The organism is Peribacillus sp. RS7, from assembly GCF_041956845.1.
GTDB lineage: Bacteria > Bacillota > Bacilli > Bacillales > DSM-1321 > Peribacillus.
Genome location: NZ_CP168135.1, coordinates 1,268,217 through 1,729,589 on the forward strand (window position 1 = coordinate 1,268,217; position 461,373 = coordinate 1,729,589).

At 41.4% G+C, this 461,373-nt stretch carries 446 protein-coding genes, 23 tRNA genes, 3 rRNA genes, 1 other RNA gene, 8 pseudogenes, 6 riboswitches and 2 other annotated features (2 of these 489 running past the window's edge); of the genes and pseudogenes, 154 read left to right on the plus strand and 327 right to left on the minus strand.

What is annotated here, in order from left to right:
- The 3 genes from ACDZ29_RS06555 to ACDZ29_RS06565 form a co-directional block, all read right to left on the minus strand.
- A protein-coding gene (locus ACDZ29_RS06555; protein WP_375090463.1) for an endonuclease crosses the window boundary here: on the minus strand, window positions 1-2,438 show its 5' portion. It extends 1,894 nt beyond the left edge of the window; only the first 2,438 of its 4,332 coding nucleotides appear in the window; the start codon lies at window positions 2,436-2,438; its stop codon lies beyond the left edge, outside the window.
- A 47-nt stretch (window positions 2,439-2,485) separates the two neighbouring features.
- Complete coding sequence (locus tag ACDZ29_RS06560; protein WP_375090465.1) at window positions 2,486-5,296, minus strand: 5'-nucleotidase C-terminal domain-containing protein; 2,811 nt, start codon at window positions 5,294-5,296, stop codon at window positions 2,486-2,488.
- Between the two features lie 673 nt (window positions 5,297-5,969).
- The gene (locus ACDZ29_RS06565; protein ID WP_289314773.1) at window positions 5,970-6,524 is read right to left on the minus strand and encodes a helix-turn-helix domain-containing protein; all 555 of its coding nucleotides are present in this window, start codon (window positions 6,522-6,524) and stop codon (window positions 5,970-5,972) included.
- Between the two features lie 103 nt (window positions 6,525-6,627).
- Here ACDZ29_RS06565 and ACDZ29_RS06570 point away from each other — a divergent pair, with 103 nt between their 5' ends.
- Window positions 6,628-7,212 (plus strand): LysE family transporter, encoded by a 585-nt coding sequence (locus tag ACDZ29_RS06570; protein ID WP_289314772.1) that lies wholly within the window; start codon window positions 6,628-6,630, stop codon window positions 7,210-7,212.
- Between the two features lie 589 nt (window positions 7,213-7,801).
- Window positions 7,802-8,350 (plus strand): SMI1/KNR4 family protein, encoded by a 549-nt coding sequence (locus tag ACDZ29_RS06575; protein ID WP_375090467.1) that lies wholly within the window; start codon window positions 7,802-7,804, stop codon window positions 8,348-8,350.
- 83 nt (window positions 8,351-8,433) lie between these two features.
- Here ACDZ29_RS06575 and ACDZ29_RS06580 read toward each other — a convergent pair whose 3' ends face one another.
- The 10 genes from ACDZ29_RS06580 to ACDZ29_RS06625 all read right to left on the minus strand — a co-directional run bounded on the left by ACDZ29_RS06580 (window position 8,434) and on the right by ACDZ29_RS06625 (window position 21,591).
- The gene (locus ACDZ29_RS06580; RefSeq protein ID WP_141992543.1) at window positions 8,434-9,138 is read right to left on the minus strand and encodes a GntR family transcriptional regulator; all 705 of its coding nucleotides are present in this window, start codon (window positions 9,136-9,138) and stop codon (window positions 8,434-8,436) included.
- 132 nt (window positions 9,139-9,270) lie between these two features.
- On the minus strand, window positions 9,271-10,584 hold the full coding sequence (locus ACDZ29_RS06585) for a PTS sugar transporter subunit IIC (RefSeq protein ID WP_375090470.1): 1,314 nt from the start codon (window positions 10,582-10,584) through the stop codon (window positions 9,271-9,273).
- Between the two features lie 100 nt (window positions 10,585-10,684).
- Complete coding sequence (locus ACDZ29_RS06590; RefSeq protein ID WP_375090472.1) at window positions 10,685-12,094, minus strand: glycoside hydrolase family 1 protein; 1,410 nt, start codon at window positions 12,092-12,094, stop codon at window positions 10,685-10,687.
- Window positions 12,095-12,107: 13 nt separating this feature from the next.
- A complete protein-coding gene (locus ACDZ29_RS06595) occupies window positions 12,108-12,419 on the minus strand; it encodes a PTS sugar transporter subunit IIB (protein ID WP_375090474.1) in 312 nt (103 codons plus the stop codon).
- Complete coding sequence (locus tag ACDZ29_RS06600; protein ID WP_375090476.1) at window positions 12,412-12,771, minus strand: PTS lactose/cellobiose transporter subunit IIA; 360 nt, start codon at window positions 12,769-12,771, stop codon at window positions 12,412-12,414. Before ACDZ29_RS06600 ends, ACDZ29_RS06595 begins: the two co-directional genes overlap by 8 nt.
- Before the next feature lie 196 nt (window positions 12,772-12,967).
- Window positions 12,968-16,711, minus strand: coding sequence for a glycoside hydrolase family 3 N-terminal domain-containing protein (locus ACDZ29_RS06605; RefSeq protein WP_375090478.1), 3,744 nt, complete (start codon window positions 16,709-16,711; stop codon window positions 12,968-12,970).
- 584 nt (window positions 16,712-17,295) lie between these two features.
- Complete coding sequence (locus ACDZ29_RS06610) at window positions 17,296-18,762, minus strand: aminoacyl-histidine dipeptidase (RefSeq protein ID WP_375090480.1); 1,467 nt, start codon at window positions 18,760-18,762, stop codon at window positions 17,296-17,298.
- A 26-nt stretch (window positions 18,763-18,788) separates the two neighbouring features.
- Window positions 18,789-19,394: a VanZ family protein gene (locus tag ACDZ29_RS06615; RefSeq protein WP_375090482.1), complete on the minus strand. Its 606-nt coding sequence runs from the start codon at window positions 19,392-19,394 to the stop codon at window positions 18,789-18,791.
- Between the two features lie 458 nt (window positions 19,395-19,852).
- Window positions 19,853-20,869, minus strand: a complete 1,017-nt coding sequence (locus ACDZ29_RS06620; protein WP_375090484.1) for an ABC transporter permease — start codon at window positions 20,867-20,869, stop codon at window positions 19,853-19,855.
- A complete protein-coding gene (locus ACDZ29_RS06625; RefSeq protein ID WP_375090486.1) occupies window positions 20,866-21,591 on the minus strand; it encodes an ABC transporter ATP-binding protein in 726 nt (241 codons plus the stop codon). Before ACDZ29_RS06625 ends, ACDZ29_RS06620 begins: the two co-directional genes overlap by 4 nt.
- A gap of 119 nt (window positions 21,592-21,710) precedes the next feature.
- Between ACDZ29_RS06625 and ACDZ29_RS06630 the strand changes: the two genes are divergently transcribed.
- On the plus strand, window positions 21,711-22,310 hold the full coding sequence (locus ACDZ29_RS06630) for a TetR/AcrR family transcriptional regulator C-terminal domain-containing protein (RefSeq protein WP_375090488.1): 600 nt from the start codon (window positions 21,711-21,713) through the stop codon (window positions 22,308-22,310).
- Window positions 22,311-22,356: 46 nt separating this feature from the next.
- On the opposite strand, the gene ACDZ29_RS06635 is transcribed toward ACDZ29_RS06630, so the two are convergent.
- Window positions 22,357-23,604, minus strand: coding sequence for an MFS transporter (locus ACDZ29_RS06635; RefSeq protein WP_375090490.1), 1,248 nt, complete (start codon window positions 23,602-23,604; stop codon window positions 22,357-22,359).
- Between the two features lie 401 nt (window positions 23,605-24,005).
- Complete coding sequence (locus tag ACDZ29_RS06640; protein WP_289314755.1) at window positions 24,006-24,197, minus strand: hypothetical protein; 192 nt, start codon at window positions 24,195-24,197, stop codon at window positions 24,006-24,008.
- A 333-nt stretch (window positions 24,198-24,530) separates the two neighbouring features.
- A riboswitch (cyclic di-AMP (ydaO/yuaA leader) is annotated at window positions 24,531-24,673 on the plus strand.
- Between the two features lie 168 nt (window positions 24,674-24,841).
- Here ACDZ29_RS06640 and ACDZ29_RS06645 point away from each other — a divergent pair.
- The gene (locus tag ACDZ29_RS06645) at window positions 24,842-26,179 is read left to right on the plus strand and encodes a TrkH family potassium uptake protein (protein ID WP_375090492.1); all 1,338 of its coding nucleotides are present in this window, start codon (window positions 24,842-24,844) and stop codon (window positions 26,177-26,179) included.
- A 23-nt stretch (window positions 26,180-26,202) separates the two neighbouring features.
- Window positions 26,203-26,859, plus strand: a complete 657-nt coding sequence (locus ACDZ29_RS06650; RefSeq protein ID WP_289314753.1) for a TrkA family potassium uptake protein — start codon at window positions 26,203-26,205, stop codon at window positions 26,857-26,859.
- A 143-nt stretch (window positions 26,860-27,002) separates the two neighbouring features.
- Here the strand turns inward: ACDZ29_RS06650 and ACDZ29_RS06655 are convergent, their stop codons facing one another.
- From ACDZ29_RS06655 to ACDZ29_RS06665, 3 genes are all read right to left on the minus strand, one after another.
- A complete protein-coding gene (locus tag ACDZ29_RS06655; RefSeq protein WP_289326617.1) occupies window positions 27,003-27,836 on the minus strand; it encodes an STAS domain-containing protein in 834 nt (277 codons plus the stop codon).
- 12 nt (window positions 27,837-27,848) lie between these two features.
- Window positions 27,849-28,070 (minus strand): hypothetical protein, encoded by a 222-nt coding sequence (locus ACDZ29_RS06660; protein ID WP_375090493.1) that lies wholly within the window; start codon window positions 28,068-28,070, stop codon window positions 27,849-27,851.
- 192 nt (window positions 28,071-28,262) lie between these two features.
- Window positions 28,263-28,967 (minus strand): class I SAM-dependent methyltransferase, encoded by a 705-nt coding sequence (locus tag ACDZ29_RS06665; protein WP_375090494.1) that lies wholly within the window; start codon window positions 28,965-28,967, stop codon window positions 28,263-28,265.
- 274 nt (window positions 28,968-29,241) lie between these two features.
- On the opposite strand from ACDZ29_RS06665, the gene ACDZ29_RS06670 reads away from it, so the two are divergent.
- The 3 genes from ACDZ29_RS06670 (at window position 29,242) to ACDZ29_RS06680 (ending at window position 30,734) form a co-directional block, all read left to right on the plus strand.
- Window positions 29,242-29,517, plus strand: a complete 276-nt coding sequence (locus tag ACDZ29_RS06670) for a hypothetical protein (RefSeq protein WP_375090495.1) — start codon at window positions 29,242-29,244, stop codon at window positions 29,515-29,517.
- A 151-nt stretch (window positions 29,518-29,668) separates the two neighbouring features.
- Window positions 29,669-29,998, plus strand: coding sequence for a PadR family transcriptional regulator (locus ACDZ29_RS06675; RefSeq protein ID WP_289314750.1), 330 nt, complete (start codon window positions 29,669-29,671; stop codon window positions 29,996-29,998).
- A 16-nt stretch (window positions 29,999-30,014) separates the two neighbouring features.
- Window positions 30,015-30,734: a pentapeptide repeat-containing protein gene (locus ACDZ29_RS06680; RefSeq protein WP_375090496.1), complete on the plus strand. Its 720-nt coding sequence runs from the start codon at window positions 30,015-30,017 to the stop codon at window positions 30,732-30,734.
- Between the two features lie 219 nt (window positions 30,735-30,953).
- Here ACDZ29_RS06680 and ACDZ29_RS06685 read toward each other — a convergent pair.
- A pseudogene (locus ACDZ29_RS06685) lies at window positions 30,954-31,844 on the minus strand (PhzF family phenazine biosynthesis isomerase).
- A 160-nt stretch (window positions 31,845-32,004) separates the two neighbouring features.
- Window positions 32,005-32,257 (plus strand) — a binding site (T-box leader).
- A 59-nt stretch (window positions 32,258-32,316) separates the two neighbouring features.
- Here ACDZ29_RS06685 and ACDZ29_RS06690 point away from each other — a divergent pair.
- Window positions 32,317-33,141, plus strand: coding sequence for a hypothetical protein (locus ACDZ29_RS06690; RefSeq protein WP_375090497.1), 825 nt, complete (start codon window positions 32,317-32,319; stop codon window positions 33,139-33,141).
- Between the two features lie 247 nt (window positions 33,142-33,388).
- The gene (locus tag ACDZ29_RS06695; RefSeq protein WP_370016544.1) at window positions 33,389-33,709 is read left to right on the plus strand and encodes a hypothetical protein; all 321 of its coding nucleotides are present in this window, start codon (window positions 33,389-33,391) and stop codon (window positions 33,707-33,709) included.
- A 209-nt stretch (window positions 33,710-33,918) separates the two neighbouring features.
- Here the strand turns inward: ACDZ29_RS06695 and galE are convergent, their stop codons facing one another.
- From galE to ACDZ29_RS06735, 8 genes are all read right to left on the minus strand, one after another.
- Window positions 33,919-34,890 carry a UDP-glucose 4-epimerase GalE gene (gene galE / locus ACDZ29_RS06700; RefSeq protein WP_289314746.1) on the minus strand — a complete coding sequence of 324 codons (972 nt, stop codon included), beginning with the start codon at window positions 34,888-34,890 and terminating at the stop codon, window positions 33,919-33,921.
- 101 nt (window positions 34,891-34,991) lie between these two features.
- Window positions 34,992-38,594 (minus strand): CDP-glycerol glycerophosphotransferase family protein, encoded by a 3,603-nt coding sequence (locus ACDZ29_RS06705; protein ID WP_375090498.1) that lies wholly within the window; start codon window positions 38,592-38,594, stop codon window positions 34,992-34,994.
- A 213-nt stretch (window positions 38,595-38,807) separates the two neighbouring features.
- On the minus strand, window positions 38,808-39,698 hold the full coding sequence (gene galU / locus ACDZ29_RS06710) for a UTP--glucose-1-phosphate uridylyltransferase GalU (protein WP_289326628.1): 891 nt from the start codon (window positions 39,696-39,698) through the stop codon (window positions 38,808-38,810).
- Window positions 39,699-39,935: 237 nt separating this feature from the next.
- Window positions 39,936-41,678, minus strand: coding sequence for a phospho-sugar mutase (locus ACDZ29_RS06715; protein WP_375090499.1), 1,743 nt, complete (start codon window positions 41,676-41,678; stop codon window positions 39,936-39,938).
- A gap of 266 nt (window positions 41,679-41,944) precedes the next feature.
- Window positions 41,945-42,586 carry an NAD(P)-dependent oxidoreductase gene (locus ACDZ29_RS06720; RefSeq protein ID WP_375090500.1) on the minus strand — a complete coding sequence of 214 codons (642 nt, stop codon included), beginning with the start codon at window positions 42,584-42,586 and terminating at the stop codon, window positions 41,945-41,947.
- Between the two features lie 96 nt (window positions 42,587-42,682).
- Window positions 42,683-43,021, minus strand: a complete 339-nt coding sequence (locus ACDZ29_RS06725; RefSeq protein WP_375090501.1) for a hypothetical protein — start codon at window positions 43,019-43,021, stop codon at window positions 42,683-42,685.
- Window positions 43,022-43,100: 79 nt separating this feature from the next.
- Window positions 43,101-43,511 (minus strand): disulfide oxidoreductase, encoded by a 411-nt coding sequence (locus ACDZ29_RS06730; RefSeq protein ID WP_289314741.1) that lies wholly within the window; start codon window positions 43,509-43,511, stop codon window positions 43,101-43,103.
- Window positions 43,512-43,513: 2 nt separating this feature from the next.
- Window positions 43,514-44,203: a thioredoxin domain-containing protein gene (locus ACDZ29_RS06735; RefSeq protein ID WP_289326632.1), complete on the minus strand. Its 690-nt coding sequence runs from the start codon at window positions 44,201-44,203 to the stop codon at window positions 43,514-43,516.
- Between the two features lie 313 nt (window positions 44,204-44,516).
- On the opposite strand from ACDZ29_RS06735, the gene ACDZ29_RS06740 reads away from it, so the two are divergent.
- Window positions 44,517-44,948: an Rrf2 family transcriptional regulator gene (locus tag ACDZ29_RS06740; protein ID WP_289314739.1), complete on the plus strand. Its 432-nt coding sequence runs from the start codon at window positions 44,517-44,519 to the stop codon at window positions 44,946-44,948.
- 48 nt (window positions 44,949-44,996) lie between these two features.
- Here ACDZ29_RS06740 and ACDZ29_RS06745 read toward each other — a convergent pair whose 3' ends face one another.
- A complete protein-coding gene (locus tag ACDZ29_RS06745) occupies window positions 44,997-48,086 on the minus strand; it encodes an SH3 domain-containing protein (RefSeq protein ID WP_375090502.1) in 3,090 nt (1,029 codons plus the stop codon).
- A gap of 614 nt (window positions 48,087-48,700) precedes the next feature.
- Between ACDZ29_RS06745 and ACDZ29_RS06750 the strand changes: the two genes are divergently transcribed.
- The 4 genes from ACDZ29_RS06750 (at window position 48,701) to ACDZ29_RS06765 (ending at window position 50,765) form a co-directional block, all read left to right on the plus strand.
- The gene (locus ACDZ29_RS06750) at window positions 48,701-49,306 is read left to right on the plus strand and encodes a protein kinase family protein (protein ID WP_289314737.1); all 606 of its coding nucleotides are present in this window, start codon (window positions 48,701-48,703) and stop codon (window positions 49,304-49,306) included.
- A gap of 36 nt (window positions 49,307-49,342) precedes the next feature.
- Window positions 49,343-49,786 carry a DUF6376 family protein gene (locus tag ACDZ29_RS06755; protein ID WP_289326634.1) on the plus strand — a complete coding sequence of 148 codons (444 nt, stop codon included), beginning with the start codon at window positions 49,343-49,345 and terminating at the stop codon, window positions 49,784-49,786.
- Window positions 49,787-49,964: 178 nt separating this feature from the next.
- Window positions 49,965-50,393 (plus strand): SRPBCC domain-containing protein, encoded by a 429-nt coding sequence (locus tag ACDZ29_RS06760; RefSeq protein WP_289326635.1) that lies wholly within the window; start codon window positions 49,965-49,967, stop codon window positions 50,391-50,393.
- Window positions 50,394-50,765: an ArsR/SmtB family transcription factor gene (locus tag ACDZ29_RS06765; protein ID WP_375090503.1), complete on the plus strand. Its 372-nt coding sequence runs from the start codon at window positions 50,394-50,396 to the stop codon at window positions 50,763-50,765.
- A gap of 46 nt (window positions 50,766-50,811) precedes the next feature.
- On the opposite strand, the gene ACDZ29_RS06770 is transcribed toward ACDZ29_RS06765, so the two are convergent.
- The 9 genes from ACDZ29_RS06770 to ACDZ29_RS06810 form a co-directional block, all read right to left on the minus strand.
- Window positions 50,812-53,661: a YhgE/Pip family protein gene (locus ACDZ29_RS06770; protein WP_375091109.1), complete on the minus strand. Its 2,850-nt coding sequence runs from the start codon at window positions 53,659-53,661 to the stop codon at window positions 50,812-50,814.
- Between the two features lie 2 nt (window positions 53,662-53,663).
- On the minus strand, window positions 53,664-54,170 hold the full coding sequence (locus ACDZ29_RS06775) for an Rrf2 family transcriptional regulator (protein ID WP_289326637.1): 507 nt from the start codon (window positions 54,168-54,170) through the stop codon (window positions 53,664-53,666).
- Window positions 54,171-54,366: 196 nt separating this feature from the next.
- The gene (locus ACDZ29_RS06780; RefSeq protein ID WP_375090504.1) at window positions 54,367-54,681 is read right to left on the minus strand and encodes a thioredoxin family protein; all 315 of its coding nucleotides are present in this window, start codon (window positions 54,679-54,681) and stop codon (window positions 54,367-54,369) included.
- Window positions 54,682-54,945: 264 nt separating this feature from the next.
- Window positions 54,946-55,341: a VOC family protein gene (locus ACDZ29_RS06785; RefSeq protein WP_289326638.1), complete on the minus strand. Its 396-nt coding sequence runs from the start codon at window positions 55,339-55,341 to the stop codon at window positions 54,946-54,948.
- Window positions 55,342-55,386: 45 nt separating this feature from the next.
- A complete protein-coding gene (locus ACDZ29_RS06790; protein WP_375090505.1) occupies window positions 55,387-56,664 on the minus strand; it encodes a glycosyl hydrolase family 8 in 1,278 nt (425 codons plus the stop codon).
- A 379-nt stretch (window positions 56,665-57,043) separates the two neighbouring features.
- Entirely contained in the window at window positions 57,044-57,724 is a 681-nt protein-coding gene (locus ACDZ29_RS06795; RefSeq protein ID WP_375090506.1) for a VOC family protein, read from the minus strand.
- 70 nt (window positions 57,725-57,794) lie between these two features.
- Window positions 57,795-58,094 (minus strand): hypothetical protein, encoded by a 300-nt coding sequence (locus tag ACDZ29_RS06800; RefSeq protein ID WP_375090507.1) that lies wholly within the window; start codon window positions 58,092-58,094, stop codon window positions 57,795-57,797.
- 29 nt (window positions 58,095-58,123) lie between these two features.
- The gene (locus ACDZ29_RS06805) at window positions 58,124-58,771 is read right to left on the minus strand and encodes a pentapeptide repeat-containing protein (protein ID WP_375090508.1); all 648 of its coding nucleotides are present in this window, start codon (window positions 58,769-58,771) and stop codon (window positions 58,124-58,126) included.
- A gap of 302 nt (window positions 58,772-59,073) precedes the next feature.
- Window positions 59,074-59,466: a DUF4306 domain-containing protein gene (locus tag ACDZ29_RS06810; protein ID WP_375091110.1), complete on the minus strand. Its 393-nt coding sequence runs from the start codon at window positions 59,464-59,466 to the stop codon at window positions 59,074-59,076.
- 239 nt (window positions 59,467-59,705) lie between these two features.
- On the opposite strand from ACDZ29_RS06810, the gene ACDZ29_RS06815 reads away from it, so the two are divergent.
- From ACDZ29_RS06815 to ACDZ29_RS06835, 5 genes are all read left to right on the plus strand, one after another.
- Window positions 59,706-60,356 (plus strand): hypothetical protein, encoded by a 651-nt coding sequence (locus ACDZ29_RS06815; RefSeq protein WP_375090509.1) that lies wholly within the window; start codon window positions 59,706-59,708, stop codon window positions 60,354-60,356.
- A gap of 156 nt (window positions 60,357-60,512) precedes the next feature.
- Window positions 60,513-60,881: a hypothetical protein gene (locus ACDZ29_RS06820; RefSeq protein ID WP_375090510.1), complete on the plus strand. Its 369-nt coding sequence runs from the start codon at window positions 60,513-60,515 to the stop codon at window positions 60,879-60,881.
- Window positions 60,878-61,462: a hypothetical protein gene (locus tag ACDZ29_RS06825; protein WP_375090511.1), complete on the plus strand. Its 585-nt coding sequence runs from the start codon at window positions 60,878-60,880 to the stop codon at window positions 61,460-61,462. The genes ACDZ29_RS06820 and ACDZ29_RS06825 overlap by 4 nt, the downstream gene beginning before the upstream one ends.
- Window positions 61,463-61,540: 78 nt before the next feature.
- Window positions 61,541-61,927 (plus strand): MarR family winged helix-turn-helix transcriptional regulator, encoded by a 387-nt coding sequence (locus ACDZ29_RS06830; protein WP_375090512.1) that lies wholly within the window; start codon window positions 61,541-61,543, stop codon window positions 61,925-61,927.
- Between the two features lie 12 nt (window positions 61,928-61,939).
- Window positions 61,940-63,139 (plus strand): MFS transporter, encoded by a 1,200-nt coding sequence (locus ACDZ29_RS06835; protein WP_375090513.1) that lies wholly within the window; start codon window positions 61,940-61,942, stop codon window positions 63,137-63,139.
- Window positions 63,140-63,207: 68 nt separating this feature from the next.
- On the opposite strand, the gene ACDZ29_RS06840 is transcribed toward ACDZ29_RS06835, so the two are convergent.
- The 7 genes from ACDZ29_RS06840 to ACDZ29_RS06870 form a co-directional block, all read right to left on the minus strand.
- Window positions 63,208-64,416 (minus strand): hypothetical protein, encoded by a 1,209-nt coding sequence (locus ACDZ29_RS06840; protein WP_375090514.1) that lies wholly within the window; start codon window positions 64,414-64,416, stop codon window positions 63,208-63,210.
- Between the two features lie 28 nt (window positions 64,417-64,444).
- On the minus strand, window positions 64,445-65,278 hold the full coding sequence (locus ACDZ29_RS06845) for a hypothetical protein (protein WP_289326649.1): 834 nt from the start codon (window positions 65,276-65,278) through the stop codon (window positions 64,445-64,447).
- Entirely contained in the window at window positions 65,275-65,961 is a 687-nt protein-coding gene (locus ACDZ29_RS06850; protein WP_375090515.1) for an ABC transporter ATP-binding protein, read from the minus strand. Before ACDZ29_RS06850 ends, ACDZ29_RS06845 begins: the two co-directional genes overlap by 4 nt.
- Window positions 65,958-66,338: a GntR family transcriptional regulator gene (locus ACDZ29_RS06855; RefSeq protein ID WP_034310706.1), complete on the minus strand. Its 381-nt coding sequence runs from the start codon at window positions 66,336-66,338 to the stop codon at window positions 65,958-65,960. The genes ACDZ29_RS06850 and ACDZ29_RS06855 overlap by 4 nt, the downstream gene beginning before the upstream one ends.
- Before the next feature lie 192 nt (window positions 66,339-66,530).
- Window positions 66,531-67,286, minus strand: coding sequence for an AAA family ATPase (locus ACDZ29_RS06860; RefSeq protein WP_289326651.1), 756 nt, complete (start codon window positions 67,284-67,286; stop codon window positions 66,531-66,533).
- A gap of 266 nt (window positions 67,287-67,552) precedes the next feature.
- A complete protein-coding gene (locus tag ACDZ29_RS06865) occupies window positions 67,553-68,578 on the minus strand; it encodes a 2-keto-3-deoxygluconate permease (RefSeq protein ID WP_375090516.1) in 1,026 nt (341 codons plus the stop codon).
- An 84-nt stretch (window positions 68,579-68,662) separates the two neighbouring features.
- Window positions 68,663-69,628 carry a sugar kinase gene (locus ACDZ29_RS06870; protein ID WP_375090517.1) on the minus strand — a complete coding sequence of 322 codons (966 nt, stop codon included), beginning with the start codon at window positions 69,626-69,628 and terminating at the stop codon, window positions 68,663-68,665.
- A gap of 311 nt (window positions 69,629-69,939) precedes the next feature.
- On the opposite strand from ACDZ29_RS06870, the gene kduI reads away from it, so the two are divergent.
- The 3 genes from kduI (at window position 69,940) to ACDZ29_RS06885 (ending at window position 72,781) form a co-directional block, all read left to right on the plus strand.
- Window positions 69,940-70,770 carry a 5-dehydro-4-deoxy-D-glucuronate isomerase gene (kduI, locus tag ACDZ29_RS06875; protein ID WP_289327396.1) on the plus strand — a complete coding sequence of 277 codons (831 nt, stop codon included), beginning with the start codon at window positions 69,940-69,942 and terminating at the stop codon, window positions 70,768-70,770.
- A gap of 68 nt (window positions 70,771-70,838) precedes the next feature.
- Window positions 70,839-71,615, plus strand: a complete 777-nt coding sequence (gene kduD / locus ACDZ29_RS06880) for a 2-dehydro-3-deoxy-D-gluconate 5-dehydrogenase KduD (protein WP_289334116.1) — start codon at window positions 70,839-70,841, stop codon at window positions 71,613-71,615.
- 158 nt (window positions 71,616-71,773) lie between these two features.
- On the plus strand, window positions 71,774-72,781 hold the full coding sequence (locus ACDZ29_RS06885) for a LacI family DNA-binding transcriptional regulator (protein ID WP_375090518.1): 1,008 nt from the start codon (window positions 71,774-71,776) through the stop codon (window positions 72,779-72,781).
- Between the two features lie 91 nt (window positions 72,782-72,872).
- Here ACDZ29_RS06885 and ACDZ29_RS06890 read toward each other — a convergent pair.
- From ACDZ29_RS06890 to ACDZ29_RS06900, 3 genes and pseudogenes are all read right to left on the minus strand, one after another.
- Window positions 72,873-73,393, minus strand: a pseudogene (locus ACDZ29_RS06890) (GrpB family protein).
- Window positions 73,394-73,424: 31 nt separating this feature from the next.
- On the minus strand, window positions 73,425-73,925 hold the full coding sequence (locus ACDZ29_RS06895; protein ID WP_289326656.1) for a hypothetical protein: 501 nt from the start codon (window positions 73,923-73,925) through the stop codon (window positions 73,425-73,427).
- A complete protein-coding gene (locus ACDZ29_RS06900; RefSeq protein ID WP_232522697.1) occupies window positions 73,922-74,293 on the minus strand; it encodes a hypothetical protein in 372 nt (123 codons plus the stop codon). Before ACDZ29_RS06900 ends, ACDZ29_RS06895 begins: the two co-directional genes overlap by 4 nt.
- A gap of 117 nt (window positions 74,294-74,410) precedes the next feature.
- Here ACDZ29_RS06900 and ACDZ29_RS06905 point away from each other — a divergent pair, with 117 nt between their 5' ends.
- Complete coding sequence (locus ACDZ29_RS06905) at window positions 74,411-74,899, plus strand: VanZ family protein (RefSeq protein ID WP_375090519.1); 489 nt, start codon at window positions 74,411-74,413, stop codon at window positions 74,897-74,899.
- 141 nt (window positions 74,900-75,040) lie between these two features.
- Here the strand turns inward: ACDZ29_RS06905 and modA are convergent, their stop codons facing one another.
- The 5 genes from modA to bioB all read right to left on the minus strand — a co-directional run bounded on the left by modA (window position 75,041) and on the right by bioB (window position 80,235).
- Window positions 75,041-75,832 carry a molybdate ABC transporter substrate-binding protein gene (modA, locus tag ACDZ29_RS06910; protein ID WP_375090520.1) on the minus strand — a complete coding sequence of 264 codons (792 nt, stop codon included), beginning with the start codon at window positions 75,830-75,832 and terminating at the stop codon, window positions 75,041-75,043.
- A 174-nt stretch (window positions 75,833-76,006) separates the two neighbouring features.
- Window positions 76,007-77,173 carry a glycosyltransferase gene (locus tag ACDZ29_RS06915; RefSeq protein ID WP_375090521.1) on the minus strand — a complete coding sequence of 389 codons (1,167 nt, stop codon included), beginning with the start codon at window positions 77,171-77,173 and terminating at the stop codon, window positions 76,007-76,009.
- 185 nt (window positions 77,174-77,358) lie between these two features.
- A complete protein-coding gene (locus ACDZ29_RS06920) occupies window positions 77,359-77,958 on the minus strand; it encodes a DedA family protein (RefSeq protein WP_375090522.1) in 600 nt (199 codons plus the stop codon).
- Window positions 77,959-77,975: 17 nt separating this feature from the next.
- Window positions 77,976-78,548, minus strand: a complete 573-nt coding sequence (locus ACDZ29_RS06925) for a polysaccharide deacetylase family protein (RefSeq protein ID WP_375090523.1) — start codon at window positions 78,546-78,548, stop codon at window positions 77,976-77,978.
- Between the two features lie 721 nt (window positions 78,549-79,269).
- On the minus strand, window positions 79,270-80,235 hold the full coding sequence (gene bioB / locus ACDZ29_RS06930) for a biotin synthase BioB (RefSeq protein WP_370017108.1): 966 nt from the start codon (window positions 80,233-80,235) through the stop codon (window positions 79,270-79,272).
- Between the two features lie 651 nt (window positions 80,236-80,886).
- Between bioB and ACDZ29_RS06935 the strand changes: the two genes are divergently transcribed.
- Genes ACDZ29_RS06935 through bioA form a run of 3 tightly spaced genes read left to right on the plus strand, consistent with a single transcriptional unit; the run spans window position 80,887 to window position 83,536 of the window.
- Window positions 80,887-81,471, plus strand: a complete 585-nt coding sequence (locus tag ACDZ29_RS06935; RefSeq protein ID WP_375090524.1) for a biotin transporter BioY — start codon at window positions 80,887-80,889, stop codon at window positions 81,469-81,471.
- The gene (bioD, locus tag ACDZ29_RS06940; RefSeq protein WP_375090525.1) at window positions 81,450-82,157 is read left to right on the plus strand and encodes a dethiobiotin synthase; all 708 of its coding nucleotides are present in this window, start codon (window positions 81,450-81,452) and stop codon (window positions 82,155-82,157) included. The genes ACDZ29_RS06935 and bioD overlap by 22 nt, the downstream gene beginning before the upstream one ends.
- Window positions 82,154-83,536, plus strand: coding sequence for an adenosylmethionine--8-amino-7-oxononanoate transaminase (gene bioA, locus ACDZ29_RS06945; protein WP_375090526.1), 1,383 nt, complete (start codon window positions 82,154-82,156; stop codon window positions 83,534-83,536). Before bioD ends, bioA begins: the two co-directional genes overlap by 4 nt.
- A 77-nt stretch (window positions 83,537-83,613) precedes the next feature.
- On the opposite strand, the gene ACDZ29_RS06950 is transcribed toward bioA, so the two are convergent.
- Window positions 83,614-83,895 carry a hypothetical protein gene (locus ACDZ29_RS06950; protein ID WP_375090527.1) on the minus strand — a complete coding sequence of 94 codons (282 nt, stop codon included), beginning with the start codon at window positions 83,893-83,895 and terminating at the stop codon, window positions 83,614-83,616.
- Window positions 83,896-84,110: 215 nt separating this feature from the next.
- On the opposite strand from ACDZ29_RS06950, the gene ACDZ29_RS06955 reads away from it, so the two are divergent.
- From ACDZ29_RS06955 to arfA, 3 genes are all read left to right on the plus strand, one after another.
- Window positions 84,111-84,260 carry a hypothetical protein gene (locus tag ACDZ29_RS06955; protein WP_375090528.1) on the plus strand — a complete coding sequence of 50 codons (150 nt, stop codon included), beginning with the start codon at window positions 84,111-84,113 and terminating at the stop codon, window positions 84,258-84,260.
- A 193-nt stretch (window positions 84,261-84,453) separates the two neighbouring features.
- The gene (locus ACDZ29_RS06960) at window positions 84,454-84,726 is read left to right on the plus strand and encodes a YesK family protein (protein WP_375090529.1); all 273 of its coding nucleotides are present in this window, start codon (window positions 84,454-84,456) and stop codon (window positions 84,724-84,726) included.
- A gap of 95 nt (window positions 84,727-84,821) precedes the next feature.
- Complete coding sequence (arfA, locus tag ACDZ29_RS06965; RefSeq protein WP_375090530.1) at window positions 84,822-84,965, plus strand: alternative ribosome rescue factor ArfA; 144 nt, start codon at window positions 84,822-84,824, stop codon at window positions 84,963-84,965.
- Here the strand turns inward: arfA and ACDZ29_RS06970 are convergent.
- Window positions 84,962-86,452 carry a peptide MFS transporter gene (locus ACDZ29_RS06970; protein ID WP_289326668.1) on the minus strand — a complete coding sequence of 497 codons (1,491 nt, stop codon included), beginning with the start codon at window positions 86,450-86,452 and terminating at the stop codon, window positions 84,962-84,964. The genes arfA and ACDZ29_RS06970 overlap by 4 nt on opposite strands.
- 333 nt (window positions 86,453-86,785) lie before the next feature.
- On the opposite strand from ACDZ29_RS06970, the gene ACDZ29_RS06975 reads away from it, so the two are divergent.
- The gene (locus tag ACDZ29_RS06975; RefSeq protein ID WP_289314701.1) at window positions 86,786-87,010 is read left to right on the plus strand and encodes a hypothetical protein; all 225 of its coding nucleotides are present in this window, start codon (window positions 86,786-86,788) and stop codon (window positions 87,008-87,010) included.
- 107 nt (window positions 87,011-87,117) lie between these two features.
- On the opposite strand, the gene ACDZ29_RS06980 is transcribed toward ACDZ29_RS06975, so the two are convergent.
- Both ACDZ29_RS06980 and ACDZ29_RS06985 read right to left on the minus strand, forming a co-directional pair.
- The gene (locus ACDZ29_RS06980) at window positions 87,118-87,987 is read right to left on the minus strand and encodes a DUF3298 domain-containing protein (RefSeq protein ID WP_375090531.1); all 870 of its coding nucleotides are present in this window, start codon (window positions 87,985-87,987) and stop codon (window positions 87,118-87,120) included.
- Complete coding sequence (locus tag ACDZ29_RS06985) at window positions 87,972-88,487, minus strand: sigma-70 family RNA polymerase sigma factor (RefSeq protein ID WP_375090532.1); 516 nt, start codon at window positions 88,485-88,487, stop codon at window positions 87,972-87,974. The genes ACDZ29_RS06980 and ACDZ29_RS06985 overlap by 16 nt, the downstream gene beginning before the upstream one ends.
- 184 nt (window positions 88,488-88,671) lie before the next feature.
- On the opposite strand from ACDZ29_RS06985, the gene ACDZ29_RS06990 reads away from it, so the two are divergent.
- A complete protein-coding gene (locus ACDZ29_RS06990) occupies window positions 88,672-90,078 on the plus strand; it encodes a polysaccharide deacetylase family protein (RefSeq protein ID WP_375090533.1) in 1,407 nt (468 codons plus the stop codon).
- Window positions 90,079-90,176: 98 nt separating this feature from the next.
- Here ACDZ29_RS06990 and ACDZ29_RS06995 read toward each other — a convergent pair whose 3' ends face one another.
- Window positions 90,177-90,896 carry a YebC/PmpR family DNA-binding transcriptional regulator gene (locus ACDZ29_RS06995; RefSeq protein WP_289314697.1) on the minus strand — a complete coding sequence of 240 codons (720 nt, stop codon included), beginning with the start codon at window positions 90,894-90,896 and terminating at the stop codon, window positions 90,177-90,179.
- A gap of 262 nt (window positions 90,897-91,158) precedes the next feature.
- Here ACDZ29_RS06995 and ACDZ29_RS07000 point away from each other — a divergent pair, with 262 nt between their 5' ends.
- Window positions 91,159-91,884, plus strand: a complete 726-nt coding sequence (locus ACDZ29_RS07000; protein ID WP_375090534.1) for a DUF4261 domain-containing protein — start codon at window positions 91,159-91,161, stop codon at window positions 91,882-91,884.
- A 321-nt stretch (window positions 91,885-92,205) separates the two neighbouring features.
- On the opposite strand, the pseudogene eutC reads toward ACDZ29_RS07000, so the two are convergent.
- The 6 genes and pseudogenes from eutC to ACDZ29_RS07030 all read right to left on the minus strand — a co-directional run.
- Window positions 92,206-92,931 (minus strand): annotated as a pseudogene (eutC, locus tag ACDZ29_RS07005) (ethanolamine ammonia-lyase subunit EutC); the annotation flags it as partial.
- A gap of 32 nt (window positions 92,932-92,963) precedes the next feature.
- Entirely contained in the window at window positions 92,964-94,328 is a 1,365-nt protein-coding gene (locus ACDZ29_RS07010) for an ethanolamine ammonia-lyase subunit EutB (RefSeq protein ID WP_370016577.1), read from the minus strand.
- 18 nt (window positions 94,329-94,346) lie between these two features.
- Window positions 94,347-95,753: an ethanolamine ammonia-lyase reactivating factor EutA gene (locus ACDZ29_RS07015; protein WP_375090535.1), complete on the minus strand. Its 1,407-nt coding sequence runs from the start codon at window positions 95,751-95,753 to the stop codon at window positions 94,347-94,349.
- Window positions 95,754-95,771: 18 nt separating this feature from the next.
- Complete coding sequence (gene eutH, locus ACDZ29_RS07020) at window positions 95,772-97,043, minus strand: ethanolamine utilization protein EutH (RefSeq protein WP_375090536.1); 1,272 nt, start codon at window positions 97,041-97,043, stop codon at window positions 95,772-95,774.
- Between the two features lie 146 nt (window positions 97,044-97,189).
- Window positions 97,190-97,774, minus strand: coding sequence for an ANTAR domain-containing response regulator (locus ACDZ29_RS07025; protein ID WP_289326676.1), 585 nt, complete (start codon window positions 97,772-97,774; stop codon window positions 97,190-97,192).
- Between the two features lie 9 nt (window positions 97,775-97,783).
- Complete coding sequence (locus tag ACDZ29_RS07030) at window positions 97,784-99,163, minus strand: histidine kinase N-terminal domain-containing protein (protein WP_375090537.1); 1,380 nt, start codon at window positions 99,161-99,163, stop codon at window positions 97,784-97,786.
- Between the two features lie 418 nt (window positions 99,164-99,581).
- Between ACDZ29_RS07030 and ACDZ29_RS07035 the strand changes: the two genes are divergently transcribed.
- Window positions 99,582-101,033, plus strand: coding sequence for a YfcC family protein (locus ACDZ29_RS07035; protein ID WP_375090538.1), 1,452 nt, complete (start codon window positions 99,582-99,584; stop codon window positions 101,031-101,033).
- Between the two features lie 64 nt (window positions 101,034-101,097).
- Here the strand turns inward: ACDZ29_RS07035 and ACDZ29_RS07040 are convergent, their stop codons facing one another.
- Window positions 101,098-101,841 carry an SDR family oxidoreductase gene (locus ACDZ29_RS07040; protein ID WP_375090539.1) on the minus strand — a complete coding sequence of 248 codons (744 nt, stop codon included), beginning with the start codon at window positions 101,839-101,841 and terminating at the stop codon, window positions 101,098-101,100.
- Between the two features lie 172 nt (window positions 101,842-102,013).
- Here ACDZ29_RS07040 and ACDZ29_RS07045 point away from each other — a divergent pair, with 172 nt between their 5' ends.
- Window positions 102,014-102,133: a DUF4023 family protein gene (locus ACDZ29_RS07045; protein ID WP_375090540.1), complete on the plus strand. Its 120-nt coding sequence runs from the start codon at window positions 102,014-102,016 to the stop codon at window positions 102,131-102,133.
- 52 nt (window positions 102,134-102,185) lie between these two features.
- On the opposite strand, the gene ACDZ29_RS07050 is transcribed toward ACDZ29_RS07045, so the two are convergent.
- The 4 genes from ACDZ29_RS07050 to brnQ all read right to left on the minus strand — a co-directional run bounded on the left by ACDZ29_RS07050 (window position 102,186) and on the right by brnQ (window position 107,725).
- Window positions 102,186-102,866 carry a hypothetical protein gene (locus tag ACDZ29_RS07050; protein WP_375090541.1) on the minus strand — a complete coding sequence of 227 codons (681 nt, stop codon included), beginning with the start codon at window positions 102,864-102,866 and terminating at the stop codon, window positions 102,186-102,188.
- Between the two features lie 197 nt (window positions 102,867-103,063).
- Entirely contained in the window at window positions 103,064-104,980 is a 1,917-nt protein-coding gene (locus ACDZ29_RS07055; RefSeq protein ID WP_289314688.1) for a nitric oxide reductase activation protein NorD, read from the minus strand.
- 15 nt (window positions 104,981-104,995) lie between these two features.
- Complete coding sequence (locus tag ACDZ29_RS07060) at window positions 104,996-105,862, minus strand: AAA family ATPase (protein WP_375090542.1); 867 nt, start codon at window positions 105,860-105,862, stop codon at window positions 104,996-104,998.
- Between the two features lie 531 nt (window positions 105,863-106,393).
- Window positions 106,394-107,725, minus strand: a complete 1,332-nt coding sequence (gene brnQ, locus ACDZ29_RS07065) for a branched-chain amino acid transport system II carrier protein (RefSeq protein WP_375090543.1) — start codon at window positions 107,723-107,725, stop codon at window positions 106,394-106,396.
- A gap of 356 nt (window positions 107,726-108,081) precedes the next feature.
- Between brnQ and ACDZ29_RS07070 the strand changes: the two are divergent.
- Window positions 108,082-108,647, plus strand: a pseudogene (locus tag ACDZ29_RS07070) (maltose acetyltransferase domain-containing protein).
- Between the two features lie 43 nt (window positions 108,648-108,690).
- Here the strand turns inward: ACDZ29_RS07070 and ACDZ29_RS07075 are convergent.
- Entirely contained in the window at window positions 108,691-109,335 is a 645-nt protein-coding gene (locus ACDZ29_RS07075; protein WP_289314685.1) for an SDR family oxidoreductase, read from the minus strand.
- A 349-nt stretch (window positions 109,336-109,684) separates the two neighbouring features.
- Here ACDZ29_RS07075 and ACDZ29_RS07080 point away from each other — a divergent pair, with 349 nt between their 5' ends.
- The 3 genes from ACDZ29_RS07080 (at window position 109,685) to ACDZ29_RS07090 (ending at window position 111,437) form a co-directional block, all read left to right on the plus strand.
- Entirely contained in the window at window positions 109,685-109,948 is a 264-nt protein-coding gene (locus ACDZ29_RS07080; RefSeq protein ID WP_101225543.1) for a CD3324 family protein, read from the plus strand.
- 159 nt (window positions 109,949-110,107) lie between these two features.
- Complete coding sequence (locus ACDZ29_RS07085; RefSeq protein ID WP_375090544.1) at window positions 110,108-110,743, plus strand: FusB/FusC family EF-G-binding protein; 636 nt, start codon at window positions 110,108-110,110, stop codon at window positions 110,741-110,743.
- Between the two features lie 124 nt (window positions 110,744-110,867).
- The gene (locus ACDZ29_RS07090) at window positions 110,868-111,437 is read left to right on the plus strand and encodes an MEDS domain-containing protein (protein WP_375090545.1); all 570 of its coding nucleotides are present in this window, start codon (window positions 110,868-110,870) and stop codon (window positions 111,435-111,437) included.
- 63 nt (window positions 111,438-111,500) lie between these two features.
- Here the strand turns inward: ACDZ29_RS07090 and ACDZ29_RS07095 are convergent.
- Together ACDZ29_RS07095 and ACDZ29_RS07100 are read right to left on the minus strand one after the other, a co-directional pair.
- Window positions 111,501-111,925 (minus strand): annotated as a pseudogene (locus ACDZ29_RS07095) (cytidine deaminase).
- A gap of 26 nt (window positions 111,926-111,951) precedes the next feature.
- The gene (locus tag ACDZ29_RS07100) at window positions 111,952-113,040 is read right to left on the minus strand and encodes an amidohydrolase (RefSeq protein WP_375091111.1); all 1,089 of its coding nucleotides are present in this window, start codon (window positions 113,038-113,040) and stop codon (window positions 111,952-111,954) included.
- Between the two features lie 501 nt (window positions 113,041-113,541).
- Here ACDZ29_RS07100 and ACDZ29_RS07105 point away from each other — a divergent pair.
- From ACDZ29_RS07105 to ACDZ29_RS07135, 7 genes are all read left to right on the plus strand, one after another.
- Window positions 113,542-114,870, plus strand: a complete 1,329-nt coding sequence (locus ACDZ29_RS07105; RefSeq protein WP_375090546.1) for an LLM class flavin-dependent oxidoreductase — start codon at window positions 113,542-113,544, stop codon at window positions 114,868-114,870.
- A gap of 85 nt (window positions 114,871-114,955) precedes the next feature.
- Window positions 114,956-115,489 (plus strand): GNAT family N-acetyltransferase, encoded by a 534-nt coding sequence (locus ACDZ29_RS07110; RefSeq protein WP_375090547.1) that lies wholly within the window; start codon window positions 114,956-114,958, stop codon window positions 115,487-115,489.
- Between the two features lie 19 nt (window positions 115,490-115,508).
- Complete coding sequence (locus ACDZ29_RS07115) at window positions 115,509-116,309, plus strand: transporter substrate-binding domain-containing protein (RefSeq protein ID WP_370016591.1); 801 nt, start codon at window positions 115,509-115,511, stop codon at window positions 116,307-116,309.
- Between the two features lie 23 nt (window positions 116,310-116,332).
- Window positions 116,333-117,004 (plus strand): amino acid ABC transporter permease, encoded by a 672-nt coding sequence (locus ACDZ29_RS07120; protein WP_375090548.1) that lies wholly within the window; start codon window positions 116,333-116,335, stop codon window positions 117,002-117,004.
- 4 nt (window positions 117,005-117,008) lie between these two features.
- Complete coding sequence (locus ACDZ29_RS07125) at window positions 117,009-117,776, plus strand: amino acid ABC transporter ATP-binding protein (RefSeq protein ID WP_370016593.1); 768 nt, start codon at window positions 117,009-117,011, stop codon at window positions 117,774-117,776.
- 5 nt (window positions 117,777-117,781) lie between these two features.
- Entirely contained in the window at window positions 117,782-119,122 is a 1,341-nt protein-coding gene (locus tag ACDZ29_RS07130; RefSeq protein WP_370016594.1) for an MmgE/PrpD family protein, read from the plus strand.
- A 105-nt stretch (window positions 119,123-119,227) separates the two neighbouring features.
- The gene (locus ACDZ29_RS07135; protein WP_375090549.1) at window positions 119,228-119,482 is read left to right on the plus strand and encodes a hypothetical protein; all 255 of its coding nucleotides are present in this window, start codon (window positions 119,228-119,230) and stop codon (window positions 119,480-119,482) included.
- Window positions 119,483-119,511: 29 nt separating this feature from the next.
- Here ACDZ29_RS07135 and gltD read toward each other — a convergent pair whose 3' ends face one another.
- Together gltD and gltB are read right to left on the minus strand one after the other, a co-directional pair.
- Complete coding sequence (gene gltD, locus ACDZ29_RS07140; RefSeq protein WP_289314680.1) at window positions 119,512-120,993, minus strand: glutamate synthase small subunit; 1,482 nt, start codon at window positions 120,991-120,993, stop codon at window positions 119,512-119,514.
- A 16-nt stretch (window positions 120,994-121,009) separates the two neighbouring features.
- Window positions 121,010-125,560, minus strand: a complete 4,551-nt coding sequence (gene gltB, locus ACDZ29_RS07145; protein ID WP_375090550.1) for a glutamate synthase large subunit — start codon at window positions 125,558-125,560, stop codon at window positions 121,010-121,012.
- 133 nt (window positions 125,561-125,693) lie between these two features.
- On the opposite strand from gltB, the gene ACDZ29_RS07150 reads away from it, so the two are divergent.
- From ACDZ29_RS07150 to ACDZ29_RS07160, 3 genes are all read left to right on the plus strand, one after another.
- Window positions 125,694-126,596: a LysR family transcriptional regulator gene (locus ACDZ29_RS07150; RefSeq protein ID WP_370016597.1), complete on the plus strand. Its 903-nt coding sequence runs from the start codon at window positions 125,694-125,696 to the stop codon at window positions 126,594-126,596.
- A gap of 136 nt (window positions 126,597-126,732) precedes the next feature.
- Window positions 126,733-127,227, plus strand: coding sequence for a spore coat protein (locus ACDZ29_RS07155; protein WP_289326688.1), 495 nt, complete (start codon window positions 126,733-126,735; stop codon window positions 127,225-127,227).
- 127 nt (window positions 127,228-127,354) lie between these two features.
- On the plus strand, window positions 127,355-127,954 hold the full coding sequence (locus ACDZ29_RS07160) for a hypothetical protein (protein ID WP_370016598.1): 600 nt from the start codon (window positions 127,355-127,357) through the stop codon (window positions 127,952-127,954).
- 571 nt (window positions 127,955-128,525) lie between these two features.
- On the opposite strand, the gene ACDZ29_RS07165 is transcribed toward ACDZ29_RS07160, so the two are convergent.
- The 12 genes from ACDZ29_RS07165 to ACDZ29_RS07220 all read right to left on the minus strand — a co-directional run bounded on the left by ACDZ29_RS07165 (window position 128,526) and on the right by ACDZ29_RS07220 (window position 141,231).
- Window positions 128,526-129,047: a hypothetical protein gene (locus ACDZ29_RS07165; protein WP_375090551.1), complete on the minus strand. Its 522-nt coding sequence runs from the start codon at window positions 129,045-129,047 to the stop codon at window positions 128,526-128,528.
- 97 nt (window positions 129,048-129,144) lie between these two features.
- The gene (locus ACDZ29_RS07170) at window positions 129,145-129,636 is read right to left on the minus strand and encodes a DUF2716 domain-containing protein (protein WP_370016599.1); all 492 of its coding nucleotides are present in this window, start codon (window positions 129,634-129,636) and stop codon (window positions 129,145-129,147) included.
- A gap of 52 nt (window positions 129,637-129,688) precedes the next feature.
- Complete coding sequence (locus tag ACDZ29_RS07175; RefSeq protein ID WP_375090552.1) at window positions 129,689-130,333, minus strand: hypothetical protein; 645 nt, start codon at window positions 130,331-130,333, stop codon at window positions 129,689-129,691.
- Window positions 130,320-130,961: an ATP-binding cassette domain-containing protein gene (locus ACDZ29_RS07180; protein WP_375090553.1), complete on the minus strand. Its 642-nt coding sequence runs from the start codon at window positions 130,959-130,961 to the stop codon at window positions 130,320-130,322. Before ACDZ29_RS07180 ends, ACDZ29_RS07175 begins: the two co-directional genes overlap by 14 nt.
- Window positions 130,962-130,972: 11 nt before the next feature.
- Window positions 130,973-131,695, minus strand: a complete 723-nt coding sequence (locus ACDZ29_RS07185) for a DUF2705 family protein (protein WP_375090554.1) — start codon at window positions 131,693-131,695, stop codon at window positions 130,973-130,975.
- The gene (locus ACDZ29_RS07190) at window positions 131,688-132,419 is read right to left on the minus strand and encodes a WxPxxD family membrane protein (RefSeq protein ID WP_375090555.1); all 732 of its coding nucleotides are present in this window, start codon (window positions 132,417-132,419) and stop codon (window positions 131,688-131,690) included. The genes ACDZ29_RS07185 and ACDZ29_RS07190 overlap by 8 nt, the downstream gene beginning before the upstream one ends.
- A complete protein-coding gene (locus tag ACDZ29_RS07195; RefSeq protein WP_375090556.1) occupies window positions 132,409-133,173 on the minus strand; it encodes a DUF2705 family protein in 765 nt (254 codons plus the stop codon). The genes ACDZ29_RS07190 and ACDZ29_RS07195 overlap by 11 nt, the downstream gene beginning before the upstream one ends.
- 70 nt (window positions 133,174-133,243) lie before the next feature.
- Entirely contained in the window at window positions 133,244-133,729 is a 486-nt protein-coding gene (locus tag ACDZ29_RS07200; RefSeq protein ID WP_375090557.1) for a DUF2712 domain-containing protein, read from the minus strand.
- A 277-nt stretch (window positions 133,730-134,006) separates the two neighbouring features.
- Window positions 134,007-137,171 (minus strand): Ig-like domain-containing protein, encoded by a 3,165-nt coding sequence (locus ACDZ29_RS07205; RefSeq protein ID WP_375090558.1) that lies wholly within the window; start codon window positions 137,169-137,171, stop codon window positions 134,007-134,009.
- Between the two features lie 340 nt (window positions 137,172-137,511).
- Window positions 137,512-139,926 carry a leucine--tRNA ligase gene (gene leuS, locus ACDZ29_RS07210; protein WP_375090559.1) on the minus strand — a complete coding sequence of 805 codons (2,415 nt, stop codon included), beginning with the start codon at window positions 139,924-139,926 and terminating at the stop codon, window positions 137,512-137,514.
- 53 nt (window positions 139,927-139,979) lie between these two features.
- Window positions 139,980-140,212: a binding site (T-box leader), on the minus strand.
- 153 nt (window positions 140,213-140,365) lie between these two features.
- Entirely contained in the window at window positions 140,366-140,629 is a 264-nt protein-coding gene (locus ACDZ29_RS07215) for a DUF2524 family protein (protein WP_289326700.1), read from the minus strand.
- A gap of 95 nt (window positions 140,630-140,724) precedes the next feature.
- Window positions 140,725-141,231, minus strand: coding sequence for an SMI1/KNR4 family protein (locus ACDZ29_RS07220; protein WP_375090560.1), 507 nt, complete (start codon window positions 141,229-141,231; stop codon window positions 140,725-140,727).
- A 169-nt stretch (window positions 141,232-141,400) separates the two neighbouring features.
- Here ACDZ29_RS07220 and ACDZ29_RS07225 point away from each other — a divergent pair, with 169 nt between their 5' ends.
- Both ACDZ29_RS07225 and ACDZ29_RS07230 read left to right on the plus strand, forming a co-directional pair.
- On the plus strand, window positions 141,401-142,360 hold the full coding sequence (locus ACDZ29_RS07225) for a TIGR01212 family radical SAM protein (RefSeq protein WP_289314670.1): 960 nt from the start codon (window positions 141,401-141,403) through the stop codon (window positions 142,358-142,360).
- The gene (locus ACDZ29_RS07230; protein ID WP_375090561.1) at window positions 142,357-142,929 is read left to right on the plus strand and encodes a class I SAM-dependent methyltransferase; all 573 of its coding nucleotides are present in this window, start codon (window positions 142,357-142,359) and stop codon (window positions 142,927-142,929) included. Before ACDZ29_RS07225 ends, ACDZ29_RS07230 begins: the two co-directional genes overlap by 4 nt.
- A 273-nt stretch (window positions 142,930-143,202) precedes the next feature.
- Here the strand turns inward: ACDZ29_RS07230 and ACDZ29_RS07235 are convergent, their stop codons facing one another.
- The gene (locus tag ACDZ29_RS07235) at window positions 143,203-144,006 is read right to left on the minus strand and encodes a lysophospholipase (RefSeq protein WP_370016610.1); all 804 of its coding nucleotides are present in this window, start codon (window positions 144,004-144,006) and stop codon (window positions 143,203-143,205) included.
- A gap of 210 nt (window positions 144,007-144,216) precedes the next feature.
- Here ACDZ29_RS07235 and ACDZ29_RS07240 point away from each other — a divergent pair, with 210 nt between their 5' ends.
- A complete protein-coding gene (locus tag ACDZ29_RS07240; protein WP_289318282.1) occupies window positions 144,217-144,735 on the plus strand; it encodes a gamma carbonic anhydrase family protein in 519 nt (172 codons plus the stop codon).
- 437 nt (window positions 144,736-145,172) lie between these two features.
- Here the strand turns inward: ACDZ29_RS07240 and ACDZ29_RS07245 are convergent, their stop codons facing one another.
- Window positions 145,173-145,358 (minus strand): hypothetical protein, encoded by a 186-nt coding sequence (locus ACDZ29_RS07245; RefSeq protein WP_375090562.1) that lies wholly within the window; start codon window positions 145,356-145,358, stop codon window positions 145,173-145,175.
- Between the two features lie 95 nt (window positions 145,359-145,453).
- Window positions 145,454-146,647, minus strand: a complete 1,194-nt coding sequence (metK, locus tag ACDZ29_RS07250) for a methionine adenosyltransferase (protein ID WP_289314667.1) — start codon at window positions 146,645-146,647, stop codon at window positions 145,454-145,456.
- A 163-nt stretch (window positions 146,648-146,810) separates the two neighbouring features.
- Window positions 146,811-146,974, minus strand: a riboswitch (SAM riboswitch).
- 416 nt (window positions 146,975-147,390) lie between these two features.
- Here metK and pckA point away from each other — a divergent pair.
- Window positions 147,391-148,977: a phosphoenolpyruvate carboxykinase (ATP) gene (gene pckA / locus ACDZ29_RS07255; RefSeq protein ID WP_370016613.1), complete on the plus strand. Its 1,587-nt coding sequence runs from the start codon at window positions 147,391-147,393 to the stop codon at window positions 148,975-148,977.
- A gap of 159 nt (window positions 148,978-149,136) precedes the next feature.
- Here pckA and ACDZ29_RS07260 read toward each other — a convergent pair whose 3' ends face one another.
- From ACDZ29_RS07260 to ACDZ29_RS07270, 3 genes are read right to left on the minus strand one after another with little or no spacing between them, the layout of a single operon-like run.
- Window positions 149,137-150,438, minus strand: a complete 1,302-nt coding sequence (locus tag ACDZ29_RS07260) for a nucleotide sugar dehydrogenase (protein WP_289326707.1) — start codon at window positions 150,436-150,438, stop codon at window positions 149,137-149,139.
- A gap of 41 nt (window positions 150,439-150,479) precedes the next feature.
- Window positions 150,480-151,796, minus strand: coding sequence for a glycosyltransferase (locus ACDZ29_RS07265; RefSeq protein WP_289326708.1), 1,317 nt, complete (start codon window positions 151,794-151,796; stop codon window positions 150,480-150,482).
- 22 nt (window positions 151,797-151,818) lie between these two features.
- Entirely contained in the window at window positions 151,819-153,024 is a 1,206-nt protein-coding gene (locus tag ACDZ29_RS07270; RefSeq protein WP_289326709.1) for a glycosyltransferase family 4 protein, read from the minus strand.
- A gap of 196 nt (window positions 153,025-153,220) precedes the next feature.
- Here ACDZ29_RS07270 and wecB point away from each other — a divergent pair, with 196 nt between their 5' ends.
- Together wecB and ACDZ29_RS07280 are read left to right on the plus strand one after the other, a co-directional pair.
- A complete protein-coding gene (wecB, locus tag ACDZ29_RS07275; protein WP_375090563.1) occupies window positions 153,221-154,354 on the plus strand; it encodes a non-hydrolyzing UDP-N-acetylglucosamine 2-epimerase in 1,134 nt (377 codons plus the stop codon).
- A 351-nt stretch (window positions 154,355-154,705) separates the two neighbouring features.
- Window positions 154,706-154,822, plus strand: a pseudogene (locus ACDZ29_RS07280) (Fe3+ hydroxamate ABC transporter substrate-binding protein); the annotation flags it as partial.
- 126 nt (window positions 154,823-154,948) lie between these two features.
- Here ACDZ29_RS07280 and ACDZ29_RS07285 read toward each other — a convergent pair.
- Both ACDZ29_RS07285 and ACDZ29_RS07290 read right to left on the minus strand, forming a co-directional pair.
- Entirely contained in the window at window positions 154,949-156,322 is a 1,374-nt protein-coding gene (locus ACDZ29_RS07285; protein ID WP_375090564.1) for an MATE family efflux transporter, read from the minus strand.
- Window positions 156,323-156,347: 25 nt separating this feature from the next.
- Window positions 156,348-156,926 carry a TetR/AcrR family transcriptional regulator gene (locus ACDZ29_RS07290; protein ID WP_375090565.1) on the minus strand — a complete coding sequence of 193 codons (579 nt, stop codon included), beginning with the start codon at window positions 156,924-156,926 and terminating at the stop codon, window positions 156,348-156,350.
- Window positions 156,927-157,114: 188 nt separating this feature from the next.
- Between ACDZ29_RS07290 and ACDZ29_RS07295 the strand changes: the two genes are divergently transcribed.
- Entirely contained in the window at window positions 157,115-157,522 is a 408-nt protein-coding gene (locus tag ACDZ29_RS07295; RefSeq protein ID WP_375090566.1) for a VOC family protein, read from the plus strand.
- 53 nt (window positions 157,523-157,575) lie between these two features.
- On the opposite strand, the gene ACDZ29_RS07300 is transcribed toward ACDZ29_RS07295, so the two are convergent.
- From ACDZ29_RS07300 to ACDZ29_RS07315, 4 genes are all read right to left on the minus strand, one after another.
- Window positions 157,576-158,346: a TSUP family transporter gene (locus ACDZ29_RS07300; protein WP_289314657.1), complete on the minus strand. Its 771-nt coding sequence runs from the start codon at window positions 158,344-158,346 to the stop codon at window positions 157,576-157,578.
- 32 nt (window positions 158,347-158,378) lie between these two features.
- The gene (locus ACDZ29_RS07305) at window positions 158,379-158,846 is read right to left on the minus strand and encodes a DUF523 domain-containing protein (RefSeq protein ID WP_375090567.1); all 468 of its coding nucleotides are present in this window, start codon (window positions 158,844-158,846) and stop codon (window positions 158,379-158,381) included.
- A 277-nt stretch (window positions 158,847-159,123) separates the two neighbouring features.
- On the minus strand, window positions 159,124-159,366 hold the full coding sequence (locus ACDZ29_RS07310) for a DUF2584 domain-containing protein (RefSeq protein WP_101225571.1): 243 nt from the start codon (window positions 159,364-159,366) through the stop codon (window positions 159,124-159,126).
- 51 nt (window positions 159,367-159,417) lie between these two features.
- The gene (locus ACDZ29_RS07315) at window positions 159,418-160,245 is read right to left on the minus strand and encodes an alpha/beta hydrolase family protein (protein ID WP_375091112.1); all 828 of its coding nucleotides are present in this window, start codon (window positions 160,243-160,245) and stop codon (window positions 159,418-159,420) included.
- Between the two features lie 141 nt (window positions 160,246-160,386).
- Here ACDZ29_RS07315 and ACDZ29_RS07320 point away from each other — a divergent pair, with 141 nt between their 5' ends.
- The 5 genes from ACDZ29_RS07320 to ACDZ29_RS07340 all read left to right on the plus strand — a co-directional run bounded on the left by ACDZ29_RS07320 (window position 160,387) and on the right by ACDZ29_RS07340 (window position 163,521).
- Window positions 160,387-161,343 carry an ABC transporter substrate-binding protein gene (locus tag ACDZ29_RS07320; protein WP_289327398.1) on the plus strand — a complete coding sequence of 319 codons (957 nt, stop codon included), beginning with the start codon at window positions 160,387-160,389 and terminating at the stop codon, window positions 161,341-161,343.
- Window positions 161,344-161,370: 27 nt separating this feature from the next.
- Entirely contained in the window at window positions 161,371-162,141 is a 771-nt protein-coding gene (locus ACDZ29_RS07325) for an ABC transporter ATP-binding protein (protein WP_289326716.1), read from the plus strand.
- Window positions 162,122-162,922 (plus strand): ABC transporter permease, encoded by an 801-nt coding sequence (locus ACDZ29_RS07330; protein ID WP_375090568.1) that lies wholly within the window; start codon window positions 162,122-162,124, stop codon window positions 162,920-162,922. Before ACDZ29_RS07325 ends, ACDZ29_RS07330 begins: the two co-directional genes overlap by 20 nt.
- A gap of 35 nt (window positions 162,923-162,957) precedes the next feature.
- The gene (locus ACDZ29_RS07335) at window positions 162,958-163,146 is read left to right on the plus strand and encodes a hypothetical protein (RefSeq protein ID WP_375090569.1); all 189 of its coding nucleotides are present in this window, start codon (window positions 162,958-162,960) and stop codon (window positions 163,144-163,146) included.
- Window positions 163,147-163,266: 120 nt separating this feature from the next.
- A complete protein-coding gene (locus ACDZ29_RS07340; RefSeq protein ID WP_375090570.1) occupies window positions 163,267-163,521 on the plus strand; it encodes a hypothetical protein in 255 nt (84 codons plus the stop codon).
- Between the two features lie 65 nt (window positions 163,522-163,586).
- Here ACDZ29_RS07340 and ytkD read toward each other — a convergent pair whose 3' ends face one another.
- A complete protein-coding gene (ytkD, locus tag ACDZ29_RS07345) occupies window positions 163,587-164,042 on the minus strand; it encodes an RNA deprotection pyrophosphohydrolase (RefSeq protein ID WP_375090571.1) in 456 nt (151 codons plus the stop codon).
- 103 nt (window positions 164,043-164,145) lie between these two features.
- Window positions 164,146-164,496 carry a hydrolase gene (locus ACDZ29_RS07350; protein ID WP_289326722.1) on the minus strand — a complete coding sequence of 117 codons (351 nt, stop codon included), beginning with the start codon at window positions 164,494-164,496 and terminating at the stop codon, window positions 164,146-164,148.
- A gap of 227 nt (window positions 164,497-164,723) precedes the next feature.
- On the opposite strand from ACDZ29_RS07350, the gene ACDZ29_RS07355 reads away from it, so the two are divergent.
- Complete coding sequence (locus ACDZ29_RS07355) at window positions 164,724-164,990, plus strand: DUF6154 family protein (RefSeq protein ID WP_370016622.1); 267 nt, start codon at window positions 164,724-164,726, stop codon at window positions 164,988-164,990.
- Between the two features lie 104 nt (window positions 164,991-165,094).
- Here the strand turns inward: ACDZ29_RS07355 and ACDZ29_RS07360 are convergent, their stop codons facing one another.
- Complete coding sequence (locus ACDZ29_RS07360) at window positions 165,095-165,535, minus strand: DNA starvation/stationary phase protection protein (protein WP_289326723.1); 441 nt, start codon at window positions 165,533-165,535, stop codon at window positions 165,095-165,097.
- A gap of 124 nt (window positions 165,536-165,659) precedes the next feature.
- Here ACDZ29_RS07360 and ytzI point away from each other — a divergent pair, with 124 nt between their 5' ends.
- Entirely contained in the window at window positions 165,660-165,815 is a 156-nt protein-coding gene (gene ytzI / locus ACDZ29_RS07365) for a YtzI protein (RefSeq protein ID WP_289326724.1), read from the plus strand.
- Window positions 165,816-165,853: 38 nt separating this feature from the next.
- Here ytzI and ACDZ29_RS07370 read toward each other — a convergent pair whose 3' ends face one another.
- Window positions 165,854-166,327: an S-ribosylhomocysteine lyase gene (locus ACDZ29_RS07370; protein WP_289314647.1), complete on the minus strand. Its 474-nt coding sequence runs from the start codon at window positions 166,325-166,327 to the stop codon at window positions 165,854-165,856.
- Window positions 166,328-166,526: 199 nt separating this feature from the next.
- On the opposite strand from ACDZ29_RS07370, the gene yidD reads away from it, so the two are divergent.
- Both yidD and ACDZ29_RS07380 read left to right on the plus strand, forming a co-directional pair.
- Window positions 166,527-166,745: a membrane protein insertion efficiency factor YidD gene (gene yidD, locus ACDZ29_RS07375; protein ID WP_370017110.1), complete on the plus strand. Its 219-nt coding sequence runs from the start codon at window positions 166,527-166,529 to the stop codon at window positions 166,743-166,745.
- Between the two features lie 120 nt (window positions 166,746-166,865).
- A complete protein-coding gene (locus ACDZ29_RS07380) occupies window positions 166,866-167,813 on the plus strand; it encodes a metal ABC transporter solute-binding protein, Zn/Mn family (RefSeq protein WP_375090572.1) in 948 nt (315 codons plus the stop codon).
- 70 nt (window positions 167,814-167,883) lie between these two features.
- On the opposite strand, the gene ACDZ29_RS07385 is transcribed toward ACDZ29_RS07380, so the two are convergent.
- The gene (locus tag ACDZ29_RS07385; RefSeq protein WP_289314644.1) at window positions 167,884-168,948 is read right to left on the minus strand and encodes a DctP family TRAP transporter solute-binding subunit; all 1,065 of its coding nucleotides are present in this window, start codon (window positions 168,946-168,948) and stop codon (window positions 167,884-167,886) included.
- Between the two features lie 141 nt (window positions 168,949-169,089).
- Here ACDZ29_RS07385 and ACDZ29_RS07390 point away from each other — a divergent pair, with 141 nt between their 5' ends.
- Window positions 169,090-170,700 (plus strand): ATP-binding protein, encoded by a 1,611-nt coding sequence (locus ACDZ29_RS07390; protein WP_370016624.1) that lies wholly within the window; start codon window positions 169,090-169,092, stop codon window positions 170,698-170,700.
- Window positions 170,693-171,388, plus strand: coding sequence for a response regulator (locus ACDZ29_RS07395; RefSeq protein ID WP_375090573.1), 696 nt, complete (start codon window positions 170,693-170,695; stop codon window positions 171,386-171,388). Before ACDZ29_RS07390 ends, ACDZ29_RS07395 begins: the two co-directional genes overlap by 8 nt.
- A 54-nt stretch (window positions 171,389-171,442) precedes the next feature.
- Here ACDZ29_RS07395 and ACDZ29_RS07400 read toward each other — a convergent pair whose 3' ends face one another.
- The 7 genes from ACDZ29_RS07400 to ACDZ29_RS07430 all read right to left on the minus strand — a co-directional run bounded on the left by ACDZ29_RS07400 (window position 171,443) and on the right by ACDZ29_RS07430 (window position 179,614).
- The gene (locus ACDZ29_RS07400) at window positions 171,443-171,589 is read right to left on the minus strand and encodes a hypothetical protein (protein ID WP_289314641.1); all 147 of its coding nucleotides are present in this window, start codon (window positions 171,587-171,589) and stop codon (window positions 171,443-171,445) included.
- 565 nt (window positions 171,590-172,154) lie between these two features.
- Complete coding sequence (gene menC / locus ACDZ29_RS07405; RefSeq protein ID WP_375090574.1) at window positions 172,155-173,258, minus strand: o-succinylbenzoate synthase; 1,104 nt, start codon at window positions 173,256-173,258, stop codon at window positions 172,155-172,157.
- Window positions 173,255-174,736, minus strand: a complete 1,482-nt coding sequence (locus ACDZ29_RS07410) for an o-succinylbenzoate--CoA ligase (RefSeq protein WP_375090575.1) — start codon at window positions 174,734-174,736, stop codon at window positions 173,255-173,257. Before ACDZ29_RS07410 ends, menC begins: the two co-directional genes overlap by 4 nt.
- Before the next feature lie 86 nt (window positions 174,737-174,822).
- Window positions 174,823-175,641, minus strand: a complete 819-nt coding sequence (menB, locus tag ACDZ29_RS07415) for a 1,4-dihydroxy-2-naphthoyl-CoA synthase (RefSeq protein ID WP_289314639.1) — start codon at window positions 175,639-175,641, stop codon at window positions 174,823-174,825.
- A 1-nt stretch (window position 175,642) separates the two neighbouring features.
- On the minus strand, window positions 175,643-176,464 hold the full coding sequence (menH, locus tag ACDZ29_RS07420) for a 2-succinyl-6-hydroxy-2,4-cyclohexadiene-1-carboxylate synthase (RefSeq protein WP_375090576.1): 822 nt from the start codon (window positions 176,462-176,464) through the stop codon (window positions 175,643-175,645).
- Window positions 176,461-178,212 (minus strand): 2-succinyl-5-enolpyruvyl-6-hydroxy-3-cyclohexene-1-carboxylic-acid synthase, encoded by a 1,752-nt coding sequence (menD, locus tag ACDZ29_RS07425; protein ID WP_375090577.1) that lies wholly within the window; start codon window positions 178,210-178,212, stop codon window positions 176,461-176,463. The genes menH and menD overlap by 4 nt, the downstream gene beginning before the upstream one ends.
- Entirely contained in the window at window positions 178,205-179,614 is a 1,410-nt protein-coding gene (locus ACDZ29_RS07430; protein ID WP_370016628.1) for an isochorismate synthase MenF, read from the minus strand. Before ACDZ29_RS07430 ends, menD begins: the two co-directional genes overlap by 8 nt.
- Window positions 179,615-179,912: 298 nt before the next feature.
- Here ACDZ29_RS07430 and ACDZ29_RS07435 point away from each other — a divergent pair, with 298 nt between their 5' ends.
- Together ACDZ29_RS07435 and ACDZ29_RS07440 are read left to right on the plus strand one after the other, a co-directional pair.
- Entirely contained in the window at window positions 179,913-180,833 is a 921-nt protein-coding gene (locus ACDZ29_RS07435; RefSeq protein ID WP_370016629.1) for a 1,4-dihydroxy-2-naphthoate polyprenyltransferase, read from the plus strand.
- Between the two features lie 145 nt (window positions 180,834-180,978).
- A complete protein-coding gene (locus ACDZ29_RS07440) occupies window positions 180,979-181,728 on the plus strand; it encodes a TraR/DksA C4-type zinc finger protein (protein WP_370016630.1) in 750 nt (249 codons plus the stop codon).
- 41 nt (window positions 181,729-181,769) lie between these two features.
- Here ACDZ29_RS07440 and ACDZ29_RS07445 read toward each other — a convergent pair.
- From ACDZ29_RS07445 to ACDZ29_RS07560, 24 genes are all read right to left on the minus strand, one after another.
- Window positions 181,770-181,841, minus strand: a tRNA-Glu gene (locus ACDZ29_RS07445).
- A gap of 3 nt (window positions 181,842-181,844) precedes the next feature.
- Window positions 181,845-181,935 (minus strand) — tRNA-Ser (locus ACDZ29_RS07450).
- 1 nt (window position 181,936) lies between these two features.
- A tRNA-Asn gene (locus ACDZ29_RS07455) sits at window positions 181,937-182,011 on the minus strand.
- Between the two features lie 12 nt (window positions 182,012-182,023).
- Window positions 182,024-182,100, minus strand: a tRNA-Ile gene (locus ACDZ29_RS07460).
- A gap of 5 nt (window positions 182,101-182,105) precedes the next feature.
- Window positions 182,106-182,179 (minus strand) — tRNA-Gly (locus ACDZ29_RS07465).
- A 4-nt stretch (window positions 182,180-182,183) separates the two neighbouring features.
- Window positions 182,184-182,259 (minus strand) — tRNA-His (locus ACDZ29_RS07470).
- A gap of 16 nt (window positions 182,260-182,275) precedes the next feature.
- Window positions 182,276-182,351, minus strand: a tRNA-Phe gene (locus tag ACDZ29_RS07475).
- Between the two features lie 23 nt (window positions 182,352-182,374).
- Window positions 182,375-182,450: transfer RNA gene (locus ACDZ29_RS07480), tRNA-Asp, on the minus strand.
- Window positions 182,451-182,456: 6 nt separating this feature from the next.
- Window positions 182,457-182,530 (minus strand) — tRNA-Met (locus ACDZ29_RS07485).
- Between the two features lie 102 nt (window positions 182,531-182,632).
- Window positions 182,633-182,725, minus strand: a tRNA-Ser gene (locus ACDZ29_RS07490).
- A gap of 20 nt (window positions 182,726-182,745) precedes the next feature.
- A tRNA-Ile gene (locus ACDZ29_RS07495) sits at window positions 182,746-182,822 on the minus strand.
- Window positions 182,823-182,832: 10 nt separating this feature from the next.
- Window positions 182,833-182,909: transfer RNA gene (locus tag ACDZ29_RS07500), tRNA-Met, on the minus strand.
- Window positions 182,910-182,937: 28 nt separating this feature from the next.
- Window positions 182,938-183,013 (minus strand) — tRNA-Ala (locus ACDZ29_RS07505).
- A 17-nt stretch (window positions 183,014-183,030) separates the two neighbouring features.
- Window positions 183,031-183,107: transfer RNA gene (locus ACDZ29_RS07510), tRNA-Pro, on the minus strand.
- A 10-nt stretch (window positions 183,108-183,117) separates the two neighbouring features.
- Window positions 183,118-183,194: transfer RNA gene (locus ACDZ29_RS07515), tRNA-Arg, on the minus strand.
- 9 nt (window positions 183,195-183,203) lie between these two features.
- A tRNA-Leu gene (locus ACDZ29_RS07520) sits at window positions 183,204-183,292 on the minus strand.
- Between the two features lie 12 nt (window positions 183,293-183,304).
- Window positions 183,305-183,379 (minus strand) — tRNA-Gly (locus ACDZ29_RS07525).
- A gap of 8 nt (window positions 183,380-183,387) precedes the next feature.
- A tRNA-Leu gene (locus ACDZ29_RS07530) sits at window positions 183,388-183,469 on the minus strand.
- Window positions 183,470-183,477: 8 nt separating this feature from the next.
- Window positions 183,478-183,553, minus strand: a tRNA-Lys gene (locus tag ACDZ29_RS07535).
- Between the two features lie 22 nt (window positions 183,554-183,575).
- Window positions 183,576-183,651 (minus strand) — tRNA-Thr (locus ACDZ29_RS07540).
- 10 nt (window positions 183,652-183,661) lie between these two features.
- A tRNA-Val gene (locus ACDZ29_RS07545) sits at window positions 183,662-183,737 on the minus strand.
- 11 nt (window positions 183,738-183,748) lie between these two features.
- A 5S ribosomal RNA gene (gene rrf / locus ACDZ29_RS07550) occupies window positions 183,749-183,864 on the minus strand.
- Between the two features lie 118 nt (window positions 183,865-183,982).
- A 23S ribosomal RNA gene (locus ACDZ29_RS07555) occupies window positions 183,983-186,915 on the minus strand.
- Between the two features lie 175 nt (window positions 186,916-187,090).
- Window positions 187,091-188,641 (minus strand): 16S ribosomal RNA (locus ACDZ29_RS07560).
- The 16S, 23S and 5S rRNA genes sit together here with 21 tRNA genes alongside, the layout of an rRNA operon.
- A 429-nt stretch (window positions 188,642-189,070) precedes the next feature.
- On the opposite strand from ACDZ29_RS07560, the gene ACDZ29_RS07565 reads away from it, so the two are divergent.
- Window positions 189,071-189,256 (plus strand): hypothetical protein, encoded by a 186-nt coding sequence (locus tag ACDZ29_RS07565; protein ID WP_375090578.1) that lies wholly within the window; start codon window positions 189,071-189,073, stop codon window positions 189,254-189,256.
- A 32-nt stretch (window positions 189,257-189,288) separates the two neighbouring features.
- Here the strand turns inward: ACDZ29_RS07565 and ACDZ29_RS07570 are convergent, their stop codons facing one another.
- A complete protein-coding gene (locus ACDZ29_RS07570) occupies window positions 189,289-190,194 on the minus strand; it encodes a DMT family transporter (RefSeq protein ID WP_289326736.1) in 906 nt (301 codons plus the stop codon).
- A gap of 147 nt (window positions 190,195-190,341) precedes the next feature.
- Here ACDZ29_RS07570 and ACDZ29_RS07575 point away from each other — a divergent pair, with 147 nt between their 5' ends.
- Entirely contained in the window at window positions 190,342-191,049 is a 708-nt protein-coding gene (locus tag ACDZ29_RS07575; protein ID WP_289314630.1) for an MgtC/SapB family protein, read from the plus strand.
- 114 nt (window positions 191,050-191,163) lie between these two features.
- Window positions 191,164-191,236 (plus strand) — tRNA-Ala (locus tag ACDZ29_RS07580).
- A 317-nt stretch (window positions 191,237-191,553) separates the two neighbouring features.
- Here ACDZ29_RS07580 and ACDZ29_RS07585 read toward each other — a convergent pair.
- Both ACDZ29_RS07585 and ACDZ29_RS07590 read right to left on the minus strand, forming a co-directional pair.
- On the minus strand, window positions 191,554-192,756 hold the full coding sequence (locus ACDZ29_RS07585; RefSeq protein WP_375090579.1) for a PLP-dependent aminotransferase family protein: 1,203 nt from the start codon (window positions 192,754-192,756) through the stop codon (window positions 191,554-191,556).
- Between the two features lie 450 nt (window positions 192,757-193,206).
- Window positions 193,207-193,602: a VOC family protein gene (locus tag ACDZ29_RS07590; protein ID WP_289326738.1), complete on the minus strand. Its 396-nt coding sequence runs from the start codon at window positions 193,600-193,602 to the stop codon at window positions 193,207-193,209.
- Window positions 193,603-193,889: 287 nt separating this feature from the next.
- Here ACDZ29_RS07590 and ACDZ29_RS07595 point away from each other — a divergent pair, with 287 nt between their 5' ends.
- Complete coding sequence (locus ACDZ29_RS07595; protein WP_375090580.1) at window positions 193,890-194,120, plus strand: helix-turn-helix domain-containing protein; 231 nt, start codon at window positions 193,890-193,892, stop codon at window positions 194,118-194,120.
- A 541-nt stretch (window positions 194,121-194,661) separates the two neighbouring features.
- Here the strand turns inward: ACDZ29_RS07595 and ACDZ29_RS07600 are convergent.
- Window positions 194,662-194,826 carry a hypothetical protein gene (locus ACDZ29_RS07600; RefSeq protein ID WP_289326740.1) on the minus strand — a complete coding sequence of 55 codons (165 nt, stop codon included), beginning with the start codon at window positions 194,824-194,826 and terminating at the stop codon, window positions 194,662-194,664.
- A gap of 411 nt (window positions 194,827-195,237) precedes the next feature.
- Here ACDZ29_RS07600 and ACDZ29_RS07605 point away from each other — a divergent pair, with 411 nt between their 5' ends.
- The 4 genes from ACDZ29_RS07605 (at window position 195,238) to ACDZ29_RS07620 (ending at window position 200,740) form a co-directional block, all read left to right on the plus strand.
- Window positions 195,238-196,155, plus strand: coding sequence for a proline dehydrogenase (locus ACDZ29_RS07605; RefSeq protein WP_289314625.1), 918 nt, complete (start codon window positions 195,238-195,240; stop codon window positions 196,153-196,155).
- Window positions 196,156-196,212: 57 nt separating this feature from the next.
- Window positions 196,213-197,754, plus strand: a complete 1,542-nt coding sequence (gene pruA / locus ACDZ29_RS07610) for an L-glutamate gamma-semialdehyde dehydrogenase (RefSeq protein WP_375090581.1) — start codon at window positions 196,213-196,215, stop codon at window positions 197,752-197,754.
- Window positions 197,755-197,950: 196 nt separating this feature from the next.
- Window positions 197,951-199,381, plus strand: a complete 1,431-nt coding sequence (gene putP, locus ACDZ29_RS07615) for a sodium/proline symporter PutP (protein WP_375091113.1) — start codon at window positions 197,951-197,953, stop codon at window positions 199,379-199,381.
- Between the two features lie 138 nt (window positions 199,382-199,519).
- A complete protein-coding gene (locus ACDZ29_RS07620) occupies window positions 199,520-200,740 on the plus strand; it encodes a CdaR family transcriptional regulator (protein ID WP_289314622.1) in 1,221 nt (406 codons plus the stop codon).
- 124 nt (window positions 200,741-200,864) lie between these two features.
- Here ACDZ29_RS07620 and ACDZ29_RS07625 read toward each other — a convergent pair whose 3' ends face one another.
- The 7 genes and pseudogenes from ACDZ29_RS07625 to ACDZ29_RS07655 form a co-directional block, all read right to left on the minus strand.
- Entirely contained in the window at window positions 200,865-201,569 is a 705-nt protein-coding gene (locus ACDZ29_RS07625) for an MBL fold metallo-hydrolase (protein WP_375090582.1), read from the minus strand.
- 238 nt (window positions 201,570-201,807) lie between these two features.
- A pseudogene (locus ACDZ29_RS07630) lies at window positions 201,808-202,068 on the minus strand (alanine:cation symporter family protein); the annotation flags it as partial.
- A 94-nt stretch (window positions 202,069-202,162) separates the two neighbouring features.
- Entirely contained in the window at window positions 202,163-203,815 is a 1,653-nt protein-coding gene (locus tag ACDZ29_RS07635) for a glycerol-3-phosphate dehydrogenase/oxidase (RefSeq protein ID WP_375090583.1), read from the minus strand.
- Window positions 203,816-204,200: 385 nt separating this feature from the next.
- Entirely contained in the window at window positions 204,201-205,691 is a 1,491-nt protein-coding gene (glpK, locus tag ACDZ29_RS07640) for a glycerol kinase GlpK (RefSeq protein WP_375090584.1), read from the minus strand.
- A gap of 21 nt (window positions 205,692-205,712) precedes the next feature.
- Window positions 205,713-206,537, minus strand: a complete 825-nt coding sequence (locus ACDZ29_RS07645) for an MIP/aquaporin family protein (RefSeq protein ID WP_289314617.1) — start codon at window positions 206,535-206,537, stop codon at window positions 205,713-205,715.
- A gap of 235 nt (window positions 206,538-206,772) precedes the next feature.
- Entirely contained in the window at window positions 206,773-207,315 is a 543-nt protein-coding gene (locus ACDZ29_RS07650; protein WP_289326750.1) for a glycerol-3-phosphate responsive antiterminator, read from the minus strand.
- 160 nt (window positions 207,316-207,475) lie between these two features.
- Window positions 207,476-207,913 carry a hypothetical protein gene (locus ACDZ29_RS07655; protein ID WP_375090585.1) on the minus strand — a complete coding sequence of 146 codons (438 nt, stop codon included), beginning with the start codon at window positions 207,911-207,913 and terminating at the stop codon, window positions 207,476-207,478.
- Between the two features lie 184 nt (window positions 207,914-208,097).
- Window positions 208,098-208,199: riboswitch (SAM riboswitch) on the plus strand.
- 83 nt (window positions 208,200-208,282) lie between these two features.
- Here ACDZ29_RS07655 and ACDZ29_RS07660 point away from each other — a divergent pair.
- The 3 genes from ACDZ29_RS07660 (at window position 208,283) to ACDZ29_RS07670 (ending at window position 211,071) form a co-directional block, all read left to right on the plus strand.
- A complete protein-coding gene (locus ACDZ29_RS07660; RefSeq protein WP_375090586.1) occupies window positions 208,283-209,386 on the plus strand; it encodes a 5-methyltetrahydropteroyltriglutamate--homocysteine S-methyltransferase in 1,104 nt (367 codons plus the stop codon).
- A 51-nt stretch (window positions 209,387-209,437) separates the two neighbouring features.
- Window positions 209,438-209,740: a helix-turn-helix transcriptional regulator gene (locus tag ACDZ29_RS07665; protein WP_057278291.1), complete on the plus strand. Its 303-nt coding sequence runs from the start codon at window positions 209,438-209,440 to the stop codon at window positions 209,738-209,740.
- A 155-nt stretch (window positions 209,741-209,895) separates the two neighbouring features.
- Entirely contained in the window at window positions 209,896-211,071 is a 1,176-nt protein-coding gene (locus ACDZ29_RS07670; protein WP_375090587.1) for an MFS transporter, read from the plus strand.
- Between the two features lie 101 nt (window positions 211,072-211,172).
- On the opposite strand, the gene ACDZ29_RS07675 is transcribed toward ACDZ29_RS07670, so the two are convergent.
- The 3 genes from ACDZ29_RS07675 to ACDZ29_RS07685 all read right to left on the minus strand — a co-directional run bounded on the left by ACDZ29_RS07675 (window position 211,173) and on the right by ACDZ29_RS07685 (window position 214,807).
- Window positions 211,173-211,697 (minus strand): hypothetical protein, encoded by a 525-nt coding sequence (locus tag ACDZ29_RS07675; protein ID WP_370016663.1) that lies wholly within the window; start codon window positions 211,695-211,697, stop codon window positions 211,173-211,175.
- Between the two features lie 294 nt (window positions 211,698-211,991).
- A complete protein-coding gene (locus ACDZ29_RS07680) occupies window positions 211,992-213,116 on the minus strand; it encodes a CaiB/BaiF CoA transferase family protein (protein WP_375090588.1) in 1,125 nt (374 codons plus the stop codon).
- A gap of 206 nt (window positions 213,117-213,322) precedes the next feature.
- A complete protein-coding gene (locus tag ACDZ29_RS07685) occupies window positions 213,323-214,807 on the minus strand; it encodes an amino acid permease (RefSeq protein ID WP_370016665.1) in 1,485 nt (494 codons plus the stop codon).
- Between the two features lie 467 nt (window positions 214,808-215,274).
- Between ACDZ29_RS07685 and ACDZ29_RS07690 the strand changes: the two genes are divergently transcribed.
- From ACDZ29_RS07690 to ACDZ29_RS07705, 4 genes are all read left to right on the plus strand, one after another.
- Window positions 215,275-216,900: a M4 family metallopeptidase gene (locus ACDZ29_RS07690; protein ID WP_375090589.1), complete on the plus strand. Its 1,626-nt coding sequence runs from the start codon at window positions 215,275-215,277 to the stop codon at window positions 216,898-216,900.
- Window positions 216,901-216,971: 71 nt separating this feature from the next.
- Window positions 216,972-217,160, plus strand: coding sequence for a hypothetical protein (locus ACDZ29_RS07695; RefSeq protein WP_375090590.1), 189 nt, complete (start codon window positions 216,972-216,974; stop codon window positions 217,158-217,160).
- A gap of 385 nt (window positions 217,161-217,545) precedes the next feature.
- Window positions 217,546-217,728: a hypothetical protein gene (locus ACDZ29_RS07700; protein ID WP_375090591.1), complete on the plus strand. Its 183-nt coding sequence runs from the start codon at window positions 217,546-217,548 to the stop codon at window positions 217,726-217,728.
- Between the two features lie 232 nt (window positions 217,729-217,960).
- Window positions 217,961-218,362, plus strand: coding sequence for an SET domain-containing protein (locus ACDZ29_RS07705; RefSeq protein WP_289314608.1), 402 nt, complete (start codon window positions 217,961-217,963; stop codon window positions 218,360-218,362).
- A gap of 192 nt (window positions 218,363-218,554) precedes the next feature.
- Here the strand turns inward: ACDZ29_RS07705 and ACDZ29_RS07710 are convergent, their stop codons facing one another.
- Together ACDZ29_RS07710 and nagZ are read right to left on the minus strand one after the other, a co-directional pair.
- The gene (locus tag ACDZ29_RS07710; protein ID WP_289326759.1) at window positions 218,555-218,743 is read right to left on the minus strand and encodes a hypothetical protein; all 189 of its coding nucleotides are present in this window, start codon (window positions 218,741-218,743) and stop codon (window positions 218,555-218,557) included.
- 91 nt (window positions 218,744-218,834) lie between these two features.
- Window positions 218,835-220,076, minus strand: a complete 1,242-nt coding sequence (gene nagZ / locus ACDZ29_RS07715; RefSeq protein ID WP_375090592.1) for a beta-N-acetylhexosaminidase — start codon at window positions 220,074-220,076, stop codon at window positions 218,835-218,837.
- A 184-nt stretch (window positions 220,077-220,260) separates the two neighbouring features.
- Between nagZ and ACDZ29_RS07720 the strand changes: the two genes are divergently transcribed.
- Complete coding sequence (locus ACDZ29_RS07720) at window positions 220,261-220,614, plus strand: hypothetical protein (protein WP_375090593.1); 354 nt, start codon at window positions 220,261-220,263, stop codon at window positions 220,612-220,614.
- A 64-nt stretch (window positions 220,615-220,678) separates the two neighbouring features.
- Here ACDZ29_RS07720 and ACDZ29_RS07725 read toward each other — a convergent pair whose 3' ends face one another.
- Window positions 220,679-221,461 (minus strand): TrmB family transcriptional regulator, encoded by a 783-nt coding sequence (locus tag ACDZ29_RS07725; RefSeq protein WP_375090594.1) that lies wholly within the window; start codon window positions 221,459-221,461, stop codon window positions 220,679-220,681.
- Between the two features lie 215 nt (window positions 221,462-221,676).
- On the opposite strand from ACDZ29_RS07725, the gene ACDZ29_RS07730 reads away from it, so the two are divergent.
- Window positions 221,677-222,447, plus strand: coding sequence for a TSUP family transporter (locus tag ACDZ29_RS07730; protein ID WP_375090595.1), 771 nt, complete (start codon window positions 221,677-221,679; stop codon window positions 222,445-222,447).
- Between the two features lie 376 nt (window positions 222,448-222,823).
- On the opposite strand, the gene ACDZ29_RS07735 is transcribed toward ACDZ29_RS07730, so the two are convergent.
- Complete coding sequence (locus tag ACDZ29_RS07735; RefSeq protein ID WP_375090596.1) at window positions 222,824-223,054, minus strand: hypothetical protein; 231 nt, start codon at window positions 223,052-223,054, stop codon at window positions 222,824-222,826.
- Window positions 223,055-223,157: 103 nt separating this feature from the next.
- On the opposite strand from ACDZ29_RS07735, the gene ACDZ29_RS07740 reads away from it, so the two are divergent.
- Entirely contained in the window at window positions 223,158-223,316 is a 159-nt protein-coding gene (locus ACDZ29_RS07740) for a hypothetical protein (protein ID WP_375090597.1), read from the plus strand.
- Window positions 223,317-223,707: 391 nt separating this feature from the next.
- Here ACDZ29_RS07740 and ACDZ29_RS07745 read toward each other — a convergent pair whose 3' ends face one another.
- Window positions 223,708-223,881 (minus strand): hypothetical protein, encoded by a 174-nt coding sequence (locus ACDZ29_RS07745; protein ID WP_169732069.1) that lies wholly within the window; start codon window positions 223,879-223,881, stop codon window positions 223,708-223,710.
- A gap of 302 nt (window positions 223,882-224,183) precedes the next feature.
- Window positions 224,184-225,638 (minus strand): pyridoxal phosphate-dependent decarboxylase family protein, encoded by a 1,455-nt coding sequence (locus ACDZ29_RS07750; RefSeq protein ID WP_375090598.1) that lies wholly within the window; start codon window positions 225,636-225,638, stop codon window positions 224,184-224,186.
- Between the two features lie 427 nt (window positions 225,639-226,065).
- Between ACDZ29_RS07750 and ACDZ29_RS07755 the strand changes: the two genes are divergently transcribed.
- Window positions 226,066-227,013, plus strand: a complete 948-nt coding sequence (locus tag ACDZ29_RS07755; RefSeq protein WP_342601947.1) for an IS110 family transposase — start codon at window positions 226,066-226,068, stop codon at window positions 227,011-227,013.
- Between the two features lie 720 nt (window positions 227,014-227,733).
- Here ACDZ29_RS07755 and ACDZ29_RS07760 read toward each other — a convergent pair.
- Both ACDZ29_RS07760 and ACDZ29_RS07765 read right to left on the minus strand, forming a co-directional pair.
- The gene (locus tag ACDZ29_RS07760) at window positions 227,734-227,883 is read right to left on the minus strand and encodes a hypothetical protein (protein ID WP_289326765.1); all 150 of its coding nucleotides are present in this window, start codon (window positions 227,881-227,883) and stop codon (window positions 227,734-227,736) included.
- Between the two features lie 239 nt (window positions 227,884-228,122).
- A complete protein-coding gene (locus ACDZ29_RS07765; protein WP_370016672.1) occupies window positions 228,123-228,338 on the minus strand; it encodes a hypothetical protein in 216 nt (71 codons plus the stop codon).
- Between the two features lie 338 nt (window positions 228,339-228,676).
- On the opposite strand from ACDZ29_RS07765, the gene ACDZ29_RS07770 reads away from it, so the two are divergent.
- Window positions 228,677-229,894 (plus strand): IS110 family transposase, encoded by a 1,218-nt coding sequence (locus ACDZ29_RS07770; protein WP_375090599.1) that lies wholly within the window; start codon window positions 228,677-228,679, stop codon window positions 229,892-229,894.
- A gap of 284 nt (window positions 229,895-230,178) precedes the next feature.
- Here ACDZ29_RS07770 and ACDZ29_RS07775 read toward each other — a convergent pair whose 3' ends face one another.
- From ACDZ29_RS07775 to ACDZ29_RS07785, 3 genes are all read right to left on the minus strand, one after another.
- Window positions 230,179-230,565, minus strand: coding sequence for a DUF1259 domain-containing protein (locus ACDZ29_RS07775; protein WP_375090600.1), 387 nt, complete (start codon window positions 230,563-230,565; stop codon window positions 230,179-230,181).
- A 207-nt stretch (window positions 230,566-230,772) separates the two neighbouring features.
- The gene (locus ACDZ29_RS07780) at window positions 230,773-230,994 is read right to left on the minus strand and encodes a helix-turn-helix transcriptional regulator (protein WP_289314598.1); all 222 of its coding nucleotides are present in this window, start codon (window positions 230,992-230,994) and stop codon (window positions 230,773-230,775) included.
- Window positions 230,995-231,004: 10 nt separating this feature from the next.
- A complete protein-coding gene (locus ACDZ29_RS07785; RefSeq protein WP_375090601.1) occupies window positions 231,005-231,496 on the minus strand; it encodes a DUF2975 domain-containing protein in 492 nt (163 codons plus the stop codon).
- A 327-nt stretch (window positions 231,497-231,823) separates the two neighbouring features.
- Between ACDZ29_RS07785 and ACDZ29_RS07790 the strand changes: the two genes are divergently transcribed.
- Window positions 231,824-232,762, plus strand: a complete 939-nt coding sequence (locus ACDZ29_RS07790; protein WP_375090602.1) for an oxidoreductase — start codon at window positions 231,824-231,826, stop codon at window positions 232,760-232,762.
- Window positions 232,763-232,862: 100 nt separating this feature from the next.
- On the opposite strand, the gene ACDZ29_RS07795 is transcribed toward ACDZ29_RS07790, so the two are convergent.
- Window positions 232,863-233,303, minus strand: coding sequence for a peptidylprolyl isomerase (locus ACDZ29_RS07795; RefSeq protein WP_053348803.1), 441 nt, complete (start codon window positions 233,301-233,303; stop codon window positions 232,863-232,865).
- 161 nt (window positions 233,304-233,464) lie between these two features.
- Here ACDZ29_RS07795 and ACDZ29_RS07800 point away from each other — a divergent pair, with 161 nt between their 5' ends.
- Window positions 233,465-234,457 carry an acryloyl-CoA reductase gene (locus ACDZ29_RS07800; protein WP_375090603.1) on the plus strand — a complete coding sequence of 331 codons (993 nt, stop codon included), beginning with the start codon at window positions 233,465-233,467 and terminating at the stop codon, window positions 234,455-234,457.
- 37 nt (window positions 234,458-234,494) lie between these two features.
- On the opposite strand, the gene ACDZ29_RS07805 is transcribed toward ACDZ29_RS07800, so the two are convergent.
- The 3 genes from ACDZ29_RS07805 to ACDZ29_RS07815 form a co-directional block, all read right to left on the minus strand.
- Window positions 234,495-235,961 carry a PAS domain S-box protein gene (locus ACDZ29_RS07805; protein ID WP_375090604.1) on the minus strand — a complete coding sequence of 489 codons (1,467 nt, stop codon included), beginning with the start codon at window positions 235,959-235,961 and terminating at the stop codon, window positions 234,495-234,497.
- A 147-nt stretch (window positions 235,962-236,108) separates the two neighbouring features.
- Window positions 236,109-236,537, minus strand: coding sequence for a cell wall hydrolase (locus ACDZ29_RS07810; protein ID WP_289326772.1), 429 nt, complete (start codon window positions 236,535-236,537; stop codon window positions 236,109-236,111).
- A gap of 226 nt (window positions 236,538-236,763) precedes the next feature.
- Window positions 236,764-237,033, minus strand: a complete 270-nt coding sequence (locus tag ACDZ29_RS07815; RefSeq protein WP_289326773.1) for a DUF1292 domain-containing protein — start codon at window positions 237,031-237,033, stop codon at window positions 236,764-236,766.
- Window positions 237,034-237,388: 355 nt separating this feature from the next.
- Here ACDZ29_RS07815 and ACDZ29_RS07820 point away from each other — a divergent pair, with 355 nt between their 5' ends.
- The gene (locus tag ACDZ29_RS07820) at window positions 237,389-237,775 is read left to right on the plus strand and encodes a VOC family protein (protein ID WP_289326774.1); all 387 of its coding nucleotides are present in this window, start codon (window positions 237,389-237,391) and stop codon (window positions 237,773-237,775) included.
- A 292-nt stretch (window positions 237,776-238,067) separates the two neighbouring features.
- Window positions 238,068-239,711, plus strand: a complete 1,644-nt coding sequence (locus ACDZ29_RS07825) for an alkaline phosphatase (protein WP_375091114.1) — start codon at window positions 238,068-238,070, stop codon at window positions 239,709-239,711.
- A 480-nt stretch (window positions 239,712-240,191) separates the two neighbouring features.
- On the opposite strand, the gene rpsN is transcribed toward ACDZ29_RS07825, so the two are convergent.
- The 10 genes from rpsN to purT form a co-directional block, all read right to left on the minus strand.
- Window positions 240,192-240,461, minus strand: a complete 270-nt coding sequence (gene rpsN, locus ACDZ29_RS07830; protein WP_289326775.1) for a 30S ribosomal protein S14 — start codon at window positions 240,459-240,461, stop codon at window positions 240,192-240,194.
- A complete protein-coding gene (locus ACDZ29_RS07835) occupies window positions 240,388-240,861 on the minus strand; it encodes a hypothetical protein (protein WP_375090605.1) in 474 nt (157 codons plus the stop codon). The genes rpsN and ACDZ29_RS07835 overlap by 74 nt, the downstream gene beginning before the upstream one ends.
- A 186-nt stretch (window positions 240,862-241,047) precedes the next feature.
- Window positions 241,048-241,197, minus strand: coding sequence for a 50S ribosomal protein L33 (gene rpmG, locus ACDZ29_RS07840; RefSeq protein WP_034310390.1), 150 nt, complete (start codon window positions 241,195-241,197; stop codon window positions 241,048-241,050).
- 19 nt (window positions 241,198-241,216) lie between these two features.
- A complete protein-coding gene (locus ACDZ29_RS07845) occupies window positions 241,217-242,410 on the minus strand; it encodes a GTP-binding protein (RefSeq protein ID WP_289314589.1) in 1,194 nt (397 codons plus the stop codon).
- A 432-nt stretch (window positions 242,411-242,842) separates the two neighbouring features.
- Entirely contained in the window at window positions 242,843-243,013 is a 171-nt protein-coding gene (locus ACDZ29_RS07850) for a hypothetical protein (protein ID WP_181762212.1), read from the minus strand.
- A 164-nt stretch (window positions 243,014-243,177) separates the two neighbouring features.
- Window positions 243,178-243,558 (minus strand): nucleotide excision repair endonuclease, encoded by a 381-nt coding sequence (locus ACDZ29_RS07855; protein ID WP_289327401.1) that lies wholly within the window; start codon window positions 243,556-243,558, stop codon window positions 243,178-243,180.
- Between the two features lie 205 nt (window positions 243,559-243,763).
- Entirely contained in the window at window positions 243,764-243,916 is a 153-nt protein-coding gene (locus ACDZ29_RS07860; RefSeq protein ID WP_072272311.1) for a YpzG family protein, read from the minus strand.
- A gap of 103 nt (window positions 243,917-244,019) precedes the next feature.
- Window positions 244,020-244,667, minus strand: a complete 648-nt coding sequence (locus ACDZ29_RS07865; protein ID WP_375090606.1) for a DUF4352 domain-containing protein — start codon at window positions 244,665-244,667, stop codon at window positions 244,020-244,022.
- 22 nt (window positions 244,668-244,689) lie between these two features.
- Complete coding sequence (locus ACDZ29_RS07870; RefSeq protein ID WP_375090607.1) at window positions 244,690-246,057, minus strand: alkaline phosphatase; 1,368 nt, start codon at window positions 246,055-246,057, stop codon at window positions 244,690-244,692.
- Window positions 246,058-246,509: 452 nt separating this feature from the next.
- Entirely contained in the window at window positions 246,510-247,667 is a 1,158-nt protein-coding gene (gene purT / locus ACDZ29_RS07875; RefSeq protein WP_375090608.1) for a phosphoribosylglycinamide formyltransferase 2, read from the minus strand.
- Window positions 247,668-247,943: 276 nt separating this feature from the next.
- Here purT and ACDZ29_RS07880 point away from each other — a divergent pair, with 276 nt between their 5' ends.
- Window positions 247,944-248,270: a hypothetical protein gene (locus ACDZ29_RS07880; protein WP_289326781.1), complete on the plus strand. Its 327-nt coding sequence runs from the start codon at window positions 247,944-247,946 to the stop codon at window positions 248,268-248,270.
- A gap of 442 nt (window positions 248,271-248,712) precedes the next feature.
- Here ACDZ29_RS07880 and ACDZ29_RS07885 read toward each other — a convergent pair whose 3' ends face one another.
- The 4 genes from ACDZ29_RS07885 to katA form a co-directional block, all read right to left on the minus strand.
- Window positions 248,713-249,906, minus strand: a complete 1,194-nt coding sequence (locus ACDZ29_RS07885) for a M14 family metallopeptidase (RefSeq protein ID WP_375090609.1) — start codon at window positions 249,904-249,906, stop codon at window positions 248,713-248,715.
- Between the two features lie 95 nt (window positions 249,907-250,001).
- Window positions 250,002-250,178, minus strand: a complete 177-nt coding sequence (locus ACDZ29_RS07890; RefSeq protein ID WP_375090610.1) for a hypothetical protein — start codon at window positions 250,176-250,178, stop codon at window positions 250,002-250,004.
- Between the two features lies 1 nt (window position 250,179).
- Window positions 250,180-250,395 carry a hypothetical protein gene (locus tag ACDZ29_RS07895; RefSeq protein WP_375090611.1) on the minus strand — a complete coding sequence of 72 codons (216 nt, stop codon included), beginning with the start codon at window positions 250,393-250,395 and terminating at the stop codon, window positions 250,180-250,182.
- Between the two features lie 416 nt (window positions 250,396-250,811).
- Window positions 250,812-252,266, minus strand: a complete 1,455-nt coding sequence (gene katA / locus ACDZ29_RS07900) for a catalase KatA (RefSeq protein WP_289326785.1) — start codon at window positions 252,264-252,266, stop codon at window positions 250,812-250,814.
- Window positions 252,267-252,915: 649 nt separating this feature from the next.
- Between katA and ACDZ29_RS07905 the strand changes: the two genes are divergently transcribed.
- The 4 genes from ACDZ29_RS07905 to ACDZ29_RS07920 all read left to right on the plus strand — a co-directional run bounded on the left by ACDZ29_RS07905 (window position 252,916) and on the right by ACDZ29_RS07920 (window position 257,351).
- Entirely contained in the window at window positions 252,916-253,806 is an 891-nt protein-coding gene (locus ACDZ29_RS07905) for a TetR/AcrR family transcriptional regulator (protein WP_375090612.1), read from the plus strand.
- 152 nt (window positions 253,807-253,958) lie between these two features.
- Complete coding sequence (locus ACDZ29_RS07910; protein ID WP_289314575.1) at window positions 253,959-254,306, plus strand: phage holin family protein; 348 nt, start codon at window positions 253,959-253,961, stop codon at window positions 254,304-254,306.
- 206 nt (window positions 254,307-254,512) lie between these two features.
- Window positions 254,513-255,670 carry an endonuclease gene (locus ACDZ29_RS07915; RefSeq protein WP_375090613.1) on the plus strand — a complete coding sequence of 386 codons (1,158 nt, stop codon included), beginning with the start codon at window positions 254,513-254,515 and terminating at the stop codon, window positions 255,668-255,670.
- Between the two features lie 313 nt (window positions 255,671-255,983).
- On the plus strand, window positions 255,984-257,351 hold the full coding sequence (locus ACDZ29_RS07920) for an amino acid permease (protein WP_289326788.1): 1,368 nt from the start codon (window positions 255,984-255,986) through the stop codon (window positions 257,349-257,351).
- 52 nt (window positions 257,352-257,403) lie between these two features.
- On the opposite strand, the gene ACDZ29_RS07925 is transcribed toward ACDZ29_RS07920, so the two are convergent.
- The gene (locus ACDZ29_RS07925; RefSeq protein ID WP_375090614.1) at window positions 257,404-258,267 is read right to left on the minus strand and encodes a DUF4349 domain-containing protein; all 864 of its coding nucleotides are present in this window, start codon (window positions 258,265-258,267) and stop codon (window positions 257,404-257,406) included.
- Window positions 258,268-258,387: 120 nt separating this feature from the next.
- Between ACDZ29_RS07925 and ACDZ29_RS07930 the strand changes: the two genes are divergently transcribed.
- Window positions 258,388-258,870, plus strand: a complete 483-nt coding sequence (locus ACDZ29_RS07930; protein ID WP_375090615.1) for a TspO/MBR family protein — start codon at window positions 258,388-258,390, stop codon at window positions 258,868-258,870.
- Window positions 258,871-259,037: 167 nt separating this feature from the next.
- On the opposite strand, the gene ACDZ29_RS07935 is transcribed toward ACDZ29_RS07930, so the two are convergent.
- Entirely contained in the window at window positions 259,038-262,856 is a 3,819-nt protein-coding gene (locus tag ACDZ29_RS07935) for a bifunctional 2',3'-cyclic-nucleotide 2'-phosphodiesterase/3'-nucleotidase (RefSeq protein WP_375090616.1), read from the minus strand.
- Window positions 262,857-263,558: 702 nt separating this feature from the next.
- On the opposite strand from ACDZ29_RS07935, the gene ACDZ29_RS07940 reads away from it, so the two are divergent.
- Window positions 263,559-263,978 carry a DUF2798 domain-containing protein gene (locus tag ACDZ29_RS07940; RefSeq protein WP_370016690.1) on the plus strand — a complete coding sequence of 140 codons (420 nt, stop codon included), beginning with the start codon at window positions 263,559-263,561 and terminating at the stop codon, window positions 263,976-263,978.
- 278 nt (window positions 263,979-264,256) lie between these two features.
- Here the strand turns inward: ACDZ29_RS07940 and ACDZ29_RS07945 are convergent, their stop codons facing one another.
- The 3 genes from ACDZ29_RS07945 to ACDZ29_RS07955 all read right to left on the minus strand — a co-directional run bounded on the left by ACDZ29_RS07945 (window position 264,257) and on the right by ACDZ29_RS07955 (window position 266,132).
- Window positions 264,257-264,715 carry a DinB family protein gene (locus tag ACDZ29_RS07945; RefSeq protein ID WP_375090617.1) on the minus strand — a complete coding sequence of 153 codons (459 nt, stop codon included), beginning with the start codon at window positions 264,713-264,715 and terminating at the stop codon, window positions 264,257-264,259.
- A gap of 16 nt (window positions 264,716-264,731) precedes the next feature.
- Window positions 264,732-265,580 (minus strand): GNAT family N-acetyltransferase, encoded by an 849-nt coding sequence (locus ACDZ29_RS07950; RefSeq protein WP_375090618.1) that lies wholly within the window; start codon window positions 265,578-265,580, stop codon window positions 264,732-264,734.
- A gap of 390 nt (window positions 265,581-265,970) precedes the next feature.
- Complete coding sequence (locus ACDZ29_RS07955) at window positions 265,971-266,132, minus strand: YvrJ family protein (RefSeq protein WP_176526338.1); 162 nt, start codon at window positions 266,130-266,132, stop codon at window positions 265,971-265,973.
- Between the two features lie 159 nt (window positions 266,133-266,291).
- Between ACDZ29_RS07955 and ACDZ29_RS07960 the strand changes: the two genes are divergently transcribed.
- Window positions 266,292-266,915: a sigma-70 family RNA polymerase sigma factor gene (locus ACDZ29_RS07960; protein WP_375090619.1), complete on the plus strand. Its 624-nt coding sequence runs from the start codon at window positions 266,292-266,294 to the stop codon at window positions 266,913-266,915.
- On the plus strand, window positions 266,908-267,126 hold the full coding sequence (locus ACDZ29_RS07965) for a hypothetical protein (protein WP_289326796.1): 219 nt from the start codon (window positions 266,908-266,910) through the stop codon (window positions 267,124-267,126). Before ACDZ29_RS07960 ends, ACDZ29_RS07965 begins: the two co-directional genes overlap by 8 nt.
- 54 nt (window positions 267,127-267,180) lie before the next feature.
- Here the strand turns inward: ACDZ29_RS07965 and ACDZ29_RS07970 are convergent, their stop codons facing one another.
- From ACDZ29_RS07970 to ACDZ29_RS07980, 3 genes are all read right to left on the minus strand, one after another.
- Window positions 267,181-269,550, minus strand: coding sequence for a penicillin acylase family protein (locus tag ACDZ29_RS07970; protein ID WP_375090620.1), 2,370 nt, complete (start codon window positions 269,548-269,550; stop codon window positions 267,181-267,183).
- Between the two features lie 356 nt (window positions 269,551-269,906).
- On the minus strand, window positions 269,907-270,341 hold the full coding sequence (locus ACDZ29_RS07975) for a hypothetical protein (RefSeq protein WP_370016694.1): 435 nt from the start codon (window positions 270,339-270,341) through the stop codon (window positions 269,907-269,909).
- 203 nt (window positions 270,342-270,544) lie between these two features.
- Complete coding sequence (locus tag ACDZ29_RS07980; protein ID WP_370016695.1) at window positions 270,545-271,408, minus strand: STAS domain-containing protein; 864 nt, start codon at window positions 271,406-271,408, stop codon at window positions 270,545-270,547.
- 144 nt (window positions 271,409-271,552) lie between these two features.
- On the opposite strand from ACDZ29_RS07980, the gene ACDZ29_RS07985 reads away from it, so the two are divergent.
- On the plus strand, window positions 271,553-271,696 hold the full coding sequence (locus tag ACDZ29_RS07985; RefSeq protein ID WP_289326800.1) for a hypothetical protein: 144 nt from the start codon (window positions 271,553-271,555) through the stop codon (window positions 271,694-271,696).
- A gap of 88 nt (window positions 271,697-271,784) precedes the next feature.
- Here ACDZ29_RS07985 and ACDZ29_RS07990 read toward each other — a convergent pair whose 3' ends face one another.
- From ACDZ29_RS07990 to ACDZ29_RS08005, 4 genes are all read right to left on the minus strand, one after another.
- Window positions 271,785-272,114, minus strand: coding sequence for a hypothetical protein (locus tag ACDZ29_RS07990; RefSeq protein WP_289326801.1), 330 nt, complete (start codon window positions 272,112-272,114; stop codon window positions 271,785-271,787).
- A 99-nt stretch (window positions 272,115-272,213) separates the two neighbouring features.
- Window positions 272,214-273,407, minus strand: a complete 1,194-nt coding sequence (locus ACDZ29_RS07995; RefSeq protein ID WP_370016696.1) for an MFS transporter — start codon at window positions 273,405-273,407, stop codon at window positions 272,214-272,216.
- A gap of 149 nt (window positions 273,408-273,556) precedes the next feature.
- The gene (locus ACDZ29_RS08000; RefSeq protein WP_375090621.1) at window positions 273,557-274,879 is read right to left on the minus strand and encodes an APC family permease; all 1,323 of its coding nucleotides are present in this window, start codon (window positions 274,877-274,879) and stop codon (window positions 273,557-273,559) included.
- Between the two features lie 376 nt (window positions 274,880-275,255).
- Window positions 275,256-276,077: an undecaprenyl-diphosphate phosphatase gene (locus tag ACDZ29_RS08005; RefSeq protein ID WP_375091115.1), complete on the minus strand. Its 822-nt coding sequence runs from the start codon at window positions 276,075-276,077 to the stop codon at window positions 275,256-275,258.
- A 153-nt stretch (window positions 276,078-276,230) separates the two neighbouring features.
- Here ACDZ29_RS08005 and ACDZ29_RS08010 point away from each other — a divergent pair, with 153 nt between their 5' ends.
- Window positions 276,231-276,980 carry a glycerophosphodiester phosphodiesterase gene (locus tag ACDZ29_RS08010; RefSeq protein WP_375090622.1) on the plus strand — a complete coding sequence of 250 codons (750 nt, stop codon included), beginning with the start codon at window positions 276,231-276,233 and terminating at the stop codon, window positions 276,978-276,980.
- Window positions 276,981-277,040: 60 nt separating this feature from the next.
- Here ACDZ29_RS08010 and ACDZ29_RS08015 read toward each other — a convergent pair whose 3' ends face one another.
- Window positions 277,041-277,244 (minus strand): alpha/beta-type small acid-soluble spore protein, encoded by a 204-nt coding sequence (locus ACDZ29_RS08015; RefSeq protein ID WP_057278019.1) that lies wholly within the window; start codon window positions 277,242-277,244, stop codon window positions 277,041-277,043.
- A gap of 169 nt (window positions 277,245-277,413) precedes the next feature.
- On the opposite strand from ACDZ29_RS08015, the gene ACDZ29_RS08020 reads away from it, so the two are divergent.
- Window positions 277,414-278,697 carry a glycosyl hydrolase family 18 protein gene (locus ACDZ29_RS08020; RefSeq protein WP_370016700.1) on the plus strand — a complete coding sequence of 428 codons (1,284 nt, stop codon included), beginning with the start codon at window positions 277,414-277,416 and terminating at the stop codon, window positions 278,695-278,697.
- A 264-nt stretch (window positions 278,698-278,961) separates the two neighbouring features.
- The gene (locus tag ACDZ29_RS08025; protein ID WP_375090623.1) at window positions 278,962-279,954 is read left to right on the plus strand and encodes a potassium channel family protein; all 993 of its coding nucleotides are present in this window, start codon (window positions 278,962-278,964) and stop codon (window positions 279,952-279,954) included.
- Here ACDZ29_RS08025 and ACDZ29_RS08030 read toward each other — a convergent pair.
- The 3 genes from ACDZ29_RS08030 to ACDZ29_RS08040 all read right to left on the minus strand — a co-directional run bounded on the left by ACDZ29_RS08030 (window position 279,951) and on the right by ACDZ29_RS08040 (window position 283,409).
- Window positions 279,951-280,355, minus strand: a complete 405-nt coding sequence (locus ACDZ29_RS08030) for a YugN-like family protein (RefSeq protein WP_375090624.1) — start codon at window positions 280,353-280,355, stop codon at window positions 279,951-279,953. The two genes, ACDZ29_RS08025 and ACDZ29_RS08030, sit on opposite strands and share 4 nt — an antisense overlap.
- A 396-nt stretch (window positions 280,356-280,751) precedes the next feature.
- A complete protein-coding gene (locus ACDZ29_RS08035; protein ID WP_289326809.1) occupies window positions 280,752-282,098 on the minus strand; it encodes a glucose-6-phosphate isomerase in 1,347 nt (448 codons plus the stop codon).
- A gap of 147 nt (window positions 282,099-282,245) precedes the next feature.
- Entirely contained in the window at window positions 282,246-283,409 is a 1,164-nt protein-coding gene (locus ACDZ29_RS08040; protein WP_375091116.1) for an iron-containing alcohol dehydrogenase, read from the minus strand.
- A gap of 207 nt (window positions 283,410-283,616) precedes the next feature.
- On the opposite strand from ACDZ29_RS08040, the gene ACDZ29_RS08045 reads away from it, so the two are divergent.
- Entirely contained in the window at window positions 283,617-283,850 is a 234-nt protein-coding gene (locus ACDZ29_RS08045; RefSeq protein WP_076368106.1) for a DUF378 domain-containing protein, read from the plus strand.
- A 194-nt stretch (window positions 283,851-284,044) separates the two neighbouring features.
- On the opposite strand, the gene yugI is transcribed toward ACDZ29_RS08045, so the two are convergent.
- Complete coding sequence (gene yugI / locus ACDZ29_RS08050; protein WP_061143894.1) at window positions 284,045-284,449, minus strand: S1 domain-containing post-transcriptional regulator GSP13; 405 nt, start codon at window positions 284,447-284,449, stop codon at window positions 284,045-284,047.
- Between the two features lie 346 nt (window positions 284,450-284,795).
- On the opposite strand from yugI, the gene ACDZ29_RS08055 reads away from it, so the two are divergent.
- Together ACDZ29_RS08055 and ACDZ29_RS08060 are read left to right on the plus strand one after the other, a co-directional pair.
- On the plus strand, window positions 284,796-286,139 hold the full coding sequence (locus ACDZ29_RS08055; RefSeq protein ID WP_289333999.1) for a sodium-dependent transporter: 1,344 nt from the start codon (window positions 284,796-284,798) through the stop codon (window positions 286,137-286,139).
- 139 nt (window positions 286,140-286,278) lie between these two features.
- The gene (locus ACDZ29_RS08060) at window positions 286,279-286,632 is read left to right on the plus strand and encodes a helix-turn-helix domain-containing protein (protein WP_289326812.1); all 354 of its coding nucleotides are present in this window, start codon (window positions 286,279-286,281) and stop codon (window positions 286,630-286,632) included.
- Window positions 286,633-286,793: 161 nt separating this feature from the next.
- Here the strand turns inward: ACDZ29_RS08060 and ACDZ29_RS08065 are convergent, their stop codons facing one another.
- The gene (locus tag ACDZ29_RS08065) at window positions 286,794-287,963 is read right to left on the minus strand and encodes an aminotransferase (RefSeq protein ID WP_375090625.1); all 1,170 of its coding nucleotides are present in this window, start codon (window positions 287,961-287,963) and stop codon (window positions 286,794-286,796) included.
- Entirely contained in the window at window positions 287,960-288,460 is a 501-nt protein-coding gene (locus tag ACDZ29_RS08070; protein WP_100533585.1) for an Lrp/AsnC family transcriptional regulator, read from the minus strand. The genes ACDZ29_RS08065 and ACDZ29_RS08070 overlap by 4 nt, the downstream gene beginning before the upstream one ends.
- Before the next feature lie 295 nt (window positions 288,461-288,755).
- Between ACDZ29_RS08070 and ACDZ29_RS08075 the strand changes: the two genes are divergently transcribed.
- Window positions 288,756-289,598: an alpha/beta fold hydrolase gene (locus ACDZ29_RS08075; RefSeq protein ID WP_375090626.1), complete on the plus strand. Its 843-nt coding sequence runs from the start codon at window positions 288,756-288,758 to the stop codon at window positions 289,596-289,598.
- A gap of 37 nt (window positions 289,599-289,635) precedes the next feature.
- Here the strand turns inward: ACDZ29_RS08075 and ACDZ29_RS08080 are convergent, their stop codons facing one another.
- A complete protein-coding gene (locus ACDZ29_RS08080) occupies window positions 289,636-289,896 on the minus strand; it encodes a DUF1871 family protein (RefSeq protein ID WP_289314545.1) in 261 nt (86 codons plus the stop codon).
- Between the two features lie 93 nt (window positions 289,897-289,989).
- On the opposite strand from ACDZ29_RS08080, the gene ACDZ29_RS08085 reads away from it, so the two are divergent.
- Window positions 289,990-291,174 carry a MalY/PatB family protein gene (locus ACDZ29_RS08085; RefSeq protein ID WP_375090627.1) on the plus strand — a complete coding sequence of 395 codons (1,185 nt, stop codon included), beginning with the start codon at window positions 289,990-289,992 and terminating at the stop codon, window positions 291,172-291,174.
- A gap of 39 nt (window positions 291,175-291,213) precedes the next feature.
- On the opposite strand, the gene ACDZ29_RS08090 is transcribed toward ACDZ29_RS08085, so the two are convergent.
- On the minus strand, window positions 291,214-291,969 hold the full coding sequence (locus ACDZ29_RS08090) for a TraR/DksA C4-type zinc finger protein (RefSeq protein WP_289326817.1): 756 nt from the start codon (window positions 291,967-291,969) through the stop codon (window positions 291,214-291,216).
- Window positions 291,970-292,112: 143 nt separating this feature from the next.
- Here ACDZ29_RS08090 and ACDZ29_RS08095 point away from each other — a divergent pair, with 143 nt between their 5' ends.
- Window positions 292,113-292,970 carry a manganese catalase family protein gene (locus ACDZ29_RS08095; protein WP_375090628.1) on the plus strand — a complete coding sequence of 286 codons (858 nt, stop codon included), beginning with the start codon at window positions 292,113-292,115 and terminating at the stop codon, window positions 292,968-292,970.
- Between the two features lie 41 nt (window positions 292,971-293,011).
- Here ACDZ29_RS08095 and ACDZ29_RS08100 read toward each other — a convergent pair whose 3' ends face one another.
- The 4 genes from ACDZ29_RS08100 to ACDZ29_RS08115 all read right to left on the minus strand — a co-directional run bounded on the left by ACDZ29_RS08100 (window position 293,012) and on the right by ACDZ29_RS08115 (window position 295,290).
- The gene (locus ACDZ29_RS08100) at window positions 293,012-293,626 is read right to left on the minus strand and encodes a PH domain-containing protein (protein WP_289326819.1); all 615 of its coding nucleotides are present in this window, start codon (window positions 293,624-293,626) and stop codon (window positions 293,012-293,014) included.
- Window positions 293,627-293,665: 39 nt separating this feature from the next.
- On the minus strand, window positions 293,666-294,142 hold the full coding sequence (locus ACDZ29_RS08105; protein WP_375090629.1) for a GNAT family N-acetyltransferase: 477 nt from the start codon (window positions 294,140-294,142) through the stop codon (window positions 293,666-293,668).
- A gap of 197 nt (window positions 294,143-294,339) precedes the next feature.
- Window positions 294,340-294,564: a hypothetical protein gene (locus ACDZ29_RS08110; RefSeq protein WP_289314539.1), complete on the minus strand. Its 225-nt coding sequence runs from the start codon at window positions 294,562-294,564 to the stop codon at window positions 294,340-294,342.
- A 135-nt stretch (window positions 294,565-294,699) separates the two neighbouring features.
- Entirely contained in the window at window positions 294,700-295,290 is a 591-nt protein-coding gene (locus ACDZ29_RS08115) for a peptidylprolyl isomerase (protein ID WP_098371439.1), read from the minus strand.
- Between the two features lie 178 nt (window positions 295,291-295,468).
- Here ACDZ29_RS08115 and ACDZ29_RS08120 point away from each other — a divergent pair, with 178 nt between their 5' ends.
- Window positions 295,469-295,855 carry a kinase-associated lipoprotein B gene (locus tag ACDZ29_RS08120; RefSeq protein WP_289314538.1) on the plus strand — a complete coding sequence of 129 codons (387 nt, stop codon included), beginning with the start codon at window positions 295,469-295,471 and terminating at the stop codon, window positions 295,853-295,855.
- Between the two features lie 40 nt (window positions 295,856-295,895).
- On the opposite strand, the gene kapD is transcribed toward ACDZ29_RS08120, so the two are convergent.
- Complete coding sequence (kapD, locus tag ACDZ29_RS08125; protein ID WP_289326821.1) at window positions 295,896-296,519, minus strand: 3'-5' exonuclease KapD; 624 nt, start codon at window positions 296,517-296,519, stop codon at window positions 295,896-295,898.
- Between the two features lie 281 nt (window positions 296,520-296,800).
- Between kapD and ACDZ29_RS08130 the strand changes: the two genes are divergently transcribed.
- Entirely contained in the window at window positions 296,801-298,660 is a 1,860-nt protein-coding gene (locus ACDZ29_RS08130) for a transglycosylase domain-containing protein (RefSeq protein WP_375090630.1), read from the plus strand.
- 37 nt (window positions 298,661-298,697) lie between these two features.
- Here the strand turns inward: ACDZ29_RS08130 and ACDZ29_RS08135 are convergent, their stop codons facing one another.
- Window positions 298,698-299,255 (minus strand): DUF5366 family protein, encoded by a 558-nt coding sequence (locus ACDZ29_RS08135; protein WP_375090631.1) that lies wholly within the window; start codon window positions 299,253-299,255, stop codon window positions 298,698-298,700.
- Between the two features lie 330 nt (window positions 299,256-299,585).
- Here ACDZ29_RS08135 and ACDZ29_RS08140 point away from each other — a divergent pair, with 330 nt between their 5' ends.
- Genes ACDZ29_RS08140 through mnhG form a run of 7 tightly spaced genes read left to right on the plus strand, consistent with a single transcriptional unit; the run spans window position 299,586 to window position 305,314 of the window.
- Window positions 299,586-301,991 (plus strand): Na+/H+ antiporter subunit A, encoded by a 2,406-nt coding sequence (locus ACDZ29_RS08140; RefSeq protein WP_370016713.1) that lies wholly within the window; start codon window positions 299,586-299,588, stop codon window positions 301,989-301,991.
- Window positions 301,988-302,410: a Na(+)/H(+) antiporter subunit B gene (locus ACDZ29_RS08145; RefSeq protein WP_289326825.1), complete on the plus strand. Its 423-nt coding sequence runs from the start codon at window positions 301,988-301,990 to the stop codon at window positions 302,408-302,410. Before ACDZ29_RS08140 ends, ACDZ29_RS08145 begins: the two co-directional genes overlap by 4 nt.
- On the plus strand, window positions 302,410-302,751 hold the full coding sequence (locus ACDZ29_RS08150; RefSeq protein WP_289314532.1) for a Na(+)/H(+) antiporter subunit C: 342 nt from the start codon (window positions 302,410-302,412) through the stop codon (window positions 302,749-302,751). The genes ACDZ29_RS08145 and ACDZ29_RS08150 overlap by 1 nt, the downstream gene beginning before the upstream one ends.
- Entirely contained in the window at window positions 302,744-304,225 is a 1,482-nt protein-coding gene (locus ACDZ29_RS08155; RefSeq protein WP_375090632.1) for a Na+/H+ antiporter subunit D, read from the plus strand. Before ACDZ29_RS08150 ends, ACDZ29_RS08155 begins: the two co-directional genes overlap by 8 nt.
- A gap of 6 nt (window positions 304,226-304,231) precedes the next feature.
- On the plus strand, window positions 304,232-304,708 hold the full coding sequence (locus ACDZ29_RS08160; protein ID WP_289326827.1) for a Na+/H+ antiporter subunit E: 477 nt from the start codon (window positions 304,232-304,234) through the stop codon (window positions 304,706-304,708).
- 47 nt (window positions 304,709-304,755) lie between these two features.
- Window positions 304,756-304,992, plus strand: coding sequence for a Na(+)/H(+) antiporter subunit F1 (locus tag ACDZ29_RS08165; protein WP_375091117.1), 237 nt, complete (start codon window positions 304,756-304,758; stop codon window positions 304,990-304,992).
- Window positions 304,976-305,314, plus strand: a complete 339-nt coding sequence (mnhG, locus tag ACDZ29_RS08170) for a monovalent cation/H(+) antiporter subunit G (RefSeq protein WP_289326828.1) — start codon at window positions 304,976-304,978, stop codon at window positions 305,312-305,314. The genes ACDZ29_RS08165 and mnhG overlap by 17 nt, the downstream gene beginning before the upstream one ends.
- Before the next feature lie 55 nt (window positions 305,315-305,369).
- On the opposite strand, the gene ACDZ29_RS08175 is transcribed toward mnhG, so the two are convergent.
- The 6 genes from ACDZ29_RS08175 to ACDZ29_RS08200 form a co-directional block, all read right to left on the minus strand.
- Window positions 305,370-306,089, minus strand: a complete 720-nt coding sequence (locus ACDZ29_RS08175) for an MOSC domain-containing protein (protein ID WP_289326829.1) — start codon at window positions 306,087-306,089, stop codon at window positions 305,370-305,372.
- 122 nt (window positions 306,090-306,211) lie between these two features.
- Window positions 306,212-306,604 carry a hotdog fold thioesterase gene (locus ACDZ29_RS08180; RefSeq protein WP_375090633.1) on the minus strand — a complete coding sequence of 131 codons (393 nt, stop codon included), beginning with the start codon at window positions 306,602-306,604 and terminating at the stop codon, window positions 306,212-306,214.
- A gap of 132 nt (window positions 306,605-306,736) precedes the next feature.
- Window positions 306,737-307,300, minus strand: a complete 564-nt coding sequence (locus tag ACDZ29_RS08185; protein ID WP_289326831.1) for an HAD family acid phosphatase — start codon at window positions 307,298-307,300, stop codon at window positions 306,737-306,739.
- Window positions 307,301-307,315: 15 nt separating this feature from the next.
- Window positions 307,316-308,413, minus strand: coding sequence for an FAD-dependent monooxygenase (locus ACDZ29_RS08190; RefSeq protein ID WP_375090634.1), 1,098 nt, complete (start codon window positions 308,411-308,413; stop codon window positions 307,316-307,318).
- A gap of 17 nt (window positions 308,414-308,430) precedes the next feature.
- The gene (ribD, locus tag ACDZ29_RS08195) at window positions 308,431-309,531 is read right to left on the minus strand and encodes a bifunctional diaminohydroxyphosphoribosylaminopyrimidine deaminase/5-amino-6-(5-phosphoribosylamino)uracil reductase RibD (RefSeq protein ID WP_375090635.1); all 1,101 of its coding nucleotides are present in this window, start codon (window positions 309,529-309,531) and stop codon (window positions 308,431-308,433) included.
- A 13-nt stretch (window positions 309,532-309,544) separates the two neighbouring features.
- A complete protein-coding gene (locus ACDZ29_RS08200) occupies window positions 309,545-310,294 on the minus strand; it encodes a GTP cyclohydrolase II (protein WP_289326834.1) in 750 nt (249 codons plus the stop codon).
- Between the two features lie 275 nt (window positions 310,295-310,569).
- On the opposite strand from ACDZ29_RS08200, the gene ACDZ29_RS08205 reads away from it, so the two are divergent.
- Entirely contained in the window at window positions 310,570-310,944 is a 375-nt protein-coding gene (locus ACDZ29_RS08205; RefSeq protein WP_375090636.1) for a hypothetical protein, read from the plus strand.
- Window positions 310,945-311,004: 60 nt separating this feature from the next.
- Here the strand turns inward: ACDZ29_RS08205 and ACDZ29_RS08210 are convergent, their stop codons facing one another.
- Window positions 311,005-312,510, minus strand: coding sequence for a leucyl aminopeptidase (locus ACDZ29_RS08210; protein ID WP_375090637.1), 1,506 nt, complete (start codon window positions 312,508-312,510; stop codon window positions 311,005-311,007).
- Window positions 312,511-312,787: 277 nt separating this feature from the next.
- On the opposite strand from ACDZ29_RS08210, the gene ACDZ29_RS08215 reads away from it, so the two are divergent.
- Both ACDZ29_RS08215 and ACDZ29_RS08220 read left to right on the plus strand, forming a co-directional pair.
- Complete coding sequence (locus tag ACDZ29_RS08215) at window positions 312,788-313,270, plus strand: divergent PAP2 family protein (RefSeq protein ID WP_289314519.1); 483 nt, start codon at window positions 312,788-312,790, stop codon at window positions 313,268-313,270.
- A gap of 9 nt (window positions 313,271-313,279) precedes the next feature.
- Window positions 313,280-314,068: a cobalamin-binding protein gene (locus ACDZ29_RS08220; RefSeq protein WP_375090638.1), complete on the plus strand. Its 789-nt coding sequence runs from the start codon at window positions 313,280-313,282 to the stop codon at window positions 314,066-314,068.
- An 87-nt stretch (window positions 314,069-314,155) separates the two neighbouring features.
- Here ACDZ29_RS08220 and ACDZ29_RS08225 read toward each other — a convergent pair whose 3' ends face one another.
- The 4 genes from ACDZ29_RS08225 to ACDZ29_RS08240 all read right to left on the minus strand — a co-directional run bounded on the left by ACDZ29_RS08225 (window position 314,156) and on the right by ACDZ29_RS08240 (window position 317,309).
- Window positions 314,156-314,848: a 3D domain-containing protein gene (locus ACDZ29_RS08225; RefSeq protein WP_375090639.1), complete on the minus strand. Its 693-nt coding sequence runs from the start codon at window positions 314,846-314,848 to the stop codon at window positions 314,156-314,158.
- Window positions 314,849-314,975: 127 nt separating this feature from the next.
- A complete protein-coding gene (locus tag ACDZ29_RS08230) occupies window positions 314,976-315,293 on the minus strand; it encodes a YuiB family protein (protein ID WP_289326839.1) in 318 nt (105 codons plus the stop codon).
- A 107-nt stretch (window positions 315,294-315,400) separates the two neighbouring features.
- A complete protein-coding gene (locus ACDZ29_RS08235; RefSeq protein WP_370016722.1) occupies window positions 315,401-315,883 on the minus strand; it encodes an NUDIX domain-containing protein in 483 nt (160 codons plus the stop codon).
- Window positions 315,884-316,091: 208 nt separating this feature from the next.
- The gene (locus ACDZ29_RS08240; protein ID WP_289326841.1) at window positions 316,092-317,309 is read right to left on the minus strand and encodes an NAD(P)/FAD-dependent oxidoreductase; all 1,218 of its coding nucleotides are present in this window, start codon (window positions 317,307-317,309) and stop codon (window positions 316,092-316,094) included.
- A 476-nt stretch (window positions 317,310-317,785) separates the two neighbouring features.
- Between ACDZ29_RS08240 and ACDZ29_RS08245 the strand changes: the two genes are divergently transcribed.
- Both ACDZ29_RS08245 and ACDZ29_RS08250 read left to right on the plus strand, forming a co-directional pair.
- Window positions 317,786-318,778: an NAD(P)/FAD-dependent oxidoreductase gene (locus tag ACDZ29_RS08245; protein ID WP_375090640.1), complete on the plus strand. Its 993-nt coding sequence runs from the start codon at window positions 317,786-317,788 to the stop codon at window positions 318,776-318,778.
- A gap of 154 nt (window positions 318,779-318,932) precedes the next feature.
- A complete protein-coding gene (locus tag ACDZ29_RS08250) occupies window positions 318,933-319,574 on the plus strand; it encodes an SDR family oxidoreductase (protein WP_375090641.1) in 642 nt (213 codons plus the stop codon).
- Window positions 319,575-319,642: 68 nt separating this feature from the next.
- Here ACDZ29_RS08250 and ACDZ29_RS08255 read toward each other — a convergent pair whose 3' ends face one another.
- Together ACDZ29_RS08255 and ACDZ29_RS08260 are read right to left on the minus strand one after the other, a co-directional pair.
- Window positions 319,643-320,005 carry an iron-sulfur cluster assembly accessory protein gene (locus ACDZ29_RS08255; protein ID WP_241580756.1) on the minus strand — a complete coding sequence of 121 codons (363 nt, stop codon included), beginning with the start codon at window positions 320,003-320,005 and terminating at the stop codon, window positions 319,643-319,645.
- Window positions 320,006-320,359: 354 nt separating this feature from the next.
- Entirely contained in the window at window positions 320,360-320,593 is a 234-nt protein-coding gene (locus ACDZ29_RS08260) for a YuzB family protein (protein WP_289314512.1), read from the minus strand.
- A gap of 307 nt (window positions 320,594-320,900) precedes the next feature.
- Here ACDZ29_RS08260 and ACDZ29_RS08265 point away from each other — a divergent pair, with 307 nt between their 5' ends.
- The gene (locus ACDZ29_RS08265; protein ID WP_289314511.1) at window positions 320,901-321,968 is read left to right on the plus strand and encodes an NAD(P)/FAD-dependent oxidoreductase; all 1,068 of its coding nucleotides are present in this window, start codon (window positions 320,901-320,903) and stop codon (window positions 321,966-321,968) included.
- Window positions 321,969-322,062: 94 nt separating this feature from the next.
- On the opposite strand, the gene ACDZ29_RS08270 is transcribed toward ACDZ29_RS08265, so the two are convergent.
- The gene (locus ACDZ29_RS08270; protein ID WP_230159891.1) at window positions 322,063-322,392 is read right to left on the minus strand and encodes a YuzD family protein; all 330 of its coding nucleotides are present in this window, start codon (window positions 322,390-322,392) and stop codon (window positions 322,063-322,065) included.
- 168 nt (window positions 322,393-322,560) lie between these two features.
- Between ACDZ29_RS08270 and ACDZ29_RS08275 the strand changes: the two genes are divergently transcribed.
- Entirely contained in the window at window positions 322,561-322,797 is a 237-nt protein-coding gene (locus ACDZ29_RS08275) for a NifU family protein (protein ID WP_034310199.1), read from the plus strand.
- A gap of 196 nt (window positions 322,798-322,993) precedes the next feature.
- Here ACDZ29_RS08275 and thrB read toward each other — a convergent pair whose 3' ends face one another.
- The 5 genes from thrB to yutH all read right to left on the minus strand — a co-directional run bounded on the left by thrB (window position 322,994) and on the right by yutH (window position 328,505).
- Window positions 322,994-323,938, minus strand: coding sequence for a homoserine kinase (thrB, locus tag ACDZ29_RS08280; RefSeq protein ID WP_375090642.1), 945 nt, complete (start codon window positions 323,936-323,938; stop codon window positions 322,994-322,996).
- The gene (gene thrC, locus ACDZ29_RS08285) at window positions 323,935-324,996 is read right to left on the minus strand and encodes a threonine synthase (RefSeq protein WP_289326846.1); all 1,062 of its coding nucleotides are present in this window, start codon (window positions 324,994-324,996) and stop codon (window positions 323,935-323,937) included. Before thrC ends, thrB begins: the two co-directional genes overlap by 4 nt.
- On the minus strand, window positions 324,993-326,291 hold the full coding sequence (locus tag ACDZ29_RS08290; RefSeq protein ID WP_289314507.1) for a homoserine dehydrogenase: 1,299 nt from the start codon (window positions 326,289-326,291) through the stop codon (window positions 324,993-324,995). The genes thrC and ACDZ29_RS08290 overlap by 4 nt, the downstream gene beginning before the upstream one ends.
- Window positions 326,292-326,480: 189 nt before the next feature.
- A complete protein-coding gene (locus ACDZ29_RS08295) occupies window positions 326,481-327,395 on the minus strand; it encodes a L,D-transpeptidase (protein ID WP_375090643.1) in 915 nt (304 codons plus the stop codon).
- 108 nt (window positions 327,396-327,503) lie between these two features.
- The gene (gene yutH / locus ACDZ29_RS08300) at window positions 327,504-328,505 is read right to left on the minus strand and encodes a spore coat putative kinase YutH (protein WP_289314505.1); all 1,002 of its coding nucleotides are present in this window, start codon (window positions 328,503-328,505) and stop codon (window positions 327,504-327,506) included.
- Between the two features lie 194 nt (window positions 328,506-328,699).
- Between yutH and ACDZ29_RS08305 the strand changes: the two genes are divergently transcribed.
- On the plus strand, window positions 328,700-329,209 hold the full coding sequence (locus tag ACDZ29_RS08305) for a phosphatidylglycerophosphatase A (RefSeq protein WP_081112960.1): 510 nt from the start codon (window positions 328,700-328,702) through the stop codon (window positions 329,207-329,209).
- 60 nt (window positions 329,210-329,269) lie between these two features.
- Here ACDZ29_RS08305 and ACDZ29_RS08310 read toward each other — a convergent pair whose 3' ends face one another.
- Window positions 329,270-330,037 carry a TIGR01457 family HAD-type hydrolase gene (locus ACDZ29_RS08310; RefSeq protein WP_289314504.1) on the minus strand — a complete coding sequence of 256 codons (768 nt, stop codon included), beginning with the start codon at window positions 330,035-330,037 and terminating at the stop codon, window positions 329,270-329,272.
- A 23-nt stretch (window positions 330,038-330,060) separates the two neighbouring features.
- Complete coding sequence (locus ACDZ29_RS08315) at window positions 330,061-330,639, minus strand: DUF86 domain-containing protein (RefSeq protein ID WP_353957927.1); 579 nt, start codon at window positions 330,637-330,639, stop codon at window positions 330,061-330,063.
- Window positions 330,640-330,901: 262 nt separating this feature from the next.
- On the opposite strand from ACDZ29_RS08315, the gene ACDZ29_RS08320 reads away from it, so the two are divergent.
- Together ACDZ29_RS08320 and ACDZ29_RS08325 are read left to right on the plus strand one after the other, a co-directional pair.
- Window positions 330,902-331,168: a DUF3055 domain-containing protein gene (locus tag ACDZ29_RS08320; protein ID WP_061465473.1), complete on the plus strand. Its 267-nt coding sequence runs from the start codon at window positions 330,902-330,904 to the stop codon at window positions 331,166-331,168.
- Window positions 331,169-331,234: 66 nt separating this feature from the next.
- On the plus strand, window positions 331,235-331,528 hold the full coding sequence (locus ACDZ29_RS08325) for a cytosolic protein (RefSeq protein WP_289314503.1): 294 nt from the start codon (window positions 331,235-331,237) through the stop codon (window positions 331,526-331,528).
- Window positions 331,529-331,560: 32 nt separating this feature from the next.
- Here the strand turns inward: ACDZ29_RS08325 and ACDZ29_RS08330 are convergent, their stop codons facing one another.
- Window positions 331,561-331,836, minus strand: a complete 276-nt coding sequence (locus ACDZ29_RS08330; RefSeq protein WP_034310177.1) for a YutD family protein — start codon at window positions 331,834-331,836, stop codon at window positions 331,561-331,563.
- Between the two features lie 113 nt (window positions 331,837-331,949).
- Between ACDZ29_RS08330 and ACDZ29_RS08335 the strand changes: the two genes are divergently transcribed.
- Window positions 331,950-332,612, plus strand: a complete 663-nt coding sequence (locus ACDZ29_RS08335) for a YhcN/YlaJ family sporulation lipoprotein (protein ID WP_375090644.1) — start codon at window positions 331,950-331,952, stop codon at window positions 332,610-332,612.
- A gap of 43 nt (window positions 332,613-332,655) precedes the next feature.
- Here ACDZ29_RS08335 and lipA read toward each other — a convergent pair whose 3' ends face one another.
- Window positions 332,656-333,570: a lipoyl synthase gene (gene lipA / locus ACDZ29_RS08340; protein WP_125162574.1), complete on the minus strand. Its 915-nt coding sequence runs from the start codon at window positions 333,568-333,570 to the stop codon at window positions 332,656-332,658.
- 187 nt (window positions 333,571-333,757) lie between these two features.
- On the opposite strand from lipA, the gene ACDZ29_RS08345 reads away from it, so the two are divergent.
- Complete coding sequence (locus ACDZ29_RS08345) at window positions 333,758-334,747, plus strand: M23 family metallopeptidase (RefSeq protein ID WP_370016730.1); 990 nt, start codon at window positions 333,758-333,760, stop codon at window positions 334,745-334,747.
- Between the two features lie 87 nt (window positions 334,748-334,834).
- Entirely contained in the window at window positions 334,835-335,584 is a 750-nt protein-coding gene (gene yunB, locus ACDZ29_RS08350) for a sporulation protein YunB (protein ID WP_289326852.1), read from the plus strand.
- A gap of 186 nt (window positions 335,585-335,770) precedes the next feature.
- On the opposite strand, the gene ACDZ29_RS08355 is transcribed toward yunB, so the two are convergent.
- The 23 genes from ACDZ29_RS08355 to ACDZ29_RS08465 form a co-directional block, all read right to left on the minus strand.
- Window positions 335,771-335,896, minus strand: a complete 126-nt coding sequence (locus tag ACDZ29_RS08355; RefSeq protein ID WP_289326853.1) for an HD domain-containing protein — start codon at window positions 335,894-335,896, stop codon at window positions 335,771-335,773.
- A 105-nt stretch (window positions 335,897-336,001) separates the two neighbouring features.
- A complete protein-coding gene (locus ACDZ29_RS08360) occupies window positions 336,002-336,214 on the minus strand; it encodes a hypothetical protein (RefSeq protein ID WP_375090645.1) in 213 nt (70 codons plus the stop codon).
- A gap of 266 nt (window positions 336,215-336,480) precedes the next feature.
- The gene (locus ACDZ29_RS08365; protein ID WP_370016733.1) at window positions 336,481-336,774 is read right to left on the minus strand and encodes a YunC family protein; all 294 of its coding nucleotides are present in this window, start codon (window positions 336,772-336,774) and stop codon (window positions 336,481-336,483) included.
- Between the two features lie 70 nt (window positions 336,775-336,844).
- Window positions 336,845-338,230, minus strand: coding sequence for a bifunctional metallophosphatase/5'-nucleotidase (locus ACDZ29_RS08370; RefSeq protein WP_375090646.1), 1,386 nt, complete (start codon window positions 338,228-338,230; stop codon window positions 336,845-336,847).
- Between the two features lie 16 nt (window positions 338,231-338,246).
- Window positions 338,247-339,074 carry a sulfite exporter TauE/SafE family protein gene (locus ACDZ29_RS08375; protein WP_375090647.1) on the minus strand — a complete coding sequence of 276 codons (828 nt, stop codon included), beginning with the start codon at window positions 339,072-339,074 and terminating at the stop codon, window positions 338,247-338,249.
- A gap of 84 nt (window positions 339,075-339,158) precedes the next feature.
- Window positions 339,159-340,007 (minus strand): DUF72 domain-containing protein, encoded by an 849-nt coding sequence (locus tag ACDZ29_RS08380; RefSeq protein WP_375091118.1) that lies wholly within the window; start codon window positions 340,005-340,007, stop codon window positions 339,159-339,161.
- 201 nt (window positions 340,008-340,208) lie between these two features.
- Window positions 340,209-341,606: a Fe-S cluster assembly protein SufB gene (gene sufB, locus ACDZ29_RS08385; RefSeq protein WP_289314496.1), complete on the minus strand. Its 1,398-nt coding sequence runs from the start codon at window positions 341,604-341,606 to the stop codon at window positions 340,209-340,211.
- 55 nt (window positions 341,607-341,661) lie between these two features.
- On the minus strand, window positions 341,662-342,090 hold the full coding sequence (sufU, locus tag ACDZ29_RS08390; RefSeq protein ID WP_034310148.1) for a Fe-S cluster assembly sulfur transfer protein SufU: 429 nt from the start codon (window positions 342,088-342,090) through the stop codon (window positions 341,662-341,664).
- Window positions 342,080-343,309 carry a cysteine desulfurase gene (locus tag ACDZ29_RS08395; RefSeq protein ID WP_375090648.1) on the minus strand — a complete coding sequence of 410 codons (1,230 nt, stop codon included), beginning with the start codon at window positions 343,307-343,309 and terminating at the stop codon, window positions 342,080-342,082. The genes sufU and ACDZ29_RS08395 overlap by 11 nt, the downstream gene beginning before the upstream one ends.
- A complete protein-coding gene (gene sufD, locus ACDZ29_RS08400) occupies window positions 343,309-344,610 on the minus strand; it encodes a Fe-S cluster assembly protein SufD (protein WP_375090649.1) in 1,302 nt (433 codons plus the stop codon). The genes ACDZ29_RS08395 and sufD overlap by 1 nt, the downstream gene beginning before the upstream one ends.
- A gap of 15 nt (window positions 344,611-344,625) precedes the next feature.
- Window positions 344,626-345,411, minus strand: a complete 786-nt coding sequence (gene sufC, locus ACDZ29_RS08405; protein ID WP_289314493.1) for a Fe-S cluster assembly ATPase SufC — start codon at window positions 345,409-345,411, stop codon at window positions 344,626-344,628.
- Window positions 345,412-345,864: 453 nt separating this feature from the next.
- The gene (locus tag ACDZ29_RS08410) at window positions 345,865-346,068 is read right to left on the minus strand and encodes a hypothetical protein (RefSeq protein WP_081092419.1); all 204 of its coding nucleotides are present in this window, start codon (window positions 346,066-346,068) and stop codon (window positions 345,865-345,867) included.
- 102 nt (window positions 346,069-346,170) lie between these two features.
- On the minus strand, window positions 346,171-347,007 hold the full coding sequence (locus tag ACDZ29_RS08415) for a MetQ/NlpA family ABC transporter substrate-binding protein (RefSeq protein ID WP_370016737.1): 837 nt from the start codon (window positions 347,005-347,007) through the stop codon (window positions 346,171-346,173).
- 15 nt (window positions 347,008-347,022) lie between these two features.
- Entirely contained in the window at window positions 347,023-347,691 is a 669-nt protein-coding gene (locus ACDZ29_RS08420; protein ID WP_289314491.1) for a methionine ABC transporter permease, read from the minus strand.
- On the minus strand, window positions 347,684-348,718 hold the full coding sequence (locus ACDZ29_RS08425) for a methionine ABC transporter ATP-binding protein (protein ID WP_289314490.1): 1,035 nt from the start codon (window positions 348,716-348,718) through the stop codon (window positions 347,684-347,686). The genes ACDZ29_RS08420 and ACDZ29_RS08425 overlap by 8 nt, the downstream gene beginning before the upstream one ends.
- A 165-nt stretch (window positions 348,719-348,883) precedes the next feature.
- A riboswitch (SAM riboswitch) is annotated at window positions 348,884-348,996 on the minus strand.
- A gap of 118 nt (window positions 348,997-349,114) precedes the next feature.
- Window positions 349,115-350,425: an O-acetylhomoserine aminocarboxypropyltransferase/cysteine synthase family protein gene (locus ACDZ29_RS08430; protein WP_370016739.1), complete on the minus strand. Its 1,311-nt coding sequence runs from the start codon at window positions 350,423-350,425 to the stop codon at window positions 349,115-349,117.
- Between the two features lie 101 nt (window positions 350,426-350,526).
- Window positions 350,527-350,633: riboswitch (SAM riboswitch) on the minus strand.
- 147 nt (window positions 350,634-350,780) lie between these two features.
- Window positions 350,781-351,092: a thioredoxin family protein gene (locus ACDZ29_RS08435; protein WP_370016740.1), complete on the minus strand. Its 312-nt coding sequence runs from the start codon at window positions 351,090-351,092 to the stop codon at window positions 350,781-350,783.
- The gene (locus tag ACDZ29_RS08440; RefSeq protein ID WP_048688210.1) at window positions 351,093-351,458 is read right to left on the minus strand and encodes a toprim domain-containing protein; all 366 of its coding nucleotides are present in this window, start codon (window positions 351,456-351,458) and stop codon (window positions 351,093-351,095) included.
- Between the two features lie 91 nt (window positions 351,459-351,549).
- Entirely contained in the window at window positions 351,550-351,933 is a 384-nt protein-coding gene (gene gcvH, locus ACDZ29_RS08445; protein ID WP_125162586.1) for a glycine cleavage system protein GcvH, read from the minus strand.
- A gap of 95 nt (window positions 351,934-352,028) precedes the next feature.
- Complete coding sequence (locus ACDZ29_RS08450) at window positions 352,029-352,385, minus strand: arsenate reductase family protein (protein ID WP_289314487.1); 357 nt, start codon at window positions 352,383-352,385, stop codon at window positions 352,029-352,031.
- Between the two features lie 141 nt (window positions 352,386-352,526).
- Window positions 352,527-354,314: an acyl-CoA dehydrogenase family protein gene (locus tag ACDZ29_RS08455; RefSeq protein ID WP_375090650.1), complete on the minus strand. Its 1,788-nt coding sequence runs from the start codon at window positions 354,312-354,314 to the stop codon at window positions 352,527-352,529.
- Between the two features lie 73 nt (window positions 354,315-354,387).
- On the minus strand, window positions 354,388-355,566 hold the full coding sequence (locus tag ACDZ29_RS08460) for an acetyl-CoA C-acetyltransferase (RefSeq protein ID WP_370016742.1): 1,179 nt from the start codon (window positions 355,564-355,566) through the stop codon (window positions 354,388-354,390).
- 77 nt (window positions 355,567-355,643) lie between these two features.
- Window positions 355,644-357,983, minus strand: a complete 2,340-nt coding sequence (locus ACDZ29_RS08465; protein ID WP_375091119.1) for a 3-hydroxyacyl-CoA dehydrogenase NAD-binding domain-containing protein — start codon at window positions 357,981-357,983, stop codon at window positions 355,644-355,646.
- 256 nt (window positions 357,984-358,239) lie between these two features.
- Between ACDZ29_RS08465 and ACDZ29_RS08470 the strand changes: the two genes are divergently transcribed.
- Window positions 358,240-358,371 carry a YuzL family protein gene (locus ACDZ29_RS08470; protein ID WP_289314483.1) on the plus strand — a complete coding sequence of 44 codons (132 nt, stop codon included), beginning with the start codon at window positions 358,240-358,242 and terminating at the stop codon, window positions 358,369-358,371.
- A 50-nt stretch (window positions 358,372-358,421) separates the two neighbouring features.
- On the opposite strand, the gene ACDZ29_RS08475 is transcribed toward ACDZ29_RS08470, so the two are convergent.
- Window positions 358,422-359,339, minus strand: coding sequence for a proline dehydrogenase family protein (locus tag ACDZ29_RS08475; protein ID WP_375090651.1), 918 nt, complete (start codon window positions 359,337-359,339; stop codon window positions 358,422-358,424).
- A 149-nt stretch (window positions 359,340-359,488) separates the two neighbouring features.
- Here ACDZ29_RS08475 and ACDZ29_RS08480 point away from each other — a divergent pair, with 149 nt between their 5' ends.
- On the plus strand, window positions 359,489-359,767 hold the full coding sequence (locus tag ACDZ29_RS08480; protein ID WP_289326868.1) for a hypothetical protein: 279 nt from the start codon (window positions 359,489-359,491) through the stop codon (window positions 359,765-359,767).
- A gap of 13 nt (window positions 359,768-359,780) precedes the next feature.
- Entirely contained in the window at window positions 359,781-360,116 is a 336-nt protein-coding gene (locus ACDZ29_RS08485; RefSeq protein WP_289326869.1) for a spore coat protein, read from the plus strand.
- Between the two features lie 81 nt (window positions 360,117-360,197).
- On the opposite strand, the gene ACDZ29_RS08490 is transcribed toward ACDZ29_RS08485, so the two are convergent.
- From ACDZ29_RS08490 to ACDZ29_RS08515, 6 genes are all read right to left on the minus strand, one after another.
- A complete protein-coding gene (locus tag ACDZ29_RS08490; protein ID WP_375090652.1) occupies window positions 360,198-361,370 on the minus strand; it encodes an FtsW/RodA/SpoVE family cell cycle protein in 1,173 nt (390 codons plus the stop codon).
- Between the two features lie 147 nt (window positions 361,371-361,517).
- Window positions 361,518-362,399: a metal ABC transporter permease gene (locus tag ACDZ29_RS08495; RefSeq protein ID WP_289326871.1), complete on the minus strand. Its 882-nt coding sequence runs from the start codon at window positions 362,397-362,399 to the stop codon at window positions 361,518-361,520.
- Window positions 362,396-363,319, minus strand: a complete 924-nt coding sequence (locus tag ACDZ29_RS08500; RefSeq protein ID WP_370016746.1) for a metal ABC transporter permease — start codon at window positions 363,317-363,319, stop codon at window positions 362,396-362,398. The genes ACDZ29_RS08495 and ACDZ29_RS08500 overlap by 4 nt, the downstream gene beginning before the upstream one ends.
- 10 nt (window positions 363,320-363,329) lie before the next feature.
- Window positions 363,330-364,085, minus strand: coding sequence for a metal ABC transporter ATP-binding protein (locus ACDZ29_RS08505; protein WP_375090653.1), 756 nt, complete (start codon window positions 364,083-364,085; stop codon window positions 363,330-363,332).
- A 12-nt stretch (window positions 364,086-364,097) separates the two neighbouring features.
- A complete protein-coding gene (locus tag ACDZ29_RS08510) occupies window positions 364,098-365,021 on the minus strand; it encodes a metal ABC transporter solute-binding protein, Zn/Mn family (protein ID WP_375090654.1) in 924 nt (307 codons plus the stop codon).
- A 447-nt stretch (window positions 365,022-365,468) separates the two neighbouring features.
- Entirely contained in the window at window positions 365,469-365,660 is a 192-nt protein-coding gene (locus tag ACDZ29_RS08515; RefSeq protein ID WP_375090655.1) for a hypothetical protein, read from the minus strand.
- 248 nt (window positions 365,661-365,908) lie between these two features.
- Here ACDZ29_RS08515 and ACDZ29_RS08520 point away from each other — a divergent pair, with 248 nt between their 5' ends.
- Together ACDZ29_RS08520 and ACDZ29_RS08525 are read left to right on the plus strand one after the other, a co-directional pair.
- Window positions 365,909-366,871: a LacI family DNA-binding transcriptional regulator gene (locus ACDZ29_RS08520; protein WP_289326876.1), complete on the plus strand. Its 963-nt coding sequence runs from the start codon at window positions 365,909-365,911 to the stop codon at window positions 366,869-366,871.
- A gap of 245 nt (window positions 366,872-367,116) precedes the next feature.
- Window positions 367,117-367,301: riboswitch (Lysine riboswitch) on the plus strand.
- A gap of 96 nt (window positions 367,302-367,397) precedes the next feature.
- Complete coding sequence (locus tag ACDZ29_RS08525; protein WP_289326877.1) at window positions 367,398-368,849, plus strand: amino acid permease; 1,452 nt, start codon at window positions 367,398-367,400, stop codon at window positions 368,847-368,849.
- Between the two features lie 50 nt (window positions 368,850-368,899).
- On the opposite strand, the gene ACDZ29_RS08530 is transcribed toward ACDZ29_RS08525, so the two are convergent.
- From ACDZ29_RS08530 to ACDZ29_RS08555, 6 genes are all read right to left on the minus strand, one after another.
- Window positions 368,900-370,579, minus strand: coding sequence for an alpha-glucosidase (locus ACDZ29_RS08530; RefSeq protein ID WP_375090656.1), 1,680 nt, complete (start codon window positions 370,577-370,579; stop codon window positions 368,900-368,902).
- Window positions 370,580-370,665: 86 nt separating this feature from the next.
- Window positions 370,666-371,748, minus strand: a complete 1,083-nt coding sequence (locus ACDZ29_RS08535; RefSeq protein ID WP_375090657.1) for a Ger(x)C family spore germination protein — start codon at window positions 371,746-371,748, stop codon at window positions 370,666-370,668.
- The gene (locus ACDZ29_RS08540; RefSeq protein WP_375090658.1) at window positions 371,745-372,845 is read right to left on the minus strand and encodes a GerAB/ArcD/ProY family transporter; all 1,101 of its coding nucleotides are present in this window, start codon (window positions 372,843-372,845) and stop codon (window positions 371,745-371,747) included. The genes ACDZ29_RS08535 and ACDZ29_RS08540 overlap by 4 nt, the downstream gene beginning before the upstream one ends.
- Before the next feature lie 23 nt (window positions 372,846-372,868).
- On the minus strand, window positions 372,869-374,377 hold the full coding sequence (locus ACDZ29_RS08545) for a spore germination protein (protein WP_375090659.1): 1,509 nt from the start codon (window positions 374,375-374,377) through the stop codon (window positions 372,869-372,871).
- Window positions 374,378-374,583: 206 nt separating this feature from the next.
- On the minus strand, window positions 374,584-375,114 hold the full coding sequence (locus ACDZ29_RS08550) for a YhcN/YlaJ family sporulation lipoprotein (protein ID WP_375090660.1): 531 nt from the start codon (window positions 375,112-375,114) through the stop codon (window positions 374,584-374,586).
- 389 nt (window positions 375,115-375,503) lie between these two features.
- On the minus strand, window positions 375,504-375,827 hold the full coding sequence (locus ACDZ29_RS08555) for a DUF948 domain-containing protein (protein ID WP_375090661.1): 324 nt from the start codon (window positions 375,825-375,827) through the stop codon (window positions 375,504-375,506).
- Window positions 375,828-375,946: 119 nt separating this feature from the next.
- Here ACDZ29_RS08555 and ACDZ29_RS08560 point away from each other — a divergent pair, with 119 nt between their 5' ends.
- A complete protein-coding gene (locus ACDZ29_RS08560) occupies window positions 375,947-376,126 on the plus strand; it encodes a hypothetical protein (RefSeq protein ID WP_289326893.1) in 180 nt (59 codons plus the stop codon).
- Between the two features lie 541 nt (window positions 376,127-376,667).
- Window positions 376,668-377,288, plus strand: coding sequence for an RraA family protein (locus tag ACDZ29_RS08565; RefSeq protein WP_375090662.1), 621 nt, complete (start codon window positions 376,668-376,670; stop codon window positions 377,286-377,288).
- Between the two features lie 65 nt (window positions 377,289-377,353).
- Here the strand turns inward: ACDZ29_RS08565 and ACDZ29_RS08570 are convergent, their stop codons facing one another.
- The 5 genes from ACDZ29_RS08570 to ACDZ29_RS08590 form a co-directional block, all read right to left on the minus strand.
- Window positions 377,354-379,327 carry an LTA synthase family protein gene (locus ACDZ29_RS08570; RefSeq protein WP_370016755.1) on the minus strand — a complete coding sequence of 658 codons (1,974 nt, stop codon included), beginning with the start codon at window positions 379,325-379,327 and terminating at the stop codon, window positions 377,354-377,356.
- A gap of 1,154 nt (window positions 379,328-380,481) precedes the next feature.
- Window positions 380,482-381,426, minus strand: a complete 945-nt coding sequence (locus ACDZ29_RS08575; RefSeq protein WP_370017117.1) for a siderophore ABC transporter substrate-binding protein — start codon at window positions 381,424-381,426, stop codon at window positions 380,482-380,484.
- Between the two features lie 212 nt (window positions 381,427-381,638).
- Window positions 381,639-382,397: an ABC transporter ATP-binding protein gene (locus ACDZ29_RS08580; protein WP_289326896.1), complete on the minus strand. Its 759-nt coding sequence runs from the start codon at window positions 382,395-382,397 to the stop codon at window positions 381,639-381,641.
- Window positions 382,391-383,338, minus strand: coding sequence for an iron chelate uptake ABC transporter family permease subunit (locus ACDZ29_RS08585; RefSeq protein ID WP_289326897.1), 948 nt, complete (start codon window positions 383,336-383,338; stop codon window positions 382,391-382,393). Before ACDZ29_RS08585 ends, ACDZ29_RS08580 begins: the two co-directional genes overlap by 7 nt.
- A complete protein-coding gene (locus tag ACDZ29_RS08590) occupies window positions 383,331-384,281 on the minus strand; it encodes an ABC transporter permease (RefSeq protein WP_289314460.1) in 951 nt (316 codons plus the stop codon). Before ACDZ29_RS08590 ends, ACDZ29_RS08585 begins: the two co-directional genes overlap by 8 nt.
- 249 nt (window positions 384,282-384,530) lie before the next feature.
- Between ACDZ29_RS08590 and ACDZ29_RS08595 the strand changes: the two genes are divergently transcribed.
- The 3 genes from ACDZ29_RS08595 to shc all read left to right on the plus strand — a co-directional run bounded on the left by ACDZ29_RS08595 (window position 384,531) and on the right by shc (window position 389,011).
- The gene (locus tag ACDZ29_RS08595) at window positions 384,531-384,893 is read left to right on the plus strand and encodes a DUF1450 domain-containing protein (protein WP_289314459.1); all 363 of its coding nucleotides are present in this window, start codon (window positions 384,531-384,533) and stop codon (window positions 384,891-384,893) included.
- 397 nt (window positions 384,894-385,290) lie between these two features.
- Window positions 385,291-386,946, plus strand: coding sequence for a M14 family metallocarboxypeptidase (locus tag ACDZ29_RS08600; protein ID WP_289326898.1), 1,656 nt, complete (start codon window positions 385,291-385,293; stop codon window positions 386,944-386,946).
- Between the two features lie 169 nt (window positions 386,947-387,115).
- Window positions 387,116-389,011: a squalene--hopene cyclase gene (gene shc / locus ACDZ29_RS08605; protein WP_375090663.1), complete on the plus strand. Its 1,896-nt coding sequence runs from the start codon at window positions 387,116-387,118 to the stop codon at window positions 389,009-389,011.
- Between the two features lie 255 nt (window positions 389,012-389,266).
- On the opposite strand, the gene ACDZ29_RS08610 is transcribed toward shc, so the two are convergent.
- The 18 genes from ACDZ29_RS08610 to ACDZ29_RS08695 form a co-directional block, all read right to left on the minus strand.
- Window positions 389,267-389,749, minus strand: a complete 483-nt coding sequence (locus ACDZ29_RS08610; RefSeq protein WP_370016762.1) for a tetratricopeptide repeat protein — start codon at window positions 389,747-389,749, stop codon at window positions 389,267-389,269.
- 202 nt (window positions 389,750-389,951) lie between these two features.
- Entirely contained in the window at window positions 389,952-390,500 is a 549-nt protein-coding gene (locus ACDZ29_RS08615; protein ID WP_289326901.1) for a PepSY domain-containing protein, read from the minus strand.
- 65 nt (window positions 390,501-390,565) lie between these two features.
- Window positions 390,566-391,921 carry a sensor histidine kinase gene (locus ACDZ29_RS08620; RefSeq protein WP_375090664.1) on the minus strand — a complete coding sequence of 452 codons (1,356 nt, stop codon included), beginning with the start codon at window positions 391,919-391,921 and terminating at the stop codon, window positions 390,566-390,568.
- Window positions 391,918-392,613 (minus strand): response regulator transcription factor, encoded by a 696-nt coding sequence (locus ACDZ29_RS08625; protein WP_370016766.1) that lies wholly within the window; start codon window positions 392,611-392,613, stop codon window positions 391,918-391,920. The genes ACDZ29_RS08620 and ACDZ29_RS08625 overlap by 4 nt, the downstream gene beginning before the upstream one ends.
- Window positions 392,614-392,970: 357 nt before the next feature.
- Complete coding sequence (locus ACDZ29_RS08630) at window positions 392,971-393,165, minus strand: hypothetical protein (RefSeq protein WP_375090665.1); 195 nt, start codon at window positions 393,163-393,165, stop codon at window positions 392,971-392,973.
- Between the two features lie 207 nt (window positions 393,166-393,372).
- Window positions 393,373-393,894: a peptide-methionine (S)-S-oxide reductase MsrA gene (msrA, locus tag ACDZ29_RS08635; protein WP_375090666.1), complete on the minus strand. Its 522-nt coding sequence runs from the start codon at window positions 393,892-393,894 to the stop codon at window positions 393,373-393,375.
- A 120-nt stretch (window positions 393,895-394,014) separates the two neighbouring features.
- Window positions 394,015-394,623 (minus strand): response regulator transcription factor, encoded by a 609-nt coding sequence (locus ACDZ29_RS08640; protein ID WP_289314451.1) that lies wholly within the window; start codon window positions 394,621-394,623, stop codon window positions 394,015-394,017.
- A gap of 14 nt (window positions 394,624-394,637) precedes the next feature.
- Window positions 394,638-395,759 carry a sensor histidine kinase gene (locus ACDZ29_RS08645; protein WP_289314450.1) on the minus strand — a complete coding sequence of 374 codons (1,122 nt, stop codon included), beginning with the start codon at window positions 395,757-395,759 and terminating at the stop codon, window positions 394,638-394,640.
- A gap of 94 nt (window positions 395,760-395,853) precedes the next feature.
- On the minus strand, window positions 395,854-396,900 hold the full coding sequence (locus ACDZ29_RS08650; RefSeq protein WP_375090667.1) for a fatty acid desaturase: 1,047 nt from the start codon (window positions 396,898-396,900) through the stop codon (window positions 395,854-395,856).
- Window positions 396,901-397,249: 349 nt separating this feature from the next.
- Window positions 397,250-397,957, minus strand: a complete 708-nt coding sequence (locus tag ACDZ29_RS08655) for a response regulator (RefSeq protein ID WP_375090668.1) — start codon at window positions 397,955-397,957, stop codon at window positions 397,250-397,252.
- Window positions 397,954-399,546, minus strand: coding sequence for an ATP-binding protein (locus ACDZ29_RS08660; protein ID WP_375090669.1), 1,593 nt, complete (start codon window positions 399,544-399,546; stop codon window positions 397,954-397,956). Before ACDZ29_RS08660 ends, ACDZ29_RS08655 begins: the two co-directional genes overlap by 4 nt.
- A 78-nt stretch (window positions 399,547-399,624) precedes the next feature.
- Window positions 399,625-401,151, minus strand: coding sequence for a tripartite tricarboxylate transporter permease (locus ACDZ29_RS08665; protein WP_289314446.1), 1,527 nt, complete (start codon window positions 401,149-401,151; stop codon window positions 399,625-399,627).
- 18 nt (window positions 401,152-401,169) lie between these two features.
- The gene (locus ACDZ29_RS08670) at window positions 401,170-401,625 is read right to left on the minus strand and encodes a tripartite tricarboxylate transporter TctB family protein (protein WP_289314445.1); all 456 of its coding nucleotides are present in this window, start codon (window positions 401,623-401,625) and stop codon (window positions 401,170-401,172) included.
- A gap of 57 nt (window positions 401,626-401,682) precedes the next feature.
- Complete coding sequence (locus ACDZ29_RS08675) at window positions 401,683-402,705, minus strand: tripartite tricarboxylate transporter substrate binding protein (protein ID WP_289326910.1); 1,023 nt, start codon at window positions 402,703-402,705, stop codon at window positions 401,683-401,685.
- Window positions 402,706-402,861: 156 nt separating this feature from the next.
- Window positions 402,862-403,788 (minus strand): AEC family transporter, encoded by a 927-nt coding sequence (locus ACDZ29_RS08680; RefSeq protein ID WP_375090670.1) that lies wholly within the window; start codon window positions 403,786-403,788, stop codon window positions 402,862-402,864.
- Window positions 403,789-403,941: 153 nt separating this feature from the next.
- Window positions 403,942-404,814, minus strand: coding sequence for a LysR family transcriptional regulator (locus ACDZ29_RS08685; protein ID WP_289326912.1), 873 nt, complete (start codon window positions 404,812-404,814; stop codon window positions 403,942-403,944).
- 175 nt (window positions 404,815-404,989) lie between these two features.
- A complete protein-coding gene (gene fdhD / locus ACDZ29_RS08690) occupies window positions 404,990-405,787 on the minus strand; it encodes a formate dehydrogenase accessory sulfurtransferase FdhD (protein ID WP_289326931.1) in 798 nt (265 codons plus the stop codon).
- Window positions 405,788-405,842: 55 nt separating this feature from the next.
- Window positions 405,843-406,205 carry a DUF2294 domain-containing protein gene (locus ACDZ29_RS08695; RefSeq protein WP_289326932.1) on the minus strand — a complete coding sequence of 121 codons (363 nt, stop codon included), beginning with the start codon at window positions 406,203-406,205 and terminating at the stop codon, window positions 405,843-405,845.
- Between the two features lie 333 nt (window positions 406,206-406,538).
- On the opposite strand from ACDZ29_RS08695, the gene fdhF reads away from it, so the two are divergent.
- The 3 genes from fdhF to ACDZ29_RS08710 all read left to right on the plus strand — a co-directional run bounded on the left by fdhF (window position 406,539) and on the right by ACDZ29_RS08710 (window position 410,689).
- Window positions 406,539-409,478, plus strand: a complete 2,940-nt coding sequence (gene fdhF, locus ACDZ29_RS08700; protein WP_375090671.1) for a formate dehydrogenase subunit alpha — start codon at window positions 406,539-406,541, stop codon at window positions 409,476-409,478.
- Window positions 409,479-409,496: 18 nt separating this feature from the next.
- Window positions 409,497-409,973, plus strand: coding sequence for a DUF1641 domain-containing protein (locus tag ACDZ29_RS08705; protein ID WP_289326934.1), 477 nt, complete (start codon window positions 409,497-409,499; stop codon window positions 409,971-409,973).
- Between the two features lie 515 nt (window positions 409,974-410,488).
- The gene (locus ACDZ29_RS08710; RefSeq protein WP_375090672.1) at window positions 410,489-410,689 is read left to right on the plus strand and encodes a hypothetical protein; all 201 of its coding nucleotides are present in this window, start codon (window positions 410,489-410,491) and stop codon (window positions 410,687-410,689) included.
- Window positions 410,690-410,757: 68 nt separating this feature from the next.
- Here the strand turns inward: ACDZ29_RS08710 and ACDZ29_RS08715 are convergent, their stop codons facing one another.
- The 6 genes from ACDZ29_RS08715 to secG all read right to left on the minus strand — a co-directional run bounded on the left by ACDZ29_RS08715 (window position 410,758) and on the right by secG (window position 416,476).
- On the minus strand, window positions 410,758-411,450 hold the full coding sequence (locus ACDZ29_RS08715) for a nuclease-related domain-containing protein (RefSeq protein ID WP_375090673.1): 693 nt from the start codon (window positions 411,448-411,450) through the stop codon (window positions 410,758-410,760).
- 492 nt (window positions 411,451-411,942) lie between these two features.
- Window positions 411,943-412,304, minus strand: a transfer-messenger RNA (tmRNA) gene (gene ssrA, locus ACDZ29_RS08720).
- Between the two features lie 123 nt (window positions 412,305-412,427).
- Window positions 412,428-412,895 carry an SsrA-binding protein SmpB gene (smpB, locus tag ACDZ29_RS08725; RefSeq protein WP_057912049.1) on the minus strand — a complete coding sequence of 156 codons (468 nt, stop codon included), beginning with the start codon at window positions 412,893-412,895 and terminating at the stop codon, window positions 412,428-412,430.
- A gap of 68 nt (window positions 412,896-412,963) precedes the next feature.
- The gene (gene rnr, locus ACDZ29_RS08730; protein WP_370016778.1) at window positions 412,964-415,321 is read right to left on the minus strand and encodes a ribonuclease R; all 2,358 of its coding nucleotides are present in this window, start codon (window positions 415,319-415,321) and stop codon (window positions 412,964-412,966) included.
- Between the two features lie 33 nt (window positions 415,322-415,354).
- Window positions 415,355-416,101: a carboxylesterase gene (locus ACDZ29_RS08735; RefSeq protein WP_289326938.1), complete on the minus strand. Its 747-nt coding sequence runs from the start codon at window positions 416,099-416,101 to the stop codon at window positions 415,355-415,357.
- 141 nt (window positions 416,102-416,242) lie between these two features.
- Entirely contained in the window at window positions 416,243-416,476 is a 234-nt protein-coding gene (secG, locus tag ACDZ29_RS08740) for a preprotein translocase subunit SecG (protein ID WP_061465545.1), read from the minus strand.
- A 176-nt stretch (window positions 416,477-416,652) separates the two neighbouring features.
- On the opposite strand from secG, the gene ACDZ29_RS08745 reads away from it, so the two are divergent.
- Entirely contained in the window at window positions 416,653-417,195 is a 543-nt protein-coding gene (locus tag ACDZ29_RS08745) for a hypothetical protein (RefSeq protein ID WP_289326939.1), read from the plus strand.
- A gap of 55 nt (window positions 417,196-417,250) precedes the next feature.
- Entirely contained in the window at window positions 417,251-418,081 is an 831-nt protein-coding gene (locus ACDZ29_RS08750) for a D-alanyl-D-alanine carboxypeptidase family protein (protein WP_375090674.1), read from the plus strand.
- A gap of 215 nt (window positions 418,082-418,296) precedes the next feature.
- Here ACDZ29_RS08750 and eno read toward each other — a convergent pair whose 3' ends face one another.
- From eno to ACDZ29_RS08795, 9 genes are all read right to left on the minus strand, one after another.
- Window positions 418,297-419,592, minus strand: a complete 1,296-nt coding sequence (eno, locus tag ACDZ29_RS08755) for a phosphopyruvate hydratase (RefSeq protein WP_144478107.1) — start codon at window positions 419,590-419,592, stop codon at window positions 418,297-418,299.
- A gap of 30 nt (window positions 419,593-419,622) precedes the next feature.
- The gene (gpmI, locus tag ACDZ29_RS08760; protein WP_375090675.1) at window positions 419,623-421,158 is read right to left on the minus strand and encodes a 2,3-bisphosphoglycerate-independent phosphoglycerate mutase; all 1,536 of its coding nucleotides are present in this window, start codon (window positions 421,156-421,158) and stop codon (window positions 419,623-419,625) included.
- Window positions 421,151-421,912: a triose-phosphate isomerase gene (tpiA, locus tag ACDZ29_RS08765; RefSeq protein ID WP_289314431.1), complete on the minus strand. Its 762-nt coding sequence runs from the start codon at window positions 421,910-421,912 to the stop codon at window positions 421,151-421,153. Before tpiA ends, gpmI begins: the two co-directional genes overlap by 8 nt.
- A gap of 46 nt (window positions 421,913-421,958) precedes the next feature.
- Window positions 421,959-423,143, minus strand: a complete 1,185-nt coding sequence (locus ACDZ29_RS08770) for a phosphoglycerate kinase (RefSeq protein ID WP_289314430.1) — start codon at window positions 423,141-423,143, stop codon at window positions 421,959-421,961.
- A 248-nt stretch (window positions 423,144-423,391) separates the two neighbouring features.
- The gene (gene gap, locus ACDZ29_RS08775) at window positions 423,392-424,399 is read right to left on the minus strand and encodes a type I glyceraldehyde-3-phosphate dehydrogenase (RefSeq protein ID WP_289314429.1); all 1,008 of its coding nucleotides are present in this window, start codon (window positions 424,397-424,399) and stop codon (window positions 423,392-423,394) included.
- Between the two features lie 32 nt (window positions 424,400-424,431).
- Window positions 424,432-425,466, minus strand: coding sequence for a sugar-binding transcriptional regulator (locus ACDZ29_RS08780; protein ID WP_375090676.1), 1,035 nt, complete (start codon window positions 425,464-425,466; stop codon window positions 424,432-424,434).
- A 141-nt stretch (window positions 425,467-425,607) separates the two neighbouring features.
- On the minus strand, window positions 425,608-425,859 hold the full coding sequence (locus ACDZ29_RS08785) for a glutaredoxin family protein (RefSeq protein WP_289318269.1): 252 nt from the start codon (window positions 425,857-425,859) through the stop codon (window positions 425,608-425,610).
- Window positions 425,860-425,864: 5 nt separating this feature from the next.
- Window positions 425,865-427,202, minus strand: coding sequence for an RNA polymerase factor sigma-54 (gene rpoN / locus ACDZ29_RS08790; RefSeq protein WP_289326944.1), 1,338 nt, complete (start codon window positions 427,200-427,202; stop codon window positions 425,865-425,867).
- A 329-nt stretch (window positions 427,203-427,531) separates the two neighbouring features.
- Window positions 427,532-427,603 (minus strand) — tRNA-Arg (locus ACDZ29_RS08795).
- 289 nt (window positions 427,604-427,892) lie between these two features.
- Here ACDZ29_RS08795 and clpP point away from each other — a divergent pair.
- Window positions 427,893-428,501, plus strand: a complete 609-nt coding sequence (clpP, locus tag ACDZ29_RS08800) for an ATP-dependent Clp endopeptidase proteolytic subunit ClpP (RefSeq protein WP_289314426.1) — start codon at window positions 427,893-427,895, stop codon at window positions 428,499-428,501.
- 110 nt (window positions 428,502-428,611) lie between these two features.
- Here clpP and ACDZ29_RS08805 read toward each other — a convergent pair whose 3' ends face one another.
- From ACDZ29_RS08805 to ACDZ29_RS08880, 16 genes and pseudogenes are all read right to left on the minus strand, one after another.
- Window positions 428,612-428,869, minus strand: a complete 258-nt coding sequence (locus ACDZ29_RS08805) for an HPr family phosphocarrier protein (RefSeq protein ID WP_048688029.1) — start codon at window positions 428,867-428,869, stop codon at window positions 428,612-428,614.
- 20 nt (window positions 428,870-428,889) lie between these two features.
- Complete coding sequence (gene whiA, locus ACDZ29_RS08810; RefSeq protein WP_289314425.1) at window positions 428,890-429,843, minus strand: DNA-binding protein WhiA; 954 nt, start codon at window positions 429,841-429,843, stop codon at window positions 428,890-428,892.
- 67 nt (window positions 429,844-429,910) lie between these two features.
- Window positions 429,911-430,897 carry a YvcK family protein gene (gene yvcK / locus ACDZ29_RS08815; protein WP_289326945.1) on the minus strand — a complete coding sequence of 329 codons (987 nt, stop codon included), beginning with the start codon at window positions 430,895-430,897 and terminating at the stop codon, window positions 429,911-429,913.
- Entirely contained in the window at window positions 430,887-431,786 is a 900-nt protein-coding gene (gene rapZ, locus ACDZ29_RS08820) for an RNase adapter RapZ (protein ID WP_289314423.1), read from the minus strand. The genes yvcK and rapZ overlap by 11 nt, the downstream gene beginning before the upstream one ends.
- 44 nt (window positions 431,787-431,830) lie before the next feature.
- On the minus strand, window positions 431,831-432,289 hold the full coding sequence (locus ACDZ29_RS08825) for an 8-oxo-dGTP diphosphatase (protein ID WP_289318268.1): 459 nt from the start codon (window positions 432,287-432,289) through the stop codon (window positions 431,831-431,833).
- A gap of 541 nt (window positions 432,290-432,830) precedes the next feature.
- A complete protein-coding gene (trxB, locus tag ACDZ29_RS08830) occupies window positions 432,831-433,778 on the minus strand; it encodes a thioredoxin-disulfide reductase (protein WP_289326946.1) in 948 nt (315 codons plus the stop codon).
- Window positions 433,779-433,881: 103 nt separating this feature from the next.
- Window positions 433,882-435,384: a lipopolysaccharide assembly protein LapB gene (locus ACDZ29_RS08835; protein ID WP_289326947.1), complete on the minus strand. Its 1,503-nt coding sequence runs from the start codon at window positions 435,382-435,384 to the stop codon at window positions 433,882-433,884.
- Window positions 435,385-435,586: 202 nt separating this feature from the next.
- Window positions 435,587-435,775, minus strand: a pseudogene (locus ACDZ29_RS08840) (aldehyde dehydrogenase); the annotation flags it as partial.
- Between the two features lie 139 nt (window positions 435,776-435,914).
- Window positions 435,915-436,571 (minus strand): bifunctional phosphoribosyl-AMP cyclohydrolase/phosphoribosyl-ATP diphosphatase HisIE, encoded by a 657-nt coding sequence (gene hisIE, locus ACDZ29_RS08845; RefSeq protein WP_375090677.1) that lies wholly within the window; start codon window positions 436,569-436,571, stop codon window positions 435,915-435,917.
- Window positions 436,568-437,326, minus strand: a complete 759-nt coding sequence (hisF, locus tag ACDZ29_RS08850) for an imidazole glycerol phosphate synthase subunit HisF (RefSeq protein ID WP_289314419.1) — start codon at window positions 437,324-437,326, stop codon at window positions 436,568-436,570. Before hisF ends, hisIE begins: the two co-directional genes overlap by 4 nt.
- Window positions 437,327-438,061: a 1-(5-phosphoribosyl)-5-[(5-phosphoribosylamino)methylideneamino]imidazole-4-carboxamide isomerase gene (gene hisA / locus ACDZ29_RS08855; protein WP_375090678.1), complete on the minus strand. Its 735-nt coding sequence runs from the start codon at window positions 438,059-438,061 to the stop codon at window positions 437,327-437,329. It abuts the gene before it with no gap.
- Entirely contained in the window at window positions 438,058-438,690 is a 633-nt protein-coding gene (gene hisH / locus ACDZ29_RS08860) for an imidazole glycerol phosphate synthase subunit HisH (RefSeq protein WP_375090679.1), read from the minus strand. The genes hisA and hisH overlap by 4 nt, the downstream gene beginning before the upstream one ends.
- Window positions 438,691-439,278, minus strand: coding sequence for an imidazoleglycerol-phosphate dehydratase HisB (gene hisB / locus ACDZ29_RS08865; RefSeq protein ID WP_289314416.1), 588 nt, complete (start codon window positions 439,276-439,278; stop codon window positions 438,691-438,693). It abuts the gene before it with no gap.
- A 102-nt stretch (window positions 439,279-439,380) separates the two neighbouring features.
- A complete protein-coding gene (hisD, locus tag ACDZ29_RS08870; protein WP_375090680.1) occupies window positions 439,381-440,661 on the minus strand; it encodes a histidinol dehydrogenase in 1,281 nt (426 codons plus the stop codon).
- A 23-nt stretch (window positions 440,662-440,684) separates the two neighbouring features.
- On the minus strand, window positions 440,685-441,317 hold the full coding sequence (hisG, locus tag ACDZ29_RS08875) for an ATP phosphoribosyltransferase (RefSeq protein ID WP_370017120.1): 633 nt from the start codon (window positions 441,315-441,317) through the stop codon (window positions 440,685-440,687).
- Window positions 441,310-442,494 carry an ATP phosphoribosyltransferase regulatory subunit gene (locus tag ACDZ29_RS08880; protein ID WP_289314414.1) on the minus strand — a complete coding sequence of 395 codons (1,185 nt, stop codon included), beginning with the start codon at window positions 442,492-442,494 and terminating at the stop codon, window positions 441,310-441,312. Before ACDZ29_RS08880 ends, hisG begins: the two co-directional genes overlap by 8 nt.
- Before the next feature lie 487 nt (window positions 442,495-442,981).
- Between ACDZ29_RS08880 and ACDZ29_RS08885 the strand changes: the two genes are divergently transcribed.
- Together ACDZ29_RS08885 and ACDZ29_RS08890 are read left to right on the plus strand one after the other, a co-directional pair.
- On the plus strand, window positions 442,982-444,040 hold the full coding sequence (locus tag ACDZ29_RS08885; RefSeq protein WP_375090681.1) for a processed acidic surface protein: 1,059 nt from the start codon (window positions 442,982-442,984) through the stop codon (window positions 444,038-444,040).
- A gap of 1 nt (window position 444,041) precedes the next feature.
- Window positions 444,042-444,710, plus strand: a complete 669-nt coding sequence (locus ACDZ29_RS08890) for a class D sortase (RefSeq protein WP_375090682.1) — start codon at window positions 444,042-444,044, stop codon at window positions 444,708-444,710.
- Window positions 444,711-444,846: 136 nt separating this feature from the next.
- Here ACDZ29_RS08890 and ACDZ29_RS08895 read toward each other — a convergent pair whose 3' ends face one another.
- From ACDZ29_RS08895 to ACDZ29_RS08940, 10 genes are all read right to left on the minus strand, one after another.
- On the minus strand, window positions 444,847-445,365 hold the full coding sequence (locus ACDZ29_RS08895; RefSeq protein WP_061465570.1) for a DapH/DapD/GlmU-related protein: 519 nt from the start codon (window positions 445,363-445,365) through the stop codon (window positions 444,847-444,849).
- Window positions 445,362-446,030, minus strand: coding sequence for a pyrophosphatase PpaX (gene ppaX / locus ACDZ29_RS08900; RefSeq protein WP_375090683.1), 669 nt, complete (start codon window positions 446,028-446,030; stop codon window positions 445,362-445,364). The genes ACDZ29_RS08895 and ppaX overlap by 4 nt, the downstream gene beginning before the upstream one ends.
- Complete coding sequence (locus tag ACDZ29_RS08905; protein WP_375090684.1) at window positions 446,020-446,964, minus strand: nucleoside recognition domain-containing protein; 945 nt, start codon at window positions 446,962-446,964, stop codon at window positions 446,020-446,022. Before ACDZ29_RS08905 ends, ppaX begins: the two co-directional genes overlap by 11 nt.
- Window positions 446,965-446,991: 27 nt before the next feature.
- Window positions 446,992-447,804, minus strand: a complete 813-nt coding sequence (gene lgt / locus ACDZ29_RS08910; RefSeq protein ID WP_289326957.1) for a prolipoprotein diacylglyceryl transferase — start codon at window positions 447,802-447,804, stop codon at window positions 446,992-446,994.
- Between the two features lie 27 nt (window positions 447,805-447,831).
- Complete coding sequence (gene hprK, locus ACDZ29_RS08915) at window positions 447,832-448,767, minus strand: HPr(Ser) kinase/phosphatase (RefSeq protein ID WP_034309933.1); 936 nt, start codon at window positions 448,765-448,767, stop codon at window positions 447,832-447,834.
- A gap of 479 nt (window positions 448,768-449,246) precedes the next feature.
- Window positions 449,247-450,347: a DUF4097 domain-containing protein gene (locus ACDZ29_RS08920; RefSeq protein ID WP_375090685.1), complete on the minus strand. Its 1,101-nt coding sequence runs from the start codon at window positions 450,345-450,347 to the stop codon at window positions 449,247-449,249.
- 231 nt (window positions 450,348-450,578) lie between these two features.
- Window positions 450,579-453,458: an excinuclease ABC subunit UvrA gene (gene uvrA, locus ACDZ29_RS08925; protein WP_370016795.1), complete on the minus strand. Its 2,880-nt coding sequence runs from the start codon at window positions 453,456-453,458 to the stop codon at window positions 450,579-450,581.
- A 6-nt stretch (window positions 453,459-453,464) separates the two neighbouring features.
- Window positions 453,465-455,450 carry an excinuclease ABC subunit UvrB gene (gene uvrB / locus ACDZ29_RS08930; RefSeq protein ID WP_375090686.1) on the minus strand — a complete coding sequence of 662 codons (1,986 nt, stop codon included), beginning with the start codon at window positions 455,448-455,450 and terminating at the stop codon, window positions 453,465-453,467.
- Window positions 455,451-455,666: 216 nt separating this feature from the next.
- On the minus strand, window positions 455,667-455,897 hold the full coding sequence (locus tag ACDZ29_RS08935; protein ID WP_289326962.1) for a CsbA family protein: 231 nt from the start codon (window positions 455,895-455,897) through the stop codon (window positions 455,667-455,669).
- Between the two features lie 189 nt (window positions 455,898-456,086).
- On the minus strand, window positions 456,087-457,664 hold the full coding sequence (locus ACDZ29_RS08940; RefSeq protein ID WP_375090687.1) for a catalase: 1,578 nt from the start codon (window positions 457,662-457,664) through the stop codon (window positions 456,087-456,089).
- A gap of 572 nt (window positions 457,665-458,236) precedes the next feature.
- Here ACDZ29_RS08940 and ACDZ29_RS08945 point away from each other — a divergent pair.
- A complete protein-coding gene (locus tag ACDZ29_RS08945) occupies window positions 458,237-460,429 on the plus strand; it encodes an MMPL family transporter (RefSeq protein WP_375091120.1) in 2,193 nt (730 codons plus the stop codon).
- A gap of 196 nt (window positions 460,430-460,625) precedes the next feature.
- Entirely contained in the window at window positions 460,626-461,159 is a 534-nt protein-coding gene (locus tag ACDZ29_RS08950; RefSeq protein ID WP_375090688.1) for a YceI family protein, read from the plus strand.
- Window positions 461,160-461,230: 71 nt separating this feature from the next.
- Here the strand turns inward: ACDZ29_RS08950 and ACDZ29_RS08955 are convergent, their stop codons facing one another.
- On the minus strand, window positions 461,231-461,373 hold the 3' end of the coding sequence (locus ACDZ29_RS08955; protein ID WP_289326964.1) for an iron ABC transporter permease. 913 nt of this gene lie beyond the right edge of the window; the window shows 143 of its 1,056 coding nt (coding positions 914-1,056); its start codon lies beyond the right edge, outside the window; the stop codon is at window positions 461,231-461,233.

The following is a 461,373-nucleotide window of genomic DNA, read 5'->3' on the forward strand; positions in this document are numbered from 1 at the left end:
TTCAAGGTGAGTTTTCCATCTTTGAAAGCAACGGATTGCGTCGCCGTTCCTTTCGTCCCCTCAGTTAATTTGACACGGTCCACATTATATAAAAAGCCTACACGGATATTCCCGCCAGGTGCCCCGCCATCAAGTTTATCTTCTGGAGCGATATCGATGAATTGATATTGCGGTCCGCCCAACGCTTTTATTTTGTCGGTCAGCTTCTTGGCACTTTGAGCAGAATCCGTTGTCCCGCTATCTGTTGCCCCATCATTATCTTGCATTTCCGTTACGCCGATTATATCCGGCTGTTTAAGATTAGTAATGATGGATGTTGCGATCGTTTCAACTTTCGAGTCAGCGGTTTGTGTGGAGAAATTCTCGATATTATAGGAAGCGATCGATAATTTATCGGAATCCTTCTCCAAGGATGTCACTTCCCGGGCCGTACCGCCATCCTTTAACGCCGGCAGCTGATTTTTATCCGTCAATACCCTATAGTTGCTATATCCATAACTGATGACTCCCGTAACCGAGCCTTCAAAAGAATCACCCGTTTTCGCTACAAATGATTCATCATCCATATCAAGGGTTATTCTTTCAGGATTGAAATCCGTTTCCGTTATTTTGACACCTTTAACTGCAGTCGTCGTTTCCATATTCCCCGGAATCACGACCAATTCACCATAGTCTTGAGGAGCGACCACTTTCGGGTTATATACTTGCACGAGCATTCCTTCCAAACTCTCGTAGAAATCAATGCCGTCCTCATTCGGATTAAAATCTGTCAATCTATCATCATCGATATTCTCAGACGGTGGAATGACATCTTTTCCAATGATGATCGGTTCTGGCATTGCTACAGTTCCAAGCTTTTCAATAGTCGTATTCGTCAATTCGGTCGTTGGCAGATCCGTCGTTTTCATTTCAGCGTATCCTTCGATATACCACTCCACGACTTTACCTGCCACTTTGATATGATCTCCCGCTTTTAGACCATGCGCTTTGTTGTACACGAGTATTCCCTCTGAAGTCGTTAAGTCCTTATCCGGATTCAGATCTTGCATGTAAAAGTTATTCGCATCCTTTACATAAGTGACGACACCTTCAACACCTGAGACGAGTTGATTCTCATATGATGAAAAATGATTCATCCCCTGAATGTCACGGATCTTCAATTCATTGGTTTTGATAACCGTATAGGCAAATGTGAAAACTTCCGATGTCTTATCATTGACAGCGATTGCCTTTATGACAGTATCTTCCGTTAAGAAGATAGGATCTGTATACAAGGCACTTGAAGACGTCGGAGTGGATCCATCCAGCGTATAATGGATTTTCGCTTCTTCCCAGCCCGATTCAAGTGTTACTTTTGTATTTTCACTAACCGTACCAGGGAAAATATCCGGGTAAACAGCTGGTTTGTTCACCAGTTCATAATCTTCAAGACCACGTGGCTTCAGTTGATACGTGTCATTGAACTGCGATGCTATCCCGGTTACGGAAATGACATCCCCCGCTTTAAAGTTCCTCAGGAAATCTTCATAATTCGAACCGTTCCGGTTATCATGGCGAACGGTAACAGAGTTCCCTTCAGTATCTGCCGCCTTGAATTCGAATGTTCCATATGTTCCCGATGCCGCCAATTCAGTAATGGTCGCTTTTTCAATCGTGACCAGCTCACCTTGCGTTTCTTCATTGACGCCAGCGGCATCGATTTTTTGGATTTCAGGAAGTTCATTCCCGGAAGAAACCACTTCAAGGGAGGTTGGTTGGATTTGTAATTCCTTATTATAAGCGGATACTTGTCCGATTAAACGAACCTTATCCCCTTGCTTTACATCCACCGGCCATGAAGAACCATAAACATATAGCCCAGCCGTTTCATCTTGGATATAAAAGCCTTTTCCTCCCCAATAACCTAGCCCTGTGGTAACCACCCCATCGACCTGCACTACATCTTCGGTATTCGTTCTTGCCTCGGCGATGGAATCCAGAACCTTCACATCAGGCTCTTCAGGTGGTGTTCCTCCATCAGTGATGATTTTGTAATCGGTTGCGGATTTCAGACCTGGTACTGAAAAATATCTTTCCAGCTTTCCAGTAATCGTCACCTGTGCTTTGAGTAATTCCGGATGTTCGACTAGATTCAACGCCGTACGGATATTACCGGCCGGAAGCTGAACAGGCATGATTTTCTTTACATCCGTTTCATCCGGACTATCCGCAATACCTATATTCGTACCTTCAGTAAAAGGCGATGTTTGTTGATAGCTTGTACCGCTTTTAGCTGTACCGACAATATATCCCTTCACCGTTGCCGTGCCACTGTTATTATTAATCGCTTCCGTTACCGTTATAGTCCCTTCCGCATTTGCAGCGTCTGCATATGGCAAAACCGTTGATAGCACGATCAATATGGCAAAGAAAAGCTTGCATATCCCATTCTTCTTCAAGATCTCAACCCCTCCAACTTTTTACGTAGGTTCAGCATTCATACCGATTAAAAAATCGTTTCGCCATTCACAGTGACACCGCTTAGGCTCACGGTTTTACCGTTAAGTCCCGATAAATCCAAATTACCCTCGACTGTAACATTTGAAAAAGTAAAGCTGTCTGGAGGAGTTCCTGTTAATGTAAGATTTCCTTTAACCACTGCATTTTCCAATGAAGCAATATCCGTGATGTCCACAACTACATTACCCTCATGGTTTTTTGGAGCATCAGCCGTTCCGCCAAAGTCTTTGGCCAACACCGTATTCGGGTCTGTAGAGTTTCCGGCCACATCTTTGATGCGTCCTTCGATGCTTGGATCGACAGTTTTGAGCCCACTTACATAATCCCGTAGATTCTCCCAATCAGCGAGTCCGATATCCTTCACTCTTCCTTCTTCATAAGCCTTCTTGAAAACGGTGAATCCATCTCCGCCCTTAGCTGTAAAAGCGTTGGTCGCCACGACATATTCCTTCGCTGTATCCAACTCGGAATATGTTCCATCTTGTCCCATGACTTCAACCTTAGTCACACGATTGCCTGATTCCTTTGAACTATCGTAGCTGAATTTCATTCCGGATACATGCAGGAAGCCGCCATTTTCCTTAGGAGCCAAGCTGACACTATGCTCTAATGCTTCATTGATCTCTGCACCCGTAAGCGCCATCGTCGCTAACGTATTCCCAAACGGTAAAACGGTCAGTATTTCCCCTAAAGTGATCTCACCTTGATCGATACCTGCGCGGATGCCCCCGCCATTTTGGAAAGCAATGACCGCATCCTTATTGAATTCTTTTGCTTTACTAAGCATTCCGTCCGTAATTAAATTACCCAGTTCTGTTTCATTTTTACGAACACTCGGTTTCGTTTCATCCCCTGCATCACGCGGTGTGTCCAAAGCCTTCACAGCTGTTGCCCCAGTCTGCGTTTCCTTCAGGTCCTTAATCTTCGAGGAGTATGTTTCGAGCACTGTTGCCGCTTCAGGATCATCCTGTTTTTCAGAAAGCTTAATCAGCTGACCGGCTTGTCCGACAATCTTGCCTTTCTTATCGAATTCCACATCGATCGTTCCTAAAAAGTCGCTATACTGATACCCTTGAACGATGACTGTCGGATCTTTCGTTTTCCCCTTATCATCCTTATCAATTACAACGGGGGCGTTTAACTGCGTATGGCTATGTCCGCCCACAATCACGTCGATGCCTTTGACCTTGGCAGCTAATGTTAAATCATTGTCATAAGCTGCATTGTCATCATAACCAATATGGGATACGGCAACTATCTTATTAACACCCATCCCTTTGAACGCCTTGACCGCTTTTTCGGCCTCTTCAAGATAGTTTTCGAATACTATACTTCCAGGACTTGAAATATCTTTCGTTTCTTCAGTCGTAAGCCCGAAGAAACCCACCTTCTGACCATCCACTTGTTTTACGATTCCATTGTATATCTTCCCTTGCTCCGGCTTACTTGAAATCAGGTCCGAAAATAATCCCTTAAACTTATCATCCTTGGAGAAGTCCACGTTCGAACTGACAAATGGGAACTGAGCCCCCTTAATGAAGTCAGCCAAAGCTTGATGCCCTTCAGCGCTTGATCCCAAGTCAAACTCATGATTCCCAAATGTCATGACGTCATATTTCATTAAATTCATGAAGCGAAGATCCGCTTGCCCTTTGAATTCATTAAAATAGAGGGTTCCCGAGAATACGTCACCAGCATCCACCAATAGAGCTTGCGGTTTACTCTTACGCACTTCTTTAACAGCTGTCACCCTTTTGGCCACATTGTCCAAGTGGGCATGCGTGTCATTCGTATGCATCAAGGAAAGCGTGATTGCCTTCGCCGGATTTTTCAAAGCTTCTTTAGCAGCTGCCACTTTCTTATCTGCCAATGCTATTTTCGCTTCGAATTCCTTTCGGTCCGACTCCTTGATCCCATTTAAATGGATGTCGGCTCTCGCCTTTTTAGCCGCTTTTATCTGTTCTTTCGTTTTAAGTTCCCCATTGGCAAGAGCTACATAGGTATTGACCCGTTTTGCCACTTCCTTTTTCTTTTCTGCATATACCGCTTCATCATACTTACCTTTCACCTCTTTAACATAAGCATGAATGGCTTTACCGAGTTTGGACGTTTTGCTGACCTTTTTCAACTGCGAAGAAACGGTATTCATCCGGTTGTCCGCGGTCTTTAAATCACCTTTCTTCACCCAGTAAGCAGCTTTCTCATAGTAGTACGGCACTTTCAGGTCACCGCTCAAAGCCGTTTTGGTCGATTTAGTGAATTTATCGTATAAGAGCTTTTCGATTTCCGCACCGTAAACCGTATCTTTAATGGCTTTGTCTGTCTTTTTCACGGCAATATCCAGTGCCTCGTATTGATTCCTGATATCAATAGATTTCTTGGCAAGAATTGAATTCGTAAGGGCGCTAATCGATTTATCATGTGCAGCTTTTGCTTTCTCAGCCGCTTTATATCCTTTTACATAACCTTCTGAACGAGTGATGTACTTGTCATAAGCTTCGATTTCTTTGTATTTGGCGTCTTTTTCTTTTTTGCTTAACATTGATTTTTTAATGGTAGAGTTGATGTCTTTTTTTGCTTGTTTTGCAGACTTGATTTGTTTCTCAACAGTGGATACGGAAGCGAGTTTAGAAGAGTAGAAATAGGTGTCGAATGGTTTTTTGATGGTGGCCTTTGCCGTTTTGATTTTACTATTCAGACTAGTGGCAGCATCCGATGGTGCCGGTGCTACTGCTACGATCGTTGTCGCAGCCATTATGGTTGCTGATGCAATTTTAACGATTTTCTTTTTCCCCATTAGAGTTAATCCCCCCATAAGTTCTATACTGGCATAACATTTCGCGAACATATCCATGGATTTGACACGTTTTTCAAAAAATTAATCCTGAATAAATTTTATTGCTTATACACAAATCCACCCTACTTTTTTCCTCTAAAGATTCGTGTACATCCTATATTACAACAAAATAATCCAATTTTAAAACAAATTTACAATGCCACACGGAATATTAACAGAATATTATCATTATAATCACCCCAAAATACCCATCTGTATATAGATGATATATCAACAAAATTATTTAATGGTAAAATAGTATCATTATTTCTCCGTAGTCAATTTTGGTCTTTATACCTACAGAAGATCAAAAAAAAAGAGAGAGATTTATATCTCTCCCACAGACTGTACAAGTTAGACGTTGAATTCCGCTCCAGGTACTCGCTTTTCCCGCAGGAGTCTCGCACCTTCCTCTCCAATCAACTTTGTTATAAAATTTTGATATAAACCATACCTGAGGAGTTGAAGGTATTGCTTTGGGTCAGTTGGTTCTTGATCAAAGTTACGTTTTCCGAAGCCCTTTTGTCTACAAACTTGAGAGAGAGATTTTAATCTCTCCCAGTCTTTGAGCTGCATCATTGAACATGAATTTTTAATAATTCATAACAAGCAGAACAACATTACTCCATAATTTTTAAGTTGGATAATATAGGATCATGCTTAATCGAGTTAATGTTTCCCCTGAATTATGGTAAGTATGCGGTCTGTCAGCCTTGAATCTGATAGAATCACCATTCCTTACTGTATATTCTTCGTTATTTACACGTACAGTCAATTCCCCTTCAAAAACAGTTATGTACTCTTCAGTTCCTTCTCTATGCGAATCGGAACTTAGGAATCCACCTTTTTCTATCTCGACTGAATATACTTCAAAGCGCTTCTCATCTTCAAAGGGAAAGTAGGGATAAACTCGATATTTGCCGTTATCTTCAGATAATGATTGAATTTCACTTTTTAAAACAATTTTTGTATCCGGCTGCGGACTATTTATCAGTGAAGAAAATGAAATCTTTAATCCATTGGCTATTTTCCAAATTGTTGTAATCGTAGGGCTCGATCCGCCCCTTTCGATTTGTCCGATCATCGTTTTGCTTACTCCGGTTAATTCAGCAACCTTTTCAAGACTTAATTTCTTACTTTCCCTGATGGCTTTTAAATTGTTAGCAATAATAAAATTTATTTCTTCCATAAAAATGCTCCTTATTTACAATATAACGTCGGCATTGTACAATATAAAGGAAGTCGTTATAGTGTCACTTTTGGTCATTATAGCATACAAAGGGGAGTCAACCATGCCTTTACTATCTTTTTTGCTATTTGTTTTTGTTACAAGTTTCACTCCAGGTCCAAATAACATCATGGCAATGTTATTTGCGAACAAGTACGGGTTAAAAAAGACGATTAAATTTTGTTTCGGGGTAGGTGCCGGTTTTTTTGTAATAATGTTATTGTGTAGTTATTTTAATGTTTTGCTTGAAAATTTCATACCAAAGATTGAATTTATCATGACTATCCTAGGTGCAATTTATATGCTGTATCTGGCCATAAAAATCATTTCCAGTTCAAATAAAGATAAGGACGATAATGATGACAGGAACAACAGTTTTATAGCGGGCATGCTTTTACAATTCATAAATCCAAAAGGCATCTTATATGGCATCACGGCAATATCAACCTTCATACTACCTTATCACTCTTCAAATTTCAGCTTACTATTCTTTTCATTATTTCTGGCTTTTGTTGGTTTTATGAGTACGTTCTGTTGGAGTATGTTCGGTTCGGTTTTTCAAACGTTTTTATCAAAGTATAGAAGTCAGTTTAATGTAATCATGGCTTTGTTATTAGTGTATAGCGCCATTTCGATTCTTGTACAATGAAAAAGGGCAACGGGTTCGATCCTTCATTAAGAAAGATTGCCGAGTCGTTAAAACAAAGTTGATTGGAACGGAAGGTACGAGACTCCTGCGGGAAAAGCGCGTCCAAGGGAGACCCCACAGGCGCAAGCCAAGGAGGCTCCCGGACCGCCCGCGGAAAGCGAGTGCCTGGAGTGGAAATGAACGTTCGAAATTTACAACCCCTCAAAAAAACTTTACGCTTATTCCACTCCAGTCCAATCATGTTGTATCAGAAACGAAACCCACAGTACAGCAAAAATCACAGTTGCCATCAATTCGCCTGTATATAAGTGAAATAATTTTCTTTTCACCCTTTTTTGCATAAGATTCCCCTTCTCACCCCTTAATAAGTTTTCCCATCTATAATCTTCTTGAAGCTTAACCCCTCCTTATTTTTCCATATATATAATATACGATGGACAAAGTTTTCCGTTTCTGAATTAGCTTAAATTTCTTTCCTGTTAAATGAAATTTCCGATGCATATCAATAATTTAATGATAGAATTGGTAATTATTGTTACACCATGAATAGGAACTAGTAATAATCATTCGTTATGGAGGGATTAGTGAATTGAGTCATTTTATACATAATACATTGTTGGGACTAAAAGAATTATTGAATAAGAAAGACCAAATGAAGACAGTATCAGACGAAGGAGAAGTTGGTAACGTTTCGTGTTCTTTTAACGCTCCGATAAAGACAACTGAAGTTGAAATGTTTGAAAGTGAAAACAATATCAAGCTTCCTGAAGACTACAAGGCATTCTTAACACTCCATAATGGGGCAAGAATATATGAATTGATTGATGACGACGGTGTTAATATAGGGGGCGGTCTTCATTTATTTAGTTTAAATGAAGTAAAAGAGGCTCAAGAACTTGAGTTTATAGGTGAACAGGGGATTCCGATTGGACATTTATTGGAAGATTGTTTTCTAATATTAGATAAAGAAAAACTAAAGGTCGAGGATCCAAATTACCTTCATATATTGGAGTTTACAGAGCTTTCATCTCTAAATCTTAATTTTGAAATCTTCTTGGACCGCTACATTATTTCACAAGGTGTACCGTTTTGGAGCTGGCCTATATACACAGCTGAAAACTACTATAGAACCAGGTAAAATAAATAAAAAGAGCGATTGCTAAGAAATGCAGTCGCTCTTTTTTTGTTTCGACTCTTCCATTCAGATCCCGAAAGCCCATTTTAATTCGTGGTCAATGTTAATAATTTGGCGGAAGTATAATTATATTTCTCAATTGAAAAATCGAAAACGACTCCCGCTTTTAAGAAGACCGTATTTTCAACAATTAAAGTCGGATCTCCTGGTTGCAAGTCCAAAAGCTTTGCATCATCGTCATTTAGTTTCTCACACGAAATGATTTTATCTGCAAAACCAATATTCAGCTTTAAATCCTCGACGATATATTCATAAATGGAACCATTTGCGATTTCTTTATTTAAAATGGGAATGATGTCTTTATTGAAAAAGGACTCTTCTATTACAATGGGTTCACCATTTAAGTACCTAACCCGTTTGAGGTTATAGATTTTGGTTTTCACATTACATTTCATTTGTTCGGCCAATTTTTCATCAGCTTCTATTAATTCCAACTTCAGCACTTTACTTGTCATTTCATCCTTTGCAAACTCTTTGGTTAAGCCATTCATATCTTTCATAGAAATACAGCCAGGTCTGGAAAATTCCCTTAGGAATATGCCGCTTCCTTGAACTTGGTATATATAACCCTGTTCAACCAATATATTGATTGCTTTTCTTATGGTATTCCTGCTGACATCGAACTTCTTCATCAACTCTTCTTCAGTAGGTAACTTAGTATTTAATGTATATTTTCCATCTAATATTTCTTTCTCCATTTGTTCTACGACCATTCTATACTTTACACCCATATTTCCATATACCTTCCTCTATACATAATGATTTCGAACGTTTTCGAACAATAGTTTTAGACTAAAAGAGAGGTTTTCTTTACAATAGTTTATTTCATAACGATTGTAAAGAAACCGCTGTTTCTTTTTAAATTAACTAACTTTTTCAATTGGGGTTTCTTGTTCCAGCGCTACTTTATCAAGCATTTTAACGAATGGGAAATATACCACGGTAGCCATACCCAATATAGCTAGTTGGACGACTGCCCCTTGCCACCCCGATAATAAAAAGCCTGAAATGATTGGCGGGGTTGTCCATGGGACCTGTACCGCTGTAAAGGGATGGATAAACCCTAAAATAATTGAAAAATACGTCATCAATACGGCAATGACAGGAACCAAAACAAATGGAACGATCATTAAAGGGTTAAATATGATGGGAAGCCCGAAAATGATTGGTTCATTAATATTGAATAAACCTGGAACCAGCGACATTTTAGATAACTGATTCACTTGCTGTGATTTAGCGACAAGCAGCGCTGCTGCAATTAAACCTAATGTTATGCCCGCACCACCGAATTTCGCGTAAATATCCACTAGCTGAACCGTAACGATTTTTGCATTTCCGCCTACGGCCAGCGTGTTACCGGCATCTATGACAGCTTGATTCGCCAAGGCATTTGAAGTTAAAATAGGTGCCATGATTCCCATGACGATATTCGGACCATGTAATCCAAACCACCAGAAAATGGAGATTAATGCCATGATAATGATGATTCCAGGTAATGTATCTGATAGATTTTGCATGGGGATCTGTAATACTTTATAAATGATTTCAGTCATTGATACGCCTTGAATCTTATCACAAATGAGGAAAATGAACATCGATAATAACATGATCACAAATCCAGGAACTAATGCAGAGAAGGCATTTGAAACACCAGATGGTACGCTTTCCGGCATTTTGATCCTGATATTTTTTTTGATGAACCATGTGTAGATCGCACCGACAGCCAACCCTACCAATATGGATGTTATCATCCCTTGTCCGCCTGTCCAGGCTTTAGGAATGACTCCGACAACCACTTCCCCAGAAGGACTTTCAACAAATGAATTGCTGAGAATCAAAAATGAAATGATACCGATTATCCCTGCTGGAACGGCTTCAATATTGCTTGTTTTCACATAGGAGTAAGCTATTCCAAAAACGGCTATGAGAGCAAGAATGTCAAAGGTGGCTCCTGTAACTTGATTCAATGGCACCATCCAATCTGCACCAAATAAATTAGCCATGATTTTATTCCAATTCTTGATCGGCAGGTTTGCTATTAATAAGAAAATGGAGCCAATAAGTGTCAACGGCATCGTAAGTACGAAACCATCCTTAAGTGCGACGGTTGCTTTTGCATTTGAAAATTTCATGAATGCAGGCATCATTTTCTCGAATAGTTTTTCAATACGCGACATAACTACCCCTCCTAGTCAAAAGTGAATGATACTTACTAAGTAAGACTGACCTTATCCTGGAAATGGATTAGGTCGGTCTTTTTCATGATGACTGAAAGCGTTACAGCTCTTCTCCTCTTGTTTCAATAATGTGCTTATACCAATGGAACGATAACTTCTTCTTTCTTTCCAAATTATTTTTATGATCCACATAAATAAAACCATATTGTTTTTTATAGCCGTTTAACCAGCTTAATAAGTCAATGACTGACCAAGCATAATAGCCTTTTAAGTTAATTCCTTCACTTATTGCACTTTTAATCACTGTTAAATGCTCTTCAATATACTTGATTCTTGGGACATCGACAATTTCACCATCTAAGATCGGATCTTCGTCGCCCAGACCATTTTCAGTGATATAAAGTTTTACATCGCCATAACGTTCCTTCAGCATCCTTAAGCCATCCAAGAAGCCCTCAGAAGAAATTTCCCAGCCCCATTTTGTATATACTTTATCCTCCATCATGACCGTTCTGTATACACCGTCAAATGATGGGTTGCCAGGTTTCCCGGTCGACTTATCACGATCAATTTTCGTGCTTTCAATCGCTCCATCAATTTTGGCCACCCTTGCTGGCTGATAATAATTCAAGCCCATGAAATCATTGTAATCAGCCGTATCCTTCAACAAAGTCAACTCTGCTTCTGTCCAATCAGGTGTCAGGCCTTTTTCCTTTAAGGCATCCACTACATAACTTGGATATTCCCCTTTTAAAATCGGATCATAATACCAAAATGTTTGATAGTGATTCGCATGCATCGAGGCAAAAATATTTTCTTCTTTGCCATCAATGCTAAAAGCCGGGTTAAAAACATGTGTTATGCCAATTTCGCCATAGTGCTTTAAGCTTTTATAGATTTGAACGGCTTCAGCATGAGCCACGAAAACATTATGAGTAGCTTGAAAGTATTTTTTTTGATCGTTTACAAGGCCTGGTGGATGGGCTCCATTCAAATATCCTAATGTGCAGAATACAACGGTTTCATTAAAAGTGATCCAATGTTTCACCCTGTCACCGAAAGCCCTGAAACAAACCTCGGCGTATTTAGCGAATGCACGTATCGTTCTTTTATTCACCCAGCCCCCGTCCGCTTCTAAACTCTGTGGTAAATCCCAATGGTATAGTGTAACGAACGGGACGATTCCATATTTCAAACATTCGTCTATGACATTATTGTAAAATTCGATTCCTTTTTCGTTTATTTCACCGTCACCGTCCGGGATGATGCGCGCCCAGGAAACTGAAAATCTATAAGACTCCAATCCCATTTCTGCCATTAATTTTATATCTTCTTTATATCTATGGTAATGATCAATCGCTACATCACCATTTGTATTTTCGAATGTTTTACCTGGAATCTTTGAAAAGACATCCCAATTACTCAGCCCTTTTCCATCTTCATTCCAGGCACCCTCCACTTGATAGGATGCAGATGCAGCTCCGAATAAAAAGTCTTTTGGAAATTTCATGTTGTACCTCCCACTATTGCTTTTTCACTAGATTCAATGCGGCTTCTAAAACCTTCTTGCCGTTCATCATGCCGTAGTCCATTGTATTTATCACCTCGACAGGAACCGATTTCGGTTCGCAAACGGCTTTTGCTTTAGACAGAAGGAACTTAACTTGGGGTCCTAATAGAGCCACATCAATTGAATCTGCGATCTGTTCCAATTCAGATTCTGGATATGCATTGATTTCTACTTCCAAACTATTTGCTTGAGCTTCTTTTTTCATTTTTGTCACTAACATACTTGTTGACATTCCTGCCGAACAGAACAAACCGATTTTAACCATTGTCATTTCCCTCCAATTTTTCTTTTAATGCATTTATATCTTTTTGCATCGAAATTAGATTGTTTAATAGTTCTTTCACTAGAATGGCATTCATTAAATGATCCTGAGCATGAATCATTAAGATGCCAATATCCGTTTTGTTTCCATTTGCCTCATTTGTTATTAATCTAGTTTGGGCTTTATGTGCTTCTAGTAAGGCTGCTTCCCCTTGATGTATCAATTCCTCTGCTTCTTCATATTTATGGTCCCGCACAAGGGAAATCGCTTGATAAAAGTTGGATTTGGCATCTCCCGCTCCAGCAATCAAGCCAAATATGATCATCTGTACATCTTCTTCAGAAGTATACGGCATCTATAATACCCCTCCATTTCATAAGAATGATTTATATTTATTGGTACAAATTCGTTGGTATGAATATAGTATAAAACGTACACACATAAATGTAAACGCTTATATTCTATCTATTTAAATAATTTCATGCGTTTTTATTCAGCAACAAAAGAAGCCAATCTTTTTGATTGGCCCCTTCCTTCAATCTTGGTGTTCATTATCTTTGCCATTGGTAAGTAGCCACGGATTTGGCCGGCAGCTCACCCTTGATTTGTTCACCCTCGCTAATGAACTTGAATTTTTGAGGTTCATAGGATTGATTGATAACTATAGATACAAGTGTCTTTTGGTCAGGACTTAAGAATGTTACATTTGTAACCGTATCCGAAGAACCATAATCACTTTCAACACGAGTGAACCCTGGCTTAACAAACTTGGAGAAATGCCCAGTTAAATAATATTCCGGAGTCAACCAGTAATTATCCCTATCAGCTGAATCTTGAATCAATAGTGTAGGATCCGGCTGACCCACCCATTGATGCGTTTGAATGTCGCTATCCAGCATGACCACCCAGGAATTATAACTCCTCGCCCAGTTTCTCATGTATTGCGCAATTCGATCCGCACCATATGTTCCCCAAACTGCACGCTCCGTTAAATACACGTTTTTCTCTGGGAATAAGTTGTGTAATCTAGTCATTTCAGACAAGGATCCGCCGTAATCATGGAATGCCGTACCATCTAAAGCATCATAGGCTCCCTTATCTTTTAACAATTGTTCCGCGTATGCTCCTGTATCACTTGGGTTATGATCAAATCCCCAAAGTTTTACATGCTTGAAACCGTTGTTATCGAGCTCTTTTCTTAGGAGTGTCGCTAATTCCGCTGCCTGGCTGTATGGCATATTGGTACTCGGGTACTCAATCTCCAGCATCGGTTCATTTTGCAAGGTCATTGCACTTATATCGATTCCCTGTTTCTTATAGGCTTGAAAGTATTTCAAATAATATTTTGCCAGGATTGGCAGGTATTCGTCTTTCACCTGTCCTTTGATCATGCTGTCAGACGTTTTCATCCAGCCTGGAGGACTCCATGGGGAGGAAAAGAATGTAACATCCGGATTAATTTCCTTAATTTGTTTTAACGTTTCAATAATCTTATAATCGATATCCTTTTGGATTGAAAAATGCTTCAGATTAACATCCGTTTTCCCTGGCGGCATGTCGTCATACGTATAAAATTTCTGTGCCGTGAAGTCAGATGTGCCAATCGTTGTTCGAATAAGGCTCATTCCGATGCCTTTATCCGGATCTATCAATTTATCGAGAACTTCCTGTCTCTTATCAGGAGACATTTTCGTCAAATTATGAACGGTCGACTCATCCATTGAAGAACCGATCCCCAATATGCTTTGGTATTGTTTGGTCGGATCAATGTTTATGGTGGTAAGATTTGATGCATCCGGTTTGGTGATATCCATTTTTTCCTGCTTGGACAACTTCTTATCACCTCGTTGATACCTGGAATCAAAGTACCAAGCAACATCACTTGGTTCCCGTTCATTCGTGATCCATGATTCAACTGCCTTTGCCTTAATAACTTCTGCGGGTACATCCTCAGTCGGAGGAGGTGTTGCCGGAATATTGCCAACCCGCTTAAATTCGAACCAGTTTAAGTTCAATGATCCCTCGATATATTCAAATTTGATCTTTTGTTTACCCTTCTTCAAGATGACGCCATCAACTGTAGATGTGTCCCAATTTTGCCATCCCCCAGTGGATCCGACTCGTAACTTACCAAGCAGCTTCTTTTCTTCGCTAACGATATTAATCCCGGTTTGACCACTTAGATTGGCCGCATAACGAAAATCGGCTTGATAAAGGCCATCCTGTTCTACATTTATTTCGTACTCCAACCAATCTCTTCCATCCGCATACCCCATATTTAATGACCCTTCAGATGAATTTTCCGTTTGCAATCCGTATTGGGCGGCAAAATCCTCTGCTTCAATTTTCCCTGGTACTTTTAAGCCAGGCTTTTCAGGGAGCTCTGGTTTTTCAGGCAGCTTTGGCGTAGCCTGCTTCTTCGTCAGACCATATCCATAATTAAACATAAAATGATCCTTTTTGTTTTCCCTATTTTCATAGGCTTCCAAATAGAAAGGCCAACTAACTGGCAATTTACCTGAAAATTCCTCACCACCGAGCAAGACATCAGCAACTCCTGCACCCTCAGTACCAGGAAGCCACGCTGCAACCAAACCTGACCAATCCTTCATTTCATCCGTAATGATCATCGGCCGGCCAGATACTAATACGACAACGATCGGAATATTCGGATCTGCCTTGCGGACATTCTCCAATGTTAATAGATCCATTCGATTTAAATGAAGATCAGTGGCATCACCATCAGTTTCTGCATATGGTTCTTCACCTACAACAACGATAGCAGCATCATTTCCTTTTGCTCCTCTTCCATGTTTGTTATAAGTGATTTTCTTTTGTTTTCCACCAACTTCTTTTAATCCTTCTAGAATAGTCGTACCTTCAGTCGTATCACCTGATTTCCCTTGCCATGATATCGTCCAGCCACCCGACTGCTTTCCGATATCATCAGCGCTTCTGCCTGCCACAAATATTTTGTCCATTTTCTTTAATTGAGAAAGAATCGGTTTACCATTCACTTTATCATTTTTTAATAGGACTAGAGATTCACTGACGGATTGACGCGCTATTTCCCTGTTCTTTTCAGACCCAAATGACTTAGCCAACTTTGGATCTGTCATTGGTTTTTCAAAAACACCAGACTCAAACTTGACCCGAAGAATCCGTGTAACGGCATCATCTAGCCTTTTTTCTGAAATTTCACCTTCATTCACCAGTTCTTTTGTAAGTTTAAGTGTCTCTTTCCAGTTTTCAGGCTGCATCAACATATCGACCCCAGCATTCACTGCCACTTCAATCTGTTGCTTTAACCCGGAAACCGCATTCCCATTTTGATCCTTCGTGATTTGCTGTATCCCATACCAATCAGAAATGACAAATCCCGTAAAGCCCATATCCTTCTTCAATACATCGGTAAGCAGCCGTTTGTTCGCATGCATTTTCAACCCTTCGATACTATGAAAAGAAGCCATCACCGTTCTGGCCCCTGATTCGATAGCCTCCTCATATATCTGCCTGTCATTCTTAAGTATCTCTTCTTCTGTATACTCAGTCACATCACCTTGATTGACTCCGCCTTTTGTATATCCTTCACCAATGAAATGCTTAGCGGTAGCTAAAACATTTTCCGTTTTCTTAAGGTTTTTACCTTGAAGCCCGTCAATATAGGCTGCACCCATGTTGGCAACAAGTTTTGAGTTTTCTCCAAACCCTTCATACGTTCTTCCCCATCGGATGTTTTGGACATTGGCCATTGTCGGGGCAAACGTCCAATTCACGCCTGTAGATTTGATTTCTGATGCGGCAGCATGTCCAATTTTCTCTATTAATTCTGTATTCCTTGTGGCACCTAAACCAATATTATGCGGGAAAATGGTAGCGCCTTTTACGTTATTATGACCGTGGACAGCATCTGCTCCATATAATAGTGGAATGCCCAATCGGGTAGAAACAGCTCCCGATTGATATGAATCTACCAACTTTGACCACTTTTCACGGGTGCTGTTTTCCTCCTTTCCATCCGGAAAAGAACCTCCCCCGCTTAATACCGAACCTAATTTATATTCCTTTACATCATTTGGGGTTACTGAGGCTCGCTCAGCCTGGATCATCTGACCGACCTTCTCATCGATTGTCATTCGTTTTAACAAATCTTTGATTCTTTCTTCATCAGGTGCCTTCTCGTTCATATATAATGGTTTCCCTGCTTGCTTCGCCTTGACTGTTCCTGGTATATTCCCGACGAACAAAGTAAAGGTAAAAATACACAAAATTATTATCGTAATGGTTTTTCTCATTTTTCTCCTCCATTATTTGATTTAGATTACTTTATTGCTTCTAAAATCCACGTAAATCTCAAAACGAAATGAAGATGTATGTCACCCCCTTTAAAGAAAGATATGAAATATGTTTCTGCTAATCTAATTATTTAGAAGATGATGATTGATAAAAACAGAATGTTCTGAATTCAAAGACCACTCTCCATTGATGATTTCCATCCTTAATTAAAGGGAATTCTGGCATTTTTAATTAAGATTGATAAGCATACATTTTATTCATTGGTATGAATTTATGGGTACAAATAAATTATAAAGCGTTTACATAAAATTGTAAACGCTTTTTTCACTTGCAGATCAAGTCAACAAAACAGGATAATATCTGCCTTTGATAGACTGGCCCTCTTAATGACTCTTTCTTACTTTTTCTAAAATTAATATAACTTCAATTATATTTTTAACTAGGCATATGGAATTGACCATGTTCCATATCCTCGTGCTGTTCCTTATTTCAACCAAAAAAAAGAGACATCAAATCGTTTACGATAGGATGTCTCAAAATCTATTCGATTATCATTTTACCTGTTCCCCAAACATTCAGTTGATTATAGATCCTTCATCCTTTTTAATGTATAAAGGAAATATCCCCAGTTATTTATAGTGGACGGGATGCTTATGTGTTCATCAGGTGTATGTACGGAAAATATATCCGGTCCGATTGAAACAGTATCCAATCCTGGTATCTTATCAATGAATACCCCGCATTCGATCCCTGCATGCACAGCGATGATTTCAATATCCTCATGATATTTTTCTTTGTATGTTTCTTCAAATAATTGCTTGAGTTTCGAATCGGGATTATAGGGCCATTCCGGATAATCCGCATCTACCAATATCTCGCATCCAAGCATATCAGCTATCGCCTTTGCCTGAGTGACCATATTATATTTGAGGCTTTTGACCGAACTCCTGATTTCACTTTCGAATATCATTTCCGCTTCATTTGTCGTAACGACCCCTAGATTCGTCGAACTTTCCACTAATCCTTCTATTCCCATGCTCATTCCTTGAACGCCATGCGGGATTACCAGTAAAGAGGTAATGGCTTTAGATACCGTCTCTTTGGAAAAAACGTTTGAAGAAATCGTTTCGATCTTTTCAAACCTAATCGATACCTCAGGGTCGGAAGATTGCAGTTCATTTTTAAAAGTATCTTCCCATTGCCGGAGTCTCTCCTCTATCTTCTGAACATCTTCTACATGAATCAGTACAGTCGCCTCTGCTTCACGAGGAATCGCATTCCCTTTCAGGCCACCGTTCATTTGCTGTATGAAGCAAGGAAAGTCTGTCGTTAATTCATGTAATACTCTGCCCAAAAGTTTATTGGAGTTCCCTCTTTCCTTATGGATGGACATACCGGAGTGTCCGCCCTTTAACCCTTTAATCCTGATGTTATAAGATACAGCTTCAACAATTGAAGCCGATTCCCATCCGATTTGCAGGATTTGCCGAACGCGTATTCCTCCTGCTGAGCTGACCAACAGCTTTCCATCTTCCTCCGAATCGATATTGATCATCATTTTTCCCTTGAAGTGAGCCGGATCCACAGCAAGTGCACCGTTCATTGTCGTTTCTTCTTCAGTCGTTATGACTATTTCAAGAGCAGGATGCGGAATATCATTTGCATCCAATAATGCCAAAGCATAAGCAACTGCAATCCCATTATCCGCCCCTAAAGTTGTCTCCGTCGCATACAACATGTCACCCACAATCCTTAATTGAAGCGGATCCTTCTCAAAATCATGAAGTGTACCCTTGTTCTTTTCGCAAACCATATCCATATGCCCCTGGATAATGACGGTAGGTGCACTTTCATATCCAATTGTGGCAGGCTTTTTGATAATGACATTCAGTGCTTCATCCTGAATCACCACCAGGTCCCTATCCTTAGCAAAGCGAACCAAATAGTCACTGATCGTTTTTTCATTGGCTGATCCTCTCGGGATTTCGGAAATCGCTGCAAAATAATGAAACACAGGATGGCCCGTTAATTTTTCTAAAGTGCTATACATGGAATTCATCCTTTCATTTATCTTATTTATGAATCTACTCTAGAATGGATCGCTACCACTCTCGTGAATAATGGATACAGGATATACCCCAGGTAAACACCAATCATATTCAGTATCAGATCATCGACATCCAAACTGCCGCGCCGAAAAACAAACTGACAGATTTCGATGCCCGAAATCGAAAGTAATGGATAAAGAAATTTCCTTGAAGTTGATGGATCTTTCCCTTCCTTGGACAATAAATATAGCCCGAATGGAATGAACAGTCCCACATTGGCGCTAAGATTATAAAATGACACAAGCCCGTTCATTTCGTTCGAAAAATATGAAAGAATCGTGGAAAAAGGAATCAAATTATACGAATAGACCTGCCCTTTTGGCCGAAAGAACAACAAAACCATTAATGATAAACTGTAGCCACTGAAGGCTGCCTGCCACAAAAGGCGCGGAATTTTGACCATTTCACCTCGAAAATAAAGAACCGCAAGCGAAACGAAAATGAATATACAAAACCAGACAACCATGATCACCAAAGGATTCAAATATAATAGGAGCTGAAGGAAAAGAGGCAAACCGCATAAAAACAGTGCTTGCGACAGCAAAAGGGAAAGCATGACCGATTTTAGAGACATGTAACTCCCTCCCCTTCTATTTCTTTCCAAATTACTGCATATCATTATATCCTAGGACATCTTTAACACTCCGTCAACAAACTACTTCAAAGGGAAGCTTTTTAGAATGAATCAACGATGGGAAGGATAATTCGTCCTTATTCCTAATTCGTCCGATGTGTGGGATATTTCGGCCTACATCCGGATAATTCGACCGATGTGCGGGTTTATTCGACCTTACTCCGGATAATTCGACCGATGTGTGGGTTTATTCGACCTTACTCCGGATAATTCGTCCGATGTGTGGGTTTATTCGACCTTACTCCGGATAATTCGACTGTTGTGTGGAATAATTCGGCCTTCAACCAAAATTCGATCTTCTAGTAACAAAAAGCCGGTTCCTCACGATCCAGGAATCCGACTTTGTTTTACGTTATTCAGATGTAATCATCTTAGCAAGGATTGGTATTTAATCCTCATTATAAGGCACGGTATTTTTTAAAACTGATGATATTGATGGTTATAAAAACGACGGAAAATGCCAGGAGAATGAGTAAATCCAGTAAAATATCATTGAATGTGAAACCTTTGTACATAATGCCGTTCATGGCATCCGACGCGTAATAGAGCGGCATGACCTTGCCGATTTTTTGCAGCCAGTCTGCCATGCCATCTAATGGGAAAATCCCTGTAAAGAAGACTTGCGGCACGATGACCAGCGGAATGAATTGTACCATTTGGAATTCAGATGTTGCGAAACTCGATAGTAATGTACCAAGCGATAATGCAACGAGCGCGACGAGTATATTCGTCAATAAAACGAGCCATATTGAGCCAACAAGCACGATATCCAGCACATTTACAGCATATAGGACGACTATTATCGTTTGAATAAGAGCAAATAAGCCATATCCGATCACATAACCCGCTACGATTTCGTATCGTTTAATCGGTGTCGCAAGCAGCCGTTCCAACGTACCACTTGTTCGCTCCTTCAAAAGCGCAATACCCGCTATTAAAAATACGAAGAAGAAAACGAAAAAGCTAACGAGCATCGGACTGAAAGTATCAAAACCCTTTGTGTTTGCATCCCCGTAAACATATTGCTCCTCAATTGAAGGAGTATTTTTCTGTTTCCCTTGCAACGCCTGCATCATTTGCATTTGAACGGCCTTTGCACGAGCCGGTTCGTCGTTTAACAGCGTCAATTTTATCTGGCCATTTTCAACTTGTAACCAGCCATCCGTATTATTTTCGATCATTCTTTCCTTAGAAAACTTTTCAGCAGCCGTTACTTGAAAATCCGCTTGTTTCAATGCATTAACCAGAGTTTCCTCACTGCCTGTAACAACGATTTCCAAATCACTCGCTTCTGTATCGAAAATAAAATACATGAGCGTTAAAATGAGCAATGGAGCAAGGAAAAATAAAGCGAGTGTCCTTCGATCCCTTCGCATCTGCTGTATAATTCGAGTAACAAGAGAGGCAATTCTCATGATAGTCCACCTCCAATCCTCAAAAAAACATCATCAAGCGTTTCGACTGCATATTGTGTTTTTAAAGCTGCCGGTGTTCCTGATGCGATGATTTCACCTTCACGCAGCATCGCCAGTTTATCGCATCGTTCCGCCTCATCCATCACATGAGTCGTGATGATGATCGTCTTATGATCTTCATTTCTTAAACGTTCAAGTTCCTGCCAAATGGATTGTTTCAGCAAAGGGTCTATCCCTACGGTCGGTTCATCCAAAATGAGGATCTCCGGGTTTTGGATGAGTGCAACCGCCAGTGACAGACGCCGTTTCATCCCACCGGAATAATACGCTACCCGAACGTTCAAATCATTCGTCAATTGTACGATTTCAGCTGCATATTGAATGCGTTCCCTTCGTTCCTTTTTCGATAAACGGTAAAGCTTCGCAAAAAATGCGAGATTTTCAGCTCCCGTCAGTTCTGTATATAAAGCATCGGACTGTGCCATATAGCCGACATCCATTAACAGTGCTTCATTTGGCACTTCATGATCAAGAACCGTGACTTTACCCGCATCGGGCTTAATCAATCCGACAATCATCTTAATCAAGGTCGTCTTTCCGCATCCGGATGGACCTAACAAGCCGAAAATCCCATTTTTTTCTATATTCAGATTCAATGGCTGAATGACCTTTTTATGATGAAAACCTTTAGCAATTCCTTCAATGGAAATAGCATTTTTCATTGTACACACATCCTTCCTCTTTAATTGACACGGTGTTGAGTGTATCATCATTCTAAGGTAGCATTTGGTCTAATACAATCAACATATTTGGAAAAAATGTTAAGTGAAGGAGACATTTCATGGGATCGATTCATGAGGATATGGTACATAAAACGAAACTGCAGATACAACATCATTTTATTGCACTCGTAGAAACAGAGGGGTTCTCACATGTAACAGTGAAGAAAATTGCGGAACGCGCTAACATTAATCGGGGCACATTTTATTTGCATTATACGGATAAATATGAATTGATGGATCACTTACAGCAGGAATTGTTAAATGAACTTCAAACACGGATTACTGCCATTCTGCCGAAAGAGGCTTTTTTGGCTCTTCATCATCAACAACTTTACCCGCCCTTCGTAGCAATTTTTCAATTCATTAGTGAACATGCACATGCATTAAGGGCCATTCTTGGTGATCAGGGAGATCCTTCTTTTGCAAAAAAAATAAAGCGTGTATTCGGTGAAGTGCTGTTGGAGCGACTAATCAGCCAGCATCCAGCAGCAAAAGATGAGGCGTTTCGTAAGTATATGCATGCCTTCATGACATCAGCGATTTTAGGCGTGATACAGGAGTGGCTGGAGAATTGCGACGGCCAAACGGTGGAAGAAATGGCGAAAATTCATTTTCAAATCTTGAACTTCATCAGCCAAGTGCGGACATTCGTTCAATGAACTTTTTATAAGAGGCATGTTCCATTTACATGCCTTTTATAAAAAGTTACATCTTTTCCCCGGCATTCCCAATGGAATAATACCTGCTCTTCGAGGCCTTCATACTAAGTATGGACAGTAAAATTGATACGGCGAACATGATCATGGTACCTGAAATGACCACCAACCTAATCGAAATGAAATGTGCTGAGACACCAACAATCGCTGTAGTCATGATGATCAGTAAAGCTTCCAACAAGCCAAAAATACTTCCAACCCTCCCCATAATCTCCACTGGAATATTATTTTGATAAAATGTTTGAAAGCCTGTGTTGGCAAAAGCCAGTGAAAAGGCAATGATGAAAAATCCGATGGCGGCCATCGAAAAGGAATTTGAAAGGGCATAGATCACATAACCTATCGATACAAATAAAGATCCAAGTCCAATTAGGTACGATATTGGTATTTTATTGATGAATACCGCATTGACTATTGCACCCGCAATGATGCCTGCCCCGGCGATGCTTACAAGGAATCCGTAATCGCTGTCCGACAAAAGGAGCACGGCCTTGGCAAACACCGCTTCTTGGGAATCCATGGCCGTTTCCATTACTACCATACAGCTGAATAAGAAATAAATGAGCATGATATAGGAAAATTTCCGGCTGAAGTCCATGACGATGCCCCAATCCTTTTTCATGATGGTCCAAGACAGGTAATGACTGGATTGTTCAAGGGAACGTTCCTTTTCAAGATCGGGCATGAATAGAGTGATGATGCCGGATAATAATAAGGCAGCCGCGTTAATGTAAATGGCTAAAACGGGTGTACCGATCAAGAAAAGGAGACCCGCTATCGCAGGTCCAATCAAAAAAGCCCCAGAATCCATTAAGCTTCGTAACGAGTTAAATCGTTTCCTCTGTTCAATGGGTATTAATTTTGTTATATAAGATCTTGATGTCGTTCCGAACATGGCCCCTGCCATATTGATCACGAAGACAAGGGAATAGATGACCCAAATAGAAGAAGTCAATGGCAGCAAGGCTATGAATACCGCTCGAAATAGGTCAAGTGCCACCATTAGATTTCGCTTATTTATCCGGTCGATCACGCTGCCTGCCCAAACATTCGTAAATATGGCAGCCATCGGTTTAACGATATAAAGTCCAGCTACCGCTAAAGCTGAATCAGTCATATCAAGCACGATTAAATTAAGTGCAATAAAATAAACCCATGCACCAAAGTTGGAAATCCCGATCCCGAACAATAGGATGGAGGGATATTTCCAAGCTACTAATGAATTTTTGAATGTCAACGCTTCTCCTCCTTAGAAAAGGAAATATAAACAATAAAAAAATCCCATCCCCAGGAAAGGCTTCTCTGGGACGAGATCAATAGTGCGGTGTTACTACGCACCATAACGGAAGTTCCCGTCACAGCATCCCCTTCCCATACTGGAGAATTGCTTCAATTTATGCTTACTCCTTCCAGTTGACGGTGCTCTCTGATATGTGGTCATTCCATTTGCTTTCTCTTCATTACATCCAGATTCATCACTTTTCTAAATTTTAACATTATTGTATTAATAGTGTAAACGTCATAATTTTCAACGCAAAAAAACTCATTCAAAAATAAATGAGTTTAAAAGCAAAACAAGTTATGGATTTTTCGCTCTAGTTCCCGGATAGTACACAGGATGACATAATTTCAGTTGATTTACCTTAGAGAAAACAATTTTAACAACGGATTCTTTTTCTTATCCGTTATCCTTAACTCATTCATTATGATTTGATCCTCATGATCGGCTATCCATTTCCTAAGTGCATCTTTATCCTGGCATTGTGTTAAATATGTCTGTCCACCCTTGCCTGTAGCGTTAATAACATATCTATTGAACGTCTTCTCCATAATTGCCCGCCTTTTTTATAAAATGTTTGAAACCTTTAAATAAGAATGCCATACTTTTTTTCTTTATGATTTTCAAAAGAAAAATAATTTATTTATATTAGAAAATAGATTTGCAATGACATGTTCTGCTTGAAAGTGTTGAATAAAGTACATCGATTTTGGTCATCATAATCAGCTTAATCGAACCTATCATAAGGTGCTAACTAATATTTGTCAATACGTTTTTAAAATGTAAATAAAACGTAAATTTTCAGTCTTGTTAAAGAAATATTTTTTTACACTTTAGGGGTTTACAACTGCTAAATGATGGGAGTAGAATACGTTTATCAATTTAATGCAATTCGGCCAAAACTCAAGGGAATTGAGTACGGAGGACCCAATCATTTGGGGTTAATTCTGCCTTGCAGAAGGGATGAGATCAGCTCTTTCGCCATCCTACCCGTCAGCTAACTTCGTCGGCTAAAGCGAAGGAGGTCATAAGACCGCCTATTTCGGGAGCTTTTTTTGCACTCTTTTTGTGACAAAAAAGCCTTTCGATGTTTTCGCAGGTCTTTTTATTATGCTTTGAAAAAGATTTATAAAGAGGATTGATGGTTAAGATTTCATAAGTTTTACACAATATTTTTATAGGTAGGGATGATCATTTGATAAAAGCAAAAAATTTATTGGATCCGCCAAAAATCCTTGTACTCGGCTTTGCCATCCTGATACTTATTGGGGCCTATTTGCTGACCCTGCCGATTTCGACTGAAAATGGGAATGGCCTTTCTTTTCTGGATGCTTTATTCACATCAACCTCCGCTACATGTGTAACAGGGCTTGTGGTGGTGGATACGGGAACGACTTTCACCACCTTTGGTGAGTTGGTCATCTTAACACTGATTCAGATAGGCGGCCTAGGGTTCATGACATTTGCCACGTTTTTCTTTTTCTTATTAGGCAAAAAAATTTCTTTAAAAGGCAGGCTACTCTTGCAGGAGTCCTTAAATAATCTATCCATGGCAGGTGTAGTCAAGTTAGTAAAACGGCTTTTAATTTTCACGGCCATCATTGAGGGCGTGGGTGCCCTTATCTTATCAATCCGCTTTTCTTTTGACATGCCAGTCGGCAAGGCGATCTATTACGGGGTTTTTCATTCCATATCGAATTTCAATAACGCCGGCTTTGATTTAATGGGGGAATTCAGGAGTTTGACCCCTTATGTATCGGACCCATTCGTAACCCTTACCGTCGCCTTCCTCATCACGTTTGGCGGAATAGGTTTTATCGTAATGAATGAACTATACGAATATCGTGAAACCCATCGTTTATCCGTACATACGAAGGTTGTTCTGATGACTAGCTTGACCCTTACAATCGTCGGCGCAATTTTAATCTTTTTATTCGAGTTCGGTAATGCCAAAACATTGCAGCCTTTATCTTTCATGGGTAAAGCGTTATCATCTTTATTTCAATCGGTTTCACCAAGGACAGCAGGCTCCAATACGTTGAATATCCCTGATTTAACTCAACCTACATTACTGCTCATCATTTTCTTGATGTTCGTTGGGGCCTCACCCGGATCGACTGGCGGCGGGATTAAAACAACAACATTTGCGACGCTTCTTGGAACGGTTTGGTCACAGATTAAAGGAAAGGGTGATGTAGTATTATTCCGTCACCGCATTTTGAATGAAACCATCTTTAAAGCATTATCCGTTACTTTCATCGGGGTCTTCCTCGTTTCAATCATTTCCATTCTGCTGACCATCACAGAAAGCGGAAGTGATTTCTTGATGATTTTATTTGAAGCCACTTCAGCATTCGCCACAGTGGGACTTTCAATGGGTTTGACTCCCGAATTATCACCGGTTGGCCGGATGCTTATCATTTTCACGATGTTTGCAGGCCGGGTGGGTCCTTTGACTTTGGCCTTTGCCATCGCAATGAGGCGTAAGCCAGATCCCTTCCGTCATCCAAAAGGGAAAATCATGATTGGTTAACCAAAACTGAAGGAGTGTAAATGATGGGAAAACGACAATATGCCGTGATCGGTTTAGGCAGATTCGGAAGTAGTGTGGCAGATAGATTATATACCGCTGGCCAAGAGGTATTGGGTATTGATATCAGCGAGGAAAGAGTCGAGAATGCGGAACTGAGCGTTACCCATGCAGTCATGGCGGATACCACTGAAGAAGAGACATTGAAATCCATCGGAATCCGTAATTTCGATTGTGTCATCGTAGCCATCGGAAATGATATGCAATCAAGCATTTTGACTACCTTGCTTTTAAAAGAGCTTGGGGTCAAAAAGGTCATTGCCAAAGCACTTAATAAAAATCACGGTCAGGTGCTCACTAAAGTTGGTGCCGACTGGGTCATCTATCCTGAGAGGGATATGGGGGAACGGGTCGCGAATCAGCTCCTGTTCCCTAACATGCTGAACTATATAGAGCTGTCTAAAGAATACAATATCGAGGAAATCATCCTCCCCATGAGCATGAAGGGAAAAAGCCTCAGGGAACTTGATTTACGCGCTAAATATAATATCAGCGTCATTGCCATCGTGAGTAACGGAGAAATTATCATAGCACCGTCACCAGATCAGGATATCCATGAAAAAGATATGCTTTTGGTCGTTGGCAATAAAGAAGACCTAGCCGTCTTTGCAAATATTGAATAATCCGGCAGGTTCCGGCTCTTGCCTTATGGAGCCCGCCACCTATTTTGAATGTAGCATCACCTATACATGCGAGAAGACCGCCATATGGAGGTCTTCTCGATGAAATTTATAACGAGCATACCCTTGCCATGTATATGTATGTATTATTTTATCGTACTGATCGCTTGGGCAAGAGTGGACTTTATCGTCACTTTATCAAAAGGCAGTTGAAGCTTAACGGCAGTCATGGCTATTTCCGGCCGAAGTCCTGAAAGGGTTGTATGAATTCCGATCAAATGTAAGGATTCAATCAATTGTGACAGTTGGTGGGCGGATGCACTATCTATTGCATGAACGCCCGATAGGTCAATGAAAAGCCTGGTGACATTTTTTTCAGCGCACTTTTGTAAGGTGTTTTCAAGCAAGGACATGCCCCTCGTCGTGTCAATATCGCCTATCAGGGGAAGCAACGCGGTATTATCTTTAAGGGAAATGATGGGCGTGCTCAATTCATCGATCGTGGCCTGTTGGGCTTTCATAATTTTATTGGCATATTTATGATTCGCTTCCGTAAACCTCTCCATCACTTCACTGAACACCTTGACCACTATCCGATACCAGGAATTTACTTCCTCCCGTGTATATCGATCTCCATGCAATCCCACAAATCGGTCAATGTAATCCAGATATTGCTCTTGCGTTCGAAAAAACTCCCTCAATATAAAATAGATGGGTGTGTTTAAATGCTGCTCATCCTGACCGATATCTTCAATCCACTCATCAAGACGCTTAAAGAATTCCCTTTCCTCTGTAACAAATATCTGAAAGAAATGTAAGTGGAACTCATTATTTTGTTGCTTCAGTTTTTTAATCACTTTGGGATCGGGTGAGCTATAAACCCCCGACTTATCATTTTTATTCAATGTTGCGTACCAATCCTCAGTCAATTGAGCTGCCTCACCTAATAAAAAGGAATATAGTTCTTTATTTCTGTGCATAAACTCCTCCACCTATTTAATTTTTTTATAATATCTAATGCTATTAAAGGCTGAACCAGCATTGTCAGGGTATTGAAAGTTAACCGTTTTATCAACAAAAGAAGCATCGAGGATAACCGCTTCAATACTTAAGATCCCATGCCAATGGTCCCTCCATTCCATATACCTTCCCAGCTGTTTTTGAAACCATACAACCACTGATTTTTCAAAAAAAAAATCTGCAAGAACATTCATCTATCATTCTGGTAAAGCGGCATTCACCAAATCGTATTTTTTTGTTATAGTTTACCATTTTTATTTTTTGTTAACAAATTCACCGCCATCCTGCCCCTTTTCTTTATCACGTAAAAAAGGACCTGATCCCAGATCCTCCGTTCAGTGAAATTGAGCTATACTATCCACATAACCTAATTAACCTCATGAGAATTACCTTTTCATAAATATTGCGGTCCATAAACCCTGCACCCCAAAGGTTTCATCAGATTGTTCCATTTTCCTCATTTTACGTATTTCCACCACTTCAAAATCCTTGAAGATCATTCTAAGTTTTTCTTCAGTAAAACCTAATCCGCCTTTAAGGCTTCTTTGCCTATATACCTCCCAATCCGAGATATCTGCACCACCCAATATGCCGCCTTCCACAAAACAAGTAATCGAATACATTCCCTTAGGCCTTAACGCCTTTTTCACCATCTCCAAATAATTGATCCTTCGATGTGGAGCAATATGATGAAAACAACCTGAATCATATACAAAGTCATATTGCCCTTCCCCAATGTCCAATTCAAATATATTCCTTTGAATGAAGTTCACGTGCACTTTGCTTTCTTCCGCTCGTTCTTTCCCCCATTCCAAGGCTTCCTTTGAAAGATCCACCGCATCAACGGAACAGCCCTTTTGAGCAAGGTAAATAGCATTTCTTCCAGGTCCGCACCCAAGCTCAAGAACCTTTCCTGACCCAAGTGACCCACTATCAAAGTATTGAACCAAATTCTCATCAGGGAGGTTTCCGAAAAAGGGAATCCCTTTTTCACGGTCTTCATAAAAACCATTCCAGAATGCAGTGGGCTCACGCAATAACGAATCCAGCATGTTCAATAGATCTTCATAGGTTGTAATCGTCTCCGACAAAACTATCACCTCTTCCCATTAAATCCCACCATTTAATTATATCGATTTCGGTCGGCGCCCATGTAACAGCTGCATCAAAAATGCGTTACAGATGGCGTTCACACACTATTGGAACCCGTTGATTATTTAATGTCCACTGGCATTTAAAGGTATCAAGAATGTGCTCTAACTGCCTTCTGATAGTATTTATCCACCATTACTTAATAACCCGTTGATCAGTCCTATATCCATAATAGATGAGGCAGGGGCTTTTTATTTACATGTCAATCATTACATGTACTTTACAGCGGATCAGGCTTACGTTTTCCTATATAAACAGACTGATCCATATGTAAGGCTGTATAGAAAAGAAGGACACTTAGAAGACTTAATTGGAATTTTTCTTTTTAAAAATCCTTTTAAAATAAGCCGACCTAAGGAAAAACAAACAAAAGGTATGATGGATGACGTAATAAGTGAGATTGAAGAGTATATGAAAAATGACTGGAAACTATCCCCCTTTCATTTTCGAGAATGTTTCCACATCTTTATAGGTCTTTACATGAATTAAAAATAGTATGCGACGCAGTGGTCCGCGATAACGGACATGTTTAAGAACGACCCTCCAAATATAAAGCCCCCAACTGACACACTCCATATTATACAAATTACCTTGACTGTCATAGTAATACACTATAAGATATACCAAAGGAGGTGAGGATTTGGTTGAACGTAAACTATCCTCTGACTTGCTTCGCGGACATGTAGATACGATGATTCTAAAACTCCTGCAAAGTGGCGATAAATATGGTTATGAAATCAGCAAACTGATATATGTGAGTTCAAATGAGCAATATGAAATAAAGGAAGCTACGATGTATTCCAGCTTAAAACGTCTAGAAAAAGATGGTTGCATCATCTCTTATTGGGGAGATGCTACACAAGGCGGAAGAAGGAAGTATTACAAAATCACCCCAATCGGGGAAGAGACATATACGCAAAATAAAAATGACTGGGAGCAGGCCAAGAGAATACTTGAACGCCTCTTGTAAGAAAGGAAGATGAAATGTGATTGAAAAACTGCATGCACATGTTCATAGCATTTTTGCCCCGTACAAAAATGCAAAAACCACAAAGGAATTGGAAGAAGAACTGCTGCAAAACTTACTGGAAAAATACAATGACCATAAAAGGAATGGCTCTAGTGAGCAAGAAGCTTATAAGCTGACTGTGGATTCAATTGGAGAAGTATCAGAGCTCATGGAATCACTCAACCTTCAGTATAACGAGCTTGAGCAGGCGATATCCATGGACTATTCCAGACACCGTTTATTGGATTCCGACTTCCGCTCGGTTTCCGTGCATGATGGGAAATTTAATTCCTGTGATTTAAGCCGTTCTGACTTCAGCCATTCGGACCTGACGAACAGCACATTTAAAAGCAGTAACTTAAATGACTGCATCTTTGAAAACGCCAATTTAACTAGTGCCTTATTTAAAAGTGCCAATTTAAAAGGCGTAACTTTCAAGAACAGCATTTATAACAAGACCCATTTTAAAGGCTGTAATTTATCTGGTCTTATATTTGATGGGGAAACATTCAACCAAACCGTTTTCGAGGGTTCTTCATTGAAAAAGGCATCATTTCGCGACGCCACACTCATCAATGTTCAATTTCGGGTGTCCGATTTAAAGAAAATTGACTTTACGGGAGCTTCGATGGATAAACTCACTTACAACTTTTTACATGGAGGTAAGGTTGATCTTAGCGGCGTGACCATCATCTAAGGAGGAATTTCCAATGACTTTACCGTTAGCGATTGTCGTATCCACCTCAATCATTTGCGTGACCGTGTTTCTGACTGCGGTCGTTTTAAAAGGAATGAGCATGGGGGAATGATTCATCAAGAACCCTGTGCTAAGACATGAAACGTCTTGGCACAGGGTTTTTCGTTTTCAATATACCTTTCTCATCATTCAACCGCCCATCCTCCCCTGCATGAACCTTTAGACTTCCACTTCAAATTCATTAACGTAGACAGCATTCCCTGTGATTTCAATATCATAGTTGTCATGGTTTTTTATAGCCGTAACGCGGACCCTGCCATCCTTTCCTATTTCATTTCCCTGTTCTATTAACAGGTGCAGCTCATTTTCACGGTCATCTTTTATGTATTTTGCATAATATGCGCCCATTACACCTGAAGCCGTTCCTGTAACCGGGTCCTCAAGCGTACCTGAAAATGGCGAGGAAAAATGCCGGGCATGCATATAGGCATCCTGATCGTACGTTTCCAAGCAAAAGGGATGAACAGAAGCTCTTGGCATTTCCTTTAAAATTTGTGGAAACAGTTTATTGTTCGCCTTCATCTTTTTGAATCCATTGAGGTCATTTATCGGAATCAGTAAAGTCCATAAACCTGTACTTCCATACATAATAGGTAACTCCGCTTCCAGATCTTCTATATCAAGTCCGAGGGAACTCGCTAAATCCCGCTTATCTCCGCTAAACTCTTCAAACGTTGGGGTAGCCTGCTTCATCGTAATGTATAGCTCTTAATCAGCCATCGTATGGATCTTGATTGGTAATATTCCCGCTCCTGTTTCAATCATCAGCTCATCTTTATCCAATAATCCTCTGGTCTTCAATGCATGAATGGCAGCCATTGTTGCGTGTCCGCAAAGATTCATTTCGTGTCCTGGTGTAAAATAACGGATTCTAAGATCGGCAATATCGGACTCCATGGGAAAAGAGGTTTCATTGAACCCCACCTTCAGCGCTATATCCTGCATTTCCTTTTCCGTCAGTCCATCCGCATCTAAAACCACACCTGCCGGATTTCCTTTATTCGGTTTACTGCTGAACGCATCGTAATGAAAAACCCTAACCATTTTCAAATCTAACATCTCCTATTAACCGAATGGTGCTTCTCTTGAATAGTAATTCTATGTTCTTTATAAAATCCCTTTTTCGTCCAGTTTACCTATATTAAGAGAAACAACCATTGATTTTATTTTCTGACTATTGCACAATGACTCAAATTCATCTAATTTCATTTATAATTCCATGAAGGGAAAAAGTACGTTATAGTTTCTGTTCCAAAGAGAGCTGGTGCTTTGCTGAAAGCCAGTGTCCAGAATATAACCGAAGATCATCCCTGAGAAGTAAAGCCGAATCCTTAGTAAGCTTTATCGGTTTCCCCCGTTATAAGGGACAACGTATTATTGTACGTTCGTAAAGGGTAGTAATTTGCTTTCGAAGCATTTTATTAAACAAGAGTGGTACCGCGAGTTCAAATCTCGTCTCTTAATGAGACGGGTTTTTTTGTATTTAATTCAATGAAAATAAAGGCAAAGAGGTGCAGGTCTAATGCAGACACTATTATTCGTAACAGATTTAAACTATGAAGCAAAAGGAAGAAATTATTACGAGGAGGATTTATATCTAACTTCAAAACTTAGGGAAGATTTTCAATTGGTCATTTGTCATCCTGAAGATATTGAAACGTTTGAAAAGGATTTTGACCTAATTGTATTTCGAAATGCTGGTCCAGTAGCGAATTTTAAAGATAAGTATCAAGCATTCCGTAAAAGAGTGGCTACCGATCATTTGAAAACTTACAATTCATTTATAGGAAAGGCTGATATGAACGGAAAAGAATACTTAATAGAACTAACTAATGCTCAATTTCCTGTCATTCCAACTATCGATACGGTTCACTCCCTAGATAAACTGCCTAATGTAGACACGTATATCGTAAAGCCGAAAGATGGAGCGGATTCTATCGGTTTGGAATTTGTTACGAAAGAAGAATTGGGAGATAAAATGAATTCGGAATCAAAGAACACATTGGTACAACCATTTATCAATTTTGAATATGAAGTCTCATTTTACTTTATCGATACAGAATTTCAGTATGCCCTTTATGCACCGGATAAAGAGAAAAGATGGGAATTGAAAGAATATGTACCTACCGAAGAAGATCTAGCTTTTGCTCAACGATTTATTGAATGGAACAACCTTGATTGGGGGATTCAACGCGTTGATGCGTGCCGGAATGAGCATGGTGAACTATTATTAGTTGAACTGGAAGATTTAAATCCCTATCTTTCTTTGTTGGAATTAACCGATGAAACACGCCAGAATTTCGTAAAAGCCCTGAAAAAATCAATCCAGAAAGCACTGGAAGCTTAGAATTTCGAATGAAGTGTGTGTAGGTCGAATTACTGCGGAGACGGTCGAATAAAGCATGCGGTAGCTCGAATTACTGCGGGGACGGTCGAATAAAGCATGCGGTAGCTCGAATTACTGCGGGGACGGTCGAAAGTAAGAAGACTAATCTCATTACTCCCCATTTAAATTGTCCAAACGATAATATTAATTTGGTCTAAACGAAGTACGCTAAAGCTAGCTTTATTTAATAAAATATGAGGTGGTTAATTTGAAACAATATCATGATTATTATCAAAATCTATTAAAAAGACTTTGTAAAGCTGATAATATTTCTCCTCGAAAACCTAGGTTTGAAAATATTGAAGATCTAGTAATAATTCATGTTAAAAATCATTTGAAAGAAGGAGTAGATTTAGAATGTTTTAAGATTTTAAATCTTATTTATCAAACAGTCGTACCTTTAGGTATAAAATTCAATCAACAGTTATATTTATATCCAAATGGAGATAGATTAGATAGAGTAGCGATAACCTTTAACAAAGATGATTATATACTTTTAAACAAAAAACTAGAAACTGGAGAGATATGAATAATTAATACATATTGGAGATGGCCTCCCTCTATGGTGGGCTATTTTTTTAGGTTTTCCTCATTGTTTTAGGTATGTCGGCTTGGCCGGAAAGGGAGCGGATTTCTGAAATCACCTGCAACTTTCTTTAAATAAAAAAACTGCAGGCAAACTCGCTTTTCTTCGAGTTTGTCTACAGTCTGAAACGACTATCGAGTCCCAAGGGACCTTTAATTCATTTGAGATTTATGCCATTTCCATGCACTTTCAATAATCTCTTCCAAATCTATTGATGCCTTCCATCCAAGTTCTTCATATATCTTATTAGCAGAAGCAACCAGACGGGCTGGATCACCAGGGCGTCGGTCTGCATACTCTATGGTCGGTTTCACTCCTGTGACTTTTTCGCAAGTGTCGATTACATCCTTAACCGAAAATCCTTTTCCATTCCCAAGATTGTAGGTGGCCGTATCCTTCTTCCCGGACAATAGGGCTTGAAGCGCGATTATATGAGCTTGAGCTAAATCCGTTACATGAATATAATCACGGATGCAAGTGCCATCTTCTGTGTCATAGTCCGTACCAAACACGGAAATCTTATCACGTTGACCTAATAAATGCTGTAAAATAATGGGGATCAGGTGTGTTTCCGGATCATGGCTTTCACCGATTTCTGCCGACACATGTGCTCCAGCCGCATTAAAGTATCGCAAAACTACATAATGGAGTCCATATGCCTTTGCAAAGTCACCTAAGATTTGCTCTACCATCAATTTCGAGCGGCCATATGGATTAATCGGATTAGTTGGCTGATCTTCATCAATCATATCTACATTTGGTATCCCGTATGTAGCTGCCGTTGATGAAAAAATGAAATTCTTAACATCATGCTTGAGCATGGTATTCAATAATGTAAGAGTTGCACCAACATTATTCTCATAGTATTTATAAGGGTCTTGAACAGACTCACCAACCAAGCTATTAGCAGCAAAGTGCATAACGGCTTTAATGGGATATTTAAGGAATATTTCATTCAAAACCGCTTCGTCCCCTAAATTCCCTTCAACCAAGATGGCCTTCGAATCGACCAGCGAACGAAAACCGGTTGAGAGATTATCCAGAATGACAACCTCTTCTGTATTCACTAACTCTTTTACAAGATGACTTCCAATATATCCTGCACCGCCAACGACCAAAATCATATAGAATTTCCCCTTTTACTTTAAGCTTTATTCGTAACCTATTTATGTCCTTAGAGTTTGAGGGGCTCTTTTTTATTATTGAAAAGAGCCCCTCCCTTATTTTATAAGCATTTTTTGAAGGTTTCCATGGCTAATCCATTATATTGGTTGTAATCAAACTTTTCTAGTTTAGGATTATCAGTACTAACCATAGTAGATAAGCCTTTTTCAAGTCCATTTATGCTATTTTCAACAAGTAAACCATATTTACCGTTTTCCAAAACGGTTCGGTTAGCAACTATATCAGTAGCCATGATTTTCATTCCTAAAGTCATTGCCTCCAATAATACCATAGGCTGTCCTTCATAATGTGATGAAAGAACGAAACAGTCACATTTTTCCATGAACGAAAATGGATTTTCAAGCTGGCCCAAAAGATGAATGGAATGATTTAATTCCAGCTCATCAATGATTGCCTGCAAATCTTCCTTTAATGGACCTTGTCCTAAAATATACAGCTTGCTATTACTGTATTTCTCATGAAAACCTGCGAATGCACGAATCAAATTATCCTGACCTTTTTCAGGAGATAACCTTCCCATATTGACAAAATTGAAATCATTTTTATCAGGAAATGGAACGAATTGATTGTTTACTTCCAATCCATGCACTTTTTCTACGATCAACGCCTGTTCATCTATCCAACCTAGAGATATCCCGTCCAATGATATATGAGCATAAGTACCAAGTTGAGTAACCGCTTCTTTATCGAATTCCACAATCCGGCCATTAAAGGTTGGCCCATTTTCCACGACCATGGCATCTTGCAACCCATAAGGCTTATTAAAGATATTATAATTTCCTAACTTGATTTCAGCAGTGCCATGCACTTCCCGTTCTTTTAACACGATTGGCTCGTCTATCATTTCAAAGGCACCTGTATTTAGCCAGCCAATTTTCTTATTGTCTATTTCAAAAAGGTAATAGCCGCCTTTTCTGGTTCTGTTGTATCTTATGATTTTGACGGTTTGCCCTTCAAACTCGAATGCCTTAGTTACCCTTTTAGCCTTGTAATTTGGATAAGCCTTTGTCCAGATTGTATGGTCTTCCGGTTTAGTTATTTTCCCGTACTTCTGATTACCTGTGTTTATTTCCTTCAGCGTTCTATTCTCAATCTTATCAATGAATTTTTTATTGTTTTTATAGTTTCTGGATATTATATACTTTCTTTTCACCATGATTTGAAGCTTGTCACCTAAGCTCGTGTTTTCATTGATCGTACAATGTTCAAGCATGGATAAAGCTGCATTATCTATCCAACCTATTATCTTGTTTTTCACAGATATCCTGCTATAAATCGAATGTTGGGTCTTTACTTCCCTATCAATTTTTACAATGATCCCTTTAAAATCTTGACTGCCAGAAACCTTGTACGTTCCTTCAACCTTATATGGCATGGACCAAATATAGTTCGATCGAGGCCTTACTAACCTTGCAATTTTATCCAATTCCTTTTCGTAAATAATGCTGTCTGGCAACAACTCAACAGCTTCTTCACTAATCCAGCCAATTATTTGATTGTTATGACTGAATTTGTAGAAAGTATTTTGATCTGCATGGCCTTTCCTCGAAATCATGATTTCAGCTTCTTCAAATCGTTCATCCAGAGGAAATTGAGTGGCATTTGAAATTCCCGGAAGGGTATTCCAAACCTGATTATCCTTCACATTCCTTAATATCGCTCTTGCTTTGAAGTTTTCAGTGGTCAACGTATCTTCATCATTATCGCTGACTTCAGAGTTATTTGACTCGAGTTGAAGGATTTTATCCGGGTTGATAGAATTCATTACGAAATCAAATTTATCAAAGTCTGCATACTCCAATAGGTTCTTTCGGTTTAATTCCATCGTTCCCTCAGAAACACTTACAAGTTTATCAAATCGATTATATACAGAAAAAATCCCTCTTAGATTAATACGGTGAGGTCTCTTTCCATTAATGATACGCTCACTATCAGACAGTAAATCATTATGCATATAACAAACTTTCTTTTTTGCATCTGCCGCTAGCAAATATTTAGCCCAATAATGGCTATAACCACTAAAATCGATAACAAAATCAAATTTAGTTTTACCGAATAAACGTGCATGCTCTCTAATATAGGCATTTTCCGGGTAAAGCTTTTTCCCTAAGAAACCTCTTTCCCCTCTGTTATGGATGAATTTATCTTTATAGACTTCCAAAAATTTATACACAGGTAAGCCAGGTTTAAAAAGAAAACGCACATTTTTATTTACTTTGTCCATATTTTTCAAAACCTCGTATGAGTGAGGAGTGGCAGTGAAACAGCTGACATCATATTTCTCATAATCAATATTATTCATTAGGTTAAGAAAAGAGGATGTAATTCCGTTATCCCTCAATCCGCCAGGATAAATTAATATTTTTTCTTTTGAGGAATCCAGGCCAGTAATTGTGTTTAGTTCTTTCGCAGACTTATTGAAGAGATAGTTGACTATTCTCTCCGTTACATGTCCATCCTCATGGTTAGTGAATTTTTCCTGCATCTTTTTATATTTATCGGAATAACTCAATTTCACATTATTGATATCTTTAATTGCGATAGCCAATTCTTTCGAGTTAAAAAGCATCGGGCCTGGGAGTTCATCATTTTGGAGATACTGTCCCCTTTGTTCTGTATAAACGTCCGTATCCCATGTGTAAAATAGGATGGGCTTATTGGTAACAAGGAAATCAAAGAAAATGCTGGAATAATCCGTGATAAGCAAATCAACAGCAGCAAGTAATTCATTCGTATCAACATAGTCAGGTATCAATCTATCCATGATTTCTGAATGCTTGGCAGCTTCTTTATATAGAAATGGATGCACCTTGATGAATAAGTTATATTGTTCACCGATTTGACTTTGTAAATAATTAATATCGGCAATGATTTGAAGAAGGTCGTTATCCACTTTGGCAAGGTTCGTTCCCTTCCAAGTCGGAGCATATAAAATATTCTCCTTACCATCACTGATGTTCAAACCCAGGGTCCTTAGATATTCCTTATACTCCCCTGGATTCGTATTCAACGTTAAATCGATCCTCGGATATCCTTCTTCTATAATTTCACCTTTATACAATCCGTTTAACTTATAGCTATCTGTAAATATCTTGGTAGTGTGGGAATTAGGGCTCAAAATGTAATCTGCACTCAAAAAGTTCCTTACAACGTTTTGAGAGACCGAAGGGTTACCGGGTATATCAAAGCCCATATTCTTAAGGGGCGTTCCATGCCAGGTATTCATGTAAATTTGATCGCTTTTAGGTATGAAGAAGGACTGGAATGTGGAGTTATTGATTAAATACTCACTTGTTGCCAACCACTTTAAATACTCCTTTGAATTACGTTGAACAAATTTCACATTCGGCATATCCTTATATTTCGATATTACACCTGAGAGGGCACTAAAATCCTGGATTGACCAAATGTGCATGAAATCTTTAAAGTCTTGCTTTTCCAGCATATATTTAAACATCGCGTATGGACTGTCAGTCATACTGTTTCCATCACGACTCTCATATAAAATCGTGTTTTTTTGCACATTTAATTTCTCAAAATACTTCGCATATCTATTTACACGCTGATGGTTCTCCTTCAATAGAAAATTGGCAAGCGGCTGTTTAAGGAAATCGACTTTTCTTTTTATTACCTTCTTATTCACTAATAGGCATCCCCTTTTATAAATTTAGTATTCACCATTCAAAATCATGATTTCATTAACAAAAAATAACAACTATGAATGATCAATAGTTGGAGATTTTTTTTAAACTCTATTAAACTTAAAACTTAATGACTACAACCATCATTTGCTGTGTAGATAATCTTTCTTTAAACTGAAAAAATCGATTTGGCGGTAATACAGTAAATCAATAAATCATTTTTTGTTCACTGCCTTGTGCCGTTCGAGGATTTTTTCCATTTCCTTTATAATGTCATCTCTTAATTCAGGATGTTGCAGGGCAAATTCAATTGTCGTTTTCACAAAGCCATCGACAACTCCGACATCATAGCGTTTCCCTTCAAAATCGTATGCGAAAACTCTTTGGATTTCATTCAGTTTTTGGATGGCATCCGTTAACTGGATTTCACCGCCAGCTCCCGTTTCTTGCTTAGCTAAGAAATCGAATATTTCCGGAGTCAGTATGTATCTTCCCATAATGGCCAAATTGGATGGTGCCGTTCCTTGTTTGGGTTTTTCAACGAAACGATTCACTTCGTATCTTCTGCCTTCTTGGGTAAGCGGGTCAATGATGCCATATCTATGTGTCTCGTTCTCATTTACTGGCTGCACTCCAATGATGGACGAACCCGTCGCATCATATTCGTTGATTAATTGACTTAGAGAGGGTATTTCGCTTTGAACGATGTCATCGCCTAATAGTACGGCAAACGGCTCATCACCAATAAAGTTACGTGCACACCATACAGCATGTCCAAGGCCTCTCGGTTCTTTTTGCCTAATGTAGTGGATATTAGCTAAATTGGATGGGTATTGTACTTTCTCCAATAAATCGAATTTCCCTTTTTCCCTCAAGTTATTCTCTAGCTCATATGCATTATCAAAATGATCTTCTATCGCACGTTTATTCTTTCCTGTGACAATGATTATATCTTCAATTCCCGATTTCACGGCTTCTTCTATAATATATTGAATAGTTGGTTTATCCACTATTGGCAGCATCTCTTTTGGCATTGCCTTCGTAGCAGGTAAAAATCTAGTTCCCAATCCCGCTGCAGGTATAATAGCCTTTTTAACTTTTTTCATTCTTTTGTAACTCCTCCACATTAATATAAAACTACAAAATTTACTTATTCACCCTTTTCATAGTAACATAGACTTGTTTTTTGTAAATATGTTAGCATGAAACATTTGTAATCCCATATATAATTGCAACTTTTCCCCAAAACCATCTTCAGAAAATATAAAGGCCTTTTCCCGATGAAAACAGGAAAAGGCCTTATTTTCTTCAATATATATGGCTGTCAGGTCCAAGGGTCTGACTTATGTAGCACTATCGATTATCCCATTAATTTTTTCCATGAAAGCATTCATGACCTGCTTCAATTTCAGCTCGGCTGATTCCATCTTTTCACCTTGGACCCCGAAATAGAATTTGATTTTAGGTTCTGTGCCAGATGGACGTAAGCATACCCATGTACCATCCTCAAGGAAGTACTTAATTACATTTGATTTAGGTAAATCAATGACTTCTTCCTTATTGGTGCCCATGTTGAGCTTCACGCCACTTTGATAATCCTCTTGAATCGTTACAGCTTTTCCGGCTATATGCTTTGGAGGAGCATTGCGGAATTGATTCAATATCCCTTGAATCTGCCCAGCGCCTTCAATCCCCTTTAAAGTCAATGACTGAAGTCCCTCCAGGTAATATCCGTACTCTTCAAAAATATTAAGCAATCCTTCATATAGGTCCATGCCCTGTTTTTTATAGTAGGCACAAACTTCCACCGCAAGAATGGCCGCTTGGATCGCATCTTTATCACGGGCAAAATCCTTGATTAAATAACCATAACTTTCTTCATATCCGAATAAGAAAGTATGCTTACCGCTTTCCTCATATTCGTTGATCTTTTCAGCGATGAATTTAAAACCCGTTAATACATCAACGGTCCCTAAACCATATTCCTTTGCGATTCTGCGGCCTATTTCAGAGGTTACTATCGTTTTTAAGACAACTCCATTTTCAGGTAAAGTGCCTTTAGATTTCTTTTCTTTCAAAAGATAATCCAATATTAGTGCACCTGTTTGATTACCTGTAAGCACCACATATTCGCCATCTTTATTTTTAACGGCGATACCGAGTCGATCTGCATCAGGATCTGTTGCGATCAAGAGGTCTGCCGATACCTCATTTCCTAATTCAATGGCCATTTCAAATGCTGCATGCTCTTCAGGGTTCGGGGATTTGACTGTCGAAAAATTGGGATCAGGCAATTCCTGCTCTTTTACAACATGTACCTTGTCGTATCCCAGATCTTGTAAAGCCCTTCTAACCGACTTATTTGCCGTGCCATGAAGCGGTGTGAATACTACAGTCACATCAACTTCTTCACTTAGGTTTTTATTTTCGGGCACAGTAAGCAATTTATCATTATAAGCAGTATCGATTTCCTCTCCGACCATCTTGATGAGGCCTTGCGCTTTCAATGTATCTTCATCTTTTACCGAAATGGCAAGTTCATTTTCAATCGCATTCACGAATTCAATCACTTTATCAGCCGTTGCCGGAGGAAGCTGGGCACCATCTGGCCCGTACACTTTATAGCCATTATATTCAGGGGGATTATGACTTGCTGTGATAACGATCCCAGCATAAGCATTCAGTTCACGAACGGCAAAGGATAACTCTGGCGTTGGTCTTAACTCATCGAATAAATAAGCCTTGATACCTTCTGTAGCCAGGGTCTTGGCTGCTTCCAAGGCAAATTCAGGCGATTTGAAACGTGAATCGTAGGCAATCGCGACACCTCTGCGTTTTGCTTCATCACCCATCGATTGCAGATAATGGGCTAATCCCAATGTTGCTTTACGGACTGTATATAGATTCATCCGATTGGTACCTGCCCCAATTTCCCCGCGCATACCGCCTGTGCCGAATTCCAAGTTCTTATAAAACGCATCTTCAATATTTTTTTCATCATCTTGCATCTTGTTAAGTAATGATTTCATTTCCTCATCAAGGTTTTCGAAATTCACCCATGAGTGGTAAGAACATTTCCAATCCATCTTCACATAGTCCTTCTTTCTTTCTAGTTCCCCTTGGAAAATCTAGATGTTTTCACTAAAAAATAACAGTTACCACTGAAATAAAAAAAAAGCCGTTCATACGACTTTCTTCGCTATATTATCAGCAATAAATAGACATCAGTCAATATTCTCAACATAAAAAATTTGTTGGAAGGCAAAAATAGAGGATGGCGATGTTGCGATGATCGTGGACATCACCGCCTGTAAACAGGAGCGATGTCCACTATGATGGATCACCTTACAAATTATTCAGCTTCGGCAACAACGGTGAAGCGTTGGTTGATGTGTTGCGGGTTTTCAATTTCATCAAGTACTGCAAGGGCAAAATCGGCGTAACTTACATAACTCTCACCCTTTGAGTTTACAAGAAGGTTGTCTCTACCCAATTTATACCCTCCGGTTCTATTTCCTTGCGGATCAAAGAAGGCTGAAGGACTGATGAACGTCCATTGGATCCCAGTGGCATTTTGTAAATCCTCAAGGTTCTTGGATTGATTATATGCCGTTGCAAAGTATTCTTTAGGGAATTCAGGCGTTTCCAGTACACGTGTCGTTTTCGCCTCGTCAACGAAAAGGCTACCAGCTCCGCCAACAACGATCAGTTTAGTTTTAGGAGCCCCTTTCATGGCGTCAATTAGGATTTTTCCTGCATCCACATGCAGATGTTCTTTCCCTGGAGCAGCGCCAAAGGCATTCACTACCACATCAAATTCTTTAATATCTTCCGCTTTCAGAGCGAATAGATCCTTTTCCAGTACGGATGCACCTTGAATTTGGACTTTGGCTTCATCTCTGACAATGGCCGTAACTTCATGTCCCCTAGTCAATGCTTCCTTTAAAATCAGACTTCCAGCTTTTCCGCTCGCACCTATAATACCTATTTTCATTTTCAAATTCCTCCTATATGTTTTTGATTTTTTAATTGTAATCGAATTACTTACATGTAATAATATAAGTTACAGGTTGCTGTTTTGTCAACTTATTTATCGAGGAAGTATTTCGATGATATATTGCGATTTTCGTCGATATATTTCATTTTTCGGAGATATATCCCGATTTTCGCTGATATATTGCAATTTCCGATAGATATATCCCGGTTTTCGCTGATATATTGCCATTTCCGATAGATATATCCCGGTTTTCGTCGATATATTGTAATTTCCGATAGATATATCCCGGTTTTCGTCGATATATTGTAATTTCCGATAGATATATCCCGATTTTCGCTGATATATTGCAATTCCCGATAGATATATCCCGGTTTTCGTCGATATATTGCCATTTCCGATAGATATATCCCGATTTCCGTTGATATATTTCATTTTTCGGAGATATATCCCGATTTTCGTCGATAAAAAAAGCACCATTCCTTGCAGACACAAGGAATGGTGCACTTATTGATCAGTTCTTTCCATTCTTCCTCATTAGCAATCCCATACAGATAGTAATGAGAGTAAAAGCAATAAAAGCCAAAAACGGGATCGTGATGAATCCTAGCCAATTTATATACTCGCCTGAGCAGGGAACACCGCTTTGGCACATTTCGAAATGCTGTAGGGCCGGAATTTTTTGCAGACTATAGTGATACCCTGACACCAACATGCCCAAAATCGATAATGGGAGGATGTATCGATGGATTTTCAGGTCTTGCTCATAAAAGGCCCGGCCCAATAAAATAACGAGCGGGTACATCAAGATCCTTTGATACCAACAAAAGGTACAAGGTACATAATGGAGAATCTCACTAAAGTAGAGACTTCCAGCAGTGGCAATGATGGATAGGATCCACGAAAATAATAGTGGTTTGTTCATCACTATTTCTCCTTCGCTGCATCATCAACCATTTTCACTAAATCATCAATTGTATTTCCTTCAAACTTCTTGCCATTGACAAATAAGGAAGGTGTTCCAGAAACGCCCAATTCGTCGGCCAACTCCATATCCTTGTTCCATTGGTCCTCGGACTTTTCGGCTTTAAAAGAGGAAACGACCTTTTTCACATCTTTGTCATTTGCGATTTCTTTCAATGTTTCTTCTAGGAATTTATCCGTAAAGACATCTTCCTTTTCATATTTCAAGTCATCTGGCTGCTTATCGTACAACAGCTCATGAAATTTCCAAAAGGTATCATTTCCTAATTCTTGATAAACACTTTCCGCAAATTTAGCGGATCTGGTTGAATCGACGTTAATGAACGAATAATTCATGAAATAAAATTGCGCTTTTCCTGTTTCGATCAGTTCACTTTGTATGGAAGGAAAGAATTGTTCCTCGAATGTCTTACATACTGGACATTTATAATCACCAAATTCCACTATTTGGACAGGAGCCGATTTTTCTCCCAAATAAGGCTGTGATTTATAATCGATTTCATTAACGGCTGTATCTTCGTCCTTCCCATTTGCTAAAAATATAAAGCCAATAATGATTACAGCGATTAACCCTATGATCCAAAACGTGAATGCAGAAGATTGTTTTTGATTACCCTTTTTTTTATTAGCCATCATATACCTCCATCACTTGTAGTTGTGTCGATATTCCTTTTCCAGCCATAGCGGCCGATTTCAGTTCCCCCTTCCTGTAGCCTTCACCTGTAACTGATTCATTTACACGTTATAATATAAGTTTCATCATGATGGTTTGTCAATTACACATACCTTTTATTTTTGCCTTTGCAAAAACGGCGTGACTTGACAAGGAAACGGTTAATGGATAAATATTATTCTTGCAGGCCATTATAACTTGTAACCACTTGAATTACATGTTGAATAATTTATACTATATAAGAATAGAGATTTTAAAGGAGAGAAAAAAGAGATGTCCATCAGTACCCGCTTTTCCGTAGGAATCCATATATTATCTCTTTTAGAAATAAACAAAGAAGGCGTTAACACTTCTGATTTTATAGCAAAAAGTGTAAACACAAACCCAGCCTTAATCAGAAAAATCACCGGCATGCTGAAGAATGCAGGTTTAGTGAACGTTCGGCCGGGTATCGCCGGAGCGACATTGGCCAAGGACTTATCAGATATTACTTTGCTCGATGTTTATCAGGCTGTTAACGTTGTCTCCGATAAAGAATTATTTGGAATCCATGAAAATCCTAATCCAGCATGCACAGTTGGAAGAAATATACAAGATACAATAGAGCCCATCTTTTCAGTCGCTGAACTTGCCTTGGAAAAGGCGCTTGGAGTGGTGACTATAGAGGATGTCGTTAGAGGTATTCTGGAAAAGGATAAAAACTAAATAGCAAAAAAACACATGAGTCGGACTCATGTGTTTTTTCCTGTTTTCTTATTTATACTTAGGAACTTCAATCGTCATTTTATAGGAATCTAGTAAACTATACAAATTATAAATCTGTTTCACTTGTTTTGTTGCCCAGCCAATATCAGTTGCATACTGGTGTGAAGCATTTCCATTTTTCTCTGCAGCTGTAGGATTCCATCTCATTTTGTAAAGCGTGTCCTGTCCAGCAGAGATATACCCTTTGGCGATGAATTCGGCACCGCCTATAATGGCCGCTTCCGTGGTGAACCAGCCTGCTTTATATGCGTATTGAGCGCCGCTGCTTACCGCTGTTCCGTCAAAAGCTCCCACTCCGTACATATTATAGACCGTTTTCCCATTCACCTTAACTCCAGTTGCTAACGGTGAAGTACCATTCCCGGTCTCCAGCAAAGCATGTGAAATCAGGTAAATTTCATTGACCCCATATTTTTCCCCTGCCGTAGTGAAGGTCGCAGCTTGGCCTTGTAAAATCCCTTTACCTGAAAGGATTCTAGCGTTCACTTCAGAAACGTTCATGTTGGTGACCTGGGAGAGCTTAACGAACTGGAACGATTTGATTGGATCATTCACAAAATTATCTGGGTTGAGATTATAGTTTATATCATCCGGACTGGCATTTACCCATGTCTTGTTATAACTCACTTCATACCAATAGTATCCGTCAGAGCCCTTTACTTTTGATTTAATATTCAATGATTGATTGTTGCTGACGGCACCGACTGCCCAATAATTAGATCCAGCTCCGCCCCTAACACGCCATCCGCTTCCTTTTACCGTTCCCTTTGTTGAATTGATTAAAGTTAACCCATCCTCACGTATGTAGGTTTTATACGTTTTATCCGTTTGACCATTTACGGCCATTTGAATTTCAACCATCTTGTCCATCGTAAGATTGTACTCTTTATCGATCCTGATTATCGATCCATTCGAACTTCCTGGACCTTGTGCTTTAGCAGTTAAATATTGCGTACTGACATATCCCGTTTTTCCATTAGCCGTGACCCTTGACCAACCATTGGACTCAGAATACACCGTTACGGCCGTATTGTTTACGAGTTTGGCTATAATTGAAGCGGAAGCTGATGCAAAAGAGCGCATATTAAGACTGGAGCCATCATTCACTCTTACATATTTAACTAACGTGGTTTCTTCCTCGTCTGGATTGAGATTCGGGCTTTCCGGTACAGAACCAGGCTTCGTTGCTGATAGATATTGCGTATTGACATAACCTTCTCCGCCATACGCTTTTATTTTTGACCAGCCATTTGATTCCGAGATGACTTCCACCTTCACACCCTTTGCCAATTTCACAATAACGGAAGCACTTTCTGACGGTTTATTCCGCATATTCAGAGAACCAGAGCTTACATTTACATATTTCACCGTCGTTTTTTCAGGTATGGAGGGTTTGGCTTCTGGCTTTGTTGTTGAAAGAAAGTCAGCACTGACATACCCATCTTGCCCATTGGCTTTGATTTTCGCCCAACCTTTGGATTCCGAATACACCGTTACTTGCGTTCCTTTTGAAAGCTTCGCGACTATGCTGGCACTTTCCGACCCGCTTTTTCTCATATTAAGCGTTCCTGAGCTTACATTGACATATTTCGTCGTCGTTTTATCAGGTATGGAGGGCGTGGTTTCCGTTCCTGGTTTTGTTGTCGATAAATATCTGGCGCTGACATGTCCGTCTTTTCCATTGGCCTTGATCTTCGCCCAGCCTTTGGATTCCGAATATACCGTCACTTTCGTTCCTTTTGAAAGCATCGAAACTATGCTTGAACTTGCTGTACCACTTTTTCGCATATTAAGTAAACCCGTGTTCACATATTTCGTCGTCGTTTTTTCTGGGGTGGCTACTGTGGATCCCGATCCCGGCTTTGACGTCGATAGATATTTGGTGCTGACATATCCGTCCTTTCCATTGGCTTTGACTTTCCCCCAGCCTTTGGATTCCGAATACACCGTCACTTTCGTTCCTTTTGAAAGCCTCGCGACTATGCTTGAACTTTCTGTACCACTTTTTCGCATATTGAGTGAACCCGTGTTCACATATTTTATCGTCGTTTTTTCAGGTGTGGCTACTGTAGATCCCGATCCCGGCTTTGCAGCAGACAGGTATTTGGTGCTGACATAACCGTCTTTTTCATTGGCTTTGATTTTTGCCCAGCCATTGGATTCCGAATACACCGTCACTTTGGTTCCTTTTGAAAGCCTCGTAATTATGCTTGAACTTACTGTCGCCGCGCTTTTTCGCATATTGAGCGTGCTTGCATTGACATATTTTGTCGTCGTTTTAACGGTTGCCGCAGCCTTGGTTACCGTTCCAGGCTTCGTTGCCGATAGATACTTCGTACTGACATATCCGTCTTTTCCATTGGCTTTGATCTTCGCCCAGCCTTTGGATTCCGAATACACCGTTACCTGTGTGCCTCTTGTCAGCTTCGCGACTACGCTTGCACTATCTGCCCCACTTTTTCGCATAATAAGTGAACCTGTGCTCACATTCACATATTTCATTGTCGTTTTAACGGGTGCCGCAGCTTTGGTCACCGTTCCAGGCTTCGTTGCCGATAAATACTTGGTACTGACATATCCGTCTTTTCCATTGGCTTTGATCTTCGCCCAGCCTTTGGATTCCGAATACACCGTTACCTGTGTGCCCCTTGTCAGCTTCGCGACTACGCTTGCACTATCCATTCCACTTTTGCGCATATTGAGTGAACCTGTACTGACATTCACATATTTCTCTGCCGTTTTAATGGTTACTGCAGCTTTAGTTAAAGTACCTGGCTTCGTTGCCGATAAATACTTGGTACTGACATATCCATCTTTTCCATTGGCTCTGATCTTCGCCCAGCCTCTGGATTCCGAATATACGGTTACTTGTGTGCCTTTTGCCAGCTTTGCAACTATGCTTACACTATCCCCACCAGTTTTTCTCATATTTAGCGAACCGGAATTTACATTTACAAACATGACGCTTTTTTCAATATTGGCATGCTCTGCTTGTAGTGGAGCTGCAGATATTTTTTCTTCGAAAGCAACTGTAGACAACACTGCAAAACAGAAAGTTGGTATAATTAATTTCTTCATCTCATTCTCCCTACTAAAGAATTATATTTTTAACATTTATTTAAATATCGGTTAAATTTAGTATGATAATATAGGCAATTGTGCTTATTCGTTAAAAATATAACATATTCCTTTAGATCTATAGAGAGATGGACGAGATTGTAACACAACAGTAAACTAATAGACATTTAAGTAATTAATTAGTAACATTAGAAATGCAATCCATTTCACTAAGTTCCATAAGAAGCGGATACAAGCTTAATGACGTAAAATAAGATATTTTGAAATAATTCATTCATACTCATAGTAATGTTTATGAGACGAGCATCTTTCTACGCATACCGAATATACATAAAGGGTAAGCCTACAATCCTTATATTTGACGGATCGAGGCCATAACCTATATAATTACTGTATATAACCTATATGAATCCTTCTGTTAAGGGGAGTAGCTATACAATAAAGTCGTCAGTACAGGATTTAATCCTCGGCTTTATTGGCAACTGATTTTAGTTGTTTGCAAGACCTTGCCGATTATTTGGTGAGGTCTTTTTAATTTTTTAAAGACGGTATAACCAAAAATCGGTTATACCGTCTTTTTTAATCGAAAAAATTGCACAATAGAGGTGAAAAGTATGCAGAACTATAATGAATTAGCTCAAAGCGTTAAGATTTCCGATGATAAAAAGCATATATTGCTTGATGCCGACCCATCTTTATCACTTATCGGAAAAGGCCGCAGCGCTTATGTATTCCGAATACATTCCACCAATAAAGCACTAAAAGTATTTTTCCCGGACCATACTCACACAGCTAAAGTAGAAGCTGAAATATACAAAACCGTTCAATCGATCGATTACTATCCAACCCTATATGATGCGGGGGTAAATTATCTGGTAATAGATCACATCGAAGGCAACACCCTTTTTGAATGTTTAACATTGGGAATCCCAATAACGGAAGAAAATATCAAGGAGATTGACCATGCCTTACAATTAGCAAGGAAAGAGGGATTGAACCCTTCTGATATTCATTTACGAAACATCTTCATCACTTCCGAAAAGAAGGTGAAGATCATTGACGTTGCGAGGTTTAAGCAAGTGAAATCCTGCAATCAGTGGCACGACCTGAAAAGTGCTTTTCACCTTTTCTATTCGAAGTCATTTTTTCCGAAGAAAATCCCAGGCTTCATACTGAATTCCATTGCAGCGATTTATAAAAAGAGATTCTTGCCCATCTGATCATATCACTATAAAAAAATCACATTGGAGGCACATATGAAAAAAATCATGACCATTGCTTTACTGTCCATCCTTACATTAAGCGGATGCTCGCTTTTGGGAGAAGTCAATTCATCATTGGAGTATGCAGATAATGCCACGGAGTATATAAGTACCGTTAAGGAATTTTCCAATGAGGTGCCCGCATTGTCACAAGACGCCGTCGCGAATACCGAAGCAAGAGCAAATCTTGAAAAAGAACTGGAATTAATGAAAACGGAGATTGAAGAATTCAATTCAACTGAACCACCCCAAATCGCTGAAGGCATCCATGAGAAGATCGTCAGCTCAAATCAACAGCTTTCAGATGGAATTGAATTATACTTGAATAATATTGAAAATGGCCAAATTGACCCTAAGGCATTGGAAGATTCAGAGATAATGAAATCAATCGATAATATAACAGGATTGGCAAAGCAAATTGAAGAGTTGGGTAATTAAGCAGCCTGCTCCATTAAAATGAAGAACTCCTCGTACCGATGTCCCTTTTAATTTCAAGGAATTATGAATAAAAAAGGAATGTTCGGAACAAATTATTGACATGAAACCAAAAGGTTTTATATAATCGATAAAGCGAAACCAATTGGTTTTATATTTTTAATTAAATAGGAGAATCAGTATGGAAAATCAACATACATTACAAGATATCAAAAAGACGATTATTCTTGAAGCACCCATCCAAAAAGTTTGGGATACAGTTTCGACTGCCGAGGGTATAGCTTCATGGTTCATGCCAAATGATTTTCAACCGAAAGTTGGACATGAGTTCCATGTCCAATCACCTTTTGGTCCTTCTCCTTGTAAGGTATTAGAGTTAGATGCTCCTCATCGGCTTTCATTCGCTTGGGATACGGACGGTTGGATCATATCGTTCACTTTAAAAGAACTGGATGGCAAAACGGAGTTTACCCTTATTCATGGTGGTTGGAAAGAGCCTGACACGATTCTTCCGAAACCGAACGAAAAAAGCTCAGTCATTCGCGATAGAATGGATCATGGCTGGGAACAGATCGTTAATCAAAATCTTAAAAAGGCTGTTGAGGGCTAAGTGTCTGCAGCAGAAAAGCATGATGTATTTCAGGCTATCGCGGACCCAACCCGCCGAAAGGTCCTGCAATTGCTTGCTGAAGGTGATTTACCCATTTCAGAAATCACTTCTCACTTTTCCATGAGCCGTACAGCGATTGCCAAGCATCTTCATATCCTTTCTGAAGCTGAATTGGTCAGTGGCCGGAAGGTAGGAAGAGAGAAACGCTTTCGGCTTCATCCAGAACCTTTAGCGGAATTGAAACAGTGGCTTTCTTTTTACGATCAATTTTGGGATAACAAACTATCCATCCTTAAACATGTGATTGAAAATCCAAGGGAAAATGGATTTAATGCCGCCGAAAAAGACAAGGACACGGATGAACAATCATAATGAAGAACCCCCCGGCGCATTGCACCGGGGGGTTTTCTTCATTAATTTATGCATCCATCTCAATATTGTGTTCTTTGCGCTTCCTGATGATCATCGTTAGCAACAACAGTAAATTAAATACAATTATGCATCCAGTAAGGAACACGATACTCGTTGTCAATGCATCCGCTCCAAGGCTCGTACTCATCGCCTGACGGAAGCCCATGACTGAGTATGTCATTGGTATGAACGGGTGAACATGACTGAAGAAGTTATTGGTCAGTTCCACAGGGAACATTCCTCCGCTTGCTCCTAGCTGTAATACAAGGAATATCATCGCTAATAAACGACCTGGATTTCCAAATCCTACAGTTAAGAAAGTAACGATGAACATGAAAGTAAGGGAAGTCAATATGGAAACCCCTATGAATTGCCCCATGTTCTCGACCTGTAAATCCATTCCCCAAATCATGATTGCATCCAATACTAATGCTGAAATCGTGGCTTGTATAAATAGGACCGTAAATTTACTGAACCACCAAGCCGCTCCTGATGTAGGTCTTGTAGATGGCTTGCCTGTCGGGTATCCCATATTGAAGGCAATCGCTCCTACAAATAACCCTAGAGACAATACGTAAGGAGCCAGAGCATGACCATAATTAGGCACCTCACTGCTTTTTTGTTCTTTAACCTGTGTCGGCTCAGCAATCATGCTGTAATTATCATCGGTTGTTTTATTTCCCCTTATTTCTTCTGCACCATCACTTAGTTTTTCCGAAAGTTCGACCGTTCCATCTTTTAGTGAGGAGATTCCATCACCCAATTTATGTGAACCTTCAGCTAGTGCCGATGAACCTTCATTGATCTTACCTGCGCCTTCAGCAAGTTGGATCACCCCATTGCTTAAAGTAGGCAGATTGCTTGCCAATTGTTCAGTGCCTTTAACAAGTGCTGATGAGCCATCGTTCAAGGATGCTGAGTTGGCATTCAGTTGATTGGCTCCATTAGCAAGTTTGTTCGCACCCTCGCCAACTTTGCTAACACCAAATGCATACTTCTCCAGACCATTTCCAAAGGAGGATGACCCTGCTTGAAGTTGTGAAACTCCATCAACCAACTGACCAGATCCCTCAGTTAGTTTTGACAAGCCATTATTTAACGAGGAACCGCCTTGTGCTAACTGATTGATCCCATTCACTAGTTCCGGTGCTCGTTCATTTAAGCTTTCGGTTGCCGCCGTTAATTGATTGCTGCCTTTAACTGCTTCATTCAAGCCGCTATTTAATTGGGTTGCACCAGGAATCAATTGTTCTTCCAGTGCGTTCCTTATCGCGGTATATCCATTTAACGCTGATGCCGCGTTTGGATTGACTTTATTCACCGCATTATTTAAATTGGCCACTTGTTCTGGAAGCTGGCCTAATCCATTCAATACTGGCATTACTTTATTCGTTAATTGTGTTGATAAGTCGGATACACTTGAAGCAAGAGTCGATGCAATTTGTTTTTGTGCTTCCGCTTGCATTTGAAGTTCATTTTGAATGGCTCCGATTAATTCGGATTGTTGTTCACTGGTCATACTTTTGTATGCTTCAGTGTTTTGTACAGTATTGATTGTGCTTTGTCCATTATTCGCAATCGTTGATTGAAGTTCTGTTAAAGCTGCTTGGCTATTCTCGAGATTTGCTGTAATGCCCGATACGGTACCGGACGCACCGCTTCCTGCAGGAACCGCTTCTTGCAATTGATTTACACCGCTTTGAATGCTTGTCAGGCCTTGCTTAAGCTGACTCAGCTGTTCTTCCGCGGGCAATTGGCCATCCATCTTTTTCAGGCCGTCATTTAATGCCTGGCTTCCTTCTGAAAGTTTAGTGATTCCCTCATTTAAGCTCTGCTGACCTACTGCCATTTTTGGGATTCCCGTAGATTCGTCAGTCAGCTGGCTTGCATTTTGTGATAACTGATTCAAGCCATCATTTAAATTCGCACTGCCTGTTTGCGCTTGTGCCAATCCATTATTTAATGTTTGGGCTCCTGGAACCATTTTTGCAAGCCCTGTGGAAAGTTGGGAAGAACCTTGTATAAGCGCTCCACTATTATTAGTCAACTCCCCTGTACCAGATGCGAGTTCGTTAGCACCCGTTTGCAACTGACCGACACCAGACGTGTATTGTGAAATTCCCTTGCTTAATTCCGACGCCCCACGTTCAAGTTTATTGGCTCCTTCCAAAAACTCGCCAACGCCAATTTGAAGTTTATTCGCGCCATCTTTAAAAGTTAATGTACTAGAAGCCAATTTATTCAGATTGTCTGTAACTTCTTTGTTTCCATCATGCAGTTTTTCAGCACCGTCATCCAGTTTTGATGCCCCGTCTGCTGCATCACCGAATCCATCTCCGATTTCATCCAGTTGTGAGAAGATCGCTTCTGCATATTCCTTTGTGACACTTTCTGCAATTTCAGTTTTCAAATTATTCGTTGCCTGTTTTCCGACCGTTTCAGAAACGAAACTGCGTCCAGGATTCACATCATACGTTAAATTCATTTTTTGTGGCTTATCATCCATGACGGTTGAAGCATTTTTCGAAAAGTCCTCAGGAATGGTGACGACCATATAATATGTACCATCATCGAATCCTTTTTTCGCCGCTTTTTCCGTTACGAAATGCCATTCTAAATCATCGTTGTCCCTTAATTGCTCGATTAGCTCATCACCGACAGATAAGGTTTTACCCTCATACTCCGCCTTCACATCATTATTCACGACTGCAACAGGCAATTTACCGGTATTTCCGTATGGATTCCAAGCAGAACTTAGGAATAACCCCCCATAAATAATCGGCACGAACAGTAATACGATTGCGACCCCGATCAGTTTTCGATTTGTAAGTAAAAGCTTCCATTCTTGTTTAAGCATGTTCACTCTTTTTCACCTTTCTTTTCACGAATTAATTCACCCAATGACCCCGAATTCCAATTAACAGTCGGTATATCCGTGGTGCCAAAGCTTTCTTTAAGCAAATCTGCTACTGTTTGACTGGAAAAGAAATCCATTAAAAGTTCATCCGCCTGAGAAAACATCCGACGAAGAACGTCCATGCCCTTTTCTGCATACTCTCCATCTTTAAACGCTTTTTCTATAAGTCCTGTATCTGGAAACATCGAAATGGGGCCTTCCATCGCTTCAATAATTTCAAGGTTTTTAATCTTATCTACACTTTTGGCAAGAGAAAGGCCGCCATTATTACCAGGAACGGAAGTGATTATCTGCTTAACGACCAATTTCCTAATGATTTTCTTCAAATAAGAAGGAGACACCTCTAACCGCCTGCTGATCTCATTAGACGAAAGCGGTACATTTTTATCCTGGGTAGAGAGTATAACAATGATGCATATAGCTTGCTCGACACCTTTTGTTAATTGCAAATCAGTTCACCTCTTCAAGTATGTATGTGGATGTTTGATATCCATAATGGATATTCGGTATCTATAATTAAACCCTGTTTCAACTTAGAAATCAAGTTATTTCTAGAAAAAATTTCTAAAAAAGCGTTTTGGGTCCTCAAAACAAGGTGAACCCCGCATGACAACATCATGCGGGGTTCACCTTTGGAAGGATCTATTATAGGTCATTTAAAAATTCATTGACTGCCTCTGGAGTTTTAGCATTTGCACTGTGCAGGTGTGCAACCTTTTCTCCATTTTTAAATACTAATAAAGATGGAATTCCCATTACGGTTTGCTCTTCAGAAATCTCTGGGAACTCGTCACGATCGATTGTAAACCACTGTTTGTCTTGATGTTCTTGAGTGATCTCATCAATGAACATGTCTAAACGTTTGCAGTCTGGACACCACGTAGTCGTAAAAATCCCGACCGTCAGTCCCTCTTGTTTGATTTGTTCACGGTATTCTTGTTCTGTATTAATATTTTTCATGATTGTCTCCTCCGAGCTTTTCTTATCATCATCATACTTTAATCAATGAATATATGTACTCAAGAATTACTATATAATTTATTCCTTCCCAGTTCAAACGGTTTAACCTCGATCTATCCCACTATTGCCCGGTTTATGTTGATTGTTTATGAAAAATTCTCCTTTTTCCGTCGACAGGTATGTGATATTACTTTTTATCTAGCAATCCACAAATCAGTGTTTATTCATGAAAAAAGCCACTTTCCAGTGGTCTTTTCACTTCATTCATATTGGGAGAGTTAGTTGCCAGGAAACACCGAACTTATCGGATACCCATCCGAACTTCTTACTAAAGAAATAATCACCCAATGGCATCATCACTTGTCCGCCATCAGTTAAGCTCGCATAAAGCCTGTCAATTTCCTCTTCACTATCACATGTAAGGAATATTGAAAACGAAGGTGTAAACGTAAATTGATGCTTAACATTGCTATCGATGCACATAAATTCCTGATCCTTCAAGGTAAAGGTAGCCTGCATGACACTCCCCTCTGTACCTGATTCATTTGCACCATACCGTTTCATGCTGGTTATTTTCGATCCTTCGATTAAAGATGTGTAGTAATTCATTGCTTCTTCCGCATTTCCTTCGAACATCAAGAAAGGTGTGACCTTCATCATTCTCATCAAACCCCTTTTCATCTTTAATTAATTTCTTGCATTGAATCATGGCGCCCACCAGTTACCTGAAACCACGATCATTGTCTGTAATTTTATCGTATTGGCAAAATAATCATCATCATCTTGTTCCTGTATCGTCCGATTCCATAACTGATTAATCCATTGCTGATTGGAGGAATCAACCATGGCACTTACCAGGAATGGAGCAACGAAGCTTGTACTATTCCCTTCTTCCAAGGCTTTTCCGCTTAGCGTATAGCCCGATTGGATATTTTCAGGGTTTCCATCCGTTTCCTCTTTAATCCAATCATTCATCCGCTTTAATTGCGGCAGCGCCCTTTCATCACCAGTCAGTAAGTAATCGAGCGTATACCGCCAAGGGGTCCTGCTGCTGTTCCAGCTATAATTGCCGTCATTCTCCCCTTCTAAAAAGTCAGCTTGTGCTGGCTGATACTCTCCCTTGGATTGTACAATGAAGTCCGGCATGAGACCAGTATTGCCGCTTTTCTCCTTATAAATGGAATGAATGATCGCATAGGCCTTATCCGTAACACCTTTCCATTCATGATTCCCAGTTGCCTCCTCAAATGACTTCAATTGATTCAGAAGAAAGTCCGATGAACGAGTCGATTGTCCGTATACTTCATCTTCATCCTCCGCCCAGTCACCTAGTTTAATCAGGGACTGCGACCGATTTATCTCATTCGACATGATCGCATCCATGATGTCCTTTGCTCTGGCGAGATAGTCGATGTCCCCTTCACTCCCCCACTGGCGATCAGCCAATAATAACGAATAGGCAATATCCATATCGCCGTCAGTTGCTGAATCGGCATCCCCTGGAGTATTTATGATTTTGCCCGATTTATCCTTAACTTGCTGCCACGCCATTAATGAAGGGTCATTGTCACTTCGATGCGCTTTATAAAAACGATAAAGACCATCGAAGTACTGTTTGTCCTTGCTGCCTGCCATTATTGCCGTAACCATCATCCCATAACCGTGCGCTTCAGAAACGGTCACTGCGTTCTTGGGTTCTGCATATCCTTTATCATTGTAAAAGATATAATATTCATCATTTTTATCAGCAGGCTGCTTCAAATATTCATTTTTCCAGGTTTTATAATAATTCGCTACGGCATCATCCATCGCCTTCTGAGATAGATTGTCAGGTTTTATCGTACCCGCTTGATAGACTGTATGCTGAGGAAATGCCCTTTTACCGGCAATCTCTTTCTTTGTGGTTTGAGATACCAATGCTAGCGAGGCAATGATCACGAAAACGATCGAGCCCACCGCTATCAATAAACTTCTTTTTTTCATGGCTCGCTCCTTGGGTTATGGCGCAGTATTCACTTCTTTTTTTATGTTTGGCTATGAGCATTTCAATCTATTAACATGACTTTTCTTCCTTTCCGGAAGACAAAAGAAAAAGGGCCTACTTTATCCTTGTACAAAACATTAAGATTCATAGCCTTATTTAAAGAAAGTGATATTTAATTTACTCCTAATTATTAATACTGATATCAGGAGTAATAAGTTTATACTCATAAAATTTGAATCAGTAATGAGATTAAATGAATATATTAATCCGAATAGGATAATTAAACTTATAATAACCATTGTCAAAAAAATGAAATTCCTCAATTAACTCACCTCTTTCATCATTCCAAATTCCGGACATATCAATCTTACCCCTTGGTCATTTTTTCAACTCCATAAGGCCTTCGCCATCCAATGAAATTTCTAATTGCTGATTAACGACTATCGAAAGCGGAAAGATTTCCGACTCTCTATCCGAAAAGATCCACCGCCGTTTACTTGGACCTAAAAGTAAAAACGAACCTGCTTCATGTTCCCCCATGAAATTCAATCCATCTTCACTTAACGTTTCAGCCTTCCTTACGGGTACACCAAAACTGACCAACTGATTTCCCAAGCTCCTTACTTCATTCGTCGTAATGTTTATTTCACTAATACACAGGACGTTTTGAGCTGAGAAAGACTCCGCCTCAGATTTGGGTGATACGGAATATCTGGAAATGAACTCGACAATGTTGCCTGAAGGATCTGAAAAATAAAAGGCATGTGCATTTGAATAGCTGAAATAAACTTCGTCCACATCATCTTCTCTAGTCAATTCCACTTTTGATTTCGCCCATGCTTTGGCCGAAGTGAATAAATTGGTCGGTATATTCATGGCAAAATGATAAAAAGGCTTTTCCTGGAGATGATATTTTTTAATTTCAAGCACACTGTCCCCTGCCTTAATTTCAAAACCATCATCAGTATGCGATAGTAACTCAAATCCTAACTCATTAACATAAAAATTCCGCATATCATTCAATGCATGACTATACAAAGTGACCTTATTGATAATCAAAGTTTAATCCCCCTTCTCCCAAACCCGTACTCTTCATTTACATATTAAAATATATATATTCATATTCACTTTACCTATTTTTACCACAAATAGCCAATGGAATATCCCTTAATTTTTCGGCCAGCCAACTCAAAAAGGACCACCAAATCGGTGGTCCCCCGTATACATATAGTAAAGGCGGCCTTATTGAAAAAATCTCTCCGCCAGCGCAGTTTACGATGGTTCCATTTAACATGATCACCCCTGTTGTTGAAGCAAAAATGACCATGTCGGCAATTTCTTCTACCGTAACTGAAATGTTCGGCCCTGTTGGAGAACCATTAATTAAACCACTTTGTTTTGAATCATTTCTCCTACTCCATTTGGTCATGTATTTTCATCTTTTCATCTTAAAAAGGATCATTCTTTAATTTTCAGTCCAAGCATGGCTGCAAAGCCTATCGCTTGGTCCGGGGAAACTTCGCATCCATTTAAATCCTCTAGGGATACGGTAAGCCTTTGAAATGTAGAACTGCTAATATCGATTCCTTTGAGCGGTGTCCGGGAAAAGTTCGCTTCATTTAATCTACATGTTTCGAACTTCACTTTGATGAATTTACACTCATAATAATCAGCACTTTCCATTGAGCAATGATCGAACTTCACTTGCTTCAAACCGGAATAACCGAATGCACTTAAATTCAAGTTGCAATTCTCAAAGGAGACATTGCCTAAACTTGCATCAGACAGGTTAATGCCTAAAAGTTTGGACTCCTTGAATTCCACCCGATGAATCGAGCCACCCATGAAATCGGCATTTGTCAAATCGCAATGGTCAAAAATGACATCCGTCAGCTCGATATTCCTGAAAGATACATCGCTGAATATCACATTTTTAAAAACAACCTGTGATAATACGATTTTGTCCATTTTTTCTCTATCGATCGTGCAGTTAGTTATGATACAGGACTCAAGATAAGGCTCATCCTGATAATATATTTCCTGAAAGTTCGCTTGAGTTAAGTCTTGGGGGATCTTTGGCTGTTCAATTTTGATTTTGCCTGACATATTATCACCTTTTCACTTTATTTCTTTTTCCCAACTACTGCATCACACTTCTTTACAGGAAACAGTACGTTTTGCTTTTAACAGCGTATCCCTTTATTTGAAAGGTGCGGTGCATTGAACCGATAAGGGTTCACCTCTGGTAATATAGCAACTGGTCTACTCAATTTCGGCTTAAATATAAACTATATTTCGGTGAAGTTCAATCTAAGAATTTTGCGAAAATGACTATTATTTTTGGTACTTTTGTGTCAACTACAATATCACTTTTCAAAAAAAGCTGCCTCATCGGCAGCCTTGTGACTTTAAATTTCAGTATTGAATCCTGTTGGCATCCGAAAATAATATATAGCTGCGCCCATTATGGCTATCATTCCACCTATCAGGAAAAAAGCTTGAAAGATATTTCCACCAACAGTCGGGGAAGCGGATATGAAACCACTTGAAATCAGAAAAAGGACCCCAAATCCAGCCAAAAATAGTGCTATCTTTTTAATGCTTCTTTTGAATAAGGTATAACCCGTAAATATAATTATATATGAAGCGGTAAGGGCCATTAGAAATGGAAATAACGGCTTGAATTTTGCGGCATACACGAAATGATCCAAATTCGAGATATCATGTGCCTCCATCACCTCATCATCACTTACTTGTGAAAAATGCGCGGAATACTTCCATTCCCAAGGTTCATCCAGAATTTCGCTGCCTTCAAACTATGCACAAAATGAAAATACCATAAAGAAAAGTGCAGCGATTATTATTTGCAAAAAATATTTAAAAGTCAATGCCATCTCCTCCAGTTGTCATCATACCAATAAATGGGTAAAATTCACACCCAATCTTGAAACAAAACTGTCTTTATACCCCAAAGCAATATGTAAACATACACTGTTTCCTGAATAATATAATGTAACCACTTTTAAGGAGCGTTTAAGATATGATCACTCATGGAGATGACCTCCTTATTTCAGGAGCATGGTTACTGGGCCTCGGTACACTCGTAGGTGCAATCGGTCAAACCCGGCAAACTTTAACGGGCACTAATCTCGGCAAAGATCTGGTCCTCAAAGGGAATGTCATTGAAGCGGTTGGAAATTCGCTGCAAGCAATCGGCCGGACGAAAATGCTGAATTCGGAAAATGAACGTTCGGAAACCTATTTCATATTCGGTGGTTGGCTTGAGGCTGCTGGTAATACCGCAAATGCAGTTGGAATAGATATGCAGTTGAGTGGCTCAGAGGAAGAGGGCACCAGAACCGATGCACTCGGCAGTGGAATCCAAGGCCTGGGTGCCACTTTTGAAGCATTCGGGGCATCACTGACGGAGGCGACATTTTCACGCTCTCTAGAGATCAAAGGAAATGGCCTCATTGCTGCAGGTTCTTTTTTGGAATCGATCGGAAATATTTTCATTTTGAATGAAAAACGACGGATGGGAGAGCAAATTCTTTTGCTTGGCAGCTGGACCCAAGTTATCGGTGCATTCATATTAATCGATGCCTTATCCATTGGACCAGAACCCGAACAACCTGAGAAAGGTAAGGATGAACATAACGGCCATTATAGCTATGCAAACTATTACGCATGAAATTGACTGGTAATTAAGTGCCTGCAAGTTCGACTTTCATCAAGAACCCTTGTTTCCGCTTGTACAAAAACAATGCAAATACTTCTCATCCAATTTCCAACTCTTCCCGCTTCCCCACTCCTAGAATGGCTCAAAGCCCATCCCCTCCAAAAATCAATGGTCCTGTTTAAATTTGATACATACAGCTCAAAATTATCATCGCTTTTCGTAAATTTGGGCACTTTACTCGTGAATTCGGGGCTTTTACTCATGAGTTTCGGCTCTTTACTCGTGAATTCGGGGCTTTTACTCGGGAGTTTCGGCTCTTTACTCGTGAATTCGGGCCTTTTACTCGTGAGTTTCGTCTCTTTACTCGTGAATTCGGGGCTTTTACTCGTGAGTTTCGGCTCTTTACTCGTGAATTCGGGGCTTTTACTCATGAGTTTCGGCTCTTTACTCGTGAATTCGGGCCTTTTACTCGTGAGTTTCGGCTCTTTACTCGTGAATTCGGGGCTTTTACTCGTGAATTCGGGCTTTTACTCATGAGTTTCGGCTCTTTACTCGTGTGTTTCGGCTCTTTACTCGTGTGTTTCGGCTCTTTACTCGTGTGTTTCGGCCTGTTACTCGTGAATTCGGGGCTTTTACTCGTGAGTTTCGGCCTGTTACTCGTGAATTCGGGGCTTTTACTCGTGAGTTTCGGCTCTTTACTCGTGAATTCGGGGCTTTTACTCGTGAGTTTCGGCTCTTTACTCGTGAATTCGGGGCTTTTACTCATGAGTTTCGGCTCTTTACTCGTGAATTCGGGGCTTTTACTCGTGAGTTTCGGCCTTTTACTCGTGAATTCGGGGCTTTTACTCGTGAGTTTCGGCTCTTTACTCGTGAATTCGGGGCTTTTACTCATGAGTTTCGGCTCTTTACTCGTGAATTCGGGGCTTTTACTCGTGAGTTTCGGCCTTTTACTCGTGAATTCGGGGCTTTTACTCGTGAGTTTCGGCCTGTTACTCGTGAATTTGGGGCTTTTACTCGTGAGTTTCAGAATCGCTCCTCCCCTTCATTTTATTAAATTAACAATACAAATCCGAGTGGACAGAATGGATTTACTTTGTTATTATAGTTACTCAGGGTAACAATTACTCACGGTAACTATATATTAAGTATAAGGGGTGTTTCTGATAGAGACTTACCAAAAGTTCTTTCAGCAATTTTTGCTGCTGTACCGTCCGTTTGAAAATAATCTTAATATCCAGCTGAACAAGCATGATTTACACAGGGCGCAATGGTCCATTTTACATTTCTTAATCAATTATGGTTCGGCGACGCTTGTAGAGCTCGCTAATTACCAAAGTGTGGAAAAACCCACGATTACGAGGACCATTGCCCGCTTGGAAGAGCTGGGGTATGTCGAACATGTGCCAAGTAAAGATAAGCGCGAAAAAAGAATGCGGCTTACGGAGCTTGGCAAAAAGATCTACAGTGAAGTCCGCGTGACAATTGATCAATACGAACAGGCTATCTTGAAAGGAGTCACTGAAGAGGAACAACTCGAAGCCATACGCATCATGGGCGAAATAAGAAATAACATTATAAAATAAGGAGATAATAACATGGATCAATCCAGAGCCAGACTGTGGACGAAGGACTTTGTCATCGTTTCGTCCATCAATTTTTTCATAACATTAATCTTTTATTTACTGATGGTGACACTTGCCATCTATGCTGTTAATGAATTGGATGCTTCTACAAGTGAAGCCGGACTCATATCGGGTATTTTTATTATCGGGACGTTAATCGGACGTCTGTTCATTGGCCGTTTCATTGATTCAATCGGCCGCAAGAAAACATTATTCATAGGTTTGATCTTTTTCACTTTGACAACACTTCTATATTTTGTGGACCTTGGAATTGGCTTCCTGCTTGTTAACCGCCTGATCCATGGTATGGCGATGGGGATGGCGAGTACTGCGACAGGAACGATCGTCGCCCAAATCATCCCGGCAACACGAAAAGGCGAAGGCATCGGCTATTACAGCATGAGTGCAACACTTGCGACGGCAATTGGTCCTTTCATCGGTCTGTATATGGCTCAACATACAAGCTTCCAAGTCATTTTCAGTTTCTGCCTGGCTTTAGGAGTGATCAGCCTGATTACAGCATTCTTCTTACATGTCCCGGCATTGAAAGTGACAGCCAAAGTAACGGAAAGCAAAGGATTCAAGCTTTCCAATTTCATTGAACCTAAGGCACTGCCCATCTCAATCATCACTCTGGTATTGGCATTCTGTTATTCCAGTGTCCTTTCTTTCATCAGTTTTTATGCCATTGAAATCAATCTGGTCAATACGGCAAGCTTCTTCTTTGTAGTTTACGCAGTAGCCGTATTGTTATCACGTCCATTCTCAGGACCATTGATGGACCGGAAAGGATCGAACTTCATTATGTATCCGGCTTTCATTATTTTCGGAATCGGCTTGCTCCTTCTAAGTATATCAACCAATAGTTTCACTTTACTGGCAGCTGGTTTCCTCATTGGCCTCGGATTCGGTAATATGCAATCAAGCTCGCAGGCGATTGCCGTTAAACTGACACCGCCTCACCGAATGGGGATGGCAACGTCCACCTTCTTTATCATGCTTGATGCAGGACTTGGCTTCGGCCCTTATATTCTGGGATTCATCATTCCGGTAACAGGTTACAGCACACTTTATGTCATCTTGGGCGTTGTGGTCATCTTAACCTCCGTCCTTTACTACTTCTTGCACGGCAAGAAGGAACGTACAGCCAGAACGAACTTGGCTTCCATTTAAATGAAAAAGGGATATCCTATTGGAGGATATCCCTTTTTCATTTAACAGCTTCTAGCTATAGTTGGTCCTTATTTTATTTCCAGGTCATCGATATAAAGTTCAAAACTTTTGCTGTTCTTTTTATTTATGACTGTTTCACCTTTATATAAAGTCTTTCCAGTCTTTATATCTGCAATCAGAAGTTTGGCAGGCTTGTTTGTTTTCCCCACTTGATTCATTCCGTTCAATAGGAAGTACACACGCCCGTTCTTAAAGGCAGCGGTATATTGCTCTTCTTTATTAGCAGCTATATCCAGTTCCGTGTCATTCGTTAACGTTTGACTGCTGAGGTCTAACGTTTTAATGCGATATTTACCTGATTTCATTTCAACTGTATAAAGGTTTTTTCCGTCTGCATATCCTGATCTAGCCATGTCCAGGCTCAGTGATTCTTTTTTTACCGTTTCTAATTTTTCCGTTTCATAATTATAAGATAAAAGCTTGCTTTCCTTTAGTTTTTCCTCAAATCCATCCTCATGATTTACCCCTTTAATTAACGAAATGAATACCATGTTGTTTGGCTGAGAGGGAGCAACATCGATTGGCATCTCAAAATCAACTTGATCTGGGTAAGTAAAGGTTTCAGATACAAGGGTTTTATCGCTCAAGACTTTTTTATTGGCTACATCGATCGTATACAGATGAACCTCTTTTGTCTGCTTCTCATTGTTGGAATTCACATCATTCATCGTTAAAACCTGTAGTTTTGAATGGACCAACTGCACATCCCTGACATCAGCATTCATGATTCTCCCTTGATTCGGAAGTTCAATTTGGAATGAAGTTTCCTCTTCGTCCTTCTTCTCCAGTAAACCGATATCAAACTCCGCTTCCATATTCCCGCTCTTTGTGTATTCGCTATTCACCCGAGCGTAAGCGAGGAAATCATCGTCTTCATATAAAGAACTAATGGAATCTCTGCCACGCATAAATGAACGATGTTCTTTTACCAATCTTTCAATTTCATGACCTTGTCTTCCAGTTAAGTTCTCCAAGTAAGACCTTTCGCTGGCATATGTCGTTGTATTGGATTCAATTGTTAATGATTCATAAAAATTACTGCCATTTTGAAGCGTAGCATTTATGATCACCGGATCAAGCTCTTTATCGCTGCCTTCCAGTGTCTTGAACGTATACTTTGGAAGGCTGGAAGCGGAGGAAGCTACTTTGACATAATAGGACCCGATGCTTAAGATGACAACCATTCCAATAATGATGCTGCATAGATAACGTTTCACCTTGTTCACTCTCCTTTAATGTTTGTTGTTATACGGTAACGCGGTTTTTCAATAACCAGGAACCAAGCCAAATCGAAAGCCCTGTCACAATGATTCCTAATGCGAGCAGCAGACCAAATAATTCATTAGGATAAAAATGGAATTTACCAAGCGCCATTACGAAAACAGGAGCTAAAAACAATGCAGCAGCAATTCCGCAATACACCAAGCCCAGTACGATTCCTTTTATGCGGAAACTTCTTTCAAACATGATCGCTGTGAATAATATCGACATGACCATAAGACCGATGCCATAGGAAAGCAGGAATTGCGTGAAGGTACTTGGGATGATCAACATCAATACCTGATTGGCTTTCGCTATGGAGTAAGTTGACATTTCCGCATTCAAGAATGCTTCCGGCACATTTGAATTAAATAGGGCATTTTCCATTGGTAAAATGATGATCTGGAAAGCAATCAACCCTAATACCATAAGGAAGATGGCCGTAGCTTTTGAAAGGTAGATCGATAATCTGGATGTCGGTAACATCAATAGCCGATAAATGAATGTATTCTTACCAAACCAATCACGATACCAAATAAGGAAAATGTAAAAAATAAGGGCAACCGCACTCAGCGCAATCGGTCCTACAAACAAGAGGGTATTGGCGATATGGCTAAAATCAATGCCATTATAAGTCGCAATATAGGCAGCTTCGGATAGTCTTTCATCCGACATGATCTTCCTGGCATCTTTAAGAAGGCTCTTCGTTACGATGATCACTCCAGCAAATTGCGAAACCAAGGTTATCAACAATAAGGATATATATATTTTACTAAATCGATTGATTTCAAAGTTCACTAGCTTTAAATATCGCATCATGATTGATACACCTCTCTCATTACATCGACTACCGATTTTCCTTCCTCTTCACGCATTTCTTCGGTATTGAACTCTTTAAGCACTGTACCGTTATCCAATAAAATGACCTTATCGATTAAATGTTCAATATCACTGATTTCATGGGTCGTGATGATGACTCCTCTATCTTCAATAAGGTGGCTCGCAAAGACATCGGCGATTTGCTCGCGGCTAAACATATCGATGCCTGAAAATGGTTCGTCCATCAGTACATAATCCACGTCAAGGGACAAACCAAGCATCAGGTTGAGCTTAGCTGTATTCCCCTTTGACAGTTCCGAAATGGGGGTCTCCTCTTTCAGCTTGAAGAATCCCATCAATTGGTTAGCTCTTTCCGAATTCCATGACGTATAGAAATCCTCCATGAAAACCATTGCCTGTTTAACGGTCATTTGCGGAAGCATGATCGGTGCGTCCGGAATGAAGGTGATTTTTTCATAACTGTCCTTTGTCATCTTTTGATCATCGATCAGGATTTCACCTTTATATGGCGTCAATCCCATAATGGCTTTGAGTGTAGTCGTTTTACCTACACCATTTATCCCGATCAGACACGTGACTTCCCCTTTATTAGCTGTAAAAGAAACACTATCCAAGATTTTTTTCCGGCCGTAATTCTTGGAAATCCGTTTTACTTCTATCATTTTTCTTCCTCCTCCCTTATTTCTTCCGAGTATTTTTCTTTAACCACACGAAGCAGTTCATCAACCGGTACATTAATCGGACGAATCGCATCGACAAACGTATCGACGGCTGCCAAAATCAATTCCTGCCTTACAGCCTGTAGAATCGTTTCATTCGTCGTGATTTGACTTGGGAAATTTCGTTCTGTATGAATCAAGCCCTGTTCCTCCATTTCTTTATACGCTTTTTGAGCGGTATTAGGATTTATATTCAGTGAAGCCGCCAGTTCTCTGCGGGAGGGAATTTCCTGCCCCGCCACGAAATTACCAATGGCTATTTGTTCTTTAAAATGCCTAACGACTTGCAGATATACCGGTTCCCGGGTATTTACGTTCATTAAAACCACCCCCTATTTATTAAAAAAAGCCTGTTATGCGTGTATGTACTAAGTGGTTCATACACCTTATAGATGTACTATACCCGTAATACACCTAAGCTGTCAACAAGGAGTTCCAAAAAAATGAAAACCCCGTATGCGCAGTGCAGACGGGGTTTTTCCTTAGTTGCTTTTCATGGAGATGCTAAAATCTCATTGAAATAGATGATGAAGCAGCCGATCTTTATCTTCAAAAAACTGTTTCATTAACAAATAGTGATTGGACTCCTCTAACGTCACTTCATTCATTCCCTCTTCTGAAATCTGAAGGATTTTAGCATCCGGGTAGGCCATGATGATCGGGGAATGGGTGGAAATGATGAATTGGGAACCTTGTTGAACAAGCTCATTTATCCTGGCCAGCATCGATATTTGTCTTAGCGGCGACAAAGCAGCTTCAGGCTCATCAAGGATATACAATCCATCGCCTTGAAATCGTTCTACAAAGGCTGAGAAAAAAGATTCCCCATGTGATTGTTGATGAAGTGATTTTCCACCGAAGGAATCGATGATTTTCGAACCAAACGATGCCTCCCTGTCCAATTCCTCTATATTCGTAGCTAAATTATAAAAAGTTTCCGCCCTAAAGAAAAAATTATCCTTCGGTTTGTAAACTCCTTTTTTCAAACGGAGGTATTCGTCCAAATTCGAATGTGAATCATAATTGGAAAAATTGAAATTCAACGTTCCGCCTTCTGGATTGAAGCCATACGCAATCGCAATACCTTCAAGCAAGGTGGACTTCCCCATTCCATTTTCCCCGATAACATAGGTAACACTGGGATGAAAGGTCACTTCATTAAGGTGGTTGATAACCGGAAGATCAAGAGGAAAATGGTCATACGAAGATATTCGGTCTCTATTCAGGTAGACGCCCCTGATGTACTGTGTATCATAATTTAGTTTCATATATAATCACCTTCTGTATAATAGATTCTTATAAACATTAAAAGAGCTGGTATATTCTATCATGCTTACATTCTTAAAACGGCTAAGAACTGCAATCCAGGAGCCTTCCCTATCGAAGAACTCCAATGATTAGCCAAATTCATAGATTGATAATGAGGGAGGTCCTGTCATTTCCTTATTTTAACATCAATCTATATGCATCACAAAAAAAGCAACTGGGACTACAATCCCAGTTGCTTTTAGTTAACGCTTACATTTCATATGTTTTACTTCGCTCTTTTTATGGAAGTTACATTTGGATCTTTTAAAATGGCTGGTTTCATGCCTCTACGGTGCGGAATGCCTCTTTCTTCTTGTTTCTTTGCGACCCACATCGTAAGCATGGGTGTTAGAATCGCCGTTACCAATACACTTGTTGCGATAATCGCGGTTGCCGATTCCGCTACAGGAGCAAATTGCGGGTTTAACTCGGCAATGATGAATGGTACAGCAACTGCTGCACCCGCTGTGGAAGAAGCGGCGACCCCAGCAACACCATCAGAGCCTGTAACGTAGCGGTCCAGTAAATATAAGACACCTCCGGAAAGGAAGACGACAGCAACACCCATTAAAATACCCATGAATCCGGATTTTACGATCATGCCAAAGTCCAACCCGAATCCTAGAGCTAATGCGAAGAACGGGATAAGGACCGGTACGGCCTGTCCAAAGAATTCCCGGCATTCTTTATCAATATTCCCTACAATCATGCCGACTGCAAATGGAATCAAAGTGGAGACGATTGTTTGCCATGGAAATGTAGCAAGCCCGCCTACTCCCAGGATGATCATTGTGAAGAACGGTCCGCTTTCAATACTGATGAACGGGAATGCGGCAGCATCTTCCGTTCTGCCCAATTTTGTCATAAGTGCGGTATAAAGACCGCCGTTCGTTTCATTAAAAGCTGCTATCAGCACTAAAACCGAAAGACCGGAAAAGAGACCAGTTTGAATCCCATTATCTGGAAGCAACAAAGCTGCCCCATATCCTAATAATGCTGCAAATACGACTTTACCGATAAGCAATGTAAATCCTTTTCTGGCAATATACCCGGATTGCTTAACATCTATCGTAGCTCCGACACAAAAGAAAAAGACGGCTAATATCGATGCGGTACCTGTTAGCATGGCACCTGTAAATCCACCAAAGAAGGTTGCCGTATCAGGAAAAATAGTATGTATCAAGGCTCCTATGAACAAAGGGACAACCATCATGCCACCAGGGATTTTTTCTATTGCAGCTTTTATTCTCATCGCAATCTCTCCACTTCATTATCAAATTTATGATTATTTGTAATTGGAAGTCTAGGTGTGGAGTTAACTGGTTGCTGTCATCGATCATTCAACGTTTAAAAGTTCATTCTGGCTTTCAATAAAGTCCTGTAATTTTTTCCGGCTAGGCATACCATCCATATCACCAGGTGACATGACTTGAAGAGCGCCAATCGCATTACCCCGAGTAACGGTTTCAATCGTAGATTTACCTTCAAGCAAGCCGCTGATCACCCCGACGGCAAAACCATCGCCGGCACCTACTGTATCAACAACCTTTTCGGGGACAAAACCTTTAATATACCCTTCTTCATCCGCATTTTTATAATAGGCTCCCTCTGCTCCAAGCTTGATGACGATCATTTTAACTCCTTTGTTCCAATAAAATTCAGCCACCTCTTCAGGTCTTTTAAGTCCTGTTAAAACTTCCGCTTCGGACATGCCAGGAAGAAATAAATCACAAATGTAAGCAAGCTGATTAATGCAATCCACCATTTTTTGTTTATCCGGCCATAGGTTAGGTCGTAAATTCGGGTCAAATGAAACCGTTTTTCCTTGATTCTTCATAAATTTCATGGCAGCAACTGTAAATTCATGGCAACTTTCAGATAATGCGGAAGGGATACCTGTTGCATGCAGATGTTTGGCTTGCCGAAAATATTCTTCTGAAAGGTCGTCAATATCCAGAGTGGAAGCAGCTGAATTTTTCCTGAAATATTCCACCTCCGGATCTCCCTGGAGCACTTTAGACTTAATTAGCATTCCTGTCGGGTGATCACTTGTAAATCGGATCCCTGTCGTGTCGACTTTTTCTTTATTCAATTCTTCGATGATGAACTTACCGAAACTGTCTTTGCCAAGTTTCGTCATGTAAGCAACATCTAAATCAAGACGCGCCAATCCGCAAGCAACGTTTGATTCTGCTCCCGCAATCGCTCGGGAAAAGGATTTAACATCATGTAATGGCTCTACTTCATTTGCATAAAACATGTTCATCGGTTCCCCAAAGGTGATCACATCTAAATCTTTCATTCCCAATTCCTCCTGAAAAAAGGTATATTACGGTTTAGTAAACCATAACTACTAGAAAGCGCTTTCTTTTGAATGAAATCAGATTATCATATAAACCAGTTATTAACAATACTAAGTTTTTATATTTTATTTTGCATAAAAACACATTTTTTAACATATTTTCCCTTAGTTATACTAATTAACTACTAAAATTTTCTATAAACATTGACTATTCGGAAAACATTATATATATTTTAAATATTGGTAACGTTAACATTTTTTAAAAATACGATAAACCGTTTTACTAAATTAGGAGGTTATTTATAATGCATATGGAAAAACGTTATTCCATTCATCCGTCACAAGCCAAACATTTTGATACAAGTGAAATCCGCAAAAATTTTTTAGTGGAAAATTTATTTCTCGATGATGACGTTTCTTTATGCTATTCCCTTGATGACAGGATCATCATAGGGGGAATCAAACCTGTTTCTAAAGGGGTTAAGCTTGAGGGCCATGATTTCATAAAGGCCGATTATTTTCTACAACGAAGAGAATTAGGTGTATTTAATATAGGCGGCCAAGGGAAGGTTTCAGTTGATGGGGCAGTATATACCCTTGAAAACCGCGATTGTCTGTATATAGGATTAGGCTGTAAAGAGCTAATTTTCACTAGTGATTCAGGCACCGAACCCGCTAAATTTTATTTAGCCTCTGCTCCAGCTCATAAAAATTACCCAGTTCAACACGTTGCATTCAAGGAAGTGCAAGGTGATGAACTGGGTTCACAGGAAACGGCAAACAAGCGGACGATTCGTAGAATGATTCATGAAAAAGGAATCCAAAGCTGTCAACTGTGTATGGGAATGACTGAATTGGCTTCAGGAAATGTCTGGAATTCGATGCCTCCTCACGTTCATGACCGCAGAGTAGAAGTTTATATGTATTTTGACTTAGCTAAAGATGCAATTTTGTTCCACATGATGGGTGAACCCGAAGAAACAAGGCATATTGTAATGAAAAATGAGCAAGCTGTCATTTCCCCTCCGTGGTCCATACATAGTGGTTCCGCTACGAGCAACTACACCTTCATTTGGGCAATGGCTGGAGAGAATTATACATATGAGGATATGGATACCTTTCCTATTTCAGAAATGAAGTAACACCAAAGAATGATAAAACTAAAATTGCCGAAGACAATCATATTCTTATTGGGGATGGAGGAAAAAAGATGAGTTTACTTGATTTTTCAATGGACTTTTTCAGTTTAAAAGGTAAAGTTGCCATCGTAACAGGAGGAAACACTGGATTAGGACAAGGATATGCGGTAGCGTTAGCAAAAGCAGGTGCAGATGTTTTTATCGTTGCCCATGGTGATAATTGGCAGGAAACGAAGGATTTAATCGAAACGACCGGACAAAAGGCAGTCTTTTACCAAGCAGAACTTACGAACAAGGAAAGCCTTAAAGGTGTTGTAAAAGGTTGTCTTGATGCATACGGGAAAATCGATATCCTTGTTAATAATGCAGGAACGATTCGCAGGGCTCCTTTATTGGAATATACAGATGAAGATTGGAATGCAGTAATGGACATTAACCTTAATTCCCTGTATTTTCTTAGTCAGCTCGTTGCTAAAGAAATGGTTGAACAAGGCAGCGGAAAAATTATAAATATCGCATCCATGCTCACATTCCAAGGAGGTAAGTTCGTTCCGGCCTATACAGCGAGTAAACATGGCGTTGCTGGGCTGACTAAAGCATTCGCTAATGAATTAGCCGCTAAAAACATTCAAATAAACGCGATTGCCCCAGGATATATTGAAACGGCCAATACAGCCGCGCTTCGTGCAGATGAGTCAAGAAACAAAGACATTCTTTCAAGGATCCCGGCTGAAAAATGGGGAACACCTTTTGATGTCATGGGAACCGTCGTATTTCTTGCAAGCAAGGCCTCTGACTATATGAATGGCCATATCCTCGCTGTTGATGGAGGCTGGCTCGTTCGTTAATCCGCCGATTAAGACAAATGAATATGTTTAAGGTTAACACCCTTAGCCAAAGCGCTTAGGGTGTTTCTTTCATCCAATGTTTAACAAAATCAGACTCCTTTGTTATGATGTAGGTATCCCGTTCTATTTCAAGAAATTATTCCCTTTAGGAGAACATCATGAAAAAAAAGAAAATTACCATATCAGATGTTGCTGAGAAGGCCGGTGTTTCCAAAAGTACGGTTTCTCAATATATCAACCAACGTTTTCGTTATATGAGTGCTGAAACCAAAGACAGAATCGAGAAAGTCATCCAAGAACTCGACTTTCGTCCCAATGATAATGCCAGGAATTTAAAAGTGAAAAAAACAAAAGTCATAGGGATACTCGTAGCTAATATTTTACATACTTTATCCACCGAAATCATTCGTACCGTCGAAGAACAGCTTCAGCAGCATGGCATGAAGGTATTCATATGTGACTCTGCCGATGATCCTGAGAAAGAAAAAGAATATCTTGATTTGCTGGTTTCCACGCAAGTAGATGGAATCATCATTTTTCCGGTAGGAAATGATTTCAAAGTCTATAATTACCTGATCGATCATTCCATTCCAATGGTATTCGTTGATCGATTGGTTGATGGAGTAACATCTGATTCCGTTCTTTTAGACAATCATGCTGCAATCTTTTTGGCTGTGTCCATGCTGGCTGAAAAAGGACACGAAAATATTGCATTCTTAACCTTACCTATTGATATCCCCATCACACCAAGAATGGAGAGAATCGAAGGATTTAAAAAAGCGATGGCATCTCATAAATTGGAAGTAAGGGATGATGATATTTATTCGTTGCCCAGAAACCAAATTCAAGAAAAGTTGGCCCGGATATTCGATGCAGAAAAGCCTCCGACAGCCATAGTGGCAGGAAATGATTTAGTGTTACGTGAAACCCTTAGCTATTTGAAAAAACAAAAAATCTTGATTCCTGAGGATGTGGCCATTGTCAGCATTGATGATGTCGCTTATACGGAGTTTTATGAACCATCGATCACAACAATCGGACAACCAATACAACAAATGGGTATTAAAACAGCAGAGTTATTATTGCACCGGATAACCGATTCTGGTCAGACCCCGTACATTACTTATCGGTTTGCCCCCGAACTGATTGTTCGAGGTTCATGCTAATTGCTCATACAAAAACGGCAGTTTACATTCACTGCCGTTACCACCTTTTAGGTAATTTACAGAAACATGGCTATATCTTTCACCTTGGAAATCACCCGCCATTCACCTCATTTTTAGCTGATTCTATGACATTTTGGATAAATGGTGCCATCGCTTCCGTGTACCCGACTATATCCGCAGGATGCTTTTGAGCTAAGGATAATTTTAATTGCTGATATTGTTTCCTTACGTCAGGATGGCTTCTTAGAAAGTCCCTAAACGAAAGTTGATTCTTCCACTGTTCACTTCCGAATCTATAGATATGCAAATGATGTGTCCCCGCTCTCCATTGGCCTTTTCTAAAAAAACGCCTTTCGGGAAATTCCTGATGCGGGACAAATTCATACCCAATCGATTTCAAGGTTTCAATGAATGTGTCAGCTTCATCTAAATGTTGAACGCCAGCCATGATGTCCAAAATCGGTTTTGCCCCAACCCTTTGACAGATGTACTTCCAATATGCTCAATACAAAGGCAAGAGTTCTTTAAAACCTCCATTATCCTTACTTTTTCCTGTTGAAATTCGCTAACCCAATCAGGGTTATAATCTTCAATCTTTACTGTTTTCCCCATATAATCACTCAACTTTTCATGTTATCGGCTATCATTTCTCATCACGTGACCATTTGACGATTGGATCTTGCGTGCTCGGCTCATAGTAAGTTCCGACATACACCTTTTCTTTTCCGGTAATTTTATTCGTTCGGATGACTGTATATCTTCCTTTATCATAATTTTTGGTAAGATAATATTTCCGGTATGAAAACCCTTTTTCGGGACCGGTTAATTTCTCTTTGGTTTTATACGCCTGTGGCTTGTTCAAGCTCTCTTTCACTACACTTCTAATATTCAGTGGAGTTCCCTCAAGCTTAATATCACTTCGGAAATCGGCGCTCCTGGTCTCAGTTTTCCCTGAAGGCACGGATGCCATTTCGATCTTTTCTTGGGTTTGTTCCGAGAATGATTTTGTGACACTGTATGAATACAGGATATTCATGGAACTTATATTGCCTTTCATTTTGCCAGCAAATTCAGGCATGGCAAAATTCAATAGAAAGGTGATCGATATACATACGATTAATAAGGTAAGCGAAATTTTCTTCATATTTCCTCTTTCTCAACTATGTATTCTTGTAATCCAACTTGTTCATTTTCCTTAGGAATAATTCCAAATTTAGCGATTAATAGAATGGCAAGAAAACTGAAACAGCAAAAACTGGTATTATCACTTGTAATAAATGAAGCCGGTATAATACGAGATGCCAGTAATGAATTCAAAATGTAGGAAAAAAGAAAACCCAAATAGGATAGGCAAATCAGATAGTTTCCAATCAGTACCCTCTTGTAATGTGCATAATCTGATTTATTTCCATTCCTGATACTGACGCATTGTCTAAATTGCCTAATCAGACCGTATGTGAAACCAATAATTAACATGACTACAATGAGAAAATCAATTATTGCTTCCTCCACTTTTACTCCTCCTTGGTCATTTGTTCTAAAAAACTAGTAAAATATTACATTAAACTCATCATATACCATTTGTGATAAAATGATATATATTTCCTACTTTAATATTGGAGTTGTATCATGAAATTTTTTGTAAAAGTCCTTTTATCGCTATGTATGGTTCTTTATCTATTAGTTCTTACAAAGCTCATTTTATTTAAAACCTTCTCGATAACCGAAATGAATGATCATATTAGTTTTTCCTTCAATGGCCGCTATTGGGGTTCCCATAACTTCATCCCTTTTAAAACCATTTTCCATTACCTGTTCTTAGCTGATGTAAATACATCCATCCGGATTGAAAACACAGTGGGGAATATCATCGGTTTCGTACCATTTGGCGTCATGCTTCCTTTACTATCAAAAAGGTTTACCCAACTCAAACCGATCTTGATTGCGACATTCTGTTTTAGCTTCACCTACGAGATTTTTCAGCTTTTATTTGAATTAGGAAGTTTTGATACCGATGATTTAATCCTGAATACTCTCGGTGGGATTATAGGATACCTGCCGATTAAGCTGTTTTACACAGTTTTCAAAAAGAATGGAACCATTCGCAGTCAAGTGTAGGTCGAATTATCCCCTTATGTTGAAAGATGAATACATGCATGTCCTTATACTTACGTTTAAAGCGAGATGAAGTTTCAATATAAAGTAAAATATTCCTAATATTACTTGTTATACTAAAAAAAAAGACCACCAGATTGGTGGTTATTTCAAATTCTTAAATCCGTATTTTTCAAAAATTTTAATGGAGGCTTCCGTTTGGAGATAGTCATAGAATAGCTTGGCTTCCTTGGAATGGTCCAGGTCATTGATCATTCCGACGGGATATATGATCGGATCGTGTAAATCTTCCTTGGCTGTTGCAATGATATCAACTTTTGATGAGCTCATCGCATCCGTTTTATAAACGAGCCCTGCGTCCACATTTCCCGTTTCCACATATGTAAGCACTTGCCGGACATCCTTGGCATAAATCAATCTATCTTCAACCTCTTTCCAGAGATTCAGGTTTTCCAAGGTTTGTTTCGCATATTGCCCTGCCGGTACAGACTCCGGAGTGCCAATCGAAATTTGGGTAGCCTTTGTGAGGTCTTTCAGTGATTCCAGTTCCTTATCGGAATCCTTTGGCACCACCAGTACCAGGTCATTGCCGACTAAATCGATTCCGTTTTTCTCTTCAATAAGGTCTTCCTCTACTAATTCATCAAATTTATCTTCTGCAGCCGAGAAAAACAGTTCAACAGGTGCGCCCTGGGAAATCTGTTGCTGAAGAGCTCCAGAGGCTCCAAAATTGTAATTAACTTTCACATTTGCATTCTCTTTTTCAAAGGACTCTTTTATATCATTTAAGGCATCTTGCAAACTTACAGCTGCGGAAACCGTCAATTCCACCTGCTGCCCCTTCATTTCCGTGTTTTCCGCTTCTTCATTTGAACACCCTGTACCCACTGCCACAAGCAGCATAATCGCAAAAATCATAAGGTATATTTTTTTCAAAATCGCTCTTCCTTCCGCCCAGTTATAACTAGTTATATCTTATAAAAACAAAATCAGGAGAGCTACTAATAAAGCAGCCTTCCGGGTTTGGAATGCCATTGACTATAATCTGTTCTTTTCAAACCGCCTCTTCATCTGGTTCACTGTAGGATGCCCTTGCCAGAAAGTGAAAACTTAGCTATAAAGTATTTTGGGCTGTCGGGCTAGATAGGAAGGCGTACCATTTTGATTAAGATTAAGGATCAATTTCATGACCTCCACCATTCGCTCAGGTTTCTCCAACTCTATTTCCTTATGATAGGATTCAATGGATGTGTTCCATTTTTTCATTTTTTTCTGATCCTTCAATATACTCAACAATTGTTTTTCAAAAGGCGTTTTCTGATTAAGTTTAAATACAAGTCCTTGTTGTTTTAAATACTGTAGATTAATTTCCTCCTGCCCCGGAAGCCTGGAATGAACAAAAATGGGAAGCCTTTTTCGCAATGCTTCGCTAATCGTGACACCGCCCGGTTTCGTAACGATTGCGTCAACTTCTTCATAAAGCTTATTCATTTCAGACCTTGATGAGATATAAGGCAATGGTTTGATATGAGCTAAGTTCCACGTTTTGATTTCATCATACAGCTTGGTGTTGTTGCCACAAAGAACTAAATAATCAAAGTCGGTCGAATTCTTTAACTCATCACCTAAGTTCAAAATCCCTCCCAAACCACTATTTCCTCCGGATATCAAAACTTTTGGTCGTTCTGTGTTTCTTTGTACACCGGCATTTTTAGTGATTTCCTCGTGCACAGGAATACCAGTGACCATCATCGTTTGTTTTGGTATTTGACGCTTACCCATCAGCTTTTCTTTTACTTCTTGACTAGGAAGAAAATGGGCATCTATCCCTTCGCTTCCCCACACATTATTAATAAAGAAGTCCGTGTACACGTTTATAACCGGTGTGCTGCACTTTCCTTTCATCTTTAACTGGCTCAAAAGATAGGAAGGGAAACCATGTGTACAAACAATTAAATCAGGTTTTTCTTCAGCTATCAATTGTTCCATTTTTTTCATGAATATTTGCTGATACCATTTAAATATCCGTTCCTTTGGTGAGTGAATGTAAAAAAGGTTTTTATAGGCAAGATTATAGGTTTCTGGCGCATAACGAATCCATGTCAGATAACTATTTGCCACTATTTTTTCTAGAGAGGTGTTGGTATAACTGATTAGATCGATTTTTTTATAAGTAATCCCATTTGAATGCTTTTTCAACATATCCATTAATGCCTCTGCAACTTGATGATGTCCCGATTGCATTCGAAAGAGAGGTAAAAACAAAATCTTCTTCATATGTGTCATCTCCTAAGAAATCATTCTGAAAATATATAATGGGGAAATGTATTAGCAGGTCCATGATATCTTCCTCTTACAATATAATTATCGATATTTTTAAACAATTTCCTTTAAATCAAGTTTAGCAAAGGTTCCATCTTCCGAGAGGGAATCAATGTTGTGCTGTATAACGAGGAGCCGACTCAATTTTCCGACATTCGTTTTCTCTTTTTAATGTATTTGATAGTAACATATAGTACAAAAATTACCAAAAATACAATTCCTAAATATGGAACATATTTGGGATTAACATTAAAAGCATCCCCCACATAATAACCGGCCACTATAAAAGGGACAGTCCAGAGTATAGTGCCTAATAGGGAAAATAGGAAGTATTTCCGAAAGGGTATAGAAGAGATTCCTGCAAAATATGGACTAATTTGTCTTATACCCGGAATATAAAATCCCAATACTAAGGTTTTTTGTGCATTATCCGTATAGTTTTTCTTTGCTTTCTCCCAGCGTTCACTAGTAATTCCAATGAATCTCCCATATTTATTTATAAATGGATACCCCACATATTTTCCGCATGCATAAGCTGCCAGCATTCCGATAAAGGCGCCGAGAATTGCACACAGCGTCGCTAAACCAAATGAGAGCTTCCCTTGGACAACCAACACCCCAATCAGAAATAGAAGGGATTCTTCTGGAGCAGGCACTCCCACAATGCCAAAGAATAAAAAAAGAAAAATGATCAGGTATCCATACGAATCAATAAAATGTAAAAGCGTATCTATATTCATAATACCCCCAGAATTAGTTATAAGTCTTTTAAAGTAATGAAGCGCGTTCCCTTTTCCTTATGCTCCTGCAGGTAAATTTTTAACATTTCAATCATGTAGCCAGGTGCTTCTTTATCCGCTCCCAAGGTTTCACCACAGTCATGAAGCAATAGAATGGTACCTTCTGTTGAAGTGGTTCGCAGTTGATCAAGCAGATTATTTCTGCATTTTTCCACTTTCCAATCTCCGAAAATGTGCGACCACATTATCACCTTATATTTCTTACTTAAAAGTGGGGTGAAAATATTGAAATGGCCCCATGGAGGTCTGTAAAAAACCACCTTTTCATTCGTACATTCATTTATTGCCTTTGCCGTCATATCCAACTGTCTCCGCAGATGGATTGGAGAAAGAACCCAACTTGAAACATGATGAAAATGATGGATACCTATAGTATGTCCCTCTTCATGCATTCTTTTAATAATTTCAGGATTGCTTTTCACTTTATTGCCAACAACAAAAAACGTAGCCTTTATCCCATAATCTTTTAAAAGATCAAGTAATTTTATCGTATATTCAGGGTTGGGACCATCATCAAAAGTTAGCGCCATCCCATTATTCGACTTGAAATTTTTTGTTATTCCCAGACTGCATGCACGAATAAGCACCGTTGGGAAAATAGTATAAAATATAAATAACAAAAATAAAATAATAAAACTAAATATCCATATATGTATCACACAAAAACATACCCTCTCATTATTTATATTACCAATACTGGTCCTTTCCCTATATCATAATCTTTTAACTCTATGCAGCAAATGTTATTATCTTCAAGCAATTACAATTTTCATTGCACTGTCTTTCATTACATTAAAAAAACCTCTTCTTACAATTTAGCATTTTTTTAAAATTATTTTCACTAATCAATCATTTTTTTATTTTTGTAAAGATTGACTGGTCACTTGCTATCTACAGCTAAATAAAAAAAACACCCTGACTGTAGACAAATTGAAGAAATCGGGTTGCCTGCAGTTTTTTCAAAACATTCCAGTTGATTTGAACGGAAGGTACGAGACTCCTGCGGGAAAAGCGTGTCAAGGGAGACCCCACAGGCGCAAAAAGCGCCGAGGAGGCTCCCGGACCGCCCGCGGAAAGCGAGTGCCTGGAGAGTAAATCAGCGTTCAAATTTTACAAACCCTCAAAAAATATTCCAGCTGTTTTCAGAAATCCGCTCCCTTTTGTCACAAACTGAAAAAAAAACACCCTAAGGGTGTTTTTTTCAAATCCATATGGTTTCTTCAAAAAATGAAAGTTTTATAACCTTCTTTATCAAAGAGCACATTCTTCAATTTCAAATCCCAGGTCTTCGATAATTCCCCAATCCGCCGTGGGTTCTTGACCAGCTGTCGTTAAATAATCGCCGACGAAGATGGAATTGGCTGCATAAAGTGCCATGGGCTGCATGGAACGGAGATTAACCTCACGACCGCCGGCCAGACGGATTTCTTTACTCGGATTAACGAATCTCATCATTGAAATCAATTTCAGACATTTATTGGGGGTCAACTCGGAAGTTCCCTCAAGCGGTGTTCCGTCAATTGCATTGAGAAAATTACAAGGAATGGAATCTGCATCAAGGCTGCGTAATGATAGAGCGATTTCCACCGCTTCCGCCTCAGATTCCCCCATACCGAAAATGGCACCTGAACATGGAGACATTCCGGCATCTTTAACAGTTTCGACTGTATCTACCCGGTCCTCATATGTATGTGTCGATGTAATATTGCTGTAGTTTTCCTGTGATGTATTCAAGTTGTGATTGTAGCGATGAACGCCTGCTTCCGCTAGTTTGCCGGCATGTTCCTCATTCAGGAAACCTAAACAGCAGCAGATTTTAAGATCCGTCGTTTCGCGGATTTCTTTTACCGCTTCAATGACATGATCAATTTCCCTGCTAGTCGGCCGACGGCCAGAAGCAACAATGCAATATGTACCCGCTTTACGACGAATGGATTCTTGCGCTCCCTCGACAATCTTTTCTTTAGTCAGCCAGGCATATTTATCGATTGGGGCTTCCGAAACGATCGACTGCGAGCAGTAGCCACAATCTTCGGGGCATAATCCTGATTTCGTATTGATGATCATATTCAATTTAACCTTATTCCCATAATGATGCTTGCGTATGAGATAGGCTGCATTCAAAATTTCCAAAACATCGCCGTCCGGAGCTTGCACGATGGATAATGCTTCTTCCTTCGTCACCTTATATCCTTTAATTACGTTCTCAGCTAACATCTTCCAATCCCTTACTAATGTATCCAAACCTTATCCCTCTTTTCTTTACAATCTTATAAATTCCTTCTCATGAAACTGACTCGATTAATTACCTGACCCTTGGAACGGATTGAATAATTTTTTGCACTCGCTAAATCACATCTGTTGTTCCTGTGATGTGTTGCCATTAAAGTGTGATGAATCGCTGGTGCATGGATTCCGTGGCTTATGTACTTCCTAGGAAAGCAGCTTGGCTCGTTCCGGTTTTCAGCAGAATGGCCCCATTTCGGTATCTATCTTTCCCTTCAAACCAAAATGTTCGGAAGTTCCCCGCCGGTCGAACGTGCAACACCAACCATAATGAGCACCGAAAGATCAACAATGCCTGGAAGCATGCCAATAAGTGATCTAAATAGTTCTCCCGAAAATAGAACTTTTAATTTGTTAACCTAAAATATTTTAAGTTAACATATCGATAGAATAATAACATACAAACAAAATATTATTCAATGGTCTTTTTTCAATATTTTACTAGTCTGTCCATTAAAACCTGTGAACGTATGGTTTTTTATATGTTAACTAAATAATAAATTAGTTGACATATAAAATGGAAATCAGGCAAACTAATAGTGAGCATTTCGCCTATCATTTCTAAAAAAGGAGGTGAAAACCTTGAAAGCAAGGACGATTTCTTATGTGGCCCTTTTTACCGCGTTAACCGCAATTGGCGCCTTTATTAAAATACCTATCCCTTACATACCATTCACACTTCAAATTCTGGCAGTCTATTTGGCAGGCGCATTATTGGGCCCCCGTCTTGGATTGCTCAGTCAGCTATGCTACGTCTTGATCGGACTTATCGGGGTGCCCGTGTTTGCTGAAGGCGGGGGAATCGGCTATATATTCAAACCCACTTTCGGCTATTTGCTCGGATATATACTGGGAGCCTATGTAAATGGATGGCTGATCAACCGGTTTTCCCTCACCACGATTCGTTCCATATTCTTTGCTAATGCCGCCTCTTTACTGACTGTTTACTTCTTCGGCTGCATCTGGCTGTATGGTGCAATGAAGTGGATTGTGGAAACGCCGCTTTCAATCAACCAAACGATTCTTTACGGCTTCTTATTACCTGTACCCGGTGATCTACTGCTGTGCATTCTATGTGCTGTCATCATTCAACAAGTACGTCCGCGCATTGCAAGATATATAAACTTAAAGGAGCTGAATCATCCATGGGCCAAGCCTACTTTATAACCGGAACTGGCACGGATATTGGAAAGACCATCGTCACGAGCGCACTCTATCTGTCTCTTCAAACATTGGGAAAAAGCGTCACGATATTCAAACCATTTCAAACTGGAATCAATGAGGAAAACAATACATACCCGGACATATCTTGGTTTGAGCAGGAACTCGGTGTAAAGGAATCAGGGTTTTACACACTGGAACCTGAAACCTCCCCACATTTGGCGATTAAATTGACCGGAAAGCAAATTGATGAGAAGAAAGTCGTGGAAAGGGTTCATGAACTTGAGGAAATGTATGACATCGTATTAGTCGAGGGTGCTGGCGGATTGGCTGTCCCGCTCATTGAACGATCCGACGATTTCTATATGACGACGGATTTCATAAGAGATTGCGGCATGCCTGTCGTATTCGTATCTACAAGTGGTTTAGGGGCGATTCATAATGTCGTGACGACGCATTCGTATGCCCAAATCCATGATATATGCGTGAAAACCATTTTGTATAACCATTACCGGTCAGAGGATCGGATTCATAAAGACAATATCGAAACCATTGAAAAGCTGACAGGGCTGAATGGCCTCGCCTACATCCCAACACTGGCGGATGTTAGAAAAGACTTGAGGATCTGCATCCTTGATTTACTTGGTGATCAAGATTATACCCAACAACTGAAAGAGGTGTTCCAAGCATGAACAGTCAGGATTTAGAGCAATGGGATAAGGAATATGTATGGCATCCGTTCACACAAATGAAAACGTATCGGGAAAGTAAACCGCTGATCATCGAGCGCGGGGAAGGCAGCTACTTGATTGATGTGGATGGCAAACGCTATTTGGACGGCTATGCTTCATTATGGGTGAATGTGCACGGGCATAACGAGCCGGAATTAAATGGCGCCCTTATTGAACAAGTGAATAAAGTCGCGCACTCCACGCTGCTGGGATCTGCAAATGTACCATCGATCTTACTGGCAAAAAAACTTGCAGAGATCACTCCTGGTCATTTATCGAAAGTCTTCTACTCTGACACTGGATCTGCTGCTGTGGAAATCGCCCTTAAAGTCGCTTATCAATATTGGCAGAATATCGATCCCGTCAAGCATCGGAATAAAAACAAATTCGTCTCCCTTGACGAAGCATACCATGGCGATACTGTCGGTGCCGTGAGTGTTGGCGGAATGGATCTATTCCATAGAATCTTTAAGCCACTCTTATTTCAACGGATTTCCGCCCCTTCACCATATGCCTATCACATGACTGAGTATGGAGATCAAGAAGCAGTGAAAAACCATTGCTTGAAGGAACTGGAGAAGTTACTGCAAGAACAATCAGAGGAAATTGCAGGATTGATCATCGAACCGCTTGTGCAGGGCGCGGCAGGCATCATAACCCATCCGGCAGGCTTTTTGAAAGAAGTCGAACAATTATGCAGAAAGTACAACATCCTCTTAATTTGTGATGAGGTGGCCGTTGGATTCGGTCGTACCGGTACAATGTTTGCCTGCGAACAGGAAGATGTCGTTCCGGATATCATGTGTATGGGCAAAGGGATCACTGGGGGATATATGCCACTCGCAGCAACCATCATGAATGAGCGGATCTTTCAATCCTTCTTGGGAGAACAGGAAGAACATAAAACCTTCTATCACGGCCACACCTATACAGGAAATCAGCTAGCCTGTGCACTGGCCCTGAAGAATATCGAGCTAATGGAAAGCCGCAATCTCATTAAAGACATCCAGAAAAAATCAAAATACCTATCCGAAAAACTGCAAGCACTATACGAACTTCCGATAGTCGGCGATATCCGCCAGCGCGGCTTCATGATTGGAGTGGAGATCGTTAAAGACCGCCAAACAAAAGAAACGTTCACCCTCCAAGAGAATGTCGTTTCCGGAATCATCCATACAGCACGGGAAAATGGCCTGATCATCCGGGAACTTGGTCCAGTCATCACGATGATGCCGATCCTTTCCATGTCAGAAAAGGAACTCGATTTCATGGTCGAAACCGTCTACCGTGCCATTCAGGAAGTCTCCATTCATAAAGGATTGATCCCAGCAGCAAACTGATTCAAAAAGTTGTGGAATTAAAAAGGGCACCCTCAATGGGATGCCCTTTTTTTCGCTTGAATTTTGGATGAAGGCACCTATTCAAACAAAGGGATTTCCGGCGGCATCCCGGCTTCAGGCAAGAAATAAATGAAAATGGTGAAACAAATGATAAGCAATGAAAAGATGATTGCAATAAACGAAATGCCCAAATGAAATTTCTTTACTACTAAATATAAGCTGATCACCAGACTTGCAAACCCAATGATCAAATAAATGCTGGCACCAACATAGGAATTCAACTTTGGAGTAATCCCCGAGATGAAAAGCAGCACGAAAGTCATTTGCATGGATATGCATATTCCAAGTAAACGTTTCATTTTTACCTCCTGTCTTTTGAAAAATCGAGTGCGTTATAAATATAACATTCATCCCTATCCGCTTCTTCATTACGCACCATTAATGGACTAATTTTAATAATGTTGATGTAAATGATTGGATATTTATTGTAAACTGGATAAGCAAAGGAGTGGATTTCAGTATGGCGATAACAAAGAAAAGATTTTTCATAAGTTCTATAGTGGGTATCATACTCATGTTTCTTGCTAACTCTGGTCTGCAATACTTCAGTGGCCAACCGATAAAGTGGTCAGGGAATTTAGGATATGCATTCTATTTCGTAGCATTTATTTTACTTTTTATTTGGCTATTTGGAGATTTTGATAAGAAAAAGGCCGATCACTAATGTAAGTGAAATTTGTTTGTACACAAATATTAAAAATTTAATTTACCTCACCTTTACGTTTGACTTTTTTGTTTTCCTCCCTCATACATCCAAGAAGGTGACCTCCTGCTGTCTTTTTCACTCCTTAAATAAAAAAAGAGAAATTTTGCTAATTATGGTATTATTTACATAATGATTTTAAGGAGGTTACAAAATGATGTTGCGATTTCCCCTCCTGGTTGCTTGTGTCCCTGGGATGTTAGTAATACTTTTGGCGTGGTGGTTTAGGAAATTACATTTATCTTTATTTGTAAGGCTTTTACCAGGCGTATTAACCGTTATAGCGTCAATTATTTTGTTTTACATTGGTTTTGTGAACATCAGAGGGTTTGAAGGAGCTGGATATGGAATACTGGCTTTCTTTTTACTTCCCTTTGCAATTGTGGCTTCAATAATTGCGAGTAAAAACAAAGGTGTGCAAAGCTAGTCCATTTAGTTCGGATAATCTATGAAAACAGGAATATATACAAGCACTAAAACGATTAAAACAAAAAAAACATTGGTGAAATGACAAATAGCTGAATGCGTTGGGCGTTTGACCCCTCCAACCGTATTATTAAAAACAAAAAAGGAAAAGGTTCTTACAACCGGAAAAAAGAGCAATCCTATAAAGGATGCTCTTTTTTACATATTAGCTTATTTCTTTTAATGCTTGCTAAGTGTTAGCGAATGCCTTTCATGTAACCTTGAATTTTTGGTGATAAGGCCATCAGGGCCAGTCCAAGGACGATTGAAGCAACACCGATCACTCCAAAATAAGCCATTTCGGTTTGAGGTGTGTAGAATCTAACGATTTGTGCGTTCAGTGCTTGTGCTGCTGCACTTGCCAGGAACCACAGGCTCATCGTTTGTGCCGAGAATGCAGCTGGAGCCAATTTGGTAGTGGCAGAAAGTCCAACTGGCGATAAGCAAAGCTCTCCAAGTACTACAAGGAAATAGCTAAGTACAAGCCATAGTGGATTGACTAATGCGTCTGATCCACCGAAATAAACAGGAAGCAGGATAACCAGGAATGATAAACCGGCGAACAATAAACCTATTGAGAATTTTTGAGGAATGGTCGGCTGACGCTTTCCTAGTTTAATCCATAACCATGCGAATACTGGTGCAAGGGTAATGATGAACAAAGGGTTCAAAGATTGGAACCATGCCGGGTTTATTTCTATTCCAGCAAAATTCAACTGTGTCCGTTTGTCTGCATAGTTTGCCAATATTGTTGCACCTTGCTCTTGAATCGCCCAGAACATGACAGCTGCTATAAACAAAGGAATATAGGCAATCAAGCGTGAACGTTCAACAGAAGTCGTTTTAGGGCTGCGATACATGAAAAAGAAATAAAGGGTCGGAATAACGATCCCTAGGATACCTACAAGATTAATGAAGGTTTTAATCGTTAAGATGCCTTTAGTGGCCGTGATGCCGATGATGGCAGCTATGATAAGTGCAGCTATCCCCAATTTAGTGAATACTTTTTTCTTTTCATTCTGTGATAATGGGTTAGCAGGAAGAGTTCCAGCCAGACCCAGGTTCTTTTTCTTTGTTGCAACAAAGACGATGAGTCCAATTAACATACCAATTGCGGCTATGCCGAACCCAAGGTGAAAGCTGTAGTTCATGACTGAACCAACAATGAGTGGTGAAAGGAATGCACCCATGTTGATACCCATATAGAATATACTGAAACCGGAATCCCGGCGTTCGTCGTTTTCCGCGTAAATTTCACCGACAATGCTGGAAACATTCGGTTTTAATAAACCAGTACCTAGAACAATGAGTACCATGGAAACAAAGAACATGGAGAGATTGCCTGGTACAGCAAGGACAATATGCCCGAGCATGATCAAGATACCACCGTATAATACGGCTTTTGAGGTCCCGAAAATCCTATCGGCAAGCCATCCGCCAATTATACCGGACATATAAACTAAAGATCCGTAGATGGATACAAGGGAAAGGGCTGTGGTTTCATCAAGTCCTAGTCCCCCTTTAGAAACTTCATAATACATATAGTAAACAAGAATGGCTCTCATGCCATAATAGGAGAAACGCTCCCAGAACTCAGTAAAGAAAAGGGTAAATAGTCCTTTTGGGTTTCCAAAAAAACCTTTTTGAGGTACACTATCCACAATTTTCTGTTTATTTATCGTTGCCATACCCAGTCCTCCTTTTATTATTGTATAATAACATTTTATTTTCTCTATTGTAAACAAATATTTAGTATATTTAAATAATTAATTTCAAAGTAAATAATAATGGCTTTTCACCCTGCAAGTAACACTGCGAATCATCCGGAAAAAAACACCATCCAATAGGAAACACCATCAATGATATATTGCCCTAACTTCATGAATGATATTACGTTTAATACCTCATTAGTAATCATTTACCAATTAAATGAAAGTCCAAAAAGGAAAACGCAAAACCCCAACCAAAACCGTTATAGACACCGTATAATAGAAATAACACAAAAATGAGGAGGCACAATAATGCTCGGTATCATAACCGTCGTGATGATTTTTTCCATCCCTATACTCGGCATACTGACAACCCATTTCGAAAAACAGTCAAAAACCAAACACAATATGCTCAAAGATGAATTGGAGCTTGAAAAACTTAAACATGCAAATTTTCTTATGGAGACGGAAAAAATGAGGCTGGAACTGGATCAGATGAAATTCGATGAAAAAAGGGACGAGCCAAGGTTACTGTAATCAAGTAACGTTGGTTCGTCCTTTTTAGTGGGCATTGTGAGGTCCCCGTTTTAAAACCCTCTCGCCCGTCATAAGAATAATTAAAGCACCTTACTAATAAGTTCGTTTTAATGGATATATTGATCGCCCACAAGAAGATCTGTTAGCACCTTTGTCGGGATGATGAACTCGACGGCCCCCATATATCCCGGGGCAGCTTCATAGCTGTTAAAGGCGATGACTAGCTTGCCATCTTCGTTTATATAAAAGTTTTGGTTTTCATCTATGCCTTTAAAAGCAGTAAAATCATCATCTTCGACCCAATATATCTTTTCCGGATCTTCAGCCATCTGCTGCTTCATCTGTTCCCTTATGTTCTCACTGATCACCTGGAGATAACGATCATCTTTAAATAAGCTATTTAACGTTAAAAGCACTTCGTTTTTCTTGTCGACTGTATCGAATTGACTTTCTGTAGAACTGGAAGCCTGGATCTTATCCGTATAACGCCGTACGGATAAGATCGTTTCATTATCTGTCAATATCTCATACCCGCTTTCCACCGAGATATTACCCTTTTCCCCTTCCTTCAGTTTTGACATGGAATCCGAGAATTCCTTATAGAGCTGCTTGCTTTCCGATAAGTATTTATCATTCAAGCTATTTTCGAGCTGTTTATTCTCCAGACCGGATATAGCAGGTGTTTTGATTACTGCCGAGGAATTATTCGCTTCTTCTTTCCATTCGACGAAGGTGATCACATCGATGACCTTATCGGCTATTGGAATATCACTCATGGCTTTCGCCACTGCCGGACTGATGTTTACGGAAGCTGTCACAATCAGAAGCGCTGCAGCCGCTGACACCAGGATATTCCTGCCAACCCTTGGCTTCTTCCTTGGCCTTTCATTCAAGGCGGCTTGAACGACATCTTTCAATTCCTTTGGGATCGGTGTTTTAAGATACTCTTCCCGTAGATCTTTTAATTTTTTTTCCATCTTTTCGTTTCCTCCCGTTCAGTCATGTTGATCCGCAATAGTTGCAGCGCTTTATATAATCTCGTTTTAATCGTGCTTACGTTCTCTTCCAGCACTTCCGCTATCTCTTCCAACTTCAGGTCCTCAAAGAAACGAAAGACGACTACCGTTTTATACTTGACCGAAAGTCCTTCAAGGGCCTTTTGCAAATCCAGGTCAGCGTAGTGATCTTCCTCACCGCTGCGTAAGTACTCTATTGTTTCGTCATCGGCGACGGTCAGCTTCTTTTTCTTTCGCAAAACATCAAGTGCCGTTCGGACGATGATCTTATATAACCAACTATCTATAGAAGAAGCGTCTTTTATTTTGCTGCTGGAGGCCAGCGCTTTCCTGATCGATTCCTGCACGATATCAAGCGCATCCTCTTGATTTTTGACATAGTAAAAAGCAAGTCTGTACAAATTTTCTTGCCGTTCGGTTATCCGGTCCGTTATTAATTGATTCATATCTAGATTTTTCATTGCATGATAGAGCTCCTTACATTAAATTACGTATCCTAGGTACAAAGGATAGACGTTCGTGCAGCCATAAAAGTTTGAAATTGATCAAGGAAATATTTTTATATAAAAAAATGAAAATATTTACAAACTTTTAAGGCTTTTGGAGCGTCTATATAGTAGAATGATTATCGAGGTGGAGTGCATCATGAGGAAATTAAATTATAAAAAAGTCTTTATTTTTCTATTTTGTCTAACAGCTGCTGTGGGAACGATGGGGTTAGCCATTAAAAGCCTTGCTTTTGATAAGAAAAGAACCGTTTCGGCCTATACAACTGATAAAAATTACCCAGAAGCCGATATTCAAACGTATGTGAAAGATAATACGAAAGGCGGGTATTCAGCCAGCAGGCCTGTTCTGCATTTAGAAAAGATCGACAAGCAGCTAGAAGCTTACATAAAGAAAGAAATTAAGAATTATGAAAAGAAATGGAAAGCATCCGACGGAAAAGCATCCGAGCTTAACCTCACCTATACGATCCTCCATTTCAGCAAACAGACCATTACGATTTCCTTCGATAAATATGAGCAAGTGGAAGGAAAGAAACAGTCTGGAACCCAGATCTTCACTTATGATATTCCATCTCAGCAAAAGCTCTCTATAGAAGACATCTTTGCCACGGATACTGATTATATATCCGTTTTATCCGATATTGTTTTTGAAGAGTTAACGCAGAAGGAAGAAGAAGGCATTTCAAACAGTCTCATTAAAAAGGAAAACAAACTGAAGGCAGCCAACTTCAATTCTTTTTCAGTCTTGAAAAATACGCTCGTATTCTACGTTAAGACTGATGATTCAACTAAGACCCATACAATAGCCATCAAGAAGGATCTTTTTAAAGATAGTTTGCTAGATTCATATCAAAGTCAAGATTTGAATGAGGATCGTGTAAAGGAATGGCAGCCGAAACATATCGTCGCCAAACTGCCCGTGCAAAAGGAATGGATCGACCCTTCAAAAAAGGTCATTGCCTTGACGTTCGATGACGGGCCGCATCCAAGTTATACCATGTCCATTCTTGAAAACCTGAAAAAGTATGATGGACACGCGACGTTTTTCGTGCTTGGAAGCCGCGTACAGCACTATCCGGAAGTTCTGCAAAAAATGCTGCAGCAAGGAAATGAGATCGGCAACCATTCATGGGATCATCCGCAGCTGACGCGCTTAAGCAAGAACAAAATCGAAGATCAAATCGAAAAGACCCAAGACGCTGTAGAAAAAGCTACAGGTACTGAGCCAAATCTCGTCCGTCCCCCATATGGAGCGATTAACAATAATGTGCGTGAACACATGGAGGATATGAAAGTCTCACTTTGGGATGTCGATCCAGAAGATTGGAAAGAACGCAATGAAAAGAAAATCGTAAACAAAGTGATGAGCAAAGCCAAAGATGGCAGAATCATATTAATGCATGATATCTATCAAACTAGCGCCCAGGCTGCAGGAAAAATCATCAAACAACTGCATGACCAAGGTTATCAACTGGTCACAATTTCGGAATTGGAAAAGGTAAAAAAAGATCGTGAACTTTCCGGAATCACCATAAATGAATAATCAAAAGAAAGAGCCTGTTTCGTGATTCGAAACAGGCTCTTTGCATTCAAATAAAATAAGCAGACCTTTGATCATATAGCAAAGGTCTGCTTGTTTTCTCATTCACCAAGGTCTACATTATGATAAACTTGTTGAACATCTTCCAAATCTTCCAATGCATCAATCATTTTTTCGAATTGTGCTTGTGCATCTTCTGGCAGGGTAAGGTCATTTTGTGCAAGCATCGTCAACTCTGCCACTGTAAAATCGGTGATTCCTGCATCCTTGAATGCTTGTTGCACAGCATGGAATTGTTCAGGTTCAGCATAAACGATGACCGATTCTTCTTCTTCAATGATGTCACGTACATCAACATCCGCTTCCATGAGCAGTTCAAGCACATCATCAGCCGTTTTACCTTCAATCCCGATCACAGCCGTTGCGTCGAACATATAAGCAACAGATCCGCTGACACCCATATTCCCGCCATTTTTCCCAAACGCGGCACGTACATCAGATGCCGTCCGGTTCACGTTATTTGTCAATGCATCCACGATGACCATTGAACCATTTGGACCGAATCCTTCATAACGAAGTTCGTCATAGCTTTCTTCTGAACCGCCTTTTGCCTTTTCAATCGCACGGTCAATGATTGCTCTCGGAACATTGTACGTTTTCGCACGCTCAAGTACGACCCTTAATGCCTGATTGGATTCTGGATCTGGTTCACCTTGTTTCGCCACTACATATATTTCCCGTCCGAACTTAGCATAAATCCGACTTGTATTTGCATCTTTTGACGCTTTTTTTTCTTTAATGTTATTCCACTTACGACCCATTATATTCCACTCTCTTTCATCATTGAATATATACGAATTGATTATTAAGATACTGCTCTAAGAGAAAACCCATTAAGGGAATTCCTTTAAAGATAGACAGTACGTTTACTAGATTATATTATACATCAATTGTATAAATTTGAAAAAGTCTGCACATCAACCACTGGCATTAAATCGACGGTTTGGCGCCATATATTATAAAATACTACGGAATACATCAAGAGTGGTATAGTATGAAGTGATTGGAAAGGAGAGATGATTCATGACGGAAAACCAAATCATCATCGGGATACCCGGAAAGTGGAAGGACCGGACAGAATTGATTCAAACGGTAGCCTCCCAAAGCGAAGGGTATCTGTTAGCCGGGAATATTTTTCATAACAAGGATAAGAACATAACTTTTCAGGCGGAGATCCAGGATTATGAACCCACTTTAACAGAGACCTTTTCCTACGCCAGTAAAGGCGCCTTTCCAGAGAGTTTATTAGCGGAAATCAATGACCATACCTTTACCGTTTATATAATTGCTGATATATCCAATGTTGGAAATGTTTCAGATTTGATCGATGCCGGTGCAACAATCCTTAGGGCAGGCGGAATGGCAGTGAAAATAGAAACAGCTGGCATTGCCCATTCAAAGGAAGATTGGCAACAACTTCATCATAGCCCCGATATTCTCTCGGTATATGCCCATTTTGTCACGATCATCGGTGAAGAGGATTATTATTGTTCTTTCGGAATGAAAGCTTTTGGTCTTCCGGATGCCGTGACACTTAACACAATGAGTCCGAAAGAGGCGGCTGCTCTACTTAACACATTCAATTATTACCATGTAGGTGAACAGCCTCTCTTTAAGAATGGCGAAACCTTTAGCATACAAAAAGACGCACCTGACTTCATATTGACGGGCCTTCAGGACTTTAGATACGAAGAAGACCATCCCTTCTATAACCCATTTGGATTGTGGAATTTAGGGACAAGTAAATAGTGGGGCAATTCGCTCCTCCCAAACTGTAGACAAATTCGAATAAAGCGAGTTTGCCTACAGTTTTTTTATTGATTTCAGAAATCTGCTCCCTTTCCGCCGACTGTCTGCCAAGCCTCCTCGCCGCAAACATCTAGCAGGGTCTCGGCTAGCCAGTTTTTCGGCAGGAGTGTCGCAAATTTCTTCTATCCAATAAGGATTACAATTAAAAAACTTTAAGGATAATCTAGTCTTGTTTTAAAATCTTGGTTCGGGATGAGACCATATCTCCCCACTTTTACCGACAAACTCTGAGGAGTAATTCGCTCCTCCATTTTTATTTTTTCAACTGAGTTTTTCACGCTTTTCTTCGTCATGTTCTTTCTTCACGAGGGACATGCCGCTCGCTTGGTATTTGAGAATCTTTTGAATGACCGTGCCAAGATGTGCTCCAGCTTCAACGGGTGGAATCCCGCCTTTATGGATGTTGGAAATGACCATCCGCTCTGCTTCAATTGTGCCCAAGCGAGGTTTATAGCAAATATAAGCGCTCAATGATTCAGCACTGACGAGACCAGGCCGTTCACCGATTAACAGGACAATGACCTCAGGTCCAAGGATTTCACCGATATCATCCATCACGGCAACCCGGCCCTTTTCAATATAAAAAGGGGTACCTGTATCCAGTTTTGCCACTGCCAAGGATTGTTTGAAAGATAAATAGACGTCCTCCATATTTTCTTCGATCGCCTTGGCACTTAAGCCATCGGATATGATGATCTGAACCGTAGGGGCCTTTATGCATTTGGCTTCTATCACCCGCTTTGCTTCATCCGAAAGCTTCCTGCCGTAATCCGGACGCCGCAGATAGACTTCCTTATCATCGGCCTTCGTTTTCACCTTGAATAAATCCAAGCGTTTCAACAGAATTTCACTGACCTCACCATATACAGCATCAACAGCTGCTGCATGGTCAAAACGGAATTTCAGCCAAGAATCCGTTTTCGGCCGTGTTCCCGATCTGCCTACCCCTATCCGCGCAGGGGTTTTCGCCATCAAAGCATCCAAATCTTCCTTATTATTCATTCCCATATCATCCACTCCTAATGGTTAAATATCGTTGGATCACCTGCACGCTTCGTTAACTTGCCGTTTTCCATAATCCCCATCTTCTCCAGCCAAACTTCATATAAGGGGGCAGGCCGCTTATCCATCGTTTGCCTCAAAGTCGCTATATCGTGGTAACTCAAAGACTGATAGTTTAACATGCAGTCATCCCCCATCGGAGTTGCGATGATGAAATTCACGCCAGCCGCAGTTAAAAGTACACCCAAGTCCTCGATATCATTTTGATCCGCCTTCATATGATTCGTGTAGCAAATATCGACTCCCATCGGCAGTCCATGCATTTTTCCCATGAAATGATCTTCTAACCCGGCGCGGATTACCTGCTTGCTGTTATATAAATATTCAGGTCCGATGAATCCGACGACCGTATTGACAATGTACGGATCAAAATAGCGGGCAAATCCATAGTTCCTCGCTTCAAGCGTCACCTGATCGATTCCGAAATGCGCTTCCGCCGATAACTCGGAGCCTTGCCCCGTTTCAAAATAAAGATGCTGTGGACCTGTTCCGGTCCCATAGGCCTTTGCCACCTCATTGGCTTCTTCGAGCAATTGAACATTAATTCCAAAAGAACGATTGGCCGTTTCGGTTCCGGCTATGCTTTGAAAGATCATATCAGCAGGTGCCCCCTGCTGTACGGCCTTAATTTGTGTGGTCACATGCGCAAGCACACAATTTTGGGTCGGGATGTTCCACTTCTGGATGACATCCTGTGTCGCATGAAGCAGCCGCTTTACGCTTTCGACTGAATCATCGACAGGGTTGATTCCAATGAGTGCATCCCCGATACCATAGGAGAGGCCTTCTTTTAAAGAAGCGAGCATGCCATCCACATTGTCTGTCGGGTGGTTAGGCTGAAGGCGCGAGGCAAGCGTTCCTTTATATCCGATCGTGCTATTATTCTTGGTGAGCACTTCAATTTTATTGGCTGCATGAATGAGGTCGAGGTTCGACATCAGCTTGGCGGCAGCAGCAATCATTTCACTATTCAACCCCCTGCTTATTCGCTTTAAATCCTCTCCAGTCGTTTCGTCACTTAAAATATATTCACGCAGCTCGGCAACGCTCCAATTCTTCACAGATTGATAGATGGTTCCATTGATGAGACCATCTATCACCCGTGACACTTCATCCTCTTCCGGGGAGAGTAAGGGATAGTTCCTAATGTCTGCCAAAGTCAATTCGCTAAGCACCGCTTTCGCCGCAATCCGTTCTTGGACCGATTCTGCTGCAATTCCCGCAAGCCTATCTCCTGATTTCTCTTCATTCGCTTTGGCCAAGACTTCTTTCAACGATTTGAATTGATGGATTTCCCCAAAGTATTGAGTGGATAATTTCATCGTGTAATCCTCCTTTTTCTAACTGTGAAAGGTTAGCGTTTTTACGACAACCGGAACGACCCCTGTCCGCAGCAGCCTTCCTATATCTAAATAATCACCATGTTCCACTTGTGTCTGATCAATGCAGATGACCGGCAGATCTGGTTGATTCGCTAGAAATGTTTGACCAAGCACCTTCCCATAATCACTATCCATGACAATGATCAGAGGCTGCTGCTGATTCGGTTTTTGCTTCAAAGCCTCGGTAAAAACGACTGCGAGCTGCTGAATGTCCCGAAATGATAGATAAGGCAAATTCGTTAAATAAAAGGCAAAATTAAGGCCTTCATGCTGGGGATCGTATATCGTGATCGCATCCTGAACAGCTTGTTTCATTCTCTCGGCTCCATCATCCAGCACGCCATGAAAATCGAGCCGATAGACTGGGATATTACGAATTGGCAGATGGGAATCATTCACCTCGATGGTGGCACCGCTGATTTCAGTTGTATGTGCGCCTGCTCCAAGGACAGTCGCCCGAACCGTTTCAACGGGCTGTTCCCACTCCCATGCAGCCAATCCTTCATTTTCCTTTATAGAGGTTGCAAGCATCATGCCGATATCCCGGAAGCTTTTGTCCTTCCGTTCTTCATGATAAATGCAATCACTGACCCCGCCCGAGAACATTAACCCATCTATTCGTCCTGTCCACGATGGCTCCTTCCCCACTAAAAGGAGTTTATCTTCGTTTGTGTATGAACCAGCCAGAAACCGCAAAAGCACCTTCGACATTTCATTTGCGATGATTGCCCCATCACCATTCAAAGGAGAATACCCCTTTGATTTCAGCCATTTTCCTATTGAAGGAGCAACCTTCACCTTCGCTCCCTCCCATTCAACCAAACGGCCTCCTATACGCAGTGTGCAAGTTCCACAAAGCATGCCAGAACGGTATACGGCAATATTCGCCGTTCCCCCGCCAATGTCTATGTTCGCAATTGTCTTTCCTGTCTCAATGGAATGTTGATAGGCACCGGATCCCTTGGCGGCAATGATTCCCTCCAAATCCGGACCGGCTGCCGCTACAAGGAATTCCCCTGCCGCTTTGGATAACTGGTGTACCATTTTTTCTGCATTTTGTTTGGTTGCCGTTTCCCCTGTGATGATGACAGCCCCTGTTTGTATGTTTTCCATCATGATTCCGGCTTGATGATATTCACTTTCCACCATCCTTTGAACGGCAGGTATATCAATTACCGTATCGGATAAAAGCGGGGTCCTGAAAATGGGACTTCGATACAGAATTTTCTTATCGGTAATTTCGATTTTTGGCACCTGTCCGCCACCCGCCACATTCCTAAGCGAAAGCTCGCTGATAACAAGTTTCGTCGTACTGGTGCCAATATCAATTCCTGCACTGATGATTCGTTCCACCTGTTCATTCATTAGAATTCCACCTCAGTTTTACACCACTCGGATTTCATTTCCATCTTCTTCCTTGTTTTCACCTTTATATTCATTTATGCCGATAACTCCTGCTGCACGATCCTTTTCCTCCAATTCCAAAGCTTTCGGAACGGACAGCCAGTAAGCAAGACCGATTCCAATAACACCGGCAGATAGCTTGCCTACAATGATCGGTAATATTAAGGATGGCTGAAAGTTGGCTGTGAAAGATAAATGATCGCCTAATAGGAAAGCTGAACACACTGCGAAGGAAATGTTTATGACCTTATCCTTCGGCGGCATATCTTTAACAAGTTTGAACATCGCCAATATATTGGCTACCGTGGCTAATATCCCTGCACTCCCCGCTTTGCTCAATCCGATTTTCCCGCCCATCGCTTCAAGCGGCTTGCCTGCATACTTTTGAATCAGGTAAATCATTGGAAAAGCACCTGCCAGCATGATTCCGATATACCCCGCCGTTTCCAGGGCACGGAACTGGTCTGCCTTATCGGCCATGATCGGATGGAATCCCCAAGCACCAAATACAGTGGAAAACAGTCCGGTGAAAATTTCCACGATTGAAAACACAAGTACGAGTTTAATCGCGGCATCCAGTATTTTCCCAAACCACATGAAACCTTTGATCATCAAATCCGGCAGGAAATAAAGACCTAACGCAAGCAATACCACAAAAATGAGAAGGGGGGAAAGATTCAGGGCAATTTTCAAATAGCTCAACGCGAATTCGTATGTAGAATCCGCATTCGTGGAAATAACTTCGCGGATTTTCGAATTCGTTGCCACCACTAGCACGCTTGAGATGAAAGCGCCAATCGGAATCGTCAGGATTCCTGACATGACACCAAGAGCCATGTATTTATGATCACGCTTCTCTAACATGGCAAGTCCCATTGGAATCGAGAATACGATCGTTGCTCCAGACATGAATCCGACAATCATCGCCATGATCCAACCTTCATATGATTCCTGGAGCTCGGCAGCCAATTGGTAGCCCCCCATATCCGTTGCCAAAATCGTGGTTGCAGCAAGGGCGGGATCTGCACCAATTGCAGCGAAAACCGGACCGCATACTGTATCGATGAACCATGATAAATATGGGATTGAGGCCATGATTCCAGCAGCCGGGATGAATATATGGCCAACGGTATGCAAACCTTCCATGAATTGCTTGCCCAACCCCCGCTCACTGTCTTTAATCGATGCAAAAGCACCGACAACAGCACACACCATAATGATATAAATAACGAATTTACCTACCATCTCCATACATATTCCCCCTGAATTCCGATTTGATTTGGCCTATCGACTTTTAAAAAAGGGTATAAAAAAAGACGCCTCTTATAGCCCAAACTTAGGTTTTTCAGTAGAATTGCCTACCTATAACCAATTTGGTCCATCAAAGCGCCATTGCTTCATCTATTTACTTGTTTTTGATCATTTGAAATGATCATGCGTGCCACTGTCTCCATGGAAAGCTGCTTATCCATACTCAGCCTTCTCAGCTTTTTGTAAGCGGTTTCTTCCGTTACTTTCTTCCTTTTCATGATAATTCCTTTTGCCTTTTCAATGACTTTACGATTTGTGAGCGTTTCATCCAATTGAGCATTTCGTTCCTGATACTTTTTTGCATTGGCCGCTTGCAGTAAAGCAATCTCCACTGCCGGAATCAAATTCGCCTCCGTTATTGGCTTTACAAGATATCCGACGATATTCGCCCGTTTCGCCTCGTCGATATATTCACGCTGGCTGAATGCAGTTAAAAGCAGGACCGGTATCTGAAAGGTATTGGATATCACTTCGCTAGCCTTGAGTCCATTCATTTTAGGCATTTTTATATCCATCAAAACGAGATCCGGCTGTAAAGCATGTGCCAATTCAACTGCCTTCTCGCCGTCACGTGCATGTCCAACCACATCGTAGCCTGCATCCTTGAGCATAATCGTTATATCAAGCAGAACGATCGATTCATCCTCCACGACCAAAATCCTCTTGACCACTTCTCCCACCTACCTCTTGTATGGAAATCTCACAGAAGCCAGGGTACCTTCTTTAATCCGATGAATCGAAAACTCCCCATCCAAATCATTTTCCACCGTCATGCGGATGATATCCAGCCCCAAAGAAGGTTTCACTGCCGGCGAATAGCCGATGCCATCATCTCTTACTTGAATCTCCAATTCAGAACCATCCTTTTGAAAGCATACGGTAATCTTCCCTTCCGTACCTTCTATGAAAGCGTGCTTCACACAATTATGAATCAGCTCATTCACCACCAGCGCGACGGAAATGCCAATGTCGGAATCAATGGAATGAAGCTCACCCGTATATTCAATGCTTAGGACGTTACGGGTATGATCCTCCGTATAAACGATCATATCGCCTATTTTCTTAATAAGCTCCAGTAAATCCACGTGATCCGCATGGCTGCTTGCCAAAATGATTTCATAAACCGACGATATGCTTAACACCCGGTTCAAACTGACCAATAAATGGGGCTTGCTTTCTTCAGGGGCCCCTATCCTCATTTGCAGCCGAAGTAAACTGGCAACAGTCTGCAAATTATTCTTCACCCTATGATGAATTTCACGAATGGCTACTGACTTGCTAATCAGCTCTCTCTCTTTATCCCGCAGTTCAGTCAGATCCCGGATGATGATGAATGTTTCATCGGAATTCTTGTTGCCTAAATGGAATTTCTTAATTTGGAAAGCCTTTTTACCAATATTAATTTCTTTCATTAAAATCTCTTCTTTTGAAGCAAGAACATCGGCAAAGTCAGGAAAACAATCGAAAATGGAATCCCCCAAGACACAGTCCCTCAAACCTATTTCCGTTACTAGATTAATGGCAGCAGGATTCGTATAAACAAGTCGGTTCTGGTTATTGATCAGGAAAATGGACTCTTCGATGAATTCAGGAACTAAGGAATGTTGTTGATCTTGCCTTTCAAACTGATTTGAAGTTTCAGGTTCTTCCTGAATCACCTTTTCCATGATCAAAACGGCTATGACCCGATTGCATTCTCCCTTGACCGGAACGACACTTTGCTGGACCATTGCTCCCTCTTGAGTCAATGCCCGATTCACGAACATCTCCTTTCCGGTGCGCAATACATAAAATACTGCCGGCTCAAAAGCCTCATAGGCAAATTTCCCGACAACCGGATGATCATAAACCGATTTTACGGAATATGCGCTTGCCTCTGCCACAACTATGGCATGCTTCCCTTCACGCACCGGACAATCAATAAAGATATTCGCTTTATTCAAATTGGCTATCAACGATAAATTCGTTGATAGGTTTTCAAGAACTTGAATATCCTTGTCCAGTAGGTGAGTATGCATCTCACATAATTCTCGGACAGCAGTTGTAGTTGTCCGTTCCATAGGCAAAACCCCAATAACGTTTATTCATGGATATTATTATTGATTATTATAGATACCGTCCTTATTTTTGTCAATATTCAAAATATTTGAATGTAATGTATTCTAACATTAGATAGCGATATTTTTAAATAGTATTCCCCTATAAAAAAAACCCTAGATTAGTCCTTTTAACTAAATTGCTTTTCTGTTCAACGAACTATTTTTCCATTTCTTATATTTTCGAATTATTCATATCATCTAATTTGTCCAATTATTTTTAGTGAATATGAACAATGACAATCCATTATTATTAAATTAATATGTAATAAATAGATACATTCGATGTTATTTAACATAACACCTAACATGGAATATCGATTTCTTATTCATAATACCTGGAAGGACATGCTTATAAACTAAAGATGATGGGGGAAAATTAATGGCATTAGAAAATGAATCAAAAAAAATTGTCAGTATCGATGAAGTGACTAAATTCAAAAAAAAGAAGTTAAATATGCCACATATTTATGTCATATTATTCGTATTTATCTTCCTTGCAGCAATTGCAACTTATTTCGTTCCTGCTGGTGTTTATGAGCGAATTCCAGGTCCTGAGGATCGATTGACGATTGATCCAAATTCCTATCGAACCGTTGAACAATCACCTATTTCTCCAGTAGACTTCATGACAGCTATACCAAAAGGCTTAGTAGCCGCAGGGGAGATTGTTTTTTTTACATTCATCATCGGAGGAATATTTTCTGTACTTCGGAAAACAGGACTTATCGAAATGGGAGTGGATAGATTAGCTAGGCGATTTTCGACAAAAAGTATGATGTTAATTCCTATCCTGACAGTTGTATTTGCCATTATTTGCAGTTTGATCGGAACACAGGAATTAAGTTTAGTGTATGTACCTGTCATCCTCCCCCTAATGATTGCCTTAGGATTTGATTCTATGGTTGCCGTCTCTGTAGCTTTAGTCGCAACTACCGCTGGATTCATGACTGGCTTTCTTAATCCCATTAACACTGGGTTAGGTCAAAAAATCGCAGGTCTTCCCCTATACTCCGGTATCGAGCTAAGGATTATCGCTTTTATCTTTTTTATTACTGCAGGGACGACTTACATTATGCGTTATGCTAAAAAGGTTCAAAATAATCCAAAGTCTAGTTTTGTATTTGATGAGGATCAACCCAAGCGGACGCTATACTTAAATAAGCCCGGATCTGAAATATATAAGGTGAATAAAAGACAGAAAATTTCATTAATTTTAACGGTCGGTTTCTTGTTTCTACTCGTATATGGCGTTTTAGCAAAGGGTTGGTTTATGTTGGAAATGGCAGGACTCTTCATAATCATGGGAATCGTTGTGGGTTTAGTTGCCGGGTTAAATTTAACGGAAATTTGCGAAGGATTTAATGACGGATTTCGAGAAGTTTTGGTAGGTGCCATGATTGTAGGTGTTGCAAGAGCTGTCGCTGTTGTTATGGAGGAAGGTCAAGTAATGGACACGATCGTTCATAGTCTCGGCAATCTTGTCGGCGACTTTCCCGCTGTATTTAGCGCCCTTGGCATGTTTATTGTACAAATGTTATGTAGTCTTTTAATCCCCTCCGGCAGCGGTCAGGCTTTAGTTACCATGCCCATCATGGCCCCATTGGCCGACATCATCGGCGTTACAAGACAAACAGCCGTGTTAGCCTATCAGCTGGCAGATGGAATCGGCAATATATTATATCCAACATCCGGATATTTCATGGCCACCCTTGCCTTAGCAGGAGTCGCCTGGCAAAAATGGGTTCGCTTTTACCTGCCCTTGTTTTTTATCTGGTTCCTCTTATCGGGCGCTTTCTTGGTCATCGCTCAAACAATTCACTGGAATGGTTAAATGCAAATTAAAGATATACAAAATACTAAAGCAACGATTATTACGTTGCTTTAGTTGAATTACATTAAATGAATCCTCCATTTACCCTAATCGTCTGACCCGTAACCCACTGCGCTTGTTCACTTACCAAAAACGAAACCACATTGGCAATGTCATCCGTTTCACCTAAACGTCCGAAGGCATTCATTTTTTTCATCCCTTCAATTTGCTGCTCCGACTTCCCTACATTAAACAACTCTGTGTTGACCGGTCCTGGAGCAATCGCATTGATCGTAATCCGTTTTGGCCCGAACTCTTTAGACAGATGTCTTGTGAACTGTTCAACTGCCCCTTTTGTACCTGCATACATGCTATACGAAGGAAACATCTGGCCTATTACAGAGGTTGATATATTGACGACCCTTCCATCGACCTCCATATATTTCAAGGCTTGTTGGCAAGCGAAGAATGTCCCCTTCACGTTCACTGCAAATTGTTTATCAAAGTCTTCTTCCGTTGCTTCAGAAAGTGGTTTATTTATCATCAGTCCGGCATTGTTCACTAAAATATCGATTTTCCCAAACGCCTGGACCGTTTCTTCGAAGAGATTTTCAATATGGGAAAGTTGGCTAATATCGGCTTTGATGGCGACGGCTTCCCCGCCCTTCTCCTTAATCCTTTCCACTGCTTCATATGCCTTCTGCGCACTACCTGAATAGTTGATCACCACTTTTGCACCCAATTCTGCAAGCTGTTCCGCTATGGCGCGACCAATTCCCCTTGATGAACCTGTGACCACTGCAACTTTTCCATCCAACCGATTTTCCATTCATTTCCCTTCTTTCTTTTCATGATAAGGTGGTTCCAGTTCATAAAAGAATCCCACATTCCAAATATTACCACCTTTCCCTCTTTATAAGGTACTCAGATCACTTCCATACTCATGAATTTCACCTCTTCTGGTTATAGTAAAGAAGAAAATAACGGAGGAGGTTCATTCCATGAAAAGTTCAAAGGAATTTGTGGAAAGCATTCAAAAGCAGCAGAAAAAGGAAGAAGGCAATTTTCGCCGTCAAGGTAACGGTAATCCCGCTCAGAAATTACCGAATAAAAAACATTAATGAAGACCGCAATTCAAAAAATCCCCGCCTTATTTCAAGGCAGGGATTTTTTTCACCCCGATGCACTTTTTTTCTTCTTCATCACTTCGATTTCTTTTGAAAATGTGTCTTCTATCTCTTTTTTATTTCCATATAAAAAGAGGTTATCCCCTAATTTAATTTTATACTCAGATAACTCTTTCCTGATTTTCACTTCTCCGCTTTCAATAAATAAAATATTGATGTCCGCTCCATGCGATATGACATCAAACGCTTTGACATTTATGAATTCAGAGTCCTCAAAAATATCAATCTCCATGACCACGTCTTCATCTTCTAAAAATAGGACCTCCTCTATCGGGTGCTCCCATAATTCATAATGATTATACATTTCACTTTTCAACTTATTCGATATTCTATTATTCAGGAATGGCGTCTTCACAAAAATGGTTAAGACCACCAATACTCCAATAATGATGCTTAACTCCATCAAGCGTAGGTCATCTGTAAGCAATGTACTGATCGATGAAATGATGACAGCAAGTGAGAAAGCACCAAATAATATTAAAAACATGCTTATTTTCCTGCGAACGGGATGATCAATAATGGATTTTGACTCATCAGTTGTAAAACCAGTACCTGTCAGCATGGAGATAACCTGAAATCTGGCTACTGTGCTTTTTAATCCAGTCAATTTCAGCAAGGTAACCGATATTTCAATAACAAGAACAATGATTATAAAGTAAAGTAACATAAACAGTAAATTCATCAACACGATCACTTCCTCATTTATGGTTTACCCTAATCCCGTCAAAAGAATCGCATCCTTTTTTCTTTTCAAGCTTCTCATCAATATATTCACTTACTGCGAATAACTGATATGAAACAAAAAAACACAGTAAGATCCAAATCAGAATCCTACTGCGTTTTTTCCCTATATACACCTAATTCTTAAATGGTCTTCAGCAGTAGCTTTTTTAACAGCGGTGTAAACTGCTCTGGCAATTCAGCTACACTCGGAATCATTAGCCGTTCTTTGCCATAGATGTTTTTCATCGTCAATTCTTCACTTTCATCGACGCCTCCATCCGCTAAAAACAGGCCTATGACTTCTATGCCTTTTTTCCTGGCTTCCGATACGGCAAGATGTGTATCGACAATTCCATTTTGATCATAATCGCTTGCTGCCGGCTCACCATCGGAAAATACGAGCAAGAAACGGTTTTTTTCGCGCCTTTTTTCCAATTCCATTGTGGCCACCCTGATGCTGTATCCGTCCCGGTTGTCTTCCTCCGGTTCAAGCTGCATGATTTTCGCTCCTGAGTTCAGATAAAAAGAATCGGAATGGGACTGGATCACATGGAAGTAATTCGGCTGATATCCTTCTCTCACTTCATTCGCATCTTCCCAAAACCCCACGATCGAATGGGGAATTCTTAATTTTTTCAGCACTTCATGAAACAGGACGACCCCTCGTTTCGTTTCATCCATTTTGTTATGCATGGAGGCCGAGCAATCGATAAGCAATGTGAATACGGCATCCAATTCATTTGAATCCTGGTTCTTTTTATAAAAGACCCTTGGATTTTCTTCAAGTACAAGCGGCAGTAATTTCTTCGATAAACGACCAAAAACCAAATCTTTTCTTGGTGCATTCTTTTTATTTTCCAGTGTCTTTTCAATTGTACTGGAAAGTTTCCTCTTAAACGGTTCGATATCCGCAACAAACTCACGGTAGCGTTTCTCTTCCGAAAGTGTTGGTATTTTTGCTTCCTTGATTACTTGGACGACGTCTTTATTTTCTTCACCAAATGGATGTTCACCACTTTTGCCCATATTGGTTTGTTTCTTCTCCAGCGTTTCCTGCTGATTGTATTCCTTTTGTTTACTTTCCCCTGATGAACCCTGGATCGAAGCCAGCGCTTGGTCGGCATCTTCCGCTTCTCGGGCACCGCCGCCCATCAGACTTGTTTTCGTTCCCTGCTCCAATTCAAATTGAAGGAAAGTCGAATTACTCTCGCCGTTCTTATTCTCCCGGTGCCAAGTTGAGAATTTCTCATCAATGAACTCACTTTTTTCTTCGTCTACCTCTTCTGTATCATCGTTAACCAGTTCATCATTTCTAGTCAGTTCATCAAATAAGGTATTTGCCTTATACTTTTCCACATTTGCAATGGGGAAGATGAAATATTCATTGATCGTATCCTCGTATCCATCGTTCACACGAAAAACGATTTGCTCGCAAATCCTCGTGATATCACTGGTTTTAGTGGCTTCAAAGACAGAATGGATGAACGGTTTGATTTTCTCCAGCTCTTCCAGCTGCCGTACATTGGCTCTGGGAAAAATCGGATCCGGCCGGTCGGATTGAAGCAGTAAATAGATGAGGCAATATAATTCATCCAGCGCAAAACTTCTTGTGACATTCGTTGCTAATTGGCTTTCGAAATATTGTTTAAGGTAAGCTCCCCTTACCGAAAACCATTTTTTCGTGCCTGGCCTTTCTTTCTTCACCAATTCTTCCAATCGCAAATCTTCCATTATAGCGAATAATTGGGCTGCAAACTTCGGAAGCGAACTTTCCCCGATGATGTCCTGGTACTCCTTCATGCTCTGGATTGTTGAATGATGCAGCGTACCTATCGTCCTAAGGAGCACGTCCGTTTTCAGTCCCGCTTCCTTCACTTCCTTATTGCCATTTTCCCAAAAATGGCTGGCTGTGACCTTATTCTCGATCAGATCAATGAAGGAACCATAATTATATTCGAATTCCAGCTCAGAAATGCCGGATAAGACAGTCGAGAGATCCTGAAGCTGTAAAAAAAGGGCCGTATCAATTATTGAATCATTAAACCGGATATACTTCATTAGGCATTCTCCTAGTTAGAATAATGTGTCAGCCAAGTTCTTCACAAACTCACGCTCCCGCTCCTCGTCCAACTTATCCACAATGGAACGAAGAATCGCCCGTTTCGGCGGGATCAATACACTCAGATCGCAAGCATCAAGCAAAGCCCTGATCGATGCCGCATCTTCAGCGACCTTCCCTTGATTCACGGCATTTATCAAATCACTCGACAGTTTAACGAACAATTCAATACTTCTTGGGTCCTTCAACTTTGTATTGGTTTCTATCAATTGCTTTAACTGCTCCCCTTCGATATAGGGAACTTCGATTACGACAAACCTATTTTTCAGCGCTTCATTCAGCGGTACTGTACCGACATACCCTTCATTGATTGCAGCAATCACATTAAAGCCATCTTTTGCAGTGATGACTTCATTCGTGAACGGATTAGTTATCGTCCTTCTGTAATCAAGCACCCCATTGATTAGCGGCAGTGTTTCCGGTTTTGCCATATTGATTTCATCTATATATAGGAAATGACCGTGATTCATTGAATTGGTCACAGGTCCGGGTACGAATTCTATCACCTGTTTTTCCTCTTTATAAGCCAACGTCTTGAAGCCCAATAAACTTTCGGCATCCAAGTCGACTGAGCAGTTGACACTGAACATTGGCTGGTTGAATAAATTCGATAATGTCTCGGCAAACTTTGTCTTTCCTGCCCCTGTCGGACCCTTCAAAAGGATATTCTTCCCCATGCTTAAGGCAGTTATGGCATCTACCATCAACTCCATCTCGGGAGGCAGATATCCGCCGCTCTTGATCAATTCCTCGTATTGAGCAGGATTTTTTTTATTAGCTTCTAATATATTTGCTATTTCTATTGGTAGTCGATTGATCATTGTGTTCCTACACCCCTTTCTGAACATTTTAAGGCTCTTTCCCATTAAAAACAAACACTAAGAAAAAGAGCTGTCATCAAGACAGCTCCCAGACTGTGACAAACTAGAAGAAAAGTGTGTTTGCCTGCAGTTTTTTATTTAAAAGACGTTCCAGTTGATTTCAGAAATCCGCTCCCTTTCCGCAGACTGTCTGCCAAGCCACATCAAAGCAAGCGCCTGTGGGGTCTCGGCAAGCCAGTTATTCGGCAGGAGTGTCGCAAATTTCTTCAATCCAATAAGGATTATAAAATAATAAAAAAATCAAAGTGTAACCTTGTCTTAATCAAGGTTCGGGATGAAACCAGACTACAGTTTTTTCTTAAAAAAACAATCCAGTTGATTGGAACGGAAGGTACGAGACTCCTGCGGGAAAAGCGCGTCCAAGGGAGACCCCACAGGCGCAAAGAGCGCCGAGGAGGCTCCCGGACCGCCCGCGGAAAGCGAGTGCCTGGAGAGGAAATCAACGTTATTCGAAGTTCATTCTGATGACCCTTAAAAAGCTTCCTCAGGGTCCCCTTTCATCAGGTATATCATATAGCCCAATACACCGCCGATGATGGCAGGCATCACCCAACCTATCCCTACACTATATAGTGGAAGGTATTGGGTGAAAAAGTTCGAAACAGCATCCAATTTAATGCCTGATGCCACTACTCCATCCATTATGCTGATGATGGCCGTTAATAATAAGCTTCCTAAGTATACCTCCGATTTCCCTTTGAAAAGGGAATGGAAGAACGTCAGAACGATCAAAACGATCGCCACGGGATAAAGTGCGGTTAACACAGGCACTGTAATTGAAATGAGCTTTGTCAAACCTACATTTGCAACAGCCGCACTAAAAACGGAGAAGATGACGACAAATGATTTATACGATACAGCAGGCAGTATTTTATTGAAATACGCAGAACAAGCCGTTATCAACCCAATGCTTGTCGTCAGGCATGCTGCGATCACGATCAACCCTAACAACACGGCACCAGCCGATCCGAAAAAATGATTCGAGGCTTGAGCCAAAACGTCTCCGCCATTACCAAGTTGACCTAGTTTTTCCACACTTGTTGCCCCGACATAAGTCAATGCCGTATACACGATCACCAACAAGGTTGCAGCTATCAAGCCAGCTTTCATACAGAAGCCTAACACTTCTTTTCTTGAAGTGATCCCTCTGTCTTTGATCGCGTTGATGACAATGATACCAAATGCAAATCCGGCCAGCGTATCCATGGTCAAATATCCTTCTTTAAATCCCTTGAAGAAAGAATTATCTGAATAATTCGCCGCTGGTGACTGGATTTCACCCATTGGGTTAATAATTGCGACCACAATGAGAATCCCGATGAAAATCAATAATAACGGTGTTAATATTTTTCCGACGATATCCAGCATTTTGGATGGATTGATGGATAATAAACAGGCAATTCCAAAGTATATGATCGTGAATACCAGCAATGGTAAAAAACCGACGTCATTAGAAAGGAAAGGTTTAATCCCTATTTCGTAAGAGACACTTCCCGTTCTCGGAAGCGCGAAAAGCGGTCCCAAAGATAAATAAAGAATGACTGTGAAAATGATGCCGAATAACGGGTGTGCCCTGCTTGCAAGCGATTGAACATCATTTTTTCCCGAAAAACCAAATGCCAATATTGTAATGAATGGCAATCCAACACCAGTAATGATGAATCCTAAACTAGCCGACCATAAATTGGTCCCAGCGGATTGACCGAGCATGGCAGGGAAAATTAAGTTTCCTGCACCAAAAAATAAAGCAAAAAGCATTAATCCTGTTACAACGATAAAAGAAAGTGGTGCTTTCTGTGACATATTGAGCCCTCCATTATTTGATTATCTTAACGAAGAAAAGAGTTGTCCATTCGATAAAAAAGTGAAATGAGCCTCGGTCCATTCTACTTATCTATTAAAATGCACCTTCATGAAACTATTGATTATTGATAACTCTCCTTACTATAAAATCCGGCGGAAAGTTTGTCAAAGCTATTTCACTCATTATTCGGAAAAATCTTTCTTTTCTTACTTCTTTTTATAAAAATGAGAGAGGCATTCAGATTCAACAGAAAATTTGAGTAAAATGTCCTGCAATTTATTTTGCAGGAAAAATGTTTTAATATTCAGATATTTAAATAAACTATATAAAAACCAAAAAAATAGGAGGAGTAAACATGAATACTGAAAAAGAAAAGATGGTGAGCGGGGAACCTTATATGGCCGCTGATCCGGAATTAATAAGAGATAGGGAAAATGCTAGAAAGTTGACCGGTTATACAATCAGACAACGGAAAGCGAAGGGAATGAACGAAGGGCACTGCTAAAACAGCTTTTAGGTTCCACTGGACTAAATGTTTATATTGAACCCACTTTCCATTGTGACTATGGATACAATATTTCTGTCGGGGAAAACTTTTATGCTAATTTAGATTGTGTCATTTTGGATGTTTGTGAAGTGAAGATTGGCAAGGACTGCATGTTGGCTCCCGGAGTGCATATCTATACGGCCACACATCCGCTGAATCCCTTCGAACGCAGTTCTGGAGTGGAATACGGAAAACCGGTTACGATTGGGGATCATGTATGGATTGGCGGAAGGGCCATCATCAATCCTGGCGTTACAATAGGGAGTCATTCCGTGGTCGCTTCAGGGGCCGTCATAACAAAGGATGTTCCTGAAGGCGTTGTTGTCGGTGGAAACCCAGCGAGGGTCATCAAGCATATTGAGGGAATTAAATAGCAGAGCTCACTCGACGCTGAGTGGCTCTGCCTCCTTTTTTTCGTTATATTTTCCTTAATGCTTCCGCGATTGCAGTATCACCAGAGATTAAATCAAATGAACGCTTGTAGGTATTTTCTTCAGTTAAAGAAGCAAGAATAGTTCGAGCTACATCTTCACGGGCAATCGAACCTCTTTCCAATTCTTCGGCGGCGGTCACTTTGCCCGTTCCCGGTTCATTAACCAGACCGCCAGGCCGAATGATGGTATAATTCAAATCGCTTTGTAACAATGCCCTATCCGCATAGTGCTTGGCCACATAATACGGTTTGATGGCTTCATTCCAGTTTTCGCGATTATTGGCCTGAAAAGCACTCACCATGATGAATCGGTTGATTCCCAAGTTTTCTGCCGCTTCAATCGTTTTAACTGCACCATCCAGATCAATCAACAGCGTTTGATCAGCGCCAGTGCTTCCTCCGGACCCTGCTGTAAACACGATGGCATCACAGCCTTTTGCCGCATTCGCAATCTCATCCACTGTTCCCGTTAAACTGACGACTGCAGCTTCAATTCCGTTTTTCTCAAAATGCTTCCTTTGATCCTCTTTGCGAATCATTGCCCGTACAGTATGATCCGGACTATCTTTTAATAAATCCACCAGATGTTTACCGATCTGCCCATTTGCCCCAACTACGAATACTTTCATGAAAGTCAGCTCCCATAATGGTTAGTTTGATTTCATTTCAAATTATTTCATGTACTTAGATCATTATCAAACAATCAGCCCGCCATACATTGGAAAAAGTTTGGCAACCACCCTTATATATTTTATAATAATGACAGTACGTGTTCTTCTAGGACACAAAAGGGAGGTGTAAAGATGGCAATAAGAATGTTAATGCCACCTTCTGCAGCGTCTCATGCAAAGCCTAGTATTGGAGGCGATACTTTGCATGGGGTTAAATTAAGCTAAACTTAATCGCCCGACTTATCATTTCTAATATTTGGCTTTGCACCTTATTTCATTCTTAAAAAAGAATAAGGGGCTGGCAGAAATGAAATATGTAAAAGCAACGGCCGTGTTGCCTGAAAAGCTGATCGTTGAAATTCAAAAGTATGTGCAAGGTGAAACCATATATATCCCGAAACCTGAAAAGGCCCATCACAAATGGGGAACCCGTTCGGGATCAAGGGAATTGATCGATGACCGAAATGCCTCTATAAAATATGCATTCAAAGACGGGCATACCATCCATCAATTAGCCGAGGAACATTTTCTCTCCGCGGAAACCATTAAGAAAATCGTTTATTCTAAATAGGATTGCATGGGCAGCACTGATAATGATATCAGTGCTATTCATATGCCAAGAATGTTTCTTAGTCGTTTTCCCCCTTTTAATGCAGATGCGATTTCTGTAAAGTATATAAAAACGGGATCATGTTACAAGTATCGCGCAATAAAAACAGGAGTGAAGAAAATGGAACCTTATATCAGAAGCGAGCAATATAACTTCATTAAATCCCAAACGCAGATTCTTATAAATGGACACGCGACGGCCAACGATAAGGATGTGATCAACACCCTGAAAACTGTTGCCAAAGAAAGAGTATTAAGCTTATTCGGTGACTTGAGCGAAGAACAAAAACAACTACTGGATCCAGTAGATACCATTAAAGATCCCGCACAAGCCGAAGCCTTTCTCTTACAGGTAAAGCCGTTTGTAATCCCATTTAAAGAAGTAAGCGAAAAAACGATAAAAAAATTGTTTCCTAAAGCAAAGAAATTAAGAGCCCCTTTGTTGGAAAACATCGATTTGAGAGAGATTTCATACTTGGGATGGGATGATGGCGGATCCGGAAAGAAATTCATCATTGCACCCCATCATAATAAACTCACCGGATTGCATGGAACCATTAAACCCGCCAACAAAAAAGGGATCTGTGTCATATGCAGCCGCTTTGAAGAAGTAGGGATGTTCATGTCTGAAACAAAAGGAACTGTCCAAGGGACATTCATTAAAAAAGGGAATTACATTTGCCTGGATAGTATGAAATGTAACCAGAACATAACCACTTTAGATAAAATGACCGATTTAATCGAGCGGCTGAAATAATACGGAAAAGCAATCCTTCAATGGCGAAGGATTGCTTTTTGTTTCTTGTTAAAAAATTCTCATTTTGTCCTGCCTATGGAATTCTAGTATAATTGAAGCGATACATGAAAGAAGGAATGATATATTGAAAAGCAAAATGAATCAGTTGTTTGAAGATCAAAAAAACATTCATGTGCTGTATTCCTATAATGAAATGGAAAATTACATTAACCAGGTTTTAAGTTATATCCAAGATGGCATCGCGGCGGGAGATTATGTCATTCTTGTTGAAAATGACCGTATTTACCCCATTATTCATAAAGAGCTGAGCACTCGGTTAACGGAAGATCAAATGGAGTTCCTTCATTTTGTGAACAACTTCGATTTCTATTGTTCAAGCGGCAGTTATCATCCTCCTGCAATCGAAGAATACTTTAATAAAACGGTACAGCCCTATGTGGAAAATAAAATCTCTTTCCGATCATGGGCACATGTGGAATGGGCAACTCTGGAAGAGCCGCTGCACATCATAGAGGAATTTGAGAGAACAGTAGATGAAGCAGTAAATCTGCTGTCATTTCCATTAATTTGTGCGTACAAAGGTGAGAGGATGCCAGACTACCTCAAAACCATATTGTTGGAAACACATCCTTATGTCCTAAAAGACGATGATATCATCGTCTGTGAACAATACTTGCCACCTAGTTTGAAATAATAATACACAACACGCTCAGGAATCTCCTAAGCGTGTTTTTTTCCGTTGCATTATTGATTATTATCATGAGTCCCTCGTGTATTTATACGGCAGTAATTCACCGATTTTCACCTTGACCGTTTCCCCATTAACAGTCAGTATGACAAAGCAGTCTTTTGTATAATCCGAGATTAATTCCCGACACATCCAACACGGGCTAACGACTTTTAAATCTCTGTCTTCATCATCGGAATAGGGATGCTTAATCGCCACGATTGTATCAAATCCCTTTTCGCCGTCCGATATCGTTTTCCCAATCGAATGGCTTCTGCACATACGGTAACCCGGCCAATATATGATTCAATATGTACGGCAGCAACGATTTTTCCTGACTTTGTTTTTAATGCAGCACCAACATGATGCCTATTTTCCTCGTAAAAATCCCTAATTTTTGCACTTGCAGCTTCTATTAAATCACGATCCGACTCATTCAAAGGATAAGTTTTGATATTGGCTCTCCTTCTCTACTAATATTTCATTTAGGGATTTTTTTTAACGCTTCTAAAGCCAATAAGCGGAAATAAGAAGCAGCTGGAAAAAGTGCCGTTTCTTCTACTATAAACTTAGGGTGATGCAGGTCATACGGACCTCCTGAACCTATCATTACGAAAGCACCTGGTATTTTTTCTTGGTAAAAAGCGAAGTCTTCCCCTATGGAGCTAGCTTCTAACGTTTTTGTCGTGTAACCTGCTGTGTCACCAACCTGAAGCGCCAAATCGGCCCATTCAGGTGTATTATCAACTGATGGAGGGCCTGGATGCCATGATAATTCAACATTTGCATTGAATGTTTCACTTATACCGTGCAGGACTTGTTTCATACGTTTCTGAATGAACTCTCGTTGAATTTTACTGAAGGTCCGGACGGTTCCTTCCAAATATGCACTATCTGGGATAACATTCCACGTTGAGCCACTATGAATTTGAGTGATGCTCAAAACCGCTGACTCTTTTGCCGCCACATTTCGGCTGATAATGGTTTGCAACGTTGAGATAATATGTCCTGTTATGATAATCGGATCATTTCCCTCTTCCGGTTTGGCCGCATGTGAGCCAGTTGCTTTAACATGCACTTCAAAGCGATCGACTCCCGCTGTCAGTGCTCCATGTTTTGTCCCTAACTCCCCAACTTGCAATGTCGGATCATTATGAAGACCAAAAATCACATCCACATCATCCAACACACCAGTTTCCATTAAAGCACTTGCACCATGTCCCGTTTCCTCCGCAGGTTGAAATATCAAACGAATCGTTCCGGACAGATCTCTTTCTTCTTTTTTTAATAAAAAAGCAGTCCCCAAAATGACAGAAGTGTGAAAATCATGACCACATGCATGCATCACGCCGATGTGCCTTGAAGGAAAGTCCACCTCAGATTGCTCCAAAATTGGTAAAGCATCAATATCGGAGCGAAGTGCTATCGTAGGTCCCGGCTTGCTGCCTTTTATCTCTGCTACGACACCAGTTTTCAATGGAAAATTAAGTATCTTAATATTTTGAGATTGAAGCGCTTCTTTAATTTTTTTAGTCGTTTCAAATTCTTCGTTTGATAATTCAGGTGTCATATGAAGATCACGTCTGAATTCCAATAGATAATTCTCCAATTCTACATTACTTATAGTCAACGGTTGTCCATCTCCTTAAAAATCCGAATATTAAAGAACGAAAGCTATATCCAAGCAATATCAAATTAAACAGTATCAAATAAGCTATTTGATAAACGTGTAAAGCATGAGATCTAATTTAAGACGCATCGCAAGCATCATAACAATGAATTCCCTTAAATGAAAAGTGTTTATTTCGAATATTCAGCATTGACAATTTATTATACAAGGTGCTACCATGTGAAGTAATTCACTATATTATAGTAACGTATCAATACTAAAAAGGATTAAATTTCTATAGTAGAAAAGAAGTAAAGACATAGATACACATTGGTCGGAAGGAACCCTCTTCTAAACTGGAAGCGGGTTTTATTTTAACATTAATTCATAGTAAACCAGTAAGGATATACTATTATACATCCCCTGCGTTTAAAAGTGAAGACATAAAGGAGCAATTGACATATGAAAAAGAAAACAGTAAAACTTGGTGTATTTTTGGCCGGAACAGGACATCACGTTGCTTCTTGGAGACATCCTAACGCCAATCCGAAAGCAAATATGAACATCGATTATTTTAAGAGGTTGGCGCAGACTGCCGAAAAAGGTTTATTTGATTTATTATTCTTAGCAGATAGTTTGTCAGTTGCAAAGGACTCGCATCCTAATATTCTGACTCGATTCGAGCCATTGACCTTATTATCTTATCTAGCCTCGGCGACTTCCAATATTGGTTTGGTTTCAACGGCTTCTACCACCTACGAAGAACCCTTTAATGTTGCTAGAAAATTTGCTTCTTTAGACCATATCACCTCCGGCCGTGCTGGATGGAACGTAGTCACAACGTCCCTTGCCTCCACTGCAGTAAACTTCAATAAAACTGAACATTTAGAACATGGTCTCCGTTATAAAAGGGCGACTGAATTTGTTGAAGTTACCAAGAAATTATGGGACTCATGGGAAGAAGATACGTTGGTTATCGATAAAGATAGAGGGCAATTCATTGATGAAAGCAAGTTTCATGAAATCAATCATCAAGGTGAGTTTTTCTCTGTAAAAGGACCATTAAATATTTCTCGCTCACCTCAGGGGCATCCTGTCATTGTACAAGCAGGCTCTTCTGGCGATGGGCAATTGCTTGCAGCAAAGCATGCAGAGATTGTCTTTACCGCTCAGGAGAATAAGGAGGACGCGGTTTCATTTTACCATGTGTTAAAAGGTCAATTGGCCGCTTTTAATCGGGCGAAAAGCAGCTTGAGTATTATGCCAGGTTTGTTCCCGATTGTGGGACAGACTGAGAAGGAAGCCCAAGAAAAGTACGAGGCATTGCAGGAGCTAATCATTCCCGAAATAGGATTGGCTGTTATGGGAAGGTATTTTGGAAATGTGGATTTTTCGAATATCCCTTTGGATACACCGTTTGCTGATATTTCGTTACCAGATAATGTAGATAGCATTCAAAGTAAATATGATTTGATCGTTAAGCGGGCGACCAGTGAAAATTTGACGTTACGTCAGACATATCAGTGGGTTGCTGGATCACGTGGACATCATATCGCAATTGGAACACCAACGCAGATTGCGGATAAGATTGAAGATTGGGTGAATGGAGATGCAGCTGACGGCTTTAATATTATGCCAGCACTCTTGCCTGATTCTTTAACGGATTTTGTTGAACTTGTTGTCCCTGAACTGCAATCAAAAGGAATTTTCCGTACTAAATATGAAAGTAACACATTACGAGGGAATCTTGGCCTGGATAAACCGGTCAACCAATATTCTCATAAGCTTTAAACATCTTACACCTGGCGGAAAGTTCTCAAAGACGGAATCACCCACCCGAAGAGGAATTAACTAGATAGAGTATAGGAGGCGCAAGATGAGTCAAATATTTCGTGAAATACGTGTAGAAGATGTGGATAAATTCCTCCAATTAACATTGGATGCTTATGCGAGTATAAGAGAGTTGGATATTCACTTCTCTGCGGCAACGGCCACGAGAGAGGAAGCGATTAAGCATATATCAGAAAATAAGGTATATGTTCTGGAGGAAAATGGGACATTTATTTCGACCGTTTCGATTCGGTTACCTTGGGGCCCCAATCCTGGCCCGCTCGTATTGCCGCACATAGGTTGGTTCGCTACAAATCCTGCATATAAGCGTCAAGGCATAGGAAAAAAAGTTCTGTCATGGCTCGAAGAAGAAATTTTGAAGAAGCAACTGAGAGCCCCCGCGGTTACACTCGGAACCGCGGATAATCATCCATGGCTAAAAGAAATGTACGAAAAAAGTGGATTTGAAGAGATCGGTCAAAAAGATTTAGGCAAAGGTCATCTCACGATATATTTGAGGAAAATCTTGCAACCGGGACAATATCAAGCTTGGTCTGAAAAACATAATCAAACCATTTAATAATAGGAGGAAAATAACAATGAAGAAAATTCTTTCCCTTGGACTCTCTTTACTTTTCATATTAGTGCTTGCAGCATGTGGCAGTTCAAAACAAGAGAATACTGCCAATGATTCCGAACAAAAAACAATCAAAGTGGGGTCAACTGGCCAAAGCTATCCAAATGGTTATCAAGAGGATGGTAAATTAATAGGTTTTGACGTAGAACTTACAGAACTCATCGCCAAGAATTTAGGATACAAGGTAGAGTGGGTCACTTCTGATTTCAGTGGGATAATGGGGCAATTGGGATCAGGTAAATTGGACACCGTTGCGAATGCCGTTGCTATAACACCAGAACGCCAAGAACAATTTAATTTTACAGAGCCGTATAGTTATTATGGTGCACAAATTGTATCAAGCACAAAAAACGATGATATTAAAAGTTTGGCTGATCTTAAAGGCAAAACCGTTTCCGGTGTGCTGGGGTCTAATAACGTCACAAACCTAGAAAAATATGATAAAAATGGCGATATCAAAATACGAACCTATGAAACCCGGGATGGCGCGATGCAAGATGCCATTAACAACCGAGTAGATGGATATATCAATTCCCGCCCAATCCTGGTTGCAGAAATAAAGAAAAATGATCTTCCGTTAAAACTAGTTGGTGATCCAGTGGCCTATGAAAATGTAGGGTATCCATTTACCAAAACAGAAAAAGGCAAAAAATTAAATGATGAATTCACGACTGAAATCAAAAAACTTAAAGAAGATGGTACATTAACGAAGCTGTCCAATAAATATTTTGGTGAAGACATCACCACGAATTCCGGCGAATAAGCATAGCGGAGGTTTAAAGCATTATGAATTTTGATTTACAATATATGTTGGAAATTTCCCTGCAAATCGCAAAATTTATTCCAATCACTCTGGTTTTAGCCATCATTTCGATGGCTTTAGCCATTATTATCGGACTTGTAGTAGCCTTAATAAGAAATAGCAATATTTTTGGAATCACCCACCTGGCAGGCTTATATATCTCTTTATTCCGAGGAATGCCAACATTGGTACAATTATTCATCATTTATTACGGTTTACCACAGTTATTCCCGTCGTTGTCAACGATGGAAGCAATGACGGCGGCGATCATTGGATTTAGTTTGAAAGAATCCTCTTATTTAGCAGAAATTTTCCGAGCTGGATTGAATTCCGTGGACAAAGGGCAGATGGAAGCGGGACTTGCAACTGGCATGAAAAGAGTGCAGATTTACTCGCGAATCATATTACCACAGGCTGCTTTAAATGCATTGCCAGCAACAGGAAATACATTTATATCTTTGATTAAAGAAACGTCCCTTGCCTTTACATTAGGAATTACGGAACTATTTGCAGAGGGAAAAATTATTGCATCCGCTAACATGCGCTTTTTCGAGACATATTTGGTGGTTGGCTTGATTTACTGGCTATTGGTTATTCTTTATTCTTGGATGCAAAAATACCTGGAGATTTGGCTCAGCAAACCACTTAGAAGGTGATCATATGATAAAAGTAAGAAACTTATCTAAACATTTTGATGATAAACAAGTATTGAACGATATTAACTTGGATATAAGAACCGGGGAAGTTGTCGCAATTATTGGCCCTTCAGGTTCTGGAAAATCAACGTTATTACGCTGTCTGAACTTGTTGGAAAAGCCCAACAGCGGCACCATCGAAATCAACGATGTAAAATTGGATACCCAAAAATATAAAGAGAGAGACGCGTACCAATTAAGACAGCAAACAGCGATGGTATTCCAACACTATAACCTTTTTAAAAATAAAACAGCTTTAAAAAACGTGATTGAAGCTTTGCTTGTCAGAAAAAATATGAAAAAAGAAGATGCCATTCAAATCGGCGTGGATTTATTGAAACGCGTTGGCTTAGAAAAACAAGCAAAACAATACCCCGCTACCTTATCTGGTGGACAACAGCAGCGCGTCAGCATCGCTAGAGCCTTAGCTGTAAAACCACATGCCATTTTATTTGATGAACCTACCTCCGCTCTTGATCCCGAATTGGTTAATGAGGTTTTACAAGTAATACGGGAGTTAGCGAAAGAGGATACCACAATGGTGATCGTGACGCACGAAATGCAATTTGCGAAGGAAGTTGCTGACCATGTCATATTCATGGCAGAGGGACATATTATCGAACAAGGCACCCCAGAACAAGTAATTGAGCATTCTCTTAATCCGCGAACTCAGCGTTTTTTACGGCAAATGGGAGATGAAACGGACGGATCTGCCAGGCAAAAAAGGAAGTGAAGTGTATGAACACAGAAAGGTTATCTGAAATGATTTATCATTCCAATCCGTTGGTAAATGAAGTAGTATTACAGGCTGCCATCGAAGGACTTCTTGATTATCTTGCTGTTTCCTATCAAACAAAATCCGAAAAGGAAATTACGATTTTAAAGCAAATCATTTTGGAAGAAGGCGGAAATGGGACGAGTTACTTGATCGGAAGTCACATACATGCAACACGATCCCAAGCAGCACTTTTCAATGGCTTTCAAGCTCATTTACTAGATTATGATGATGTACATTCAGATGTACGCGGTCATCCAAGCGCAGTCATTTTGTCTGCTTTGTTAGCAGTTGGAGAACCTGAAATGCCTGGGAAACGTTTTTTAGCTGCCTATGTGGTTGGTGTGGAGATTATGGCTCGGTTTGGAGAAGCTATGAACCCATATCATTATACAAAAGGGTGGCATAATACAGCTACACTTGGCGTAATAGCTGCAGCTGGTGCGGTTGCGTATTTACGGGAATACTCACCACGCTTAATAGCTGAAACCATGAGTCTTGCCGCTACCCAATCGGCTGGTTTACGACTCCAATTTGGTACTGTGGTAAAGCCGCTCCATGTAGGGATTGCGGCTAAAAACGCTGTGGATTCCGCAGATTGGATTCGGATGGGATTACATAGCAACCCCGACTTTTTGAATGATAAGAATGGTTTCTTTGAGGTATATGCAGAAAATGGAGTTCCCGATTTGACGGTAAATTGGGGAAAGACATGGCGGATCGTATCACCGGGATTATGGTTTAAACAGTATCCCTTTTGTTCTGCTGCGGCACATGGCGCTGAAGCAGCTGTTTTTTTACATAAAACGTACGATTTGTCGGAAGAGGATATTGAATCGGTGAGTGTTTGCTTTCCTCCAAATGGTGATTCCGCTTTGCTTCACCATAACCCATCGACTGGTGAAGAAGGAAGATTTTCGATTGAGTATATTGTATGGCTCGCGCTTACAGGCAAACCCCTGACCTTTGCTTCTTTTGAATCGAAACCTATTCCCCATTCATGGAGAGAATCCTTTCAAAAAGTAAATAGAGAGACGGATGCAACGATCAAGCCTTCCAAAGCAGCACTCCCAGTGGGACGATTTACAATTGTGACCGTGACTACAACGAGTGGGGATGTACTATCGAAACGAATCGATACACCTAAAGGAAGTCCTGGGAATCCATTAACAAAGTCCCAGCTAATAGAAAAATTGCATAAAGCCGTAGGAGATGAAGTAGAGACAGAGCAAATAATAGCAGCGGTCCATTCACTGAATCATACCTCACTTGGTGTTCTTCAAGAAGCTGACTATAGAAGCTGACTGATAATAAATTAGGCGAACAGTATTTATATACTGCTCGCCTAATTTGTATACCATCAATCCTAATTCCATGACGTCCCTCTTCTTTAGCACGGTATACTTTACTTGTGTGTTTGGAAGCTTTTACTCGACAGTATCGGTGCTTTACTCGTGAGTTTCGGTGCTTTACTCGTGAGTTCCGGTGCTTTACTCGTGAATTTCGTGCTTTTACTCGTGAGTTTTGGTGCTTTACTCGTGAATTCCGGCGTTTTACTCGTGAGTTCCGGCGTTTTACTCGTGAATTCCGGCGCTTTACTAGTGAGTTTTAGCGTTTTACTCGTGAATTCCACATTTCCCACCACAAAAAAAGAAGCGCCATAATGATTGATATGGCACTTCTTCTTTTGCAATTATGGCAATACCGATGCGCCCATCAAGTAGCGGTCCACTTCACGTGCTACTTCACGGCCTTCATTTATCGCCCAAACGATGAGGCTTTGGCCTCTCCTTGCATCTCCGGCAGCGAAAACGCCTTCGACATTCGTTCTGTATTCGCCATAGACGGCATCAATTTTTTGATTGACTGTTTCTACGCCAAATTGAGTTAATAGTGGCTGTTCAGTGCCTTCAAATCCGATTGCGATGAAAACGAATTGGGCAGGCCATACTTTTTCAGTTCCTGGAACTTCCCTGAAAATGTATATTCCATCTTCACCTTTGATTTTTTCCATTGAGATTGTATGCAGTTCTTTAACGTTTCCATTTTCATCGGCTACGATTTTCTTTGTTTGGATGGAATATTGACGCGGATCAGCACCAAATTTCGCTTCCGCTTCTTCATACGCATATTCTAGTGAAAATACATTCGGGTAGGCCGGCCACATATTATCAGATGTACGGGCCGTCGGAAGGATTGGATGCTTCCCGAATTGTACGACGCTCTTACATTCCTGGCGAAGGGCAGTCGCGACACAGTCCGCTCCTGTATCCCCGCCGCCGATGACGATGACATCCTTACCCTTCGTGTCTAAAAATTTGCCGTCTTCAAAATTGGAGTCCAACAGGCTTTTAGTCGAGGTGGTCAAGTAATCCATAGCAAGGTGAATGCCTGATGCCCCGCGGCCTTCAATTTCCAGGTCACGCTGCTTTTGGGCACCTGTGCATAGGATGACTGCATCATATTGATCTTGCAGTTCTTCGGCTGAAATATCTTTGCCCACTTCCGTATTGGTAATGAAATCGATGCCTTCTTGGGTCAATAATTTGATCCGGCGTGCAACGACATCTTTTTCAAGTTTCATGTTCGGGATGCCGTATGTCAACAGCCCGCCTGCACGGTCTGCGCGCTCATAAACCGTGACAGAATGACCTGCTTGATTTAACTGATCGGCACTCGCCAATCCTGCTGGGCCTGAACCGATGATGGCAATTTTCTTGCCGGTCCTACTCTCAGGGATGCGAGGCGTGATCCAGCCATTTTCAAATCCTTTATCGATGATGGTCCGTTCAATGTTCTTGATGGTAACCGCAGGGTCGCTTATCGCTACCGTACAAGACCCTTCACACGGGGCCGGGCAAACTCGCCCGGTGAATTCAGGGAAATTATTCGTTTTCGACAAACGGTCCAATGCTTCTTTCCATCTGCCGCGGTAAACCAAATCATTCCACTCCGGGATCAGATTATGAATCGGACAGCCTGTTGTGACTCGGTTCAATTCCATGCCCATATGGCAGAAAGGGGTCGCGCAGTCCATACACCGCGCTCCCTGTGTACTTAACTTTTCATCAGAGAAAGGAGCTGTATATTCTCTCCAGTCGCTTAAACGAGTGAGAGGATTCCGGTCTGTTGGCTTTTCTCGCGGATAATCCATAAATCCTGTTGCTTTTCCCATCTTTCTCTCCCCTTCCTTACTGCATCACAGCTTGTTTAGTGATTTTTTTATCTTGAACGGAATTTGCATGAAATGCACTCATGATCGCTTCTTCATCCGACAACCCAGCGTTCTTCTGCTCATTGATGCTTTTCATCATCCGTTTGTAATCTTTCGGAATGACTTTTACGAATTTCTTAACGAAATCCTCCCAGTTCTCCAGTACATAAGAGGCTTTTGCACTCTCTGTATAATGAAGGTGGCTGTAAAGCATTTCTTTTACCTCGTTTGCATCATCCATATCCGCCAGCGTCTCGAATTCTATCATTTCACCATTGCATAATGCCTTGAATTCTTCTGCATCATCGGCAAGTACATAAGCGATGCCGCCTGACATTCCTGCCGCAAAGTTTTTGCCGACGTCGCCAAGGATGACCACACGACCGCCTGTCATATACTCACAGCCATGGTCTCCAATTCCTTCAACCACGACATTGACTCCACTGTTCCGTACGGCAAATCGTTCTCCCGCACGGCCATTAATGTAGGCCTCGCCGCTTGTTGCACCGTATAAGGCGATATTACCGGCAATTACATTGTCCCCGGCCTCAATCTGATTCCCAGAAGGTGCCGTGACAATGATCTTACCGCCAGATAATCCTTTCCCAACATAGTCATTGACATCACCTGTCAAATACATCGACATTCCTTTTGGAATGAACGCACCGAAGCTCTGGCCCGCCGATCCCGTAAAGCGAAGTGTGATCGTATCTTCAGGCAACCCATCTTCCCCATAGCGTTTGGATACTTCACTGCCGACGATCGTTCCCACCACACGGTTCACGTTTGTAATCGGGAAGCTGACATCCACTTGGGTTTGATCATTTAAAGCAGGCTGCACCACAGGTAAAATCTCACGGATATCTAAGGATTCGTCAATTTTATGGTTTTGCGGAAGTTGATACGTACGTATCCCCTCCGGTTGGAAAAGAAGTGTCGTCAAGTCCAGATGCTTCGCTTTCCAATGGTTTTGTGCCCGCTCGCTCACTTGTAAAACATCAGTGCGGCCGACCATCTCCTCTAGTGTTCTAAAACCAAGCTCAGCCATCGTTTCCCGCACTTCCTCAGCGATGAAGCGCATGAAATTCACGACATGATCCGGATCTCCAGTGAATTTGCTGCGAAGCTCAGGGTTTTGAGTAGCTACCCCGACTGGACATGTATCCAAATGACAAGCACGCATCATGACACAGCCAAGTACCACAAGCGGTGCCGTAGCAAAGCCGAATTCTTCCGCTCCAAGGATTGCCGCCATGACAACGTCGCGTCCCGTCATTAATTTCCCGTCCGTTTCAAGGACTACACGGCTGCGCAGGCCATTCAGCATCAATGTTTGGTGTGCTTCAGCAAGGCCAAGCTCCCAAGGAAGACCCGTATGTTTGATACTTGTTTTTGGTGATGCACCCGTACCGCCATCATACCCGCTGATAACGATGACATCTGCGGCACCTTTGGCCACACCCGCTGCAATCGTGCCTACGCCTGCTTTTGACACTAGCTTGACGCTGATCCTGGCATCACGATTCGCATTCTTTAAATCATGGATCAGCTGTGCCAAATCCTCAATCGAATAGATATCATGATGCGGAGGCGGTGAAATCAGGCCGACACCTGGTGTGGAACCACGAACCTCTGCAACCCAAGGATATACTTTATTCCCCGGTAGCTGGCCGCCTTCACCCGGCTTTGCACCTTGTGCCATTTTGATTTGAAGTTCATCGGCATTGACTAGGTAATGGCTTTTCACACCAAAGCGTCCAGATGCAATTTGTTTAATCCCGCTACGGCGGTTATCACCATTTTCATCCACTTGGTAACGGCTTGGGTGTTCCCCGCCTTCACCGCTATTGCTTTTTCCGCCTAAACGGTTCATCGCGATCGCCAATGTTTCATGTGCTTCCTGACTCAATGAACCGAATGACATCGCACCCGTTTTGAATCGGCTGACGATGGATTCCACGGATTCCACTTCATCTATTGAAATGCTTTGGCGCTTTTGATCGAACGAGAATAAATTCCGTAAAAATCCGAGTCTCTCTTCATTCGCCAAGTTTGAATATTGCTTAAATAAATTATAATCGCCTTTCCGGCAGGCCCATTGCAGTGTATGGATCGTTTTAGGATTGAAAGCATGATGTTCCCCTGTTTTTCTCCATTGAAAATCACTTCCGCTTTCAAGTGTTTGGTCAAGGGAATCAGCTGCAGCTTTTCTATGGCGAATCAACGCTTCATCCGCTATCGTTTCCAAATCTATCCCACTAAGCTGCGATGCCGTACCACTGAAATAGCGTTCGATTACATCAGCACCAATTCCGACTGCTTCGAAAATTTGTGCCCCACGATAACTTTGAATTGTGGAAATCCCCATTTTCGACATCACTTTTACGATACCTTCCGTCAAGGAGCTTACATATTTCCTTACCGTTTCTTCGTAGCTGATGGCTAAACTGCCTTCCAATACAGCTTGCTTATATGTTTCATAAGCAAGGTATGGGTAAATCGCATCCACTCCATACCCGATAAGGGACGCATAATGATGGACTTCCCTTGCTTCACCCGATTCAACGATAATGCTCACTTTCGTACGGTTTCCATGACGGATAAGCTCTTGATGAAGGGAGCTCGCAGCCAACAAGGAAGGAATCGCAGCCTTTTCTTTGCTCATATCCTTGTCAGATAATATCAAAAGGCTGACACCATCAGCGATCGCTTGTTCCGCTTCACGGCAGATGCGATCGAGTTCACTCTCTAAATCTTCTGAAAATAAAGTGTGTATGACTTTGCTTTTGAATTCCGGATAGGCATTTTCCTTCAACTGCTGCATTTGACCTGGCGTCAAAACAGGTGAATCCAATTGAATGCGGCGGCTGTTCGTTTCATCCGGTTTCAGCAAATCTCCTTCCGCACCCAGAAATGTCATCGTTGACGTGACGATCTGTTCACGAAGCGAATCGATTGGCGGGTTGGTTACTTGTGCAAAGGATTGTTTGAAATAGTTGAATAGCGACTGCGGACGATCTGATAAGACCGCTAACGGAATGTCATTCCCCATGCTGCCCAGCGGGTCTTTGCCTTCGGTAATGACCGGCAGTAAATATTTTTGGACATCTTCATATGTGTATCCGAACGCTTTTTGCCTGAATAACAAATCACTCAATGGCTTCCCTTCGGTCACTGGTTCTTCGTCACTTAATTGAACAAGCTGTTCGTCCAGCCATTGCTGGTATGGATTTTCCTGAGCCATTTCCGTCTTGATTTCTTCATCGGAAACAATACGGCCTTCCTCTAAATCTATTAAAAGCATTCTGCCTGGGCTTAAACGATCTTTATATAATACATTCTCCGGCTCCACATCGATCACGCCGACTTCGGAGGAGAAAATGATGTAGTCATCTTTTGTCACATAATACCTTGCAGGCCTTAAACCATTTCGATCTAGGATTGCCCCGATTTGCTTGCCATTCGTAAAGGATATGGCCGTCGGACCATCCCATGGCTCCATGAGCATGCTATGATATTCGTAAAATGCCTTCTTTTCCTTCGTCATATGCGGATTTTCCGTCCATGGTTCAGGAATGAGCATCATGGCCGCATGTGCCGGTTTACGCCCGGCTAGGACGAAGAATTCAAGTGCATTATCAAGAATCGAGGAATCACTGCCGTCTATATCCAAAATGGGCAGTACCTTTTGCAGGTCATCTCCGAATGCTTCTGAAACAAACTGCTGCTCACGCGCTTTCATCCAATTCACATTGCCTCTAAGCGTATTGATTTCGCCATTATGAATCAGGTAACGGTTTGGATGTGCCCGTTCCCAACTAGGAAAAGTATTCGTGCTGAAGCGGGAATGCACTAAAGCGAAAGCCGAAACGAAATCCTCCTGTTGAAGGTCAAGATAAAATGCATCCACCTGCTCAGGTGTCAACAAACCTTTGTAAACGATCGTAGTACTTGAAAGGCTGGCAAAATAAAAACGATTCCCACGTTCACGAGCCCAGTTTTCAGCTTGTTTTCTAATAATGAACAATTTACGTTCAAAAGCTAAATCATCGGTTATTCCTTCACTGGCACCGATGAATACTTGGCGGATCGTCGGACATGTCTCCTTACCGACCTCCCCGATTTTCGCTGCATCAACAGGGACCGTTCTCCAGCCTAATAGCGTTTGGCCCTCTTGTTCGATAAATGCATTCAAACGAGCTTCAATTTCATTCCGTTCATCCTCATTGTTAGAGAAAAAAAGCATGCCTACACCGTAGCGCCCTTTTGCTGGCAAATTCATCTCCGGGCATGCCAGCCTGAAATATTTATCGGGAATCTGCACCATTAATCCTGCGCCATCTCCTGTAAGGGGATCGCTGCCTTGTCCGCCGCGATGATCTAATTGGCACAGCATCTTCAGTCCTTGTTTGACGATGTCATGTGTAGCAAGCCCTTTTAAATGAGCGTATAAACCGATCCCACATGCATCATGTTCAAATTCAGGATGGTAGAGCCCTTGTGCTTTTGGTATTTTATTGTATGTCATATTAATCGCCCCCATCGTATTCTTACACCGTTATATCACTTACATTTATTCTAGGTTTTCAAATCGATATAAACAATATATAATTCTAATAGAATCTATCTCAATTTGAGATGAATGGTTGGAGGATGAATAAATGGAACTACGGCAATTACGGTATTTTGTTGAAGTCGCCGAGAGAGAACACGTCTCTGAAGCCGCAGAGCACCTGCATATCGCACAATCAGCAATCAGCCGGCAAATTTCCAGATTGGAAGATGAGCTTGGCGTCCTTTTATTTGAAAAAATCGGCCGAAATATTCAGTTAACCCCTATCGGAAAAATATTCCTTATCCATGCAAAAACGGCGATACATGCGATAGAATATGCCAAATATCAAATTGAGGAGTTTTTGGACCCTGAACATGGAACCATTAAGATCGGGTTCCCGACTAGCCTTTCCACCCATTTACTGCCTACCGTTATTTCTGCTTTTAAAGATGAGCAGCCGAATATCGGGTTCCACTTAAGACAGGGATCTTATTCCTCTTTAAAGGAAGCCGTCAAAAATCGCGAAATCGGATTAGCCTTCCTTGGACCAATCCCGACAAACGATCCAGATATCGAAGGTCATATCCTGTTCACGGAAAACATTTCCGCTTTACTGCCCATAACTCACCCATTAGCGGAAAGGAAGAGTTTGCGACTAAATGACTTACGAAATGATCCATTCGTCTTGTTTCCGAAAGGATACATCCTTCACACTATCGCTATCGAAGCGTGCAAAGCAGCTGGTTTCGCACCGAACATCACCTCGGAAGGTGAAGACATGGATTCCATTAAAGGTCTCGTATCAGCCGGAATCGGAGTCAGTCTGCTCCCTGAAAGTACGTTTTATGAAGTCACTCCAAGACTTACCGTCAAAATCCCGATCGATACACCCGAAGTCAAACGGACTGTTGGCATCATCACTCCAAAACACAGGGAATTGGCTCCATCGGAAAAGGTGTTTTATGAATTTGCCAAAAAGTTTTTCTCTGTTCTCGAGCAATATCAATAAAATATGGCGATCCTTCTAAACTGTGAATGTGAACGAAGATGGGACAGCCTTTTCCATAAATGATTTCACTAGACAACTTACAAATAGCCCACTGTTCGAATAACGTATCAAGATTATTCGTTCAGGAGGAACTTAAATGACACCCACCCATTCACATCTTGCATGGCATGAAACACTCGAGCTTCATGAATTGGTCGCCGCCCAGTCCAATGCCCTTATGAAATTTAAAAAAGCTTTTCCAAAAATAAAAGACCCCATTTTAAAAACGATATATAAGCAAACGATTGATACCCTTACCCAAAACATCATGGAGCTGCTGCAATTTTACCCATTGGCGCCTAAGACGGGCCGGGATGACGATGTATTAAGGGATGACGCTTCGGCCGCTGCTGCCGGGGAATTGCTGGGCTTTGCCAAATCATCCATCAAAAGTTATGCACTTGCCATTACTGAAACAGCCACCCCTTCTCTTCGAAAAGTATTTAAGAAACATTTAAATGGAGCCATCGATACCCATGCCAAGATTTTCAACTACCTTTATGAAAGAAACCTCTATCCTGCATACGACTTGAACCAACTGCTTCAAAATGACGTCGATGTTGCCAATAAGGCTCTTTCCCAGCCATTCTAAATACAAAAAAGGTAAGCATACCGATTGCTTGCCTTTTTGCCGCGTTCCGATTCCGATTTTCATTATAATGTTATAATATATAAGAATTGGTTTTAATTAGGTTGAAAGTATTAAAGAGGTGAAAATCATGAAAAAGATCTTTTTATCCATCAGCATATCCCTACTATCATTTTCTTTAGTCGCCTGTAAGGCTGATGGGCCAAAATCCGAGAATATCCTTTCAGTTCCTGAGTTGACCGCTAGGGAAAAAGCAATCCTGGAGAGTTCAAGTGAACATTCCTTCCTTATCGATTTCAAAGTTGATGATACATACAAGGAGATATCCGTCTGGGTCGAGAAATATGAATTTGGTAAACTAGTTGAGGATGAAAAAGGCCGCATGACAACTGGGGTTGAAAAGAATGGGACGATTATCTTCACCACATCCAAAACGGATGATGACCAAGATCAATCGATGTTCAATATCAGCATTCAAAACGATGACGGTTTGGTTTCAGCTACTTATCCTGAGAGCATTGATAGAAAGGATTCCAGCGTATGGGGCAGTCCTGATAATATCAATATTAACAGCACAACAAAGCTTGCATTGGCGAGTATATGCTACTCAAGCGGAAATGGAGGCATACGTTCACTTTCCACTGATTTTTATGGTGATATGGATGGCCATATGGACGAGTTGAAGGAATACGATGTTGTCTACCTCCTGAGAAGTGAATTCACTAAATGAGCTGACAAATGCAGGGGCAAGTTGAATCGAACTTGCACCTGCACAGTTTATTTTTAGCACGCTAATACTACAAAACTCTATGACTTCAAGAAAATAAATGAGCCATTTGAAGATTCAAAAAAGGGTTGGCGATCAAATTGATGAAGTGTAAAAGCCCAAGCAAATGATGATCTTGCTCATTCGATATATGAGCAAGTCCAAATAATGGGTATGGGAAAATTTTAAAAAGGGGTTGAAGGAAGAGGCATTTGGGTGTAATCTTTTAAAATAAAAAAAACGGAAAGAAGATATTACATTGAAGAAAATCATCCTCCTCTTTGCAGCAGTAGTCATCGCGAGCTCTCTCGGACATCAAATAACCGGCGGATATAATGACCCTCGAAAATCCCGCCCTAGGTATATACATTTGAAATAAGGAATCCCGCAAGATGACAGATTACGGATCAATGTTCCAACATTCCCCTAGTTTATCGTAATTACACTAGACTTTTTTTACCGAGATTAAAATAAGCTAATGAGAGTCCGCCAAGAGCGTACAAGTTCTTATTGTTCTAATATAAATTTTGTGAATTTATTTAAAGTCCTTCAATTCTAAATTAATACCATCTACTTTATCTTTATAGATAAAGAATGAAATTAATATATGGTTATCCTGATCAATATATTCAATTAATTTGTCAGTTTGATCACTGGAGCGCTCTATATAGTTTCCCCCATAGATTTTAATTAAGTCTTTTTCAGATGTACCTATGGAAACATTCTTAGAAGTCTTGGAGCTAGAATCAAAAGTTTCAATTCTATATATCCTGTTATTTTTTTTACCCTTATGTACAGTAATTCGTTTATTTAGATTTTTATCGATGTTATACATTTTATAACCCGGATGGCTAACATCTTTAGCGAGAGAAAAAAAGTGGTTCTTTCGATACTTTTCCATACTGTCCAATAAATATATATGATCTATATTTTCTTTTGATAGATCTGTCGTTTTTGTTTTATATTCATAAAACTTATACCCTACAAAAAAACTTATTACTGCTAAAATGATTATAGTAAATAACAAAAAATTGTTTGCTTTTTTTATTTTTTCCAATCACCGATACTCCTAAAAATTAATGGCTCTATTAAATGATAGTGTTGATTTTACCAAAACGATAAGGGGCCCAATATGGGGTCTTTAAAATTATATATCATTCCTGTCTTAAAATCTTATGAAACATCCTTGGCTTATGTTTACCAAAACCATTTATTAGTTCTTTTCCAAATATAGTTATACTTTTTTCCCATGGATGCCCTAAAAAGCCCCACTTAAAATCCTTCTGAATAAAGAAATAGTAATCGCCATTCGGAAAGATTGGTATTATCCATTCACCGAATTCATCTCTTTCAAACTTTACGTTTGGATTTACCCAATAACATTCGTGCTGCCAATCGAGTGCCAGTATATATTCGTTAAATGATGTGTTCTCTTTAAATACAAGTAATGCCTTTTCTTCGAGGTCATCATAAGCATCCAAATCCACTGACTCTCCGAAGTAATCAGAAACATCATATGTTATAAAAGGATACGGCACTTTAAAGGACGGAAATTCAGAAATACTTGGCTCAAATTTAAAATCTCTATATATCCTTTCCCAAATTTGGTCGTACTCTTTGTCCGAAAAAGGAACCCAGTTCTTCATTAAATAACCACCTTTAAATTGCAGTTGCTAGGATCTCAAACTATTAAATTTCCTAAAATTTCTCATTATTTCTCTCCAATACCAGATCGCCCTCATTTGATATAAAACCATCTTTATCCATTTTCTTAATATATACGTTATAGCCCTTTTTCAGTTCGATCTCGATTGGTTTTTTCACTTTTTCGTCAATTTCCCATTGAATCGTTTGCAAGCTTTCGGTTTCCGTTTCATCTTTTATATCGACAAACACTCGGATTTTATCGGTTGTTCTTGAAAGCACATATTTTCCCGCTGGGATCTCTGTACCGACCACATAATGACCAGGATCTTTCATGATGATTTTTTGATTTTTTTTCACGACTTTTTCAAATTCAGAAGGCTTGAATTCAATCTTCCCATTAATTGAGAAATTTTCATTCATATATGAAGGCTCTGCATGCATTACAGCATTTTTGTGCATTTTATTGCCAGCAACTACAGCTTCACTATCGAGAGCTTTAATATCATAATAACCCTGATCGATATCTCTCCCGACAATGATGTTTTGTGATTCCAACACCTTATAGGAAGCAGCATTATTTTCCGTATTTCTATTAGTGGCACTCATAGCTGATGGAACAATGTACACTTTATAGATAAGGAATCCGCTTATCAATACGAGTAAAGTTAACGCGGCTATGCTTTTATTTAGAGTCAAGGACGATTCCTCCATTATCCATCTTTACATACTCATCGGCTAATGCCTCCAGGTCCTGTTTATGATGGCTTGTCAACAGAATGAGGGCGCCGCGCTCTTTTTCTTCCTTCAAGATCTGATAAACTAGCGTAACACCTTCTTCATCGATGGCATTTGTCGGTTCATCCAATAATAAAATGTCCGGTTTTTCAAATATCGCTTGGGCGACGCTTAGACGCTGCTTCATTCCTAACGAAAATTTTCCAACCTTCATTTTTGATTCCGGATCAAGGCCGACTCTTTTTATATTCGCTTTAATATCTTCATCAGTGGCAATATTCCTGATTTTTGCTAATATTTTCAGATTTGTATAAGCGTCATATTGGTGCAGCAGCGAAGTGTTTTCAATAATGACACTACTATTAGCAGGAAAGAAAATATCTTTATGAAGGATTTTTTCGTCTATGGCAATTTCTCCTGAGCTTGGCATGATTAATCCTGCAATCGCTCTAAGCAGCATCGTTTTACCGGAGCCATTCCTTCCATACAAACCATAAATTTTCCCGCTGTTAAACTCATAATTGATATCATGCAAAAGTGTCTTCTTCTTCATCTTTTTATGTAAAGAGCTAATTCGTATTTTTGTCATTGTGCACCTCGTTAAATTAAATCGATTTTCTTTAATCGTCTATAGGTTAAAACAGTTAAAATGATCGTCATTACGGTTAAAACGATATAAGCATTTACTGTTGATATTCCGCCAGTTTCAAGTACATCACTTCTTACATACATGCCGAAATTGGGAAGCAAAAAATATAAAATCCACGTCAGCTTTTGTGTAGATAATAGAACTCCGCCTAATGTAACCGAAAAAAGCACATAAACATTTATCAGCAATAAAGATACTTCCTCCGTAAAATGAAGTTCGAGTGCCATTTGAATGAAAATCAGGACAATATTGGACATCATATAAAGACCCGCTATACAAATCAATGATTGAAAATCATCATAAAAAAAAACCTGATCCTCCTTATTTATAAAAGCGAATATGATCGAGAAAAGAAGTTGAATTAACGATAATCCAGATATAAGGATCATTAAGTTCCCGATTCTTCTAAGCCCAAGTTTCACCCTGCTTTTTTCCCTGATCATCAGGTAGACCCCATAACCGGAAATATATTGCCGCAAATAACCTAACGACAAAAAACTCAATCCAGAAAAAAACATATACCATGTTCCCAATACAACAAACTTATTACTGATCGGAACTCCGCTAACGATCATATATCCCGTAAGATCGGTTTTAGAGCCATCGAAATAATCAAATAGTAAAATTTGCAACAAAATGACGATCAACATCGTTAAGAAGATTCGTTTAGTCATCAGAAACACCAAACATGAAATCTTTTTTCTCGATCGCAAATAGCCCAAGTAAAACCATCACGAGAGATAGAAATAATTCTTTTCCAATCATGATTAGCGAATAATATCCTGTAATTCCGCTGCTTAATAAAGGATCGATAACATTTGCGGAGCTGGCAGGACCCCAAGCAATATTCAGCTGACTCTTCATCACATATAAGAAAAAACAAATACAAAAGGTCGCTGCCATCGCTATGATTGAATTGGAATAATCAAAAATGAAATAATAAAGCAGGCCAATCGAGAAATAAATACACGTCAATAGGGCTAAATTAAGTAGAGATAAGTTCCAATATTTTGATGATATAAAGTGAAATCTATCAAATAAGAAAACAGCTACGAAATTAATCATTAAGATGATGAACGCAAAGATAAACGAACTTATAAAAACTTGGATGCTCCGTCTCCGATACATGTCGATTCTTGATGTTAAGCGAACGATAATATGTGGATGCTCATCTTCAATAAAAAAACGATAAAATAGTAACAAAGGAATAATATATGTGATCAGTAAATTTTTAACTGAGAGATAGCCTTCTACACTCGCACTTACATCACTGATCAAAAGATACGCTGGGTCTAGCTGCTTGATTTTTAAATAATGAATATTATAGGTCATCCATAAACATCCAAATAACAGAACAAGCAGCAGTGATACATACACTTTTTTTTGATTAGACTTCATCACTTTTCACCTTATACATGAACCCGACTGTGATGATCGCTAAAAAAAGGATGGTCGATCTAAAGAAAATAAAAACGAAAGCTTCCAAGGTCACTTCGTTAAAAGGCTGGATGATCATTGCTAATGAATAATTCAGCCCTAAAATTTGTGAAAACCAGATAACAAAGCTTAACGGATATGTATACTTTATATCCGGGAAACACCAACTAAGAACAGTCGCCATCCCTGCACATAAACTAGTGTAAAACCCAAAAATGATGATATAAACCACATTGGTGACAGCAGGCATTTTGTTGGCGAGTGTATATAAAAGATTTTCCGGGGATAAATCTGGTGTCAACCCTGTATCAAATTCACCATTCATGAATACAAAATATGCAATAATCATGTTTAATAGCAAGCAACCAACCATCACTAAAAAGGCAAATGACATATTTCCCAATAACATCGTTTTATAATAAGAGTATCGCCCTTTTTTGGTCGCTACGATATATCGATAGCCTGTTTTATAGTCTTGGATATAGCTGTCGGCACACAAGATTAATAGAAAAATAGGCAAAAACCAAATAAGTAGTATTTGCATCATATGACCTAATGAACTTCCCGCTAAAAAAGTGGCTAGATGGGGCATGATCCATGACTCTAAAACATTGCCGATCAAAATAAAAATATCAATAATAACAATCGCCACAATACATAACACGATGAACTTTGTTTTTTTATTATTTGTTAATCGATAATAATAACTATTCATTTTGTCTCCCTTTAGAAAGCCACCTTGAGTCAACAATCATCCAAGGTGGCTTCACCATATTCATCATTTTTTATTTATTATATTCCGTGGTGTAAGATTCTTTATACTGTCCAGGTAATATTCTCCCTGTCTCTTCATCCCAATATCCGTCTACGGAATAGGTATTAGAGCTATAATTATTATTTTCTGCCGTTAATCGTACCTCGGTCGCATTGGCACCTGCATTGCCTTTAACATAATGATTGCGCCCACTATTTAAACCGCCGCTACCGGCTTTCACTTTCGCTGAAGGAGATACATTCGTCCCATTGCTTTTCTCCAGCCAATACGTCGTTACCGTATTAGTTCCTTCTGTTGATTTATACATTCTCACCTTCCATGTATTCCGTTCTGTAGTCGTTTGGCGATACTTAGTACCTGTTGATGTGTTTGCTTGCTCTTTCTTAATCTTAAAGGAATATCCAGAATTTTCATTCCCAGCCTCAACTGAAAGCGTCCCTAACCCGATGGAGCAAGCTAAAATAGTGCCTAATGCTATTACTCTTACTTTTTTCATGTTATTTCCTCCTGATCTTTGGTATTACTGCACTTTGACTTTTATTCTTTCTCCTCTCTTTTTCTCTAATAAAGTTTTATAGTACAAGAAAAAAGAGTAGGTTCTATTTCAGAATTAAAACGCGAAACTCCAGATCTGACATCATGCAATGACAACGCACAGTCAAAAGACACGCTCATGGCAAAAACACCGCTGATCATCGAGCGGTGTTTTCATTCGTCTTCTCACATAAAAAGGCCGTTTAACATGTAAGTTAAACGGCCTTCACCTCTTATAACTATTTTGATTTTTTAACGGTTACTTTTGTTGCTTTTCCTGTATTGCCCGCTTTGTCTTTTGCTGAAGCATATAATGCGGACCCTGCTTTTTGCTTGCTGATTTTAATGGAGAAGTTCCCCTTGTTATCAGCTTTTGCCGTTCCGATGTTTTTATTGCTGTACTTCACGGTAACGGTTGAACCGATTTCCGCTTTACCTGTTACTTTGGTGGCTTTGTCGTTCACTTCATTCACTTTCGGTGCTCCTGGAGCCGTTTTATCTTTAACCGTTACTTTTGCCGCTTTTCCTGTATTGCCTGCTTTGTCTTTTGCAGAGGCATATAATGCGGACCCTGCTTTTTGCTTGCTGATTTTGATGGAGAAGTTCCCCTTGTTATCAGCTTTTGCCGTTCCGATGTTTTTATTGTTGTACTTCACGGTAACGGTTGAACCGATTTCCGCTTTACCTGTTACTTTGGTGGCTTTGTCGTTCACTTCATTCACTTTCGGTGCACCTGGGGCGGTTTTATCCAGAACAGTTACGGTTGTCGCCTTACTTTCCCGTTTTGCTAGATCTGTAGCTGTGACTGAAAGTTTAGTGCCAGCTTTTTGTTTGCTGATTTTCACTTTGAAATTCCCTTTGCTGTCCGTGTTACCTGAACCAATCACTTTTTTTGCATTATTTTTGACCGTGATTTTCATGTCCGCTTGTGATTGACCAGTTACATACGTATCTTTGTCACTTACAGCTTTAACGGTTGGCTTATTAGGGGTTTCCCCTTTCTTCACGAATACTTTGATTGAAGAGATTGCCAGTTTTGAAGAATCAGAGATATTCACAGTAAGCATTTGCTCAGCTTTTTGGACCGGAATCGTAACGGTGAACGTTCCGTTAGCTGACGCCGTTCCTTTACCGATCGTTTTGCTTCCGCTTTTCACTTCGATTACTGAACCTTTTTTAGCTGAACCAGTCAGTTTTGTTTGCGTATCCATCACAAGATTGACTTTTGCTTTTAAATCCACTGCACTAAGTGCACTGTATGCATTCAGCCTTCCATATCCGGATACTAAATCTTTTCCGACAGGAAGTTCTTCTTCTGGTATTATGATTTCTCCATCCTCAGGTGGATAGTCCTCATAAGGGTCTACATTATCTTCTTCTTCAAAAGCAACATATTCCGATGTCTCATGAAGGATTTCCCTTACTTCATTCAATTTCAATCCAGGGTTTCCGGATAATAACAAGGCCGTAGCTGCCGCAACATGGGGAGCTGCCATTGATGTACCATCCATATAGGTAACATTTCCATTAGGTACAAGGCTCGGGATGCCTGTCCCTGGAGCGACCATGTCCAATTTCGTTCCATAATTGGAATAATCCGATACTAAATCAAGGGCATTGGTTGCGCCGACGGAAATGGCGTATTTAGATGATGCAGGATAAGAAAGACCTTCCATCCCATCATTACCGCTTGCTACGACAACCATTACATTTTTGGCGGCTGCATCTTTCAAGGCGTGTTCAATCGTCCTGCTATATTCTCCACCCAAGCTAAGGTTTATGACCTTGGCACCATGTTCCACGGCATATTTAATGCCTAGTGCAATTTTCTCATTGTCTCCATATCCTGAAGAGTCCAAGACCTTCACAGGCATGATTTTAGCTACTGGATTGATTCCTTGCATGGAATAGCCATTGTCTGCTTTTGCAGCGATAATTCCGGATACATGTGTACCATGGCCATTGTCATCGACGGCATTTCCCTTCTTATCAATGAAATTCTTGCCTAAGTCCATGCGAACCGTATCTTTCAAATCCGCAAGTGAATCATCGACACCTGTGTCGATAACCGCTACTAATGTATCCTTTAGATTACGTTTCTTAATAAGGTTTTGCAGTTTTTCGTTATCGATGTCCGCACCCTTTATGCCCTCTTCACCACCGAGGTTATTTAAAGACCATTGATACGATGATTGAATATCGGCTGAAAGTGCTTTATACGTTTTTACCGGTTCGATATATTCCACTTCTGGAAGATTTTCAATACCGGAAAGAGCTGCTGTGCTCATTTTTGCTTGATTCTTTAACTCTACGACATACATATCATCATACAGAACCTCTTGTTTCTTAGGTGCCGATAATGTTCCATATCCTTTTCCGCTTACTTTGGATTGGACAGAGCTTAATGACTTCCCTGGTTTAAGTTTGACGATATATTTGTTCTTTATATTTTTCGAAGCCGGAACTTCAATTCCCGCTTTGCTTGCGATATCGACGATTCTCTCACCGGCAAGCTTATCAAGATTGATTTTCTTTGCAATGCCGTCCATATCCTTTTTCAATCCAGCCGGAGCGACGTCTGCCGTCTTAGTGAATAAAGCTTTAATCGCTTCTTGCTGCTTGTTGCTAATGACTGCCGTACTGCTTGCTCCATTTTCATTAAGATCCTCAATAAGGGGCTTAATGACGACTAAATGATTATAGACGGCTTCCCTTGCCGTTTTATTACCAGCCAGATGAAGTGCCAGGAATGGAGAAGCCTTATAGTATAAAGAGGACATGGTGCGTCCCTCAGATGATTTCGTGAGAACTTCATCTCTAAACACGCGGAGTGTTTTCAACATGGATTCTCCCGTTTTCTTATCGTTTACACTCAATTCAACCGGGCATGATTCGAGATTTTCCCCTTCGTCCCCGGCAGATGGTGGCAATGTCACTGAATGGGCATTGATGGAGTATTCAGCTACATTTTCCGCATCCGGTAGAGGATTTCCTTCATCATCCGTATCGCCGAAATATTCAACTTTAACATAATATGTGCCGTCCCAAGCATATGGGAAATCGACTACAGCTTTTTCATCAGGATAAGAAGAGACAAAATAATTGCTCTCATCTTTTTCTGCTTTTTCTTTATCTTGATATACGGAAATATTCAAGATTTTATCCGAATTGACTTCGAACTCAATATGGGAGAATTTTTGTATTTCTTCTTGTGTGGGACTGATTTGATACCATTGAACACCCGGTTTTTCAAACTTCCCGTCCAAAGTGTCCCCATTTTTAATCGTATTTACATTTTCAATAGGTGTTACAGCTGCAGCTTGAGAATTTTGTGGAACCAAGCTGAAAATCAGTGCAAAAATAAGCACAAACACCGTAATTCGACTCACATTCTTAAATTTCACAGTTTCGCCTCCAATATTTGGTTATAAAATAACAGTACTATACCAAACTATCACACTGTATAATTTTATCAACCAATTTTTTCCCTTTTTTATGAGAAATGCTTGATATAATTGGACAGCGAGCAGAAAAATGATTCTCCTGTACCAATTAAGCAAGATATTTGAGCTCCGATCGACACCTTATAAGGATTGTTGATGCCAAAATTTGATAGATTCATCGCTAATGGACTTAAATCGGTGAAAATCCTAACATGACCTAATTCCTAAGTTCCGCCAATGCCCGCGAAAAAAAAAGCTGTCCCAGCATTAAAACATGCGGAACAGCTCTCATTCGATTTCGTTAGTTTGCGACGATATTGACTAATTTACCTGGTACAGCAATGACTTTACGGATGGTTTTCCCATCGATTTGTTCTTTGATGGAATCATCACCCATCGCAATTTCTTCCAACTTTTCTTTCGTAGTGTCAGTCGGCACCATTAATTTCGTTTTGACTTTTCCGTTGATTTGGATGACGATTTCGACTTCGTTATCCACTAACTTCGCTTCGTCGAACGCCGGCCATGTTCCGTATGTGATGCTCTCGGAATGGCCTAGTTTAGACCAAAGCTCTTCGGCGATATGCGGTGCAACCGGTGCAAGCAATTTGACGAAGCCTTCGATATATACTTTAGGAAGCGAATCGGCTTTATAAGCATCATTGATGAAAACCATCAATTGTGAAATCGCCGTATTGAATTTCAATTCTTCATAATTCTCGGTCACTTTTTTAACCGTTTGATGATAGACTTTTTCAAGCTTGCCCGTGTCATCCGTTTCGGTCATCTTATCTGTGATCGAACCGTCTTCGTTGACTAATAAACGCCAAATGCGGTCAAGGAATCTGCGGGAACCGTCCAATCCGTTTGTAGACCAGGCAATCGAAGCATCCAATGGTCCCATGAACATTTCGTACATGCGAAGTGTATCTGCACCATGGCTTTCAACGATATCATCCGGGTTCACGACATTCCCTTTTGATTTACTCATTTTTTCATTATTCTCGCCAAGGATCATCCCTTGGTTAAATAGGTTTTGGAAAGGTTCCTTCGTTGGCACAACACCGATATCGTATAGGAATTTATGCCAGAAACGAGCGTAAAGCAAGTGAAGCACCGCATGCTCAGCGCCGCCAATATAAATGTCGACCGGCATCCATTCTTTTAATTTTTCAGGATCTGCAAGTGCTTCCTTGTTGTCCGGATCGATATAACGAAGGAAGTACCAGCTGCTGCCTGCCCATTGTGGCATCGTATTTGTCTCACGGCGCCCTTTACGTCCGTTTTCATCCGTTACGTTCACCCATTCCGTAATGTTCGCAAGTGGAGATTCGCCTGTACCCGAAGGCTTGATGTCCGTAGCTTTCGGTAAAATCAATGGAAGTTCATCTTCCTTCACTGCAGACATCGTGCCGTCTTCCCAATGAATGATTGGAATCGGTTCACCCCAGTAACGCTGACGGCTGAATAACCAGTCGCGAAGACGGTATGTTATTTTCTTCGTACCGATTTCTTTTTCTTCCAGCCATTTGATCATGGTTGAAATGCCTTCTTCTTTATTCAATCCATCAAGGAATTCCGAATTCACATGAAGGCCATCGCCTGTATATGCTTCACTTTTCACATCTCCGCCAGCTACGACTTCCTTGATCGGCAAGTTGAACTTGACTGCAAATTCATAATCCCGCTCATCATGCGCAGGAACGGCCATGATCGCACCTGTTCCGTAGCTGATCAACACGTAATCAGCAATCCAGATCGGCATTTTTTCGCCGTTTACCGGGTTAATGGCATATGCCCCCGTGAACACGCCTGATTTATCCTTAGCCAAGTCTGTTCTTTCCAAATCGCTTTTATGTTTCACTTCATCTAAATATGCGTCGACTACCGACCTTTGATCAGCTGTCGTAATTTTATCGACAAAGTGATGTTCAGGTGCCAATACGGCATATGTTGCACCGAATAACGTATCCGGACGGGTCGTGAACACCGTGAATGTATCTTCAAAGCCATCGATATTGAATGTAACCTCCGCTCCCTCGGAACGTCCAATCCAGTTACGTTGCATATCCTTGATGTTTTCAGGCCAATCCACATCATTCAAATCGTCGATTAAGCGGTCCGCATAAGCCGTGATTCGAAGCATCCATTGTTTCATCGGGCGGCGCTCAACCGGATGGCCTCCACGCTCACTTTTTCCATCGATGACTTCTTCGTTCGCCAATACCGTGCCAAGAGCCGGACACCAGTTAACGGCCACTTCATCAATATATGCAAGGCCCTTTTCATATAATTTCAAGAAGATCCATTGCGTCCATTTGTAATAGTCGGGATCTGTCGTGTTTATTTCGCGATCCCAATCATAAGAAAAACCAAGGGCTTTGATTTGGCGGCGGAACGTGTTGATATTGTGCTCCGTGAATTCAGCTGGATCATTTCCCGTATCGATCGCATATTGCTCTGCCGGAAGTCCAAATGCATCCCAGCCGATCGGGTGTAAAACATTATACCCCTGCGCCCGTTTCATACGTGCTAAAATATCGCTTGCCGTATAACCTTCCGGGTGCCCCACATGAAGACCTGCGCCTGAAGGGTATGGGAACATATCCAGCGCGTAGAATTTACGTTTGCCGCTTTCTTCACCCGTTTTGAATGTCTTATTGCCTTCCCAATACTGCTGCCATTTCGTTTCTATGCTTCTATGGTCAAAACTCATATGATTTCCTCCTAATTTCCGTATAAAAAACAATAAAAAACCCCTCATCCCAAAATAGGGACGAGAGGATTATGTATATCTTCCCGCGGTACCACCCACATTGGCGATAGCTAAAATCCGCCCAGCTTAAAACATCCGTAACATGGATTAAAACGCCAGGCATTACTTTTTACCTTCACACCCGGAACTCCAAGGGGAGTTCACGACCCTCCCAGGTTGACTTGCACCACCCGTCAACTCTCTTTACTGGAATCAAATCGCTACTGTTCCTCATCATAGTCTTTATGAGAATATTTGATTATATTAATTCTAGTCAATTTCACCGATAATTGCAATAGCCGTACATAAACATTATCGACAGGTTTTTCATTATATATTCGAATTCAAGGAAAATCGTGCAAAAAAGGGAGCTATGCATCCATAGCTCCCTTGCTTCCCTTTAATGCCGCAGTAAAATCATTTCATTTTTCAATTCATTCATCTGCTGCCGCATCCGCGAAAGCATATCCCGTTGTTGGGCATTCGAACTGGCATACAATCGTTCCATATCCGTCAAAGCCTCTTCGATATACTTTTGCGAATTTTGAAATTGTTCATCATCATAATGCTCCTGCCGTGAGGCCTCGTTAAATTCAAACTCTGCAAAATGGAGAGCTCCTTCACATTGCTCTAAAAAATGATCGACGGATTGTCTGGTTGCCATTACAAACCCTCTCCTTCGCGTCTCATGTGGATGATTCGGAATCATCTTGTTTAGTTTGAGCAAATAACGAGTGGATTATCATTTTTTTTGAGGAATCAACCTTTATCCCAAAACTTCTCCCCGTGATGGGAAATGAACTGCTCGATCCACTCGGCAAAGCCCATATGGAGTTTCTCGCCTTCTTCAAAATCATCAATATGGCCTTTTACCATTAAATAATCCTTATCACCTTTAGCGACGGCTTCCCCATCTATCACGATATTATCTTGATAAATGCATGCCACTTTATAGCATCCTTCGTATGAATTTTCATATGTGTAATTAACAATATCATCCAGGCTGTATAAATCATTTTCACCGCCAGATTCCACATTATCGAATAGACGGCATCCATTCGTTATTTTTAAAAACTCTTTATAATCATCGGGCAGAAGCAATCCGGTTTTCTTTTCAAAGGAATGAATTTGTTCATCCGAAGCAGGTGAATTGAAGGTGCAAGTGGCTTTGTATATGAACCCATCATCATTTACTTCGATCACCTGATTATTTTCGGCTAATTTCTTTTTCATTTGATTAATCGCTTCTTCAACTTGACCGGTCATGTCCATCAGCTCCCGATTGGATATAGTCATTCATTAGATATACTGAAAATAGCAGCTAAATTTTAACCTTCAAGTATACAGTATACGCTTATTTTTCAAAAAAAGACCTAGCTGCCAGAATGTTGTATAATATATGTTGCGCTTTATTTTTAATTAGGAGGTTGCTGATTTGAATCAAGCAAACCCGTTTATATATGCAACGGATAACAAACGATATCATACATGGAATTACCACTTGAGAAATCATTTTGGACATAAGGTTTTTAAAGTTGCCCTGGATGGCGGTTTTGACTGCCCCAACCGTGATGGCACCGTCGCACATGGAGGCTGTACCTTCTGCAGTGCCTCAGGCTCGGGTGACTTTGCGGGCAGCAGGGTTGAACCGTTAGACGTCCAATTTAAGAAAATCAGCGAACGGATGCATCATAAATGGAAAGACGGAAAATATATGGCCTATTTCCAAGCGTTCACGAATACCCATGCACCCGTGGCAGAGCTTCGCGAGAAATATGAAAGTGTATTGACCCAGGAAGGTGTCGTCGGACTCTCCATCGCGACACGACCGGATTGCCTCCCAGATGATGTAGTCGAGTATTTAGCGGAATTGAACGAGCGCACTTACCTATGGGTGGAACTCGGTCTCCAGACGGTTCATGAAAAGACCGCGACGATGATCAATCGTGCCCATGACTTCAATTGCTACAAAGAGGGTGTCGATAAACTGCGTAAACACGGCATCCGCGTATGCTCCCATATCATCAATGGTCTTCCTCAGGAAGATTACGAAATGATGATGGAAACAGCCCGGGAAGTCGCCAAACTCGATGTGCAGGGCATAAAGATCCATTTACTTCATCTATTAAAAGGGACACCAATGGTCAAACAATATGAAAAAGGCCTACTTGAGTTTCTCGACCGTGACGATTATGTCAGCCTGGTATGTGACCAGTTGGAAATTATCCCTCCAGAAATGATCGTTCACCGCATTACGGGTGACGGTCCGATCGATTTGATGATCGGACCAATGTGGAGCGTCAATAAATGGGATGTCTTGAATGCCATTGACGCCGAATTGAAACGCCGCAACAGCTGGCAGGGGAAAAATCATCAGACGGAGGTACAAACATGAAGCTTGATCGAATTTTGCCATTCGCCAGGATTCTGCTTGAAAAGGCGGTTCAGCCTGGAGATATAAGCATTGATGGCACGATGGGCAACGGTTTTGATACGGTCTTTCTTGCAGGACTTACAGGTGAAAACGGACATGTCTATAGTTTTGACATTCAGAAAGAAGCCCTCCAAACCACAGCGGCGAAACTGAAGGCCGAGAATTTACAAGCGCACTGCACCCTCATTCACGATGGGCATGAACAATTGAGCAAATACATCAGGCAAGAACATTCCGGAAAGATCACAGGTGCCATATTCAACCTAGGCTACCTTCCTGGCGGAGACAAATCAATCATCACCCAAGCAGATACCACGATATCGGCCATTGAACAGCTGTTCGAGATGCTGGCACCAGAAGGCATCATCATCCTCGTCATTTACCATGGACATCCAGGGGGATCTGAAGAACGGGATGCATTGATGGATTATGTACGGGACTTTCCTCAACAGAAAGCGCATATCCTGAAATACGGTTTCATCAACCAAGCCAACAATCCGCCATTCATCTTGGCGATTGAAAAGAGATGATCTCGCATGACACCGTTCTTTAGTAACGGTGTTTTTGCATTAGACATTCGTTTAAGCCTCCACTCGAAGGGTGCATGGAACAAAATAAGAAAACGACGCGTTTAGACCTATTCGCCAATATCCTCCACATTATAAAAAGATACTTGTTATGTATTCCGTGCACCGGTCATCAAGACGAACGAATTGCTTACAAACACAGGTTAATCCAAATAAAAAAGCTGCCAAAGATCTCACTTCAGCAGCTTTTTCATTATATCCCGCAGTATGTACCGATCAAACGACATACCCTAATATCTTTAAACGATTTTCAACAAAACTCAGTGCATATTGAAATACATCATCACGCTCTGGCTCGTTGAAGATTTCATGATAAAGCTTCGGCCATTCCTTATATTGCTTTTCACTGGCCAAGTTATAATTAAACCACTCACGAACCGCCTTCTTATTCACGATTTTGTCATCTCCGCCCTGCATGACCAAAAGCGGTACATCCTGAATTTCGGGAATCTCTTCAAAAGCATCCTTCATAGCCTGTGCAAGCTCGCGATACCAACGAATCGAAACTTTTGTGATATATAGGGTATCGTTTCTATCGGATTCACGAACTTCAGAGCTTCTCGTTGCCATTTCAGGTGTCAATCCGGAATCTACCCTGAACTTAGGCATCACGATGTTCAAACCATGAGAGAGGGCTGTCATGAGCTTCGGCGGCTTCGTCATGAGGCCTAAGCATGGTGAAGATAGAATCACCCCTGCAATGTCCCATTCCTCTTCCTGAAGAAGGCGTATCGAGATCAAACCGCCCATGCTGTGACCAAGTAAAAACACCGGCAGCGAATATTCGTAGGCATCTTCTATCCAGCTTTTCACTTCATCTAAATATTCATCAAAGGAATCGATATGTCCCCGGTAGGCGCGTGTTGTCATTCCCTGCCCAGGAAGGTCGCCCATGACCACATGGTATCCGGCTGAAAGCCACATTTGTGTAACCCACTTATAACGGCCGTGATGCTCCATAGCCCCATGAATGATGACAATGACGCCTTTTGCGTCTCCTTCTGTCTCCCATTTCCACATTCGAAATCCCCCTTTCACTTTTCACTTGTTGTATACGATCCATGATAGTTAAAATAATATATATAAATTATAACCATATTCGTGATTTTCGACAAAAAAGAAATCTAACAAGTTGTACATTGGTATTATAAATAGCCAAGTGTATTTGCATACGGTATATTAAAATAATACATAAAAACATTAACTTCGGAAAGGAAATGATTGAAAATGATTATTTATCCGTTTAAAGGCAAAGAACCTGAAATCGCTGAAAGCGCTTATATTGCTGAAAATGCTGTCGTCACAGGTGATGTGAAAATTGGTGACGAATCATCAATTTGGTTCAATTCCGTCATTCGCGGTGATGTATCCCCAACCATCATAGGGAAAAAAGTCAGTATACAGGATAATAGCGTCCTGCACCAAAGCCCAAATAATCCATTGATCATCGAGGATGAAGTGACCATCGGCCATCAGGTCATTTTACATAGCTGCAAAATCCGTAAAGGAGCTTTGATCGGCATGGGATCGATTGTGCTTGATGCAGCGGAAATCGGCGAAGGGGCATTTATCGGTGCCGGCAGTCTCGTTCCCCAAGGTAAAGTAATTCCACCGAACATGTTGGCATTCGGACGCCCAGCTAAAGTCATTCGCGAAATCAACGAAGAAGATCGCCAGGATATGGAACGAATCGTACGCGAATATGCCGAAAAAGGACAATACTATAAAACGGCAGAACGAATAAAATAAACTAACGAGTCTTTGCTCCTAACTCACGAGTAAACGTTCCTAACTCACGAATATTTGCTCCTAACTCGCGAGTATTTGCTCCTAACTCACGAGTATTTGCTCTAATTCGCGAGTAAATACTCCTAACTCACGAGTATTTGCTCCTAACTCACGAGTATTTGCTCCTAACTCACGAGTATTTGCTCCAATTTCACGAGTAAACGTTCCTACCTCACGAGTAAATGCACATAACTCGCGTAAATACTCCTAACTCACGAGTATTTGCTCCTAACTCACGAGTAAACGCACATAACTCGCGAGTATTTGCTCCAATTCACGAGTAAATGCTCCTAACTCACGAGTAAATGCTAAATTCGCGAGTAAATACTCCTAACTCACGAGTAAACGTACATAACTGGCGAGTATTTGCTTCCATTTCACGAGTAAACGTTCCTAACTCACGAGTATTTGCTCCTTACTCGCGAGTATTTGCTCCAATTCACGAGTATTTGCTCTAATTCGCGAGTAAATACTCCTAACTCACGAGTATTTGCTCCTAACTCACGAGTAAATGCTAATTTCACGAGTAAACGCATATAACACGCGATTAAATGCTCCAATTCACGAGAAAGCTCCAAACTCAAGAGTAACTATCGATTTCTTGAATTATTCCCCCTGAAGGCAAAATTAATCCATAAAAAAAGGTGCCCCGCTGTTGCGGGACACCTTTTTTTATGGATTATGCTTGTGCTTTTAATGTTTCTGCTTTATCCGTGCGTTCCCATGGAAGATCGACATCTGTACGGCCAAAATGTCCGTATGCAGCTGTTTGTTTGTAGATTGGGCGACGAAGATCAAGCATTTTGATGATACCAGCTGGACGAAGGTCGAAGTTTGCACGAACTAGGTCAACTAGGACTTCTTCGCTAACTGTACCAGTTCCGAATGTATCAATCGAGATCGATACAGGCTCTGCCACACCAATTGCGTATGCCAATTGAACTTCCGCTTTGTCAGCAAGGCCAGCGGCAACGATGTTTTTCGCAACGTAACGCGCTGCATATGCCGCAGAACGGTCAACTTTAGTAGCATCCTTACCAGAGAATGCACCACCGCCGTGACGAGCGTATCCGCCGTACGTATCAACGATGATTTTACGTCCAGTAAGACCAGCATCCCCTTGAGGTCCGCCAATTACGAAACGGCCGGTCGGGTTGATGAAGTACTTAGTTTGAGCATCGATCAATTCAGCTGGAACAACTGCTTTAATCACATGTTCTTTTATATCGGCTTGAATTTGTTCAAGCGTAATTTCTGCATCATGCTGTGTAGAGATAACGATCGTATCTACACGTACAGGACGGTTATTCTCATCATACTCCACAGTTACCTGTGTTTTACCATCAGGGCGTAAGTAAGCAAGAGTTTCATCTTTACGAACTTTAGCCAAGCGGAATGAAAGTTTATGTGCCAATGAAATCGGAAGTGGCATAAGCTCTTCTGTTTCATTACAAGCAAATCCGAACATAAGACCTTGGTCCCCTGCACCGATTGCATCGATTTCTTCCTCTGACATGTTTCCTTCACGAGCTTCCAATGCTTTATCGACGCCAGCTGCGATATCGGCAGACTGCTCATCAATGGAACTCAATACAGCACAAGTTTCAGCATCGAAACCATATTTCGCACGTGTGTAGCCAATTCCTGCAATGGTATCACGAACGATACGCGGAATATCCACGTAAGCGGATGTTGTAATTTCACCAGCAACAAGCACAAGACCTGTTGTTACACTTGTTTCACACGCAACACGTGCATTTGCATCCTTAGCAAGGATAGCATCTAAAATGGAATCTGAAATCTGATCACAAATTTTGTCCGGATGGCCCTCTGTAACAGATTCAGAAGTAAATAGACGTTTCTTTGACATCATATTTCCTCCTTGGAAGTTAGTATGTTGTAGGCATAAGCCTGATTTTTTACGGAACTCGTTTCCCTCATTAGTTTCAACTATAGACACAGAATTACTTATAAATACACAAAAACCTTCCCTGGCAAATGAGGAAAGGTTTAAAATTCTGTCTTCTATCCTTTCACTCTTATCGTTCAAGGGTTTTTTACCTTGCTCAGGTTAGCACCATCACCACTATTCCTTGAAGAACCATCGCTTTATTTTCGGCGATCGATCTTGGAGTCAAGTTCAATATGGCAGGTTGCTGGGTTTCAAAGGGCCTGTCCCTCCACCAACTCGGGATAAGAGAATCCGTACAATTTAAGATAATATCGTATCAGGTTGGAACTTGTCAATGTTTTTCTAAAAAGAACATATCCGCCCACTTGAAAAAATGGGTTGTTTCAGCGTCTTCAAAGGGTTTCCAAGGCAGAAGGCGAATAGAAATGTTGAAAATTGCCATTAATAATAGAAAATAAAGCATACTAACAGGAATGGCCAATTAGAAATATGTTGCTTAATTACTTCCTATTTAAAATAAAATTTTCACTCCATGTAAGTATATGCAATTGTATTGACTCGGTTCCTGCGCCTTAATAAGGAAAATTGATTAACGAAACCAGTTGAAAATAATCACAAATTAAAAGAAATAGTATAGACTATTTAAATGAATGTGTTATACTAATTGTAATATAAAAACTTAAACAAAGGAAGGTACCTCATATATGAATTCTGTAGATGTTTCTAATGAGTTACACCAGTTATTAACAGGAAACAATGTTCAAACTCAACTTTCAGTTCCTCAATTGGTCGAAAAAGTATTAAGCAGAAATGAAGGCGTACTAACATCAACTGGTGCAGTAAAAGCTGAAACCGGCAAGTATACTGGTCGTTCACCTAAAGATAAATATATCGTGGAAGAAGCATCCGTTAAGGATAAAGTCGATTGGGGTTCAGTGAACCAGCCAATTTCTGAAGATGTTTTCAATAAACTATATAATAAAGTAGTTGACTACCTAAAAGCAAAAGAAGAGATTTTCGTTTTCAAAGGTTTCGCTGGTGCAGACGAATCATCACGTCTTCCCATCCGAGTTGTTAATGAATATGCTTGGCATAATCTTTTTGCCCATACTTTGTTCATCCGTCCGAACGAAGAGGAATTAAGAGGTCACGAAGCTGAATTCACAATTCTTTCGGCACCTAATTTCAAAGCAGACCCAGAAGTGGACGGGACTTCATCCGAAACTTTCATCATCGTTTCATTTGAACGCCGTACCATCCTGATCGGCGGAACGGAATATGCAGGAGAAATGAAAAAATCGATCTTCTCGATCATGAACTACTTACTTCCAGAGGCTGGAATCCTTCCAATGCATTGCTCTGCTAACGTAGGACGTGAAGGAGACGTCGCTTTATTCTTCGGACTGTCTGGAACAGGTAAAACAACTTTATCCGCAGACACTAGCCGTAAACTGATTGGCGATGACGAGCACGGCTGGTCTTCTAACGGCGTATTCAACATCGAAGGTGGCTGCTATGCGAAAACGATCAACCTTTCACGTGAAAAAGAACCACAAATTTTCGATGCGATCCGCTTCGGTGCCGTATTGGAAAATGTAGTTGTGGATCCGGATACACGTGAAGCGGACTATGATGATAGTTCATTGACTGAAAACACCCGTGCTGCATACCAAATGCAAGCGATCGATAACATCGTGAACCCAAGTATTGCAGGACACCCAAATACAATCATTTTCTTAACAGCTGATGCTTCAGGCGTTCTGCCTCCAATCAGCAAGCTTTCCAAAGAACAGGCAATGTTCCATTTCCTAAGTGGTTACACTAGTAAATTGGCTGGTACTGAAAGAGGGGTAACTTCACCGGAAGCTACATTCTCCACTTGCTTCGGTTCACCGTTCTTACCGCTTCCCGCTCAACGCTATGCTGAGATGCTTGGTGATAAAATTGACGAGCACAATGCAAAGGTATACCTTGTCAACACTGGGTGGACTGGCGGAGCATACGGAACCGGAAGCCGTATGAAACTTGCTTACACTCGTGCGATGGTACAAGCGGCACTTGAAGGTGAATTAGCGAACATCGAAACGATCAAAGATGAAATCTTCGGTTTGGATATCCCGCTTCATGTTCCTGGAGTTCCTGACGAAGTGCTTCAACCAATCAAGACTTGGGCAGATCCTGCGGCTTATAAACAAGCAGCAACAGCTCTTGCAGCTCAATTCCGTGCAAACTTCAAGAAATTCGGTAGCGTTCCAAGTGAAATCGAAGAACTTGGCGGACCGACAGCTTAATAAATTGTACACAAAAGGACCAAGCTCTTGCTTGGTCCTTTCTTCATTTTGCTCCCCCCCGTGCCAGTTGCAGAGCTTGACTTTCAACCACAAAAAGGGCACTGTCCATAGTCAGCGCCCCCTTTATCCTTATTCCATTATCGATGTTTGTCCAAGTTTTTAGATGATCGCTTTATTCCTGGCTTTTTTCATGGACATCGTTTTGTATTGATATATATTGCCCAGGTTGGCCACCGGGACATCGGTTTCGTTCGCATCAATGCAATTCCGAGTATCCAAAATCAATTTATTGGCCATAAGATCCGATAGCTTATCATAATCCATCCGTTTAAATTCATCATGGTCGGTCAGGACAAGTATCAAGTCGGCACCTTTTACAGCATCTTCCACTGAAACGATTGGCATTTTCCCAGATTGAACATGCGGATCATGCAAGGCTACATCCACATTTTCCATTCCCATCAAGATATTGACGACATCAATGGCGGGACTTTCACGAATATCATCTACATTTCCTTTGTATGAAAGTCCGAAAACCGCTACCTTTGGATGACGGATTCCCTCGAGCATCATTCTTACGCAATTGACAATGTAATAAGGCATCGATACGTTCGTATCACGTGCCAATTTAATGATTCTCGCATACTCTGGTGCCTTTGCTACGACGAAATACGGATCGACTGCTAAACAATGTCCCCCGACTCCAGGGCCTGGTTGGTGAATATTGACACGTGGGTGCTTGTTTGCCATCCCTATGACATCCAAGACATTGATGTCCAGCTGGAAGCAGACTTTTGCCAGCTCGTTTGCAAGGGCGATATTGACATCCCGGAAAGTATTTTCCATCAGCTTGGACATTTCCGCCGTTTTCGCATCCGTCTGAATGATTTCACCTTGAACGAAGGTTTCATAAACTAAGCTCCCTTTATAAGAACATGTTTCCGTGATCCCTCCGACGATACGATTATTATGAACTAACTCTTCAAGAATCCTTCCAGGTAAAACACGTTCCGGGCAATGAACGAGGAAGATGTCTTTACCGATCGTGAGGCCCGTCATTTCTATCATCGGTTTGATATGATCATCCATGCTTCTTGGCGCTATCGTCGATTCGATAATGATGACATTTCCCTTTTTGATAAAAGGAAGAATGGTGGATGTCGCTTCTAAGACGTAGGTTAAATCACATGATTGATGCATATCATCTTTATTTGGAGTAGGGACTGCAATAATGAAAACATCAGCATGTTCCGGGCTTAAAGCAGCTCGAAACTTATTGGAAATAAGTACCTCATGTAATACCTGCTCAAGTCCAGGTTCTTCGATATGGAGCTTACCATTATTCAAATTGGAGATAACCTCAGGCTGGATATCCACGCCGATAACATCGACACCGTGTTTCGCAAACATTAAAGAAGTTGGAAGCCCTATATAACCTAGTCCCATTGTACAAAGTTTCATATTAACCACTCCTATCCTATTTTTCTGCTACACTCGTTTTGTTAGGCAGATTGATAAATATCGATAAAGATTTCCTTCTCTTGTTTCCAATTGTATTTTTGCCGGGCATTCAGGCAATTACTGCTCATTTCCGCCCTTTTTTCAGGATGTTTCAATAGGTAATTGACTCCTTCGGCAATTGACTTTGGATCATGTGAATCGACACACACGCCAATCTGTTCCGCATCGACCACCTTTTGGATTTCAGGAAAACTACAGGCAACCACAGGCACACCGCTCATCATGTATTCAAACAATTTATTTGAAGAAGCGGAGTAGTGATTAAAACAGACATTATTCAATACCTGAAAACCTAAATACGCATTTTTCGTATAATGGAGCAGCTCGTCGACCGGAACCTTCGGTAAGAACTTCACACGATGTTCCAGATGCATGTCGCTTACTTTTTTCATCAAATCATCCTTGATTCTTCCATCTCCTATAAAAACCACTGTCCCACCCTCTATCATCGGTACAGCATCAACCAATTGCTCTAAACCTCTGCCCATTTGAACGCCGCCTTGGTATAACAATATCGGCTCATTCGCTGGCAAATCGAGCAGCTCATGCAAATTCACGGCCGTACTTTCCTCCGGATTGGTTGGAATTGGGTAGTTATGGACCACATTGGGATATAAACCATATAAGTCTTCGTTATACTTAGCTCTCGTATGGTTTTCGGCAATCATTTCATCAACAAATATTAATAGGAATTTCTCCATCATCCCGTAAAGTCGGCTATTATATCCCGTTCTGCTCGTTTGTACCTCATGTGAGTCATATATCAGCTTTTTTCGCCTTAACCATTTACTGCTGATCGCTCCCTGCATTAGCGTATTCAAGTCATTCGAATGATAAAAATCATATTTCCTTTTCCGGCCATGGTGGATCATTTGACCAAAAATGTAGCTCCTTGTTAATAGGGTCGGCAGCTTCGTTTTACTCATGATCAAGGTGCCGATCGCAAGGAGTGCAAGGGAACCGAACAATATTCCCGATCCCACCCAGCCATTGATCAAATTCAAGTTCCACAACGTATTCCAAACCAATAATGCCAGTAGAACGATTTCAAACTTCTTTTTCTTCAATTTGCCTACGATCCTGAGAATCCTATGAAGCGCCTCCCAGCGGTTATTCACCCTAGTGACAGTGAAACCATTTTGATGTTTCTCCTTTTTGGGCAAATCCTTGATCTTCCAGTTATGAATGGCAATCAAATCCACTTCATAACCCGCTTCAGTAAGTGCTGTGCATTCTCTTAGAACCCTTGCATCGTTCGTAAAGTGATTCCACACAAACATACATACTTTCTTCGCCATGTTGTCCTCCACTTCCAGATTTTCAGCCTGACGCTTCCATCACGTTGATGAGACCTTTAATATTTTTGGACCATTGAAAATGTTGTTTAGCATACTGATAACCGTTTTCCCCCAGTTCTTTACGAAGGGCTGGATCTGAGGCCATGGTCAGGATATGCTGACTGATTTCATCAACATTTCGGCTGTCTGCCACCAACCCGCATTTCGCCTCTGTGAGCATCTTCTTGGCCCTTCCAGCAACATCACCGACAATGGGCTTTCCGACACACATATAATCGATGATTTTACCAGGCAGCACCTTGTTGAAGACCTCTTTTTCAACCAAGCTTACATATGCAATGTGAGAAGTTGAAACTTCATGAAGAGTCACTCTTCTATTCATCGCATTAATCACCTTTATATTAGTCAGCCCTTTAGATCCGATCTCCTTCTCCACTTCGGATACCCGATATCCATATCCGATCATCGAGAACTCGATTTGCTTATGTTCCCTTAGCTTTTCAGCCACGGCTATCAGTTTTTTCAGGTCTTGAGCCAGTCCAATATTCCCTGTATAAACGACCTTGATTATTTTTTCCGATACGGGTGTAAGCAAATTCTTTAAAGTCAGCTCATCCGCAGTAAGCGAATTAGGGATGAATTGGATGGTATCCTCCTTTACTCCCTTTGAAACGATATAATCCCTGAAACCAGGACTATTGATTATGATAAAATCCGAATGCCGATATAGCTTCCTTTCCAGAAAGAAAGCGATTTTCAAAACCCACTTATTTGTAAACACTCCTACTCCTATCAACGATTCCGGCCATAAATCCCTGACATCGGTAATGAGTTTCGCCTTCATCTTTTTCTTGGCGATCAACGCCGCCAATGTCGGGAAGATCGGCGGGGTCGTGGCAAACACATAATCATATTTTTTTTCGAGACGGATGATTGTATAAATGAAAAGCCACATCGCTTCAAGATAATGAAGCAACCGCTTTCCCATATTGCTTGTATACCGCTTCACTTTGTCCGGCTTTATCCTGATGACATCTTCTTCAATGCTATCTTCATCCCAAAACTTTGTATCTTGATATAAACTTTGATTAGGATAACTCGGCTTCAATGTGATGACCGTTACCTCAAATCCGTTTCTTTTCAAATGGAGATATATATTTTTCATTCTATTTCCCGCACTTCCGATTTCCGGATAAAAGTTTTGCACGATCATCAGGACGCTTTTCATATACGCCTATCACCTCTATTCTTGGGTTGTTATGTTCCTGCTTTTCATTGTAAATGCCAGATATTAACTGAAAGTTAAAGAAATATAAAGTCCTTATTAATATTGTAAATATTCCGTTAATTATTGTTTCATTTTTATATTTTCCATGAACTTCCCGCTATAATGGGGAGGACATTTAGAAGGGGAGGAAATGAGCATGCCTAAACAACGTTTAAAGGTCATGACCGTATTTGGTACAAGACCGGAGGCCATCAAAATGGCACCCGTCGTATTGGAACTGAAAAAACATCAAGAAGAAATAGAAACCATCGTGGTGGTCACCGCCCAGCATAGGGAAATGCTCGACCAAGTCTTGCAATGTTTTCAAATAAAGCCAGATCACGATTTGGATATGATGAAGGATAGGCAAACATTAGAAGAAATTACAACTCGAGGCATTGAAAAGTTGAGTTCGCTCATGAAAAATATAAAACCGGATATCGTCCTCGTTCATGGGGATACAACGACAACTTTCATCGCAAGCTTGGCTGCTTTCTATAATAAGATACAGGTTGGTCACGTTGAAGCTGGTCTACGTACCTGGAATAAGCATTCACCGTTCCCTGAAGAGATGAATCGACAGTTGACTGGAGTCCTGGCTGACTTGCACTTTGCACCGACCAAGAAGGCTGCTGAAAATCTCCTAATGGAAAACAAACAGAATGACCGTATCCACATTACCGGTAACACTGTCATCGATGCCTTGAAAACAACGATACAAAAAGACTACACGCATCCGATCCTCTCCGGGTTGAATGGCGATAGAATGCTATTGATGACCGTACACCGTCGTGAAAATATCGGAAAACCCATGCAAGGAATATTCCGTTCCGTGAAACGGCTTCTTGATGAACATGGAGATATCCAAGTTGTTTTTCCGATTCATAAAAACCCAGTCGTTCGCGAAATCGCTCATGAGATTTTCAACGATAACGATAGGCTGCATATAATCGAGCCTTTAGAGGTGATTGATTTCCATAATTTCGCTGCGCGATCCCATCTGATCCTGACAGATTCCGGAGGGGTGCAAGAAGAAGCCCCATCACTGGGTGTTCCAGTTCTCGTATTGCGCGATACGACGGAACGGCCGGAAGGAATAGAAGCTGGCACTCTATTATTGGCAGGGATCGAAGAAGAACGAATTTACCAATTAACCAATGACCTACTTACGAGTGAAGAGGCCTATAAAAAAATGGCCACAGCTTCCAACCCATATGGAGATGGACTTGCTTCAAAGCGGATTGTTGAAATCCTATTAAAGCATAGTATGAAATTCCCCCTTCCAATATGAAAATGGTTCAATAAAAAAAGATGATTAAATCAGCCTGCCACTTTACCGGCAGGCTTTTTCAATTAGTTAGATCTATAATTGAGCACCTTCGGAAATCTGTTCAGTCGCGGCACACCTATCATTTGCCCTTATCCCGAAATAAATGCTATTTCTTTTATTGAATCCGCGCCAGCATTAACATTCTGGGTCATCACTTGAATTTCATTTACGAAAGGGGACGCAAAAATAGTCAAAGCAACGAAGGACAAAAAACCACTATTAATTTGTATTTGAAATGGCAGATACTTATGATAGTTTTGATATATCAAAGTTCATTGGATTTAAAACTTTACATTGCTTGGAGGTGTTTAAATGTTCGGGGAAGACCCAAAGTGTGTTAATTGTGGAAAAGAAATTAAAGCCGATGAAGTTGTTCTTGTGAAAATGCGTTATCCGAAGCGTAGAGGGATGACTGAAATAAAAGCATATTGAAGAAATGAAGGAAGTTTCTTCTGTGAAGTGTGTTTTGATAAAGCACAAAACTAATATATGATATTTAAATTTATCTCTCTTACTAAGTCCTTGCATAAAAAGGACCACCAAAATTGGTGATCCTCAATTTATCATTTTATTGAACTGGGCTTTTCCCCAAATTTTCGAACCTTTTCTTTTTAAATAAAGTAGGACGGTTAAGAATATGACCACCTCTGATAATGGAATGGCCAGCCATGCTGCATTCGTCCCGAATATAAGCGGCAATGTCAGCAAGAATATCAGCATGAAAATGAACTCTCGCCCAATCGTGATCCAGGCGGCCATCTTCACTTGCCCAATTGATTGGAAATAGGTCATCATGACAAAGTTGACACCCATTAGGATATAGCCGCTAAAGAAGATCCTAATTCCAATTGTAGCAAGTTCTTTAACGTCACTTGAAAAATCACCGAATAAATTCACGATGAAAGGAGCCGCAACCTGTCCCATGAGGGTAATGGATATTCCTGCCCCCATTGCGGTAAAAATGGCAATGCGGACCGTTTCGCGCTTCCTCTTTTCATCTTTTGCACCATGATAATAACTTACCAGCGGCTGGATCGCCGACCCTATGCCGAGAAACATCAACAGCATTACACTATGGGCATAATTCACAATCGAAAATGCAGCTAATCCATCGGTGCCTGCAAGTCGGGAGAACGCATTATTATGAGCGATAGTAAAGACGGATACACCTATTTCCGCTAAGAAACTAGGAAAACCGATCATCATCGTCATCATGAATAGTGACTTTTCAAAACGGAACTTGACGAGACGAAGCGTGTTCTTCTTCGTGAAAAAGTGCAGGCTTAGAACCAGTATCCCCAATGCTGCTGCCAAGATCGTACCATAAGCTGTCTCACGCACCCCTAGTTCAAGTACGTAAAGTATAATGAAGTTCAAAACGAAATTGGATATGGCTGTAACGATAAGGGAGGCCATGGCCAAATTCGGATTGCCATTATTCCTGACAAATATGCTTAAAGTGTTTTCCAACGTGAAAACAAAGCCCAGCATCAAGAAAACATTCATGTAGTCCGTTGCAAAGGGAGCCGTTGCTTCATTGGCCCCTAGTGCATAAACAAGCTGATGGTGAAAAGCGTAGGCAATCAGACCAATGATTACGGTGAATATCGTAATCAAAATGATGGAATGGGTGAAAATAAAGCGTGCACGGCCATAATCCCTTGCCCCCATGCTTTGTGAATAAAGTGTTGCGCCCCCTACCCCGATCCAAATCGACATCGCTACAAAAATCGTATAAATGGGCCCTGCTATATTAACTCCTGCAAGGGCAACCGATCCAAGTTTATTGCCGACCATCACACCATCGACAACAAAGTTCAATGCCATCAATACCATTCCTATCATAGAAGGAATCAAATAGCGTAAAAAGACCCTTCCCGTCGATTCCATCTCCAGTAGATTTTGTTGTTGTTTTTCTCTTAATGACATGTTTACCATCTCCTGCTATTCGACCTTACTTTGAAATACCTCTCCAAAAAATGGACCATGACGCTGCAAGTTTTTCCGCCACCCGCTCTCGATTATCGGCATAAACCAGTTCAACCATAATGGCCACGATGACACCTGAATACGCCAATGTCAGGGTCCGCGCATTCCCTGTGTTTAAAGCCCCCTCTGATAACCATGATCGGAATATCTCTTCAATTAAGGCTTCCTGTTGAACCTGAAGATCATCAGTCTCCTTCTGTATTTCATTGTATAGATGTGTTGGCGGAAAGAATCCCATGCGAAGCCAAAACTTCAAACTTTCTACCTCCTGGAACATCTTGATCATTTCTTCCAAAAATCCGTATAGAGTCTCTTCCGGATCACTGTTGCGCATCATTTTGAAATACTCCACATAAGACGAAAGCTCCATTTCCTTGGCGTCCTTAAGGACAGATAAAAACAGATCGTCCTTCCCTTTAAAGTGAGAATAAATGGATTGTTTCCTTATTCCGACTTCCTCCGCAATTTGTGAGAGTGAAGTCCCCTCATACCCATGAATCGAAAAATATTTGAGTGCCGCTTTTTTTATTTCATCACTTTTCATAATAAGGTTCACCTTTCATTGCCGAATATTATTTTTTGTATTTCTGATAAACCTATCATACCCTAACGAACGTTCGTCAGGCAAGTTTTTATAATAAAAAACACACAAATCATATTCCCTGTGATGAAATAAAGGAGGATATGATATCTCTGTCGAAATGAAAGTCATGTGCAAGAAGGAGGATTCATATGAAAAATCAGGTTACCCCCTATTTAATGTTCGATGGACAAGCAAAGGACGCATTAGCCTTTTATGCTGAGGTATTCCAAGCAGAGATTACCGACCTGCAAACTTACGGTGAAGCTGGTTTCCCAACACCTGAAGAAGCGAATGACCTTGTTTTGCATGCCAAAATCAAAAAAGGCGATATGTTGATCATGGTATCTGATACGTTTCCAAGCAATCCCCTTCAAGTCGGGAATAATGTATCGTTGGTCCTCGAATGTGAAAGCGACTCGGAAATCCAGTATTTATATGATGCCATCTGTGAAAAAGGATTATCCTTAATGGAACTGCAAGATACCTTTTGGGGGGCCAAGTATGGTAAAGTCAAGGATCAATTTGGCGTTCACTGGGACTTGAATTACACAAAATGAATTCAAAAATGGCCGGAGATACAAATTTGTATCTCCGGCCATTTTTTATATCATCAAAACACATGAAAATAATTCAAGACATTTTTTCCAATCAGTAAAATCGTGACGCAAATGAATAATAAACGTACATAGGAAGCACCTTTCTTAATTGCGAAATTCGTTCCGACCAATGCTCCTGCGACCATTGCAAGACCCATCGGAATTCCATAGGCAAAATTGACGGTCCCCATCGATAAGAAAATGATAAGTGCGGCTATATTGCTTCCAAAGTTCAATATTCTTGCATTCCCAGCTGCCTGGACAAAATCAAATCCAATGATCAAAAATGAAAATAATAAAAAGGAGCCTGTCCCTGGTCCAAGAAAACCATCATAAAAACCAATGGCAAAAATTATGGCAATCAGAAGTAACATTTTCTTCCTTGTCAGTCCTTTATACCTTGCATCTTTACCCCAATCCTTTTTTACCATCGTATAAATCGCAACAATGACCAACAAGATTAAAATGAGGGGCTTTAATATTTCAGCAGAAACGAAATGTACAACAAAAGCCCCTAATGCCGCTCCAATCACAGTAATCGGAAACAGCTTGATGACGAATTTGAAATTCACTTTGCCAGCCCGAATGAATGAAATCGTACTCGTTAAAGATCCCATTGTACCCGCAAGCTTATTAGTCGCAAGTGCCGCAGAAGGCGAAATCCCCGTGAACAATAAAGCCGGAATGGAAATTAAGCCGCCTCCGCCCACAACGGAATCGATGAATGCAGCAATAAAACCCGCAATAATTAAAAATAGCAAAGTATAGAGATTGATATCCTCCATGTATTCCCCTTCTTTCAAAAGCACTATCTAAATCATTTTTCGTCCAGATAATCGACTAACCCTTCCTCTGATGTAACCGTGAATCCATGGCGTTTAAGCAAAGCCGCGGTCACTCCATTCCCGACCCTCCTCTCCCCCTTGAATTCACCATTATAAATCGTCGCACTTCCACAGGATGGACTATTTTCTTTTAAAACGACAAGCGTCGCTCCAACCTCCTGGGCTTTCAATAATGTAAGATTGGCTCCTTCTATGTACAACTCCGTTACATCCCGACCCGACTTTTCAATTACCTTCGCTTTTCCATCAAGGACATCCCCACCATCACCGCCAATTATCTCAGCAGGTTCCCTAGGTGTCGAAAAACCGCCAAGCAACTCAGGACAAACCGCTACAGCCTTTTTCTCCCTCATTAATTCCATAATTCTATCGTCCAGGCTGTGTGTACCGTTGTACCTCACCTCAAGACCCGCTAAACAAGAACTCACCAAAATCCCCAAATCACCCCACCTCATGCTTTTTACACCATTTTATCATTCTTTCAGTGTCATTCATTTCGAATATTGAATATCAATTGGAATTTTGCTGTGTGGCGAATGACGACGGTCGATTTATCAACGCGTAAGGTCGATTTATGGATGCGGAGGTCGATTTATTTTGGTGTAGGTCGATTTATCAACGCGTAAGGTCGATTTATCAGCGCGGAGGTCGAATTCTGCCAACTCAACCAAAAAAAGCGCTTGCAGTGAAAACGATTCCCGGCAAGCGCTTGTCTATTTAGTTAGTTGAGTTCAGTGATAGAAGTTGGTACGTAATGATGGTCTTTTCACTGGTCCATTCAATTTTTTGGATAACGGCTGTTCCGCTTGAGTCAGATTGAATCGTTTTACGGACATCAATTGGGATATCGATAGGGTATAACCGGTAACCTGCTTTCGATAGCCGAAAGATATTTTCTTCTTCTCGGGTTTCATTCCCTTTTGTAACGATCATAGTATTGAGTTCCATAGGCATGCCCATGTTGTATCTCCTCCTCTTGCCAATATACTTAGAATATACTTCATTCTATCATTATTCGGTTTTATTTTTCATCCAAGTTGTTAAATCTTCAACTACTTTTCTGTTAATGGCCGGTGGGAAGTAATGCGTGAATTGAGGAAAATACCAGCTTTCGACCTCTTTGTCATGCATTTTCAATCTTTTCTCCAACCTGTACGCGTGTTCAATGGCGACATTGTCATCTTTTTCACCATGAATGATCAGAACGGGTATATTCAAATCTTCAATCGCAAACAATGGAGTACGGTATTCATATTGATCAGGGTATTTTTTTGGTGTTCCGCCGATAACCCGCTTCATCATCCGACGCATATCGACACGTTCGACATATGTTAAAAACATATCCGACACACCTCCCCATGTGACAATCGACGCTGCATTCTTGCAGTATATCCCAGTCCAAAGCGCCATGATGCCGCCACGGGAAAATCCGAGGATATGAATGTGGTCCTTATTCACTCGGGGGTGCTGTTCAAGAAGATTGAATCCTGATATTGCGTCGAACCTATCTTCTCCCCCAAAATCCTCATCTCCCTCTCCGCCTTGATTTCCACGGTAAAAAGGGGCAAAAACGATAAAACCTTCTACGGCATACTGCACAATCCTTGCGGGCCTGACCTTGCCGACATTTTTAATCCCGCCGCGTAAATATAAGAAGGCATCGTGAATTTCACCATCAACCGGTTCAGCCAGTAACCCCTTTACTTTCAGGCCTTGTGATATGTATGTAACTGAATAAAGATGGATTTGTGGATGCGGTGAGGGAAACCGCCGTTTTGAAATAATCGTCCCGTTCTCCAATTTCCACTCTCCTTTCTCTTTAATCTTATTGTAAAACATCCGCTTGTTTTTATCCCCTAAGAGACATTCACATTTTTTTCTTCCATTCATACGATAAGGTAGGCAAAATACCTATTTATCAAGGAGGAAGGAATTTTGAAAAAATGGTGTAAAGCAGGTGTCATATTTTTACTTCTGTGTATGCTGGTGATCCCGCTCGGAGCATGCGGCAACAAGGACCAGGAAACAACGAAGGTCAGGGTGGCCGAAGTTACCCGCTCCCTTTTCTATACACCGCAATATGTAGCGATTGAAAAGGGATTTTTTAAAGACGAGGGCCTAAGCATTGATTTGAAAACGACGGCAGGCGGCGACAAGACGATGACCACGCTTCTGTCCAATGGTGCGGACATTGCTCTCGTTGGCTCTGAAACATCGATCTATGTTCAGGCACAAGGTTCGAACGATCCCGTCATCAACTTTGCCCAATTAACACAGACGGATGGAACGTTTCTTGTTTCACGTGAAAAAATCGACAACTTCAAATGGGATATGCTGAAAAACTCTACATTCCTAGGCCAGCGAAAAGGCGGGATGCCACAAATGGCCGGCGAGTTCGTATTGAAAAAACATAACATAGACCCGAAAGAAGATTTGAATCTCATCCAGAATATTGATTTTGCGAATGTCGCAACTGCCTTCGCTTCCGGAACCGGCGATTTTGTTCAACTGTTCGAACCAACAGCCAGCGTGTTTGAAAAAGAAGGAAAAGGCTATATCGTCGCTTCTTTCGGCACCGAGTCCGGGCATCTTCCCTATACGGTTTATATGGCTAAGGAAAGCTATTTGAAAGAAGACAAAGAGACTGTCGAGAAATTCACGAAGGCATTGAAGAAAGCACAGGATTGGGTTCAGGAAAATGACGCTGCCGAAATCGCCAAAGTCATTCAGCCATATTTTGAAGATACCAATATCGAGACGATGGAAACAGTCATCAACCGCTACAAAGAACAAGGATCCTTTGCCACCGACCCCATTCTTGATGAAGAAGAATGGAACAATCTGCAAAACATCATGGATGAAGCAGGAGAGCTGCCTTCACGTATAAGCCATGATGAGCTGGTCAATACAGATTTTGCTGAAGAAGTCACTAAATAGCATAGCTAAAGGTAAGGAGGATGTCCGATGAGCTTTTTAAAAATCCAAGACATTCACCATACTTATTTTTCAAATCAGACGGCAGCGACCGCACTCGCGGACATTTCCCTCGACATTGAAAAAGGTGAATTCGTCTCTTTTCTAGGTCCCAGCGGCTGCGGAAAGACCACCCTGCTTTCCATCATCGCAGGGCTATTTCCGCCCACTGCGGGAAAGATCCTGCTCGAAAACAAACCGCTGAAGGCCAACAGTGACCTTTCAATCGGCTATATGCTGCAGCAGGATTATCTATTTCCATGGAAGACGATAGAAGAAAATGTTTTATTAGGATTGAAACTGATTAAAAAGGATGAAGGCCTTGAGAGAATAAAGACGCTGAAACTATTAAGTGACGTTGGATTGGGAGGCACCGGAAAATTATATCCGCGCGAACTCTCAGGCGGAATGAGGCAAAGGGCTGCACTGGCACGGACACTGGCGGTCGATCCAAAAATCCTTTTGCTTGACGAACCCTTCTCGGCCCTTGATTACCAAACGAAGCTGAAGCTGGAAGACCTTGTTTTTGAAACCTTGAAATCCTTCGGAAAGACAGCCGTGCTCGTCACCCATGATATCGGTGAAGCCATTGCAATGAGTGACCGCATTTATCTGTTTTCCGCGAACCCGGGTAGCGTGCACAAAACTTTCGATGTTCCCGATGAAATGCGTGAACTGACGCCTTTCCATGCACGCAACCATCCACAGTATCCGATGCTATTCCAAACGATCTGGAAGGAGCTTGAGAGCCTTGAATATTGAACAACTTCATAACCAATATAAAACCTCATTAAAAAAGGAAAACAGGCTCATTCGCTTTTATCAGATCCTGATTTTCATAGTTTTTTTCAGTAGTTGGGAACTTTTTTCCAGGATGGAATGGATTGACCCGCTCATCTTCAGCTCCCCAACTAAAGTGTGGCACCTTTTCATACAGAAATTGAGTGATGGAACGCTGCTTTCCCATTCCGGAGTGACGCTATTCGAGACCGTTCTCGGCTTCATCATAGGGACTTTTCTTGGAACGGTCCTGGCATCACTGCTCTGGTGGTCGCCAAGATTATCAAAAACACTTGACCCCTATCTCGTCATTTTAAATGCCATGCCGAAAGTAGCACTCGGCCCCATCATCATCGTAGCATTCGGCCCTGGCTTTCCTTCCATCATCTCGATGGGGGCAATCATCTCCATCATCATCACCACCATCGTCGTCTATACCGCATTTCGCGAAGTGGACCCGAACTACCTGAAGGTGCTCCAAACTTTTGGAGCCACAAGAACACAAGCTTTTCGGGAAGCCATATTACCCGCCTCATTCCCAACGATCATCTCGACATTGAAAGTGAATGTCGGCCTCTCCTGGGTCGGCGTCATCGTCGGAGAATTCCTTGTCTCGGCGAAAGGACTGGGCTACCTGATCATTTATGGCTTTCAAGTCTTCAACTTCACCCTCGTCATGCTTGCCTTGATGATCATCGCCGTCTTTGCCACCATCATGTATCAACTTGTCGAACTGCTCGAGCGAAAGCTAATCAAAGACTAACCAAACTGCCGATAACCCTCGGCAGTTTTTCATTCATGTCAGGCGATTTATTCGTGAGTTTCGTGCCTTTACTCGTGAATTTGCGCGGTTTACTCGTGAGTTTCGGCGATTTACTCGTGAATTTGCGCGGTTTACTCGTGAGTTTCGTGCTTTTACTCGTGAATTTGCGCGGTTTACTCGTAAGTTTGCGCGGTTTACTCGTGAGTTTCGTGCTTTACTCATGAGTTTCGGCGATTTACTCGTGAGTTTGCGCGGTTTACTCGTGAGTTTCGTGCTTTACTCATGAGTTTCGGCGATTTACTCGTGAGTTTGCGCGGTTTACTCGTGAGTTTCGTGCTTTACTCATGAGTATCGGCGATTTACTCGTGAATTTGCGCAGTTTACTCGTGAGTTTCGGCGATTTACTCGTGAATTTGCGCGGTTTACTCATGAGTTTCGGCGATTTACTCGTGAATTTGCGCGGTTTACTCGTGAGTTTGGTGCTTTTACTCGTGAATTTGCGCGGTTTACTCGTGAGTTTCGTGCTTTTACTCGTGAGTTTGCGCGGTTTACTCGTGAGTTTCGTGCTTTTACTCGTGAATTCGAGCCTTAATTCGTGAATTTGATGTTTTTACCTATAAATTGTCAAACATCCGTAAATTTTCCTCATCTACTCGTTTCTCAGTTATATACTGCCATCCAGCCTTGATAAGCTCAAAGGCACAATCTGATCTTTCATGATGAAACTAAACTCCTCACCCAGTACATCCGGAAATGCTTCCAAAAAGATCGGGCCGTCCGTTTCCAGGTAATCTTCCTTCTTTTCGACCTCACGCAAAGAAGCATAGTATATCGATTTAACGAATGGCTTAACTGGGTCATGCACTTTATATTGTCCCAAAAATTGCAGCTCCTCCACTACCCCCCCTGTTTCTTCATACACTTCCCGTATGGCTGTTTGTTCTATCGACTCCCCTGCTTCCCGCTTACCTCCCGGGAACTCCAGCCCCCGCTCTCTGTGTTTGGTCAATACCCACATTCCCTTATACCTGCTTAGCACAAAAACATGCCAGGACTCACCAAAAACAGGATCCTCGGAGTATTCCACCTTATATCCGTTCTTATCTAAAAAGCGTTTCATTTTTCCCCTTCTCCCCATGTAAGAAATAATGCTGATTTTTATTGGATCCATCTTTCATTATAATCCAGCAAGAATCTCCATCACATCAAAAAACGATGGTACCTCAATATTCGAGGCCATCGTCTGTTGGTTTTGCCTGTAAAATCCCCATACTTTCTATATGCCGTCTTCCTTCTTCAGTACCTAGTGCATAAATCATCTCGTAAATTTTTTGGAGTGTGATGTCCTGTTTATCATTTTCCCGGTCAAAATGATATTGTAGGTATGGGACATGCGCCCGGTAAAAGTTTTCTTCCCCTACTGAATAATTATAATCAAATAACTCACGTAACTTGATGACTTCATTATCAGTCGCCTCGATTTCGAAATTCCATGGAGAACTTTCCCTATCTTGTGTTATCTGCCCATTCGGAAGCCAAATGTAATACTTTTTCCTGTTTTCAGACACATTCATCCACCCTTTCCATAAATCCTACGCTTATTTTTTCACGTAATTCCCCACTTCATACAATGGAAAATATTGCTTAAAGAAGAACAAAGATGTTAAATAATAGATTAAAGTATCTTTCAAAGGGTAAAACATATAATAAGCCCAAGCATCCCTTCAGATTTTTATATGCACCCAGAGGTTTTTTTGATAACCTACATATAAAGAGATAACGGATTTCTAATAAATGTGAGGTGAGAGTTTTGAAGTTAATTGAAGAATTATACAATATGTACCGCAATAAGATGACTGGTGATGAAGAAGATATTGATATGCTTACTTTTGCCGTTCTGGAACAACTGGATCGCAAGGAAATTTTCGAATTGCTTCAAGAGATGGATGATCAGGAACTAACCAATCTAATGGGCCTTTACATTATTGAAACTTTAAAAGGGAAGTTCGCACAAAATAGCATGAACGACACGAAACCTACACATTTTCCGCCACGGAATATTCATTAATACATACTTGTCAGGTGTCCCTCTCTTGATGGATGCCTTTTTGTTGTTTTAGTTTTTTTCCTCCCAAAAAAAAACCCTACCGAAGTAGAGCTTTTCCTTAAACCTTAATGTCCTAAATACGCACGTAACATCCAAGCATGTTTGTTTAAGCTTTTCTTCATGCCTGTCAGCATATCAGCCGTAACCGGATCTTCTTGTTCCGCAACTTCGATAATTTCCAAGAACTCTTCGGAAAGCTTCTCAAAATCACTGATGACACTTTGAACCATATCTTCTGTATTTTCTTTCCCTGTCGCTTCTTCAATCGTGGTTAATTCCAAGTATTCTTTAAGGGTAGCGACCGGTTTTTCACCAATGGCCAATAGTCTTTCAGCCAGTTCGTCATAATTGGTTGTCACTTCTTTATATAGCTCTTCCAATTTTTGATGAAGTTCAAAGAAGTGCGGTCCATTCACGAACCAGTGGTAATTATGAATTTTCGTATAAAGAACACTGAAGTTTGCAATTTCCTTATTCACTAAAGTTCCTAATTTTTTCTGAGCCATAAATATCTACCTCCGTAAGTTGGTTATACCTTTATAATTCCCTCTATTCAAAAATTGAAACATTATCTAATTCGGTTCTTATGCTAAAATGAATCTAAATTGTGAACGTTAGGGGCTGTAAAGTATGATTACGGTTTTAGTTATCTCCATTATTGTGATTTTGATTGTATTGGCATTATCCGTCCTAACCATCGGAAAAGGTTACAGCTACAAGCATACAGTGGATCCCATTGACCCTTTGCCAGAGGATGAGCGGAATAAGGAAGAATCCGAAAAATAAAAAAGGTTCCTGTCAAAAAATGACGGGAACCTTTTTCATTAACCGAAAACTTTATGAAGTTCTTCTTTATCTTGTGTAAGCCAGAAATTCATTAATTTCTTAGCTCCTTCAAGATCATGCAATTTTGCTTGGCCGCATTGCTTTTCATTTGCAGCAGGAATTTCTGTAATTGTAACGGCATCCTTGAATGTATCTTCAAGAACATCGATGATTTCCGTTACTGTCGGCTCACCGCTGACAACAAGGTAATATCCTGTTTGACAGCCCATTGGCGAAATATCGATAATATCAAAATGATCGTAACGCTCAGAATGCTTACGGATATTGAATGCAAGCAAATGTTCCAGTGTATGGATCGTATCCGGCTTCATCGCTTGTTTATTCGGCTGGCAAAAACGGATATCAAATTTATTAACAACACCATCTGTTCCTACCTTATGGACACCGCAATGTCTAACATATGGGGCTTTAACAGCGTCATGATCTAATTCAAAGCTTTCAACTGAAGGCATTTAATTCACTCCTTAATTGTATGTCATCTCTATTTTACCTTGAATAACAATATATTTCATCCTTTAAAATTAATTCTCATTATATCTATCGGATTACCAATATGCTTATACCTTATTGGAAATTTAGAAAATATGCTATAATTGAGGGTAGTGAATTTACTCGAAAAGAGATGAAAGCATCGTGTTGAAAAAAGTATTAATGGGAATCATCCGTTTTTACCAAGTTGCCATTTCTCCATTAAAACCGCCTACCTGCCGTTTTTACCCAACGTGTTCCCATTATGGTTTGGAAGCGATCAACCGTTTCGGACCTATAAAAGGAAGCTGGTTAGCACTCATCCGGATTCTTAAATGTCATCCGTTTCATCCAGGAGGCATTGACCTTGTTCCTGAAAAAAAGAAAAAAGGTGAGGATTAGAAAAAACCCTTGCTTTCCTTTGCAATTTTTTGTATTATACAGAAGTCAAATCGTAATCATTTCGTTTTTACACATAAAATCCAAATCGTAATCAATACGAATTATAAAGGAGCATTTCATATGAAAAATCGAGCATTGCTCTCACTTTTCCTTGTTACTGCGCTATTTTTGTCAGCCTGCAGCAACTCAAAAGGAGAATCCACTAAAAAAGAGAAGGATACCTTAGATATATATACGACGGTTTACCCATTGCAATACTTCACGGAAGCCATTGGTGGGGAGTACGTGAACGTCGAAACGGTTTATCCACCCGGAACGGATGAACACTCATTTGAACCCTCTCAAAAAGATATTGTAAAAATGGCTGAGTCAGACCTATTTTTCTACATTGGCTATAATCTTGAAGGCTTTGTAACTAAAGCTGAACCAATTTTAAGCAAAGAAGGCGTCGGCACAGTCGCGATAGGCGAAACGGTTCATCTTGATGAAGAAGAGCATGCACACGAAGATGAACATGCACATGAAGAAGACGGTCATGACCATGGGGGCGTCAATCCGCATTTATGGTTAGATCCCATCTATTCCATAGAGATGGCTAAAACCATCAAGGACCAATTAACGAAGAAAATGCCTGAACAGGAAGAATATTTCGATAGCCAATTCAACAAGCTTTCCGAAAAGATGAAGTCACTTGATGAAAAATTCGCGACAACAATCGAGTCGGGTCGTACCAATAAGATCATCGTTTCCCATTCCGCTTATGGGTATTGGGAGGAACGCTACGGTCTTGAACAGATTGGCGTCACAGGACTAACATCTTCAAACGAGCCATCTCAAAAGGAACTGGGGAAAATTGTAACCATGGCCGATAAAGAGGACTTGAATTACGTCATCTTTGAGCAGAATATCAGTTCTAAACTAACCGAGATCATCCAAAAGGAAATGGGAGCGAAATCACTTGAGCTCCATAACCTTTCCGTTCTGACGGATAAAGATATCGAAGCTGGCGAAGATTACTTCAGTTTAATGGAAAAAAATATTAAGACACTGCAAACTGCATTGCAATAGTCAAAAAAAAAGCGGGTCCTTATGGGTCCGCTTTTTTTTCCTTTTAAACGGACTAAAAAGCCCGCTTTCATTATTCCTTTAAATGCTTCTCGCGAATCTTTTCCATTTTCGTCATCAATTCGGTTCCAATCGTTGATTCAAATTCCGGATAGATGACGGTCATCTCTTCCATCCATTCTTTCTTTTCTTCATCTGACAGTGTATAGATGTCTATATTCGATTTTTGCTGAATTTCCCGTAGCTGTTCCTGATTCAATTCAGTTGATTTGTTCCATAGCCATTTCGTTGTATCATCCATCGCCCGTTGGATTTGCTGCTGAATATCCAACGGGAGTTTGTTCCAAAATGGCTTGTTTATCATGACGACATACCCTAAATAGCCGTGATCACTGATCGTTAAATATTTTTGCACCTCATATAATTTCTTGGAATAGATATTCGAAATCGTATTTTCCTGGCTGTCCGTTTCATTGATTTCAAGACTTTTAAACGTATCATTAAACTCCAGCTGAGATGTTGTCGCCCCAAAATGCTTAAATTGGCTTTCCAAGACTGCACTTGGCATGATTCTAAAATTCTTTCCTGCAAAATCACTTGGATGCCGTATCGGTTTACTGCTTGTAATCTGTTTATAGTTATTCGACCAAAATGCGAGTCCCTCGATATCAATGGTATTCAGCTGCTTAAGCAGCTCTTCCCCCACTTCCCCATTCAAAGCTTCCTGCAAGGCAGCGTCCGTTGGAAAGACGTAAGGGAGGTCCAATAGCATCCATTTTTTTGATATACTCGTAATTTTAGATGTAGTTGGAGCAATCATCTGCACCTTGTTTTCCTGTAATGCTTCGATTTCTTCAAGATCACTATATAATGACTGATTAGGATAAACTTCAATTTTGACACGATGATCTGTATATTCATCGACTAGTTGGGCAAACCGGTTCGCAGCTAGCCCTTTAGGTGTATTTTCGGCTACGACATGACTGAACTTAATTACGATTTGATCCTTCATCCCTACCTGCTCCTCATCCTTCGGCAAATTGAAACCGAAGCTTGTAAAGAACGATTGAAACGATATATATACTGCTATCGACAGTCCCAAGCCAATTAATATGAAGTACCCCCATAATGCACGCATATCGACAACTCCTTACCGCTCACTTCACGTTATCACTATTCTATCACAGCCTTTTTGCTGTCGTAATACAATGCGCGAAAAATAGCGAAAAGTGATAGTAATTCTGTTACTATTAGGTATAGAAGTAATGGAGGAAAAACAATGGATAAATCCTTTCATATGCCCATTCAAGTTAAGATCACCCTGCTATCATTCGTAATCGTCGCTTTTTCGATACTTATAGGCGGGATTTTTATATTTGGAAATATCGTTTCAGTCAGGGAAGATGAAATTGGCAAACGATCGATGATCACCGCCCATACCATTGCCGAACTTCCTGAAGTACAAAAATTGGTCCGTGAGCCCGAAGGATGGACGCAGCTCAATCCGATTATTGAAAATTTAAGGAAAATCCATCAAGCGGATTATATAGTTGTACTCAACAATCAGCATATACGTTATTCCCACCCTGTGTTCAGCCAATTGGGAACCCCCTCGGGCAGCAGCGACGAAAGCGCTGCGTTCGCTGAACACGAATACCTTTCAAAGGCCGCTGGCGAACTTGGCATTTCCGTCCGCGCCTTTGTCCCGATCCTTGATAGAGATAGAGAGCAAATCGGCGTCGTTCTGGTTGGGAATATCCTGCCTACGATACCGGAATTAATCAAGGATCTGAAAGGCGAAATCGCGATTATCCTGGTCCTTACACTCCTATTCGGTGTATGCGGCTCATGGCTCATGGCCAGACGGATAAAAAAAGAGACCTTTCAACTTGAACCACATGAAATTTCACGGATGTTGGTTGAAAGGACAGCCGCTTTCAATGCCATGCATGAAGGGGTCATCGCCATAGATAATAATCAGACAATCACGATTTTCAATGAAAAGGCTAAGCAAATATTCAATATTGACGGTGCGGTCATAGGCAAGAATATCAATGATATTATACATGATACCCGTCTCCCGGAAGTGCTCGACCGGTCATCACCCATCTTCAATCAGGAAATCTCCGTTCAAAACAGGAATATTGTAAGCAACCGGGTACCGATAAAGATTGCGGATAAAACGATCGGTGCCGTGGCCATTTTCCAGGATCGCACCGATGTGACGAAGCTAGCTGAAGAGTTGACTAGTGTCAAAGCTTTCGTTGAAGCCCTGCGCGTCCAAAACCATGAACATATGAACAAACTTCATACGATAGCTGGATTGATCCAGCTAGGTAATCTGGACGAAGCACTGCATTACATTTTTCAAATCACGGAAGAGCAAGAGGAATTGACCAGGTTTTTAACGAAGCACATTCACGATGATAATTTAGTGGGGCTTATATTAAGCAAGATTTCCTTGGGACGGGAACTCGGAATCGAACTAATCATGGACAAGCACACGAAACTGGACCACTTCCCAGCTGATATGGATCATCACGATTTTGTTTTAATAATCGGAAACCTGATCGAAAATTCATTCGCTGCACTAAAGCATTTTTCAGAGGAAACGAAACAGGTTTATCTATCCATCTACCAGGATGAACGTAATTGTCAAATCGTGCTTGAGGATAATGGACCCGGTATTCCCGAGGACATTCATAAAGATATATTCGAATATGGTTTTACAACAAAAGGTGCGGAAGGATCAGGAATTGGTCTTTACCTAATAGACCAAATTGTAAAAAAAGCGAACGGCGAAATGAAATTCACGACACGCCCTAATGAAGGAACAAGCTTTTTTCTTTCTTTTCCCATGCACGATATAGAGGAGAACCAAAATGACTAATGAAATTCGTGTACTTTTAATTGAAGACGACCCAATGGTACAAGAGGTCAACAAACAGTTCATCGAGCGCCTGTCTGCCTTTAAAGTAGTTGATACAGCTTCCAATGGGCTTGATGGTCTAAAAAAAATCAGGGAGTCTAAACCCGAACTTGTGATTTTGGACATCTTCATCCCATCTTTAAACGGGGTAGATACACTTTATCAAATAAGAAAAGAGCAAATTGATGTGGATGTCATCATCATTTCAGCGGCAAATGATCAGAAAACGATCCGAAAAATGGTACAGAACGGGGCTTTTGACTATTTAATCAAGCCATTCAAATTCGAAAGGCTAAAACATACGCTTGAACAATATTTTGCTTTTCGGATGGAGGTTGAACCTGACCATCAAATCTCTCAAAATCAGCTTGACCGAATTCTCTTTCAAAACAAAACACCTTCTGAATCGAGTCCGAAATATGATGTTCCGAAAGGATTGAATGGCGCGACTCTTGAGCAAGTGACGAAATTCATAAAGACCCAGCCTGGATCTTTATCTGCGGAAGAAGTGGCTGATGGGATTGGAATCGCCAGAGTTACTGCAAGGCGCTATCTTGAATACTTGCATGGCGAAGAAGTCCTTCAGCTTGACGTTCAGTACGGCAGCATTGGCCGTCCAGTCAATAGGTACCGGCTTCAAAAACCTTAAAACGCATGGGGACCGGCTAGAACCGAAACGGTTCCCTTTTACCTTTTATTCATTTTACGCACCCGTCTTTCGATCATATAGGCCCCACTTTCTCTTCAAAAGAAACAGTTCACACTCCGCCAATGCCGTCACTTCTTTTATGACATAGTCCGGCATGCCTCTTCTTAGTAGAATTTCCGCAATAAGGTACGGTCTTTTCATATGCTCTCCCCTCCCTTTCCCTTGTTTGCATACTTTTTATTTCATTATACAAAATAATCCAGTAAAGAAAAAATAGACAAAGCCCCATTTTACGAAAAAAAATATGACTGATCGGGCCATTTAAATGATTTTTCTTCTTTAAAACTCCATTTTTAATAGGGAATACTGGAGATAAAATATATTTGTAGTCTGCTGACAAATAAAAAAGAGTTCCAGTCTTTTTCAGAAATCCGTTCCCTTTCCGCTCTGCCAAGCATCTGGCGGGGTCTTGGCTAGCCAGTTATTCGGCAGGAGTATCCGAGTTAACTTTTAACACCATGATTCGGGGTGAGAGCTCCTTTTATCGACAAACTGATATTTGTTAGTATCCTATTAAAATCATTTTCCAAAAGGGTGGGGTTTTTGTCCAAGAAGTACTAAATGGGTGAGTTCCATATACCTTGATATCGAATGGATGAAGCATGAAGCACATTAGCTTTATAGCGAGATAGAGGATTATTATAAAATGTGGTTGGATTTGCAATATTGGTTCAAAAGAGGTGGGGCATTCACCTCCTTTGATGTTTCACCTGTACAGTTTACTATATATAGTCAAATCCTTTAGCCGCTTTTCATTGATGGCAAAACCGATCCCAGCTTTATCGGGGACTTGGATCATGCCATTTTTGACAATGACTTCCGGATCGATTATGTCCCCTTCCCAATAGCGGGATGAGGATGATATATCCCCGGGAATCGTGAACCCTTTTAATGTGGCAAGTGCGATATTATGTGCACGTGAAATGCCAAATTCAATCATGCCCCCGCACCAAACGGGCACTTCATTTTCCAGGCATAGATCATGTATTTTGACAGCTTCCGTCCAGCCGCCGACTTTTGCCATCTTAATGTTGATCACCCCACAGCTTACGAGCGACAGAGCACTTTTGGCATCATGAAAGGAATTTATGCTTTCATCAAGGCAAATGGGTGTCTGCAGCTGTTTCTGTAAAATGGCATGTTCAACAATGTCGTCATGTCCCAGCGGCTGCTCAATCATCATCAGATTAAACACATCAAGCTTCTGAAGGTGTGGGATGTCATCAAGAGTGTACGCTGAATTGGCATCTGCCATTAGCGGGATATCGTGATAGGCCCGACGGATTTCCGAAATTAACTCCAGATCATTTTTAGGATTGATTTTTATCTTATATCGCTGATAACCAGATCCGGAAAAATCCTCAATCTGGCGCAACGCGTCTTCAATATCATTGGAAGCAACGACAACACCAGCGGGCACTTCACTTCGTTCGCCGCCAAACAGCCGTCCGAGATAGACTTCTTTCTGCTTCGCATATAGATCAAGGATTGCCTGCTCTAAAGCTGACTTGGCCATCGCATTCCGTCTGATTCCGCTCCATAAGTTCGGCAGCTCATCAGGATGCTTGATCTGACTTGCCAATGTCAGCGGTATTAAGAAGTCATCCAACATATGAAAGCATGTTTTGATCGTTTCCTCGGTATACCAAGGACTTGCAAATGGCACCGCTTCCCCGTATCCAATCAATCCATCTTCATCCATGGCTTCGACAATTATCACTTCCCGGTCGCTTACCGTTTCGAGATGCGTCTTAAATGGCCGCTTTAATGGGGCCTTAATGAGCTTTAGTGAAATGGAGGATAACTTCATTGCCATTCCCCCATTCCCTTCTTCAGTTCCCTTCTCAGAAGCTTGCTCGCGCCATTACGCGGAAGCTCCTGGCAAAAAATCACGTTCCGGGGAATTTTATAGGCCGCCAAGGATTCCCTGCAATACTCCAGCAGTTCGCTCTCACTAAGCTCTGCACCTTGGTTTAAGACGACAAAAGCGAGTGGAACCTGTCCCCATTTTTCATCGTCAGTCCCCGTCACTCCCGCTTCGAATACATCTGGATGCTTACTAAGGACATTTTCAATCTCGGCCGGATAGACATTTTCACCGCCGGATATGATTAAATCCGAGCGTCGGTCAAGCACATACAAAAAGCCTTCCTCATCGAGATAACCAAGGTCCCCAGTATAAAGCCAGCCATCGGTAATGGCCTGCTGTGTAGCATCCATCCGATTGAAATAGCCTTTTGTCACATTCGGACCTGAAACCACGATTTCACCCGCTTCCCCCGGTTCACACATTTTGCCGTCTTTCTCTATACGTAATTGCGAAGGGAATAAAGGTTTTCCCGCTGATCCGATTTTTGTCATGCTATACTCCGGTGCCAGTGTCACAATCTGTGAAGACGTTTCGGTCATCCCATAAGACTGATAGACGGGAATCCCTTTCTCCTTACATGATTCAAGTAAATGAACGGGTGCAGGGCCGCCGCCCAACAGGAAACAGCGAAAGGTTTCCGGATAGCTAGTTCCCTTCAAATCCTGCACCATCCTATTCAGCATCGCCGTCACGACCGAAATGATCGTCACGCCATTTTCCTGAATGCTCCGGTTTGCTTCCCGTTCATCGAACCGTTCCACCAAAACGACCTTCATGCCATAAATCACATTTTTCATCAGGATGGATAAGCCGCTAATATGAAAGATCGGAACCGCGCAATACCAAGAATCCTCCTCATGCAATCCAAGGTTCAGAACCGACCCGACGGCACTCCACCAATGATTGCCGAAGGTTTGGATCACACCTTTTGGATTTCCTGTCGTACCTGATGTATACATGATCGTAGCGGTATCCTCAAGGTAAAACTCTTGAAGTATCTCTGCCTTGCCTTCATCCGGTAATTGTTCCATTAAGTGAAGGTTTAAATCCGGGAGAATACCGCCAATATCCGAGAGTTTGTCGGTGAAGGTACCTTCCGAAACCAGATAAACGGTCTCACTATCTTCAAGCTGCCAGGACAACTCTTTTGCCGTTAACTTATTATTCAGCATCACAATTTTCACACCAAGATAAAATAGTGCGTGGATAGCGACAACACCATCAATATGATTACGGAGTAAAACTGCGCATGAATCGCCAGCCCTCAGACCAATGTTAGAAAGCTTGCCAGCCATCTTCTCCGATAATTTATGCAGTTCAAGAAAGCTATAGGTATGACCTTCAAACTCAATTGCCGGACGATCTGGTGAAAGATGCGCCCGATTTTTCAGCCAGTTCGGCAACTTTTCTTCTGCCATGTTTACTTAGCCTCCTCCATTTGGATATAGAAAACAGCCCGGCGAATATCCGCCAAGCTGTCAGTCTCATCGATTCACGCGTTTCATTAAGGGAAACGAGGGAATTGTCCAAAGTCCGGATTGCGTTTTTCTTTGAATGCATCGCGGCCTTCTTTTGCTTCTTCTGTTGTATAGTATAAAAGTGTAGCGTCACCAGCCAATTGTTGAAGACCTGCAAGGCCATCAGTATCAGCGTTCATTGCCGCTTTCAAGAAACGAAGTGCCGTTGGGCTCTTCTCAAGCATTTCTTCACACCATTTAACCGTTTCCGCTTCTAATTGGTCTAAAGGTACGACCGTGTTGACCAATCCCATATCCAATGCTTCCTGGGCATTGTATTGACGGCATAGGTACCAGATTTCACGTGCCTTTTTATGACCGACGATACGTGCCAGGTAGCCAGAACCATAACCAGCATCAAAGCTTCCAACATTCGGTCCAGTTTGTCCGAAGACTGCATTGTCAGCAGCAATCGTTAAGTCACAAACCACATTCAAGACATTACCTCCACCAATTGCATAACCTGCGACCATGGCTACGACTGGTTTTGGAATGACGCGAATCAAGCGTTGTAAATCAAGAACGTTTAGACGTGGAATGTTATCTTCACCTACATATCCGCCATTCCCACGTACACTTTGGTCTCCGCCTGAACAGAATGCTTTGCCGCCTACACCCGTTAAAATAATGACACCGATGCTGGAATCATCACGCGCCCTTGCGAATGCATCAATCATTTCCGCAGTCGTTTTTGGTGTGAATGCATTATGTACATGCGGTCGGTTGATGGACACTTTTGCAATCCCGTTATATTTTTCATATAAAATTTCATCATACTCACGTATTGTTTCCCATTGTATCGTCATCTTAATTCCTCCTTCGATTTCTCTTTAAAAACTCACTTATTATTTTACCAAACTTTTCTCCATCTTCCACATGAATCGCATGTCCCGCACCATTTATTATTTTCCATTCAGCCCGCTTCAGCTTTTTTTTCATCGAGGCAGCAATTTCACAAAACTTAGGATCGAGTTCACCGGTTACAAGGAGCACAGGAAAATCAAGGGTTTTCAGTTCTCCCCAGTAAGAAGCTTGACTGCCGGTCCCCATACCTAGAAGGCTATTGTAAAGGCCGGCAGGGACATTTGCCATCCGCTGTTCCCGGATGGCCAACCTGGTTTTGGCCGGCAGCCGTTTTTGACTTTCAAACAGCGGGATGTTTTCCCATTGATCCACAAAAGCTTCCATGCCATTTTCAAGAATCCTTTCGGCAAGCTTTCTATCATTTCGCCTTCGGATTTCCCGATCCTCTTCTGTTAAAAGGCCTGGTGAAGCGCTTTCCAATATCAATGTATCAACATATCCAGGATATAAACAGGCAAATCCCAATCCAAGCCTTCCGCCCATCGAGTACCCAAGGATATGGGCTTTCGGGAAATGTAACGCATCCAAAATATCCTTAATATCTTCAGCCACTCGCTCCATCTCATACCTTCGATGATCAGCTGGTGATGCAGACATGCCATGGCCTATGATGTCGACCATGATCATGGTATACCGCTCACTCAAAAGCGGAATGAGGAATTTCCATGTATCCCGATTTCCCGTAAATCCGTGCAAAAGAACAAGAGGATCTCCATTTCCCGTTATTTCAACAGCATAATTGACATCCTTGATGACAAAATTCATGATATTTCCCTGTCTAACACCATTTTTATTTCCTGGGAAACAAAACTCCACAAATTTCGATGCTTTTGTAAATTGGACTCTCTTTCTGTCGGTACTTCAATGATTTTCAGACCTTGTATTTCAAATGACTCTGTAAATACCTTCTTTAACTCATCCCAATTTTGCACCTTGCTGTATTTACCGCCGTAAAGCTGGGCAGCATGGGAAAAATCGAGACCGTGAGGCGTCCCGAATAGCGTTTCGAAATGTTCTCTCTCATTCGCCTGTGGCAAGAAGGAGAAAATGCCGCCCCCATCATTATTGATCAACAATATCGTGATGTTTTGTTTTTGAAGTTTAGCCGCAAGCAAGCCATTCATATCATGGAAAAAACTTAAATCCCCGATTGCCAGTACAGTATTTTTCGATACCGTACTTACGCCAAGCGCAGTGGAAACGACACCATCGATGCCATTCGCCCCTCGGTTTGCAAAGGTTTTGATTCCCTTTCCATTATTCAAAAAGAATGTATCCAAATCACGTATGGGCATACTATTCCCGACAAACAAGGTGGATCCCGATGGCATCATATCAGCAAGCAGGGAGAACAGCTTGCCTTCACTTAACTCCCCTTCATCCTTGATGGAGGCTAAGGCATTCTTCGTCGCTCCGTTGACGGTTTGCCATAAACCAAGCCATTCATCATCATTGGCATCAGTAATATTTTCAGCAACACGCTTGCAGAAATCTTTCTCTTCGCTGTAAATCATGTTAGTTGCCAATCCTGCTGGCTCACGCCAACCTGCACCGCCATCGACGACCAAAGTGGTTGCCTGTTTTTGTTTTTTCATGAATAACAATAAGGGTTTAGAAACAGGCATTGTCCCGAAACGCAATATCACTTCCGGCTTGAAAGCCGCTTTTACCGCTTCATCGCGCAGAAACGTATCGTACGCATCAATTATGACGTCTTTGCCGTGACTCCCGCTTCTTAACTGGGAAAGGGGGTCAGCCAGTACCGGAAAAGCAAGTTTATCCGCTAATGCGACGATGGCTTCCTTCATCTCTGGATGCGGTAATTCGCCACATACAATCAACCCTTGCTTAGCTTGTGACAAAGTAGTTGCAACAGCTTCTATTTGTGATGCGGACAGTGACCGCTCTCCACTGTCAATCAACACTGCAGGCGTCATTTTATTTTGCCGATACTCCTTTGCTTGCTCCAGATCCGGAATCAATGGTTCACGAAGCGGGAAATTCAAATGTACAGGCCCTGCAGGTTCACTTGCCGCTGTAGCCACTGCCCTTGCACCAACCGTTCTTGCATACCGCATCATCTCATCCGTGCTTTCAGGAAGTGCCATTTCGACAAACCATTTTACTTGTCTACCATAAAGATGAATCTGATCGATTGCCTGTGGGGCGCCGACATCACGCAATTCATGCGGACGATCAGCGGTAAGTACAATAAGCGGCACCCTTGAATAGAATGCCTCAATGACGGCTGGGTAAAAGTTTGCAGCGGCTGTACCGGACGTACAAAGAATTCCGACAGGTTCCTTTAAGGCCTTAGCCAAACCAAGGGCAAAAAAAGCAGCCGAACGCTCATCCACATTAATATGAACTTCGATATCAGGGTGTTCCACTAGCAACAAAGCTAGGGGTGTGGATCGTGAACCCGGGCTCACCACCACATGCTTCATCTCATTTTGTGCCAGCTCATCGACAAATGAAGCAGCATATGCTGTCAATGCATCTCGGTCATTCATTAAGATTTCCTCCTAAAGCACTTAACATCGGATTGAATTTAATCCCCGTTTCCCGGAATTCACTTTCGGGAGTCGAATCCTCCACTACGCCGCATCCAGCAAAAAGCGATGCCTCATTGTTCTGTATAAGCGCAGAACGTATCCCTACAGCGAATTCCCCATTTCCATACGTATCCACCCAGCCTAAAGGACCTGCATAAAAGCCGCGTTCAAGGCCTTCCATTTCCCGGATTCGCACAACGGCCTTTTCTTTTGGAAGCCCGCCCATAGCCGGTGTAGGATGTAGTTTCTCGACGAATTCAAAAATCGTGACACCTTCCTTGGATATTCCGCGGACCGGTGTATACAAATGCTGGATATGACGGTTTTTCATAAGTTTCGGTTCGGCTGGTACAATTACCTTTTCGCATACAGAATCAAAGGCATTTGATATCATCGACACGACATATTGGTGCTCTTGTAAATTCTTTTGGTCCTGTAGCAATTCATCACCAAGACAAACATCTTCTTGCTCATCTTTCCCTCGCCCCATCGATCCAGCAAGACAGGTAGAAAATACTTCATTTCCCTGTTTCTTAATTAAACGTTCAGGAGTGGCACCGACAAAACAGTCACCACCTGCTTCCAAACTGAAAATATAGCTTAATGGCTGCTCAGCAATCAATTGTTCAAGCACTTTCCCTGAATCGATGGAACGCTCAAAAACCAGTCGAAGCTCCCTCGCCAAAACGATTTTGTCGAGATCTGTCGTCTTGATTTCCTGAACAGCCTCAGCGACCGTCCGTTTCCATTCGTCAGGTTTGACTTCCCTCTGCTTAACCAGGGAATTGTGACCCAATCCAGTGTCATCCAAGCTTTCGAAAAGAAAAGCTTCCCGTTCATTTATCATATCTATGAAGAGTTTTTCTGAATCATCAGGCGAACAAAGTAAGTTTGTCGTTAAGTAAGCTTGTTTCCCCACTATTGATAGCATGAAGGCAGGTATATAAAACAGGTTGTCCCCGAATTGATTCCAAAGGAGCGTACTGTTAGTTTCATAATCAAAAGAAAAGCCCCCAAACAGTAAAGGACCGGTCGCTTCTACATCAGTCAATCCTGTTTTGACAGCAGTATTCTGCAGTTTGATCCAGCTCTTTTCGACTTCTCTATAACGTTCGGCATTCGATGCCGCTTTGAGTTTCTTAACATTGCCTAAGCCGGTGATGGTTATTTCCTTTGCAGGGTCCTCCCAGAAAAAGCGTTCACCCGCGTACCGTTCTCTTCCAGCTTGATAAAATGAAAGGGGGTTCGTGCAATTAACTTTCTTAATATGACTGAATAGAACTTGATCATTCAAGTCCTTCGCCTTTTGTATAGCTGAAGCCAGTCCCTGAAACTGCCCAGTTTCTTCTGAGATAGCCAAAAAAATCCCCCCAAATGTACATTTTAAAAGCTTTTTAACCTATTTAAAGATACACCTCCATTCAACCTCATGTCAATAAAACGCCCCTTTACCGAACGATTCATGCCTGCTTTTTTCCTTATTATATGAATCCTAGCGAATGAAGAGAAATATCCTTTATTTTGGAAGAGAATCTTCCACGAAATCAATTGACACCCTTACCTAATTTTCCTATCCTTATTAGGATAACCTTTTGTGCAACATTTCAATATTTGTTATAATTTCGAGAGAACCAATAATGATTTTGAGGAGAGAAATAATGCAAACAGAATACGACGGACTTCCCCTTAAACGGACCTGGAAGATTTGGTGGGAGTTAATTCGTCCACATACACTAACCGCAGCTTTTGTCCCGGTCTTACTTGGAACTGTGATTGCACTTTTGGATGATGGAGTGAATTGGTTACTATTCGCTGCCATGATGATTGCAAGTATCCTGATTCAAGCTGCAACCAATTTATTCAATGAATACTATGATTTCAAGCGAGGCTTGGATACGGAGGAATCCGTAGGCATCGGTGGCGGAATCGTCCGTCATGGGATGACCCCCAAACTCATCATGACCTTGGCCCTTGGCATGTATGCCATCGCACTCATAATCGGAATCTATATCTGTGCCGCATCATCTTGGTGGCTTGCTGCAGTAGGACTGGTTTGCATGCTTGTCGGCTATCTTTATACAGGCGGTCCCCTACCCATTTCATATACACCATTCGGGGAACTTTTTTCTGGATTGTTCATGGGCTTTTTGATAATCCTGATCGCCTTTTTCATTCAAACCGGTCATGTTTCCTCAACAGCCATCTTAATTGCCATTCCAAGTGGAATATTGGTCGGGTTGATCAACTTATCCAATAACCTCCGTGACCATGATGGGGATAAGGCACATGGCCGCAAAACCATGCCTGTAGTGATGGGCAGGAAAAACGCCCTGAAATTCATGGCAATCATGTTTGCCTTCTCTTATCTATGGCTGGTTGGGTTAGTCCTTACCGGAAACGTAACAGCGTGGATTCTCCTTGCCTTCCTAAGCATCCCGAAAGCCATGGCCGCAATCAAAGGCTTCGTAGGTAAAACGCAGCCGATCACCATGGTGCCAGCAATGAAAGCCACGGCCCAGACGAACACCTTCTTTGGCTTACTCATGGCCATTGGATTATTCATCAGCTATCTAATATGATCACTAAGGACTGAGCTCATCCGCTCAGTCTTTTTTCTATCTTCCGTTCCATTTTGTTTTCCTATACTACGATTCGGGTAATAGATAATACAACCATCTTACCAATATAAAATGAGATATGGACTTTAGAAGGAGTGAAACGGATATGGCAACCAAACAGCAAATGCAAAAATTCAAAAAAGAACTGCTTCAAGAAAAAGATGAGCTTGGAAACAGGATTCAAAATGATGAACAATCCGTTCTGGATAAAAGCCAGACTGAATCCGTAGGGGAATTATCATCCTATGATAATCATCCTGCTGACCTAGGAACGGAATTATTCGAGATGGAACGGAACCAAGCACTGGATGAGCATGCACAATCTGAAATGGAGAAAATCGAAGAAGCATTGTATGCCATAGAAGAGGGTACGTATGGCCATTGTAAAACCTGCAATATAGAAATACCCATCGATAGGCTTGAAGCGATCCCAAGCACTCTTTACTGTGTCGAGCATGCCCCAGAACGGCCTACTGCACAAGACCGACCAGTGGAAGAGGATATATTGATTCCATCCAAGGGTGATCATTTTGAAAATCGTCATGGAAATGAAATAGTGGATAAAGAGGATAGCTTTGGTGAAGTCGCCAAATTCGGTACATCCGAAACACCATCTGATTACACCGGCGATCATGACAATTATAATGATCTTTATAAAACCGAAGATGAAACGGATGGATTTCCTGAAGACTATGAAGGATTTGCAGCAAATGATATCGAAGGAAAAAATAGGGTGGATATACCGAACAAAAAGCAAAAGGAATATGAAGATACATTAGATGAAGAAAATATCGATTCCCAGCTTGGAGACATTCCTTATAAACAAAAAGATACTTATATCAATGAAAAGAAATGAAAAAAAGAAGCATACATGAATGTATGCTTCCTTTTTTGTTATGACCCGTACGGGATTCGAACCCGTGTTACCGCCGTGAAAGGGCGGTGTCTTAACCGCTTGACCAACGGGCCAAATGGCGGAGAAGGAGGGATTTGAACCCTCGCGCCGCTCGCGCGACCTACACCCTTAGCAGGGGCGCCTCTTCAGCCTCTTGAGTACTTCCCCATGGCTCCGCAGGTAGGACTCGAACCTACGACCGTTCGGTTAACAGCCGAATGCTCTACCACTGAGCTACTGCGGAACAATATGAATATGGTGGGCCTAAATGGACTCGAACCATCGACCTCACGCTTATCAGGCGTGCGCTCTAACCAGCTGAGCTATAGGCCCATATTTGGAGCGGGTGAAGGGAATCGAACCCTCATCATCAGCTTGGAAGGCTGAGGTTTTACCACTAAACTACACCCGCGAAATGGGGCGACTGATGGGAATCGAACCCACGAATGCCTGAACCACAATCAGGTGCGTTAACCACTTCGCCACAACCGCCGTAATATGAAAGATATGGTGGCTCAGGACGGAATCGAACCGCCGACACAAGGATTTTCAGTCCTTTGCTCTACCGACTGAGCTACTGAGCCACATTTGTACTAAATTTAAAAAATGGCGGTCCCGACGGGAATCGAACCCGCGATCTCCTGCGTGACAGGCAGGCATGTTAACCGCTACACCACGGGACCTAATAATTGCGGGGACAGGATTTGAACCTGCGACCTTCGGGTTATGAGCCCGACGAGCTACCGGACTGCTCCACCCCGCGACGGTAATAATGAAACGATTTGCATCAAGTTTTCGTGTATATTGTTTTTTCGCTTCCTCTATGTAAGGTTGTTTCAAAACAACTTGCTGCTTTTTAAAAAAATGGAGGAGGTAGAGGGATTCGAACCCCCGCGGGATTTGACTCCCCTGTCGGTTTTCAAGACCGATCCCTTCAGCCGAACTTGGGTATACCTCCACGGCTTTAAAAAATGCATATGGTGGACCTTGTAGGACTCGAACCTACGACCGGACGGTTATGAGCCGTCTGCTCTAACCAGCTGAGCTAAAGGTCCTTATATTTATTGGTAGCGGCGGAGGGGATCGAACCCCCGACCTCACGGGTATGAACCGTACGCTCTAGCCAGCTGAGCTACACCGCCAATATAATATAAGTATCTGATTGAAAAATGGTGGAGCCTAGCGGGATCGAACCGCTGACCTCCTGCGTGCAAGGCAGGCGCTCTCCCAGCTGAGCTAAGGCCCCATTCATTAAAAATCACGTGGTCGGGAAGACAGGATTCGAACCTGCGACCCCTTGGTCCCAAACCAAGTGCTCTACCAAGCTGAGCTACTTCCCGCAATAAAACATGGTGCGCCCGGCGGGAGTCGAACCTACAACCTTCTGATTCGTAGTCAGATGCTCTATCCAATTGAGCTACGGGCGCATATTAAGATGGTGCCGAGGACCGGAATCGAACCGGTACGGTAGTCACCTACCGCAGGATTTTAAGTCCTGTGCGTCTGCCAGTTCCGCCACCCCGGCACATACGAAAAGTGGAGCGGAAGACGGGATTCGAACCCGCGACCCCAACCTTGGCAAGGTTGTATTCTACCACTGAACTACTTCCGCATGAAAGATGCGGGTGAAGGGACTTGAACCCCCACGCCTTGCGGCGCCAGATCCTAAGTCTGGTGCGTCTGCCAATTCCGCCACACCCGCATATAAAATGGTGAGCCATGAAGGATTCGAACCTTCGACCCTCTGATTAAAAGTCAGATGCTCTACCAACTGAGCTAATGGCTCGTGCTTGTACTATTTCAAAAAATGGTGCCGGCAAGAGGACTTGAACCCCCAACCTACTGATTACAAGTCAGTTGCTCTACCAGTTGAGCTACACCGGCAGGTGTAAAATGGTGGAGGATGACGGGATCGAACCGCCGACCCTCTGCTTGTAAGGCAGATGCTCTCCCAGCTGAGCTAATCCTCCATATAAAACCTGCTTGGCGACGTCCTACTCTCACAGGGGGAAACCCCCAACTACCATCGGCGCTGAAGAGCTTAACTGCCGTGTTCGGAATGGGAACGGGTGTGACCTCTTCGCTATCGTCACCAAACAATGTTAACATTTTTTCAAGACATATATTATTATAACGTCTTTTCGAAAAAATGCAAGAAGAAATTTTCATTCCTTCAAAACTAGATAATAAGAAGGTATTTCATTTTTTTAAAGCGTTGGTTAAGTCCTCGATCTATTAGTATCAGTCAGCTCCACATGTCGCCACGCTTCCACCTCTGACCTATCAACCTGATCATCTTTCAGGGATCTTACTAGCTTGCGCCATGGGAAATCTCATCTTGAGGGGGGCTTCATGCTTAGATGCTTTCAGCACTTATCCCGTCCGCACGTAGCTACCCAGCTATGCCTTTGGCAAGACAACTGGTACACCAGCGGTGCGTCCATCCCGGTCCTCTCGTACTAAGGACAGCTCCTCTCAAATTTCCTGCGCCCGCGACGGATAGGGACCGAACTGTCTCACGACGTTCTGAACCCAGCTCGCGTACCGCTTTAATGGGCGAACAGCCCAACCCTTGGGACCGACTACAGCCCCAGGATGCGATGAGCCGACATCGAGGTGCCAAACCTCCCCGTCGATGTGGACTCTTGGGGGAGATAAGCCTGTTATCCCCGGGGTAGCTTTTATCCGTTGAGCGATGGCCCTTCCATGCGGAACCACCGGATCACTAAGCCCGACTTTCGTCCCTGCTCGACTTGTAGGTCTCGCAGTCAAGCTCCCTTGTGCCTTTACACTCTACGAATGATTTCCAACCATTCTGAGGGAACCTTTGGGCGCCTCCGTTACTCTTTAGGAGGCGACCGCCCCAGTCAAACTGCCCACCTGACACTGTCTCCCACCCCGATAAGGGGCGCGGGTTAGAATTTCAATACAGCCAGGGTAGTATCCCACCAACGCCTCCACCGAAGCTAGCGCTCCGGCTTCTCAGGCTCCTACCTATCCTGTACAAGCTGTACCAAAATTCAATATCAGGCTGCAGTAAAGCTCCACGGGGTCTTTCCGTCCTGTCGCGGGTAACCTGCATCTTCACAGGTACTATAATTTCACCGAGTCTCTCGTTGAGACAGTGCCCAGATCGTTACACCTTTCGTGCGGGTCGGAACTTACCCGACAAGGAATTTCGCTACCTTAGGACCGTTATAGTTACGGCCGCCGTTTACTGGGGCTTCGGTTCAAAGCTTCGCTTGCGCTAACCTCTCCCCTTAACCTTCCAGCACCGGGCAGGTGTCAGCCCCTATACTTCGCCTTGCGGCTTCGCAGAGACCTGTGTTTTTGCTAAACAGTCGCCTGGGCCTATTCACTGCGGCTTTTCCGGGCTATTCACCCTAAAAAGCACCCCTTCTCCCGAAGTTACGGGGTCATTTTGCCGAGTTCCTTAACGAGAGTTCTCTCGCACACCTTAGGATTCTCTCCTCGCCTACCTGTGTCGGTTTGCGGTACGGGCACCTTACATCTCACTAGAGGCTTTTCTTGGCAGCGTGGAATCAGGAACTTCGGTACTATATTTCCCTCGCCATCACAGCTCCGCCTTAATGGAAACGGGATTTGCCTCGTTTCCGGCCTAACTGCTTGGACGCGCATATCCAACAGCGCGCTTACCCTATCCTTCTGCGTCCCCCCATCGTTCAAACGATGTATAGGTGGTACAGGAATATCAACCTGTTGTCCATCGCCTACGCCTTTCGGCCTCGGCTTAGGTCCCGACTAACCCTGAGCGGACGAGCCTTCCTCAGGAAACCTTAGGCATTCGGTGGAAGGGATTCTCACCCTTCTTTCGCTACTCATACCGGCATTCTCACTTCTAAGCGCTCCACCAGTCCTTCCGGTCTGACTTCAACGCCCTTAGAACGCTCTCCTACCATCGACACCTAATGGTGTCAATCCACAGCTTCGGTGATACGTTTAGCCCCGGTACATTTTCGGCGCGGAGTCACTCGACCAGTGAGCTATTACGCACTCTTTAAATGGTGGCTGCTTCTGAGCCAACATCCTGGTTGTCTAAGCAACTCCACATCCTTTTCCACTTAACGTATACTTTGGGACCTTAGCTGGTGGTCTGGGCTGTTTCCCTTTCGACTACGGATCTTATCACTCGCAGTCTGACTCCCAAGAATAAGTATTTGGCATTCGGAGTTTGACTGAATTCGGTAACCCGTTGGGGGCCCCTAGTCCAATCAGTGCTCTACCTCCAATACTCTCATCTTGAGGCTAGCCCTAAAGCTATTTCGGAGAGAACCAGCTATCTCCAGGTTCGATTGGAATTTCTCCGCTACCCACACCTCATCCCCGCACTTTTCAACGTGCGTGGGTTCGGGCCTCCATTCAGTGTTACCTGAACTTCACCCTGGACATGGGTAGATCACCTGGTTTCGGGTCTACGACCTCATACTCATTCGCCCTATTCAGACTCGCTTTCGCTGCGGCTCCGTCTTATCAACTTAACCTCGCATGAAATCGTAACTCGCCGGTTCATTCTACAAAAGGCACGCCATTACCCATTAACGGGCTTTGACTACTTGTAGGCACACGGTTTCAGGATCTATTTCACTCCCCTTCCGGGGTGCTTTTCACCTTTCCCTCACGGTACTGGTTCACTATCGGTCACTAGGGAGTATTTAGCCTTGGGAGATGGTCCTCCCTGCTTCCGACGGGATTTCTCGTGTCCCGCCGTACTCAGGATCCACTCAGGAGGGAACGAAGTTTCAACTACAGGGTTTTTACCTTCTTTGACGGACCTTTCCAGGTCACTTCATTTACCCCGTTCCTTTGTAACTCCATGTTGAGTGTCCTACAACCCCAAGAGGCAAGCCTCTTGGTTTGGGCTAATTCCGTTTCGCTCGCCGCTACTCAGGAAATCGCATTTGCTTTCTCTTCCTCCGGGTACTTAGATGTTTCAGTTCCCCGGGTCTGCCTTCAGTACCCTATGTATTCAGGTAAAGATACTGTTCCATTACGAACAGTGGGTTTCCCCATTCGGAAATCTCCGGATCAAAGCTTACTTACAGCTCCCCGAAGCATATCGGTGTTAGTCCCGTCCTTCATCGGCTCCTAGTGCCAAGGCATCCACCGTGCGCCCTTTCTAACTTAACCGTTAAAAAGATCTTACAGATGCTTTGAAAAAAATTAATTGCCTTCTATCTATTATCTAGTTTTCAAGGAACAAAGCAGAAAGAATCCATCACATCGTGATGCTTTTCTTTCCTATCTGAATGAATTACTCATTCAAAACTGAACAAAACAAAAGCGCTCTCGTAATTATCCTTAGAAAGGAGGTGATCCAGCCGCACCTTCCGATACGGCTACCTTGTTACGACTTCACCCCAATCATCTGTCCCACCTTAGGCGGCTGGCTCCATAAAGGTTACCTCACCGACTTCGGGTGTTACAAACTCTCGTGGTGTGACGGGCGGTGTGTACAAGGCCCGGGAACGTATTCACCGCGGCATGCTGATCCGCGATTACTAGCGATTCCGGCTTCATGTAGGCGAGTTGCAGCCTACAATCCGAACTGAGAATGGCTTTATGGGATTCGCTTACCTTCGCAGGTTTGCAGCCCTTTGTACCATCCATTGTAGCACGTGTGTAGCCCAGGTCATAAGGGGCATGATGATTTGACGTCATCCCCACCTTCCTCCGGTTTGTCACCGGCAGTCACCTTAGAGTGCCCAACTGAATGCTGGCAACTAAGATCAAGGGTTGCGCTCGTTGCGGGACTTAACCCAACATCTCACGACACGAGCTGACGACAACCATGCACCACCTGTCACTCTGTCCCCCGAAGGGGAAAGCCCTATCTCTAGGGTTGTCAGAGGATGTCAAGACCTGGTAAGGTTCTTCGCGTTGCTTCGAATTAAACCACATGCTCCACCGCTTGTGCGGGCCCCCGTCAATTCCTTTGAGTTTCAGCCTTGCGGCCGTACTCCCCAGGCGGAGTGCTTAATGCGTTAGCTGCAGCACTAAAGGGCGGAAACCCTCTAACACTTAGCACTCATCGTTTACGGCGTGGACTACCAGGGTATCTAATCCTGTTTGCTCCCCACGCTTTCGCGCCTCAGTGTCAGTTACAGACCAGAAAGTCGCCTTCGCCACTGGTGTTCCTCCAAATCTCTACGCATTTCACCGCTACACTTGGAATTCCACTTTCCTCTTCTGCACTCAAGTTCCCCAGTTTCCAATGACCCTCCACGGTTGAGCCGTGGGCTTTCACATCAGACTTAAAGAACCACCTGCGCGCGCTTTACGCCCAATAATTCCGGACAACGCTTGCCACCTACGTATTACCGCGGCTGCTGGCACGTAGTTAGCCGTGGCTTTCTGGTTAGGTACCGTCAAGGTACCAGCAGTTACTCTGGTACTTGTTCTTCCCTAACAACAGAACTTTACGACCCGAAGGCCTTCTTCGTTCACGCGGCGTTGCTCCGTCAGACTTTCGTCCATTGCGGAAGATTCCCTACTGCTGCCTCCCGTAGGAGTCTGGGCCGTGTCTCAGTCCCAGTGTGGCCGATCACCCTCTCAGGTCGGCTACGCATCGTCGCCTTGGTGAGCCATTACCTCACCAACTAGCTAATGCGCCGCGGGCCCATCTATAAGTGACAGCCGAAACCGTCTTTCCATCTTCTCTCATGCGAGAAAAGAACGTATCCGGTATTAGCTCCGGTTTCCCGAAGTTATCCCAGTCTTATAGGCAGGTTGCCCACGTGTTACTCACCCGTCCGCCGCTAATCTCAGGGAGCAAGCTCCCATCGATTCGCTCGACTTGCATGTATTAGGCACGCCGCCAGCGTTCGTCCTGAGCCAGGATCAAACTCTCCGAAGAAATGTTTGACTTGCTCATTTTGCTTTTTTGATAGTGTATGCTCACTTAAAATTTAACGTTGGCGCTTTGTTTTGTTCAGTTTTCAAAGAGCAATTTCTGTCGTTTCTCTCAGAAGCGACCTCTATAATGTAACACATTGTGTCACGTTTCGTCAACAACTTTTTTAAAAATATTTTTCAACAACTTGTTAGCTGTTTAAGTTGCTGTCTTAGCGACAAGAAATAATATACCATGTACCAAAAATGTTTGCAATATGTTTTTTAAAACTTTTTTCAAAAAAACGTTTTTTTCTTTTTCCCTCTATAATATCCTTCATTATCATCCCCCCCTGCTTCCTTGGCCAATAGCATGGTACATGAATAAACGAAGCATATTTCCAAAGAAACACAAATAGACATATAAAGATATCTTTTCCCATGAGGTGAAGCAATGAATCTATCATTAATCGGATTACTCATTTCTTACAGTATGGCCCTTTACTTATTCAGTACTGCTTTTTATGAAGCCATCAGGTTCAGCAGAGAACAAGGAAAGGTGAATGGTACGACGTTTTTATTCAGCTTTACTTTCGCTATGATTTTCACACGAATCACCTATTTGTTTCATCCCTATTAAATAAAAGCAGTAAGTCAGGAGACTTACTGCTTTTATACGGAGACTTGCGTTTCTTCCTGTACCCTACTTTTCTTTTCATCCTTCAGGAACATCATCAAACCGCCCAATATGATGGTACCTCCCAGGACCTGCGTCCATAGTATCGGTTCATCTAATATGAAATAAGCCAGAACCGTCGCTCCAACCGGTTCAAGTAAGATTCCCATCGAAAGAGTCGAAGTGCTTAACCACTTTAATGACCAATTGAATAAAGAATGTCCTAATAATGTCGGAAAAATCGCAAGCAAAACAAAATAGATCCAATCGGCAGCAGGATATGGTGCCAATGCCTCTCCCTTGAAGATCACATAAAAAAACAAAGTGACTGCACTGATAGCATACACGACAAATGTATATGTTATAGAAGAGATGCGTTTTCGAACATTTTGCCCAAATAATAAATAACCGGTTACAAGCGCACATGCGATTAGCGAAAGAATATCTCCCCAAAGCGCCATGCCGCTGATTCTCAAATCTCCCCAGCTAATGACAAGGCTGCCTGCTATCGCAATGATGCCGCTCAATATTGCCTTCATTGAAAACCTTTCTTTAAAAAACAAATAGGCTCCGGCAAAAGCAAATAAAGGCTGGAGGGTGACAAGTACAGTTGAACTCGCAACAGACGTGTAATTAAGCGATTCAAACCATAAAATAAAATGAAAAGCCAAGAACACTCCTGCAGCAATCGAATACAACCAATCCTTTTTACCAATGAATTTAAGTTCATGGCGGTATTTCACCAAGAAAAACGGCAGCATAAGAAGGACAGTAAATAATAAACGGTAAAAGGCTATAACACCCGATGGAGCAGTCGCTAATTTAACAAGGATGGCCGAAAATGAAACGGATGCCACACCAATCGCCAACGCAACATAAGGATTCACTTTTGGCATTTGCATTTCAAACTCCTCCTATCAAAGGGAATTACTTAACATTGAACTCTATTCTACTATGTTAAAATTAATAGGGTAAGCTTTTTTGAAAAACGGGTATATGGCAACAGACGATCTTTTTCTTCGATAATAATTCGGAAGTGGTGAAACAAAATGGAATGGACATTCGACCCTCAATCGGAACTGCAAATCCTTATCAAATTGGGGATTTCAGCTCTCCTAGGACTAATTATCGGACTAGAGCGAGAAATGAAACGAAAACCCGTTGGATTAAAAACAAGCCTGGTCATTTCAATAGTCAGCTGTTTATTAACGATCGTTTCCATGGAGTCCGCTTATAAGTTCCCAGGAAGTGACGACGTAAATATAACAATGGACCCCTTGCGTCTAGCCGCTCAGATTGTTTCTGGCGTCGGCTTTATCGGGGCAGGCGTCATTCTCCGGCGGGGCAACAACAGCATATCCGGTTTAACGACAGCCGCCATCATATGGGGAGCGGCCGGAATCGGGATTGCCGTAGGAGCAGGATTTTTTCTTGAGGCAATAGCTGGCGTCATACTATTGATCATCAGTGTCGAATTGGTGCCAGCAATGGTCACCTGGCTCGGACCGATGAAGTTACGGCAAAAAGAAATCTTTCTGCAGCTGGTGGTCAAAAACAAAGATGACATTGCCGTCGTATTGAAAAAAATCAAAGAGGAAAAAATATTCATCAAGAACCTTAGAATCAAAGATGTAGAAGAAGACCACCACCTTTTGACACTTAAAGTTTTGGTCGATCATAAAGTTAGAACATCTGAAGTGTATTACACCGTCTCCAATCTCAAGGAAATTGCACGGGTAGAAATCGAAAATTCATAATAAAAGAACCGTTTGACTACTATCAAACGGTTTTTTTATCGTTTTTGCAAAAATCTCATTTTTTATATTGACTTTTCCCCAAAATCCGATAAAATAATTATTGTACCTCAATTCGGGGCATTAGCTCAGCTGGGAGAGCGCTACGCTGGCAGCGTAGAGGTCAGCGGTTCGATCCCGCTATGCTCCATATCCGAAAAACCCTTGTGTAGCAAGGGTTTTTTTCTTTATCTTAAAAGAAAAACGTCGCGCACTGATCATATTTTGGTCATAAAAACGGTCACAATTTAATGATTTCATCTAATTAAAACCACTTCTTCTTGCATGTTTGAAAGAACATGTGAATATGTATTTGCCCAGATGCCACTTCTTTGCATGCATATCCCAGCTAAGATTTGAAAGAATTTGTCGATATGATCATCGCGAAAGAGATAAAGAATCCTTTTATAAAAAAAGCCTACCCCCTTTAAGGAAGTAGGCGCATTCAAATTTAAAACTAACAATCGTTCAGGACATTTTATGAAAAAAAGATGCGATAAGCTGTCCTAGTCTTCTAGTTCCCTCGATTATTTCTTCCTCATTAGCATAACTGAACGAGAGCCGGAGAAACTCGGTTCCATCCTTTTCATCCAAGCAAAAGTACTTCCCTGGAACATACGAAACACCCTCAGTTAGAGCCTGTGATAATAATTGCGACGTATCCATACCTGGAATTCTCACCCATACAAAGTAACCACCATCTGGTACATACCAGGAAACGGATTCTGGAAGGAATTGTTCCAACGAATGGATTAACGCAGTACATTTAGCACGATACACATTTTTCAGAAGGTCGATTCGTTTCTCAAAATCCGTGTTTTCTAAGTATACAGCCATTGTACTTTGAGCAAATGGATGGTCTAAATCTTTTTTAAACCACTCTAATGCCTTAATGAATTCACTTTCTCCTGCTATCCATCCAATCCGCATTCCCGGTGCCACTACTTTGGATAATGAACCAACGTGGAGGACTCGTCCGCGTGTATCAAAAGATTTTATTGGCAGCGGATTTTCATCGAAGGCTAATTCTCCGTATGCATCATCCTCTAGAATGAGGAAATCAAACTCGATGGAAAGTTCCAATAAATGCTTCCGCCGCTCAGTTGTCATAGTTGTCCCAGTTGGATTTTGAAAGGTTGGGATCGTATATAGAAAACGCGGGAGGGTTAGACCTTTACGTTTCCTTTCATCCAGCATTTCTTTTAATAGGTACGTTTGGAGTCCATTTTCATCTATAGGTATACTAATAATCTGCTTCGTATAGTTTTGAAAAATCTCTAAAGCCTCCATATAGGTGGGAGATTCTACAGCTACGACCGCTTTATCATCAAGGAGAATGCGGGCAATAAGATCAATCCCCTGGCAAGCACCTGATGTAATCAAAAGCTGTTCTTCCAAAACGCGAATTCCACGATCTTCAAGTCTTTTCTGGAGTTGCTGCTTCAGTCTTACAATCCTTGGACTTCCGATATAATGGAGCGGCAAATCCTGCTCCTCATCAAGAAGTCCGGCTACAGCTACCTTGAGCTCCTCAGCAGGGACGAGCGCAGGATCAGGATAGCCTGAACTCAAACGAATACAACCATCTGGCAGGTCTGACATCCATGCACCGGGCGGATCATTCTTAAGTGCCGCTTTAATGTTTTCAGGAAAAAAAGATTCAACATTCACTTCAACCATACCCCTTCCGTCTCAATCAAATCTTAATTGATATTCGCGATTTTTGAAGCTAACTCCTTTATTTTATATAAGCATAAATCTTTTGTAGAAACACCCTCTGATGAGAGACAACAATCACTCTTTATATTTTGCAAATTCCGGAGTCCCTTTTACTAAGACTTTCTTGGTCGCTCCAATGCAATTTTAAACTATGTGTGTATGGATGAGGTCGTTATTATTGTCCTCAGTATTTGTAAAGCTGATTAAAAGAACGAAAAAATAAAGAAAGGCAGATCATCCGCCTTTCTTCACTTATGCACTCATTCCATTTCTTAACCAATCGCTTCGGTGCCGCACGTAAATAGGCTTCTTGAATTAGATAGGTCAGACAGATATATCGTACATTTTAAAGCATGGCTGCCGTGCCTTGTGTTTCATGTTTTAATTCACCTATTATCAACTCTATTTTGCATTCACATCGGGTTGATGAATTCCAAAAGTATTGCCTTCGGTATCAATATAGTATCCTTGCCAAGCCATTCCGGGCAGGGCAAATTTGGGCATTGCGACCTTGCCGCCATTTTCAATAATTTTAGCTTCCGTTAAATCGTAACTTTCCACTCCCATGGTACAAGCAAATGCATTTAACGCTTGGTTTGTTTCCGGTGGAGCACTATGACGCTGCATCAAAGCACCATCGATCCCAGGTTCATTCTCATCACCAGTTACTGCTCCAAAGTAAGGCATTCCTGCATACTCACTCCAGTCTTGAAATGTCCATCCGAATACCTCTCCATAAAACTTCTTTGCCCGTTCCATGTCATTCACATGAATTTCGAAATGAACTATTCTTCCCATGATTTCCTCCTAATTTACACAAGAATTAACTATATCCTTAAATTATTCAGTTTGTGTTCGCTTACAAATGCCCATTTATTATTGTAATTCAAATGGAAATAAATTCAAAGAACTTAGAACTTCATCATACATCCTGTCATAACTATTTGGAAAGACCACAAAAAATGCATTTCAAATCTCGTTTGTTCCGACCAACCGTTTGTATACCAAATTTTTGCGAAACTATGCGTATATTTTTGTGAAAGTTGGACGAGACTGCTAGTAAATTAATCTAGGAGGTTATCAAAATGTTTAGATTCGGGAAGGGAAAGCCACGAAGTAAGGTAGGCAAATTCATCGATAAGCACGGATATTCACAAGAGGAGTTTGTAAGTGCGTCCGGAATCTCACGCAATACGATAAGCAGAGTTTGCAGCGACCCCAAGTATGTGCCGTCAGCCGGAGTATTAAAGAAAATCATGAAGGCGGTTCGAATTATAGATGCTGGCGCAAAGGCAGATGACTACTTTGATTTATAAACAAAAAGGCCCCAGCGTAATGGCCGGGGCTAAATGTTGATACTCTCATTATCCATGTTCCCTTAGTCCAAGCTTTCCTTTCGCTGGAACAGCCGCATGTCCTTAACTTCCCAGGCGTATACTCCCACTGTGAAGGCTCCTAAAAAAAATCATTGCCTTGATTCCACTTGTCCATCTTCCAGTATTGCCTGCATCCCGTTATTTTCAATTACCTTCAAACAATTTTCAAGCTTACATACACCAAAGATCATACCGGTCGGGAGATTGTCCAGGCGCTTGCGGTGAGGAGGCTTGGCAGCAAGTCGGCGGAAAGGGAGTGGATTTCTGAAATCAACTGGAACGTTTATAAAATAAAAAGACTGTAGGCAAATTATTCGAATTTGCCTACAGTCTGAAATCCCCCACCTCCATTAGGAGCGGGGATTTTCTTCATTTTCATTTCTTGCAGTTCTTTTGTTCCTTTTAGACAAACCCTGCAGGGATTTCTATTATCAAGGGCTTGTTATCGATTAGGGACAAAGGGTTATTTATTTCGCTTCAGCTATTTTCGACTAACCATTTTCTTTATGAACTGAACCACAGGCGACACAATGGAATCATGTACATTCGTAAGGGCATAACCGATCAGCCCCAATATTACCAGGGCCATTATTAATCCTATTATCAAACCCGATGTTTCTCTAAGTTCTTCAAGTACAGCATCCATTCCTTATCCTCCCCGGCTTGCCGATGCGACTTATTTTACGGTTTATCACCCATTTTACTTCTGAAAGCTTCATTAATCGTTTTATCTTCGAACTTTGCACCCATTCCGTTAAATTAGGTTCATTATAACGCATTGGATGATTATGGTCGAGGTGCCACTTTTAAACGTATTTATTGATGACCTTCACATCATCGCTTCCTGATAAAGCCTTTATTTCTAGCGTTTCTCTTTAAGTTAAAATATAAACCTTCGTTTCTATCCGATCATAAAAGAAAAAATGTAAACCTTTTCATTTGTCCATAACCAACAAACAGAAGGCATAATTATTGTTTTTTTGAAACATTGTGAATATTGTCGAATAATCGTAAGCTTAATTTATTGAAATACATCTTCTTAGGGGGTGCGCTTTATATGGAAGCCATTACAAGGGACTTTTTCTTATTTTTATCTAAAAATAATCTGCTTAATAATATTGCTAAAAAAAGCGGAGGAAGTTTTGCTGCTGGAAAGATCATTGGGGGAACTGATTTCCAAAGTTCCATTAAATTTATTAAACAACTTAATAATAGTGGCTTGTCGGTTACAGTCGACCATCTTGGGGAATTCGTTGATTCTAAGGAAGTGACTCAGGAAAGGACGGCAGAATGCATCGAAACCATCGAAATGATCAGCAGGGAAAAACTTGATTCACAAGTTTCTCTAAAGATGACTTCTTTGGGACTCGATATCGATCATAATCTGGTCATAGAGAACATGACGAAAATTCTTGATACGGCAGAAAAGCATAAAGTCATGGTCACGATCGACATGGAAGATGAAGTTCGCTGTCAGGCAACAATCGACATTTTTAGACAGTTCAAGGAAAAATACAGCTGCATAAGTACTGTTCTGCAAGCATATTTATTCCGCACAGAGAAAGATTTGGAGGACCTTGCCCAATATAAGCCATTCCTGCGTCTCGTAAAGGGTGCCTACAAGGAATCTCCAGAGGTGGCTTTTCCCGAAAAGGATGATGTAGATGAAAACTATAAAAAGTTGATTAAGCAAAGTCTTCTTAACGGTAATTATACGGCCATCGCCTCACATGATGACAAAATCATCGAGTATACAAAAGAGTTGGCTAAGAGGCACAACATTCCAAATACACAATTCGAATTTCAAATGCTTTATGGCATGAGAAACAAAACACAATACGAGTTGGTCAAGCAAGGTTACAAAATGCGCGTCTATGTACCATATGGTCTGGATTGGTATGGATACTTCATGAGAAGGCTTGCAGAAAGGCCATCCAATATTGCCTTTGCCTTCAAAGGGATGGTCAAAAGCTAAATATACATTTAATATTCTAATTGTTACAAAAAATCTATAAAAAGGTGTGAGTAATCAATGATTTCATATAAACACGAACCATTTGTTGATTTTACAAACGAGGAAAACAAAAAAGCGTATCAGGAAGCTCTTCAAACTGTTGAAGGCTACTTAGGGCAAGACTACCCTCTTTATATCGGGGCAGAGAAAGTGACGACAGATGAGAAAATCGTTTCATATAACCCTGCAGATAAGGAAGAGGTCATCGGCCGAGTATCGAAAGCGAACAGGGATCTTGCTGAAAAAGCCATGCAGGAAGCGTCTTTAGCTTTTGAAAGCTGGAAAAAAGTGAAGCCGGAAATCCGTGCTGACGTTTTATTCAAAGCCGCTGCCATCATTCGCAGACGCAAGCATGAATTCTCTGCGTTATTGACAAAAGAGGCAGGAAAACCTTGGAATGAAGCTGATGCCGATACAGCTGAAGCAATCGATTTCCTTGAATTCTATGCCCGTCAAATGTTGACGCTTAAAGATGGTGTGCCTGTACAAAGCCGTCCAGGAGAATATAACCGCTATGATTACATTCCATTAGGAGTCGGCATCATCATTTCTCCTTGGAACTTCCCATTTGCCATCATGGCAGGTACAGCTGTTGCAGCTATCGTTACTGGTAACACAATCCTGTTGAAACCAGCTTCGACCACTCCTATTGTTGCTGCGAAATTCGTTGAAGTGATGCTTGAAGCAGGCCTTCCAGCTGGAGTATTGAATTTCGTTCCAGGGAACGGAGCCGAAGTGGGCGACTACCTGGTAGATCATCCAAAAACACGTTTCATTTCCTTCACCGGTTCACGTGATGTAGGTCTGCGCATTTACAAACGTGCTTCAGAAGTGAACGAAGGCCAAGTTTGGCTAAAGCGTGTCATTGCTGAAATGGGCGGAAAAGATACGATCGTCGTCGACAAAGAGGCTGATCTGGAATTGGCAGCTCAATCGATCGTGAAATCGGCATTTGGCTTCTCGGGACAAAAATGTTCTGCTTGCTCCCGTGCTGTCATTGTAGAAGATGTATATGATCAAGTTTTGGATCGCGCTGTCGAGTTAACTAAACAACTGACTGTCGGTAATCCTACAGAGAACCACTTCATGGGTCCTGTAATCGATCAAGCAGCTTTCGACAAAATCATGAGCTATATTGAAATCGGGAACCAAGAAGGACGCATTCTGACTGGAGGAGAAGGAGATAGCTCTAAAGGCTATTTCGTTCAACCGACAATCGTCGCTGATGTCGAACCGAAAGCCCGTTTGATGCAAGAAGAAATCTTCGGACCAGTCGTTGCCTTTACAAAAGCCAAAGACTTTAACGAAGCTCTTGAAATTGCCAATAACACAGAATATGGTTTAACTGGGGCTGTCATTACGACAAATCGCCTTAACATGGAAAAAGCACGTGAAGAATTCCATGTGGGGAACTTGTATTTCAACCGCGGCTGTACTGGTGCAATCGTAGGTTATCAGCCTTTCGGCGGGTTCAACATGTCAGGAACCGATTCCAAGGCAGGCGGACCGGACTACTTGCAGCTTCATATGCAAGCTAAAACAACATCAGAAACGTTCTGATAATGTTCCATCAAGCAGTTTGAATACTCGTTTTGGTTATGTATCTTCCATTTTGCGATACAAAACCAAAACGAGGGTAAACGGAGGAAGTGACAAATAGGTTGCTTCCTCTTTTAAAACAAAAAATTATATATAACATCCTGAAGGGAGTCTTCAAATGATAGATTACGCATTAGTAACTTCGATCAGCATTTATATGGCGGGCATGCTGTTAATCGGATATTTCGCCTACAAAAAGACCACTAATCTAAATGATTACATGCTTGGCGACCGGGGTCTTGGCCCTGCCGTCACTGCATTAAGTGCCGGAGCTGCCGATATGAGCGGCTGGCTTTTAATGGGGATGCCAGGCGCCATGTTCGCAACGGGACTCAGTTCCATCTGGATCGTAATCGGCCTGACGCTTGGTGCCTATGCGAACTGGCTGTATGTTGCACCAAGATTGAGAACATATACGGAAGTAGCCAATAACTCCATTACGATTCCTGCTTTCCTGGAAAATCGTTTTGGTGAGGGCTCACGGATCTTAAGGCTCATTTCAGCATTGGTTATCCTGATATTCTTTACCTTTTACGTTTCTTCCGGAATGGTGTCCGGCGGAGTCTTATTCCAAAGTACATTTGGCCTTGATTACCATACAGGTCTATGGATCTTAACAGGCGTCACCGTTGCCTATACTTTATTCGGTGGATTCCTGGCAGTAAGCTGGACAGACTTTGTTCAAGGACTCATCATGGTCGTCGCCCTGGTTCTTGTACCGATCGTCACCCTTTTCCATGTTGGCGGCTTCGGCCCTTCCATAGATACACCACGTTCCATTGATCCTGCCCTATTGAATATTTTTACCGGAACTAGCTTTTTAGGCATCATCTCATTATTTGCATGGGGACTGGGTTACTTCGGACAACCCCATATCATTGTCCGCTTTATGGCAATCAGTTCTATTAAGGAAATAAAGAAAGCCCGTGCTATCGGGATGGGCTGGATGATTTTCTCAACTATTGGTGCCATGCTGACTGGATTCATCGGAATCACGTATTTTTCTCAGAACGGTCTCAAGTTAGCTGATCCTGAAACGATTTTCATAGAGTTAGGGGAAATACTGTTCCACCCATTCATTACTGGTTTCTTGATTTCAGCAATACTGGCAGCCGTCATGAGCACGATTTCTTCGCAGTTGTTGGTTACAGCCAGCTCTTTAACGGAGGATATATACAAAACCTTCTTCCGTCGTTCCGCTTCAGATAAAGAGCTTGTCTTCCTAGGCAGACTTTCTGTACTGATCATATCGATCATCGCGCTTATTCTCTCTTGGGAGAAAAATGACACGATTCTTGCACTTGTAGGGTATGCTTGGGCTGGATTCGGTTCTTCATTCGGTCCATTGGTCTTACTAAGCCTCTGCTGGAAACGCATGACAAAATGGGGCGCATTAGCAGGGATGGTCGTTGGTGCCGGGACTGTAATTTTCTGGTCCATGGCCGGATTATCCGAAACGCTTTATGAAATGATTCCTGGTTTTGGCGCGAGCTTGATTGCCATCATCGTGGTCAGTCTTCTTACAGCGAAACCATCTAAAGAAGTAGAAGAAAAGTTCGAAGAATTCGAAAGAACATTAAAACAATAATAAATCCCCTGAAAGGAACGGTATATGAAATTTTTTTCATATACCGTTCCTTCTTTGTGCTTGCCCCTATACACATCATCCGTTTAAAAGTATTATTAGACTAAGTTATCATCCAATTCAAAAAACAGGGGGCCATATATGTCATTAGAAAAAATCCTTACTCTCACAAACATCAACGATATAACGGATATGGTCAGCACTTATTTAAAAAAACCAGTGGTCATCGAAAATGACCAATTTTTATTGCTGTCATATAGTTCATATTATATCGATCACTTCGACCAAGCCAATCGGCAAACCATTTTCACAAAGCATTGGCCGATTCCAATCTTGGAGAAATTCATGGATGAGGGCATTGTCGAACAGCTTAAAACGGTGCAGCATCCCTTTAGAGTGAAACAAATCGAGGAAATCGGTTTAAATCAAAGAGTCGTTGTAAGCGCGGTACACAAAGGGCAAGTCTTCGGATTCATATGGGTTCAAGAGACGGAAATGATGACTGATTCAGACTTGGAATTTTTGCATGAGGTTTCCCATCATATCGGCAAGCTCCTTTATCAGAAAAAACAGATAAACATGAAAAAAGATGAAGAAAAAAATGAGTTTTATCAAAAGGTCATTGATGAAGTCTATCAAACTGAAAACCAAATAAAATGGGAAGCCGCCAATATGAATCTCCTCATTCCGGAAACTTTCCTTGTAAATGTCTTTACCATCGCTCAATCCGATGCGGAACATTTCGATGAATTAACGGATACAGTCAGTCTATTCGCCAATGCTTTGAATCATTTTTCCCATGTATTCACAAACCAATTGAAGATCATCGTATTAATTGGCAGCAACGGAAAAGGGAAAGAACTCCTTTCTGAAAGCGCCAATGATTTAACGAATACGGTTCTTTCCCAATTCAATGATCAAAGGGTGTTCCCGGGAATCGGAAATGAATATTCTTCGATTCTTCAATTAAGAAAATCCTACCTCGAAGCCCTGGAAGTGATCAATGCAGCGAAGTTCATCGGTAAACCTGAACAGCTTCCTTTCCAATATAGCAAGCTAGGGATTTTCCGTTACCTCGAAATGATCTCCCATCATCATACTAAAACGAATTATATCAATATGGATTTACAGATTCTTCAAAAGAAGGACCAGGAAAGCCAAACGAAACTCCTTCAAACATTGGAAATATATCTGTTGAACAATTGCCGGATCAAACCGACAGCTGAGCAGCTATACATTCATACCAACACATTGAAATATAGATTGAACCAAATAGCCGATCTCACTTCAATCGATTTTGATGACTTACACTCAAGAATACAACTCTACATCGATTTACAGCTTATAAAGCAAAAATCTTAAGGCATTTCGCTTTTACGGTTAAAAGATTCAAACAGCTAAAGAGTGAGGAGCACGGAGACCCATCAGCCATGTTCCTCACTCTTTTTGGGATAACATCTCAATATGCCGGCACTTTCCCATTCTTTCATTGCTGGAATTTTAATTCAGCTTCAACTATTGCTTTGTCCATGGAATTCCCAGGTTGTTCTAGCATCTTTCCATGACCTACAGCAAGCAAATGCGGATTAAGACTTCTTAATTTCTTTGCACTTTCAAGGGCAAGGAGTTTATCCCATGTAGCATAGGCAGGGAATGGAAATAAAGGTTTAATGATTCCAGAAATTGCAGTTCCGCCTCTTGTCTGCAGGGCATCCCCGACAATTAAACTATGATTCCGGGTATCAAGAAGCGATATCGAACCAGGGGTATGCCCAGGTGAATAAATCACTTCCAATGAACCGATACGGTCGCCCTCTTTAAGCAGTAAGTCTGGTTGAGTTTGAATGTTTTTGGGGACTCCACCGCGAATTGGATTTTCATTTTGTAAGGGGCTGGAATCACCAGCCAGTAATGATGCTTCCCTGATAGAAATACTCACCTGCACATCAGGCATTAACGCTTTTAGCCCGTCTAGTGCACCGACATGATCATCATGTGCATGAGTAACTATTATTCTTGTTATCGGTTTTCCAATAATCCGCGCCGCCTTCAAAATACTTTTTCCGCTGTAGGGTAAAGCTGCATCTACTAGTGTAAGGCTATCCTCTTCTTCTATGAAATAACAGTTTACGGGAAATACGCGTGGCATGAAAGATAGTTGATATACTGTATCGACCTTTGTCAGCTTCATCTTTAATCAAACTCCCCCACACACTTATATAATTACAATCTTAAATAATATGATTATTTTCTCAATAATATTCCATCCTTATAGTCCTTCTATGTAAACTAAAGCCTCACTGGTTATGTTGACAATTTCAGTTTTGTCCTAGTTATCGCAATATGATAAAAAACCAGCTCTCAAATACCTAGAGCTGGTTTTTCATGTATCTCCATATATTTATTAATTTATATCAGGGCATTTCTCTTCATGAAACGTTTTCCTTGTCTCCGGTGTATTCATGCTCCCAAAAAAGTCTGCGTTTTTTATGCCTAAAGCTTTGGGATCGAAAACCAATCAAACCCCGTCTTCTTTTGCGTTTCGTAATCCTTTAACGCAATAAGCGCCGGTTTAGCCAGAATTAAAATGGCAATGACATTAAGCCATAACGTAATGGCCAAGCCAGCTCTGCCGTACGTACGGGTCCATAGAAACTGGCTGCTAGTATGATGAGCTTTAAGGCGAACATGGAAAACCTAACATAATAGTTTCGTCTTTCCTTTCCTTCCCGAATCGAAAAAAACGCCAGCGATTCCACCGGCGTCATGTTTTTTTCATTTAAGTCAAGATACTCTAATCGCACCGAGTATTTCCCGTTCCAACTGATTGGTTCTCTCCATTTTTGTTGATTCCGTCCACCCGAAGTATCCAGCCATATATTCAATCACTGCACTTTTATGCGTTTGGACTAAATCGATATCGAATAACAGGGTCCCGGTCCTTCGGAAGAAGAAGTCCACTGGAGTTGCGGCCATTTCATGTTCTAGTGCGTATTTCAGCTGTACGAACAATTTCTGCGGAAGGCCAATGCTTGCTGCTCCGTCTCCTTCGCTTTTTGCGATATCAAATAACACAGGTGCGTTGGACCCGTACATGGCCAATATTTCTTCGGAGTCCTTAACGGCAATTCCTGAGTCCACTCCCATTTGAATATGTTGCTTGATATAATCGGAGAAGTTGCTTGATCCTCCGACATCCCCTCCTGAAATCGGCATTCCTTTAGTGCTGCTGGTTGGGTAAGTCTTATTAGATTGCTGGGAAAGCTTCCCTGCCACAAGATCGACCGTCGTTTTTGCCATTTTGCGATAACCGGTCAATTTACCTCCCGCAATCGTGATAAGACCCGAATCGGACTCCCATATTTCATCTTTCCTTGATATTTCAGAAGGGTCTTTTCCTTCTTCAAGAATCAACGGTCTTACTCCAGCCCAGCTTGATTCGATATCATCATCGGAAATTTTCACTTCTGGAAACATATAATGTATCGACTTTAATAAATAGGCACGGTCCTCGGATGTAACGGTTGGCACTGCAGGATCACCATCATAAAAAGTGTCCGTAGTCCCTACATAAGCTTTACCGGCTCTCGGGATGGCAAAGATCATCCGTCCATCAGGTGTATCAAAATAAAGCGCCTGCTTCAACGGGAACTTCGATTGGTCGATGACCACATGGACACCCTTGGATAACTTCAGCGTTTTCCCTTTTTTCGATTGATCTTTCTCACGGATGGAATCCACCCATGGACCTGCTGCATTAATAACTTTGTCTGCGTATATTTCATAAGCATCACCTGAAAGTAAATCGGCAACTTGGACGCCGTTCACCTTTCCATTTTCATATAACAATTTATCTACTTTTGTATAATTTATCGCCGTTGCACCTTTATCGACAGCTGCCTTCATCACTTCAATCGTCAGACGAGCATCATCTGTCCGATATTCGACATAGTAGCCTCCGCCTTTCAGTCCCTCTTTCTTAACGAGGGGCTCCCGCTTTAGCGTTTCATCCGCCGAAAGCATTTTCCTGCGTTCTGCTTTTTTAACACCTGCAAGGAAATCATATACACGGAGTCCAATGGAAGTACTGAATTTCCCGAAGGTGCCTCCTTTGTGCATCGGTAACAGCATCCATTCCGGCGTGGTCACATGCGGTCCATTTTCATAAACGATTTCCCGCTCTTTACCAACCTCAGCAACCATTTTTATCTCAAATTGCTTCAAATACCTTAAACCGCCATGGACCAGTTTTGTCGAGCGGCTTGAAGTACCTGCCGCAAAGTCCTGCATTTCAACCAATGCCACTTTCATCCCACGGGTCGTTGCATCCAGGGCGATTCCTGCACCGGTAATTCCCCCACCAATGACAACTACATCATATTTTTCCTTTTTCAGAAGTTCGATTGTTTCTTCCCGATATATATTTGAAAACCTCATCCCTGACTCCTCCTTTAAGTAATGCTCTCTATTGTCGTGTAGCTTGAATTGCTCGTGAATTCGCGCTATTTACTCGTGTATTCGTGCTGTTTACTCGTGAGTTCGTGCTGCTTACTCGTGGTTCTGCACGTTTACTCGTGAGTTCGCGCTGTTTTCTCGTGAGTTCGCTTATATTCAATTGGTTCATTTGTTCTCATAGTTTCTCATTCATATAGATATTAATATCCCTAATCTGCCTTTAAAAACAAAAAAGAGAGACCATAAATGCACATTATCGAATTCACGATAACGCATTCATGGTCTCTCCTGTTCTCCGGCCGAGTTATTAACTTGATTTCAGTATAGCATACTCCAGCTCATTTGAGAAAGAAATCACCTTGTTTTTTTATTTAAACGCCATTGCAGCGTGTACAGCTTTTTTCCAGCCCTCATATAATTTATCACTATCTTGCTCTGCCATGGATTGTTTGAAGGTTTTGTCCACCGCCCATTGCCGAGAAATTTCTTCTTGATCCTTCCAATACCCGACAGCAAGTCCCGCTAAATACGCAGCCCCCAATGCCGTAGTTTCGTTTATGATCGGCCTTTCGACAGGCACCCGTAATAAATCACTTTGGAATTGCATTAAGAAGTCATTCTTGACTGCACCGCCATCCACTCTCAATGTCTGCAGCTCGATTCCTGAATCCGCCTCCATTGCATCAAGGACATCCTTCGTTTGATACGCAAGTGATTCAAGTGTGGCACGAATGAAATGTTCTTTGGAGGTACCGCGCGTCAAACCAAAAACGGCTCCCCGTACTTCACTGTCCCAATATGGAGTTCCAAGGCCTACAAAAGCCGGCACTACATATACTCCATCCGTACTTTCCACCCGTTTTGCATAGGCTTCGCTATCCTTGGCATCATGAAGCATCCGCAGACCATCTCGCAGCCATTGGATTGCGGAGCCAGCTACGAATATACTGCCTTCCAGTGCATATTCGACCTTCCCATTCAATCCCCAAGCAAGGGTCGTCAATAGTCCGTGGTCGGAACTGACAGCCTTTTCCCCTGTATTCATGAGCATGAAACAGCCTGTGCCATACGTATTTTTGGCCATTCCTTCATTAAAGCAGGCTTGGCCAAATAATGCAGCCTGCTGATCACCGGCTGCTCCGGCAATCGGAATAGATTGGCCGAAGAAATGATACTCGACCGTACGTGCATACTCCTCGGATGATGGTCTTACTTCCGGCAGCATCGACTTCGGTACAGTCAATATCTCCAGCAGTTCTTCATCCCATTTCAGTTCATGAATATTGTACATCAATGTCCGGGATGCGTTGGAATAGTCCGTTACGTGAGCCTTGCCTCCTGAAAGCTTCCAGATTAGCCAAGTATCGATGGTACCGAATAACAGCTTGCCTTCCTCCGCCTTTTGTCGTGCCCCTTCCACATTATCGAGGATCCATTTCACTTTCGTTCCGGAAAAATATGCATCTATCAACAATCCCGTTTTATCCCGGAATAAATCATTAAGTCCCTTTTCCTTCAAATCATCACAGATTTCACTTGTTTGTCTTGACTGCCATACAATCGCATTATAAACAGGAGTACCTGTCTCCTTATCCCAAACGACTGCCGTTTCACGCTGATTAGTAATCCCGATACCAGCAATTTGCTCTGGCTTTACACCGGATTCCGATAGTACACCGGCAATCACTGCCAGGATCGATCCCCAAATCTCATTGGCGTTATGCTCGACCCAGCCTGGTTTAGGGAAATGCTGCGTGAATTCCTTTTGGGAGGAATGGACGATTTCCCCCTTTTCGTTAAATAAAATCGCCCGAGAACTTGTTGTTCCTTGATCTAATGATAAAATATATTTTTCCATAGTGTATGCCCCTCCTTTTAATTAACTAGCGATATTCCTGCTTTCCAATTCATGTGACTGCTTTTTCCCAAATGCATAGGCTAATACCAATAGTACCAAGCTTGCACCCAAAACAGACCAAAATCCTACTGTTATATCCCCTAAAAAGAATGCTTTATAACAAACGGCACCAAGTGAACCCCCAACAATCGGTCCAACTACCGGAATCCATGAATAGCCCCAATTCGAATTGCCTTTACCCGGTATCGGCAGCAAAAAGTGAGCGATGCGGGGCCCCAGATCACGGGCCGGGTTTATGGCATATCCTGTCGTTCCCCCGAGTGACATCCCAATCACGACAATTAATAAACCGACAGCGAATGGGTTCAAACCCTCTGTAAAATCATTGGCACCTATGAATAATAAACCAAGAATAAGGATGAAAGTTCCAATCATTTCACTTAATAGATTGGAAAATGTATGTGGGATAGCAGGTGAAGTCGCAAACACACCAAGCTTCGTTCCTGGATCATCAGTAGCTTTCCAGTGTGGCAAATAGTGCAGGAATACTAGAGTTGCCCCCAGGATTGCGCCAATCATTTGGGCAACGATGTAACCAGGTACATCACTCCATGGAAACTCTCCAATAATGGCAAATCCTACTGTGACCGCCGGATTTAAATGCGCCCCGCTTATGGATCCCACTGCAAAAACACCCATGGTGACAGCCAGTCCCCACGCAATCGTGATAACGATCCAACCGGCATCTTTAGCATAAGATCCCTTTAAGGATGAACCCGCTCCAATACCTGCTCCGAATAAAACTAAAATCATTGTGCCTACTACTTCTCCCCAAAATGGAGTCATGAATAAAACCCCTCCCCTGATAATTTAAAAACCTTGCAAACAAATAAAAGGAGATTCACAGCAGAACTATCCTCATAAAAAAATTATGAATAGATCTGTTGTGAATCTCCTAGTCTCCGTCACATATATTAACTTGTAATGTAAAATATACTAGGTTGTGAAAACGCTGTCAATTATTTTGTGAAAAATTAATCTATTTTTCTGTAATTTTTTTCAAATTCCTCGTTCTATCCTATTAGACGATATCCCATAATTCAGTTTTGGAAGTGGTGATTGCCGACGCTCCAGCATCAAGGGCGTTCAGTACTTCATCAGAAGTACGGATGAGACCGCCTGCAAAAATGGGTGTTTGTAGTCGTTCCTTCACTTCTTTTATCATCCACGGCATAGCCCCCGGCAAAACTTCGATATAATCCGGCTTGGTTTTCTGCACCAGCTTATAACTTTTCTCCAACGCATGTGAATCTATTAAAAAGATTCGCTGGATGGCAATGACCCCCTTTTGCTTCGCTTTCAAAATAACGTTTGATTTAGTCGAAATCAACCCATATGGATTATACTCCTGACAAATGAATTCTGTCGCATATTCATCACTTCTTATGCCATGGATCAAATCGACATGATAAATCATTTTCTTATTATGCTGCTTTGCCATCATACTTACATTTTTCAATTGTGATATATGCAAATCAAGAAACACGCCTATTTCATAGGAACTTTCTAAGAATCTTTCGAAATCCTTCATGCTTGCCGAAGCAGGCAAAATCTTCTGGTTCATTATTTTCCCCCTTATCTCTGGAAAAACTAAAACTTTTAGTAATTCAGTATATTTTAAAGAGCTTGGTTTTTCAAACACATTTTAATGAATCGCCACCCTATCCATCCTTACACTAACATACCTGGCATCCCCTTTATATATTGCGGCTAAAAACGATCCATCATAAAGAAAGTTTCATTTTCAATGCACCATCGACAAGTTCAAATGATTTAATTGTGCCGACCGGGATTTTTCTAACGATGTTCCAAGCACTAACATTCATTTTGATCATTCTATTTTCAAATTCAAAAAATGGCGGTCTGTTAAATATCCTTTGGTTGATGAAACTCCTGTCAATCGGTTCCATTTCCACTAATTCAAATGAGATCGTTCTTTTTTCCACGTGAACCGGTTTTAATGTAATCCTGAAAGCTACGTTTTTCTTAAACATCATTTTTTTCACTTCCGTCGTTCCGGAAAGCACTATATGCTTTGGCGTAATCTCGACTTTAATATCCTGATCAGATGATTTCATCTTTATGATACTCTCTATCATAGCTGCAGTTACCGTTATCGGTATGCCATTTCCAAATATATTGGATGGATCGAATGCATTCATCCTGGTATTCCCCTCCAACTTTCAATATCACAGTTCATAAGGAACGTCGGTTATAACATATGCCGGGTTCACGGATGCAGTTAACATTTCCCGAGTTAATAATCGATATATTCTAAATCTTCCACCTTCAACCCTTGACCTTTGTAAAAACTACCTGTATAGTCATAATTAATTTAATAGACAACTCTTATCCAGAGAGGTGGAGGGACTGGCCCTTTGATGCCTCAGCAACAGACTAATCATGTACTGTGCTAATTCCAGAAGTGTAAAAACTTGAAGATAAGAAGAGTAAATAGCTATGCTGCCAACACCTCTTCTTATTTTTAAGAAGAGGTTTTTTATTTTATAAAAGGAAAGAAGGAATGCAACATGTCAATCACATTAACGAAAGCGCCTTTTAGGGCGGACCACGTCGGGAGTTTATTAAGACCGGAACGTTTACATATTGCCAGAAAGCAATTTAAGGATGGCACAATTTCAGCGGAACGACTTCGTGAAGTTGAAACCGAAGAAATCAATCGGATTGTCGATAAACAGATTGAAGTTGGATTAGAGGCTGTGACGGATGGTGAGTTCAGACGGACCTGGTGGCACTTTGACTTCCTCGAACATTTAAATGGAATCGAGGGATATGTTACTGAAAAAGGACTAACTTTCGATGGTGTGGAAACAGAGAGATATAACGTTCGCAATACCGGAAAGGTTTCATTCAATCCTGAACATCCCTTCATTCGTGATTTTATTGAATTGAACAAAATTGTGGACGGACGTGCCGTTGCCAAACAAACCATTCCCAGTCCCAATCAATTATTTGCTGTAGGTGTTCAAAATGAAGACGTCTACCCTGATATCGAAGACTATGCAAATGATATCGTCAAAGCGTATCAGCATGCTTTGAAAGCTTTTTATGATGCAGGAGTGCGTTATCTTCAATTGGATGATGTATATATTGCCAGGCTTTCAGCTCCGGATTTCCAGTTCAAAGAGGGAAAATATACGAGGGAACAATTAATTGATTTAGCACTGCGTGTAATTAATGGCGCATTGGAAGGCAAACCAGAAGACCTGGTAGTCACCACCCACCTTTGTCGTGGAAACTACCAGTCGACATGGGCATTTGAAGGAAGCTATGCCCGTATTGCCCCAACATTATTGGCAAAAGAAAAAGTGGATGGATTCTTCTTGGAATATGACGATGATCGCTCAGGGGATTTCAAACCATTGGAATACATTCCAAATGGCGGGGCGCGTGTCGTTCTAGGGGTCGTCACTTCAAAAAATGGAGAAATCGAAGACAAGGAAGCTGTTAAGGCACGCATTAAAGAAGCCTCGCGCTTCGTTCCTTTCGAACAATTATGCTTAAGCCCGCAATGCGGCTTCGCTTCCACCCATCACGGCAACAAGGTAACGGAAGAACAGCAGTGGGAAAAGTTGAAGTTCGTCGTTGATGTAGCAAAAGAAGTATGGGAATGATTTTTTTATTAATCATTTGACATATCGATAATTCTCGATATAATGAAATGTATGAAAACAATCGAGATATTTAAAGCATTATCCAATGAATCCAGGTTGCAAATCTTACAATGGCTCAAGGCGCCTGAACTCCACTTCACCCCTCATGAGGGAATAGATATGAAGGAAACCGGCGTTTGTGTAAGTCAGATTACAGAAAAATTAAACATGACCCAATCCACGGCCTCTCAATACCTCTCGATGCTTCTTAGAGCAGGATTGATCAAGACGGAGCGGATAGGAAAGTTTACGTATTACAAACGAGATGAAGATGCAATCTCAAAAATTACTGATTTCTTGAAAGAAGAAGTATGAAAATGAACCTGATCCCTGCCTTAGTGGGTTAGGTTTTATTTTCCTTTTAACAATTCGACATTTCACGATATGTTTATTTTTTTATTCATACATATTAACATATTCCGATATGTCTTTGCATATAACCATAAATCATTAATGAGGAGTGAATCTATTTGCTTAATACATGGAAAATTTACATGTTGGCGATTATCAGTTTTTTAGTAGGAACATCCGAATTCATCATATCCGGGATTTTAGATAAGATTGCGGATTCTCTTGGAGTGACCCTTGCTGCCGTAGGACAGCTCATTACAATTTTCTCCCTTGTCTACGCAATCGGTACCCCCATTCTTATGGCTTTGACAGCAAGTTTAGATAGACGAAAATTAATGTTGTACTCACTTGGACTATTCGTAGTCGCCAATCTCCTTGCCTTCCTATTACCAGGCTTTGGACCGTTTCTATTTGCCCGCATAATCATGGCTCTAGGTGCAGGATTAGTTGTTGTCACCGCTTTGAATATTGCTGCTAAGCTTGCTCCGCCAGACAAACAAGCTAGTTCTATCGCGACAGTGGTCATGGGGTTTACAGCTTCCCTTATCATTGGGGTACCTCTTGGAAGAATCATGACGGATGCATTCGGATGGAAATCTGTCTTTGGCGGAATCGCCCTATTCGGCCTGATTGCCATGATCGTTTTATTCTTTACCATTCCGCCTACCAAAGGGGATAAACCGGTACCTCTTCTCCAACAGCTGGCGCTTCTAAAAAAAAGGAAAGTTGCCCTTGGATTATCGATAACCTTCTTCTGGCTAGGCGGATACTCGATTGCTTATACCTACCTATCTCCCTACCTGCTAACTGTATCAGGGGTAAGTGACGCACTACTTAGCACAGCTTTGCTTATATTCGGAATCGCCAGCCTGATTGGATCAAAGTTTGGCGGATATAGTACGGATCGATGGGGTGTATCATTTACACTAATCGGCGGTATGGCGCTGCATATTGTGATGATCATCATGTTGTCCATCGTTACAAATTCATTGATTGGCGTTTTGACAATCCTTACATTATGGTCGTTCGCGGCATGGTCATCAGGGCCGACACAGCAATATCATTTAGCCACCCTTGAGCCTGAATCATCAGGAGTCATGCTCGGTCTCAATCAGTCGATGATGCAATTGGCCATGGCTGCCGGTGCTGGGATTGGCGGTGTTGCTGTAGAACATGTATCCCTTGCTTCCATAACCTGGATCGGTGCAACGGGGGTTGCCATTGCCATGGTCATTGTTCTGGTCCTTTCAAGTTCATCGTCAAGCAGTAAAATAGCACAGTCCATAAAATCCTAGACCGTTATATAAACATTCATCATAAGGCTAGATTTTAGCCTTATGATAAATCCTAAAGCTGAAAGCAACAAAAAAAGAACGCCCACCAGCACGTCCCCTTTTTACTTGCAGCTATCTTCATCATCCATTTTCTTCACAAATATATCATCCGTCACCCTATCTTCCAGTTTGTTCCTCAATGCCAATTGCGCAGCCTTCCCATCACTGGGCGACCCGTCAGAGAAATACATCGGAAACAAGGAGAAAAACATAATATAGAAAGAAAAATAGATAAATTGATACCAGATTACCGAGCTATCCAGGATATTCTGATACACTAAGCTATATATGATCAGCATGCTGACTAAATTAAAGATAGCCCCCCCTAAATAAATCAGCGTATTCGTCAATCGATTATCATGTTTCAATCCTTTGAACTCGCAAGTCCCATTCCAAAAATAATATTTCCTCACCTCTATGTTCCGAAAGGCGAAAAGTTTATTACCACAACCGATCAAGATTTTCTTTTCTGATCCCCCAAAGATCGTAACAAAGAAAATATGCCCGCTCAAATGTATCAGCGTAACGATCGGCAAGATCAAAAAAAAGGAAAATAGAAATTTAATGATATCAGAGAGACCAAACATGTTAATCACCCCTCCTTATCAGAGCAATTTTCTCAAACACCCTATTACTGGGATGTTACTCTGATACCCTGTCCAAAATAGTTATAACTAGTAAATTTTCACAGTAGTAGTATGTTGCTTTCCGTCAGTGTTAAGAGAACAATTGGTTCTTCCACTGCTTAATTCGGCTGTTTCCAGCTTAATTCGGCTGTTTCCTTCTTAATTCGACCTAACTCCAACTTATTTCGCCCTTCAAAAAAACAGGCTATCTCTTTTCAAAAAAATCCGGAAAAGTGATAGCCTTTACATCATTATTTAGCGATTGGGGGTGCGAAGAATTTCTGCGTTGTTTTGTCCTGGCCTCAAGCCTGCATGTTTATATTCAGGGGTGAAAACCGATGTCCTAATCGGGCATGCGATTTGCTTCTGGGCATTTCCTTTTCCGTCAGGTACCTCGACAATCATTCCCCTCTCCTTCAAATGGGGGTGTTCGGCCGCTTCAGTGAAGGTCAGCACTGGTTCTGCGCAGGCCTCGAAATCAGCGAATATTTCCTGCCATTCATGAAAATCTCTTTCGAGGAAAGCAAGTCGGATGGCCGTTTTAAACCTGATTCCGCTTTCTTCATTGCTTTTCATGCTCAGTTCATACAATTCGGGTGCACCGATCGCTTCACATAATGCTTTTCGAAAAGGGGGCTCAAGGCTTCCTACCGAAAAATAGCGTCCATCTTTCGTTTCATAAAAGTCATAAAAGGACCCTCCGTTTAACATCAGTTTTTCTGGTTCAAGCTCGAGGCCCCCTTGTAAATTCAGAGGTGCGGATATGGCATTCAAGGCAAAACTGCAGTCGGTCATGCTGATGTCGATGGCTTGGCCTTCTCCTGTTCTTTCCCTATAAATGACTGCAGATAATATACCGATAACAGCATGCAGTGAGCCTCCGGCAAGATCTGCTATTTGGGTTCCGTTTTTTGCCGGGCCGTCCTTTTTCGTACCGGAATAGCCTGATAAGCCTGCAATCGAAATATAATTGATATCATGTCCCGGTCGGTCTTTATAGGGACCTGTCTGGCCGAAGCCAGTGATGGAACAGTAAATCAGCTTCGGATTGATCGATTTTAATGCCTCATACCCCAGTCCTAGGCGTTCCATGACACCTGGACGGAATTGTTCAATGACGATATCGTATTCCTTCACTAGATTTTTTACGGATTCGATGGACTCAGATTGTTTTAAATCAAGTGTGATCGACTTCTTCGATCTGTTAAGATATTGGTTCACACCCCATGAATCCTTTTCTCCCGGCCTCTCTACTTTCAAAACGTCCGCTCCTAAATCCGCTAGCATCAAAGTGGCAAATGGGCCTGGCAGTAACGTTGAAAAGTCCAATACTTTTAAATGAGTCAATAAGGTCATCAGCCGTGCACCTTCCCTTTCCATTGGAAATATTAAAAGCTTTCTCCGTCGTTCTGTACATGCAATTTAGCAGAGTTTACGATTATCATATAACACCTCCCAGTAAATTTGTATAAATTTCCATTTAACAAAAATAAAAAGCTAGGAATCAGCTTCCTAGCTTTTGATAATGAGCCTATAGAAAACAAGTAAAAGCCGGACAAATTGTCCGGCTTTTACTTTAAGCTTGTTCATTCGTATTTTTTGTCGAAGTCAAACTCGACTTCATCAATTTTAACGAATTTTGTCTTTCTTACCAGTTTATAGCCAAACCATAAACCAAGGAAAAGCGGGATTCCTAGGTACGCGGCTATAACACTGCCCCAGTCAATCTGGTCGGAGAAAAAGGCTTGGATATTTTGGGACAGGATGACGATCAAGCCAATTGCAATGGCAAAGATCGGACCTATCGGGAACCATAATGCCTTATATGGCAGCTTCTCCAATGAATGGCCTTGAGCGATGAATGCTTTTCGGAAACGATAATGGCTGATGGAAATGCCCAGCCAAAAGATGAATCCTGTAATTCCAATGGCATTCATTAACCAAATATACACTTTACCATCACCGAATACGGAAGCTAAAAAGGCTAGCATACCGATGGAACATGTCAAAATCATTCCTGCAACCGGTACCCCTCGTTTATTAAGTCTTGCAAAAATACGCGGTGCTTGGCCATCTTTTGCCATGGAATATAGCATACGCGTAGATGCATACAGACTAGAGTTACCTGCTGATAACACCGCTGTTAAAATGACCGCATTCATAAGTGAAGCTGCAAAGGCCACTCCAGCCTTTTCAAATATGAGCGTGAACGGGCTTACCATGACGTTATCCCCTTGTAAACTTGAGCTTGTATAAGGGATAAGAAGTCCTATCACAAAGATTGCCAATACATAAAAAAGCAGGATTCTCCAGAAGACACTTTTTATGGCCTTTGGTATATTCCGTGCAGGATCTTCACTTTCACCGGCAGCCACGCCGACGATTTCAGTACCTTGAAAAGAAAAGCCAGCCGCTATGAACACGATGAAGACACCCATGAACCCACCCGGGAATGGCGCGTCATCGACGGTGAAGTTTTTAAATCCTACTGCTTCGCCGCCCATAATGCCGATAATCATTAATATCCCAACGATTATAAAAATAACGATGGCTGTAACTTTTATGAAGGAAAACCAGTATTCGCCTTCACCATACCCTTTAACCGATAAATAGTTTAATAGGAAAATGAGCACCAAGAATGATGAACTCCACAACAATGATGGACTATTCGGAAACCAAAATTTCATGATCATTGTTGAGGCTGCCAACTCTGCCGCTATGGTCATCGACCAATTGAACCAATACGTCCATCCCAAGGCAAACCCAAATGCCGGATCGACGAATTTCGATCCATAGGTACTGAATGATCCGCTTGTCGGCATAAAGGCTGCAAGTTCCCCTAAGCTTGTCATAACGAAGTAAACCATTGCCCCAACTAAGGCATAAGCAAGTAATGCGCCGCCTGGCCCAGCTGTATGAATGGCTGCCCCGCTGCTAAGAAACAGCCCTGTGCCGATTGCCCCTCCAATGGAAATCATCGTTAAATGTCGGGATTTTAAACCGCGCTTTAATTCTTGTCCTTCTTGCTGTGGAGGATGCTGAAAGACGTCATTTTCTTGTTTTGGTATCATAAATTTTCATCCCTTTCTATAGCGCTTACATGTATGGGGAAATCCATTTAATAAATTTTCCTATTTCATAGACTTTCAAATAGACCTAATTTACAATTCGAATATTCCTTTCTGAACCCTTCCTGAATTCCCTACCTGAATATATATGCAATTTTCATGCCAGATTTACAAAACCGCAATATTCAACAAATTAACAGAAAAAACGCAATAATTGACAAAACTTTTTGCACTTTACGCCACGTTTTTTTGCACTTTATGCCAAGTTTTTTTGCACTTTTTATTCATTTGATTCAATTTAAATACATTCCAAATATTACTAGAAGAATATCCCGAAAGAATATTTCTATTAAAAACCATTTTTCTCCATTTTATTCCTTTAATTGTCATATTTTTTGCGTGTTTTCTCCATTTGATAATATATGAAGCAAATGTAAAAATGAGGTATTCTCATGAAGGAGTTGAGTGTTATGAAAAGTAAGGTATTTTTAGGAACTGCACTATCCATCGGTCTATTATTTTCTGCTATTCCCCATCAAGAAGCTTTAGCGGCAAAAAATGTGTTAAGTGTTGAAAAGTATAATAAGCATAAGGATTCGCTAGAATTCAAGTCTGGGAAACTTACGGACCCATCGAAGCAAACGGCAGAAGATATCATTCTTACCTTTTTTGACGAAAATAAAAAGTCTTACAAGCTAGAAAAGCAAAAGGCGAAAGACTCCTTCATTATCCAGAAAGAAAGCAAGGATGAACTTGGCAATACCGTCCTTAGATTGCAACAAACCTATAAAGGGGTACCTGTATGGAATTCTACACAATCAGTATTGATTGACGCTAAAGGGGTTTTAACGGTCGTATCCGGTACGGTCGAAGCCAATCTAAACACGAAATTAGGGAAAAAGGCTAAAAAAGGCATCAGTAAATCAGAAGCTATCAAAATAGCGGAAGCAGATCTGGGGTTCACTCCTGCCTATGAACAATCCCCTGAATCTGAGCTATATGTATACGCAAATGAAGGCAAGGCGGATTATGTATATAAAGTCAATTTGAATTTCTTAAGTCCGGAACCAGGAAATCATAATTATTTCATCTCAGTCAAAACGGGGAAAATACTGAATAAATATAATACCCTGGATGAAGTGACGGGAACCAATTCCGTAGGAACGGGCACAGGAGTATTAAACAACACCGTGTCGTTGAACACTACCTTATCCAACGGTAATTACTATTTACAAGACAATACACGCGGCAAAGGCATTTTCACTTACAATGCCAATAACCGTTCAAGATTACCTGGTACACTCTTTTCCAACACAACAAATGCTTTTACCACTTCTACCGATAAAGCTGCTGTAGATGCTCATTTTTATGCGGGTAAAACTTATGATTATTACAAATCCACATTTGGACGGGACTCTTATGATGGAAATGGAACCATCCTGAAATCAACCGTTCATTATGGCTCGAGATACAATAATGCTTTCTGGGATGGCACCCAAATGGTTTACGGTGATGGAGATGGCACGACGTTCATCCCATTGTCAGGCGGTCTGGATGTCGTTGCACATGAACTGACGCATGCTGTGACTTCCACTGAATCGAATCTTACCTATCAATATGAATCTGGTGCTTTGAATGAAGCGATTTCTGATATTTTTGGCACAGTGGTCGAATTTAAGAATCAAAGTGCCAAAGCGGATTATTTGATTGGAGAAGATATTTACACACCTAAAACTTCTGGTGATGCACTCCGTTCAATGGCTAACCCAACATTGAATGGTGACCCTGACCATTATTCGAACCGTTATACGGGTACGGGTGATAATGGCGGAGTCCACACGAACAGCGGAATCATAAATAAGGCAGCCTATTTGATCTCTGCAGGCGGCACTCACCATGGCGTGACCGTCTCCGGGATCGGTATCGATAAACTTGGGACAATCTTTTACCGGGCAAACACGACTTATTTAACTTCCTCATCAACTTTTTCACAAGCCAAAGCGGCAGTCGTACAAGCTGCAGCTGATTTATACGGTTCAACCAGTGCCGAAGTCACAGCTGTCAAAAATGCCTTTACAGCTGTCGGTGTGAATTAAGGGATTTACCTATATGAACGACACCTCCCTAGCTTCACTTTTAGCGGAGGTGTTTTTTCGTATGTACTGTAATGAATATCCATGCTATACGGAGTTTCGTGCATTTACTTGTGAGTTTCGTGCATTTACTCGTAAGTTTCGCGCATTTACTCGTGAGTTTCGCGCATTTACTCGTGAGTTTTGTGCATTTACTCGTGAGTTTGAATCATTTACTCGTGAGTTTCGCGCATTTACTCGTGAGTTGGCGCACTTACTCGTGAGTTGGCCCACTTACTCGTGAGTTTCGTGCATTTACTCGTGAGTTTCGCGCATTTACTCGTGAGTTGGCCCACTTACTCGTGAGTTTCGTGCATTTACTCGTGAGTTGGCCCACTTACTCGTGAGTTTCGTGCATTTACTCGTGAGTTGGCCCACTTACTCGTGAGTTTCGTGCATTTACTCGTGAGTGGGCGCACTTACTCGTGAGTTAGCGCATTTACTCGTGAGTTTGAATCATTTACTCGTGAGTTAGCGCATTTACTCGTGAGTTAGCGCATTTACTCGTGAGTTTCGCGCATTTACTCGTGAGTTTCGTGCATTTACTCGTGAGTTGGCGCACTTACTCGTGAGTTTCGTGCATTTACTCGTGAGTTGGCGCACTTACTCGTGAGTTTCGTGCATTTACTCGTGAGTTTCGCGCATTTACTCGTGAGTTTCGCGCATTTACTCGTGAGTTTGAATCATTTACTCGTGAGTTTGGTGCATTTACTCGTGAGTTTGAATCATTTACTCGTGAGTTTGGATTTTAGAATAACTATGGATTTTCCGATACATCATAATAAAAAGTAAAAAAAGATAACCAGACTTCGTATATTTCGACCGTCCGGAATTTGATTTGTCCTTCTCGTGAATTATTAAGTCCTACGTATAACCTATGAAATAAAGGTTAAGCCTCAATAAATACATTAGTGCCATTTAAATGAGAAAATGATTAATTCCGTAAAATAGTTGCTTTTCTCCTTATTAACTGTCAAGCTTAGATGATCTGGACTATATTGAATAGAACAAGTAGGTGACGAACATGATTGAAGTTAAAACTTCCACACTCAGTGATGGTGAGTTCAATAGAGGCGTATTCGCAACACAGGACATTAAAAAAGGTGAGCTTTTACATGAAGCACCTGTCATTGCTTACCCAAACGAGGAGCATGTCTTCATAGAGAAAACATTGCTTGCTGATTATGCGTTTGAATATGGAATTAACCATACTGCCATGCTTTTAGGTTATGGCATGCTGTTTAATCATTCTTATACCCCAAACGCTACGTATGACATAAACTTTAAGAATCATACGTTTGATTTCTTTGCTTACACCGACATAAAAGCAGGAGAAGAAATCCTGATTAATTATAATGGTGAAGTCGATAATGAGGATCCGCTTTGGTTCAATAAAGAAGATGACGGTGAAGATGTAGCTGAATGATCATTGAACATTCATGAAAGCACTTGTGCTTTTGAAAGACCTGTCAAAGGTCTTCGAAAGCAACGGGTGCTTTTTCATTTTCCTTTTACCGGCTTGATGAATTCACAGCTGGATTTTAATCGTTGTAATTGTTGGATATTAAGCAAAAAAAACGCCCCATTAAGAACAACTTAATGGGGTGGTCATTTCACCTTAACGTACGGATGGGTTACTTGATTTTGATTTAGTCATTGATTGGAATTGGCTCTTAACCTTGTCAATTGTTTCTGGTGTGGCCAGTGTTTTTATTTGAGTCATGGTTTTTTCACGAGTTTTCTTATTGCGCATTAGAAATGCGGCAGCTCCTATCAGGACGGTTCCAAGCATTTTGTTTGATGGCATGTGAGTTTCCTCCTTCAAGTTAGTCATATATAGTATTCCCTCTATCTACAGAATTAAACAAAAGCATCCTGTTGAGAGTGCGGTGTCCCTTTTATTTATCCAAATTCAGACTTTCAATATAATTCATGCTTTCAGGACTTTTCACCACTTTTTCAGCTTGATCCGGGTCAGCCTTCGTTTGCTTCATATTGAAGAGTTTATATGTCAAAACTCTTTTCACTGACTCGTTAATCCTATCCATCGGAACTTCCCCTGTCTTTGCTGCTTTTAGTAATCCGTTATATACCTCAAGCTCATGGGAATATTCATGACAGACGAGTAATAAGTCAGCTCCTGCAAGGATTGCTTGCTTCCCCATATCCTCATAGGAGAAATACTTGTTCACAGCTCCCATTTCCAAATCGTCCGTGACCACAAGCCCTTCATATTTAAGTTTTCCCCGAAGCAGGTCCTCTATGATGACTTTTGAAAGACTTGCCGGTTTTTCTTTATCATAGGCTGGATATTTAATGTGGGTCACCATCACGAAAAACTTTTGGTTATCCATTTCACTTATGATTTGCTTGAAAGGATAAATATCCGAATTTTCCAGATCAAGTTGGTTTGCTTCCACGGACGATGTTTCGACATGCGGATCGATTTCACTGCGTCCGTTTCCGGGAAAGTGCTTCAATGCACCCGTTATGGATACATCATTCAAGCCTTGAATGGCTTTCTTTCCGTATTGATAAACCTTTTCCGGATCTTTTCCCAATGAGCGCTCATCCGTTTTCGATAGATCAAGAACCGGGGCGAAATTTATGTTAATCCCCATGGAACCCAGTTCTGCCCCATTCAATTTTGTCACCTTGTATATGTCTTCCACAGATGCATTTTTCCCAAGGTCCTGTTGCGAAGGGAGTGGCGATACCCGTTCCCTCATCCGGATTATGTTCCCGCCTTCCTGATCGACGGCCACCATCAGCGGAAGCGAAAGTGTACTTTGATCTGCCGTTTGCTGAAGCGAATTGGATAACTTAGCCACTTGTTCAGGTGATTTCATATTGCGGTCAAAATAAATGACGCCCCCGATATGTTTTTGTTCAATAAGCTCCGTAATTTCACTGCTCTTTTCAGTTCCCCTGAAACCGACCATCATAAGCTGCCCAACTTTTTCTTCAAGCGTCATTTCTCCGAGCATTTTTTCTATTTTCTCATGGCTATCCGTAATGGCATCGACGTCTTTCCCTTTTTCGACTTTAGAATTCGCATCCATATTCAACTGAATGAACACCACTGAAAAAGCGAGAATTGCGATGAAAAGCAGGCCCATATATATTTTTCTTTTCTTCATGCTTTAACCTTCATTGACATTTTCTCTTTCCTTCCTTAATTGCCCTTTTATTGATTTTGCGGCACACTATCTTAATCATGTTCATAAATGGACCATTCTATATCATCATTGAGGATTTTTTTGCATAAAGCATTAGCCAGGTACCATACTACAAACATAGCCTAATTAAAAGGAGATGCCCCCCATGAACGGAATCTTGAAAAATATTGCCGTTACCTTAAATCATGCAGTCGATTATGCAAAACAAAAAATAACAGCAATTACAGGAACAACTTCCGTTACGATAGCGGAATTGAGTGAGCACATCATCAATCAGCCTGAAACAAAACTAATCAGCAAGAACCTTTTAGGGATACCCTTTTCTTTTTACCACTTACAAAAAGAAGATGTTACGTACTATTTGGAAATGAAGAGCTCTCAAATTCTCCAGTTGGATGTTCAAGCCCATAACCATACGATTGTGTCTTACAGGTCTTATCGAGATAAATCAAGCTTACCCACGGCGATTAGATTTCCTAAAACCCTTTTGTCCGAATGACTCTGGTACAAAAAATAAAAAGCTGATATTCCCTACATAAGGGGGTATCAGCTTTTTTTCAAATTTATAGGGAGAAAAACTGGTCTCTTTCCCTCGAAATCCATTTCTCGGCATCTTCTTCATCCTTTTTAACTAAGCGGTTAACGAGGATATCATGCCAAATGTAATTTTCGAGAAAATTGATATGAATGGGGTCATCTGTGTAAAACGCCGTTTCTCTCGCTTCCGAAGAAGGCCCGTAAATCGTCTCCTTGCCATCAATGGATAGGATGAACCATTTGTTCTCTCCGATATTATCCACATAGCTGGTTTGGCGATGTATATCTATACCTGATAATGGGTTTTCAACCTGAAATGCAATCCCCTTGAGAGTACAATGCGCGGCCGCCCCTTTAAGCTCTTGTTCAAGTTCCCCATACATCTTGTCCCATAAGGAAACCACCACCCTTTTCTCGGCTTTTTGAATCAAAGTACGACAGAAGGATAGGATATGCCCCTCACCTTTTAGCGTCATTACACGATTGTCGGACATCGGCTCGATTTTCTCGAATTGCTTTAGTGTATGACTGATGGATTGATAGGTATTTTTCCATTTCGATTGGACGGATTCCAAAAACACATCGACTGGTAATGGTGAATATTGTATCGAGTCATTGATTTCCTCTTTTAATACGACTCCTTCTTCTTGAAGTCCATTTAATATTTCATAGATACGTGCCCTGGGAATTCCTGATTCCTTGCTTACTTGATAGGCACTGGTTGGACCTTGACGAACTAAAGAAACATAAGCCTTTGCTTCATATTGACTAAATCCGAGAGACTGTAGTTTTTGAATGATATCTTGCATAGTACCTCCTAGTGCTTTAAGTAAGTTATATGCCTATCATACCAAATCTCTTATCGAAATTTATTCGATTTCAAAAGGTATGCATCATATTCTTATTTACAGAACGATTTTTGTTAGTTACTATTTAAATAGTGACTAATAGAAATACTTTGGGTTATGGCTACAGAAAAAGCAAGGATTCCGCCATAATGCCAATGTTTACGGAGGTTTCTTGAATGGAAGATATACAAATTTCAACACTCTTGCTGCTGATATTTTTCGGCTTTCTGGCAGCATTCATTGATTCAGTAGTTGGCGGCGGTGGCCTGATTTCCATACCCGCTTTATTATTTTCAGGACTTTCCCCTTCAGCAGCGATCGCAACGAATAAGTTGGCAAGTTCCATGGGATCTTTAACAAGTACCATTGCCTTCATTCGCTCAGGTAAGGTTGATTTTCGATTGGTATCCAAACTTTTCCCACTTATTTTCATGGGATCCTTGCTAGGTGCTTGGGTTGTCAATTTCGTCTCACCCGAACTATTAAAACCACTGATCTTAGTTCTTTTACTAGCTATAGCCATTTATACCTTTTTAAAAAAGGACTGGGGACAAGAATCGACTTACCAAAGGCTTACATGGTATAAGGCAGCACTATTTACGTTCGCTATATTTGCCATTGGTTTTTATGATGGATTTTTAGGGGCTGGAACGGGATCTTTCATTTTGTTTGCCTTTTTAATGATTGGCTTTGATTTTTTGCACTCTGCAGGAAACGCAAAATTTTTAAACTTCGGAAGTAATCTGGCAGCACTGATCATGTTCATCTTTCTTGATACCGTCAACTTTTCCTATGGAATACCGATGGGGATCTCCATGATAGCAGGAGCATTGGCAGGTTCAAAATTTGCCATTAAGAAGGGAGTGGCATATGTAAGAGTATTATTTATCATAGTTACCGTCATTCTGATCATGAAAAATATATTCGATTACTTAATGGGCGGCTAAAATAGAAATTTCCGGCCACAGCAAGAACTGCATACATCTGAAAAATGCTTTGTTAAACATTAATGTTGATATTTGAACAAATGAAAAAGACCACTTATTGTGGTCTTCTATAGTGCATACTTTGGTACTAAACCACCCGTTTGTTCTACAAGACTTATTGTAGAGTTTACAAACTTCTACATAAAAGGAAAACTGTCTAATAACAAGACTCGCTTAATATTAATCTATTTGTTTGTCCTTTCTTTATATCTTTTAAATGCAAAAACTGTGGCTGTAAGCAAGAAAATAAATCCTAGAGCGACCCATGAATTGAAGAGTACTACCAAAGGAAATATATTCTTATCCATTTATAACGAAACCGGAAAATAGCTTTTACTTAATTATTTTTAATTTCTTCTTCTAATTCTTCAATTTCTAAATTCCATTTATCTCTTGTACTATACAAGATTTCACGTACAAAACTTGAAAAGGAATTTTTATTTTGATTTATTTCTTGTTCCAATTTTTTGAGATCTTCTTTTAATTTTTCAACTACTTCTTTTTTCTCATCAATAGATAGATATTCATAAATTCGATAAGGGGCTGCCACAGCAACCCGATTGTTCACGAAAGCCCCCTTTACTTTTAAGGGAAACTCAAATCCTCGGGATATAAAGAGTGTTTTTTTGTAAATAATAAGATTGTTAAACAATAAATTGAGGAGGACATGTATGCAAAAGGATCAACAAGCTAAAGAGAGTTTGAGTTCTATTATGAAACCGGAATTTTCCGGAACTGATGCACAAAAAGTAAAACAAGAAATTCAAAAAGATGTAAGCGAAGGACAAGGTGCAATGACTTCCCGAGAGGCAGGAGCAATGCGCGATTAAAAAACCACTCTGAGTGGTTTTTTTTCTGCTTCAAAAATAAACACTTTACATCCCTCATTTCGATTTAATGTAGATGCTGAAAACTTAATGATATAAGCACGGTTGGTTGAAAGACCACCTCAAGCCATGTGAATATCTAGCTAAAGAAATAAACAAATAAATATAGCAAAAGGTAAGCTACATTAATTGGGTAACCCTTATTTTTATTGAGCTATCCTGCCCCTTTAGTTCCATAAGAAAAAGCTGTCTTAAAGACAGCTCCGATCTTCAGCTAACGCACCCGTTAGTTCTATAAGACTTATAGCAGAGTTGACACATACTGTGTCACAAAGTATTTAAATAAAATCAAAAAATAACTGCTCCTCAAAGAGCAGGAGCAGAAAAAAAGATGTTATTTCACAACTTTAAGAGGAACAAGTACTTTATTAAAAAAAGACGTTTCGAGCTTGGCTAACCAACCGTTTCCGTTTTCTCCATTAGCTACTTGAGTAGCATGTTTTTGGTGAAATTCTGCTACCCGTTTATTATGCTCTTTATGCCACTGGTGCATAGAATTATGTTTCATTCTTAATGCCTCCTTTCTGTTTAATTATATTTCTAGAAAAGTTGAATAGAAAGTGCTTTTTATTCAACTTTTGAAAGAGAGGAAATCGATAAGTTAATAAATATAAATATGCACAGTTCGTATACACTACGCTTGTTGAACTACCTGCCCCTTTAGTTCCATAAGAAAAAGCTGCCTTAAAGACAGCTCCGATCTTCAGCTAACGCACCTGTTAGTTCAATAAGAAAAGCATTTCTTATAAAAGAATCCGCACGTTTGTTGAAAATTAAATCCTATTAATTGAACTTTAGCACCCAGTTAATTTAATAGGGTTTAGATTTATAACTATGGTGATTTATATAAAATTCATCTATCTTTCTAAATATTTTTTGTATAGTTGAGATTGGAGTATAAGGATTTAATAGAACTGCTCTTAACCAACGATCTCCTCTATAAGTTGGCAAGGAGAAAAATACACGTTCTTCATTAAGCAGATACTGTTGCAACTCTAAGTTCCATTGGTCCCATTGTTTTGAATCGAGATATTTTGGTCTTCCTCTAAAACAACATAAATTTGTTTCAGGTTCACTTGCTAACTCTATGTAGGAGCGTTTTTTAACTTGTACTACAAATTCCTCAACTAATAAATAACTTTCATTCAATAGTTGGTCGTAACCTTTTAATCCAATATGTTGAAGCGACAAATATAACTTTAAAATGTCAGCATGACGGGTGCCTTGAACACTAACTTCACCTAAATTTGTAAAATTTGTATCATTCATATATGGAGCAGAAATTCGGAAATCCGTTTCCAACAATTCACGATTCTTGAATAAAACCATAGCACATGTTTTTGAAACATACATCCATTTTTGAGGGTTAAAAGTTATAGAATCTGCCCTTTCAATACCAGAAAGTAATTGACGATACTTCTCTGAAAATACTAATGCCCCACCATAAGCAGCATCTACATGTAACCAGAGCCCATACTTCTTTGCTGTTTCTGCAATGGATAAGATGGGATCAATACTACCCGTTACAGTTGTTCCAGCCGTTGCCACAACTGCAAAAGGTTTTTTCCCGTCTTCTAACAATTTAATAATCTTTTTTTCTAAGTCAGAGATATCCATCTGAGAATTATGATTACTTTTTACAGCGATTACACTAGAAGTACCTAATCCTAATAACATTGCTGCCTTATGAAGAGAGGTATGGCTCGCTTCCGATACTAAAATAACTGGTTGACCTATTAGTCCAGTTAATCCAGCCTCTTTAACTTGTAATTTATGGTTCCGAGCAACTGCAAGGGCTTGAAGGTTAGCAAGACTCCCTCCACTAGTCATTACTCCCCCACCCTTTTCATCAAAACCAAACATATTTGCAATTTTTTGAAGCACTTGAACTTCCATTTGAGAGAATACAGGTGACATTTCAAGACTCAACATATTGTTATTAATAGCCGTTGTTACAAATTCACCCAAACAGGAAATTAAAGTTGGCATCGAGTCCATGTGACCAATATAGTTAGGAGTTAGAGGATTCATTGAATTTCTTAAAATTTCTTGTAATTGTAGAAGAATATCTTCAGTAGGAGTCCCTTCTATGGAAAACTCATCAAAATTATAATTTTCTATTTGAGCTAAAAATGGACGTTGCTCAGAATTAGTAGAATTCTCTATAACCAAATCCATAACTTTACTAATTAGACTTTTAACTTCATCAATATTTTGACCATTTGGTTCAATAAAAGAGTCGTTCGGAATAAAATCAATATTCATAATTATCACTCTACTCTCGAGATTATTGCACTTAGTATAACAATCGAGCAGATAGATTCAAGAAAAAAATGGAATACCTCTTATAAAAAATAAAAGCAAACCTAATAAATACAGCACTCTACAACTATAATGCCCCTTTAGTTCCATAAGAAACTCCTATGGCGGCGATCCTCGCCGCCACCATCTACTACGAAAATCTACACTCAAAAATAGAGTCTAACCCATTAACCCCTTGACGATAATGGATGATAACAATACAACCAGGCTGAGCTTTTTTTGGTGGATCTTAAGGAAGATACCCTGTATAAGAAACTGGTTGTGACAGTATGGAAGAACCATTTAGTGTACTGCTAGTACGTATACAAAATTTTTTGTAACAAATCTCCTGTCATATGTATTGTTAATCTTTTTTTGAGGTGATTCTCCTATGGAAGCAATGATTGAACGGTGTGCTGGCCTAGATGTACACCAAGAAACAGTAGTAGCCTGCGTATTATTTGGTCCATTAGATAAAAAGCCAAAAATCTCTATTGAAACGTTTTCAACTACAACAACGGGACTGTTGGCTTTAAGTGATTGGCTAGCTACCCTTCAGGTATCAGATGTTGTGATGGAAAGTACCGGAGTCTACTGGAAACCAATATGGAATATACTCGAAGGATCTTTTCACCTTGTTCTTGCCAATGCCAGGCATGTCAAAAATGTTCCAGGGCGTAAAACTGATGTAAAAGATGCCGAATGGCTTGCCAAGCTTCTAAGATGCGGACTTATTGAAAGCAATTTTGTCCCACCAGAGGATATTCGTGATTTACGAGATCTTACTCGTTATCGAAAAAAATTGATTCATCATCGCACATCAGAGCAGAATCGCATTCACAAAATTCTTCAAGATGCTAATATCAAGCTAACATCCGTTCTATCAGACATTTTTGGTGTATCTGGACGCCGTATCCTTGAAGCGATTCTAAATGGTGAAAAAATAGAGACCGATGGTCTTCGAAAAATGGTGGATTGGCGAACAAAAGCAAGTATTACTGACATTGCCCATGCAATTAATGGTCGTATTCGCCGTCATCATCGTGATATGTTGCGTTACCATTGGGAGCATATGGGTTATTTAGAAGAAACCATAGAAGAATTAGAAAAACAAATTGATCAACTCCTGTCCCCTTATCGTAAGGAAGTAGAATTATTGGATGGTATACCTGGTGTGAACAAAGCTGCGGCAGCTACTTTTATTGCGGAGATGGGTGTTGATATGTCCGTATTTAAGTCAGCTAAACATCTTGCCTCTTGGGCTGGTGTGAGTCCTGGAAATTACGAAAGTGCTGGTAAAAAAAAACGAGTAAAACCACACAAGGAAATAAAGCTTTAAAAACGATGGCCGTAGAATGTGTATTAGCGACATCAAGGCAAAATAATCGAATTGCTTCACATCGAAAAAGGATTACCAAACGGCAAGGAAAAATGAAGGGACGAATCGCTTCTGCCCATTAACTATTAACGATTACTTACAACATCTTAAAAACAGGAGAACCTTATCATGAACTAGGCTCAAATTACCTTGAAGAAAAACAAAATAACAAAGAATTAAAAATGATCGAATACCTAAAAAAGAAAGGCTATACAATCGCTCCATCTGAACAACAAACTGCATAACCAGTTAAATAACGACATAGTACATTTACCCCCATCAAAAAAAATGAGAATATGGAGGGTTTATTTTAGCATGGCTTTTTTACTATTGTGTTTTCATACAAAAAAGCTGTCTTAAAGACAGCTCCGATCTTCAGCTAACGTACCTGTTAGTTCATTAAGAAAAGGTTGCTTCAACAACCTCCCTTATTGATGTAAAGCACACGTTAGCTTAACAAACAATTTAATGATGTGAATTATTTACCTTGTTCCTTTTTCCAAGCGAAAACCCAGCAGCTAATAAAGATACTGTCGCTAAACCAACTCCAATAATCATAGAATAGTCGAAATAATTTTTAAGTGCCATACCACTAGAAATAAACTCTATCATCAATTGAAAAAGGAACTTCGAATAAGAAAAACATAGGGAGATTTTAGTCTTCCTATGTTTTCATTCATATTATTTATCTGTTTGTTTTTGCTTCTTTTTCAAATACTCCGCACGTATTTTTTCAAGATGCTGCTTTTTATCAAATTTGGCAGGCGTCTGTTTTTCATGAAACTTTGTCACAGCTACCTGACTTTTGTAATCCAATTGATATTTTCCCACTTTGTTCACCTACTTTTCATGTCTTTAAAGAAAATCTATTCAACAAATATAATATACCTTATTTTACTGAAGTAAACCTTATTACTTTATTAGTGTACTCTAACTTTGCATATATCAGTAAAAACATTAAAAACTTAGTAAAATAATTCATCGCCAAATGGTATTCATTTCATTGCTATAATCAAAATAAAATGCCTTGACACTCTGCATAAGCCTCAATAATTCTATTTCTTGTTTGTTCAGCTCTCTTCTAAAGGTCCAATTGTTCGGTAAATAAGGTTTAAAATATTAAAACAATCTAAGTCTACTCCATCTTTTAAATGGTTCTTAATGCTAATAACCATTACGTTCTCGATGATTTCAAATTTAGGTTTCTGAGGGGAAATATTGTTTTTTTTGCAAAGTCTTTTTACTACTTGTTTAAAAAAATCTACATCCCTAATATTTTTCTCCAAAAAATCACCCCTTGTTATTAACTATTCTACTTATATCCATCTTAATCCAAATATTACCTTATTCAACTATCCTGCCCCGTTAGCCATCCATGAATCGCAAAAATCGGCGATTCACCACAAAGAATGAAAATGTATTGAGTGCGTCCATAATGATTCTAAGGCTGGGAGAGGAAGGTCGATGAACTATGGTGCCTTAGAGCCCATCCGTTAGTCTGACTCCAACGACCACGGTGCACCACAAACTGTCGCTCCCTTACGGGAAGCACTTATGGTAGATTAATCCTAATTCTGATTGTTGCACCAGCCTCCAATTTTCAAGCCTAGAAAGGAAGATTTCAATGGATGTAATCATTGAAAGAGCATGTGGTTTGGATGTCCATAAGGACAGTATCACTGCTTGCATTATGACAAAAGAAGGAAAGGAGATTCAAACGTTTTCTACAAAGACTGTTTTTTTATTAAAGTTATTGGACTGGATTAAGGAAAATAATTGTACTCACGTAGCGATGGAAAGCACCAGTGTTTATTGGAAACCTATTGTTAACTTGTTAGAGTCCGAAGGAATTGAGTTTTTAGTTGTAAATGCTCAACACATGAAGGCTCTTCCGGGACGTAAAACGGATGTTAAAGATGCCGAATGGATAGCCCAACTGCTTCGTCATGGATTACTAAAAGCAAGTTTTATTCCAGATCGGAATCAACGAGAACTGCGGGAACTTGTACGCTATCGCCGAAGTATTATAGAAGAAAGAGCCAGACAACATAATCGGGTTCAAAAGGTTTTAGAAGGAGCCAATATCAAACTTGGCTCAGTTGTTTCTGATATTATGGGCGTTTCATCAAAGGATATGCTCAGAGCGATTGCGAATGGTGAAGACGATCCTGAAAAACTAGCAAACTTCGCTCGTCGTACAATGAAGCGGAAAAAAGAAGAACTAGAATTAGCACTTAAAGGATATGTAAATCCACACCAACGATTAATGTTGAAAACCATTTTGACTCACATTGATTTTTTAAGTGCACAAATTGAAATGTTGGATCAAGAGATAGCTCGAAGAGTAAGCTCTTATCAGGACGATATAGAACGACTTGATTCAATACCTGGTATCGCCACAAGAATGGCTGAGCAAATCTTAGCTGAAATTGGTACGGACGTTGGAAACCAATTCCCGACTGCCGCACATTTATGTTCATGGGCAGCCTTGGTCCCTGGACACAATGAAAGCGCAGGTAAAAGGAAATCTAGTAGATCTAAAAAGGGAAATAAGTATTTAAGATCCGCATTAACAGAAGCAGCTCAATCAGTAAGAGGGTCAAAAAACTATCTCGGTGCACTGTATAGACGCACAGCCGGACGAAAAGGAAAGAAAAAGGCAGCAATTGTAGTTGCCCATGCGATGTTGCGAATCGCATATTACCTTCTAACCCGAAAAGAAATGTATGTCGACTTAGGCGAAGATTACTTTGATAAACAAAGACAAGTATCAATTGTACGCCATTCGGTTCGAAGACTAGAAAACTTAGGTTATAATGTGACAATTACCGAAGCATCCTAATCCAATTTTCGTATCTATAAACACTTTGATTAGGCGCTCTCCTCTTTTTTAAAAAAATGAATGAGCTGCGTCTACTTAATTATTGCCATTTTTCGGATCTCACAGAAGTTAATTTTCATGGTAGTTCCATAAGAAAAAGCTGTCTTAAAGACAGCTCTAATTTTCAGCTAACTCACCCGTCAACCAAACTGGGTTTATACCGTTTATTATGTTCGTTATAATTCAGTTTATAACTGTTTTTCTGCCTTTTATGACAGCTCCGGTTTACCACTAGTGAGAAATCATTAGTTCCTTAACGCTTTTCTGACTTTCCTTGCAAAAACTAATGGGTCATCAACAGCTTCGATATTAACGTAAACCAAATTCGGATTATCAAAAAGCCACTCATTGTGTATGGATGAAACTATTATTCCTTGTTTAAGAATGGAAGCAACAAAATTCTCGACTTCTTCTTGCAAGAGTGCTACCCTACCTAGGCACAATGCTCGTCCAGTCTTATTATCTCTTGATTCAAATGAGAAAGAAGAGGTTACTCTAAAACGTTTTCCTAAAATTTTTGCTTTTATTTCATTTCGATTTATGGTTGTCACACATTTTCCACCCGCAAATCCTTCTTGGCCGCCGATAATTCTTGCAAACTCTTGACAAATTAATTCATCATTAGATGCCATCTATTCATCTCCTCCCTAGTATTAATAGGATATGAATTAATGAATAGATTCGAAACGGCTATGCAGCTCTTTTGAAATAAAAATTATGAAAATTATTTATATCTTATTCAAACTATCCTGCCCATTTAGTTCCATAAGAAAAAGGCTGCCGCAGCAACCTCCCTTTTTGAACTAAACCACCCATTAGTTGAAGAAATTTGTTGCCTATTATTCTTGAGTGTACTCGTCACTTTTGTATTCTAAAAGATCTCCCGGCTGACAGTCTAAAGCCTTACAAATCGCTTCTAACGTGGATAGTCGAATCGCTTTTGCCTTTCCATTTTTCAATATAGAAAGGTTAGCCATTGTTATTCCAACCCTCTCCGAAAGTTCTGTTACGCTCATTTTCCTTTTAGCCAGCATCACATCAATATTGATTATTATTGCCATGTTATTCACCTCAGACTATTAAGTCGTTCTCTGATTTTATATCGATGGCTTCTTTTAAAAGTCTTTGAAGAACAGCCGCAAAGACCGCAATCACCATGGGAGCAAAAATCAAACCCATTCCGATTAGTACGAGACCCGGTGCGTCATCTATCTCCGCCATGATATAGACGAGTGGCAGAGCTACCACGTACAATGCACTGATTGTGATGGCACAGTTTTTGATTTTCTTTAGGGCTCTTACAGATAATTCCGAGAAAGCTTGATTCTTGTCAATATAGCTTAAAAGGTTAAAAGATTGATACAAAGCGAAGTAAAATGGGATTGCCGAAACATACATAACCATTAAAATTCCATATACCACATAAGCCAAATCTGAACCTCTTTCTGCTGCTTCATTTGCTTCATTCGCTATCTGAGGCAATAAAAATAGACACAAAGCAAGAACAGGAATGCCGATAAAAATAACAGCTACCTTTAAAAAGAGTGTTGAACTTGGTTTCATAAAAAGCACCTCATTTATTTATTGTCAAGTTGAATTTAACACATGTTTTATTGTTTTACAATAAAATATTATTGATTATTATTACATTGTTATTGTTTATAGACAAGATAAAAAGCATTCCTCATTACAGCGAAATGCTCTATAACTTTAAACCATTCAATTTATAACTTGTGCAACTAAACTTCCCCGTTAGTTCACCAATAAAATCAACAATATCCTTTAAAATTGCAAAAAAAAGTACAACACTTAATTCCCGCCATGGAATGTGACATATAGGAATTATTTGGGTATATGATAGGTATAGAATGTGTGGAAAGGTGTGATTGGATGATTGAAAAGTGGACTGGCGAAGAAATGGCAGATCTATCGGGGCAAACCATTGTAATCACTGGTGCTAATAGTGGACTTGGCTTCGAAACGGCTTTTGCACTGGCCGGTAAGGGAGCAGAAATCATTCTTGCCGTCCGGAATGCTTCAAAGGGTGAAAAGGCGGTCGATAGAATCATCTCGGTCCACCCTAAGGCAAATGTACGCGTTATGCAGCTGGATTTAAGTGATTTAAGCAGCATTCGGCATTTTGCTGATTCATATAAGGAAAACTATGACTCACTCTCCGTCCTTATCAATAACGCAGGTGTGATGATTCCGCCTTACAGCAAGACGAAGGATGGTTTCGAGCTACAATTCGGCAGCAATCATCTCGGTCATTTTGCTTTGACAGGCCTCCTACTTCCGCGTATTCTTTCTACTCCAAAATCGCGGGTGGTCACGTTGAGCAGTTTGGCCGCCAACAATGGATTCATGGATTTCGAAAATCTAAATGGTGAAAACGGTTATAAACCAATGAAATACTATGCGCAAAGTAAGCTGGCCAATCTTCTCTTTGCCCGCGAATTACAGAACAAATTCAACCAGCATGATGCAAACCCGATTAGCATTGCCTGTCATCCGGGCCTTGCCCATACCAATCTCATGTCACGCGGATCTGGCAAGCCCATGAATAAATTTGTCCACTTTCTTTCCAAAACCATCACCCAGCCCGCAAATCTGGGCGCATTGCCCACTCTTTATGCCGCAACGGAACCTACATTAACAGGCGGGGAGTATATCGGTCCCGATGGCAAGAAAAGCAGAAAAGGCTTTCCTAGAAAAGACGATATCATCGATATCTTATATAATGAAGAAACTTCGAAAAGATTATGGGATATTTCGGAATCCATGACAGAGGTCAACTATCGTTTCACTGAAAGCATTACGCCAACCTAACTAAAATGCTCACCCATTAAAGCGGGCTTATAGGTTAAGTCTGCTGCCCATGAACATGGAAAAAAAAGAGGGGGCATAATGCCCCCTCTTTTCACTTCTATCATTCAGCGTCAAAAACTTCGACTTTTTCCATTTTGTCGCCATTTTTCATAGCTTTTGCTGTTTCAAGTCCAGATGTCACTTTACCGAATACCGTGTGAACGCCGTTAAGATGCGGTTGTGGTGCGTGCACGATAAAGAATTGGCTTGAGCCTGTATCTTTTCCGGCATGTGCCATTGATAGGCTGCCTGCCTCATGTTTGTGAGGGTTTCCTACTGTTTCACATTTGATTTGTGTGCCGCTTCCGCCTGCACCTGTACCTGTTGGATCTCCGCCTTGGCTTACGAAACCAGGGATGACACGGTGAAAGACTACGCCGTTATAAAATCCTGTGTTTGCTAAGTTTTCGAAGTTAGCAACTGTGTTCGGTGCTTCGTTCGGGAAAAGGTCGAATTCGATCTTCTCTCCATTTTCCATAAGTATGTATCCTTTTTTAGCCATGTAAAACATCTCCTTTAATATGAACTGAATCAAATCTAATAGTAACATTTTTAGAAGCAGAAAGAAAAGCAAGCACTACTTATTTCGATTTGTATCATTGTACATCACAACGTTTTTTCTTTTATAATTGGATAGATTCATTATAAAAGGGGGAACGAACCATGATACAGCAATTTGATGCATTAGTCGTGAATAAGCAAGATGATCAATTCACCGTTAACATTCAGAAACTATCAGTTGATGATCTGCCGCAAGAGGATGTGCTCATCCGTGTTCATTATTCCGGTGTGAACTATAAAGATAGCCTTGCCAGCATTCCAAATGGAAACATTGTCAGCAGCTATCCGATCGTTCCGGGAATTGATATGGCTGGTGTTGTCGTTTCATCTGAGGATTCCCGCTTTAAAAAAGGGGACGAAGTCATTGCGACCTCCTATGGGATTGGCGTTTCACAATCCGGCGGCTACAGTCAATTTGCCCGTGTTCCTGCAGATTGGATCGTTCCGCTTCCTGATGGCCTTACAATGAAAGAGGCGATGATCATCGGAACGGCTGGTTTCACTGCAGCTTTATCGGTTCAGCGCCTGGAAGAAAATGATCTTACTCCTGGGCAAGGGAGCGTTCTCGTCACTGGGGCAACTGGCGGGGTTGGCAGTTTCGCTGTCTCGATCCTTTCCAAACTAGGCTATTCCGTTGAAGCGAGTACAGGAAAAGAATCGGAACATGGATACCTGAAGGAAATCGGTGCGACGACTATTATATCCCGTGAAGATGTATATGATGGCAAGCTGCGGGCACTGGGCAAACAGAAGTGGAGCGGGGCGGTAGATCCCGTCGGCGGTGAACCGTTAGCCTCGGTCCTTAGCCAAATCAAGTATGGCGGATCTGTAGCGGTCAGTGGATTAACGGCTGGTACAAGCCTTCCTGCCACCGTCTTTCCATTTATCCTCAGAGGCGTTAATTTACTTGGTATCGATTCGGTCAATTGCCCGATGGATACAAGATTGAAAGTTTGGCATCGACTTGCCACCGACTTTAAACTTACGCATTTAGAACAGCTCGTTCAACAGGAAATTACAATTGATGATTTGCCTGACATCCTTCCTACCCTATTGAAAGGGGAAGCAAGAGGCAGAACGATCGTTAAGCTATAATCCAAAAAGTGACGAGAGCATGGCTTCTCGTCACTTTTCATTGTGAACTTTCATTGATTGGGAGAATGATTTCTACAATCGTCCCTTTTCCCACTTCGCTGCTGAAATGAATTTCCCCATTATGTTCATGGATGATTTTAGTACTGACCATGAGCCCCAACCCTGTTCCTTTTTCCGAGGTGCTATAAAAAGGCTGACCTATATGCTTCATGCGCTCATTTGAGATTCCACAACCTTGATCAATGAATCGGATCATTGCGGAGGCGCCCTCATGGTTTAACTGTATATGAAGTTTGCCGCCATTCGGCATGGCTTCTATCGCATTATTGACGACATTCGTGAATACTTGTTTTAACTGATTCGGTTCGCCAATGACTGATGCCAAATCCGTATTGAATTCCTTGATGATTTCAACATCATTCAATATCGCTTGAAACTCGGCTAACGTAATCACACTATCCAATATTTCGTTAAGCCGTATCGATTCACAAACCTTCGCTTCAGGCTCTGCTAAACTTAAAAATTCATTGGCCAGGATTTCGATTTTCTCAACTTCACTGACCGTCATTTCAAGATAGTCCTTTTGCTCAGGGTCTTCCCTTAATAATTGTAAAAATCCTTTTACCGTAGTTAATGGATTTCTTATTTCATGTGCGATACCCGCAGCCATCTGTCCTACCGCTGATAACATATTGGATTTACAGAGCAGCTCATCGGTCTTTTTACGCTCCGTAATATCCCTGCAGAATACCTGTATGGCTGGCTGACCTTTATAAATAATCGGAAGCCCGAGTGTTTCTCCATAAAATACTTGTCCGTCAAGTCGAATGAACTTTTGTTCCAGTAAACCAACCGCTTGATAATCGTCCCTCATTATCTCGATTCTTTTTTGTACACTTTCCCGGGAATCCAGGTGAACGAATTGAAAAACCGATTTACCGATAATATCTTCCACACTATCCATCCCAAGCATTTTTGCCCCCATGGGATTCATATACTCTATGATCCCATTGCGATGCACAAAAATCGCTTCAGGTGACACCTCCACTAAACTGCGATACCTTTGTTCACTTTCCTTCAAGGCAGCTTCAGCAAGTTTTTGATTCGTGATATCCCGATAAACGAAGACCAGTGCACACGGCTCATTTTCTTTATCCCGGATATTAAATAGGGAGATGCTCACATCGATTAACCGGCCATCCTTCCTTTGCCTGACCGTTTCAAAGCCTTTCTTTTGTACCCCAGCCCTAATCTGGTCATGCAATCCTTTGACTGATTCCTTCAAGAATTCAGGAATAATGGGAAATGGCATGCCAATGAGCTCATCATTCGTCCAACCAAAAAACTCTTCAAAAGCTGCATTTACTTGAAGAGTCTTACCTTCCAGATCAACAATGGAAATGGCGTCCGGGTTATTCTCCATGAAAGACCTGAATTTCCAAGTATTATCCTCCGACTGTTCCCCCATTTGCCCTTGTCCATAATTAATAAGCTCTTTACTCATCAATTTTTTTATTCCTTTCTTATCCGGAAATTTACTGTCTCAATTTTACAGTAACAGTAAATCATTTGCCAGTTTTATCATATGATATTTACCATTTAGGGATTGATGCACAAAGAGGCTAAACCTCCATAAGGTTCAGCCTCTTCATTAAAATGTATTATAAATATTTTGACATTCCGCACCTGTTGGTTCATAAAAGCAATGAAGCTTGAATCGCCCAACCAGAGGCTGATTATACCAGGTTGCCGGACAATCTCCCGGTGGCCTGAAGTACCATAGGCTAAATTTCGAGGGCCATAGCCTTTCACCACTTACACTGCGGCGTGCAAGCCTTTTTTCCCTATCCCTTGCTCGTTGATAAAAATACCCCTTCTGCACAGCTTCAAAGGCATGTTCCTGATAAATCATGTCTGGAATCGTCCTTAACCCTTTGAAATCGGAACAATTCGACCTGATCCGATTCACCCCTACATTCCCGATCATCAACATGCCTTGATCGCCTTCGCCCTCGCCTTCAGCTCTAAGCAACCTTGCCAATAAAGCAATATCGGCATCAGTGTGCTTTACAACAGCCATCCTATCACCTCCACTTTTTTATCCTATGCCTTGGAGATGGAAAAATGCTCCGTTTTTTAACAAAATCTTCATATAGAGTACATGTCCCATCAATAATACAATCCTATACTTAAGTAAGGTTGGATAGCACGAGTGGCTATCATGGTATATGGCGAAGGCGGGGCCAATACTTTCTTATACATATAAAAAAGGCGGCACATATTGTGCCGTCTTTTATCTTGTCCCATCATTCTTTCTCTTCAAATGCGGCTTCAAACGCCAATGATACCTTTTCGAACTCTTCATCCGATTCGATATCGAGCAGCTCACCTTCGCCTTCGACCCTGAAAAAGAAAATATCGATATCTTCTTCAGTATCCTCTTCAATATCCTCAAGCAAACCTACCGCTACATATTCCGTTCCTTCTACATCCAATGATCCTAAAACCTCAACTTCATGGCCTTCATCATTATCATCAGAAAGAGTGAAAACTTCACCTTCACGAATTTTTCCCATATTACCTCTCCTCTCATATCCATTAATAATGGTGTTGTTTCCATAGTATATCGACTAATCCATATAGAAACAAATTTTTTCCTTGTAAAAATATAAATTCTATTCTTTCCAACATAATGTAATGTAAACGCAATAATTTTATACCTCGAATTTGAATAGACAATATTATGAAAAAAAAAATATTATCCATAACGTCACCGCTCACCTTTCAATATTCACCAATAATTCCTCTTCATTAACATTATTTTAAATATTATCTAAAAAAGGCTATAAAAATGTAATTTAATTCCGAATAATGTTATACATACTATTAATCAGCATATTGCACATGAACATAATGAAGGAGGAAGTTTTCTTGGCTGCGAAAAGGGTCGATCACATTGGCATCGTTGTAAAAGATCTTGAAAAATCCATCGCCTTTTATCAAGATGTGCTGGATTTAAAATTAAAATTACGCATGCCTCATACTAATGGGGTAATCGAACTGGCATTCCTGGGTTACGAAGAGTCGGACGAAACAGAAATAGAATTGATTCAAGGATATAGCGACACACTGCCATCCGAAGCAACGATCCACCATTTTGCCATTACCGTGGATGATATCGAAGAAGAATATGCCCGGATCAAAAGCTTGGATAACACCGAGCTTATTGAGGAGGAAATCGTCACACTTCCAAATGGTTATCGCTATTTCTACGTTTATGGACCAGAAAAAGAGTGGATTGAATTTTTCCAAAGGTAACTAGCATACTAAAAAAGCAGAGTCCATGGGATTTCTGCTTTTTTAACGTCCACTCTTAAGCTATTCCTTCTGAACGGCCTTCAAAAATAACACTTCAGTCCATTTCCCATGAGCTTTTCCATGATAAATAACAGTCGCGCTTTCAAATGGTACGTTCATTTCATTTATAGCGAGAAAATCAAATTTTACAGATAAAAAACCTTTCTTTACTTAAATGAAGGAATTTCTTAATATATCCCATTTATCCTTAGATGTATCAAGTATATTTTTGGAGGTATGCATTTTGGGGAAAATGAGTAAAAAGGTAGCAGGAATTACGTTAGCGGGTACAGTAGCCCTTTCATCACTGGGCATTTCAACAATGAAGGAAGATGTTCAGGCAAAAGACAAGAAAAAAGAACCAACAAACGTCATCATGATGGTTATGGACGGAACAAGTACAGGTGCCACAACCCTTTCAAGGTGGTATAAAGGCGATAATCTGGCCATGGACGAAATGCTGGCTGGTGGTATGCGTACATACTCAGCTGAATCAGCGATTACAGACTCAGCTCCTGCAGCAACAGCGCTTGCGACAGGAAATAAATCCAATGATAAATTTGTCGGTGTCCTGCCATCCATCGTCAATTCTCCAGGGCTCGATCCGGTTAATCCGAAAAATGCCCATAAACCAGTCGCCAACGTATTGGAAGGGGCGAAACAAGCGGGAAAGGCCACTGGCATCATCTCTACCTCTGAAATCCAGCATGCTACACCCGCAGGCTTTTCAGCTCATGTGACACATCGAAGCAATTACGCTGATATTGCGGAACAACAGGTTTATCAGGGCATTGACGTGGTTTTGGGAGGGGGCAAGGAATCCCTTTCACCAGGTAAAACAAAAAATGCAAGAATTGATGGGGAAAACCTTTTGGAAGTGCTTGATGATGGCAAATATGACTTTGTAGAAACCCGAGATGAGCTGTTAAACTCTAAATCTAATAAAATTTGGGGAAGCTTTGCACCAAGTGCCCTAGCATATGATTTTGATCGTGAAACAACAAAGTCAAGTGAGCCCACTTTAGCAGAAATGACCAATAAAGCCCTTAAAACCTTGAAAAAAGATAAAGACGGCTTCTTCCTATTTGTTGAAGGCAGCAAGATTGACTGGGCTGCTCACGGAAACGACACAATCGGAATGATCAGTGATACTTTAGCTTTTGATAATGCCGTGGACGAGGCACTTAAGTTTGCAAAAAAAGATGGAAACACGATGGTTATTGCTGTAACGGACCATGGGAACAGCGGAATTACAATGGGTAACTTAAACACGAACTCCTCTTACCCGGAAACACCCGTTTCAGCCTACATCGATCCATTAAAGAAAGCGAAGATGACAGTTGAAGGAGCTTTAAGTAAGTTGAAATCAGATAAATCCAATCTAAAGGAAGTTGCAGCCCTTTATGGACTTAATGATCTGACAGCTGAAGAATCAGCAAAACTATCCTCTTCTAAAAACGTAGGGGCTGACATGACAAAGATTCTTGCTAACCGTGCCAACATTGGCTTTACAACAGGCGGTCATACAGGAGAAGACGTATTCCTGTATTCTTATGGCCCTTCAAAACCGACAGGATTAGTGGAGAATACAGATCTCGCTAAAAAGATGGCCCAATTCATGGGGTTTGATTTACAAAAGTTATCGAATAAACTATACATGAATGCTAAAGATTCCTTTGAGAAAAAGGGATATTCAACCCGTATTGATGTGTCTGACCCGAATAACCCAGTTTTCGTAGCAAAAAAGGGTAAGCAAAAAGTGGAGTTGCCTGCAAATAAGAATATCGTTATCATGAAGACTTCTAAGTCTACACAGCAAAAGAAAATAAATGCCATCACCGTTTACAATGGAAAAGACTTCTATATATCTGAACAAGCATTAAAGACAGTCAAGTAAGCATCACTTCTTTATAATGATGAGCGAATGGAAGGAGCCCCTGTTTTAACAAGGGCTCCGACTGTAGGCAAACTCAATGAAAATCGAGTTTGCCTACAGTTTTTTTTGATTAGTACAATTTGTCCACTCCAGGCACTCGCTTTCCGCGGGCGGTCCGGGAGCCTTTCCCGCAGGAGTCTCGCACCTTCCGTTCCATTCACTTTTGCTTTAAAATTCAGATAGAAATCATACCTAAGGTGATGTACGTGTGGCTTTGGGCCAATTGGTTCCTGAACATCGCTATGGTTTTATGATAAAGTCCGCCATACTCTTGGTTTGGTAACAACTACGGGCTAAAAAGGGTTTAGCCATGCGGCAATCTGGATCTTCAAAAAGGAGCCCATACTAGGGCTCCCTTTTTTATGACTGTTCTTTGTATTACTAGGACTTGATTCTAGTGAATGAAAGACTTTCATCCCTAATCACTTTCATCACCACGCTTCACCAGCTTGCCTTTTTGACACCCGGCAGATGCCCTTTATGTGCAAGTTCCCTAAAAACGATACGGGACATGTTGAATTTGCGCATATACCCACGCGGTCTCCCTGTTACTCCGCAACGATTGTGGACCCTTGTCGGCGAAGAATCCCGCGGGAGTTTGGCCAATGCAGCATAATCACCTTTCTCCTTCAATTCCCTACGGATTTCTGCATATTTTTCGACCATTGCCAACTGTTTTTGTGCTTTTACCACCTTGGATTTTTTCGCCATTTATATATTCTCCTTTTTTAAACATAATGATTTTATTAATCCTATAACTGTTCACAATCCGTTCCGCTGCCTGCCTTGCTCCCGATATATTCATGGATATCGGGCCCATTTCAAGTTCAGCCAATGCTCCCGTGACATATAAACCAGGTCCCCAATGCAATGACTGCGATACAATCGGATAACCACATTCCGCGCAGCGTAAACCATGCGACTGGATGACTGGAGTTAGCCAATCCTTCCCTGGCATTGATGACTTAAAGCCGGTCGCCAAAAGGATCGTCCCTGTTTGTTGAATAACCTTTTCATTTTTATCCCTGAGGCTAATATGCCCATCCCTCCACACAGCGCTTATCACTTCAAGATCCATCACACGCAATAATCCCTGTTTAACTTGATTCATCAGCGCTTTATGTAAGTCAGGTGGAATGGATCCCTTATTACGGGCCTGGATAAGACTTTAGTATAAATGCAGCCATCGTCGTACCTTGAATGCCTCCGCCAATAATGATCCATTCCAACATGAACTTCCCTCCTTTTACATCCAATCTCTTCATAAAGCATAATCATTACGATTTAAATCTCGAAATTACTTCGTTTCACGGTGAAGCGTATGTTTCTTTAAACGCGGGCAGTACTTTTTCAATTCGATCCTGTCCGGGTTATTCCGCTTATTTTTCGTTGTGATATAGTTCCGGTCCCCTGATTCAGTGCATGCTAAAGTAATGTTCACTCTCATGTTTTTTTCCTCCTAAATTTTAATGGACTATTTCCGTAAATGCAGGTAATGGATCTTCATACAGAGACCAATCCTGCTGCAACTCTGCTGAAGTCAGTAAACATTGATCTAGTTCACGTTCTATCTCCTCTTGATTCATCTCGATGCCAATCATCACCAGCTCCGTCATCCGGTCACCATATACCGCATTCCACCGTTCCAGTAATTCAGGTGCTTCCTGCAAAATTTGGAGCTGTTCTTCCTCAGGGTAAGCTGCGACCCATTTACCGGCTGCTTGTATCGTTAATGACGGTCCTGCTTGCGATAGCAATCCGGCTATATCATTTCTTGATGCCAGCCAAAGGAAGCCCTTTGCCCGCACCACTTCCACCGGCCAACTTTCTAACCACGTCATCAGCCGTGATGGATGAAAGGGTAATTTCCTTCTGTAAACGAAGGATGAAATCCCGTACTCAAGGGTTTCAGGGATATGCTCTTCATTCAACTCTTTTATCCAGCCTGCACCTTGGCTTGCCTTTTCAAAATCAAATAAATGAGTATTCAATACTTCCTTTAGCTGCACCTTGGAATGATCCGTTTCGATGATCCTCGCATCTGCATTCATCTTATGAAGAACCGCTTTCAGTTCCTCCACGGCGTCAGCATCCATTAGATCGATTTTATTTAACAGGATGACATTGGCGAACTCTATCTGATCTATTAATAGATCGACGACTTCCCTGCCATCCGCAGTATCAGTTGCCTGCATCCTGTCAATAAGTGTTTCTCCGGAAGTGAAGTCTTGCCAAAAGTTATACCCATCAACAACGGTGACCATCGTATCAAGCCGGCAATATTCCGATAAATCAATTCCCATGCTTTCATCAACATAGGAGAAGGTTTGGGCTACAGGTACCGGTTCGCTTATCCCCGTCGATTCAATTACGATGTAATCAATGTCCCCTTGTTTCGCCAATTTCTCCACCTCGATCATTAAATCCTCACGAAGTGTACAGCAAATGCAGCCATTCTGCATTTCCACAAGTTTTTCATCCGTCCGGGTAAACCCTCCCTTTTTGACCAGCGAAGCATCAATATTGATCTCACTCATATCATTAACGATGACGGCAACCTTCAGATCATTGCGATTTTCAAGTATATGATTCAAAAGCGTCGTCTTTCCCGCACCAAGGTATCCACTCAATACCGTAACGGGAATTTTCTCCTTCTCCATCCCTTGTCACTCCCCTTACCTGATTTATTATTTTTGTTCACAAATCAAAATCATTACGATTTAAACGAAAAAGTTAACCTCCATGAAAAATCACTCTTTAATAATAAAACGTAATCATTCCTATTTGCAAGCTTTTTTCAAAATTATCTCTCGAATACTCTTCCTGAACATATGTAATCAGCCATTGCACCAATACTCAGCATTGGCAATCACGGATAAATGAAAGGTGCTGACATTCTTCCTAAAACTAAAAACAAAAATTAAATGGAAGCCCAATCACACATAACATCATGTGTAATGAACCCCCATTACAGTTTTATCATTTATTGTACTTCCATATTGACAAGCTGCTGATCATACAACGTTTCATTATCCAATACATTTTTCTATTTCTTTGTTGCAAATCGAGAAAAAAATTATTGGTTACTGTGCTTATTCCGCCATTTCCCACCCTGAAGATTTTACTGTCTTTTGTTCAAAAGTTTCAATCTCTCTCTGTTTCGCCAGTTTAGAAGCTTGTGACACGGACCACGTTAAATTCCCAAAGGCAATCACTGTCCCGATTGAGATAACTAACACCTTTTTACAAAGTATTTTCTTCAATAGCTTCCTCCTGAAATGTATTGGAATACTCTAAATATAAACCAACATTGTTAACCTAACATGGAGCAGCTGTAAATGTACGAAATTATTTTTGTACATATGTAAACTTAAGTTCGCACACAAAAAGCTGAGTGCATATGCAGTCAGCTTTTCATAGGTTCTTCTTATTTATAAAACACTTTGTCGACGTTGTATTTAGCATGAAGTTTATTGATCATGTACGTTTCATAGATTTCACGTTCCATGGCATCTTCGACTATAAGAATGTCAATTTTCTTGACTTCATTACGATGCTCTTTAATTGGAGAAACATTATCCTCGAAGTGCTTTTTGACCCTTTGTCTTAATTTACGTGCTTTCCCGACAAAAATCAGCACATCGTTTTCATTGTAAAACAAGATGATGCCGCCTTTATCACGGGGAATCAAATGAAAATCGATAAACCCGTAAATTTCAGGAATGACGGCTTCGTCTCCTTCTATAACTTGCTTTCTTTGTTTGATGCTTATATCCGCTGCAGGGATTTCAATTTTAATCATTACAATTCACGTCCTCTATTTGTATAAGGTGAAACTTTCAATCGGGATCGAAACTCCAGTTTCACGCCAAGCTCATCACTTTAATCTTAAAGGTAAATGGTATCATAATTATCAATGAAAAGCCATGTATGCCTTGATTGGTTTAGATGAACTATTTTAAATATAAAGAAGAAGACTCGCTAAGAGCCTCCTTCTTTGTCGGGAATATCCTTTACCACCTGTGAGCCTTTGCATTGCTTCTTAGTATAATGTTTGTTTGCGATTCTTGCGTATGGCCATTAACTTGAGATTTTGAACGCTTAGGTCTTGTCCAATTATGGTGAAACTTTTGAGAATGTGGATCTAATTGATCTTTATAGCTCATTCTGTATCACCTCATCATTAGGATTTGAATATTCCGTCCAGTGATAGAAATCCCCATCACTTGTTCTAGTATTTTATTTTTCCAAGGCTTTTATACATATTCTTTAAAAAGCGAATTCAGATGACTTGCCTTTTGCAAGGACTTCCCCTTCTTCATCCACCGCATCACTTGTCATGAGGGATATTCCCTTTATGTTTCCATCATTTAGAATGAAACCGATGTTTCCGCTTTTTGAACCGTTTCCTTCTATTTCACCAGTAAGTTCTTCCAGGTAAATCTCATCTTCCCATGTCAGATGTTCTCCGCTGTCCGTTTCAAGGAAAGCAACTGGGGAAAACTTGATTTTTTTATCCGTATTATTTTTGATTTCCACGTTCACTTTTACGATATCGAAATCTTCATCATGCGTATAGCCGTGGAAGAAATCGATCATGCTGTAATCCGGAGTGGCATGCATCACTTTCATTTCTTTGACTTTAACCTCGATCGGACCAACATTCAACGTTTCATTCACTTTTTTATAGGCCTTCAAAGTTAATTCGCCTTTTGCATCGGAAACGTTCTGACCGATCTGGTTCAAGTTTATATCATCAGGAAGCTGTGGATTCGGAACATAGACATCCTTTTTTACCAGTGGTCGTGCACTTTCCTCTGTTTTTTCTTTAGCTGTTGTTTCTTCTTCGTAAGCTGGTTGGGTATTAAGAGCACCAAATGCCGTTAATAACAGGGCACCAATCATCAGTCTGTTCATTGAATCCCTCCCTGAAGTGTTATTACTTCTTTAATAGATCAAAGATGATTTTGGCATGATCCGTGTTATCGACCTGCCCGGCAAAACGCTCTTTATATGGCCCGTATGCGTAGACCGGTACATCTTCACCCGTATGTCCCCCGGTAGTCCATGCAGTATTGGTCCGATTATCGAATATGGCTTCAATGGCATTATCGACTTTCGTCACATTTTTTGTTTTGGCAGCATCAGAAACCGTTTTGATTTCATCGTTAGTTAGCTTCACTTCATTTTGATCAATATATTGCTTTAACGTTTTTTCAACATCGGCGCCTTTGACGATGGCATCCGCCATGAAGTCAGGGGTGCGTTTGGCTGCCTTGATCGGTTCACCGTACCAGTTATAGATTCCTTTGGCTCCGATAGAGAATCCTCCTGTAGAGTGATCCGCAGTAGCCACCACTAAGGTATGTTTGTCTTTCTTCGCAAATTCTATGGCCGCTTTGTATGCTTTTTCAAAGTCTTCCATTTCACTCATTGCACCTACGATATCATTATCATGTCCTGCCCAATCGACTTGGCTTCCTTCGACCATAAGGAAGAAACCATCTTTATTTTTATTCAAACGCTTAATCGCCGAACTTGTCATGTCTTCCAAAGAAGGCGTTTCACTTGGGCGGTCAATCATTTTTGGGAGTCCTTCAGAGGCGAATAAACCAAGGACCTGCTCATTTTTGTCCTTAAGCATTTGATTTTTATCTGTCACATAACTATAACCGTCTTTTTCGAAGGCTTTCGCCAAATTGACATCCGGACGGACAAAATTGGATTCCCCACCGCCCAAGAGGACGTCAATTTTATGTTTGCCCTTGATTAAGTCATTATAATAATCGTCTGCGATTGAATTCATGTTTTTCCGATTTTCATCATGGGCGCCAAAAGATGCAGGTGTAGCATGGGTGATTTCTGAAGTGGCAACCAATCCCGTCGCTTTTCCTTTTTCCTTTGCTGCTTCCAATACGGTTTTGACTTCAGATTTATCATTATCCACTGCAATGGCAGCGTTATAAGTCTTCACTCCGGAAGACATTGCCGTTGCTGCCGACGCTGAATCCGTTATATTTTGTGCAGCATCTTCAGGGTAGGTCATCTGCTGGCCCACCAAGTATTTATCAAACTCTGTCCGTTCTGCCACCTGGGTACCAGGGTTATCTTTTAAATACCGGTAAGCGGAGGTATAGGAAACACCCATGCCGTCACCGATCAGGAAAATCACGTTCTTGATTTCGGGTTCTTTTTTTGAATTCCCCTTTGCCGAAACACGATCCGTAGCGGACCATGATAAACTTCCAAATGCTAATGCAGAAACGAGTGTGATGGGTAAAACCTTTTTACTCCATGTGCGATTCAAATGAATGACCTCCCATTAATGTTTTCTCTTTAATTAAATTATAGGTGAAGAAAATGAACTCAATGTCAAGGCTATGTAAAAATGCAGCAGGATAATTGTTAAGACAAAGTAAAGGCAGCTTGACTCGGAATTGCATGCCACTTTTATGAAGTTGTGGGTTATTCATGAAAATCATCAGTAGTGGGGTCATTTTACATGCTTTAGAGGAATGATAAAGATTTAGTTAACACCAGCGTGGGTAAGTGATCTTGAACCAAATTCTTTTCATTCAACGTCTTCAAATCAGAGTGATTTGTTAGGAGTTTGAAAGTGCTAAAAAATTAATGGAGAAAAGAAAATAAAGCATCCAATCAGGATGCTTTATTTTCGCTTATATAACTCTGTCGGAGGCCTGGTTATGGAGGTCATGCTATATGAAAAAGCGCTCCATTCAAAGAGCGCTTTTTCCACTATTATTTCTCTACAACTAAACATTCCAAAGCACGGGCCGCATTCACTCTCGCCAACTCGATTGAATCGGCAGATGACAGGGCGACAGCAACCCTTCTCCCTACCTTGGTAACCGGTTTTCCGAAAAGACGCACTTGTGTATTCGGTAAAGCCAAAGCTTGTTCAACACCGACTATAGAATATTCCGATAACTCATCTTGCGCTTTTAATGGACGGCTAGCACCTGGGGTGATCAGCGTGATTTCTGGGATCGGATATCCAAGTATCGCTCGAACATGCAGGGCAAACTCCGACAGATTCTGAGTCACTAATGTCACTAGCCCCGTATCATGAGGACGTGGGGAAACTTCACTGAAATAGACTTTATCCCCTGAGAGGAAAAGCTCAACCCCGAATAATCCGTACCCTCCAAGTTCATCTGTAATGGCATGGGCAATTCTTTTAGCTTCCGCTATTTGCGCTTCTGTCATATTATGCGGCTGCCAGGATTCAATATAATCCCCGCCCTGCTGAATGTGACCTATGGGAGCACAATACATGGTACCGTTTACGGCTCGGACAGTAAGCAGCGTAATTTCCGAATCAAAAGAGATGAATTCTTCAATGATCACCCGTCCATTTTGAACCCGGCCGCCTTCCATGGCAATTTTCCAGCACTCTTCCAGGTCACCTTCCGTTCGGCACACACTTTGCCCTTTCCCTGAAGAACTCATCAGCGGTTTTACTACATTGGGAAATCCGACTTCTTTGGCAGCTTGGACAAATTCTTCATAGGTATCAGCGAATTTGTAGGCTGCAGTCGGAATCTCCAAGGTTTCGGAAGCCAACCTCCTGATTCCTTCACGATCCATAGTCAATTTAGCCGCTCTTGCCGTCGGAATGACGTGAAAGCCTTCCTCTTCCAACTTGACTAATTCAGATGTAGCAATGGCTTCGATTTCCGGCACAATCAAATCGGGTTGTTCTTTTTCTACAATTCTCCTTAGTTGTTCCGCATCCAGCATATCGATCACATAACTGCGATGAGCGACTTGCATGGCAGGGGCATGTTCATAGCGGTCTACAGCAATGGTCTCCACACCAAGCCGCTGTGCTTCAAGTATGACCTCTTTCCCCAATTCACCCGAGCCCAATAATAAAATCTTTTTTGATTTATACATTCAGTCTCTCCTCCTCAATACCTTTAAAATCATTATATACGAACTATAACTAATAAACATAAATATTTATTCGTATTTTCAATCGATTTTCCCAGAAAATATAAAGTAAACATATCTATTTCAATAATTTTAAATACCAACTTGACAAATAGGATTAATGTATTTTATACTACTTTTATATAAGGAACATATATAAGCTGACTAGTTCACTGGAGGCTCTCTATTCAACAAGAATAGGGGGTTTTTTCGTTTTTATCAATGAGGGAGGATTGCACTATGCAAAAGGAATCGCTACGGACCATTTCCCCTATCATGAATGAGAAGCAAAATGGGGGCTTAGAAGATATGGAGTACCTAAATCTGCCGGACAGAATATTTTTCCACTGGTGCCAGCAGCAATACCGACTGAATAGAGGGGTTTACAACACGATCGATCGTTGGTTCTATGAATATGGCATTGTCCATATTCTTTACCGCCGGATCAACTTATTAGCCTTTTTGGAATTCGCTTCTACCCCTGAACAAGATGCCGGAAAAACAAAGTTCATTAAATTCGGCAATGGTGGACTAACGCAAAAGTTGCAGGAATTCATTACAGATTAACCTGAATCTTATAGGGCCCTTATCAGTAATATGCCCATTCTCCTCCTACTGGTAAGGGACACTTATGCGAATGTCGAAATTTGCAATACGAATGTTTTTGTAAATGTAAGCGCTTTCTATTATAATGAAATTAGGTTGGATGGCATGCGTGGCCGTCAAAGTATCTGGCGTAGGTGGGGCCAATACTAGCGCTAAGGGAGACAAACTTCCTTACCGTAAAACTATTAGAATTCCTTTTGGTAGGGGCTGCATTATTACTAAGACGAAAACTGGAGAACGTCCTTACTTTTTGGCTTAAAGCGAGTTAATCATGCAATCGATAAGTAAAGCATAACTTTACTTATTCTTTGCAGCAGCCCTCATCGTTTCAAGTCTAATAGTTTATAAGACTAAAAAGCTCTACCCCAGGAAACGGAGTTGAGCTTTTTCATTTGGTCAAAATTCACATATATAGCCCTGCTAAGAAAATCCCAAGCGATTTCTGATAAATCTCATCGAACTGTGATATAGGAAGGGGATTGGTTCCTTTGCCCAGCTCTACGGTAAATCCTGGCCTTCGCCAATCCTGAATGTACCAATCCTTATACCCTGCGTAACTATTGGCGGATTTGACAGGCTCATATCCACTGACCCTCGCAAACTCATTGACTATCGTTTCCGACTCGGGTGGTTCCAAATCTTCGAACCCCCAAAAAATGACCTCTCCTTGGGTATGGAAAGCAAGGACTTTGCCAAAATCGCGTTTTCTTGTCAACTCTGACATTGCAATCGCTTCAGGCTGCGTAAGTGGGCCTTCCCCAGGATAGTTTGCCGGACCTGGCTCCGTTACATTATTGCGCGCTTGTTCCAATTCCCATTTGGCGGGAAATTGATCATTCAGATCCACTCCATTGATATTGGCTTTCCAGCCAGAGAAGTCTTCGCTGCCATTATTCCATTCCACGAGCTGACCTTTCAATGACTCTTCTGCAGGCGGGCCTTTCAGAACCAACTCCACTCCGTCCGGATTCACCATCGGAACGACCGATAACATCGTCTGTTGATAAAAAGGAAACATGGATAGACCGCGGATGTCAGCCTGATTCGTGATTGCGAGTAAATAATCATTTAAAAAGGTCATGACCACAGGTGTCGTAATCCACTCATTGGCATGAAAGGAACCATTATAGTGAACTCGTTTGTTACCATTTCCTATCAGCACTTCGGGGATATCCCTTTCAAGCACCGAGTCCCCAATTGGGGATGTTTTAATAAATGGATAGATATTTTTCAAACGTCTTACATCAGTCACCATCATCTCATAATCATATTCCTGGTTTCCTTGAACTAGCCTCCATGTAATCCTTAATGGCACAGAAATCGTTTGACCAACTTGCAGGGCATTCGGGTTGAGATTAGGATTAACCAAAAATAGGGCGTCCAATGAAAGATTACGTGATTTGGCAATTGCCCATAAAGAATCCCCTTGCCTAATCTTATGGCCGGTCGTCGTAAAGCCAGGAATTTTGATTTGCTGTCCTATCATAAGCACAAGTGGATCAATCCCACTATTGGAATCAATGATAAGTTGGTAATTCACCTTGAATAATTGGCTATAATACCACAAGGAATCATTCTGCCTCACAAAAACGTCCATACTGCACCTCCTCTTAACCAAATGTATGCTGATTCGATTTAATTATTGCCAAAGCACCCGTGCCATCTTGATAGGGACTTCATGATTAATGATCCTCACTCCTCAAATCGAACCAAATTGGGGGCATCATTCGGAATGCTTAAATAATGCTTGGTACTCCCATAGGTACCATCAGGATCCAATCCCTGATATCTTTTGAATTTCGCCATCCGATCTTCTTCTTTGACCCAGCCCAGATGCTTCAAGCGGATGTCAGATAACTTGTGAGGCAATTCAAAAACATTTCTCCAAATCTCCCGCTATGTTGCGGCCTATCGTTCCACTTGCATTCAAACCCCTCACGATACCTGACCTGGAACGGCCGATAGTACTGGTGAGCGCACCAGAGTTCATCCTCCTTGTAATGGGTTTCATTCCAAAAGTCATATAACCGGATTTTCTTGATCGCTCATCTTCATTGTCATCAATGAAAAAATGGCCAATCTCCATTCCCTCCACATCCAAGCGTTCAAGTTAGAGTAAAAGCTTTTGAAAAAATATGTGGTTTCTGGTAAATTGGACTGCCTACTAAAACCCGTTTCTTTTTGTCATTAACTCCACCCTTTACCGATAAACTAAGTACCCAGCCCCCTATTGATCTGAAAGCATTACTTCCTTTACGAACATTTATAACTATATATTCATACCGAACTTGTTGGGTGTCAGTGATACCTTGTTCCACGCTTTATAAAACGCTGGCTTTAATTCATCAACTTGCAGCAGCCACTTTTTGGCGTACTATTTCTTGGGGTCAAGGTCAGAATATCATCGCCTTCCTGATGAACAGGACATCCCGGTATAAAAAAAGGCACCCATTCATGAATGGATGCCTTTTTGCTTTAAAAATAGATTGGGAGTTCCATATTTTACGCTTCTTGTGGTACCGCCAAGCCTAAACCTTCAGCTATGCGCGTTCCGTATTCCGGATCGGCTTTGTAAAAATGGCTGATTTGACGAAGCTTGATTTCTTCCAATTCAACAGGTTTCATTGCGCCCACAATCGTTTCGACAAGGCGAGTTTTCTCTTCCGCACTCAATAGACGGTATAAGTCACCTGCTTGAGTGTAGTGATCATCACTATTATGACCCACTTGTGCAGCTTTTCCAGTCACCTCGAAAGGAGTGACTTTATTTTCCGTTGATTCTGCAGGACCGCCAAAGCTATTCGGCTCATAATAAACAGATCCCTTTCCATTGTCATCCGCCCGCATGAAGCCATCACGCTGGTAGTTGTTCGCTTCGACTTTCGGACGGTTAACCGGAAGCTGGTTGTGATTCGAGCCTACACGGTAACGGTGTGCATCTCCATATGCAAATAGACGTCCTTGAAGCATCTTATCTGGGGAAGCTTCAATTCCTGGCACGAATGTCCCCGGTGAGAACGTGGCTTGTTCCACTTCTGCAAAATAGTTTTCAGGATTTCGGTTCAATTCCATACGGCCAAGCTCGATTAGCGGATAATCTTTTTGAGACCATACCTTCGTTACATCAAATGGATCGAAACGGTATGTATCCGCATCTTCCAAAGGCATGATCTGAACATATAATTTCCATGCAGGGAAGTCCCCTTTTTCAATGGCATTGAAAAGGTCTTCCGTATGGTAATCAGGGTTTTCACCTGCTAGTTTTGCAGCTAGATTCACATCAAGGTTTTTGATGCCCTGTTCTGTTTTGAAGTGGTATTTCACCCAAACGCCTTTTCCTTCATCATTCACCCATTTAAATGTGTGGCTTCCGAAACCATGTGTATGACGGAGTGTAGCAGGAATGCCCCGGTCGGACATCAGGATCGTTACTTGATGTAAGGATTCTGGTGAATGTGACCAGAAATCCCAAACTGCAGTCGGGTTTTTCAAATGTGTTCTAGGATCTCTTTTTTGTGTATGAATGAAATCGGGGAATTTAATCGCATCGCGAATAAAGAATACAGGCGTATTATTACCGACGATATCGTAGTTTCCTTCTTCCGTGTAGAATTTAACGGCAAATCCACGCGGGTCACGGACTGTATCGGCAGATCCCAATTCACCGGCTACTGTAGAGAAACGGATAAAAAGATCTGTCTTCTTGCCCACACCATTGAAAAGTTTAGCTTTCGTATACTGAGAAAGGTCGTTCGTTACTTCGAAAGTACCGAATGCACCGGCACCTTTCGCATGAACTACACGTTCAGGCACACGTTCACGGTTGAAGTGGGCTAGCTTTTCCAACAAGTGTACATCTTGAATGAGGACAGGACCGCGTTCGCCGGCAGTGATTGAGTTTTGATTATCTCCAACTGGTGCTCCCCAGCTTGTAGTAAGGTTTTTCTTGTTCGTCATTATTGAACCACCTTTTCATTATTATTTATGTATATAATGATAAAGCTTCTCAGAAAAAAATCAATACTTATTTATAATAATTTTAATATAATAATCAATTCATTAAGTCACCATTAATACTTCAACCCAAAAAATACCCATAATATGGATTACTTGTACTTTATAAACGTTTGTTGTACGACATATAAACAAATTAATATTCCTAATAATGGTATACGACCCTCATGCCCAATATTCCTTCGTAATAAGTGTTTTTATCATTTCTCCTACTAATGGGATAGTAAACGAGAATGAGAGATATATGCTTTCTTGATACGATGCGGCTGCACCTGGTTCCTTCTATTTATTTTATAACAATCCAAATGATTCTCCTGTGACTTTGTTCACTTCATTAGCCTTTATTTACATAAAGTGTAGAAAGATGCATTTTGTTGATTCCCGATTTCATCAGACTTGATCCATTCGCGTACATTTTGGATTTCAAAAATCCATGAATTCCTATAAAAAACTTGACTGAAACAAGGTATCCATATGAGGACATCACCCTTATTTTGCTAGAGAAATTGTAAACATACTGGTTTGTATTCGTATAGAAAATAAGATACTATTACGTTAAAATGACCGTCCAATAAGAGTAAGGGTGATATAAATGAATGAGCGGAAACAACAGGTAGTTAAATATGCACACCAATTATTTATCGAAAAGGGTTATCAAGCAACATCCATTCAGGACATTTTGGATTATAGCGGCATTTCAAAAGGAACATTTTATAACTATTTTTCTTCTAAAAGCGAATTGCTTAAGGCAGTCTTCCTGACTACCCTAGAAAGATTAGAAAAAGAGCGGAATGAATTGCTGATTGGGCAAAACCTTGGAGATATTGAAATATTCATCAAACAATCCGAATTGCAAATGCACTCCAATAAAAGTAATAAACTCTTTTCCTTATATGAAGAAGTAATGATTTCGAATGATACCGAACTTAAGAACTTCATAACCCATGCTAAATTCCAGCATATACATTGGCTATCAAAACGGTTTCTGGATATTTTCGGCGTTGAGAAAAAACCCTATATTTTGGACTGTGCCATTCTTTACTCGGGGATGATGCATCAAACGATTCATTTTAATGCCTTGGCTAAAGAGCCCGATTTCAACCCTACTGAAGTTATCCGTTATTGTGTGGACCGGATCAAAACCATTTTCGAAGATGTTAGCCAGTCCGGCGTACAGCTTTTAGAACCCGATCAAATCAAGCAATGGCTGCCGGAGTGCTTCAATACACAGCAGGATTTTCATACAGCACTACTGCACTCTGCAAACGACCTAAAAAAGATGATCTTGAAGCTATGTCAAGATGATGAAGCTGAACGGGTGAAAAACTTAAAATTAATTCACTTTATCCAAGAGGAATTTTTACAAAACAGTGATCCGCGAACCTTTCTCATCGAAAGTGCCCTGCTTTCCTTAAACACCAATCCAAAGTTGAAAAACACATTGGAGTTAAGTGAATTCGAAAAGATCATTGCCATCAACTAATGGAATAAGACCCTAAAAGGGTCCTTTTCTTTTCCGGGGGGAGTACATATCCGCATCCCTCTTTTTTGTGACAATTCTGCAAACATATAACTGAAATTCATGAAATTTTAGTATAATGACTTGTAGTAAAGTGACTTCAGGAGGAGTTTTTCATGAACATAATAATGCGCTTTCTTATCAACGGGCTGGTATTGCTCGTTATTGACTGGCTTCTCGACTCCATCACGATCAAATCTTACGGTACAGCCCTGCTGGCGGTTTTTATATTATCAATCATGAACTTGCTGGTTAGACCCATTCTGCAACTTATCACATTGCCGATCACCATCCTGACGTTCGGGTTGTTTTCTTTCATTATCAATGCCTTCACATTTCAAATCACCTCCTATGTAGTGAGTGGCTTTGTAATAGATTCTTTTTGGGGAGCTTTAATCGGATCATTTCTATTGAGTTTCATTCAAAGCCTTCTTATAAAAAAGAGTAAAAAAAACCGTCAGTAGGATGCTGACGGTTTTTCGTATCCATGTCATTTCCATAACGGCCTTCGATATTTCCCGGGCTATTTCCCTAAATTTCGCTAACCCTCACTAGCTGTATTCTCTCATTTTTGACAATCCAGAAGGAGAAGGCACCATTTATCCATAACTTTACATATACATGCCGACTTTTCTGGAAGTGGGTATGAATCGATTTATGGAGGAATGACATGTTCACAAAACATGAACCAAGACTTATCCTGTCCATTTTACTCGTGCTGGCATTCTTTATTCCTGCTCTTTTCGGCACCCCTTCACTAGCCGCGGCTGGCGATGGCAGCTTGTCATCTCCTTTCTCCGTTTCCCAAGCCATTGCAAATCAAGACAGCACGATTAATACGGTCAGTGGCTATGTAGTGGGACAGCCCACCTCTGCTAACACCGTAGTCACGAACAGCTATCCAAATGATTATGCCATAGCCTTAGCAGAAAGTTCCGCGGAAACAAACATTGCCAATATGGTATATGTTCAGATCCCATCTTCCTTTCGACCTGATTTTGGGTTGAAATCGAATCCTTCCTTAAAAGGAAAAAAAGTCACCGTAACCGGTGCACTGAGTGCATATTTCACCCATCCAGGCTTAAAAGATGTTTCTGCCATGGTTTTAGGGAATGATTCACCAGAACCGGAGACACCCGGGGTCGGCTCATACTATGAATCAGCCAGCGGAAAATCAGGGGCTTCTTTAAAGAGTTCCCTCCATGAAATCATCGATGACCATACGGAAATATCGTATACAAATGTCTGGGACGCTTTACGGAAAACCGATGAGGACCCGAATAACGCCAATAATGTCATTCTTCTTTATACAGGGCGTTCTCAAGGAAAAACAATAAACGGATCTGGTGTCAATGATTGGAACCGTGAACATGTCTGGGCAAAATCCCATGGCGATTTTGGCACCACTTTAGGACCTGGAACCGATCTACATCACCTTCGGCCGACTGATGCGTCCGTCAATAGTACAAGAAACAACCTGGACTTCGATAATGGAGGTTCTGAACACACCGAAGCGAAAGGAAATTACTATGACTCGGATTCTTGGGAACCTCGCGATAGTGTCAAAGGGGATGTCGCCCGAATGCTGTTTTATATGGCGGTTCGTTACGAGGGCGATTCAGGGGAAGTCAATTTAGAGCTAAATAATCAAGTGAACAATGGTACAGCCCCGTATCATGGTAAATTGGCTGTCTTACTGGAATGGAATGAACAGGACCCTGTAGATGCCTTCGAGCGTAACCGAAATGAGGTCATTTATAATGAATATCAACATAATCGCAACCCTTTCATAGATCATCCGGAATGGGCCTCCGCCATCTGGCAATGATAAACAAAAAGCTGTTCCTTTACATTGGGACAGCTTTTCATCATAAATAGTCTAAATTTTTGGAAAAATCACATAATTATATTTTGTTTAAATAGCATTCCATTTAGTTATATAAGATTATTATATAATGAAAACAGGTAAGATCCCCTTCGTGGTAAGCGTTTTCATTTTTTGCTTTACAATCTCCCTATTAAAATATATTATTTAGTTGTAATATTATGTGAAAAATCAATAAATAATATGTATTCAGCCCTACTAGTGATAAAATGCTAGATAGAGAAAACTTCACTCCAACAAAGAAAAGGGGAAAATTATGCAAAACTCCAAAGAATCTCAACTGCATAGAGGTTTGGAAGAAAGACATATCGCATTAATGTCTCTTGGCGCAGCCATTGGAGTCGGTTTATTTCTCGGCTCGGCATCTGCGATTAAACTAGCCGGCCCAGCTATCATTATTTCTTATGCAATTGGCGGGCTTATGATCTACCTTATCATGCGGGCACTAGGGGAAATGGCGATAAAAAATCCTGTCGCAGGCTCATTCAGTCGCTATGCAAGCGAATTTGTCGGCCCTCTTGCCGGATATATAACCGGTTGGAATTACTGGTTCGTTTGGATTGCCACCTGTATGGCCGAAATTACGGCAGTCGGAATCTATATGCAATTCTGGTTCCCGGGAACTCCACAATGGGCTTGGGCGTTAGCCGCACTTGCCATCATGACAACGATTAACTTTCTTGCTGTAAAAGCTTACGGTGAATTGGAGTTTTGGTTCGCACTAGTTAAAATCGTTACGATCATCCTAATGATCGTTCTTGGCTTCGGGATGATCATCTTTGGACTGGGGAACGGCGGAATCGCGGTTGGATTCGGCAACCTTGTTGAACATGGCGGATTTTTCCCTAATGGGATTTCCGGTGTCATCCTCTCTTTCCAAATGGTCATGTTCGCCTATTTGGGAATTGAAATGCTCGGTGTAACCGCAGGTGAAGTCAAAAATCCTGAAAAATCTCTAAAAAGAGCCATCGATACCGTCTTTTATCGGATCTTACTTTTTTACGTTTTAGCTCTGACAGTCATTTTATCGATCACTCCATGGGATCAAATGAATGGAGAAAACAGCCCATTCGTTATGATGTTTGATAAAATCGGTATACCAGGCGCAGCAGGAATCATTCAGTTTGTCGTATTGACAGCGGCCCTATCATCTTGTAACAGCGGGATCTTCAGTACGGGAAGAATGTTATTCAACCTAGCGCAGCAAGGTGAATCACCAAAAAGTTTCGAACGTACAACAAAGTCAGGCGTTCCTGGCGTTGCCATTATCGTTTCGGCTGTCGTGCTTCTTTTCGGTGTTTACCTTAACTACATGGAAGCCGATAAAGTTTTCAGTTACGTGACAAGTGTCGCCACATTCGGTGCACTCTGGACATGGGGAACCATACTTGTCACACAGATTATGTCTAGACGAAAAATGAGTCCGGCGGAAAAACAAGGCTTAGGTTACAAAATGCCTCTTTTCCCATTCACTTCTTATTTCACTCTAGCCTTTTTAGTATTCGTAATGGTTGTACTCGGCTTTTCAGCAGATACAAGAATCGCTCTAATCGTTGGTCCGATCTGGATCTTACTGTTAGTGGTCCTGTATTATGTGACCGGTTTGCATAAACGAAAAAGATAAATGCCAGAGGGTGCCAAACGAATTTGTTTGGGCACCCTCTTTTTTTCTTCCTTTACCTTTTACCCCTTCTTTTCAGCGCCCAATGGACCACCGCTCCAGCTCCGCCTAAAATAATGAGGATAGGCAAGTTTCCTATTATGAAAACAATGATTCCCGAACCCGCTTTAAGTAATAGATTCGCACTCGTTGCAAGTTGTTTCTTCGTTCTCTCCCATGTATTCAATTCCTTATTATCAAGACCCGGTACAACAATCCGGTCCTGTATGAACGTGATTGTAACCGTTGAATATGAAGTCTGGTTTTCAAGATACTTCATTTGCCCGGTCAGCTGCTCTATTTCTTCTTGAACCACGGCAAGATCAGATGATATTTTCAACAGATCTTCCGTCTTCTTAGCGTCCTGCATGAATGCAAGTAACCTTTCCTCCACAGCCCTCTTTGACTTCAACCTTGCTTTTAAATCTACATATTGCTCCGTCACATCCTGTCCTGTAACATTCCTTCCGACCACTTCTGAAGCCTCGCCCTCGCTATCGGCTAGAAAATCCTGAAAACGGGCCTCGGGGATCCGAACAGTGATGGTTCCTTCCACCAATTCTTCATCTTCCCTGTATACATTGGACTCGACAACATATCCGCCATATTCATCCACCTTATTCTCAATCTTCATTTGTGCCTTTTCAAGGTTCTTCACTTTCAACTCTAGCTGGGCTTGATGAATGACCTTTCTTTCATCCGTCACCCCTTCTTTTTCCACGACTTCTTCCGGCTCCTTATTCCCAGAAAAGGAAGCGTCCATTTTACTGCTCGCCTTTTCATCCTGTGATTCCGATGCTGAATCATCTTTTTCATTACTGCTGCATGCAGCAAGTAAAAGGAACAAACTGAACAAAAGCATCATTTTTTTACGGTTCATCGGTATTCCCCCTTTTCTTAATAGTACCGACGTAAAATTTGGAAGAAAGTTACACTTCTTGATTAAAGGGCATGTTTTATTTTCAGATGAAAAGGTAAAGGTATTAAGAACATCCAAACAATGAAGAAAGAAGATGATTGCATGATGAACTACGGAAAATTAGCTAAAAGTGTTTTGGTACCTGTGGTCGGAGGTTCACTTGTAGGGATATTCGCCACAAGGAATTCAAAAGAAATTTATGACAAACTCAAAAAACCTGCTTTTGCTCCTCCTTCCTGGACCTTCCCCGTTGCTTGGACCGGCCTTTATACGATTATGGGAATAGCGAAATATCGCATTGCATCCAAAGAAAAAAAATCGAAGTCAGCTGAACTCCTCTACGATACTCAACTAGGGTTGAATTTCTTATGGTCTTTTTTATTCTTCAAATGGGGTTTGCGCGGAACATCATTTATTGAAATGGCTGCACTGCTGACCTTGATTACATTAACGGCATTCGAGTTTTATAAAATAGACCGTACATCAGGTTTAGCAATGATTCCCTATATCGCATGGGTCACCTTTGCATTGGGATTAAACTTTTCCATCTTCAGAAACAATTGATCAAAAAAGGAGCGCCCCTTGTATTAGGAGCGCTCTCTTTTAGGTTCACGAGTAAATTCACTTAACTCACGAGTAAATGTCCAATTTTCACGAGTAAATCCGCTTAACTCACGAGTAAATGCTCAATTTTCACGAGTAAACCCGCTTAACTCACGAGTAAACCTCAATTAATTATTGATATTCGTAATTCTGCCTTCAATTTCTGCCGTGATCTTTCCGCCTTTGAAGGTTTCTTTCACATAGTTAACGAAAGCTTCCAGATCAGCATGCCCAAATACACGCTCTTTTCCTTTCAGGACGGTATAGTTATCACCACCGCTTGCCATGAAATCATTGACGGCGACCGTGTATGTTTCGGTATCCTTGATCGGTGTCCCGTCCGCTTTCTTCAATAAGGTGACACGTTCGGTGACAGGTTTACTGAAGTCGGCTGTGTAGCTCAGTCCAGAAATTTGCAAAGTTTTCGGAGATCCTTCAACGATCCATTGCTGTTGAAGTAGCGTTTTCACTTCGACTCCAGTCAGTTCGAGCTTAACCAATACGTTTCCGAACGGCTGGATTTTCGCTAAATCGGAAAAAGTGACTTCCCCCTTTGGAATATCTGCACGAATTCCACCTGGATTCATGAAGGCAAAATCGGAATTCAAATCTGCTTTCATCGAATCGGCAATTAAATTACCGAGTGCAGTTTCCTGTGTATAGGCATTGGTTCTTAAAATTTTCTCATCCGTTGTCCCAAGTGGGGCTTTCAACTCGGGGAACATGTCTAAATAGTCGTTAATGAATTTCGTCGTCCCGGCATCGGGTGTGATGCCATCTTGTGTAACCGTGACAATTTCAGCTGACTTTTTGACAATATCCTTTGTGTTTGGATCGATTTCCAAATCAACATCTTCAAAAGCCGTTCCATAAGAGTAAGCTTGTACAATCAATTTATTATCCACATAGTTGTTGACCCTTGCATGATTATCTCCTGCTAAGATCACATCGACTTCATCATCCACGGCTTTGGCAAGATCAGCCACTTCGCCTGTGATGACCCCTTCCTTTTCAGTGCCTGGGTCATGCGAGATGATCACAATGGATTTGACGCCCTTTTCCTTCAACTCATCAACCGCCTTATTTACCGCAGGTGCCTGTTCTATGAATTCCACATTCTTAATGCCATCCGGACTTACTTTTTGAGGTGTGGCATTCGTGACTACACCTATGAACCCAATATCAACCCCGCCGACCTTTTTTATGACGTAAGGGTCCAAAATGGGGTTTTTCGTGTCTTTATATACGACATTGGCAACCACATACGGAAAGTTCAATTTATCGAATACCACATCAGATGTGGGCGACTTTCCGCCATTGATTTGAGCCATAAGGGTTTCTACCCCTTTGTCGAACTCATGGTTCCCGACAGTTCCGACATCGAATTTCATATTATTCAAAAACTGTAGCGTCGGTTTGTCCTGGATCAAAGAGGAAACGGGAGCACTTGCCCCAACAGCATCCCCTGCTGATAGTAAAAGTGTATTTTCAGGGTTTTCAGCTTTACGCTGCTTCATGTGCGCAGCTAAATAATCAGCACGCCCTTGTTTGATACCGCCAAAATCAGAAGTGGTATCCAGCTGGCCGTGAAGATCATTGATTCCAAGCAATTGCACCTTAACGTTTTCTTTCCCAAGATTGAATTTGTAAATGCCGAAGCCTTTATCATCGGTTTTACCTGTATAGAAAATCGGACTGTCTTCATTTAAATATTCCGCACCCTTTGGTGATGAGGTGAAAGTAACGTTCACCTTGCCTGAAATCGGGGCAATCGACCAGTTATTATCAGCAGTTGGATTGATCTCACCCTCTTGGGTAATGTAATCCATCAAGATTTGGCGATTTTCATCCGCAGAGTCAACTACGTATTCGCTGCCTTTCACTCCCGGGAAATTTCCTCCGCCCGAAGCACGGTAATTATTCGTCACGACGATGAAGTCTTGATTCGGGTCCACTGGTTTTCCATTATATTTCAAATCTGCAATCCTGCTTGAATCCGACAATTTTATCCCTTTTTCATCATAGCGCGGAGCCTTGGTGACATCGATTTGATACGTAACGCCGTCAATCACATCAAAATTATAGACGGCAAACTTTCCATTAAGCAATTCCTGTTCCTCAGACTTGGCAGGATCAATTTTATTATATTTCCCGGCAGACATCTCAAGCCATTCTTTAACCACGGACCCTTTGATCTTGATTGCCTTCAAGGTATTATCGTATAAATATAAATCGCCGGCGCTGCGAATGGTCAGTCCGCCTTCTTTGATTTCGGTGAATTCCTCGACTCCATTGCGCCCCGCTTTGAAAGGGGCTCCTACAGAGAGAATAGGCAAGTCTTTGTATTCAGGGCGGTTGCTTTGGATATATTTTTCCACATACCATTTCTGCGCGCTTGTCACAACCTGTACAGAAGGATCATCTTGCACAAGGGCGAAGTAACTATGGATTGGAGCTGTAGTCGTTCCAATTGGCGTGTTGACATACTTGATCGTTCCTTCGTGATCCTTTTTAACGGCTTTGACGACAGATGCATCTTCAGCTGCTTTTTTTCCTGTTACTTTGTCGTTGATTGCCCGAGTTGATGAATCGGAATGAACGACCTTCCATTTCCCTTTGATATTCTGGATATCAAGATCGATGATCCCCAGATTACTGCCGCCATATCCTGCTTGAACGGCTGGTACACCATTGATGGTGCCCTTTTTATTATCCACGCCTTTAAGGATTTTTCCTTGGCTATCTTTAAATAGGCTGTCTAAAGACGCCTCATCTTGTGCCGGAAAGACTTTATGTGTGTGGGAGAACGTGATGGCATCGATGCCGGATACCTTGCTTAATGAATAGATGACATCCTCGGTATTCTTGGTGTCACCATTAAACCCGGAATGAGTGAGCGCCACGATGACATCCGCACCCTTTTTCTTCATTTCAGGTACATATTTATTTGCAGTCGTGACGATTTCTTTTGTAACGACCTTACCGTCAAGATTCGCTTTATCCCAATCCATGATTTGCGGAGGGGCAAACCCAATGTAGCCTATTTTTACTGATTTCTCGTTTCCATTGATGTCCTTTACTTTTTTCGTGACGATCTTATAAGGGGTATATTTATTTTTGTCATTCTTTGGATTATTGTCTTTATCCTTTTTATAAACATTGGCATTCACATAAGGGAAGTCCGCATCGTTGATGGCCTCGTCCAAATAAGATAAACCATAATTGAATTCGTGATTGCCGAATGTAGCGACATCATAGTCAAGCAAGTTCATCGCTTTATAGACAGGATGGACTTCACCTTTTTTCAGTGGCGCTATTTTCGCTTTGTACGTACCCAGGGGGGTCCCTTGAATAAGGTCGCCGTTATCCACTAAAACACTATTTTTCACTTCTTTTCGTGCCTGTTTGATTAAAGATGCCGTGCGGGAAAAGCCGACGGAGTCCGATACGGCATCCTTATAATAATCATAGCTCACTAGATTAGTGTGTATATCTGTCGTCTCCATGATCCTTAGTTCAAATGGTGCATCAGAAACGGAGGTTGCCAGGCTGTTGCCGAAGTTACTCGTATTGCCGTTATACTTGGAGACAACCGATACCTTGACCCAATAACCCGCTTTATACGTATTGAAGTATGCAGAGAACTTTTGGGCCGATTTAATATCCGCCTCAACGGCTGACTGTGAAATGACCTTCGTCCCATTCATTAACTGGAAGACAACTGTTTCATTTCCTTTGTTCCCTTTTTTCGGTGTGACCGTTACAGTCGCCTTGGTGCCATTTGTGTAATTAACGGCAGGAGCTGAAATGATGAATGGTTTAGTCGCGACCGGTTTCTTATTAGACTCTTTGGCGGATGTCTCCCCCGGGACGGTAAATGGGGCTGTAATTAAACTTACAGCAAGAATCGGGGCAAGCATCTTTTTAACATGCATCTTGAACGACATACTTCACAACCCTTCTATTTTTGTAAAATGCTAGAATAATATAACATGACTTTGTCGAAATCGCGTCACGATTTACCTTAATATTAAGAATTTTGAATAATTGGTACTTTTTAGCCATTTCCATTCACTGAACATGGATCGTTTTTCCTTCAAATATATATAATCGTCACCGAATCCGAGGGAATCCTTAGGGAGAAAGGTGCTTTTTAATAAAAGGCTGGCCCATGCACATGAGCCAGCCTGCTTACATCGTATGGATTTCAAGATCGTTCCTTCTTTCTTCGACGCTCTCTACTTCAGTGAAACCGGAAGCGCCGCTGCAGTTAATCCGCTTGATAATAATAGGACCAAGGCAATCACCCCAGCATACTCCCGATCGATAATGAAATGCGTACCGGGAATCTAATGAATCATCAAACTCATTGAAACAAATTAAATTCGTTATTATTCTTTATGCTTTTCTATATCTATCAATTTTCTAATTCGTTTTTTTTGCAAAGCCTCTATAAACAAGGTTTCATCAAAACAACAATGTAATTAAAATAACTTAAAATAAAAGTCATAAAAATGTCACTTATGTAAAAATTTTTCGGCATATATAATTACATTTATGCTTAAAAGAAAGGATGTTTTTATTTGCCTAGTAATAAAAAGGAAGGCATAATCTTTGGACTTTTTATGTGTTTTGGAATGGTTCTTATTATGTCAGTTTACAACACAGCTTTACACGGGGTTTCATCGTTTACAATAGGGGCTGCAGTGATTCAATTTGTGGTAACATTTATCGTCGCTTTTATTGCAGAGTCAATAGTTGAACCGAAGGCGCGTAAACTTGCATTATCACTGCCTTATGATAAATCGAAAGAAACCAACTTTATTATTGCAATCGCCTTTTGTATGGTCCCTATAATGGTCCTTATTATGTCAGTATATGGGGTTATTTTAACGAGGCTAATGATAGGAATCGAGGGTTCAATTGTCACAGCTTACCTTAAAACAGTTGGTCTAAACTTTATCGTGGCGCTACCATCACAGTTACTGATTGTTGGACCAATCTCACGCCGGTTATTAACTAAATACATTAAACCAGCGACACATAAGCCAAAATTAACAAAAATTTGAGTGCGTAAATATTAATGTATATGACAAATAAATAAAAAGGATTAAGCTAATACGCTAATCCTTTTTATTTAATATGTTATAACTCTACTGCGTTAAGACGAAAAATTTCTTATATTAGGAATTAACCTGTCCCTTCCAGATCAAGGCGTACAGGTGAAACGACCATTATACCCAATATGGATTCCCGAATTGTCCTCCCTCTATAATCCCCTTTTTTGAAAAAACCTGCAGAATTCCTTTCAAAAAAAACTGGAAACCAGTTATTAAAACATGAAAACCTATAAATCCCGATTTATTAAACTGGCGGAAACCGGTTCGATTCCCATCTCCCTCGACCAGATGGACAACTGGCCTATATGATGAATTTCGTGTGCTATGAGATGGCGCAGTATCCTGCCTTTTTGGTATGTCCCCTCCATCCAGGATGGCTGAATCATTTCTTCCTTCCCATCAATTGAATGCGAGTTCAAATAGTCCAAAATCTCTGAATGATAACGTCCGGATAATTCCTCCACTTTCTCGATCGTATTATAAGCGTCTAAATCAATCCCGACATCCGGCTTCCCTTGTATGGCCCTGATCCAGCTGCATTCGACATCGATTATATGGGCGAGTGTTCTTAAAATATTGCCCATCCCGCCAGTACGCTGTCTTTTCAGTTCCTCACTCGGTACGGATCTGCACCACTTGAACCACTCATTTCGCACCTGCCAGTTATAAGTGAATAATGTCAACATCCCTTTTCCCCCAACACTATTTGACGTTAAAGCACCGCTTCCCTTTATATAGATAATAATCCTGTCTTTGAATGGTTTTGAATCCACAAGATTCATAGAGTCTTAAAGCATGCTCATTAGTCGCCTCGACCTCGAGAAAAATATCATATCCCAGCTTGCATTGTTCGGCTACAACCTTTTTCAATGCCTTTCTGCCAAGTCCGTTTCCCTGGTATTCAGGCAAAATGGAAAATCCATAAATCCACGCTTCCCGGTCTGAGTGATCAACACGGATCTTACCGGCCGCGCGGCCATCCTTTTCAATCATCATGGTTTTCAGAGTATCCTCATATAGGATGCGCTGATAATAATCCTTCGCCTCTTGTTTCGTAAATTGGAAACACTGAATATCCAGCTGAATTTCCGTTTCCTCATCATCTCTCCGTGAAGGGCGAACGACTGCATCCTCATAATCATCCAGTTCCGTTTGAGACCATTTCATTTGAAACTCAGAAAAAGAAAACTCACATGGGAGCTGTTTCAAGAATCCTGTCCCTGAATGGGATTGGGAAGGTGCGTTCAAGATGATCAACTTATAGTTGCGCTCCACGGCACTCCTTATAGCTTCGTCCATCAGCTTTGTAAAAATGCCTTGCCTCCGAAAATCAGGGTGTACCATCCCACACATCTCCACTTTGTTTCCAAAATCGTAAAGACCAAGAAAACCAACAAGTTTTACTCCATCGTAGTGAAGAAAGTCATTCTTATTCACACCATTTCGACTGCGAAGCGTTTCCCAGTTCAGCTTTAATGTAAAATCTTCCCGTTCACATTCATGCTGTAGAATCCGAATATCTTCTAGCTGTATTTCATTCAAAATTGTCACCCCTTTCCATACTATTAGTTTATTACCAAAAAATAAGAAAAGCAGCATCCTTTTACTTGGATGCCGCTTATTTACATAAGTTTATATATGAATGTTGTTTTTTTAAAAGTATTTTCACTTTAATCCATAAAACTAAAATCGTATGAGGGGAGGATTTCCTATCTAATTCCATTGACGGATGAATTATAGCAGTAAAATGATTCCAATTGAGGATTATTTTTTACCCATTTTGTGCTATATTCCAAATAATGGTTTATTATTTTTTTATTTGACTTTAAAGGAGGAATATAATGGTCCAATGTACCGGTTTCTTTATACCCGAATTCCGGACCCTTTATTGAACAGAACCCGAAATTCGGTTTTTACTACCTAGCACATTACGTCCTGAGGTTATCGTTTTTTCGTTTTGTGAGCGGACTTTTTTAAGTTCTCTACGTCCGTTGTCAGTTCTTTTAATTGTTTACCGAAGCGGAAGAGCAAAAACATAGAAACGACGAATGGATAGCCAAATTCGCTAACTAATGACACCCACATAGTAGCATCCTCAATCATCATCCTCTTCACCCCTTTTCTTGTATCTGATATCTAAAGTGAAACTTGTTTTAAAAAAACAATCTAGCACTATTGATTTATGGATAAAAGAACGAATGTTCGTATATAATTGATTTATTCCCCTTGTCCATCACTTTATTAATTAAAGGAGGGATAGCGATGAACCAATTAACTTCTCATTTTTTTTCTCATTCATTGGAATTTCTGAAACAACAGTACTCATCTTTCTTTGAACAACCGATCATTCAAGTATTTTTACAGAACCCAGAGCATTTAAAGATTTTTACCGAAACTCTTGATTCCCCTTCTTCACACAACATTTGCCAACTCAACGAGACTTTCAAAATTTTCTATTACCGGGCTAAGGTATACAAATACATGTGCTCCTTAATTTACTTTTTCTCCGTTGACTTTGATAAAAGGGCACGGAAGCAGCGGGAACGCTATCGAATGGTACTTGATGCGACACCAAGGGATACTGGCGGAATGATCGATCGAATCGGCACTTTGGACGTTCAACTTGAAAAGATGGGAGAAACGAATGATCTAACTTCACACATAAGTGATGAAGAGATGATAAAAGCCTTGAAGACGTTAACATCCAAACAAAACCTGGTGCTGACCATGATTTTTTCATACGGCCTATCCAACAAGGAAATTGCTGCCTATTTCCATGAGTCGCCACAGAATATCTCAAGCATCCGTAAACAAGCTCTAAAAAAACTTCGAAAGCACTATATGGATGAGGTATATAATAGAAAGGAGAAAAGCCATTGTGGATAAAAAACTCTCAAAAGAAGAATTGGTGAATCTTATCGATTCTTTGAATCCTAAAATAAAAAAATCGTTAAAAAACACAAACTATCAAGACCGGAATGATCTGGAACAAGAGATTAAACTCAAGATCATTGAGTCATATGAAAAAATTGCAGCAATCGAGGCACCTAATTTCGAGGAATTCCTTGCAGAATTCCTGACTAAGCAAAAACAATGAAAAATTACCAAGTCCAGAGCATGCATGCTGGACTTGGTACTTTTTTTCTGAATATCAGTATGATGGATTCAATGTCAGCCTATCACCTTTTGGATCGTCTAATGCCGTTTTGTGATAAGTACCTTCTGCCCAATCATCAAGCTGATCGTGGTACCACTCACTTTTAACGTTACCTGATTGCCCCGGACCAACGAGGTGATACCCCTGGTTCATGTCGGATAGGTCGATGACAAACCTCCAGGAGCCACCATGATTAACAGTTCCGTCATCTAAAAATGCCGCTGCCTGTACAGTTACACTGCTGCCGCCGACCGGCATTCCGCCGCCGCTGTTAAATAAATAATTTAACGGGGCGACACTTGATAGCGGGTGGTTAAACCTTACCTGATGATAGTCGCCCCATTCCCAATCAGCTATATCGTCACCTTGTGATTCTTCCAGCTCCTTTAACGTCTCCTGTAACGACTTGGCGAGTACCTGCTCCAGTCCGCCTGCCTCTTCAATCCAAGGACCCGGCTTACCGTCCAGTGCCCGCCGCAGGAGTTCATCAATGGCTGAACGCCTTCCATTAAAGAGGTTGAGGGTTTCCTCCGATATTTCTTCCGTAAGCAGAACTTCCCCTATTTTTTTCATCCAGACATTAAAAATCAGTGGCGCTGCTTCATCAACGGAATCAATTTGATTCCATTTCTTAAGAATCCTGAGTGCCTGTTCTTCCTGTTTTCCCGAAGGACCTTTCAATACCTCTAGAAATTGAGGGACAAACTCTCTAGCTTGCAGATTCAGCTGATCCATTTGCAGGCTTTGCATATCCTCGGTCGTAAGCTTTTTATTGGCTTTTAAAAACTCCTGTATCCTCATCTGACGGTAGGGCTGTGCCCAGTTATTGCTGATGTGGTAAGGATAGTCATCCGAGATGACTTTATTATTCGCTGTCGAAATGAATCCCTCTTCCGGATTGACCGTTTTTGGAAGTTCATCAAACGGAATGTAGCCTTTCCACTCAAATTCATCCGTCCAGCCAGGTACTGGCAGCATACTATCGCCTTTTTTCCGGATTGGGATTCTCCCATTAGCCTTATAGGCAATGGTCCCATCGACTGAGGCAAAGACGAAATTCTGTGCCGGGGTTTCGAACTTCAAGAGGGCCTTTTCGAATTCTTTCCAGTTTCCGGCTTTATTCATATTCAGCACCGCTTCAAGCTCGGCAGAAGGATCAAGTGCCGTCCACCTTAATGCAAGGACGGTATCTTTTCCGCTTTTCCCGGCAAACTCGGAAACAACCGGTCCATGGCGGGTAACAGTCACCTTATAGTCAAGTGTCTTACCATCCTTCACCCTGATCGGTTCGTCCAATATTTGTGCTTTTTCCCATTTACCTTTGAAGGCGAATTCTTTCGCGTTTTCCGGGTTTCTCTTCTCAATATACAGATCCTGAACATCCGGACCTGCATTGGTCACACCCCAAGCGACCTTTTCGTTATGACCGAGAATGATTCCCGGAATCCCGGCAAAAATAACACCGCTCACATTGACTGACGGGGCCTCTAAATGCATTTGATACCAAACGGACGGTGTAGCTAACCCCAGATGGGGATCATCCGCCAATAACGGCTGACCGGAATCCGTTTTCTTGCCTGAAACGACCCAGTTATTGCTGCCATTGAATTCATAAGGAATAACAGCCCCTGCAAAACTTTTTTCAATATCCAACTCTTCCTTGCTGATGATATATGGAGCGCCCTTTGGATAATCAGGAAATAAATCATACGCTTTTTCCTTTGGGAACGTTTGCAGTAAATACTGTCTAAACGCCTGATCTTCCCAGTTCCCGCCTAAATCAAAGGCCATATATTTACCGATGGTCAGTGAATCGACTGGTGTCCACGGCTCTGGTTCGTATCCAAGTAAAGTGAACTCGGCCGGCCATTTCCCATTCTGCTTCAGTTCATCGATATAAAGATTCACCCCTTCAGCAAACACATCCAGGGCTTCTTTCCCGTTACTTGTATATGCAGCATAAGAGGCTTCAGCCGCCCGTCTCAACCCCAGTGTACGAAAATATTTATCATTTTTGACGGTTTTCTCACCAATCACTTCACTCAATCTTCCTGAGGCCTGACGCCTGCTTAAATCCATTTGAAATAAACGGTCCTGTGCTTGGATATACCCTTGGGCTAAATACAAATCATGTTCATTCGCTGCGTTGATATGCGGTACCCCACTGGAATCCCTCACTACCGTAACCGGTTTCAAAAGGCCTGGAAGCGATATTTCCCCCTTTGTTTCGGGCAAGGATCTTGAAAGAAATACATTTGCAGCAATCAAAACAGACAGCAAAAGTAAAATCAGGATTCCAAAACTCCATAGCGCCCGTCTTTTCCATTTCGATTTTGGCTTTTGCTGAGGTACGGCAACTTCCATCGATACATCTCCCTCTCCCCTTAAAACTCTCTTTCTTTCTATTTAAGATATTCCGCGTTTCCACCCACCTTTCCTACCAACTTCCTGACATTCTCTCTTTTTATTTCCAGAAGGTTGGAAAGGGGCAAGGACGAATTACTACCGCGTAAGGTCAGATTATTCCGAGGAAGGTCGATTTACTACGCACGAGGTCGAATTATTACACCACGTAGGTCGAATTATCCCGCCTAAGGACCGATTATCTCGCAAAAGGGCGAATTATTACCTGGCAAGGTCGATTTACTACCGCGATATGCTCCGATAAACATTGTCAAATCCAAAAACACCGATACAAAGTATCGGTGCGTCAGGGGATTCTAGCTATTTGCAATTATGTATTCAATCACTTTTTCCGCATCATCCGTATAAAAGAGGGCCTTATCGAAGTCATGGGCCGCCTTCGTCTCGGCTTCCATGTATTCAAAGGAGAGGAAACCAAAGAGCCGCTTCCATTTATTGTTTTTCTCAAGAAGTTTTCTTGCCCTTTTTATATCCTCAGGTATGAATTCATTAATGATAAAACATGGGTCAGAAAATGAATGGTCCTGAAAACGTTCGTTCAAGGCCTGCAATTTTTCACGATCCCATTCCAGCCTTATCAAATCCGATATGACCGTCACATTTTGAACCGAGTCGAGGATGCGTTTTGACAAAACATCATATTCTTCATCCTCCAACCCATTATCCGTCATGATTCCTATACAATACCATTTTTCATTATGATCCAGTTCTTCATTTTTCTTGAAAAACACTATTCATCCACCCTCCTTTTACGCTTTACATGTCCTATTTCTTTTTCTTGTATATTAAATCCATTCATTATCTAAATGGCAAATGCAACATGTCCGTCCTCAGCCATTTCACTATACCATGGAGGTATATCCACAGGATTCGCTAATTTTTTTTGGGAACTTCATTACATACAAAAAAGATACCCTGAAAAGGATACCCCCCATCATACAGGCTGAAGAGCCAGCCCTCTTTGTTTAAACAGATATTCCATAGCCTCCCTGAACGATAGAAAAGCTTTTACCTGATTAGTGAAATCGAGTTTGATTATCTCTTTCACCACATCAGGGGTAAAACCGACAAACATCGTTTCCGTACCCATCAACGCCAGTGCCCCCACTAGTTTATCTAAAAGGGAGAGCATATTGCTTTCCTTCGTAAAGGTAATCCCGGAGAGATCGATAATCAATACTTCCGCATGCAGATCTGCACATTTTTGAAGTACAGTCGATTGCATCGGCTCCATTCTCCAATCATCAATGCGCCCGATCAATGGTAAGAGCAGGACATCCTTTAAAACGGTCTGTACGATTGGAGTGGCCAATTCTTCCATGACTTCCCGGTTCTCTTTTATCTTCTGCAAAGAATCGTTTGCCATTCTTGCCATTTCTTTATAATGATTCACATAACTTATACTCACACAGTGTATGAATTGGTCCAGGATCGCATCAATTATCGAGCTTGCCTTTAGCAAAATTTCAATGGAGTAGTAGCGGTTGCTTACTTCTTCTTCAATGAAACTCCAGAAAAGATTACGTACCAGCTGAGCTTCCTCAATATTCTTATCTAAAGGAATACCCATATCCACGACGCGCTTTCCTATTTCCATCCCCGTTATTTTCATACGTTCCATCGCTTGTGACTTTCCATGGATTAGGGCATCTGCATGGATTTGAATAAGCTCTGACCTTACCTTTTTACTGGTTTCAAAATCATAGAGCGGGCCATCTTCTTCGAACAACTCGATATGCTCCACCAAGATATATTTAAATTTTTCAATTTTTTCACCGATCATTCTTAATTCTTCCATGTAGACCTCCCATAAAGGGCTTTTATCACATTTTATCAAATAGTTAATGGTTGTGGGTATAAAACCTTCTATTACCAATATGATAATAGACGTTTACCCTTTTCTGAATAAGGGTATTATGATATATGACTTGGAGGGATTACCATGAAAAAGGATCAAAAAGACTTTGAATCTGAAAACATGAGCGATTTAGTCGAACTCATAAACAGTAAAAATAACAGCCGCAGAATATTGGATGTAATTCGGCGTAACAAAAAGGATAAAAGCAAAAACAAAGATACAAAATGAAAAACCCAGTCCAATGTGGTCTGGGTTTTTGAATGGATAAATAAAAGAGCTGAGTTTGTTATTTAAGCAAACTCAGTTCTTCCTGTCACTATCTTTTTCTCCGAATCTCCTTCACATGGTTCCCTTCAGTGGTAATATAGACTGTTTCATCAATTTTGTATGTTAAATAACGGTCACAATCAATTTCCAACGTTTTCCCATTGTCGAATTTCATTGCGCAATTGGATCCCTCTTCGGTCTCCGTCACATCAATGACTTCGTTCGTCTTAAAACCGACTGCCTTGCCATCGGAGAAATGAGGATAGTATTTTTCAACAATCTCCACCTTTTCCAATCTGCCAGGACTTGTTAAGTATACAACGAATAAAATAATTAATACGGCTATTAACCCAATGAGAATTACTACTTTTCGTTTCACTCTATCTATTACCCTCTTCTCTTATCAATCTATTATTCAATATCCTTTTTCACTAGATTATATTCAGGATTCCGGAAAATCATGATAGAAAAGATCATTTTATTTAACGATTTTCACTTTTTCAACCATCATGGCACAAGCAGCAGCCAGGATGATTAAAATGGATACTGCCGAGATGACCCCTACCCAACCGAACTTCATCAGGAATAAACCGCCTGATGCCCCCACTACACTTGATCCGGCATAGTAAAACAGGAGATATAATGCGGATGCTTGTGCTTTTTCACTTTTATCGGCTAAACTTCCAACCCAGCTGCTCGCAATTGAATGAGCTCCAAAAAAGCCAAATGTTAACAGGGCAAGCCCCATTATTTTCAGCAATAGTGGATCCAATAGGGTTAAAAGGGCCCCCATCAGCATGATTGCGATTCCGATAAGAAGTACAAGCCTCCGACTATATTGATCGGCAAGCTTCCCCATCCATGTAGAACTAAATGTCCCCACAAGATAGATGATGAAAATGAAGCCAATCAATGTTTGTGATAAATGATATGGCGGTCCCATTAAAGGTATACCCACAAAGTTATAAACGGTAACAAACGAGCCCATTAATAGGAAGGCCATACCGAATAAGAGTACTAGTCTGCCATTCCTTAAGTTATTAATGAGGGAGGTTTTTATTCTCGACAATGAGACTCGTACGCGGACTGCATGCTGCGAAGGCGGGAGCATCCACCAAAAAGCCAGACTGATGATCAAACTTAAAGCTCCAAGGCTGCCAATCGCTATGTTCCATGAGAAATGATCGGTCAGCACCCCGACAATCAACCTGCCAGCCAATCCGCCGATACTCGAACCGCTCACATAGATACCCATCACATAGCCCAGGCTTTTCGGATGAAATTCTTCATTGATATAAGCCATCGCAATTGCCGGGAAGCCTGCAAGCACGGCTCCTTGAATCGCCCGTATTGCGATAAGGATGTATAGGTCATCCTGGATGAAGCTGACACAGATGGATAACAATGCAGACAGGGTGAGCGCCGTCCCCATTATTTTTTTCCTATCGATATTTTCCGAGAAAAAGGAAACTAGCAATAAACAAATGGCAAGCGTCCCCGTTGCGAAAGATAATGTAAGACTTGCCATAGCAGGAGAGACTCCGAATTGCTTTGCGAATACCGGAATGACCGGTTGGGTACTATATAGATCGGCAAACGTTACAAAGCTACCAAGAAATAAAGCCAAGATTGTTTTCCTGAATGATTTACCAGCAGGCTCGATATAATTCACTTTTGTTCAGACCCTTCACTTTTAAACTTTCCCCCTATGTTAATACGAACTTCCTGAGTTGTCTATTTCGCCACTTATGGCCAAAGGGAAAGTTCAGTTCCAGCAATCCTAAAAAAAACCCTTCACTGCACTGAGTGAAGGGTCTTTCATTAATATGACCGTTTATCATTCCGCTCACTTTTTTTAAGCAGCCAGTACACAGGCATTCCTATAATGAGGATGATCACCGAGTACAGGGCATTTAAAGGTGTTTGGATTAATGTGCTTAAAACAATATATATTGCACCAGCAATCGCCACGATGGGGATGAATGGGTAAAATGGCACTTTATAAGTTTTTGCATCCGGATCTTTTCTGCGTAAGATGAAGACCGCAAAGAAGGCTAATCCATAAAAACAGAAGACAGAGAATACGGCCATATTGGTAAGTTTGTCAGGGTCTGTTGCAACCATCATGATGATTGCAATGAACACTTGTAATATCGTTGCATTTACAGGCGTTTTAAACTTGGGCGATATTTTCCCGATTTGTTTATGGCCAGGCATCATTTTATCAGTCGCCATCGCCAAGGTTATGCGCGGAAAGGTCAGGAGTTTTCCGTTCAAGCAACCGAAAATGGAAATCGCTATTCCGATTGATATCAATTTCCCGCCCAATTCACCAAATAGAAGCGTTGCCGCAACATTCGCTGCATTCGTTCCATGAGCTATGACTCCCTCTGCTCCCAATACATGAAGCATGGCAAGGTTCACAGCTAAGTATGAGACCATGACCACGACTAATCCCGTTATGATCGCTCGCGGCAACGTTTTCTGCGGGTTTTTCATTTCCCCTGCCATGAAGCCGACATTCATCCAGCCATCATACGCCCAGAGCGTAGCCAAAATCGCACCGGCCATACTGATTTTCATTGAACCTTCACTATTGATATTGAATACAGGCATATCACCTTGTGCGATACCGAACACTGCTATGAAAATGATGGGGATCAATTTAGCAACGGTCGATAAGGTTTGTATCATACCGCCGTATTTTGTCCCCAGCAGATTCATGCCTGCTATAAATACGATCGTCAGAATCCCTATTGCCAAAGTGTAGTCTGAAGCGATATTAAATATTCCTGCGATTAATATTCCGAAGTATAAACTGAGGGCACCCATGACTGCAGGTCCATATACCAATGTTTGAACCCAGCCGCATAGGAATCCCCATGCTTTTCCGTACACTTCTTCCATATAAACATATAAGCCACCCGTTTTAGGAATCCGGGTACTCACTTCCGCAATCGTCAATCCGCTTGCCAGGGTAATCAGACCACCTATTAGCCAAGCTAATAAGGCCATAGTTGAATTACCACTTAACTCAAGCACGTCACCAGGTCTCATGAAAATACCAGAACCGATAACTGTACCAACTACAATAGATGTTCCAACCCAAAAGCCAATCGTTTTCTTCAATTGGTCATTTCCCATGATGTCCTCCCCAGGTGTACACATGTACTTATTTTATACTAAAATTATATCATATAAATTATACGAAAATAGTTTATGCAATCATTTGAATATTCAAATAAAAACTCAGACACATTGGTATTACTACGCTCAGGGCGCTTTATTACATTTATATTTTTTTTACTAAATATGACTGAAACTACGCTAAAATCCGAATATTTTTTTATTCACAAAAGATTATTCGTTATTTATCTTAATAATCACGAATTAAAAATCACAAAACACAATTATCATTCGTTATATATTTTCGTGAGATTCCAGCATTTTTCTAGGAACGCAAAAAAACCACCCCAAATCAACGGGGTGGTTCCACTCCAATTTCAAGCTTCATTTCGTATTACCAAATAATGAATAGAAGCACAACCGCCAAGACAATCCGGTAGATGGCAAAAGGAGTCAATTTAACTTTATCAATTAAAATCAAGAAAAAGCGGATACAGATTAACGCAAAGATAAATGCACTGATGAAGCCAGCAATAAAGAATGGCAGAACTTCAGGCGTGAAATCATCCCAGTACTTCACGATTTTCAACAAACTGGCCCCAGCCATGATTGGCACTGCCATGATGAACGTGAAATCGGAAGCAGCCCGATAGCTCATCCCTAATAGCACACCGCCTGATATCGTTGAACCTGAACGGGAGAATCCCGGCCATAGAGATAAACATTGGATTAACCCTACACCGAAAGCTTGTTTATAAGTGATTTGGTCAACCGTTTCTGCAGTCAGCTTTGGACGGAATTTATCTGCAGCAATCATCAAAAATGCGCCCAAGAACAACCCGACGATAACCGTCTTCATGGTAAATAGATTTTCATCAATGTAATCTTCGAATAATAGACCTAAGACGCCCGCCGGTAGCAATCCGACAAGGATCTGCAATAGATTAAGCCTTGGGCCCTTCACAGCGGATGTGCCTTTCAGCTTCCTTAAACCAAGCAAGTCCATGAATCGTCCCCAGAAGAGCACGACTACGGCGAGTATCGAACCAAGCTGGATGACCACCTTGAACGCATTGGCCACCTCACTCCCGAAAAGCTCTTTCGAATTCAGCCATAAATCATCGACGATAATCATATGCCCTGTAGACGATACAGGAGCAAATTCAGTTAACCCCTCAACAAGACCAAGGATAACCGCAACAAAAATTTCCCACATATTCATTTTATTCACCTCATAATTCGAACACCTATTTATGGAAATATCATATGTATTTTACTCGTTGTTTAAAATATTGTCTATTAAACATTGCTGAAACAATTTACGGGTACATGTATGATAGGGTTCAAGATAAAGTTTAAAGGGGAAGTGATGATTTTGCAAAACATACTGATTTTCGCCCATAGAGGGTCAAAGGGGACGCATCCTGAAAATACCATGGCTGCATTTCAAGAGGCGGCAGAAATCGGTGCCGAGGGGATCGAGTTCGACGTGCATCTCAGTTCTGATGGTGAATTGGTCATCATCCATGATGAAACATTAGATCGAACGACCACCCTTACTGGTTATGTAAAAGATCATTCGTCACAACAGCTGAAAACGGCGGATGCCGGGAGCAAATTTTCCAAGGAATTCCTTGGGGAACGGATTCCTTTTTTAATGGAAGTTTTCGACTGGGCAAAGGGAAATGCTTTATTGATGAATATCGAAATAAAAACGGATAAACTCGCTTACGAAGGGATTGAACAGAAGATCATTGATTTAATTCGGCAATATCGAATGGAAAATCGGGTGATCCTCTCTTCCTTCAACCATCAATCCATTGAAAAAGTGAAGGTGCTTGCCCCGGAACTTGAACGTGCATTATTGTTCGAGGGGCTTCCTGAAAATTTGGAAGAAATCTTACGTGATAAAAAAGAATCTGGGTTTCATCCAGATAAAAACAGCCTGACCCCGGCAGTTAGTGAAAAAGCGAAAAAACTTGGATACAAAGTCCGGCCATGGGTCGCCAATGATGAAGCTGACATCGTCAAGCTTGCAGAATTGGATGTCGATGTTATCATGACCGATTTCCCTGAAAAGGCAATCAAGATTTTAAAGGCTTGGCAGGCAACTAGCTGAACAATGCGAAAGAGAAGGAGCGATGCCCCTTCTCTTTCTAATCCATTTTTATTCAGTTAATTAACGAGAATATCCACCTAGTTGTTGCTCAGCCATTTGCACTAAACGTTTTGTGATTTCCCCACCAACAGATCCGTTAGCGCGAGAAGTAGTGTCAGCACCTAGGTTTACACCAAATTCACTAGCGATTTCATTCTTCATTTGTTGTAGAGCTTGCTCTGCACCAGCTACTACTAGTTGATTGCTGTTATTGTTGTTTGCCATGTGTTTTCACCTCCTACTAATATTAATTAGCATTTTAGTCTTAAATTATTATTGCCAATTTATTGTATTTTTTTCTTTACGGCCCTTCAATCCAAAGCTCTTTATCATGATTTTCTTTTTATGTTCATAAACTGTTAGGAAACTTTCAGTACAGTAGGAGGGAAAAGAATTGCAAATACATGTGGTTAGGCCAGGCCAGACGTTATATGGCATCGCCCAGACGTACAGCGTAACCGTTGACAGGCTCGTGGAAACGAATAAGATTCCTAACCCAACTAACCTTGTTTCGGGGCAGGCCCTTGTCATTCCAATAGTCGGCAGCTATTATTTCGTTCAACCGGGTGATAGTCTTTATTCCATTTCCCAAAAGGTTGATGTCCCTTTTCAAGAGTTGGCAAAAATAAATGGCATTCCTGAAAATCAAGTCTTATCCGTTGGATATCGGCTCTATATTCCGGCACGGAAGAAAAAGACCGCCGAATTCAACGGTTATGTCGAGCCTAGGGGTACGACGGTCGCACCGGCCCTTGTAACGGCTGCAAGGGAAGCTGGGCCCTATTTAACCTATTTAGCCCCATTCAGCTTCCAGGCGCTTCGTGACGGCTCTTTAAAAGAGCCTTTGCTCGATGACTTCCCTGCCATCGCCAGAGAAAATAAAAATGTTTTAATGATGGTGATCACGAATCAGGAAAATGACCAATTCAGCGATGAGCTCGGGCAAATCATCTTGACGAATACTTCCGTTCAGAATAAGTTCCTGAACAATATCGTTACAACGGCAAAGAAATATGGATTCCGGGATATTCACTTTGACTTTGAGTTTTTAAGGCCGGCCGATAAAGAGGCCTATAATCAATTTCTCCGAAAAGCCAGGGATCGATTCAAGAAAGAAGGCTGGTTCATTTCCACGGCACTTGCCCCTAAAACAAGTGCTGAGCAAAAAGGCCGTTGGTATGAGGCACATGACTATAAAGCACATGGTGAAATCGTCGACTTCGTTATCATCATGACTTATGAATGGGGATATAGCGGAGGACCTGCAATGGCCGTGTCCCCTATTGGACCGGTTCGGGATGTTCTCGAATATGCCGTCACCGATATTCCCTCCAATAAGATCCTGATGGGGCAGAATCTATATGGCTATGATTGGACCCTGCCTTTTGTACAGGGATCCACCGCCAAGGCCGTGAGTCCGCAGCAGGCCATCCAGATTGCGGCGGCCAATAATGTTTCCATCGAGTATGATGAAACCGCACAGGCCCCGCACTTCAACTATACTATTGAGGATAGACAGCATGAGGTGTGGTTTGAGGATGCCAGATCCATTCAGGCAAAATTCGATTTAATCAAAGAGCTGAACCTAAGGGGGATGAGTTATTGGAAGCTCGGCTTGGCCTTCCCTCAAAACTGGCTGCTCATCAGTGATAATTTTAACGTACGGAGAAGGGTCTAAGAACAGATTGAGCCTATCGTTAAACTTTTGGAATACCAAAACGCAAACGGACATATAATCAAATATCGAGCATGAAATCCAGTTCTGGATACGTGACTCAGCCAAAAAGCCTTCCGGCATTGTCCGGAAGGCTTTTATCATTTCAGCCGCAACTTTCCAGGTAATCTGCCGAAATTCAACATTCAAAGTTTGTCTCTCCGCTCCCTTATGAGCCAAGCCTTTTTTGACCATACTAAAAGGAACAGTTAAGGGGGTGTGAGAAACATGATTCGAATCGGCCCATACATCAGCGCCGTGCCCAGAATTCCGCGTTTCATCAGATTGCTTTCTATCATCGCATTATTTTTACTCTCATTCGGGGTCTTGATCCACATTGTGGAGCCGAAGAGATTCCCTACTTTACTTGATGGCATCTGGTGGGCAATCGTCACTATGTCAACGGTGGGTTACGGAGATTTCACTCCCGTTACAAATATTGGGAAAATCATTGGAATGGTCCTCATTTTGTCGGGAGCCGGCCTGATCACCTCTTATTTTGCGTACATTGCTAAAATGTCCATTTCCAATGAACAGCAATTTCTAACAGGAAAGAAAGTATTCGGCGGCGGCGGTCATATCATCATTGTAGGCTGGAATGGCCGTTCCAAGAGAATCATCCAAAACATTCATGATCGTAAACATCATCAATCCATCGTCCTTATAGATGATACACTGCAAAAGCATCCGCTTCCAAGAACGAATATCCACTTTGTCCAAGGAAAAGCTACATTGGATTCCGTTTTGCAGAAAGCTAATATAAAACAAGCCATACGCGTACTTATCACAGCTGACCTCAAGCAAGACGAGCTGCAAACGGATATGTTCTCGATATTAACATTATTGGCCGTGAAGGGGCTGAATCCGCATGTGTATTGCCTTGTGGAGATATTAACGCATGAACAAAAGGAAAATGCTTTACGAGCAGGAGCGGACGGTATAGTGGAAACGAATAAATTTGCGAGTGAATATATGCAGGATTGCTTATCGAAAGGGATCATTGCGGATTCAGAAGAGCAAAATGATTGGGATGGATTGAACATCAAACAGCTGCCCATCCGGAATGACTGGGTGGAAATGTCGTTCAAACAGCTGGGCGTCAAGCTATTTGATCAGGACATTTTATTGATTGGCATCATTTCAGGGGGCAAGACTTTCATCAAGCCCCCTGCAGATGTAATCATACATCGTAATGACACTCTGCTCATCATTGAAGATTAATGTAATAACAGCTTTTCCAAATCACGGACAAGCGTTTTTCCATATGAGATATAGTTTTCCGGAAATTCGGCATCCGGATTTTCCGGCTCAGCAAACTGGTTGAAGGAAGCGGAGAGGTTTCCGATATTTCCTTCACCGTCAATACCGTCCTCGTACTTATGAGATAACAAAAACGGCTGTAAAAATTCGACCATTACCCCATCCTTATCGAGTGAACCATCAACAGCCTTGAAAGGGACTCGCAAGAACTGGTATCCATCACTGTCATCTATCTTATAATCAAAAGACCCGTGGTCATAATCCCATCCTCCGCCTATCACATAGCCTTCGGGTTTTAACTTCGTCTCCAAATCGAACAAACCGAATGTTTTCCCTTCCAACTCAGAAGAAATTTTAATCATTGTAAAAAACCTCTTTCGCTAATTTTCTATTAGCTTAACCAAAAGGCCTTTAAAAAAACCCCTGGAATGACTCTATTGTTCCCTTGATCAGGCATGAAGGAAGATTGGCTTCCTCACTGATTTCCAAGCTTTCCTTACGCTTTTATTTCAGCTTCGTCGCTCCCTTCTCCTCCTCCAGTCGTAATTACTGGATCTCCTGCTGCTCTTCTTTCCATCCGGCAGGCAGGCTTCTTGCGGACCCGGGAACCGTTCTCGGTTTCTCTAGCTCCTCGATACTACTTATCCCCCACTTTCATTTTCGATGCCAGTATCGAATATGTTTATTCTTACCCTTTGGCGTTCAACCAAAAAAAAGGCATCAAGTTGGATGTATTCCAGCTTGATGCCTTTTTATTATTATAAGCGCTTTTCGAGCTCCGCTTTTTTCTCTTCATAACCCGGTTTGCCTAAAAGTGCAAACATGTTCACCTTATATGCTTCCACTCCAGGCTGATCAAATGGATTTACCCCTAGTAAGTAACCGCTCATTGCACAAGCTTTCTCGAAGAAATATACAAGGTAGCCAAATGTATAAGCATCGAGCTGAGGAACCGATAGGATCAGATTGGGAACGCCGCCGTCCGTATGGGCTAACAAAGTACCCTCAAATGCTTTATTATTTACGAATTGCACCGTTTCACCTGAAAGGTAATTCAGACCATCCAAATCATTTCCCGCTTTTTCAATTGAAATTTCATGACGGGCTTTCTCCACTTTGATGACCGTTTCAAAAAGATCACGTCGCCCTTCCTGAACATACTGCCCTAATGAATGCAGGTCAGTCGAAAAGTTAGCGGATGAAGGGAAGATCCCTTTTTGATCCTTTCCTTCACTCTCTCCAAATAATTGTTTCCACCACTCAGAGAAGTATTGAAGTCCAGGCTCATAGTTTATCAGCATTTCAATGGTTTTCCCTTTATTGTAAAGGATATTTCGAACCGCCGCATATTGGTATGCCTGATTATCCGCTAGCTCGGAAGAACTGAATTCCACCCTGGCTTGCTCGGCTCCCTCCATGATTTGATCGATATCCGCACCGCTGACCGCAATCGGAAGCAGCCCTACTGCCGTTAAGACCGAGTAACGTCCGCCAACATCATCAGGAATGACGAAAGTTTGGAAACCTTCCTCCGTTGCTACCGTTTTTAATGCGCCCTTTTCTTTATCAGTGGTCGCATAAATGCGGCCTTTAGCTTCTTCAACCCCATATTTTTGTTCCAGCAATTTCCGGAAAATCCTGAAGGCAAGTGCAGGTTCAGTGGTCGTACCGGATTTAGAGATGACGTTGATCGAGAAATCCCTATTTTCCAATAGGTCCATTACGTCCTGCATATATGTAGAGCTTATATTATTACCCACAAATAAAATTTGCGGTGTATTTCTTTTGTCCGATGGCAAAATGTTATAAAAACTATGTTGAAGCATCTCGACTGCCGCACGTGCTCCCAGGTATGATCCACCGATTCCGATAACCAGCAACACATCTGAATCTTCTTTTATTTTCCCGGCCGCTTTCTTGATTCTTGAGAACTCTTCTTTATCATAATTGGCGGGTAAATCAAGCCAGCCAAGATATTCATTGCCTGCCCCTGTCTGCTCATGCAGAGAATGGTGTGCCACTTTTACAGCATCCTGTAAATAGGTAATTTCATGCTCCCCGAAAAACGGTAGGGCTTTTGAATAATCGAAACGAATATGGGCCATTCAAATTCCTCCTTTAATTTTAAGTTTCCCTTTCACTTTATCTGATGTAATTCTCATAATCAAGACATCGATCAAGTAAATAACGAATAATGCGTTCAAAGCAATCTCCCACCTGACAAGATGGGAGAAATGATCATTTCACTTGATTTATAATGAAGCCCGTAAAATGGCAAGGACATCCTCGCGGTTCAGGATTTTGAATCGTCCAAATTCCCCTCTGCTCATCGCTTTATCAGCCATGACTTCCAATTGTGAGTCATCGATGCCATAATCCGAAAGATTGGTCGGCGCCCCTAAGCTGCTCCAAAACGCCCTAAGCCTTTCAATGCCCTCAAGTGCAGCTTCCTCATCCGTTTTACCTTCCGGGTCCACACGGAACACGCGGACTGCAACCTGTTTAAAGCGTGCGACGTTTTCATGGAGCACATGTTTCATCCAATTTGGGAATAAGATGGCCAATCCTCCGGCATGCGGGATGTCATAAACGGCTGAAACGGCATGTTCAATGTTATGAGTTGCCCAATCACCACTGTAGCCAACCCCAAGCGAACCATTCAAGGCTAGATTTCCTGCATATAGGATAGTAGCCCGGTGCTCATAATTCTCTAGGTCTTCCAATAGTTTAGGTGCCGTTTCAATCACGGTCAATAACAGCGATTCACAGAAACGGTCTTGAAGGGGTGCATGCGTTTCCGGATGGAAATACGTTTCGAACACATGTGACATCATATCGACCATTCCGTATACCGTTTGATCTTTAGGCACCGAAAAAGTATTTTCGGGATCTAAAATTGAGAATTGAGGAAATACCAATGGACTTCCCCATCCATATTTCTCTTTCGTTTCCCAGTTTGTTATGACTGAGCCCGAATTTGCCTCGGAGCCGGTTGCAGCTAAAGTCAGCACCGTTCCAAATGGAAGGGCCTCTACCACTGGTGCCTTCTTAATGACAAGATCCCATGGATCCCCCTCATATTTAGCACCTGCAACAATTGCCTTTGTAGCATCAATAACGCTTCCGCCTCCAACCGCAAGGACAAAGTCGATACCCTGTTCTTTACAAAGATCCACACCTTTCCGGACTGTTGAGATGCGTGGATTCGGTTCAACACCGGAAAGTTCGTGTACCTCTGCATCAATCACCTTCAATGCGTTGACCACTTTATCATATAAGCCATTTTTCTTTATGCTTCCTCCACCGTAAACAAGTAAAACTTTATGACCATAAGCAGGAATTTCAGTTTTTAAACTTTCAAGCTGATTTTTCCCGAAAATTACTTTAGTAGGATTTTTATAAGTGAAATTTTCCAATGGATTTCTCTCCTTTAGTGCCTCATTGACCCCATCTGTGGCCATAAAATTGCCCACTTGGCCAATGGCTGGTTTTTCTTTTCATTATGACCAATGTTCCATATAAATACAAAATATCCGCCCGGATCTTTTATAAGGATGTATATTTACATGTTGAAAAAGCATGATAAGTAAAGAACTGATTTTCTCAAAAAAGGAGGCTGTACAATGAGTGGAATACAAAGAACTGCACTTGTTCTTACTATAATCGGGGCAATCAACTGGGGATTAATAGGTTTTTTCCAATTTGACTTGGTCGCTTCAATTTTCGGAGGGCAAGATGCAGGAATGGCCCGCATCGTTTATGGATTGGTTGGAATTGCCGGTCTCATTAATCTTGGTCTTCTCTTTAAACCAAGTCCTGAAATTTCCAGGGAGCCTGAAACCAAACCTACTCGTTGAAAGTCTAAGTCCATGAACATTTGTTTAAGTTCTATAAAATAAAGCCGGACCATGGTAAACACATGACCCGGCTTTATTTAATTCATATGCCTGTCTACCATCAATAAGCGGCAAGATAGGTCTGGACATCTTCAAGTGATCATGAAAATGGACAAAAAAAACCGGCTGATCGAAGGATCTGCCGGTTCACAAAATTATTTTTTGATTAAGTCTTCGCGTTGAGATTGTTCAATCCACTCTTGAAGTTTGTCTTTCAATGTGTTGAAACCTTCAGTAGATTCGATGTGAGATGTCGCTTTAACAGATGCTTGGCGTTTTTTCGGAGCTTTTTTCGGAGCTTCAGTACGCTCAGGAGCTTCTTCTGTAGCGCGGATCGATAAGCCGATTTTTCCAGCAGCTGAATCGATGGAAAGCACTTTAACTTTTACTTCATCGCCCACTTTTAAATGTTCGTTGATATCTTTAACGAATCCGTGAGTAATTTCAGAAATATGAACTAAACCTTGAGTTGAATCATCTAGAGCAACAAAAGCACCGTATGGTTGAATACCAGTAACTTTACCAGTAACTACCGCACCAATTTCGAATTTTTCAGACATGGTAACACTCCTATTTTATATATATTTTTTCGTCTTTTCACGCAATAAAAAATTATATCACATAATTGGAAAATAATCAAAGTTAAGTATACCATACTTTTTGGGATTTTACTCATTAAATATGTTTGTTTTTTGGAAATAATAAATATCATAAGATCGTTATTAATAACTTATCCTAAAAATTTGCAAATAACCTCATTTCCCCTTAAGATATTTACTCATTTTTCTAAAGATTGTAATATTGAAACACTATCCAATCCCTCATAAACATAGTAAGATGGGAAAATGTTTTAAAGAAAGTAATTTACAGCTAGATATTTTTTACATCTAAAGGAGTTTTTCCATCATGTCAAAACAAGATCAATGGACTTCAAAACTTGGGTTTATCCTGGCAGCCGCGGGATCCGCTATTGGATTGGGTGCCATCTGGAAGCTCCCATATATGACTGGGGAAAATGGTGGAGGGGTCTTTTTCCTGCTCTTCATTTTGTTCACCCTGCTTATCGGTGCACCCATATTAATTGCAGAATTCACAATTGGCCGCAATGCACAGAAAGATGCCATCAGCGCATATAAACATATCGCCCCAGGAAAGCCTTGGGTTTTGATTGGGTACGGCGGTGTCGTCGCTTCCATCATTCTGCTTTCATTCTTCAGTGTGGTTGGAGGCTGGATCATCTCTTATTTAGCAAGAAGCTTTACAGGTTCCCTCTCAAACTTAACCCAAGAGGAATATGGAAACTTCTTTAATGCGATAATCAGCAATCCTTATGAAACGGTAATCGCTCAATTATTATTCATGGTCTTTACCATTTGGGTCGTGCAAGGTGGCGTATCCAAGGGAATTGAAAAAGCGAATAAATATATGATGCCTTCATTGTTCATTCTTTTCATCATTCTTCTAATCCGTTCCTTGACTCTGGATGGAGCAATGGAGGGTGTGAAATTCTTCTTGAAGCCCGACTTTTCCGCTTTAACGGGGGAAACGATCCTATTGGCACTTGGCCAATCCTTCTTTGCGCTAAGTGTTGGTGTTTCAGTGATGGTAACCTACGCATCCTATTTAAGTAAAAATGAGGATATTACAAAATCGGCCTTTTCGGTAGTCGGACTGAATATCTTCATTTCCTTGTTGGCAGGTTTAGTCATCTTCCCGGCTGTTTTCGCACTAGGCTTCAGCCCATCAAGCGGGCCTGGACTGGTATTTGTCGTATTACCTGCCGTCTTTAATGAAATGGCGCTTGGCGGGATCTTCATGGCCATTTTCTTCATTTTATTATTATTTGCCACCCTTACAACGTCATTCTCGATACTTGAAATCGTTGTGGCAGCCATGATCAAAGGTGATACTGCAAAGCGGAAGAAGGCTTCTTGGATAGCTGGTATCCTCGTGTTCCTGATTGGGATTCCAAGCGCATTATCATTTGGGGTGCTTTCGGATGTGAAGATTTTCAATTTATCCATATTCGATTTCGCTGATTATCTGACAAGCAATATCGCGCTGCCAGTCGGCGCCTTGTTCATATCCCTTTTCATCGGCTATCAAATGAAAAGGATCGAGGTCCAAAGGGAGTTCGAATCTGGCGCAGATTCCGGCCGATCACTTTTTAAACTTTGGTACTTCCTGATTCGCTACATCGTGCCGATCATGATCATACTCGTATTCCTTAAGTCAATCAATCTCATTTAACATCCAAAATGCCGTCTCGATATATCTCGAGACGGCATTTTTTTCACAAAACCTACATAATCAATTACTTCTCTTTAAGTTATAATATGGTAAAATAATTACATTACTAAAATATTTCCTGAAAAAGGAGTGCCTGACTATGTCAAATATCGCGAAGAATATCCGACAATACCGAGAAAATCATAACCTCACTCAACAGGAACTGGCTTTAAAATTACGAATCGGCACCAAGAAGATAGAAAAGTATGAATCCGGTGAATCGATTCCTGATACACAAACCATTTTACGGCTTTCCACCGTTCTTGACATTCCAGCTTCAGAATTCCTGGAGGATACCCCAACCGGGAACGCTTCTGATGTGGACGAGGACATCAAAAAGCTCATTGAAGAAATTGGAACAAAAAAAACAAAGCTCATTCTAAGAACAGCTAAAGATTTTAGCGAAGAACAAATTCTGAATGTTATGCATACTTTATATAATACAAAAGCCTAATTCAAAAAAATGGTCGTAGTATGTGTATTTTTTTTCAGAGTGCTGGATATACTATGATTAACACTTTCTATGTTAATCCATTAGATTAACTCTTTTTTCTAATTCCCCCTATGGAAAGGGATCCGGCTGCTTGAAAAGGCCGGATCCCTATTTTTTTGCTTTTATTGGCAATGGTTCTTCATGAAACGTTCCATCCTACTAAGCGCTTCTTGAAGTTGTTCCATGGAGGATGCATAGGAACAGCGGATATGACCTTCACCGCTTTCCCCGAACACATCTCCCGGTACAACGGCTACAAGTTCTTCCGTCAGAAGTTTTTCAGCAAATTCCATCGAAGTCATCCCCGTTTTCTCGATGGACGGAAAAGCATAAAAAGCCCCGCCAGGATTATGGCAATCCAGACCCATATCGTTAAATGATTTCACGATATAATTTCGTCTTCTCCGATAACTCCGACGCATTTCTTCGACATCCTGCATTCCATGCTTCAAAGCTTCCAATGCAGCATGCTGTGCAATGGTCGGCGCACACATCATCGCATATTGATGAAGCTTAAGCATCGCTTCAGAAATTTCCTTAGGTGCACAAACGAACCCAAGACGCCATCCAGTCATCGCAAACCCTTTCGAAAACCCATTGATGACAATTGTCCTCTCAAGCATGCCGTCAATGGCAGCAAAGGAGGTGAATTTCTCATCATAAGCAAGTTCGGCATAGATTTCATCGGAAATGACCAATAAATCATGCTTTTTGACGATGTCAGCAAGCATCACTAATTCTTCCTGCCCAAGCTGGGTGCCCGTTGGGTTATTCGGCGAACAGATTAAAACGGCCTTCGTTTTAGGGGTGATCGCCGCTTCGAGTTGCCCGGGAGTCAGCTTAAAGTCATCTTCCTTTGAAGTTTGGACCGTCACCGGTATTCCCCCGGCCATGGTCACAAGCGGTGCATAAGCGACGAAACAAGGTTCAACGACTATGACTTCCTCGCCTGGATTCAGGATGGTCCTCAAAGCAATGTCGAGAGCCTGGCTTGCCCCGACCGTGACAATGATTTGATCCTCTGGTCTATACGAAACATGGAACTGCTTTTCCATATACCAGCTGATTTCCGACCTTAATTCAAATAATCCGGCATTAGCCGTATAAGAGGTATACCCTTCCTCCAAGGAATTGATCGCTGCTTCCCTTACAGCCCAAGATGTAACGAAATCCGGTTCACCCACACCAAGTGAGACGACCCCTTCCAAATTGGCTGCCAGGTCGAAAAAGCGGCGGATACCTGATGGCTTAAGCTCTGCAATCGTTCTTGAAACATAACTCGTTTTAATCATGGTGACACCACTATCCGCTTATCTTCTTCAGTTTGATCAAAAATCGTGCCATCGTGCTTGTATTTTTTCATAATGAAGTGAGTCGTCGTAGAAATGACGGAATCCAGTGTCGAAAGTTTTTCTGAAACAAAGCTTGCCACTTCGTTCATCGAACGTCCTTCGACAATGACTGAAAGATCATAGGCCCCTGACATTAGATAAACGGACTGGACTTCTTTGAATTTGTAAATCCTTTTTGCGACCTCATCGAAACCGACACCGCGTTTTGGAGTGACTTTTACATCAATCATGGCTGTGACACCATGGTATTCATCTACTTTTGCCCAGTTAATGACGGTTAAATAACGTACAATAACCCGCATATCTTCTAATTTCTTCAATGTGATTTCAATGTCCGCTTCTGATAGATCGGTCATTTTAGCCAAATCCTTCAGATCAATCCGGCTGTTATTTTCAATGATTCTCAAGACTTCCAATTCCTCTTCATTCAAGTGCATTGGAAAAACCCCCTTTTGGAATTCACTAATTTAGATGTGATGGTTTGGCTGGCAGATAGTCTCACGAATTACCTTATTAGACTTTTTTACAATCCTATATGACAATATAAATTAATAAGTCCTATTCTGTCAGGATAAACTTACACTATTATATCAAAATTGGTTGGTGACCTGTTATAGTAATTGTCTTTTTTCATCGTTATTATTACAATTACTGTTATGCAACAGTATTAAAGGACCTTTTTTGGGATATTCAGGTTAACATGGACTTTCATTTTAACGGAGGAGGATCTATATGGAAAGTCATACAATCAAAGGCGTGGAACGGGTGGATGATATGCAAATCTATTTTGAATATGACCGAATGGATGATTCACTCCCCACCCTTGTACTACTTCATGGTTTTTTGTCATCCAGCTTCAGTTTCCGTAAATTAGTACCCTATTTGATCAAGGAATTCAATGTGATTTCAATAGACCTCCCTCCCTTCGGTCAAAGCGGAAAAGATTATCGATATACATATTCATTCCGGAACATTGCTAAATCCGTCGTTCTGTTCTTAGAGGGGAAAAATATCAGGAAATTCAGTCTCATCGGCCATTCCATGGGCGGGCAGATTTCCCTGCAGCTCATCAAATCATATCCTGATCTTGTCGACCACGCCATTCTGCTTGCCGGTTCAGGCTATCAGCCCGGCTATTCGGAAAAAATGAAAATGGTCAGTTACCTGCCTTTCTTTTCATTCGGGATAAAACGGTATTTACAAAAATCAGGTATCGAAAAGAACTTGAAAAATGTCGTCCATGACCCGGCCATGATTGACGATGAAATGCGGCAGGGTTATCTGGGGCCATTCATAAAGAATCATGATATTTTCCGTGCCTTGGGGAGAATGCTTCGAGATAAGGAAGTCGATTTGCTGAAGGAGGACCTTAGTGATATCCATACACCTTGCCTGCTTATTTGGGGAAGGCATGACAGAGTGGTGCCATTGAATATTGGCCAAAGGCTCCATGATGACCTGCCTAATTCCGAGCTTGTTGTCATTGAGGATACTGGGCACCTCCTCCCAGAGGAGAAACCGGAAGAAGTGTATCAATTAATTAAGGGGTTTCTTGGAGTAGCCACCCCATCTTAAAAAAGGTGACCCTTATTCGGGTACACCCTATCCACCTTTAGATCGAACAGCTGGCATCATTTTTTATGATGAGCAGCTTCTGTGCAACTTCCAGGCATTTTTCCATCTGAACGGATTCATCAAACGCGAACTCGTAAATGGATTTTATTTTTTCCGCCAGTTCCTTTGGGTCATCTATATCCCGGATTGCCACGACTGTATCTGCAATTTCCGGTTCATATAAATCCCAACCTATTTGGAAGGGATCCCACTCTTGCAAAACGGCAACCAACGCTAAATTCATTTGCTGTGTATCCATATCTTCATCACCTGCTCAATATTTTCACAGAACATGATATCATAGTATCATAACAACAGGCTTTTCGCGAAGACGACAAATTATTATTCGGTGGTGTATATTTTGAACAAGTCAATTTTTGAAGAACACATAAACAGGGAAAATTCAGGGTCAGCAAAATGGGATAAACACTCGCTTAAATCATTGTATGGGCGCGAGGATATTCTACCAATGTGGGTTGCCGATATGGACTTCCCAGCTCCTGAGGGCATTCAAAAGGCGTTAATGGAACGCTTGAATCATCCAATTTTCGGCTATACCGTCCCTTCGGAAACGGTTTTCACCGAAATTCAAAGCTGGCTTAGAGACCGGCACTCCTGGCAAATCGAAAAAGAGTGGATTTCATTCAGCTCTGGCGTCGTTTCAGCGATCGGTACAACGATCCAAGCATTCACGAACCCGGGCGATAAAATATTGTTACAATCTCCCGTCTATACTCCATTTTTTGATATGATCAAAAATAATGATCGGGAAGTGGTCAATAGTCCCCTTATCATAGAAAAGGATCGCTTTGAGATTGATTTCACGGATTTTGAGGACAAACTGAAAAGCGGAGTGAAACTATTCCTTTTTTGCAGTCCACATAACCCTGGCGGACGCGTTTGGACAAAGGACGAACTCTTGCGAATCGGGGAGCTATGTGAAAAATATGATGTAGTCATCGTCAGTGATGAGATACATGCTGACTTATTCCATAAAACTTCGAGGCATTATCCGATCGGCTCGCTTTCGGAAAAATTAGCGGACATAACCGTTACGTTAATGGCCCCAAGTAAAACATTCAATATTGCCGGCCTTCAAGCTTCATTCCTGATCGCCAGTAATGAAAAATTGCAGAAGCAATTGCAAAAGGCCCAAACGAAGCTTGCCTTCCATGGTCTTAACATCTTTGCCTTAACAGCTATGGAAGCCGCGTATCGAGAGGGCTTGAATTGGCTGGAAGACATGATTGGCTACATTGAGGAGAATATAAAAGTGGCAGAGGAATTCATTGCTGCTGAAATTCCTTCACTGCATGTCATGCATCCAGAAGCTTCTTACCTATTATGGATTGATTGCCGTGACCTTGGATTGACCGACAAGGAAATTAAGGAACGGCTGATTCATCAAGGGAAGCTCGCATTGGAGCCCGGTTCAAAATATGGACCTGGCGGAGAAGGTTTCGTCCGAATGAATCTCGGTTGTTCACGCAGCATGATGATGGAAGGGCTAAACCGTTTGAAATTGGCTTTTCCATAAATAAAAAAGGAACCAGGTTTAGAAACCTGGTTCTTTTTTTCATTCTTTCTCTTCATCTACATAAGGATCATGCTCATAACGTGGCAAATCCCCAAACGGGGTTTGAATATTTTCTTCAAAAAGTTCTTCCTTCAATTCTTCATATTGCGAGTTAGGGTAAACGGTTATCTCTTTACCGTATATATCCACACCAACGAAATTTTCATAATCTTCGACATATCCGATATTTTCTTCGGACTCGACATACATATCTTCGTAATCATTTGGTGGATTCACAAAATCGGAAGGCGTTTCAGATGTTCCAAAGCTGGCAACGTCCTGCCATGAATCTTCCGCATCATATGCAACCGATTCGTGCCGGTCATCATAATCAAACTTTCCGAATGGGGGTCCCAGCACTTCCTCTTCCACCGGCCGATTGTCCGAAGTTTCTTGTGACGGGGTATGCTCGACACAATAAGTAGTGGTAGGGATGGCATTCAACCGTTCAAGAGGTATTTCTTTTGAACAAACCTCGCATTTTCCATACTCACCTGCCTCGATGGCAGAAAGCGCTCTTTCAATATCCCTTATTTCATCCCGATCATGCTCGGTAAGAGCCAAATCCTTTTCCCGTTCATATAACTCGGTTCCCTGATCGCCGGGATGATTATCGTAATTCGATAACTCACCTGTCGAATCCTCCATGCTTCTTCTTAAATCGTGGTCGCCTTGATCATTTAATCGCTCTTTCAACTCTTGCTTCGTTTGCTGCAATTGCTGTTGAAATTCTTTAAGCTGCTGATTGGATAGCATGTGCAACATCCTTTCAAAATCGTTCTTCCCTCTAGTATTTCTCTCTTCCCGTCATTCCATAAAGGTATTTTTTACCTTAGGAATAATTTAATTCAGATAACAGAAGCTAAATTAGAAATATTTATTTTTAGGAGGGCTTTTATTTGTATTTCTATAAAGAAGATTTAATAAATATGATCGTTCCCGATAAGCCTGATCCGAATGCAGCAAAAGTACTTCAGGAAACACTCGGAGGGCAATTCGGTGAAATGCGGACGATGATGCAGTATTCTTTCCAAAGCGCCAACTTCCGCGGCAAGGCTAAACAATATCGTGATTTAATCCGTGGTGTTTTCTTAGAGGAACTAAGCCATGTTGAACTTGTCCAATCAACCATTAACCAGCTGCTAAATGATGCTGGCGGGGATATGCCCGGAAATGCCGGTATCGATGGTGCCCCATTGGATGATGTCATCCGGGGTGGCGCAAACCCCCATCATTTCATCATCGGTGCGAAAGCTTCCCTCCCCGTCGATGCTGGCGGCAATCCATGGAATGGTTCATGGGTTTATGATCACGGTAATCTTGTGGCGAACCTTTTGAATAATGTCATGCTTGAATCCACTGGGGTCCTGCAAAAGTCGAGGATTTATGAAATGAGTTCCAATAAAACAATGCGTGAAACATTGGCATTTTTAATGGTTCGTGACAATGCCCATCAAAATGCATTTGCCAAAGCATTGGAAACCCTCGGGGTGGACTGGGGGAAAATCTTCCCCGTACCTAATTATGATTTGAACAAATATCCTGAATGCCGCAAATATGTGGATTTAGGCTACCATAATGCCCAATTCAATTTCAGGCTGGATCAAACTCAAATCAGCGAAGTTTTCCAAGGGGAAACACCGAGTCGAAATGGCGGAAAACTTGCTGTTACCGAGCCGCCAAATGGATTCCCGGTCCCAGAAATGCCAGATATGCCAAATGAACACAGTCCTGGATTGAGTGATTTGAACAATTAAAAAAGAAGGCGGACACATCATTCTGTGTTCGCCTTCTTGTTTTAATTATTGATATATTTCTCAAAAACATAGCCAAAATCTTTCACATGGTACTTTTTCCGGCTATCCATCAACCATTCGAAAGCTGCGGAATTAATGTCCTTGAAACTTGCAGCCATTTGGCTTCCTTCAGTACGAACCTGGTTCAAAGTGGAAGAAGCAAGGTTTACACTTTGCTGTGCATATTGAAGGGCAAATTCATTCTCATGACAAATTTCCGATATTTTCACGAGTGTTTTGAACAAATCCTTTAATTCTTCAATGAATTTCTTATGGACATCAATGGAGAAACTCTTTGCACCGATTGAAAATTTAATTTCCACATCCAAATCAACAGTCCCTGCCGTTTCAAGCGTTACGTTGGAAATATTATACTGGCTGTAGCTATATCTAGTAAGTGTACGCTTTTTGCTTATGGCACTCGTGCCATCCAAATGTATGAACGCTTGATTCGTGAAACAGTACTCATCGGTTTTCGATTTAATCAGGAAATAAATTTTTTCCTCATCTTCATGCATGATATAATCATCTGCATCCACCTTGTCATAATCGGCAGGGCTAATCACACTCCCAATATCACTAAGACCAAGGGCATCAGCCGCAATTTTCTTGAACATTCCCATTCCCCCTATCAAATTTCAGGTAATTACACCCTATCATAAGTATTTCTCCAGTATTATCTCATCTCGGATCGGAATTCCATCAAAACTGTAAAATGGTATTTCAGGTTTTACTTTCCGTGATTCTTCAACTGCATTTTTAACGATTTCCGAAATGACATAACCACGCTTTTGAAAAAACTTCAATGCCTGTAAATTATCGTTCGTTGTAATCGCTTTAATAGTATGGCAATTTTTTTCCTTAGCGATATTTTCCATCACATAAAGCAACGATGAGCCAACACCTTGATTCTCATGCTCACTGTTCAAAGAAATGATCTGACATACATGGTCGGATAATTTGTATGTTCCCAACCCCGTGATTTTTTCATTCTCGTCCATCACTCCAAAACCCTCAAGTTCCGCATAATGAAACAAGCCTCTTGAAAAAACGACTTGAGTCGTCTCCCAGTGTTGAATGAAAAAACTCTTGACCGTATCTGTCGCAATCATTCTTTTCGCTACGATTTGCATAACTATTTACGCCCCCAAAATTTCTCTCTCTCTGCTTATAGTATAAAATGCTTATGCTGATAAGGGAACATTTTATTCTTCATCCAGGTCCTTTACAACCTTCTAACAAAACATAATACCATTCATATTCAGATAATCAATAATCATGGAATAAAAAAACGGCAGGACCTCTCGCGATGCACCCGCCTCTTCCGGGATCAAGTAATTGTATCATCCTTTATACGCCGGTTCCTTTTAGTGACTTCATCTTCAAATTGCTTGGTTTTCATTTCTTCCTTCTTTGAATATCTTATAATTGCCCTCATCGTAAAAACCGCTGCAACCAAAAAGATGAAGCAAGTTATGCCAGCCGAGATATATTCAGTCTTGTCTTCTGGAAAGTAAAGAAACAAACCTAGTAAAGTATGATTGAGAAAGTCCATCCGATACATCCTTCCTGATAGGGAATTAAACTGCATTATCCCATTATATCAATTACCAGAACAATCCACTAGTGGGCCTTATCCACTAAAACCTAAAAAAAACGAGAGGCCATTAGCCCCTCGCTTCCCTTTTATTTATAAAATGGTGATCCCTTTAATGACCACATCAACTGCTGGTTTGTCTCCCGCAACTGTCTCTACGTTAGCAATCGTATCAACAACGTCCATGCCTTCAACCACTTGACCAAAAACAGAGTGCTTATGATCCAACCATGGTGTGCCACCTTGTTCCATATAAGCGCTGATGATTTCTTCCGGATAACCGGCTTGCTTCATTTGCTCACCCATTCTGCTGTCTACATGCTGGGCTTGTACGACGAAGAATTGGCTGCCGTTTGTTCCCGGGCCTGCATTTGCCATGGAAAGAGCTCCACGCAAATTGAATAATTGCATAGAGAACTCATCCTCGAATGGAGTTCCCCAGATACTTTCTCCACCCATTCCAGTTCCTGTCGGATCTCCGCCTTGAAGCATGAAATCCTTGATGACACGGTGGAAGATGATTCCTTCGTAGTAGCCGTTTTCAGCATGGGTCAAGAAATTTTCCACTGTCTTCGGAGCCAGCTCAGGGAATAGTTTAATTTTAATATCGCCCATCGTCGTTTGCATGATGACCGCTTTTTCATTTTCCAAAACTTCACTTGTTAATTGTGGAAAGTTTGTCATTGTACTTACCCTCTTTCTGTTTTAAATAAAATGGCCTTAACTGCCATTTTCCATCTTCATTTGTACACTTTACACGATTTTCGTGAAAAAAGCATCTTTGCGAAGTTGATCAAAATCGCTGTAAAAAATCGTTGTTCTTATGTATCATGAAGGAAGTTAAAAGAAAGGTGGTAGGGAAATGTCAGAACAGGATTTTAAAATCGGCGATAAGGTTACCGCCATATATAAAACTGGAAAATACATCGGGGAAATTACCGATATCAGACCTGCTGCATATCTTGTTAAAGTGTTGGCTGTCTTGAAGCATCCCATGCAGGGAGATCTTCATAACCCGAAGCAAACGGAAGTGTCCATGTTCCATCAGCGGCGCGCTCTTGCATTCCGGGAGCAAACCAATGTACCGAAGAATATGGTAAGGATCTTTGAAGAGGAGATTCCTGAGTATAAGGAGTCCTTAAGAGAAGCTGTCGAGAAAATGAAACGCACCTTAAGCGAAGCACACACAGAGTGGAATGATAAAAGCTTACAGTTGCTTGAGGATTTAGCGGCGGACTATTTCAAATAAAGCATGATAAAAGCCAAATCAGTAGTAGATGATTTGGCTTTTATAACGCTAAATGATTCAAAACCTTTGATAAATCAATGCGCTCGCCAATTGTCGTCGGTTCATGATTTTGCATATAACTTTTATCTTTCTCTACTAACTTAAAGATATTATATGTCGTGATTGCATCATCCAGCGCCCTGTGATGCTTGCCTGTCCCTTCTTTGCCATAGGCCTGTACAGCCTTCCAAAGTCCGGTTTGATTTTGATCTCCGAAAAAGCGTTTATACTCCATGCAAAGATCCGTTTGTTTCCCTGAAAAAGGGAAATCAAGTCCTGATTTCTGACAGTTCTGGCGAAGTACCTTCATGTCCATATTTCCCCAGGTCACAATCGTCGTCGGGTGCTGCTCATCAATTTTCTTCAATAAAGAAACCAACTCTTCAAATGAAATCCCACGGTCCACCTGATCTTGGGTAATGTTCAAGAACTTCTTGCATCTTCCCGTTAGGACTGGAAATTTCAATGGGTTAACAAAAGATGAGTATTGTTCCTGAATACTCTCATTAATGACTGTGACTAAACCAACCTCAATGATTTCTGGATAAAATCCTGATGGATTGGCTTTTCCTTCCGGCATCGTAAATTCAAAATCAATGAATACATATTGCTGTTGTTCCTCCATTTTTATGACCCCCTTCATTTTCCTGACATCACGTATAAACAAAAATTGGATTTAATTTTCTCATGAGAATATTATAACAGAAGATTTAGAAAGTTTTTAATTGGATCGTAATACACCATTCAGATAGGAATTTTGCCGTCATACCTAATTTACCCAAAACTCTTTATTGTCTACCTTAATTGGATTATGATGGATGAATGAACCAAAAGTACCATTCTTTCTTTCATCCAGTCATTTTTCCCTAGAACATACTAAAAATATATTAGTTAGGAAGTTGATCTATGCGCAAGTGCCTTGGTTATATCACGATTTCCCTCTTAGTTCCCGTATTGATCCTTTTCATTTTCCTTTCCTATCAGGAATGGTCCTTAGCGCAATCTCCCTATCATGTACTCGACGAGCGAATTCCCATTGATTCGGTAGAACTGTCTCAGACCAGTTACATGAAGGCTGCAAATGGAAAGGTCATCAGTGAAATTTCCACTGGTGAAAAAAGGACCTACCTAAAACTTGAAGACATCCCCCTTTTCCTGGAAAACCTATTCATCGTTACAGAGGATCAGAAATTTTATGATCATGCAGGCGTTGACCTATCCGGCATAAGCAGGGCGCTTCTTATCAATTCACAAAATAAAACAATCGAACAAGGCGGCAGTACCATTACCCAGCAACTGGCCAGGAATGCTTACCTTTCACATGATAGGACGTATAACCGAAAACTTAGTGAAACCCTTTACGCCTATCAGTTAGAGCGAAAAAAATCAAAACCGGAAATCATGGAGCTATATTTGAATGCCATATATTTCAGTAATGGAGCCTATGGAATCGAAGCTGCCTCCCAGTATTATTTCAGTAAACCGACTGGGGAGTTGTCCAAAGCGGAACTTGCCTTCCTTGCAGCGATCCCTAATAATCCCGAAAACTACAATCCTCTTAAACATTTTGATGAGACGAAAAAGAGGCAGGAGAGATTACTGAAACAAATGGTAGCCGAAGGTGATTTAGAACAGACCGAGTATGAAAAGCTCATCAAAACTACGATTAAATTAGACTTGTCCACCTCGGTCGACTTATATCCCGATTACGTGACGTATGTTCATCAGGAATTGAAAAACCTGGTGGCATCCTCTGAAGGTCTCACCAAATCTCTGCAAAGTCCTGATGTCGATATACGTCAGCAGGCGGAAGTAGAACTGAATAAAAAGGTCGAAAAGCTTTTGAATTCCGGTGTAACCATCCATACCGCACTCGATACCAAGCTGCAAACCCAGTCCAAGACTGCTGTACAATCAAAAATCGGTGTCAATGATATCGAAGGAGCTTTAGTGGTTATACAGCATCATACGCACGAGCTTGTCTCTTTGATTGGGGGAAAGGATTATAAAAAAAATTCTTTCAATCGGGCATACCAGAGTTATAGGCAGCCAGGTTCAGCCATAAAGCCACTTCTCGATTATGCTCCCTATATTGAAGAAACGGGTGCTGACATCAATCAGCTTGTAAGTGGAGCGAGCTATTGCAGCAATAGCTATTGCCCAAAGAATTATAGCGGTGACAGTTATGGGATGGTCACACTAAGGACAGCCTTCGCTCAATCCTATAATACACCCGCCATAAGGCTTTTTGAAAAGACGGGTATGGAGACTAGTTTCAAGTACCTGGAAGCTTTCGACTTTAAAAAAGTGAGCAAAAAAGACCACCATACGAGTTCGGCCATAGGCGGGTTCGAATATGGCATGAGTCCCCTTGAACTGACAAATGCCTATACTTCCTTCAATGACGGAAACTATCAGCCAGCGCGGGCCATTATTAAAGTCACTGATCAAAAAGGTGAAGTCCTTTATAAATGGAACGACAACTCCAAAGAGATATGGAACAAAAGCACCGTAGCCAAGATGCGGCAACTTCTCCATGAAACAACGCTTTCCGGGACAGCCCGCAAAGCCTACTTTCCCACAGATTATATCGGCGGGAAAACCGGTACGACCAATGATGTGAAAGACATGTGGTTTGTCGGCCTGACAGCAAACTATACAACAGGCGTTTGGATTGGGAGGGACAAGCCATCCAATCTGCAATCCATTTATTCACATACACCCCATGTACTGATTTGGAAAGATATCAGCCAGACTGCCGAGTGAAAAAAAGAAGGTGCCATGATGGCACCTTCTTTTTTTTCTATATGGGAAGACTTGCAATAACGCTGTTATAAAGCTTCAATCCCGCATAAGCGACTATTGAAATCAAGGCAGCCCAAACGAAGATTGGAAAGAAAACCAATCCGACAAGCCTGGACAAATTCAGGCTCGGGCTTAACTTATTGACAAAATAAATTAAGGCCACGACATTCGTTGCGATAAAGATAGAACCAAGCCCGATGATGAATTGGACACTGAACAATGAACAGGCACAGCCAATGACATAAATGACAGATCCCCTTCTTACACTGTTCAGTGCTTTACCTTCCGAATCTTTGGAAAAGAATAATAAGGACAGCTCCAATATAGTATCGGAAATCAACTTCAATGCGGCAAAAACCATAAAGAATAATAGCAGCAATACGATCAGCAGCGCCAGCTTAATGCCCGCTTCAGAAAAAAACTCCAGCATCCCTTGGTAGATTCCCAAATTCCCAAATAACTTGAGCATCTGCATTTCCCCATAAATGGCAAAGGAGAGGCTGAACAATAGGATTGAAATGATTGGAAAGTAGCTAAGTAAATATGTGTTTTTCATGATTTCTCCATCCATGTATCTTTTATCCTATATTATGCTAGATAATCCACCATTTCACAATGGATACTCTACTAATTCACCCTTGAAAAACTTTTAAATTAAATTTTTCAGGTCGATTTCCTCTCCTTTTCTACCTATATATAAAACTCCATTTTAGTCGGCCTTCACTGTTTTTAAAGCCATGCAAACCCACAAAAATTGCGTTATACTTTTAAGCGAGACAAGTATTCGATAAAAAAATTCATAATCAACGAAGATTTCCTAACGTCTAGGATTGCGTGAAAAAAGCATAATAAGACGAATGACTTCGTTTTAAAAAGGGGGGAGTTTATGTCTTTACTTCATTGGGCGGTATTATCACCGTTTCTATTAGCACTTATTGTACCAATATTATACAAACTATTTCGACAAATACATACAGGTTGGTTTGTATTGATTTTACCGATTCTCCTTTTCACCTATTTTTCAAGTTTCATTTCCTTGACCAAACGAGGGGATATCATTACAGAAAGGGCTGCATGGATTCCTTCTCTCGGAATTCATGTTGATTTCTATGTGGATGGACTAGGGCTTTTGTTCGCCTTGCTTATCACAGGGATAGGTTCACTCGTCGTTCTGTATTCGGTTTTCTATTTATCGAAAGAGAAAGAAAAGCTGAACCAATTTTACGTCTTCCTTTTGCTTTTCATGGGAGCGATGCTGGGCGTCGTCCTTTCCGATAATCTGATTGTCCTTTATTCGTTTTGGGAATTCACGAGTTTATCCTCATTTTTATTGATAGGATATTGGAATGAAAGGGAGCGTTCACGTTATGGGGCGCAGAAATCCCTGTTGATCACTGTGTTTGGAGGCTTAAGCCTGCTTGGAGGCATCATTCTCCTTGCCATTATGGGGAACACATTCAGCATACGTGAATTGATAGCACAAAGTGGGGAACTTATGGACCACCCGCTCTTCACTCCTGCCCTTTTGCTTGTGCTGCTTGGTGCGTTCACTAAATCCGCACAGTTCCCTTTCCATATCTGGCTACCTGACGCGATGGAAGCTCCGACACCAGTCAGCGCTTACCTTCATTCCGCTACAATGGTCAAGGCCGGAATTTATTTGGTTGCCCGATTAAGCCCTGTTTTTGCAGAATCCGGAATATGGTTCTGGCTAGTTTCGATTGCCGGATTGATCACCCTGTTCTGGGGCTCATTCTCTGCAATCAAACAGACAGATTTAAAGGGGATTCTCGCTTTTTCCACCATCAGTCAGCTCGGATTGATCATGTCGCTTTTGGGGCTTGGAGCGGCGGCACTCCACTATGAATCTTTAGGGGAAAATATATACTTGGCAGCCACGGTTGCAGCTGTATTCCACTTGATTAATCATGCGACCTTTAAAGGCAGCCTTTTCATGGTTGCAGGCATCATTGATCATGAAACCGGTACGCGTGATATCAGAAAGCTTGGCGGATTAATGCAGTTGATGCCGATTACTTTCACCGTCGCCGTCATAGGTGCTTTTTCAATGGCTGGCCTTCCACCCTTCAATGGTTTTTTAAGCAAGGAAATGTTCTTGGCCAGCATGGTGGATGTATTGGAACTGAATATCTTCAATATGGCGACATGGGGGATGCTGTTTCCTGTGCTGGCATGGGTCGCCAGTGTATTCACTTTTATATACAGTATGATTGTCGTGCTCAAACCCTTCACAGGCAAACTTCAGTTAAACCTATTGGACAAGAAACCCCATGAGGCACCGATCGGGATGTTGATTTCTCCAATAATCCTTGCTTCGTTGGTGATCATTTTCGGCATTTTTCCAAACTTGCTATCATCGTCAATCATTGAACCGGCGGTAGCTGGCATTCAGCCAAGCTTGGTGGGTCCGGATTTCCAAGTCCATATCGCCTTCTGGCATGGATTCCAACCCGAATTATGGATGACGGTCGGCATCATTGCATTTGGAATCATTTTATACAAGACGTTTCCGAAGTGGCAAAAGATCCATCAGTGGATGCCTGAACGTTTATCCCTGAATGCTCTGTATGATAACGGGCTAAGAGGGCTCGAACGCTCGGCATCCTCCGTCATGAAATTTTTAATGACAGGTTCGATCCGTACATATCTGCTTTCGATATTCCTATTCTTCATTCTTTCATTGGGCTTTACGCTCTATTGGAAGGATGCATTTAAATTGGATACAGGAAATTTAGCTCCGATCGGCTTATATGAATGGGTATTAGCGGCGATTACCGTGATTGGCTCGATCGCCATTCTGTTTGCAAGATCCCGTTTGACTTCCATTATCATCTTAGGAGCGGTCGGTTATACGATTTCCCTATTTTTCGTTTTGTTGCGGGCACCGGATTTAGCCCTGACTCAACTTGTCATCGAAACGATTTCTGTATCACTGTTTTTGCTCTGTTTCTTCCACCTTCCGTTAATGGCAAGCAGAAAGGAAGAACGGATGACATTCAGGTTGAATAATGCCCTGATATCCATTGGTGTAGGAGTCATGGTTACATTGATTGCCTTATCGGCACATAGCAATAAACTATTTGATTCCATATCAAGTTACTACCTTGAAAATGCTTATAAGGAAGCAGGCGGAAAGAACGTCGTAAATGTCATTCTGGTTGACTTCCGCGGACTTGATACGATGTTTGAAATCACTGTCCTTTCGATCGCTGCGCTTGGAATATTCGCGATGATCAAATTGCGTTTGACAGGGGGGAAAGATAAATCATGAAGCAAAATGACCTGATTCTCCAAACGGTTACGAAGGTCGCCGCCTTTGTTATCCTGCTTTTTGCAGTAGCCATCTTTTTAGGGGGGCATTATTCGCCAGGAGGCGGGTTTGTCGGCGGCTTAATGACATCAGCCGCCATAGTCCTGCTGTTGCTCGCTTTCGACATTAAAACCGTCACAGGCATCCTGCCGATTGACTATAAGTTAATGATTGGTTCAGGCTTGTTCATATCAAGCCTGACTGTTGCCGGCGGGTTAGTGTTCGGGGTGCCGCTCATGACACATGTATATCAATATATCGATTTGCCTCTGCTTGGGCACATCTCGCTTCATACTGCGGTACTTTTTGATCTGGGTGTTTATCTTGTGGTTGTTGGTGTAACGATGACCATTATTCAAACGATAGGGGAGAGTGAATAATGGAACTTTTAATGGCCATTGTCATTGGAATACTATTTATGTGTGCGACCTATTTAATGCTTTCAAAAAGCATTTTAAGAATCATAATCGGTACTGGGCTGCTCAGTCACGGCGCCCATCTTTTGATTTTGACGATGGGCGGTTTGAAAGGCGGTTCCGTTCCATTGCTAAGTGATGATGTTACAACCTATGTTGATCCGCTTCCGCAAGCGCTTATCTTGACGGCCATCGTCATCAGTTTCGGAGTCACATCATTTCTGCTGGTTCTTGCTTATCGGACCTACCAGGAACTCGGAACTGATGATATGGAAGAAATGAGAGGTACGGAAGCGAATGAATAATCTTACTTTCATGCCTGTTTTATGGCCGCTTTTCACAGGCATACTTCTCATTTTCTTTGTAAAAAAAATTAAGCTACAAAGAGGAATCTCTCTTTTTTCCTCTCTTTTCGGAATCGTTATATCCCTTTATCTAGTGTTCTCGGTTCATACTCAAGGGATCTTGACTCTCGGTGTCGGTAGCTGGGATGCCCCGTTCGGAATCGTGATCGTCGCAGACATGCTTTCTTCACTGTTGGTCCTGACCACGAATATCATTGGATTGGCCATACTGATTTACTCGTTTTACTCCATAGGTGAAGAACGTGAAAGACACTATTATTATCCTGTATTTCAATTTTTGCTGATTGGTGTAAACGGTGCCTTCCTTACGGGGGATCTTTTCAATCTATTCGTCTTCTTTGAAGTCATGCTGATGGCTTCTTACGTGCTGCTTGTACTGGGAGGGACGAAAGTACAACTGAGGGAATCATTGAAGTATATCATCGTCAATGTGCTTTCCTCTTCCTTTTTCGTCATCATGGTGGCGTACCTTTATTCAGTTCTTGGCACATTGAACATGGCGGACATCAGCCAGAGGATAGCGGAAGTCAACCAGCCTGGAATAATCTCGGTGATAGCAATTGGCTTCTTGATCGTCTTTGGTTTGAAGGGAGCCATTTTCCCGCTCTTCCAATGGCTGCCTGGGTCCTATTATGCTCCACCCATCCCAGTGATCGCACTATTCGGGGCATTGCTGACAAAGGTAGGGATATACTCCATTTTCAGGACCTATACACTCATGTTTTATCATGACCAGGATTTCACCCATACTTTCCTTGCGGTACTTGCGATCTTGACCATCATCATCGGTGTCATAGGAGCGATAGCTTATTGGGATGTTAAAAAAATCATCATTTACAATATCATCATCGCCGTCGGGGTTATCATTTTCGGCATCTCGATCATGAATGGGCAGGCATTATCAGGCTCCATTATATATATCATTCATGACATGCTTATCAAGGCTGCGCTCTTCCTGCTGGTTGGCATCATGATCAAAATCAGCGGATCGGATGATTTACGTGATATGGGTGGCTTGATCAAGCAATACCCTGCACTTGCATGGACCTTCTTCATAGCTGCCATATCATTGGCGGGAATTCCACCGTTCAGCGGATTTGCCGGCAAACTCCTGATTCTTCAGGGAGCTGCAGAAAAAGGTGCCTACTTTGGGATGGCCGTTGTCTTGATTTCAAGCTTGATGGTCCTATACTCGGTTATGAAAATATTCATGAATGGTTTCTGGGGAACTCCAAAAGCTGATTATGCCTTATCTAATAATACGGTAAATAAAATGCTGGTTCCTGCCGTCCTCCTTGTTATCATTTCCGTTTTATTCGGAGTAGGAACAGAATCGATTTACCCATTCATTACACAAGCTGCAGATACATTAATGAATCCCGATATATATATCAAAGCGGTTTTAAAGGAGTAGTGCCTGATGTCATTCCAAATTTTACTGAATGTGTTCCTTGCGGTTATCTGGATGTTTTTGAAAAATGAGTTTAACGGGAGCACTTTTATCATCGGATATGTATTGGGGCTCGGCATCATGTTCGTCTTCCGTCATTTTTTCAATGATCGTTTTTACCTGAACAGGGTGAATGCCGTCGTTCTATTACTGCTCATATTCGCAAGGGAACTCATACTTTCCAACGTTAGCGTCCTTAAGGTCGTGCTTAAACCGAGTCTGGATATGAGACCTGGCATATTCGCATTCGAGACTGTGCTGACTAAGGATTGGGAAATTACGATACTATCGAATTTAATTACACTGACACCAGGAACACTTGTCGTTGAAGTATCGGAGGATAATCGGATTCTTTATATCCATGCGATGGATATTGCCGATAAGGATGAAGCCGTGGACAGCATTAGAAATACATTCGAAAAGGCGATCATGGAGGTGAGCAAATAATGTTCGATCTAATACTTAAAATCGCGTTGCTCGGTGTTTCGCTTTCCATGATTGGATTCTTATACCGTTTAATCAAAGGGCCTTCCGTACCGGATCGGGTCGTCGCACTCGATGCGATGGGAATAAACCTAATAGCAATCGTTGCACTTGCCTCCATTGTCATAGATACAAGCGCTTATCTGGAAGCCATTCTACTGCTCGGAATCCTATCTTTCATAGGAACGGTCGCGTTCGCCAAATTCCTTGAGAAAGGGGAGATTATCGAAGATGACCGCAATCGTTGAAATCCTATCAGCCCTATTCCTATTAATGGGGGTCTTTCTCTTTTTAGTCTCGGCTTTCGGAATCATCCGGCTGCCCGATGTCTATACAAGAAATCACGCTGCCTCAAAAAGCTCGACACTTGGGATCATGTTCATCCTGATTGGCACCTTGTTATATTTCTATTATAAGCATAGCCATTTCGATTTCCGGGTCGTGCTCGCGATCATCTTCATCTTCATGACCAGCCCTGTTGCCGGGCATTTAATCAATCGCTCGGCTTATCATTCAGGCGTTAAAATGTGGGATCGGAGTGTCCAGGATGATTTAAAGAAAATCCGGTGATTCCCTGCCATTGCAAAAGAGCTGCCCTGTTTAACAGGAGCAGCTCTTTTCTGTCTCAATCCTTTAAATATACCTGGTCCCCTAAACTGATTTCACCTGTTCGTATGACCGAGGCGTATACACCAAAATGATTGTTCCTTTCCTTGACGACAGTTTTCAAGAGTGATGGATCTCTATGGGAATCGCTTGGATCGACTGTTATGATCATACAACGCTCACAATGCCTTTTGATTTCCAGTTCAACATCTTCCCCGATCAGAATCCTTTTTCCGAACCATCGCTCTTCTAAAAAGGGCGTTTTGTTCTCTAAAGATAGCACCAAATTGGGCCTGAATCTTCTGCCATCCACTTCTCTTCCCCAAAGCTTCGACAATTCGCCAATCGAGGCATCACTGACTAGCAGGATGTTTTCTTCTTCAATCGCACCGAACGGGATATGTGCTGGCGGATAAACAACGGATGTTGCCTCCTGATTTAACAACCGTTCCATTTCCTCCCGAAAGGCTTCCTCTCCCCATGTCAGCACGTTTCCTGAAGGGGTCTTCACCTTTATTTCCGGATATTGGTCAAGTGTTTCCTCACCAGAAAAAACAGCTTGATAGCGGACCATCTCCGGGACTTGGGTTATCGTCAGGAACTTCCCATTTTTGTCTTTAAAGGCATGACTGCGATCTCCATATAGTCCATAATCCATCACCCTTGTTTTCTGTACCTGTTCACCAGTGAAAGATTTTACAGGATGACGGGTGATTTCCTGTATATGACCAACCAGCATAAAATAACTCCTTTTCATACAATAGTCTACTGCCATATTATACGTAAACCGGAAACTGTAGAATCAAAATAGTGAACCGGCTGTAAAATCATTACGTCACCTCAAAGCGATCGTTCCCTGATTCACTTCGGTAAGTCGATAACGGCCAATGTACAGCGTGAAATGCAGATAAGATTATCCTCTTCATCACGGATTTTCACGTCCCATACCATCGTCGTCCTCCCGCGATGGATGATGTTCCCTTCGGCGGTAACAATACCTGAACGGACGCCCCTTACATGATTGGCATTGATTTCAAGGCCCACGACAGCTTGTTTTTCACTGTCCACAAGCTGCATCCCGCCATAACTTGCAACGGATTCCGCAAGGGCAACGGACGCTCCCCCATGCAATAAACCATATGGCTGCCTGGTACGTTCATCCACCGGCATCGTCGCAATGACTTTCCCGTCACCGATTTCTTTCATGTCTATCCCAAGCGTGCCTATCAACGAATTTTCAATATTTCTCTCCATCCCCAATACCCCCAACTCTTATGTTTTTTCCTACAACGAATGATTCACAAAAAGTGAATCACTATTCATAATAGTATACAAAAAAAGGATGACCCAAGTCTATCAAGTCATCCTTCAATAATGTGAATTGTATTATTTCGAGAGTATTTCTTTTAATTCAAACCAGTTTGTCAGTCTTGGGATATCCAATTCCCTGTTATAGGAGTTATCAATTGCATACACTTTCGTTGGAATATCCAATAAAGTTTCCAGGACTGCCGGTTTATCATCAAAATAATAATCCAATTCCAATTTGCGAATCGTATCAATTTTTTCATGATCCTTCATACCACAGTAAAAATGGTCATCCTTAACCGGAAAGCCGTTTTCAATCAACCATTTTTTCGTCCGTTCACCATGCTCCGATTTTCTAGCGGTGATGTAATAGATCTCATGACCATCTCGTTCAAGCTCCTGCAGCGTTTCCACCGCTCCCTCGAAGGTTGGACAGGATGAATAATACACTTCCTCGGCAAGGCTGTTCCACATCTTGCCCCCAGCCTCTTTATCAAGCCCGAAAGCTTCATGGATCTCTATTGTCTTTAATGCTTTGAATTTCGTTAACTCTATGTTCTTATTAAGCTTTTCATTATAAAGATGGAACGCGAACTCCCTCAAATTAATAAGGGTATCGTCAATATCAAAACCGAATTTCATATCTTTCACTCCTCTTCAAACATAAGCGGCGGCAAACTGTGATGCGAAGGAAATTTCCTTGTCCACCTGAATGGCCTGTAATCTTTCAATTTCGGCTTTTCTTTCCGGTTCAGCCATTTTTAATCCAAGGAATCCAATATCCCCCTGCATGATGCATCGTTGAATAAGCTCGGCTAATATATCGGCATCTTTCATGGCACAATTGAGTCCGAATGCACCTGTAGGTGTCATCGTATGGGCTGCATCACCTAATAATGCAACACCATCCTTTGTCCACGTTTCACAGTAGCTGCTGTAAACATCCAATAAAATGAAGTCATGCCAAGAGCTGATATTTTCACACACGACCTTTTTTAATTCAGGAAATGCAAAAAGTAAATCTTCAATGAATGGATCAAATGGCTGTTTTCGCAAATGGGGAAATGAACCATGTTCTATATTCCAGCCAATTTGGATGAAACCTCCAGCCTGAGTGAAGAGGGCAACCTGGGAGCCATTGACCAATGCCATCTTGATCGATGGCTTCCATCCCTCTGGAGCAGGAATTTTTGCCCACAGTAAATCATAGCCATGATTTTTAATCACGACTGGTATCCCGGCTTTTTTTCGAACCATGGAAAATCTGCCATCCGCTCCGATTATCAATGAACTTTGCACTTCCAGGTCATTTCCGCCCTTTCGAGCCTTGACACCCGTAAACCGGCCCATTTCATTCTGAATCAGGTCCGTAACCCTCGTATTCATCATCAATCGAAAAGAATCCAGCTTTTCAGCTTCATTCAATATAGCTGTAAGCAGATGATTTTGAGGGACATGTATCCCAACATGGTCTATAGGAAATTCCGGGAAAAACCTTTTAAATAGTTGGCCGTCATTCCAATATTCAATTTGTTCCATCCTAAGCAAGCCAAGCCTTTCCACTTCCTCGAATAAACCGTGCTTTTTAAGAATGGCCTCTCCTTCATCGTTCAGGAACTCGCCCCGGAACTCCCTGGCAACTTCAGAATGCCTCTCAAGCAGGACGACTGAAATGTCCTGCTTGGCCAATAGGTAAGCTAGCAGCGCTCCTCCTGGTCCTGATCCGACTATGCATACATCTGATTTAACCAACATGCCTCTTCACCTGTTGTCTATTTTAATTTAGGATAAGCCGTGATGCGTATGTCTTCACCAAACGTGTCCACGCCAGAGAAGGCAACATCCATCGCTTCATCCATAGTATCTACATTCATTCCAGTATACGGTGTTAGTGAGTTTCTCCCGCCCAATAGTTTAGGAGCTATATAAATCAAGTATTTATCGATGAGCCCCGCCCTTAGGAAAGAGGCATTCACTTCACTTCCACCTTCCAGCAAGACATCCGTAATCCCCTTTTTATACAGCTCTTCCATCAAGGTCCTTAAATTCAGGCCCGTATCGTTTTTGGGGACGAGAATGAATTCGACTCCTTTTTCACGTAAAGCCGCCATTTTTTCCGCAGGTGCTTGATTATGCGTTACGATCATGGTTTTCGCATCTGATACCTGGACAACATTGGCTTCCATCGGAACACGTAATTCACTGTCTAGAATGATTCGGATCGGATTTTTCCCTCCGCCCTCCGGAAGTCTTGTCGTCAGTGATGGATCATCGGTCAAAACAGTCCCGATACCAACGAGAATGGCATCCACCTCATCACGCAGCAAATGAACGGAATGACGGGATTCTTCTCCTGTTATCCATTTTGAATGGCCTGTGTGGGTTGCAAGTTTTCCGTCAAGTGTCATCGCATACTTCGAAATGACAAATGGACGGCTCGTCAACATATTGTGAATGAAACGCTCATTCAGTCTTTGCGCTTCCTTCTCCAGGACGCCAACTTCCACTTCAATGCCCGCATTCCTAATGATGGATATCCCTCTTCCTGCAACTTCCGGATTGGGATCTTGTGTAGCCACCACAACCCGCCGGACACCTGATTCTTTCACTAAATTTGCACAAGGAGGTGTCTTTCCATAATGGGAACACGGCTCAAGAGTCACGTATAGCGTTGCACCTTCTGCATACTCACCCGCCATTTTGAAAGCATGGACCTCAGCATGCGGCTCACCCGCTTTACGGTGGATTCCTGTACCGGCTATCACACCGTCCTTAACTATGACTGCACCGACCACTGGATTTGGATTCGTCTTTCCTTTAGCACTGGCCGCCAAATCCAATGCCAGCTTCATGTAATATTGATCATCATTCATACTATGGCTCTCCTTATACAATCAAAGTTGGCTTCTTGTGGGGAATATGTCCTGACTTCTTAACCTTTGTATCCAGATAGAAGCTATTATCTTCCGTCAAACCGCCCCAAAGCGGGATATGGTCCTTTGCCGCAAGTCCATGCTTCATAAGGGCATCCAACTTTTTGGGGTTATTCGTAATTAAAGTAACCGGCTCCTCACGCAGTTCCCTCAACACTCGAATGGCTCCCTCGTAAGATCGCGTATCGTCTTCGAATCCTAATGCCTGATTCGCCTCTACCGTGTCATACCCTTCCTCCTGAAGCAAATATGCAAGAGATTTGGAAAACAGGCCGATCCCTCTTCCTTCATGGTCCGCAAGGTAAAAAATGGCCCCGCACCCATGCTCGGCTATCATCTTCATCGATTGGTGGAGCTGGTAGCCGCAATCGCAGCGTTTACTGCCGAAGATATCACCTGTGTGACAGATGCTATGCATCCGGACGAGTGCATCCCCCGACTTTTCAAAATCTCCATACACCAATACGGAGGATTGCTGTCCAAAAGCAAGGTTAGCTTCCGAAAGCGATTCAAGCACCGCTTCCTTGTCATTATCCATGCCATCAAGCTGGAGCCACGTATACCATTGGAAAACCGTTGAGAAATCGCCTTGTTCGACAGGCAGGTTCACTGGCCCCACAAGGCAAATATCCGCCTTTCCCGGGGTTTTGAGGATTTTCATTTTATCTATTAAAAGGTCTTTTGTTTGCTGGGTTATTTTCATGTTAACATCACCTATTTTATAATTTATAGTGTGCCTTCTCCTTACTTTAGGTAAGTAAGTATATTACTATACACTATACCTGTCAATGAAGCAGTTTACAAATAATAGTGTGTCTTTGATCATAATTTTCAAGAAGTTTTTTTGCAAAAGAAAGTCATTCACAAACCGCTATCATATCGGCTGGCCTTTATACATATTTTAACGTATAACGAAAACGTGTCTATAGACAGACTTAAGGAAAGGAAGGAAACCTTTTGGAGGATTTCCCTTATTTTTTGTATGACCCCATCCTATTTCCACCTCACGCCGGGGCAATGGATATGAATCGGGAGCGGGGAGGAACATTCCGTCCCTACTCGGCAACCAATCCAGATCTGCTAGTTAAATCGGCAAAGACATCACAATCTTTAATGCTTGATGTAAAAAAAGTCATGGATACTTTAGCCACATCCAAGCCTTTTTCAAGCCGGCTGATGACTGCTGCCCAAGCATCAAAAATGAGTGTCGTGATCGATATGATCCGAAAGATAGGAATTAAGAACGAACCAGATATCACGTATAACCCCGATGGGATCCGTTTTGATTTCTATCCTAAAGCAGAGGAAGAAAATTGTCATATCATCGTCAGCTTGAAATGGAGGGATGTATAACGTCCAACACCTTTTTGGTAAAAAAACCGAAGCCTTTTTTCGGCTTCGGATATTTTTGGTTCATCTCGTTTTCGTTTCAAAGGTTTCAACCAATAGTGCAAGCGTTCGTGCCATGACACCGGTAGCCCCCGCCGTGCACAATTCGGAGCTGCTCGAGGTTGTGGATGTTCCGGCAATATCCAGATGGACCCATGGAGTGTCTTCGGCAAATTCGCCTATGAATGCCCCACCCATGATCGCATGCCCTGCCCCTCCAGGTGAATTATTCAAATCGGCTATTTTACTATTGCGTACCCGCTCTTTATCCTTCTCGGTAATCGGCAATCTCCAAATGGGCTCCCCGGCCTCCTCTGAGGCTTTGACCACTTGTTCATAGAATTCCGTGTCATTGGTCATCGCACCCGTCATATCCATGCCCAACGCCGTTATGACACCACCCGTTAGAGTAGCAACGTCAATAAGATAGTCAGCACCATGATGTTTAGCGTAAGTCATGGCATCCGCCAAAACAAGCCGGCCTTCCGCATCCGTATTCAATACCTCTATCGTCTTGCCGCTCATGGCAGTGATCACATCATCTGGCTTGAATGCATCACCGCTGATCATGTTATCAGTGGACGGAATGACAGCCACGACATTTTGATCCGGTCCTAATTCCCCGATAATTTCCATTGCACCTAAAACAGCTGCTGCACCGCCCATATCTGTCTTCATTCCAACGATTCCGGCCTTCGTTTTCAATGAGTATCCACCTGTATCGAATGTGATGCCTTTACCGACCAACCCGATAACATCCTTCCATTCATCTTTACCTTGATACTTCAGGACGATCATTTTCGGAGGCTCGACCGAACCTTGATTGACAGCAAGGAGGGCGCCCATACCCAACTTGAGCATATCTTCCTTCTCCAGGATCTCCACTTCAAAGCCATATCGTTCACCCAAGGCAGATGAATATTCCGCCATATCCGTGGAAGTCAACAAATTGCCTGGTGTGTTAACCAATGTTCTTGCTGAATTCGTCGCCCTTCCGAAGATTCTCCCTACATGAAGTGCGGCCCCGACCTCTTCATTATCCGATTCACTGTAAACCGTAATCGATTCAATGCTTATTTCGACCTGGTTCGATTTTTGCTTGTATCCGTCAAATTTATAGGAAGCAAGTTCAAAGGCCTCTGAACAAGCATGGGCTACATCCAATGCATCCAGGTTTTCAGTCGTGAATGTATCCAAAGCAATCGAAAGCGTCGTAAGCTTGGATTCTTTAATCGTTTTACGGGCTTTCCCCAACGCTTCGCGCAGCGTTTCAAAGGAAAGCTCCTTTTCCTTGCCCAACCCTACAAAAATCAATCTCTTTACGCCTAATTTACCTAATGTATGTATTTTAACTACTGATTTTTTCTTGGAAGAGATTTCTCCCGCTTTAACTAACTCGGTTAACTGACCGTCCAATCGTTCATCGGCTTCTTTCCCTATGCCTGTGAATTTTACGGGTTTGTCAAATATGCCTAGAATCAGGCATTCATCAATCAAATCTATATTCAAGGAATCTTTAACTGTAAACATTCTGCTACCTCCTTCATTCGATTACCTTCATTATAACGAAATTTTCAAAAATTTTCGAATAAGGCCCCTTAAAATAATAATAACAAGGGATATTGTTTAGAATGGGTGACTTTAGAGTAATAGTATAAGAAAGATCATATTTATACTTATAACCAGCAGGGAATCGACAGGACCGAATTGAACTAATAATAATAAGGGCCTTGTACCGAGCAGGATTTCTTATTTACCCATATATGGATTTCATCGTTACTCATAACTAGAAAGAAGGCTGATACTCTTGGAATTATTTCTCAACTTCCCTTTAATTGCAGCATTGATTGCCATTTTCTTTGCTCAATTCATTAAAGTGCCCATCCACTTCATAGCTTTTCGTAAGGTTAACTGGTCACTTCTTAACTCCACAGGCGGTATGCCCAGCTCCCACTCTGCGGCCGTGTCAGCTCTAACAGTAGCAGTAGGGATTGAAACCGGAATGGATTCTCCTGTATTTGCCGTTGCCGCGATCTTTGCCATCATCACGATGTTCGATGCGACAGGAGTGAGACGGCAGGCAGGAGAACAGGCAGCCGTCTTGAACCAGCTCGTCACGGACTTCAATACATTTGTCGAGCAAGCAAAAAACTGGCAGAAAAAAGCAGAAAAGCAGAAACAGCAACAATTAAAGGAACTGTTGGGCCATAAGCCAATCGAGGTATTTTTCGGAGCCTTGACCGGAGTTTTCATTGCACTGGCACTTCACTTTTTCATCTTTCAAGGGTAGGTGGTCAATTTGAAAATAATCTCTCTTTGCCCCAGCAATACGGAACTCTGCACATATCTTGGAATTGAAGATCAGCTGATTGCTATCGATGACTATTCCGATTGGCCCGAAACCATACAGCACCTTCCTAAGGTGGGGCCCGATTTATCGATTGATATCGATCATGTAGAATCACTGAAACCCGATTTGGTGCTCGCTTCCCTGAGTGTACCGGGTATGGAAAAAAATATTGAAGGATTAAAAGAACGGAACCTCCCTCATATCATCTTCAATCCGCAATCAATTGAAGATATAGCAAAAGATTTGCTGATCCTGGGCGAAGCCACGGATCTTAATGATAAAGCAGCAGAACAGGCTGCTAAATTCCGTGAGGCCATCCTTCAATATAAAAACGTCGCCGATAAAATCGAAACGAAGCCGTCCCTATATTGGGAATGGTGGCCAAATCCCTTATTCAGCCCTGGGGGAGTTAACTGGTTAACCGAGATCAGCCTTCTTGCGGGAGGATATAATCTTTTCGAAGATGTGGACATGGCAAGCATTCAAGTCACTTCCGAAGAGGTCCGGAAAAAGGATCCCGACCATATTTGCTTAGCTTGGGTCGGCGTACCTTTACGAAAAGTGAATCCAGAGCTGGTCAAGAAACGAAAAGGGTGGACCGATATGAAGGCAGTCCGGGATAACAATATCCACATCATGGAAGAACCCTTATTCTGTCGGCCTTCCCCCCGTTTACTGGATGGTCTTTCAAAATTGGCAAAGACTCTTCACCCTGAAGCATACAACGGCTTGGGCTAAGGGATTTCAAATGAACGTAATATCAAAAAGGCTGCCACAATCTCGGGGCAGCCTTTTGACCTTCGCTGGACTTTATCCATCATTTCATTAAAAAGCAAAGGATGATACATTATCGTTCAATGTTTTTTCAGCGATTTTAGGCTTGAAAACCTGCCTGATCCTGGTTTCGTTCAGCTTTTTTAACTGTTCTTCAGATAATTCGCCGTTCCCTTTTTGCACAACATATACTTCAAGGGTTTTCTTTCCCCATTTCTCGTACACGTCTTGTACCGTTTCGTAGTATAGATCCAAGTGATTGCCTTTGATCGCGCCACCCTTGTCCGCTACAACCCCATATCCATAGCCCGGAATCCAAAGGATGGTTCCGAGAGGAAATACGGCAAGATCAGCTGCAATGGTGGAAAACAGATCCCTTTTCACCTTCACCCCTGAATAAGTGATTCCATAAGATGGGCTCTCCGGGAACTTTCCGGTTGATTCATACCCTGCTGTATATCCTGTAGCCAAAACTTCGTGCTTCGGGTATTTAGAGAGCTCGATTGCCTCCGCTATCGTAGTTGGACCATTGCTCATGGATGCGGATGCCACTAGCGTTGCCACTTGGCCACCACTATGGATGGCTTTGTATTCGAGACCAAGCATTCGATTTTGTCTCATCGCCTCTTCAAAGAGATGATTGTCAGACTCAGCTCCAAAAACATGATTTAAGGTTGATTCGATGGCCAAGATAAATAATATGATAATAGCAACCCTCAAAAATAATGCCTTTACAATCTTCATATGTAATAGTTCCACTCCTCTCACAAGGATATTTGTTCCCTTTCCCGAGTGAAAGTATTCATAAAGAATGAAAACAACCATTTTTTCTTACAAAAAAGGACCTCCATTAATGAAGGCCCTTCCCAATTCAAAACATTTGATATCCTTTATTCCTTAAAACCCTAATGACCACACCAGCTAAAATCGCGCCAAGAAGCCCACTCGATAAAATCATGATATCTGCCATATGTAAGGATGTTAGGTTCGTTCCAAGATGTGAAAAAGATATTCCCGGATTTCTGAAATATTCTATTAGCTTTGTTTCATTGACAATGATGATGAAGACGATTGGAAATAAGATGACCATGATCCACGAAGAACGAAAGAGCATATTCAGCAAAAAGCCAATTCCGAAAAACAGTATGAAAAATAAGAGTATTGAGATAATTAAAACAGGCAATGGCATGTTATTCTTGACCCTCCTTAAAAGCGACACCTTTAGTTTACTGAAAAAATAATTGCTACGTCAACGACTTATACCAAATAATACCGAAGAAAAGATAATTACCCAAATCACATGAATAATTTATAGGATGTATAGCCAAATTGATCTCCAGGATTCAACCCGTCAAGCATCGTCTGCATTCTTTCCTTTTTAAACGCTAAAAGCTGTTCCAATAGTAAAGATTGCTTCCCCTCCTGCACGAGTAATTCAGGGTCATGAAATTTAGCTTCATATAATTCATCCAATTGAGCGGTGACCTCAAAACTGAGCGGTTTAAGTAAAAATACTAACATATTATCACTTATATCCCCTTTGATGACTCCACTTCTCACTCCTACAATACCTTCGATTTCTGTATGAATACCCGTCTCCTCCAACACTTCCCTTACGACAGCTTCATCAACGGTTTCATCATTTTTGACAAAACCAGCCGGAAGCGACCACTGCCCTTTTAATCCGCCATACCTTTTGTTCACGACAAGCCACTCACCTTTATCAGATATCACAAGGCCGGACACTGCCAGCCAAACATTTTTGCATCGTTCCACCAAAACCCACTTCCCCTACATTCATTATAAGCAGTATAAACTCCAAACCGCATAAGAACATACGATGATTTTAAAGCTGTCATCCTTATCCCCATTATATTCCACATACGAAAGGTGCATACTCCCCGCTTTCATGGCACACTCATCGAGAGAACCCAAGAAAAAGCCATTCAGGGAATCCCCAAATGGCCATTATTTATGATTTAAAAAATTAAAGGACGTTGAATTTACCTTTTTTAGCAACCAGGGAAGCTCCGCCAATCATTAACAATGCTCTGTTATCGACCATTTTCTTCATGAATGATGCCGTCTTACCTGTAACTTTCTTGCCGAATACAACACCGATCGCATTGTCTTCACCAAGTGAACATACCGTTCCTTTGTTTTCGAAAGTGAACGTTTCAAGGTCGCTTTCGTTACGAACCAATTTAGTCAGGTTCTTCGCAATGACCTCACCTTGTTGCATGGCGATTTGTGCAGTTGGTGGATATGGACGATTAATTTCTTCGTTGATGATCAAAGCGCAATCCCCTACGATGAAAATATCGTCATGACCCGGTGCACGCATGTCAAGGTTCACTTTGATACGTCCACGCATAGCTTCAAAACCAGAAGCCTCAATCACGGAGTTACCACGTACGCCAGCTGCCCATACAACGGTTCCCGCCTTGATTTCTTCCACTTCATCTTCGCCTTTTGCCACGATGATACCTTCAGGAGTTGCCCCCTTGATCGGTGTACCGATTTTGAATTCCACACCTTTTTTCTCAAGGTAAGAAACTGCATAATCCACCAATTCCGGATCGAAGCCAGGAAGGACGGCTGGTGCTGCCTCCACACAGTACATACGAACCTTTTGGAAATCGATGTCATATTCTTTACAAAGTTCAGGAACACGATTAGCTAATTCGCCAAGGAACTCGATACCCGTAAATCCTGCTCCGCCAACGACGATCGTCAATCGGTCTTCATTCTTCTCGACTTCAGAACTGTACGTAGCAAATTGCAATTGGATATGGTCACGGATTTTACGTGCAGTGTTCACATTGGAGATGGAGAAAGCATATTCTTTTAGCCCTTGGATCCCGAATGTTTCCGATTCCGGTCCAAGTCCAATCACTAGGTAATCATAAGAAATTTCGCCGTTTTCAAGGATGACTTTTTTGTCTTCTGTTTTCACTTCCAAAACAGAATCTTGGATGAATTTAACTTTGCTGCCGTTAATGACACTTTTGATTGGATAGCGCACACGATCATGATGAAGCGTTCCAGCAGATGCTTCATGCAGCCATGTTGTTTCATAGTGGTAATCATTTTTGTTAACTAATACGATTTCTGCTTCATTTTGACCTAATGCCTTCTGTAAGCGAGTAACGGTCATCAATCCACCATAACCTGCTCCTAAAACAACGATAGTTGGCTTTTTCAAAAGTATTCGTCCACCTTTACGATATTTTCTTGTGATGCTTTCCATAACTAAAATCTATTGTGTATCTTATTAATTTCCATTATAAAAAGCACTCTTATACATTTGTGACGTATTTCACGTAACAATTCGTAATTGTAATAAAAAATTCATAAAAATTTTACCAAATGATGTCTAAGTAAATATTAGTCTTTTTCCATACCTTTTTCAAGTAACAAACTGAACTTTTTAGCGTTAAAATAAAGCTAAAAAACGTTACTTTTCACCCGGTTACTGACCATATTTTTTCTATATGTTCAATCATGGTAAAGAGTATTTTTACCCACTTATAAAAGAGGGTGAACAGTATTCATCATGTGACTGCTCATATATAGTCAAAACTTTCTCACTTTTCTAATCTTTCTCCGCTTTTTAAAAGATCATCTATGTTAAAATAAAAGAATAAATTTCAGCAAACCTAGTATATCGGAGGGATAACGTTGGAAGTTAATGAAAAAGTTTATGATATTACCATCATTGGCGGAGGCCCGGTTGGATTATTTACTGCATTTTATGGCGGTATGAGACAGGCATCCGTAAAAATCATCGAGAGCTTGCCACAATTAGGCGGACAATTGTCGGCCCTTTATCCTGAGAAATTCATCTATGATATCGCAGGTTTCCCAAAAGTGCGTGCTCAGGAGCTAGTGAATAATTTGAAAGAACAAATGGCAAAGTTTGAACAAGATGTTGTCTTGGAGCAAGCCGTTCAAGAAGTGGAAAAGCAAGCCGACGGAGTTTTCAAGTTAACGACGGATAAAGAAATCCATTACTCCAAAACCATTATCATCACAGCTGGAAATGGGGCTTTCCAACCCCGCCGCATCGAAATTGATGATGCAAAAAAATATGAAAGCAGCAACCTTCATTATTTCATCGACGACCTCAATCATTTTGCTGGCAAAAAAGTGGTGGTATTCGGAGGTGGGGATTCAGCAGTGGACTGGGCACTTATGCTGGAACCGATCGCCGAGAAAGTGAGCATCATTCATAGAAGAGATAAATTCCGTGCCCACGAACATAGTGTAGAAAACCTTAAACATTCAAAAGTTGAAATAAAGACTCCTTACATACCTTCAGAATTGATTGGTACAGACGGCCGGATCAATACAGTTGTCATCAAGGATACAAACAGTGAAGATACAGAGACGATGGAGGTAGATGCAGTCATCGTCAACTACGGCTTCGTTTCCTCCCTTGGTCCCATCAAGGAATGGGGACTTGATATCCAGAAGAACAGTATTTTGGTGAATTCCAGAATGGAAACGAATATCCCAGGAATTTATGCAGCGGGTGATATCGCAACATATGATGGCAAGGTCAAATTGATTGCAAGTGGTTTTGGTGAGGCACCCACTGCCGTCAATCACGCCAAGCAATATATTGACCCAAAAGCAAAAGTCCAGCCAATGCACAGTTCTTCCATGTTTTAAAATTACGCAAAAAAACCCGGCTTTCGTAGCCGGGTTTTTTTGTCCCCAATTCCATGATTGTGGATAACTGTTTTTCATTAGTTATCCACAGTGCTTAACCTTGTTATTCTAAGGGTAGAGAGTAGGAGAAGACTTGAAAGGAGAATGCACATATATGAATATTTTAGTTGCTGGAGCCAATGGAACGACCGGAAAGCAGATCATTGGGGAATTATCAAAAAATCCACAAATGAATGTATTCGGAATGATCCGGAAAGAGGAACAGGCTCAAACGATAAAAGAACTCGGTGGGCATCCAATTCTTGCAGATTTAGAGGGAAATGTGGATAAAGCAGTGGATAACATGGAAGCCATCATTTTCGCAGCCGGATCTGGACCAAAAACGGGACCGGATAAAACGACGGCTGTGGATAAGAATGGGGCGATTAAACTAGTTGATGCCGCCAAAAAGAAAGGGATCGAACGTTTTATCATGTTAAGCTCTGTAGGTACTGATGATCCGGAACAAGCCCAAGAAGGAATGCGCCATTATCTTGAAGCAAAACATGATGCCGATGAACATTTAAAAGCAAGCGGGCTGACATACACGATTGTCCGGCCGGTTGCATTGACAAATGAACAAGCTGTCGGAAAAATCTTTGCTGAAGAAAAAGTGGACCATGCCAACAAATCCATTCCAAGAGCAGATGTCGCCTCCGTTCTTGCACAATCAGTCACAGCGGAAAATACGTTCAATAAGACATTCGAGATTTTCAGCGGTACCTTTCCAATCAAGGAAGCCCTTAACAATATTTAAAATAGGAAATAAGCATGAAAATGGGGGGCACTTGTTAAAGTGCCCCCCTTTATAAATGAACCAGTTTGTTAGCAGTTCTCTGGCGTACCGGCGTTTTTTGCCGTTTTGAAGGAAGACCCGCAACCGCATGAAGCGATGGCATTTGGGTTTTCGATCGTAAAGCCTCCGCCCATCATCGTTTGTTTATAATCAATTACCGTTCCATTTAATATATCGGCATCCCCGTTATCAACAAGGATCTTTATTTCAAACTGTTCCAGCTGGCTATCTTTTTCTCCGGGCTCTTCTTCAAAACCCATTCCGTAGGATAATCCACTGCAGCCCCCGCCTTTAACGGCTACTCTTAAAAAGGAACCCTCTTCACCATTTTGTTTCATCATTTCTTTTATCTGAAAAGCAGCAGCTTCTGTTATTTGAACAACTTCACTCACAATAAACCCCTCCTTCTTAAGATATGTGAGATAGAACTATTTCTCTTTATAGTATATACCAAAGAATTTCCCACGCTCAATTTTCCAGCTTGAAAAAACTCATATTCCCGCACTTATTTTACCCATTTACGGATTACCTGGCTATATAGAATCAACCAAACAAAGGAACAAGAAGGAGGATTCTTGAGATTCACACTTAAGGAATATGAAGCATCCTATTTAAAGGGGACTTGGACTTCAGCGTACTCAGGCATCTGAAGCCAGAATCCTCTAACTCGCTGGAGACATTTCAAAAAGGACAGGGAATGACAAGGCTGTCCCAAGAGGAGCAGCCTTTTTATTCGCCGTTGATGATTACATTTCAAATTCATCAATGAACTTATATATTTTATCTACCAATTCATCCGTTGTGTCGCCGGAAACCACTTCACCGTTTACTAGTGCATATAAGTTACTGGAGCATTTGCCGCAATATCCCAAACAACCATATTCTATGATATCTAAATTTGGATCCCTCTCCAATCTTTCCAGAGCCTCTTGAGCACCGCTGGCTAGATTGCTTACGCAAAATTCAATAATCGGGTACATTGTTTCACCTCACAGTTACTAACAAATCATCTTATTACTTTTCCCAGTTACAGTCAATATTTACGCATAAAAAGTAAGCTGATTTCAAGATATCGGTTGTGATTTCCTTTTATATTCGTTATACTTTTGTCGGGGTACGTAAAAAAAGAAAATTATCTAATTTTTTATTCTTACTACTAATTGGGGTATATATATTTAATTAAACTTTAAAAGGGTTCATTTGGGGGAATCCTATAGTTGGATACTTGTTTTCACAAGTGAAGCATTTTTCAAATTTTTCAAGAGATCAAATAAAGGGGAAAATCATATGAAGAATTTAGTCATACTTGGTGGTGGGTATGGTGGTATGCGCATGTTGCAAAGATTGCTGCCTAATCAGCTGCCTGAAAATGTGAGCATCACGCTTATCGACCGTAATCCTTATCACTGCTTAAAAACGGAATATTATGCTTTAGCAGCAGGTACCATTCCTGATCAGCACATCCGTGTTGCATTTCCTGAACATCCTCGCTTGAAGAACGTATACGGAGAAGTACTTTCCATCGATATGGAAAATAAACAGGTCATTATAGAAAACCAAGATCCTGTCGTTTATGATGATTTAGTCATTGGCCTTGGCTGTGAAGATAAATACCACAATATTCCTGGAGCAGACACACATACCTATAGTATCCAAACAATCGATAAATCACGTAGCACATATTCAGCTTTGAATAATTTGGGTGCAGGTGCAACCGTTTCTATCGTTGGTGGCGGACTTAGTGGTGTTGAGCTAGCAAGTGAATTAATTGAAAGCCGTTCAGATTTGAACGTTAAGCTATTTGACCGTGGACCGCATATACTATCTGCTTTCCCAGAAAGATTAAGTACCTTTGTCGAATCTTGGTTCGATAAACATACAATCGAAATCATCCATCATTCAAATATAACCAAAGTTGAGCCAAACCTTCTTTATAATGGTGACGAAGCCGTTCAAAGTGACGTCATCGTCTGGACAGCGGGAATTCAGCCAAGCAAAATCATCCGCGATATGGATATTGAAAAAGATCGTCAAGGAAGAGCCGTTCTGACTCCTCAGCATTTCCTTCCTAATAATGACAGCATCTTTGTGGTCGGCGACTGTGCGAGCCTGCCTCATGCACCTAGTGCTCAATTGGCGGAGTCCCAAGCTGAACAAATCGTCCAAGTCCTTGTGAAGAAATGGGCAAATGAACCACTTCCGGAAAGCTTCCCTACAATGAAATTAAAAGGAACATTAGGTTCCCTTGGGAAGAAACAAGGTTTTGGTCTTGTTGCAAATCGCCCAATCACCGGTAGAGTGGCACGCCTGATGAAATCAGGCATTCTCTGGATGTATAAATACCATAACGGTTGATTCCAACCCATCCATGCTACATTTCATAAACTGGCCCAATGAGCTGTATGCAGCTCATTCATGGGTCAGTTTTTCTTATTTCTTCCATTATATATCACACTTGCATCGTATATCCGTATTTTCCCATCGTTTCCACCACTTTTTTGAGACGCACATTTCCTTCTGCAATGATCTCACCTTCGATGAGGACCAGTGGATAAAATAAATCTTCTTCGATCATCTTCGCGGCAAAGTTCTTTTGCTTCAGCGTTTCTGGGGGATTATACATATCTATATAGGATATTTTGAATTTCTGCTCAGGAAACTTTCTCGTTAAAGCGGCTTCAAGCCACTCACAGGTATCTTTTGAAGATGGGAGATTTACACAACTCGCGCAAATTTGCTCCGCTCCATACACTTCTATCTCAATTTCTTTCATTACCATACTCTTCCTCCTTCATTTTAGTATATCTGCTTCATTTTGAATAATGTTTAAAAACTTCTCACCTGTTTCCATCATACCAGAATAATATAGATTATATTTCCGCAAAGTTACAGTTGGATTTTTTACTACCTTCGCTTTATAATATGAATAGGAAAGGAGTCGATTGCAATGTCTGAACAAACAATGGAAGTTCAAGTTCAAGAAGTCCTAGATAAACTTCGTCCGTTTCTTCTTCGTGATGGCGGTGACTGTGAACTAGTTGACGTAGAAGATGGAATTGTAAAATTACGATTACTAGGAGCCTGCGGAAGCTGTCCTAGTTCGACCATTACGCTAAAAGCTGGGATTGAGCGTGCCCTTCTTGAAGAAGTTCCTGGTGTAGTGGAAGTAGAACAAGTTTTCTAATAGCCCTTTAAATAACATGCAGCGTATGGATGAAGGATCACTTCATCTATACACGTTCAACCTTTTTTCATGCAGGCCGGAACTCTTCCTGGACTGTAATAAAAAATAAAGCTGACTCGGCTTTTGCCCTATCAAATGAATTGATACGGCTTGACGCGAGTCAGCTTTTTTATATGGACAGTAAATGAAATGCGGCTCACGATTTCAAAAATTTCAATTCCTTTTTTTCCTGTTCTGAAAGGATTGCCGTATAACTGCCAACATTATCTATTTCCAATTCTTTCACAAGATATTCCGGAAATTTTTCCTTCAATCCAGTGAGCACACTTTCGCATTTTTCTGCGGATGCCAAGCATAAAACAGTGGGGCCTGCTCCGCTTAGGGCTGCACCAAATCCACCTTTTTGAAGGACGACCTCTTCTATAAGTGCTAAATGAGGAACTAACCCCGCTCTAAAAGGTTGATGGAATCGATCGCTTTGCATCATTTCACCAACAAGCTTCCAATCTTTCGATAAGACTCCTGCAAGCAAAACATTTGCGGCTGCACTTCCGCTTATCGCATCTTTATAGGAAAGTGAATTAGGAAGAACATTTCTTGAATCCTCAGTAAGCAATTCAAAATTGGGAATGACAGCAATCACCTTAACTCCCTCGATCGGAAACGACACGACATCCGTTCTCTCCTCTGTATGCAGGCCCACTACCAATCCACCATAAACAGATGCCCCTGCATTATCCGGATGCCCTTCAAAGAGGGAAGCATGCCTATTCTTTTCATCAACGGATAAATGGAGTTCACCAACGATGTTCGCTAATTCAATCCCCGCTACAATGGCGGAGGCACTGCTTCCAAGACCCCGTGCCAGTGGAATTTCACTAGAGACGAAAAGCCGGCATGGGGATAGTTCCTTTCCATAATAAGCCGCCGTTTCCTTGGCAACTTTAACGATAAAATTACGATCATCTCTTGGAAAAACAGACATTTCCTCTGATAGTGGAACGACTTCCCAATGATCTGATGAAGATCCGTGTATTTCCAAGTAAAGTCCTAGCGCCAAGCCGATGGAATCGAATCCTGGTCCTAAGTTGGCCGTACTCGCCGGTACACGGATCAAGAACATCTCGGAATCTGCACTCATGCCTGTTTCACACCCTGCAGATGTTCTAATATGACCTCTTCGTCCATTGGCAACAATGTCGGTTGAATCGTGCTAGTATCGACTGCCACATTCGGATCTTTCAATCCATTTCCAGTCAGCACCGCAACAATCTTGCTTCCTTTTTTGATTTCACCGCTTTTTAATTGTTTATAGATTCCTGCAATGGAAGCACATGAGGCTGGCTCTGCAAATACCCCTTCTTTTTTAGCGAGGAAATGATAGGCTTCCAGAATTTCTTCGTCTGTCACCTCATCAATTTTACCTTGGGATTCTTTTGCCGCTTCGACAGCAAAGTTCCAACTGGCAGGATTCCCAATCCGGATGGCTGTTGCAATCGTTTCGGGATTTTCAATGATAGTATCCCTGACAATTGCAGCCGCACCCTCCGCTTCGAACCCTCTCATTTCAGGTAGGCCCGTTTGTTTCGAGTCATTATATTCTTTAAACCCTTTCCAGTAAGCAGTGATATTACCTGCATTCCCGACTGGAAGCGCCAAAATATCCGGTGCAGAGCCTAGAGCATCACAAATTTCGAAAGCCGCCGTCTTCTGCCCTTCGATCCGGTATGGGTTGACAGAATTCACAAGGGTGATCGGTGAGCTCTCACTAAGTGAACGGACGATTTTTAAAGCCTGGTCGAAGTTCCCTTCGATAGAGATTATTTCTGCTCCGTACATAACGGCTTGTGCAAGCTTACCCATGGCAATTTTACCTTCTGGAATGACAACGATACAGCGCAGGTTGGCACGGGCGGCATAAGCCGCTGCGGCTGCCGATGTGTTCCCAGTAGAAGCACAGATGATCGTGTCGCTACCCGCTTCGATCGCTTTTGCGACAGCCATGACCATTCCGCGATCTTTAAACGACCCAGTTGGATTAGCTCCTTCATATTTTACATGTAAGTCGATGCCCCACTCTTCGGATAATCGATTCAGTCTGATTAAAGGTGTATTCCCCTCCAACAGGGATAGTGCGGGTGTATTTTCATTGACAGGTAAAAAATCTTTATATGTGCTTATAAGTCCTTGCCAGCTCATTTGATGTCCTCTCCTTCAACTCTATATGTGCTTTTCACTTCTCTTACCATATTGTAATCATTTAATTTCTGTATAATTTGCTCAAATGCTGCCAAAGTGGCTGTATGCGTAACTAATACGATTTCGGAAGATTCCTTTTCATCCAGCGGCAATTGAAGGATTTTATCGAATCCTACCCCATGCTCGGCAAATAAATTCGTGATTCTGGCTAAAACGCCAACTTCATCCTGAACATGCAATCGAATGAAGAACTTAGCGAAAATCTCAGTGGCATCCTTTAATTGTTTCGGGTACTGCGGTGAAACTGCACTGCGGCCATTTACGCCCAGCCTCATATTCTTGATGACCGTCACCATATCCGAAACGACTGCAGTCGCAGTCGGAAGACTTCCGGCTCCCGGTCCGTAAAACATCGTTTCCCCTACAGCTTCCCCATAAACGTATACCGCATTATACTCATTATTTACCGAAGCTAACGGATGTGCTTCCGGAAGAAGTGCAGGCTGGACACTTACTTCGACCCTATCGCCTGCCCTGGAAGCGACGCCAATCAATTTCATCGTATATCCTAGTTTTTTACTATATCTCAAATCCTCTTCGGATATATCGGTTATTCCCTGTACCTCCACATCATTCAAGCCAATGTTCATTGAGAACCCGAGTGTGGATAGTATCGCCATTTTGCGGGCTGCATCCAATCCCCCTACATCTGCTGTTGGATCCGCTTCAGCAAATCCCAGCTCCTGGGCTTCCTTCAATACGTCATCATAAGCTCTGCCTTCCTTGCTCATTTTCGTTAAAATGAAGTTTGTCGTCCCATTGACGATTCCCATCATTTTCGTGATGCGGTCAGAAGATAATCCATCGACAAGACCTCTTAGAATCGGAATTCCCCCTGCAACACTTGCTTCATAGAACAAATCACATTGATTCTCGGTGGCCAATTCCAACAGTTCCGGTCCATATAGAGCCATTAGGTCTTTATTGGCCGTAACGATATGCTTTTTATTTTTTATTGCTTCTATCAGATAACCGCGTGTTTCTTCAATTCCACCCATAACTTCAATTACAACATCAATCTCGGGATTCGAAAGGATATCCTCAGGTTTGTCAGTTAACATATCTTTATCAACCTCGACAAGCCGCTCCTTAGTCGTGTCCTTGACTAGTATCTTCTTAATGGATATGGAACAGCCCACTTGATGCATGAGCTTGTCCTGATGACTTTCAATGATTTGTACGACTCCTGATCCAACTGTACCTAACCCCAATAAACCGATCGAGATGGCTTTCATATTTGGTTCCCCCTTAAAAACTGTTTACCTGTAGAAAACATTTGTATTTGTATAGTAGACATTATAAGTTTAATTCATATAATTATCAATAGTTAGAAAAGATGGATGAACGAACTTTTTTTGCCCATCCCTTGAACGAGTAAGAACGGCTAAAGCTAAATTTTTATGGGAAAACCATTTTGAAGATTATTACTCAACACTCTTTAATGAATCATTCGTTCCCATTACTACATGTGGCTTTTGCACGGGATCCATCCATTTCAGTAAGCTGAGGACATTCTTTTCGGCAGTGGCTGTACATCCTGCCGTCGGCTTTGTTTCCCCTCTCCATATATGAAGGAAGATTGCACTTCCTTTTCCTTTTATGATGGGATTCGTATTATAATTGATGACCGCCCCATACCTATAGAGTTCATGATTCATCCTTTCGAAAGACTTCCATTTACTTGAAGGATTTCCTTTATAGGTTATCCACTTGTTATAATCCTTGGATGTCCGATCATCAATCCAGTAGTCATATTTGGTAGTTTTCCTATAATTCATTTTCACTCCGGGCGGCTTCGTTTTGCTTCCAAAGGCCGTACCAAATGAATAAATTCCAACCGGTGATTTTCCATCACCCTCTTTTTTACTCTTCGTGAAGCCGTTCTTCCCAATGACGCCCTCCATCTTCTTTAATGCGCGTCGCCATTCACCTTGTTTCTTCTCGTAAGTTTGGATCGCGACCTTCGTATCACTCATGGATTTCCCTGTCACCGATACAACTTGATTAACACCTTTCCTCGTATCGAATTTTTTCAGAAGGACTTTTTCACCTGAACTGAAAACCTCTTTTGCATCTGCCATCTTGATATATGCAGTCTTTTTTGAATGACAGACCTTATACCAGTTTCCAGTTCTCCCACTTGCCGATAGTTCTTTATTTTTTTTATAAGTTTTTAATGTTTTACTCGCAGCCGACGCCTTTTCCTTCACATCCGTAGTAGTCTTCATGACAATCTTGAATTGAGTTGCTTCGCAGCTTGTTTTCGTTTCAGCTTTCGTAAGATCTGTCGGTTGGATGATTAAAAGGGCTAAAAGGGTGGCCATCATCAATCTTTTCATGGATCCATCCTTCCGTAGTAATAACCAAATATCTAACTATTCGAAAAAATCTTTTTATCATCATAACATAGTAAGTAAGGATGAATCATATTTCTTTCCCGTTTTTATCTAAATCCAGTCAATTTTAGGCAAATCATATTGCTTGGCCGGAACCTCCGCCAATTCATAAAAATGTTTGAGGAAGGACTCATATTGTTGGGAGGATTTCGTGATCGCAGATATTTTATCCTCCAATTCATTCGCCCTTGATTCCGTCGTTTTTGAAAAATACTCTTCCACTGTTTCAAAGTAATGAATGGGAAATAGCATCCTTGAATATAATAACCGGGCTGAAAAGCTGGAGAACGGTTCTATGGATTGATATTCGTGAAAGAAATGGCCAATGCCACGTTGATGGGTATGCACATTTTGAAAATAGTGTTCCCTCACCCATTCCGCGACATCCCTTGTTCCGTGGTCGAATACCCAATCAAACGGATTTTTCATCCATTTATTGCTTTTCCACGTATCATGTAAAAAACGTTCATAACATACCGTTCCACTATCGACAATTTGCGGGGTATCATCAATTTCCGTGTCGACTAAATATTGAATCGCATTTTCACCCAAGACCATATAATAGGGAAAGGTTTCTATAAATAATTTTTCAAACTGGTTATCAGGATGGGCATTGAGCTTATCCCGCCAAATCTTTTCTAACTGATCGATCCTTTGTTCCCAGAGTTCTTTCCATTTACCGATTCTTGAGCATGTTCGAATCGTTTCATTAATGTTTCTCCCACGCTGATGGAATCTTGCCAGACGTCTTCCTGGGTTGAAATTTTTCGGACCTTCCAATGCCTGATTGGCAAGAAGGATGAATAATTGTTCATCCGCTTCCGAAACATAACTTCCATGATTGGCAAGAACAAAAGCCGATACGTGACGATCTCCTTGTGAAATCATGTGTTGAGACATTGTATGCCGTTCCACTAATTCCTCCTGCTCCATATTTTCAATGGGAACGATGCTGTAAACCATATTCCCTGAACGGAAGCTTGGAAATCTGCTATTGGCTTCTTCATGACCTACCTGTATACCATAATTATTAAAAATGATTTCTTCTATCATGGAATGGCCCCCTTCATCAAATGGATATAATAGAAATATTGGACTTCATATACTTATATATATGTGGAATAACCCGTTTTCTGAATGATTATCGAAACCTTATTATAAAATCGAATCGAAATCCCTTTCATGGGTTTTGACTTTAATCAAATCAAACTACCGGCAATAGAACTATCCCTTTAAAATATAGAGAAATGGGTGATGACATGGCTAATATTGAACAATCAATGTCTGAAAAAACGGCTCGTAGGTGGCTAATTGAACGAGGAGTGAAATTGGAGGATATCGCTGAGCTTGTCATGTATTTACAATCTGGCTACCATGAAAATCTCCAAATGTCCGATTGCCTTCACAATGTCGAACGGGTCCTTTCAAAACGCGAGGTCCAAAATGCCATCCTTACCGGCATTCAGTTGGATATTCTAGCTGAGAAAAAACTGCTCGAGGAGCCGCTACTGAGCATCATTGAAATAGATGAAGGACTATATGGGGTCGATGAAATATTGGCTTTTTCAATTGTGAATGTATATGGATCCATCGGCTTTACCAATTATGGTTTCATCGATAAACAAAAGCCAGGTATCTTAAAATATCTAAACGATAAAAGCACAGGTAAGGTGAACACCTTTTTAGACGATATCGTTGGGGCAATTGCTGCTGCCGCTTCAAGCCGGCTTGCCCATAGAACCGAAAATGCAGAATAGTGAGCTTATGATATTAAACGACATAAAAAAACCAGGACTGCTTTCGCAGGCCTGGTTTTTTCATTCGAAGTGCCATAGGTCGAGCGTATCCACCACATACGTTGGCTGCTCCTTATATTGCTTCAAGCGTTCTTTGGTCGTTACGCCAGTATGTACAAGCATTGTATCTATCCCTGCATTAATGCCGGCTAGGATATCCGTATCATAGTTATCGCCAACCATGATCGTCTCTTCTTTAGGTACCCCTAATACTCTTAGAGCTTGCTCCACTATGACGGATTCAGGTTTTCCAATGAAAATCGGCTGTACTTGAGTCGAAACGGAAACAACGGAGGTCAAAGCACCATTCCCCGGCAAAAGGCCTTGTTCAGTAGGAATGGCAATATCACCATTGGTCGAAATGAAAACAGCGCCATTCCTGACAGCAAGACAGGCTTTTGACAACTTTTCATAATTGACGCCGCGATCGATGCCCATTACCAGAAAGTCTGGATGTTCATCCACAAGCTTCATTCCTTTTTCCTTAAGAGCCTCGATGATGCCTTCTTCACCCACTACATAGACCGATGCATCTTGCTTTTGTTCAGCTATGTAATTGGCAGTGGCCATGCTTGTCGTGAAAACTTGATCATCTTCCGTTGATATGCCGATGCTTCTCAATTTATCCGCTACCTGTGCCGGAGTTCGGGATGAGTTGTTGGTGACGAATAAATAAGGGATCTCCCTTTTTCTTAGGTCATTAATAAACCCTGCCGCTTCCGCAATTTGTTCAGTTCCGCGATACATGGTGCCATCTAAGTCTATTAAATATCCTTTATACGACTTCATTTGAATTCGCCTTCCTAACGCTACTAGTTTTTAAAAGCTGATACGGGTCCCAATTCATTTGTTAAATAGTTCCTCACCAAATCGGGGAATTGCTTGAATGCCTCGATATTTTCCGAGAATACGGCATGCAGTTCGTTGTGATCGACTTCAATGAAGTCCTGGACCAGCATTTTCCTTAGCGGCAAAACCTTTTTGAATTGTATCGCTTTTTCTTCTGAAATGACTTTTTCATCTTGAAGGATATCGATAATATCTTCATAACTTCCTGGATCACGCATAATAAAACCATCAATTACCGCATTTCCCACATCCAACACGGAATCGATGGAAGTATGTATAAGCCTTTCAGCGATAAGTTCCGAAAGGTCTCCATCCCAATTATCATGCCCTTCAAAAAGTCCAAGCTGCTTTTCAAGAAAACCTAATATTTGTTCAATCTTTTGGCGGTCTACAAAGTACATTTTTTTCCAGATCCTTTCTGATCTAAGATGATATAGGGAATCATTGGTTGAATGAGCGGCATAGGTAAAACCCTGTGCCGGACCAACCTTATTCCTTGATGATACCATAGCTTCTCCCTTACTCTCAATTCCTTCAGCCATTTGAAACAATCCCTATATTAAACAGCAGCAAAAATGCAAGCATTGCCATAAAAAAACCTAAATTTACGGTCCCATTTGTATTCTTGACAATTTTCCTTTAATCAATGAAAACTCTGAAGGCAAGATTGCCGGACTTTCCTGTGGAACCATGAGGCGTGACGAAGTTCCTCCTGCCGGGAGCCCCGAAAAATGTCTGTTCCCCTATTGAAGTCACTTTGTTATGATGGAACTACAAATGTGAAGATAAGAAGGGAATGATACTATGGAAGATCGTTTTTATTTATACAATGACGTGGTTGATTCAAAAACCCGGTTCATAAGTTTCATGGGAGAGGAATCAAGATTCGATCTGGCCATTACGACAACCGATCGTTTTTATGGGAAGAAACTTGTCTTAAATATGCAGAGTAACCGTTTTGCGATTATTGGACCTGATGATTTAGAAGAGGAAGGCTATCTTGAGCATGCCTTTCAGTTGTCAGAAGCGGAAGCCGAAGAACTAAGTCACTTTTTAATGGAAATCGTCTGAAAGCCGACGTTTTTTTCTTAAACGGGATAACCTACTGAATGTACGATTACATGAGGGGGGATTACCTTGGGCAAAGAAGAGGAAATATACCACGATTTCTCCAATGTCGAAAAACAGCGGGATTATTTAATTCCTGAAGAATTTCCCGAAGGACCTTTTGGATCATCCATAGCAAAAGATGCACCAGTTCAGAATAAAAACACCCCGTGGCAGGAAGGGCAACGCTATCAAAGTGCCTTTAATTATGAAAATAAATCCTTGCACGAAGACTTACCTCGACAATATCCTGGTGCTCATCCGACACATGATGATCCAGAAAAAGATGAACAGTCTCCTTATAAAGGATATGGAAACTCTTAACATGGAAAGGCCAGAGTAAATCCTGGCCTTTCTTATTTCTTTATTTTCTTCACGACGAAATATGGACAGCCAAAATTGCAGTATTCATATAAATATTCACTAAGCGTGCTTATTTTTGTATCGAAGGTCGCTTTCTGATTAGAGTCATCAAAAAATCCACGCAGCCTCAATTGGCCGTAACCCCAATCCCCCACTATATAATCATACTTCGTTAAAATCTCACTGTATCTGGCTTTAAACGCTTCTTCGTTATAGCCTTCCCGTTCATCCTCGATTATTTCATAGGTCATGTTATTGATGTTAATCATTGTTTTCACCTCTCATAAATACATTCCTTCTTTAAATTATAACTGATTCCCCATCAATTACTAAGCGAAAAATAGAGAAATATGTTCATCCTAAAGTTATGGGGGTGTTATTGATGAAAAAAACGCTAATAACGATAGGTTTAAGTTCGATTATTGCACTAACTGGATGTGCTGATAAAGAAGAGGATCAGGGGCTCGGTGCAAAAAACAATGCCGGCAACCCAACAAACGTAAACAACCCAACTCAATATTATGATGAGGATTATCGTAATAATGACAACAAAAGTGATGATTTCGGTTTTACCCGCACAAATAGTGCAACCATTGACGGCCGTAATATTTCCAACAAGGATGCTTCCATTGACCGGGAACAACTGTCTGATGTCATTTCAAAACTGAGTGTTCAGATTCCTAATGTCAATGATGCGGCTACTCTGGTGACCGACGAGGAAGTTCTTGTCGTATATGATACCAATACCAAGGATCGGACTGAAACCGCAGACCAAGTTAAACGTACTGCCATGTCCATCGTGCCTCGCTACTATCATGTCTATGTTAGTGATGATTATCAAAACCTTGCCCAAGATGTCGAGAATTTCTCTACATTGAAATCCGGCAGCAAAGGGATCGACTATACGATTGAACAAACCATCAAAAGAATGCTGAAATCGCCTCAAGGATACAAAATGAGTGACGGGGAAAATGAAAATGGGGAAATGATTAACGATAAAAGGGATCATCACGATAACATCCATCAAAAAATGGATAACCGTTAATTAAAAATGAAAGGACCGAATTTTTTCGGTCCTTTATTTCACTCTATTTCAATAATTCTTCACCTTTGGTTTGTTTATGCTTTGCCGCAGCATTAACCTGTTCGTCCGCATGGTAGGAAGAACGGACAAGCGGGCCGGATTCACAATGGCTGAAGCCTTTTTCCAATGCACGTTCTTTCAATTCGGCAAACTCCTCAGGCGTATAGTATTTCAGCACCTTCAAATGCTTTTTAGTCGGCTGCAAATACTGGCCGATCGTCATGATATCCACATTATTGGCCCTTAGGTCATCCATCGTTTCAAGGATTTCCTCCCGCGTTTCACCAAGGCCAACCATTAAACTCGACTTTGTCGGAATCTCCGGATACAGTTCCTTGGCTCTTCTTAAAAGCTCCAATGAACGTTCGTATTTGGCTTGAGCCCGTACACGGTCGGATAAACTTCTGACTGTCTCTATATTATGGTTCAGAATGTCTGGTTTAGCATCCATCAAAGTCTTAATATTTTCATGCACCCCACCCATATCCGACGGTAATACTTCAATCGATGTAAATGGATTCTTGCGTCGGATGGCACGGACCGTTTCAGCGAAAACTTCAGCGCCTCCATCTTTTAAATCATCACGGGCAACAGCTGTAATGACGACATGCTTTAAATTCATCAATACGACGGAATCGGCAACACGCTCCGGTTCGGCCCAGTCCAATTCATTAGGTCGTCCGGTTGTAACAGCACAAAAACGGCAAGCCCTTGTACAGATTTCACCTAATATCATGAATGTAGCCGTTCTTCTCACTGCCCAGCATTCGTGAATATTTGGACATTTCGCCTCTTCACAGACAGTATGAAGATTTTTTTCGCGCATCATATTTTTTAAACCGAGGTAATTTTCATTAGTATTAAGCTTTATTTTTAACCAATCTGGTTTACGAAGAATTTCTTTATTTGTAGAAGACATGAAAATGCCACTCCATTCTATAGAAATTAACACACCCTACTTTAACAATAAAAAAGCATTTATACAAGTTATAGTTGGTTTCCCATTATTTATTTTTCATGTTTATAGCTAAATCAGCAAAACTATAAAAGATGATGGACTGATGTCTTTATAAATACGGAGAGTGACATGAAAGGAGCCTGCCCCGTTGAAAAAATTATTCCTTCTTACCCTAACTTGTTTGTTTATTTTGAATGCACCAAGCCAAGTGGCTAAAGCTGCCGATACCCCTGAAGCTTATGCCGGGAGAATGGAGCTATACAAAAATATGGAGGCTACCCTCCAAATCCCATGGTATTACCTTGCTGGGGCTGATCAATATGAGCACAGCCTAAGGGCTGCCCGACGGGATTTAGAGCCGGCAAAGGGTTTAATAGGCATCAACATCGAGCCTTCAAAGTGGAGCGGTGCCCTCAATCCTGACTTGAACGACGTGAACCCGCTCACGATCACATTTTTTGATGGGCTTGGCCAGGATGGGAATGGTGATGGCAAAGCTGATATTACTAATGATACCGATCGCTTATATGCTTTTTCGAAGCATCTCCATACTTATGGTGCAGATGAAGATAATATCCGGATCGGCTTGTGGGATTATTATAAACGAGATAAAGCCGTCAGCATCATTATCGGCAATGCCGAGATTTATAAGAAATATGGCCGGCTGGATTTACAGGAAAAGGCCTTCCCCGTTCCAGTACGGACTCATTATACGTATTTGAATACATGGGGAAGCGCTCGTGGATGGGGCGGAAGGAGAATCCATGAGGGTACTGATATATTTGCGGATTATAGCCTTCCCGTTCGGTCAACGAGCTATGGAATCATCGAAATGAAAGGCTGGAATAAATTTGGCGGTTGGCGGATCGGGATACGGGATTTAAATAATACGTATCATTACTTTGCTCATTTAAGCGGTTTTGCCAAAGGATTGAAAGTCGGACAGATCGTCGAGCCCGGGCAAGTCATCGGAGGTGTTGGCAGTACAGGTTACGGCCCTCCGGGAACTTCAGGGAAATTCCCTCCGCATCTTCATTACGGAATGTACAAAGACAACGGAATCACGGAATGGAGCTTTGACCCTTACCCCTATTTGAAAATGTGGGAAAGGAAGGATTTAGCTAAAAAGAAAAAGTAAGCGGCGATGAATTTTACGCTGCTTTTTTTTGATTCGAACATAAACCCCTGAACTTGATGCATAGGTATTAGTAAAGGGGGCTAAAGCGTGTTCCGAAAAAGATTTCGAACAAAGAAATTCCGAAAGAAGGGGCCTCTTCCCACCCGAAAAGTATTTCTCTATTCCTTTATCCTTTTTATCATAACCAGCATCATGACTCTTTGGTACGTTGATAAATCAATCGAACCCGTGATCATGAGTGTAGCCGAATATGAAATCAAACGGATTGCAACGGAAACGATTCATGAATCGGTTGATGAGAATATAGCCAAGGTGGATATGAACAAAATCATCACCAACAACGAGGGTGGTAAGGACTCCAGTTCATCCTATAGCTTCAATCCGGTCATATACAGCGAATTGCGCGCTAGCATTACGAAGGATATTCAAAAGAAGCTTGGCATCAAAAAGGGAAATCCTTTTAAAACGGGTTCAGCCAAAATAAATGATGAACAATATAAAAGTGTGGTCTATTATATACCTTTGGGTGTCGTGACCGGGAATAACCTCCTTTCCAACTACGGACCTGAAATCCCCGTGAAAATGTCAGTCATCGGCAATGTTGAATCGGATTTGAGGACAAAACTGACAAACGCAGGCATCAATAATGTGTATTATGAATTGATTGTGGATTTTGATGTCAATATTCAAATCGTCATCCCCTCTTTCACAAAGGAGACCAAGGTAAGTCAGGAAGTGACAGTCGGCAGTCTGCTAATTGAAGGTGATGTACCAAGTTATTATAGTAACGGAAACGGTTCGTTGGCACCTGCCATCATGAAGGAAAACAAGGAATAATAAAACCAGCTTATCCTTGTGGTTAGGCTGGTTCTTGTATATTGAGACATTTCATGATCAGCAAATGCAGGTTTTTATTCAAGTCCATTTCATACTTTTATCTGTTCCCCATTTTCTTGAAGTATCCTGATCATTGGGCAGTCCCCTATCCCCTCATTTTGAGCTGATATCACCCCTTTTCTCCCATCATTCAATTCTGAGCTGACCGGGTTTACGAAGGATTTCCAAAGGTACGAGCATTTTGCCGACATCATGTAAAATCGCGCCCAGCCCAAGAATTTCGAGATTCTTTTCATTAATGTTCAATTCCATCCCGATCGCCAGGGTATAATAAGGTCACATTGAAGGAGTGAGTAAAGATGTAGTCGTCGTTTGTATAAACTTCGGCCAATAAAGTCATTAACTCTTTATTCCTATTCAGCTCGTCCATGACTTGACGTTAGCCTGCTCTATCGTGAACGATCCATCAAGGTTGATTTTGTTTTTCATGTCCAGGAATGTGGTTTCAATCGTATTAATGGCTTCTCTCCTTAGTTTCCCGGATACTGGAGGCATTGGAATAATGTCATCCGTCCTGTAATCTTGGATGTAAACAAAGGGAATATTAAGGGACATCAGTCGATTGATCATTTTCTAAGTTAATATAAGACCTTCACATAATAGGATATGGCCCCGCTCATTATAGATATTTTTTCCGAGCCTGGCTCCAGGGCTTAGGGTCTTTGTGATAGTTAGCCTCATTCTTGGACTCCATCTCCCCATTCAATATTTATAAATCAAACCATTTCTTTCCCTTATAAGGGTTATCGGAAAATAATTTGATAAATGAATCCATTATTGAAAAAATCTTTGGTAAAAAACAAGGCCCCCTTCTGGGTAAAAGAAAGCCCACCTTTTCAAATCATCTTGATTAATGCTTCTTTACCAATCATTCCTGGATGAATGCCCTTTTCCACGGCCTCCCAGGTAACTGATTCAAGCGGCGCTTCCAAAAGCTCTTCAATCGATTTAACTCCTGTGGCCCTTCCTGCAAGGATTTTACGATCTCTCAATTTATCATTCAACAGTCCTACATCTAACGCACCGCACATTATATACCCTTTTTCGGACGCGACAGCAAGTAAATTCGTTTTGGGAAGTCGGACTGAAATGGCTAGGAATGTATGATTATTAAGTATTATAGGTATCATGCTAATCAATTGGTTTCGCCCCTTTCTTCCCCATACTTTATGAAAAAAAGGGCGAAACCGTGATTTAGCGTTAGGCATCCGTATACATTTTTTTCAACTTCCATAAAAGGATATCCCGCAAGAATTCTGGTAATAGGTATTTCTTACGATTGGAGCGCTGGATACTTGGAAAAAAGTGCCCAAACGTGAACATATCAGGTATTGCCAATTTATAAGACTTATCTGCCTGCAGTTTCTCCCCTTTTATCAGAATCCCATTTACGATTCCATTCTCCATTTCGTTAAATTCAATTTGATCATATTGCATGACTCCCATGATTTTTCCGCGGAAACCGAAACCTTTCACTTGGATATGAGGCCACTCCTCATTTCTCGATTGCATTAAGATTTCTTTTAACTCATTCCCATTTACTTCAACGACGCAAGGATTGATGGGGTGTGGGCAGATTCTGTGAATATCCCCTTTTGTGACTGGTCCCTTCGGCAATCCCTCGAGCAGAAGACCAGCATTCAAAAAGGTGCAATCCGCCTGACTCCATTCCCTTAAGGCCTCTCCAAGGATTTTCGTCAAAGCACTTACCTTGAACCAATCATTGTCCAAGGCTTCCGGCAAGTCCACTGCGACCTGTTTTAACATTTCCCCTCCGGCCTGGTACATCGCTTCAATCCATGCCCGTTCATCCTCTAATTCCGAAAAGTCATTGGTATCATATAGAATGGCACTCTTCTGGCTAATTCTCTTTTCCTGATTGACGGTCATTTCCACCTGTCCAACAAAAAAACCATATTTTCCTGCACCGCAAAGGAGTGTATCATTGATCACTTTCCCTTGGTGAAGGATATGGTGGGTATGCGCGCCAAGTATGACGTCAATCTCCGGAAAGTCAGCTGCCATCCTCTCATCATCATGGATGCCCAGGTGAGAAAGGATGATGATTACATCCGCCTCTGTTTTGACCCTTTCAAGCTGTATCTTTAACTCCGCGAATGGTTCTGTTATCTCCCAGCCCAACGCAGAATAAAACTTTTGAAAAAAGGCTGTCAAACCTATCATGGCGATCTTGGTGCCTTTTTCCGTTGTATGTATCCAATATGGCAGCGCCCATTCCGGTCTTTCAGTATTTCCGTAATAAATATTGGCTGCCAAGACTTTGAACCTTGCTTGATCATATAAGGAGTCTAACGCATCATGAGGTAAGGTGATCCCTTCATTATTGCCGATGGTCACATATTGGTAGCCCGCTTCATTCAGCAGTTCAATATTCCCTTTACCCAACGTACCTTCTGTATATGGATGCCAGCGGTCCACATGATCACCTATATCAAGTATGATCGCTTCTTCTCCCGTTTCTTGATGAAGTTGTCTTCTATCTTTAAGAAACTTATCAATACGAGGCCAATTCTCAAAATGACTATGGAGATCATTGGTGTGATATAAATGAATGATTTCTGACATCATTTTTCCTCCTCGTTTATCCTGTAATACCTTGGTATATAAGACGTAAACCAATGATTATCAGCACTATTTTTAACATATTTTCCAGCGACGCGCTTTTTAGGCGCGTATTGATGAATGCCCCCAACTTAGCACCGAACCATGCACCCGGAATCAGGGCAAAAACATATGGCCAATTTACATTTCCAAGGGAAATATGCGTAATCGAATTAGTGATGGAAGACAGAAATACCATGAACATCGAAGTCGCTACAGCCATATGCGGAGGGAAGAAGAAAAGAAGCATCATTACGGGAACCATTAAGGCTCCGCCGCCAATCCCAAATAACCCGGAGCTGAATCCCACGAAAAAAGTAATCAATACAGCTATAAGGGGGTGGTAACCATAAAAAAATGATTGTCCATTTTCAGTTTTATACGTTTTGACCATTTTCCCTTTTCCAGGCTTGAAAACCATTGGCTTCAACCGGTCCTTCACTAATAACACGATAGCCATGAAAACCATGAAAATCCCAAAGTACAATGAAAAAGCTTCGACATTAAGGTTTTTATTAACATATGCCCCTATTATGCCACCTGGTGCACTGCCTATAAAGAAGATTAAGCCTGCCTTATAATCCACCACTTTATGTTTTAAATAAGATAAAGTAGAAGATAACCCCGTGAAAATCATGATAACGGTTGAAACACCTACGGCCACCTGAGGTGTCAGCTCATCGATTATATTTGTCGAAGTACCTAAATATAAAAGAGAAGGCACAATGATGATGCCTCCGCCCAGACCGACAAGAGAGCCGATTGATCCCGCTAATAATCCGATACCCACTAAAACTAACCATACCATGAAGAAATCCGCCTTTTCCTGTTTGTGAGGATAGCACCTCTACTAGCTTGTCACATCTTCTCTTTATTGATTATATAATGCCTTTTAAAACAAACCAAGCTGCCTTGGAGCCAGTCCTTCATATTCAATACCAAGCAACTCAATCATTTGTTTGGCATTATCGGCGGCATCTCCGCCTGAGTTATTATTGAACAGGACATATATCTCCTTGGATTCCTTTTCCAATATCCTTATTTTCTTCACCCATTCAGTCAATTCCTGATGATTATATCGGTATAAGTACCTAACCTCACGCCAATCATCACCCGAAGAAGGTCTCTGCCAACCATGCAGGTTACGGCCATGAAAGCGTATCAGGGTTTTATCTTTATCGGTGGCATGCAGAACGACAGGAATGGATCCCTCTCCAGCCTGCGGCTCATCGCATACACTATGGATCCAGCCTTCCTCTTGGATAAAGTCCAAAGTTTGCTGGACTACGCTTGGTCTGTACCAGCTTTGATTCCGAAATTCTATGGCAGCTGGAATATCGCCCATTTCAGCTTTGCACCATCGCAGGTAATTCACGTTTTCACGCTTACAATCAAACCATGGCGGAAACTGAAATAAGACCATCGCGAGCTTCCCTGACTTCTGATAAGCTTCCAGAGAGTCGCGAAATGCCTTGAACATTTCCTTCTTACTTTCAAATGGGATCTCCCCACGCTGATGTCCTGTCATCCCTTGATAGGCTTTGACGACAAACTTGAATGATGCCGGCGTCTCTGATACCCACTTTTCACTGTTCCTCTTTGGCTGGACTGCATAAAATGAGGCATCCACCTCCACAATGGGAAAATGAGCCCCATACTCTTTGAGTTTATCACGTTGGGACACACCGCCATGATACAAACTATCATGATCCCCCCAACCTGTCACGCCAACATAAATCATCTGCACCATCACTCCTCTCGGGACAGTCCCCATTTCCTGACTTCTTCCTTTATTATTTTTTACCCTTATTGAGCCATATTTAATCTTTGGTATAAGAGTGTCATATATCACTTTCCAAATACAAAAGCCTGCCAGGCAGACCCGGCAGGCTTTTGTATGAATGGTTATTCTAAATCGCCTTACAGGCAGGCCAGTCGGATATTAACCGATGGAGCCTTCCATTTCGAACTTGATCAGACGGTTCATTTCAACCGCATATTCCATTGGAAGTTCTTTTGTAAATGGTTCGATGAAGCCCATTACGATCATTTCCGTTGCTTCTTGCTCAGAAATTCCGCGGCTCATCAAGTAGAACAATTGTTCCTCAGATACTTTGGAAACCTTCGCTTCGTGTTCAAGGGAAATGTTGTCATTCAAAATTTCGTTGTAAGGGATTGTATCAGATGTAGACTGATTATCCATGATTAATGTATCACATTCAATGTTGGAACGAGCCCCATCGGCTTTACGTCCGAAGTGAACGATACCGCGGTATGTTACTTTACCGCCTTGTTTAGAAATTGATTTTGATACAATGGTTGAAGATGTATTTGGCGCTAGGTGAATCATTTTAGCTCCAGCATCTTGGTGTTGGCCTTTACCGGCAATGGCAATGGATAATGTCATACCGCGAGCGCCTTCACCTTTTAAGATGACAGCAGGATATTTCATTGTCAATTTAGAACCGATGTTACCATCAATCCATTCCATTGTTGCGTTTGCTTCACAAACCGCACGTTTCGTAACCAGATTAAACACGTTGTTTGCCCAGTTTTGGATCGTCGTGTAACGGCAGTAAGCATCTTTTTTAATGACGATCTCAACAACCGCACTATGAAGGGAGTTAGTTGTATAAACAGGTGCTGTACAACCTTCTACATAGTGAACGGATGCGCCTTCATCAACAATGATAAGCGTACGTTCGAATTGACCCATGTTTTCAGAGTTGATTCGGAAATAAGCTTGAAGCGGAGTATCCACTTTAACGCCTTTTGGTACATAGATGAAAGATCCACCTGACCAAACTGCAGAATTCAATGCCGAGAATTTATTGTCAGTCGGCGGAATCGTTTTTCCAAAATGCTCACGGAAGATATCTTCATTTTCACGAAGTGCTGAGTCCGTATCTTTAAACACGATACCCATATCTTCCAATTCCACTTTCATGCTATGGTAAACCACTTCTGATTCATATTGAGCAGATACGCCTGCAAGGTATTTTTGTTCAGCTTCAGGAATTCCCAATTTATCAAAAGTCTGTTTGATTTCATCAGGAACTTCATCCCAGGATTTCTCTGATTTCTCTGATGGTTTAACATAGTATGTGATTTCATCAAAGTTCAAGCTTTGCATGTCGCCGCCCCATTGAGGCATTGGCATGTTGTAGAAATGCTCCAATGATTTCAAACGGAAATCAAGCATCCATTGCGGTTCATCCTTCATTCGAGAAATTTCTTCCACGATTTCTTTTGTCAGACCACGCTTTGAACGGAAGATGGAAACATCTTTATCCGCAAAGCCATATTTATAATCGCCGATATCAGGCATTTTCTTTGCCATAGCTCGTATTCCTCCATTTCAAATGGCTGAATTACAACAGCTCATTTTAATTTAATTATTCCTTCAATCCCTTTTCCATGGCCTTCCAAGCCAGCGTCGCACACTTGATTCGGGCAGGGAATTTAGAAACACCTTGAAGGGCTTCAATATCCCCAAGGTCCATCTCATCATCGTATTCTTTTCCTTGAATCATTAAGGAAAAAGTCTCGGACATCGCTAAAGCAGTATCTACGTCTTTGCCCTTTATGGCTTGAGTCATCATGGAAGCTGAACTCATGGATATCGAACAACCGTCACCATCGAATTTAACATCGCTGACTTTTCCATCTTCAATCTTCATCGTTAAACGAATCCGATCGCCGCAAGTTGGATTGTTCATATCAATTGTCATGCTGCCATCCTCAAGCATACCCTTATTACGTGGTTTCTTATAATGATCCATAATGACCTGACGGTAAAGTGTATCTAAGTTATCAAAAGACATTGCTGAAATACTCCTTCGTTTTAACAAGCCCGGACACAAGCTTATCAATATCTTCTTCCGTGTTATAGAGATAGAAACTTGCTCTTGCTGTCGATGACACGTCAAGCCATTTCATTAATGGCTGTGCGCAGTGATGACCGGCACGGACAGCAATTCCATCTGCATCAAGTACGGTAGCGACATCATGTGGATGTACGTCATTAATATTAAAGGTTACTACGCCCGCACGTTTTTCTGCATCTTTTGGACCGTATATGGTAAGTCCTTCAACTGCAGACATTTTTTCCATTGCATAAGCGGCGAGTTTATGTTCATGCCGCTCAATTTTATCCAAGCCGATTTCTTCCAAGAAATCAATCGCAGCCCCCATGCCGATCGCACCAGCAATGATAGGGGTTCCGCCTTCGAATTTCCACGGGAGTTCTTTCCATGTAGACTCATACAAACCTACAAAATCAATCATTTCCCCGCCAAATTCAATCGGCTCCATTTTTTCCAGTAATTCTTTTTTACCATATAATACGCCGATACCAGTCGGACCGACCATTTTATGACCTGAGAAGGCAAAGAAGTCACAATCCAAATCGCGGACATCCACTTTTAAATGAGGTGTACTTTGTGCCCCGTCGACTACCATTACAGCATCGTGATCATGGGCAATTTTCGCGATTTCCTTCACAGGATTGATAACACCAAGTACATTCGAAACCTGCATGATGGAAACGATTTTCGTTGCATCCGTAATTGTAGCCCTCACATCATCAAGGGAAATCGTTCCATCCTCTTGAAGTGGAATGTACTTCAGTACCGCGCCTTTTTCTTTGGCAAGCTGTTGCCACGGAATGATATTACTATGATGCTCCATGTAAGAGATGACGATTTCGTCACCCTCTTTAACATTTGCTCCACCGTAACTTTTTGCTACTGTATTCAAAGAAGTAGTCGTACCTCTGGTAAAGATGATCTCTTCAGTAGAAGAAGCATTAATGAATTTACGCACCTTTTCACGTGCACCTTCATACGCATCCGTAGCTTTTGTTCCTAGTGTATGCACCCCGCGGTGAACATTCGAGTTGTATCCGCGGTAATATTGCTCAATCGCTTCAATCACTGCAGCCGGTTTTTGAGAGGTTGCAGCACTATCTAAATAAACTAATGGCTGACCATTGACTTCTTGATCTAATATTGGAAAAAGCTTACGAATTTCGTATGGGTTCATTACTGTACTTTCCTTTCAATGACCGCTACTAATTGTTTTTTTACTCCCTCAATAGGAAGTTGGTTAACAACAGGGGCCAAGAATCCGTGAATGACAAGTCTTTCCGCTTCTTGCTTTGTTATACCACGGCTCATTAAATAATAAAGTTGAAGCGGGTCAACACGTCCGACAGAAGCGGCATGACCAGCCGTTACATCATCTTCATCAATTAAAAGGATTGGATTGGCGTCTCCGCGTGCTTTTTCACTTAACATCAGTACGCGTGATTCTTGTTCGGCATTGGATTTTGTCGCACCATACTCTATTTTTCCAATTCCATTGAAAATCGTGGATGCACTTTCCTTCACAACACCATGCTTAAGGATATACCCCTCAGAACGCTTACCATAATGAATGATGGCAGTCGTGAAGTTTTGCTTTTGCTCCCCGCGGCCAACTACAACGGATTTAGTATCCCCATGTGAGCCATCGCCCATTAAATATGTTGTGTTATCCGAAATCGTATTACCGTCATTCATAAGACCTAGCGCCCATTCGATATGTGCGTCACGGCCTGCCACTCCACGGCGGTTAACATATGTCGTAAATCCTTTTGAAAGGGTGTCGACCGCTCCGTATTCCACTTTTGCATTTGCATTCGCAATTACTTCGGTTACGATATTGGCGATACCTTCGCTAGATTCAACGTTTGAGAAATAGTTCTCCACATACGTTACCGAGCTGTTATCTTCCGCTACGATCAATACATGGTTGAAAAGTGTAGTATCTGGATTATCCAACAGGAATACCGATTGAAGCGGTTCTTTGATTTCTACATTTTTCGGAACATAAAGGAATGCTCCCCCATTGACTAATGCAGCATGCAACGCTGTTAAACGATGTTCATCTATTTTAACGCCGTCTTTCATGAAATATTTTTGCACGAGCTCAGAATGGTCACGGGCCGCTGTGATAATATCCGTAAAGATGACGCCTTGTTCTTTAACATTAGCTGACAGATTGATATATGCCGGCGTATTGTTGCGTTGAATGTATAAGTTCCCATTTTCTTCAATGATGGATTTGATTTCTTCCGGAAGCTCCTCTAAAGAGGCAAAAGCTTCACTTTCAACCGCGTGGGTTTTGAAGGAAGTAAAATTCCATTTGTCGATTTTCGTTTTATCCGGCTTTGGCATCGGGAGCTTTTCAAATTCAGAAAACGCTTGAATCCGAAGCTCGGAAAGCCAAGCTGGCTCATTATTTTTAGTTGAATAGGAGCTTATATCCTCTTGTTCGAACGGTAATTTCGTTTCTGTAGTCATTGCAAATCCTCCTACTTACGCTTCTTCGCCAACAGTTTCGTCTTCAATGCCCAATTCTTGTTTGATCCAATCATAACCTTCCGCTTCCAAGCGGGCAGCAAGTTCAGGACCGCCTGATTTAACAACACGTCCTTGCATCATTACATGTACATAATCAGGAGTGATGTAATTTAATAGACGTTGGTAGTGAGTGATGATCAAGCATCCAAAGTCTTCTCCGCGCATTTCGTTGATTCCTTTTGAAACGACTTTAAGTGCATCGATATCAAGACCTGAATCAATCTCATCCAAAATTGCAATTTTAGGTTGGATCATCATTAATTGAAGGATCTCGTTACGTTTTTTCTCTCCGCCGGAGAAACCTTCATTCAGATAGCGTTGCGCCATATCTTCATCCATTTCAAGGAATTCCATTTTTTGATCCATTTGACGAATGAATTTCATCAATGAAATTTCATCGCCTTCTTCACGGCGTGCATTAATGGAAGAACGTAGGAAGTCAGCGTTTGTAACACCACTGATTTCACTTGGATATTGCATAGCTAGGAATAGGCCTGCACGAGCGCGCTCGTCGACTTCCATTTCCAATACGTCTTCACCATCGAATGTGATGCTTCCGCTTGTTACTTCATATTTAGGGTGACCCATGATCGCTGATGATAAAGTGGATTTACCAGTTCCATTTGGTCCCATGATTGCATGGATTTCCCCACCTTTAACTTCAAGGTTTACCCCTTTTAAAATCTCTTTGCCTTCAATTGATACGTGAAGATCTTTAACCGTTAATGTAGAAGCTGACATAATAATACCTCCGTGAACTAATTCCTATTTTATTACCAGAAAGTAAAGATTACTTTCTTTACTATAAATTTACGTAAAACCATTCTCATTTTATTCTCATTCCAATTTTATAACAAATCCAATTTGGAATCAACTAATATAGAAAGGTGTTTCCACTTCTTACATGTTAAAAACCTGTCCTATTCTTACCATACTAACAGATATAGCCTATTTACAGCATATTAAGCCTTATTTTAGCTTTTGTTAAAATTATCTTATTATTCGGCAAACCTTCGTTCTTATTAATATATGTCCGAAAGAGTCGATCGGATGGTATGAACGTTCCGCTTTGAAAATAAAAAAATCGGACTGTAAGGCATTATGTAAGTTCATCCAATAAGGAAACCCTTATTTTCTGGACCACTTACCATTTTACCTCTACAGACCGATCTTTTAAAGAACTCTTTTATATGCTTAGCCGTGAATTTTGCGTTGCAGGTCCAGGACCATTTTGTTGCATTTTTCATGTTCCCTATCTCGTTCTTTCTCAACCTCGATACGGAGGTCTAAGTTTCTACTGTACTCACTGTAGCCAATCCCATGTGAAGACTGCATCGCCTTTTCCATTTCGCTTGTTACATTTAAATCCAGAGTATTGATAGTGAACCATCCTTTCAAATTTGTGTATCATTTTATTACCTTCAATCATTCTCTACCCTTTTACTATCATATATAAACATGAAAAAACGACCTGAATTACATCAGGTCGTCATTGTTGAATTATTTATCCGCCGGTACAACTGCACCTTTGTATTCTTTAAGGATGAAATCTTGAATCTCTTTAGAATGCAATACTTCTACAAGCGCTTTGATTGCTTCTTTGTTTTCGTCACCTTTGTTTACAGCGATGACATTCACGTATGGTGATTCAGAATCTTCAATGGCGATTGAATCTTCAATCGGATTCAAACCTGCATCGATCGCATAGTTGGAGTTGATCAAAACAGCATCGCCTTCGCCGCTCTCATAAATTTTAGGAAGCAGAGCCGCTTCATATTCAGAATCGAATTTAAGGTTTTTCTTATTTTCAACGATGTCTTTAGTTGTAGCTGTCGTTTTATCGATTCCCTCTTTCAAAGTGATCAGGCCATTCTTTTCCAAAAGGGATAAAGCACGCCCATGATCAGCGACAGAGCTGCTTAGAATGATCGTTGCCCCATCAGGAAGTTTTTCGATGGTTTTATATTTTTGTGAGTATAGAGCTATTGGCTCGATATGGATTCCGCCTGCATTAACGAAATCATATCCGTTTTCTTTAATTTGTGATTCTAAATAAGGAATGTGCTGAAAATAGTTAGCATCCAATTCCTTATCGTTTAAAGCCTTATTTGGTAACACATAGTCCTGGAATGTTTCGATTTCCAATTCGATTCCTTTTTCTTCAAGAAGCGGCTTAGCTTCCTCAAGGATTTCAGCATGCGGAACATTGGATGCCCCTACAACTAATTTCTTGGATTCTTTTTCCGTTTCACTGCCGCCTTTATCCTTTTCACTTCCACAAGCAGCCAAAGCGATGGATAACACTAAAATCAATGCAAATCCTAAAAACTTTTTCATCCTTTTCATCTCCCTTTATCTTTTGTCCAATTTAGATGTAATCACATCTCCAATAATTTGAATTATGAAGACGATAATTAGAATAACGATAGTCGCTACAAGCGTAACGTCATTTTGATTTCTTTGATAGCCCTCCAGATAGGCAAGATTACCAAGTCCGCCTGCGCCGATGACCCCGGCCATTGCGGTATATCCAACCAATGCAATCGATGTTACCGTAATCCCGGAAATAAGGGCAGGCATCGACTCCGGAAGAAGGACCTTCCAAATGATCGTGCTCGTTTTTGCCCCCATCGATTTAGCGGCTTCAATTACACCTTTATCGATTTCACGGAGGCCGATTTCAACCATACGTGCATAAAACGGTGCCGCACCGATAATAAGTGCCGGCAGTGCAGCGTTCTCTCCGATCATGGAGCCGACAAGCGCTTTAGTGAAAGGAATGAGCAGCACGATCAAAATAAGAAATGGAATGGAACGGAATATATTAACCACAGCACTGATGACCGCGTTGATTGCCCGGTTTTCCCACATATTCCCCTTCCCTGTCAAGAACAGGATCAATCCTAATAATATGCCTATAAAAAAGGTTGCCACCACAGAGATACTTGTCATATAAAGCGTTTCTTTCGTTGCTTCAATAATGTCTTCCCAATCAACATTCGGCAATAATTCTTCAAGCATGAGTAATCACCTCCACGCCTACCTGCTGTGCTTTAATGAATTCGATTGCGCGGAGCATTTCATCCTCTTTGCCATCAAGATGGATAAACAACGTTCCATATGAACCGCTTCTGGTTTGCGATATTTTACCTTGAACGATATTGACATCCAACTCGAAGTTACGTACGAGCTTAGTTATCAACGGGCTTTCTGCATGATCACCTACAAAAGTCAATTGAATCACTTTGCCTGCAGGAAAGCGTTCGAGCAGATGGTCCATCGTTTCTTTCGTTTCTTCTGGTTCCGTCACCTGTTGCACGAAACGCTTCGTCATTTGTTCTTTAGGATTCTTGAAAACATCCAGGACAGGTCCCTGTTCAACAACTTGCCCGCTTTCCATCACAGCCACACGATGACAGATTTTACGTATTACATGCATTTCATGTGTTATCAAGACAATCGTCAACCCGAGACGCTGATTGATGTCAACAAGCAATTCGAGTATAGAGTCGGTAGTCTGCGGATCCAAGGCAGAAGTCGCTTCATCACACAGCAGCACTTTAGGATCATTCGCTAGAGCCCTGGCTATTCCCACCCGTTGCTTTTGCCCTCCGCTTAATTGCGAAGGATATGCCTTTTCTCTGCCTTCCAGTCCGACTAACTTGATCAATTCGTTCACACGTTTGGTGCGTTCAAATTTTGAAACTCCAGCAATTTCCAACGGGAAGGATATATTTTCCTGAACGGTTCTGGACCATAATAGATTGAAATGTTGGAAAATCATGCTGATTTCTTGACGGGCCTTACGAAGCTGAGCACCTTTAATTTTTGAAATTTCCTTCTCAGCCACCACAACGGATCCTTCTGTCGGTGTTTCCAATCCATTGAGCATCCTGATCAAAGTACTTTTCCCCGCTCCACTATAACCAATAATACCGAAAATCTCGCCTTTATTTATTTCAACATTCACATTATTTACAGCCTTGATCGTCTCACTGCTTCCTTTTCCTGTTCGGAACAGCTTACTGACTTTTGTCAATGTAATCATTAATCCTCACCTCTTTTATCCAATAAAACCTATGAACTTAGTTAATTTCTCTACATTATTATCTGTTTCCCCTACCAATTTTGCAGTTCATGCAAAGGTTTTTCCTACTGAAATAGAAAAAACCTTTCTGCATGAGCAGAAAGGCAGGTGAAGAAACAGGCCTTCCTCTCATCTTCCAAAGTGATTAAACTTTGTGTGAATTGGCACCTTTCCAAGGAAATCTCCTTGTCGGTTGCCGGGTTTCATCGGGCACATCCCTCCACCTCTCTTGATAAGAGCTAATATATAGAATATTTGTATATCATTAAGTTCTTTAGTATGTTGAAATTTTATCATAGATAAAAAAGGAGCGCAATGTATAATATTTCTAGTTCAAGAATGCCCAGGACTTTTTGCTTAAACCGTTTTAGAAGTCAAGGAGACGATATTCGTCGCTTTTTCAATTGCCTGCTCCAAATCTTCTATTAAATCCTCTACATTTTCAATCCCAATGGATAAACGGACTTGATCAGCACGCACACCCGCTTTCGCCAGACCTGCATCATTCAATTGCTGATGGGTCGTACTGGCAGGGTGGATGATCAAACTCTTCGCATCCCCTACATTCGCTACATGGGACCATAATTCCACCGAATTGATAAGTTTCGCCCCGGCTTCGCGGTCTCCCTTAATTCCAAAAGTCACAACGGATCCTGCTCCCTTGGGCAAATATTTATCCGCAAGGGCTTTATCGGGATGATCCTCATTAGAAGGATGCGAAACCCAAGTCACGGCAGGGTGATTTTTCAAATATTGAAGTACAGACTTCGTGTTCGAAAGATGCTCTTTCATCCTTACATGCAGCGTTTCAAGTCCAAGCGTAAACTGGAATGCGCTTTGGGCACTTAGCGCAGGGCCTAAATCACGAAGTAACTGCACTCGGGCTTTCGTTATAAAAGCGGCTGGTCCAACTGCCTCGGCGTATACCAGACCGTCGTAACTTGGATCAGGCTCCGTAAAGCCAGGGTAGTTTGGTGAGTTCCAATCGAACTTCCCTCCATCCACGATGACACCGCCTAAAGTGGTTCCATTTCCCAGAAGCCATTTTGTAGCGGAATGGATGACAATATCCGCTCCAAAATCAATTGGTCTGCATAGATACGGTGTAGCGAAGGTATTATCAATGATTAAAGGTATCCCGGCATTGTGGGCAATGTCAGCTACCGCTTCGATATCAAGGACCCTCAAACTTGGATTTCCGATTGTTTCGGCAAATATGGCTTTAGTTCTTGGCGTTATCGCCCTTTTGAAATTTTCAGGGTCATCAGGAGAAACGAACTTCACTTTAATCCCATATTTCGGAAGAGTGTTTTCAAAAAGATTATACGTACCGCCATATAAAGTGGAGGCTGAAACGATCTCATCCCCTGCACCGGCAATATTCAGGATTGACAGTGAGATGGCAGCCATTCCGCTTGCTGTTGCCAATCCGCCGATACCGCCTTCCAATAAGGCCATTCTTTCCTCAAAAACGCTGACCGTGGGATTATGTAGTCGTGTATATATATAGCCATTCTCCTTTAAGCCAAATAAATTCGCTGCATGGTCAGTGTCTTTGAACAAGTATGCATTGCTTTGGTAGATAGGGACTGCACGTGCACCTGTTTCATCAGCTTGCAGACCGCCATGAACACTCAATGTTTCGAAACGCAACTTTTTCTCTGACATACTATTTCTCCTCTTTCTCTATGGATTTAGTAGGAATTATATTGAAACCGGGCCTTTCAAAACAAAAAAACCACTTCCAAAAGAAGAGGTTTTAAAAACGCACCTCATCTTTTCAGAGCTAACACTCTGCTGGAATTAGCACCGTATATAAATTTATACCGGTTGCCGGGCTTCGTCGGGCCAGTCCCTCCGCCACTCTTGATAAGAACTATTAAATTCAGGATGCTTTCTTAATACAAAATATAACATTTTAGAATTAATCAGTCAATGAATTGTTAGAATATTCTTTGTTCAATTCCAATTTGGCCGCCACTTGTCCACAACTAAAAAAACCAATCCGTTTCTGATTGGTTTTTCAGCTGATTTCCTTAAGCAATCCATATAAATAAGGAACGGATTGAAAGGCATATATTTTTCTGTGCAGCTGCCCTTCTTTGAAAAACAATAAACACGGGACACTTTCAATTTCATATGACTCGGCAATAGCTTGAACATAATTCATATTCATTTTACCTGCCTTCAGTTCCGGGAAAAGTTCCATGGATATCGTCAGCATCTTGGAAGCCACCTGACAGGTGCCGCATAATGGCGTATATAAATATAAGCAAAATGTTTCCCCTTGTTCAACGGCAAGCTTACACTCTTCTTCTTTCCATTCCTGAATCAATTAGTCGTTCACCCTTTGACTTAAAAATTTCATTTTAACATTCATATTGGCAGATAAAAGCACAGTTGCGATATGATGTTCAGGTGAGCTCTCCACTTCTTTGTACATTTTATTAATATACAGGTGGTTCGCTTCCGGCATTTCCCTTCGGAATTGCTTCCGGAGCTTTTCTCCTGATTCATCTGCGTCAAAAAGGAGATAAACATCACGGTCCATCAATTCATCCACCAATTCATCAAGCTTAGTTAATGATATGGTCCCATTCGTACATCTAATTTCCACATCTTCATTTAAAACGGAGGCAACTTTTCTTCTATCGGAACTGCCTTCTACAATGATCACTTTATCGAATTCGCCCCATTCCATGTCATCACTCCATCTCACGAATTATGTGCGCAACTGCGATTGTACAAAATGAAAAAGAGAGCAGGCCTTTTCAGTCCCCCCTCTCATTCGTTTAACCGTTAATCAAACTCTCATATTCTTCAGCGCTCATCAGGTTTTCAATATCACTGCTATTTGATGGTTCCAGCACGATCATCCATGCTTTTTCAAAAGGAGATTCATTTACATATTCAGGGTTGTCACTTAAGTCTTCGTTTACTTCAACAACCTTGCCACTGATAGGAGCATACAGCTCAGAAACGGTCTTAACGGATTCAACACTTCCAAATGGTTCGTTCGCTTTCAGTTCATCCCCGATTTCTGGAAGCTCAACGAAGACGATGTCCCCAAGCTCGGACTGGGCGAAAGCTGTAATTCCAATGCGCACTGTTCCATCTTCGGTTTTGACCCATTCATGTTCTTTAGTGTAACGAAGTTCTTTTGGTGTTGTTGTCATTATAAACCCTCCATATGTACATCTTATTTTATCTATTCCATTATAAGGTAGATTTATTGTTTAAGTAAGGAATTAACCAAATATTTTGTAAAATTTCAGTTCCAAACCTGTTCGAATTGCTCTTCTTTGAAACCTACCGTCACTTTGGTACCATCCGTAACAATCGGCCTTTTCAGAAGCATGCCATCTGTGGACAATATATCAAGCATCTCTGCTTCAGAAGCTTCTTTCAGCCTATCCTTTAAGCCCAGCTCCCGATATTTTTGACCGCTAGTATTGAAAAACTTCTTCAATTCCAAATTGCTGATTTTATATAGTTGTTCTATTTCAGTTCGCGAAGGCGGATTTTCCGCTATATGAATCGCTTCATATTGCAGTTCATGATTATCCAGCCACTTCTTCGCATTACGGCATGTGCCGCATTTTGGGTACCAATATAATGTTAAGCCCATCATTTCACCACCTATCAATAGAATACCCGTTTTCCCCACGCAATACAACGAAATGTCTTTTGAATTTCCATAGCGATTTCATGAAAGGAAATAAAGGGAATGCCTTTACGGGCATTCCCTTTACAGATTCTGATTCATTGCTTAAAGTGCATATTTTTCCGTTTCAATTACCTTAACGGAAGCTTCACGTTTTTTCGCAATGACATTGATTGGATTGTGTCTTGTCAGCTTGCGAAGTGAAGAAAGCATGATGCGAAGGGTATCGCCTGTTTCCACCGCAATTAACGTTTCCTTTGCATGCTGTTCTAATTCATTGAAAGCTTCCTGAACGAAAATTTCCGTGTAAAGCACTTTTTGTTTGTTCTTCTCCAGCCCTGTAGCCGCAATTGCTTTTTCCGTACGTAATACCACGGATTCAGCTGCATATGCAAGGGATGCTATATCAGCAATGTTGGAGAGGATTTCTTGTTCTTGATCAAGCTTATTGCCGTATTTCTGTGCAGCAAGGCCAGCTGCCAAAATACCGATTTTCTTAGCGTTTCTAACAAGCATTTTTTCTTGTGCCAATGGCTCATCGCCAGGTTCTTCCGGCATCATCATCATTAATTCCTCTTGCAGGCCTTGAGCCTTTTGAAGAAGCGGCAATTCCCCTTTAAGTGCTTTCTTCAGGAAAGTTCCCGGTACAAGCAATCGGTTGATTTCATTTGTACCTTCAAAAATCCGGTTAATACGGGAATCACGATATGCTTTTTCAATTTCATACTCCTGCATGAAACCATAACCGCCATGAAGCTGTACGCCTTCGTCCGTAACATAATCCAATACTTCGGAAGCGAAGAATTTATTCAATGAACACTCAATTGCATATTCAGCGATTGCAGCTGCCATTGATTTCCCATCTTTCACTTGCTCATCAGTCAATTTGCTTTGCCTTTGATCATAAAGGCCAACAGTACGGTATACAGAGCTTTCTGCTGCATAAATTTTAGACGCCATTGTTGCAAGTTTTTCTTTCGTCAAGTTAAAATCGGAAATTTTCGTTTTGAACTGTTGGCGTTGATTCGTATAAGCAGCTGTAATCTCAAGGGCACGTTTAGATCCGCCGACAGCACCCACGCCTAATTTATAACGGCCAATATTCAGGATATTGAAAGCAATGACATGCCCTTTTCCGGCTACACCCAAAAGGTTTTCGACGGGTACATGAACATCTTCGAGGATTAATGTACGTGTAGATGAGCTTTTGATGCCCATTTTCTTCTCTTCAGCACCAGTCGATACACCTTCATAATCACGCTCTACAATGAAAGCAGAGAATTGTTCGCCGTCGATTTTGGCGTATACACAGAAGACATCTGCAAAACCTGCATTTGTAATCCATTGTTTTTCACCATTTAAAATATAGTGTGTTCCTTCAGCATTCAATTTCGCAGTCGTTTTTGCCCCCAAAGCATCTGAACCTGAGCTTGGTTCCGTTAAGGCATACGCAGCAATTTTCTCACCCGTTGCCAGTAAAGGGAGATATTTTTTCTTTTGTTCTTCATTTCCGAATAATACGATCGGCAAAGATCCGATACCTACGTGTGCACCATGCGTAATTCCGAAGCCGCCTGCAAGTGCCATTTTTTCTGTAATTAATGCCGAACTGATTTTATCAAGACCCAATCCGCTGTATTCCTCAGGAACGTCAGCACCAAGTAAACCGAGTTCACCTGCATGCTTCAGTAATTTTACAGAACGGTCGAATTCATGGTTTTCTAAATGTTCAACCTGCGGCAGAATTTCATTCACCACGAAATCCTCTGAAGTTTTGGCAATCATTTTATGCTCTTCGGAATAATCTTCCGGTGTAAACACTTGATCATACGTAATATCTTCTACTAAAAAAGCTCCGCCTTTAATGAGGTTATCTGTTGTTTGATTGGACATGTTTTTTCCCCCTAAGTGATTAATGAAAGTAAACCCGCCGGAAGCATGTTGACAGCTTCCGGAAGGGATGGAATTACGCTAATAATTCAAATACTCCAGCAGCTCCCATTCCGCCGCCGATACACATTGTCACAACTCCGAATTGTTGGTTTCTGCGCTTCATTTCATGAAGCAGGCTTAATGTCAATTTTGCTCCAGAACATCCCAGTGGATGGCCTAAGGCAATGGCTCCGCCATTTACATTGACAATCTCTTCATTCAGCCCCAGCTCACGAATGATTTGAATGGATTGGGAAGCGAAGGCTTCATTCAATTCAAATAAACCAATATCGGATAACTCAAGGCCTGCTAGTTTCAAAGCTTTAGGAATGGCTGCAATCGGTCCGATCCCCATAATTTCAGGCGGTACCCCCGCTACAGCAAAGGAGCGGAACTTACCAATCGGTTTCATCCCCAATGACGAGGCCTTTTCCCCATCCATGACCATGACCGCGGCTGCTCCATCACTCGTTTGTGATGAATTCCCTGCTGTTACGGATCCTGTAACAGCGAATGCAGGTCTTAGTTTTTTCAGCACTTCAACAGTCGTACCTGGACGAACGCCCTCATCCTGTGAGAATGTGAATGATTTTTCCTTTAATTTAAGATCTGGACCCACTGAGCGAAGGGTTACGTCAACCGGTACGATTTCATCCGAAAACTTTCCTTCTGCAATGGCCTTAGCCGCCTTTTGATGACTTCGTACAGAAAATGCATCTTGATCGTCACGGGAAATCCCGTATTTTTTTGCAACGGCTTCAGCAGTGTGACCCATACCCATATAATATTCCGGGGCTGTTTCCGCAAGTTTCGCGTTCGGACGCGTTACATGACCCATCATTGGTAAAAGACTCATGGATTCCGCTCCGCCTGCAATGACTGTATCACTTTGGCCGAGCATGATTCTTTCCGCTCCATAAGCGATACTTTGCAACCCGCTTGAACAATAACGATTTATGGTTATGGCTGGTACTGTATAAGGCAACCCTGCCAACGCTCCAATGTTACGCGCCATGTTCAATCCTTGCTCCGCCTCAGGCATTGCACAACCGATAATCAGGTCATCGATGGTTCCTTCATAATTCCCTGCACGCTTTAACGTTTCCTTTACAACAAGTGCCCCTAAATCATCAGGACGTACATTAGCTAGAGAACCTTTTTTCGCTCTTCCTACCGGAGTCCTTGCTCCAGCTACTATTACCGCTTCTTTCATGAGGATCCCCCTTACTCATTTTTAGCTATCGATCTATTAATCTTCCTTATCGGTTTGGCCATATCTTCATCTAAACATCAATTACGGAGTGGTTTCCCTTTAACGAGCATGTGCTGCATCCTTGCTTGAGATTTCGGCATCGAAATCAGTTTTAGGAACGCTTGTTTTTCCAGGTTCAAGATATACTGTTCATCTACTTCCGTGCCAAACGGGAGTTTCCCCCCTGCCAGGACGTATGCAAGCTCTTTGGCTATGACAAGGTCATGATCGGATAAGAATCCAGAAAGGCGCATGGATTCCGCCCCTAAGAGAAGTGCGGCATATCCTGTTTCACCAACGACAGGAATCTTTGTGCGGGCAGGAGCGGTATAACCTTGTTCATACATGGAAATGACAGCCTGCTTCGCATCATATAGTTGATGATCCGCATTCACACTTATTCCATCATATGAATTAAGGAAATTATTCCCGCGTGCTTCCTCAGCAGAGGTCGAAACCTTTGCCATGGCGACCGTTTCAAATACTTGGTTGGCCACTTTCTGTAAATCAAAGTCGACACCCTTCGGCATATTCCTCAATGTCTTCACATAAAGTTCTTTAGTCCCGCCGCCGCCAGGGATCAAACCTACACCAGCTTCCACCAGTCCCATATATGTTTCAGTCGTTGCCTGGATGCGCGCAGCCGGAAGGGATACTTCAGCACCCCCGCCAAGTGTCATATTAAACGGGGCAACCACTACAGGAACTGCACTGTACTTAATTTTCAGCATCGCCTTTTGGAATTGGCTGATGACCATATCGAGTTCAAAAATATTGTCATCTTGCGCTTCCATCAACATCATTGCAATATTGGCGCCTACACAGAAATTCTTGCCTCGGTTTCCGATGACAAGGCCTTTAAAATTCGCTTCCGCTTCGTCGACCGCCGCATTGATCATTTGCATGATATCCAGACCGATTGCATTATTCGGCGAAGTGAATTCAAGAAGGGCCACTCCATCGCCGATATCTATCAAGCTTGCACCACTGTTTTTCTTGATTACGCCTTTTTGCTTCTTGATTGCTTTAAGATTGATCACCTTAGGATTTTCGACAATTTCTTTATATTCACCATTATCATAATAGTGGACTATGCCATTTTCTTCTTTATAGAAAGAAGTGATTCCCTTGGCGAGCATATCCTTTACCCATTGCGGAACGGTGATGCCTTCCGCTTCCAGACGGGCTACCGATTTCTCTACACCTATCGCATCCCAGGTTTCAAATGGACCAGTGGACCATCCGAATCCCCATTTCATCGCTTGGTCGATTGCCACGATGTCATCCGCAATGTCCCCAAGCAGTTGGGCAGAATACACAAGCGCCGGATTCAGCACATTCCAAAGCAATTGGCCAGCACGGTCTTCGCTATAAACAAGCGCTTTCATTTTATTTGGCAAGCCCTTGGCCTGTTTAGCCATTTCAATGGACGGCGCTTTTAATTTTTTTCGTGCATCGTATTCAAGCGTTTCGGGATTCAATTCAAGGATTTCTTTGCCTTTTTTCAAGAAAAACCCTTGTCCTGACTTGCTTCCAAGCCACCCATTCTTAAGCATTTCATTCATGAAATCAGGTATTTTAAAAACTTCTTTTTCTTCTCCATCCACCTGGTCATATACGTTTTTGGCAACATGTGCAAAGGTATCCAATCCAACTACATCAAGTGTCCGGAAAGTCGCGCTGGTTGCCCTTCCGATCAACGGTCCTGTAACCGAATCGACTTCACCTACACTATATCCGCCTTTTTGCATTTCCCGGAGAGTGACCAATAAACCATAAGTGCCAATGCGGTTTGCGATGAAGTTTGGCGTGTCCTTGGCTTGGACGACACCTTTCCCCAGTACATCTTCGCCAAATCGTTTCATGTATTCGAGCACTTCTGGTGAAGTTGCTTCAGTAGGGATGATTTCCAACAATTTAAGATAACGCGGCGGATTGAAGAAGTGGGTTCCCAGGAAGTGCTTTTGAAAATCCTCCGAACGGCCTTCTGCCATCGCTTCGATTGAAATTCCGGATGTATTCGATGAAATGATGCTTCCTGGTTTACGATGCTGATCAACCTGGGCAAAAACACTTTGCTTAACCTCAAGTTTCTCAACGACCACTTCGATGACCCAATCGACATCCTTTAAACGGCTTATATCATCTTCCAGGTTTCCCGCCTCGATCAACGCAATATTTCCCTTAGCCGAAAGCGGAGCTGGTTTCTGTTTTAAAAGTTTAGTAATCGCAGTTTGGCTAATGCGGTTACGCACTTGTTTATTATCTAATGTAAGACCCTTTTTCTTTTCATCCTCAGTGAGCTCACGAGGTACAATATCCAATAATAAAGTCGGAATGCCGATGTTAGCAAGGTGTGCAGCAATCCCTGATCCCATAACTCCTGACCCTAGAACAGCAGCCTTTCGTATTTGTCGAACCAAGTTCATATCCCCCTTACGCAATGTATTGAATGAATGCTCATTCATTTTTAACCCAAAAATTTTTTGAATATTTTTTCTTATTACTAATATAGAATATATTTGGAAATTCCGCAATGATTAAACAGGAAAAAAAATATTTTTTTCTCCAAATTCCTTTGGTTATTTCTCCTCCGTTCAGTAAAAAATAACCGTGCAGGAGGTGACTTATAAAATGAAGCGTAAAGATAATCCTTCTAAAGCAGCCGTAAGTGCAGCAAGCGTTAAAGGCAATGCCGGCCCTGGCGCTGAACGTCAACATGGAATTAATAAAGTGAACAGCCAGAACAATCAGTTTAAAAAATAAATCCTTCTTAATTTGAGCAGCCGTCCCTTATCCGGGGCGGCTCTCGCTTCCTATTTCTTGAATAGGCCTTTTAAAACGAAAGCAATATTGGCCGGTCTCTCCGCAAGGCGGCGCATGAAATATCCATACCAATCCGTACCATAAGGAACATATACCCTTACCTTATATCCTTCTTCTGCAAGCTCAAGCTGCTTTTCATTGCGTATGCCATATAACATTTGAAATTCAAATCGATCCCGGGGAATTCCCTGATCTTTGACCAAGTCCCTCGTAAAATCGATGATTTTATCATCATGTGTGGCAACTGCTGTATAATTGCCATTCAGCAAATGCTGCTTGATAATTTTCTTGAAATTCTCATCCACATCTTTTTTCTCGGGAAAAGCCACTTCCCTTGGTTCTTTATAAGCTCCTTTAACAAGTCTTAGATTCGGATGGTATGCATCCAGCTCCTCAATATCCTTCTCAGTCCGATACAGATAAGCTTGGATTACGGTCCCCAATTCATTATATTCAGACTTTAGGTTTTTGAATACATCCAAAGTTGGCTGACAGCGCGGAAAATCTTCCATATCAAGCGTCACGAAAACCTGATGGGCTTTAGCTTCATCCAAAATCCTCCGCATGTTATTCATTACGACCCGTTCGGACACATCCAAGCCCATCGAGGTCAACTTCAGGGATAACTGTGAATCCAGTTGATTTCTGCCAATCATGCGAATCGCTTCGATACACTCATCTGCCATCTTCCCTGCTTCATGTTCATCTTCAATGAATTCACCTAAATAATCAAGGGTAACAGCAAGCCCTTTCCGGTTTAGATGTGAAATCACACCGGATGCCATATTCAATGATTCTCCTGCCACGAAACGAGATGCACCAAACCGAAGCCCGTATTTTTTCGCTGCCTTTGTCATGCTTTTGTTCTTTGATAAAAAAAGAAATAGATTTTTCAATATTGCTTCCATCTGCATTCCCCTCCAAATCATTTTGGAAAATAGATGCACAAGATTATTTTACCATTTAATTCATTTTTCAGATATTTAGAATCAAGAATAAATAAATTTCATTATGGGAAAATTAAGCTCGTTTAAAGAACACTTAAGGAGGTAGAATGATGGAACAGCAAAATTCGTTTAACAGCCAACAGCAGTCCACCGGCTTTATGAAGCAGCCGCCGGAAATGGTTTCGGTGAAAGATAGCTTATACTTAACCGATATGCTTGCATGGAATCTGAATGCGATTAAAAAAGCACATTTTTTTGCCACACAATGCAAGGACCCGCAAATCATTGATGCATTAAATCGGTGCGGTCTCATGCATCAACGCCATTACGATACCATTTTGAAACATTTGAACCCGGACCAAATTCAGGGTCAACAACAATACCAGTAAAGGAGGGTTCTTGATGCCCAATGAAAACAAAGTCCAAAATCCAGAATCTCCTGTAGCCAAGACACCGCAAATGAATGACAGGGATTTTATAAATGATATGCTTACAACTGAAAAGTACTTTTGTAACTCCTTTTCCGTTGCCTTGCATGAAATGAGTAACCAAGCATTATTCCAAGACATTTTCTCCGTATCAAAAGAAAATCAGGAGATGCAGCGTGAGCTCTATAACCTTATGTTTGAAAAAGGCTGGTATAGTTTAGAAAAGGCGCAAGCTACCAGCTTAGGCCAATCGTACCAACAATTTTCCGGATATAAAAATCAATTTCCTTCTGGATCGAACCTTCAATAAGTAAACATTCAGGGGGCGGATTCTGCTCCTTTTGTTTTTTTGCTACAAATAAAGCCGGCCCATGGTGGGCCGGCTTTCCATTTAGATATCCGTTGAAAACATATACTTCTTATAGTGATACCGAATGCTGAATATTAAGCCCATGGCCATCATGTTCCCCATTAGCGAGCTTCCTCCATAACTGACAAATGGAAGCGGAATCCCCGTAATCGGTAAAAGGCCTACAGTCATGCCGATATTCTGAAAAACATGAAACGTCAACATGCTTATAACGCCAACACAGATATATGTATAGAAGTTATTTTTCGTGTCCATTCCCGTTTTTGTTATATGGTAAATCAATAGGAAAAACAAGGAAATAATGATACTTGATCCGATGAAGCCGAATTCTTCACCGATGATACTGAAAATGAAATCCGAATGACTCTCAGGCAAATACACTTCCCTCGAACCGATTCCCTTGCCTGTGGTCTGGCCGGAGCCGATAGCCAGTAATGATTTGGTTAAGTGATATCCTTCGGAGCTGGCATAATTATATGGATCCAGCCAAGAATAGATACGGCCGAATTGATATGATTTTACCCCTAGGTATTTTTCCAGGATTTCCGGCTTCCAAAGGACGAAGTATAGGACCAAGGAAGCGACGACAATTCCTCCCGAAACGATCGGCAGCAGGATCTTCCATGATACCCCTGATATGAAAATCATTCCGAGCATGATTGACATGATGACAAGCGAGGTACCCAAATCCGGCTGTTGCATGATTAACAATAAGGGGGCACCAGTCACAAGACCGATTTTAATAAGTAGCCAAATATCGGTTTGAATTGTTTTCAACGTGTTTTTGAGATGATGGTTCGAGATGACATTCGCTAAAGCCAGGATCAGGAAAACCTTCATGAATTCCGATGGCTGAATCGAACCGATTCCCGGAATGATGAACCAACTTTTCGCACCATTCCGGACAGGAACGATGGAATCTGGCATAATGATCAGCAAAAAAAGCAAAAATAATCCGAAGCCATAGGCATACCAAGAGATTTTTTTCAGCTGATCCGAATCCAGGGTGATGAACCCTAATACGATTCCAATCCCCACTATATACCAAAAAATTTGTTTAATTAAGAAGTTTTCAACGTACTGTCCAGTCGTTTGGGCACTATAGATTGCTAAGCAACTTCCAACGCATAATAACAGCAATATTGTGACCAAAGAAAAATCTATTCGTGATGAAAATTTATTTTGTTCTTCCATGCTTAACTCTCCCTTAAAAAGGCTCCTGCGATACAACTATAAATACACTTATTCATTATACTTTAAACAAATAAAATCACAACTATATAGAAGAATAGTTTACAGGCTTCACGGAGTTATTTCCATGAAGCCTGTAGGCAGGGGGAGTTATACATGTGATTCCTTTGATTTTCTCCGTTTCAGCAATCTGCTGACCAATCCATGGCTTGGGGAAAAGAGAAAGGCCAATCCGAATAATATGGCGGCCGATCCCACCATGCAACCGGATATCGAAGCATCCATAATGGTAGCTGAATAGTAACCGATGATGGAACTTAGCACCCCGACCCCGATACTGACCAATATCATACGGCTTAAACGGTCTGACAGCAGATAAGCCGTTGCCGCAGGTATGATGAGCATTCCAACTACTAAAATGGAACCTACACTATCAAAAGAAGCTACAGTTGTCAGTGAAATGAGGCTCATCAATAAGTAATGAAAGAACAGTACAGGAATTCCCATTGCAGCCGCAAGTGATGGATCAAAGGATACGAGTTTAAACTGTTTGAAGAAAAGGAAAATCAGGATGAGGTTCAGGATGAAGCAACCGCCGACGATCCAAACAGCTTTTGGTCCAGCCTCGATTCCCGCGATGGTCATCGTGTTCCAGGGAGTATAGGCTATTTCGCCATAAAGGACATGTTCCAAGTCAAAATCTATTTGTTGCGTATACAAGCTCACGAGTACGATCCCCATTGCAAAAAGGGAAGTGAATACAATCCCGATCGCTGCGTCAGATTGAACACCCGACGATTGGAACAGCTGGATTAAGAATACTGTAAGTAAACCTAGAGCAGCTGCCCCAATCAGCATTGGAACCGAGTCACGAGTCCCGGTTATTAAAAATGCCAATACGATTCCCGGCAAAACGGAATGACTGATGGCATCCCCTATCAACGTCATTTTCCTGACTATCAAAAAGCATCCTAAAACACTGCAAGAACTCGCCACCAATGCTCCGACTAAAATAATCCAAAAATCATTCATGATGAGTGGCTCCTTTTCCTTCTATCCTGTTCGAGAGAATATTTCTTTTTTGTCGATACCCTTCTCCATACAGATGAAAGCACTCCGCGTTTAGGTGCAAAAAGCATGGAAAAGAAAAACCATACCGTCGCGGATAAGACAATTAAAGGTCCTGTTGGCAAATCATTCACTGAGGTACTGATCAACGTTCCAGACACACCGCTCAACATTCCGAATACACCGGACAGGATGACCATGATATGCAGCCGCTCCGTCCAATACCTCGCAGAAACAGCTGGCGTGATTAGTAAAGATGCCATCAACACGACGCCTACAGCCTGGATACCGATCACTACAGCTGCCACGATCAGCATCATGATGAAATAATCCAGAAAAACAACCGGCAATCCCATTCCCTTAGCAAAACCAGGGTCAAAGGATAGTAATTTGAATTCTTTAAAAAACACGGTACAAGTGAAAATGAGTATAAAGGAAACCGTCATCATCATATATACATCGGACATGACCATTGAAGCCGTCTGCCCGAATAAAAAGGTATCCAATCCACTCTGGTTTCCATACTCGCTCTGCTGAATCTGTGTAAGCATGACAATTCCGAAGCCAAAGAAGGAAGATAAGACGATTCCCAAGGCCGCATCCTGCTTGATCTTACTGTATCGCGTTAGCACACTGATCAAGAAAACAGCCACTAAGCCAGCCAGGGCAGCTCCTATAAGAAAATAGGAAGTGGATTTCACTCCAGTTAACATAAAGGCGACACAGATACCTGGTAACGCTGCATGTGCTAGTGTGTCGCCAAGCAAAGACTGCTTTCTGAGGTAGGCAAAACTGCCGATGACCCCACTGCTTAATCCTAGGAACATCGTGCCAAGCAAAATCCACCTTGTATTTGGATCGGTAATAATATCCAGTATATTCATCGTGTACACCTCATTTTAATAACAGGCCGGACTTTGTGTCTGATAGTATCGCTAGGCGGCCTCCATATGTTGCCTGCAAGTATTCGGGAATGAACACTTCTTCTGTCGGTCCTATTTTCATCACCTTTTTATTCAATAACATCGTCCAGTCGAAATATTCCTTCACGGTGGAAAGATCATGGTGCACAACCAGAACGGTTTTGCCTTTTTCCTTCAATTCCATCAGCAATTGTATGATTGCTTTCTCTGTTGCGGCATCCACCCCTACGAACGGTTCATCCATAAAATAAATATCCGCTTCCTGTGCCAATGCACGGGCCAGGAATATCCTTTGCTGCTGCCCGCCTGATAGCTGGCTGATTTGGCGGTTAGCGTATTCAGCCATCCCCACCTTATCAAGGCACTCCATCCCCTTCTGCTTTTCGCCCTTCCCTGGTCGCTTCAGCCATCCGAGATGACCATATCTGCCCATCATCACGACATCGAGTGCGTTGGTCGGAAAATCCCAATCCACTGACTCCCGCTGCGGTACATAGCCGATACTCTTCCTCATCGATTTATAAGTAGATCCCTTTATTGTGATTTCTCCCGAAATTTTTGGAATCAATTCGAGTATCCCCTTTATCAAAGTGGATTTCCCTGCTCCATTGGGGCCAATGATACCAATTAAATTCCCTTCAGGCACCTCAAATGAGACATCTTCAACAACCGGTTTCTTATGATAAGCAATCGTTAAATTCTCGACCTTCAAAGCTGATTGATACATTTTTTCTCCCCCTTATTTCAAAGCACGGACGATGGTGTCGGTATTATGACGGACCATTCCGATATACGTTCCTTCTTCCGTCCCTCTTTCACCCATTGCATCCGAGAATAATTCACCGCCAATTTCCACTTTGTGGCCCTGCTTCCCGGCACCTTGAATCACAGCCTCGATAGCCTTCCTTGGCACGCTAGACTCAATGAAAATCGCTTTTATTTTGTTCTCTACAAGATAATTCCGCATATCAGTCACATCTTTTGATCCATATTCCGATAATGTATTGATCCCTTGAAGCCCTCTTACGTCCAGACCATATGACTGGCCGAAGTATCCAAAAGCATCATGTGCTGTAACGAGCACCCGTTGATCTTCTGGTATTTCATTTATTTCTTCTTGAACATATTTATCAAGTTCCTCCAACTGCAGTACGTACTCTTCATAATTTTCACGATAACTTGATTCATGGTCCGGATCAGTAGCAATCAACTCTTTCTTAACTGCTTCCGCCGCTACTATCCAAAGCTTTACATCAAACCATACGTGGGGATCATGTTCCTTCGCACTAACTTTTCGAAGTTGGTCCTCCTTGAAATCCTCCGTTACGGCAATCGTCGGTTTATCCTTGCTCATCATTTCAAATATATCCGTCATTTTCCCCTCAAGATGCACACCGTTATAAAAAATCATATCAGCCGAATCCAGTGTCTTCACATCACCCTGTGTCGCTTTATATAGATGGGGGTCGACTCCCGGTCCCATTAAACTTGTGACCTCTACATGTTTACCGCCGATATTCTCAACCAAGTCCCCAATCATTCCCGTTGTTGCAACGACATTCAACTTGCTACTGCCTTTATCCCTTTCGGCCGCGTCATTGCCGCACCCCGTTAAAATCAGCAATGCAGCAAGCACGCCCCCAATAGATTTTAGAAAACCCATCCATATTCCCTCCCTTTTTCATCTCTCTAAAAATGTTTGCCATGTGCAAAATTAAGCGTAAATTTTTTTACATTGTCGCAAATGCTAAAAAGTTTCCTCTACACAACTTATTTTATACTATACACAAGTATATGAAAAAAGTGCAACAATTTTTTCATAAAGCAGATTAATCATTTATTAAAAATCCCCAAAAATAACTTCGGGATCTGAGTTCACCGAATGATTTTACAAACAGCAAAAAACTGTCCGGAAAATCACGTGCACCTTCCGGACAGTCAGTCATTTCTATGAAGAAGAGTTCCCTCTTCCATAACATGAAACGTGATGAAGTTATATTTATATTGTGGAGTTTTAATGGTGAAAATAAACTTGAGGGGCTATTTCGATTGTTTATGGCGGGAAAACGTGAAATTCACGAGTAAATGCATGGGTTTCACGAGTAAAGTGTCAAAATTCACGAGTAAAAGCGCGGATTTCACGAGTAAAGTGCCAAAATTCACGAGTAAATGCGGAATTCACGAGTAATTCCTTATTATTCACTAGGAAAATGGCGAATTTCACGCCTAATGCCGTGGAATACAGAGTAAATCGCGTAATTCCCGACGGGCATTCCGTCATTCCATGTGCGCTGCCACTCATTTTTCCGACTTCAATGAAATTGCCAGGTACGCCAATCCCAATTCGATTCCGCAAAGTACAAACAGGGTAATTAAAGTTTGGACCATCATGATCTCCTCCTCCTCTAAGACTTAAACCAATCTTAAAGGATGAAACCCATACCAGAACAAGACCTTATTTGAAGAAATCCTCAGCAGCCCCACTGTGTTCTCTTGCTATGAAATGGGTTTCATACTGTACAATATAAAAAAAGAAAATACGGTGATCCCATGACAAATATTAAAGAAATTGCTCAAAGTGCTGGTGTATCTGTCTCAACAGTGTCCCGTGTATTGAATGACCATCCTTATGTAAGCCCTGAAAAAAGAGCGAGCGTTTTACAAGCCATTGACCGTTTGAATTATTCAAGAAACATCAACGCCATCCATCTTTCTAAAGGCAAAACAAATCTTATCGGCATCATCATCCCCTTCACCAATCACCCATATTACGGGGCAATCGTTAACGGAATTTCTAAACAGGCGAATGCAATCGGCTGTCATCTAGTCATCTTTCAGACCCATTACGAAAGAGAGAAAGAAATCCAGGCTTTGAATATGCTGCAAATGAAGCAACTCGATGGCATTATCGTTTGTTCAAGAATTTCGGAAATGAAAATCCTCTTGGAGTATCAAAAATATGGACCGATTATCTTATGTGAAGATACAGCCCAGGCTGAATTCTCATCCATCAGCGTTGATCATTATGCAGCTTTCTCCTGTGCCCTTGAATACGTGATTGCTAAAGGTTATCAGAAAATCGGATACAGTCTTGGCCGTAAAAAGAGCAGAAACAGTTCTCTCCGTACAAAGGCTTTTAACGATATCATGAGTAAACATCAACTTATAAACAATAAAGATTGGCTGTTTGAAGGCAGTTATCACATCAAAGACGGTGAACAATTGTTTCAGGATTGGAATTCGATGATGAATAAACCTGAGGCCATCATCATCACTAATGATGACACGGCGGCAGGCTTCATTCTAACAGCTAAGAAATCTGGCTTGAGGGTACCTGAAGATGTGGCCATTCTCGGCTTCAATAATGATAGCCTGAGTGAAATGCTCGAAATCACGACCATTTCCTTACCGCTGGAATGGATTGGGAAAATGGCAGTGGATCTATTCGAGAATCCCGAAGTGGTCAAACATGTAAAACTGGAATACGCCCTTATAAAAAGAAGGAGCGTTTAATAACGCTAAGAATAGCTTTACTTTTGTATCATCAAATCTTCCAGACTTTCTTGAACTAGGAAAAAATAACCACATAAAATAATCATTGCGATATCCATGAGATTATTTTATAATTTTGATATAGTAAAGTTTACTCAATTACTAGCAATCTATTAGCTATTGCATGAATTTCATGAGTATAATCGTCCGTCGTCAATTACAAGATGGCGCAACGATTTAAGAAAATTGAATACTTCCTCATTTACCGATGAGTTAGAGGCTGCAGCTTATAAAAGTAAAACGGACGAGATTCTGGAAAATTAAAGACTCCGTTTGAAAGGATAAGTTGCCGAAGTTTGGGTATATTCCATGTATACCTTGGCTGGCGGTGTTTCCGAACAGGAACATCACTGTCACGTTTTTTCTAAAAGCGTGGGGAGCTATCTTCGGAAGGATAAACGGGTTTATTATAAACAGCCGTCGATCTTTTTCGACTGCTGTTTTTTTATATTTCGTTCCCTTCCAATAAAAAGGAGTGTAACATCAATTGGCAAATTCACAACAAGCATCAAGCCCTACTGAATTGAAAAGGAGCCTGAAAGCGCGGCACTTGATGATGATTTCATTAGGTGGAACGATTGGAACAGGTTTATTTTTAGCAAGTGGCGGTGCCATTCATTCAGCCGGACCCGGCGGTGCCTTGGTGGCATACGCGATTATCGGCATCATGGTTTATTACTTAATGACAAGTCTTGCAGAAATGGCAGCGTTCATGCCAGTGGCCGGTTCGTTCCGTGTCTATGCATCCAAATTCGTCGATCCGTCTTTCGGTTTTGCGATTGGATGGAACTACTGGTATAACTGGGCAATCACCATTGCCGCTGAATTAGCAGCCGTTGTCTTAATTATGAAGTTCTGGTTCCCGGATAGTCCTTCCTTTATCTGGAGTGCCATTGCGTTAATTACAATGTTTCTTATCAATTACATGTCCGTTAAAGGTTTTGGGGAAACGGAATTCTGGTTTGCCATGATCAAAGTCGTGACGGTCGTCATATTCTTGATCACTGGTGTCTTGATCATCCTCGGAATCATGGGTGGGAAAGACCCAATTGGTTTTTCCAATTTCACAATGGGCGAAGGTCCCTTTAACGGGGGGTTCTTCACGATTCTAGGCGTATTCATGGCAGCTGGCTTTTCTTTCCAAGGAACTGAATTGCTTGGAGTGACGGCTGGTGAAAGTGAGGATCCGGAAAAAAATATCCCTAAAGCGATCAGATCCGTTTTCTGGCGCATCATCTTATTCTATATCCTTGCAATTTTTGTAATTGGAATGATCATACCGTTTACGGATTCACGTTTATTGAGTGAAGATGTTGCCGTAAGTCCATTCACGCTTGTATTTGAACGTGCGGGCCTTGCATTTGCTGCATCCATCATGAACGCGATCATTTTATCATCTGTACTCTCTGCCGGTAACTCTGGCATGTACGCTTCAACCCGTATGCTATGGGACTTGGCGCGTGATGGGAAAGCACCGAAATTCCTTGGCAAGTTAGATAAAAGAGGAGTACCAGTGAATGCACTTATCGTGACTTCCTTAGTTGGCTGCGTTGCATTCTTAGCTTCATTTTTCGGAGATGGTGTTGTTTATATCTGGTTATTGAATGCTTCAGGCATGGCCGGATTCGTCACCTGGGTCGGGATTGCGATTGCCCATTATCGGTTCCGCAAAGCCTACGTAGCTCAAGGCCTTGATATGAATGCTTTACCATACCGGGCCAAAGGCTTCCCATTCGGACCTATATTCGCACTTGTCCTTTGTATCATCATTATCATTGGACAAGGCTATCAAGCCTTCAGCAGCAATGGGATAGATTGGAATTCAATGTTCGTTTCCTACATTGGCTTGATTCTATTTTTCGTCCTATGGTTCGGCTATAAAATTAAGCATAAAACGAAAATAATTCCCCTTGAGGAATGTGACCTTAAATCCAAATAATACGTAAAAGGACCTGCTCTTCTCTAAACGGGGAAGAACAGGTCCTTTTTTCATTTCAAATGATAAACACGACATTCATATGGACGCAGAGGTTTGGTGGAGATTCCTTCTTCTTCCTGATCATAATTACCGATCAGCCTTGTAGCAGAATATGCATGCAGCTCTTCAGGCAAAGAATAGGAGGCCGGCTCCTCTTTAAAGTTGCATAGCACTAACAGCTTTTCTTCTTCAAACGTTCTCGTATAGGCAAATATTCGTTCATCATCTGGACAGAGCAGTTCAAAACGGCCATAAACGACGATTTCATGATTCTTGCGTATTTGGATAAGCCTTTTATAAAAATGAAAAATGGAATTCGGATCATTGTAGGCTTTTTCCGCATTGATCTCGGGAAAATTGGGATTAACCTTAATCCATGGACTCCCATTTGTGAATCCTGCGTTCCGGGAGTCATTCCACTGAATCGGTGTCCTCGCATTATCCCTGCTGCGGGCGTGAATGGCTGACATCATCCGCTCTTTTGACCAGCCACGCGAATTGACGAGTTCGTCATATGAATTCAACGTTTCAATATCCCGGTATTCATCGATGCTTTCAAATGTAACATTGGTCATGCCCAACTCTTCCCCTTGATATATATAAGGTGTCCCCTGAAGCATATGAAGACAAGCGGCAAGCATCTTTGCGCTTTCAATACGATACTTTCCATCATTTCCAAACCTTGAGACAACCCGGGGCTGATCATGATTGTTCCAGTATAAACTGTTCCAGCCATTCCCCTCCAAACCAGTCTGCCACTTGGAAAGAATTCGCTTTAAATCGCTTAGCTTCCACTTATCGTTACTCCATTTCCCTTCTGGTCCGCACCCCAAATCCATATGTTCGAATTGAAAGACCATATGTAGCTCACCACGATCTTTACCTGTAAACAATTGTGCTTCCTCCGGTGTGACGCCTGGCATCTCCCCAACGGTAATCACGTCATATCGAGAAAGTGCCCGTTGATTGATTTCCTGTAAAAACTCATGTATGCGCGGTCCATTCAGGAAAAAGGGGCTTCCATCACCATACTGCTTCTCATGATGAACGGATCCATCTGAATAGCTCTGATCTTTTGAAAGGAAGTTGATGACATCCATCCGAAATCCATCGACACCCTTATCCAGCCACCAAGTCATCATGCTGTAGATTTCTTCACGGAGCTTAGGGTTCTCCCAGTTTAAATCAGGTTGTTTCTTGCTGAATAAATGTAAATAATATTCATCCGTTCCTTCATCATATTCCCATGCCGAACCTTTAAAAATGGACTCCCAATTATTTGGCTCTTCCCCATTCCTTCCAGGTTTCCAAATATAATAATCACGCTTTGGATTATCTTTTGAGGATCGGGATTCAATGAACCACGAATGTTCATCTGAAGAATGGTTGACCACCAGATCCATCATGATCTTCATCCCACGTTCATGCACCGCCTTCAGCAACCTATCAAAATCAGCCATTGTCCCGAATTCAGTCATGATTGATCGATAATCACTGATATCGTACCCATTGTCATCATTGGGAGATTGATAAATGGGGGATAGCCATATCACGTTCACACCCAGCTCTTGTAAATAATCGAGTTTCATCAAGATCCCGTTTAAATCCCCTATCCCATCTCCATCACTATCCATAAAACTCCTTGGATACACTTGATACACAACTGCCTCTTTCCACCATGCTTTGTCCATGCCTTTCCTCCCCTCTTTAAACGCATTGACATAATCATTACACCAATACCCTATTATAAAGGGAGAAACTTCAGAATATTCTTCTTTTATTCCGCAATTCCGGTTTGAATCATTTCAATGTCCAAATCCACCTCGATGGGAATATGGGGATATGCCCCCTCCCAATGTTTTTGATCGAAATTTCTTGTTTTACTTTTAGCGTGATCACCCAGTGCAATCGGATCTATATTGTTTTCCTGAAACATGGTTACCATCTCATTTAATTTATTACCAATGACATGTTCAGCCCTGGCCTCTATTTTATTCAGGTCGACCCCTTTGCCCAAGTCATAACCTTGGACCTCTAGCAAACTTGCTTTTAGTTTCACTTCAATCCTGACTTTGGGGTCTTGATTTACATTCGAGAAATCATAATGGACACGTGACTCCACGTTATTGATATCTGTATAGTCATTTTCCTTCCATTTAATTTCATAATTCCCCAGCTTAAAGTTTTCACTAAGGACTTTGAATAAAAACCCATCCTCATAAGGGATATATTTACCAATATACCTATCACTTTTAAACAGGGCGATCCCTTTTACCTGTATATGGTCTTCTGCAGTTTCCAATAAGGGCAGGACCGGATCGATCCCTTTACCATGAACTGCATATAAATACCTGTGCAAATCTACATCAGGCAAATTAGTTCGGATATTCTGTTCGATCAGTTCTTTTACTTGAACCCCTGGAGTTTTAATCAACTTCGGTTCCATTTTAACTACATCCTCAGCTTTACCATGAACGATCGCTAAATACAAATCCCGTCCCACCATCGGGTCACGCCGATATGTATCGACGTAATCATTCAACCCATTACCCGCCAACTCTTCACCATAGAGAATGACTGTCAGCCTCCCGCCGACAATCGGGAATGGTGTCTTTGCATTTTCTTGCTGGCGGGCTGCCTTTATATCATGGGAAATCGATTCATATACTTCATTACCTAGATCTGCTTCCTCACCAGGCTGAGGAACGCTGACAACGACCGTACCTTTGATTTTATTGTCTCCGGCATCATCATAACCTACGACTTCAGCAATTAAAATATCTTCTAATATTTGCTTTTCCACACCGCACGCCGTCATCAAGAAACAAGCTAATGTAATCATGAGGAGTTTGATTTTCATGATTTATCCCCCCTAACTTTATAGACGATCGACTGCCATATGAATAAGAGAGGAAGATACAAATAAATGATATAAAAGCCTATTTGTGAACTGATCGTGTTAAACCTATCGATTTTATAGCGGTTATCCAAAAAAAGGCAGGAAGCTAAAATGATAAGCAGGATGAAAACCAACATCTTTTTCTGTCTGAATCCAAATGCTCTTTTCGCTGTTCTGCTTGCTGCCCAAACCCCTAAACAAACATTCGGCAGCACCATGAACAGCCAAACGGAAATCCCTATGTATTCGAACCTTTCAATGAATGGAAGGTCTACAATTTTCCATAACGTCAAAGTTGCCCATATTACATCTTTCAGCTGATCTTGATGATAGTAGGCTAATGAAACAATAATAAACATTAAATATATCGACATAGTAAACAACACCCCTAAGTGTGCCCACTTTTGAGAGTGTTCACGCTTTTTAATGAATGGGTAATAAATCAGGAGTAATTCAAAACCAAGGTAATTCAGGGTCATTTTCTTACAGGCCTTCATGATTTCCAAAAAGGAATGATCAAGAAAAGGACCCAAATTTTCAAAGTGGGCGTGCTTCAATGGAAAATAATTCAAAAGGAATAATGGTGATCCAATAATAAGCCCGATTATACAAAAACCAGTTATGACCCTGAACCCTCCTGTCACAAAACTATACAGGAGAATAAGAATGAAGGTTAATAGCATCAGGACATTAACACCAGGGAACATCCAAACCTGAATGACCTCTAAATAAGTCCTGATAAGTATGATGGAGATCATTATGAAGTAGAGGATGAATAAAATATTGAAAGCATTTCCTACCCATTTACCAAACAAATCTTTATGGATGGCAACCAAATCAAGTGTTTTGGGGCCCCTGCCTAAAAGCTTGAAACACATCCAAAGCAGAACATTTATGATTAACCCTGAAATTATGATTGATATCCATGCGTCTTGGCCAGCCTCTTTCGCTATGACCCGTTCAAACCCCAATACCCCTACGCCAATCTGCATGCCTGGCATAAGGAAAAAAACAAAAAATGGGGATATTTGTTTAGTTTCATTTGGTTTGACTTCCATACCTTCTCACCGCTTTCTACACCTTATTCATCAATATCACTTTGGGATTTTTGAGTTTCCGTCTTCTTCCTCATCCTTAGTGGGTTTTCCGTCCGCAGAAATTGCGGGCGTTTTTTCTGCTTTGAAAAAGGGAGGCGAATCAGACTATCTTTAAAGTCATGAATCCTTAACGGGTAAAGAGGATCTAAATATGGACTGCCAAGCGAAGTCAATTTCAATAAATGACTTAAAATGAATGCACTGCATAAAGCTATTCCAAACAGTCCGTATAACTGGGCTGCAATTAGAAAAGGAAAGCGGATAAGGCGAATCGTATTACTGATTTGGTAAATCGGCACCGTAAATGAAGCCAAGGCAGCCAAAGCGACAAGCATCAACAAGACATTACTGACAAATCCCGCTTCCACAGCAGCTGTACCGATGACTATTCCGCCAACAATACCGATGGTGGAGCCAACCTTAGCTGGCAGCCTGACCGCTGCTTCCCTGAGCAATTCGATCGTCCCTTCCAGCACGATCGCTTCCAAAATCGGCGGAAAAGGGATCACGCCCCTGGATGATATTAAGATGGGTAGCAAATCCGTTGGAATCACCTGATAATGATACGTTAAAACGGCAACATACAGAGGTGATGACAAAACGGAAAACAGCACTGCGAAAAGCCGAATCAAACGGAATGAAGTACCGAGATTCCAAATTTGAAAATAATCTTCAAATGACGAAAAGAACGAAATGATGGTATTGGGACCAACTAATACATGAGGAGATCCATCCAGCATGATCCCTATTTTCCCTTCCGATAATACACTAGCCAGATGATCGGGCCGCTCCGTATCAATCAGTTGCGGAAACATCGAATTCCGATTATCCGTGATCATCTGGCTTACAAACGAAATATCGACGATCGTATCATATTCTATATCTTCTATTCTCTGCATGACTGTATTAATGATCTGTTGATTTACTATCCCATCTATGTAGAGAACGGCTAACCTTGTTTGCGAGATGCTCCCGACCCGAAATTCCTTGGACTGCAATTCAGGAGTGGGCAAACGGTTACGAATCAGATTCAAATTCGAATCAAGCGATTCAACAAAAGCCTCCTTGGACCCAACGACCGTATACTCGGACTCGGGTGTGGAAATTTGCCTTTTCACACTATGAACACATGGAACCAACAAACACATTTCATCATCTTTCTTGTATTGAATCATGACCGATCCGGCCAAAACCAACCTTTGAATGTCATTTATATCAGCCGTCAATTTCATATCTTCCATCGGAATTTCGCCTTTTAATTGCTTAAGATCCTTCTTAGGTTGATTCGAAATGGCAGTCAGTACATGTTCATGGAGCTGTTGTTCACTAACCAGTGAATTGAAATAGGAGATGGTAAAGTCGTCTTCATTCGGGTATTGGAAGGTAAGAAAATCATTAGATGCTTCAAACTTTTTAAGAAGTTCCTGAAAATCCTTGGAAGAAACCTGAAAGGTTGCTGCATCCTTATCCTTCCTGTCCTTAAAAAACCTCACTATTCCACCCCCCTATTACTTGTACTTAGTTTTTTTAGTGTAACCACCCTCTATAAAGTTAGTCATAATTCACCGATATCCTTAAAACACATTCAAAGGTGATTTTTTTCTTAAAACAGGAAAAGACCTATCCGAATTCCACGCCTTCAGAAAGCACGAAATCAACGGATAAGTCTTAGAGTTTTCATTCAATTAACTATTACCACTTACCTTTGGGTTGGAAAAATGCGTGTTACCATTTCACGGAACTCGTCAGCGAATCCCGCAACGGGTTTTCCATTCTCGACATCATTCGCATACTCATCTATTCTTTGAACAAAGTCAGGGTTCGCCGACACATAAACTTGGTCCACCGACGGATCGGCTCCCCTTACTGCATCAGCAACCCTTTCTTTAAGGTCATTCGGGATATCCTTATCCCCGCCGTCTTTTAATACTGCCCCTACATATGCATTATTTTCAGTCACGATGACACTGGCGTTCTTCACTTCCTTCAAAGCTTCGACACGATTTGCGATATCTTCGGAAACCCTCATATCGTTTACACCATTATCATTTTCATTATTATTATTATTTGTATTTTGCCTTGTATCGCTTACATTCATCGGATTATCCAAATTATCCTGATTGGTACGATTCAGGCCAAGATTTTCACTGGCATCTTCTTTATCATTAGGTGAACAACCTGTAATCACTAAAGCCATCATCGCACTTGATACCATCGCTTTATAATTCATTTTCTTCACTCCTCTAAAATAATTTAATATTAATATTTGCGAGGAGACGATAAATTATTCAGAAGAAGTGACCTTCAAGCCGATAGTTCCAACCAAAATAAAACCGACGAATACCAAACGCATCGATAATTTCGTAAAACCTTTTCATTTTTTTATTCGTTGGCCATTGCACTTCAAATAATCATTCAATCACGATTTGAACCAAAGCCCTTTTTCCCTCCAATTACAGAAAAAGCCCAAAAGGTCATGTATCATAACCTCCCGGGCTTTTTCCCCTCCTTTTACGCAGAATCCTCCGCTTTCTCTTGGACCCTACCGGTAAAATTCAAACGAGGAATCCTTGAAACTTATTATTTCAAGACTATATCATATACTCCAAATCGAAACGCTTATGCTCTGTTTCTAAGCTTCCACTTGTCACCTTTTATTGAAAACCAAATATTTTTGAAGGGCTCCGGTGTTTGTTTAGCAGCATCAACCGTATATTGTACGGCCTCTTTTTTATATTGAACATCATCAGTGATTCCTTGCTGTGTCATGGCGAGTTGGTCCGTCTCAGATTTAATCTGCTCCGTTTTTGCCTGAATGCGTGTAACAGTTTTATTCAAATTTTCAATTGTCGGTTTGGAATCCTTAAATGTTTTGAAAGCGAAAAAGGCAAAATAGATAATCGATCCGATAAAGAGGGCAAGACTAATATATACAATAACCACCTATGATTCCTCCTTTTATTTTACCTTTACTATACCCATAATACTTGAGCAGAAAACGAATCCCCATGTATTTTCTTTTATGCCTGGTCATATTATTGAAAGAAAAAGGAGGAATGAAAATGAATCACATGCCTCTACTTAAAGCCTGTTTTAAAGCTGGTGTACACTTCATTAGAAATATGACCATACAGCAGGCTGCCACAATCGCAGGAATCATTTTTTTAATCATTCATCCAGAAGTTTTAAGCCCCATTTGGCTTACATTGGCTACGTCCGTCTTGATTTTGCTCCTGCTTTGAAGATTGTTGAAAACCTCTTTAGCGACCTCCCGCATACTGGTTCCACTAAGGACCGCTTCAATACCCCTGCATTCAAGAAAACGAGGGGACATACTGACATTTCCCTCTTTGTGACAATAGGCGAATGAAGTAAAAAAGTACATACGGGACAAGAAGGCAAAACGCAAAAATATGAAAATACGATATTTCGATATGACCTCCTTATTCAAAACCTTCACCACGATTGAAACCCATAGGCACATTTTTAATATCGGAAGTATAATCCCCTTTAATAAAACAGGTTAAGTGACCACGTCCATCCATGGATATTACACTTGCTGCTGAAGGGGATTTCCTTATACATTCCTGTCTATAAAGTTTAATCAAACGATTGATTAAACATGGATTTGTCTTGAACTCCTTCTATAAGCAGAACTTCCCTCCCCCTTCATTTAATGATTACACCAGATTTACCATTTTATCAAACACGAAACTATTAGAAAATTACAAAATTTGTGTATAATTAGGCTATATTCATTAACACTCAAGGAGGAATCATATCATGGATACTCTTATTCAACAGTTCATGAATTTGCCTACAACGGCCATTTCAGATGCAATGGAAGGATTGAACAATCTGGAATCAGCGATTAAACCCTTAAAAGAAGAATATCATTTTTCCGGACGTGCTTTAACCGTACAGATGCCCGTCGGTGATAATTCAGCGGTTTTAAAAGCAATCGGCGAAGCAAGTCCTGGGGATATAATAGTCGTTGACAGCAAAGGCGATACATACCGGGCTATTGCAGGAGACTTTGTTGTCGGCATGATGCAGACAATGGAAATTGGCGCCCTCGTAGTTGATGGTGTCATTCGTGATCTTAAAGCGGTTAAAGATCTGAATTTCCCTGTATTCAGTAAAGGGACGACGGTTGCCTCAAGCGGCAAGGCTGGTGTAGGACAAACCAATATCCCCATTTCCTGTGGAGGTGTCACCGTATTTCCAGGGGACATTATCATAGGGGACATAGATGGAGTCGTGGTCGTGCCACAAGCCATGGGTGAAGAAATCCTGAACAAAGCAAAAGATAAAATCTTAAAGGATGAACGGCGTGCAGAAAAATATGCAGGAAAGCCTGATGAAATAAGAAAGTATATCGCCATGATGACCAACAAAGCATAATATTCCTTTTGCATATAAAAAACAGGCAGGAAGCAATGGCTTCCTGCCTGTTCTTTTCATTAAGCTTATTTATCTTTATCGGTCCCGTCTTCCTTTGAACCTTCTTCTTCATATGTGTAATCATAATCAGCAGGGTCAATTGGTTTAAAGCCATTTGGAGTATAGAAACGGAGTAAGTCACCGTTCACGACTTGGTCGGATAAATTGAGCATCGTTTCAACTCTCGTCTTGTAATTGAGGATGTCATCATTTTCCTCGACCATTTCCCCTGTATCCGTATCGTAGTATTTCCCTTTAATGGAAGTGACATCCGGTGTTACAAAATCACCATTCCTGAAAGGTACCACTTCATTATGATCTTTTGATAATAAATCCGAACCGAATTGTACATAATCTTTAGATTCAATTCCTAACAGATGCAATAAAGTCGGGAGAAGGTCAATTTGTCCTCCGTATTGGTGCATTTCCCCGCCTTCGACACCTGGAACATGAATCAATAATGGTACACGTTGCAATTGGGCATTCTCAAATGCGTCAACATCCTTGCCAAGCACTTTTGACATGGCTTCTTTATGGTTTTCGGAAATACCATAGTGATCACCATACATAACGATTACCGAGTTATCATAAAGACCGGATTCCTTCAGATAATCGAAAAACTCTTTAAGCGCCTCATCGGCATAGCGTGCAGTTTGGAAGTAACTATCAACGGAAGCATCGCCTGTCGTATGCTTACCGATTGTTGCTTTTTCCTGGTCCATGGCATATGGGAAATGATGAGATACCGTTATGAATTTTGTATAGAAAGGCTGTTTAAGCGTTTCTAACATAGGAATCGATTCTTTAAAGAAAGGCTTATCCATTAATCCATAACTTAGAACTTCCTCTTTATTTTCCATATTATAATGGTTTGCATCGAAGAACTGATTAAAACCAAGAGACTTATACATATTATCCCGGTTCCAGAAAGATTTGTAGTTACCATGGAACACAGCAGATGTGTATCCTTGTTGTCCTAAAATCGCTGGTGCTGCCTGATACGTATTTTGGGATCGGTTTGTGAATGCTGCACCCTGTGGTAAACCGAACAGGGAATTTTCGAGCATGAATTCAGCATCCGCCGTTTTACCTTGGCCTACTTGATGGAAGAAATTATCAAAGTGCATGAAATCTGACTTATCTGCTGCAAGTGAGTTTAAAAATGGAGTAACTTCTTCTCCATTCAACTCATAATCGATCAGGAAATTCTGCATGGATTCCAAATGCAAGTATATGACATTCTTACCTTTAGCTGCCCCAAAATACTTAGGGTTCGGTTCAGCGCTTGTTGCCTTCGTATAGTTGACCACTTCTGCGATATCCGTGCTATTTGCAGTCGCACGCTGAGCGTATGTTTTTGTATTCTGAACGGCATCATATACCGTATAGTTGAACATGCCCAAATATTTGACGATATAGTTCCGGTCAAATGTTCTTGATAATAATTGCGGGCGATCCTTTTCAGCAAGTCCTAAATTGATAGCGAAAATTGCAAGACCCGCTAGGTAAACCATTCCAACTGTACGGCGTTTGACTTTGAAGTCTTCCACTTTAAAGTCTTTGAATCTGTACAATACGATCAAAAGAACCGTATCAAGGAAATAAAATACATCATGGGTTTTAAATAATTCTAAAATACTCGGTCCTAAATCCCCGGCATTTTGCACTTGCGTCAAGGTTGGTAATGTAATGAAATCGGTAAATGAACGGTAGTATACAATATTGAAGAATAACCATAAGGACATCAATAGGTTCAACCTGATGATCCATTTGAACGATTTTTTGCCTCTAGCCAATAGTGCAAGGCCAAAGAATAAAATGGCTGAACTAATCGGGTTTATGAACAGTAAGAACTGTTGCAGGCCATTTTCAAGACCTAAGTTAAATTCAATTCGATATCCAATATAAGTTTTTATCCAAAACAAGACTACCGCAATAAAGAAAAAGCCTAGTATGTTATCTGCAAATAAATGCTGGCTTTTTTTAAGAAATTTATTCATGCTTTCACCTCTATTAATCTAGTGGTTTATTTATATAAATTTTTACATACTTACAAAAGACGGAAAATCGGAAACCTTATGATAGCATTCTTTCACTCGGATAGTCAAGATTGTGAAAACCACCTTTTGTCACATCTATAATCCTTATATCCAGAACACTTCCTTAGCTTATGAACAAGCCTTTTAAAAAATTACAGAGTTTTGCCCTTCTCGAATGTTCAGTACACCTATAACAAATATATAGGAACTCCATGTCTTAATCCAATAAATATCACCGTAACTTTTTGGGGTGACTGCGGATGACAGTCACTATATAAATTTCACGTCCTTCAGGCTTTTACCATTATAAACGACTCTTAATAAAAACACCAGCACATTACAAAATATGTAAAGATATAAATCTTCAAACATTTATAACTATTGATATTTCCAGGATATCTTTCCCGATAATTCGACAGTTGAAAATTGATTGACGATTACATTGATGCATGGCTCCTCCGCACTTTTCGTATCCCCTTCAGAACCAAAGCCAGCATAAGTTTCACCCGTCTATCTCCTTCGTCATACCATTCCAAAATTCCATAAAATAACAAACGGCTTTGAAGCCTGTTTAATAAACGTATTTCGCGTAAATCGACATCATTCCCTTCTTGACTTCGTTTGATCAACTTTTATTAAATTATTTTTCCTGATAGTAAATGACGCCAAATTCCCCGAAGTATTGTATGATGAATTCGATCATTTCCAGGTTTAAATGAATGTTAATTATTAGATTGTTATTCCAACCCATGAAAGGTCCAATTTACCAAAGTTCACTTAAATTACAATTTAAAAACCACACCGGAACCTGAAAGTGCATCAAGTATCCAGGCAAATGACATTATAATAGGAAGAAACTTAATTTTCTCGTTGTTATTTGATTGACTGAAAAGTTATTTTCTTTCTATAACTGCCCATATAAATCCCTGACAGCTGAAACTGGCGTGTAAGGGCCCTTATCCTATTTATTCACCTTATTTGGTTGTGAGGAGCTTATAAGCAGTTGTTACGAGATTTTCCTGGTTCCCCTCTTGTTAGTATATATTTTTCAGTCAGCTTTATTATTAGAAAATAAATAAATCCTGCCCTCAATCGAGGGCAGGATTTCCTTTATATTACTTAAGGCCTTTTGAAACTTCTTTAACCATTGCATCAACAGATTCTAAACCGCCGCCTGATAAGTACCAATAGTTAGGGTCAAGATAAATGATGTTGCCTTCTTTAAAAGCCTTTGTATTTTTCACAATGTCATTTTCAACAGTTTCTTTTGCTCTAGCTCCATCACCGGCAACCGCATCTCTGTCTACAACGAATAGGTAGTCAGGATTCTTTTCAGCAATGTATTCGAAAGAAATACTTTGACCATGTGTCGATACTTCCAATTTATCATCTACAGCAGGTACTCCGAATACATCATGGATAATTCCAAATCTTGAATCCGGTCCGTAAGCACTTACTTTTCCACCGCTAGCAAGAACGATTAAACCAGTTTTATCCGTTGGAGCTTTTTCTTTCAAAGCATTGATGTTTTCTTCAACACTTGCCAATTCCTTAGCAGCTTTGTCTTTTTTATCGAAGATTTTACCCAAAAGTGTTACGTTTTCTTTAAATGATTCCATATACTTTGCAGTATCTACACCTACAAAAACAGTAGGGGCAATTTTGCTTAATTCTTTATATGCTTCAGATTGACGGCCAGAAATAAGGATCAAGTCAGGAGCCATCTCATTGATTTTTTCGAAGTCAGGTTCTTTTAATCCGCCAGCATTTTCAGTTGTACCTTCATATTTAGAAAGGTATTTTGGAAGGCCATCATGAGGAACAGCTGCTACTTCCACACCTAATTTATCAAGTGTATCAAGAGCACCCATATCGAATACAACGACTTTTTCAGGGTTTGTTTTCACTTTCGTTTCGCCTAGCTGGTGCTTAACCGTAAATTCTTCGCTTTTTGCACTTTCTTTTTTCGCACTGGATTCTTCTTTTTCCTTATCTGCTCCACAAGCTGCAGCCACTACAGCCAGCATTGCAACTAATAGCAGTAAAGATAATTTCTTTATCATTATGGTCACCTCGAAAAGTATTTTTTTATTTAAAATTACATATTGAATCCTCACCTTCACAGAATTCACCTGATCACTTTTCCCTGCCATATAAACAGGAGGCGGCTATAATCTGGGCGCCCGCCAACTTTTAACAGCCTAATGAGCGTACGAAGTGATTCTGGATCGGCTACGAATACTGAAGTAATTTAAAACCAAATGGCATTGACTTAAGTGAAGTACACACAGATCTTATTGTCATTGATATTTTGGATTTCAATATCCATATCATAGATTTCCTTTAATACATTGGAATTGATGACTTGTTCGGTAGGTCCATTATGAACGACCTTGCCATCCTTCAATGCGACAATATAGTCGGAATAACAGGAAGCGAAATTAATGTCATGAATGACGATGATGACCGTTTTACCTAATTCATCGGCCAATCTCCTCAATACCTTCATGATTTGGACGGAATGCTTCATATCAAGATTGTTCAGGGGCTCATCAAGAAGGACATACTCCGTGTTCTGAGCGATAACCATGGCAATGAATGCCCGCTGCTGTTGCCCGCCGCTAAGCTGGTCAAGAAATTTATCCTGCATTTCGCCAAGTTCCATATATTCAATCGCCTCATCGACATATTCCCAATCCTCTTTAGTCAGTTTACCTTGTGAATAAGGAAAGCGGCCAAAGGCGACGAGTTCACGAATCGTTAAACGGATATTGATGTGGTTGGCCTGCTTTAAGATGGCAATCTTTTTCGCTAGTTCATTGCTATTGAATTTTCCCATATCCTTACCCTCGATCAGGACTTCTCCCGAATCCCGGGTAATGAGCCGGCTGATCATCGAAAGGACTGTACTTTTCCCCGCACCATTAGGACCGATGAAGGATGTGATTTTCCCTTTCGTTATTTCAATGGAAACATCCTCGACAACCGTTTTACTATTATATTTTTTGAATAAATTTTTCACTTCTACCATGATTTATTCTCCTTTAATAGAAGATAGATGAAATAGACCCCGCCAACAAAGTTGATAATGACACTCAAAGTGGTTGAGAACGTAAAGATCCTCTCTACAATGAATTGGCCGCCGACCAAGGCAATCACACTGATCAGCATTGCACCAGGGATGATATGTTTATGCTGATAGGACTTAATGAATTGATAAGCCACATTTGCAACAAGTAATCCAAGGAACGTGATTGGACCAATCAGGGCAGTTGAAATGGAGATTAAAATCGTGACGACGATTAAAACCCGCTTTGTGACAAAATCATAATCCACACCCAGGTTAATGGCTTGGTCCCTCCCTAGGGACATGACATCCAAATACTTCAAAAATCTCATGAAATATATGATTGCCGCTATCATGAGGATAATCGCCAATGTTAACAGGTCGGTGTTGACATTATTGAAGCTGGCAAACATTTTATTTTGAATGATTTGAAATTCATTCGGGTCAATCAATACCTGCATGAATGAAGACATGCTGCCGAATAAGGTCCCGAAGATGATCCCAATCAGCAATAGGAAGTAAATATTTCGGTTTTTCTTGAACATGAACTTGAACAGCAGGCTGGAAAAAATAAGCATGGCCGTAAGGGTAACCAGGAAATTGAGATTTTTATTCATAATCATGATATGCGTTGAACCGAAGAGGAAAATCACTCCCGTTTGAATCAGCATATACATGGAGTCCAACCCCAAAATGCTTGGTGTCAGGATTTTATTATTCGTAACCGTCTGGAAAATCACTGTTGAAAAGGCTATCGCACAACCTACCACGATGATGGCGATGATTTTTATAACCCTTCTCGGCAGTGCATAATCCCAATTCGGGCCAAGGTCCCAAAATATGTAACCTGCCGTTAAAGCTGCCGCTAGAACAGCTAATATTATGATCCTACTTTTATTATTCATATGCCTTTCTCCTCATAATCAGATAGATGAATACGGCGCTTCCTATCACACCAACCACGAGTCCGATCGGGATTTCAAATGGATATATGATGATCCTGCCCAGAATATCGCAGATCAATAGGAATACTGCCCCTAGCAATGCTGTATGAGAAAGACTCTTTTTCAAATTATCACCAAGGTATAGGGATACAATATTTGGTACGATCAATCCTATGAAAGGAATCGTTCCCACCGTTAACAGGACGACAGTGGAGGATAATGCCACGATGATCAACCCAAAATTGACTATAAGTTTATAATTGAGTCCTAGATTGATAGCAAACTCCTCACCCATCCCTGCCACAGTGAATTTATTGGCAAAGAAGTATGCGAGAATGACTAGAGGGATACTTACATATATAAGTTCGTACCTTCCCGACATGATCATCGAGAAATCTCCATTCATCCATGTGTTAAGGCTTTGAATCAAATCATATTTATAAGCAAAGAAAGTCGAGATGGATCCGACGATATTACCAAACATCAAACCGACCAGTGGAATGAATATCGTATCCTTATATTTCACTTGATCAAGAATTTTCATGAACAAGAACGTACCTGCCAAAGCGAATATGAAAGCGAATGCCATTTTCTCTATAAGTGCTGCCGAAGGGAAAATGATGATGGCAAGAAGAAGTCCAAGCCTTGCAGAATCCATGGTACCGGCAGTCGTCGGGGATACAAATTTGTTTCGGCTCAATTGCTGCATGATCAGACCGCTTATACTCATCACAACACCGGCAATGACTATGGCCATCATTCTGGGGAAACGGCTTTGCAGCATGATTTGCACTTTATCATCACTTAGATCCAATAAATCCAGGGGGGTAATATCTTTTACACCAATGAATAATGACGTAAATGATAATACAATTAACGCCATGACTAAATATCTTATCTTCATCTACATTTCCTACTCTTCCTATCTCACTAAATACAGCGATAATATTTTTAATTAAAAATATATGAATAAAGACTATTGTATATCTCCTATTGAAATGGGATTCATGGAGATACAATAGTTACAATCTTCTTCCATACGTGATAATGAGATTCATTATCATTATCAGTCTTTCTTATTCTACCATTTCTTTGACATGTGTCAATATATACAAGGGAATTACTTTGATAAACTCCGGATAGTCATATTGTAATGAATTTGGATGAACCAATCATGCATTTCGCTCCAGGAAATGATAAAATCAAAATAACAAATATTTACTCTTCTAATGAAAGTAGCGATATGATGAAAAACTTGCTATCCAAAGTGTTCTCAAAAAAAGCGAAAATCCAGATTGAATTTTGCCAAAATAATCTTGACCGCTTCCTTAATGAACAAACAGTTGCTGATTATGGTAAGTTCTTAGCGAATCCAAGGGTTCAATATAAGGAATATGAATGTTTAAGTGAATGTAAACTTTGTCAGAAAACCCCCTATGCGAAAGTGAACGGCCAGATCATGAGTGGCAAGGATTCACAGGAACTTTTAAATCAGTTGAATGATGAATTGAAATGATACGGGCCAGGCAAATTTGTTTGATCCGTATCATTTCAACTATCCACCTGTAATTATACAGAATACAGGTGATGAACATCTATTAAAAGGAATCACAAACTTCATCATTTTTTGCTCCAACTTCCCTTTAATAAATAAGCCCGGATAAGGTTTCTTGAAATTGGATACATAAGCGTTCTACTATATATCCCCGCTCTTTTTTTGCAGAGAGGGGTTTTTTTAGCGATTTCAACACTACAATCATGTTAATTCTTAGTGTGAATTACTGGGCAGAAGCCATGTGATTTTTTCAATAATCTAGTAGATACTTCCTGTTTTTCACTATTTCCTACCATTATACTGTAAAAATAGCTTAATATATGATAATTTATGGAAAAAGATAGATAGGAGGACGTCCGTGAAAAAAATCATTCCTGCCATCGTATCAGTCGTCACACTAGGTCTTGTCACTGGATTCCCTGGCCAGAGCCACATCGCCGGGGCAGAAGAATTCACCCCTTATTACGGAAATGGTCCAAGCTATATTCAACCTGATAACCTCTCCCACCTTTTCCCTGAACCTAATGTTTCTTTCAACACACCAGCCTTTAAAAATGACAAGATCGCCTTTACGAGCCAAGAAGAAATGATTGGTCATATCAAGTCCCTCTCCCATAGAAACAAGAACATCCAAGTCAAGACGATAGGTAAATCCACAGAAGGACGCGACATCCCGATGCTTCTTTTCAGCAAGGATTCAAAAAAACTGAATAAGGATTCCCATAAACCATTGATTTGGATTCAAGGTCAGATCCATGGCAATGAACCAGCTTCAGGTGAATCAGCATTAGTCCTTGCACAATGGCTGGCTGAGGGCAAGCTTGGTGATGTCCTCGATAAAGTGAATGTTGCCATCGTTCCACGCGTGAATCCTGATGGTTCTTATTATTTCAAACGATATACCTCCAATGACATGGATGCGAATAGGGACTATTTAAAAGTGGAGTATCCTGAAGTCCAGACGATTCATCAGACAATCGATGAGTATGAACCTGAGGTCATTCTTGATGTACATGAATATACAGTGAATCCCGCCCCCCTTAAAAAGGTGGGAACAAATGGATCAATCGCTTCCTATGATTTACTTATCTCCTCGGCCAAGAATTTAAATATTCCCGAACAGCTTCGAAAAGCTTCCGATGAACTGCTTTTACCTAACGTTTTTAAAACATTGGAAAAAGAAAAGCTTTCCTATCACGATTACTATACACTGGCTACATCTGATGATGGAGTCCTTACCGCCACAGAAGGAAGCACAGAAGCCCGGATTGGCCGAAACGCCCTCGGTTTAAAAAATACAATGACCTATTTAATTGAAACAAGGGGAATCAATATCGGCCGTACGGATTTTAAACGACGTGTTTTTGCACAAGCTACAGCACAGGCAGCATTCATCCAAACGGCAGCCGAACAGGCCAGTAAAGTTAAAAAGGCCGTTAAACAGGCAGAAACTGAAGTCGTGCAAAAAGGGCGAAAAGCAAATGATAACGATAAAATTGTCATCACCAGCGAAAATAAATTGGTTAAGAATCAAAAATTGACAGTAGTCGATTTAGCGAAAGCTAAAATGGTCAATGCCTCCATCGATTGGCTGGATTCTACTGACGCCTACCCTACCCTGGTTAGAAATCGTCCGACAGCTTATATCCTTCCACCAGAATATAAAGACATCGCCAAGAAACTTCAGGTATTGGGAGTAGAAGTGAAAAAATTAAAAAAACCTATGAAAGTAGCTGTCGAAAGCTATCGGGTCAAGGATTTAAAAGTTTCAGATGAACTGGAAAGCGGACATTCCACAAGGGAAGTCACGACAACTGTAACTAGCAAAAAACAGGATTTCCCCAAAGGAAGCTATGTATTCGACATGGCCCAGCCTGATGCCAACTTCATCTCCCTTGCCCTCGAACCTGAAGGCATGGACAGCTATGTGACATTCAATTTCATTCCTGCCGACAAAGGGAAAGAACTCCCGATTTACCGTTATATGCAACCAACACGCTTACCCACTAAATAATGCATTTTATCTAAATGACGCTTTGGCAGCTTTCATCGCCAAAGCGTTTTTAGTTTCCATCCTCCTTTATTCATGCTGGGACGAGGCACCTGACATGATTTCTTGAATGCAGCCACAAGTTTTGAATATACATATAAACGGAAAATGTGTTTTTAAAGGAGGAACGTCATTGAACCAACATGTACAATTGGAAATCAATCGCCTTGTTCATCGCTTGAAACAAGACCAATCCGCTGATGGTTCGTGGAATTATCCCTTTGACACTGGGATAACGGCAGATGCCTATATGATTATATTATTGAAAATTTTAGATATGGAAGATGCTCCTCTTATAGAAGCTTTAGTAAATAGAATCGAAAGCAAGCAAACGGAAAACGGGTCATGGAAACTTTTCCATGACGAGAAGGACGGCAATGTTACGGTTACGATCGAGGCTTACTATGGTCTTCTTTTTAGCGGGCTCCGAAATAAGCGCGATCGCCATATGAGGAAAGCCAAACAATTCATTCTTTCCAAGGGTGGAATCAAACAGGCCAAAATGTTAACGAAAATGATGCTTACAGTCACAGGACAATATCAATGGCCACGCCTATTCCCCATTCCTCTCGAAGTCGTCTTACTGCCTCCGACCTTTTTCGTCAGCATATATGATCTTTCGGTATATGGGCGGGTCAACATGATTCCATTGCTTTTACTTGGCCATAAAAGATTTCAGATTAAGACCCCGGACACTCCCAGTCTAAAAGATTTATATCACACAAGGGAGGATCGTTCCGAAGAACATGTGTGGGAGGAGTATCGTACCGAAGAATATCGTTCCTTCTTCTCCAAACTTCAAACAGGTGTCAAAACGTTAATTGGGTATCCGGATTATTTGCATTCCTTAGCCTTGGATTCAACGAAAAGGTTTATGCTAGACAGGCTGGAACCCGACGGGACACTGTACAATTATTTCGGTTCTACCTTTTTTATGATCTTTGCGCTCCTTTCAATTGGTTATTCGAAAAAGGATCCGGTGATTCAAAAGGCCGTTGCCGGTCTGAAGGGGATGGCTTGCTCCGTTGAAGGCCACACACATATCCAGTTCACAACGCCCCATGTTTGGAATACCTCCTTAATAAGTTACGCCCTTCAAGAAGCGGGCATATCTTCCAAAGACCTAACTGTCAAGGCCGCTAATCAGTACTTACTGTCCCGCCAGCATTATATGTATGGAGATTGGCTGATCCATAATCCTAACGCGATTCCAGGCGGCTGGGGGTTCTCGGATTTGAATACCATGAATCCTGATGTGGATGATACGACTGCCTCACTGCGGGCGCTGGCTAAGCAACTTCAAGCAAAACCCGATAATCGGGACAGCTGGCAGCGCGGTGTCTCCTTCACGATATCCATGCAAAATGATGATGGTGGATTTCCTGCATTCGAACGGAATAACGACCATAAATGGCTGCACCTTCTTCCTATAGAGGGTTCCAAATATCTCCTGACCGACCCTTCTACCGCGGATTTAACAGGGAGAACGCTGGAATTCCTAGGGAACTATACAAATATGAAGAAGCAGGAAGAAGTCAGTAAAAGAGCGTTGGATTGGCTATTGGAGGACCAGAAACGTGATGGATCCTGGTATGGGCGCTGGGGCATCTGCTATCTATATGGCACATGGTCTGCACTGACTGGCATGAAGGCCGCAGGACAATCCACTGAACATCCATCCATCCAAAAAGCCCTAACCTGGTTGAAGAAAATTCAAAATAAAGATGGTGGCTGGGGTGAATCTTGTTACAGTGATATCAAGCAGCGGTATATCCCCCTTGGAGCAAGTACCTTGACACATACAGCTTGGGCTGTGGATGCGTTGATATCGGCAACCGAAAAGCCGACAGCCGAAATTGAAAAGGGCATTGCCTTCCTCATCAGCGCAGGTCAACAAGAAAGCTGGACAAATGATTATCCTGCAGGCCAGGGAATGGCAGATTTTTTGTATATCCATTATCATAGCTATCGCTATATTTATCCCCTTTTGGCCTTAAGTCATTACAATAAAAAATTCCTGAATGCTTAATCGCCATTTTAGTGTTTTTTTATCATATAAAGGTGAATATGTGGATTACCTGTGGAAAAGAGGTGAATAACAACGAAAAGTTATCCACAATCCAAGGTTATCCACATTCATTTATCCGATAAAATGACTAAAAGCAAGTCATCGATAAAAATTGTCCTTATTTTTATAGAATCTTGTTGATTAATTCATTTCGGATATGTAAAAATGACTTTTTTATGCACCCTTTGTGGATAGTTTGGGGATGAATGATCACTATTACGTAAATACTGTATCCAGTTTATCACTATAGAATTCTATGGCCTTCGCATAAGATTGTATTTCTCGATCGTTGGAGGTTTCCGCAATTATTTTCAATAAGGACTCCATTGCAAGATCATGTTGGCCCAAATTATAAAATGCCATGGCCCTGAATACCAATAAAGCCTTATCCTCCGGAAACTTAGCCAGTCCGGATTCAAATGTCCGTCTTGATTTTTCATATTCCCCAATGGTACGGTAAGTGCTCCCCAGCCCCAGATATGCCCCTTTTGCGTCCTCCTCCGGCAAACCTAATTTGAGGGCAGCTTCATAATGGGACACCGCCTTTACCTCTAGTCCAAGAATATCCAAACTCCAGGCACACTGATACTGTATGACTGCATCCCCGGGATTTTGCTTTGCCAGATCCATCAATAATTGATTGGATTTTTCAAATTCTTTCTTGCCTCTTAATGACAGTGCCATTTCTAAACTATCCATTGCCATTCCTCCATTGAAAAAGATTCCTAATTCCCCCTATTCGCGATTCCTCTTTTTAATTCCTTTTTAATGGGCGGAATTTCAAATAGTTTATGCATGATTATTAAGGATGAGGAAGCTTCACTCCCTAACTGTCTTGGCAATAAAAAAAAGGATCTGCCACTTGGCAAATCCTTTCATACCTTTCAGTTCAAGGTATTGATTAATCATCCAACTGGTTTTTCAATACTTTTCCCGTGGTGGCATCTACCACTACATCATATTCCTTTTGTCCTTGGCTTATCTCCAACTCGTACACTAGGATGCCATTCTCCGAATCCAGCTCTGCATCAGTCACTTGACCATCCACCTCTTTCAAGGCAATCTTTTCAGCTTGATCCATGCTGATTTTTGCAGTTTCCACCGCTTGTTGTGTGCTCATATCCTCATCGTCATCGTTTTCCATCTCCTGAGAAAGAATCTCTCCTTTTTCAGCATCAACGTCTACGTCTTGATAACCTTCTTTCGTTTTAACGGTCATCTCATAGGTCATCGGCTGGTCCCAATCCTTTTCAAATTGAGTAACTTCCCCGCCTAGTTTTTCTGAAATCATTTTTACAGCCTCGTCCTCGGATAGTGCACCCTTATTGACCGCATATACCGCCGTTCCAGCAGCACCGCCAAAAAGCAATACTGAGGCTACGGAAACCGTCATGATTACCTTTTTCCTTTGAATGATACCTTCTTTTATCGTACTCCACTGCTTTTTCATGAATGAATTCCTCCTTTAATTTGTTACCTTAAGAATAACCATCCTTCATGAAAGGAACATGAACGCTAGATTAGAATTTGATGAGAAAGAGTGATAGTAACCAAAGTCCCCTCTCCCACTTCGCTTTGGATTTCCAATTTACCGCCTAATGACTCAACAAGAGTCCAGGCGATGGAAAGCCCGAGTCCATTGCCTCCCGTTTTCCGTGCCCTCGATGAATCCACGCGGTAAAAACGTTCAAATACATGCGGGAGATGTTCTGATGATATCCCTGCGCCTTGATCTTTCACACCAATGAAAATTTCATTAGCCTCCCGTGTTATGATGATCTGTATACCCGATTCACTGTATTTCATGGCATTGTCCAATAGGATGACAAGCACCTGTTCAAGCTTGCTGGAAATGGTCGTTGCATATATTTCCTTAAACTCGGATTGTATCTTTATTTCTCGATTCCCTGTCCTTCTAAATGTTTGGGCAATCTGTTCACAAAACGAAATAAGTTCGATCTTTCCTTCCATATCCACTGAGGGTTCCGTTTGGGAAGCCGACTGGAGCAGATGTTCCGTCAGCTGTTTCATCCGGATGGCTTCATGATGGATTGCCTCCACCGCCTCTTCCTGAATCGCCTCGTCCTTCATTCCCCAGCGTTTCAATAGAGAAGAGTAGCTTTCAATGACCGTAATCGGTGTTTTCAATTCATGTGAAGCATCTGAAAGGAATTGCTGCTGTTGGTTATAATTCCGCTCCAGCCTATCTATCATCCTGTTGAATGACAGCCCCATAACCTGAAGCTCGTCCTTTGATTGGTCTGATAGCGGTATCCGTTTGAATTCTCCACTTGTCTCAATATCCTTCATTGTTCCGCTCATGATCGATATGGGTTTGAGTATTAGATTGGCTAGCCACTTACCGGCAAGAATGGATAAAAGAATGACAAAAAGGGACGCCCCGCCTAAAACGAGGGCAAGAGTCGATAAATTATCAAGGAGGGTATCCTGCGGCTGTGTGACCTCGATCATCCCTAGCTTCTTCCCTTCTTCGGGATAAGGGTAACGGTAGGTCAATACATAATCCCTGTCAACTTTGGTGAAATCGAATCCTTTCTCGGTAATGGCTTTAACCGCCAGCCCCTGAAGGTCCTCTTCATCAGTAAACGATTTTACCAATCTCCCATCAGTGCCAAATATCCGCACCATTCCATCGTCTGGGGTATACGGCTCCATTAAATCGGAATCACCTGAAATCAAATCTTTCGACAGGATATTTTCTGCAATTAATGAAGCTTGATCTTCAAGCAGGTCCCGTTCCCTTTCAACCGATATCCAAAGAAAGGCGAGTAAAACGATGATACTCAACAATATAAGCATGACGCTTAAAAAAAGGCTGGAATACGATTGGATTTTCGTCCGAATCTTCATACAGGCTCCTTCAAGCTGTAACCTACCCCGCGGTAAGTATGTATGAGCTGCAAATCAAAGGGGTAATCTATTTTTTTACGTAAATAACGGATATACACATCAACCACATTCGTATCCCCTGCAAAGTCATATCCCCAAACATGTGTCAGGATTTGATCCCTTGAAAGCACTTGATTCTTATTTTGCAAAAGATAAACCAGCAAATCGAACTCGCGGGAAGTCAGCTCAATCATTTTGCCTTGCCTGTGAATGTCCCTTGTACCAAGGTTCAATTGAAGATCATGGACCTTTAGTTCATCCGCTTCCCCTTCTGATTGGCTCACCCCTACATTGGTACGAAAACAAGCACGGATCCGTGCCAGCAGCTCTTCGATTTCAAACGGTTTCGTTACATAATCATTCGCACCATGGTCCAGCCCATTCACCTTGTCTGGCACAGCATCCCTTGCAGTTAGAAGGATGACTGGGGTTGAACCATTCTTTTTCCGGTAACGCCTAAGTACTTCTATGCCATTCAACTCGGGCAGCATCACATCCAATAAGATTAAATCCCACTCTTCGGCTTCTGCCCTTTCCAGACCTGTCTTTCCGGTAAAAGCCGATTCGGTTAGATAACCCTCATGATTAAGTTCCAGCTGGAGGACCCTCGCGATTTTTTCTTCATCTTCTATTATTAAAATCCTTTTATTCATGTTTACCACCACCTACCCCTTAGTGTACTGAAGAAAAATGAAAATATCATGAGAAATTGAGCCGTCCGCAAAAAAATCCCATGAAAAAACGACTTTATTTAAAATATCCGGACTAAGGGAATCAAGGCCTATAAAAGACCAAAAAGAAGCGGATGTGAAAAGAAAAGTCCGATAGGTTCGTCACAATCGTAAGAGTTTCCGTATAGCTAAATAATAAAAGCCTATAAATCAATGGTTAACTATAATAAAAAGACTATGGAATATTTCCATAGTCTAGGATGATTAAGCCGAAAATAAAAACTAAATCCAAAGTTTTTCATTACTGATGGATGTAAAAAGGATATAAAAAAAAGTGAATTAGTTGTTACCTCTTATTTTATAAGCTTTGTCATTTAGAAAATTTAAAACAGCTATGATTATACCTGCTACTACTAAAAATACGAACCCTATTTTCGAAAAAGCTTTAAGATAAAAAATTGATAACGCAACTATAAATAATACAATCATTAAAATTTTTAAAATCCAATATTTTTTCATGATTTCACCATTCACTAAATGTCTCTAATTTTGTTTTTCCTTTAAAATTTTATCTTTGTAATGTACGATTTTAATCATTCCAGTTTTGTTTGATGAAGGATTTTTTTGATATAAGTTTTATAAGAAAGATAGCCCTTAGTTAACTCAAATCTATCATAAGCGATACTTCCAAGAAGAGGTGGATAGGTCATTTCTGAAAACAACTGGATCGTTTAATAATGATTATTCAGCAATCCAATGTTGATCAATGAATTCATCGCGTCCTGATTTCGCACGGTCCGCTTTATAATCTTCTTTGTTTTTTTTATGGTAGCCTTGATGGTATTCTTCGGCAGGATAAAAAGTTTGGGCCGGAAGGATTTCCGTTACGATGGGTTTCTGGAACTTCCCGCTGGCTGCTACCTTTTCTTTCGCCTCAAGAGCCAGTTTCTCTTGAGCCTCATCATGATAGAAGATGGCTGTTCGATACTGGCTTCCCCTGTCATGGAATTGACCACCATCGTCGGTTGGATCGATTTGCTGCCAATATAGTTCCAGCAGTCTTTCATAAGGAAATAACAGAGGGTCGAAAGTGATTTCAACGACTTCATAATGTCCCGTAGTGCCCGTCTTCACTTCCTCGTAAGTCGGGTTTTCGACCTGTCCTCCTGTATAACCGGATATGATTCCCCCAATCCCTGGTTGTTCTTCAAATGGTGTCACCATGCACCAAAAACAGCCTCCAGCAAATGTAGCTTTTTGCATAATGGTCATCTCCTTCCTATATGTAATAAAAATTAATATACCATATCCTGATCCCAACACTGTGTTTTTTTGATTTCCGAAGTCGATACACCATTCGCGCCAAACGGGATCACCCTTGGATCAATCTTTCGACCAGCCCTTTTCCTTGAATCTTACAATAGCTTCAACGCGATTGCTTACCTCCAATTTATCAAGAATGACCGAAATATAATTACGAACCGTTCCATTGGTCAGATAAAGCTGGCTGGCGATTTCCTTTGTTGTCTTGCCATCTGCAATCAATTCAAGCACTTGGCTCTCTCGTTCAGTCAAAGGGTTTTCTTCTTCAAAAGCCATATCCACCAGCTCAGGAGCATAAATTCGCCGACCATCCATGATGACACGGATCGAGTTTGCGAGTTCCTCACTTGGACTATCCTTCAGCAGATATCCACCTACCTCGGCCTTTCTAGCTCTTTCAAAATACCCAGGGCGTGCAAAAGTGGTTAAAATGATGACTTTGCATTGGTGGCCCTGATCCTTGATCTCTTCCGCTACATCGAGCCCGGTTTTGACTGGCATTTCAATATCCGTAATGCAGATATCCGGCTTTAAACGATTGACAAGATTCATTGCTTCTTCCCCATTGCTCGCTTTTCCGACAACTTCCATATCCTCTTCCAAATCAAGGATAGAACCTAGCGCACCAAGCAGCATCCGCTGATCTTCAGCAATTACGATTCGAATCAATGTTAATCCCCCACCTATCCATTATTTTTTATAGCATTCGGAACCCTTATATAAAGTGTAGTTCCCTCAGTTGATTGAATATCCAGGCTGCCATTAACGAATTCAAGCCTTTCTTTCATACCTTGAAGTCCATTGCCTTTATAAAACTCTGATTTATGTGAAAGCCCCACTCCATTATCCTGGACTTTGATCGTCACTCCAGTCTGTAATTCCTCGATGACAATATTACAGGAGTCGGCCCGGCTATGTTTGACGATATTGGTCACAGCTTCTTTCAAGCACATGCTTAAAACCGTTTCAACAAGCAATGGGGTATCTTGCAATTCCGCAGTGCCTTCCAAATTGAAATCTATCTCTGCCGCTTTCAATATTTGCTTGACCCGGATGATTTCATCACTTAATTTGGCCCCACGCATTTCCGACACCATTTCCCGTACTTCCTTGAGTGCCGTCCTCGCCGTTTGACGGATATCCTTGATCTCCTTCTTAGCCGAATCTGGATTTAAATCAATCAATTTCCCTGCAAGGTCACTTTTCAAGCCAATCAAAGAAAGTTTTTGTCCAAGTGTATCATGTAAGTCACGGGCAATCCGCTGACGTTCTTCCATTTTGCCAAGCTCGGATATTCTTTTATTAGCATCTTCCAATTGTTCTTCAAGCCTATCCCGTTTATTCCGATTATATGTGTTGAATGGGAGAAGAATCACGCCCACTACACAAATGAGCATAAAGGGAAATTGCGAAAAGAAGGTAGGATCCTTCATGATGAATCCAATATTGACAGACACGATGGTAGCTAATAGCTGAATCGAATACAATACGAAAAATCCGACCTTATTTTGAACATTCCCAATAAAGAATGCTAAGAAAAGCGAAAAGTAAATGTAGCTGAAAAATATGGTCATGGATATGGATATGACTATTTGTATCGCCGTCCATACGTATACGGGCCATCCCTTCGAAACGAATGAGAGACCATATGATATGAAGAACAAAATGATCATGACGATTCCAAAGACAATCTCCAACATCGAAGAAGATTTGAAAATGAAATAAAAAGGTAAGATACAAAAAATGATCCAGACATAAGGGCTCAGCCCTGTGTTCTTGGGAAAGATATGATACCAACTTTGCATGGCGCCGCCTCTATTTCTTTTTACCCTAGTATATACTAAGGAGTTTCATCAAAAAACCACCCAATGGAAATTGAATGGTTTTTTGATGAACTATTTATTTTTCTTGAAGACTTGGACGTTTATTATTGATTTCCACCTTTGATTTTGTTTCATTTAGACGTTCCTTAATCTCTTTAAAACTTACAAACGTCTTGTTTTCTCCATCATAAAGGCGGAAGCGAAGCGATTTTAAACTTGAACTAAGGGTGATTGTCGTTGCCTGCTGCAAAGGCAGGGTGGAATCATGGACTTTTTCCAGATTATAGTTCGGCACCCTTGGACTAAGATGATGCACGTGGTGGAAACCGATATTACCGGTTACCCATTGCAAAACCTTTGGAAGCTTATAATAAGAACTTCCATCAATGGCAGCCTTCACGTAATCCCATTCCGATTCCTCTTCGAAATAAGAATCTTCGAACTGATGCTGTACATAAAACAACCAGATGCCCAGTGATCCCGTTACAAAAAGCATCGGTACCTGGATCATCAGGAATGCCTGCCATCCGATAGCCAAGCATAAAAGACCATAAATTGCCACGATTGCGGCATTTGTCAAATACGTATTCATCCGTTCCTTCTTTTTAGCGCCTTTTTTATTCAGACGATTCGATACAAGAAATAGATAAAATGGACCTAATCCAAACATGACGATCGGATTTCTATATAAACGGTAAGCCAGACGCCCCCAGAATGAAGCGGCTATATATTCATCAACGGTCATGATCCAAATATCTCCTGTACCGCGTTTGTTTAAATTACTGCTTGTGGCATGATGTATGGAATGGCTATGCTTCCATTGCTCATAAGGAAATAATGTAACGATTCCACTGATTGTACCCAGGATGCTATTCGCTTTCCTGCTTTTGAAAAACGATTGATGACAGCAATCATGGAAAATGATGAAAATCCTGACTACGAATCCTGAAGCCAGGACGGCCAATGCAAGGGTCAGCCAGTATGAAATGGTTAAGCTTTGATAAGCTAAAAACCATAACAGGAAAAATGGCGGAAATGTATTTATAAGCTGTTTCACACTTGATTTAGTATTGGATTTTTCAAAAGGGGCAATATCTTTTCTCAATTGTTTTTGATTACTCATGATTTCCTCCTCATATATTTTATATAGAACTTGGAGTGTTTTAATTGATTGGTTAGCTTGCATATTTCGCAAACTTTAGTTATGCCTTGGCAGCATTTGTTCCTTAAGTATCGGATTAATAACCGATCTTCTATAGTCATAAACGTCAATTTGCTGGCATGACAAATGTCATATACTTGTCTACTTCATCACTTTTCACACGTATTTTTTCCTTTTTCATCATTTTTACCCCTCAAAAAACAAAATCCCATCAACCAAACCACATTTATTCAAATTCCAATATCCCAATACCGAGCCAAATATTTATTCGATTAAACACAAAAAAAAGATCCGCCACTGGCGAACCCATTCAAAACCTGATGGCGTAAACCCGTTCTGGCCGGCCTACCGTGCCATAGGTTAAATCGGCATCAATTTTATCCTCGGATATCAAGTGTTCAAGATAACGTCTTGCCGTTGTCCTACTCACCCCGATTTCCTTTGCCACTATCTCGGCAGTTAACCCAGGGGAGGCTTTCCCCAACACAACCATCACCTTCTCCAAGGTCATCCGATCGATCCCTTTTGGCAGTGAAGTCATTTCCCTTTCCTTTTCATTCATTTCCTTCCGTAAAAGCTTATCAACCTGTTGCTGCGTTACGGGGAAATTGCCCTTTTCCATTTCAGACAATTTTATATAATACTCTTGATATCGGCACAAGGACTGCTTGAAACGCTCAAATGCGACAGGCTTGATAATATAATCAAGTATGCCGATTTTGATGGCTTCCTGGACTTTTTCGATTTCTTTAGCTGCCGTTATCATAATGACATCCATTTGTTTGCTTTGCTGCTTGATTTCTTTCAAGATATCGAGCCCATTCATATCCGGAAAGTACATATCGAGCAGTAATAGATCCGGCTGCATGATTTCAATGAAGCTTTTAGCCTCGACATAACTTGATGCGATCCCGACCGTTTGAAACCCCTCGATTTTTTCGATGAATAGCTTTTGTATCTCGGCAATCCGTAAGTCATCTTCTACGATCAAAACTTCTATATCGCGATGTGCCTTCATTTAATCACCCCTCTGTTTTTTGGTATGGCTACGGTAAAGATCGTATATTCCCCTTCTTTCGTCGAAAAAGTAATAGATCCCCCTAATCCATCAATTGCTTCCTGAACTAGGCTCAACCCTATACCTGAATTGGTTTGATGATTTTTCGTCGTAAAACCGTTCTGGAAAATCCGTTCGGTAACATCAGAATTCATTCCTCTTCCATTATCTTCAACTTCGATGATCAGCTCTTTACCCAAGTCCGTGACGAATAACGAAACCCTTTTTTCCTCCCTTTCGTTTTCCCGTACAGCTTCGAAGGCATTATTGATAAGGTTGCCGATGATCGTAACTAATAAATCCCGATCTATTTCGGACGGAATATCCTTAAAACTGCTCTCTCTATCAATTGTAAAATCAATTTTCAGCTCGCTGGCTAAACTTACCTTCCCTAGGATGAACCCAGCAATAATCGGATCAGGAACTTCCTTGATCAGAAAGTGAATGAAGCCTTGGGTAACATCGACTTCCTTCGAGATGAAATCCATCGCTTCTTTATGGGAACCCAGTTGAATCAAACCTAGTAAAGTATAAAGCCGATTGGAATATTCATGTGTCTGGGCCCTCAGCCCTTCTGCATAAGCCTTTACATGTGATAGTTCTTGAAGGAGATTGGATAGTTCAGATTTATTCCTCAAACTTGCAACCGCACCGATGACTTCACCCTGTCCATTCAAAATGGGAATCCGGCTAGCCAAAAAAACTTCACCGTCAATCATGAATTCCTGATCATACTCGGCCTGTGCCGTGCTGACTACATCAAGCAAATGTGTATTCGTTATGACTTCTTCAATTTTTTGCCCGCGAAGCATGATGTCTTTAGGGATATGTAGGATTTTATGCGCCGTTTCATTGACGACGGTGATTCTCCCATGAACATCAATGGCAATGATACCTTCATGAATCGATTCCAAAATGGCATGCTTCTCTTGAAACATCCAGGCAATCTCTTTTGGCTCCAGTCCCAATATCGCCTTTTTTATATTGAATGAAATGAAAAAGGCTATCAATAGACCTCCGATTAAGATAAAAGAGATGGTCCATACTATCTTTCTTTGTATTCTGGACACTTCTTTTTCAATATCATCCTGAAGGTAGCCAACAGAGACTACACCAATGACTTTTCCATTTGCCATTATCGGGGATTTCCCCCTTATGGAAGGACCCAATGTCCCAGTTGACTCCGTGATGATGGATTTCCCATTCCAAACCTCGCCATTATCTCCCCCTACCATTTTTTTCCCGATCAAGTTAGGATCTGGATGGGACAGCCGTTTTTCATTCTCATCTCCTATTACTATAAATTCCGCATCGATCTGCCTGCGAATCTTTTCCGCAATGGGCTGTATGATTACTGAAGGATTATCATTTCGAAAAGCTTGTTTAATTTCAGGCAGCAAAGAAACGGTCTGGGCAACCGACAATGCTTTTTCCCCTGTTTCCTGTTTCAGGTTATTTTCTAAGATATTTATAAAAAGAACTTCAAAGATTCCACCCATTAAGATGATTAACGTACAGATGCCCAGCATCAACTTGGTGTGTAAACGCATTCAATCACCTCTTCTACATCATATAAAAAAAACCCCCTTTAAAAAAGGAGTTTTTTCATAACATTCAGAAAATATGCATTAACCTTCAATATTGATGACAACATCCTTCCCTCTCTTCTTAAGTAAAACCGGAATGAGCAGCCATAATGCCGTTACAATCAGGAAGGTCAGGGAAAGCGGCCGAGTGAAAAACAAGCTGTAATCCCCATCGGATATCGTCAATGCCCTGCGCATATTATTTTCTATCATCGGTCCTAAAACCAGCCCTAATACCAATGGGGCGATTGGATAATCATTTTTACTTAAGAAATATCCCAAGACCCCGCATCCTAATAATAGCAATAAATCATAAGTCGATACTTGTACCGCATAAACGCCAAAAATGGAAATCGCGATAATGATCGGAATCAAATATTTCTTTGGCGTTTCAATGATTTTCGCAAAAACCTTAACGAGCGGGAGATTAAGGATGAGGAGCATCAAATTCCCAATGAACATACTGGCGATGAGACCCCAGGCCACCTGAGGATGATCCTCGAATAATAATGGACCAGGCTGAACATTGTACATCATGAGCGCCCCCATTAAAATGGCCGTTGTACCGGAACCTGGAATTCCCAGCGTCAATAATGGGATCATCGCCCCCCCGGATGCCGCGTTATTGGCCGTTTCAGGTCCAGCCACTCCAGCGATCGTCCCCGTACCAAATTTCCCAGGTTTTTTTGAGATCCGTTTTTCCATAAGGTATGAGAAGAAAGAAGCAAGAGTGGCCCCTGCACCAGGCAGGATTCCTACAAAGAAACCCAAGAGCGATCCCCGGGCAATGGGACCCGCAGATTCCTTGAATTCTTCTTTGGAAGGAATCAAATTATTGATCTTCGCGATTTCCCCATCTTCCTCTTCTTTTTCCAAGATTGTCTTGAATACTTCTCCAAGGGCGAATAGACCCACTGCAATCGTCAGGAATTCGACCCCTTGATATAGCCATGGTATATCGAATGTAAAACGGGCGATACCTGATACATTATCAATGCCGATCGTCGCGATCAACAAACCACAAACCGTCATGATCAGTGCCTTGGTTACGGATTTTCCCGCGAGACCACTGACAGCCGCCAGCCCTAGAAGCATGAGCGAAAAATACTCAGCCGGACCGAATTTGATGGCAATCGTCGATAATGGCTGAGCTAAGGCAATCATGGCGATAAGGGTGACGATCCCTCCAACGAAAGAACCGATGGCCGAAATGGATAAAGCACTCCCCGCTCTGCCCTTCTTCGCCATTTGGTAGCCATCCAATGTGGTGACGACAGAAGAAGATTCGCCCGGTGTATTCAATAAGATGGAAGTTGTCGACCCTCCATACATCGCTCCATAATAAACACCAGCAAGTAAAATGATGGCGCTTGTCGCCGCTTGCTCTGGTGGAAGTCCGCCTGTAATGGAAGCAGTTACCGGAATTAAAAGAGCCACACCGCTCATCGGCCCGATTCCCGGCAAGACGCCGACTGCCGTTCCAATCAATACTCCGACAAATGCAAAAAGTATGTTATACCAAGTAAGTGCCGTTTCAAATCCTTGAATTAAATAATCAAAAGTGCCCACTTGCCATCCCCCTTCCTTTTATGAAAACCAGATTGGCCAACCCGGCAGTGTTCCCTTTAAAACATTCACGAATAAAAAATAGATGATTCCGGAAAACCCTGCGGATATGATGAGCGATGTCACCCACTTATTCCGTTCCATCGTTTGAAAGCAAACAAACAAAAAGAGGAAGGTCGTAATGACATATCCTATCGTTTCCAATGTCAAAATATAAATCAATGTGGAGAGTACAATGATGATAAAGGGCTTATATTCAAACTTTTCCTTACTCGATTCCTGCCTCTTGCCCCGATATGACTCATAGAACAGGCGAATGCTTAAAGCAGCAAGGACGAGTCCCAGTACAAAAGGGAAAATGTCCGGTCCTACCGAACTTCCATAAGAAGAACTGGCCAGTTTCCTGCTTCCAATCATAAACAGCACTCCGACAGCCAGAAAGGCTACAGATGCAAAGCGATCAAATTTCACGTCCATCCTTATCCCTCCATTTCAGAAAATAAGAAGAAGGTGAAAGCACCTCCTTCTTCTCCATTATTTTTCCATGCCTAAAGCTTCCAATAATTGCTGCACCTGTTTCTCCTGTTCTTCTAAAAACTTGCTGAATTCCTCACTATTTTTATATTCTTGTTCCCATCCTTGAACTTCCACTTCCTTTTTCCATTCAGAAGTTTCTACTAACTTTGCAATGGATCCGTCCCAAAAGGTTTTCGCTTCCTCGGACATATTCTGAGGTCCAAAAACGCCTCTCCAAATCGTGAATTCCGCATCAACACCCTGTTCCTTTGCAGTCGGTATGTCCTTTAGATCTCCACCCAAACGTTCAGTCGAGGTTACGGCCAACACTCTAATCTTTCCTGCCTTTAAAAATTCCCTGACACTGGATGCATCCGTTCCGATTACATCCGCATTTCCACCAAGCAATGCCGTAATCGCTTCCCCGCCACCGTCGTACGAGACGTACTTAAGTTCTGTTGGATTCAAACCATATTCATAGGCTGGAAGAATGGAAATCAAATGATCCATGGATCCCGGAGCCGATCCTCCTGCAAAAGTTAACTTACGCGGATCTTTCTTCACCACTTCCAGCACTGATTTTAAATCCTTGAATTCAGAATCCGCCTTTACCACTATCGCTCCATAATCCTTTGTCAGCTGCGCCAAAGGAGTCGTATTTTTATATCCATAAGGACTGTTACCCTCTTTTTTAAGGTTATTGATGATGACAGGCGGTGAATTCACGAACAGCATGTCATTATTATCCGCTTGCTGTGTTGCATAATCCGCCATGAAGACAGCACCCCCGCCACCGGGTTTGTTTTCGACGGTTAATGGCTGGTCCACCAGTTTTGTCTCACCCAAGACCTTTGTAAATGAACGGGCGGTTAAATCCCATCCCCCGCCTGCACCCGACGGAGCAACGATCGTTATGGCCTTTTTCGGATAACCTGTACTTTCTTTCTTTTCTCCCGATGTATCCGCACTGCTGCATGCACCTAAACTTAAAGCTAACGAACCTGCCAATATGACTGCAGAAATCTTTTTACGAGAAAACATATGAATCCTCCTTTGAAAGCGTTTTCTTAATTCTACAAAAATATCTTCCACATCTTTAATTATCCACCTAAAATACATAAATTCCATAATCTCCATATTGTTCATAAAGTTTTATGGGGAGACGTTGGGAAAAGACTGCCCATGAGGGCAGCCCTGCTAAAATAGTATTTTTGATAGATATACGACCATCGTTACCGTTATACTGCTGAATAACGTCGACATCAAGACCGCCTGTGCCGCATATTCCGGATGGTTATCATATTCCAAAGCGAATAATGCGCTGTTTCTTGATGTTGGAAATGAGCTTGCGATGAATAATCCCTGAGCGACAGTCCCTTCCAATCCCAGCATGAGAATGATAAGGTATGCGATGGATGGTGAGAGTATTAATCGTCCAATCAAGCTAAGGATAAGCGGAAGCGGGAAATGCGTAATTTTCAAGTAGGCACTCTGAGCACCCAATGTAATCAGGGCAATCGCTATGAAAGCACTCGCGATATTATCGATCGGGGTCCATAAGAACAGAGGAATATCGAAAGAAGTGGCCTGTAAAAGAAAACCGAGTAATAGAGCATAAATGACTGGATTCTTCAAAAACTCACGAATGGCACCCTTTGCACTTTTTGTATGGACGGAAACGGAATTCATCAATCCATAGGTATAGGTCAACAGGTTTTGAAAAATGATCACGATGACTTGGATCGACAGGCCAAGAGGATTGCCATGAAAAACCATCTGGCTGACGGGTAGCCCGAAATTGGCTGAGTTATTCAGGACCACACTATTTTTAAACGTGGCAGAAAGACTTTGATCAAAATGGGCAAGTTTAGCAATCACTGTACTCACGATGATTAGGCTTAATGCTTGAAGAGCAAGGAAGCTGAATATCTGGACGATCATCCCCCCGCCCATATTGCTTTGATAGATATTGACAAAGCTAATGGCCGGCATGAGCAGGAAGTGATTCAATTTAGACAGCGTATTCATATCCAGTTTGAATTTACGATGAAGGATTGCCCCCGCCCCTATAAGGAAAAAGACCGGCACAATGACATTCAATACGATTAGAAATAGGACACTCATTTGACTTCCTCTCCATTCCATAGGCAAGTTCCTGATGATTTATATCTCCCATCTATCATAATGCCGGGAAAACCATAATTAAAATACCAATAAATTATCGTTAACCATTCAAAAATGGAATGATGAAAAAGCACAGAAGTTTCTGCGCTTCATTTAAATATCCCTCATGAAATCGACACCTTTGACAAATTGGACAAACTCTTTGACCAGTTTTAATTCCAGCGACTTTTCATGATATAACATCCACGTATTCCTAATAAGGGGATTACCTTGCTTATCCAAAAGGTCCCATTGACGAAGATTTTGGTCTTTCTCCAATAAAACGCTAGGAAGAATCCCATACCCCAACCCATTCCTGACCATTTCTTTGCATGTATCCCCTTTGTCCACTTCCATCCCCACCAAAGGAGGTCCTGAAAAATTATCTCTCCACCAATTATCGATCATTGTTTTTAAAAGGGCATCGGTCCCATAATCGATCCTCGGCAATGAAGGCAAGTCCCGGACCTCTATTTTCTCCTTAGAAGCAATACAAATCGTTTCCTCAAAAAGATGGTGCCTTGACCCGGACCATTGATAGTCCCCCCGAACGATCCCCACATGCACTTCTTCCTTATAAATGAGGTTCAGTACTTCTTTACTCCATCCGGTAGTCACCTGGAAATCCACCTTAGGATATCGCTCACGAAATATTTTTAACAGGCCAGGCAATTTATGCAGCGTAATATAGTTGGAAACACCCAGCCGTAATGTCCCACTGATCTCCTGACCCATATTGAACGCTGTCTCTTTTATCTGACGGAGCCTGATCAGCATCTCATCTGCACAGATGGCCAGATACTCCCCTTGAGGGGTGAACTGCACTCCTCTTGTTCCCCGCTCCACAATCTTTAAATTGAATTCCTTCTCTATTTGTTGAATTCGTTTCGTTAGAGAGGGTTGCGAGATATATAAACTTTGCGCCGTTTTAGTAATATTCTTGTGTTCATGCAACATCTTTAAAATATGCCAATCCCTTTCGTTCATAACCCTTCCCCCGATACGCTTTTCCTTGAATGCTTTATCCAAACAGTATCACAAAAGGCCTGATGGATATATCCTTTTACAAAGACAAAAAAGCCCAAGCCATGCCGGCAAGGACTTTCCCTTAAAGCGCATTCCCCAACCCGCCTTAGGAGCTGCATCTTTCAGCGGAGGATGATCAGTCATTCAATTGAATTCTTTCAGGGCAGGTATAGATATTCAGTGAATCATTACGAATGAACCCGACCGTGGTGATCCCCAATCCTTCAGCCAACTCCAAAGCCAATTCGGTTGGAGCGGATTTCGAGAGTATCAGTTCACAGCCGATCTTCGCCACTTTCAAAAGAATTTCCGATGAAATCCGGCCGCTGAACACGATGGCTTTCCCTTCTATCGAAATACCATTTTTCAAGCAATGGCCGTATATTTTGTCCAAGGCGTTATGCCTTCCAATGTCCATCCTGCTTAATACGAGGCCATCGACATCACATAATGCGGCATTGTGAACTCCGCCTGTATTCTGGAAGGTGACAGCAGAATTTTGTAAATCCTTCATCAAGCGGAAGCAGTCATCAGGAGTCAATTTTACCGAAACATGATCCATTTTCTTGGCAGTCAACGCATCATTCACAAAGACGAATCCCTGTCTGCTCATCCCGCAGCAAGATGTGATATACCGCTTATTTTGAAAGTCCTGGTAGTAAGGGTTCACTTTATCAGTCTTCACATGGACAAAGCCTTCTTTTTCCTGGACCCAGATTTCTTTTATCTCTTCATATTTTTTGATGATGCCTTCCGAAGCCAAATAACCAATCACCATATCTTCGATGTATTCAGGTGTACAAACCATCGTGACAAATTCCTGGCCATTTATTTTCACAGTAACGGGAAACTCCGTTACGACCGTATCTTCCGTTCGCTCCATGTTACCTTTGGTTATCCGGATGATGCCCCTCTTCATTTCAATCGCTTTCATGTTCCCACTCCTTTTAATATCCAGGAGCCAATTGACCAATATGTAAGGAACATGGTCAATGCCCGTTGAGTTTGTCAGCAATATTCTTATCAAATACAAATACGGAAATCGCTATGTTCTCTTTGATTTTGATGTCTGAAAACAAATGGACCAGTTTTGCTCCAACCAGTTCTTCCATTCCATCAGGAGGACTCTCTGAATACACATCCTGTATCATTTTGGTTCGTGCTGAATGGACCATGTCCCTTCCTTCCTCTGATCTTGATATGAACATTTCCGTAGGAGTCAAATTCCCATATAGTGTAGTAACGGCCATATTATCGACGAAAACCGTGTGTATGCGGTCTGGTCCTTTACCGAAGAGTTCCTTGCGCAGCTTACGAATCATATCATTAAATTCATGGATAACTTTTGACACCCTTACGTCACTCCAATTCAAGGAAATTAAGTTCTCAATTGTTTTATCATAAAACAACGCGAAGAAAAACGAAAGGCATTTGGGAATGATAACCTCCATCAAGGATTGTTTCTCCTTAAAATTAAAGTTATAATATCAATGAGGAAAGTTGGGAGTATAATAGTGTACTGTTGTGTCCCCATCTTTTTTAAAATTATCCATTATGGTATGGATTGGTATATTGGCAAGCATTGCTATTAAACTATTCCACCATGACCTACACTTCCGTTCAGAGCCGGAGGTGTGATCATGGTGGTTTTTTGCGTGTTTTTGGCTATAAAAGGGGGATATATAATGAGCGATTCAAACATCACCATCAAAATCAATGGGATGGATTATACCGCTAAAAACGGTGCGACAATACTGGAAGTCATCAATCGAAACGAGATAGCCCATCCACAGATTTGTTATGTACCTGAAGTGGATCCGATCCAAACGTGCGACACATGCATCGTCGAGGTTAACGGGAAACTCGTCCGATCATGTTCGACAACGGCAATGAACGGCATGGATATTGCCTTGGACTCAAACAAGGCAAAAGAAGCCCAAACCGAAGCCATGGACCGTATCCTGGAAAATCATTCTTTATACTGTACTGTATGTGATAATAATAACGGAAATTGCAAACTGCATAACACAGCAGAATTAATGGAAATTGAGCACCAAAAATATCCTTACACACCGAAAGTGGAATTAGGTGCCGTCGATATGTCCCATCCATTTTACCGCTATGATGCCAATCAATGCATCGCATGCGGGCAGTGTGTTGAAGTCTGCCAAAACCTTCAGGTCAATGAGACTCTGTCCATCGACTGGGAAGCAGAACGCCCTCGGGTAATCTGGGATGAAGGAACGGAAATCAATAACTCATCTTGTGTAGGCTGCGGACAGTGTGTAACCACTTGTCCTTGTAATGCTTTAATGGAAAAATCGATGCTTGGTGAGGCTGGTTTCATGTCAGGTTTGAAAAACGATATGCTTGAACCAATGATTGACCTTGTTAAAGAAGTGGAACCTGGATACAGCGGGATTTTTGCCATTTCGGAAATTGAAGCGGCTATGCGTGAAACACGGACGAAGAAGACAAAAACGGTCTGTACGTTCTGTGGGGTAGGATGTACATTCGAAGTCTGGACCAAAGGCCGTAAAATCCTTAAAGTCGAACCTACTCATGAAGGCCCCGTTAATGCGATTTCCACTTGTGTTAAAGGGAAATTCGGTTGGGACTTCGTAAACTCGGAAAAACGTTTGACCAAGCCCCTGATTCGTAAAAATGGAAGATTCGTTGAATCAAGCTGGGATGAAGCACTTGATTTGGTTGCATCCAGACTCGGTTCGATCAAACAGCAATACGGCGGAAATTCAGTAGGCTTCATTTCCTCATCCAAGATCACGAATGAAGAAAACTATGTAATTCAAAAACTCGCACGGCAAATGTTCGAAACGAATAACGTCGACAATTGCTCTCGTTATTGCCAATCCCCGGCAACAGACGGATTGTTCCGTACAGTCGGCATGGGTGGAGATGCTGGTACGATTAAAGATATCGCCGCCGCAGGTCTCGTCATCATCGTTGGGGCTAACCCGGCAGAAGGACATCCGGTTCTGGCGACTCGCGTTAAACGGGCCCAAAAGCTTCACGGACAGAAACTGATCGTTGCGGACATTCGTAAAAATGAAATGGCCGAGCGTTCTGACATCCATATCAGTCCAAAACAAGGAACAGACCAAGTTTGGCTGATGGCCGTTACAAAATATATGATCGATCAAGGCTGGCATGATCAAGAATTCATCAATGAAAATGTTAACTTCTTCGATGATTATAAAGAAGTACTTGAGAAATATACCCTGGAATATGCAGAACTGAACACAGGTATTTCAAAAAAAACATTGACCCAAATAGCTGAAAGCATTCGCGATGCAGATGGTACATGCATTCTCTGGGGAATGGGCGTAACACAAAACACTGGTGCTTCCGATACGTCGGCTGCAATTTCCAACCTGCTTTTAGCTACAGGTAACTACCGTCGCCCAGGAGCGGGAGCTTATCCGCTTCGCGGCCACAACAATGTACAGGGCGCTTGCGATATGGGCACCCTTCCAACATGGCTTCCAGGATATCAGCATGTTACCGATGATGCGGCACGCGCTAAATTCGAAAAAGCTTATGGGGTTAAAATCGACAGCAAACCAGGCATGAACAATATCGAAATGCTCGAAGCGATTGATAAAGGCGACATGAAAGCCATGTATCTTGTAGGCGAAGATATGGCACTCGTTGATGCGGATGCAAACCATGTCGATAAAGTGTTATCCGGATTGGACTTCTTTGTTGTCCAGGATATTTTCCTTTCAAGGACAGCCCAATATGCTGACGTGGTATTACCCGGAGCTCCATCTCTTGAAAAAGACGGAACGTTCACCAATACGGAGCGCCGTGTACAGCGTTTATATAAAGCCCTTCCAACTTTGGGAGATTCTAAAGCGGACTGGGAGATCACTCAAGAGATCGCCAACCGCTTAGGTGCGAATTGGGACTACACCCACCCCAGTGAAATCTATGATGAAATGGCAAGCCTGTCACCAATATTCAGCCAAGCCAATTACGAGGTGCTGGAAGGATGGAACAGCTTCCTATGGGGAAGCCATGATGGATCAAACACGCCGCTTCTTTATGTGGATGGCTTCAATTTCCCTGATAAGAAAGCACGCTTTGCACTGGCTGACTGGGTGGAACCGCATAAATTTCCAGAAGAATATGACCTTCATATCAATAATGGACGCATGCTCGAGCATTTCCATGAAGGAAATATGACGAACAAATCCAATGGCATCCAATCGAAAGTACCTGATATTTTCGTTGAGGTTTCACCAGAACTTGCTAAAGAACGTAAAGTCAGTGATGGCGGACTCGTTCGCTTAGTGTCGCCATTCGGGGCCGTTAAATTAAAAGTCCTGATCACAGACCGTGTAAAAAATAATGAGCTATTTTTACCGATGAACTCAGTTGATAAAGACTCAGCCATTAACTTCCTGACTGGTCCCATCTATGATCAACGCACAAGCACGCCCGCTTACAAACAGACGATGGTCCGCATGGAAGTATTAAGTGCAAGCGGAGATATCCCATTACCGGGTACCAACCCACGGAATAAAAAACGTCATCCTCAAAACGGTGTCGAGGTTGAACGTAAGTGGGCTCGTCCAGGGTATGTTCACTTAACGGATAAATAAACGAGGAGGGTGAAGATCATGGCAGCTCCCATTACGGAAATCCATAATCCCATTACTGAGGAAGAAATAAAACTTCAAAAACTAGAAGAACTGAAAACGCTGATCACCAACAATGAAGATGCATTAAACAATATGTTTAAAATTGTCAATGAACTGAATGACTCCGGAGTATTCGAAGCTGCGACCTCCATGCTTCAAGGAAAAGAACAAATTGCCAAAATCGCACTTCACCAAGTCACTAGACAACCTGTAACAAACCTGATCAATACCCTTATGGGGGCAACAGGAGCCTTGATGAATGCCGATGCCGCACAATCCACGAAACTGCTTAACAGTGCACTGGCAGGAATCGATGAAGGAAACAAATTCCTTCAGGCCGATAAAAAGATCGGCGTTTTGGATTTAATGAAAACGTTAAATGATCCAGACATAAACCGGGCAATCGGCTTTGGCGTCCACTTCCTAAAGGGAATGGGCAAGGAATTAAAAGAATAGTATCAGAAAAAAGACTTAAGAGAAGTTCATGCTTCTTTTGAGTCTTTTTTCTATCATGTAGGACGATATTGTCTAAAACAAAAGGATGGACTCTGGCAGCAATTAAGATCGATGGAATAATGTCCATGGATCTATTACTCCTATTGAATCCAACCAGCACATAGGTAGTAAAAGAAGCTCTTAATAATAGTTAATACTGCCAGAGTATGGAATGGTAATGATGCTGCTATTCAAATTGATGAAGCTACATCAATGCTAAATAATGTTAAAATATGAAGCATTAGCTTGTTGCGTAATGGCTTAGTTGCTGCAGAAGTAAAGTGCTGAGAGTGTAGCGTATTATAGGAGTGGATGATTTAATGAATCAAGGAATTAGAACACGAATTGTTTTTATTGAAGCATGCATTTTTTAAACTACATGATAGTATGGCCCCGAATTTAAAATCTAGGTATTATGAGTTATTATCACATGGCTTTACAGAGCAAGAGGTTAATGAGTTAGATAGATTTTTCATGTGGGTTTACGGCACAAAAAATTACCCCACAAAGGAAGAAATGAAAAAAAAAATGGCAGATATAAAAATATGGAGATTGAAGAATTACATCTTGCCTCAGTAAAAAAAATCTTATTAGCTTATCAAGCTGATGGAGTTTTTCCAGTAATAGATATTATTTTGGAGGATTTCCAAAATGTTGATGTAAATATAGAGAAATGATTTTTACTATTAAGGAATGGTATAGAAACTATTCCTTTTTTAATGATTAAGGCAAGATCACTCAGAAATCACTCATCAAAATTCAGGCTGTACACCCTCCCTTTATTCGCACCTTTGCTTGTCAATTTCAATGATTGCAAGATTCTCGTTGCACTGGATGCGGAGGAAATGTTTAAAAAATCCCTCAACTGCCGATTCGTTATAGTCGAGTCTAATAGATGAAAATAATCTCGAAAAGCCTGAATATGTGCATCCTTATTGGATAGCTGGCATTGATTGCAAAACCAGGTGCCATGCCTTCTAATTAACGGAAACCCCTTACAATTTTCACATATCACTCCTTTTATTAGGTCCTCTTCGGTAAGATTGTATCGTTCCAGAATGGAAGAGGCCGCTTCGATATGATACTTATTTAAAATACGAACTACTTTCTTCAAATCCTTTTCACCTAAAATGGATTCTGTGATGGAATGCTCCATCAGATTGATTCTTGAGGGAAGCACATCGGGATGGATGACTTTGTAGTGGAGCTTACGGTTTTCAGGAGACGTACGGATGATTGTTTGGGGATTACTGATGACAATCAATGAAAGGATGGGAAGTGAGGGAAAGCCATTTTTCAAGAACCAATTCTTCAACTGTGATTCCTGGCGGTTGACTTGAACGATGGGATCTGGAAATGCCGTCTCTTTTCCATCTTTCGTTCGAATGAGCTGATTGAAATGCGGATCAAAATAGATCGAACCAGCTATATTCTTCACTTCAATGATAAGGGCGAATTTCTTCGACAGGTATCCATTTGAAAAAAACGGGACTGATCCTGCAGCCTTAAATCGTGGAAGATGAAATAGCTTTTCGATTGAAGAAAGCTTAATGGAAAATCAATGGAACATTCCCCTTTATAGCCCGCTTCCCTTTTTTTGAGATCGTTGATGATTAAGGGGATTTTAGGATGATTTGGAGAAAGCCTGCGCGTTAAAGCACGTAATTTACGTATAGTAAGAGGAACTTTTCGCCTTTTTACAATCAATTTCATCGCTCCAATCTTGGTTTCTCCCAAAGGATTCTACAGCAGCAGGGAATATTCCTTTAAATGATAGCGATTATACAATTTATCAGCGAAATCGGGAATATATCTCCGAAAATGGAGATATATCAGCGAAAACTCATGATATATCTACGAATTATACGATTTATCGATTTTTCGACAAATTGATAAAAAAACGCAAATAAAAAACCACCAATATATGTATTGGTGGAGACGGTGGGAGTCGAACCCACGTCCAGACATAACGGCACTTAAGCTTCTACGAGTGTAGTCGATATATTCGCATTTCGCGAACTCATTAGCCTATCGACAGGCGGCAGAGCAGCTAGTCTGATTGGTCTCTTCCTTCATCCTCAGACGGTGGATTCCGGCGTATCCCACTTAGAGTGAGTCCCTTACCCTACCACGTGGGCCATGGAGGGAGGAACAGCTAACGACTGTTGTTACGCAGCGAAAGCTAGGTTGTTGTTTTGTTTGCCAGTTATAGGCGTTGACGTTTTAACGAGGCCGATCCCCTCGACTCGCAACTTAAGCTCGAACTATCCCTGTCGAATCCGTAACGTCCCCATGATTGAAATGGAGCGTACGAGAGAAGAATAGTCAGCTAGTTGGCTGATATTCAATTGTCATCGGTACAGGTTTAATTATAACAGATTGGTTCAAAAAATCAATTGTAAGGTCTTGGCAGTTCTACATCTTTTGACGATCACGGAAAGCACGTTCAATATCACGCTTCGCTTCCTTCTTCTTCAGGTCATCACGCTTGTCATATTGTTTCTTCCCTTTTCCAAGTCCGATTAAAACTTTGGCAAAGCCATTCTTTAAATACATTTTCAACGGGACGATGGTGTAACCTGTTTCCTTTGTTTCACCGATCAGTTTACTGATTTCTTTCTTATGCAAAAGAAGCTTCCGTGTCCGCAACGGGTCATGGTTAAACTGGTTTCCCTGCTCATAAGGACTTACATGCATATTATGAAGATAGATTTCACCATTTTCTATTTTAGCGAAGGCATCCTTCAAATTCACTCGGGCTGCACGGATTGCCTTGATTTCCGTCCCTTTCAAAACGATACCTGCTTCAAATGTTTGTTCAATAAAGAAATCATGATAAGCTTTTTTATTTTGTGCTAGTTGTTTACCTGAGCCTTTTGGCATCTAACTCTCCCCTTTTTTACATCCAATCGCGGAGAGAGGATGAAATGATCATCCCCCCGCCTCAATCTTTATCTCTTTTTTGGTTTTCTCTTGCGCTTGGCAGCCGGCGCATTTTCAAAGAATTTTTTCTTCTTTTTCGATTTTTTCTCGGAAGAAGGCGCATTTCCATTACGGCCGCCGCCTTTTCCTTCGTTACGTCCCCCATTGCCACCGCGGCTACGTTTACGTTCACCTGAATTGGCTTTGAATATTTTCTTCTCGCCAGATGGACGCGGACGGCTTACCTTCATGCCGATAATTTCAAAATCGATGGCGCGTTCCTCTTTATTGACGTTGGAAACACGTACGTCGATCTCATCGCCAATCCGGAACACATTACCGGTACGTTCCCCGATCATTGCAAGCTGACGCTCATCAAAGCGGTAATAATCATCCGTCATGAAGCTGACATGGACAAGGCCTTCAATGGTATTCGGCAACTCGACGAACATCCCGAAATTCGTAACGGAACCAATGATCCCGGTATATTCTTCGCCGATTTTATCAAGCATATATTCCGCTTTCTTCAAATCATCCGTTTCCCGTTCGGCATCGACTGAGCGACGTTCACGTTTCGATGTATGATCGGCAATCTCAGGTAAAATGGCATTCCATTTCTCCTTAGTGGCTTCATCGAGTTTACCTTCCACCAAGTAGGTCCTGATCAACCTGTGTACGATCAAATCCGGGTACCGGCGAATCGGTGATGTGAAATGTGTATAAAACTCAGCTGATAAACCAAAGTGGCCTAGGCTCTCCGGGTCATATTTCGCTTGTTGCATGGAACGAAGCATGACGGTGGATATGACCGTTTCTTCCGGTTTACCGGCAACTGCCTCAATGATTTCCTGTAGCGCCTTAGGATGAACGTCATTTGCCGATCCCCGAACAATATATCCGAAGTTCGTAATGAATTCAAAGAAACGCTGCAGTTTTTCTGGCTTGGGATCTTCATGGATACGGTAAATGAACGGTACATCAAGTCGGTGGAAATGCTCTGCAACGGTTTCGTTAGCCGCAAGCATGAACTCTTCAATCAGCTTTTCCGCAACTGACCTTTCACGTAAAACCACATCAGTCGGATGTCCCTCTTCATCAACGATAACTTTCGCTTCATTAAAATCAAAGTCGATTGCACCGCGGTTCATCCGGTTTTTACGAAGGATGGCCGCTAACTTCTCCATGTCCTGGAACATCGGAACCAAAGCTTCATAGCGTTCGAGTTGTTCTTCATCTTTATCCACAAGGATTTTGTTCACATTGCCATATGTCATACGTTCCGTCGTCTTAATGACACTTTCAAAAATTTCATGGTTGACGACTTCACCATTTGGCGTGATTTCCATTTCACAAGAGAGTGTAAAACGATCCACTTGCGGGTTCAAGGAACAAATGCCATTCGATAAACGATGCGGGATCATCGGAATTACCCTGTCCACCAAATAAACGCTCGTCCCTCTTTCTAAGGCTTCCTTATCGATTGGAGAGCCTTCCGTTACATAATGGCTGACATCAGCAATATGCACACCCAGCTTATAGTTGCCATTTTCAAGTTTGGTAACAGTGACGGCATCATCCAGGTCCTTTGCATCCGCCCCATCAATCGTGACCAAAACATCATTCCGCAAATCCCTGCGGCTGCCAATTTCACTTTCTTGAATGGTATCCGAAACGGCATTGGCTTGCTCCATGACGTCATCCGGGAATTCCATCGGCAAACCATACTTATGGATCACTGAAAGAATATCTACACCAGGATCATTCTTATGCCCAAGAATCTCAATGACTTCGCCTTCAGCACTTACGCGTCCTTCAGGATAAGAAGTCAGCTTGACGACAACCTTATGGCCCTCTACCGCTCCATGGGAAGCATGTTGTGGAATGAAGATATCATTTGCGATCTTTTTATCATCTGGGATGACGAAACCAAAACTTTTACTTTCAGAGTATGTACCGACCACTTGTGTAATGCCGCGTTCAAGTATTCTGATGACCGTGCCTTCTTGTCTTGAGCCGGATGTTTCCGAAGATACGCGTACCATGACGACATCTCCATGCATCGCTGTACCCGTTTCATTCGGCGGAATGAAAATATCATCCATGCCTGGGTTATCTTCTGGTGTCACAAAAGCGAATCCCTTTGCATGCCCCGTTAATTTACCGCGGAACAAATTCATTTTTTGCGGCAGGCCGTAACGATTGCTTCTCGTTCTGACCACCAGTCCCTTTTCTTCCATTTTAACTAGAGCCTTAACGAAATTCTTGAAATCTGCCGAGTCTTCAATTTTCAAAGCCTCTTCAAGTTCCTGTACGGTTAATGGCTTATATGCTTCATCCGTCATGTACGTAAGAAGCTTATTAATATGTTCTTGAATGTTATCTTCCATGAAAACCCTCCTATTCAGGGTATGATAAATTTGTTATTCGGACCAATCCAGACTTTCTAAAAATTCAAATACATCTTCATGCAACTGGTTTCGTTCTTTATCAAGAGTTATGACATGACCGGATTCTTCATACCACTTGATTTTTTTTACTGGTGATTCAATGGCATCAATAATAATATCGGCACTTTTTGGATTGATAACATCATCATGACGACCCTGCACGACAAATGTCGGCGCGTAAATAAGATCGACGTGCTCGCGTACATCAGTTATCAATTCCTGAAGGGCTTTCAATGTATTCATGGGTTTATCGGCAAGGAGGTCCATTTCAAGCTCAATTTGCTCTTGAGTTTTCCCTTCGTACTTCTTAAATTCTCTGGCGTACTCCAAAACTCCTTTATACATCATTTCTTCACTTTTGATATACATAGGCGCACACATTGATACGATACCCTTTATAGGTACAGTGTAACCTAATTTAAGAGAAAATACGCCTCCTAATGAGAGTCCAGCAACAGCAATTTCTTCATGGCCTTCACTTTTAAGAAAATCATAGCCCATCATGACATCTTTCCACCAATCTGAAGGACCCGTTTTCACTAACTCCTCCGGCGGAACGCCATGTCCTTTATAGTGCGGGGCATGGCAGGTGTATCCCTGTTTCTCCAAGTAACGGCCAAGCATCCGCACATCTGCGGAATTCCCCGTAAATCCATGTAAAAGTAAGACAGCTCTTTTTCCGCCTTTAAAAGTAAAGGGCTGCTGCAGTTTGATTTTCATGATTTTAACTCCTTTATCGGTAAATAGAATCCAAAAAAATTCCCTATCCTATAATTAAGTACTAAAATCACTATATCTATTCATGCAACTATTGTGCAAAGAAAAAAGCCTAGCTATTTAGCTAGACTCATTTTTGATCCATTACACATCAAAGAATGCAACAAGTAAAGTTAAAGCAAAGAATAAAATGGCTAATACTACCGTTGCGCGATGTAAAACAAGGTCCAAACCGCGTGCCTTTTGCTTTCCGAATAGCTGCTCGGCACCGCCGGCAATCGCACCTGATAAACCTGCACTTTTACCTGATTGAAGCAATACCGTCACAATGAGGGCGATACTGACAATCACTAAAAGCGTTATGAGAAATGCATGCATGCAATGACACCTCCTGAAGAACCAATAAACAATTACTTTAACTTTACCACACCCACTAAATATCCACAATCTTTGTTATACTATAATGGAAAGAATTCCTAAACACCCATAGTCATTTATTTCTTTTTGATACAAAGTTTGAGATAATTTGCATAAAGAGAGAAAGAGGTGTCACCATGTTTAAGTCCATACTTCGGATTCTTGATCTCCTGACCATCCTATTCTCGGCAGTTGCCGGCTATTCTTTATGGGCAGGCGGAAGCAATCTTTTGAGTATCCTATTAATCATCCTATCACCGCTTTTATTGCTGCTGGCAAAGTATCACGGAAATCGATACTTATTATTTGCTGCATATATCACGACAACCGTTTATTTTACTGCTATTATTTATAATGGACTTTCCAATAGCGGTATCGACTTTTTCCAATCAAGCTTCAATGTCCTCCTGATAGGGGCAGCAGCCGTCTTGCTGAGCATCATAGCAGCTGTCATTGGGTTTGGAACCAATACCCTTACGATCCTATGGTTATCGCTGCATGCCCTTGTCACATTCGAGACAATCAGGATGTCATCCGGTTTCCTTTCACACTTTTGGTCTGATCCCGTCGTGGAAACCGCAGTCCGTAATGATTATCCTTTTTTGTTGATGGTCGTCTGGATTGGCTTATTTCTTGATAAATATCAAAGTGAGTTAACAAGGGATTACTTATCACGATAATCTTTCAAAACTATTTTTATTGGAAATCTTATATTAAAAGCAAGGGGCCTTTCACATGTTAAAACCTATATTTGCAGCAACTGCTCTATCATCTTTCATTCTGATGGCTGGCTGTTCATTCGACCTGACCAGCAATGATGAAAAAGAGCAAAAAGAAGAACAACCGAGCTCCCCGGAGACGGAGACGGAGACAGAAACTGACAAGAATAATGATGAAAAAGAATCGGCCCAACGCCAGGTGGAAGTTGACGAAACAGCTAAATCCGGACAGGCTGGCCTTCAGACATTAGCCCATCCGGAAGGCATTCCTGTACTTGTCAATAAACAATACAGCCTACCTGAAGATTACAAACCTGCAGACCTTATCTACCCAAAAGTGGATTTCATCTTTCAAGATAAAATTGAAAAAAGAATGATGCGCGAGGAAGCGGGAAAGGCACTTGAAGTAATGTTCCAGGCTGCCGAAAAAGAAAACATGCACTTTGCCGGCGTTTCCGCTTATCGCTCACACCAAAGACAGATCGCGGTCTTTAATAACTATGTGGCTAAAGATGGAGAAGAAAAAGCGAAAACCTACAGTGCAATGCCTGGGACAAGCGAGCATGAAACGGGACTCGCGATTGATGTCACGACCCACGATGGTGCATGTGCCGCCCAAGACTGCTTCGGTGATACGAAAGAAGCCGCCTGGCTTGCTGAACATGCACATGAATACGGATTTATCATCCGCTACCCTGAAGGCAAGGAAAACATCACAGGTTATAAATACGAACCATGGCACATCCGCTATGTTGGTGTCGATGCCGCAACTGAAATCTATGAAACGAAGAGTACATTAGAAGAATACTATAATGCCGTACCAGTGGAAGCTGTATCGGATAAATGAAAAAAAGGTGCCCGGATGCGGCACTTTTTTTTTTGAATTGGTATTAATCAAACGTTTGATTAAATACGTTAATCAGCCCTCCCAGTCCCTTTCGCCAACTTCATGAATATAAAAAACCTCCTATTCGAATGTGGATTGCCACATTGAATAGGAGGTGAAAAGAAATTACGATACTGAATCCGCAAGCTTCTCATCAGAAGCCGAATTCAAAATAATTACTTTTTCAAGTTATAGAAAGATTTCAAGCCGCCATATACAGCCAAGTCACCAAGCTGGTCTTCGATGCGAAGAAGTTGGTTGTATTTAGCGATACGGTCTGTACGGGACATGGAACCGGTTTTGATTTGTCCAGCGTTTGTTGCAACGGCGATATCAGCGATCGTTGCATCTTCCGTTTCACCTGAACGGTGGGAAACGACTGCAGTGTAGCCTGCGCGTTTAGCCATTTCGATTGCATCAAATGTTTCAGTCAGTGTACCAATTTGGTTCACTTTGATCAGGATGGAGTTACCGATCCCTTTTTCGATTCCTTCAGCCAATTTTTTCGTGTTCGTTACGAATAAATCGTCACCCACTAATTGAACTTTAGAACCAATGCGTTCCGTTAGAAGTTTGTGGCCATCCCAGTCATTTTCGTCCAAGCCGTCTTCGATGGAAAGAATAGGGAATTCATTCACTAGCTCTTCATAGAAAGCAACCATTTCTTCGGATGTAACGCCATTGCGACCTTCGCCTGCAAGGTCATATTTGCCTGTTTCTTTGTTATAGAATTCAGATGATGCTACGTCCATACCAAGGTAGATATCTTCGCCTGCTTTATAGCCTGCTTTTTCAATGGCCTCGATGATGACTTGCAGCGCTTCACGGTTTGAACCAAGGTTTGGCGCAAAGCCACCTTCATCGCCAACTGCCGTATTCAAGCCTTTAGCAGAAAGGACTGATTTCAATGCATGGAATACTTCAGCACCCATACGGACCGCTTCTTTAAAGCTTGGAGCACCTACAGGAAGGATCATGAATTCCTGGAAGTCAACATTGTTATCGGCATGTGATCCACCGTTAATAATGTTCATCATTGGAGTTGGAAGTTGTTTCGCATTGAAGCCTCCAAGGTAACGATACAATGGTAAACCTGAAAATTCCGCAGCGGCATGGGCAGCAGCCATTGACACACCAAGGATTGCATTAGCTCCCAAGTTCCCTTTGTTTTCAGTACCATCCAATTCAATCATAGTTAGGTCTAGGCCAGCTTGGTTCGTTACATCCAAACCAATGACAGCATCAGCAATGATATCATTTACATTATCAACTGCTTTTTGTACCCCTTTACCCAGGTAACGAGATTTATCTCCGTCACGAAGCTCAACCGCTTCGTGTTCACCTGTGGAAGCACCTGATGGTACGATTGCACGTCCGAAGTAACCGGACTCTGTTTGGATTTCTACTTCTATTGTTGGATTACCACGGGAATCTAGCACTTCACGTGCATATACATGTTCGATGTACGGCATTATAAATCTCTCCTTTTCCAATTCAAAATTTTATTTAGATAATAGGGATTTCCCTGTCATTTCAACAGGTTTTTCGACTCCAAGCAAATCAAGCATCGTTGGAGCTAAATCGCCTAGGATTCCACCTGTTCTTAATGTTACCTGATTTTTAGTGATAATGACAGGCACAGGATTCGTTGTATGGGCTGTCATTGGGTTGCCTTCGAGCGTTACGACTTCATCAGCATTCCCATGGTCAGCTGTAATGATGGCCGTACCGCCTTTTGAGACGATTAAATCGACTATCCTGCCTAGGCATTCGTCAACGGTTTCAATCGCTTTAATGGTAGGCTCAAGCATCCCTGAATGACCAACCATGTCCGGATTGGCAAAATTCAAGAGGATCGCATCGAAGCGGTCAGCCTCAATTTGTTCCATCAATGCATCAGTCAATTCATAAGCACTCATTTCCGGCTGTAAATCATATGTAGCTACTTTCGGAGAATTAATCAAAATCCTCTCTTCACCAGGAAACTTCTCTTCACGTCCGCCGCTCATGAAAAACGTCACATGCGGATATTTTTCAGTTTCAGCGATACGAAGCTGGGTAAGCTGGTTTTGGGAAAGTACTTCCCCTAATGTATTATCAAGATTTGTCGGCTTAAAAGCAACATATCCGTCAACTGTTTCCGAAAAATGTGTCAAGCAGACAAAATGAAGATGCTTCGGATGTCCAGGACCGCGGTCAAATGAGCGAAAGTCCTCGTTCGTGAACGTATTCGAAATCTGGATCGCCCGGTCTGGACGGAAGTTATAAAAGATGACGGCATCATCATCTTTAATCGTCGCCACCGGTTTACCATCTTCCGCCGTTATGACTGAAGGTATCACGAATTCGTCAAAAATACCATGTTCATAGGAGTCCTCGACACATTCCATGGCAGAAGGGTAAGAAGGTCCATCACCATACACCATAGAACGGTAGGATTTCTCCACACGCTCCCAGCGTTTATCACGGTCCATCGAATAATACCTTCCTGAAATGGTCGCGAACTGACCAACACCGATTTCCTTCATTTTCGCTTCCGCTTCCTTAATATAACCTTGCGCCGTTTTAGGTCCGACATCACGTCCATCTAAAAATGCATGTACATATACATTTTTAACTCCCTCTTTAGCGGCCAATTTCAGCAGGGCATACATATGTTCAATATGACTGTGAACGCCTCCATCTGAAAGAAGACCGAAAAGGTGAAGGTCCGTCCCTTTTTTCTTGGTATGGCTCATGGCATCGACCAAAGTTGGGTTTTCTGCAAACTCTCCTTCACGGATTGCCAGGTTAACACGGGTCAGACTTTGATAAACGATCCGTCCTGCCCCGATATTCAAATGGCCCACTTCCGAGTTACCCATTTGACCGGCAGGCAAGCCGACCGCTTCCCCGCTTGCAGTTAAATGGGAATGCGGATACTGTTCCCAATAACGGTCAAAGTTCGGTTTTTTCGCATGAAAAACAGCATTTCCTTCTTCTTCGTTACGGCAGCCAAAACCGTCCAAGATGATAAGTGCCACAGGCGACTTACTCATAGTGACCAGCCTCCAGCAATTGTAAAAAGGAATCGGTTTTCAAGCTAGCCCCGCCTACCAACGCACCGTCAATGTCAGGTTGTGCCATGTACTCTTTAATATTCTCAGGTTTTACACTGCCACCGTACTGGATGCGGATGGCAGCGGCTGCTTCATTTGAAAATTTGTCAGCAACCACAGAACGGATATGTGCACAAACTTCATTTGCATCTTGAGCAGATGACGATTTTCCTGTTCCAATCGCCCAAATCGGCTCATATGCAATGACGGCTTGTTTCAATTGTTCGTCTGATAATCCAGCTAAGCCTTTTTCAATCTGGCTTCCAACGAAATCATTCGTTTCGCCAGCTTCCCTTTGCTCAAGTGTTTCACCGCAACAAACGATAGGGGTCATCCGGTGGGCAAAAGCGGCATGCGCTTTTTTATTAACGGCTTCATCCGTTTCGTTGAACATTTCCCGGCGTTCGGAATGACCAAGTATGACGTAGGATACACCAAGATCAGCTAAAGCGATCGGGCTGATTTCTCCCGTGAAAGCACCACTTTCTTCAAAGTGCATGTTCTGCGCCCCGATTTTCACATCGGTTCCTTTTGCTGCTTGAACCAGTTGATCCAAAAACAAGGCTGGAGCACATACAACCGTATCGATTAAATCTTGCTTTGGAATCAAATTGCTCACTTCTTCTAAAAAGGCAGTCGCCTCAGATAGTGTTTTATTCATTTTCCAGTTTCCTGCAATAATCGGTTTACGCATTTGGTTTCTCATCCCTTCTAAAGTTGAAATATGTAACGGTTTACGCTTATTTATCGTTCAAGGCCACAACGCCAGGCAATTCCTTGCCTTCCATGAACTCAAGAGATGCACCGCCGCCTGTTGAAATATGGGACATCTTTTCTGCTAAGCCAAACTTTTCAGCAGCTGCGGCCGAATCCCCTCCGCCTACAATGCTGTAAGTATCTTTTGCTTCCGCCAATGCTTCAGCAACCGTTCTCGTTCCATTAGCAAATTTATCGAACTCGAATACTCCCATTGGTCCATTCCATATGACAAGCTTGGATCCTTTGATTACATCCGCAAATAATTCACTTGTTTTCGGACCGATATCCAGAGCCATTTTATCACTTGGAATAGCATCGATATCGACATTCTCTGTCTCTGCATCAGGTGAAAATTCAGCTGTTACGACCGCATCGATAGGCAAATGCAATTTTACGCCTTTTTCTTTTGCGCTTTCGATGAAAGACTTGGCCAATTCTATTTTGTCTTCTTCCAATAAAGAATTACCGATTTCATGACCTTGCGCTTTAATAAATGTATAACCCAGTCCACCACCAATGATCAAGTGATCGACATTTTCCAAAAGGTTTTCGATAACGCCTATCTTATCCTTTACTTTTGCTCCGCCAATTATAGCTGTAAAAGGACGTTCCGGGTTGGATAACGCTTTTCCTAGCACAGAAAGTTCTTTTTCCATCAGCAATCCGGCAACAGCTGGGAGATGGTGTGCTATTCCTTCAGTTGAAGCATGTGCACGATGCGCAGCTCCGAATGCATCATTTACATATACATCCGCCAGTGCAGCGAATGACTTCGCCAATTCTTGATCATTCTTCTCTTCTCCTGGATAGAAACGAACGTTTTCCAACAACAGGATCTCGCCATTTTGCATGTTATCAATGATTGATTGAACGGAATCACCGTAAGCTTCCTCAGCCTTTTGCACATCTTTTCCACTAAGTTCGCTTAGTCTTTCCGCAACAGGAGCTAAACGCAATTCTTCAACGACTTGTCCTTTAGGGCGGCCAAGGTGACTAGCTAAAATGACTTTAGCGCCTTGTTCCGTCAGATAGGAAATCGTCGGAAGTGCAGCTTTGATTCTCGTATCATCCGAGATCTTCCCGTCCTGCATCGGCACGTTGAAATCAACACGGCAAAATACGCGTTTCCCCTTTAATTCAATGTCTCTAATCGACTTTTTATTCATAATCCAAGAACCCCCTTAGATATTGTTATCATATTTTTGATTCTTTTAGTCAAAAAGGGAGAGGGTAAATATCCCAACTCCCCTTTTCTCTTTTTCATTATAGTCGGTTTCCAGGAAATTATCCAAAAACAAGAAATGTAAACGCTTGACCGATTAATGACTTACTAATAATATCATCTTCTGCCAAGTTTTTTTAGAGGTGTGATTAAAAAAACCTCACCTTGGTGAGGTTTTTTTAATTATTCTAATTACAATCCTTTTTTAGCCAAATAGTCGATCAAATCAACAACACGGCTAGAATATCCAGTTTCATTATCATACCAAGATAATACTTTAACCATGTTTCCTTCCATTACCATTGTTGAAAGGGCATCGATTGTAGAAGAAGATGGGTTACCGTTATAGTCAGTTGATACTAGCGGAAGTTCGCTGTACTCAAGAATTCCTTTTAGTTCGCCTTCAGAAGCCTTTTTAAATGCTGCATTCACTTCTTCAACTGTTGTGTCTTTTTCAAGTTCTGCAACAAGGTCGACAACAGAGACGTTTGGAGTAGGTACGCGCATTGCCATACCATTCAATTTCCCTTTAAGTTCAGGAAGGACAAGTGCAACAGCTTTTGCTGCCCCAGTAGTTGTAGGAATGATATTCTCAGCAGCTGCACGTGCACGACGGTAATCTTTATGAGGCAAATCAAGGATTTGCTGATCATTTGTATATGAGTGAACAGTAGTCATCATACCGCGTTTGATTCCGAATTGTTCATGAAGCACTTTAGCAAATGGAGCTAAGCAGTTCGTTGTACAAGAAGCATTAGAGATAACATGGTGGTTTGCTGCATCATATTTGTCTTCGTTTACACCCATGACGATTGTGATATCTTCATCAGATGCAGGAGCAGAGATGATTACTTTTTTCGCACCAGCTTCTAAATGCTTAGCTGCATCTGCACGTTTTGTGAAACGTCCTGTAGATTCTACAACTACTTCTACTCCTAGTTCACCCCATGCTAATTGTGCAGGATCACGTTCAGCCAATACTTTGACTTTAAGACCATCAACAACAAGATAATCCCCATCAACTGTTACTTTTTCATTAAGAGATCCATGAATTGTATCGTATTGAAGAAGATGCGCTAGCATATTAGCATCCGTTAAATCGTTAATAGCAACGATCTCAACCTCAGGATTACTCAATGCTGCACGAAATACATTACGTCCTATACGTCCAAAACCATTAATTCCAACTTTTACTGCCATGAAAAATTCCTCCTTTAAAGTTCACAAATATATTAAGGGGTGTAATTCCCCTGAATTAACTCTTGTGCCGCTGCTTCATCCGTGATCAAAACGGTTGATGAAGGCGCGCCTTTCATGTAAGAACGGATAGCCTTAGCTTTAGTTTTCCCACCTGCCACAGTTATCACTCGCTTTTCAGGGCTAAGATCATCTAACTGGATGCCGACCGTCAAAACTTTATGAACGACTTTTCCGTTTTCATCGTAATAATAACCGAATGCTTCTCCTACAGCATTTCCATCTAACAGCTTCTTTAACATTTCTGGCGGAGAATTTCTTCTCTCTGCCATCGCCATGGCGTCACCAATTCCATGAATGATCATATCGGCAGATTTGATTTGGGAAATCACTTCTTTGATTGCAGGTTCCTTCATAAAGGAAGCATAAACCTCACCGCTTAATTGATCGGGTACATATAACACTCTGTATGAGGCCTGCGCCTTCTGTGCCATTTTTTCGACAATCGTATTGGCCTGATTCTGCACTGCTTCACCAATTCCCCCGCGTGCTGGGACAAATGTCAATTTCTTCGATGCTTCATCAGGTGACAGCGAATCAGCCACTTCGGCCATTGTCGATCCACCAGTAACCGCTATGATATTCTTTGAATTCCATTCTCGTTTCATACGGTTTGCACAAGCTTTACCCAATTCTTTTTTCACCCATGGGGTCTCGTCACAATTTCCTGAGACAATAATGACCTCGTCCACTTGCAACAAATCCTGCAATTGCCGTTCCATTATGTCTATACCCATTACTTCACGCATTATTCCTTCTAACTTATCCAGGATTTCAATCCCTTCATCAGTCAGCGTCATGCCAGAACTGAATATGTTAACCAGGTTCTGACTTTTCAGAAAATCAACCTCGCTCCTAAGCGTCCGCTCTGTCAAATTAAGGCTCACGGCCAGACTTCGCCTTCCAACTGGCTGCATCATTTTGATATAACGCAGGATATCATATCTTTTTTGCATAACCATAAGGAAATCAGGTAATAATTTTCTTTGTACCTCGAGTAATGTACGCATATTTAAAACTCCTAAAAAAGGTTGAGTTGGACACACAATGTCCCACGTAGTCATTTTCTGTCCCACTTAAAACAAAAAAATATTCCTGCTACATATTTTATTCTAGCAGGAACGGAATGTTTCTTCAAATGATTTGAAAAATTATTTTTCCAAAAGCCTATTTAGAGCTGATTTATCAACATTTCCGAATTGAACGATATCATCTTTCCATTCTACAACAGGGATCATCAAGCCGAATTTCTCAAGCAAATCATCATCGGTATGGATATCGATTTCCTTATATCCTATGCCTGACTCAAATTTCACTTCTTCAAGTATCTGCTTGGCCTTATCACATAATGGACATTTATCCCGACTATATAAAACAAACGCATTTGATTCCAAACCACTCATCCTTTTCAATCATATCTTTTTCGTTTAGATGAAGAAGGGATCCCTAATTGTTCCCGGTATTTGGCAACGGTTCGACGTGCGAGGATAATTCCATGCTCCTCTTTCAATCGTTCCGCCAAGTCTTGATCCGAAAGCGGCTTTTGTTTATTTTCACCATTGATGGCTGCCTGGAGGCTCTTTTTTGCTTGCATGCCCGACATATCCTCATCAAGGCCGACTGACTGTAAAGAAGTAGTGAAAAATATCCGCATCTCTATCGTGCCAAATGGCGTCTGCACGTATTTCCCTTTAACGGCCCGGCTTACTGTGGACTCATGTATACCAAGCTCATCGGCGACTTCCTTCATCGTCATCGGCTTCAAATAGTTCAAGCCATGATGAAAGCACGCCGGCTGTTTTTCGACGATGCATTGAATAACCTTCAGTATCGTTTCTTTTCTCTGTTGGATCCCTCTAGAGATCCATTGATACTCCTGCCACTTATCCTGGATAAACTTTTGCACTCCCTGGTCCTTATGGCTCTTCATTTGGTTTAAATACCCTTTATCCACATTAAGATTGGGAGAGTTGCCGTCATAATTCCCGACAAGCAGTATCCCATCACGAACTTCCACGACCACGTCCGGCACTATATAAGAAGGTTTTTCCTGAAAAAATAGTGAAGCTGGACGCGGGTTCAACGTCTGGACATAATCAAATACTTCTTGAATCTCCTTCATTGTAACACCGATTTTCTTACTTAAGTCTTTCCAACGCTTTTCAGCAAAATCGAGGAAATGGTTTTCTATGATCGATTCTGCCAGCTGATTCACCCCTTCTGCTTTTACCTGAAGCAAAAGGCACTCTTGGAGATTTCTTGCTGCAATTCCATGTGGCTCGAGTTGCTGTAAAATCGAAAGGCTCTCTTCCAACACGACTGAAGAAATTCCTGGAACACATATATCCTCCAGCTGAGTTCTTAAGTAACCGTTTTCATCAAGATTATGAATTAATAGCAGCATTGCCTTCTGCTGCTCACCGGAAAGTTGCTGGTGATTCACCTGGGACATGACATGCTGTTCAAGCGATAGAGTATCTTCACTGATCTGTTCAATCCAATAGTTGGCATCATACGTATTTTTAAGAGTACGTTTACCCTTTTTCCGGTCAAAGGTTGGCTGAAATAAAGCCGATGTTGGCTGATCTAGGGACAGTAATGGATTTTCCACCATTTTATTTTCTAAGAAAGCCGATAGCTCCTGTGAGGAGTATTGCAGCAATGTAATAGCCTGCATTAGCTCCTGGGTCATTGCCATCTTTAATGTTTGCTGTTGAAAAAGTCCTGCTTTCATATTCATACTCATCGATTCATCCCTCCCCCACTCCATTTTACATTATCAGGAGAAAATTCTACACAAAAACCCATGAAAACGCTTACGTTTATTTCTGAATAGTGTATTTGTTTTAAATACTATATGTTAGAAATGCAATTTTCACAACTACTTTTATTGAAAAATCACCATTTTTCAAAGGTGTGGGCGAATATTTTCCAAAGAAAGCTGACATAGCAAGATTCGATGGAATTTTACGGAAATCGAGTAAATCCATCAAAAACCGCAAGAACCCAATTGATGCGACCTTTTAAAAATGGCCAATAAAAAATCCCCCACTTTATTAAGCAGAAGATTGGTAATGCCCTCGGCAGGAATCGAACCTGCATTTCAAGCTTCGGAGGCTTGCGTTCTATCCGTTGCACTACGAGGGCGTAATAGAAAATATTTTTTCGACAGACTTCATTATATGATAGAATCCCATCCTTTGCAAGGGTTATCAGGTTTAAAACTTCGCCTTTTGGGTATTATGGGTAATGTGGAAATTCATCCCTGTGCGGCATAATATATAAAGCAATCTATCAGGAAGGAGCCTTGGCCAGAAAATTGTCGAACAAATTATCCATTATAGGGTTTGTTTTGTTTGACCTAAATTGACCAAAAAGTGTATCATACATACATAAAGAATTTAAATGATTCTCTTAATCGAAGGAGGAAATGAACATGAATTTAATTCCTACAGTTATCGAACAAACAAGTCGTGGGGAGCGTGCCTACGATATTTACTCCCGTTTATTAAAAGACCGGATCATTATGCTAGGAAGTGCAATTGACGATAATGTTTCCAACTCAATTGTAGCTCAATTACTATTTTTAGAAGCAGAAAATCCTGAAAAAGATATCACTCTATATATCAACAGCCCCGGTGGAAGCATCACTTCCGGTATGGCCATTTACGATACTATGCAATATATCAAACCTAATGTATCCACTGTATGCATCGGTATGGCTGCTTCCATGGGTGCATTCCTATTGGCAGCTGGTGAAAAAGGCAAACGTTATGCGTTGCCAAACAGTGAAGTCATGATTCACCAACCACTTGGAGGAGCTCAAGGTCAAGCTACTGAAATTGAAATTGCAGCCCGCCGTATCCTTCACTTGAAAGATAAACTGAACCAAATATTAGCAGAACGTACTGGTCAACCTATTGAAGTCCTTCAAAGAGATACGGAGCGTGATAACTTCATGACTTCCGAAAGGGCTCTTGAATATGGATTGATTGACAAAGTAATCACACGCAGCGCTCTTGATGATAAAAAAGACTCTAAATAATAATTATTATACAAAAAGGCTCCGGAAGTCGTCTTAAGCGACTTTCGGAGCTTTTTTCTTAATCTGAAGAATATAAAAGAAAAGGATGCACTTTTAGGCATCCTCTTCTTTTAACCCTCTTGCTGAACGAACTCTTCCAATGCCTCTAATGCTTCTTTTTCATCGCGTCCTTCGACGATTAACTTCACGGACACGCCAGAACTGATGGCAAGGCTCATTAATCCCATTATACTTTTTGCATTCACTTTCTTTCCTTCTTTTTCAAGAAAAACATCTGAATGAAAGCGGTTAGCTTCTTGTACAAAAAGAGCCGCCGGCCGGGCTTGTAAACCCGTTTTCAATTTTACCTCAACTTGTTTTTCCACCATCTTGATCTCCCCTGTTAGCTTTATTTTTTCGCAGAAATAGCCTCTCCCCCACGGAGCCTGTCAGCTATTTCATCAATCTTTCGCAATCTGTGATTAATTCCGGACTTACTGATGTTTCCTCCGGATACCATTTCTCCAAGTTCCTTTAAGGTTATATCCTGAAATGCTATCCTAAGCTCCGCAATTTCCCGAAGCTTATCCGGTAAAATGCTTAGTCCCACCGTATCCTCAATGTAATGGATATTTTCAACCTGGCGCAATGAGGCACCAATCGTTTTGTTCAAATTGGCTGTTTCACAATTCACAAGTCGATTCACTGAATTACGCATATCACGGACAATCCGTACATCCTCGAACCTTAATAAAGCTGAATGGGCACCAACTATACTTAAAAACTCGGCAATCTTTTCGGCTTCTTTCAAATAAATGATGTACCCTTTTTTGCGTTCAAGTGTCTTGGCCTTCAAGCCAAACTTATTCATTAGCTCACAAAGGGCATCATTGTGCTCTTTATAAAGTGAGAAAATCTCAAGGTGATAGGAAGACGTTTCCGGATTGTTTACCGAACCCCCCGCAAGAAATGCACCTCTTAGGTATGAACGCTTACAGCATTTCTTCCCAACAATAGTATCGGATATGGCATGGAGAATTTCAAAGCCATCGCCTAAAATTTCCAAATCGGTTAAAATCCGCTGCCCTCCTGATGACATCCTGACAATATAAACATTATTCTTTTTAAGCTTCATCTTTTTACGGACCAAAAGCTCGACCTGGACCTCATAACTTTTTTTCAGCAGCGTATATATCCTTCTGGCAATCGCAGCATTTTCAGTTTGAATATCCACAACAAGCTTCCGATTAGAAAATGAAAGGGATCCGTTCATCCGGATAAGCGCACACAATTCCGCTTTTCCGCAGCAATCCTTTCCCTCTAATGTAGTAAGCTCTTTTTTAGTTTCTGAAGCAAAAGACATCCATTTCACCCCCAATCGAACGCAGGTAATCTATTTTTATCAATCAAAAAACCGTCCCCGCTTATATCTACGGAACTATGTGGCTTTTTGTTTCATTTACAAGCATATTATAAAGCAAATCCGCCACTTTTTTCGTGTCATGGCGTATTACATTCCCTTCATAGCTGAAAATGCGTTCTTGTATGATCTCAAGACCCATTCTTTTCAAACTTTCCACATCATACATAACCGGTTTAGCATATTCAGCTTGATAACGTTGCTGAATTTCGGTTGGTATTTCTTCATTATTAACAAGTATCCTGTCAATATATGCATTCCCCATATGGTCATATATAGCTTTTATATGATCGCTCGCACTATAATCCAGCGTCTCGCCGGCTTGTGTCATCAAATTGCAAATGTACACCTTCTTAGCCTTGGAACGGGCAACTTCTTCTCCTAGACCCGGGACAAGTAAGTTAGGCAGAATGCTAGTATATAAGCTTCCTGGACCGATGACAATTAGATCTGCCTGCTTGATTTCCTGGAGAGTTTCACTCAGCGGCTTTATATGTTGAGGAGACAGAAATACTTTTTTTATTTTCTTTCCTGAAAAGGGAATCTTGGATTCTCCAGTAACAACCGTTCCGTCATCCATCTTCGCATGAAGAACCACGCTTTGGTTGGCAGCCGGAAGCACTTTACCGCGGACATTAAGGAATTTACTCATTTCCTGGATTGCATGGACAAAATCCCCAGTCAACGAGGTCATAGCCGCAAGTATCAAATTCCCCAGCGAATGCCCGGACAGCTCATTTTTACTTTGAAAGCGATGTTGAAACATTTGTTCAACAAGAGGCTCTACATCCGATAACGCAGCCAGCACGTTACGGATATCACCTGGCGCGGGGATATCCATATCCTCGCGAAGGCGACCTGAACTTCCACCATCATCAGCTACCGTAACGATTGCCGTTATATCAACTGGATGTTTCTTTAAACCCCTCAACAAAACAGGAAGGCCAGTTCCCCCTCCGATGATTACAACCTTAGGTTGTTTCTTATTATCTAACATCTGCTTTCCCCTTACTTTTTTCGATATCGCGATGTGATACTTGAACCCTGTAATCTTTTTTGAAGTGGTTTGAAATATACTCCGTCAATGCTACAGAACGATGCTGACCGCCTGTACAACCAATCGCAACAACAAGCTGTGCTTTTCCTTCACGTTTATAATATGGAAGCATGAAGGCAAGCAGATCTGTCACCTTTTCCAAGAACTTTTGAGTCTCACTCCATTTTAAAACGTAACTCGACACTTCCTGTTCCAAACCAGTCTTTGGCCTCATATGGTCAATATAATATGGATTTGGCAGGAAACGTACATCAAACACAAGGTCAGCATCTATGGGCAGACCATGCTTGAATCCGAAGGACATGACATTGACTGTAAAACCTACACTTTTATCCGCAGAAAATTCAGAAGCGATTTTCTCCCTCAATTCGCGCGGTTTAAGTTGTGAAGTATTAAAAATCAACTGAGCCCTTCCCTTCAATTCGTCCAAAAGTTCCCGTTCCATTTTAATGCCTTCCAATGGCCGGCCTAATGGAGCAAGAGGATGGGTCCTTCTCGTTTCCTTATATCTGCGTACCAAGGAATCATCATCCGCTTCAAGAAAAAGGATTCTTGGTGATACTGCAGCTGTATCCGTTAAATTATCCAGTGCAAGAAATAAGGAATCAAAAAACTCCCTCCCCCTCAAATCCATGACAAGGGCCACTTTATTCATCTTATTCCCAGAGTCCTTCATTAACTCCAAAAACTTTGGCAATAGTGTGGGCGGCAAATTATCGACGCAAAAAAAGCCGAGGTCTTCAAAACTTTGAACCGCCACTGTCTTACCTGCTCCTGACATTCCGGTAATGATGACCAATTGCGTTTCACTCATCTGCCCTGTACTCATAGTTCTCCGCCCCCATGTATAACAATCTTTTTTATAAGTGAATATTAACCTGGATCCAATCGATAAGAGAGTAACTTAAACTCAGGCGTATAGGTAAACGTTCCATAAATGATTCCTCTTCCATGAACCATATAGTCCAGAATGTGAAAATCACCTTCAGCCATCATCAGGTTTTTAACATCTTCAACCGGATGCCAGCTTAGTTCCCCTTCTTCACAAACATCCACATTGACACCATCGGAATCCGTTGCAAAGAAAGTGAACATCATCCATTCTGACAAAACTTTATCCCCGTCCTTCATAATGAAGGTGAAAATACCTTTGATGGAAGGGTTTTTTAAATAAACGCCTGTTTCTTCGCGATATTCTCTAATACAGGCATCACGTACAGATTCTCCAGGTTCCATCTTGCCGCCTGGAGCTACCCACCATCCGCGTCTAGGTTTTTTCAATAAGAGGATTTGATCATCCTTAATCAATACACAGTTTGTGACACGTTGCACGTTCTTCACCTCAATTGGCCTCTGCTCGACTATAGAAACCTTCACCCTCCGTGTTGAAGAGATTCAGTTCATATCCTTAAACCGCCGCTAGATTTCCATTTGGCGATTTACAAATGCTAATAGTTCAAACAAGTTGTATTTTACATCTTCTTACCTTTATGAAAGATATATATGTTTAGTATATCTTATCATTATACTATCTTTGAAATGAGCTAACAATAAAGTAAACTTCCTGCATTGGCGGAATATTCATTCGCAAGGAAGTACGGAGTAAGTCTTCATCTCCTGCTTAACTCCTATTCTTCTCCACTTTCCCTCCCTAAATGCAAAAGGCTGGCTTACTTCACATTAAAAGTTATCACCTAAAAATTGGTACGGAATATACAGTCTTAAAGCAGGACAAAAAAAAAGGACACAGATACTTAATCTGTGTCCTCAAACGTTTATAATTAAAGGGGGTCAACTTCTACCCATACTATACCCAATCATTATTTCACGCGTGTTACAACCTCGTTAAAAGCGAATTACGATTCTTATGAAATTAAGCTTTTGGCTGCAACTTTTCTTGAAGTTCCTCAACATAATGCTGAGCGGCTTGAGCGGCTATGCTTCCATCACCTGTAGCTGTAACGATTTGGCGCAAAGTTTTTTCCCGAACGTCACCCGCAGCAAAAATACCCGGGATCCGTGTCTCCATCCGATCATTCGTTTCAATATAGCCTGCAGCATTCAATATGCCCAAGTTCTCAAATGGTTTAGTCAGCGGAAGCATTCCGATATAAATGAATACGCCGTCAGCGTCCATCACTGTCTCTTCTCCATTTTCGGTGGAAACTAGAGTGACACCGCCCACTTTGCCGCCTTTTTCATTAATTTCCTTCAAAGTATGATTCCAGATGAAGCTAATTTTCTCATTGGCAAATGCACGATCTTGAAGAATCTTTTGAGCACGAAGTTCATCACGTCTGTGAACGATCGTCACTTTTGAAGCAAAGCGTGTTAAGTAAACGCCCTCTTCAACAGCAGAGTCTCCGCCGCCGATGACGAACAGTTCCTTTTGCTTGAAAAATGCACCATCACAAACTGCACAATACGATACACCGCGGCCGCCCAATTCTTTTTCGCCAGGAACGCCGATTTTCTTGTATTCGGCACCCGATGAAACAATGATTGAACGTGCTTTGAATTCCTTGGAACCGGCTTTGATCGTTTTATACTCTTCACCGTCAATGATTTCCTTAACATCACCATAAGCATATTCCGCACCGAATTTCTTTGCATGGTCAAACATTTTCGTCGAAAGTTCAGGTCCGAGGATTGTGTCGAATCCAGGGTAATTTTCTACTTCCTCTGTATTGGCCATTTGCCCGCCTGGCACTCCGCGTTCTAACATCAATGTTGAAAGGTTCGCACGTGATGTATAGACAGCCGCCGTCATCCCTGCAGGACCAGCTCCAATAATAACAACGTCATAAATTTTTTCAGACATGTTCTCACTCCTCCATATTCCATTACAAATGGAACCTTCACTACCGTTAGTGTTCCCTACCTATTATCCTATATAACAAATAATTTTTCGTCCAAATATCTGCTCATCCCAGAAGTGTTTGAACCAACTTTACGTACTTCGATAAGGTGGACACCGATATGAAATGTTTGTCTGCGATTGCCTGTTTGCTCGCCTTTTCATTTTTAAGCTGATTCCACACATACTCCACCGCAGATGCCCAGCCTGCTGGATTATTTAACTTCTGCTCCGATTTCACCGCTTCGATAAAGACGGAAAACCACATTAAATAGAGTCCGGCTTCATCTAATTGTATCGGTTGGAAATGCTGATATAATAGCTCAGCTGTGCGATCGGCAAAATCAATCGGTGTTAATTGGCGATCTTTGGCGGGAGTCTGCACAAGGTCTGCATAATCACGTTCCAAATCAGTGAAATTCTGATTTAGGTTAAGCACCTGGTTTTTCAATAGCTTCTGTTTATGGACCGAATGTTTCAGAAGGAAAATGGCAAACAGCCTTTCTTCGATGAATTCGCTTTCCAGCCTTTTTATAATAGAAGGAAAATGATGTTCAAAACCATCTGAAGTCGCATTCATATCTCCCCAAGGCTCCATGCCTTCCTTTTCCGGGTTCATTTCCACGACCTTTTTCCATGCCTTTCTGGCAGCCTGTTCATGACCTAAGTGGAAAGCGGAAATGGTAAGCCAATAGTAGAAGGTCCCATCTCCCTCGAACCCTTGCTTTTGCAATACTTTCAGCCATTTATATGCAGAAGCATAGTTTCCGATCAAAGCGAATGTCGCTCCAAGCTTGAAACGATGTTCGGATAGCATCGGACGAATTTTCTCCAGCATCTGTATGAGCTCTTCAACCTTTTCTTCATCCTGTTGATAATGATGAAAAACAACAAGGTTACAAAGTGCATGCAGATTTCCAGGACTTTTTTCCAGTACCTCTTCCAGTGTTTCAAAAGCTTCATTTACTTGACCGAGATAGAAATAGGCAAGTGCCAGGTTATTATAAGCGGACCAGTAATCCTCGTATTCGGCAATCGTTTCTTTCAGGACTTCGATTGCCTTCGGGAAATTCCCCGATTCCAGATACTCACGGGCTTTTTCCTGTTTGGTAATGAGTCCATCATGCTTAAATGGGTTTTCTTCTGACTCATCGGACTCAAAAGTTATCAGTTCAAGCAGATCCTCTGCGTCATCGCTGAACTCCCCGTCTTCTTCTTTATCAAGATAAGCACTGGCGTGACGGTAAGCCTCCTTGAACATGCCTAAGTGGGCATAATTATTCGCCAGGAAGTAATGGCATTCCGACATATAAGGATCCATCACATCCAAGATGTTTTCCAAGAGGTTGTTTGAATAATTATATTCACCGATTTCCGAGCATGTGATTGCCAATTGACAGGCTATCATCGGTTCTGCAGGTTCAAGTTCCAGCGCACGTTCCAGGTATTTTTTTGATTTAGGTAGTTCTCTTCTATGATAAGCTTTTAAACCCTTGGTGAAATAATACTCACCTGTTGGGTGAAAAGTTAGAATTTTTGCCTGTTGGCCAAATTTAGAGTCTTTACTCATGTAATCCTCCATCTACAAGTTGATTAACCATAGTATTATAACATAATGGAGTAAATTTGCCGAACAATTCAAGAAAATGGAAAATGATAATCATCATTCAATCTTCAAGAATAAATTTGGCAAAGCCTACATGAATTTTAACCATCGGTTGGTTAATATTGGGGCAGGATACTATTGGACCGGTTTGGATGAAATGCTTTTCAAAAGGATATTGACGAGCTATGTTCTGTTTGAAAATCCATTTAATTACAGTGAATCCCTCCACTACCCAAGGGTTACCGAAGCGTCCCATTCCTCTCATTTTCTTTCCTCCAAACGCGACATCCGGACCATCATTTACAGTTTGGTCATTGATTTGTGTATCCCCCTTATTGTAAATCCATAGAGAAAAGCAAAACATTTCAACTTTTGAATTGAAGTATATTCCTGGTTAAATGGGGAGTCAAGATTGTTGCTCATAGTCTTAATTACATGAATAAAGTCCTTTTTAAGTAAAAAAAGCCCTCCTATTGACGGAGGGCAGTCACCATTCATTCGGTTTCTTTGGGTTCGTCCTTATCGGAATGTCTAGCCTTCAAAACATCAAGCACCGCTTGGAAAGGCAATTCCTGTTCCTGAAGTAGAACGAATAAGTGATAGAGGAGGTCGGCACTTTCCATGGAAAGTTCCTCTGCATCACGGTTCTTAGCAGCAATGATCACTTCAGCCGCTTCTTCTCCGACTTTTTTCAGGATTTTATCAACGCCCTTTTCGAATAAATAGGTTGTATATGAACCTTCAGGCATTTCCGATTTTCTTTTTTCAATCAATTTTTCTAATTCCGTCAAGAAAGTCACATTCACCTTCACGGCTTGCAAAGCTTCACTGTTTAGGTAAATCGATTCACTAAAACAGCTTGTTGCCCCAGTATGGCACGCAGGACCTGCAGGAATGACTCGAACGACCAATGCATCTTGATCGCAGTCATACTTCATTTCGACGATTTTCTGTGTATTACCGCTGGTTGCTCCTTTATGCCATAATTCATTGCGCGAACGGCTGAAGAAAACCGTTTCGCCCGTTTCAATGGACAATTTTAGAGATTCTTCATTCATGTAAGCAAGTGTCAGCACTTCTCCGGTTCCGGCATCTTGGATAATTGCCGGTATCAGACCTTTTTCGTCGTATTTAATAGTTTCAAGATTCATCTTACAACCACTCCTTGTTGTTTGAGAAACGCTTTGACTTCTTTGACGGATGTTTCTTTATAATGAAAAATCGATGCAGCTAGTGCTGCGTCCGCTTTACCTTCTTCAAAGGCTTCCTGGAAATGCCCAGCGTTACCTGCACCCCCTGAGGCGATGACCGGCACCGAAACAGCTTCAGATACCGCTTTTGTTAAAGCGATATTAAATCCTTGTTTCTCCCCGTCACAATCCATGCTAGTCAATAAAATTTCACCTGCACCACGGCTGACGGCTTCCTTCGCCCAATCGATCACTTCCCATTCAGTCGGTTTTCGACCGCCGTGGGTGTATACGCGCCATGATCCAATCTCTTCCTCATATCTGGCGTCTATAGCGACCACGATACATTGGGCACCAAAATAATCTGAACCCTCATTAATTAAATCCGGCCGCAGAATGGCTGCTGTATTTAAGGATACCTTATCTGCACCAGCGCGTAAGATCTTCTTCATATCCGCTAATGAATTGATACCGCCACCCACTGTGAATGGGATGGCCAAGCTGCCTGCAACGGCTTGAACGACGTCGACAATCGTTTCCCTGCCTTCATGTGAAGCGGAAATATCAAGGAAGACAAGCTCATCGGCACCCTCTTGGTCATAAAAGGCAGCAAGTTCGACCGGATCTCCAGCATCCCTAAGGGAAACAAATTGTATGCCTTTAACTACGCGCCCATCTTTAACATCGAGACAAGGAATAATTCGTTTAGTGAGCATTTAACCACGCACCTTTTCTAGTGCTTCTTCCACAGTAAAGCGATTCGTATAAAGCGCCTTGCCAATGATTGCCCCTGCAATTCCTTGAGCTTCATACTCTTTGAGAGTGATAAGGTCTTCCAGGGAACTAATGCCTCCCGAAGCAATCACGGTTTTCCCAGTTGCCTCCGCCATAGCCAATATACCTTTCACGTTTGGACCAGAAAGCATCCCATCTGTCGCGATATCAGTCACGATAAAGGTCTCTGCACCAGCATCAGCCAGTATTTTACCAAGATCTATCGCAAGCGTTCCAGACGTTTGAAGCCAACCATGTGTGGCAACCATGCCATCCTTCGCATCTATTCCGATTGCGATATGCCTTCCATATTTCCTTATCATATCTTTAGTGAAATCAGGTTCTGAAACGGCCGTGCTGCCCAGAATGACCCGTTCCACTCCATTTTCCAGATAATGGGCTACATCCCGTTCCGTACGGATGCCGCCGCCGATTTGAATTCGTGCCCCTAACTCCTTTGCAGCTTTAATCACATATGAATCATTGATGCGAACTCCCTCTTTAGCTCCGTCAAGATCGACCATATGTATCCAATCGGCTCCTTGTTCCGCAAAGTTTTTAGCCATGTCGAAGGGGGAATCGCCATAAACGGTTTCCTGATTGTAATCTCCCTGGATTAAGCGGACGCATTTGCCACCGCGCATATCAATCGCCGGGTAAATAGTAAAGTTGCTCATGTTCTTTCCTTCCCTTCTACTAATGACAGATAATTTCTCAAAAGTGACATGCCCATCTTCCCGCTTTTTTCCGGGTGGAACTGCATGCCGAGTACATTCCCTTTACCGACAATCGCCGGCACATCCACATCATACGTCGCTGAAGCAGTAATAAATGATTCATCCGTATCTGCGTAATAAGAATGGACGAAATAAACATGTTCCTCTTCCAGACCCTGATTCACTGGTGACTCGTGTTTAAATTCAAGGCGATTCCAGCCCATGTGCGGCACTTTATAAACCTGGTCATTCGCATCCACTCCCTTAAAACGAACCACTTTACCCGGGATGAGAGATAATCCTTTTGCCGGTCCATTTTCCTCACTTTCATCAAATAGAAGCTGCATACCAAGGCAAATGCCCAATAGATACCCACCGCCGGCTACATATTCCTTCAGGAATCCATCCAGCTTTTGTTTTTCCAAAAGACTCATGGCATCCCTGAAAGAGCCCACGCCAGGAAGAATGATCCCTTTCGACTTTGAAAGTTCTTCAGGGTCATCGGAAATGAATGAATCGGCTCCAAGACGCTCCAGCCCTTTACTTACAGAAAATAAATTCCCCATGCCGTAATCGACGATCCCGATCATTTACAACATTCCTTTCGTTGAAGGGATGCCTTTGACCCGGGGATCGATCGTCGTAGCTTCATCCAATGCCCGTCCAAGCGCCTTGAATATTGCCTCGATCATATGATGTGTGTTGTGCCCGTAATGAACGACTACATGAAGGTTCATCCTGGCTTCAAGAGCGAATTTCCAAAGAAACTCGTGCACCAGTTCAGTATCGAAAGTACCAACCTTTTGGGAAGGAAACTCAGCCCTGAACTCAAGATGCGGACGGTTGCTTAAATCGATGACAACCTGGGCTAGTGCTTCATCCATCGGTACGAAAGCATTTCCATAACGTTTTATCCCGCGCTTGTCTCCAAGGGCCTCCAATAACGTTTGACCCAAGCAAATGCCAATATCTTCAGTTGTATGGTGATCATCCACCTCTGTATCGCCGTTTGCATCTACAGATAAATCAAACTTCCCATGCTTCGTGAACAAATCAAGCATATGCGTCATAAACGGAACGCCCGTCTTAATGGTGGAATTACCTTCCCCGTCCACACCAAACTTCAAACTAATTTCCGTTTCATTCGTCTTTCTCTCCACACTGGCAAAACGTTCCATTACAACTCCTCCTAATCGGGGCAAGACCCCTTTTCCCAAGATGTAAAAAGCTTTTCAAAAGTCTTATATAAGTATTTCCCTTATTTCGTAAGGATTCAGGAACTATTTCCCGGATTCATTCACACCACGTGATTCTATGGCACGGGCGTGAGCCTCAAGTCCTTCCATGCGGGCAAATGACGCGATTTTTTCTGCATTTTTACGGAAGGCCGTTTCACTATACATGATGATGCTCGATTTCTTTTGGAAATCATCAACATTAAGCGGGCTGGAAAAACGGGCGGTTCCATTTGTAGGCAACACATGATTGGGACCTGCAAAGTAATCCCCAACAGGCTCCGAACTAAATCGGCCAATGAAGATTGCCCCGGCATGCCTGATTTTAGCCATGACTTCAAGTGCATCATTGGTCACAATCTCCAAATGTTCCGGTGCAAGTTCATTAATGGCTTCAACAGCTTCTTCCATATTCCCGCATACAATGATTCTTCCATAATCCTTTATGGATGCTGCAGCAATATCATGGCGTGGAAGCACCGCCACCTGCTTGGCCACTTCCTCAGCCACATCTTCTGCAAGAGATGCTGACGTCGTCACCAAAACACTGCAAGCACGGGCATCATGCTCTGCCTGTGATAGCAAGTCTGCCGCGACTTCTTTGGCGATGGCGGACTCGTCCGCCAATACCGCTATTTCACTTGGTCCTGCAATCATATCAATGGCGACATCCCCGAATACTTCCCGCTTGGCTAACGCCACATAAATATTTCCCGGCCCCACTATTTTATCCACTTTCTTTATTGTTTCCGTCCCATAAGCGAGTGCCGCTATGGCCTGTGCCCCGCCAACTTTATATATTTCCGTAATACCGGCAATTTTGGCAGCAGCCAAAACCGCTGGCGATAATTTCCCATCTTTCCCTGGAGGAGATACCATAACGATCCGTTCCACTCCCGCAGCCTTTGCAGGCATCGTATTCATCAGTACAGATGAAGGGTATGCCGCTGTGCCTCCAGGTACATAAACACCCACAGCATCAAGAGGTGTTAATTTTTGTCCTAGCATCGTTCCCGTATCGTCAGTAGTAAACCATGAATTTCTAATTTGTTTCTCGTGAAACAATCGAATATTATTCGCAGCTTCTTTAAGAATATTAAGCTGCTCCGTGGCTAAGGACGCTATCGCTTCTTCCATTTCCTGTTCCGATACAAGTAATTCCCCCGGACTGACACCATCGAATCTTTCGGTATAACTAAGTAAAGCGGCGTTTCCACTTTTCCTGACATCATAAATGATATCCTGAACCGCTTTTCTTTGATCGGCAGTACCTGCATCGACCGAACGTTTCAGTGAAATCCCTTCTACAAACCGTTCTATTTTCATACGCTCACCTCATTAGCGATTCTTTACTGTTCAATTATTTCTGCTAGCCGATCCACAATTTCAGTAATCCTTGCTTCTTTAATTCGATAGCTGACAGGGTTTGCCACAAGCCTCGAAGTCACATCGGCAATTTTTGCATATTCCACGAGACCATTTTCCTTTAATGTCCGCCCCGTTGAAACGATATCCACAATTCGTTCAGCTAAACCAATTAACGGCGCTAACTCAATAGACCCATTCAACTTAATAATCTCGACTTGCTCTCCCTGCTCGCGAAAATAACTGGAGGCAACATTCGGATATTTGCTGGCTATTTTGGGGGCGATGTCACTTATTTTCGTACCAGGCAGACCAGCTACAGCTAAGTAGCAGGTACTGATTTTCAAATCAAGTAACTCATAAACATCACGTTCTTCCTCTAACATGACATCCTTCCCTGCAATTCCAATGTCAGCGACACCGTGTTCCACATAGGTTACGACATCCATCGGTTTAGCTAAAATGAAACGCAGATTCTCCTCTTCCACTTCAAGGATCAATTTCCTGGAATCATCAAACTCAGGAGGGAGACGAAAATCGGCCCTTCTTAAAAGCTCTGCCGCTTCTTCAAATATTCTCCCTTTCGGCATCGCAATCGTTAAAAAGCTATTATTCATCTTTTCCATTCCCTCCATTCCCTACAAATAAATGCACTTCTGAAAATGTTCTTGTAAAAGCATCGACATTTTGAACGACTGTAATATCTTGAATCGTTACCAAATTTCCTTCGGATCGTTTTATTCTTGCAAATTCAATGGCTTCCAATCTCCGTTCGGGACTGAATAAAATACATTCTGGTGCGACAGGCTGCATCGGCTCCCCAAGAGCTTCTGCAAGACGATCCACCCGGATTGCAAAACCAGTGGCAGAAGCATTCCAACCGAACTTTTCAAGCAGATTATCATACCGGCCGCCATTGCCGATTGGCGAACCCACATGTCCCGCATACACTTCAAATAAAGTTCCCGTGTAATAACTCATATGACTGACCAATGTTAAGTCGAAGCTCACATATTGATCAACGCCAAATTCTTTCAACTGCGCAGACAATTCCTTCAGTTCAGCCAAAGAATCTTGCCCTTCATTATTTTCAATCAGCCCTAGAGCCTTTTTCAGGGTGCCTTCACTGCCTCTTAAGGAGGTAAATTCGATAAGCCGCTGTTTATCAATGGATGAAAGCGGCAGCGATTTTACATGCTCCCGAAAACCAACATAATTCTTTTCATATAAAAACTTCCTTAATTTAGAGGCTCTTTCCTCCGTACCTAAAATGCTTAAGAAAAATTCTTGTAAAAATCCTATATGTCCAATCGAAATCTTAAAATCCTGAAGACCCGCAGCCTTTAGAACATCAGCAAGCAGGGCAATCATTTCAGCATCGGCACTTATTGACTTATTCCCGATACACTCAATACCAATCTGTTCAAATTCTGCCGGCCGGCCTCCTTCACGCTGCTGTGCTCGATATACATTCGCAGAATAGGCCAGGCGAAGCGGAATTTGCTGTTTTAACAGTTTGGATGCTGCGACTCGTGCAATGGGGGCTGTCATCTCGGGACGCAGTACGAGCGTATGTCCCTGGGAATCAAGAAGTTTAAACAATTGTTGATCTAAAATTGCCGAAGCCTCGCCAATCGTTTCATAATATTCCAATGCAGGAGTTTCAATAAATTGGTAACCCCACTTCTTGATTTCATCACTCATTTTATTTCTGGCCGACACTTTCGTTTCATATAGCACCGGCAATGTATCTCTCATGCCTAACGGTTTCTCAAACATAAATGGCTTTGTCACGACTGCACATCCTTTTGAAATATTGAAATCTATATATATCCAATCGGTCTGCCTTATAGGCAAAAACCGATGTCATTGCCACTATTCCTTTTTTGTTTATACCTTTATCTTTCCAAGGTTGCACGCTTAAATCCAAATTTCAGATAACATATAAAAATAGTATCAAATAAAATGTCATAATCATATAAGTAATCTCAATAATCTATTAAATCACTTTAGTTCGCTAATATGGTAGCGAGATGAAGTTATTAATAGTTTACTCCTGCCCCTTCCTCACGTCAAGAAAAAAGTGCCTCCAATCCCACGACGCTCTTTGATATTTCTTCATGATCGTTTTAAGGTCAAACGGAAGAGTTCATACCTTTTTCCCCGGATATTTATTCCTATCTTTAGCCATTCATTGTTATTAATGTATACCTTTTGGTTTAGCTGTTTTATAATAATTCAGGTGTTTGGATATATTAGAAAATTTTAGGGGGAAATGGAATTGAAGAGATATCTTTCATTTTTTTTGGCGCTTATTGTTCTTTTTTCGCTTAGTTTAAGCGGAACAAAGGGTTTTGCGGCCACTAAGATCAACCAGGATGAGCTTAATGCATACCTTTCTGAAGTTAGGATGACACAAGAAGAATTGGAAGAATATTTAGGCTATTACGACCTAACATTGAATGAACTGGAATCGGTAGAAGAGTTGCGTGATACATTAGGGCCGGCCGTCACTCCCGAGACTTTATTGAATCTACTTAAAGAATATGAAATGACAGAAGCAGAACTCACGGAATTATTGGTAGAATACGGCGAACTGGAAGAGGGAGATTCCATCGTCGATACCTTCCACTTCATTTACGACATAGAAGATATCATCGATTTAGAAATGGGTTATGAAGATGAAGAGACGGAATATGATGATGAAGAGATCATCGATTTAATGGACGGGCTCTTTACTGAGATCGGTCTTACGGACGAAGAGCTCGACAGATTCATGAACCATCTTTTACCTATCGTCGAGGACCCTTCCTTTGAAGATCGCTTAATGGCCATTTCCGATAGGATGGATCAACTCGAATATTTCGAAACAATTGATGAATTGTCTGCAGAGCAAGTGGCTGAATTGCTTTCGATATATAATGATCTGCAAAGTTTGCTGCAAATTCAATTCAAATTCGCCTTGATACATGATGGTGTAACTACTAACCTATCCCTTGAGGCTTTATTCCAGCTTAAGGATTTGACGAATGCTAGTTTACTAGTTTCCATTTATGATCTAAACGGCAATCTTTTGCTCGATTTTAAATTGACAGGTGAAATGATCGGTTCCGATTTAGTGAAAGAAACAGGTAATGACATTAAACAGTCAACTAAGGTCATTTCTAAAGTGGTTGATGTAAAAAAGGAAAAGAAGAAACCCGTAAAAACCGTACATAAAACGGAAAAAGGCGGAGTGCTTCCTAAAACGGCTGGTAATTACCTATTCGGTGCTTTAATCGGTTTAGTGATGATGGGCATCGCTTTCGGATTAATTAGAAAAGCGAGACTTGCTAATTAAGATGAGAGAAAATAGGCAATCCAGGCATAAGAGAAAATGGTTATTCATCACTGCTGTTTGCTTTTTAAGCATAGGTTTTTATTTTACAACGACCAACGCCTATACACTGTTAAAAGGCTATGCCATATATAAATGGAATAAGTCTGATACAACCGAGGTAACTGCTAAGCTCTCAGAACCGGAGGCGACGGCTAAACTACCCGAACCGAAGACGAATGCAGATATTCCCGATGGGCGCGAACTTTATGATGAACGACCGGAGACAGGTGATTTGATGGGTGAGCTTTATATTCCAAAAATCGAGGCAACTCTCCCAATTTACCACGGAACGGACGAAGATGAACTCGAAAAGGGCGTCGGCCATTATGCAGGGTCTGTCCTCCCTGGTGAAAAGGATAATTCCGTTTTATCCGGTCATCGAGATACTATTTTCAGAGATCTGGGTGAAGTCGGTCAAGGTGACTTGCTGATTGCCAAGACAGAAGCAGGTACGTTTACATATAAAGTGAGGAAGGTACGTATCGTCGATGCAGATGACCGTACCGTGATCGTTCCCAAACCTAAAGCCACACTTACAGTAACAACCTGCTATCCTTTTTCATATATCGGCAGTGCACCAGAACGGTACGTATTGGTTGCCGATTTATTGAAAACGGAAATGAATAAATGAGATATGGGGGCTGAAGTTATTCAGCCCCCTATTCATAAATCTTAAATGGATAGTAGATCACCTAAAAATGAACTGAGTCCGTTATATCCAAAATGCCATTAAAAAGGACCTGCCGCATAAATGGGCAAGTCCTTTTTCATAAGGAAGTTTGCTGATCCCGCTCAAGCATTTCCTCTTTGGTATATATGATTTTCATTGGATTTCCGCCGACGAAAGCTCCCTCTGGAACATCCTTATGGACAAGCGTCCCCGCAGAGACAATCGCCCCATTTCCAATTGAAAGGCCTGGAAGGATGGTCGAATTGGCTCCGATCAATACCTCATCCCCGATAACTACATCTCCTAAACGATATTCATGAATCAAATATTCATGAGCAAGAATCGTCGTATTATAGCCAATGACTGTATTTATTCCCACTGATATTTTTTCCGGAAACATCACATCCGGCATGACCATCAAGGCAAACGAAGTATGCTTTCCGACTTTCATATGTAAAAAAGTCCTGTAAAGCCAATTCTTCATACCGAGAAAAGGCGTATAACGCGCTAGCTGTATCACCACAAAGTTCTTTACGACTTTCCAGAAAGGAACGGTCTTATACACATGCCATAGTGAATTAGCCCCTTCAACTGGATAGCGGAACGTACGTCTCATCTTCTAGCCTCCGTGAGCTTTTCAACCTCAACGATATTCAATAAATCTGCCATTTGCTCCAGCATATAGTCTGGGTGATAACTTTCCAAAAATTCACGGCCTTTAATGGACCATGAGACCCCTGCCGTTTTTGTACCTGTGTTTTTCCCGCCAAGAATATCATGATAACTGTCGCCAATCATGATCGCTTCTTCAGGAACCGAACCGAGTTGATTTAAAGCTTTTACCAAAGGCTCTGGATCCGGCTTTGCATTTTGCACCTCATCAAGTGTGACCACCACTTCAAAGAATTGATCCAGTTTGCTTAAACGCAGGCCCTTTTCGACGACATCACGTTTCTTTGTCGTAACGACTGCCAATTTATAGCCGCTCTGCTTCAATGCTTGAACGGTTTCGTATACCCCGTCAAATTGTGTGACAAGCAAATCATGGTTCTTCCAATTATGCTCCCGATAGAAAGCGATCATTTCATCCACTCGCTTTGGATCGATGGAAGAAAAAGTATCAACCAAAGTCGGGCCGATAAATAGAATGATATCTTCCCGATCGAACTTTCCAGGACAAAAATGGTTTAAAGTTTCTGTAAAAGAGGCGATGATCAATTCATTTGTATTGATCAACGTACCATCAAGATCAAATAATAATGTAGTTATGTTACTGTTCATATACAGCTTCCTTTCTCTGTACACTGTCAGTCCGATTCCAAATATACGCAACGACCATCGTTAGAACAATAGCAGTGAGTAACCGAATAAGTAACAACGGCAAGACCGGAATCCCCAGTGGAATAAAAATCAGTGTGTCTTCTACAACAGCATGGCAGGCAACTAAAAAGATGAATGCAATCGTCATATCCTTCTTCGAGACATTATCTTCCTTTGCTGCTTGAATCATTACGCCAGCCCCATATGCCAATCCAAGAGTCAGACCTGTAACGAAAGGCATGGAAGCATTCTGTTTCATCCCAAGGACCTTCATAAAGGGAGCAAGGGCTTTTGAGAAGGCTTCCAGCAATTTTAAATCTTTCATGATTTGAACCACTACCATAAGCGGTATAACGATGACCGCCAGCTGGGCGATTCCGGAAAGGGCCTGGATTACACCATGTATAAGGATTGCACCCGCTCCGTTAATCTCTGCCGTCTCCCCGATAGCCACTCCTTGTGCCATTTCAGATCCGCCCTGCCAAACAAGATTGATGACGACCGCTGACAAAAGTGCAAGCCCGATCCGTACTGTTAAAATGATCCACAGCTTGACGCCGGTTTTCATTGCAACACCAGACTCGATCAATAGATTATGTGAAAAAGATAGCATCGTAGCGATAATAAAAACCTCTTTCACAGTCAAATCAAGCGTTAATATGCCTGCTATCGCTGCGTATAAATTCAGGAAATTCCCTAACACGAGCGGAATTGCCGCATCCCCTGGAAGACCGATGAGATTCATCAAAGGCGCTATCAAGTTAATGATAAATGGCAGTACAGGCGTATATTGAAGCACAGTGACGATCAGAGTAACTGGAAATATCACTTTACCCAAAGACCAAGTTGTATTCAAGCCGGAAAGAAGTCCCCTTTTAACCGAATCCACTATCACTATGCCCTCTCCCTTTACACATATTCCCTATGCATCTAAGTATCTTTTGTCTGCATGCCCACGGACCCTTCTATAGACCACTAAAGCAATGGCCACAGCTACCAGGACAATCGAGATCACTTGTGCGATACGCAGCGACTCCGTCAGCATCAAACTATCCGTCCGCAAACCTTCAATGTAAAAACGGCCGATGGAATACCATAATACATAAGTTAAAAATAGTTCACCCCTGCGCAAGTTCACTTTCCGTAAACTTAAGAGGATGATTACACCGACGATATTCCAAATCGATTCATACAAAAAGGTTGGGTGATAATACGTACCGTTAATGTACATTTGATTAATGATGAATTCAGGCAAATGCATATTTTCCAGGAATGACCTTGTTATTTCTCCCCCATGTGCTTCCTGATTCATGAAATTACCCCAACGGCCAATTGCCTGCCCCAACAATAAACTCGGTGCAGCAATATCCGCCAGCTTCCAAAATGAGACTTTCTTGACCTTGGCAAAAACTATGGCGGTCAATACCGCTCCAATCAGCGCACCGTGTATGGCAATTCCGCCATTCCATATTTTTATGATATCCCCCGGGTTTTGTGAATAGTACTCCCATTGGAAGATGACATAATAAATACGGGCACTAATGATCGCAATTGGGACAGCAAACAAAATCATATCGGTAAAAACTTCCTTATCGAGACCTCTTCGCTCAGATTCCCTTAAAGCGATAATAAGACCCAGTAACACACCAAAACCGATGATCAGTCCATACCAATGAACCTGAATAGGGCCAAGATCAATCGCTATTGGATTCAGCGGTTGTATTCCTTGTTCCATATTGTCCCCTCTTTTCCTATATACCTTTTAAAATTCATCATGTTCAGGATCTGCAATTGCATGATTCAAGCGATCTGAAAACTGTTCTGCAGCATTTACTCCCATTCGTTTCAGGCGGTAATTCATGGCTGCCACCTCAATGATAACAGCTAAATTTCGACCTGGGCGCACAGGTACGGTAATTTTCGTCACTTCCGTATCAATGATTTTCATTTTTTCTTCATCAAGACCCACCCGGTCATACTGCTTGTTTTTTTCCCATAGTTCCAGATTGATGACGATTGAGATCTTTTTATTGCTCCGGACTGCACCAGCTCCAAAAAGCGTCATTACATTAATGATTCCCAACCCTCTTATTTCAAGAAGATGTTCGATTAAATCCGGGGCATTCCCGACTAGCGTATCTTGGTCTTCCTGCCTGATTTCGACGCAATCATCGGCTACGAGGCGATGACCCCGTTTCACTAATTCCAAGGCTGTCTCACTTTTACCGACACCGCTTTTCCCGGTGATCAACACACCCAGCCCATAGATATCCACCAATACACCATGAACAGCAGTAGTTGGTGCCAACCTACTTTCAAGGAAATTGGTCAAACGGCTGTATAAGCGCGTTGTCTTCATATTAGATCTCATCACAGGAACGGATTCCCGCTCAGAAGCTTCTATCAACTCTATCGGCACTTCCTGACCACGCGTAATGATGATGCCTGGAGTAAAGTCCCTGCATAACTCTTCCATCCTCTGTATTCGATCCGGTTCATTCAACCGATTAAAAAAGGACATTTCCGTCATGCCTAAAAGCTGTACTCGATCCGCGGGATAATAATCAAAAAAACCGGCTATTTCAAGTCCTGGACGAGATAAATCACTCGTGACAATTGGACGGTTAATTCCTTCTTCCCCACTGATAAGTTCTAGACCGAACGCTTCAACTATATCTTTTGTACGGACTTTTGCCATATATCTTTCCTCCTTTTGGAGCGATGCTATTTTTAGAGATACTTTTTCTATTTTAGCATTTTTCTGTTAATAACCAAACAAAGCATTATCGATTTATTGTTTTTTTATTCACTCCGCCCGGATGATGGCACGGGATGGCCCCATAACCAGTAAAGAGATGAGAGGAACATACATGAATCCTTACACCAAAATAAAAGCAAGCCCGCCAATTTATATTGGCGGGCTTTCAGACTGTGGACAACTCGATGACAATCGATTTTGTCTACAGTTTTTTAAGGTCTTGCACAATTTAACGTTGATTTTCACTCCAGGAACTCGCTTTCCGCGGGCGGTTCACCTTTGCGCCTGCGGGGTCTCCCTAGACACGCTTTCCCCGCAGGAGTCTCGTACCTTACGTTCCAATAAACTTTGTTTTGAAATTTAGATAGAACCCCTTTTGTCTACGAACAGAAAGCCCGTCTGGCAGGCTTTCTGCTTCTTCAGGAAACTGTTATCGCGGCAGTCTTTGTTTCTGCAAAAACATGAAGCACAGGAACCTCTTCTTTAACCGTCTTAAACTTAAGGACTTTCTGAACCACATCACTTTTCTCTTCGATGATGGTCATCCCTTCTAAAGTTACATTAAAGCTTCCTAAATTAGATTTCAACTCTCCCTCAATCGCCTTACCTGGTGGCAGGATCAGCTGGACTTTCCCAGTAATAGACTTAGCATGGATTGAATCGCAATCCATCCCTGAATTCGTACAGACGATTTCCCCATTGAAAGTCTGGACATCCAGTTTCTTGAAGTATCCATCGGCATTAATAGCCCCATTCAAGGTCTCAGCTTCCAAGTCATTAAAGTTGGTATCTGATATGGTGATCATCCCGTTACCCGTTTCAAGCTCACACGAATCACCCGTACCCTGCATGATATGAATGGCACCATTCGCTGTCTTCGCTTTAAGGTTCTCCGATTTCAAAGATTCAGTCGTGATTGCACCATTGAACATCCTTATATGAATGACTTCATATTCCTTCCTTGGAATGTACATGATCGTATCGACCTTTATGGATTTCTCACGAACCTTGAACATCATCTTTCCATCTTCAATCGAAAAATCGACTTCTTCCAAAAAGTTTTTCCTAGCTTCTTCTATATCTTCCACCCGGTATACCTTTGCCTGGCATTCAACCCTGACATCATTATGGTCCCATGCAGCGATTTTTATTTTCCCATTTGCTATATCTACATCAACTTCATTGAGGAAATCAAAATCATGCTGAAAAATATGACTGACCTCCACAGATTTCCCGAAATTGAAATCAAGGTCCGTTTCTTTGATTTTCTTAAAAGCACTTTCAACAAAATCAATAATCTTTTCTTTCGATGACTGGATATTCTTCTTAAACGTATCCTGAGTGCTTCCTTCGCTTTTCTTATCCACGACTACCGTCGATAATTCATTCTGCAATTTCTGCTCTTTAGCTTCACTTTCCTGACTCGCTTTATCCAATTCTTCCAAAAGACCCATCGCTTCTTCCGCTGATAACTTTCCATCCTGAATCATTTCTAAAATTTTCTTTCTTTCCTCCTGCATGAACATTCCTCGCTTTCTTCTATCATTTTATTCATACATACGCCTAGATATCTAAAAAGTTTCATAAATACCCTTTTTCCCATCATTCGACAAAGGAAAATGACAATTTCCGAAAAGGAAAGATGTATCATTTCCCCGGAAATATCCTGTTTTCCTATTGTTTAATCAAATGATTGATTAAATGCACACCGTCATTTTTCTACAAAAAAACAAGCCGGATGGCTTGTTCTTTTAAGCATGTTCATGCTCTTGTTCTTTTTCTTCAATCCAATTTTCCATGCGAATTTGATCACGGGTCAGTACAGGTTTTAAGTATTTTCCCGTATATGATTCGGAAACTTCACATATTTTTTCAGGTGTTCCATAAGTGACGATCGTTCCGCCCTTATCTCCGCCTTCCGGTCCTAGGTCAATAATATGGTCCGCCGTCTTGATGACATCCAGATTATGCTCAATCACCAAAACTGTATCCCCATTGTCAACCAGCCGCTGCAGGACCTCGAGCAACCTTGCTATATCGTGGACATGAAGTCCGGTAGTTGGTTCATCCAAGATATAAAAGGATCTCCCAGTGGAACGGCGATGCAATTCAGATGCAAGTTTCACCCTTTGCGCTTCACCGCCTGATAAAGTGGTAGCAGGCTGTCCAAGCTTGATATAACCCAAACCAACGTCAAAAATCGTTTGTAGCTTCCGTTTGATTTTCGGTATATTTTCAAAGAAACTAACGCCTTCCTCAACTGTCATATCGAGAATGTCGGAAATGTTTTTCCCTTTATATTTCACTTCAAGCGTTTCCCTGTTATAACGTTTTCCATGACAGATTTCACATGGGACATAGACATCCGGGAGAAAATGCATTTCTATCTTGATAATCCCATCACCACGGCATGCTTCACAGCGGCCGCCCTTCACATTGAAGCTGAACCGTCCTTTTTTATAACCGCGAATCTTCGCTTCATTAGTCGAGGCAAAAACGTCACGAACATCATCAAATACACCTGTATAGGTAGCTGGATTTGATCGTGGGGTTCTACCGATCGGTGACTGGTCAATATCAATGACTTTATCTAAATGCTCAATTCCCTTGATCTCACGAAAATCGCCTGGTCTAGCTTTTGCCCGGTTCAGCTTTTGAGCCAATGACTTATGGAGGATCTCATTCACTAATGTACTTTTCCCTGATCCCGAGACTCCTGTAACGGCTGTAAAGACTCCAAGAGGGAATTTAACATTAACGTTTTTTAAATTATTTTCCTTGGCACCTTTTATTTCAATGACGCGGCCATCATTTTTCCGGCGTTCCAATGGCAATGGAATGAATTTCTTCCCTGCTAAATATTGGCCCGTTAAGGATTTAGGATTATTCATGACCTCTTCCGGAGTTCCAGCGGCCACTATTTCTCCTCCATGTGCTCCTGCGCCCGGACCAACATCGATCAAATAATCCGCAGCAAGCATCGTATCTTCATCGTGCTCGACAACAATCAGGGTGTTCCCGATTTCGCGCATATTCTTCAATGTTTCAATTAATCGATCGTTATCCCTCTGATGCAGCCCTATTGAAGGTTCATCTAAAATGTACAGGACTCCCGTCAAACGGGAACCGATCTGCGTCGCCAATCGTATACGCTGCGCTTCGCCACCTGATAATGTCCCTGCTGCCCTGCTCAAAGTCAAATATTCCAAACCTACATTAGCCAGGAATCCGAGCCGCTCACGAATCTCACGTAAAATCAATCTCGCAATGGCAGCTTCCTTTTCCGTCAAATCCAGCTCATCAAAAAATACTAACGCATCTTCCACTGATAAAGCTGTTGTTTCACTTATATGGACCCCTTGAATGAGCACGGAAAGACTCTCTTTTTTCAATCGATGACCCTTACAGGTTGGACAGTGATGTTCTGACATATATTTCTGCATTTGCTCACGAATATAGTCTGAACTCGTCTCCTTGAAGCGCCTTTCGATATTTCTTAAAACTCCTTCAAAAGGAATATATCCTTCTTGCACTCTTCCAAAATCATTTTTATAACGGAAATATATCTTATCTTTACCTGAACCAAGCAAGACCTTCTCCAATTTATCTTCCGGTAAATCTTTAACGGGGATATCCATATCTATCCCATAATGGTTGGCCACCGCTTCAAGAAGCTGAGGATAATATTGAGAACTCGTCGGCTCCCATGGCGCGATAGCATGTTGACGGAGGCTTAATTCCTTATTGGGTATGACCAGATCACGGTCCACCTCAAGCCTCGCCCCCAAACCATCACAATCCGGGCAGGCTCCAAACGGGCTATTGAAGGAGAACATCCTCGGCTCTAACTCTTCAATCGAAAACCCGCAGTATGGACAAGCATGATGTTCACTGAACAGCAGCTCTTCTTCACCCATGACGTCAATGATGACTTTGCCTTCACCGAGCTTCAAAGCACTTTCCAATGAATCTGCAAGCCGCGCCATGACACCCTCTTTAATGACAATCCGGTCTATAATGACTTCAATCGAATGTTTTTTATTTTTTTCGAGAGTGATCTCATCACTAAGATCATGCATTTCCCCGTTCACACGAATGCGGACATATCCTTGTTTCTTAACTTCCTCCAAAACTTTTGCATGTGTCCCTTTTCTGCCTGAGACAAGCGGTGCCAATACCTGAAGCTTGGTACGCTCAGGGTAATCAAGAATGCGGTCCACCATTTGCTCAATCGTTTGTGAGGTAATTTCAATATTATGGATCGGACAGGTCGGCCTGCCGACCCGTGCAAATAACAGCCTTAAATAATCATAGATTTCCGTCACAGTCCCTACGGTTGAACGTGGATTTCGACTGGTCGTTTTCTGGTCTATGGAAATGGCTGGCGACAAACCTTCGATCGCATCGACATCCGGTTTATCCACTTGGCCTAAGAATTGACGGGCATAAGCGGACAGTGATTCTACATAACGCCTTTGCCCTTCTGCATAAATCGTGTCAAAAGCCAAGGAAGACTTTCCAGATCCGGATAATCCGGTCAGCACGACAAGTTTGTCTCTCGGTATCGTGATATCAATATTCTTTAAATTATTGGCCCTGGCGCCTTTTATCACAATTTTATCCATTGCCATGTTTCGTCACCCTTCCGCTTTTAACTCTAGTAATAAATCACGCAGCTCGGCAGCTCGCTCGAAGTCCAGTGCCTTTGCCGCTTCCTTCATTTCTTTTTCCATGCTTGCCATCACTTTTACGCGCTCCTTTTTAGGAAGCTTCGCGAGACTTGGTGCAAGATCTTCTTTATACGCTTCTCCTTCTTCCGCTACGTGAGTGGCCCTGATGGAGTCCCGGATATCCTTTTGAATGGTCTGCGGCATTATTCCATACTCTTTATTATAATTTTCCTGAATTTCACGGCGCCGCTTCGTTTCATTGATGGCAAGTTCCATCGAATTCGTGATGCGGTCCGCATACATGATGACGTGGCCGTTGGCATTACGGGCTGCACGGCCCATCGTTTGAATAAGCGAGCGCTCCGAGCGAAGGAACCCTTCTTTATCGGCATCCAGAATTGTCACTAATGACACTTCCGGAATATCCAGGCCTTCCCTTAAAAGATTGATTCCAACGAGTACATCATATTTGCCCATTCGCAGTTCCCGGATGATTTCTATCCTGTCCAAGGTCTTCACTTCCGAATGAAGGTATTGGACCTTGATGCCAATTTCCTTTAAATAATCGGTTAAATCCTCAGACATCTTTTTCGTTAAGGTCGTAATGAGGACTCGCTCGTTCTTTTTGACGCGCTCTTGTATTTCACCGATCAAGTCATCTATCTGTCCTTCAATCGGCCGCACTTCTATCGTTGGATCCAGCAAGCCGGTAGGACGGATGATCTGCTGAACCATTTCTGGCGTATGTTCGAGTTCATATGGTCCCGGAGTTGCCGAAACGAATATGGATTGATGGACCTTTTTTTCAAATTCTTCAAATCTTAGCGGGCGGTTATCCTTTGCAGACGGCAGACGGAAGCCATGATCGACGAGTACTTGCTTACGTGCCTGATCCCCATTGAACATTCCCCGGATTTGCGAAAGGGTCACGTGTGATTCATCCACGACCAAAAGGAAATCCTCTGGAAAGTAATCCATTAAAGTGTAAGGTGTCGCACCTGAGGGGCGAAGCGTTAAATGGCGGGAATAGTTCTCGATCCCTGAACAAAAGCCCATTTCCCGCATCATTTCCAAATCATAACGGGTTCTCTGCTCCAAGCGCTGGGCTTCAAGGAGCTTTTCATCTTCCCTTAATTCCTTCAATCGCTCTTCCAGTTCCGTTTCGATATTTTGAACGGCTATCCTCATTTTCTCTTCGCGAGTAACGAAATGGGAAGCCGGGAAAATGGCGATATGTTCACGTTCACCGGTGATTTCACCAGTCAGGGCATCCACTTCACGGATACGGTCAATCTCATCTCCGAAAAACTCGACCCTTACGCAATGTTCATCACGTGAGGCAGGGAAAATTTCGACCACGTCGCCACGAACGCGGAAAGTCCCCCGTTGGAAAGCAATATCATTCCGCTCATATTGAATATCCACGAGTCTGTGCAGCAAGGTGTTCCGGTCTATTTCCATGCCTGTTCGGAGAGAAACGACCATCTCGCGGTACTCTTCAGGGGAACCGAGTCCATATATGCACGAAACGCTGGCGATGATGATGACATCTTTCCTTTCGAACAATGAAGAGGTAGCCGAGTGACGCAGTTTATCGATTTCATCATTGATGCTTGCATCTTTTTCGATGAATGTATCCGTGGATGGAACATAAGCTTCTGGCTGGTAGTAATCATAATAGCTGACGAAGTATTCAACGGCATTATTTGGGAAAAACTCTTTGAATTCACTGTAAAGCTGTCCTGCCAACGTTTTATTGTGGGCAATGACAAGAGTCGGTTTATTTATTTGTTGAATCACATTGGAAACGGTGAACGTCTTCCCTGTCCCCGTTGCCCCCAATAATGTCTGCATTTCCTTGCCTTCTTTAATGCCTTCGACAAGCATTTCAATTGCAGCAGGTTGATCTCCTTCAGGAGAGTATTTTGAGACTAACTCAAACTTATCCTTCACCAAGCATAGCCTCCTATTGAAATATTTTTATATGAAAACGGGACATGGCTATATCCCTTCTATTTATTCCGGTTTAAGAATGTATATATACACATTCTACCACAATCGCCTCAAAACAAACCAGCGATAAGCGAACATCCATTCTATTTTTTGTTTGTAGACTCGATGGGTATTGAGGGGAATGACAAGTTGAGTACAAAAAAAGCACCTTTGATGTCAGGCGCTCTTGGATGTTTGTTTCATCATTCTTTTTGATAACCAAAATCCCACAGTCAGGGATAAGGCATCCACGATGATCAATAAGTTTGTATGCGTATAACCTTTATATGCGGAAGCTGTAATCAAGGCAACCGTTAAAACAAGGCCAACGACATTGTTATAGGTGACTCTTGAAAATAGCATGACAAGTAGACAAGGAAGGAAAAGGGCAGAAAGAATTTTAATCATTTTTTCATCTCCTTTATAAGAGAAAAATAGAGTAGTTTCAGTTTAAATGATTATGAAGTTTTTTGCCAATCTATTTCCTGCTTGATTTTAGACGGCATCCCCTGAAGACCATTCCACCCATCCATAAATTATGCCCATTAAAAAAAGAAGCAAACCCTTTAAAGGGAAGTTTGCTTCCTTTCAGACCAATCAATATGGATCTGCTTCATGTCCTTTTCTGACTGCATCCTCTGGGTTATCCGTTCCACCCATAGTTTTTGAAGATTCCGTATGTTCAGAAGCCGAGGCTAATCCCTCTTTTAATCTGCGGCCATACTCTTCATCAGCCTCTTCGGCAAGGGCTATCATTTTTTCCTGAATCCGCTTGTCGGCAGGAGCCAATGCCGACACTAAATTGGAGATTAAATCGTCTTTTTCCCAATCTTCGAATTCACGGAATGTTTCACCAGCCTGCTTCGTATTGTTTTGGCGATCGATTGTCTCACGAACAAGTTTTCCTTCTACCAAAGGTGTATGCTCCTTGCCCGTCTGCTTGGCTTCTTTCAAACCTCCTACAGTTGATGGTTCGTAGTTGATGTGGGGGCTTTGGTTACCTCTGCCAACTTCATATTGCATCTGTCCGCCCGTCTGATTCGTGGCTGTTGGCTTCTTTGGAGCATTGATCGGCAATTGCAGATAATTCGCGCCAACACGGTGACGCTGTGTATCGGAATAAGAGAATGTACGTCCCTGTAACATCTTGTCATCAGAGAAGTCCAGTCCATCCACTAGGACACCCGTGCCGAATGCAGCCTGTTCCACTTCAGTGAAGTAGTCTTCCGGGTTTTTATCCAATACCATCGTACCGACATGCAGCCATGGGAACTCATCTTTCGGCCAGATCTTTGTGTCATCAAGAGGATCAAAATCCAACTCGGGATGATCATCATCACTCATGATCTGTACGTTGAGATCCCATTCCGGGTAGTCCCCGCGTTCGATCGCTTCATATAAATCCTGTGTGGCATGATTGAAATTCGTAGCTTGAATTTCATTAGCCTCATGCTGCGTCAGGTTCTTGATCCCTTGTTTCGGTTCCCAGTGATATTTAACAAGTACGGCTTTGCCTTCCTCATTCACCCATTTATAAGTATTGACCCCTGACCCTTGCATCATGCGGTAGTTAGCTGGAATGCCCCAAGGGGAAAACACAAAGGTAATCATATGGAATGTTTCCGGTGAACTCGAGCAAAAATCGAAAATCCTTCTGCCGTCCTGAATATTCGTGACCGGATCCGGTTTGAAGGCATGAATTAAATCCGGGAATTTCATGGCATCACGGATAAAGAAAATTTTCAGGTTATTGCCTACAAGATCCCAGTTTCCATCTTCCGTATAAAATTTAACGGCAAATCCCCTGGGGTCACGTAACGTTTCCGGGGAAGTCCCTCCATGAATAACAGAAGAAAACCTCACGAATACCGGTGTTTTTTTACCTTCTTCCTGAAAAACCTTCGCTCTCGTATATTTTGAAATTGGCTCGTCCCCCGCTTTACCAGTCGGAACAAAATAACCATGTGCACCTGCACCACGGGCATGCACCACCCGTTCAGGAATACGCTCCCTATCGAAGTGGCTGATCTTTTCCAGGAAATCGTAGTTCTCAAGTGTACTAGGACCTCTGTTTCCTACAGTTCTAAGACTCTGGTTATTCGTTACGGGGTGCCCTTGCCTGTTCGTTAATGTTTCTTTCGATTCATCATTTGTTTTTTTTGATTTATCAGACAAAAAAATCCCTCCTATGTAAATTAATTCCACAATACAACTATACTTTCCCCTATTCCCTATATTTCACTCTTCAATCTTCAAATTTTATTGAAATTGGATAAATGAGTGCTTTTCTCCTATATATGAATGAGTTTATTTTCACAACACCAACAACATATCTTCATAACATCGAATTAAAAACAGGCTGACTACACATTAATGTTTCAAGAAACTTCACTATATTTTCTAGTAATAATGAAGAGGAGCGAGCTTTATGAAAGAAAGAATAATTACCTTTTAGTAGCAATACTGATATTTGTGTCCTTCCCACGATCATCGAATGGCCCGCACCGATTCAACAACGGTTAACGTTACAGCAAGCTCCTATGGATTTAAAAGAAATCTTCGTCTGTTCTAAACTCATAAAATGATAAGAAAGCCTTGAATGGCAATCATCCATTCAAGGCTTTTTAGAGGCAGCATACCCATTTTTGAATAAGTCAACAGCACTCCATTATAATGAAATAAGGATAAAAAATTCAAAAAGCGAGGTGCCTTCATTGGGAGAATCAATAATAGGAAGACTTGGCAGGATGATGACAGGAAAAACCAGTCGTTGGGTTGTCATTGCTTTATGGATAATTGCAGCAATTCTCTTAACCTTCACATTGCCTGCCGTAAATGATCGAACAACAAATAATGCCGCTGACTTGCCTGAAGACTCAGCCTCCGTCGTGGCTGATGAACTTATTAAAAAAGAATTCCCGAAATCTTCTGGATTACCTGCCCTGCTTACATGGCATCGGGAAGGTGGACTGACAGAAGCCGACTTGGCTGAAATCCAGTACCTTTCCAAAGAACTGACAGATAACCCACTGTCCCAGCAATCTTTTCTACCACCGCTACATGAAATTCCGTTGCCTGCTCTGCAAGGATCGGTTTCGGAAGATGGAACGACTTTCGTACAGCCGCTTTTCTTTAAAGAAAAGACCGAAACTGCCATTCTGGAAAAAAATCTTGAAAGCATTAATGAAACAGTATCTGAACGCATTGGATCGGACCCATTCAAGGTACCAACAGATTCAGGTGAATTATCCCTTCGAGTGACAGGCCCTGTAGGGATATCCGTCGATGCAACGGGATTATTTTCAGGTGCGGATTTCAAATTGCTATTAGCAACCGTAATTCTTGTACTTGTTGTCTTATTACTCATTTACCGCTCCCCGCTTTTAGCCATTATTCCTTTAATCGGAGTAGGCTTCGCCTATATTGTCACAAGCCCGATCCTTGGATTCATGGCAGACCATGGTTGGATTACAGTCGATTCACAGGCCATTTCAATCATGACCGTATTATTATTCGGTGCCGGAACGGATTATTGTCTATTTTTAATTTCTCACTACAGAAGTGAATTAAGGAATCATGAAAGTAAACGGAAAGCCATGATTGCCGCATTTAAAGATTCATCAGGTGCCATTGCAATGAGCGGCCTTACGATCGTCATTTCCCTGCTAACATTGCTTGTAGCCAAATACGGAGCCTATCACCGTTTCGCTGTACCATTCAGCTTGTCCATTTTAATCATGATGCTGGCAGCTTTAACCCTTGTACCGGCATTGCTTTCTGTATTCGGGAGGGCTTCCTTCTTCCCAATCGTTCCGCGTACACCAGAAATGGAAGAAGCACGGGCCAAGAAAAAGGGAAAAGAAGTCAAAAAGCATAAAGAATCAGGTCGTATCGGTAATTGGATTGGTACTATCGTCACAACCAAGCCATGGACCGTCATTCTTACATGCCTGATCATCTTCAGTGTTTTAGCTGGATATTCTTCGCAAATAAAATATTCATATGATATTCTCTCTTCTTTCCCTGAAGATATGAACTCACGTGAAGGCTATTCCGTCATTTCCGACTCGTATTCACCAGGCGAACTGGCACCAGCCACAGTGGTTGTCGATACGGATGGTGAAGATATCGATTTAGCGTCGGCATTAAAAGGGATGAATATCGTTGAAAATGTTGCTGATCCCGTCACAAGTAAATCTAATAAAGATCTACAGTCCTATGAAGTCACATTCAACATAAACCCCTACGATATTGAAGCCATTGATTCAATTCCAGAAATCCGCACCATGGCAGAGAAAGAATTGAAGGCCGCCAATATCTCTTCTGTTGATGAAAAGGTTTGGATTGGCGGGCAAACTGCGACACAATTTGATAAAAGGGATACCGTAAAAGCCGATGAATTCATGATCATCCCGATCATCATCGTCCTGATTTCATTGCTCCTTTTAGCCTACTTGCGATCTGTGACAGCCATGGTGTATTTAATGGGAACTGTCATTCTCTCTTTCTTTGCAGCTATGGGCTTAGGTTGGATAATCTTGCATTATTTCATGGGTGTGGATGCCATAGAGGGGACAATTCCGCTTTATTCATTCGTATTCCTGGTTGCACTTGGAGAAGATTATAATATTTTCATGGTTTCAAGCATTTGGCGTAAGAAAAAAACGATGCCAATCAAGCAGGCCATTAGAAAAGGCGTTGCCGAAACTAGCGGTGTCATCACTTCAGCCGGCATAATCTTGGCAGCCACTTTTTCCGTTCTTGCCACACTTCCGATTCAAGTATTGGTTCAATTCGGGCTCATTACTGCTCTAGGTGTGTTAATGGACACATTCATCGTGCGCCCGTTCCTGGTCCCGGCAATCACCTCCCTCCTTGGCCGCTATGCCTTTTGGCCGAGTAAGGTGACTAATCAAAAAGAGAATGAACATGCCAATTAATAAAGAAAGTTAGCTTTTACCCTTCTTAAAAAGAAAAACCCTGTGCTCCTTAAATGCACAGGGTTTTTACACGTTTTCTAAAATAAGGAAAACTTTCAGTTGACACTTCTACTTTCACCTCTTATAATTACATTAAGTTCAGATATCTCAAATTAAAGATATATATATTCGAGATTAATAATCAGGAGGAATAACCATGACAAATACAAAGTGGACAGTCGACCCGACTCACAGTGCTATTGAATTTTCTGTAAAACATATGATGATCGCCAAAGTAAAAGGAAGTTTTAATAAGTTCGAGGCAAACATTTCAGCAGATCCACTGGACCTAACAACTGCAGATATTGATTTTACCGTAGATGTGGCCAGTATAGACACACGGAATGCAGACCGGGATAACCACTTGCGTTCCGCTGACTTTTTTGATGTAGAAAAAAACCCTACATTAACATTCCAATCAACTAAAATCGTGAAAACGAATGAAGATGAATACGATGTAACAGGTAATGTAACTCTTAACGGAATCACACAAGAAGAAACTTTCGCCATCACCTTCGAAGGCCAAGGAAAAGATCCATGGGGAAATGAAAAAGCGGGTTTTAGTGGGAAAGGGAAAGTTAAACGCAGTGATTATGGTTTGACCTATAACGCAGCATTAGAAACAGGCGGCGTACTAATCGGCGATCAAATCACTCTTACCATCGAAATCGAAGTTGCTAAAGTAGCTTAATGAATAAGAAAGAAGCAGCCATCCCCAGGATGGCTGCTTCTTTCTTATTCAAAGTATTCATTTTATCGGAATTACGAATTCCTCGTTTTATAAAGTAAGTAAATGAAGTATGGTGCCCCGATGCTCGCTGTAAAGACACCAGCAGGTATTTCCAAAGGTGAGAATAAGGTCCGTCCAATCAAATCCGCTACCATAACAAGGATGCCGCCAAGCA

Coding starts and splice junctions, on each gene's coding strand:
- ACDZ29_RS06560 (WP_375090465.1), bottom strand. CDS start 5,296: ATGGGGAAAAAGAAAATCGTTAAAATTGCATCAGCAACCATAATGGCT.
- ACDZ29_RS06565 (WP_289314773.1), bottom strand. CDS start 6,524: ATGGAAGAAATAAATTTTATTATTGCTAACAATTTAAAAGCCATCAGG.
- ACDZ29_RS06570 (WP_289314772.1), top strand. CDS start 6,628: ATGCCTTTACTATCTTTTTTGCTATTTGTTTTTGTTACAAGTTTCACT.
- ACDZ29_RS06580 (WP_141992543.1), bottom strand. CDS start 9,138: ATGGGTGTAAAGTATAGAATGGTCGTAGAACAAATGGAGAAAGAAATA.
- ACDZ29_RS06585 (WP_375090470.1), bottom strand. CDS start 10,584: ATGTCGCGTATTGAAAAACTATTCGAGAAAATGATGCCTGCATTCATG.
- ACDZ29_RS06590 (WP_375090472.1), bottom strand. CDS start 12,094: ATGAAATTTCCAAAAGACTTTTTATTCGGAGCTGCATCTGCATCCTAT.
- ACDZ29_RS06595 (WP_375090474.1), bottom strand. CDS start 12,419: ATGGTTAAAATCGGTTTGTTCTGTTCGGCAGGAATGTCAACAAGTATG.
- ACDZ29_RS06600 (WP_375090476.1), bottom strand. CDS start 12,771: ATGCCGTATACTTCTGAAGAAGATGTACAGATGATCATATTTGGCTTG.
- ACDZ29_RS06605 (WP_375090478.1), bottom strand. CDS start 16,711: ATGAGAAAAACCATTACGATAATAATTTTGTGTATTTTTACCTTTACT.
- ACDZ29_RS06610 (WP_375090480.1), bottom strand. CDS start 18,762: ATGTATAGCACTTTAGAAAAATTAACGGGCCATCCTGTGTTTCATTAT.
- ACDZ29_RS06615 (WP_375090482.1), bottom strand. CDS start 19,394: ATGTCTCTAAAATCGGTCATGCTTTCCCTTTTGCTGTCGCAAGCACTG.
- ACDZ29_RS06620 (WP_375090484.1), bottom strand. CDS start 20,869: ATGAGAATTGCCTCTCTTGTTACTCGAATTATACAGCAGATGCGAAGG.
- ACDZ29_RS06625 (WP_375090486.1), bottom strand. CDS start 21,591: ATGAAAAATGCTATTTCCATTGAAGGAATTGCTAAAGGTTTTCATCAT.
- ACDZ29_RS06630 (WP_375090488.1), top strand. CDS start 21,711: ATGGGATCGATTCATGAGGATATGGTACATAAAACGAAACTGCAGATA.
- ACDZ29_RS06640 (WP_289314755.1), bottom strand. CDS start 24,197: ATGGAGAAGACGTTCAATAGATATGTTATTAACGCTACAGGCAAGGGT.
- ACDZ29_RS06650 (WP_289314753.1), top strand. CDS start 26,203: ATGGGAAAACGACAATATGCCGTGATCGGTTTAGGCAGATTCGGAAGT.
- ACDZ29_RS06655 (WP_289326617.1), bottom strand. CDS start 27,836: ATGCACAGAAATAAAGAACTATATTCCTTTTTATTAGGTGAGGCAGCT.
- ACDZ29_RS06660 (WP_375090493.1), bottom strand. CDS start 28,070: ATGAATGTTCTTGCAGATTTTTTTTTTGAAAAATCAGTGGTTGTATGG.
- ACDZ29_RS06670 (WP_375090495.1), top strand. CDS start 29,242: ATGTACTTTACAGCGGATCAGGCTTACGTTTTCCTATATAAACAGACT.
- ACDZ29_RS06690 (WP_375090497.1), top strand. CDS start 32,317: ATGCAGACACTATTATTCGTAACAGATTTAAACTATGAAGCAAAAGGA.
- galE (WP_289314746.1), bottom strand. CDS start 34,890: ATGATTTTGGTCGTTGGCGGTGCAGGATATATTGGAAGTCATCTTGTA.
- galU (WP_289326628.1), bottom strand. CDS start 39,698: ATGAAAAAAGTTAAAAAGGCTATTATACCTGCAGCGGGATTGGGAACT.
- ACDZ29_RS06715 (WP_375090499.1), bottom strand. CDS start 41,678: ATGGATTGGAAATGTTCTTACCACTCATGGGTGAATTTCGAAAACCTT.
- ACDZ29_RS06720 (WP_375090500.1), bottom strand. CDS start 42,586: ATGAAAATAGGTATTATAGGTGCGAGCGGAAAAGCTGGAAGTCTGATT.
- ACDZ29_RS06725 (WP_375090501.1), bottom strand. CDS start 43,021: ATGAAATATATCAACGGAAATCGGGATATATCTATCGGAAATGGCAAT.
- ACDZ29_RS06730 (WP_289314741.1), bottom strand. CDS start 43,511: ATGAACAAACCACTATTATTTTCGTGGATCCTATCCATCATTGCCACT.
- ACDZ29_RS06735 (WP_289326632.1), bottom strand. CDS start 44,203: ATGGCTAATAAAAAAAAGGGTAATCAAAAACAATCTTCTGCATTCACG.
- ACDZ29_RS06740 (WP_289314739.1), top strand. CDS start 44,517: ATGTCCATCAGTACCCGCTTTTCCGTAGGAATCCATATATTATCTCTT.
- ACDZ29_RS06745 (WP_375090502.1), bottom strand. CDS start 48,086: ATGAAGAAATTAATTATACCAACTTTCTGTTTTGCAGTGTTGTCTACA.
- ACDZ29_RS06750 (WP_289314737.1), top strand. CDS start 48,701: ATGCAGAACTATAATGAATTAGCTCAAAGCGTTAAGATTTCCGATGAT.
- ACDZ29_RS06755 (WP_289326634.1), top strand. CDS start 49,343: ATGAAAAAAATCATGACCATTGCTTTACTGTCCATCCTTACATTAAGC.
- ACDZ29_RS06760 (WP_289326635.1), top strand. CDS start 49,965: ATGGAAAATCAACATACATTACAAGATATCAAAAAGACGATTATTCTT.
- ACDZ29_RS06770 (WP_375091109.1), bottom strand. CDS start 53,661: ATGCTTAAACAAGAATGGAAGCTTTTACTTACAAATCGAAAACTGATC.
- ACDZ29_RS06780 (WP_375090504.1), bottom strand. CDS start 54,681: ATGAAAAATATTAATACAGAACAAGAATACCGTGAACAAATCAAACAA.
- ACDZ29_RS06785 (WP_289326638.1), bottom strand. CDS start 55,341: ATGATGAAGGTCACACCTTTCTTGATGTTCGAAGGAAATGCGGAAGAA.
- ACDZ29_RS06790 (WP_375090505.1), bottom strand. CDS start 56,664: ATGAAAAAAAGAAGTTTATTGATAGCGGTGGGCTCGATCGTTTTCGTG.
- ACDZ29_RS06800 (WP_375090507.1), bottom strand. CDS start 58,094: ATGACCAAATGGAGTAGGAGAAATGATTCAAAACAAAGTGGTTTAATT.
- ACDZ29_RS06805 (WP_375090508.1), bottom strand. CDS start 58,771: ATGTCAGGCAAAATCAAAATTGAACAGCCAAAGATCCCCCAAGACTTA.
- ACDZ29_RS06815 (WP_375090509.1), top strand. CDS start 59,706: ATGATCACTCATGGAGATGACCTCCTTATTTCAGGAGCATGGTTACTG.
- ACDZ29_RS06820 (WP_375090510.1), top strand. CDS start 60,513: ATGGTCCTGTTTAAATTTGATACATACAGCTCAAAATTATCATCGCTT.
- ACDZ29_RS06825 (WP_375090511.1), top strand. CDS start 60,878: ATGAGTTTCGGCTCTTTACTCGTGTGTTTCGGCTCTTTACTCGTGTGT.
- ACDZ29_RS06835 (WP_375090513.1), top strand. CDS start 61,940: ATGGATCAATCCAGAGCCAGACTGTGGACGAAGGACTTTGTCATCGTT.
- ACDZ29_RS06845 (WP_289326649.1), bottom strand. CDS start 65,278: ATGATGCGATATTTAAAGCTAGTGAACTTTGAAATCAATCGATTTAGT.
- ACDZ29_RS06850 (WP_375090515.1), bottom strand. CDS start 65,961: ATGATAGAAGTAAAACGGATTTCCAAGAATTACGGCCGGAAAAAAATC.
- ACDZ29_RS06855 (WP_034310706.1), bottom strand. CDS start 66,338: ATGAACGTAAATACCCGGGAACCGGTATATCTGCAAGTCGTTAGGCAT.
- ACDZ29_RS06860 (WP_289326651.1), bottom strand. CDS start 67,286: ATGAAACTAAATTATGATACACAGTACATCAGGGGCGTCTACCTGAAT.
- ACDZ29_RS06865 (WP_375090516.1), bottom strand. CDS start 68,578: ATGAGAATAAAAGCTGCAATAGAAAAAATCCCTGGTGGCATGATGGTT.
- ACDZ29_RS06870 (WP_375090517.1), bottom strand. CDS start 69,628: ATGAAAGATTTAGATGTGATCACCTTTGGGGAACCGATGAACATGTTT.
- kduI (WP_289327396.1), top strand. CDS start 69,940: ATGGAAAAACGTTATTCCATTCATCCGTCACAAGCCAAACATTTTGAT.
- kduD (WP_289334116.1), top strand. CDS start 70,839: ATGAGTTTACTTGATTTTTCAATGGACTTTTTCAGTTTAAAAGGTAAA.
- ACDZ29_RS06885 (WP_375090518.1), top strand. CDS start 71,774: ATGAAAAAAAAGAAAATTACCATATCAGATGTTGCTGAGAAGGCCGGT.
- ACDZ29_RS06895 (WP_289326656.1), bottom strand. CDS start 73,925: ATGAAGAAAATTTCGCTTACCTTATTAATCGTATGTATATCGATCACC.
- ACDZ29_RS06905 (WP_375090519.1), top strand. CDS start 74,411: ATGAAATTTTTTGTAAAAGTCCTTTTATCGCTATGTATGGTTCTTTAT.
- ACDZ29_RS06915 (WP_375090521.1), bottom strand. CDS start 77,173: ATGAAGAAGATTTTGTTTTTACCTCTCTTTCGAATGCAATCGGGACAT.
- ACDZ29_RS06920 (WP_375090522.1), bottom strand. CDS start 77,958: ATGAATATAGATACGCTTTTACATTTTATTGATTCGTATGGATACCTG.
- ACDZ29_RS06925 (WP_375090523.1), bottom strand. CDS start 78,548: ATGGCGCTAACTTTTGATGATGGTCCCAACCCTGAATATACGATAAAA.
- bioB (WP_370017108.1), bottom strand. CDS start 80,235: ATGTTAGCTGAGAACGTAATTAAAGGATATAAGGTGACGAAGGAAGAA.
- bioD (WP_375090525.1), top strand. CDS start 81,450: ATGGGCCAAGCCTACTTTATAACCGGAACTGGCACGGATATTGGAAAG.
- bioA (WP_375090526.1), top strand. CDS start 82,154: ATGAACAGTCAGGATTTAGAGCAATGGGATAAGGAATATGTATGGCAT.
- ACDZ29_RS06950 (WP_375090527.1), bottom strand. CDS start 83,895: ATGAAACGTTTACTTGGAATATGCATATCCATGCAAATGACTTTCGTG.
- ACDZ29_RS06955 (WP_375090528.1), top strand. CDS start 84,111: ATGTTTCTTGCTAACTCTGGTCTGCAATACTTCAGTGGCCAACCGATA.
- ACDZ29_RS06960 (WP_375090529.1), top strand. CDS start 84,454: ATGATGTTGCGATTTCCCCTCCTGGTTGCTTGTGTCCCTGGGATGTTA.
- arfA (WP_375090530.1), top strand. CDS start 84,822: ATGCGTTGGGCGTTTGACCCCTCCAACCGTATTATTAAAAACAAAAAA.
- ACDZ29_RS06970 (WP_289326668.1), bottom strand. CDS start 86,452: ATGGCAACGATAAATAAACAGAAAATTGTGGATAGTGTACCTCAAAAA.
- ACDZ29_RS06975 (WP_289314701.1), top strand. CDS start 86,786: ATGCTCGGTATCATAACCGTCGTGATGATTTTTTCCATCCCTATACTC.
- ACDZ29_RS06980 (WP_375090531.1), bottom strand. CDS start 87,987: ATGGAAAAAAAATTAAAAGATCTACGGGAAGAGTATCTTAAAACACCG.
- ACDZ29_RS06985 (WP_375090532.1), bottom strand. CDS start 88,487: ATGAAAAATCTAGATATGAATCAATTAATAACGGACCGGATAACCGAA.
- ACDZ29_RS06990 (WP_375090533.1), top strand. CDS start 88,672: ATGAGGAAATTAAATTATAAAAAAGTCTTTATTTTTCTATTTTGTCTA.
- ACDZ29_RS06995 (WP_289314697.1), bottom strand. CDS start 90,896: ATGGGTCGTAAGTGGAATAACATTAAAGAAAAAAAAGCGTCAAAAGAT.
- ACDZ29_RS07000 (WP_375090534.1), top strand. CDS start 91,159: ATGACGGAAAACCAAATCATCATCGGGATACCCGGAAAGTGGAAGGAC.
- ACDZ29_RS07010 (WP_370016577.1), bottom strand. CDS start 94,328: ATGAAATTATCCACTCAATACTTTGGGGAAATCCATCAATTCAAATCG.
- ACDZ29_RS07015 (WP_375090535.1), bottom strand. CDS start 95,753: ATGAATGAACAGGTGGAACGAATCATCAGTGCAGGAATTGATATTGGC.
- eutH (WP_375090536.1), bottom strand. CDS start 97,043: ATGGAGATGGTAGGTAAATTCGTTATTTATATCATTATGGTGTGTGCT.
- ACDZ29_RS07030 (WP_375090537.1), bottom strand. CDS start 99,163: ATGGAACGGACAACTACAACTGCTGTCCGAGAATTATGTGAGATGCAT.
- ACDZ29_RS07035 (WP_375090538.1), top strand. CDS start 99,582: ATGGCATTAGAAAATGAATCAAAAAAAATTGTCAGTATCGATGAAGTG.
- ACDZ29_RS07040 (WP_375090539.1), bottom strand. CDS start 101,841: ATGGAAAATCGGTTGGATGGAAAAGTTGCAGTGGTCACAGGTTCATCA.
- ACDZ29_RS07045 (WP_375090540.1), top strand. CDS start 102,014: ATGAAAAGTTCAAAGGAATTTGTGGAAAGCATTCAAAAGCAGCAGAAA.
- ACDZ29_RS07050 (WP_375090541.1), bottom strand. CDS start 102,866: ATGTTACTTTACTTTATAATCATTGTTCTTGTTATTGAAATATCGGTT.
- ACDZ29_RS07055 (WP_289314688.1), bottom strand. CDS start 104,980: ATGAAGTATATCCGGTTTAATGATTCAATAATTGATACGGCCCTTTTT.
- ACDZ29_RS07060 (WP_375090542.1), bottom strand. CDS start 105,862: ATGATCAATCGACTACCAATAGAAATAGCAAATATATTAGAAGCTAAT.
- brnQ (WP_375090543.1), bottom strand. CDS start 107,725: ATGTCACAGAAAGCACCACTTTCTTTTATCGTTGTAACAGGATTAATG.
- ACDZ29_RS07075 (WP_289314685.1), bottom strand. CDS start 109,335: ATGAAAGTATTCGTAGTTGGGGCAAATGGGCAGATCGGTAAACATCTG.
- ACDZ29_RS07080 (WP_101225543.1), top strand. CDS start 109,685: ATGAAATATGTAAAAGCAACGGCCGTGTTGCCTGAAAAGCTGATCGTT.
- ACDZ29_RS07085 (WP_375090544.1), top strand. CDS start 110,108: ATGGAACCTTATATCAGAAGCGAGCAATATAACTTCATTAAATCCCAA.
- ACDZ29_RS07100 (WP_375091111.1), bottom strand. CDS start 113,040: ATGACACCTGAATTATCAAACGAAGAATTTGAAACGACTAAAAAAATT.
- ACDZ29_RS07105 (WP_375090546.1), top strand. CDS start 113,542: ATGAAAAAGAAAACAGTAAAACTTGGTGTATTTTTGGCCGGAACAGGA.
- ACDZ29_RS07110 (WP_375090547.1), top strand. CDS start 114,956: ATGAGTCAAATATTTCGTGAAATACGTGTAGAAGATGTGGATAAATTC.
- ACDZ29_RS07115 (WP_370016591.1), top strand. CDS start 115,509: ATGAAGAAAATTCTTTCCCTTGGACTCTCTTTACTTTTCATATTAGTG.
- ACDZ29_RS07120 (WP_375090548.1), top strand. CDS start 116,333: ATGAATTTTGATTTACAATATATGTTGGAAATTTCCCTGCAAATCGCA.
- ACDZ29_RS07125 (WP_370016593.1), top strand. CDS start 117,009: ATGATAAAAGTAAGAAACTTATCTAAACATTTTGATGATAAACAAGTA.
- ACDZ29_RS07130 (WP_370016594.1), top strand. CDS start 117,782: ATGAACACAGAAAGGTTATCTGAAATGATTTATCATTCCAATCCGTTG.
- gltD (WP_289314680.1), bottom strand. CDS start 120,993: ATGGGAAAAGCAACAGGATTTATGGATTATCCGCGAGAAAAGCCAACA.
- gltB (WP_375090550.1), bottom strand. CDS start 125,560: ATGACATACAATAAAATACCAAAAGCACAAGGGCTCTACCATCCTGAA.
- ACDZ29_RS07150 (WP_370016597.1), top strand. CDS start 125,694: ATGGAACTACGGCAATTACGGTATTTTGTTGAAGTCGCCGAGAGAGAA.
- ACDZ29_RS07155 (WP_289326688.1), top strand. CDS start 126,733: ATGACACCCACCCATTCACATCTTGCATGGCATGAAACACTCGAGCTT.
- ACDZ29_RS07160 (WP_370016598.1), top strand. CDS start 127,355: ATGAAAAAGATCTTTTTATCCATCAGCATATCCCTACTATCATTTTCT.
- ACDZ29_RS07170 (WP_370016599.1), bottom strand. CDS start 129,636: ATGAAGAACTGGGTTCCTTTTTCGGACAAAGAGTACGACCAAATTTGG.
- ACDZ29_RS07180 (WP_375090553.1), bottom strand. CDS start 130,961: ATGACAAAAATACGAATTAGCTCTTTACATAAAAAGATGAAGAAGAAG.
- ACDZ29_RS07185 (WP_375090554.1), bottom strand. CDS start 131,695: ATGACTAAACGAATCTTCTTAACGATGTTGATCGTCATTTTGTTGCAA.
- ACDZ29_RS07190 (WP_375090555.1), bottom strand. CDS start 132,419: ATGAAGTCTAATCAAAAAAAAGTGTATGTATCACTGCTGCTTGTTCTG.
- ACDZ29_RS07195 (WP_375090556.1), bottom strand. CDS start 133,173: ATGAATAGTTATTATTATCGATTAACAAATAATAAAAAAACAAAGTTC.
- ACDZ29_RS07200 (WP_375090557.1), bottom strand. CDS start 133,729: ATGAAAAAAGTAAGAGTAATAGCATTAGGCACTATTTTAGCTTGCTCC.
- leuS (WP_375090559.1), bottom strand. CDS start 139,926: ATGAGTTTTGACCATAGAAGCATAGAAACGAAATGGCAGCAGTATTGG.
- ACDZ29_RS07215 (WP_289326700.1), bottom strand. CDS start 140,629: ATGGCAACCAGACAATCCGTCGATCATTTTTTAGAGCAATGTGAAGGA.
- ACDZ29_RS07220 (WP_375090560.1), bottom strand. CDS start 141,231: ATGACCGGTCAAGTTGAAGAAGCGATTAATCAAATGAAAAAGAAATTA.
- ACDZ29_RS07230 (WP_375090561.1), top strand. CDS start 142,357: ATGAAGCTTGATCGAATTTTGCCATTCGCCAGGATTCTGCTTGAAAAG.
- ACDZ29_RS07235 (WP_370016610.1), bottom strand. CDS start 144,006: ATGTGGAAATGGGAGACAGAAGGAGACGCAAAAGGCGTCATTGTCATC.
- metK (WP_289314667.1), bottom strand. CDS start 146,647: ATGATGTCAAAGAAACGTCTATTTACTTCTGAATCTGTTACAGAGGGC.
- pckA (WP_370016613.1), top strand. CDS start 147,391: ATGAATTCTGTAGATGTTTCTAATGAGTTACACCAGTTATTAACAGGA.
- ACDZ29_RS07260 (WP_289326707.1), bottom strand. CDS start 150,438: ATGAAACTTTGTACAATGGGACTAGGTTATATAGGGCTTCCAACTTCT.
- ACDZ29_RS07265 (WP_289326708.1), bottom strand. CDS start 151,796: ATGGCGAAGAAAGTATGTATGTTTGTGTGGAATCACTTTACGAACGAT.
- ACDZ29_RS07270 (WP_289326709.1), bottom strand. CDS start 153,024: ATGAAAAGCGTCCTGATGATCGTGCAAAACTTTTATCCGGAAATCGGA.
- wecB (WP_375090563.1), top strand. CDS start 153,221: ATGCCTAAACAACGTTTAAAGGTCATGACCGTATTTGGTACAAGACCG.
- ACDZ29_RS07285 (WP_375090564.1), bottom strand. CDS start 156,322: ATGTCATTAAGAGAAAAACAACAACAAAATCTACTGGAGATGGAATCG.
- ACDZ29_RS07290 (WP_375090565.1), bottom strand. CDS start 156,926: ATGAAAAGTGATGAAATAAAAAAAGCGGCACTCAAATATTTTTCGATT.
- ACDZ29_RS07295 (WP_375090566.1), top strand. CDS start 157,115: ATGAAAAATCAGGTTACCCCCTATTTAATGTTCGATGGACAAGCAAAG.
- ACDZ29_RS07300 (WP_289314657.1), bottom strand. CDS start 158,346: ATGGAGGATATCAATCTCTATACTTTGCTATTTTTAATTATTGCGGGT.
- ACDZ29_RS07310 (WP_101225571.1), bottom strand. CDS start 159,366: ATGGGCATGCCTATGGAACTCAATACTATGATCGTTACAAAAGGGAAT.
- ACDZ29_RS07315 (WP_375091112.1), bottom strand. CDS start 160,245: ATGTTTTACAATAAGATTAAAGAGAAAGGAGAGTGGAAATTGGAGAAC.
- ACDZ29_RS07320 (WP_289327398.1), top strand. CDS start 160,387: ATGCTGGTGATCCCGCTCGGAGCATGCGGCAACAAGGACCAGGAAACA.
- ACDZ29_RS07325 (WP_289326716.1), top strand. CDS start 161,371: ATGAGCTTTTTAAAAATCCAAGACATTCACCATACTTATTTTTCAAAT.
- ACDZ29_RS07335 (WP_375090569.1), top strand. CDS start 162,958: ATGTCAGGCGATTTATTCGTGAGTTTCGTGCCTTTACTCGTGAATTTG.
- ACDZ29_RS07340 (WP_375090570.1), top strand. CDS start 163,267: ATGAGTATCGGCGATTTACTCGTGAATTTGCGCAGTTTACTCGTGAGT.
- ytkD (WP_375090571.1), bottom strand. CDS start 164,042: ATGAAACGCTTTTTAGATAAGAACGGATATAAGGTGGAATACTCCGAG.
- ACDZ29_RS07350 (WP_289326722.1), bottom strand. CDS start 164,496: ATGAATGTGTCTGAAAACAGGAAAAAGTATTACATTTGGCTTCCGAAT.
- ACDZ29_RS07360 (WP_289326723.1), bottom strand. CDS start 165,535: ATGGCTCAGAAAAAATTAGGAACTTTAGTGAATAAGGAAATTGCAAAC.
- ytzI (WP_289326724.1), top strand. CDS start 165,660: ATGATTACGGTTTTAGTTATCTCCATTATTGTGATTTTGATTGTATTG.
- ACDZ29_RS07370 (WP_289314647.1), bottom strand. CDS start 166,327: ATGCCTTCAGTTGAAAGCTTTGAATTAGATCATGACGCTGTTAAAGCC.
- yidD (WP_370017110.1), top strand. CDS start 166,527: ATGGGAATCATCCGTTTTTACCAAGTTGCCATTTCTCCATTAAAACCG.
- ACDZ29_RS07380 (WP_375090572.1), top strand. CDS start 166,866: ATGAAAAATCGAGCATTGCTCTCACTTTTCCTTGTTACTGCGCTATTT.
- ACDZ29_RS07385 (WP_289314644.1), bottom strand. CDS start 168,948: ATGCGTGCATTATGGGGGTACTTCATATTAATTGGCTTGGGACTGTCG.
- ACDZ29_RS07390 (WP_370016624.1), top strand. CDS start 169,090: ATGGATAAATCCTTTCATATGCCCATTCAAGTTAAGATCACCCTGCTA.
- ACDZ29_RS07395 (WP_375090573.1), top strand. CDS start 170,693: ATGACTAATGAAATTCGTGTACTTTTAATTGAAGACGACCCAATGGTA.
- ACDZ29_RS07400 (WP_289314641.1), bottom strand. CDS start 171,589: ATGAAAAGACCGTACCTTATTGCGGAAATTCTACTAAGAAGAGGCATG.
- menC (WP_375090574.1), bottom strand. CDS start 173,258: ATGAAGTTATCCTCCATTTCACTAAAGCTCATTAAGGCCCCATTAAAG.
- ACDZ29_RS07410 (WP_375090575.1), bottom strand. CDS start 174,736: ATGGCAGAAGAAAAGTTGCCGAACTGGCTGAAAAATCGGGCGCATCTT.
- menB (WP_289314639.1), bottom strand. CDS start 175,641: ATGACGATACAATGGGAAACAATACGTGAGTATGATGAAATTTTATAT.
- menH (WP_375090576.1), bottom strand. CDS start 176,464: ATGAATTTTGTCATCAAGGATGTCAATTATGCTGTTGAAATAACGGGA.
- menD (WP_375090577.1), bottom strand. CDS start 178,212: ATGAATGACCGAGATGCATTGACAGCATATGCTGCTTCATTTGTCGAT.
- ACDZ29_RS07435 (WP_370016629.1), top strand. CDS start 179,913: ATGCAAACAGAATACGACGGACTTCCCCTTAAACGGACCTGGAAGATT.
- ACDZ29_RS07440 (WP_370016630.1), top strand. CDS start 180,979: ATGGCAACCAAACAGCAAATGCAAAAATTCAAAAAAGAACTGCTTCAA.
- ACDZ29_RS07565 (WP_375090578.1), top strand. CDS start 189,071: ATGAATCTATCATTAATCGGATTACTCATTTCTTACAGTATGGCCCTT.
- ACDZ29_RS07570 (WP_289326736.1), bottom strand. CDS start 190,194: ATGCAAATGCCAAAAGTGAATCCTTATGTTGCGTTGGCGATTGGTGTG.
- ACDZ29_RS07575 (WP_289314630.1), top strand. CDS start 190,342: ATGGAATGGACATTCGACCCTCAATCGGAACTGCAAATCCTTATCAAA.
- ACDZ29_RS07590 (WP_289326738.1), bottom strand. CDS start 193,602: ATGGGAAGAATAGTTCATTTCGAAATTCATGTGAATGACATGGAACGG.
- ACDZ29_RS07595 (WP_375090580.1), top strand. CDS start 193,890: ATGTTTAGATTCGGGAAGGGAAAGCCACGAAGTAAGGTAGGCAAATTC.
- ACDZ29_RS07600 (WP_289326740.1), bottom strand. CDS start 194,826: ATGGATGCTGTACTTGAAGAACTTAGAGAAACATCGGGTTTGATAATA.
- ACDZ29_RS07605 (WP_289314625.1), top strand. CDS start 195,238: ATGGAAGCCATTACAAGGGACTTTTTCTTATTTTTATCTAAAAATAAT.
- pruA (WP_375090581.1), top strand. CDS start 196,213: ATGATTTCATATAAACACGAACCATTTGTTGATTTTACAAACGAGGAA.
- putP (WP_375091113.1), top strand. CDS start 197,951: ATGGCGGGCATGCTGTTAATCGGATATTTCGCCTACAAAAAGACCACT.
- ACDZ29_RS07620 (WP_289314622.1), top strand. CDS start 199,520: ATGTCATTAGAAAAAATCCTTACTCTCACAAACATCAACGATATAACG.
- ACDZ29_RS07625 (WP_375090582.1), bottom strand. CDS start 201,569: ATGAAGCTGACAAAGGTCGATACAGTATATCAACTATCTTTCATGCCA.
- ACDZ29_RS07635 (WP_375090583.1), bottom strand. CDS start 203,815: ATGAGGTTTTCAAATATATATCGGGAAGAAACAATCGAACTTCTGAAA.
- glpK (WP_375090584.1), bottom strand. CDS start 205,691: ATGGAAAAATATATTTTATCATTAGATCAAGGAACAACAAGTTCTCGG.
- ACDZ29_RS07645 (WP_289314617.1), bottom strand. CDS start 206,537: ATGACTCCATTTTGGGGAGAAGTAGTAGGCACAATGATTTTAGTTTTA.
- ACDZ29_RS07650 (WP_289326750.1), bottom strand. CDS start 207,315: ATGAACCAGAAGATTTTGCCTGCTTCGGCAAGCATGAAGGATTTCGAA.
- ACDZ29_RS07655 (WP_375090585.1), bottom strand. CDS start 207,913: ATGAATGCATTCGATCCATCCAATATATTTGGAAATGGCATACCGATA.
- ACDZ29_RS07660 (WP_375090586.1), top strand. CDS start 208,283: ATGTCAATCACATTAACGAAAGCGCCTTTTAGGGCGGACCACGTCGGG.
- ACDZ29_RS07665 (WP_057278291.1), top strand. CDS start 209,438: ATGAAAACAATCGAGATATTTAAAGCATTATCCAATGAATCCAGGTTG.
- ACDZ29_RS07675 (WP_370016663.1), bottom strand. CDS start 211,697: ATGTTTGGTCTCTCTGATATCATTAAATTTCTATTTTCCTTTTTTTTG.
- ACDZ29_RS07680 (WP_375090588.1), bottom strand. CDS start 213,116: ATGGAAAGGGAAGGTGCACGGCTGATGACCTTATTGACTCATTTAAAA.
- ACDZ29_RS07685 (WP_370016665.1), bottom strand. CDS start 214,807: ATGATACCAAAACAAGAAAATGACGTCTTTCAGCATCCTCCACAGCAA.
- ACDZ29_RS07690 (WP_375090589.1), top strand. CDS start 215,275: ATGAAAAGTAAGGTATTTTTAGGAACTGCACTATCCATCGGTCTATTA.
- ACDZ29_RS07695 (WP_375090590.1), top strand. CDS start 216,972: ATGAATATCCATGCTATACGGAGTTTCGTGCATTTACTTGTGAGTTTC.
- ACDZ29_RS07705 (WP_289314608.1), top strand. CDS start 217,961: ATGATTGAAGTTAAAACTTCCACACTCAGTGATGGTGAGTTCAATAGA.
- ACDZ29_RS07710 (WP_289326759.1), bottom strand. CDS start 218,743: ATGCCATCAAACAAAATGCTTGGAACCGTCCTGATAGGAGCTGCCGCA.
- nagZ (WP_375090592.1), bottom strand. CDS start 220,076: ATGAAGAAAAGAAAAATATATATGGGCCTGCTTTTCATCGCAATTCTC.
- ACDZ29_RS07720 (WP_375090593.1), top strand. CDS start 220,261: ATGAACGGAATCTTGAAAAATATTGCCGTTACCTTAAATCATGCAGTC.
- ACDZ29_RS07725 (WP_375090594.1), bottom strand. CDS start 221,461: ATGCAAGATATCATTCAAAAACTACAGTCTCTCGGATTTAGTCAATAT.
- ACDZ29_RS07730 (WP_375090595.1), top strand. CDS start 221,677: ATGGAAGATATACAAATTTCAACACTCTTGCTGCTGATATTTTTCGGC.
- ACDZ29_RS07740 (WP_375090597.1), top strand. CDS start 223,158: ATGCAAAAGGATCAACAAGCTAAAGAGAGTTTGAGTTCTATTATGAAA.
- ACDZ29_RS07745 (WP_169732069.1), bottom strand. CDS start 223,881: ATGAAACATAATTCTATGCACCAGTGGCATAAAGAGCATAATAAACGG.
- ACDZ29_RS07750 (WP_375090598.1), bottom strand. CDS start 225,638: ATGAATATTGATTTTATTCCGAACGACTCTTTTATTGAACCAAATGGT.
- ACDZ29_RS07755 (WP_342601947.1), top strand. CDS start 226,066: ATGGAAGCAATGATTGAACGGTGTGCTGGCCTAGATGTACACCAAGAA.
- ACDZ29_RS07770 (WP_375090599.1), top strand. CDS start 228,677: ATGGATGTAATCATTGAAAGAGCATGTGGTTTGGATGTCCATAAGGAC.
- ACDZ29_RS07775 (WP_375090600.1), bottom strand. CDS start 230,565: ATGGCATCTAATGATGAATTAATTTGTCAAGAGTTTGCAAGAATTATC.
- ACDZ29_RS07780 (WP_289314598.1), bottom strand. CDS start 230,994: ATGGCAATAATAATCAATATTGATGTGATGCTGGCTAAAAGGAAAATG.
- ACDZ29_RS07785 (WP_375090601.1), bottom strand. CDS start 231,496: ATGAAACCAAGTTCAACACTCTTTTTAAAGGTAGCTGTTATTTTTATC.
- ACDZ29_RS07790 (WP_375090602.1), top strand. CDS start 231,824: ATGATTGAAAAGTGGACTGGCGAAGAAATGGCAGATCTATCGGGGCAA.
- ACDZ29_RS07795 (WP_053348803.1), bottom strand. CDS start 233,303: ATGGCTAAAAAAGGATACATACTTATGGAAAATGGAGAGAAGATCGAA.
- ACDZ29_RS07800 (WP_375090603.1), top strand. CDS start 233,465: ATGATACAGCAATTTGATGCATTAGTCGTGAATAAGCAAGATGATCAA.
- ACDZ29_RS07805 (WP_375090604.1), bottom strand. CDS start 235,961: ATGAGTAAAGAGCTTATTAATTATGGACAAGGGCAAATGGGGGAACAG.
- ACDZ29_RS07810 (WP_289326772.1), bottom strand. CDS start 236,537: ATGGCTGTTGTAAAGCACACTGATGCCGATATTGCTTTATTGGCAAGG.
- ACDZ29_RS07815 (WP_289326773.1), bottom strand. CDS start 237,033: ATGGGAAAAATTCGTGAAGGTGAAGTTTTCACTCTTTCTGATGATAAT.
- ACDZ29_RS07825 (WP_375091114.1), top strand. CDS start 238,068: ATGAGTAAAAAGGTAGCAGGAATTACGTTAGCGGGTACAGTAGCCCTT.
- rpsN (WP_289326775.1), bottom strand. CDS start 240,461: ATGGCGAAAAAATCCAAGGTGGTAAAAGCACAAAAACAGTTGGCAATG.
- ACDZ29_RS07835 (WP_375090605.1), bottom strand. CDS start 240,861: ATGAATCAAGTTAAACAGGGATTATTGCGTGTGATGGATCTTGAAGTG.
- rpmG (WP_034310390.1), bottom strand. CDS start 241,197: ATGAGAGTGAACATTACTTTAGCATGCACTGAATCAGGGGACCGGAAC.
- ACDZ29_RS07845 (WP_289314589.1), bottom strand. CDS start 242,410: ATGGAGAAGGAGAAAATTCCCGTTACGGTATTGAGTGGATACCTTGGT.
- ACDZ29_RS07860 (WP_072272311.1), bottom strand. CDS start 243,916: ATGAGCTATAAAGATCAATTAGATCCACATTCTCAAAAGTTTCACCAT.
- ACDZ29_RS07865 (WP_375090606.1), bottom strand. CDS start 244,667: ATGAACAGACTGATGATTGGTGCCCTGTTATTAACGGCATTTGGTGCT.
- purT (WP_375090608.1), bottom strand. CDS start 247,667: ATGTATAAATCAAAAAAGATTTTATTATTGGGCTCGGGTGAATTGGGG.
- ACDZ29_RS07880 (WP_289326781.1), top strand. CDS start 247,944: ATGCAAAAGGAATCGCTACGGACCATTTCCCCTATCATGAATGAGAAG.
- ACDZ29_RS07885 (WP_375090609.1), bottom strand. CDS start 249,906: ATGGACGTTTTTGTGAGGCAGAATGATTCCTTGTGGTATTATAGCCAA.
- ACDZ29_RS07895 (WP_375090611.1), bottom strand. CDS start 250,395: ATGGAGATTGGCCATTTTTTCATTGATGACAATGAAGATGAGCGATCA.
- katA (WP_289326785.1), bottom strand. CDS start 252,266: ATGACGAACAAGAAAAACCTTACTACAAGCTGGGGAGCACCAGTTGGA.
- ACDZ29_RS07905 (WP_375090612.1), top strand. CDS start 252,916: ATGAATGAGCGGAAACAACAGGTAGTTAAATATGCACACCAATTATTT.
- ACDZ29_RS07910 (WP_289314575.1), top strand. CDS start 253,959: ATGAACATAATAATGCGCTTTCTTATCAACGGGCTGGTATTGCTCGTT.
- ACDZ29_RS07915 (WP_375090613.1), top strand. CDS start 254,513: ATGTTCACAAAACATGAACCAAGACTTATCCTGTCCATTTTACTCGTG.
- ACDZ29_RS07920 (WP_289326788.1), top strand. CDS start 255,984: ATGCAAAACTCCAAAGAATCTCAACTGCATAGAGGTTTGGAAGAAAGA.
- ACDZ29_RS07925 (WP_375090614.1), bottom strand. CDS start 258,267: ATGAACCGTAAAAAAATGATGCTTTTGTTCAGTTTGTTCCTTTTACTT.
- ACDZ29_RS07930 (WP_375090615.1), top strand. CDS start 258,388: ATGAAGAAAGAAGATGATTGCATGATGAACTACGGAAAATTAGCTAAA.
- ACDZ29_RS07935 (WP_375090616.1), bottom strand. CDS start 262,856: ATGTCGTTCAAGATGCATGTTAAAAAGATGCTTGCCCCGATTCTTGCT.
- ACDZ29_RS07940 (WP_370016690.1), top strand. CDS start 263,559: ATGTCAGTTTACAACACAGCTTTACACGGGGTTTCATCGTTTACAATA.
- ACDZ29_RS07945 (WP_375090617.1), bottom strand. CDS start 264,715: ATGTTGACATTATTCACTTATAACTGGCAGGTGCGAAATGAGTGGTTC.
- ACDZ29_RS07955 (WP_176526338.1), bottom strand. CDS start 266,132: ATGATTGAGGATGCTACTATGTGGGTGTCATTAGTTAGCGAATTTGGC.
- ACDZ29_RS07960 (WP_375090619.1), top strand. CDS start 266,292: ATGAACCAATTAACTTCTCATTTTTTTTCTCATTCATTGGAATTTCTG.
- ACDZ29_RS07970 (WP_375090620.1), bottom strand. CDS start 269,550: ATGGAAGTTGCCGTACCTCAGCAAAAGCCAAAATCGAAATGGAAAAGA.
- ACDZ29_RS07980 (WP_370016695.1), bottom strand. CDS start 271,408: ATGGAAGAATTAAGAATGATCGGTGAAAAAATTGAAAAATTTAAATAT.
- ACDZ29_RS07985 (WP_289326800.1), top strand. CDS start 271,553: ATGAAAAAGGATCAAAAAGACTTTGAATCTGAAAACATGAGCGATTTA.
- ACDZ29_RS08000 (WP_375090621.1), bottom strand. CDS start 274,879: ATGGGAAATGACCAATTGAAGAAAACGATTGGCTTTTGGGTTGGAACA.
- ACDZ29_RS08005 (WP_375091115.1), bottom strand. CDS start 276,077: ATGTGGGAAATTTTTGTTGCGGTTATCCTTGGTCTTGTTGAGGGGTTA.
- ACDZ29_RS08010 (WP_375090622.1), top strand. CDS start 276,231: ATGATTTTGCAAAACATACTGATTTTCGCCCATAGAGGGTCAAAGGGG.
- ACDZ29_RS08015 (WP_057278019.1), bottom strand. CDS start 277,244: ATGGCAAACAACAATAACAGCAATCAACTAGTAGTAGCTGGTGCAGAG.
- ACDZ29_RS08025 (WP_375090623.1), top strand. CDS start 278,962: ATGATTCGAATCGGCCCATACATCAGCGCCGTGCCCAGAATTCCGCGT.
- ACDZ29_RS08030 (WP_375090624.1), bottom strand. CDS start 280,355: ATGATTAAAATTTCTTCTGAGTTGGAAGGGAAAACATTCGGTTTGTTC.
- ACDZ29_RS08035 (WP_289326809.1), bottom strand. CDS start 282,098: ATGGCCCATATTCGTTTCGATTATTCAAAAGCCCTACCGTTTTTCGGG.
- ACDZ29_RS08045 (WP_076368106.1), top strand. CDS start 283,617: ATGAGTGGAATACAAAGAACTGCACTTGTTCTTACTATAATCGGGGCA.
- yugI (WP_061143894.1), bottom strand. CDS start 284,449: ATGTCTGAAAAATTCGAAATTGGTGCGGTAGTTACTGGTAAAGTTACT.
- ACDZ29_RS08055 (WP_289333999.1), top strand. CDS start 284,796: ATGTCAAAACAAGATCAATGGACTTCAAAACTTGGGTTTATCCTGGCA.
- ACDZ29_RS08060 (WP_289326812.1), top strand. CDS start 286,279: ATGTCAAATATCGCGAAGAATATCCGACAATACCGAGAAAATCATAAC.
- ACDZ29_RS08065 (WP_375090625.1), bottom strand. CDS start 287,963: ATGATTAAAACGAGTTATGTTTCAAGAACGATTGCAGAGCTTAAGCCA.
- ACDZ29_RS08070 (WP_100533585.1), bottom strand. CDS start 288,460: ATGCACTTGAATGAAGAGGAATTGGAAGTCTTGAGAATCATTGAAAAT.
- ACDZ29_RS08075 (WP_375090626.1), top strand. CDS start 288,756: ATGGAAAGTCATACAATCAAAGGCGTGGAACGGGTGGATGATATGCAA.
- ACDZ29_RS08080 (WP_289314545.1), bottom strand. CDS start 289,896: ATGGATACACAGCAAATGAATTTAGCGTTGGTTGCCGTTTTGCAAGAG.
- ACDZ29_RS08090 (WP_289326817.1), bottom strand. CDS start 291,969: ATGCTATCCAATCAGCAGCTTAAAGAATTTCAACAGCAATTGCAGCAA.
- ACDZ29_RS08100 (WP_289326819.1), bottom strand. CDS start 293,626: ATGTTCAAGAAAATTGCGGCTGATGCCCTTGGTCTTAGTGATATTGGG.
- ACDZ29_RS08105 (WP_375090629.1), bottom strand. CDS start 294,142: ATGCAAATCGTAGCGAAAAGAATGATTGCGACAGATACGGTCAAGAGT.
- ACDZ29_RS08110 (WP_289314539.1), bottom strand. CDS start 294,564: ATGGACTTTCTCAATCATACTTTACTAGGTTTGTTTCTTTACTTTCCA.
- ACDZ29_RS08115 (WP_098371439.1), bottom strand. CDS start 295,290: ATGACAAACTTTCCACAATTAACAAGTGAAGTTTTGGAAAATGAAAAA.
- ACDZ29_RS08120 (WP_289314538.1), top strand. CDS start 295,469: ATGTCAGAACAGGATTTTAAAATCGGCGATAAGGTTACCGCCATATAT.
- kapD (WP_289326821.1), bottom strand. CDS start 296,519: ATGGAGGAACAACAGCAATATGTATTCATTGATTTTGAATTTACGATG.
- ACDZ29_RS08130 (WP_375090630.1), top strand. CDS start 296,801: ATGCGCAAGTGCCTTGGTTATATCACGATTTCCCTCTTAGTTCCCGTA.
- ACDZ29_RS08135 (WP_375090631.1), bottom strand. CDS start 299,255: ATGAAAAACACATATTTACTTAGCTACTTTCCAATCATTTCAATCCTA.
- ACDZ29_RS08140 (WP_370016713.1), top strand. CDS start 299,586: ATGTCTTTACTTCATTGGGCGGTATTATCACCGTTTCTATTAGCACTT.
- ACDZ29_RS08145 (WP_289326825.1), top strand. CDS start 301,988: ATGAAGCAAAATGACCTGATTCTCCAAACGGTTACGAAGGTCGCCGCC.
- ACDZ29_RS08150 (WP_289314532.1), top strand. CDS start 302,410: ATGGAACTTTTAATGGCCATTGTCATTGGAATACTATTTATGTGTGCG.
- ACDZ29_RS08155 (WP_375090632.1), top strand. CDS start 302,744: ATGAATAATCTTACTTTCATGCCTGTTTTATGGCCGCTTTTCACAGGC.
- ACDZ29_RS08160 (WP_289326827.1), top strand. CDS start 304,232: ATGTCATTCCAAATTTTACTGAATGTGTTCCTTGCGGTTATCTGGATG.
- ACDZ29_RS08165 (WP_375091117.1), top strand. CDS start 304,756: ATGATTGGATTCTTATACCGTTTAATCAAAGGGCCTTCCGTACCGGAT.
- mnhG (WP_289326828.1), top strand. CDS start 304,976: ATGACCGCAATCGTTGAAATCCTATCAGCCCTATTCCTATTAATGGGG.
- ACDZ29_RS08175 (WP_289326829.1), bottom strand. CDS start 306,089: ATGCTGGTTGGTCATATACAGGAAATCACCCGTCATCCTGTAAAATCT.
- ACDZ29_RS08180 (WP_375090633.1), bottom strand. CDS start 306,604: ATGGAGAGAAATATTGAAAATTCGTTGATAGGCACGCTTGGGATAGAC.
- ACDZ29_RS08185 (WP_289326831.1), bottom strand. CDS start 307,300: ATGAAATTCGGTTTTGATATTGACGATACCCTTATTAATTTGAGGGAG.
- ACDZ29_RS08190 (WP_375090634.1), bottom strand. CDS start 308,413: ATGTTGGTTAAATCAGATGTATGCATAGTCGGATCAGGACCAGGAGGA.
- ribD (WP_375090635.1), bottom strand. CDS start 309,531: ATGAATGATGATCAATATTACATGAAGCTGGCATTGGATTTGGCGGCC.
- ACDZ29_RS08200 (WP_289326834.1), bottom strand. CDS start 310,294: ATGAAAATAACCCAGCAAACAAAAGACCTTTTAATAGATAAAATGAAA.
- ACDZ29_RS08210 (WP_375090637.1), bottom strand. CDS start 312,510: ATGTTTACAGTTAAAGATTCCTTGAATATAGATTTGATTGATGAATGC.
- ACDZ29_RS08225 (WP_375090639.1), bottom strand. CDS start 314,848: ATGAAGATTGTAAAGGCATTATTTTTGAGGGTTGCTATTATCATATTA.
- ACDZ29_RS08230 (WP_289326839.1), bottom strand. CDS start 315,293: ATGCCATTGCCTGTTTTAATTATCTCAATACTCTTATTTTTCATACTG.
- ACDZ29_RS08250 (WP_375090641.1), top strand. CDS start 318,933: ATGAATATTTTAGTTGCTGGAGCCAATGGAACGACCGGAAAGCAGATC.
- ACDZ29_RS08260 (WP_289314512.1), bottom strand. CDS start 320,593: ATGTACCCGATTATTGAATTTTGCGTAAGCAATCTAGCCAGCGGTGCT.
- ACDZ29_RS08265 (WP_289314511.1), top strand. CDS start 320,901: ATGAAGAATTTAGTCATACTTGGTGGTGGGTATGGTGGTATGCGCATG.
- ACDZ29_RS08270 (WP_230159891.1), bottom strand. CDS start 322,392: ATGGTAATGAAAGAAATTGAGATAGAAGTGTATGGAGCGGAGCAAATT.
- ACDZ29_RS08275 (WP_034310199.1), top strand. CDS start 322,561: ATGTCTGAACAAACAATGGAAGTTCAAGTTCAAGAAGTCCTAGATAAA.
- thrB (WP_375090642.1), bottom strand. CDS start 323,938: ATGAGTGCAGATTCCGAGATGTTCTTGATCCGTGTACCGGCGAGTACG.
- thrC (WP_289326846.1), bottom strand. CDS start 324,996: ATGAGCTGGCAAGGACTTATAAGCACATATAAAGATTTTTTACCTGTC.
- ACDZ29_RS08290 (WP_289314507.1), bottom strand. CDS start 326,291: ATGAAAGCCATCTCGATCGGTTTATTGGGGTTAGGTACAGTTGGATCA.
- ACDZ29_RS08295 (WP_375090643.1), bottom strand. CDS start 327,395: ATGAAAAGATTGATGATGGCCACCCTTTTAGCCCTTTTAATCATCCAA.
- yutH (WP_289314505.1), bottom strand. CDS start 328,505: ATGATAGAAGAAATCATTTTTAATAATTATGGTATACAGGTAGGTCAT.
- ACDZ29_RS08305 (WP_081112960.1), top strand. CDS start 328,700: ATGGGTGATGACATGGCTAATATTGAACAATCAATGTCTGAAAAAACG.
- ACDZ29_RS08310 (WP_289314504.1), bottom strand. CDS start 330,037: ATGAAGTCGTATAAAGGATATTTAATAGACTTAGATGGCACCATGTAT.
- ACDZ29_RS08315 (WP_353957927.1), bottom strand. CDS start 330,639: ATGGCTGAAGGAATTGAGAGTAAGGGAGAAGCTATGGTATCATCAAGG.
- ACDZ29_RS08320 (WP_061465473.1), top strand. CDS start 330,902: ATGGAAGATCGTTTTTATTTATACAATGACGTGGTTGATTCAAAAACC.
- ACDZ29_RS08330 (WP_034310177.1), bottom strand. CDS start 331,836: ATGATTAACATCAATAACATGACCTATGAAATAATCGAGGATGAACGG.
- ACDZ29_RS08335 (WP_375090644.1), top strand. CDS start 331,950: ATGAAAAAAACGCTAATAACGATAGGTTTAAGTTCGATTATTGCACTA.
- lipA (WP_125162574.1), bottom strand. CDS start 333,570: ATGTCTTCTACAAATAAAGAAATTCTTCGTAAACCAGATTGGTTAAAA.
- ACDZ29_RS08355 (WP_289326853.1), bottom strand. CDS start 335,896: ATGGAATTGAACATTAATGAAAAGAATCTCGAAATTCTTGGGCTGGGC.
- ACDZ29_RS08360 (WP_375090645.1), bottom strand. CDS start 336,214: ATGATCAATCGACTGATGTCCCTTAATATTCCCTTTGTTTACATCCAA.
- ACDZ29_RS08365 (WP_370016733.1), bottom strand. CDS start 336,774: ATGATACCTATAATACTTAATAATCATACATTCCTAGCCATTTCAGTC.
- ACDZ29_RS08370 (WP_375090646.1), bottom strand. CDS start 338,230: ATGTCAGAAATCATTCATTTATATCACACCAATGATCTCCATAGTCAT.
- ACDZ29_RS08375 (WP_375090647.1), bottom strand. CDS start 339,074: ATGGTATGGTTAGTTTTAGTGGGTATCGGATTATTAGCGGGATCAATC.
- ACDZ29_RS08380 (WP_375091118.1), bottom strand. CDS start 340,007: ATGATTTATGTTGGCGTGACAGGTTGGGGGGATCATGATAGTTTGTAT.
- sufB (WP_289314496.1), bottom strand. CDS start 341,606: ATGGCAAAGAAAATGCCTGATATCGGCGATTATAAATATGGCTTTGCG.
- sufU (WP_034310148.1), bottom strand. CDS start 342,090: ATGTCTTTTGATAACTTAGATACACTTTACCGTCAGGTCATTATGGAT.
- ACDZ29_RS08395 (WP_375090648.1), bottom strand. CDS start 343,309: ATGAACCCATACGAAATTCGTAAGCTTTTTCCAATATTAGATCAAGAA.
- sufD (WP_375090649.1), bottom strand. CDS start 344,610: ATGACTACAGAAACGAAATTACCGTTCGAACAAGAGGATATAAGCTCC.
- sufC (WP_289314493.1), bottom strand. CDS start 345,411: ATGTCAGCTTCTACATTAACGGTTAAAGATCTTCACGTATCAATTGAA.
- ACDZ29_RS08415 (WP_370016737.1), bottom strand. CDS start 347,007: ATGAAAAAGTTTTTAGGATTTGCATTGATTTTAGTGTTATCCATCGCT.
- ACDZ29_RS08420 (WP_289314491.1), bottom strand. CDS start 347,691: ATGCTTGAAGAATTATTGCCGAATGTTGATTGGGAAGACATTATTGAA.
- ACDZ29_RS08425 (WP_289314490.1), bottom strand. CDS start 348,718: ATGATTACATTGACAAAAGTCAGTAAGCTGTTCCGAACAGGAAAAGGA.
- ACDZ29_RS08430 (WP_370016739.1), bottom strand. CDS start 350,425: ATGTCAGAGAAAAAGTTGCGTTTCGAAACATTGAGTGTTCATGGCGGT.
- ACDZ29_RS08440 (WP_048688210.1), bottom strand. CDS start 351,458: ATGGAATGGGGCGAATTCGATAAAGTGATCATTGTAGAAGGCAGTTCC.
- gcvH (WP_125162586.1), bottom strand. CDS start 351,933: ATGACAACAACACCAAAAGAACTTCGTTACACTAAAGAACATGAATGG.
- ACDZ29_RS08450 (WP_289314487.1), bottom strand. CDS start 352,385: ATGGGCTTAACATTATATTGGTACCCAAAATGCGGCACATGCCGTAAT.
- ACDZ29_RS08455 (WP_375090650.1), bottom strand. CDS start 354,314: ATGTCCAATCAAACAACAGATAACCTCATTAAAGGCGGAGCTTTTTTA.
- ACDZ29_RS08460 (WP_370016742.1), bottom strand. CDS start 355,566: ATGAAAGAAGCGGTAATAGTAGCTGGAGCAAGGACTCCGGTAGGAAGA.
- ACDZ29_RS08465 (WP_375091119.1), bottom strand. CDS start 357,983: ATGGGATCAGGGATTGCTGCACACCTTGCTAACATCGGCATTCCGACT.
- ACDZ29_RS08470 (WP_289314483.1), top strand. CDS start 358,240: ATGAAGCGTAAAGATAATCCTTCTAAAGCAGCCGTAAGTGCAGCAAGC.
- ACDZ29_RS08475 (WP_375090651.1), bottom strand. CDS start 359,339: ATGGAAGCAATATTGAAAAATCTATTTCTTTTTTTATCAAAGAACAAA.
- ACDZ29_RS08480 (WP_289326868.1), top strand. CDS start 359,489: ATGGAACAGCAAAATTCGTTTAACAGCCAACAGCAGTCCACCGGCTTT.
- ACDZ29_RS08485 (WP_289326869.1), top strand. CDS start 359,781: ATGCCCAATGAAAACAAAGTCCAAAATCCAGAATCTCCTGTAGCCAAG.
- ACDZ29_RS08490 (WP_375090652.1), bottom strand. CDS start 361,370: ATGGAAGAACAAAATAAATTTTCATCACGAATAGATTTTTCTTTGGTC.
- ACDZ29_RS08495 (WP_289326871.1), bottom strand. CDS start 362,399: ATGAATGATTTTTGGATTATTTTAGTCGGAGCATTGGTGGCGAGTTCT.
- ACDZ29_RS08500 (WP_370016746.1), bottom strand. CDS start 363,319: ATGAATATACTGGATATTATTACCGATCCAAATACAAGGTGGATTTTG.
- ACDZ29_RS08505 (WP_375090653.1), bottom strand. CDS start 364,085: ATGTATCAATCAGCTTTGAAGGTCGAGAATTTAACGATTGCTTATCAT.
- ACDZ29_RS08510 (WP_375090654.1), bottom strand. CDS start 365,021: ATGGGTTTTCTAAAATCTATTGGGGGCGTGCTTGCTGCATTGCTGATT.
- ACDZ29_RS08515 (WP_375090655.1), bottom strand. CDS start 365,660: ATGAGTGGCAGCGCACATGGAATGACGGAATGCCCGTCGGGAATTACG.
- ACDZ29_RS08520 (WP_289326876.1), top strand. CDS start 365,909: ATGACAAATATTAAAGAAATTGCTCAAAGTGCTGGTGTATCTGTCTCA.
- ACDZ29_RS08530 (WP_375090656.1), bottom strand. CDS start 370,579: ATGGACAAAGCATGGTGGAAAGAGGCAGTTGTGTATCAAGTGTATCCA.
- ACDZ29_RS08535 (WP_375090657.1), bottom strand. CDS start 371,748: ATGAAAATCAAACTCCTCATGATTACATTAGCTTGTTTCTTGATGACG.
- ACDZ29_RS08540 (WP_375090658.1), bottom strand. CDS start 372,845: ATGGAAGTCAAACCAAATGAAACTAAACAAATATCCCCATTTTTTGTT.
- ACDZ29_RS08550 (WP_375090660.1), bottom strand. CDS start 375,114: ATGAATTATAAAGCGATGGTATCAAGTGCGATGATGGCTTTAGTGATT.
- ACDZ29_RS08560 (WP_289326893.1), top strand. CDS start 375,947: ATGAATCACATGCCTCTACTTAAAGCCTGTTTTAAAGCTGGTGTACAC.
- ACDZ29_RS08565 (WP_375090662.1), top strand. CDS start 376,668: ATGGATACTCTTATTCAACAGTTCATGAATTTGCCTACAACGGCCATT.
- ACDZ29_RS08570 (WP_370016755.1), bottom strand. CDS start 379,327: ATGAATAAATTTCTTAAAAAAAGCCAGCATTTATTTGCAGATAACATA.
- ACDZ29_RS08580 (WP_289326896.1), bottom strand. CDS start 382,397: ATGGTAGAAGTGAAAAATTTATTCAAAAAATATAATAGTAAAACGGTT.
- ACDZ29_RS08585 (WP_289326897.1), bottom strand. CDS start 383,338: ATGAATAATAAAAGTAGGATCATAATATTAGCTGTTCTAGCGGCAGCT.
- ACDZ29_RS08590 (WP_289314460.1), bottom strand. CDS start 384,281: ATGAAGATAAGATATTTAGTCATGGCGTTAATTGTATTATCATTTACG.
- ACDZ29_RS08595 (WP_289314459.1), top strand. CDS start 384,531: ATGAATTTGGATGAACCAATCATGCATTTCGCTCCAGGAAATGATAAA.
- ACDZ29_RS08610 (WP_370016762.1), bottom strand. CDS start 389,749: ATGGATAGTTTAGAAATGGCACTGTCATTAAGAGGCAAGAAAGAATTT.
- ACDZ29_RS08615 (WP_289326901.1), bottom strand. CDS start 390,500: ATGAAAAAGCAGTGGAGTACGATAAAAGAAGGTATCATTCAAAGGAAA.
- ACDZ29_RS08620 (WP_375090664.1), bottom strand. CDS start 391,921: ATGAAGATTCGGACGAAAATCCAATCGTATTCCAGCCTTTTTTTAAGC.
- ACDZ29_RS08625 (WP_370016766.1), bottom strand. CDS start 392,613: ATGAATAAAAGGATTTTAATAATAGAAGATGAAGAAAAAATCGCGAGG.
- msrA (WP_375090666.1), bottom strand. CDS start 393,894: ATGCAAAAAGCTACATTTGCTGGAGGCTGTTTTTGGTGCATGGTGACA.
- ACDZ29_RS08645 (WP_289314450.1), bottom strand. CDS start 395,759: ATGCAAAGTTGGTATCATATCTTTCCCAAGAACACAGGGCTGAGCCCT.
- ACDZ29_RS08650 (WP_375090667.1), bottom strand. CDS start 396,900: ATGAGTAATCAAAAACAATTGAGAAAAGATATTGCCCCTTTTGAAAAA.
- ACDZ29_RS08655 (WP_375090668.1), bottom strand. CDS start 397,957: ATGAAGGCACATCGCGATATAGAAGTTTTGATCGTAGAAGATGACTTA.
- ACDZ29_RS08660 (WP_375090669.1), bottom strand. CDS start 399,546: ATGCGTTTACACACCAAGTTGATGCTGGGCATCTGTACGTTAATCATC.
- ACDZ29_RS08670 (WP_289314445.1), bottom strand. CDS start 401,625: ATGGACGTGAAATTTGATCGCTTTGCATCTGTAGCCTTTCTGGCTGTC.
- ACDZ29_RS08675 (WP_289326910.1), bottom strand. CDS start 402,705: ATGTTTTCTCGTAAAAAGATTTCTGCAGTCATATTGGCAGGTTCGTTA.
- ACDZ29_RS08680 (WP_375090670.1), bottom strand. CDS start 403,788: ATGAGTGTCCTATTTCTAATCGTATTGAATGTCATTGTGCCGGTCTTT.
- ACDZ29_RS08685 (WP_289326912.1), bottom strand. CDS start 404,814: ATGAACGAAAGGGATTGGCATATTTTAAAGATGTTGCATGAACACAAG.
- fdhD (WP_289326931.1), bottom strand. CDS start 405,787: ATGAAAGCGATTGAAATGAAGAGGGGCATCATCCGGATAACCAAAGGT.
- fdhF (WP_375090671.1), top strand. CDS start 406,539: ATGAGCGATTCAAACATCACCATCAAAATCAATGGGATGGATTATACC.
- ACDZ29_RS08705 (WP_289326934.1), top strand. CDS start 409,497: ATGGCAGCTCCCATTACGGAAATCCATAATCCCATTACTGAGGAAGAA.
- smpB (WP_057912049.1), bottom strand. CDS start 412,895: ATGCCAAAAGGCTCAGGTAAACAACTAGCACAAAATAAAAAAGCTTAT.
- rnr (WP_370016778.1), bottom strand. CDS start 415,321: ATGGAAGATAACATTCAAGAACATATTAATAAGCTTCTTACGTACATG.
- ACDZ29_RS08735 (WP_289326938.1), bottom strand. CDS start 416,101: ATGAAAATCAAACTGCAGCAGCCCTTTACTTTTAAAGGCGGAAAAAGA.
- secG (WP_061465545.1), bottom strand. CDS start 416,476: ATGCATGCATTTCTCATAACGCTTTTAGTGATTGTCAGTATCGCCCTC.
- ACDZ29_RS08745 (WP_289326939.1), top strand. CDS start 416,653: ATGTTTAAGTCCATACTTCGGATTCTTGATCTCCTGACCATCCTATTC.
- ACDZ29_RS08750 (WP_375090674.1), top strand. CDS start 417,251: ATGTTAAAACCTATATTTGCAGCAACTGCTCTATCATCTTTCATTCTG.
- eno (WP_144478107.1), bottom strand. CDS start 419,592: ATGCCGTACATCGAACATGTATATGCACGTGAAGTGCTAGATTCCCGT.
- gpmI (WP_375090675.1), bottom strand. CDS start 421,158: ATGAGTAAGTCGCCTGTGGCACTTATCATCTTGGACGGTTTTGGCTGC.
- tpiA (WP_289314431.1), bottom strand. CDS start 421,912: ATGCGTAAACCGATTATTGCAGGAAACTGGAAAATGAATAAAACACTA.
- ACDZ29_RS08770 (WP_289314430.1), bottom strand. CDS start 423,143: ATGAATAAAAAGTCGATTAGAGACATTGAATTAAAGGGGAAACGCGTA.
- gap (WP_289314429.1), bottom strand. CDS start 424,399: ATGGCAGTAAAAGTTGGAATTAATGGTTTTGGACGTATAGGACGTAAT.
- ACDZ29_RS08780 (WP_375090676.1), bottom strand. CDS start 425,466: ATGCGTACATTACTCGAGGTACAAAGAAAATTATTACCTGATTTCCTT.
- ACDZ29_RS08785 (WP_289318269.1), bottom strand. CDS start 425,859: ATGAGTGGTTTGGAATCAAATGCGTTTGTTTTATATAGTCGGGATAAA.
- rpoN (WP_289326944.1), bottom strand. CDS start 427,202: ATGAGTATGAATATGAAAGCAGGACTTTTTCAACAGCAAACATTAAAG.
- clpP (WP_289314426.1), top strand. CDS start 427,893: ATGAATTTAATTCCTACAGTTATCGAACAAACAAGTCGTGGGGAGCGT.
- ACDZ29_RS08805 (WP_048688029.1), bottom strand. CDS start 428,869: ATGGTGGAAAAACAAGTTGAGGTAAAATTGAAAACGGGTTTACAAGCC.
- whiA (WP_289314425.1), bottom strand. CDS start 429,843: ATGTCTTTTGCTTCAGAAACTAAAAAAGAGCTTACTACATTAGAGGGA.
- yvcK (WP_289326945.1), bottom strand. CDS start 430,897: ATGTTAGATAATAAGAAACAACCTAAGGTTGTAATCATCGGAGGGGGA.
- rapZ (WP_289314423.1), bottom strand. CDS start 431,786: ATGAGTACAGGGCAGATGAGTGAAACGCAATTGGTCATCATTACCGGA.
- trxB (WP_289326946.1), bottom strand. CDS start 433,778: ATGTCTGAAAAAATTTATGACGTTGTTATTATTGGAGCTGGTCCTGCA.
- ACDZ29_RS08835 (WP_289326947.1), bottom strand. CDS start 435,384: ATGAGTAAAGACTCTAAATTTGGCCAACAGGCAAAAATTCTAACTTTT.
- hisIE (WP_375090677.1), bottom strand. CDS start 436,571: ATGAATCTTGAAACTATTAAATACGACGAAAAAGGTCTGATACCGGCA.
- hisF (WP_289314419.1), bottom strand. CDS start 437,326: ATGCTCACTAAACGAATTATTCCTTGTCTCGATGTTAAAGATGGGCGC.
- hisA (WP_375090678.1), bottom strand. CDS start 438,061: ATGAGCAACTTTACTATTTACCCGGCGATTGATATGCGCGGTGGCAAA.
- hisH (WP_375090679.1), bottom strand. CDS start 438,690: ATGATCGGGATCGTCGATTACGGCATGGGGAATTTATTTTCTGTAAGT.
- hisB (WP_289314416.1), bottom strand. CDS start 439,278: ATGGAACGTTTTGCCAGTGTGGAGAGAAAGACGAATGAAACGGAAATT.
- hisD (WP_375090680.1), bottom strand. CDS start 440,661: ATGAAAATAGAACGGTTTGTAGAAGGGATTTCACTGAAACGTTCGGTC.
- hisG (WP_370017120.1), bottom strand. CDS start 441,317: ATGAATAATAGCTTTTTAACGATTGCGATGCCGAAAGGGAGAATATTT.
- ACDZ29_RS08890 (WP_375090682.1), top strand. CDS start 444,042: ATGAGAGAAAATAGGCAATCCAGGCATAAGAGAAAATGGTTATTCATC.
- ACDZ29_RS08895 (WP_061465570.1), bottom strand. CDS start 445,365: ATGAGACGTACGTTCCGCTATCCAGTTGAAGGGGCTAATTCACTATGG.
- ppaX (WP_375090683.1), bottom strand. CDS start 446,030: ATGAACAGTAACATAACTACATTATTATTTGATCTTGATGGTACGTTG.
- lgt (WP_289326957.1), bottom strand. CDS start 447,804: ATGGAACAAGGAATACAACCGCTGAATCCAATAGCGATTGATCTTGGC.
- hprK (WP_034309933.1), bottom strand. CDS start 448,767: ATGGCAAAAGTCCGTACAAAAGATATAGTTGAAGCGTTCGGTCTAGAA.
- ACDZ29_RS08920 (WP_375090685.1), bottom strand. CDS start 450,347: ATGCAGGAGGAAAGAAAGAAAATTTTAGAAATGATTCAGGATGGAAAG.
- uvrA (WP_370016795.1), bottom strand. CDS start 453,458: ATGGCAATGGATAAAATTGTGATAAAAGGCGCCAGGGCCAATAATTTA.
- ACDZ29_RS08935 (WP_289326962.1), bottom strand. CDS start 455,897: ATGATTAAAATTCTTTCTGCCCTTTTCCTTCCTTGTCTACTTGTCATG.
- ACDZ29_RS08945 (WP_375091120.1), top strand. CDS start 458,237: ATGATGACAGGAAAAACCAGTCGTTGGGTTGTCATTGCTTTATGGATA.
- ACDZ29_RS08950 (WP_375090688.1), top strand. CDS start 460,626: ATGACAAATACAAAGTGGACAGTCGACCCGACTCACAGTGCTATTGAA.